The sequence below is a fragment of the Stenotrophomonas sp. PUT21 genome (genome assembly GCF_052232875.1).
In the GTDB taxonomy this organism is placed as follows: Bacteria; Pseudomonadota; Gammaproteobacteria; order Xanthomonadales; family Xanthomonadaceae; genus Stenotrophomonas; species Stenotrophomonas maltophilia_N.
On record NZ_CP197645.1, the window covers coordinates 2,662,263 to 3,123,635 of the forward strand.

At 67.2% G+C, this 461,373-nt stretch carries 381 protein-coding genes, 3 tRNA genes, 2 pseudogenes and 2 riboswitches (2 of these 388 running past the window's edge); of the genes and pseudogenes, 161 read left to right on the forward strand and 225 right to left on the reverse strand.

Going from position 1 to position 461,373, the window contains the following annotated elements:
• Positions 1-286 carry the 3' portion of a transcription elongation factor GreB gene (gene greB / locus ACTT2I_RS12270; protein WP_421099264.1) on the forward strand. The gene continues 218 nt to the left of window position 1, outside the view, so the window shows 286 of its 504 coding nt (coding positions 219-504); the start codon falls outside the window, past its left edge; the stop codon is at positions 284-286.
• A 140-nt stretch (positions 287-426) separates the two neighbouring features.
• On the opposite strand, the gene ACTT2I_RS12275 is transcribed toward greB, so the two are convergent.
• Together ACTT2I_RS12275 and rimO are read right to left on the reverse strand one after the other, a co-directional pair.
• Positions 427-1,257: a DUF3025 domain-containing protein gene (locus tag ACTT2I_RS12275; protein ID WP_421099413.1), complete on the reverse strand. Its 831-nt coding sequence runs from the start codon at positions 1,255-1,257 to the stop codon at positions 427-429.
• A complete protein-coding gene (gene rimO, locus ACTT2I_RS12280; protein WP_421099263.1) occupies positions 1,257-2,621 on the reverse strand; it encodes a 30S ribosomal protein S12 methylthiotransferase RimO in 1,365 nt (454 codons plus the stop codon). Before rimO ends, ACTT2I_RS12275 begins: the two co-directional genes overlap by 1 nt.
• Positions 2,622-2,825: 204 nt before the next feature.
• Here rimO and ACTT2I_RS12285 point away from each other — a divergent pair, with 204 nt between their 5' ends.
• The 3 genes from ACTT2I_RS12285 to ACTT2I_RS12295 are packed head-to-tail and all read left to right on the forward strand — an operon-like array spanning position 2,826 to position 4,105.
• Entirely contained in the window at positions 2,826-3,503 is a 678-nt protein-coding gene (locus tag ACTT2I_RS12285) for a dienelactone hydrolase family protein (RefSeq protein ID WP_421099262.1), read from the forward strand.
• Entirely contained in the window at positions 3,500-3,922 is a 423-nt protein-coding gene (locus tag ACTT2I_RS12290; protein ID WP_088433274.1) for an HIT domain-containing protein, read from the forward strand. Before ACTT2I_RS12285 ends, ACTT2I_RS12290 begins: the two co-directional genes overlap by 4 nt.
• A gap of 15 nt (positions 3,923-3,937) precedes the next feature.
• Positions 3,938-4,105, forward strand: coding sequence for a LiaI-LiaF-like domain-containing protein (locus tag ACTT2I_RS12295; protein ID WP_019182647.1), 168 nt, complete (start codon positions 3,938-3,940; stop codon positions 4,103-4,105).
• Positions 4,106-4,333: 228 nt separating this feature from the next.
• On the opposite strand, the gene dcd is transcribed toward ACTT2I_RS12295, so the two are convergent.
• Together dcd and apbC are read right to left on the reverse strand one after the other, a co-directional pair.
• A complete protein-coding gene (gene dcd, locus ACTT2I_RS12300) occupies positions 4,334-4,906 on the reverse strand; it encodes a dCTP deaminase (RefSeq protein WP_088433273.1) in 573 nt (190 codons plus the stop codon).
• A 101-nt stretch (positions 4,907-5,007) separates the two neighbouring features.
• The gene (apbC, locus tag ACTT2I_RS12305; protein WP_443096680.1) at positions 5,008-5,865 is read right to left on the reverse strand and encodes an iron-sulfur cluster carrier protein ApbC; all 858 of its coding nucleotides are present in this window, start codon (positions 5,863-5,865) and stop codon (positions 5,008-5,010) included.
• 368 nt (positions 5,866-6,233) lie between these two features.
• On the opposite strand from apbC, the gene ACTT2I_RS12310 reads away from it, so the two are divergent.
• The 6 genes from ACTT2I_RS12310 to ACTT2I_RS12335 all read left to right on the forward strand — a co-directional run bounded on the left by ACTT2I_RS12310 (position 6,234) and on the right by ACTT2I_RS12335 (position 22,708).
• On the forward strand, positions 6,234-9,191 hold the full coding sequence (locus ACTT2I_RS12310; protein WP_088433271.1) for a TonB-dependent receptor plug domain-containing protein: 2,958 nt from the start codon (positions 6,234-6,236) through the stop codon (positions 9,189-9,191).
• Positions 9,192-9,234: 43 nt separating this feature from the next.
• Positions 9,235-11,634: a TonB-dependent receptor domain-containing protein gene (locus ACTT2I_RS12315; protein WP_443096681.1), complete on the forward strand. Its 2,400-nt coding sequence runs from the start codon at positions 9,235-9,237 to the stop codon at positions 11,632-11,634.
• 403 nt (positions 11,635-12,037) lie between these two features.
• Positions 12,038-14,851, forward strand: a complete 2,814-nt coding sequence (locus ACTT2I_RS12320) for a TonB-dependent receptor domain-containing protein (RefSeq protein WP_443096682.1) — start codon at positions 12,038-12,040, stop codon at positions 14,849-14,851.
• A gap of 219 nt (positions 14,852-15,070) precedes the next feature.
• Entirely contained in the window at positions 15,071-17,179 is a 2,109-nt protein-coding gene (locus tag ACTT2I_RS12325; RefSeq protein WP_172407508.1) for a M13 family metallopeptidase, read from the forward strand.
• A 223-nt stretch (positions 17,180-17,402) separates the two neighbouring features.
• Positions 17,403-20,495, forward strand: coding sequence for a TonB-dependent receptor (locus tag ACTT2I_RS12330; protein ID WP_293979410.1), 3,093 nt, complete (start codon positions 17,403-17,405; stop codon positions 20,493-20,495).
• A 200-nt stretch (positions 20,496-20,695) separates the two neighbouring features.
• Complete coding sequence (locus tag ACTT2I_RS12335) at positions 20,696-22,708, forward strand: M13 family metallopeptidase (RefSeq protein WP_421099259.1); 2,013 nt, start codon at positions 20,696-20,698, stop codon at positions 22,706-22,708.
• A gap of 146 nt (positions 22,709-22,854) precedes the next feature.
• On the opposite strand, the gene ACTT2I_RS12340 is transcribed toward ACTT2I_RS12335, so the two are convergent.
• The 8 genes and pseudogenes from ACTT2I_RS12340 to ACTT2I_RS12375 form a co-directional block, all read right to left on the reverse strand.
• Positions 22,855-25,896, reverse strand: coding sequence for a TonB-dependent receptor (locus tag ACTT2I_RS12340; protein WP_443096683.1), 3,042 nt, complete (start codon positions 25,894-25,896; stop codon positions 22,855-22,857).
• A gap of 382 nt (positions 25,897-26,278) precedes the next feature.
• Positions 26,279-26,953 carry a rhomboid family intramembrane serine protease gene (locus tag ACTT2I_RS12345; protein ID WP_088433267.1) on the reverse strand — a complete coding sequence of 225 codons (675 nt, stop codon included), beginning with the start codon at positions 26,951-26,953 and terminating at the stop codon, positions 26,279-26,281.
• A gap of 89 nt (positions 26,954-27,042) precedes the next feature.
• On the reverse strand, positions 27,043-27,495 hold the full coding sequence (locus ACTT2I_RS12350; RefSeq protein ID WP_421099257.1) for an MGMT family protein: 453 nt from the start codon (positions 27,493-27,495) through the stop codon (positions 27,043-27,045).
• Positions 27,402-28,322 carry a DMT family transporter gene (locus tag ACTT2I_RS12355; protein ID WP_421099256.1) on the reverse strand — a complete coding sequence of 307 codons (921 nt, stop codon included), beginning with the start codon at positions 28,320-28,322 and terminating at the stop codon, positions 27,402-27,404. The genes ACTT2I_RS12350 and ACTT2I_RS12355 overlap by 94 nt, the downstream gene beginning before the upstream one ends.
• A 260-nt stretch (positions 28,323-28,582) precedes the next feature.
• Positions 28,583-29,938: a glutathione-disulfide reductase gene (gene gorA / locus ACTT2I_RS12360; protein WP_421099255.1), complete on the reverse strand. Its 1,356-nt coding sequence runs from the start codon at positions 29,936-29,938 to the stop codon at positions 28,583-28,585.
• Positions 29,935-30,079 (reverse strand): annotated as a pseudogene (locus ACTT2I_RS12365) (amino acid dehydrogenase); the annotation flags it as partial. The gene gorA and the pseudogene ACTT2I_RS12365, both read right to left, overlap by 4 nt.
• A 14-nt stretch (positions 30,080-30,093) precedes the next feature.
• Positions 30,094-31,341: a DUF418 domain-containing protein gene (locus ACTT2I_RS12370; protein ID WP_421099254.1), complete on the reverse strand. Its 1,248-nt coding sequence runs from the start codon at positions 31,339-31,341 to the stop codon at positions 30,094-30,096.
• Positions 31,342-31,424: 83 nt separating this feature from the next.
• Entirely contained in the window at positions 31,425-31,904 is a 480-nt protein-coding gene (locus tag ACTT2I_RS12375) for an FKBP-type peptidyl-prolyl cis-trans isomerase (protein ID WP_088433264.1), read from the reverse strand.
• A gap of 111 nt (positions 31,905-32,015) precedes the next feature.
• Between ACTT2I_RS12375 and ACTT2I_RS12380 the strand changes: the two genes are divergently transcribed.
• The 3 genes from ACTT2I_RS12380 to ACTT2I_RS12390 all read left to right on the forward strand — a co-directional run bounded on the left by ACTT2I_RS12380 (position 32,016) and on the right by ACTT2I_RS12390 (position 35,047).
• Entirely contained in the window at positions 32,016-32,555 is a 540-nt protein-coding gene (locus tag ACTT2I_RS12380; RefSeq protein ID WP_421099253.1) for a C40 family peptidase, read from the forward strand.
• Between the two features lie 131 nt (positions 32,556-32,686).
• Positions 32,687-33,463: a C40 family peptidase gene (locus ACTT2I_RS12385; protein ID WP_421099252.1), complete on the forward strand. Its 777-nt coding sequence runs from the start codon at positions 32,687-32,689 to the stop codon at positions 33,461-33,463.
• A 246-nt stretch (positions 33,464-33,709) separates the two neighbouring features.
• Positions 33,710-35,047: a sigma-54 interaction domain-containing protein gene (locus ACTT2I_RS12390; RefSeq protein WP_421099251.1), complete on the forward strand. Its 1,338-nt coding sequence runs from the start codon at positions 33,710-33,712 to the stop codon at positions 35,045-35,047.
• 31 nt (positions 35,048-35,078) lie between these two features.
• Here the strand turns inward: ACTT2I_RS12390 and ACTT2I_RS12395 are convergent, their stop codons facing one another.
• The 7 genes from ACTT2I_RS12395 to ACTT2I_RS12425 all read right to left on the reverse strand — a co-directional run bounded on the left by ACTT2I_RS12395 (position 35,079) and on the right by ACTT2I_RS12425 (position 42,446).
• Positions 35,079-36,395: a hypothetical protein gene (locus tag ACTT2I_RS12395; protein ID WP_421099250.1), complete on the reverse strand. Its 1,317-nt coding sequence runs from the start codon at positions 36,393-36,395 to the stop codon at positions 35,079-35,081.
• Positions 36,396-36,443: 48 nt separating this feature from the next.
• Entirely contained in the window at positions 36,444-37,208 is a 765-nt protein-coding gene (locus tag ACTT2I_RS12400) for a hypothetical protein (RefSeq protein WP_088433259.1), read from the reverse strand.
• A gap of 9 nt (positions 37,209-37,217) precedes the next feature.
• Positions 37,218-37,904, reverse strand: coding sequence for a C39 family peptidase (locus tag ACTT2I_RS12405; protein ID WP_253247680.1), 687 nt, complete (start codon positions 37,902-37,904; stop codon positions 37,218-37,220).
• Between the two features lie 156 nt (positions 37,905-38,060).
• Entirely contained in the window at positions 38,061-39,536 is a 1,476-nt protein-coding gene (locus ACTT2I_RS12410; protein WP_088433257.1) for an adhesin, read from the reverse strand.
• Positions 39,537-39,580: 44 nt separating this feature from the next.
• Positions 39,581-40,219: a hypothetical protein gene (locus ACTT2I_RS12415; protein WP_421099249.1), complete on the reverse strand. Its 639-nt coding sequence runs from the start codon at positions 40,217-40,219 to the stop codon at positions 39,581-39,583.
• Positions 40,216-40,746, reverse strand: a complete 531-nt coding sequence (locus ACTT2I_RS12420) for a hypothetical protein (protein WP_088433256.1) — start codon at positions 40,744-40,746, stop codon at positions 40,216-40,218. Before ACTT2I_RS12420 ends, ACTT2I_RS12415 begins: the two co-directional genes overlap by 4 nt.
• A gap of 371 nt (positions 40,747-41,117) precedes the next feature.
• On the reverse strand, positions 41,118-42,446 hold the full coding sequence (locus tag ACTT2I_RS12425; RefSeq protein WP_421099248.1) for a dicarboxylate/amino acid:cation symporter: 1,329 nt from the start codon (positions 42,444-42,446) through the stop codon (positions 41,118-41,120).
• 149 nt (positions 42,447-42,595) lie between these two features.
• On the opposite strand from ACTT2I_RS12425, the gene ACTT2I_RS12430 reads away from it, so the two are divergent.
• From ACTT2I_RS12430 to ACTT2I_RS12450, 5 genes are all read left to right on the forward strand, one after another.
• Complete coding sequence (locus ACTT2I_RS12430) at positions 42,596-44,308, forward strand: alkaline phosphatase (protein WP_421099247.1); 1,713 nt, start codon at positions 42,596-42,598, stop codon at positions 44,306-44,308.
• Entirely contained in the window at positions 44,308-44,868 is a 561-nt protein-coding gene (locus tag ACTT2I_RS12435; protein WP_293978180.1) for a WG repeat-containing protein, read from the forward strand. The genes ACTT2I_RS12430 and ACTT2I_RS12435 overlap by 1 nt, the downstream gene beginning before the upstream one ends.
• A gap of 66 nt (positions 44,869-44,934) precedes the next feature.
• Positions 44,935-46,224 (forward strand): tRNA lysidine(34) synthetase TilS, encoded by a 1,290-nt coding sequence (gene tilS / locus ACTT2I_RS12440; RefSeq protein ID WP_421099246.1) that lies wholly within the window; start codon positions 44,935-44,937, stop codon positions 46,222-46,224.
• Positions 46,225-46,260: 36 nt separating this feature from the next.
• A complete protein-coding gene (locus ACTT2I_RS12445; protein ID WP_019182618.1) occupies positions 46,261-46,521 on the forward strand; it encodes an exodeoxyribonuclease VII small subunit in 261 nt (86 codons plus the stop codon).
• Positions 46,511-47,389, forward strand: a complete 879-nt coding sequence (locus tag ACTT2I_RS12450; RefSeq protein WP_088434455.1) for a polyprenyl synthetase family protein — start codon at positions 46,511-46,513, stop codon at positions 47,387-47,389. Before ACTT2I_RS12445 ends, ACTT2I_RS12450 begins: the two co-directional genes overlap by 11 nt.
• A 103-nt stretch (positions 47,390-47,492) precedes the next feature.
• On the opposite strand, the gene ACTT2I_RS12455 is transcribed toward ACTT2I_RS12450, so the two are convergent.
• Positions 47,493-47,870 (reverse strand): DUF4870 domain-containing protein, encoded by a 378-nt coding sequence (locus ACTT2I_RS12455; protein WP_421099245.1) that lies wholly within the window; start codon positions 47,868-47,870, stop codon positions 47,493-47,495.
• A 78-nt stretch (positions 47,871-47,948) separates the two neighbouring features.
• Positions 47,949-49,316, reverse strand: coding sequence for a metalloprotease PmbA (gene pmbA, locus ACTT2I_RS12460; protein WP_088434457.1), 1,368 nt, complete (start codon positions 49,314-49,316; stop codon positions 47,949-47,951).
• A gap of 68 nt (positions 49,317-49,384) precedes the next feature.
• Between pmbA and yjgA the strand changes: the two genes are divergently transcribed.
• Positions 49,385-50,008 carry a ribosome biogenesis factor YjgA gene (gene yjgA / locus ACTT2I_RS12465; RefSeq protein WP_293978191.1) on the forward strand — a complete coding sequence of 208 codons (624 nt, stop codon included), beginning with the start codon at positions 49,385-49,387 and terminating at the stop codon, positions 50,006-50,008.
• Between the two features lie 78 nt (positions 50,009-50,086).
• Here the strand turns inward: yjgA and tldD are convergent, their stop codons facing one another.
• From tldD to ACTT2I_RS12485, 4 genes are read right to left on the reverse strand one after another with little or no spacing between them, the layout of a single operon-like run.
• Positions 50,087-51,532 carry a metalloprotease TldD gene (gene tldD / locus ACTT2I_RS12470; protein WP_293978193.1) on the reverse strand — a complete coding sequence of 482 codons (1,446 nt, stop codon included), beginning with the start codon at positions 51,530-51,532 and terminating at the stop codon, positions 50,087-50,089.
• A 54-nt stretch (positions 51,533-51,586) separates the two neighbouring features.
• The gene (locus tag ACTT2I_RS12475; RefSeq protein WP_443096684.1) at positions 51,587-55,447 is read right to left on the reverse strand and encodes a YhdP family protein; all 3,861 of its coding nucleotides are present in this window, start codon (positions 55,445-55,447) and stop codon (positions 51,587-51,589) included.
• 30 nt (positions 55,448-55,477) lie between these two features.
• Positions 55,478-56,965, reverse strand: a complete 1,488-nt coding sequence (gene rng / locus ACTT2I_RS12480; RefSeq protein ID WP_176989244.1) for a ribonuclease G — start codon at positions 56,963-56,965, stop codon at positions 55,478-55,480.
• The gene (locus ACTT2I_RS12485) at positions 56,958-57,539 is read right to left on the reverse strand and encodes a Maf-like protein (protein ID WP_088434462.1); all 582 of its coding nucleotides are present in this window, start codon (positions 57,537-57,539) and stop codon (positions 56,958-56,960) included. Before ACTT2I_RS12485 ends, rng begins: the two co-directional genes overlap by 8 nt.
• A gap of 130 nt (positions 57,540-57,669) precedes the next feature.
• Between ACTT2I_RS12485 and ACTT2I_RS12490 the strand changes: the two genes are divergently transcribed.
• The 3 genes from ACTT2I_RS12490 (at position 57,670) to ACTT2I_RS12500 (ending at position 62,286) form a co-directional block, all read left to right on the forward strand.
• A complete protein-coding gene (locus ACTT2I_RS12490; protein WP_088434541.1) occupies positions 57,670-58,404 on the forward strand; it encodes an SIMPL domain-containing protein in 735 nt (244 codons plus the stop codon).
• A gap of 231 nt (positions 58,405-58,635) precedes the next feature.
• Positions 58,636-59,295, forward strand: a complete 660-nt coding sequence (locus ACTT2I_RS12495; RefSeq protein ID WP_421099243.1) for an energy transducer TonB — start codon at positions 58,636-58,638, stop codon at positions 59,293-59,295.
• A 177-nt stretch (positions 59,296-59,472) separates the two neighbouring features.
• A complete protein-coding gene (locus ACTT2I_RS12500; RefSeq protein WP_293978203.1) occupies positions 59,473-62,286 on the forward strand; it encodes a TonB-dependent receptor in 2,814 nt (937 codons plus the stop codon).
• 123 nt (positions 62,287-62,409) lie between these two features.
• Here ACTT2I_RS12500 and ACTT2I_RS12505 read toward each other — a convergent pair.
• From ACTT2I_RS12505 to ACTT2I_RS12540, 8 genes are all read right to left on the reverse strand, one after another.
• A tRNA-Asn gene (locus ACTT2I_RS12505) sits at positions 62,410-62,486 on the reverse strand.
• A gap of 57 nt (positions 62,487-62,543) precedes the next feature.
• Positions 62,544-63,014: a 23S rRNA (pseudouridine(1915)-N(3))-methyltransferase RlmH gene (rlmH, locus tag ACTT2I_RS12510; RefSeq protein ID WP_259259584.1), complete on the reverse strand. Its 471-nt coding sequence runs from the start codon at positions 63,012-63,014 to the stop codon at positions 62,544-62,546.
• Positions 63,015-63,098: 84 nt separating this feature from the next.
• Complete coding sequence (gene rsfS / locus ACTT2I_RS12515; RefSeq protein ID WP_088434466.1) at positions 63,099-63,530, reverse strand: ribosome silencing factor; 432 nt, start codon at positions 63,528-63,530, stop codon at positions 63,099-63,101.
• A gap of 58 nt (positions 63,531-63,588) precedes the next feature.
• Positions 63,589-64,254, reverse strand: a complete 666-nt coding sequence (nadD, locus tag ACTT2I_RS12520; protein WP_421099242.1) for a nicotinate-nucleotide adenylyltransferase — start codon at positions 64,252-64,254, stop codon at positions 63,589-63,591.
• 4 nt (positions 64,255-64,258) lie between these two features.
• On the reverse strand, positions 64,259-65,296 hold the full coding sequence (holA, locus tag ACTT2I_RS12525; protein WP_070425626.1) for a DNA polymerase III subunit delta: 1,038 nt from the start codon (positions 65,294-65,296) through the stop codon (positions 64,259-64,261).
• Positions 65,297-65,327: 31 nt separating this feature from the next.
• Positions 65,328-65,933, reverse strand: coding sequence for an LPS-assembly lipoprotein LptE (locus tag ACTT2I_RS12530; protein WP_421099241.1), 606 nt, complete (start codon positions 65,931-65,933; stop codon positions 65,328-65,330).
• 162 nt (positions 65,934-66,095) lie between these two features.
• Positions 66,096-68,744: a leucine--tRNA ligase gene (gene leuS / locus ACTT2I_RS12535; RefSeq protein ID WP_421099240.1), complete on the reverse strand. Its 2,649-nt coding sequence runs from the start codon at positions 68,742-68,744 to the stop codon at positions 66,096-66,098.
• A 187-nt stretch (positions 68,745-68,931) separates the two neighbouring features.
• Positions 68,932-69,552, reverse strand: coding sequence for a DUF998 domain-containing protein (locus ACTT2I_RS12540; RefSeq protein ID WP_088434470.1), 621 nt, complete (start codon positions 69,550-69,552; stop codon positions 68,932-68,934).
• A 119-nt stretch (positions 69,553-69,671) separates the two neighbouring features.
• On the opposite strand from ACTT2I_RS12540, the gene trxA reads away from it, so the two are divergent.
• The 5 genes from trxA to ACTT2I_RS12565 all read left to right on the forward strand — a co-directional run bounded on the left by trxA (position 69,672) and on the right by ACTT2I_RS12565 (position 75,348).
• A complete protein-coding gene (gene trxA / locus ACTT2I_RS12545; RefSeq protein ID WP_421099239.1) occupies positions 69,672-70,535 on the forward strand; it encodes a thioredoxin in 864 nt (287 codons plus the stop codon).
• Between the two features lie 251 nt (positions 70,536-70,786).
• Complete coding sequence (locus ACTT2I_RS12550; RefSeq protein WP_421099412.1) at positions 70,787-72,409, forward strand: FecR family protein; 1,623 nt, start codon at positions 70,787-70,789, stop codon at positions 72,407-72,409.
• Positions 72,406-74,037, forward strand: a complete 1,632-nt coding sequence (locus ACTT2I_RS12555) for a CHASE2 domain-containing protein (RefSeq protein ID WP_421099238.1) — start codon at positions 72,406-72,408, stop codon at positions 74,035-74,037. The genes ACTT2I_RS12550 and ACTT2I_RS12555 overlap by 4 nt, the downstream gene beginning before the upstream one ends.
• A gap of 69 nt (positions 74,038-74,106) precedes the next feature.
• Positions 74,107-74,571: a DUF4442 domain-containing protein gene (locus ACTT2I_RS12560; RefSeq protein WP_088434474.1), complete on the forward strand. Its 465-nt coding sequence runs from the start codon at positions 74,107-74,109 to the stop codon at positions 74,569-74,571.
• 48 nt (positions 74,572-74,619) lie between these two features.
• The gene (locus tag ACTT2I_RS12565) at positions 74,620-75,348 is read left to right on the forward strand and encodes a hypothetical protein (protein ID WP_421099237.1); all 729 of its coding nucleotides are present in this window, start codon (positions 74,620-74,622) and stop codon (positions 75,346-75,348) included.
• A 23-nt stretch (positions 75,349-75,371) separates the two neighbouring features.
• On the opposite strand, the gene ACTT2I_RS12570 is transcribed toward ACTT2I_RS12565, so the two are convergent.
• Positions 75,372-76,664, reverse strand: a complete 1,293-nt coding sequence (locus ACTT2I_RS12570; protein ID WP_443096685.1) for a hypothetical protein — start codon at positions 76,662-76,664, stop codon at positions 75,372-75,374.
• 78 nt (positions 76,665-76,742) lie between these two features.
• On the opposite strand from ACTT2I_RS12570, the gene ACTT2I_RS12575 reads away from it, so the two are divergent.
• From ACTT2I_RS12575 to rnfB, 8 genes are all read left to right on the forward strand, one after another.
• Complete coding sequence (locus ACTT2I_RS12575; RefSeq protein ID WP_070425632.1) at positions 76,743-77,420, forward strand: DUF502 domain-containing protein; 678 nt, start codon at positions 76,743-76,745, stop codon at positions 77,418-77,420.
• Positions 77,421-77,551: 131 nt separating this feature from the next.
• A complete protein-coding gene (locus tag ACTT2I_RS12580; RefSeq protein WP_421099235.1) occupies positions 77,552-79,468 on the forward strand; it encodes a DUF885 domain-containing protein in 1,917 nt (638 codons plus the stop codon).
• Positions 79,469-79,525: 57 nt separating this feature from the next.
• The gene (locus ACTT2I_RS12585; protein ID WP_421099411.1) at positions 79,526-80,566 is read left to right on the forward strand and encodes a serine hydrolase domain-containing protein; all 1,041 of its coding nucleotides are present in this window, start codon (positions 79,526-79,528) and stop codon (positions 80,564-80,566) included.
• Complete coding sequence (gloA2, locus tag ACTT2I_RS12590) at positions 80,563-80,982, forward strand: SMU1112c/YaeR family gloxylase I-like metalloprotein (RefSeq protein ID WP_293978232.1); 420 nt, start codon at positions 80,563-80,565, stop codon at positions 80,980-80,982. Before ACTT2I_RS12585 ends, gloA2 begins: the two co-directional genes overlap by 4 nt.
• Positions 80,983-81,083: 101 nt before the next feature.
• Positions 81,084-81,527, forward strand: a complete 444-nt coding sequence (locus tag ACTT2I_RS12595; protein WP_070425636.1) for a DUF2147 domain-containing protein — start codon at positions 81,084-81,086, stop codon at positions 81,525-81,527.
• Positions 81,528-81,625: 98 nt separating this feature from the next.
• The gene (gene metG / locus ACTT2I_RS12600) at positions 81,626-83,704 is read left to right on the forward strand and encodes a methionine--tRNA ligase (protein ID WP_421099234.1); all 2,079 of its coding nucleotides are present in this window, start codon (positions 81,626-81,628) and stop codon (positions 83,702-83,704) included.
• Between the two features lie 60 nt (positions 83,705-83,764).
• Positions 83,765-84,406: an HAD family hydrolase gene (locus ACTT2I_RS12605; protein ID WP_088434481.1), complete on the forward strand. Its 642-nt coding sequence runs from the start codon at positions 83,765-83,767 to the stop codon at positions 84,404-84,406.
• Between the two features lie 29 nt (positions 84,407-84,435).
• Positions 84,436-84,858, forward strand: coding sequence for an Rnf electron transport complex subunit RnfB (rnfB, locus tag ACTT2I_RS12610; RefSeq protein WP_088434482.1), 423 nt, complete (start codon positions 84,436-84,438; stop codon positions 84,856-84,858).
• Positions 84,859-84,948: 90 nt separating this feature from the next.
• On the opposite strand, the gene ACTT2I_RS12615 is transcribed toward rnfB, so the two are convergent.
• Positions 84,949-85,296, reverse strand: a complete 348-nt coding sequence (locus tag ACTT2I_RS12615) for a RidA family protein (RefSeq protein ID WP_088434483.1) — start codon at positions 85,294-85,296, stop codon at positions 84,949-84,951.
• Positions 85,297-85,488: 192 nt separating this feature from the next.
• Here ACTT2I_RS12615 and mprF point away from each other — a divergent pair, with 192 nt between their 5' ends.
• On the forward strand, positions 85,489-88,053 hold the full coding sequence (mprF, locus tag ACTT2I_RS12620) for a bifunctional lysylphosphatidylglycerol flippase/synthetase MprF (RefSeq protein ID WP_421099232.1): 2,565 nt from the start codon (positions 85,489-85,491) through the stop codon (positions 88,051-88,053).
• A 26-nt stretch (positions 88,054-88,079) separates the two neighbouring features.
• Here the strand turns inward: mprF and ACTT2I_RS12625 are convergent, their stop codons facing one another.
• From ACTT2I_RS12625 to ACTT2I_RS12640, 4 genes are all read right to left on the reverse strand, one after another.
• Complete coding sequence (locus ACTT2I_RS12625) at positions 88,080-89,426, reverse strand: virulence factor family protein (protein ID WP_293980912.1); 1,347 nt, start codon at positions 89,424-89,426, stop codon at positions 88,080-88,082.
• A 78-nt stretch (positions 89,427-89,504) separates the two neighbouring features.
• Positions 89,505-90,152 (reverse strand): DUF998 domain-containing protein, encoded by a 648-nt coding sequence (locus ACTT2I_RS12630; protein WP_421099231.1) that lies wholly within the window; start codon positions 90,150-90,152, stop codon positions 89,505-89,507.
• Positions 90,153-90,166: 14 nt separating this feature from the next.
• Complete coding sequence (locus ACTT2I_RS12635; protein WP_421099230.1) at positions 90,167-90,346, reverse strand: oxidoreductase-like domain-containing protein; 180 nt, start codon at positions 90,344-90,346, stop codon at positions 90,167-90,169.
• Positions 90,347-90,408: 62 nt separating this feature from the next.
• Complete coding sequence (locus ACTT2I_RS12640) at positions 90,409-91,014, reverse strand: HD domain-containing protein (protein ID WP_421099229.1); 606 nt, start codon at positions 91,012-91,014, stop codon at positions 90,409-90,411.
• 230 nt (positions 91,015-91,244) lie between these two features.
• Between ACTT2I_RS12640 and ACTT2I_RS12645 the strand changes: the two genes are divergently transcribed.
• On the forward strand, positions 91,245-92,384 hold the full coding sequence (locus ACTT2I_RS12645; RefSeq protein WP_421099228.1) for a tetratricopeptide repeat protein: 1,140 nt from the start codon (positions 91,245-91,247) through the stop codon (positions 92,382-92,384).
• 6 nt (positions 92,385-92,390) lie between these two features.
• Here the strand turns inward: ACTT2I_RS12645 and ACTT2I_RS12650 are convergent, their stop codons facing one another.
• Positions 92,391-92,726: a zinc ribbon domain-containing protein YjdM gene (locus ACTT2I_RS12650; protein ID WP_421099227.1), complete on the reverse strand. Its 336-nt coding sequence runs from the start codon at positions 92,724-92,726 to the stop codon at positions 92,391-92,393.
• Between the two features lie 119 nt (positions 92,727-92,845).
• Here ACTT2I_RS12650 and ACTT2I_RS12655 point away from each other — a divergent pair, with 119 nt between their 5' ends.
• The 3 genes from ACTT2I_RS12655 to ACTT2I_RS12665 all read left to right on the forward strand — a co-directional run bounded on the left by ACTT2I_RS12655 (position 92,846) and on the right by ACTT2I_RS12665 (position 95,010).
• Positions 92,846-94,201, forward strand: coding sequence for an Hsp70 family protein (locus tag ACTT2I_RS12655; RefSeq protein WP_421099226.1), 1,356 nt, complete (start codon positions 92,846-92,848; stop codon positions 94,199-94,201).
• Positions 94,202-94,519: 318 nt separating this feature from the next.
• On the forward strand, positions 94,520-94,819 hold the full coding sequence (locus ACTT2I_RS12660) for a YkgJ family cysteine cluster protein (RefSeq protein WP_080114834.1): 300 nt from the start codon (positions 94,520-94,522) through the stop codon (positions 94,817-94,819).
• Positions 94,820-94,830: 11 nt separating this feature from the next.
• The gene (locus tag ACTT2I_RS12665) at positions 94,831-95,010 is read left to right on the forward strand and encodes a hypothetical protein (RefSeq protein ID WP_019183415.1); all 180 of its coding nucleotides are present in this window, start codon (positions 94,831-94,833) and stop codon (positions 95,008-95,010) included.
• Positions 95,011-95,055: 45 nt separating this feature from the next.
• Here the strand turns inward: ACTT2I_RS12665 and ACTT2I_RS12670 are convergent, their stop codons facing one another.
• From ACTT2I_RS12670 to ACTT2I_RS12680, 3 genes are read right to left on the reverse strand one after another with little or no spacing between them, the layout of a single operon-like run.
• On the reverse strand, positions 95,056-95,937 hold the full coding sequence (locus ACTT2I_RS12670) for a DUF4097 family beta strand repeat-containing protein (RefSeq protein ID WP_421099225.1): 882 nt from the start codon (positions 95,935-95,937) through the stop codon (positions 95,056-95,058).
• Positions 95,938-95,948: 11 nt separating this feature from the next.
• Positions 95,949-96,461, reverse strand: coding sequence for a hypothetical protein (locus tag ACTT2I_RS12675; RefSeq protein ID WP_293982578.1), 513 nt, complete (start codon positions 96,459-96,461; stop codon positions 95,949-95,951).
• Entirely contained in the window at positions 96,458-97,042 is a 585-nt protein-coding gene (locus tag ACTT2I_RS12680) for an RNA polymerase sigma factor (protein ID WP_088434494.1), read from the reverse strand. The genes ACTT2I_RS12675 and ACTT2I_RS12680 overlap by 4 nt, the downstream gene beginning before the upstream one ends.
• A 135-nt stretch (positions 97,043-97,177) precedes the next feature.
• Between ACTT2I_RS12680 and ACTT2I_RS12685 the strand changes: the two genes are divergently transcribed.
• Together ACTT2I_RS12685 and ACTT2I_RS12690 are read left to right on the forward strand one after the other, a co-directional pair.
• A complete protein-coding gene (locus ACTT2I_RS12685; protein ID WP_293982581.1) occupies positions 97,178-97,369 on the forward strand; it encodes a hypothetical protein in 192 nt (63 codons plus the stop codon).
• 80 nt (positions 97,370-97,449) lie between these two features.
• Entirely contained in the window at positions 97,450-98,031 is a 582-nt protein-coding gene (locus ACTT2I_RS12690; RefSeq protein WP_293982582.1) for a mechanosensitive ion channel family protein, read from the forward strand.
• 43 nt (positions 98,032-98,074) lie between these two features.
• Here ACTT2I_RS12690 and ACTT2I_RS12695 read toward each other — a convergent pair whose 3' ends face one another.
• Together ACTT2I_RS12695 and ACTT2I_RS12700 are read right to left on the reverse strand one after the other, a co-directional pair.
• Positions 98,075-98,341 carry a DksA/TraR family C4-type zinc finger protein gene (locus ACTT2I_RS12695; protein ID WP_088434496.1) on the reverse strand — a complete coding sequence of 89 codons (267 nt, stop codon included), beginning with the start codon at positions 98,339-98,341 and terminating at the stop codon, positions 98,075-98,077.
• 109 nt (positions 98,342-98,450) lie between these two features.
• Complete coding sequence (locus ACTT2I_RS12700; RefSeq protein ID WP_088434497.1) at positions 98,451-99,002, reverse strand: DUF2058 domain-containing protein; 552 nt, start codon at positions 99,000-99,002, stop codon at positions 98,451-98,453.
• A 73-nt stretch (positions 99,003-99,075) separates the two neighbouring features.
• Here ACTT2I_RS12700 and ACTT2I_RS12705 point away from each other — a divergent pair, with 73 nt between their 5' ends.
• The 3 genes from ACTT2I_RS12705 (at position 99,076) to ACTT2I_RS12715 (ending at position 101,991) form a co-directional block, all read left to right on the forward strand.
• A complete protein-coding gene (locus tag ACTT2I_RS12705; RefSeq protein ID WP_421099224.1) occupies positions 99,076-99,573 on the forward strand; it encodes a YgjP-like metallopeptidase domain-containing protein in 498 nt (165 codons plus the stop codon).
• Between the two features lie 81 nt (positions 99,574-99,654).
• Positions 99,655-100,365, forward strand: a complete 711-nt coding sequence (locus ACTT2I_RS12710; RefSeq protein WP_293982583.1) for an rRNA pseudouridine synthase — start codon at positions 99,655-99,657, stop codon at positions 100,363-100,365.
• A 48-nt stretch (positions 100,366-100,413) separates the two neighbouring features.
• The gene (locus tag ACTT2I_RS12715) at positions 100,414-101,991 is read left to right on the forward strand and encodes a phospholipase D family protein (RefSeq protein ID WP_421099223.1); all 1,578 of its coding nucleotides are present in this window, start codon (positions 100,414-100,416) and stop codon (positions 101,989-101,991) included.
• A gap of 1 nt (position 101,992) precedes the next feature.
• Here ACTT2I_RS12715 and ACTT2I_RS12720 read toward each other — a convergent pair whose 3' ends face one another.
• Positions 101,993-103,045 (reverse strand): HDOD domain-containing protein, encoded by a 1,053-nt coding sequence (locus tag ACTT2I_RS12720; RefSeq protein ID WP_421099410.1) that lies wholly within the window; start codon positions 103,043-103,045, stop codon positions 101,993-101,995.
• 350 nt (positions 103,046-103,395) lie between these two features.
• Here ACTT2I_RS12720 and ACTT2I_RS12725 point away from each other — a divergent pair, with 350 nt between their 5' ends.
• Entirely contained in the window at positions 103,396-104,493 is a 1,098-nt protein-coding gene (locus ACTT2I_RS12725) for a Glu/Leu/Phe/Val dehydrogenase dimerization domain-containing protein (RefSeq protein WP_088434543.1), read from the forward strand.
• An 80-nt stretch (positions 104,494-104,573) separates the two neighbouring features.
• Here ACTT2I_RS12725 and ACTT2I_RS12730 read toward each other — a convergent pair whose 3' ends face one another.
• Positions 104,574-107,441, reverse strand: coding sequence for a S8 family serine peptidase (locus ACTT2I_RS12730; RefSeq protein ID WP_421099222.1), 2,868 nt, complete (start codon positions 107,439-107,441; stop codon positions 104,574-104,576).
• A gap of 175 nt (positions 107,442-107,616) precedes the next feature.
• On the opposite strand from ACTT2I_RS12730, the gene ACTT2I_RS12735 reads away from it, so the two are divergent.
• The 3 genes from ACTT2I_RS12735 to ACTT2I_RS12745 all read left to right on the forward strand — a co-directional run bounded on the left by ACTT2I_RS12735 (position 107,617) and on the right by ACTT2I_RS12745 (position 109,812).
• A complete protein-coding gene (locus tag ACTT2I_RS12735; RefSeq protein ID WP_088434502.1) occupies positions 107,617-108,792 on the forward strand; it encodes a thiolase family protein in 1,176 nt (391 codons plus the stop codon).
• Between the two features lie 124 nt (positions 108,793-108,916).
• Positions 108,917-109,258: a hypothetical protein gene (locus tag ACTT2I_RS12740; RefSeq protein WP_088434503.1), complete on the forward strand. Its 342-nt coding sequence runs from the start codon at positions 108,917-108,919 to the stop codon at positions 109,256-109,258.
• A 149-nt stretch (positions 109,259-109,407) separates the two neighbouring features.
• Positions 109,408-109,812 (forward strand): hypothetical protein, encoded by a 405-nt coding sequence (locus tag ACTT2I_RS12745; protein WP_088434504.1) that lies wholly within the window; start codon positions 109,408-109,410, stop codon positions 109,810-109,812.
• 75 nt (positions 109,813-109,887) lie between these two features.
• On the opposite strand, the gene ACTT2I_RS12750 is transcribed toward ACTT2I_RS12745, so the two are convergent.
• Positions 109,888-111,519: an isovaleryl-CoA dehydrogenase gene (locus ACTT2I_RS12750; protein WP_421099409.1), complete on the reverse strand. Its 1,632-nt coding sequence runs from the start codon at positions 111,517-111,519 to the stop codon at positions 109,888-109,890.
• Between the two features lie 109 nt (positions 111,520-111,628).
• Here ACTT2I_RS12750 and ACTT2I_RS12755 point away from each other — a divergent pair, with 109 nt between their 5' ends.
• Genes ACTT2I_RS12755 through pdeM form a run of 4 tightly spaced genes read left to right on the forward strand, consistent with a single transcriptional unit; the run spans position 111,629 to position 117,333 of the window.
• Positions 111,629-112,636: a ligase-associated DNA damage response exonuclease gene (locus ACTT2I_RS12755; protein ID WP_421099221.1), complete on the forward strand. Its 1,008-nt coding sequence runs from the start codon at positions 111,629-111,631 to the stop codon at positions 112,634-112,636.
• Complete coding sequence (locus tag ACTT2I_RS12760) at positions 112,633-114,237, forward strand: ATP-dependent DNA ligase (RefSeq protein ID WP_421099220.1); 1,605 nt, start codon at positions 112,633-112,635, stop codon at positions 114,235-114,237. Before ACTT2I_RS12755 ends, ACTT2I_RS12760 begins: the two co-directional genes overlap by 4 nt.
• Positions 114,238-114,251: 14 nt before the next feature.
• Positions 114,252-116,699, forward strand: a complete 2,448-nt coding sequence (locus tag ACTT2I_RS12765; protein WP_443096686.1) for a ligase-associated DNA damage response DEXH box helicase — start codon at positions 114,252-114,254, stop codon at positions 116,697-116,699.
• Positions 116,689-117,333, forward strand: a complete 645-nt coding sequence (pdeM, locus tag ACTT2I_RS12770) for a ligase-associated DNA damage response endonuclease PdeM (RefSeq protein ID WP_421099218.1) — start codon at positions 116,689-116,691, stop codon at positions 117,331-117,333. The genes ACTT2I_RS12765 and pdeM overlap by 11 nt, the downstream gene beginning before the upstream one ends.
• 43 nt (positions 117,334-117,376) lie before the next feature.
• Here pdeM and ACTT2I_RS12775 read toward each other — a convergent pair whose 3' ends face one another.
• The 8 genes from ACTT2I_RS12775 to ACTT2I_RS12810 all read right to left on the reverse strand — a co-directional run bounded on the left by ACTT2I_RS12775 (position 117,377) and on the right by ACTT2I_RS12810 (position 123,135).
• Positions 117,377-117,646 (reverse strand): hypothetical protein, encoded by a 270-nt coding sequence (locus tag ACTT2I_RS12775; protein ID WP_421099217.1) that lies wholly within the window; start codon positions 117,644-117,646, stop codon positions 117,377-117,379.
• Positions 117,647-117,899: 253 nt separating this feature from the next.
• Complete coding sequence (locus ACTT2I_RS12780; RefSeq protein ID WP_421099216.1) at positions 117,900-119,159, reverse strand: FAD-dependent oxidoreductase; 1,260 nt, start codon at positions 119,157-119,159, stop codon at positions 117,900-117,902.
• Positions 119,160-119,223: 64 nt separating this feature from the next.
• A complete protein-coding gene (cspE, locus tag ACTT2I_RS12785; protein WP_019183439.1) occupies positions 119,224-119,430 on the reverse strand; it encodes a transcription antiterminator/RNA stability regulator CspE in 207 nt (68 codons plus the stop codon).
• Positions 119,431-119,518: 88 nt separating this feature from the next.
• The gene (locus ACTT2I_RS12790; RefSeq protein WP_421099215.1) at positions 119,519-120,265 is read right to left on the reverse strand and encodes an S-methyl-5'-thioinosine phosphorylase; all 747 of its coding nucleotides are present in this window, start codon (positions 120,263-120,265) and stop codon (positions 119,519-119,521) included.
• Positions 120,265-120,819, reverse strand: a complete 555-nt coding sequence (locus ACTT2I_RS12795) for a hypoxanthine-guanine phosphoribosyltransferase (protein ID WP_019183441.1) — start codon at positions 120,817-120,819, stop codon at positions 120,265-120,267. Before ACTT2I_RS12795 ends, ACTT2I_RS12790 begins: the two co-directional genes overlap by 1 nt.
• Positions 120,819-121,826 (reverse strand): beta-N-acetylhexosaminidase, encoded by a 1,008-nt coding sequence (nagZ, locus tag ACTT2I_RS12800; protein WP_293982608.1) that lies wholly within the window; start codon positions 121,824-121,826, stop codon positions 120,819-120,821. Before nagZ ends, ACTT2I_RS12795 begins: the two co-directional genes overlap by 1 nt.
• Before the next feature lie 67 nt (positions 121,827-121,893).
• Positions 121,894-122,586 (reverse strand): DsbA family oxidoreductase, encoded by a 693-nt coding sequence (locus ACTT2I_RS12805; protein ID WP_421099214.1) that lies wholly within the window; start codon positions 122,584-122,586, stop codon positions 121,894-121,896.
• 45 nt (positions 122,587-122,631) lie between these two features.
• Positions 122,632-123,135 (reverse strand): CYTH domain-containing protein, encoded by a 504-nt coding sequence (locus tag ACTT2I_RS12810; RefSeq protein WP_293982612.1) that lies wholly within the window; start codon positions 123,133-123,135, stop codon positions 122,632-122,634.
• Between the two features lie 79 nt (positions 123,136-123,214).
• On the opposite strand from ACTT2I_RS12810, the gene ACTT2I_RS12815 reads away from it, so the two are divergent.
• A complete protein-coding gene (locus ACTT2I_RS12815; RefSeq protein ID WP_421099213.1) occupies positions 123,215-123,826 on the forward strand; it encodes a hypothetical protein in 612 nt (203 codons plus the stop codon).
• On the opposite strand, the gene rlmD is transcribed toward ACTT2I_RS12815, so the two are convergent.
• Positions 123,827-125,161, reverse strand: coding sequence for a 23S rRNA (uracil(1939)-C(5))-methyltransferase RlmD (gene rlmD, locus ACTT2I_RS12820; protein ID WP_421099212.1), 1,335 nt, complete (start codon positions 125,159-125,161; stop codon positions 123,827-123,829).
• A 137-nt stretch (positions 125,162-125,298) separates the two neighbouring features.
• Here rlmD and ACTT2I_RS12825 point away from each other — a divergent pair, with 137 nt between their 5' ends.
• Complete coding sequence (locus ACTT2I_RS12825) at positions 125,299-126,033, forward strand: Hpt domain-containing response regulator (protein WP_088434517.1); 735 nt, start codon at positions 125,299-125,301, stop codon at positions 126,031-126,033.
• 28 nt (positions 126,034-126,061) lie between these two features.
• Here ACTT2I_RS12825 and recO read toward each other — a convergent pair whose 3' ends face one another.
• The 9 genes from recO to rpoE form a co-directional block, all read right to left on the reverse strand.
• On the reverse strand, positions 126,062-126,787 hold the full coding sequence (recO, locus tag ACTT2I_RS12830; RefSeq protein ID WP_088434518.1) for a DNA repair protein RecO: 726 nt from the start codon (positions 126,785-126,787) through the stop codon (positions 126,062-126,064).
• A gap of 31 nt (positions 126,788-126,818) precedes the next feature.
• On the reverse strand, positions 126,819-127,715 hold the full coding sequence (gene era / locus ACTT2I_RS12835) for a GTPase Era (RefSeq protein WP_088434519.1): 897 nt from the start codon (positions 127,713-127,715) through the stop codon (positions 126,819-126,821).
• Entirely contained in the window at positions 127,712-128,392 is a 681-nt protein-coding gene (rnc, locus tag ACTT2I_RS12840) for a ribonuclease III (RefSeq protein ID WP_088434520.1), read from the reverse strand. The genes era and rnc overlap by 4 nt, the downstream gene beginning before the upstream one ends.
• Positions 128,382-128,765, reverse strand: a complete 384-nt coding sequence (locus ACTT2I_RS12845; RefSeq protein WP_088434521.1) for a DUF4845 domain-containing protein — start codon at positions 128,763-128,765, stop codon at positions 128,382-128,384. The genes rnc and ACTT2I_RS12845 overlap by 11 nt, the downstream gene beginning before the upstream one ends.
• A 32-nt stretch (positions 128,766-128,797) precedes the next feature.
• The gene (gene lepB, locus ACTT2I_RS12850; RefSeq protein ID WP_088434522.1) at positions 128,798-129,592 is read right to left on the reverse strand and encodes a signal peptidase I; all 795 of its coding nucleotides are present in this window, start codon (positions 129,590-129,592) and stop codon (positions 128,798-128,800) included.
• A 100-nt stretch (positions 129,593-129,692) separates the two neighbouring features.
• Positions 129,693-131,483 (reverse strand): translation elongation factor 4, encoded by a 1,791-nt coding sequence (gene lepA, locus ACTT2I_RS12855; RefSeq protein ID WP_172407582.1) that lies wholly within the window; start codon positions 131,481-131,483, stop codon positions 129,693-129,695.
• Positions 131,484-131,650: 167 nt separating this feature from the next.
• Positions 131,651-133,177: a DegQ family serine endoprotease gene (locus tag ACTT2I_RS12860; RefSeq protein ID WP_421099210.1), complete on the reverse strand. Its 1,527-nt coding sequence runs from the start codon at positions 133,175-133,177 to the stop codon at positions 131,651-131,653.
• Positions 133,178-133,259: 82 nt separating this feature from the next.
• Positions 133,260-134,159 carry a sigma-E factor negative regulatory protein gene (locus ACTT2I_RS12865; RefSeq protein WP_421099209.1) on the reverse strand — a complete coding sequence of 300 codons (900 nt, stop codon included), beginning with the start codon at positions 134,157-134,159 and terminating at the stop codon, positions 133,260-133,262.
• The gene (gene rpoE, locus ACTT2I_RS12870; protein ID WP_121038769.1) at positions 134,156-134,776 is read right to left on the reverse strand and encodes an RNA polymerase sigma factor RpoE; all 621 of its coding nucleotides are present in this window, start codon (positions 134,774-134,776) and stop codon (positions 134,156-134,158) included. Before rpoE ends, ACTT2I_RS12865 begins: the two co-directional genes overlap by 4 nt.
• Positions 134,777-135,014: 238 nt before the next feature.
• On the opposite strand from rpoE, the gene ACTT2I_RS12875 reads away from it, so the two are divergent.
• The 4 genes from ACTT2I_RS12875 to ACTT2I_RS12890 all read left to right on the forward strand — a co-directional run bounded on the left by ACTT2I_RS12875 (position 135,015) and on the right by ACTT2I_RS12890 (position 139,641).
• Positions 135,015-137,078, forward strand: a complete 2,064-nt coding sequence (locus ACTT2I_RS12875; RefSeq protein ID WP_421099208.1) for a 3-hydroxyacyl-CoA dehydrogenase NAD-binding domain-containing protein — start codon at positions 135,015-135,017, stop codon at positions 137,076-137,078.
• A gap of 161 nt (positions 137,079-137,239) precedes the next feature.
• On the forward strand, positions 137,240-138,103 hold the full coding sequence (locus ACTT2I_RS12880) for a pirin family protein (RefSeq protein WP_088434528.1): 864 nt from the start codon (positions 137,240-137,242) through the stop codon (positions 138,101-138,103).
• A gap of 114 nt (positions 138,104-138,217) precedes the next feature.
• A complete protein-coding gene (gene aqpZ, locus ACTT2I_RS12885; protein ID WP_421099207.1) occupies positions 138,218-138,946 on the forward strand; it encodes an aquaporin Z in 729 nt (242 codons plus the stop codon).
• A gap of 233 nt (positions 138,947-139,179) precedes the next feature.
• Complete coding sequence (locus ACTT2I_RS12890) at positions 139,180-139,641, forward strand: hypothetical protein (RefSeq protein ID WP_293982346.1); 462 nt, start codon at positions 139,180-139,182, stop codon at positions 139,639-139,641.
• 125 nt (positions 139,642-139,766) lie between these two features.
• On the opposite strand, the gene ACTT2I_RS12895 is transcribed toward ACTT2I_RS12890, so the two are convergent.
• On the reverse strand, positions 139,767-140,618 hold the full coding sequence (locus ACTT2I_RS12895; protein WP_421099206.1) for a pirin family protein: 852 nt from the start codon (positions 140,616-140,618) through the stop codon (positions 139,767-139,769).
• Between the two features lie 227 nt (positions 140,619-140,845).
• Here ACTT2I_RS12895 and ACTT2I_RS12900 point away from each other — a divergent pair, with 227 nt between their 5' ends.
• Together ACTT2I_RS12900 and ACTT2I_RS12905 are read left to right on the forward strand one after the other, a co-directional pair.
• A complete protein-coding gene (locus tag ACTT2I_RS12900; protein WP_070425673.1) occupies positions 140,846-142,927 on the forward strand; it encodes a carbon starvation CstA family protein in 2,082 nt (693 codons plus the stop codon).
• Positions 142,927-143,151 carry a YbdD/YjiX family protein gene (locus ACTT2I_RS12905; protein ID WP_019183464.1) on the forward strand — a complete coding sequence of 75 codons (225 nt, stop codon included), beginning with the start codon at positions 142,927-142,929 and terminating at the stop codon, positions 143,149-143,151. Before ACTT2I_RS12900 ends, ACTT2I_RS12905 begins: the two co-directional genes overlap by 1 nt.
• Positions 143,152-143,291: 140 nt before the next feature.
• Here the strand turns inward: ACTT2I_RS12905 and ACTT2I_RS12910 are convergent, their stop codons facing one another.
• The 4 genes from ACTT2I_RS12910 to ACTT2I_RS12925 form a co-directional block, all read right to left on the reverse strand.
• Positions 143,292-144,428, reverse strand: coding sequence for a DUF3103 family protein (locus ACTT2I_RS12910; protein ID WP_421099205.1), 1,137 nt, complete (start codon positions 144,426-144,428; stop codon positions 143,292-143,294).
• Between the two features lie 265 nt (positions 144,429-144,693).
• The gene (locus ACTT2I_RS12915; RefSeq protein ID WP_088434533.1) at positions 144,694-145,944 is read right to left on the reverse strand and encodes a DUF819 family protein; all 1,251 of its coding nucleotides are present in this window, start codon (positions 145,942-145,944) and stop codon (positions 144,694-144,696) included.
• Positions 145,945-146,058: 114 nt separating this feature from the next.
• Positions 146,059-147,387 (reverse strand): sensor histidine kinase, encoded by a 1,329-nt coding sequence (locus ACTT2I_RS12920; protein WP_421099204.1) that lies wholly within the window; start codon positions 147,385-147,387, stop codon positions 146,059-146,061.
• Positions 147,377-148,078, reverse strand: a complete 702-nt coding sequence (locus ACTT2I_RS12925; protein ID WP_070470405.1) for a response regulator transcription factor — start codon at positions 148,076-148,078, stop codon at positions 147,377-147,379. The genes ACTT2I_RS12920 and ACTT2I_RS12925 overlap by 11 nt, the downstream gene beginning before the upstream one ends.
• A 112-nt stretch (positions 148,079-148,190) precedes the next feature.
• Between ACTT2I_RS12925 and ACTT2I_RS12930 the strand changes: the two genes are divergently transcribed.
• The 5 genes from ACTT2I_RS12930 to ACTT2I_RS12950 all read left to right on the forward strand — a co-directional run bounded on the left by ACTT2I_RS12930 (position 148,191) and on the right by ACTT2I_RS12950 (position 156,409).
• On the forward strand, positions 148,191-149,918 hold the full coding sequence (locus ACTT2I_RS12930; protein ID WP_421099408.1) for a glycosyltransferase family 39 protein: 1,728 nt from the start codon (positions 148,191-148,193) through the stop codon (positions 149,916-149,918).
• A gap of 101 nt (positions 149,919-150,019) precedes the next feature.
• Positions 150,020-150,790, forward strand: coding sequence for a phosphatase PAP2 family protein (locus ACTT2I_RS12935; RefSeq protein ID WP_421099203.1), 771 nt, complete (start codon positions 150,020-150,022; stop codon positions 150,788-150,790).
• On the forward strand, positions 150,787-152,439 hold the full coding sequence (locus tag ACTT2I_RS12940; protein WP_421099202.1) for a phosphoethanolamine transferase: 1,653 nt from the start codon (positions 150,787-150,789) through the stop codon (positions 152,437-152,439). The genes ACTT2I_RS12935 and ACTT2I_RS12940 overlap by 4 nt, the downstream gene beginning before the upstream one ends.
• 175 nt (positions 152,440-152,614) lie before the next feature.
• Positions 152,615-154,609, forward strand: a complete 1,995-nt coding sequence (locus tag ACTT2I_RS12945; protein ID WP_443096687.1) for a M2 family metallopeptidase — start codon at positions 152,615-152,617, stop codon at positions 154,607-154,609.
• A 270-nt stretch (positions 154,610-154,879) separates the two neighbouring features.
• On the forward strand, positions 154,880-156,409 hold the full coding sequence (locus ACTT2I_RS12950) for a glycoside hydrolase family 19 protein (RefSeq protein ID WP_421099200.1): 1,530 nt from the start codon (positions 154,880-154,882) through the stop codon (positions 156,407-156,409).
• A 40-nt stretch (positions 156,410-156,449) separates the two neighbouring features.
• Here ACTT2I_RS12950 and ACTT2I_RS12955 read toward each other — a convergent pair whose 3' ends face one another.
• From ACTT2I_RS12955 to ACTT2I_RS12965, 3 genes are all read right to left on the reverse strand, one after another.
• On the reverse strand, positions 156,450-156,836 hold the full coding sequence (locus ACTT2I_RS12955) for a hypothetical protein (RefSeq protein ID WP_070470412.1): 387 nt from the start codon (positions 156,834-156,836) through the stop codon (positions 156,450-156,452).
• Positions 156,837-156,916: 80 nt separating this feature from the next.
• A complete protein-coding gene (locus ACTT2I_RS12960) occupies positions 156,917-157,810 on the reverse strand; it encodes a siderophore-interacting protein (protein WP_421099199.1) in 894 nt (297 codons plus the stop codon).
• 157 nt (positions 157,811-157,967) lie between these two features.
• Complete coding sequence (locus ACTT2I_RS12965) at positions 157,968-159,191, reverse strand: multidrug effflux MFS transporter (RefSeq protein ID WP_421099198.1); 1,224 nt, start codon at positions 159,189-159,191, stop codon at positions 157,968-157,970.
• Positions 159,192-159,471: 280 nt separating this feature from the next.
• Positions 159,472-159,573: riboswitch (glycine riboswitch) on the forward strand.
• Positions 159,574-159,661: 88 nt separating this feature from the next.
• Between ACTT2I_RS12965 and gcvP the strand changes: the two genes are divergently transcribed.
• A complete protein-coding gene (gene gcvP / locus ACTT2I_RS12970) occupies positions 159,662-162,541 on the forward strand; it encodes an aminomethyl-transferring glycine dehydrogenase (RefSeq protein ID WP_421099197.1) in 2,880 nt (959 codons plus the stop codon).
• A gap of 729 nt (positions 162,542-163,270) precedes the next feature.
• Here gcvP and ACTT2I_RS12975 read toward each other — a convergent pair.
• Both ACTT2I_RS12975 and ACTT2I_RS12980 read right to left on the reverse strand, forming a co-directional pair.
• Positions 163,271-164,662, reverse strand: a complete 1,392-nt coding sequence (locus ACTT2I_RS12975) for an amino acid permease (RefSeq protein ID WP_421099196.1) — start codon at positions 164,660-164,662, stop codon at positions 163,271-163,273.
• 81 nt (positions 164,663-164,743) lie between these two features.
• Positions 164,744-165,454, reverse strand: coding sequence for an AraC family transcriptional regulator (locus ACTT2I_RS12980; protein WP_088435366.1), 711 nt, complete (start codon positions 165,452-165,454; stop codon positions 164,744-164,746).
• 183 nt (positions 165,455-165,637) lie between these two features.
• Between ACTT2I_RS12980 and ACTT2I_RS12985 the strand changes: the two genes are divergently transcribed.
• On the forward strand, positions 165,638-167,728 hold the full coding sequence (locus ACTT2I_RS12985) for a catalase (protein ID WP_421099195.1): 2,091 nt from the start codon (positions 165,638-165,640) through the stop codon (positions 167,726-167,728).
• 30 nt (positions 167,729-167,758) lie between these two features.
• The gene (locus ACTT2I_RS12990) at positions 167,759-168,253 is read left to right on the forward strand and encodes a HupB (protein ID WP_421099194.1); all 495 of its coding nucleotides are present in this window, start codon (positions 167,759-167,761) and stop codon (positions 168,251-168,253) included.
• 74 nt (positions 168,254-168,327) lie between these two features.
• On the opposite strand, the gene ACTT2I_RS12995 is transcribed toward ACTT2I_RS12990, so the two are convergent.
• The 4 genes from ACTT2I_RS12995 to ACTT2I_RS13010 form a co-directional block, all read right to left on the reverse strand.
• Positions 168,328-169,116, reverse strand: coding sequence for a hypothetical protein (locus ACTT2I_RS12995; protein WP_421099193.1), 789 nt, complete (start codon positions 169,114-169,116; stop codon positions 168,328-168,330).
• Between the two features lie 101 nt (positions 169,117-169,217).
• Positions 169,218-170,483, reverse strand: coding sequence for a sensor histidine kinase (locus ACTT2I_RS13000; protein WP_421099192.1), 1,266 nt, complete (start codon positions 170,481-170,483; stop codon positions 169,218-169,220).
• Complete coding sequence (locus ACTT2I_RS13005) at positions 170,480-171,166, reverse strand: response regulator transcription factor (RefSeq protein WP_088435362.1); 687 nt, start codon at positions 171,164-171,166, stop codon at positions 170,480-170,482. Before ACTT2I_RS13005 ends, ACTT2I_RS13000 begins: the two co-directional genes overlap by 4 nt.
• 4 nt (positions 171,167-171,170) lie before the next feature.
• A complete protein-coding gene (locus ACTT2I_RS13010; protein ID WP_421099191.1) occupies positions 171,171-172,298 on the reverse strand; it encodes a DJ-1/PfpI family protein in 1,128 nt (375 codons plus the stop codon).
• Between the two features lie 191 nt (positions 172,299-172,489).
• Here ACTT2I_RS13010 and ACTT2I_RS13015 point away from each other — a divergent pair, with 191 nt between their 5' ends.
• Positions 172,490-173,350, forward strand: a complete 861-nt coding sequence (locus tag ACTT2I_RS13015; RefSeq protein ID WP_088435360.1) for a PA4780 family RIO1-like protein kinase — start codon at positions 172,490-172,492, stop codon at positions 173,348-173,350.
• Positions 173,351-173,456: 106 nt separating this feature from the next.
• Here the strand turns inward: ACTT2I_RS13015 and ACTT2I_RS13020 are convergent, their stop codons facing one another.
• Entirely contained in the window at positions 173,457-175,589 is a 2,133-nt protein-coding gene (locus ACTT2I_RS13020; RefSeq protein ID WP_421099190.1) for a methyl-accepting chemotaxis protein, read from the reverse strand.
• Between the two features lie 197 nt (positions 175,590-175,786).
• Here ACTT2I_RS13020 and ACTT2I_RS13025 point away from each other — a divergent pair, with 197 nt between their 5' ends.
• Both ACTT2I_RS13025 and ACTT2I_RS13030 read left to right on the forward strand, forming a co-directional pair.
• Positions 175,787-176,761 (forward strand): L,D-transpeptidase family protein, encoded by a 975-nt coding sequence (locus tag ACTT2I_RS13025; protein ID WP_421099189.1) that lies wholly within the window; start codon positions 175,787-175,789, stop codon positions 176,759-176,761.
• Positions 176,762-176,765: 4 nt separating this feature from the next.
• A complete protein-coding gene (locus tag ACTT2I_RS13030; RefSeq protein ID WP_421099188.1) occupies positions 176,766-177,464 on the forward strand; it encodes a M23 family metallopeptidase in 699 nt (232 codons plus the stop codon).
• Here the strand turns inward: ACTT2I_RS13030 and ACTT2I_RS13035 are convergent, their stop codons facing one another.
• Positions 177,465-177,854 (reverse strand): DUF6966 domain-containing protein, encoded by a 390-nt coding sequence (locus ACTT2I_RS13035; RefSeq protein ID WP_421099187.1) that lies wholly within the window; start codon positions 177,852-177,854, stop codon positions 177,465-177,467.
• A 169-nt stretch (positions 177,855-178,023) separates the two neighbouring features.
• Here ACTT2I_RS13035 and ACTT2I_RS13040 point away from each other — a divergent pair, with 169 nt between their 5' ends.
• Positions 178,024-178,437: an EF-hand domain-containing protein gene (locus tag ACTT2I_RS13040; RefSeq protein WP_421588801.1), complete on the forward strand. Its 414-nt coding sequence runs from the start codon at positions 178,024-178,026 to the stop codon at positions 178,435-178,437.
• A gap of 42 nt (positions 178,438-178,479) precedes the next feature.
• Here the strand turns inward: ACTT2I_RS13040 and ACTT2I_RS13045 are convergent, their stop codons facing one another.
• Positions 178,480-179,016 (reverse strand): potassium channel family protein, encoded by a 537-nt coding sequence (locus ACTT2I_RS13045; RefSeq protein WP_421099185.1) that lies wholly within the window; start codon positions 179,014-179,016, stop codon positions 178,480-178,482.
• A gap of 905 nt (positions 179,017-179,921) precedes the next feature.
• On the opposite strand from ACTT2I_RS13045, the gene ACTT2I_RS13050 reads away from it, so the two are divergent.
• Together ACTT2I_RS13050 and ACTT2I_RS13055 are read left to right on the forward strand one after the other, a co-directional pair.
• Positions 179,922-181,163, forward strand: a complete 1,242-nt coding sequence (locus ACTT2I_RS13050) for a hypothetical protein (protein WP_421099184.1) — start codon at positions 179,922-179,924, stop codon at positions 181,161-181,163.
• On the forward strand, positions 181,103-181,921 hold the full coding sequence (locus ACTT2I_RS13055; RefSeq protein WP_421099183.1) for a CARDB domain-containing protein: 819 nt from the start codon (positions 181,103-181,105) through the stop codon (positions 181,919-181,921). The genes ACTT2I_RS13050 and ACTT2I_RS13055 overlap by 61 nt, the downstream gene beginning before the upstream one ends.
• Before the next feature lie 407 nt (positions 181,922-182,328).
• Here the strand turns inward: ACTT2I_RS13055 and ACTT2I_RS13060 are convergent, their stop codons facing one another.
• The 4 genes from ACTT2I_RS13060 to hflK form a co-directional block, all read right to left on the reverse strand.
• Positions 182,329-183,621 (reverse strand): adenylosuccinate synthase, encoded by a 1,293-nt coding sequence (locus tag ACTT2I_RS13060; RefSeq protein WP_088432983.1) that lies wholly within the window; start codon positions 183,619-183,621, stop codon positions 182,329-182,331.
• A gap of 297 nt (positions 183,622-183,918) precedes the next feature.
• Positions 183,919-184,104 carry a DUF2065 domain-containing protein gene (locus ACTT2I_RS13065; protein WP_421099182.1) on the reverse strand — a complete coding sequence of 62 codons (186 nt, stop codon included), beginning with the start codon at positions 184,102-184,104 and terminating at the stop codon, positions 183,919-183,921.
• 69 nt (positions 184,105-184,173) lie between these two features.
• On the reverse strand, positions 184,174-185,037 hold the full coding sequence (gene hflC, locus ACTT2I_RS13070; protein WP_019186091.1) for a protease modulator HflC: 864 nt from the start codon (positions 185,035-185,037) through the stop codon (positions 184,174-184,176).
• Positions 185,034-186,155 (reverse strand): FtsH protease activity modulator HflK, encoded by a 1,122-nt coding sequence (hflK, locus tag ACTT2I_RS13075; protein ID WP_088432981.1) that lies wholly within the window; start codon positions 186,153-186,155, stop codon positions 185,034-185,036. The genes hflC and hflK overlap by 4 nt, the downstream gene beginning before the upstream one ends.
• Before the next feature lie 184 nt (positions 186,156-186,339).
• On the opposite strand from hflK, the gene ACTT2I_RS13080 reads away from it, so the two are divergent.
• Both ACTT2I_RS13080 and pilH read left to right on the forward strand, forming a co-directional pair.
• On the forward strand, positions 186,340-187,335 hold the full coding sequence (locus ACTT2I_RS13080; RefSeq protein WP_421099181.1) for a YhdH/YhfP family quinone oxidoreductase: 996 nt from the start codon (positions 186,340-186,342) through the stop codon (positions 187,333-187,335).
• An 89-nt stretch (positions 187,336-187,424) separates the two neighbouring features.
• Entirely contained in the window at positions 187,425-187,808 is a 384-nt protein-coding gene (gene pilH / locus ACTT2I_RS13085; protein WP_088432979.1) for a twitching motility response regulator PilH, read from the forward strand.
• A gap of 4 nt (positions 187,809-187,812) precedes the next feature.
• Here pilH and ACTT2I_RS13090 read toward each other — a convergent pair whose 3' ends face one another.
• The gene (locus tag ACTT2I_RS13090; RefSeq protein ID WP_088432978.1) at positions 187,813-188,709 is read right to left on the reverse strand and encodes a DnaJ C-terminal domain-containing protein; all 897 of its coding nucleotides are present in this window, start codon (positions 188,707-188,709) and stop codon (positions 187,813-187,815) included.
• A 250-nt stretch (positions 188,710-188,959) separates the two neighbouring features.
• Between ACTT2I_RS13090 and ACTT2I_RS13095 the strand changes: the two genes are divergently transcribed.
• Both ACTT2I_RS13095 and ACTT2I_RS13100 read left to right on the forward strand, forming a co-directional pair.
• On the forward strand, positions 188,960-189,442 hold the full coding sequence (locus ACTT2I_RS13095) for a peroxiredoxin (protein ID WP_088432977.1): 483 nt from the start codon (positions 188,960-188,962) through the stop codon (positions 189,440-189,442).
• Positions 189,443-189,470: 28 nt separating this feature from the next.
• Positions 189,471-190,043 carry a ferritin-like domain-containing protein gene (locus tag ACTT2I_RS13100; protein WP_088432976.1) on the forward strand — a complete coding sequence of 191 codons (573 nt, stop codon included), beginning with the start codon at positions 189,471-189,473 and terminating at the stop codon, positions 190,041-190,043.
• A gap of 57 nt (positions 190,044-190,100) precedes the next feature.
• On the opposite strand, the gene pbpC is transcribed toward ACTT2I_RS13100, so the two are convergent.
• From pbpC to prpB, 7 genes are all read right to left on the reverse strand, one after another.
• A complete protein-coding gene (gene pbpC / locus ACTT2I_RS13105; protein WP_421099180.1) occupies positions 190,101-192,476 on the reverse strand; it encodes a penicillin-binding protein 1C in 2,376 nt (791 codons plus the stop codon).
• Between the two features lie 53 nt (positions 192,477-192,529).
• Positions 192,530-197,449, reverse strand: a complete 4,920-nt coding sequence (locus tag ACTT2I_RS13110; RefSeq protein WP_421099179.1) for an alpha-2-macroglobulin family protein — start codon at positions 197,447-197,449, stop codon at positions 192,530-192,532.
• A gap of 142 nt (positions 197,450-197,591) precedes the next feature.
• Complete coding sequence (locus ACTT2I_RS13115; protein WP_421099178.1) at positions 197,592-199,049, reverse strand: bifunctional 2-methylcitrate dehydratase/aconitate hydratase; 1,458 nt, start codon at positions 199,047-199,049, stop codon at positions 197,592-197,594.
• Positions 199,050-199,068: 19 nt separating this feature from the next.
• Positions 199,069-200,253, reverse strand: a complete 1,185-nt coding sequence (gene prpF / locus ACTT2I_RS13120; RefSeq protein WP_421099177.1) for a 2-methylaconitate cis-trans isomerase PrpF — start codon at positions 200,251-200,253, stop codon at positions 199,069-199,071.
• 56 nt (positions 200,254-200,309) lie between these two features.
• On the reverse strand, positions 200,310-202,925 hold the full coding sequence (gene acnD / locus ACTT2I_RS13125; protein ID WP_421099176.1) for a Fe/S-dependent 2-methylisocitrate dehydratase AcnD: 2,616 nt from the start codon (positions 202,923-202,925) through the stop codon (positions 200,310-200,312).
• 139 nt (positions 202,926-203,064) lie between these two features.
• Complete coding sequence (gene prpC / locus ACTT2I_RS13130) at positions 203,065-204,222, reverse strand: bifunctional 2-methylcitrate synthase/citrate synthase (protein ID WP_088432970.1); 1,158 nt, start codon at positions 204,220-204,222, stop codon at positions 203,065-203,067.
• 27 nt (positions 204,223-204,249) lie between these two features.
• Positions 204,250-205,140: a methylisocitrate lyase gene (gene prpB / locus ACTT2I_RS13135; RefSeq protein WP_421099175.1), complete on the reverse strand. Its 891-nt coding sequence runs from the start codon at positions 205,138-205,140 to the stop codon at positions 204,250-204,252.
• Between the two features lie 163 nt (positions 205,141-205,303).
• Between prpB and prpR the strand changes: the two genes are divergently transcribed.
• Complete coding sequence (gene prpR, locus ACTT2I_RS13140; protein ID WP_421099407.1) at positions 205,304-206,917, forward strand: propionate catabolism operon regulatory protein PrpR; 1,614 nt, start codon at positions 205,304-205,306, stop codon at positions 206,915-206,917.
• A gap of 9 nt (positions 206,918-206,926) precedes the next feature.
• On the opposite strand, the gene ACTT2I_RS13145 is transcribed toward prpR, so the two are convergent.
• From ACTT2I_RS13145 to pdxH, 3 genes are all read right to left on the reverse strand, one after another.
• Positions 206,927-207,763, reverse strand: a complete 837-nt coding sequence (locus ACTT2I_RS13145) for a DUF6891 domain-containing protein (RefSeq protein ID WP_421099174.1) — start codon at positions 207,761-207,763, stop codon at positions 206,927-206,929.
• A gap of 74 nt (positions 207,764-207,837) precedes the next feature.
• Positions 207,838-208,299 carry a DoxX family protein gene (locus ACTT2I_RS13150; protein ID WP_088432968.1) on the reverse strand — a complete coding sequence of 154 codons (462 nt, stop codon included), beginning with the start codon at positions 208,297-208,299 and terminating at the stop codon, positions 207,838-207,840.
• Between the two features lie 96 nt (positions 208,300-208,395).
• Positions 208,396-208,995: a pyridoxamine 5'-phosphate oxidase gene (gene pdxH, locus ACTT2I_RS13155; protein ID WP_421099173.1), complete on the reverse strand. Its 600-nt coding sequence runs from the start codon at positions 208,993-208,995 to the stop codon at positions 208,396-208,398.
• Between the two features lie 41 nt (positions 208,996-209,036).
• Between pdxH and ACTT2I_RS13160 the strand changes: the two genes are divergently transcribed.
• Entirely contained in the window at positions 209,037-209,864 is an 828-nt protein-coding gene (locus ACTT2I_RS13160; RefSeq protein ID WP_088432966.1) for a kinase, read from the forward strand.
• 26 nt (positions 209,865-209,890) lie between these two features.
• Here the strand turns inward: ACTT2I_RS13160 and ACTT2I_RS13165 are convergent, their stop codons facing one another.
• On the reverse strand, positions 209,891-210,094 hold the full coding sequence (locus ACTT2I_RS13165; RefSeq protein WP_088432965.1) for a dodecin family protein: 204 nt from the start codon (positions 210,092-210,094) through the stop codon (positions 209,891-209,893).
• A gap of 95 nt (positions 210,095-210,189) precedes the next feature.
• Between ACTT2I_RS13165 and ACTT2I_RS13170 the strand changes: the two genes are divergently transcribed.
• The 6 genes from ACTT2I_RS13170 (at position 210,190) to mdtD (ending at position 215,264) form a co-directional block, all read left to right on the forward strand.
• Positions 210,190-210,732 carry a shikimate kinase gene (locus ACTT2I_RS13170; protein WP_088432964.1) on the forward strand — a complete coding sequence of 181 codons (543 nt, stop codon included), beginning with the start codon at positions 210,190-210,192 and terminating at the stop codon, positions 210,730-210,732.
• A complete protein-coding gene (gene aroB / locus ACTT2I_RS13175; protein ID WP_421099172.1) occupies positions 210,729-211,838 on the forward strand; it encodes a 3-dehydroquinate synthase in 1,110 nt (369 codons plus the stop codon). The genes ACTT2I_RS13170 and aroB overlap by 4 nt, the downstream gene beginning before the upstream one ends.
• A gap of 71 nt (positions 211,839-211,909) precedes the next feature.
• A complete protein-coding gene (locus ACTT2I_RS13180; RefSeq protein WP_088432962.1) occupies positions 211,910-212,161 on the forward strand; it encodes a WGR domain-containing protein in 252 nt (83 codons plus the stop codon).
• 76 nt (positions 212,162-212,237) lie between these two features.
• Positions 212,238-213,311: a uroporphyrinogen decarboxylase gene (gene hemE, locus ACTT2I_RS13185; protein ID WP_293978449.1), complete on the forward strand. Its 1,074-nt coding sequence runs from the start codon at positions 212,238-212,240 to the stop codon at positions 213,309-213,311.
• A gap of 329 nt (positions 213,312-213,640) precedes the next feature.
• Positions 213,641-213,802 carry a hypothetical protein gene (locus ACTT2I_RS13190; RefSeq protein ID WP_443096688.1) on the forward strand — a complete coding sequence of 54 codons (162 nt, stop codon included), beginning with the start codon at positions 213,641-213,643 and terminating at the stop codon, positions 213,800-213,802.
• Between the two features lie 58 nt (positions 213,803-213,860).
• Positions 213,861-215,264 carry a multidrug transporter subunit MdtD gene (mdtD, locus tag ACTT2I_RS13195; RefSeq protein WP_121038923.1) on the forward strand — a complete coding sequence of 468 codons (1,404 nt, stop codon included), beginning with the start codon at positions 213,861-213,863 and terminating at the stop codon, positions 215,262-215,264.
• A 49-nt stretch (positions 215,265-215,313) separates the two neighbouring features.
• Here the strand turns inward: mdtD and ACTT2I_RS13200 are convergent, their stop codons facing one another.
• From ACTT2I_RS13200 to ACTT2I_RS13215, 4 genes are all read right to left on the reverse strand, one after another.
• The gene (locus ACTT2I_RS13200) at positions 215,314-218,844 is read right to left on the reverse strand and encodes an ATP-binding protein (protein WP_421099170.1); all 3,531 of its coding nucleotides are present in this window, start codon (positions 218,842-218,844) and stop codon (positions 215,314-215,316) included.
• A gap of 53 nt (positions 218,845-218,897) precedes the next feature.
• A complete protein-coding gene (locus ACTT2I_RS13205) occupies positions 218,898-222,395 on the reverse strand; it encodes a hybrid sensor histidine kinase/response regulator (protein ID WP_421099169.1) in 3,498 nt (1,165 codons plus the stop codon).
• Positions 222,392-225,901, reverse strand: coding sequence for an ATP-binding protein (locus ACTT2I_RS13210; RefSeq protein ID WP_443096689.1), 3,510 nt, complete (start codon positions 225,899-225,901; stop codon positions 222,392-222,394). Before ACTT2I_RS13210 ends, ACTT2I_RS13205 begins: the two co-directional genes overlap by 4 nt.
• 186 nt (positions 225,902-226,087) lie before the next feature.
• On the reverse strand, positions 226,088-229,636 hold the full coding sequence (locus ACTT2I_RS13215; RefSeq protein ID WP_421099167.1) for a hybrid sensor histidine kinase/response regulator: 3,549 nt from the start codon (positions 229,634-229,636) through the stop codon (positions 226,088-226,090).
• 198 nt (positions 229,637-229,834) lie between these two features.
• Between ACTT2I_RS13215 and ACTT2I_RS13220 the strand changes: the two genes are divergently transcribed.
• From ACTT2I_RS13220 to ACTT2I_RS13230, 3 genes are read left to right on the forward strand one after another with little or no spacing between them, the layout of a single operon-like run.
• Entirely contained in the window at positions 229,835-230,548 is a 714-nt protein-coding gene (locus ACTT2I_RS13220; protein WP_421588803.1) for a YceI family protein, read from the forward strand.
• A complete protein-coding gene (locus ACTT2I_RS13225; RefSeq protein WP_088432954.1) occupies positions 230,545-231,117 on the forward strand; it encodes a cytochrome b in 573 nt (190 codons plus the stop codon). The genes ACTT2I_RS13220 and ACTT2I_RS13225 overlap by 4 nt, the downstream gene beginning before the upstream one ends.
• Positions 231,118-231,119: 2 nt before the next feature.
• Positions 231,120-231,686: a YceI family protein gene (locus ACTT2I_RS13230; RefSeq protein WP_019186059.1), complete on the forward strand. Its 567-nt coding sequence runs from the start codon at positions 231,120-231,122 to the stop codon at positions 231,684-231,686.
• A 139-nt stretch (positions 231,687-231,825) separates the two neighbouring features.
• Here the strand turns inward: ACTT2I_RS13230 and ACTT2I_RS13235 are convergent, their stop codons facing one another.
• Positions 231,826-232,044 (reverse strand): glutaredoxin family protein, encoded by a 219-nt coding sequence (locus tag ACTT2I_RS13235; RefSeq protein ID WP_293980171.1) that lies wholly within the window; start codon positions 232,042-232,044, stop codon positions 231,826-231,828.
• A gap of 97 nt (positions 232,045-232,141) precedes the next feature.
• Between ACTT2I_RS13235 and ACTT2I_RS13240 the strand changes: the two genes are divergently transcribed.
• On the forward strand, positions 232,142-233,524 hold the full coding sequence (locus ACTT2I_RS13240) for an L-serine ammonia-lyase (RefSeq protein WP_421099165.1): 1,383 nt from the start codon (positions 232,142-232,144) through the stop codon (positions 233,522-233,524).
• 114 nt (positions 233,525-233,638) lie between these two features.
• Positions 233,639-234,640: an alpha/beta fold hydrolase gene (locus tag ACTT2I_RS13245; protein ID WP_293980175.1), complete on the forward strand. Its 1,002-nt coding sequence runs from the start codon at positions 233,639-233,641 to the stop codon at positions 234,638-234,640.
• Between the two features lie 108 nt (positions 234,641-234,748).
• Here ACTT2I_RS13245 and ACTT2I_RS13250 read toward each other — a convergent pair whose 3' ends face one another.
• Genes ACTT2I_RS13250 through metX form a run of 3 tightly spaced genes read right to left on the reverse strand, consistent with a single transcriptional unit; the run spans position 234,749 to position 238,085 of the window.
• On the reverse strand, positions 234,749-235,816 hold the full coding sequence (locus tag ACTT2I_RS13250) for a homoserine dehydrogenase (RefSeq protein WP_088432950.1): 1,068 nt from the start codon (positions 235,814-235,816) through the stop codon (positions 234,749-234,751).
• Entirely contained in the window at positions 235,813-237,057 is a 1,245-nt protein-coding gene (locus ACTT2I_RS13255) for an O-succinylhomoserine (thiol)-lyase (protein ID WP_421099164.1), read from the reverse strand. The genes ACTT2I_RS13250 and ACTT2I_RS13255 overlap by 4 nt, the downstream gene beginning before the upstream one ends.
• Positions 237,054-238,085, reverse strand: a complete 1,032-nt coding sequence (gene metX, locus ACTT2I_RS13260) for a homoserine O-succinyltransferase MetX (RefSeq protein WP_421099163.1) — start codon at positions 238,083-238,085, stop codon at positions 237,054-237,056. The genes ACTT2I_RS13255 and metX overlap by 4 nt, the downstream gene beginning before the upstream one ends.
• A gap of 78 nt (positions 238,086-238,163) precedes the next feature.
• Positions 238,164-238,284, reverse strand: a riboswitch (SAM riboswitch).
• A gap of 150 nt (positions 238,285-238,434) precedes the next feature.
• Between metX and ACTT2I_RS13265 the strand changes: the two genes are divergently transcribed.
• The 4 genes from ACTT2I_RS13265 (at position 238,435) to ACTT2I_RS13280 (ending at position 244,202) form a co-directional block, all read left to right on the forward strand.
• A complete protein-coding gene (locus ACTT2I_RS13265; RefSeq protein WP_421099406.1) occupies positions 238,435-239,304 on the forward strand; it encodes a M23 family metallopeptidase in 870 nt (289 codons plus the stop codon).
• Between the two features lie 75 nt (positions 239,305-239,379).
• The gene (locus ACTT2I_RS13270; protein WP_421099162.1) at positions 239,380-240,984 is read left to right on the forward strand and encodes a peptide chain release factor 3; all 1,605 of its coding nucleotides are present in this window, start codon (positions 239,380-239,382) and stop codon (positions 240,982-240,984) included.
• 106 nt (positions 240,985-241,090) lie between these two features.
• Complete coding sequence (trhA, locus tag ACTT2I_RS13275; protein ID WP_088432947.1) at positions 241,091-241,726, forward strand: PAQR family membrane homeostasis protein TrhA; 636 nt, start codon at positions 241,091-241,093, stop codon at positions 241,724-241,726.
• 493 nt (positions 241,727-242,219) lie between these two features.
• Positions 242,220-244,202 (forward strand): AsmA family protein, encoded by a 1,983-nt coding sequence (locus tag ACTT2I_RS13280; protein WP_443096690.1) that lies wholly within the window; start codon positions 242,220-242,222, stop codon positions 244,200-244,202.
• A 78-nt stretch (positions 244,203-244,280) separates the two neighbouring features.
• Here ACTT2I_RS13280 and ACTT2I_RS13285 read toward each other — a convergent pair whose 3' ends face one another.
• The 3 genes from ACTT2I_RS13285 to mtgA are packed head-to-tail and all read right to left on the reverse strand — an operon-like array spanning position 244,281 to position 246,480.
• Complete coding sequence (locus ACTT2I_RS13285) at positions 244,281-244,712, reverse strand: CBS domain-containing protein (RefSeq protein WP_088432945.1); 432 nt, start codon at positions 244,710-244,712, stop codon at positions 244,281-244,283.
• Positions 244,672-245,691 carry a glycosyltransferase family 2 protein gene (locus ACTT2I_RS13290; protein WP_421099160.1) on the reverse strand — a complete coding sequence of 340 codons (1,020 nt, stop codon included), beginning with the start codon at positions 245,689-245,691 and terminating at the stop codon, positions 244,672-244,674. Before ACTT2I_RS13290 ends, ACTT2I_RS13285 begins: the two co-directional genes overlap by 41 nt.
• 39 nt (positions 245,692-245,730) lie before the next feature.
• Positions 245,731-246,480, reverse strand: coding sequence for a monofunctional biosynthetic peptidoglycan transglycosylase (mtgA, locus tag ACTT2I_RS13295; RefSeq protein WP_088432943.1), 750 nt, complete (start codon positions 246,478-246,480; stop codon positions 245,731-245,733).
• A 79-nt stretch (positions 246,481-246,559) separates the two neighbouring features.
• On the opposite strand from mtgA, the gene hslO reads away from it, so the two are divergent.
• From hslO to ACTT2I_RS13310, 3 genes are all read left to right on the forward strand, one after another.
• On the forward strand, positions 246,560-247,456 hold the full coding sequence (hslO, locus tag ACTT2I_RS13300) for an Hsp33 family molecular chaperone HslO (RefSeq protein WP_088432942.1): 897 nt from the start codon (positions 246,560-246,562) through the stop codon (positions 247,454-247,456).
• 152 nt (positions 247,457-247,608) lie between these two features.
• The gene (locus ACTT2I_RS13305) at positions 247,609-248,433 is read left to right on the forward strand and encodes an XOO1806 family protein (protein ID WP_172407498.1); all 825 of its coding nucleotides are present in this window, start codon (positions 247,609-247,611) and stop codon (positions 248,431-248,433) included.
• 575 nt (positions 248,434-249,008) lie between these two features.
• Complete coding sequence (locus ACTT2I_RS13310) at positions 249,009-251,837, forward strand: TonB-dependent receptor (protein WP_421099159.1); 2,829 nt, start codon at positions 249,009-249,011, stop codon at positions 251,835-251,837.
• Between the two features lie 131 nt (positions 251,838-251,968).
• On the opposite strand, the gene ACTT2I_RS13315 is transcribed toward ACTT2I_RS13310, so the two are convergent.
• Complete coding sequence (locus ACTT2I_RS13315; protein ID WP_019185113.1) at positions 251,969-252,571, reverse strand: TetR/AcrR family transcriptional regulator; 603 nt, start codon at positions 252,569-252,571, stop codon at positions 251,969-251,971.
• A gap of 139 nt (positions 252,572-252,710) precedes the next feature.
• On the opposite strand from ACTT2I_RS13315, the gene ACTT2I_RS13320 reads away from it, so the two are divergent.
• From ACTT2I_RS13320 to ACTT2I_RS13330, 3 genes are all read left to right on the forward strand, one after another.
• The gene (locus ACTT2I_RS13320; RefSeq protein ID WP_088432939.1) at positions 252,711-253,631 is read left to right on the forward strand and encodes an alpha/beta fold hydrolase; all 921 of its coding nucleotides are present in this window, start codon (positions 252,711-252,713) and stop codon (positions 253,629-253,631) included.
• Positions 253,628-256,105, forward strand: coding sequence for an acyl-CoA dehydrogenase (locus ACTT2I_RS13325; protein WP_088432938.1), 2,478 nt, complete (start codon positions 253,628-253,630; stop codon positions 256,103-256,105). The genes ACTT2I_RS13320 and ACTT2I_RS13325 overlap by 4 nt, the downstream gene beginning before the upstream one ends.
• Before the next feature lie 70 nt (positions 256,106-256,175).
• Positions 256,176-256,646 carry a hotdog fold domain-containing protein gene (locus tag ACTT2I_RS13330; RefSeq protein ID WP_421099158.1) on the forward strand — a complete coding sequence of 157 codons (471 nt, stop codon included), beginning with the start codon at positions 256,176-256,178 and terminating at the stop codon, positions 256,644-256,646.
• 87 nt (positions 256,647-256,733) lie between these two features.
• On the opposite strand, the gene ACTT2I_RS13335 is transcribed toward ACTT2I_RS13330, so the two are convergent.
• Together ACTT2I_RS13335 and ACTT2I_RS13340 are read right to left on the reverse strand one after the other, a co-directional pair.
• Positions 256,734-257,090 carry a DUF1304 domain-containing protein gene (locus ACTT2I_RS13335; RefSeq protein WP_088432936.1) on the reverse strand — a complete coding sequence of 119 codons (357 nt, stop codon included), beginning with the start codon at positions 257,088-257,090 and terminating at the stop codon, positions 256,734-256,736.
• A 31-nt stretch (positions 257,091-257,121) separates the two neighbouring features.
• Entirely contained in the window at positions 257,122-258,459 is a 1,338-nt protein-coding gene (locus ACTT2I_RS13340; protein ID WP_088432935.1) for an NTP/NDP exchange transporter, read from the reverse strand.
• 200 nt (positions 258,460-258,659) lie between these two features.
• Here ACTT2I_RS13340 and ACTT2I_RS13345 point away from each other — a divergent pair, with 200 nt between their 5' ends.
• Complete coding sequence (locus ACTT2I_RS13345) at positions 258,660-260,249, forward strand: GMC family oxidoreductase (RefSeq protein WP_421099157.1); 1,590 nt, start codon at positions 258,660-258,662, stop codon at positions 260,247-260,249.
• Positions 260,250-260,415: 166 nt separating this feature from the next.
• Positions 260,416-261,807, forward strand: coding sequence for a serine hydrolase domain-containing protein (locus ACTT2I_RS13350; protein ID WP_088432933.1), 1,392 nt, complete (start codon positions 260,416-260,418; stop codon positions 261,805-261,807).
• A gap of 139 nt (positions 261,808-261,946) precedes the next feature.
• Here the strand turns inward: ACTT2I_RS13350 and ACTT2I_RS13355 are convergent, their stop codons facing one another.
• The 9 genes from ACTT2I_RS13355 to nudE all read right to left on the reverse strand — a co-directional run bounded on the left by ACTT2I_RS13355 (position 261,947) and on the right by nudE (position 269,133).
• The gene (locus tag ACTT2I_RS13355; protein WP_088432932.1) at positions 261,947-262,525 is read right to left on the reverse strand and encodes a histone; all 579 of its coding nucleotides are present in this window, start codon (positions 262,523-262,525) and stop codon (positions 261,947-261,949) included.
• 927 nt (positions 262,526-263,452) lie between these two features.
• The gene (gene gcvH / locus ACTT2I_RS13360) at positions 263,453-263,848 is read right to left on the reverse strand and encodes a glycine cleavage system protein GcvH (RefSeq protein WP_088432931.1); all 396 of its coding nucleotides are present in this window, start codon (positions 263,846-263,848) and stop codon (positions 263,453-263,455) included.
• Positions 263,849-263,945: 97 nt separating this feature from the next.
• Positions 263,946-265,058, reverse strand: coding sequence for a glycine cleavage system aminomethyltransferase GcvT (gcvT, locus tag ACTT2I_RS13365; protein WP_421099156.1), 1,113 nt, complete (start codon positions 265,056-265,058; stop codon positions 263,946-263,948).
• An 85-nt stretch (positions 265,059-265,143) separates the two neighbouring features.
• Entirely contained in the window at positions 265,144-265,575 is a 432-nt protein-coding gene (locus tag ACTT2I_RS13370; RefSeq protein ID WP_088432929.1) for an NfeD family protein, read from the reverse strand.
• A gap of 1 nt (position 265,576) precedes the next feature.
• On the reverse strand, positions 265,577-266,539 hold the full coding sequence (locus ACTT2I_RS13375; protein ID WP_046272684.1) for an SPFH domain-containing protein: 963 nt from the start codon (positions 266,537-266,539) through the stop codon (positions 265,577-265,579).
• A 96-nt stretch (positions 266,540-266,635) separates the two neighbouring features.
• Positions 266,636-266,959 carry a YnfA family protein gene (locus ACTT2I_RS13380; RefSeq protein WP_088432928.1) on the reverse strand — a complete coding sequence of 108 codons (324 nt, stop codon included), beginning with the start codon at positions 266,957-266,959 and terminating at the stop codon, positions 266,636-266,638.
• On the reverse strand, positions 266,956-267,768 hold the full coding sequence (mazG, locus tag ACTT2I_RS13385; RefSeq protein ID WP_421099155.1) for a nucleoside triphosphate pyrophosphohydrolase: 813 nt from the start codon (positions 267,766-267,768) through the stop codon (positions 266,956-266,958). Before mazG ends, ACTT2I_RS13380 begins: the two co-directional genes overlap by 4 nt.
• A gap of 16 nt (positions 267,769-267,784) precedes the next feature.
• Entirely contained in the window at positions 267,785-268,588 is an 804-nt protein-coding gene (gene cysQ / locus ACTT2I_RS13390) for a 3'(2'),5'-bisphosphate nucleotidase CysQ (protein ID WP_088432926.1), read from the reverse strand.
• Entirely contained in the window at positions 268,585-269,133 is a 549-nt protein-coding gene (gene nudE / locus ACTT2I_RS13395; protein WP_088432925.1) for an ADP compounds hydrolase NudE, read from the reverse strand. The genes cysQ and nudE overlap by 4 nt, the downstream gene beginning before the upstream one ends.
• Positions 269,134-269,183: 50 nt before the next feature.
• Here nudE and bioA point away from each other — a divergent pair, with 50 nt between their 5' ends.
• The gene (gene bioA / locus ACTT2I_RS13400; RefSeq protein WP_088432924.1) at positions 269,184-270,575 is read left to right on the forward strand and encodes an adenosylmethionine--8-amino-7-oxononanoate transaminase; all 1,392 of its coding nucleotides are present in this window, start codon (positions 269,184-269,186) and stop codon (positions 270,573-270,575) included.
• On the forward strand, positions 270,566-271,300 hold the full coding sequence (locus tag ACTT2I_RS13405; RefSeq protein ID WP_421099154.1) for a 16S rRNA (uracil(1498)-N(3))-methyltransferase: 735 nt from the start codon (positions 270,566-270,568) through the stop codon (positions 271,298-271,300). The genes bioA and ACTT2I_RS13405 overlap by 10 nt, the downstream gene beginning before the upstream one ends.
• Positions 271,301-271,312: 12 nt before the next feature.
• Here the strand turns inward: ACTT2I_RS13405 and ACTT2I_RS13410 are convergent, their stop codons facing one another.
• The 7 genes from ACTT2I_RS13410 to pilG form a co-directional block, all read right to left on the reverse strand.
• Positions 271,313-271,786: a chemotaxis protein CheW gene (locus ACTT2I_RS13410; protein WP_019185133.1), complete on the reverse strand. Its 474-nt coding sequence runs from the start codon at positions 271,784-271,786 to the stop codon at positions 271,313-271,315.
• Between the two features lie 30 nt (positions 271,787-271,816).
• A complete protein-coding gene (locus tag ACTT2I_RS13415; protein ID WP_421099153.1) occupies positions 271,817-273,139 on the reverse strand; it encodes a chemotaxis protein CheB in 1,323 nt (440 codons plus the stop codon).
• Positions 273,126-279,728 (reverse strand): Hpt domain-containing protein, encoded by a 6,603-nt coding sequence (locus ACTT2I_RS13420; RefSeq protein ID WP_421099152.1) that lies wholly within the window; start codon positions 279,726-279,728, stop codon positions 273,126-273,128. The genes ACTT2I_RS13415 and ACTT2I_RS13420 overlap by 14 nt, the downstream gene beginning before the upstream one ends.
• A gap of 94 nt (positions 279,729-279,822) precedes the next feature.
• Positions 279,823-281,859 carry a methyl-accepting chemotaxis protein gene (locus ACTT2I_RS13425; protein ID WP_088432920.1) on the reverse strand — a complete coding sequence of 679 codons (2,037 nt, stop codon included), beginning with the start codon at positions 281,857-281,859 and terminating at the stop codon, positions 279,823-279,825.
• Between the two features lie 43 nt (positions 281,860-281,902).
• Entirely contained in the window at positions 281,903-282,433 is a 531-nt protein-coding gene (locus ACTT2I_RS13430) for a chemotaxis protein CheW (RefSeq protein ID WP_088432919.1), read from the reverse strand.
• Positions 282,433-282,795 (reverse strand): response regulator transcription factor, encoded by a 363-nt coding sequence (locus ACTT2I_RS13435; RefSeq protein WP_088432918.1) that lies wholly within the window; start codon positions 282,793-282,795, stop codon positions 282,433-282,435. Before ACTT2I_RS13435 ends, ACTT2I_RS13430 begins: the two co-directional genes overlap by 1 nt.
• 18 nt (positions 282,796-282,813) lie before the next feature.
• A complete protein-coding gene (pilG, locus tag ACTT2I_RS13440) occupies positions 282,814-283,215 on the reverse strand; it encodes a twitching motility response regulator PilG (RefSeq protein ID WP_019185139.1) in 402 nt (133 codons plus the stop codon).
• A gap of 258 nt (positions 283,216-283,473) precedes the next feature.
• On the opposite strand from pilG, the gene gshB reads away from it, so the two are divergent.
• A complete protein-coding gene (gshB, locus tag ACTT2I_RS13445; protein ID WP_123730425.1) occupies positions 283,474-284,424 on the forward strand; it encodes a glutathione synthase in 951 nt (316 codons plus the stop codon).
• Positions 284,421-285,308, forward strand: a complete 888-nt coding sequence (locus tag ACTT2I_RS13450) for an energy transducer TonB family protein (protein ID WP_088432916.1) — start codon at positions 284,421-284,423, stop codon at positions 285,306-285,308. Before gshB ends, ACTT2I_RS13450 begins: the two co-directional genes overlap by 4 nt.
• A gap of 28 nt (positions 285,309-285,336) precedes the next feature.
• On the opposite strand, the gene tsaB is transcribed toward ACTT2I_RS13450, so the two are convergent.
• The 4 genes from tsaB to mrcB all read right to left on the reverse strand — a co-directional run bounded on the left by tsaB (position 285,337) and on the right by mrcB (position 291,162).
• Positions 285,337-286,044: a tRNA (adenosine(37)-N6)-threonylcarbamoyltransferase complex dimerization subunit type 1 TsaB gene (gene tsaB, locus ACTT2I_RS13455; protein WP_421099151.1), complete on the reverse strand. Its 708-nt coding sequence runs from the start codon at positions 286,042-286,044 to the stop codon at positions 285,337-285,339.
• 5 nt (positions 286,045-286,049) lie between these two features.
• Positions 286,050-288,107 carry an ATP-dependent DNA helicase gene (locus tag ACTT2I_RS13460; RefSeq protein ID WP_088432914.1) on the reverse strand — a complete coding sequence of 686 codons (2,058 nt, stop codon included), beginning with the start codon at positions 288,105-288,107 and terminating at the stop codon, positions 286,050-286,052.
• 70 nt (positions 288,108-288,177) lie between these two features.
• Positions 288,178-288,705, reverse strand: a complete 528-nt coding sequence (locus ACTT2I_RS13465; protein ID WP_088432913.1) for a hypothetical protein — start codon at positions 288,703-288,705, stop codon at positions 288,178-288,180.
• Between the two features lie 15 nt (positions 288,706-288,720).
• A complete protein-coding gene (mrcB, locus tag ACTT2I_RS13470; RefSeq protein ID WP_088432912.1) occupies positions 288,721-291,162 on the reverse strand; it encodes a penicillin-binding protein 1B in 2,442 nt (813 codons plus the stop codon).
• Between the two features lie 96 nt (positions 291,163-291,258).
• Here mrcB and ACTT2I_RS13475 point away from each other — a divergent pair, with 96 nt between their 5' ends.
• A complete protein-coding gene (locus ACTT2I_RS13475) occupies positions 291,259-293,358 on the forward strand; it encodes a glycosyltransferase (RefSeq protein ID WP_421099150.1) in 2,100 nt (699 codons plus the stop codon).
• Here ACTT2I_RS13475 and ACTT2I_RS13480 read toward each other — a convergent pair.
• Together ACTT2I_RS13480 and ACTT2I_RS13485 are read right to left on the reverse strand one after the other, a co-directional pair.
• Entirely contained in the window at positions 293,355-294,920 is a 1,566-nt protein-coding gene (locus ACTT2I_RS13480) for a hypothetical protein (RefSeq protein ID WP_421099149.1), read from the reverse strand. The two genes, ACTT2I_RS13475 and ACTT2I_RS13480, sit on opposite strands and share 4 nt — an antisense overlap.
• 29 nt (positions 294,921-294,949) lie before the next feature.
• Complete coding sequence (locus ACTT2I_RS13485; RefSeq protein ID WP_421099148.1) at positions 294,950-297,103, reverse strand: RelA/SpoT family protein; 2,154 nt, start codon at positions 297,101-297,103, stop codon at positions 294,950-294,952.
• A gap of 132 nt (positions 297,104-297,235) precedes the next feature.
• Between ACTT2I_RS13485 and ACTT2I_RS13490 the strand changes: the two genes are divergently transcribed.
• Positions 297,236-297,748, forward strand: a complete 513-nt coding sequence (locus ACTT2I_RS13490; RefSeq protein ID WP_088432908.1) for a hypothetical protein — start codon at positions 297,236-297,238, stop codon at positions 297,746-297,748.
• Positions 297,749-297,806: 58 nt separating this feature from the next.
• On the opposite strand, the gene hrpA is transcribed toward ACTT2I_RS13490, so the two are convergent.
• Positions 297,807-301,910 carry an ATP-dependent RNA helicase HrpA gene (gene hrpA, locus ACTT2I_RS13495; protein WP_421099147.1) on the reverse strand — a complete coding sequence of 1,368 codons (4,104 nt, stop codon included), beginning with the start codon at positions 301,908-301,910 and terminating at the stop codon, positions 297,807-297,809.
• 96 nt (positions 301,911-302,006) lie between these two features.
• On the opposite strand from hrpA, the gene ACTT2I_RS13500 reads away from it, so the two are divergent.
• The 6 genes from ACTT2I_RS13500 to ACTT2I_RS13525 all read left to right on the forward strand — a co-directional run bounded on the left by ACTT2I_RS13500 (position 302,007) and on the right by ACTT2I_RS13525 (position 309,032).
• The gene (locus ACTT2I_RS13500) at positions 302,007-302,567 is read left to right on the forward strand and encodes a Dps family protein (RefSeq protein ID WP_421099146.1); all 561 of its coding nucleotides are present in this window, start codon (positions 302,007-302,009) and stop codon (positions 302,565-302,567) included.
• 623 nt (positions 302,568-303,190) lie between these two features.
• On the forward strand, positions 303,191-304,996 hold the full coding sequence (gene recQ, locus ACTT2I_RS13505) for a DNA helicase RecQ (RefSeq protein ID WP_421099145.1): 1,806 nt from the start codon (positions 303,191-303,193) through the stop codon (positions 304,994-304,996).
• Positions 304,997-305,090: 94 nt separating this feature from the next.
• Entirely contained in the window at positions 305,091-305,486 is a 396-nt protein-coding gene (locus tag ACTT2I_RS13510; protein ID WP_088432905.1) for a CopL family metal-binding regulatory protein, read from the forward strand.
• A gap of 105 nt (positions 305,487-305,591) precedes the next feature.
• Entirely contained in the window at positions 305,592-307,385 is a 1,794-nt protein-coding gene (locus tag ACTT2I_RS13515) for a copper resistance system multicopper oxidase (protein WP_421099144.1), read from the forward strand.
• Positions 307,382-308,419 (forward strand): copper resistance protein B, encoded by a 1,038-nt coding sequence (locus ACTT2I_RS13520; RefSeq protein WP_421099143.1) that lies wholly within the window; start codon positions 307,382-307,384, stop codon positions 308,417-308,419. Before ACTT2I_RS13515 ends, ACTT2I_RS13520 begins: the two co-directional genes overlap by 4 nt.
• A gap of 100 nt (positions 308,420-308,519) precedes the next feature.
• Positions 308,520-309,032 carry a GNAT family N-acetyltransferase gene (locus ACTT2I_RS13525; protein WP_421099142.1) on the forward strand — a complete coding sequence of 171 codons (513 nt, stop codon included), beginning with the start codon at positions 308,520-308,522 and terminating at the stop codon, positions 309,030-309,032.
• Between the two features lie 18 nt (positions 309,033-309,050).
• On the opposite strand, the gene ACTT2I_RS13530 is transcribed toward ACTT2I_RS13525, so the two are convergent.
• Entirely contained in the window at positions 309,051-309,347 is a 297-nt protein-coding gene (locus tag ACTT2I_RS13530; protein WP_088432901.1) for a TFIIB-type zinc ribbon-containing protein, read from the reverse strand.
• Positions 309,348-309,500: 153 nt separating this feature from the next.
• On the opposite strand from ACTT2I_RS13530, the gene ACTT2I_RS13535 reads away from it, so the two are divergent.
• The 3 genes from ACTT2I_RS13535 (at position 309,501) to ACTT2I_RS13545 (ending at position 311,569) form a co-directional block, all read left to right on the forward strand.
• Positions 309,501-310,265 carry a CPBP family intramembrane glutamic endopeptidase gene (locus tag ACTT2I_RS13535; RefSeq protein WP_421099141.1) on the forward strand — a complete coding sequence of 255 codons (765 nt, stop codon included), beginning with the start codon at positions 309,501-309,503 and terminating at the stop codon, positions 310,263-310,265.
• A 122-nt stretch (positions 310,266-310,387) separates the two neighbouring features.
• On the forward strand, positions 310,388-310,786 hold the full coding sequence (locus ACTT2I_RS13540; protein ID WP_019185159.1) for a response regulator: 399 nt from the start codon (positions 310,388-310,390) through the stop codon (positions 310,784-310,786).
• A 117-nt stretch (positions 310,787-310,903) separates the two neighbouring features.
• Entirely contained in the window at positions 310,904-311,569 is a 666-nt protein-coding gene (locus ACTT2I_RS13545; protein ID WP_088432898.1) for a DUF3011 domain-containing protein, read from the forward strand.
• A gap of 21 nt (positions 311,570-311,590) precedes the next feature.
• On the opposite strand, the gene ACTT2I_RS13550 is transcribed toward ACTT2I_RS13545, so the two are convergent.
• Positions 311,591-312,259, reverse strand: a complete 669-nt coding sequence (locus ACTT2I_RS13550) for a lysozyme inhibitor LprI family protein (protein WP_293981699.1) — start codon at positions 312,257-312,259, stop codon at positions 311,591-311,593.
• A gap of 221 nt (positions 312,260-312,480) precedes the next feature.
• Here ACTT2I_RS13550 and ACTT2I_RS13555 point away from each other — a divergent pair, with 221 nt between their 5' ends.
• Positions 312,481-312,645, forward strand: coding sequence for a hypothetical protein (locus tag ACTT2I_RS13555; RefSeq protein ID WP_172407494.1), 165 nt, complete (start codon positions 312,481-312,483; stop codon positions 312,643-312,645).
• A gap of 174 nt (positions 312,646-312,819) precedes the next feature.
• Here ACTT2I_RS13555 and ACTT2I_RS13560 read toward each other — a convergent pair whose 3' ends face one another.
• Positions 312,820-313,149, reverse strand: a complete 330-nt coding sequence (locus ACTT2I_RS13560; RefSeq protein ID WP_421099140.1) for a hypothetical protein — start codon at positions 313,147-313,149, stop codon at positions 312,820-312,822.
• Positions 313,150-313,510: 361 nt separating this feature from the next.
• Between ACTT2I_RS13560 and ACTT2I_RS13565 the strand changes: the two genes are divergently transcribed.
• A complete protein-coding gene (locus ACTT2I_RS13565) occupies positions 313,511-314,986 on the forward strand; it encodes a S41 family peptidase (RefSeq protein ID WP_421099139.1) in 1,476 nt (491 codons plus the stop codon).
• A gap of 23 nt (positions 314,987-315,009) precedes the next feature.
• On the opposite strand, the gene ACTT2I_RS13570 is transcribed toward ACTT2I_RS13565, so the two are convergent.
• The 19 genes from ACTT2I_RS13570 to aspS all read right to left on the reverse strand — a co-directional run bounded on the left by ACTT2I_RS13570 (position 315,010) and on the right by aspS (position 331,467).
• Entirely contained in the window at positions 315,010-315,156 is a 147-nt protein-coding gene (locus tag ACTT2I_RS13570) for a hypothetical protein (RefSeq protein ID WP_293985108.1), read from the reverse strand.
• Positions 315,157-315,407: 251 nt separating this feature from the next.
• Positions 315,408-315,483 (reverse strand) — tRNA-Lys (locus ACTT2I_RS13575).
• Positions 315,484-315,555: 72 nt separating this feature from the next.
• The gene (queC, locus tag ACTT2I_RS13580; protein WP_019185214.1) at positions 315,556-316,221 is read right to left on the reverse strand and encodes a 7-cyano-7-deazaguanine synthase QueC; all 666 of its coding nucleotides are present in this window, start codon (positions 316,219-316,221) and stop codon (positions 315,556-315,558) included.
• A gap of 76 nt (positions 316,222-316,297) precedes the next feature.
• A complete protein-coding gene (gene queE / locus ACTT2I_RS13585; protein ID WP_421099095.1) occupies positions 316,298-316,996 on the reverse strand; it encodes a 7-carboxy-7-deazaguanine synthase QueE in 699 nt (232 codons plus the stop codon).
• 133 nt (positions 316,997-317,129) lie between these two features.
• A complete protein-coding gene (gene ybgF, locus ACTT2I_RS13590; RefSeq protein WP_421099094.1) occupies positions 317,130-317,936 on the reverse strand; it encodes a tol-pal system protein YbgF in 807 nt (268 codons plus the stop codon).
• Between the two features lie 3 nt (positions 317,937-317,939).
• The gene (gene pal, locus ACTT2I_RS13595) at positions 317,940-318,455 is read right to left on the reverse strand and encodes a peptidoglycan-associated lipoprotein Pal (RefSeq protein WP_088433905.1); all 516 of its coding nucleotides are present in this window, start codon (positions 318,453-318,455) and stop codon (positions 317,940-317,942) included.
• A 64-nt stretch (positions 318,456-318,519) separates the two neighbouring features.
• Positions 318,520-319,839, reverse strand: a complete 1,320-nt coding sequence (gene tolB / locus ACTT2I_RS13600; RefSeq protein WP_088433904.1) for a Tol-Pal system beta propeller repeat protein TolB — start codon at positions 319,837-319,839, stop codon at positions 318,520-318,522.
• 263 nt (positions 319,840-320,102) lie between these two features.
• Positions 320,103-321,164: a cell envelope integrity protein TolA gene (gene tolA, locus ACTT2I_RS13605; protein ID WP_019185219.1), complete on the reverse strand. Its 1,062-nt coding sequence runs from the start codon at positions 321,162-321,164 to the stop codon at positions 320,103-320,105.
• On the reverse strand, positions 321,154-321,582 hold the full coding sequence (tolR, locus tag ACTT2I_RS13610) for a protein TolR (RefSeq protein ID WP_019185220.1): 429 nt from the start codon (positions 321,580-321,582) through the stop codon (positions 321,154-321,156). Before tolR ends, tolA begins: the two co-directional genes overlap by 11 nt.
• A gap of 23 nt (positions 321,583-321,605) precedes the next feature.
• Complete coding sequence (tolQ, locus tag ACTT2I_RS13615; RefSeq protein WP_019185221.1) at positions 321,606-322,385, reverse strand: protein TolQ; 780 nt, start codon at positions 322,383-322,385, stop codon at positions 321,606-321,608.
• A gap of 10 nt (positions 322,386-322,395) precedes the next feature.
• On the reverse strand, positions 322,396-322,839 hold the full coding sequence (ybgC, locus tag ACTT2I_RS13620) for a tol-pal system-associated acyl-CoA thioesterase (protein ID WP_088433903.1): 444 nt from the start codon (positions 322,837-322,839) through the stop codon (positions 322,396-322,398).
• Positions 322,829-323,869, reverse strand: a complete 1,041-nt coding sequence (gene ruvB, locus ACTT2I_RS13625; protein ID WP_088433902.1) for a Holliday junction branch migration DNA helicase RuvB — start codon at positions 323,867-323,869, stop codon at positions 322,829-322,831. The genes ybgC and ruvB overlap by 11 nt, the downstream gene beginning before the upstream one ends.
• A gap of 406 nt (positions 323,870-324,275) precedes the next feature.
• Entirely contained in the window at positions 324,276-326,126 is a 1,851-nt protein-coding gene (locus ACTT2I_RS13630; protein WP_172407548.1) for a potassium transporter Kup, read from the reverse strand.
• 127 nt (positions 326,127-326,253) lie between these two features.
• The gene (gene ruvA / locus ACTT2I_RS13635; protein ID WP_088433901.1) at positions 326,254-326,844 is read right to left on the reverse strand and encodes a Holliday junction branch migration protein RuvA; all 591 of its coding nucleotides are present in this window, start codon (positions 326,842-326,844) and stop codon (positions 326,254-326,256) included.
• A gap of 10 nt (positions 326,845-326,854) precedes the next feature.
• Complete coding sequence (ruvC, locus tag ACTT2I_RS13640; protein ID WP_088433900.1) at positions 326,855-327,376, reverse strand: crossover junction endodeoxyribonuclease RuvC; 522 nt, start codon at positions 327,374-327,376, stop codon at positions 326,855-326,857.
• Positions 327,377-327,505: 129 nt separating this feature from the next.
• Positions 327,506-328,237 (reverse strand): YebC/PmpR family DNA-binding transcriptional regulator, encoded by a 732-nt coding sequence (locus ACTT2I_RS13645; RefSeq protein WP_421099092.1) that lies wholly within the window; start codon positions 328,235-328,237, stop codon positions 327,506-327,508.
• A gap of 83 nt (positions 328,238-328,320) precedes the next feature.
• Positions 328,321-328,953 (reverse strand): esterase/lipase family protein, encoded by a 633-nt coding sequence (locus ACTT2I_RS13650; protein WP_088433898.1) that lies wholly within the window; start codon positions 328,951-328,953, stop codon positions 328,321-328,323.
• A gap of 111 nt (positions 328,954-329,064) precedes the next feature.
• Positions 329,065-329,598, reverse strand: a complete 534-nt coding sequence (locus ACTT2I_RS13655) for a GNAT family N-acetyltransferase (protein WP_421099091.1) — start codon at positions 329,596-329,598, stop codon at positions 329,065-329,067.
• A gap of 111 nt (positions 329,599-329,709) precedes the next feature.
• Positions 329,710-331,467: an aspartate--tRNA ligase gene (aspS, locus tag ACTT2I_RS13660; protein WP_421099090.1), complete on the reverse strand. Its 1,758-nt coding sequence runs from the start codon at positions 331,465-331,467 to the stop codon at positions 329,710-329,712.
• A gap of 171 nt (positions 331,468-331,638) precedes the next feature.
• Between aspS and ACTT2I_RS13665 the strand changes: the two genes are divergently transcribed.
• The gene (locus ACTT2I_RS13665; RefSeq protein ID WP_421099089.1) at positions 331,639-332,586 is read left to right on the forward strand and encodes a DUF3011 domain-containing protein; all 948 of its coding nucleotides are present in this window, start codon (positions 331,639-331,641) and stop codon (positions 332,584-332,586) included.
• A gap of 125 nt (positions 332,587-332,711) precedes the next feature.
• Here ACTT2I_RS13665 and ACTT2I_RS13670 read toward each other — a convergent pair whose 3' ends face one another.
• A complete protein-coding gene (locus tag ACTT2I_RS13670; RefSeq protein WP_088433895.1) occupies positions 332,712-333,347 on the reverse strand; it encodes a hypothetical protein in 636 nt (211 codons plus the stop codon).
• A gap of 162 nt (positions 333,348-333,509) precedes the next feature.
• On the opposite strand from ACTT2I_RS13670, the gene ACTT2I_RS13675 reads away from it, so the two are divergent.
• Together ACTT2I_RS13675 and ggpS are read left to right on the forward strand one after the other, a co-directional pair.
• Complete coding sequence (locus tag ACTT2I_RS13675; RefSeq protein ID WP_088433894.1) at positions 333,510-334,778, forward strand: MFS transporter; 1,269 nt, start codon at positions 333,510-333,512, stop codon at positions 334,776-334,778.
• Positions 334,779-334,840: 62 nt separating this feature from the next.
• Positions 334,841-337,087, forward strand: coding sequence for a glucosylglycerol-phosphate synthase (gene ggpS, locus ACTT2I_RS13680; protein WP_088433910.1), 2,247 nt, complete (start codon positions 334,841-334,843; stop codon positions 337,085-337,087).
• Positions 337,088-337,171: 84 nt separating this feature from the next.
• Here the strand turns inward: ggpS and blaL2 are convergent, their stop codons facing one another.
• On the reverse strand, positions 337,172-338,074 hold the full coding sequence (gene blaL2, locus ACTT2I_RS13685) for a L2 family extended-spectrum class A beta-lactamase (RefSeq protein ID WP_088433893.1): 903 nt from the start codon (positions 338,072-338,074) through the stop codon (positions 337,172-337,174).
• Between the two features lie 208 nt (positions 338,075-338,282).
• Between blaL2 and ACTT2I_RS13690 the strand changes: the two genes are divergently transcribed.
• Positions 338,283-339,182 carry a LysR substrate-binding domain-containing protein gene (locus ACTT2I_RS13690; RefSeq protein ID WP_088433892.1) on the forward strand — a complete coding sequence of 300 codons (900 nt, stop codon included), beginning with the start codon at positions 338,283-338,285 and terminating at the stop codon, positions 339,180-339,182.
• A 39-nt stretch (positions 339,183-339,221) separates the two neighbouring features.
• Here the strand turns inward: ACTT2I_RS13690 and ACTT2I_RS13695 are convergent, their stop codons facing one another.
• On the reverse strand, positions 339,222-341,078 hold the full coding sequence (locus ACTT2I_RS13695; RefSeq protein WP_088433891.1) for an ABC-F family ATP-binding cassette domain-containing protein: 1,857 nt from the start codon (positions 341,076-341,078) through the stop codon (positions 339,222-339,224).
• 344 nt (positions 341,079-341,422) lie between these two features.
• Here ACTT2I_RS13695 and ACTT2I_RS13700 point away from each other — a divergent pair, with 344 nt between their 5' ends.
• On the forward strand, positions 341,423-343,816 hold the full coding sequence (locus ACTT2I_RS13700; RefSeq protein ID WP_421099087.1) for a TonB-dependent receptor plug domain-containing protein: 2,394 nt from the start codon (positions 341,423-341,425) through the stop codon (positions 343,814-343,816).
• A gap of 241 nt (positions 343,817-344,057) precedes the next feature.
• Positions 344,058-345,761, forward strand: coding sequence for a YbaL family putative K(+) efflux transporter (gene ybaL / locus ACTT2I_RS13705; protein WP_088433889.1), 1,704 nt, complete (start codon positions 344,058-344,060; stop codon positions 345,759-345,761).
• A gap of 6 nt (positions 345,762-345,767) precedes the next feature.
• Here the strand turns inward: ybaL and ACTT2I_RS13710 are convergent, their stop codons facing one another.
• From ACTT2I_RS13710 to ACTT2I_RS13725, 4 genes are all read right to left on the reverse strand, one after another.
• Positions 345,768-346,649: an AraC family transcriptional regulator gene (locus ACTT2I_RS13710; RefSeq protein ID WP_293984443.1), complete on the reverse strand. Its 882-nt coding sequence runs from the start codon at positions 346,647-346,649 to the stop codon at positions 345,768-345,770.
• 168 nt (positions 346,650-346,817) lie between these two features.
• Positions 346,818-348,119 (reverse strand): O-acetylhomoserine aminocarboxypropyltransferase/cysteine synthase family protein, encoded by a 1,302-nt coding sequence (locus ACTT2I_RS13715; protein ID WP_421099086.1) that lies wholly within the window; start codon positions 348,117-348,119, stop codon positions 346,818-346,820.
• Positions 348,120-348,243: 124 nt separating this feature from the next.
• Positions 348,244-350,829: an ATP-dependent chaperone ClpB gene (clpB, locus tag ACTT2I_RS13720; RefSeq protein WP_421099085.1), complete on the reverse strand. Its 2,586-nt coding sequence runs from the start codon at positions 350,827-350,829 to the stop codon at positions 348,244-348,246.
• Between the two features lie 105 nt (positions 350,830-350,934).
• Positions 350,935-352,251 carry a retropepsin-like aspartic protease gene (locus tag ACTT2I_RS13725; protein WP_421099084.1) on the reverse strand — a complete coding sequence of 439 codons (1,317 nt, stop codon included), beginning with the start codon at positions 352,249-352,251 and terminating at the stop codon, positions 350,935-350,937.
• A gap of 114 nt (positions 352,252-352,365) precedes the next feature.
• On the opposite strand from ACTT2I_RS13725, the gene ACTT2I_RS13730 reads away from it, so the two are divergent.
• Positions 352,366-353,076, forward strand: coding sequence for a glutathione S-transferase (locus ACTT2I_RS13730; RefSeq protein ID WP_088433884.1), 711 nt, complete (start codon positions 352,366-352,368; stop codon positions 353,074-353,076).
• A gap of 57 nt (positions 353,077-353,133) precedes the next feature.
• Here the strand turns inward: ACTT2I_RS13730 and ACTT2I_RS13735 are convergent, their stop codons facing one another.
• The 3 genes from ACTT2I_RS13735 to ACTT2I_RS13745 form a co-directional block, all read right to left on the reverse strand.
• Entirely contained in the window at positions 353,134-354,732 is a 1,599-nt protein-coding gene (locus ACTT2I_RS13735) for a hypothetical protein (RefSeq protein ID WP_421099083.1), read from the reverse strand.
• A 110-nt stretch (positions 354,733-354,842) separates the two neighbouring features.
• A complete protein-coding gene (locus ACTT2I_RS13740) occupies positions 354,843-356,564 on the reverse strand; it encodes a thiamine pyrophosphate-dependent enzyme (protein WP_293984136.1) in 1,722 nt (573 codons plus the stop codon).
• A gap of 105 nt (positions 356,565-356,669) precedes the next feature.
• A complete protein-coding gene (locus tag ACTT2I_RS13745) occupies positions 356,670-357,152 on the reverse strand; it encodes a DUF3574 domain-containing protein (RefSeq protein ID WP_421099082.1) in 483 nt (160 codons plus the stop codon).
• 243 nt (positions 357,153-357,395) lie between these two features.
• On the opposite strand from ACTT2I_RS13745, the gene ACTT2I_RS13750 reads away from it, so the two are divergent.
• The 4 genes from ACTT2I_RS13750 to otsA all read left to right on the forward strand — a co-directional run bounded on the left by ACTT2I_RS13750 (position 357,396) and on the right by otsA (position 363,977).
• Positions 357,396-359,846 carry a TonB-dependent receptor plug domain-containing protein gene (locus ACTT2I_RS13750; protein ID WP_421099081.1) on the forward strand — a complete coding sequence of 817 codons (2,451 nt, stop codon included), beginning with the start codon at positions 357,396-357,398 and terminating at the stop codon, positions 359,844-359,846.
• 143 nt (positions 359,847-359,989) lie between these two features.
• Positions 359,990-360,748 carry a trehalose-phosphatase gene (otsB, locus tag ACTT2I_RS13755; protein WP_088433909.1) on the forward strand — a complete coding sequence of 253 codons (759 nt, stop codon included), beginning with the start codon at positions 359,990-359,992 and terminating at the stop codon, positions 360,746-360,748.
• 86 nt (positions 360,749-360,834) lie between these two features.
• Positions 360,835-362,616, forward strand: coding sequence for a glycoside hydrolase family 15 protein (locus tag ACTT2I_RS13760; protein ID WP_421099080.1), 1,782 nt, complete (start codon positions 360,835-360,837; stop codon positions 362,614-362,616).
• Positions 362,613-363,977 carry an alpha,alpha-trehalose-phosphate synthase (UDP-forming) gene (gene otsA, locus ACTT2I_RS13765; RefSeq protein WP_088433878.1) on the forward strand — a complete coding sequence of 455 codons (1,365 nt, stop codon included), beginning with the start codon at positions 362,613-362,615 and terminating at the stop codon, positions 363,975-363,977. Before ACTT2I_RS13760 ends, otsA begins: the two co-directional genes overlap by 4 nt.
• Before the next feature lie 34 nt (positions 363,978-364,011).
• On the opposite strand, the pseudogene ACTT2I_RS13770 reads toward otsA, so the two are convergent.
• From ACTT2I_RS13770 to rluD, 3 genes and pseudogenes are all read right to left on the reverse strand, one after another.
• Positions 364,012-364,119, reverse strand: a pseudogene (locus ACTT2I_RS13770) (DCC1-like thiol-disulfide oxidoreductase family protein); the annotation flags it as partial.
• A 37-nt stretch (positions 364,120-364,156) separates the two neighbouring features.
• A complete protein-coding gene (gene pgeF / locus ACTT2I_RS13775) occupies positions 364,157-364,945 on the reverse strand; it encodes a peptidoglycan editing factor PgeF (RefSeq protein WP_088433877.1) in 789 nt (262 codons plus the stop codon).
• Positions 364,945-365,940, reverse strand: a complete 996-nt coding sequence (gene rluD, locus ACTT2I_RS13780) for a 23S rRNA pseudouridine(1911/1915/1917) synthase RluD (protein ID WP_421099079.1) — start codon at positions 365,938-365,940, stop codon at positions 364,945-364,947. Before rluD ends, pgeF begins: the two co-directional genes overlap by 1 nt.
• A 116-nt stretch (positions 365,941-366,056) precedes the next feature.
• Here rluD and ACTT2I_RS13785 point away from each other — a divergent pair, with 116 nt between their 5' ends.
• A complete protein-coding gene (locus tag ACTT2I_RS13785) occupies positions 366,057-366,941 on the forward strand; it encodes an outer membrane protein assembly factor BamD (RefSeq protein ID WP_088433876.1) in 885 nt (294 codons plus the stop codon).
• Positions 366,942-367,141: 200 nt separating this feature from the next.
• Here ACTT2I_RS13785 and ACTT2I_RS13790 read toward each other — a convergent pair whose 3' ends face one another.
• From ACTT2I_RS13790 to sucC, 3 genes are all read right to left on the reverse strand, one after another.
• Entirely contained in the window at positions 367,142-368,776 is a 1,635-nt protein-coding gene (locus tag ACTT2I_RS13790; protein WP_088433875.1) for an NAD+ synthase, read from the reverse strand.
• Between the two features lie 233 nt (positions 368,777-369,009).
• Positions 369,010-369,885: a succinate--CoA ligase subunit alpha gene (gene sucD / locus ACTT2I_RS13795; RefSeq protein WP_019183943.1), complete on the reverse strand. Its 876-nt coding sequence runs from the start codon at positions 369,883-369,885 to the stop codon at positions 369,010-369,012.
• Between the two features lie 21 nt (positions 369,886-369,906).
• Positions 369,907-371,076 (reverse strand): ADP-forming succinate--CoA ligase subunit beta, encoded by a 1,170-nt coding sequence (gene sucC / locus ACTT2I_RS13800; protein WP_293983307.1) that lies wholly within the window; start codon positions 371,074-371,076, stop codon positions 369,907-369,909.
• A 333-nt stretch (positions 371,077-371,409) separates the two neighbouring features.
• On the opposite strand from sucC, the gene ACTT2I_RS13805 reads away from it, so the two are divergent.
• Together ACTT2I_RS13805 and ACTT2I_RS13810 are read left to right on the forward strand one after the other, a co-directional pair.
• Positions 371,410-373,023 carry a sensor histidine kinase gene (locus ACTT2I_RS13805; RefSeq protein WP_088432731.1) on the forward strand — a complete coding sequence of 538 codons (1,614 nt, stop codon included), beginning with the start codon at positions 371,410-371,412 and terminating at the stop codon, positions 373,021-373,023.
• Positions 373,024-373,093: 70 nt separating this feature from the next.
• Complete coding sequence (locus ACTT2I_RS13810; RefSeq protein WP_293983313.1) at positions 373,094-374,479, forward strand: sigma-54-dependent transcriptional regulator; 1,386 nt, start codon at positions 373,094-373,096, stop codon at positions 374,477-374,479.
• A 49-nt stretch (positions 374,480-374,528) separates the two neighbouring features.
• On the opposite strand, the gene pilB is transcribed toward ACTT2I_RS13810, so the two are convergent.
• Entirely contained in the window at positions 374,529-376,226 is a 1,698-nt protein-coding gene (gene pilB / locus ACTT2I_RS13815; protein ID WP_421099404.1) for a type IV-A pilus assembly ATPase PilB, read from the reverse strand.
• 319 nt (positions 376,227-376,545) lie between these two features.
• Positions 376,546-376,995, reverse strand: coding sequence for a pilin (locus tag ACTT2I_RS13820; RefSeq protein WP_443096691.1), 450 nt, complete (start codon positions 376,993-376,995; stop codon positions 376,546-376,548).
• 360 nt (positions 376,996-377,355) lie between these two features.
• Here ACTT2I_RS13820 and ACTT2I_RS13825 point away from each other — a divergent pair, with 360 nt between their 5' ends.
• Genes ACTT2I_RS13825 through coaE form a run of 3 tightly spaced genes read left to right on the forward strand, consistent with a single transcriptional unit; the run spans position 377,356 to position 380,108 of the window.
• A complete protein-coding gene (locus tag ACTT2I_RS13825; RefSeq protein ID WP_421099077.1) occupies positions 377,356-378,615 on the forward strand; it encodes a type II secretion system F family protein in 1,260 nt (419 codons plus the stop codon).
• 7 nt (positions 378,616-378,622) lie between these two features.
• Complete coding sequence (locus tag ACTT2I_RS13830; protein WP_443096692.1) at positions 378,623-379,486, forward strand: prepilin peptidase; 864 nt, start codon at positions 378,623-378,625, stop codon at positions 379,484-379,486.
• A 10-nt stretch (positions 379,487-379,496) separates the two neighbouring features.
• Entirely contained in the window at positions 379,497-380,108 is a 612-nt protein-coding gene (gene coaE, locus ACTT2I_RS13835; protein WP_421099076.1) for a dephospho-CoA kinase, read from the forward strand.
• A gap of 39 nt (positions 380,109-380,147) precedes the next feature.
• Here coaE and ACTT2I_RS13840 read toward each other — a convergent pair whose 3' ends face one another.
• The 6 genes from ACTT2I_RS13840 to ACTT2I_RS13865 all read right to left on the reverse strand — a co-directional run bounded on the left by ACTT2I_RS13840 (position 380,148) and on the right by ACTT2I_RS13865 (position 386,325).
• Positions 380,148-381,512: a sensor histidine kinase gene (locus ACTT2I_RS13840; RefSeq protein WP_421099075.1), complete on the reverse strand. Its 1,365-nt coding sequence runs from the start codon at positions 381,510-381,512 to the stop codon at positions 380,148-380,150.
• Entirely contained in the window at positions 381,475-382,152 is a 678-nt protein-coding gene (locus ACTT2I_RS13845; protein ID WP_088432723.1) for a response regulator transcription factor, read from the reverse strand. Before ACTT2I_RS13845 ends, ACTT2I_RS13840 begins: the two co-directional genes overlap by 38 nt.
• An 8-nt stretch (positions 382,153-382,160) precedes the next feature.
• Positions 382,161-382,634 (reverse strand): hypothetical protein, encoded by a 474-nt coding sequence (locus ACTT2I_RS13850; protein ID WP_088432722.1) that lies wholly within the window; start codon positions 382,632-382,634, stop codon positions 382,161-382,163.
• Positions 382,635-382,861: 227 nt separating this feature from the next.
• Positions 382,862-383,755, reverse strand: coding sequence for a 30S ribosomal protein S6--L-glutamate ligase (rimK, locus tag ACTT2I_RS13855; RefSeq protein ID WP_179460223.1), 894 nt, complete (start codon positions 383,753-383,755; stop codon positions 382,862-382,864).
• Positions 383,756-384,297: 542 nt separating this feature from the next.
• A tRNA-Gly gene (locus ACTT2I_RS13860) sits at positions 384,298-384,371 on the reverse strand.
• 124 nt (positions 384,372-384,495) lie between these two features.
• Positions 384,496-386,325, reverse strand: a complete 1,830-nt coding sequence (locus tag ACTT2I_RS13865) for an autotransporter outer membrane beta-barrel domain-containing protein (protein ID WP_088432719.1) — start codon at positions 386,323-386,325, stop codon at positions 384,496-384,498.
• 205 nt (positions 386,326-386,530) lie between these two features.
• Between ACTT2I_RS13865 and thiS the strand changes: the two genes are divergently transcribed.
• Genes thiS through ACTT2I_RS13885 form a run of 4 tightly spaced genes read left to right on the forward strand, consistent with a single transcriptional unit; the run spans position 386,531 to position 390,170 of the window.
• The gene (gene thiS, locus ACTT2I_RS13870) at positions 386,531-386,731 is read left to right on the forward strand and encodes a sulfur carrier protein ThiS (RefSeq protein ID WP_088432718.1); all 201 of its coding nucleotides are present in this window, start codon (positions 386,531-386,533) and stop codon (positions 386,729-386,731) included.
• A 38-nt stretch (positions 386,732-386,769) separates the two neighbouring features.
• The gene (locus tag ACTT2I_RS13875; protein WP_019183927.1) at positions 386,770-387,564 is read left to right on the forward strand and encodes a thiazole synthase; all 795 of its coding nucleotides are present in this window, start codon (positions 386,770-386,772) and stop codon (positions 387,562-387,564) included.
• The gene (gene trmB, locus ACTT2I_RS13880) at positions 387,564-388,298 is read left to right on the forward strand and encodes a tRNA (guanosine(46)-N7)-methyltransferase TrmB (protein WP_088432716.1); all 735 of its coding nucleotides are present in this window, start codon (positions 387,564-387,566) and stop codon (positions 388,296-388,298) included. The genes ACTT2I_RS13875 and trmB overlap by 1 nt, the downstream gene beginning before the upstream one ends.
• A 24-nt stretch (positions 388,299-388,322) precedes the next feature.
• Positions 388,323-390,170, forward strand: coding sequence for an SLC13 family permease (locus ACTT2I_RS13885; protein WP_019183925.1), 1,848 nt, complete (start codon positions 388,323-388,325; stop codon positions 390,168-390,170).
• Between the two features lie 3 nt (positions 390,171-390,173).
• On the opposite strand, the gene ACTT2I_RS13890 is transcribed toward ACTT2I_RS13885, so the two are convergent.
• Positions 390,174-390,521 (reverse strand): Rieske (2Fe-2S) protein, encoded by a 348-nt coding sequence (locus ACTT2I_RS13890; protein WP_088432745.1) that lies wholly within the window; start codon positions 390,519-390,521, stop codon positions 390,174-390,176.
• A 178-nt stretch (positions 390,522-390,699) separates the two neighbouring features.
• Here ACTT2I_RS13890 and ACTT2I_RS13895 point away from each other — a divergent pair, with 178 nt between their 5' ends.
• The 4 genes from ACTT2I_RS13895 (at position 390,700) to ACTT2I_RS13910 (ending at position 393,901) form a co-directional block, all read left to right on the forward strand.
• On the forward strand, positions 390,700-390,975 hold the full coding sequence (locus tag ACTT2I_RS13895; RefSeq protein ID WP_019183923.1) for a hypothetical protein: 276 nt from the start codon (positions 390,700-390,702) through the stop codon (positions 390,973-390,975).
• 108 nt (positions 390,976-391,083) lie between these two features.
• Entirely contained in the window at positions 391,084-391,791 is a 708-nt protein-coding gene (locus ACTT2I_RS13900; protein ID WP_019183922.1) for a fumarylacetoacetate hydrolase family protein, read from the forward strand.
• A 58-nt stretch (positions 391,792-391,849) separates the two neighbouring features.
• On the forward strand, positions 391,850-392,263 hold the full coding sequence (mscL, locus tag ACTT2I_RS13905; RefSeq protein ID WP_088432715.1) for a large-conductance mechanosensitive channel protein MscL: 414 nt from the start codon (positions 391,850-391,852) through the stop codon (positions 392,261-392,263).
• A gap of 216 nt (positions 392,264-392,479) precedes the next feature.
• A complete protein-coding gene (locus tag ACTT2I_RS13910; protein ID WP_421099074.1) occupies positions 392,480-393,901 on the forward strand; it encodes a M28 family peptidase in 1,422 nt (473 codons plus the stop codon).
• Between the two features lie 326 nt (positions 393,902-394,227).
• On the opposite strand, the gene ACTT2I_RS13915 is transcribed toward ACTT2I_RS13910, so the two are convergent.
• The 7 genes from ACTT2I_RS13915 to ACTT2I_RS13945 form a co-directional block, all read right to left on the reverse strand.
• Positions 394,228-395,067: a TrmH family RNA methyltransferase gene (locus ACTT2I_RS13915; protein WP_421099073.1), complete on the reverse strand. Its 840-nt coding sequence runs from the start codon at positions 395,065-395,067 to the stop codon at positions 394,228-394,230.
• A complete protein-coding gene (locus ACTT2I_RS13920; protein WP_088432712.1) occupies positions 395,060-396,577 on the reverse strand; it encodes an alanine/glycine:cation symporter family protein in 1,518 nt (505 codons plus the stop codon). Before ACTT2I_RS13920 ends, ACTT2I_RS13915 begins: the two co-directional genes overlap by 8 nt.
• Before the next feature lie 129 nt (positions 396,578-396,706).
• A complete protein-coding gene (locus ACTT2I_RS13925) occupies positions 396,707-399,832 on the reverse strand; it encodes an efflux RND transporter permease subunit (RefSeq protein ID WP_421099072.1) in 3,126 nt (1,041 codons plus the stop codon).
• A complete protein-coding gene (locus ACTT2I_RS13930; RefSeq protein WP_088432744.1) occupies positions 399,829-400,917 on the reverse strand; it encodes an efflux RND transporter periplasmic adaptor subunit in 1,089 nt (362 codons plus the stop codon). Before ACTT2I_RS13930 ends, ACTT2I_RS13925 begins: the two co-directional genes overlap by 4 nt.
• 248 nt (positions 400,918-401,165) lie before the next feature.
• Positions 401,166-403,223, reverse strand: a complete 2,058-nt coding sequence (locus ACTT2I_RS13935; protein WP_421099071.1) for a TonB-dependent copper receptor — start codon at positions 403,221-403,223, stop codon at positions 401,166-401,168.
• Between the two features lie 70 nt (positions 403,224-403,293).
• Positions 403,294-403,728, reverse strand: a complete 435-nt coding sequence (locus tag ACTT2I_RS13940; protein WP_088432741.1) for a hypothetical protein — start codon at positions 403,726-403,728, stop codon at positions 403,294-403,296.
• Positions 403,729-403,977: 249 nt separating this feature from the next.
• Positions 403,978-404,961, reverse strand: coding sequence for a LysR family transcriptional regulator (locus ACTT2I_RS13945; RefSeq protein ID WP_088432711.1), 984 nt, complete (start codon positions 404,959-404,961; stop codon positions 403,978-403,980).
• Between the two features lie 237 nt (positions 404,962-405,198).
• Between ACTT2I_RS13945 and cysK the strand changes: the two genes are divergently transcribed.
• Positions 405,199-406,158, forward strand: a complete 960-nt coding sequence (gene cysK / locus ACTT2I_RS13950; RefSeq protein ID WP_088432710.1) for a cysteine synthase A — start codon at positions 405,199-405,201, stop codon at positions 406,156-406,158.
• Between the two features lie 237 nt (positions 406,159-406,395).
• Entirely contained in the window at positions 406,396-406,995 is a 600-nt protein-coding gene (locus ACTT2I_RS13955; RefSeq protein ID WP_088432709.1) for an O-acetyl-ADP-ribose deacetylase, read from the forward strand.
• Positions 406,996-406,999: 4 nt separating this feature from the next.
• Here ACTT2I_RS13955 and ACTT2I_RS13960 read toward each other — a convergent pair whose 3' ends face one another.
• The 8 genes from ACTT2I_RS13960 to gap all read right to left on the reverse strand — a co-directional run bounded on the left by ACTT2I_RS13960 (position 407,000) and on the right by gap (position 418,445).
• A complete protein-coding gene (locus ACTT2I_RS13960) occupies positions 407,000-408,316 on the reverse strand; it encodes a M1 family metallopeptidase (RefSeq protein WP_421099070.1) in 1,317 nt (438 codons plus the stop codon).
• Positions 408,317-408,443: 127 nt separating this feature from the next.
• Positions 408,444-409,448: a class I fructose-bisphosphate aldolase gene (locus ACTT2I_RS13965; protein ID WP_088432708.1), complete on the reverse strand. Its 1,005-nt coding sequence runs from the start codon at positions 409,446-409,448 to the stop codon at positions 408,444-408,446.
• Between the two features lie 152 nt (positions 409,449-409,600).
• Positions 409,601-411,067, reverse strand: coding sequence for a pyruvate kinase (pyk, locus tag ACTT2I_RS13970; protein WP_019183907.1), 1,467 nt, complete (start codon positions 411,065-411,067; stop codon positions 409,601-409,603).
• Positions 411,068-411,279: 212 nt separating this feature from the next.
• A complete protein-coding gene (locus tag ACTT2I_RS13975; RefSeq protein WP_421099069.1) occupies positions 411,280-411,921 on the reverse strand; it encodes an HAD-IA family hydrolase in 642 nt (213 codons plus the stop codon).
• Positions 411,918-413,093 carry a phosphoglycerate kinase gene (locus ACTT2I_RS13980; RefSeq protein ID WP_088432706.1) on the reverse strand — a complete coding sequence of 392 codons (1,176 nt, stop codon included), beginning with the start codon at positions 413,091-413,093 and terminating at the stop codon, positions 411,918-411,920. The genes ACTT2I_RS13975 and ACTT2I_RS13980 overlap by 4 nt, the downstream gene beginning before the upstream one ends.
• A 115-nt stretch (positions 413,094-413,208) precedes the next feature.
• Complete coding sequence (locus tag ACTT2I_RS13985) at positions 413,209-414,582, reverse strand: DUF3999 domain-containing protein (RefSeq protein ID WP_421099068.1); 1,374 nt, start codon at positions 414,580-414,582, stop codon at positions 413,209-413,211.
• Positions 414,579-417,263, reverse strand: a complete 2,685-nt coding sequence (locus ACTT2I_RS13990; RefSeq protein WP_421099067.1) for a DUF2339 domain-containing protein — start codon at positions 417,261-417,263, stop codon at positions 414,579-414,581. Before ACTT2I_RS13990 ends, ACTT2I_RS13985 begins: the two co-directional genes overlap by 4 nt.
• A gap of 180 nt (positions 417,264-417,443) precedes the next feature.
• Entirely contained in the window at positions 417,444-418,445 is a 1,002-nt protein-coding gene (gene gap / locus ACTT2I_RS13995) for a type I glyceraldehyde-3-phosphate dehydrogenase (protein ID WP_019183902.1), read from the reverse strand.
• A 200-nt stretch (positions 418,446-418,645) separates the two neighbouring features.
• Between gap and ACTT2I_RS14000 the strand changes: the two genes are divergently transcribed.
• Positions 418,646-419,275 (forward strand): OmpW/AlkL family protein, encoded by a 630-nt coding sequence (locus ACTT2I_RS14000; RefSeq protein WP_421099066.1) that lies wholly within the window; start codon positions 418,646-418,648, stop codon positions 419,273-419,275.
• A 78-nt stretch (positions 419,276-419,353) separates the two neighbouring features.
• On the opposite strand, the gene ACTT2I_RS14005 is transcribed toward ACTT2I_RS14000, so the two are convergent.
• The gene (locus ACTT2I_RS14005) at positions 419,354-420,052 is read right to left on the reverse strand and encodes an aspartate/glutamate racemase family protein (protein ID WP_019183900.1); all 699 of its coding nucleotides are present in this window, start codon (positions 420,050-420,052) and stop codon (positions 419,354-419,356) included.
• Between the two features lie 118 nt (positions 420,053-420,170).
• On the opposite strand from ACTT2I_RS14005, the gene ACTT2I_RS14010 reads away from it, so the two are divergent.
• Together ACTT2I_RS14010 and ACTT2I_RS14015 are read left to right on the forward strand one after the other, a co-directional pair.
• The gene (locus ACTT2I_RS14010; RefSeq protein WP_088432701.1) at positions 420,171-420,986 is read left to right on the forward strand and encodes a S1/P1 nuclease; all 816 of its coding nucleotides are present in this window, start codon (positions 420,171-420,173) and stop codon (positions 420,984-420,986) included.
• Positions 420,987-420,996: 10 nt separating this feature from the next.
• Positions 420,997-421,809 (forward strand): MBL fold metallo-hydrolase, encoded by an 813-nt coding sequence (locus ACTT2I_RS14015; protein ID WP_088432700.1) that lies wholly within the window; start codon positions 420,997-420,999, stop codon positions 421,807-421,809.
• Between the two features lie 5 nt (positions 421,810-421,814).
• Here the strand turns inward: ACTT2I_RS14015 and ACTT2I_RS14020 are convergent, their stop codons facing one another.
• Genes ACTT2I_RS14020 through ACTT2I_RS14030 form a run of 3 tightly spaced genes read right to left on the reverse strand, consistent with a single transcriptional unit; the run spans position 421,815 to position 423,947 of the window.
• Positions 421,815-422,414 carry a hypothetical protein gene (locus ACTT2I_RS14020; protein WP_421099065.1) on the reverse strand — a complete coding sequence of 200 codons (600 nt, stop codon included), beginning with the start codon at positions 422,412-422,414 and terminating at the stop codon, positions 421,815-421,817.
• Positions 422,411-423,589 carry a M56 family metallopeptidase gene (locus tag ACTT2I_RS14025; protein ID WP_421099064.1) on the reverse strand — a complete coding sequence of 393 codons (1,179 nt, stop codon included), beginning with the start codon at positions 423,587-423,589 and terminating at the stop codon, positions 422,411-422,413. Before ACTT2I_RS14025 ends, ACTT2I_RS14020 begins: the two co-directional genes overlap by 4 nt.
• Positions 423,582-423,947, reverse strand: a complete 366-nt coding sequence (locus ACTT2I_RS14030) for a BlaI/MecI/CopY family transcriptional regulator (RefSeq protein WP_088432697.1) — start codon at positions 423,945-423,947, stop codon at positions 423,582-423,584. The genes ACTT2I_RS14025 and ACTT2I_RS14030 overlap by 8 nt, the downstream gene beginning before the upstream one ends.
• A 118-nt stretch (positions 423,948-424,065) precedes the next feature.
• Between ACTT2I_RS14030 and ACTT2I_RS14035 the strand changes: the two genes are divergently transcribed.
• Both ACTT2I_RS14035 and ACTT2I_RS14040 read left to right on the forward strand, forming a co-directional pair.
• The gene (locus ACTT2I_RS14035) at positions 424,066-424,623 is read left to right on the forward strand and encodes a flavin reductase family protein (RefSeq protein ID WP_421099063.1); all 558 of its coding nucleotides are present in this window, start codon (positions 424,066-424,068) and stop codon (positions 424,621-424,623) included.
• 31 nt (positions 424,624-424,654) lie between these two features.
• Positions 424,655-426,601 (forward strand): acetyl-CoA hydrolase/transferase C-terminal domain-containing protein, encoded by a 1,947-nt coding sequence (locus tag ACTT2I_RS14040; RefSeq protein ID WP_421099062.1) that lies wholly within the window; start codon positions 424,655-424,657, stop codon positions 426,599-426,601.
• Between the two features lie 168 nt (positions 426,602-426,769).
• Here ACTT2I_RS14040 and tkt read toward each other — a convergent pair whose 3' ends face one another.
• The 13 genes from tkt to ACTT2I_RS14105 form a co-directional block, all read right to left on the reverse strand.
• Entirely contained in the window at positions 426,770-428,779 is a 2,010-nt protein-coding gene (tkt, locus tag ACTT2I_RS14045; RefSeq protein ID WP_088432694.1) for a transketolase, read from the reverse strand.
• Between the two features lie 151 nt (positions 428,780-428,930).
• On the reverse strand, positions 428,931-430,280 hold the full coding sequence (locus ACTT2I_RS14050; protein WP_088432693.1) for a dicarboxylate/amino acid:cation symporter: 1,350 nt from the start codon (positions 430,278-430,280) through the stop codon (positions 428,931-428,933).
• Positions 430,281-430,347: 67 nt separating this feature from the next.
• Positions 430,348-432,051 (reverse strand): BatD family protein, encoded by a 1,704-nt coding sequence (locus ACTT2I_RS14055; protein WP_421099061.1) that lies wholly within the window; start codon positions 432,049-432,051, stop codon positions 430,348-430,350.
• Positions 432,048-433,796 (reverse strand): VWA domain-containing protein, encoded by a 1,749-nt coding sequence (locus ACTT2I_RS14060; protein ID WP_421099060.1) that lies wholly within the window; start codon positions 433,794-433,796, stop codon positions 432,048-432,050. The genes ACTT2I_RS14055 and ACTT2I_RS14060 overlap by 4 nt, the downstream gene beginning before the upstream one ends.
• Entirely contained in the window at positions 433,793-434,791 is a 999-nt protein-coding gene (locus tag ACTT2I_RS14065; protein ID WP_421099403.1) for a vWA domain-containing protein, read from the reverse strand. The genes ACTT2I_RS14060 and ACTT2I_RS14065 overlap by 4 nt, the downstream gene beginning before the upstream one ends.
• A gap of 5 nt (positions 434,792-434,796) precedes the next feature.
• On the reverse strand, positions 434,797-435,258 hold the full coding sequence (locus tag ACTT2I_RS14070; RefSeq protein ID WP_421099059.1) for a DUF4381 domain-containing protein: 462 nt from the start codon (positions 435,256-435,258) through the stop codon (positions 434,797-434,799).
• The gene (locus ACTT2I_RS14075) at positions 435,255-436,178 is read right to left on the reverse strand and encodes a DUF58 domain-containing protein (RefSeq protein WP_421099058.1); all 924 of its coding nucleotides are present in this window, start codon (positions 436,176-436,178) and stop codon (positions 435,255-435,257) included. Before ACTT2I_RS14075 ends, ACTT2I_RS14070 begins: the two co-directional genes overlap by 4 nt.
• Before the next feature lie 5 nt (positions 436,179-436,183).
• Positions 436,184-437,206, reverse strand: coding sequence for an AAA family ATPase (locus ACTT2I_RS14080; RefSeq protein ID WP_088432739.1), 1,023 nt, complete (start codon positions 437,204-437,206; stop codon positions 436,184-436,186).
• Between the two features lie 139 nt (positions 437,207-437,345).
• Positions 437,346-439,322: a type IV pilus secretin PilQ gene (locus ACTT2I_RS14085; protein ID WP_088432738.1), complete on the reverse strand. Its 1,977-nt coding sequence runs from the start codon at positions 439,320-439,322 to the stop codon at positions 437,346-437,348.
• A 20-nt stretch (positions 439,323-439,342) separates the two neighbouring features.
• On the reverse strand, positions 439,343-439,837 hold the full coding sequence (locus tag ACTT2I_RS14090; RefSeq protein ID WP_226956626.1) for a pilus assembly protein PilP: 495 nt from the start codon (positions 439,835-439,837) through the stop codon (positions 439,343-439,345).
• 38 nt (positions 439,838-439,875) lie between these two features.
• Positions 439,876-440,550, reverse strand: a complete 675-nt coding sequence (locus tag ACTT2I_RS14095; protein WP_088432686.1) for a type 4a pilus biogenesis protein PilO — start codon at positions 440,548-440,550, stop codon at positions 439,876-439,878.
• Positions 440,547-441,380: a PilN domain-containing protein gene (locus tag ACTT2I_RS14100; RefSeq protein ID WP_088432685.1), complete on the reverse strand. Its 834-nt coding sequence runs from the start codon at positions 441,378-441,380 to the stop codon at positions 440,547-440,549. Before ACTT2I_RS14100 ends, ACTT2I_RS14095 begins: the two co-directional genes overlap by 4 nt.
• Entirely contained in the window at positions 441,380-442,438 is a 1,059-nt protein-coding gene (locus ACTT2I_RS14105) for a pilus assembly protein PilM (protein ID WP_019183880.1), read from the reverse strand. The genes ACTT2I_RS14100 and ACTT2I_RS14105 overlap by 1 nt, the downstream gene beginning before the upstream one ends.
• A 223-nt stretch (positions 442,439-442,661) precedes the next feature.
• On the opposite strand from ACTT2I_RS14105, the gene ACTT2I_RS14110 reads away from it, so the two are divergent.
• Together ACTT2I_RS14110 and ACTT2I_RS14115 are read left to right on the forward strand one after the other, a co-directional pair.
• Entirely contained in the window at positions 442,662-445,088 is a 2,427-nt protein-coding gene (locus ACTT2I_RS14110; protein ID WP_088432684.1) for a penicillin-binding protein 1A, read from the forward strand.
• A 132-nt stretch (positions 445,089-445,220) separates the two neighbouring features.
• Entirely contained in the window at positions 445,221-445,868 is a 648-nt protein-coding gene (locus tag ACTT2I_RS14115; RefSeq protein ID WP_088432683.1) for a hypothetical protein, read from the forward strand.
• A gap of 16 nt (positions 445,869-445,884) precedes the next feature.
• On the opposite strand, the gene ACTT2I_RS14120 is transcribed toward ACTT2I_RS14115, so the two are convergent.
• Positions 445,885-446,649, reverse strand: coding sequence for an alpha/beta fold hydrolase (locus ACTT2I_RS14120; RefSeq protein ID WP_421099057.1), 765 nt, complete (start codon positions 446,647-446,649; stop codon positions 445,885-445,887).
• Between the two features lie 51 nt (positions 446,650-446,700).
• Between ACTT2I_RS14120 and ACTT2I_RS14125 the strand changes: the two genes are divergently transcribed.
• Positions 446,701-447,531: an AraC family transcriptional regulator gene (locus tag ACTT2I_RS14125; RefSeq protein WP_443096693.1), complete on the forward strand. Its 831-nt coding sequence runs from the start codon at positions 446,701-446,703 to the stop codon at positions 447,529-447,531.
• Between the two features lie 103 nt (positions 447,532-447,634).
• Here the strand turns inward: ACTT2I_RS14125 and ACTT2I_RS14130 are convergent, their stop codons facing one another.
• The 9 genes from ACTT2I_RS14130 to ACTT2I_RS14170 all read right to left on the reverse strand — a co-directional run bounded on the left by ACTT2I_RS14130 (position 447,635) and on the right by ACTT2I_RS14170 (position 457,510).
• Complete coding sequence (locus ACTT2I_RS14130; protein WP_088432680.1) at positions 447,635-448,912, reverse strand: citrate synthase; 1,278 nt, start codon at positions 448,910-448,912, stop codon at positions 447,635-447,637.
• Between the two features lie 316 nt (positions 448,913-449,228).
• Positions 449,229-449,489, reverse strand: a complete 261-nt coding sequence (locus ACTT2I_RS14135; protein WP_019183873.1) for a type B 50S ribosomal protein L31 — start codon at positions 449,487-449,489, stop codon at positions 449,229-449,231.
• 112 nt (positions 449,490-449,601) lie between these two features.
• Positions 449,602-450,537: a nucleoside hydrolase gene (locus ACTT2I_RS14140; protein WP_421099055.1), complete on the reverse strand. Its 936-nt coding sequence runs from the start codon at positions 450,535-450,537 to the stop codon at positions 449,602-449,604.
• An 87-nt stretch (positions 450,538-450,624) separates the two neighbouring features.
• Complete coding sequence (recG, locus tag ACTT2I_RS14145) at positions 450,625-452,736, reverse strand: ATP-dependent DNA helicase RecG (protein ID WP_421099054.1); 2,112 nt, start codon at positions 452,734-452,736, stop codon at positions 450,625-450,627.
• A gap of 1 nt (position 452,737) precedes the next feature.
• On the reverse strand, positions 452,738-453,130 hold the full coding sequence (locus ACTT2I_RS14150) for a RidA family protein (protein ID WP_088432677.1): 393 nt from the start codon (positions 453,128-453,130) through the stop codon (positions 452,738-452,740).
• 128 nt (positions 453,131-453,258) lie between these two features.
• Complete coding sequence (locus tag ACTT2I_RS14155) at positions 453,259-455,418, reverse strand: RelA/SpoT family protein (protein ID WP_070425831.1); 2,160 nt, start codon at positions 455,416-455,418, stop codon at positions 453,259-453,261.
• 157 nt (positions 455,419-455,575) lie between these two features.
• Complete coding sequence (rpoZ, locus tag ACTT2I_RS14160) at positions 455,576-455,875, reverse strand: DNA-directed RNA polymerase subunit omega (protein WP_005410877.1); 300 nt, start codon at positions 455,873-455,875, stop codon at positions 455,576-455,578.
• A 112-nt stretch (positions 455,876-455,987) separates the two neighbouring features.
• Positions 455,988-456,653, reverse strand: a complete 666-nt coding sequence (gene gmk / locus ACTT2I_RS14165) for a guanylate kinase (RefSeq protein ID WP_088432676.1) — start codon at positions 456,651-456,653, stop codon at positions 455,988-455,990.
• A complete protein-coding gene (locus ACTT2I_RS14170; RefSeq protein WP_088432675.1) occupies positions 456,650-457,510 on the reverse strand; it encodes a YicC/YloC family endoribonuclease in 861 nt (286 codons plus the stop codon). The genes gmk and ACTT2I_RS14170 overlap by 4 nt, the downstream gene beginning before the upstream one ends.
• 120 nt (positions 457,511-457,630) lie before the next feature.
• On the opposite strand from ACTT2I_RS14170, the gene rph reads away from it, so the two are divergent.
• The 5 genes from rph to ACTT2I_RS14195 all read left to right on the forward strand — a co-directional run.
• Entirely contained in the window at positions 457,631-458,359 is a 729-nt protein-coding gene (gene rph / locus ACTT2I_RS14175; RefSeq protein ID WP_088432674.1) for a ribonuclease PH, read from the forward strand.
• On the forward strand, positions 458,356-458,745 hold the full coding sequence (locus ACTT2I_RS14180) for a VOC family protein (RefSeq protein ID WP_088432673.1): 390 nt from the start codon (positions 458,356-458,358) through the stop codon (positions 458,743-458,745). The genes rph and ACTT2I_RS14180 overlap by 4 nt, the downstream gene beginning before the upstream one ends.
• Positions 458,742-459,335 carry an RdgB/HAM1 family non-canonical purine NTP pyrophosphatase gene (rdgB, locus tag ACTT2I_RS14185; protein WP_421099052.1) on the forward strand — a complete coding sequence of 198 codons (594 nt, stop codon included), beginning with the start codon at positions 458,742-458,744 and terminating at the stop codon, positions 459,333-459,335. Before ACTT2I_RS14180 ends, rdgB begins: the two co-directional genes overlap by 4 nt.
• Complete coding sequence (gene hemW, locus ACTT2I_RS14190) at positions 459,335-460,552, forward strand: radical SAM family heme chaperone HemW (RefSeq protein ID WP_421099051.1); 1,218 nt, start codon at positions 459,335-459,337, stop codon at positions 460,550-460,552. Before rdgB ends, hemW begins: the two co-directional genes overlap by 1 nt.
• A gap of 113 nt (positions 460,553-460,665) precedes the next feature.
• Positions 460,666-461,373: the start of a DUF1631 domain-containing protein gene (locus tag ACTT2I_RS14195; RefSeq protein ID WP_421099050.1), read on the forward strand. The gene runs 1,764 nt beyond the window's last position; 708 of the gene's 2,472 nt are visible here — the first part of the coding sequence; its start codon is at positions 460,666-460,668; its stop codon lies beyond the right edge, outside the window.

The following is a 461,373-nucleotide window of genomic DNA, read 5'->3' on the forward strand; positions in this document are numbered from 1 at the left end:
CCTGACCAAGCGCCTGGAGGCGCTGCGCATCGTCGATACCGCCCCCACCGATCCGAACGCGGTGTTCTTCGGCGCGACGGTCGAGCTGGAGAACATCGACTCGGGCGATATCCATGTGTATCGCATCGTCGGCCCGGACGAGACCAATGCCGGTGCCGGCTGGATCAGCATCGACTCGCCCCTGGCCCGCGCGTTGCTGAAGAAGCGCGTAGACGATGAGTTCGAGGTGGAGCTGCCCAGCGGCCGGCATGGGTTCGCGATCCTGTCGGTGGCGTATCCAGGCTGACGGCCAGTGCATACCTGAGTGACGTGGATCTGTACGTGACGCTGGTAACCAGCGGGAGCAGCGCCACGCCATGCGTGAATTGCGCCCAGCATGGCCACCCGGCGTGCTACCAGATGCACGTCATCACTGCAGCCGCCGAATCACTCCAGCGCTGGGGGATACACGCGCCCCGGGCGCAACGGGCGGAAGTATTCGGCTCGCGCATAGAAGGCCTGCTCCTGCCGCGCGTGCCAGCCGGGAATCCCCGCCAATGGCAATGGCCGCAGCTCCAGGGGGTCATCAAGCAGACCACCGTCCGCGATGGCCTGCGCCACCGCCGCGACCGCTCTGGCATCGTCATCGCCCTGTACCAGCACGCACTTGCCGACCAGCAGGCGGTCCGGCAGCAGGGCCTGCTCCAGCAGCGCATGCCCGATCACCGCCGCGACGCCGATATCACCGTTGCACCAGCTCCCTGCTCCGCCCACGAACAGCGCCGGCCAGTCGTGCCGGTCCCATGCGCCCAGCAGCGCTGGATCACGCACACGCACGATCACGCCGGTCTCGTCGAACTGGGTCAGTGCGGCCTGCGCACGGTTGCGCTGCCCCGGCGCCATCGTCGCGATGTGCCGGCATTGCTGCCGGTTGAGCGCGCGCTTGATAGCGGGGTAACGCGCCCAGATCAGGGCGTTGAACAGGTCATGCCAATTGTCCGCACGCGTGGCGATCCGGCCGCGCTCGGCGATGCGCGTTTCGTAATGCAGGCCGTCGGCCAGCAACGCCTCGTTCTGCTCGGCCAGATGCTTGCCTGGCAACGCCAGGCGCGCGTCGAGCGCTGCGATGCTGGGCCAGTCGGGTGCCACCATCAGGTCCTGGAACCCGCCCAGCCCCGCATAGATCGGCTGTGCAAAGCAGGCCGCCTCCACCACGTTGCGCGGCGGTGCGATGAAGCGGCGTCGACCGCCAGTATCGGCAGTCGACGCCGATACGATCACAGTACCTGCAGATCGAACGGCTTGCGCGCTTCGGCGGCGAGGATCGCGTCGCCGAACAGATCGTGATCGTCGCTCTCGGTGATCTCCACATCGACGAACTGCCCCACGCGCAGCTTGGCTTCCTCGGCGTTCTGGATATGCACCAGACCGTCGATCTCCGGCGCATCGGCCTTCGAACGGGCCACCGCGATACCGTCTTCGATGGCATCGACCAGGCACTGCTGCACGGTGCCGATCTTACCCTCCAGACGCGCGGCGGAAATCTCCGCCTGGCGCTCCATGAAGCGGGCCAGACGCTCCTGCTTCACTTCTTCGGGCACTGCACCGGGCAGATCGTTGGCGGTGGCGCCAGTGACCGGCGAGTAGGCGAACGCGCCCACGCGATCCAGTTGCGCCTCGTCCAGGAAGCTGAGCAGCTCCTCGAACTCGGCATCGGTCTCGCCTGGGAAGCCGACGATGAAGGTCGAGCGCACGGTGATGTCCGGGCAGAGCTGACGCCAGCGCTGCACGCGCTCCAGGGTCTTGTCGACCGCGCCCGGGCGCTTCATCAGCTTGAGGATGCGCGGGCTGGCGTGCTGGAACGGGATATCCAGGTACGGCAGGATCCGGTTCTCGGCCATCAGCGGCACGATCTCGTCCACGTGCGGGTACGGGTAGACGTAATGCATGCGGGTCCAAGCGTCCAGCTCGGAGAGGCCTTCGCACAGCGCCTTCAGGCGGGTCTGGTAGGCCTTGTCGCGCCACATGCGCTCGGCGTACTTCACATCCACGCCATAGGCCGAGGTGTCCTGGGAAACCACCAGCAATTCCTTGACGCCACCGCGCACCAGCCGCTCGGCTTCACGCAGCACCTCATCCACCGGGCGCGAGACCAGCTTGCCGCGCATCGAGGGGATGATGCAGAAGCTGCACGTGTGGTTGCAGCCTTCGGAAATCTTCAGATAGGCGTAATGGCGCGGGGTCAGTTTGATGCCGTAATCGGGCACCAGGTCCACGAAGGGATCGTGCTTGGGCGGCAGTGCGGCGTGCACGGCCTCCATCACGCTCATGTAGTCCTGCGGGCCGGAGACCGCCAACACGTTCGGGTAGGCCTCGCGGATCTGCTCCGGGCGCTTGCCCAGACAGCCGGTGACGATCACCTTGCCGTTGGCGTTCATCGCCTCGCCGATCGCATCCAGCGACTCGGTCACGGCCGAATCGATGAAGCCGCAGGTGTTGACCACCACCACGTCGGCCGAGTCGTAGGAGGGAACGATGTCGTAGCCCTCGGACCGCAACTGGGTGAGGATGCGCTCGGAATCGACAAGGGCCTTCGGGCAGCCAAGGCTGACGAAGCCGACTTTGGGGTTCAGCTGGGACATGGATCGCAAGGACTCTGGGGGCCTGGGCCCATGCCGGAATGGCGTGGGGACCTGGGGCCGGAAACGGCGGCAAGTATACCGGCGTTCAGCCCGCGCCCCTGAACCGGATCGGGCCGATCCCGCCAGATACGGCACGTCCGCTGACATCGCGCTAACCCGCGCGAGGCCGATAATGAATGCCTGAACCAACTGGAGTCTCGCACCATGGGTGAGTGGGTCACGCTCGATACGCATTACGGACCGGTCCGCGCCTGGCAGGCAACGCCGGAAGGCAAGCCGCGCGGGGGCCTGGTGGTGATCCAGGAGATCTTCGGCGCCAACCCGCACATCCGCGCGGTGGCCGATGACTACGCCGCCAAGGGCTATGCGGTGCTGGCCCCCTCGTTCTTCGACCTGGCCGACTCGGCCCCGGACGGGAGCGAACCGCCGGAACTGCCCTACGACAGCGATGGCGTGGCCGCCGGCCTGCAGATGGTCGACGAGCTCGGCGTGGAAAAGGCGCTGGAGATCGTCCGCGCCGCCGCATCGCGACTGGCCCCGGCCGGCAAGGTCGGCACGGTGGGCTACTGCTGGGGCGGCAGCATCGCCCTGCTCTGCGCACTGCGCCTGGGCCTGCCCTCGGTCAGCTATTACGGCGCCCGCAACGTGAAGTACCTGGACGAGACGCCCAAGGCCCCGGTCATGTTCCACTTCGGCGCACAGGACAAGAGCATCCCAGCGGAGGCCATCAAGGCCCACCGCGAGAAGCTGCCGCAGATGGCCACGTTCGTCTACCCCGCCGATCACGCCTTCAACCGCAGCGTCGGACATGCGTATGATCCAGACAGCGCCCACCTGGCGCTGGAACGCACCCTGGACTTCTTTGCGGAGCATCTTGGATGAGCGAGTTCGAACTGGATTCACGCCTGGCCACCGATAGCGTACTGGTAGCAGAAGGGCCGTTGTCGCAAGTGCGATTGATGAACGATGAAAGGTATCCCTGGCTGATCCTGGTCCCGCGCCTGAGTGGCGTGACCGAATGGATCGACCTGGACGGCGAGCAGCAGGACAAGCTGCGCACCGAATTGAACCGGGCATGCAAGGCGCTCAAAGGCACCGATGGGGTCGAGAAGATCAACATCGGCTCGCTGGGCAATATCGTGCGCCAGCTGCATTTCCATGTGATCGGCCGCCATGTCGGCGATCCGGCATGGCCGGGCCCGGTATGGGGCCAGGGGCAGGCGCACCGTTTTGATCCGCAGGTGCTGGCCGAGCGTGTCGCACTCTGGAAGGAACGGCTAGGATATTCGCCCCAGCCCTAGCGGACCCTGCCCCTGATGCGTTCCAACCTTGTCGCCGCCATCGTCCTGATCCTCGTCGGCCTGTTCCTGCTGGCCAGCAATCTGGGCTGGACCAACATGAACATGGGGAAGCTGATCCTCACCTGGTGGCCGGTCGTGCTGGTGGCCGTTGGTATCGGCCTGCTGTTCGGCCGCGGCAAGTAGAGCGGACCGTTGGTCCGCTGCTTTTCGGTCCGCTGCTTTTGGTCACCACCCCGCACGTCGGACCAAGCCACAAAAAAAAAGCGCGGAGTACTCCGCGCTTTTTTGTGGTCGCCCCTTGATGGGTAACGGTAACCGCAGAAGCAGCCGACCAACGGTCGGCTCTACCGGGCGCGGACGCGGCAGCACGCCCGGGGATCGATCAGGTGCGCCGCGCCACCCGCGTGATCATCAGGTGCGCGGCAGTGTGACGCCGGTCTGGCCCTGGTACTTGCCGCCGCGATCCTTGTACGAGGTTTCGCAGATATCGTCCTTGTCAGCCTGGAAGAACAGCATCTGCGCCACGCCTTCATTGGCGTAGATGCGCGCCGGCAGCGGCGTGGTGTTGCTGAATTCCAGGGTGACGTGGCCTTCCCACTCCGGCTCCAGCGGGGTCACGTTGACGATGATGCCGCAGCGCGCGTAGGTGCTTTTGCCCAGGCACACCACCAGCGTGTCGCGCGGGATGCGGAAGTACTCCACGGTGCGCGCCAGCGCGAAGCTGTTGGGCGGGATGATGCACTCGTCGCCGACGATGTCCACGAAGCTGCCCGGGTCGAAGTGCTTCGGGTCCACGATGGTGGAGTTGATGTTGGTGAACACCTTGAACTCGCGCGAGCAACGGACGTCGTAGCCGTAGCTGGAGGTGCCGTAGCTGACGATGCGCTGGCCGTTGGCCTGCTTGACCTGGCCGGCTTCGAACGGCTCGATCATGCCCTGCTGCTCGGCCATCTGACGGATCCAGCGGTCACTCTTGATGCTCATGTAAGGGGGTCCTGGGCTGCGCCGGTTCGGGCCCGCCATTATGCCGCAGCCCCCCCTGCCCCGGCACGCGTAGGCGGAGCCGCGGCGGCGACCGCCCCGGCTCAGATCAGCGAGGACAGGATCGGAATGCTGGCCCGCGGCCGCTTGGCCACTTCCTCGATCAGCCGCGCGGCCGCGCGCAGATAGGCCTGGGCGGCCGAGGATTCCGGCGCGGCGGCCGTAATCGGCGTGCCGGCATCACCCTGCTCGCGGATGCCGATCTCCAGCGGCAGCGACCCCAGCAGCGGCACCCCGTACTGGGCGGCCATGCGCTCGCCACCGCCCTCGCCGAACAGGTGTTCCACCTGGCCGCAGTTGCTGCAGGTATGTACGGCCATGTTCTCGACGATGCCCAGCACCGGCACCTCGACCTTCTCGAACATCTTCAGCGCCTTCTTCGCATCCAGCGTGGCGATGTCCTGCGGCGTGGTGACGATCACCGCGCCGGCCAGCGGAATCTTCTGGGTCAGCGTCAACTGGATGTCGCCGGTACCCGGCGGCAGATCGATCAGCAGGTAATCCAGGTCGTCCCACAGCGTGTCATTGAAGAACTGCGTCATCGCCGAGGTCGCCATCGGACCGCGCCAGATCATCGGCGTCTCGTCCTCGATCAGGTAACCGATCGACATGGTCTCCACCCCGAACGCGCGCATCGGCTCGATCGACTTGTTGTCCGGACTCTCCGGGCGGCCGCTCAGGCCAAGCATGGCGGGCACGCTGGGGCCGTAGATATCGGCATCCAGCAGGCCCACGCGCGCGCCGAGCCTGGCCAGCGCGACCGCCAGGTTGACCGCCGTGGTGGACTTGCCGACGCCCCCTTTTCCCGAGCCCACGGCAATCACGTTGCGGACGCGCGGATGGGGCGAGAGCCCCTTCTGCACCTGGCTGGCGTGGGGACGACGGGGCTGGCTGGTACTCACTGCGGGGGGCTCCGGAAATGGGATCTGGGAACAGATCACTATACAAGCTACGACACGGTCCAACAGCGCATACAGTCAGGAGGCCGGTCCGGACGGATAGCAGTCAAATTTCACGCACTTCTGAACAAAACGGCCATTCACATTCCGCTCAGAGAAACAAATTCCGCAAAGCCAAATGTGAGTAAGTGCCTGTAATCAATGAGATGTTGCGCGACAACATGTCTCATTTCCATTGAGGTTGTGACGAAAACATGTGCAATTCGTTAACGCTGTGTTACGTTCGAGTGAGAGCACGGAATGCTCATGAACGTCACCGTAACGGACTCAGGGAAGAGGGACATGTACATTATTCAGTGGGGATCCAAAAGATGAATCAACGTTTTGCGCCTTCGCGCCATCCGCTCACCTGCGCCTTGATGGCTGGCCTGATGGCCGTCGGCGCCGCTCCTGTCATGGCACAGGAAGCAGGCAGCGCTACGACCGAGCTGGATAAAGTCACCGTTACCGGCTCGCGCATCGCACGTACCGGCTTCGTCACGCCGTCGCCGGTCACCGCGATCACTGCCGAAGAAATCCGCACCACGGGCGCGCTGAACATCGGCGACCTGATGACCAAGATGCCGCAGTTGACCCCGACGTACACGCTCGGCAACTCGACCCGCTTCATCGGCACCGCGGGTCTGGGCCAACTCGACCTTCGCGGCATGGGCCCGTCCCGAACCCTCGTGCTGGTCAATGGCCGCCGTCACGTTGGCTCAAGCCCGGGCTCGACCTCGGTCGATGTCAATACCATCCCGGTCGAATGGATCGAACGCGTTGAAGTAATCACCGGTGGCGCCTCGGCCGTTTACGGTGCCGACGCCGTCGCCGGCGTGGTCAACTTCATCATGAAGAAGAAGTTCGACGGCTTCGAGCTGCGCGGCCAGACCGGCATGGCCGACGAAGGCAGCTTCGGCCGCTCGTTCGTCAGCTTCTCCGGCGGCAGCGACTTCGCCGACGGCCGCGGCAGCGCTGCCATTGCCATGGAATACAGCACCCAGGATCGCTTTGGTCGCGGTGACCGTGCCATCGGCCGCGAATACCTGACCTCGATTCCCAACCCGAACTACGACAAGAGCCAGCCGTCGAGCGAGCGCAATCCGGAAACCATCCTCAGTGGTCCGGGTGGCAATCATGCTCTGTCCTATGGCGGCACATTCACGCTGGGCGCGTTCAACGGCAATAACCGTTACGTGTTCAATCCGGATGGCACCTTCCGCAAGAACCGCTACGACGGTGTGATCGTCAGCGCCAACACCTGTACGGATTGCGATTTCGCCGACCTCAACGCCGTGGCGGACCTGGAGCCGGCGTTTGATCGCTTCAGCTTCAACACCGTCGTCAACTTCGACCTGAACGATAATCACCGTCTGTTCTTCGAAGGCAAGTACAGCAAAACGGAGTCGGAGTTCTTCGGTCAGCCGACCTTCGACCAGGTGGGCACCGCCCGCGCGTTGCGCATCCGTCGGGACAATGCCTATGTGACGCCGGAACTGGGCGCCCTCATGGACGCCAACGGCCTGAGCACGCTGCAGCTTTCGCGCTTCAACGTGGATGCAGGCCGTCGTGGCGAGCAGGTTGAACGTGCTACTTCGCGTGCCGTGATCGGCTTGGAAGGCATGTTTGGCGACAACTGGACCTACGAGGCCTCGGCCAACTACGGCCAGACTGTCATCGACCGCATCAACCTGAACAACCGCATCGAAGAGCGCTGGCAGGCGGGCCTGGACGCTGTGATCGATCCGTCCACCGGTCAGGTCACCTGCCGCACCACGCTGAACCCCCTGGCGATCAACCCGTACACTGGCAAGCCCTATTCGGCCTCGCTGGTTGCCGGCTGCATTCCCTTCAACGTGATGGGCAATGGCCAGATCAGCCCGGAAGCTGCAGCGTGGTTCAATACCAACTCGCTCAATCAGTCCAAGCTGAAGCAGCAGGTGCTAAGCGCGTCCGTCGCCAATGGTTCGCTGTTCTCGCTGCCGGCCGGTGATGTAGGCATCGCCGCAGGCGTGGAGTACCGCAAGGAACAGAGCCAGGAAAACACCGACCCGATGTCGGCGGCCGGCCTGACCTTCCTCAACGCGATCCCGAGCCGCGGTGGTGAGTACGACGTCAAGGAAGTATTCGTGGAAACCACCGTGCCGCTGCTGGCCGACCTGCCGGGCATCAACCGGCTGAGCATGGACTTGGCCGGTCGCTTCTCGGACTACAGCACCATCGGCTCGACCAAGACCTGGAACGTGGGCCTGGACTGGGAAATCCTGTCTTCGCTGCGCTTCCGTGGCACCTTGGCCAAGGCTGTGCGCGCGCCGAGCATCGGCGAACTGTTCAATCCGCAGTCTGAAAACTTTGCAACGGTCAATGATCCCTGCAACACGCTGAGCACCAACAGCAACCGTCCGAGCACCGCCAAGGATCCGGCCCTGCGCGCCGCCAACTGCGCCGCTCTGGGCATTCCGGCCAACTGGATCGACACCTACACGGCAACCCGTCCAGGTGTCAGCGGTGGCAATCCGGACCTGAAGCCGGAACGCTCCAAGTCGGTCTCAATGGGCTTCGTGTGGCAGCCGGAATTCATCGAAGGCTTCGGCATGTCGATCGATTACTGGCGCATCACGCTGGAAGACGCGATCGGCTCGGTCACCGCGCAGACCAATGCAACCCGCTGCGTTGACTCCCCCGGCGGAATCCAGAACAACTCGTTCTGCGACATGATCACCCGCGCGGACGGCAACGCAGGAACCCCGTATAGCATCATTCGTTGGGTTGCACTGCAGGAGAACCTGGCCAAGTCGCGTCGTGTCGGCGTCGACCTGGAAATGGACTACCGCTTCAGCCTGCTCGGTGGCCAGACCACCATGCGCCTGGTTGGTACCCGCCTGATCCAGTCGCGCGAGTGGGCCTTCCAGGCCTTCCCGAACGAGTACAGCGAATACGTGACCTCCTTCACCGATCCGCGCTGGCGCGGTCAGTTCAACACGACCTGGAAGCGGGATGCATTCCGCGCGTCGTGGGACATGAGCTATGTGGACGGCAACCTTCGCGTTACCCCGGACAGCTACAACTCCAACCCCGGCTCGCAGAGCCCGATCCGCAACCCGTCGTACACGTACCATAACTTCCAGTTCGGCTACACGATTCCGGACACCGGCCTGGACGTGTATGTGGGCTTGAACAACGCGTTTGACAAGGATCCGCCGGCGAACTACTTCGGCGCTGATCTGGGCACCGCCTACTACGATTCGATCGGTCGTTACATGTACATGGGCCTCACCTACAAGTTCTGATCCATCCAGAACGCAAGACCAACAAGCCCGGCAACTGCCGGGCTTGTTTCGTTTCAGCCCCCACCGCCAGGTCCTCTCCGTCCCGGACCCGACGCAGGGCTCAAGGAACCAGTCCTCCCTGTACGGCTCGGACGCGATCGCCGGCGTGGTGAACATCATCCTGAAAGAGCGGATGGACGGCAGCGTGCTCAACGTGCGCGGCGGCACCTACACCGAAGGCGGCGGCAGCACCTTCCGCGTGAGCGGGGCAACCGGCTTCAACAGTGCCGATGACCGCCTCAACGTGCTGGTCAATGCCCAGCTCGAATCGAGCAACCCGATCTGGGGCTACCAGCGCGACGTCACCAGGACCACCAATGGCAAGGGCTATACCGCCCAGGTGCCGACCAACGATTTCCTGGTCGTCAATCCGGCCGCCGGCAACGCCTACCTGATGATGGATCCGAACCTGTGCGCCAACGTCGCCGGGCAGTTCGGCGGTACCACCGTGCTCGGCACGCGTGCGGCCGGCCAGTCCTGCGGCTCGATCTACAGCCCGGGCTACAAGACCGTCAAGAACGGCAAGGACAGCGCGCAGGTCTACAGCTCGTTCACCTTCGACGTCAACGACCGCCTGCAGCTGTTCGGCGACGTGCTGTACAGCTACGAGGACGTCAAGTACGCCACCGGCTCCAACTACACCTGGTGGGGCACGGCCTCCGGTTACGGTCGCTTCTGGGATCAGACCAGCGGCCAGTGGATGAACCTGCAGCGCGCCTTCGCACCGGAAGACATCAGTGCCAACGGCTACAAGGACATCCTCAACACCGACCGCAACAAGGCCTACCAGGTGACCCTGGGTGGCCGCGGCACGTTGGGCAACTGGGATTACAGCGCCAGTTTCACCCGCGGCGAGTACAAGCTGACCGAGCGCAACTTCGTGCGCTGGGCCGACCCGATCAACAACTACTTTGAAGAACACGTGCTGGGCCCGCAACTCGGCACCCGCAGCGGCTACGCCGTGTTTGCACCGAACTGGGAGGCTTTCTATGCGCCGATCCCCGCCGGTGATTTCGCCACTTTCACCGGTTATACCGAGAGCCAGAGCCGCACCTGGCAGAACCCGGGGCGCTTCCAGCTCACCAACGGCACGCTGTTCTCGCTGCCGGGCGGTGATGCCGGTTTCGCCGTCGTCGCCGAAGCCCGCAGCGAAGGCTGGGACTACACTCCGGATGAGCGCCTGATGGATGGCAGCGTGTGGGGCACCACCGCAGTCGCCGGTGCCGGCCACCGGAGCAATTACTCGCTGACCTCCGAACTGCGCCTGCCGCTGCTCGATTCGCTGACCGTCACCGGCTCGGGCCGCTATGACGCGTTCAAGATCGGTGACAGCACCGTCGACAAGGCCACCTACAGCGTCGGCGTCGAGTTCCGCCCGATCGAGAGCCTGCTGTTCCGTGGCAAGTACGGCACCGCATTCCGCGCGCCCAGCCTGTCCGATGCCTTCCAGGGCCTGAGCGGCTACTACGCCAACGGCGCCACCGACTATTACCGTTGCGGCCAGGCAGGTTACGCCCCGACCGACACCACCGGTTGTGCGTATGACAGCGTCTCGGTGTTCGGCCAGCGCGCCGGCAACCCGGACCTGGAGCCGATCACCGCCGATGTATGGAATGCCGGCGCGGTCTGGGCACCGCTGAACAATCTGTCCTTCTCGGTCGATTACTACAACTGGAAGATCAAGAACGAAGTCGACACGCTGAGCTCTGACCAGCTGCTGTTGGCCGAGTACTACTGCCGCAATGGTCTGGTCAACAACACCTCGGCCAGCTGCGACAACGTCAACGAATGGATCACCCGTGATGCGTCCGGCGTGCTGGATGAGATCTACACCCCGAAGATGAACGTGGCCAGCCAGAACCTGCAGGCCATCACCGCCAGTGCCAAGTACGTGCAGGAACTGGGTCGTTTCGGTGCGCTGCAGTTCTCCACCAACTACACCAACATGATCAAGCGCGAGCTGCAGCCGCAGCCGGGCGATGAGTATCTGGACCTGCTGCGCGATCCGTACAACATGTGGATCTACGATTCCTACGCGAAGGTGCGCGCGGACGGGTCGCTGGCCTGGGCTTTGGACAAGTGGACCACCACGCTGTACTTCAACTACGTCGGCAAGACCCCGAACTACCTGGCCTATGCCGGCAACGGCTATGACTACGTGCATCCCTCGGGCGCCAAGGCCGGCAAGTGGGGTTCCTACACCACCTATAACCTGAGCGTGAATTACCGCGCGGCGGAGAACATGACCTTCTCGGTCATGGTCAACAACGTGTTCAACAAGATGCCCGACAACCAGGCGAGCAACTACCCGGGCACCTCGGGTACGCCTTACAACAATTACTTCTACAACATCTACGGTCGTGCGGTGTATGTGCAGGCCAAGTACGAGTTCGGCGCCAAGTAATTCCTGCCGGTGAGATGACTCACAGAGCCCCGCCGCAAGGCGGGGCTTTTTCATGTCGGGCCACCTTCATCCGGAATGCGGCAGGCGATTTAATCTCACTTGTTAATGACCGGCGTATTCAGCGTTTGCTCATGATTCAAACATGAATAAATTTTCATGGTTCGGCAGATGATTGTTTTTCAACACCTTTCACACCAAGTTGTTTTTTCACGCGCATCGCGGATGACCATTCAGCGTATTTCACGTTAAGCGTGTGTTACGTTCGCCGCACACCGGCTCCAACTGAACGAAAAATAAAACGTCCAAGGATGGTCACACAGCCATGGGACCGGTCACCGTTGAACGCCATCAAGACGTCCCACGGAAGGGAAAGCCACGACATCACCACTACACGGGGTTACACATGTCTCGCCAAGGTAATTCGATCTCGCGCCATCCGCTTGCCGCCGCCGTCCTCACCGGCCTGCTGCTCACCAGCGCCACCGTCTTCGCGCAGGACAACGCCGCCACCAATCTCGACCGCGTCACCGTCACCGGGTCCCTGATCCCGCAGACCGAGATCGAGAACCACACACCGGTGCTGACCGTCACCGCCGAAGACATCCAGACCCGCGGCTTCACCAGCATTTCCGAGGTGCTGCAGCAGTCCTCGCTGACCACCGGTGGCCTGCAGGGCGGCCAGACTGCCGCCTCGTTCACCCAGGGCGCTGAAGCGGCCGGCATGTTCGGTCTGGACCCGGGCTACACCAAGTACCTGATCAACGGCCGGCCGATGCTGCAGTATCCGGCGCTTTATAACGGCAGCGACGCCTTCAACAACCTCAGCGGCATTCCGATCGACATCGTCGAGCGCATCGAAATCCTGCCCGGCGGCCAGTCCTCGCTGTACGGCTCGGACGCCATTGCCGGCGTGGTCAACATCATCCTGAAAGAACGCATGGAAGGCGGCGTACTGAACGTCCGCGGCGGCGCCACCACCGAAGGCGGCGGGAACAACATCCGCGTCAGCGGCGCCAAGGGCTTCAACAGCGCCGATGACCGCTTCAATGCACTGGTCAACGTGCAGTACGAAAAGAGCAATCCGATCTGGGGCTACCAGCGCGATCTGACCCGCACCAACAACCGCGTCGGTTACAGCGCGCAGGTGCCGGCCAATGATTTCCTGGTCTATCTGCCCGCCGATAACAATGCGTTCGTGATGATGGATCCGACCCGTTGCGCCAGCGTCGCCGGCCAGTTCGGCGGCACCACCGTGCTGGGCACCCGCGCGGCCGGCGAGTCCTGCGGTTCGGCCTACGGCGCCGGCTACCGCACGCTGAAGAACGACAAGGAGAGCAGCCAGTTCTATAGCTCGATGACGTTCGATGTGAACGACAACTTCACCCTGTTCGCCGATGCGCTGTACAGCTTGGAAGAGGTCAAGTACACGCCGGGTTCGGGTTACACGTTCTGGGGCAGCGACCTGAGTTTCGGCGCGTTCTATGACCAGGACACCGATCAGTACATGAACCTGCAGCGCGCGTTCGCGCCTGAGGACATCGGGCCGAACGGCTACAAGGACATCCTCAACACCGACCGCAACAAGGCCTACCAGGTCACGCTGGGCGGACGCGGCACTTTCGGCAACTGGGATTACAGCGCCAGCTTCAGCCGTGGCGAATACAAGCTCACCGAGCGCGGCTTCGTGCGCTGGGCCGATGACATTGACAGCTACTTCGAAAACCGCGTGCTCGGCCCCGTGCTGGGCACCACCGATGACGGCTACAACATCTACAGCCCGAACTGGGGCGCGTTCTATTCGCAGCTGCCGGCCGGCGATTTCCAGAGCTTCACCGGCTATACCTACAACCAGAGCAAGACCTGGCAGAACCTGGGCCGCTTCCAGATCACCAACGGCTCGCTGTTCACCCTGCCCGGTGGCGATGCAGGCTTCGCCGTGGTGGCTGAAGCCGGCAGCGAAGGCTGGGACTACCGTCCGGACGAACGCTTGATGGACGGCAGCGTGTGGGGCACCACCTCGGTGGCCGGTAATGGCCATCGCAGCAACTACGCGGTGACCTCCGAACTGCGCCTGCCGCTGATCGACTCGCTGACCGTTACCGGCTCGGGTCGCTACGACGCCTACAAGATCGCCGACAACACCGTCGACAAGGCCACCTACAGCGTCGGCGTGGAGTTCCGTCCGATCGAAAGCCTGCTGTTCCGTGGCAAGTACGGCACCGCGTTCCGTGCGCCGACCCTGCCCGACGCCTTCCAGGGCGAGAGCGGTTACTACGCCAACGGCGCGGTCGATTACTACCGTTGCGGCCAGCTCGGCTACGCCCCGGCCGATACCCTCGCCTGCCCGTACGGCAACGAGTCGGTGTTCGGCGTGCAGGCCGGCAATACGGAACTGGAACCGATCACCGCCGATGTCTGGAATGCCGGTGTGGTCTGGGCACCGATGAACAACCTCTCGGTCTCGGTGGACTACTACAACTGGAAGATCGACAACGAAGTCGACACCCTGAGCTCGGACCAGCTGCTGCGCGCGGAATACTACTGCCGCAATGGCCAGGGCAACCCGACCTCGGCCAGCTGCGAGAACGTCGCCGACTGGATCACCCGCGATGCCGCCGGCAACATCGAGCAGATCTTCACGCCCAAGCTCAACGTCGCGCGCCAGAACCTGCAGGCCCTGACGGCCAGCTTCAAGTACGTGCAGGACATCGGCCGCTTCGGCTCGCTGCAGTTCGCCAGCAACTACACCAACATCCTCAAGCGCGAGCTGCAGCCGCAGCCGGGCGACGACTATCTGGATCTGCTGCGCGACCCGTATGCGATGTGGTACTACGACGCCTACGCCAAGGTCCGTACCGACGGTTCGGTGGGCTGGGCCAAGGACCGATGGATCACCACGCTGTACTTCAACTACATCGGCAAGACGCCGAACTACATGTCCTACCTGGGCGAGAGCTTCGACTACGTCCACCCGTCCGGTTACAAAGCCGGCAAGTGGGGCTCGTACACCACCTACAACCTGAGCGTGAACTACCGGGCACTGGACAACCTGACCCTGTCGCTGATGGTCAACAACGTGTTCAACAAGATGCCCGACGGCCAGGCCCACAGCTACGCCGGCAACATCGCCTCGCCGTACAACAGCAGCATCTACAACCCGTACGGTCGGGCGGTGTATGTGCAGGCCAAGTACGATTTCGGCACCAAGACCAACTAAGCCGAACCCGGGATGACACCCCCAGGCCCCGCCGCAAGGCGGGGCTTTTCCTTGGCCATTCCGGGCCGGGGCCACGTCCGCAGTTGACCGGATCAGGCCTCTTGCCATCGGCCATGACCTTCGACACCCTTGCAGGCCGGGCCGGCGGCGTATCGTCTGGCCCACAGGCCCTTCGGGGCCATTCCTGCATGACTTTCCGGCCTGGAGGCCAATCACGTGATCGCTCGTACACCCAAACTGGTACTGCTGACCCTGGCCGTTTCGGCCGCGCTGGTCGGCTGCGGCAAGAACGAAACCCCGGCGACGGACAGCGCAGCCTCCACCGCCGCGCCGGCGGCCACGGCCGCCACCGAGTACAAGCTCGACGAGAGCAAGCTGCCGGCCTACAACGCCTTCCACCCGTCCGATCTGGACACCAGCATGGACGCCTGCGGTGCGTTCGGCGACTACGTCAACAGCAAGTGGCTGGCCGCCAATGAGATTCCGGCCGACCGCACCAGCTGGGGCGCCTTCACCATCCTGGACGAGCGTTCGGTCGCCGTGCAGCACCAGCTCGCCGAGCAGGTCGCGGCGGTCAAGAACCCGGCCGGCATCGAGAAGATCGTCGGCGACTTCTGGGCCACCGGCATGGACGAAGCCAAGATCAACGCCCAGGGCATCGAGCCGATCAAGGCCGACCTGGCCGCCATCGACGGCCTGCAGGACAAGGATGCGATCGCCAACTACCTGCGCACCAGCGCAGCCAAGGGCGAGAACGTGCTGTTCGGCTTCGGTCCGGAAGCGGACTTCAAGAATTCCAGCATGAACCTGGCCTACGCCAGCCAGGGCGGCCTGGGCCTGCCGGACACCACCTATTACACCGACGCCAAGAACGCCGACAAGCTCAAGGCTTACCAGGCCCACGTGGCCAAGGTGCTGGAACTGGCCGGCGTGGCGACCGCGGATGCGGAGAAGCAGGCCGCCGACGTGGTCAAGTTCGAAACCCGCCTGGCCAAGGCGTCCAAGTCCAGCGTCGAGCTCTCGCGTGACGTCTCGCTGTTCTACAACCCGGTCACTGTGGCCGACGCGGACAAGCTGACCCCGAACTTCAGCTGGACCGAATTCTTCAAGGCCCAGGGCATCGCCGCGCCGGAGAAGTTCTCGCTGGCCATGCCCAGCTTCCACCAGGAAGTGAGCAAGGCACTGGGCGACACCGATCCGTCGGTGTGGCGCGCCTACCTGCGCTTCCACACCGTCGATGGCGCCTCGCCGTACCTGGCCGATGCCTTCGTCAACGAGAACTACAACTTCTACGGCAAGACCCTCAACGGCCAGAAGGAACAGAAGCCGCGTTGGAAGCGCGTGCTGGGCACGATCGAAAACGATGCCGGCGATGCGTTCGGCCAGCTGTACGTCAAGGTCGCCTTCTCGCCCGAAGCCAAGGCCAAGATGGAAGAACTGGTCAAGAACCTGGCCGCCGCCCTCAAGGAGCGCATCCAGGGCCTGACCTGGATGAGCGACGAAACCAAGGCCAAGGCGATCGCCAAGTGGGAAACCTTCACCCCGAAGATCGGCTACCCGGACAAGTGGCGCGACTGGAGCGGCCTGACCACCGGCCGCGACAGCTACCTGGGCAACGTACGTGCCGCCAACGCGTTCAACTACAAGTTCGCCCTGTCCAAGATCGGCCAGCCGGTGGACAAGACCGAGTGGGGCATGACCCCGCAGACGGTCAATGCCTACTACAACCCGCTGCAGAACGAGATCGTGTTCCCGGCCGCCATCCTGCAGCCGCCGTTCTTCGATCCGAAGGCCGATGACGCGCTGAACTATGGCGGCATCGGTGCGGTGATCGGCCACGAAATGACCCACGGTTATGACGACCAGGGCAGCCGCTTCGGGCCGACCGGCAACTTCGAAAACTGGTGGACCGAGGCCGACACCAAGAACTTCAGCGGCCTGACCGGCAAGCTGATCAAGCAGTTCGACGGCTACAAGGTGGACGGCCAGCCGGTCAACGGCAAGCTGACCCTGGGCGAGAACATCGCCGACCTGGGTGGCCTGGCCACTGCCTACGATGCCCTGCAGAAGGCCTCGGCCGGCAAGGAAGATCCGAAGGTCGACGGCTTCACCCGCGACCAGCGCTTCTTCTTCAACTGGGCCACCGTGTGGCGCACCAAGTACACCCCGGAGAACATGAAGGTCCGTCTGGCGACCGACCCGCATGCCCCGGCGCAGTTCCGCGCGATGGGTGCCCCGTCGAACCTGCCGACCTTCGCCGCTGCGTTCCAGTGCAAGGCCGGTTCGCCGATGGTGCGTGCCGGCGACCAGCAGGTCGTGATTTGGTAACGCCTGCCATTCATTGAGCGTCTGACCAGTCGAAGGCCCGGGGAAACCCGGGCCTTCGTCGTTCAGCATCCTTCTCTTTTCATTAGGGAAACAACTGGATCACTGTGTCTCTGATGTAAAAACGAAATGACGGAATTATTGCAATGGCCGTATTTATTTGATATTCAGCTATCGGGGCTTCATTAAGCACCCGTTAATTCTTTCAATTGAATGGGGGAAGTTGATGATCAAGCAAACCATGCCGCTTCGCCGGGCCACCCTGACCATCGCGCTGGGCCTGTGCCTGGCCGGGGCAGCGCACGCGCAGTCCGTTACCGGCAACATCTACGGTACCGGCGAACCTGGCAGCACCATCAGCGTGCAGAACCTGGACACCGGTACCAGCCGCACCGTGACCGTCGACCGCAATGGTCGCTACCGTGCCAGCGATCTGCCGAACGGCAATTACAAGGTGACCGTCGAGAAAGATGGCCAGGTGATCGCAGTCCGCGAACGGGTGCAGGTCGTGATCGCCAGTGGCACCGAGGTTTCCTTCTCCGGCACCGGAGTCCAGGAGCTGGACCGCATCGAGGTCAGGGCGACGGCCGTGCCCAAGATCGACGTCAGCCAGACCGACACCCGCACGGTATTCACCTCGGAACAGCTGCAGGAGATCGCGGTCGGCCGTGACATCGCCAGCGTGGCGCTGCTGGCGCCCAGCGTGATTTCCAACGCGAGCTACACCTCCGGTGGCGTCACGGTCCCCAGCTTCGGCGGTGCCGCATCGTCCGAAAACGCGTTCTACATCAATGGCTTCGCGGTGACCAACCCGCTGTCGTCGATCGGCTTCACCACGCTTCCCTTCGATGCGATCTCGCAGCAGCAGGTCCTGACCGGTGGCTACGGCGCCGAATTCGGTCGTGCCACTGGTGGTGTCGTCAACATCGTCACCAAGCGCGGCACGAATGAATGGAGTGGCGGCGGCTACGCCTACTGGAGCCCGGAAACCCTGCGTGCAAGCCCGCGCAACAGCAACTTCGCCGATACTGGTTTCTACGGTGCGGACAATCCGGATCCGACCAAGCGCACGGATGGCCAGCTGTACCAGCTGCGGAACAAGAACCAGAGCTGGACCCAGACCACCGGCGCGTACGTCGGCGGCCCGATCGTCAAGGACAAACTGTTCATCTACGCCAATGTCGAGGTGACCAAGCGTGAGGGTGCCGGCGTGGCATCGACGAGCCAGGCCGCTGCAACGACCACCAACGCATGGCAGGAATACTCCTACGAGTATCCGCGTTGGGCAGCGAAGATCGATTGGAACATCACTGACAATCACCTGCTTGAGTTCACCGGCATCTCCGACGTCACCAAGTACGACAGCGCCGGCTATACCTTCAACTACGCCGATTTCACCCACGGCAACGAGCAGAACGCGGGCACGAGCAACGAGGACAAGTCCAAACTGTACATCGGCAAGTACACCGGCTATCTGACCGATGACCTCACGGTGTCGGCGCTGTACGGCACCCAGAAGATCGATCACAGCCAGAATCCGTGGGGCTACGATCCGGCCTGCCCGCGCACGTCCGCCGTGGCCACCGCACGCGCACCCGGCATTCCGGCCGCAAACTATGCCGGCTGCTGGACGGCCGCCACGGTCAACGTCCCCGGTGCTTACGATGAAACCAAGGGCTGGCGCCTGGACGTGGGCTATCGCCTGGGCAACCATGACCTGCGCGCCGGCCTGGATGTCATGGAAGCAGAGTCGTACACCGGCAGCGAGTACGGCGGCGGGTTCATCTGGGTGTACAGCCGTTCCAACAACCCCAATGCCGCCATCGATGCTTCCCATGGCGTCGGTTCGCCGGCCTCGGCCGGTGGCCTGGGCAGCCAGGGGTACTACGTTCGCCAGCAGTACTACACCCAGATCGCCAAGGTAAGAACCGAACAGTCCGCGCAGTTCCTCGAGGACCGTTGGCAGGTCAGCGACAACGTCCTGCTGACGCTGGGCCTGCGCAACGAGACCTTCAAGAACTTCACCAGCGCCGATGAGGTGTACGTCAAGCAGGACAACCAGTGGGCACCGCGCCTGGGTGGCGTCTGGGATGTCCATGGCGATGCTTCGTTGAAGCTGTTCGCCAATGCGGGCCGTTATCACCTGGCCCTGCCCAACAACGTTGCGGTCCGCGCGGCCTCCGGCTCGCTGTATACGATGGAGTACTTCACCTATACCGGCGTTGCTGCCGATGGTACGCCGACCGGACTGGTCAACGTTCCCGTCGATCCGAGCCTGGGCTATACCTGCCCCGGCAACCCGAACGCCATCTCCTCCAACCTGGAATGCGGCGATGCACCCGATCCGCGCACGGTTGCCGCGGTCGACCTGAAATCGCATTACCAGGACGAATTCATCGTCGGCATGGAACAGGCCTGGGGCGAGAACGCCGTATGGGGTGCCAAGGTGACCTACCGTGACCTGAAAAGTGCGATCGATGACACGTGCACCCCGGCACTGGGAGGCGGCTGCTTCATCTTCAACCCGGGGGTAGGCAACACGTTCTGGGAAGAGCAGGCCGACGGTACGCTGGCAAAGCACACCTACTCCGCCGCCGAACTCGATCTGCCCAAGCTCAAGCGCCGGTACTACGCTGTTGACCTGTTCCTGGAAGGCTCGATCGGTGAAAGGTTCTACGGCAAGGTGAACTACACCTTCGCCCGCAACTACGGCAATACCGAAGGCCAGCTGGCATCGGATCTCGATACCGGCGCGGGCGGCCAGACCGACGTCTCGGTGACCCAGGACTGGGATCTGCCGCAGCTGATGGTCGGCGCCAATGGCCCGCTGCCGAACCACCGTGCGCACCAGATCAAGGCCTACGGTTCCTACCGGATCACGCCCGAGTGGCGCGTCGGTGGCTCCCTGCTCATCGATTCCGGCCGCCCGCGTTCGTGCACCAGCTATTACCCGACTGCGGACCAGGGCCTGTACAACGGCGCGTACTACCACTTCTGTGGCCTGGCCGGCAGCGGCACCGCCCCGGGGAGTGCCGGCTACATTCCGCCTTCGGCTGACTACCGGTTCTCGCCACGCGGCGACAACGGCACCACGCCGTGGGGCTTCAACCTCAACCTGTCGCTGGCCTACACGCCGAACTGGGCGGACAACAAGTTGAGCCTGCAGGCGGACGTTCTGAACGTGCTCAATCGCCAGGTTGCCGGGTCGTACTACAGCAATTACGCGACCGACCGGGTGACCCCGGATCCGCGTTACAACCAGCCACTGAACTACAACTCCCCGCGCCAGGTCCGCCTGAGCGCTCGATACGACTTCTGATCCACCCTGCAGGGCCCGGCCACCTGGCCGGGCCCTGGTTGGCCGGCCGTGCTCTCTCCTGCCCCGCTCCGGCGGGGCTTTTTTGTGCCTCAGCCCCCGCCTGGCCCACGGTGCGGCCTGCCCGCCCTTCCTTGCATGCCGCCATGCATCGCGGCTTGATACACTCGCGCGATCTTCAATCCTCGATGGATTTGCTTTACATGCCCAACTTCCGTCCGCTTGCCATTGCCCTGGGCATCAGCCTGGTCACCCTGGTCGCTGCTCCCGATGCGCACGCCGCGCCGAAGAAGAAGGCCGCCGCCCGCGCGCCGGCCGTCAGCGCACAGTGCAGCGACTTCTACGAGGCCACCAACGCGACCTGGCTGAAAGCCAATCCGGTGCCGCAGACCGGTGCCACCACCGCACTGGGCCAGCTGGCCGACCGCGCACGCCAGCAGCAGCGTGAACTGCTGGATGGCGCGATGACCGCCCCGCAGGGCAACGTGCAGAAGCTGCTCGGCGACTTCTGGGCCAGCGGCCTGGATGAGGCCGCGGTGGAAGCCGACGGCTCCAACCCGATCGCCCCGTTGCTGACCCGCATCAATGCGATCAAGAAGGCCAAGGACGTGCCGGCCTCGATCGCCGCGCTGCACCAGGTCGGCATCCCGGTGGCCTTCAACTTCGCCCCGGACGTGGATCTGAAGGCACTGGACCGCCACATCGGCTACTTCATGCAGGGCGGCATGGGCCTGCCGGACCCGGCGTTCTACACCCGTACCGATGCCGACACCGTCGCGCTGATGGCGCGCTACCGCACCTACGTCAAGCAGGTGCTGGCGCTGACCGGCACCCCGGCGGACAAGCTCGATGCCGAATCGCAGTCGGTGATCGCGCTGGAAACCGAACTGGCGCGCAATGCGCAGTCGCTGGCTGGCATCAACAACCCGTTCAACAACTACGCGCCGATCTCCACCAAGGAGCTCAACAGCCGTTACCGCAACCTGCAGCTGGAGGCCTTCCTGAAGGCGCAGGGCGTCAATGACGACCTGGTCTCGCTGTCCGATCCGGCGCTGTTCAAGCAGCTCGACGGCATGGTTACCCGGCTCAAGCCGGAGCAGTGGAAGGTCTACCTGCGCTGGCGCGTGGGTGATGCGATGGCCCCGTACCTGTCCAAGGCCTACCGCGATGCCGAATTCGAATTCCGTGGCCGTGTGATGCGTGGCCAGACCCTGCCGCCGGCACGCTGGGAGCAGGTGCTGGATGCGATCAACGTCGCCGCCGGCCCGATGGTCGGCCGCGAGTATGCCGCCAAGCACCTGTCGACCGACGACCGTCGCAAGGCGGCGCTGGTCGTGGACAAGATCCGCGAAGTGCAGATCGATGCGGTCAAGCGCAGCACTTGGATGAGCGATGAGGCCAAGACCGAAGCACAGGCCAAGCTGGCCGCGCTGAAGATCGAGATCGGCACCCCGCTGCGCGATCTGGACTACACCGTGCAGCCGATGGGCCGTGGCAGCTTCGGCGGCAACATGCTGATCGCCTCGACCTGGCGCCACCGCGAAGAGATGAAGCGTATCGGCAAGGGCAACGCCGACCGCCGCTGGGATGTGCTGCCGCAGCAGCCGGCCCTGGCCTACGACATCGCGCAGAACCGCCTGATCGTCACCGCCGCCGTGCTGCAGGGCCCGGTGTTCAATGCCAAGGGCGATACCGCCGACCTGTTCGGCAGCTACGGCGCGCTGGTCGCGCACGAGCTGACCCGTGCGATCGATGCCAAGGGCGCGCTGGTGGATGCCAAGGGCGAACTGCGCAGCTGGTGGACCCCGGCCGACAAGACCGCCTGGACCCTGTTCGGCAACCGCGTGGCCGCCCAGTACAGCGGCTACGACTACCCGGGCGTGAAGGGTGCCAAGGTCAACGGTGAACTCACCCGCGAAGAGAACCTGGCCGACCTGGCCGGCCTCGAGCTGGCGTGGGAGGCCTACAAGGCCGTTGAGCCGGCGGCCAAGCCTGCCGCACAGCAGGGCTTCTTCCGTGCCTGGGCGAGCCTGTGGCCGCAGCAGCTCTCGCCGAACGTCGCCGCCCAGCGCCTGAGCTCGGACATCCTGGCCCCGGGCCGCTGGCGCACCAACGGCCCGCTGTCCAACCTGCCGTCCTTCGGCGCTACGTTCACCTGCAAGCCCGGCCAGCCGATGCAGCGCGTGGACAACGACCAGATCAAGGTCTGGCGTTGAGCCCCGACTTGCACTGAGCTGCAGCGCTTCACCAGAAAGGCGCCTTGCGGGGCGCCTTTTCTGTGTCCAAGCACCGCGTGACCAGGCAAAAAAGACCCCGGCAAGCGCCGGGGTCGAAGACAAGCCTTGGAGAGTAACGCGGTACGTTAGAAGTCGTAGGACGCGGACAGCCGAACCGAACGCGGCGCGGTGAAGTAGGTCCCGATGCCGTAGAGGTTGGACACCGTGTTGGGGCCTTCCTGGTAGGTCACGTCTGATTGCAGCTGGCGGCGCTGATTCAGCACGTTGAAGACATCCAGCGCGAAACCAAGGCGTTGCTCGGCAAATGCCGGGCGATACATCACGCCCAGATCCACGCGCGTCGTCCACGGTTGGCGGCCGGCATCACCCGGACGCGAGGGACTGCCATTGCAGTAGTGGTAGGACGAACCGTAGTTGATCGGGTCACTCTGGTCAGCGCCGTAGTACCCCAGGCAGCTCTTCGGCGCGCCGGACATCACGCGCAGCGTCGCCGAAGCCGTCCACTCCGGCGTGAACTGGTAGGCACCGAAGCCCTTCAACTGGTGACGACGGTCGTTGGCCAGATAGCCGCCGGCGTATTCCATCAGGTACGAGGAGTCCCAGTCCTGGGTCTTGGCGACATCGTCCTGCCCGATATCCGATTTGACCGGGCCTTCTGTGTTACCAAAGCTGCGCGACCAGGTGTAGTCGAGACGGCCATACCAGTTGTTGCTCATCGGGTGTTCGACGAACAGATCGACTGCCACGTAATCACGCTTGGCCTTGTTGCTGCCCAGCCCCCAGTCCGCTGCGCTCATGCTCACCGGCACGTAGCCGGAGCCGTCGGTTTTCTTGACCAGGAAGGTATTGGTCTTGCCGGGGTTGAAGATCACGCAGCCGGGCACCTCCAGGTTGCTGGAATCCACCCCCATGGCATCGAGCTTGTCGTAGATGCGATCCGAATCGCAGGTATCGTCGATCGCGGTCTGCAAGCGACGGTAGGTGACCTTCGCACCACTGTTCCACGATGCGCCAAGGGTCTTCTCGAAGCCGAGGATGAACTCGTCCTGGTACTGCGATTTCAGATCGCTCGGCGCCACACTGCGCGGGTCCGGCGTCTGTCCATACTCGTTGTTGGCCGAGACCGGGCCCGGCCCCAGTGCGCCCAGTCCGGTGGGATTGCCATTCGCGTCGATTCCCGTGTACGTGAAGTACTCGCGGGTGTAGGTCGACGCCGAGGCGCCGCGGACGGCCACGCTGTTGGGCAGCGCCAAGTAATAGCGGCCCAGGTTGGCGAACACCTTCAGCGATGAATCACCGAACACGTCCCATGCCGCGCCCAGGCGGGGTGCCCACTGATCGCCGCTTTCGACATACGCCACGGCCGCGCTGTTGTAGTTGGTGAACTTGTCATTGCGCACGCCAAGGGTCAGCAGCCAGTTCGGCGTCACCTGCCAGCGGTCTTCGAGGTAGTACGCCTTCTGCTTCAGCGACATGCTGGTCGTGGTGGAGTAGATGTACTTCTGCACAAAGTAACCCTCGCCACCGGGCGGGGTGATATCGAAGCCAGGCGACGGTGACGAACCCGGGGCGATGCGCGAGTAGATCCAGGCGTAGCCGGGGCCGGTCATCGCCTCACCTTCGTTGTTCCCCTGGAAGGTCATGTTGTCGATGCCACCGGTGATCTCGTGATCGCCGATGCGGTACTGCAGGTCCACGCGCAGCCCACGCGAAATGCTGCCCGCGTTGTCGGCCTTGTCATTGATCGCCGGCTGATCGTTGCGGATCGGCGTACCGCCGGTGATCGACGGATCCTGGCTGTTGGCGCCGCTGATGAACGGGTTGCCCGAGCTCAGCGGATTGGAGTCCAGGTTGTCCTGCTTGCTGCGCCCCCACAATGCGCTGAGCGTCAGGTCGTCAGTGAGGTAGCTGGTGAACTTGAAGATGTCGTAGGTGTCTTTCAGCTTCGTCGTATTGGCAAACGTACCCGTGCGCTCGCCCTCGCTGCGGGTCTCGTAATCGTAGTCCCGGTAATAGGCGTCGTAACGGTCCGTGTTCTGGAGACGCGTGTATTCCAGCGTGTTGCTGTCATTGATGTTCCAGTCGATCTTGCCGTAGAACTTCGGCGTATCGATGGTGTAGTGGCTGCGCGACTGCTGCGCCGACTCGATGGATGCGGTGGACACGCCGTCGGACTTATCCTGCTCGGCCGCCAGGTGAATGAAGAGCCGGTCTTCGATGAGCGGGCCACTGACATAGCCGCTGTAGGTGGTACGGGTCGCCTTGTCGCCACGGCGCGAGCGGTACAGCGTTCCAGGCAGCGAGGCATCCTGGAACTCATACCCTTCCTGCAGCGCGCGATCCGGATACAGAATGTCGCGGGGCGATTCCGCCAGCGAATCCGGCTGCCAGGTGGTCTGGACGCCGAAATGCCATTCGTTGGTGCCGCGCTTGCCGAGCTGGTTGATCACACCGCCGGTGGAGCGGCCGTAGCTTGCGCCATAGCCGCCGGTGAACGTCTCCTGCTGATCGATCGAACCGTAGGGCAGACTGACACCCCCCAGGTTGTTCAGCGGGTTGGTCGCGTTGAAACCGTTAAGGTAATACGCGTTCTCGCTGACGCTGGAGCCGCCGAAGGAAAGCACCGATCGCGAGCCGTTGGCGAATGCGCCGCTACCCCCGACCACGCCCGGCGCCAGCAGCGCGATAGCCTCCGCGCTCCGGCCCAGCGGCAATACATCCAGCTGCTCGGAGGTGATTACCGAACGGGATACCGTGTTGCTCACGTCGATCTTCGGCACATTGGTCGCTGTCACGTTGACGGTACCGAGGTTGGTCGCCTCGCCGCCGGCGCTGCGACCACTTTCCCCGAAGGACACTTCGGTACCGGCACCAACGATCAGCTGCACGTTGTCGCGCTTCTCCACGACTTGGCCGTCGCGCTGCAGGGTCACGGTGTACCGACCCACCGGCAGTGAACCCAAGGTGTAACGGCCATTGGCATCGACGGTGGCGGAGCGGCGCAGGCCGGTGTCACTTTGTACGACAACCGTGGTGCCCGCGGCGGACGGCACCGTGCCGTAGACGGAGCCGGTAGTGCTCTGTGCGGCGGCGGCACCAATGAAAGAGGTCAGGAGAACGGCCAGTGCCGTGCGCTTCAGCCGGTTGGCCGGGATGCTGCGTGTCATGGAGTGTCCTTGAGTCGGGTTGCATACCTGAATGTCCAAAGCGTTGCGGCTACGTGACATTTTCCGCAACTGAACCCGATCTTAAGTTCACTATTTCAAAAGATGCAATCCAAGCTGAACAAGAGCGCAAGTCACTAAATTAAAAGACTTTCCTTCCATAAACTTAATGTAAACATGGGATTTACGACTATTATCCGAGGCATGTAGATATAATGTGTCTCACTTATTTATCCCATTGTGTGACACCCATCACACTTTCAATCTCTTTATTGCGAAGTCGCCCCTTGCAGTGACGATGCAGCACGGATGACGGGAGCCTCGCACACAGCAAAGCACCCTCACGCCAGTCACGGCGCAAGGTTCACTGCACGCTATCAACGCTTCACTTGATGCTGCGCAGGTGATTGGGACGCTTCGGCGGGCCCGGCGGTCGCCGGTTGTTGAACGGCGGTTGGCCGCGCCAATAACGGATCAGCAGCCAGCCGAACAGCATGCCGCCCAGGTGGGCGAAATGGGCCACGCCCGGCTGCCAGCCGGTAGCGCCCAGCATCAGTTCCATCGCGCCGAACACGATCACGAAGGTACGGGCCTTCATCGGGATCGGCGGGAACAGCAGCATCACCCGCTGGTTCGGGAACAGCATGCCGTAGGCCAGCAGCAGACCGAACACACCGCCGGAGGCACCCAGCACCGTGGCCGGGTCGGCCAGCATCATGCCGACCAGCAGCTGGCACAGGCCGGCACCGGCGACGCACACTAGGTAATAGGTGAGGAAGCGTTTCTCGCCCCAGGTCTGTTCCAACGGCGCGCCGAACATGAAGAGCGCGAGCATGTTGAAGAACAGATGGCCGAAGCTGCCATGCAGGAAGCCATAGGTCAGCAGCTGCCAGGGCTGGAAGTTGCCGCCGGGCGAGAACGGATCGAAGCCGCCGCCCAGGGGCTGCAGCATGAAGGGCTCGAACGTGGCATTGCCGAGCAGGAACGGCTGCTGCAGCAGGAACAGCACGGCGTTGGCGATCAGCAACGCTTTGGTGACGGTAGGCAGGCGCGGAAACATGGGGGCATCCTTTGGAACTGCCTCCATCATAGCCGCAGCACCGGGCTGCGATCTGCGCGCCAGCGCCCGCGTTCAACCCGCAGGCAGCGTCAGCCCGGCCCCCACAGCGCGGCATCCAGATCATTGGTACCGGCCACCGGCATTCCTTTGACCCGGCCGCGCTCGATCACCACGCCCTCGGCGCGCAGCCGCTGGCTCTGCTCCTTCCAGCCAGCCGAGCCTTCCGGCATCGCGATGCGGCCATCCGAGCGCAGCACGCGGTGCCACGGCAGATCGGGATCGTCATTCATGCCGAGCACGCGTGCGGTCAGCCGCGCCCTGCCCGGCAGCCCGGCCTTGGCGGCGACCTGGCCGTAGCCCATCACCTGGCCGGGCGGGATGGCATGGATCACCGCCAGGATCCGCGCACGTGCCTGCTCCGCCGGGTCATCGCCCACGGCAGCGGCGTTCACGCGCGCACCCGGCTGACCAGCAGCACGCCGAGCAGGACCAGGGCCGTGCCGAGGATCTGCCACGGCCCCATGGGTTCGTCGAGCAGCCATAGACTCATCACGATGGTGGAGACCGGACCGAGCATACCGACCTGCGCGGCCAGCGACGAGCCGATCCGCTTCACCGCCAGCATGATCGCCATCACGGGCAGCACCGTGCAGACCGTCGCATTGATCAGCGACAGCCAATACACCGGCGGGGGTGCCTGGCCCAGGGCGGACATCGGGTGCAGCACCGCGAAGTGCAGCACGCACAACACGCAGGCCACGCAGCTGGCATAGGCGGTCAGGCGGATCGCACCGATCCGCGCCACCACCTGGCCACTGCCGAACAGATACAGCGCATAGCTCAGCGCACTGGCGAACACCAGCGCGCTGCCCAGCACGATGCGCCCGCCTTCCAGCTGCAGGTCATGACCAAAGGCCAGCAGGACGCCCAGATAGCTGAGCACCAGCGCGGCCACCTGCCAGCGACCGGGGCGCTTTTTCAGCAGGACCAGGCTGATCAGCAGCACCAGCGTCGGGTTCAGATACAGGATCAGCCGTTCCAGGGTGACGCTGATGTACTGCAGGCCCTGGAAGTCCAGCAGGCTGGACAGGTAATAGCCGGTGAAGCCCAGCCACACCACGCGCCCGCGGTCGCCCCAGGACAACGCCGGCGCGCGCCGCGCCGACCATACCGCCAGCACCGCGAACAACGGAAAGGCCATCAGCATCCGCAGTGCGAGCAACGTGGTGGCATCCACGCCGTGCCGGTACGCGAGTTTGACGATGACCGCCTTGCCCGAGGCAGCAATCGCCCCGATCGCGGCCAAAGCGATGCCGCCGGCAGCGATGCGGCTGGAGGACGTGGGGAGCGAGGAAGCGGGTGACGACATCAGGACGGCGGACAGCCGCACGGAGGCGGCTGGGCAGCAGGTGGGGCGGGCATTGTCGCATGCGTGGCGGCGGTGTTTTGCGCCGGCAGACACGGGAGGAACGGCGCTCCGAGCCTGTTTCAACGGCGGAAAGAGCTCGGCCGACCGACAGACCCGGCGCCTGCGTAAGGCTGTGCCGCTTCGTGCGCGGTCGCCACGCATGGCGTGGCACTACCGGATCCCTGCTGCGGCTTCGGCGGGTGCACGCCGCTGATGCGCTTTCAGCGCATCAAGACGACTTCTTCTGCCGAGGTCGGATGGATCGCCACGGTGTCGTCGAACTGGGCCTTGGTCACGCCCATCTTCACCGCCAGTGCGAAGCCCTGCAGGATTTCATCGGCCGCCTCGCCCAGCAGGTGAACGCCGACCACACGCTCTTCTTCCCCGACACAGACCAGCTTGAACAGGCTGCGCTGGGTGCCGTCGGCCAACGCCTGCAGCATCGGGCGGAAGTTGCTGCGGTACACGCGTACGTCGCCATGTTTCGCGCACGCCTCTTCTTCGCTCAAGCCCACTGCGCCCAGCGCCGGGTGCGAGAACACCACGCTGGCCACGTTCTCATAGTCCATCTTCGCCTGCGGCTGGCCACCGAACAGGCGGTCCATCAGCTTGCGCGCCGCGGCGATCGCCACCGGGGTCAGGCCGACCTTGCCGGCGATATCGCCCACCGCGTGCACGCTGGGTACGGCCGTGGTCTGCCACTCGTCGACCTCCACCTCGCCCTTCTCCCCGACCACCACGCCCACGGCGTCCAGCCCGAGGTCGGCACTGTTGCCGCGTCGCCCCGTGGCGAAGAACACGGCATCGAAGCGACCATCGGCCGGCCCATCGTGCCCGAGCGCCACCACGCCGTCGCCGTCGCGCTGCAGCTCGCGCAGGCGATAACAGAAATGGACCTGCACGCCCTGGTGGCGCAGGTTCTCGGCAAGCTGTCCGGTCAGTTCCGCATCGAAACGTTCCAGCAGGCGTTCGCCCCGGACCAGCAGGGTCACGCGGCTGCCAAGGGCCTGCAGCAGCCCGGCCAGCTCGACCGCGATGTAGCCGCCGCCGACGATCGCGACACGCTCCGGCGCGCTGCACAGGTTGAAGAAATCATCGGAGACCAGGCCCAGCTCGGCGCCGGGAATGTCCGGGCGCTGCGGATGCGCGCCGGTGGCGATCAGGATGTGCGCGGCGCTGATGCGTACACCATCGCTGCATTCCACCGTGTGCGCGTCGACCAGCCGACCACGGCGCGGCACGCGCACCACGTTGTTTTCATCCAGGCGCTTGAGATAGCTGGTATGGATGTTGGCGATATAGGCCTGGCGGTGGACCACCAGTTCTTTCCAATCCAGCGAAGGGCGTACCGGCACATCGAAGCCCATCGCCGCGGCAAGGCCAATGCGGCCGGAGAGATCGGCGGCCAGCCACATCGCTTTCTTCGGTACGCAGCCGACATTGACGCAGGTCCCGCCGAGTTCACCCGGCTCCAGCATCGCCACCCGCTGCCCATGCTGCGCGGCGCGGAAGGCCGCGGCCAGGCCGCCGGAACCACCGCCCAGCACGATCAGGTCATAGTCGTATTGCGTCGTCATTGGCATTGCTCAACTCGGTAAGGGGCGGGATCGATCGCCGGCGCGCGGGCCGTTGATCAGGTCTGCCATCAACTGGCCGGTGTCGACGCTCATGCGCAGCGCCAGCATGCCATGGCCGGCCGCGATCCAGACGTGACGGTGCGCGGCACCCTGTTTCAGGTCCGCCGCAGCGGCGGCCACTGCAGATAGGTCATCGCGCGCCAGATCCACTCCAGCGGCCCGAAGCGGAAGCAGCGCAGCCACACATGGCTGATGCCGACCTGCAGCGCGAACAGCGCCAGCGCGAAGGGGATCTGCCACAGCCGCGGCATCGTCTCGAACGCGCCCAGTCCGTAGCCATAGAACACCCAGGTGCACACCAGCGACTGGCCGATGTAGTGGGTCAACGCCATCCGCCCCATCGGCGCCAGCAGCTGCAGGCGCGCGCGCCCGTGCACGATCCAGGCCAGATAGCCGAGGCACATCAGCAGCCCGGCCAGTGCACTCACGGCATAGGCCACGCCACCGGCAAGATCCAGCGTGCCAGGGGCCTGGTACGGATGCCAGATCGCACTGCCCAGCATCAACACCAGGCCAATCGGCAGAGCGATCCAGCGCAGCCGTGCATACAGCCGCGCGAAGCGTTCCGGCTCGGCCAGCGCGCCGCTGCGGGCGAACCAGCTGCCGATCAGGAACATACCCAGCACTTCCGGACCAATCACGAAGATGCCCGAGAGCATCGCACCGAGGTCGCGCAAGCGCTGGCCGACGGCCTCGCCCCACGTGCCGTGCGCGTACGCCTGCCGCTGCAGTTCGATCGTCCGCTGGGCCTGGGCGATGGCCTCGCGCAGCGGCTCCTGCGTGTGCTCCATGCTGGCCATCCAGCTCATCAGTGCGCCCAGCACCAACACCAGTCCGGCCGCGCCCAGATAGCTGATCGCGCCCATCGCGGGCAACCAGCTGCGCGGCGCTTCGCGGCAGGCGAGCAAGAGCAGCGAGATCAAGGCGTAGATCACCAGGATGTCGCCGGACCACACCAGCAGCGCATGGCACAGGCCGATCAGCAGCAGGGCCGCGCTGCGGCGCAGATAGAACGGTGCGAACGCGCGGCCGGCCGCATCGGCGCGCTGCGCCATGACCGAGAACCCCGCGCCGAACAGCAGCGAGAACAGGGTGAAGAACTTGCCCTGGACCAGCACGTAGATCGCCGCGTCGGCCCAGTAGTCGGCGCCCTGCCAGTGCGGATCGATGCCGGTGAAGGACAGATCCAGCGGACCGCTGAACGCCTCCATGTTCATCAGCAGGATGCCCAGCAACGCGAACCCGCGCAGGATATCGATGACGGCGATGCGCTCGTGCGCGCCCACCGGCTGCAAAGGAGAAGAAGCTGCGTTCACAGGCAATCCGCTGACCAGGTCCGCCATTATGCCGTGCACACGGCGGCCTGCCGCACAAACGAAAACGGCCCGCCGAAGCGGGCCGTTGGATCAACGATGGGGCGCAGCACTCAGTGCTGGTGGCCGCCGTCGCCGTGCACGTGGCCGTGCTCGATTTCTTCCTTGCTGGCTTCGCGCACGTCGACGATCTCGACGTTGAAGTGCAGGTCCTTGCCGGCCATCGGGTGGTTCAGGTCGACGTCGACCACGCTCATGCCGACCTTCTCCACTGTCACCGCGCGCGGGCCGAAGTTGGTCTGCAGCACGACCTGCTGGCCCGGGACCAGCTTGCTGGTACCGAAGTGCTTCTTGGGCACGCGCTGGGTCAGGCCTTCGCGGCGCTCGCCGTAGGCGTCGGTCGCCTTGACGTCCACCTCGAAGGTGGCGCCGGCTTCCTTGTCCATCATGGCGTTTTCCAGGCCCGGGATGATGTTGCCGTGGCCGATCAGGATCGCCAGCGGATCACGGTCCTTGGAGCTCTCGATCGGCTCCTGGCCCTGCTCGGCGACGGTGTAATGGAAACGGACGACGCGGTCTTTTTCGATCTTCATGCGCAACTCTGGTCTGGAGACTGCCGAGGGCAGACGGGTGAGGCGGGTTGTGGCCTGCCGGATACGCCGCCATCATGACGGCCTTCTAAGGTCGCGCATTATCCGGACAACATGCACATGACGCCAGCTTCGCGCCTGACCCGCCTGACCGGCCACCTGGCCCTGCTGGCGATCATCGCCCTGCTGAGCGCCTGCGGTGGCGGCAAGACTACCCGCCCGGCCCCGCCGCCCGCCTCGACCCAGGTCTGGCCCAGCGTCACCCCGAACGATCCGCAGGCCGCCAATGCGGTGCTGATGCGCGCCATCGGTCTGGTCGGCACGCCCTACCGCTACGGTGGCAATACCCCCGAATCGGGTTTCGACTGCAGCGGGCTGGTCGCGTATGTGTACCGCGAAATGCTCGACCTGCGCCTGCCGCGGACCTCGCGCGATCTGGCCGCGGTGCAGGGGCCGAAGATCGATCCCAAGCGCCTGGCGCCGGGCGATCTGGTGTTTTTCGGCGACAAGGGCAACGTCTTCCATGTCGGCATCTATGTGGGTGAAGGCCGCTTCGTGCATGCCCCCAGCACCGGTGGCACGGTCCGGCTGGACTCGCTGGGGGGCCCGTACTGGAAGGACCACTACACGGGGGCAAAACGCGTCCTTGACTAAGCTGAACAGGGCTAACAAACAAATTTGTGACTCACATCACACAGTTGTAAACGAAAAATTAACGGAATTTGTACCTAATCACTGCGCTTACACGGCATCATCACCCATCGTTTTTATTCAGTGACCGCCGCGTGACGACAGACGACCTGACTTGCAAAGGCCAGACCGCCGCAACCCGGCGACGCCCCCGACCCGCTTTCCTCGCTGCAGCACTCTGCCTGGCCAGCCTTCCGGCCTGGGCGCAGTCCGCAACGACGATCGCCCCCGACGCTTCTGCAACCCCTGTCACTGTTGCCCCCGATTCCTCCGCGCCGGCCAAGCCCAAGGCTGATGCGCCGGCCCGCAGCAAGGCCGATGCCGCTGCCAGCGCCACCCTCGCCGCCCTGCTTCCGCACCTGGCGGCCAACGACACCATCCCCCTCATGGACCGTTCGGCGATGTTCGCCGGCGATCTGAGCCGCCTGCTCGCCAATTACGATGCCAGCACCGGCGCGATTACCGTGGCCGGTGACGCCGCCGAAAACGGCAAGGTCCAGTCTCTGCTGCGCCGGGCGATGACCCTGCTGGGCACCCCGTACCGTTGGGGCGGCACCTCGCCGGACAGCGGTTTCGACTGCAGTGGCCTGGTCGGCTATGTGTTCCGTACCGCGCTGGGAGTCGAGCTGCCGCGTGTCTCGCGCGAGATGGCCCATGACGGCGCCGCCCAGCTGATCAACGATCGCAACGCCCTGGCCGCTGGCGACCTGGTGTTCTTCGGCCGCAAGGGCCGTGTGGACCATGTCGGCATCTATGTGGGTGAAGGCCGCTTCCTGCACGCCCCGAGCACTGGCAAGGACGTCCGTGTGGACAGCCTGGTCAGCGGCTACTGGGGTGGCAAGTTCATGCAGGCCCGCCGCGTCGACCTCTGACGCGCCCTGCTGAGCCCCTCGATGAAAGGCCGCTGCCCTGCAGCGGCCTTTTTCGTTGGGCCGCGGCGATGGCCGCTGGCCGCCCCAACCCGCGTTCCCTTCTCTGTCACCGTCTTTTTCCCGGCGGAGGACGCGCCCAGCGCACACGCGCTGCGGCGGGGGATGGACCCGGACGTGGGGCGGCACGTCCGTGGCAACCGATCAGGCAGCAGACACCGCCCGAGATTCTCGTCGACAAGGTGACGCATGGCGGCTGTCCCCGATTTTCCTGCCCGGTGTGTGATCTGGTTTGGGCAACCTCTCGCGCTTGAACGGGCGACGCTGGCCGCGGCCGGCTGGCAGGTCCGCAGCGTGGCCCCCGAACAATGCGCCGGCATCGGCATGCGCGGCAGCGACCAGGTCGTGGGGCTGCTGGACCTGCGAACGGTGGTGCCGGCCAATCTGGCCCATCTGCAGCAGCTGCTGGTCGACCACCGCCACATGAGCCTGCTGGCGTTGCTGCCGGCCGCGCCGTTGCGGGCCTCGCCGGTCCTGGATGCGTTGCTGGCAGCCTGCGTGGACACCTACGCCGCCCCGATCGATCTCCCGCGCGTGGTGCAGCGGCTGCAGCAGTTGGCCGGTGCCGTCCCCCTGCCCGCCACGCATGGCCCGCAGTCCCTGATCGGGGACAGCGCAGTGCTGCAGGTCACCCGCGCGGCGATACGCAAGTACGCGCCGGTGGACCTGCCGGTGCTGATCACCGGCGAGACCGGTACCGGCAAGGAACTGGCCGCCCAGGCCCTGCATGCCCTGTCAGCACGGCATGCGCGCCCCTTCCTGGCGGTGAACTGCGGCGCCATTCCGGCCGCGCTGGTCCAGTCCGAACTGTTCGGCCATGAGCGCGGCGCCTTCACCGGCGCGGCGGCACGGCGCCTGGGCCTGTTCGAGTCAGCCAGTGGCGGCACCGTCTTCCTAGACGAGATCGGCGACCTGCCACTGGATGCGCAGACCAACCTGCTGCGCGTGCTGCAGGAAGGCACGGTCGAGCGCGTTGGCAGCAACCGGCCGCTGGCGGTGGACGTGCGTGTGCTGGCCGCGACCCACGTCGATCTCGAAGCCGCGGTCGAGCGGGGTCACTTCCGCCGCGATCTTTTCTATCGGCTCAATGTCCTGCGCCTGCCGCTGCCGCCGCTGCGCGAGCGTGGCAGCGATATCGCGATGCTCGCCCACCACTTTCTCGCCAGCTTCCGGCATCGCCACGTCACCCGGGCGCGCGGCTTCACTGCCGATGCGGTGCAGGCGCTGGAGCGCTTCGCATGGCCAGGCAACGTGCGTGAGCTGCTCAACCGGGTCCAGCGTGCGGCGATCGTCAGCGATGCCGAACTCATCACCGCGGCGGATCTGGAATTGAACCAGCCGCTGGTGGCCAGCGCCGAGCGCGGCCTGCACGGCGCCAAGCAGATCGCCGAACGCGAGACCCTGCTGCATGCGTTGCGCCAGGCCGATTTCAACATTACCGCCTGCGCGCGCCACATGCAGGTCTCGCGCGTGACCGTCTACCGCCTCTGCCGCAAGCACCAGCTCGCGCTGCCCGAACTGCGCTGACCCGGCGCTTACCGCGTGTGAGCGCAATCGCTCACAGGCTGTATGGCACCTTGAAGGCCAAAGTGAAGTCCGGTGCATCCGGGGTCAGGCCGATGCCCAGCAGGCTGACCAGGGTGGTCTTCTGGTTGAGCGCATAGGTGATGCCCAGGTTGAGCGTGCCCGCGTTCGCGTCACTGCCGATCACCTTGAGCCATTGGCCGTTCTTGTAGCGGGTGGAGGCGCGCGCACTCAGCTTGTCGCTGAAGGAGATGCTCAGGCTGGTACGCTCGTTGAACGCAAACGCCACGCCCGCACCGAAGTAATAGGAGCCGCCCAGCTTCACGTCACCCGGGTTGGTGGTGTCCGGATTCGCATCGATGTCATCGAAGCTGCGCGGGAAAGAATGGATGTAGCCGATGTTGGCGAACAGGATCGCCGGGTCGGCGGTTTTCACGGCGGACAGGCCGATGTTCGCCTGCCAGACGCCATTGCCGGTCGGTTGCTGCTCGGGTACGGCAAAGCGGATGAAGTCATCGTCATCGCGCTCGAGCACCTTCCAGTCCAGCCCATACGGCGCCCGCCCGGTCGGCGCGGTCGCGCCCACGGTCAGCACGGTTTCCGGCAACCGCCCACGCTCGGCGAACAACCGGTAGTTGGCGCTCACGCCAACGTCGCCGATGCCGTTGCCGGTCGTTTCTTCGTGCGCGATGGCCGCCGCGGAACCGCCGGCACCGCCCTTCTGGAATACCGTCTTGCGGGCCAGGTAGGGCACATCCAGGTTCAGGGTCAGGCGTGGGCTGACCCCCCAGCGTGCGGCCAGGTTGTAGGTCAGCGTGTCCGACTCCACATTCTCGATGGCGATGTTGCCCAGGAAGATCGCATCCAGCGCCAGGAAGCCGTTGAGGCTGAGCTGTTTGCGGTCATAGCGCGCGTAGGACAGGCTGTTTTCGATGGTGAAGCGGCGGCTGAACAGCGCCGCCTGCTGCTGTTTGACGTCGTCCACGCTGCGCCGGGATTCCTGCTTGGCCTGTTGAGCCTCGGCGGCGGAGCTGGCGTAGCCCTCGGCACTGGCCGGTGCTGCCGGGGTCCCCGCCGGCAGTGCCTGCTGCGGGGGCGGCGCGCTGGAGGCAACCGGCGCGGTCTTGCCGGTCAGCCGCGCCTGCATGGCCTGCACCTGCATGTCCAGCTCGCGCAGGCGCCGTACTTCCTGCGCGTAGTTGGCCTTGAGGCTTTCCAGCTGCGCCATCAGCGCCTTGACGTCGGCCTCGTCATTGGGCGCAGGCTGTTGGGCCTGCGCCTGGGCGGACGCAGCCGCCATCAGTGCCAGCGCCGCCAGCGCCAGCGGTGTTGCGCGGATCATCGTGTGCATTGCCTTGGCCCACTGTTGTGTTGACGCTCCCCCTGCCGTGCCGATGGATCACTGGCCCGGCCCCATGCCTACTCCGCGTACCAGCGTCATCGCCTGCGCCACGTTCTGATTGAGCGGCACGTTGTTGGCCATCGACTGCCTGACGAGATCGATCTGCAGCCGATTGGTGACCGACTGTCCATCACTGCCCAGCGCGATGCTCTGGCCGACGCTGCCATTGCGGATCCATTGCTGGACCGCGCCGACACCCTCGATCTGCAACTGCACCTTGGCCGTGTTGCCTTCCAGCTGGGCCAGCGCACTGACGCCGCCCTGATGCACGCTGGCCAGGTTCACGCCTTCGCCGGTGGGGGTGGGCGCGGTGCCATCGCGCACGGTCAACTGGGTCGCGTTGCTGGCCAGGTTGCCGTCACCGGCCACCTGGATGCTCTGGCTCAGGCCGGCCACGTTCTGCAGGCCGCTGGAATCGACGCTGCGCCCGGGGGTCACCGGCAGCGGTGCATCGGCCGCGGTCACGCTCACACTGGGCGCAAAGCTGATCCTGGGTGTGCTGCCGCCGTGGCTGAAGTCCATGCCCAGCTTCAGCGCGCTCTGCGCCGATTGCCCGCCGGCGGTCTGCCACTGCGAGACCATGGTGACGCCGAACCACGCCACGGTGTTGCCACCGACGGTGTAGCGGCCACGCATGAGGTTCAATTCCGGATCGGGGATTTCGCTCAATCCCTTGCCGGGCCGGCTTTCGTCGGCATGCGCCGGCACGATGCCCAGCAGGGCAAGCAGCACGATGCCGGGCGTCCAGGTTGCGATGTTCATGTTGCCTCCTTAAAACAGATCGGCATGGGTGAATCCGAAGTCGACCAGTTCGGCGTCGGTGATCGGTCCCTGCCTGGCGTACAGCGAACGGGCACTCGGCCGTTCACCGGGCTGCAGCAGCACCGTGTTGCGATCAAAGTCACTGCCGATCACGACAAACACGGCGCGCGACGGCCACGCCTGGAGAAATTCGCTGACGGGAATGCTGCGGTTGCCCAGGATCGGGTCGGCGACATCCACCAGATCGCCACGGACCTGTTTGAGGACCACGAAGTGGCGGAAGCCCCGCACATCCATCAGCACCAGCCCGGGCACGCGCAGTGAGCGCAGGCGCTCTTCATTGACGCGGTAGCCGCGTCCACGCATGCCCATCGATTCGACATAACGCTTGATGTCCAGCAGCGAAAACCCACGCTGGTGCACCAGTTGTGGATCCGAGACCCCCATCATCCCTTCGATCACCGTGCCCTCATCCGCCTCCAGGTGGTAGGCGTAGCGCAGGATCGTGGCCAGCGCAGCTGCGCCACAGCTGTAATCGGTGTGTTGCCGTACGACATTGCGGAAGCGCCGTTCCTGCATGCTTTCCACGCGCTGGGTGAGCACTGCCCCGTTGGGCAGCACACCACTGAAGCCGACATCGCCGGCACGCACGATCCCCATCGGCATCATCAGCACCGACAAGGCCCACACCAGCATCCACGTGCGCATACGACTGGACATGCGTGACTCCGGCTCAGGAAGGAGCCCCTGCCCCAAGGGGGAGAAGGGACAGGGGCTCCCGGGGAGCCCGGTCATTGGCGGATGACCGGGTTTGTTGCGCTCAACGCGTACTGCTTGCGAAAACGGACAACCTTACTGTTCCGGACCGCCGCCACCGCCGCCGGTGGAGGGCTGCGCAACCGCCAGGGCCAGACTGTTGGCCTGCAGGTTGCCGGTACCGGAGGCCACGTTCACCCCGATGTTGCCGGAGGCGCCGGAGAACGCACTGCCGGACAACGCCGCGGTGTTGGTCGCATCCACGTTCACCCAGCGGGTGGTGGACACGGTCCCGCTCAGGCTCGCGTAGAGGTCGGCCACGCCCAGTTCAACGAACTGGCTGGTGCCGCGCTCATCGGTGTCAAACGCAATGCCACCCACGCCCGGACGATTCGGGTTGGCGGTGGCATTCTGGATATCGCTATCCAGGTCGATGTGACCGGTTTCGCTGCCGCTCGGGTGATCCAGCGCGCCACTCCAGGTATCCAGGTAGTAGTTGTCTTTCTGGTAGGCACTCCCCGTGCCGCTGTAACGGCCCGCACCGACCGCCAACGTGGCACCGGCAACGCGACCACTCAGGTTCACGTCCACGGTGTCGGTCATCGACTGCAGGTAGCCGGCGTTGCTGACGGTGTTGCCGGAGGACACCTGGTTGGAACTGATGCTCGAGGTCGCATAGGCGCTGGTGGCCACCGACGCGGCGAGCGCGTTCTTCTGCTCGTTGTTGTTGCCGGACGCGACGTTGGCGCCGATGTTGCCGGACGCACCGCTGAAGGCATTGCCACCCAGGCCTGCGGCGTTGGTCACGCCGGAGTTGATGGTGGTGTTGCCACCGCCGAACTGGTTGACGAAGACTTCCGCATCGGCCATGCCGAAGCTGAAGGACGCATCGGCCGCGGACAGCGAAGCGGCGTTGTCCTGCGCGTTGTTGTCACCGGCGGCGACGTTGAAGCCCAGGTTGCCGGAGGCATCGGCACCGACGTCGTCGGCGATCGAGGCGCTGTTGGTCACTAGGCTGTTGCCGGCCAGGTTGTTGGTGACCGACTGGCGGTTGTCGATGACGGCGATGGCGGCCGAATCGATGTCGATCGAGCCGGTGATTTCCGGATCACCCGAGAAGCTGATGTCCGAGCTCAGGCGCAGGTCCTTTTCGATGTTGACGTCCACGCCGTGGTTGTTCTTTTCCTGGCGTTCGTCGGCCTGGATGTTGCTGGTCTTGTTGACGTTCTCGGTGACGTTGCGGTTGCTGGTCACGTTGCGGTTGCTGGTGACGTTGGTGTTGCTCGTCACGTTGTCGTTGATGGTGGTGTTGGTGGTGCTGTTGTTGTTGCGGGTGTTGTTCCAGGTCCGGTTCCAGGTACGCGAATCGGTATCGGTGTTGGTGGTGGTATTGGTTTCGGTGTTGGTATCGGTGTTCGTGTTGGTGCGCGTCTCAGCCACGTTGTGCAGGTGGTTGATGTTGGCGCTCTGGTTCTGGTTGTCGCGATCGTTGCCCCAGCCGCTGGCGCCCGCGGAGGCGGATGCAGCGGCGACGGCGATGGCCAGTACGGTCCGTTTCATGTTGGTGTTCATGGTGCCCTCTCTCTCATCACAGACAATCGGGTGGATGTGACTACTCACGGGGTGGACTGCACCGAAATGCTCAGTTGGTTTGCGGTGGCGTTGCCGGATCCCGCGATCTGATTGAGTTGCAGGACGCCGTCGAATCCCTGCAGCGCGGAGGCTTCGACCGCCACCCTGCGAGTTCCGGCCGACCGACCGCTGTTGACGGCCCCCTGCCCCCCTGCTGACGCGAGCGCGCCCGACGCGGCCAAGGCCTCGTCGTTCGTTTCGCGTATGCCCTGTTGCGCCAGCGTGGCGGTGACGACGTTGAGCGTCGCGTTGCCATTGCCGCTGGCTTGATTGATCGATGCGACGCCACTGGCGCCGTTCAGTGCCTGGCCGCCGAGCGTGGCGCTGGCATCCATGGCGGTGTCGCTGAGGCTGAGGTTGTTGGACTGCTGCTGGCGCGCATCCACGGTGATGTGGGCGTTGCGGCCGTTGGCGATGCCCATCAGGTTGGCCTGCTGGTTGAGGTCACCGGCGGCCATGTTGACGGTGATCGCGCCGTCGGCGCCGGCCAGCGTGCGGCCGTCGATGCGGCTCTGATTGAGGTAGGAGAGCATCGCGGCGTAATCGTTGCTCTGCTGGGCATGCGCGGCCAGAGGCGCGAGCATCAGGCCCGTGAGCAGGGCGGTGCGCAGGACGATGTTCATTTGCCGGGCCCGCCTGCGGGCTGGCCGAGCGGGAACTGGGCAAGCGCGCCGCGGACCTGGTCGCCGATGCCGCGCGTGGCGTTGCCGACCGCGCCCATGGGCCCGCCGATGGTGTTGCTGAACTGGCCGCTGGACAGCATGCCGCTGTCGGTGACTTTGCCGAGCGTGCCGTTGACGGTGTGGCCGGTGACGCGTTCGATGGTGGTGGAACTGCGGGGAACACCGGCGCCGGTGTTGGAGCCGAGCGAGGCGTAATCGTCGTCGCTGAGTTCATCCATGCCGGTGGAGGTGCCGAGGGCGTGGCCGATTTCGCGACGCGGTGAAGGGTCGGCGATGAGCGCCATGCCCGGGGGTGCGGGGCGGTAGGCCGGGCGTGCGGAGACGTCACGCAGGAGGACGATTTCGCCGGGCTGGGCTTTGACGCCCTGGCGGGCGCCGGAGGCGTTGGCGGCGGCCGGCACGGCAAGTGCGGCGGCGAGCAGCCAGAGCGTGGTGTGTCGAGTGCGGTGTGCGGCAACGCTGTCCATGGCGACCTCCGATGACATGCGGAGGGGTGGAGCAGCATTCGTGCCAAGTTCCGAAGGCCCGCGTTTCATGGGTTTCTGCGCGGTTCGGGTTATCCGCACGCAACATTGCTGTTACAGGGGCGTTAGCGTTTGGACGAATGAATGGGTTGGTGCGGTGATCACGTGGCGCTGACAGGTAGGCACGGTGCGGGTGTATCACGGGTGTTACACCGGGTGATACAGGGGTTTACGGTGCGGATTCAGGCTTGCTGCGGGTTTGCTTGTACAGCGTCAGCCAGTCGCTTTGTCGTGAGGGCTGGCGGTGCCAAGCCCCACACAAGCAAAAAAAGACCGGCTCTCGCCGGTCTTTGGGTGGTGCATGGGTCCCTGCGTCAGGACGTTCGTTCTTCGCCTTCATCCACGCCCAGGTTGGTGGAGGGATTGTCGTAGACCGCGCGGTCGAGCAGACCGGTTTCCTTGGCGACGATCACCGGGACCAGCATCTGGCCGGTGACGTTGGTCATGGTGCGCATCATGTCCAGGATGCGGTCGATCGCGTAGAGGTAGCCGATGGTTTCCAGTGGCAGGTTGGCGGCACTGAGCACGACGGTGGCCATGACCACCGCGGTGCCGGGGACGCCGGCCGTGCCGAAGCTGCCCAGGACCGAGGCGATCAGCACGACGATGTACTGCTCGGGGGTGAGCGGGACGCCGGTGTACTGGGCGATGAAGACGGCGCACAGGGCGGGATAGATCGCGCCGCAGCCGTCCATCTTGATGCTGGCCCCCAGGGGAACGGCGAAGGAGGCGTAGTCCTTGTTGACGCCGAGGTTGTGGGTGATCGAGCGCATCGCCGCAGGCATGGCCGCGAAGCTGGAGGAGCTGACGAAAGCGACCTGCATGCCCGGGGCGGCGCCGCGGAAGAACTTGAGCGGGTTCAGGCCATGCATCAGCAGCAGGCTGCCGTAAACCACCACGATATGCAGGGCGCAGGCGATGTACAGGGCGAGCACGAAATTGCCCAGCGGCAGCAGCTTTTCAAAGCCGTAGCTGCCGACCAGGCCGGCGATCAGGCCGAAGGTGCCGAGCGGGGTGATCTCCAGCACGAAGCGGGTCACCTGGATCATGATGTCGCTCATCTGCCCGGTCAGCTTGCGCGCTTCGCTGACCTTGTCGCCCAGCTTGACCATCGCAAAGCCGAGCAGGCCGGCGAAGAAGATCACCGGCAGGATCGAGCCGCGGCCGGCGGCGAGGACGGTTTCACCGGCGGCATTGACCCGCGTACCGATGCCGGTCAACGCGTAGAACACGTTGGAAGGCACCACATCCATCAGCACCTTGATCACGCTGGGCACTTCGCGCGGGGTGTAGCTGTGGTCCATGCTCAGGCTGAGTGCACCGCTGCCCGGTTGCATGACCGTGCCGACGGCCAGGCCCACGCAGACCGCCAGGGCGGCGGTGATGATGAACCACACGAAGGTGCGCCCGCCCAGGGCCGCCACGGACTTCTGCCCGTGCAGCGAGGAGATGGCGTTGATCACCGCAAAGAACACCAGCGGGACCGCGATCATCTTGATCAGGGTGACGTAGAGATCGCCGAGCGGGCCGAACCAGGTTTCGGCGGCCGGCCCAAGCAGCCAGCCGGCCAGTGCGCCAAGGACGAAGCCGCCGAGGACCCGTTGCCAGAAGGGGATCCGCAGCCAGGCAGAGACCAGCTTCATGCGCGTTCCAGAGGTAATTTGACAGCTAGGCACCTTAGCCCAAGCCGGGCCGTGGAACGAGGCGTGCACGGAAAATCAGCGTGTCATCGGCGTGCCTTGCGGCGTTCTGCATAATGAACGCCCGTTTCACATGTGAGATGCATTCATCCATGTCCCGTTTCACGCCTCTGGTGGCTGCCGTCACCACCCTGCTGCTCGGCGCCTGCGCCAGTACCGCTCCCTCCTCCAGCGCCGCTGCCGGCGCGGTCCAGGTCGATGTGCCGGCCATTGCCCACCCCGCCGGGGAAACCCCGCAGTGGTGGTACCGCAGCGGTGCGGCACGCGCGGCCAGCACCGGGGCGATGGACGGCAAGGCCAAAAACGTCATCCTGTTCCTCGGTGACGGCATGAGCCTGACCACGGTGGCCGCGGCGCGCATCTTCGAGGGGCAGCGCAACGGGCATCCGGGCGAGGAGAACCTGCTGTCCTGGGAGCGCTTCCCGGCCACGGCGTTCAGCAAGACCTACAACACTGATTCGCAGACGCCGGATTCGGCCGGCACCATGACCGCGATCACCACCGGCGTGAAGACCCACATGGGCGCGATCGGCGTCAGCGCGGGCACCCGCAATGACTGCGCCGACAGCCTGAACAAGGGGCTGCTGACCTGGCTGCAGCTGGCCGACAGCGCCGGCATGGCGACCGGCGTGGTCTCCACCGCGCGCCTGACCCATGCCACCCCGGCGGCGACCTACGCCCACTCCCCCGAGCGCAACTGGGAAAACGACAACGACGTACCGGAAGAAGCCAAGGCCGCCGGCTGCCGCGATATTGCCCAGCAGCTGCTGTCGACCTCGCGCTTCGGGCGCGGCCCGCTGGTCGCCCTCGGCGGCGGCCGCGGTGAGTTCACCACGGTGGAAGAGCGCGATCCGGAATACGACGACAAGGTCGGCCAGCGCCTGGACGGGCGCAGCCTGGTGACCGAGTGGCAGCAGGCGCATCCGCAGGGTGCGTATGTGTGGAACGCCAAGCAGCTGCAGGCGGCGGCCAATGCGCCGGCCATCCTGGGCCTGTTCGAGCCGGACCACATGCGGTACGAAGCCGAGCGCAAGGACGATCCGGCCGGTGAGCCGAGCCTGGCCGAACTGACCAAGGCGGCGATCGCCAATCTGTCGCGTCATCAGGAAGGCTACGTGCTGATGATCGAGGGTGCGCGCATCGATCACGCCAACCACAGCGGCAATGCCTACCGGGCGCTGACCGATACGGTGGCGCTGTCCGATGCGGTGCGCGCCGCGGTCGAGGCGACCTCCGACCAGGACACCCTGATCATCGTCACCGCCGATCACTCGCACACGCTGAACTTCGTAGGCTACCCGGCCCGTGGCAACCCGATCCTGGGCAAGGTCAAGGACAAGGGCGGCGAAGACGGTGCCGGCAAGCTGGACCTGGCCCGCGACGGCCTCGGCCTGCCCTACACCACGCTGACCTACGCCAATGGCCCGGGCTACACCGGTGCCAGCAACCAGCAGCCGGTCGGCCCGAAGCGGTACCCGCACAACCCGAGCAGCTTCGATCCGACCACCGGCCGGCCGGACCTGACCGCGGTCGACACCGAGCACCCGGATTACATGCAGGAAGCGCTGGTCCCGGCCAAGAGCGAATCGCATGGTGGTGAAGACGTCGGTATCTGGGCGCGGGGCCCAGGCAGCAAGGCCGTGCGCGGCACCATGGAGCAGAACGCGATCTACCACATGATCGTGCAGGCCACCCCGCGCCTGCGCCAGCGCCTGTGCGACGCCGGTACCTGCGATGCCAAGGGCGTGCCGGTCGAGCTGCCCAAGCCGACCGCGTTCGAGCGCCAGGCCGGCGACAGCAAGTAATGCATCGACTGCTTCGCACTGCAGCGAACAGGGGCCGCCTCGCGCGGCCCCTGTTGCTGGTGGCGGGCCTGCTCGCATCGCCGCTGGCCTTGGCCGCCGACACCGGCTGCGCCGCCCTGACCCAGGAGGATGGGCTGCAGCCGCTGTCCGGGTGCCAGTGGATCGATGGGCATCTTGAACTCGACGCGACGTCCCTGGCGTCGCTGTCCTACGACCAGCACGGTCTGGCGCCGATCCATGCGGGCGGCGGGTACCACTACGTCCGTGCCGATGGCCGTCAGTTGCCGGTGATCACCGTCGACAATGGCCCGGACGACGTCGTGGACGGGTTGGTCCGTGGGCGGGTCGGGCAGCGCATCGGCTACTTCGATACCCAGCTGCGCCAGGCATTTCCGGGCACGTTCGATTTTGGCTGGGCGTTCGATGACGGGGTGGCCCGCGTCTGCGAAGGCTGCCGGCCGGGCACGCCGGACGACCACGGGCACATCGCCATGGTCGGCGGCACCTGGTATCGCATCGACCGCCAGGGCCGTTCTGCGATGGGTGCCCAAACCCCGTGATCGCCCCGCGTGGCATCGCCGCCACGCAGCACCGATACTGCCGGTTCGCCTGAGATCGCGCCTCCCATGACACCCCCGCTTCCCCCGCCCCCGTCCGTCGCCCACCCTGTGCTGGTGGGCTTCAGCGGTGGGCTGGATTCCACCGTCCTGCTGCATTGGCTGGCCACCTCGCCGGCCCAGCGCACCGCTGGCCTGCGCGCCGTGCATGTCCATCACGGCCTGCAGGAACAGGCCGATGCGTGGACCGTGCATTGCGCACAGCTCTGCGCGCGGTGGAACATTCCGCTGCGGGTGATCCGCGTGCAGGTACCGCGTCATCAGGGCCAGGGCCTGGAAGCCGCCGCACGGCATGCACGTCGCGAAGCGTTTGCGTCGCAGTTGCTGCCCGGCGAACAGTTGGCCCTTGCGCACCATCGCGACGACCAGGCCGAGACCTTCCTGCTGCGTGCGCTGCGCGGCTCCGGCGTGGATGGATTGGCCTCCATGCAGATCACCAGCGCGTTTGGCGCCGGCACCGTGTGGCGCCCGTTGCTGGAGGTTCCGCGCAGCAGCCTGCGGGCGCATGCGCAGGCCGAAGGCCTGGAGTGGATCGAAGACCCCAGCAATGCCAGCGACGACGCGGACCGCAACTTCCTGCGCCTGCACGTGCTGCCACACCTGCGCCAGCGCTGGCCGCAGGCCGATGCGGCATTCGCCCGGAGTGCCGCCCTGTGCACGCAATCCCAGCACCTGCTCGACAGCGCGGACCGCGAGGCGCTGGAGCGCTGCAGCGTCGGCCCTGGCGTGATCGACTGTGCGCGTTTGCTGCGCCAGCCAGTCGAGCGCCGCGCGCGGTTGCTGCGGCACTGGGTGCGTGGCAGTGGGCTGCCGCCGCTGCCGGCAGCGGGCGTGGAGACGGTCGAACGCGAGCTGCTCCCGGCCGCCCACCATGCCGATGCCCAGTTCGCCTGGCAGGGGGCACGTATCCGGCGCTGGCGCGGGCAGTTGCACCTGCTCTCGGCCAGCCTGGCGTTGCCAGCCGACTGGAGCGTGCACTGGGATGGCCGCACGCCGCTGGCCTTGCCTGATGGTGGCGAGCTGCGCCTGCTTGGCACCGACGCCGGTTTCGACAGCCCCGTGCAGATCCGCGCGCGCCGCGGCGGCGAGCGCATCCAGCTGCCGGGGCGCTCGCATTCCCATGCGCTCAAGGATCTGCTGCAACAGCAGGCACTGCCGCCCTGGCAACGTCGCCAGCTGCCGCTGCTGTTCGATGAGGACACATTGCTGGCCGCCGGTGACCGGGTCATCGGTGCCGCCCTGCAACCGTGGCTGCAGGCCCATCACGCGCAGTTGCAGTGGACACCCGGCGCGGCGTGAATTGACCCCGCCCGGCCAGCAGCCCACACTTGGTACATGGCAAAGAAGTCCCCCAATGAAACCTCCCCGGTCGCCCACTTCGAGCAGTCGCTGGAAGAACTGGAGCAGCTGGTGGAGAAGATGGAAACCGGCGAAATGAGCCTGGAGCAATCGCTCAGCGCCTACGAACGTGGCGTCGGTCTGTACCGCCAGTGCCAACAGGCGCTGGAACAGGCCGAACTGCGCGTGCGCCTGCTCAGCGACCCGGCCCAGCCCGACACCGCAGTGCCATTCGACCCGCCCAGCCATGACGGTTGAGGCCACGTTCGCGCGTTGGCGCGACCGGATCGAAAGCCAGCTCGACGCCAGCCTGCCCTCCCCGTCCGATGCCCCGCGAGGGCTGCATCAGGCGATGCGCTATGCGGTGCTGGGCGGCGGCAAGCGCATGCGCCCACTGCTGGTGTATGCCAGCGGCCGGGTTTTCGGCGCCGACGAGAACGCGCTGGACGCGCCCGCGATGGCGGTGGAGCTGATTCACGCCTATTCGCTGGTGCACGACGATCTGCCGGCGATGGACGATGACGCCCTGCGTCGCGGCCGCCCGACCACCCACATCGCCTTCGATGAGGCCACCGCGATCCTCGCCGGTGATGCCCTGCAGACCCGCGCGTTCGGCCTGATCGCCGATGCGCCGCTGCCCGCGTCACTGCGTGTGGCCTGCCTGCAGACGCTCACGCATGCCTCCGGTGCCGCCGGCATGTGCGGCGGCCAGGCGCTGGATATCGACGCGACCGGTCATCAACAGCCGCTGCAGGATCTTGAGCGCATGCACGCGCTCAAGACCGGCGCACTGATCCGCGCAGCCGTGCGCATGGGCGCGCTGTGTGGCCAGGCACCCGCCGCCGATCTGGCGACGCTGGATACGGTCGCCTCGGCGCTCGGTCTGGCGTTCCAGGTGCGCGATGACATCCTCGATGTCGAAGCCAGTTCCGAGCAGCTCGGCAAGACCGCCGGCAAGGACGAGGCCCAGGCCAAGTCCACCTTCCCGGCGCTGCTCGGCATGGACGGGGCGAAGGCGCATCTGCGCACGCTGAGCGAACAGATGTTCGATGGCCTGGCCGGGTACGGCGAGCCGGCAGATGCACTGCGTGCGCTGGCGACGCTGGCGGTCGAGCGGGATCATTGAGCAATCGTGCCGGCAGCCACGCATGGCGCGGCTCTACAACGCCAGGACACAAAAAAACGCCCGGGATTCCCGGGCGTTTTTTCGTTCCAGCGCTGCGGATCGATTACTTGATCAGGCGCAGGGCGAACGGGTAACGGTAGACTTCGCCATTGTTGGCCTTGACCGCTGCAATGATGCAGAAGATCACGTTGAGCAGGCCGACGATCGGGGCCAGCAGGCCGCCGATGATGACGATGGTCAGCACGATGCAGATCAGCATCGCGATGGTGATGGTGATCTGGAAGTTCAGCGCTTCCTTGGCCTGGTCGGTGACGAAGCTCTTGCTGCTGTCGTCCTTGTTGATCAGCCAGATGATCAGCGGGCCGAGGAACCAGGTGAAGATGCCCAGCAGGTGGGCCACCAGGGCCATGGTGCGCTGTTCGGCCGGGGCCGGTGCGCTCACCGGCGGCGGCGGGGTGGTGACGTTGTCGAAATCGCTCACGTGAAACTCCTTGTTCGAGGTAATGGGTATTGCACGCGGCAGGCTCCCCGCCTGCCAGGGCAGCCCCAATAGAATACGTCAATCGTTACCGGCAACGGTCATTCGTCCTACAAGGATCGAACCGGTGTGCACATGCGAGCGCGTATCGATGTCGGTGCCCACCGCTTCAATGCTGGCGAACATGTCCTTGAGGTTGCCGGCGATGGTGATGCCATCGACCGGGTAGCTGATCTCGCCGTTCTCCACACGGAACCCGCCGGCGCCGCGCGAGTAATCACCGGTCACGCTGTTGACGCCCTGCCCCATCAGTTCGGTGACCAGCAGGCCATTGCCCATCTGCCGGGCAATGGAGACCAGATCGCCCGCGTTGGCGGTGACCTTGAGGTTGTGCACGCCGCCGGCGTTGGCGGTGGTCGGCAGGCCGAGCTTGCGCGCCGAGTAGCTGCCGAGGATGTAGCGCTCCAGCACGCCATCGCGGATCAGCGCCGAATTGCGCGTGGCCACGCCATCGCCGTCGAAGGCGGCCGAACGCAGCCCGCGGCGCAGCAGCGGCAGTTCTTCAATGCCGAACCACGCCGGGAACAGCCGGGTGCCGACGCTGTCGAGCAGGAAGCTGGCGCGGCGGTACAGCGCGCCGCCGGAGACGGCGCCGAGCAGATGGCCGATCAACGAGCGGGCCACCTCCGGCGAATACAGCACCGGCATCTGCGCGGTGGTCATCGAGCGCGGCTCCAGGCGGGCGACGGTACGCTCGGCGGCGCGGCGGCCGATCGACGCGGCATCGTCCAGATCCTCGCGGGCCAGCGCGCTGCTGTACCAGCCATCGCGCTGCATGCCATCGCCCTGCCCGGCGATCAGCGCACAGCCGATCGAGTGGTGGCTGCTGCGTTCGCGGCCGATAAAGCCATGCGAGTTGGCATACACCGACAGGCTCTGCGCGGTCGCCGCCGAGGCACCGTCGGAATTGCTGATGCGGGGGTCGGCCTCGCGCCCGGCCGCTTCACAGGCCAGCGCCAGATCCAGCGCCGCGTCGGCACTGAGTTCCCAGGGGTGCCAGCCGTCCAGATCCGGGAACTCACGGGCCATCAGCGCCGCCTCGGCCAGGCCGGCCGCTTCGTCGTCCTCGGTGTGGCGGGCGATCGCGCAGGCCTGGGCCACGGTCGACTCCAGGCTGCTCTCGCGCAGGTCGGCGGTGCTGGCACTGCCCTTGCGCTGGCCGAAGTAGACGGTCACGGCGATGCCGCGGTCACGGGTGGACTCGACCGTTTCGACCTCGCCCAGGCGCACATTCACATCCAGCCCGCGCTCATCGCTGCAGCTGACCTCGGCCTGGGTGGCGCCCAGGGCCTTGGCCCGCTCCAGCAGGCGCTGGGAGATGTCGGCCAGCTGCTCCAGGCGCTGCAGGCTGTCGTCGGCCGGGGAGACTTCAGGGGAGATCACGTTCAATGCTTTATCCTGTACAGGTGAGTGCCCGGCGCGACGCCGGCACAGTTTACGGATGTGGAAATAAGACGATGCGCGGACGCGACGAAGAAACCGGTGAATTCCTTGATATCAGCCGCAGCCAGAACCGCCGGGCTGCGCTGGACGTGCTGGCCCTGGGCGAGAAGCTGGTCTCGCTGACCCCGGCCCAGCTGGCGCGCCTGCCGGTGCCCGAAGATCTGCTGCCGCACATCGCCGAGGCCAAGCGCATCACCGCCCATATCGCCCACAAGCGCCAGCTGGCGTTCCTGGCCAAGCACATGCGCCGCGAAGACGACGCCGTGCTGGATGCGATCCGCAACGCGCTCGATGCCAACAGCGAGACCTCGCGCCGTGAAGTCGCGACCATGCACCGCGTTGAAGACTGGCGCGAGCGCCTGCTCAAGGACGGCGACAAGGCGCTGGGCGCGCTGCTGGATGAATACCCGCACGCCGACCGCCAGCAACTGCGCACGCTGGTGCGCAACGCCCAGGCCGAAAAGGCCAAGAACAAGCCGCCGCGCGCCTACCGTGAAATCTTCCAGCTGCTGCGTGCGCTGCTGCTGCCGGCCGCGCTCGGCCTGGAAGGCCTGAACGCCGCGTCCGAGGACGAACCGGACGACGCGATCGACACGGACAACATCGACGGCGACAGCGACGAGAACGCCGAGGACTGAGTCCCGGCGCTCACGCGGCGGCGCCAGCACCCCGCTGGCGGCCGCGTCATCAGGCAGCACGAAGGGACGCATCCCGGCTCAGGCCTGGGTGCCGCCCACGGTGATGCCATCGATCAGCAGCGAGGGCTGGCCGACGCCGACCGGCACGCTCTGGCCATCCTTGCCGCAGATGCCCACGCCCTCGTCCAGCGCCAGATCGTTGCCGATCATGCGCACCTTCTGCATGGTTTCCGGGCCATTGCCGATCAGGGTGGCGCCCTTGACCGGCGCGGTGATCCTGCCGTCTTCGATCAGGTAGGCCTCGGTGGCCGAGAACACGTACTTGCCGCTGGTGATGTCGACCTGGCCGCCACCGAAGTTGACCGCGTACAGGCCACGCTTGACCGAACGGATCATCTCTTCCGGATCGTGCTGGCCGGCGCGCATGTAGGTATTGGTCATGCGTGGCATGGTCATGTGCGCGAACGACTCGCGGCGGCCGTTGCCGGTCGGGGCCACGCCCATCAGGCGCGCATTGAGCGAATCCTGCATGTAGCCGACCAGGATGCCGTCCTCGATCAGCGTGGTGCACTGGGTCGGGTGGCCCTCGTCATCGATGTTCAACGAGCCGCGGCGCCCGTCCAGGGTGCCATCATCGACGATGGTCACGCCCGGCGCGGCCACGCGCTCGCCGATCCGGCCGGCGTAGACGCTGGTGCCCTTGCGGTTGAAGTCGCCTTCCAGGCCATGGCCAACCGCTTCGTGCAACAGCACGCCGGGCCAGCCCGGGCCGAGCACCACGGTCATCACCCCGGCCGGGGCCGGGATCGCCTCCAGGTTCACCAGCGCCTGACGCAGGGCCTCGCGGGCGAAGCCCTCCGGGCGCCCGTCGGCGAACAGTTCTTCATAGCTGTAGCGGCCGCCGCCGCCGGAATAACCCGATTCGCGACGGCCGTGCTGTTCGACGATCACCTGCACGTTCAAACGCACCAGCGGGCGGATGTCGGCGGCGAGCACGCCATCGCTGCGCGCGATCAGCACCGTGTCCACGCCCCCGGAGAGGCTGACCATCACCTGCTGCACGCGCGGGTCGGCGGCGCGCAGGTAGCGGTCCAGGCGCTTGAGCATCTCGACCTTGGCCTCGTTGCCCATGCCATCGATGGGGTCCAGCGCCGGGTACAGCGCGCGGCCGCTGCCACGCACCAGCGAGCGGGCCGACTGCGCCCCGCCCTCGCGGGAAATCGCGCGGGCCGAGTTGGCCGCGGCCAGCAGGGCGTCGCTGTGGATGTCGTCGGAATAAGCGAAGCCGGTCTTCTCGCCGGCGATGGCGCGCACGCCCACGCCCTGCTCGATCGAATGCGCGCCGTCCTTGACGATGCCGTCTTCCACGCTCCAGCTCTCGCGGCGCGCGTGCTGGAAATAGAGATCCCCGAAATCGATGCCCGGGCCCAACAGGGTGCCGAACGTGCGTTCCAGACCGCTCGCATCCAGCCCGGCGGGCAGCAGCAGACGGTCGGTGGCCAGCGAAAGTGCGTTGTTGTTCATGCTCTTTGATCTATGGGCGCCGGGCGCAATCGCAACCCGGGCGCGGGAAAGGGGTCAGCGCGCCGGCGCTGCGGCCGGGGCCGGCTTGGGCGCAGTGTCGGGGTCGATCACCTCGACCTTGGGTTCGGCCCAGGGGCCGGTCACGCGGTAGGTCTTGGCGCCGATCTCGCCCAGCGGCTTGGACAGCACCGCGTTGGCCGCCGCGCCGACCGCCGCACCGACCGGTCCGCCGGCCACCGCACCGACCACGGTCAGCAGGTTGCCCGCGCGCGGGTTGACGTCGATGGTCTGGTCGAAGCGCTGCTGGCGCAGATCGGTCTGGCCACGGATGGTGATGTTGGCGGCCGGGCCTTCGATCAGCACCTTGTCGGTGGTGGCCATGCCGTCGCCGAAGGCCACGCTGCCTTCGATCTGGTTGAAGGCAAAGCCCTTGGAGAAGAAGTCGCGGAAGTCGAACATCAACCGGCGCGGCAGCTGGGTGACGCTCAGCAGCCCGAGCACGCGACCGGCGCCGGGCTCCAGCTCCAGCAGCTGGCCGTTGCGGGCATGCACGTCGAGCTGGCCCTGCAGCGCGCCCAGCTGGAAATCGGACGGGCCGCCCTGCCAGCCGGCGCTCATGCTCAGCTGGCCCTGGCCGCCCCGCAGCTGGCCGCCGTAATCCAGGTTCTGCATCAGTCCCCCCAGATCCTCGCTCTTGACCTGCACATTGAACTGGCTGCGCGCGGCCTCGCCCATGCCCATCCAGCGGCCATTGACGTCGATCTTCTGCTTGGGCGCGCGGAACTGCAGCTGGTCCACGCTCAGGCCGTTGGCCATCGGCCGGGTGCGCAGCACGGCCTGGCCGAGCTTGGCCTTGCCGAACTGGAGGTCGTCGATATCCAGCGACAGCGGTGGGATCTTGGCCGGATTGGTGTCGTTCGCACTGGCCTGGACCCGCGCTGGCAGGATCACGTCCGGCGACAGCAGGATCGGGGCGCCATCGCTGGGCGCCTTGACCGGCGTGGGCAGCGATTGCCAGTGCACGCGGCTGAGCTTGCCGACGATGGTGCCGCCCTCGGCATTGGGCACGCTCAGGCTGCCCGCCAGCGATGGGCCATCCAGGCGGACGTCCACGCTGTTGGCAGTCGGGCGCAACTGCAGCCGGGTCTGCGCGAACACGCCACCGGCGAGCAGCAGCTGCCCGACCTGCACATCCACATGCCGCAGCGGCATCGGGTCCTTGTCATCGCCGCCCTCGGGCGATCGGGCCAGGCCGATCCACTCCAGCGCATCCAGCGAGCCGCTGCGCCCGTTCACCACCAGCCCGCTGGCCGGCGGGTCCCGATCCACCTGGTCGCTGCCGAGGGTGACCTGCACACCGGTCTGGTTGTCGTGCGTCCGCGCTGCCAGCGCCAGACGCTGGCCAAAGGCCACGTCGACGCGACCACTGCCCATCGGCAGCTGCGCGGTGACGGCCGTAGCCAGCGGCGTGGCGGCCGGCTTGTCCAGCGGAGCGGGCAGCTCCAGCGTGGTCCCGACCAAATCCGAATGCAGCTTGAGCACCGTCGGCGGCTCGACCTTGCTGCCCGCGGCGACCTTGGGCAGGGTCACCCCGATGGTCCAGCGCGAGGTGCCCTGGATATAGGGTTTGAGCCAGTTCAATTCCGGCGCGCGGTCCAGCAGCGCGCCAGCCTCCAGCGAAGCGGTCAGCTCGGACTCAAAGGCCTGCTGCGGGTCACGCACGAACTCGCCGGCACGCAGGCTGAGCCGTCCCTCCTGGCCCTGGTGACGCACGGCGAGATTCTCCGCGTCGAAGCCGCCATGGCCATACCGGGCCTGGCCGCGCATGTTGTCGAAGACCAGGTCGAAGCGTTTCTCGGTGAGGGTGGCACCGTTCAGATCGACCGTGCCTTGCAGATGACCACCGCCCTCGTCGTGATGCAGCGGCTGCAGCAGATCGAAGGTAACCGCAGCCGGCCCCTTCGCGGTGAGGTTGTCCAGCGTCTCGCCGTAGATTGCCTGCAGCGGGCTCTGCTTGAGCATGGCCAGCAATGCACCGGCATCGCTGCGGCTGGTCGCCTTGACGTACAGGTCGGTCTCGCCGAAATCGGGAATGCCGGCGTCAAAGTGGTCGACGGCTACCCCGGCCAGGTCGCCTTTGCCATGCAGTTCGAAGCCCGGGCCGATGAAGGCGATGTCCGCATCGACCTTGTTCATGGCCGGCCAGTCGTGCTGGAAGCGGATGCTCCCGGCGTCGATGTGCCCGGTCGCTTCGAAGCGGCCGTTGTTCTTGTCGAAGGGCCAGTCTTCCAGATCACCGGTCACCAGGCCGACACCGCCGCGCACCTGCCCGGACACCAGCGCGGCATCCAGCCAATCGGTGGCGGCCTTGCTCATCTTGGAATGGATCCAGAACCGCTTGGCGGCGGTCATCGGCACATCGTCGATCTTGGCCGCCAGTTCCAGCCACGGGCGCGTGCCGTTGTTCTGGAACCAGATCCCGCCACGCACGTCGGCGGCATAGTCGGTGCCCTGCACGCGCAGCGCCGGGGTGCCGATGCGCCAGCCACCGGCTTCATCACGCCAGCCGACCAGACGGCCGGCCAGGCGCACATCGTGGCGCTCGCCAAAGCCGCTGGGCCAGTCGAAATGCATGACCCGCTGCGGCTGCAGATCCAGGGTGAACCCATCGGCATCGCCATTGAAGCGGCCACCCACACCACTGAGCCCGGGCGAATGCCCGACCGCCGCGAAGCGGATGTCTTCCAGATCGCCCTCGACCGACAGCGGGCCGCCCAGCTCGCCCGCCACCCGGACCCGGGTCATGCGGACGTGGGGCGCGGCCTCATGCAGCCACTCGCGCAGGCCCGGATCGATGCGGTCGGTCAGCGCCAGGCCACGCAGCAGCGCTGTGGCATCGATGTTGTCGCCGGCCAGTGCGAAGTGCTGACCGCCTGCCAGCAGCAGGCCATCCAATTGCTGGGTGCTGCCTTCCATGCCGATCCGCAACCGCGGCGCATCGGCGCGCCAGCCACCCTGCACCCAGCGCCAGCGTGCACGCAGTTCCAGCGTGTCCAACGCCAGCTGCGGGTGGGTGCCGTCCGCCAGCGTCACGCCGCGCACCTGCACGTTCTGAAGATCCGCATCCGTGGTGACCATCACCACCCGGTGATCGCGCAGGTCGACCCACGCTTTGAACTCACCGGTGCCCTGCTGCAACCCGATGCCGCCGAACTGCAGCAGCGAGGACCACGCATGGAAATCGGCGGGATCGGCCGACAGCCAGGCCTGGCCGTCGCCGCGCTTGCGCTCGAACTCCAGCACCGCCGTCAGCGGCTGCGCGGCCGGGTCGGCCCAGGCACGCGCACCGACACGCAGGCGCTGGCCGTTGACGCGCAGGCGCAGATCGATCCGTGGCAGCACGGCGTTCACGCCCAATGAGGGCGCATCCACCTTCAAGCGGCCCCCGATCACCTGCAGTTCGCCGAGGCGGCGCAGCGTTTCCAGTGGATCGCCGCCGCCGGACTCCGGCAGGCCCTGCACCGACCAGCGGCCATCGTCGGCGCGCTGCAGCACCAGCGCCAGACCGCGCAGGCGCAGCTCGGTCAGCGAGTGGCCCGGGAGCAGGCCGGCATACATCGAGACCAGTACCTCGGCCTCGCCGATACGCAGCCCCTGCCCTTCACCGATCCGCAGCCCCTTGAGCTGGAGCAGCGGACCCCGCCGGGTCCAGGCGGTATCCAGCGCATCGAAGCGCACCGGCTGGCCCGCACGCGCGCTCAGCCAGGCCGCCACCTTGTCCGGATGACGCTCGGCCAACGGCAGCAACTGACTGGCGGTGCCAACCAGCAGGGCCACGCCCACGAGCAGGACCGCCACCGCATACACAGCATGGCGGCGGATCCGGCGCAGTCGCAGGCGCAGCGGTGTGCTCATCGGAACCTGGGAGTGCCGGACCGGCCGCGATCAGAGCAGCACGACATCGAACTGCTCCTGCAGGTATTGCTCGTCCGCCTGGAAGCGGATGCTCTTGCCCAGGAACTCTTCCAGCTCGGCCACCGCCGAGGATTCCTCGTCGGTGATGCGTGCCACGACCTTGGACGAGGCGATCACCAGCAGGCGCGCGGCGTCGAACTGACGCACCGCCCGGGTGATCTCGCGGAAGATTTCGTAGGTCACCGTTTCGGCGGTCTTGATCGAGCCGCGCCCGCTGCACTCCGGGCACGGCTCGGAGAGCTGGCGCTCGAGGCTTTCCACGGTGCGCTTGCGGGTCATCTCGACCAGGCCCAGCGGCGAGAAGTCGTAGACCGTGGTCTTGGCATGGTCGCGCGCCAGCGCCTTCTCCAACGTGCGCAGCACCTGGCGGCGATGCTCGGCATCGTCCATGTCGATGAAATCGATGATGATGATGCCGCCCAGGTTGCGCAGCCGCAGCTGCCGCGCCACGGCCTGCGCCGCTTCAAGATTGGTACGGAAGACGGTCTCTTCGAGGTTGCGCTGGCCCAGGAACGAACCGGTGTTCACATCGATCGTGGTCATCGCCTCGGTCTGGTCGATCACCAGGTAGCCACCGGACTTGAGCGGCACCTGCTTGTCCAGCGCGCGGCCGATCTCATCCTCGACCCCGAACATGTCGAAGATCGGGCGATCGCCGCTATACAGTTCGATCTTCTCGGCCAGCACCGGCATGTACTTGGCCACGAACGCCTGCAGCTGGTTGAAGGTTTCCTTGGAGTCGACCTTGACCTTGTCCACGTCCTTGCGGATCAGATCGCGCACCGAGCGCAGCGGCAGGCTCAGGTCTTCGTAGATCACGCTGAGCGGGGCGGCATCGCGGCCACGGCGCTCCACCACGTTCCAGACCCGCGACAGGTAGGCCACGTCCTCGGCGATCGCCTCGGCCGGCTGGCCTTCGGCGTTGGTGCGCACGATGTAGCCGTAGCCCCCGTGCTGGGCCGACAGCTCGGTCACCAGGGTTTTCAGGCGGGCGCGCTCGGTCTCGTCCTCGATCCGCGCCGACACGCCCACCACCTTGGATTGCGGCAGCAGCACCATGTAGCGCGAGGGAATGCTGATCTGGGTGGTCAGGCGGGCGCCCTTGGTGCCGATCGGGTCCTTGACCACCTGCACCACGATGTCCTGGCCGTCGCGCAGAAGCTCCACGATCGGCACCGAGGACGGCGGCGGCAGCGTGGTGCCTTCGGTGTCGGGGCTGGCCACCGGGGCCGGGCGGATCACATCGTTGGCGTGCAGGAACGCCGCGCGCTCCAGCCCGACCTCGACGAACGCCGCCTGCATGCCCGGCATCACCCGCTGCACCTTGCCCTTGTAGATGTTGCCCACCACGCCACGGCGCCAGCCACGCTCGATATGCAGTTCCTGCAGCATGCCGTTTTCGATGACGGCGACGCGGGTTTCCCGCGGGGTGACATTGACCAGGATTTCTTCAGACATGGGCGACTCCCTTCAGTTCAAACGCCTGCAGCAACTGCTCGGTCTGTTGCAGGGGCAAACCCATCACACCCGAATAGCTTCCCGCCAGGTGGCGGATATATCGTTCAGCGCCGCCCTGGATCGCATAGGCGCCGGCTTTGTCCATCGGCTCGCCGCTGGCCACGTAGGCCGCGATCCGATCCTCGTCGATCGCCGCGAACGTCACCTCCGAGACCACCAGCACGCCCTGCTCCCGGCCGGCAGCGACCAGCGCCACGGCGGTCATCACCTGGTGCGTGCGCCCGGCCAGCGTGCGCAGCATCGCGCGCGCATCCTCGGCATCGGCTGGCTTGCCGAACACGCGTCCATCGAGCACCACTTCGGTGTCCGAACCCAGCACCACCGCATCGGGGTCCTGCGCCACCAGTGCCAGCCCGGCGCGCGCCTTGTCGGCGGCGACCCGCTGCACGTAATCGGCGGCGGACTCGTCGGGCGCACGGACTTCGGGCACGTGAAGGTCGAGCGCCTGGAACGGTCGGTCCAGGCGCGCAAGCAGTTCGTTTCGTCGGGGGGATCGAGAGGCGAGATAAAGCATCGAGGAAGCATAACCTGAGCCTACTGTCTGAATCGCGAGCAACACGACCGAATCGTGATCGACCCCATCAAACCTCACGACGCGTTCATCGCCCCGACACCAACCTCAACGTCTTCACAAGGAGATGTACATGCGCCGCCCGTCCCTGTCCCCGTTGCTGCTCGCCCTGTCCCTTGCCCTGGGAGCTTCGATGACCGCCCACGCCCAGTCCCAGCCCACCATCGCCGTGCCGGCCGACGGCACCCTGCTCAACATCTCGGCCAACGCCGAGGCCAGGCGCGTGCCGGACGTGGCCACCCTGTCGGCCGGTGTGGTCACCCAGGCCGTGGACGGCAACACCGCCATGCGCCAGAACGCCGAGCAGATGACCAAGGTGCTCGCCGCGATCAAGGCCGCCGGCATTGCCGAGCGGGATGTGCAGACCAGCGGCGTCAACCTGAGCCCGCAGTACCGTTACGCCGACAATGAGGCGCCGAAGATCACCGGCTACCAGGCCAGCAACACGGTCAGCCTGAAGGTGCGCGACATCGCCAAGCTCGGCAAAGTGCTTGATGCACTGGCCGCGCAGGGCGCCAACCAGATCAACGGCCCGCAGTTCGAGATCGACCAGCCCGAGCCGGTCTATGACGAAGCCCGCCTGGCCGCATTGAAGAAGGCCCAGGCCCGCGCTGAGACGTATGCCAAGTCGCTGGGCCTGCGCGTGCGCCGGATCGTGAGCATCTCCGAAAGCGGTGGCGGCAACTTCCGCCCGGTGATGATGCGTGCAGCGGCCGCGCCGATGGCGGCCGATGTCTCCACCCCGGTGTCGCCGGGTGAATCGACCGTGTCGGTCAACCTGGACGTGGTGTTCGACCTGGGCCGTTAACACGTCAGACGCGAGCGGACCCACTGTCCGCTCCTGCCTGGGATGACGGCGCCTGCGGGCGCCGTCATGCTGTCTGCAGCTGGATCCTGACTGCCAGCCAACTCGCCACCCTGCCCCTGACTTCCGGCCCGTGTCGGGCTCGGGTATTGCTGTCAGTGCGCGGCCCCGCCTGACCCCACGCGCCGCGCAGGCACGTTGATGTTCCCGCACATCTGGCAAGGAGAGTGGAGCATGGTCCGTACCCCGTCCCCGGTTGTCCCCCTGCATATCGAAGCCTCCCGCGTGCTCGGGTGGAGCACCGCCATCGCGGTCCACGCGCTGGCCCTGATGCTGTTGTTGATCCCGGCTACCCAACCCTTGATAAAGGCACCGCGCGAACGCATGCAGGTGACCTGGGTGCTGCCTCCGCCGCCACCGCTGGAGATCATCCATCACCCTCCGGCAGATCCGCCGCGGCTTCCTCCGACCGTGCCCGTGACCACGCAACGCGCGCCGGCACCGCTGCCAACACCCACCGCCACCCTCGACGAGGCGCCCGCGGTGGCACCGATGCCCGCCAGCGAGACCGCCGCACCGGCGCTGGAATCTGCCCCCGCCACGTCGTCGCCCACCGCCGGAGCCCAGCTGCAGTACCGCAGCGCGCCGCCACCGCCGTATCCGGTCGCGGCAATCCGCCTCGGCCAGCAGGGGACGGTCCTGCTGCGCATCCGGGTCGACAGCGAGGGCAACCCGGTTGCGGTCAGTATCGAGAAGAGCAGTGGTTCGCGCGTGCTCGACCAGGCCGCCCGCCAGCAGGTGCTGCGTCACTGGCGTTTCGTACCCGCCCTCGTCGATGGGCAGGCCGTCGCCGCCGATGGCCTGGTTCCGGTCGATTTTTCGTTGCCGCGCTGAGTGAATGGGAGCCCCGTGAGGGAGCTCCCCATTCACAAACTAGGACGCGCAGCATCTCTCCCCAATTAAGCAATTTTTCACTCTTGCGTCACAGGACGGAAACCTAGATTGGCGCCGTTGGCACTGTTCTGGTGTCGACTCAATGACATTTAGGTTTTCCCAGTCAGGAGAGAAGCTGTGAAACACCCGATCCAACGCCGCGACGACAGCCGCCCAAATACCCTGGCCCATTCCATTTCCACGATCCTGACCAGCGGCGCGCTGCTGCTGGTAGGGGCCATGGCGTCGTCCTCCGCGTTCGCGCAGGAGCAGGCGACCAACCTTGACCGGATCACCGTCACCGGGTCGAACATCCCCCGCACGAACACCGAAACCCCCTCCCCCGTCCAGGTGGTCACCCGCCAGGAAATCGACCGTACCGGCAAGACCACCTTGGCCGAGTATCTGCAGACCATTACCGCCGATGGTGCTGGCTCCATTCCCAAAACCTTCGGTAACGGCTTTGCCGGTGGTGGCGCGGGCATCTCGCTGCGCGGCCTCGGGGCCGGCTCGACCCTGGTTCTATTGAATGGCCGTCGCATGGCGACCTACGGCTTGGCCGATGACGGCCAGAAGGTGTTCACCGACCTCAGCACCATCCCGCTCGACGCCGTCGAGCGCGTGGAAGTGCTCAAGGACGGCGCTTCGGCCATCTACGGTTCGGACGCCATCGCCGGCGTGGTCAACATCATCCTGCGCAGCGACTTCCAAGGTGCGATCCTGCGTGCTTCCTACGGCCTGTCCGGTGACAGCGACGGCGATGCCAAGAAGGCCACCCTGACCGCCGGTACCGGCGACCTCGCCACCGATGGCTGGAATGCGTTCTTCAGCCTGGACGTGGGCAAGACCGACGCGATCAAGATCAGCGACCGCAAAAACCGGAAGTGGATCGGCACCGGTGACATCCGCCGCTGGGGCTACGATGCAGCCGATGCACAGTTCCTCGGCGGTGCCTACCTCTCCGGCGGTACGGCCGGCGGCGTTGGGCCCAATGGGTCGGTGTTCGATGACCGTAATGTGGATGAGGAAAATCCCGCCTTCCTCGTTGCGCTGCCGGGTTGTGCGAACCTCACAACGATACCTGGCCAGACTGATGCCACCGCACAGGCACAGGGCTGCCTGTGGGATCCGTCCCAGCAATACCGTGATCTGACTCCGGAAGAGAAGTACGTCAACGTGTTCGGTCGTGCCAGTTTTGCCTTCGGTGAAGGTGGCGAGATCTATACCGAAATTGGTTACTCGAAGAAGGAAACGATCTTCAGCAATACGCCCTCCGGGGCGGCGGGCACTTGGGGCTTCCCCGGTGGCGTGGTAACCGCAAACAGCGGCTCAAAGGCCACCGTGCTTGGCCCGGACCATCCCGACAATCCCATTCCCGGGCAGGCGTCCAGGCTGCGCTATTCGGCGTGGGACGTGGGCCCACGCGTCACCAACAACACCAACGAGTTCAACCGCTTCCTGGTGGGCGTAAAAGGCAACTGGGGTGAATGGAGCTACGACACCGCTTACCTGCATTCGGCTACCGATCTCGTCAACAAGCGCACCGGATTTCTGCGCTACAGCGCCGTGCAGTGCGCCCTGGCTGACCCGAACTGCGCAGGCGGCGTGTGGCGTATCGGTGACAATGCCAACCTCAATTCGCAGGCTCTGTACGATTACATCTCTCCGACCATCAGCGCCCGTGCAAAGTCCGGCTTGGACATGTTCGACTTCACGGTCTCTCGCAGTCTCATGGACCTCAAGGGCGGCCCGCTCGGACTGGCGGTCGGTACCGAATGGCGCAAGACCAGCAATAGCCTGACTCCACAGACCTATACCGACGAGGGTGACATCATCGGCTTGGGCTACTCGGCCTATGATGGCACCCAAAACGTGTACGCCGGCTACGTCGAGCTGTCTGCACCTGTGCTGGAACAGCTGGAACTGTCGGCGGCTATGCGTTACGACAAATACGAAAGCGGTGAAGGAAAGGCTACGCCAAAGCTTGGCGTGAAGTGGACCCCGGCCGACTGGATCGCCCTGCGCGCCAGCTATGCCGAAGGGTTCCGCGCACCGAACCCCGCCGAGAACGGCGACGGCGGCCTGGCTGCATTTTCCAATGCGTCCGACCCGGTGCGCTGCCTCATCGACCCCGCCAACGAATGCACGGCCCGGACGGTGGCCATCATTACCCGTCCGAACAAGGACCTGAAGCCGGAAGAGTCCAAGAGTTATTCGCTGGGCGTCGTGCTGCAGCCTACCTCCAGCACCTCCCTGACCGTCGACGCTTGGCAGATCAAGCGCACCAACGAGATTGCTCAAGGCAGCACCAATGCAGCCATCCGCGCAGGCAATGTGCTGCGTGACATTAACAACATCGGTGGCGTTGCCAACAGCGGCAGCATTCTCGCGGTCAACACGGCGTATGTGAACGCCAATTCCTCGCGTGTCCGCGGTATCGACACCGACGTGCGCCAAACCTTCGACATCGGTCCTGGCCAACTGGAGATGGATCTGCAATGGAGCCATGTACTGAAGTTCGAACGGACCGAGGGTGGTGAGACTGTTGACTACGCTGGCACACACGGTAACTGCGATGTGACCAACTGCATCGGCACGCCGAAGGACAAGGTCAACTTCGGCACCACCTGGCGGCAGGGAGCATGGAGCGTCAGCGGTATCGCCAACTACATCGGCAAAATGGACAACATCGACAAGCGTGGCGGCGACTACCAAGCCTTCTATGAAGACGGAACGCCGGTGGAAAAGATTTCCTCTTTCACCACCGTCGACCTGTCTGGCCGTTGGAATGTGACCGACGCCTTTGAGCTCAATGCCTCGGTGGCAAACGTATTCGACCGCATCGCCCCGCTCGACCCGACCACCTACGGTGCGGTGAACTACAACCCGATGCACTTCTCCGGTGCGCTGGGCCGTTACTTCACTGTCGGGGTCAAGTACACCTTCGAATGAGGCAAGCGCATTTGGGGAACAAGGAGCCCGGGCAGTGCCCGGGCTTTTTGTTTGGGTCGCGGCACGCGCGTAAATCGCGGACAAAAAAAGCCCCGCATCGCTGCGAGGCTTTTTCTCGAATCTTGGCGCCCGAAGTTGGACTCGAACCAACGACCCCCTGATTAACAGTCAAGTGCTCTAACCGGCTGAGCTATTCGGGCGGGGTGCGCATTGTAGCCCGTTTTTCGCGAGATGTAACCCGTCTGACGACAACTATTTCACGCGCGATGATACGGATGGTTGGCCAGCATCGCCGCGGCACGGTACAGCTGTTCGGCCACGACCAGCCGCACCAGCATGTGCGGGAGGGTCAATGGACCGATCGACCATTTCTCGTCGGCCATCGCCGACACCTCGGCGGAGTGGCCTTCCGGCCCGCCGATCAGGAACGCCAGGTCCCTGCCCTGCCCGCGCCAATGTTCCAGGCGCTGCGCCAACTGCTCGGAACTGAGTTGGCGGCCCGGCACATCGAGCGCGACGACATAGGCATTCTTCGGCAGCGCGGCGATCACCCGCTTGCCTTCGTCATCGGTCGCACGGCGCGCATCGCGGCCTTTGCCGCGCAGGCCGGGCTCGATCTCGACCAGCTCGAACGGCAACCAGTGCGACAGCCGCTTCTGGTACTCGGCAAAGCCCTGCGCAACCCAGGACGGGGCGCGCTCGCCGGTGGCGATCAGCTTGGCTTTCATGTCTGTCCTCCGCAGCCACCGCAGGCGGCGGCGCAAAAGACAACGGCGCCATCGGCGCCGTTGTCGTGACCGGGCACGCTGCGATCAGCGTGCGTCGTAGTCGTCATCCGCATCGTCGAGCAGCTCGATCGGCGGCTGGTCGCCGACGGTCCACAGGCGCTCAAGCGCGTAGAACTCACGCACGCGCGGCAGCATCACATGGACCACCACGTCGCCGAGGTCGACCAGCACCCATTCGGCTTCGCGCTCGCCTTCCACACCCAGCGGCATCACGCCCAGCTTCTTGGCGAACTTCACCACTTCGTCGGCGATCGACTTGACGTGACGGCTGGAGGTGCCCGACGCGATCACCATGTAATCGGCGACGCTGGAGCGGCCGATCACGTCGATCTCAACGAGATCCTTGGCCTTCAGTTCTTCGGTGGCCCCACGCACGCACTCGAGCAGCTGCAGAACGGAGGGCGCCGGATTGGGCAGTTGGACCTTGATGGTCTGGGGCTGGGCTTGGTTGCTCAAAGCGGGTCAACTCGATAAATGTGGGGCCGATTATACGGGGCGGCGCGCCCGCGCGTATTCACGACGGTACCGCGCCGTACAGGCGGTGGTCGATGATGTAGCCTGCGACCGCCTCGGGCAGCAACTGCTGCCAGGGCCCGCCGGCGGCGATCCGGGTGCGCACCGCCGTGGCCGACTCCTCGCGCAACGGGGCCTGCAGGCGCATCAGGCGCCCGGCCGGTGCGCTGAACATTTCACGCTCGTGGCGGGCCCAGCGCCCGTCCAGGGCTTGCGCCAGCACCGGGTCGCGCGCGTCGGCCAACGGGCTGCCCGGGCGGTCGGCGACAATGAAATGCGCCAGTTCGAACAGTGCAGCCCACTCGTGCCAGCTGGGCAGGGCCAACAGGCTATCGGCCCCGACCAGCCAGGCGATCGGCTGGCGCGGGCCCAGCTCGGCGCGCAGCTCGCGCAGGGTATCCACGGTGTAGGACGGCACGCCGGGCTGGCGTTCGGCCCGGTCCAGCTCGCGCCGGTCCAGCAGGAGCCCAGGTTCATCGCCAATGGCCAGCGACAGCATCGCCAGGCGTTGCAAGGCGTCCGCGCCAGGCGCGGCGCGGTGCGGCGGATCGGCGGCCGGCAACAGGCGCACGGCGACCTGCAGCTGGTCGCGTGCGGCACGGGCAATGGCCAGATGGCCCAGATGAACGGGATCGAAGGTCCCGCCGTAATAGATGCGCAGCCCCATGGGCTCAGGCCCGGGCAAGCAGGCGCACGGCGCGGGCTTCGGAGACGGCGATCAACAGCCGCTCCAGCGCCAGCCAGGCATCGCCGTCGGCGCGCCCCTTGGCGATGCGGTCCACCAGCCCGGCTTCGGCCACGAAGCGCTCCCAGCGCTTGACCTCGGGGTGACGCTGCAGCGCGCGCTTGAACGGCGCCTGCCGCGACTCCCAGATGCCACGGCTCTTCATTTCCGCGGCCAGGTTGCCGCCGCGTGCCTGCACCCGCGCCAGACCGGCGGTGGACAGCAGTTCGCGGATCACGATCGGGGTCAGCGCAGCCACCGCTTCACCTTCAGCGCGCAGACCGGCGATCATGCGCAGGACGGCGGCGGGCTGGCCGGAGAAGGTCGCCTCGACCAGCCGGAACACGTCGTAGCGGGCGGCATCGGCCACCAGCGACTCCATCGTGTCCACGTCCAGGGTCTGGCCGTCGGCCAGCAGCGCCAGCTTGTCGATTTCCTGGGCGGCGGCGAGCAGGTTGCCTTCCACCCGTTCGGCCAGGCGCTGCACCGCCTGCGGGTCGGCGCGCAGGCCCTTCCCACGCAGGCGGCGCTCGATCCACTCGGTGAGTTCATGCGGCTTGATCGCCCAGGCCACCGAGATCACCCCGGCGCGGCCGACGGCATCGGCCCACTTGGTCTGGTGCGCCTTGCTCCACTCGTTGCAGGTGATCAGCAGGATCACGTCCGGGGCCGGGTTGGCACAGAACTGGCTGATCACCTCAGCGCCTTCCTTGCCCGGCTTGCCGCTGGGCAGGCGCAGCTCCATCAGGCGACGTGCACTGAACAGGCTGGGCGCGTTGAAGCTGGCGTCGAGCTGGTTCCAGTCGAAGTCACGGCCATCGGCGTCGAACACTTCACGCTCGTTGACGCCATCGGCACGTGCGCGCGCCCGCACGGCATCGGCTGCTTCCAGCACACGCAGCGTTTCCGGACCGGCGATCAGGTAGACCGGGGCCAACGGCTGGCTGGCCGGTTGGCTGGCAAGCTGTTCGGGGCGCAGTTCCATCCGGGCAGGCCGATCCGCAGGCGGACCGGACTCAGTGTCCCTGCGGGACGTCGGCCGGTACTGCCGGCGCCGGGGTCGGGGTGGCGGCGGGCGTCACGACCGGGGTGGTGCCCGGCTTGGCCGGGGCACGGCCATGCTCCAGCTCGGCACGGACCACGCTGTCGATGCGGCGCATGATCGAGGCGGACATCTCACGACGCAGTTCGTCGGCGAGGATCTCGCGTTCGGTGGTGGTACCGGTGGCGTCGGTCGGCGGCGAGACGTAGTCGCGCGAGAGTTCGATCACCTGCTGCGGCACCAGCTCGCTGCCATCTTCGCGGCGGAAGATGAAGATCACCGCGTAGCGCAGGCTGTACTCCTGGGCACGGCCCTGGGCATCGATCGCGATCGGCAGGTCGCCCCAGCGCTCGGACAACACCTGCAGCTGCGAGGCCGGGCCCGTGCTGTCCGGATCCGCCAGCTGCGCCCCGGAGGCCTGCAGGCCACGGCGCAGCAACTTGACCAGTTCGCTGTAAGGCGCGGTGGAGACCACCTGCACCGCAGCCGTATCGGCCGGCAGCATCAACTTGTTGCGCAGATGGAAGCCGCACCCGGCAAGGGTTGCGGTCAGGACAAGGGCAAGCAGGAATCGGGTCATGGATACAGTCTGTAGGAGCCGGGCGGTCGCGGCAACAAGCAGTGATCGTGCCGGATGCCGCGTGAACAGGACTTGATACCGGACCGTCCACAGGACGTGTCCGTCACCGGCCGCTGGAGATCGCTGCCACCGGGCGCGCAGGCAACCGGTGGCAGGACAGGATCAGCCCTGCGGGGCGGCCACGATGTTCACGATCTTGCCCGGCACGATGATGATCTTGCGCACGCTCAGACCTTCCAGGAACTTGGCCGCGTTCGGCTCGGCCAGGCCCAGGGCTTCGATCTGATCCCGCGGCGCATCGGCCGCCACGTCGATGGTGCCACGCAGCTTGCCGTTGACCTGCACCGCCAGCGTCACCGCATCGCGCACCAGCGCGGCCGGATCGGCTTCCGGGAACGCCCGGTCTTCCAGCAGTTCCTCGGCGTGGCCCAGCACCTGCCACAGCGCATGGCTGGCATGCGGCGTGATCGGGTTGAGCAGCAGCACGGTGGCGCGCAGCGCTTCCTGGCGGACCGCACGGCCCTGCTCGCTGACGTCGTCGAACCTGGCCAGCGCGTTCATCAGTTCCATCACCGCGGCGATGGCGGTGTTGAAGCTGTGGCGGCGCCCGTAGTCGTCACCGACCTTGCCGATGGTTTCGTGGGTCTTGCGGCGCAGTGCCTTCTGCTCGGCGTTCAGCGCGGCCACGTCCAGTGCCGGGGCGGCGCCATCGGCAGCATGCTTCTGCACCTGCGCCCACAAACGGCGCAGGAAGCGGGCCATGCCGTCCACGCCGGCTTCGTTCCACTCCAGCGACTGTTCCGGCGGCGCGGCGAACATCGAGAACAGACGCACGGTGTCGGCGCCGTACTTGCCCACCATCACCTGCGGGTCCACGCCATTGTTCTTGGACTTGGACATCTTCTCGGTGCCACCGATCACCACCGGCTGGCCGTCGGCGATCAAAGTCGCCCCGACGATGCGGCCGCGCTCGTCGCGCTGCACATCGACATCGGCCGGGTTGATCCAGTCCTTGGAGCCGTCCGGATTCTGGCGGTAGTAGGTTTCGGCGATCACCATGCCCTGGCACAGCAGGTTCTGCGCCGGCTCGTTGCTGTCCACCATGCGCGCATCACGCAGCAGCTTGTGGAAGAAACGGAAGTACATCAGGTGCAGGATCGCGTGCTCGATGCCGCCGATGTACTGGTCGACCGGCAGCCAGTAGTTGCCGCGCTTGTCGACCGCATCGCGGGCACCCGGCGAGGTGTAGCGCGCGTAGTACCAGCTCGACTCCATGAAGGTATCGAAGGTGTCGGTCTCGCGCTCGGCCGCGCCGCCGCAGTCCGGGCAGGTGGTCTTGCGCCATTCCGGATCGGCCTTGATCGGCGAACCGGTGCCGACGAAGTTGACGTTCTCCGGCAGGACCACCGGCAACTGCTCTTCGGGCACCGGCAAGGCGCCGCACTTCGGGCAGTAGATCACCGGGATCGGGCAACCCCAATAGCGCTGGCGGCTGACGCCCCAGTCGCGCAGGCGGTAATTCACGCGGCGCTGGCCCTGGGCCTTGCGCTCGAAACGCTCGGCCAGTGCCTCGAAAGCCCCCTGGAAATCCAGCCCGTCGAACTCCTCGGAGTTGACCAGCTCGGTGTCGCGGGTCTTGTCGCCGTACCAGTCCTGCCAACGGGTGGCGTCGTAGGCGCTTTCTTCCTTGCGCAGCGACTTCAACGCGATGACCTGGCGGATCGGCAGGCCGTACTTGTTGGCGAATTCGTTGTCGCGCTGGTCGTGGCCGGGGACGGCCATGACCGCGCCGGTGCCGTAGCCCATCAGCACGAAGTTGGCGACCCACACCGGCACCTGGGCACCGGTGACCGGATGGATGGCGCGCAGGCCGGTATCCATGCCGCGCTTTTCCTGGGTCTCCAGTTCGGCTTCGGAGACGCCGCCCTGTTTCATCTCGGCCAGCAGCGCGGCCAATGCCGGGTTGGACTTCGCCGCGTGCTGGGCCAGCGGATGTTCGCCGGCGATGGACACGAAGGTCACGCCCATCACGGTGTCCGGACGGGTGGTGAACACGCGCAGCGGATCCAGCGCGCTGCCGTCGGCATCACGCACGTCGAACTGGATCTCCAGCCCTTCGGAGCGGCCGATCCAGTTGCGCTGCATGGTCTTGACCGAGTCCGGCCAGCCCGGCAGTTCGTCCAGGCCGTCCAGCAGCTCCTGGGCGTAATCGGTGATGCGCAGGAACCACTGCGGAATCTCGCGCTTTTCCACCAGCGCGCCGGAACGCCAGCCGCGGCCGTCGATGACCTGCTCGTTGGCCAGCACGGTCTGGTCGATCGGGTCCCAGTTCACCACCGCATTGCGGCGGTAGGCCAGGCCCTTGCGCATCAACCGGGTGAACATGCGCTGCTCGTGCACGTAGTACTCGGGTGTGCAGGTGGCGAACTCGCGCGACCAGTCGATCGCATAGCCCATGGCCTTGAACTGGCCACGCATGTGCTCGATGTTGGCGTAGGTCCACTTGGCCGGCGCTGTCTTGTTCTTGATCGCCGCGTTCTCGGCCGGCAGGCCGAAGGCATCCCAGCCCATGGGCTGGAGCACGTTGTAACCGGTCATCCGCTTGTAGCGGCTGATCACGTCACCGATCGTGTAGTTGCGCACGTGGCCCATGTGCAGCGCACCGGACGGGTACGGCAGCATCGAGAGGCAGTAGTACTTCGGCTTGTCCGACGCCTCGCCCACCTCGAAGGCACGGGTGGCATCCCAGTACTGCTGGGCGGCGGATTCAACCTGCTGCGGATCGTAAACGTTGGGTTCGACGCTGGTCATATAAACGCTAGTGCGGCGGCAAAGCGGCACAGGGTACCGCAGTGCGGCATAGGGCTCCAATCGAGGTTGCCCACTGCCGCGGCCAAACCTGTCATCTCATTGAATTGACAGGAGATTGGCCAAACGCCTCGGCCGCCCGCCGCGCGCCCACCGGCGTACCCGGGCGCGGCAGCGGCCGGCGCCGCGCTCAGGCACGTCGCGCGGAGGGGGCCAACGGCAGCACCGCCACCAGCCACAGCAACCACACGCCGAAGGCCACGCGCTGGGCCAGCGGCGCCGGCAGCAGCGCCTGCAGCCCGAACGCCGCCAGCAGCACGCCCAGCCCGCAGGCCAGGTGCAGGCGGCCTGCCGCCCGCCACGCTGGCAGCCGCAGCGCCCCGACCCCGGACATCACCGCACCCGGCACGAAGGCCAGCACCCAGACCATCCACGCACTGGCGTGGTACTGGCTGGCCGGGTTGTCCAGATCGCGGGTATCCAGCGGCAGCACGCCCATCGCGGTGAAGCCGACCCCGGCCAGCATCAGCAGCTGAGCGCCGACCCGCATCGACCACGGCGCGGTGCGCGGCACCCGCAGCAGCAGGCGCAGCGCCACCAGGCTGGCCAGCAGGCCCGGCAACGCGAAGCCGACGATATTGAACGCCAGCGCATGCGGCACGCCCATCGCACCGAGCAACGCGACCGGATGGCCGACCGGGTCGAACAGCGGCAACGCCGCGCCGAACCCCAGCACCGCGCCCACGAACACTCCCGCGGCGGCAATGCCGAGCGCACCTTCCCAACGTTGGATTCCCTGCATGTTGCCCATCCGGCTGCGTCACAAGGCCCGCATTGTCGCTGTTCCCGGTGGAATCCGCCCGCTGGGGTTGCGTCCGGCCGCGGCCGGCACCATACACTTCCCCTCCAGTTTCCCGTTGATTTGAAACCATGAGCGATCTGCCCCACGTCTTTGACGCCACCACCGAGACCTTCGAGACCGAGGTGCTGCAGAAGTCCCTGCAGACGCCCGTGCTGGTCGATTTCTGGGCCACCTGGTGCGGCCCCTGCAAGACCCTGGGCCCCATGCTGGAAAAGCTGGCCGGCGAGTACCACGGCGCGTTCGAGCTGGCCAAGGTCGATGTCGACAAGGAACAGCAGATCGCGGCCGCCTTCCAGATCCGCTCGGTGCCGACCGTGTTCCTGGTCAAGGGCGGGCAGATCGTGGACGGCTTCCCCGGGGCGGTACCGGAAGGTCAGCTGCGCGAGTTCCTGACCCAGCACGGCGTGGTCCCGCTGGAAGCGGCGCCGGAGGAAGCAGAAACAGTGGACGCACCGCCGCTGGATCCGCAGGCGCAGGTCGACGTGCTGCGCGCGGCGATTGCCGCCGAGCCGGACAAGGAAGAGCTCAAGCTCGACCTCGCCCTGGCCCTGCTGCAGACCGGCGCCACCGCCGAGGCCACCGCCCTGATCGACGCGCTGCCGGCCAATCTGTCCACCGATGACCGCGCCGTGCGCGCCCGCGCCCGCCTGGAATTCGCCAGCGCCCTGCAGCAAGCCCCGGCAGCGGAGGTGCTGGATGCGCGCATTGCGGCCAATGGCGACGATCTGCAGGCCCGCCACCTGCGCGGCGTGCAGTTGCTGCTGTCCGGCCAGGACGCCGCGGCGCTGGAGCATTTCCTGGACATGCTGCGGCGGGACCGCACGTACGACGAAGGACGCCCGCGCAAGCTGCTGATCGATGCCTTCAAGGTGATCGAGGATGAAGACCTGGTCGGCCAGTACCGACGCCGGATGGCATCGCTGCTGTTCTGATCGGTCGCGGCCAGCGCCTTCCGGGGCGCTGGCCGAGTGAAGGGGCCTATCCAGACGGGCAACTTCGATGTGTGACGTGAATCACGTTCAGAAACCCTGCACGACTCCCGGGCAATAATGCCGCCGCAGCCCACTGGAGGCTGCGATCCATCGGGGAGGATGAGGTCTGGGCCATGGCGGCCTACTTGGCTGCGCCCCGCCTTGCAGGGCCGTGAATGACCGTGAGATTGACCCGATTCCTCCGTTTCCCGATGGCCGCCCGCCTGTTGGTGCTGGTGGCCGTCATGCTGTCCGCCGCGCCGGTTCTGGCACAGGACTGGACCTACCGGGTCCGCCCCGGCGACACGATCTGGGACCTCAGCGCCCGTTACCTCAAGCCGTCCATCGCCTGGGAGCAGCTGCAGTCGCACAACGGCATCGCCGATCCCTACCGCCTGCCGCCCGGCAGCCAGCTGCGCTTCCCCGTCGCCTGGTTGCAGGTGCAGCCCGCCCCGGCGCGGGTGCTGGCCGTGCGCGGCCCGGTGCAGAGCCTGACCGAGGGTCAACCGCGCCGCGATGTGATCGAAGGCGATCTGCTGCGGATCGGGCAGGAACTGCTCACCGGCGAGGATGCCAGCGTCACCGTCGTCTTCGCCGATGATTCACGGCTGCAGCTGCGCGAGCGTTCGCGCCTGCGCTTCGACCAGCTCTCCCGCTACGGCCGCACCGGTATGGTCGATACCCGCCTGCGGCTGGAACAGGGCCGCGCCAGCAACCGGGTGACCCCTGCCAACGGACCGGCCTCGCGTTACATCATCGATGCACCGACGGCGACCAGCAGCGTACGGGGCACGGTGTTCCGGGTCAGCGCCGGCCAGGACGGCCGTGGGGCCGCCACCGAAGTGCTGGAAGGCCGCGTGCAGGTCGGCAACCCGCGCGGCCAGCGCCTGGTGACCCGCGGCCAGGCGACCCGCAGCCCCTCGCTCGACACGCGCCCGGCCGGCCTGGAGGCGTTGCTGCCTGCGCCCGTGCTGGCGACCGAGCCGCAGCGGCTCGCCACCCTGCCGGCGGCCGTGGCTTGGCAGCCGGTCAACGGCGCTGCCGGATACCGGGTGGAGGTGGTCCGTGCCGATCAACCCGAGGTGCTGCTGTTCGCGCGCGATACCGACACCCCCCTGCTCACCCTGCCCGATCTGCCGCCGGGCGAGCTGCGCCTGCTGGTACGCGCCGTCAGCGCGGAGCAGGTCGAAGGACTGGACGCCGAGCAGGACTTCCAGGTGCGCGATCAGCCGGTCGCGCCGCTGACCGTGCGCCCGCTGCATGGGCAGACCATCAACAGCGCGCGGCCTCGCTTCGAGTGGACCCGGGTGGCCGAGGCCGAGCGCACGGTGCTGCAGATCGCCCGCGATCCGCAGTTCCTCACTCTCCTGCTTGAACAGGACACCCGCGCCACCCACCTGCGTCCCATCCTGGATCTGGCCCCGGGGGAGTATGTCTGGCGCGTGGCATCGGTGGATCGCAACGGCGACCGCGGGCGTTTCGGCCAGCCGCTGCCGCTGACCATCACCGACGAGCCGGTCGACCCGGCGCTGCAGCCGCCGGAAGCCGCCAAGGGCCAGCTGACGCTGCGCTGGCAGGCCGGCGAACCGGGGCAACGCTACCGCGTGCAGCTGGACCGTCGTGGCGATTTCAGTGCCCCGCTGCTGGATCGCGAACTGGACCAGCCGGAGGTGGCGATCAAGCGCCCCTGGCACGGCACGCTGCACGTGCGTGTGCAGTACATCGATGAGGACGGTTACGCCGGTCCGTTCTCGCCGGCGCAACAGATCGCCCTGCCGTGCCGCACCTGTTACGCCACCGGGGGCAGCGCGCTGCTGTTGTGGCTGCTGCTGTGACGCCGTTGCACCTGCCCTGGCCGCAACGCATCGTGCTGGCCGCGCTGGTCGGCGCGCTGGCGGTCGCGGCCAGCCACTGGCAGTGGTTCTGGAAGCAGGACGAAGCAATCTACGACGCCTACGTCGGCGGGTGGGAATACACGCCGGACGCGCGCCTGCTGATCGTGGCCATCGATGACAACAGCCTGCAGCAGCTCGGCCAGTGGCCGTGGCCGCGTGGGACCCACGCGCGCCTGCTGGACCGGCTCACCGACGCCCGGGCCGAGCGCGTGGTCCTGGACCTGATGCTGTCCGAGCCCGACCGCCAGGACAGCTCGCAGGATGCCGAGCTGGCCGCGGCGATCCGCCGCAACGGCCATGTGGTGCTGCCGGTGCTTGCCGCCCCCGCCAGTGGCCCGCGCATGGCCGAGGAACTGCTGCCGATCCCGCTGATCGCCGCCAACGCGGCCAGCCTGGGCCACAGCGATATCGAAGTCGACGGCGATGGCGTCGCACGCGGCCTGTACCTCACCGCCGGCATCGGCTCACCGCACTGGCCGGCACTCGGCCTGGCACTGGCCGCCACGCACGGCCCGCTGCCTGGCCTGCATGACGACCAGCCCGACCTGGACTCGCCCTACCAATGGCGCCGCGACCACTATGTGCGCGTGCGCTACGCCGGTCCGCCCGAGCGCTTCCCGCAGGTGTCCTACGCCGATGTGCTCAACGGCGAGGTCGATCCGGCGCTGCTGCGTGGCCGCCTGGTGCTGGTCGGCATGACCGCCAGCGGCATCACGCAGCGCCTGTTGACCCCCACCACCCGTGAGCGCTGGATGAGTGGCAGCGAGTACCAGGCCAACGTCGCCTCGATGCTGCTCGCCGACAAGGTGATCAATCCGCTGCCGTCGACATGGCAGAGCGCCCTCGGCGGGCTGCTGGTGGCCCTGTGCTGCCTGTTGCTGACGCTGCCGCGGGCATGGCTGAGCGGTGTGCTCGCCCTCCCGTTGACGCTGCTGCTGAGCTTCGTCGTGCTGCGTGCGGGCAACCTGTGGTTCGCACCGGCGGCCGCCCTGATCGGCATGCTGGCCGTGATCCTGGCCTGGACACTATGGCGGGTCAGTGCCTGGCGCCGCCAGGCCAACAGCGATGCGCTCACCGGGCTGGGCAACCGGCTGCGCTTCGAGCAGACCCTGCAGGCCGAGCACGATGCCGGCCGCCGCAGCGGGCGGCCGCTGAGCCTGGTGTTGATCGACGTGGACCACTTCAAGCGCCACAACGACGAGTTCGGCCACCAGGCCGGCGACACCGTGCTGCGCCGGATCGCCCAGGAGATCCGCGCGCATGCGCGGCGTCCGCGCGACATGGCCGCGCGCTTCGGCGGCGACGAATTCGCGTTGATCCTGCCGGACACCACGCCGGAAGGGGCCGTGCAGGTGGTGCAGGACCTGGTCGCCCGGGCGCAGGCGCTGGCGATTCCCGCTGGCCGCGGCACGACCACCCACATCACGGTGACGGTCGGCGTGTTCACCCGGGTGCCGACGCCCGGCACCGAGCCGCGACACTTCTTCGAGGGCGCCGATGCCGCGCTGTACCAGGCCAAAGCGGCCGGGCGGAATGGGTATGCGGTCGATGACGGCGGCCTGGGCTGACCCCTGGCGGCACCCATACGCAGGCGAATGGTAGACTCCGGTCACCCTCCGCACCGGGATGCGATTCGAATGAAGGCCTCCGTCTTCCGCCTTGGCCTCAACCTGTGGCCGCCCTTCCTGTTCACGGGCATCCACGTGACCGAGGTCAGCCCGGACTATCGCCATGTGCGCGTCGAACTGCGCATGCGCCCGTGGAACCGCAACTACGTGGGCACCCACTTCGGTGGCAGCCTGTTCGCGATGACCGATCCGTTCTGGATGCTCACCGTCATGCAGAACCTGGGGCGCGATTACTACGTCTGGGACCGCGCCGGAGAGATCGAATTCCTCAAGCCGGGCCGTGGCACCGTGGTGGCCGAGTTCCGGCTGGACGAGGCGCTGCTGGACCAACTGCGCGCTGCCACCGCCAGCGGGGAAAAGTACCTGCACTGGTTCAGCAATGACATCGTCGATGCCAAGGGCGAGGTCATCGCACGCGTGCGCAAGCAGGTTTACCTGCGCCTCAAGCCAGAGGCACGCCAGCGCGCGGGATGAGCCCTCGCGCTTGCTATGCTCGCGCGCCCGCCTGCCCCACGGACGACCATGCGCCTGCCCCTGTTCGCTGCCCTGCTGTTCCCTGCCCTGCCCACGTTCGCGCAGGAACTGCGGATTCCGCCGGTCGACTATCCGGTGCTACCGGCACGCGCCACCACGGCGGCCGGCTTCGTCCCCGCCGGTTGGCGCATCGAGCAGCAACTGCGCGGCGACCTCAATGGCGACAAGCGCGATGATCTCGTTCTGGTGTTGCGCCAACAGGACCCGCGCAACATCGTCGAACACGATGGCTTCGGCATCAGCCCGCTGGACAGCAATCCACGCATGCTCGCCATCGCCTGGGCCACACCGGACGGCTACACGCTCGCCACGCAGAACCACACGCTGATCACCCGTCACGAGGCGCCGAACCTGTCGGATGTGTTTGAAGACGGCGCCGGCGTTTCGATCGTGCGCGGCACCCTGCGCACCACGCTGTTCTTCTTCTCCAACGCCGGCAGCTGGTCTACCGGTTCGGCCGGCTATACCTTCCGCTGGCAGGACGGCGCCTTTGCGCTGATCGGCTACGACCGCAGTTCGATGATGCGCAACTCCGGGCACACCGAAAGCCTGAGCATCAATTACTCGACCCGCCGCGTGCGCCATGCCGCCGGCAGCATGGACACTGACCGCGAAACGGTCCGCTGGGAAACCCTGACCTCGCCGCGCCGCTGGACCCTCGACACGGTCGGCGATGGCAGCGCATTCGAGCCACTGGCCGGCGCCGACGATCGGTAAACCGCCGCGGCGCCGCGCGTCGCTTACCGGGCAGGTGCGCGCATCGGCACCTGCAGCGTCGGCCCGGCCTCGTCCATCACCACGCGCCGCTCCACCTGCAGCCACTGGCCGTCGTCGCTGAGCACCGGCGTGCGGGTGGGCGAACGCAGAGCCTCCGGCATGCTCTGCAGCGCCACGGATGCCACCGTCGGCTGCTGCCGCACCCATCGCTGCGCTGCCACCAGGCGCAGCATCGCCGCGGCGTCCTGCGGGCGGCCTGCGTACTGCCGCATGTCCGGCCCGGCCATATTGGCCACGGCACAGCCCAACGGATTGGCGATGCACGCAAAGCGATCGCGCGCAGGCCCGGGAATGGGCGTGGGCGCGTCGCGTGCTGCCACCAGTTCCGCACTGCCAGCGCACGCCCATGCATAGCGGGGGGCCATGCGCATCCGGGTGCGCGGCACATCCAACAGCAGGCGGTGGCCGTCCCGGGTTCCGCTGGACACCTGCACTCCCGCCGCGGCCAGCGAAAACTCGCCGCGCATCGCCGTGCACAGGCTCTGCTCGCTGGCCGTCATCGGCGCCAGTGCAGCCTCGCAGACCGCGGGCACTGCAACGTCGGCGGGCAGCTCGACCAGGATGTCGGCCAGCAGCCGCGCGTTGCTCTCCACCATGGCCGCGCCGATCATGCTGCTGACCAGAGTATCGCCCTGCCCGGTCAGCCGGCGGCCACTGAGGATATCGGCGCATGCACCGGCAAGCGCGGCTCCACTGTCGCCGCGCACGTGGGCCAGCGCATGCGCGGACAGCGGATCGAGCAACGGCTGGAACGCGGGCAGCGGCACCGCCGGGTCCGTGCCGAACGGCTCGAATGGAGAGACGAAATGACCGTAACCGGCGAGCGCGGCCACGCGTTGGTGAAGCGCATCATGCCCGGCGTGCGCGCTGGCGAAACCTTCAGGGTCCGCACGCACCGCCGCAAGACACCCGACACCCCGCCGGCCGCAGCGCGCCAAGGCCGACAGCGGCGTCGCCGGGTAATGCCCCTCCGCGCTGGACGATACCGGCCGCTGGCCTGGCGTACCGCTGCGCCAACGCGCGACATCCTGTGCCATTACGGTCGCGCGCGCCTGGGCATCCAGGCCGTCGTAGCGCAGCGTCCACAACGCGGTGAAGCCGTTCTCGCCGCGCGTGGGCAGCGGCGCCTGCAGCAGCTTCATCGCGTCGCGTTGCTCGGCCGGCAGCGGCCAGAACCGCGAGGCGGCCCAGAGCACCACCACGGCCAGCGCCAGGCTCAGGATCGAGATGCCGACCCATTTCAGTCCATTCCTCAACACAGCATTCTCCCCATACCCCGCGTCCTGCGGGGACCGGCAGCGTAAACCGGGCATCGCCACCGCTACAATGCGCGGATGTCGCCCGAAGCCCCCCAACTCGTTCCGCGTCCCTCCCTGCAGCGCCTGTTCCTGACCGGCCTGCTGACCCTGCTGCCGATCTGGCTGACCTGGGTGGTGGTCAAATTCGTGTTCGTGCTGCTCTCGGGCATTTCCAGTCCGCTGGTGGTGCCGCTGTCCGAGCAGATCGCCGCCTCCTTCCCGCACTACCTGGGCTGGATCAAGGTGGAGTGGATGCAGGACATCATCGCCCTGGCCGCCACCCTGCTGGTGATCCTTTCGGTAGGTGTGCTCAGCCGCCGGGTGATCGGCCAGCGCCTGCTGCGCTGGTTCGGCGCGGTGATCAAGCGCATCCCGTTGGCCAGCATCATCTATGACAGCGCCAAGAAACTGCTGGACATGCTGCAGACCGAACCGGGCAGCACCCAGCGCGTGGTGCTGATCGACTTCCCGCATCGGGACATGAAATCGGTCGGCCTGGTCACGCGGGTGATGAAGGAAGAAGGCAGCGGGCGCGAGCTGGCCGCGGTGTACGTGCCGACCACCCCCAATCCGACCTCGGGCTATCTGGAAATCGTGCCGGTCGAGCTGTTGACCCCGACCGATTGGACCGTGGACCAGGCGATGAGCTTCATCATCTCCGGCGGCGCAGTCGCCCCGGAAACCATGCCGTTCACGCGCGCCGGCGATCGTTGAGCACCGCGGCAGCCCCACGCTGCCGCAGCTGACTGGGCGCCGTACATGACAAAGCTGACCGCGGGCCGATGCTGGCCGTACGCAGGCGAATCGGGCAAGCTCCCGTGTCTGTGCGTTTACGGAAACAGCCGATGCCCCACCCCGCCCGCGCCCTGGCGCTTGCCATTGCCGTATTGATGGCCTTCGGCGCTGCCGCTCCGGCCGAAGCTGCCAAGAAAAAGGCCACCCGGCCCGCCGCGACGCAGTCCCGGCCCGCCGCCAAGCCCAAGGCCAAGCCGCGTGCGCGCCCGGCCGCCGCCCCGGCCCGCCAACCGCTGGTGCGCCAGCAGAGCAAAGCCGCGCAGCTGGACCGGATCTACGATGAGTACTGGGATGCCTCGATGCGGCTCAATCCGCTGCAGGCCACGTTCCAGGGCGACAGCCGCCACAATGATCAGCTGCCCAACATTCTTTCCGCTGCCTACCGCCAGCAGTCGCATGACTTCACCGTGGAATGGCTGGGCAAGGTCGAGAAGATCGGCCCGGATGGCCTGACCGGCCAGGACCTGCTCAGCTACGAAATCTTCGTGCGCGATGCGCGCATGTCGCTGGCGGCCGAACAGTTCCCCGGCTGGATGCTGCCGGTGAGCCAGTACTACAACCTCGGCAGCATCATGGCCATTCTTGGCTCCGGCTCCGGCGCGCAGCCGTTCAACACGGTGCAGGATTACGATGGCTGGTCGCGCCGTTCGCTGGGCATTCCCGCGCTGTTCGAGCAGGCCATCGCCAACATGCGCCAGGGCATGGCCGCCGGCGTGGTGCAGCCGCGCGACCTGATGGAAAAAGTGCTGCCGCAGCTGGATGCGGTGATCAAGCCGACCGCCGAAGAGAGCATCTTCTGGGCGCCGGTGCGCAATCTGCCCGAGGATTTCCCAGAGGCTGACAAAGCGCGCATCACGGCCGAGTACAAGCGCATGATCGAGTTGCGCATCATGCCGTCCTACCGTGCCCTGCGCGGCTTCATCGCCACCGAGTACCTGCCCGCCGCGCGCAGCACCGATGGCCTGGCCGGCCTGCCCGGCGGCAAGGCCTGGTATGCGCAGACAATCGTGCAGAGCACCGCCTCCACGCTGACACCCGAGCAGATCCATGCGCTGGCCGAGCAGCGCGTGGCCACGTTGCAGGCGCAGATCGCCACGATCATGAAAGACAACCGGATCCGCGGCTCGCAGCAGAAGCTGCTGCGCACGATGCGCACCGACCGCGACTTCCAGTACGCCAATGCCGATGCGCTGATCAACCGCTACAAGCAGCTGCAGAGCCAGGTCAATGCACGCCTGCCGACCCTGCTCGGCACGCTGCCCAAGGCACCGATGGAGATCCGTGCGGTCGAACCCGAGCGCGCGGCCACCGCCGGCGCGGTCAGCTACCAGCAGCCGTTGCCGGACGGCATGCGCCCGGGCGTGCTGTACATCAACACCGGCGATCTGCCGAGCCGCCGCCGCTGGGCTGCGCCGATGCAGTTCCTGCACGAAGGCATTCCCGGCCATCACGTGCAGCTGGGCCTGCAGCAGGAACTGGACAAGCTGCCGCGCTTCCGTCGCCTGGGCGGTGATATCGCCTTCGTCGAAGGCTGGGGTCTGTATGCCGAATCGCTGGGCGAAGAACTGGGCGTCTATCGCGACCCGTACGAGCGGATCGGCTATCTGCAGGCCGCGCTGACCCGCGCCGCGCGCATGTCCGCCGACACCGGCGTGCACGCGCAGGGCTGGAGCAAGCGCCAGGCCGTGGACTATCTGGTCAAGACCGCGGACATGAGTGCCAGCGATGCCAACGCCGAGGTCGAGCGCTTCATGGCCCTGCCCGGGCAGACCCTGGCCAATGGCCTGGGCGAGCTGAAGATGATGGAGCTGCGCGACAAGGCCAAGGCGGCACTGGGGCCGCGTTTCGATGCACGTCGCTTCCATGAGGAAGTGCTGCGCGATGGTTCGATGCCGCTGGATATCCTGGACGCCAAGATCGCCCGCTGGATCGCCAGCCAGAACGGTGCGGCAACGCCCGCGCCCTGATCGCAGAAGGAACCGGACATGCACATCGTGCGGCATCTACGTGGGTGGATCGGCGCGATGTGCATCGCCGGCAGCGGTTCGGTGATGGCCGCGCCGGTGCTGACACCCCCGGATCCGGGCATCGATGCGCTGATGCAGCGCTACGACGGCCAGGTGCCGGGCGCGGCGGTGCTGGTGCTGCACGATGGCAAGCCGGTGTTCCGACGCGGCTATGGGCTGGCGGTGCTGGAGGATCGCACCGCGGTGACCGCACAGACCAGTTTCCGGCTGGCCTCGGTCAGCAAGCAGTTCACCGCCGCGGCGATCCTGCTGCTGGCCGAAGACGGCGCGCTGACCCTGGATGATCCGCTGAAGCGCTGGCTGCCCTCGTTGCCTGCGGCCGCCGATGCGATCACCCTGCGCCAGCTGCTCAGCCACACCAGCGGCCTGCTCGACTACGAAGACCTGATGGCCGCCGGCGCGACCGCGCAGGTGCATGACCAGGACGTGCTGCATCTGCTGGACGCTCAGGACCGGACGTACTTCACGCCGGGGACGGCCTACCGCTACAGCAACAGCGGCTACGCGCTGCTGGCGCTGGTGGTCGGCAAGGCCTCCGGCAGCGATTTCGCGACCTTCCTGCGCCAGCGGATTTTCCTGCCGCTGGGCATGCGCGACAGCGTGGCCCACCAGGACGGCGTGGACGATGTCGCCCGGCGCGCCTATGGCTACAGCGATGTCGACGGGCGCTGGCAGCGCACCGACCAGAGCCCGACCAGTGCGGTACTCGGGGATGGCGGGATCTATTCGTCGCTGGACGACCTCGCCCGCTGGGATGCGGCGCTGTATGACCAGCGGCTGCTGAAAGCGACATCGCTGAAGCAGATGTTCTCCCCCGCCACGCCCACCGCCGAACCGGATGTGCCGTTCTATGGCTTCGGCTGGCGGCTCAATGGCGGCGCACACTGGCACAGCGGCGAGAGCATCGGTTTCCGCAACGTGATCCTGCGCTACCCGGCGCAGCGCCTCACCGTGATCGTGCTCAGCAACCGCAACGCACCCGAACCCTATCCGCTGGCGCTGCAGATCGCCCGGCGCTGGCTGGACACCCTGCAATGAACGCTTCGGACACCTCCCCGCTGATCGGCATCCACCACGTGGCCCTGATCGCCTCGGACTACGCCCGCTCGAAGGACTTCTATACCCGCGTGCTCGGTTTGCGGGTGATCGCCGAGAACTACCGCGCGGCGCGCGACTCCTGGAAGCTCGACCTGGCCCTGCCCGACGGCAGCCAGCTGGAGCTGTTCTCGTTTCCCGGCGCCCCACCGCGACCCAGCCGCCCCGAAGCGCAGGGGCTGCGCCACCTCGCCTTCGCCGTGCATCAGCTGGAGCCGATGATCGCCCGGCTGGCCGCCGCCGGCGTGGCCTGCGAGCCGATCCGGGTGGACGAGTACACCGGCCGCCGCTTCACCTTCTTCGCCGATCCCGACGCGCTGCCGCTGGAGCTGTACGAGATCCCGGCCGACGCCGGCTGAACCGTGCGCCGGGCACGTTCCGTACCGGAGCGAATGGGTATACAGTCGGCCCTGTACCGGCCGCCTGCGCCGGCGTTCACGGACATCCCTGGGAGGGGAACATGCGCAAGACTTTCAAGACCCTGTTGCTGGCGCTGCCGCTGATGATGGCCGCGATGTCGGCCAGCGCCGCCGACGGCGCCGTCGGCCGCTGGAAGACCATCGATGACAAGACCGGCAAGGTGAAGTCGATCGTGGAGATCACCCAGGCCACCAACGGCACCCTGACCGGCAAGGTCGTGGACATCCTGCACTCGGACAAGGGCCCCAACCCGGTCTGCGATGGCTGCGAGGGCGCCAACAAGAACAAGCCGGTCAAGGGCATGACCATCCTGTGGAACCTCAAGGCCGATGGCGCCAATGCCTGGTCCGGCGGCACCATCCTGGATCCGGGCAACGGCAAGACCTACAAGTCCAAGATGAAGCTGCAGACCGGCGGCGCCAAGCTGGACGTGTCCGGCTGCGTGGCGTTCATCTGCCGCGCCCAGACCTGGGTCCGCGAGTAAGCCTGGCGCGGGTTCCAGCCCCGGTAACCCGGCTTCGGCCGGGTTACTGCGTTTTTGGCGTGCGATAATCCCCGGTTCCCCTGGCAACAGCGCCCATCATGACCCGCACCGCTCTCGTCACCACCGCCCTGCCCTACGCCAACGGCCCGCTGCACCTGGGCCACCTGGTCGGCTACATCCAGGCTGACATCTGGGTGCGCGCGCGTCGAATGAGCGGGGGCAAGACCTGGTTCGTCTGCGCCGATGACACCCATGGCACCCCGATCATGCTCGCCGCCGAGAAGGCCGGCGTGACCCCGGAGGCCTTCATCGCCAGTATCCAGGCCAGCCATGAGCGCGATTTCGCCGCCTTCGGCGTGGCGTTCGATCATTACGACTCGACCAACTCGGCGGCCAACAAGGCGCTGACCGAAGCCTTCTACCTCAAGCTCGAGGCCGAAGGCCACATCGCGCGCCGCTCCGTGGCCCAGTTCTACGACCCGGCCAAGGGCATGTTCCTGCCGGACCGCTACATCAAGGGCATCTGCCCGAACTGTGGCACCCCGGACCAGTACGGCGACAACTGCGAAGTCTGCGGCGCCACCTACAGCCCGACCGACCTGAAGGACCCGAAATCGGTGATCTCCGGCGCCACGCCGGAAATCCGCGATTCGGAACATTTCTTCTTCGAGGTCGGCCGCTTCGAAGGCTTCCTGCGCGAGTGGCTGGCCGGCGATGTCGCCCTGCCGGGTGTGAAGGCCAAGCTGGGCGAATGGCTCAACGCCGAAGGTGGCCTGCGCGCGTGGGACATTTCGCGCGATGCGCCGTACTTCGGCTTCCAGATCCCCGGCCACCCGGGCAAGTACTTCTACGTCTGGCTGGATGCACCGATCGGTTACCTGTCCAGCTTCCAGACCCTGTGTGCGAAGACCGGCGAAGACTTCGACGCGCACCTGCGCGCGGGCACCAGCACCGAGCTGCACCACTTCATCGGCAAGGACATCGTGAACTTCCACGGTCTGTTCTGGCCGGCAGTGCTGCACGGCACCGGCCACCGCGCGCCGACCCGCCTGCACGTGAACGGCTACCTGACCGTGGATGGCGCCAAGATGTCCAAGTCGCGCGGCACCTTCGTGATGGCGCGCACCTTCCTGGATGCCGGGCTGGAACCGGAAGCGCTGCGCTATTACTTCGCGGCCAAGTCCTCCGGCGGCGTGGACGATCTCGACCTGAACCTGGGTGACTTCATCGCGCGCGTCAACGCGGATCTGGTCGGCAAGTTCGTCAACCTCGCCAGCCGCTGCGCGGGCTTCATCAGCAAGCGCTTCGAGGGCCGCCTGGCCGCTGCGCTGCCCGATGCCGCCCAGTACGACCGCTTCGTCGCCGCGCTGGCGCCGATCCGCGAGGCATACGAGCGCAACGATCCAGCCAGCGCGCTGCGCCAGACCATGGCGCTGGCCGACGAAGCCAACCGCTACATCGACGATGAAAAGCCGTGGGTGATCGCCAAACAGGAGGGCGCCGACGCGCAGCTGCAGTCGGTCTGCACCCAGGGCCTGAACCTGTTCCGCGTGCTGGTCACCGCGCTCAAGCCGGTGCTGCCGGCCACCGCCGCGCAGGCCGAGGCCTTCCTGGCCGCGCCGGTGCAGGCCTGGACCGACATCGCCACCCCGCTGACCGCGCACACCATCGCGGTGTACGAGCCCCTGTTCACCCGTATCGACCCGAAAAAAATCGACGCCATGACCGACGCTTCCAAGGACACCCTGCAGGCCGCCACCCCGGCCCCCGCCGCCCCGGCCAAGCCGGCCAAGCCCGCTGCTGCGCCGGCACCGGCGGTGGCCACCGATGGCGAGGCCGCGCCGGCCTACATCGGCATCGACGACTTCGCCAAGCTCGACCTGCGTATCGGCAAGGTGCTGGTCTGCGAGTTCGTGGAAGGGTCGGACAAGCTGCTGCGTTTCGAACTCGACGCCGGTGATCTGGGCAAGCGCCAGATCTTCTCCGGCATCCGCGCCAGCTACGGCGAGCCGGAACAGCTGGTCGGCCGCAGCGTGGTGTTCATCGCCAACCTGGCCCCGCGCAAGATGCGCTTCGGCCTGAGCGAAGGCATGATCCTGTCGGCCGGTTTCGACGGCGGCGCACTCGCCCTGCTGGACGCCGACAGCGCCGCACTGCCGGGCATGCCGGTCCGCTGACCGCTGCGGCAGGGCGGCCCCGTGGTCGCCCTGCCACGCTCTTCTGCCTGGAGGTGTGGGTTGGAACTGGCGCTGTTCGATTTCGACCACACGGTCACCACCTGCGATACCTACGGGCGTTTCCTGCGTCGCGTGGCCACGCCCGAGCAGCTGGCGCAGGCCTGGTGGAAAGTGGGCCCGTGGTTGCTGGCCTATCGCCTGAAATTGATCTCCGCCGAGCGTATCCGCCGCCGTGTCACCCGCCTGACCTTCACCGATCGCCATCTGGAGGACATCAGCGCCCAGGCCGCCGGCTACGCGCGTGATGTGCTGCCCGGCGTGTTGCGGCCGGAGATGCTCGACCAGATCCACTGGCACCTCAAGCAACAACACACCGTGGTGATCGTGTCCGGCTCGCTGGATCTGTACCTGCGCCCATGGTGCGAGGCGATGGGGCTGGAGCTGATCTGCAACCGGCTGGAGAGCCGCGACGGGCGCCTTACGGGGCGCTATGCCGACGGCGACTGTGCTCCGCACAAGGTGGCGCACATCCGCCGTCGCTTCGAGCTTGCGCGCTATCTGCGCATCCATGCCTACGGCGACAGCAGCGAGGACCGTCCGATGCTCGCCCTCGCCCACGAACGCTGGTACCGCGGCAAACCCATGAAACCGCGCCGGACAGCGCCGGCCAGTGCCCCACCCGCCCGGGACAGCCGGGCCTGATGCCCCACCCGCGCAGCCACCGCCACGCCATGAGCCTCCCCATCGATACCCTCACCGAACGCCTTGACCGGCTGTTGCCACAGACCCAATGCGGGCAATGCGGCTACGACGGCTGCCGCCCGTATGCCGAGGCGATGGCACGCGGCGAAGCGGGCGTCGATCATTGCCCGCCCGGCGGCGATGCGGGCGCGCGCGCGTTGGCCAACGTACTGGGCGTGGCCGCGGTGCCGTTCGACCGCGCGCGCGGCGAACACAAGGCCCCGCAGGTCGCGGTGGTGATCGAAGCGGACTGCATCGGCTGCACCAAGTGCATCCAGGCCTGCCCGGTCGATGCGATCGTCGGCGGCGCCAAGTACATGCACACCGTCATCGCCGATCTGTGCACGGGCTGCGAGCTGTGCATTCCGCCGTGCCCGGTGGACTGCATCGCGCTGGTCAGCGTTACGCGGTAGAACCGGCGCTACACAGCGAGCGACCGCGGTGACACCTGGGCGCATGGCGATGCTCGGCTCACCACCGCGCCCAGCTGTTCCATCGTGCGCTTACGGCAATGCCGCAGTGACCACGATCTCCACCTTCCAGCTCGGGTCGGCCAGCTTGGCTTCCACCGTCGCGCGCGCGGGCGTCATGCCGGCCACCACCCACTCATCCCACGCGGCGTTCATGCCGGCGAAATCGTTGATGTCGGCCAGGAAGATTTCCGCACGCAGGATGTGCTGCCGGTCGCTGGCCACCAGCGCCAGCAGCTTGTCGATCTCTTCCAGCACCTGGCGGGTCTGGCCGGTGATGTCCTGGCTGGTGTCTTCCGGGATCTGCCCGGACAGATAGGCGACCTTGTTGTGCACGGTCATTTCGGACATGCGCGGACCAACGTCGAAACGCTCCAACATGGCGATTACTCCTCTGGATGAAACCGCATTGTCACCGATGCGGCGCGCGCCTGCCGGGCCCTGTGCGCAAAGCAGCCACAGCCTGCACACCCCGCCGGCTTGGCAAGCGTCGGCATCAGGCGCACGATTTGCCGGTCAGGCGCCTTGCCTGTGTTGACTCTTTCATCGCCCACCCCGGAGCACGCTGTACCGATGACCGACACCGCCCCTGCTCCCACCCCGGCCCGCGCCCCCTGGCGCCGCGCCGCGACCGTCGTCATCCCGCTGGTGATCCTGGCCCTGGCCCTGCGCGGGCTGGCCAATGAATTCGACGAACACGGCTACCGCGCGATCCGCGAGGCATTCCGGCACCTCGGGGCCGGCCAGATCGCACTGACGGTGCTGCTCGGCCTGGCCAGCTACGCCTGCCTGATCGGCTTCGATGCGATCGGCCTGCGCCGCAGTGGCAAACGCCTGCATCCGGCCCGCGTGGGCATCACCGCGTTCCTCGCGCACACGCTGGGGCAGACACTGGGCTTTGCCGCGCTCACCGGCGGTGCGGTGCGCCTGCGTGGTTATGGGCGTGCGGGGCTGACGCTCGGCGAGATCGGCCAGGTGGTGCTGATGAGCACGCTGGGCTTCGTGTTCGGTGCGTGGCTGTTGCTGGCGCTGGCCTTCGTGCTCGAACCCGGCGCGGCAGCGCTGGCGCTGCCGATCCCGGTGCAGGCGGTGCGGATCATCGGCGTTCTCGGCCTGCTGGCCTATGCCGGTACGGTGCTGCTGGTAGGGCGCGAGGGCCGCAGCTTCCAGATCCGCGGGCATGCCCTGTGGCTGCCGGATCGCCGCACCATGCTCGGTGTCACGGCACTGAGCGTGGTCGAACTGGTGTTGGCCAGCGCGGCGTTCTACGTGCTGCTGCCGATGGATACACCGACCGGGCTACCCGGTTTCGTCGGGCTGTATCTGGTGGCGGTGCTGGCCGGCCTGATCTCCAGCGTGCCGGCCGGCCTGGGCGTGTTCGAGTGGAGCCTGTTGAAACTGCTGCCACAGGTGGCACCCGCTGCGGTGCTGGCGGCGGCACTGATCTACCGCGTGACCTATTACGTGCTGCCGCTGCTGCTGGCGACGGTGCTGGCGGTTGCGCCGGCGCTGCGTCGCCCGCTGCGTGCCGGTGCCGGCGCGACCCGCGTTGGCTGGACTGCACTGCGCCCGTGGCTGCCGCAGATCATCGCGCTGGCGGTGTTCAGCGTCGGCGCTGCGCTGGTGATCGACGGCACCCTGCCGACCCCACGTCGGCACCTGATCACCGCGTCGCTGCCGATCCTGGAAACCTCCCATCTGCTTGGCAGCTTGGCCGGCGTGGCGCTGCTGCTGATCGGCCAGGGCCTGCAGCGGCGCAGCCATGCCGCGTGGATGCTCGCGCTCGGTATCTGCGTGCTGTCGCCGTTGCCGATCTGGCTGCGCGGTGGGCAGGTGCTGATCGCACTGTCGGCGCTGCTGGTGGCCGCCGCGCTGTGGGCCTCGCGCCGTGAATTCTATCGCCAGGGCGCGCTGCTGGATGAGGCCTGGTCGTGGCCGTGGATCCGCAACCTTGGGCTGGTCCTGGTCGCGGTGATCTGGCTGCTGTTCTTTGTTTACAGCCACGTGGAGTACCAGAACGAGCTGTGGTGGCAGTTCGCATTGCAGGGCAATGCGCCGCGCGCATTGCGTGCGTTGCTGCTGGTGGCGATCGCGCTGACCATCTTCGGCCTGGCGCGGTTGCTGCACAGCACGCGCAGCCCGCTGCCGGCCGCCGATGCGTCCACCCTGGACGCACTCGCCCCGATCCTCGCCGCGGCCGAGGACACCCAGGCCTGCCTGGTGCTCACCGCAGACAAGGCCGTGCTGCGCGACGAGGCGCAGCGTGGCTTCGTGATGATGCAGCGCTACGGCGGCTCGCTGATCGCGATGGGCGATCCGGTCGGCCCGCCGGAGGTGGTACGTGCGCTGATCTGGCGCTTCCGCGAGGAAGCCGACCGGCTCGGCCTGCGGCCGGTGTTCTACCAGGTCGGTGAAGCGCATTGGCAGACCTACCTCGATCTCGGCCTGACCCTGGTCAAGCTCGGCGAAGAAGCGATGGTGCCGCTGCAGGATTTCACTTTGGAAGGCCGCGATCGCGCCGATCTGCGCCAGGCCTGGAACCGCGGCAAGCGGGGCGGTTTGAGCTTCCGCGTCGCGCCACCCGAGGATGTCCCCGCACTGCTGCCGGCACTGTCGGTGGTTTCCCAGCAGTGGCTGGACGACAAGGCCGGTGATGAAAAGGGCTTCTCACTGGGCAGCTTCGACCCGGCCTACCTGTCCCGCTTCCCGGTGGCGCTGGTCGAAGCCGAGGGCCGCATCGTGGCCTTCGCCAATCTGTGGCAGGCGCCGGCCGGCAATGAACTGTCGGTCGACCTGATGCGGCATGTCGACGATGCCCCGAAGGGCACCATGGATTTCCTGTTCATCGAACTGTTCCTGTGGGGCCGCGAGCAGGGCTTCCACCGGTTCTCGCTGGGCATGGCACCGCTGTCCGGGCTGGCCCAGCATCGCCTGGCCGGGCGCTGGAACCGCTTCGCCAACGTGGTCGCGCGGCATGGCGAGCGCTTCTACGGCTTCAGCGGCCTGCGCCGCTTCAAATCGAAGTTCGCCCCGGTCTGGCGCGCCCGGTACCTGGCCGCGCCGGGCGGTGTGCACCTGCCCGCCGCCCTGCTCGATGCGACCCGGCTGATCTCGCTGGATCCGCGCCGGCACGACTGAGCCGGTCCGGCGCGTGGTGCCGGCGCTCAGTGCGCCGGCAGGTGCTGCACGATGGTATCGGCCAGACGGTCGTAATCGCCCTTGAAGTGATGGTCGCCGGGCAGCTTGATGATCTGCGCAGTGCCACCGGCGGGAAGCGACGGGCACAGCGCGTCGCCATCGTCTTCGCCGTAGACGCACAACGTCTTGCCGGCGGGCAGCCTGGCCACCTCCGGCGCGATCGGCAGGCCATCCCCACCGCCGCCGAGCCAGTTGCTGACATGGAATTCATAGTCGGCCGTCTTGCCCACCGACAGCAGCGCGATCATCGAAACCGCCTCACGCGTGGCGGGTGAGAGCTGGTTGATCGCGGCAGGCAGTACGTCGGCGCCCTGCGAAAAACCGACCAGCACCACGTTGCGGCGCTGCCATTGGCGGCTGTAGTGATTGGCGATGCGCTCTAGGTCGCGGGCGAAGCCGTCGGGCGTGCGTGCGGTCCAGAAGTAGCGCAGGGAATCCACGCCGACCACCGGCACGCCCGCCTCGCTCAGCGATGCGGCCACTTCCTTGTCCAGCCCCGCCCAGCCACCATCGCCGGAGACGAAAATGGCGAAGGTGTCACCTGCTTTGGTCGTCGGCACATCGACCACCGGCAGGCCTTTGAGGTCATCCGGCGGCGGGGCCAGGCTGACGCCCTTCTGGGCGCCGATCACCTTCGCGGCGGCCAACAGCCCGGGCAACGCCTCGCCCTGCGCGGTGCGCTCGAACTGGCGCCCCATGCCGACCTTGCGCACGAATGCGGCTGACTCCCCCGCCGGGCAATGCACATCGCCGGCCGCGTTCAACCACGGGAAATTCAGTTCGGTCGGCTGCAGACGCCCGTGGCTGCTGCCGGCCCCGCAGACCTTTCGCTCGCGCACGCCGGTCGGACAGAACCCGGTGGTGAGCAGCCCGGCGAACACCTGGGTATCGGCCTGGGCAGCCACGGCATATGCCAGCGCCGCGCCCTCACCGTCGCCGCCGATCAACGGCAGGTGGTAACCCGGCACGTGCAGGTAGGCCTGGAACCAGCGCGAGAAATTTTCCACGTCGCCCGCGCCGAACGCACAATCGCCGCTCTTTTCGCGGGCCAGCACCTGTCGCAGATGGGCCACATCGACCTGGGCGACCAGCGCGCCTTCGGCACGCAGCGCGTCGATACGCTGCTGGCTGTCGGCGTGGCCGGCCATGCCCTCGAACCACACCACCACGCGTTGCGGGCGGCCATCGGGCAGATAGACCGGCACGTTCTCGAAGCGACCATGGCTGAGCTGCTGCGGTGGCGCGGCCAGCGCGCCCCCCGTCATCGCTGCCATCACCAGTCCCAGCATCACCCCCAAACCGGCTCGCCGCATCGTCGCGCATCCCATGAATAGAGTGCCAACGATACGCCCCTGCTCCGCCAACGGCATGTACAGACCGTGGCCGGACGCTCAGCCCCGCTCGCGGCGCGCCTGTCGCCACAGCTGCCAGGCCACCGACACCAGCCAGACCAGCACCACCGCGATCACCAGCTTCTGCCCGGCGCCACGCGGTGGTCCGCGCCACAGCACGTGCAGCCACAGCAGCACGAAGCACCCCCAGGCCCACCACCATGCGGGGCCGGCCCAGCCGTGCCAGCGCGGGTCGGCGCGCAGGTACCAGCTCTGCAGCAGCATCGCCACGCTTACGCACAGAAAGGCGGTATTGGCCGAGACACCGTGTACCAGCGGCGCCAGCAGCGGCGCGCGCTCAGGCAACCAGCTGTCGCCGATCGCCACGCCCATCAGGCCCAGCGCGGCCACCCAGAACAACAGCGGGGCCGCTGCACTGCGGCGCGGCGAGCGGCTGTTGGCATGCAGCGAGACCGCCAGCAGCATGATCGCCAGCGCGAGCACGCAATAGGCGGTACGCAGAGCCAGCCCCCAGGGGCCATGCAGGTACAGGCTCAGGGTGGCCTGCACCCAATCCAGATCATCGCGCGCCCATTGCGTCCACAGCGCGGTGGCGACGAACAGTGCCAGCGCCAGCAGGGTCACCATGGCGACGCGCCCGTGGTGCTGCGCGGGCCAACGGGAGGGGCGTGGCAGGGGAAGCGACATCGCGGCTCCTGGGCTCAGTCGGTGGCCTCGGGGTGGCGCTGTTTCCACGCGGCCAGCGCGGCGCGGTAGCGCTGCAGCTCATCGCTGTACAGATCCAGCACGCACAGCGGGCAGCCGCTGCCGCAGCACTCGTTGGGGCCGGGTTCTTCCGGCGGCTGCGGACGCGGATCGGACTCTGGAACGGACACGGGCATGACCACACACGTAGGGAAAACAGCGCGCACAGTGTAACGGGGGTGCTTCGGCGGGAGGGCCTTCAGCGCCCGATCCGCCGGCGCAGGTTGTCGCGGGCGGCAGCATCCAGCCGCTGGTGGAAGAAGTCGCTCAGGAAGATCCGCGGCTGGCCCAGCACCTGTTTGAGGAAGCGGCGCCGGTTGAGCCGGAACAGGAACCCCGGCACGTGCCCGGCGTACTCTTCTGCGATGCCGCGGTCATAGGCATCGAACACCGCCGCTGGCGCGCCGAGAATGGCCATGTCGCAATCCAGGAACAGTGCCGCCTCCGGGTCGACATCGCCGGGGGCGAGCGTGCTGTGGCGGGCGGTCAGTTCGATCAGCTCCACCACCCGGTCCACATCGATCCCGGCCGCCGGCAACCAGCGCGCGATGGCCTCGCGCGCCATCGCCGCCGAGCGCGTTTCGTTGTCACCGCGGCCTGCGTCATAAACGGCGTCGTGGTACAGCGCGGCCAACTGCACCTCGCGCGGCTGGCGCCAGCCCGGGCCGGCGTCGGCGACCGTGCGGCAGTGCTGCAGCACGGCCTGTACGTGCGACCCGTTGTGATACGCCCGCGGCGGCAGGGTATACGCGGCGTCCAGCTCGGCACGCTGCCCGCCAGGCAGGGGAATCGGTTCAAAGCACATGCCGCCATGATTGGCCGTCGCGGCGGCGCTGGCAAGCGAGGCGGTGTTTTTTTGACCACCTTCACAGAACCGTTGCTGCACAGTGGGTGCGCGCGGTTATCCACATGTTTGTCGACCGCTGATCCACATCCTCTGTGGATGGCGCGGACAGCCGATGAACGGCACGCCCGCCCCCGTCAACGCGCCTAGACTGGGCCCGACGGACCCCAGCGCCCCGCGAGGTGACGGCGATGACTGCGTGCAGACTGCTGCTGATCATGTGGATGGCCGTGGCCGCCACACCGGCCTGGGCCTCGGACACCGCGCCTGCCGCCAGCGCCGCCGGGACGAGCGCGGCCGCCCTGCCCGCGCCGGCGCAGATTCTGGAGGTACCCGCGCCGCTGCTGGCCCTGCTGCACAAACGGGTCATCGATCCGGGCTACTCGCGCGAGCGCCGTCTGCAGCGGCTGGTGGACATGATCTTCGATGCACGGGGGCTGCACCTGGCCTACGACCCGGATGCGACCCATACCATCGCCGAGACTTGGCAGACCCGTCGCGCGAACTGTCTGTCGTTCACCCTGCTGTTCGTCACGCTTGCCAACCTCGCCGGCATCGACGCGCACGTCCAGGAAGTGGCGCAGGTGGTGAGCTGGTACCAGGCCTCGGGGGTCATCTACAGCGTGGGCCACGTCAACGCGGGCATCGTGCTGGACGGGCGCACCGGCACCGTCGATCTGGATCACAACGTGCTGTACGACCACCTGGGCCCGCAGCGCATCAACCGGCAGCGCACGCTGGCGCACTTCTACAACAACCGCGGCGCGGACCGCATGGCCGCCGGCGATAACGATGCCGCCCGCGCTTATTTCCAGGCCGCACTCGGCATGGCGCCGGACTTCGTGGCCGCCTGGAACAACCTGGGCGTCCTGGATGCACGCATCGGCAACCTGGACCAGGCCCGCCGGGACTATGAAACCGCTCTGCGCCTGCAGCCCCGGCATGGCGCCAGCCTGAGCAACGCCAGCGCACTGTACCGCCGCATGGGCGACACCCGCCAGGCCGGCCTGCTGGCCAGCCGGCTGGTGCGCGTGCAGCGCAGCGATCCGTTCGCCCAGTACCTGTTCGGCGCCCAGGCCGAGCAGCGCCGGGACTATGCCGCAGCGGTGCGCTTCTACCGCCGCGCGGTGCGCCTGTACGAGACCGCGCACCCCTTCCACTTCGCGCTGGCCCGGAGCTACTTCCTGGCCGGCGATGCGCGCCGCGCCTCGATCGAGATGCAACGCGCGCGGGACCTGGCAGGGGAAAACGGCGACGCGCTCAGAACCCGCTACCAGGCCAAGCTGGACAGCCTGCAGCGCTGGCGCCAGCGCGGCGGCAACGCCAACTGAGCCGGCTCAGGCCTTCTTGAGGAAGCAGGTCTTCAGGACCAGGCCCTTGATCTTTTCGGCGTTGCCCTCGATGTGCTCGGCATCGTCCTCGACCAGGCGGATGTTGCGGATCACCGTGCCCTGCTTGAGCGGGATCGAGGAGCCCTTGACCTTCAGGTCCTTGATCACGGTGACGGTGTCGCCGGCGGCCAGCACGTTGCCGTTGCTGTCGCGTACCACCAGAGCCTCGCCGCCGCCGTCACCGGCCGCCCACTCGTGGCCGCAATCCGCGCAGATGAACAGCGCGCCATCGGCATAGGTGTTTTCCAGGGTGCACTGCGGGCAGGCGGGAATGGCGGACATCGACAGCTCTTCGGTAACGAAACGGCCACTAGTGTAACCGCCCGTTACCGCCTGCCCTTGCGTCGGCGGTCCCGTTGCCGCAAAGTGCGCGCCCCCTGACCACCGGCCCGGCCCACCGCATGAAACTCGGCATCGACTTTGGCACCAGCAACTCCGCCGCCGCCGTGGTGATCGACGGCAAGGTGGTGCCGATCCAGTTCGGCCAGGCCGAACAGTTCCGCACCACGGTGTATTTCCCCGAGGTGATGCGCGACCCCAACGACTTCGAACTGACCCCGGCGCTGGAGCACGATCTGGCCCGGCTGGTCGACGCGGCCGCGCGCGATGCCCGCGCCGCCGGCCAGGAACGCACGCCCGACGCGCTGCGCCGCGAGGCCCTGCGCGTGGTGCGCCGGCAGTGGATGGAAGAGCAGATGCGCGCCCCGCTCAGCTCCACCACCCTGCTGCAGAACGCGGTCTATGGCGATGACGCGCTGGAAGCCTACTTCGAAGAGAACGAAGGCAACCTGGTGCAGAGCCCCAAGTCGATGCTCGGCTACAACCTGCACCCGCGTGCGCGCCAGACCATCGCCGGCATCGCCACGCACATCCTCGAGCACATCCGCCTGACCGCCTCGCGCCAGCTGGACACCCCGATCCGTACCGCCACGCTGGGCCGCCCGGTCCAGTTCCGCAGCTCGATCGGCGAGGCCGGCAATGCCCAGGCGCTGGAGATCCTGCACGGCGCGGCGATCGCGGCCGGCTTTGACAGCATCGATTTTCTCGAAGAGCCCGCGGCCGCGGCGATGCACTACCACGCCGAGAGCCCGCAGGAGCACGACGCGGTGGTGGTGGACATCGGCGGTGGTACCACCGATATCGCCCATGCCCGCGTGGGCGGCGGCCAGGCGCCCACCATCCACCGTGCCTGGGGCATCGCCCGCGGCGGTACCGATATCGACCTGGCGCTGAGCCTGGGCGGCTACATGCCGCTGTTCGGCCGTGGCATCACGCGCGTGCCCGCCCACCACTACGTGGAAGCGGCGATGGTCCAGGACATGACCCGCCAGCGCGATTTCCGCCAGCACACCTACCGCGATGTGGACGCGCCGTTCGGCCCGCGCCTGACCGCCCTGCAGGACACCGGCAACACCGCGCGCCTGTACCGCGAGGTCGAGCGCTGCAAGATCGCCCTGAGCAGCGTCTCCAGCCACGGCAGCGCGCTGGACTTCATCGAACGCGGCCTGCAGGTGCAGATCGATGCGTCCCGCCTGGAAACCGCCGCCGGCGGCTACCTGGGTGAACTGACCGCCCTGCTCGAGCAGGTCCGCAGCGATATCGGCCACGACCCGGCTGCGGTGTTCCTGACCGGTGGCATGTCGCGCGCCGGCTACCTGCAGCAGGCCGTGGCCAACGCCTTCCCGGGCTCGACCCTGGTCCGTGGCAATCCGTCCTTCGGTGTGGTCCACGGGCTGGCGCTGGCCGCCTCCCACTGACCCACCGTGTTGCGCCAGGCCTTGTCCCACAAGGCCTGAAGAGGCGTGAACGGCCTTATTAACAAAACGTTACGCCGGAAGCGCTATCATCTTTCGGCTTCAAAGCGCAATGCGCTTGACGCAACAAGCACCATCTTCCGGGCCTCCCAGGCCACCGTCCTCTTCGATGCTGCCACCGTCCGGATCTGTCCGCGGTGCCGGGATCGCTCATCGCTGTGATCCGGCTCGTTCACAGCCTGCTGCACCCCGAGCCGCCAAGAGACACTCAGATTGGGCGAACGCCTGGCTGCACTCCTTACATCGTCCGAGCCCGACCCCATCGATTGCCGTCGTTGCGACGCGGTGTGCTGTCGGCTCACCGTCACCGTCATGCCTGACGACAACGTGCCCGGCTACCTGCTGGATACCGATGCGCGTGGCGGCACGGTGATGGCACGCAACGAAGAAGGCTGGTGCGCCGCGATCGACCCGTATCACCTGCGCTGCACGATCTACTCGCAGCGACCCGCGATCTGCCGCCAGTTCGACATGGGCGGCGATGATTGCCGCCTCGTGCGGCAGGACTACCGTCGACAACAGCAGGATCTGTCGACGTTTTCTTCCACGCTTCATCCATAGCAGGAGCATCCATGGCTCGTACGCCAAAGACCTCCCCCAAGGCAAGCAACACCGTTCGCGTCGACCGCAAGCAAGGGTCCAACTCCGCCGTCAGCAGCCAGAGCATCGCTGCGGATCTGGCTGCCTTCCGTAAAGGTGGCGGCAAGATCGAAGTGCTGGGCAATACCCTGGCGCTGAAGAAAGCCGGCTGACATTGCTGCCGACCGCACCGGCATTGGCCGGTGCGGTGGCCGCACTCAGCGGCCCAGGCTGACCCGCACGCTCCCGGAATGGGAGTTGATCGAAATATCCCCATCGCCCGAGCCCAGACGCGCATCCAGGCTGCTGCCCGGACCATAGCGCGGCTTCTCCACCTGCCCGGCATCGGACTGGATGCCACCGCTGAACGTCTTGACGTTCAACTGCGCCGACACGTTCACCGGCAGCTTCAGCGCGACCGATCCGCTGACCGTCTGCATCGTCACCTTGCCGCCCGGCGCCATGCCGGTCGCGCTCACGTCCAGGCTGCCCGAAACGGTTTCCACCGCCAGCCGCTGGATCCGCCCGGCGTTGACGTTGACCCGGCCGGACACCGATTCGGCTGCCACTTCCCCGGATACTCCGCCACCGGCCAGCACCTGGCCACTGACCGTGCGCGCATCCAGCCGCGGGGTCTGTACCTGCGAGCGGATCCCGCCACTGACCGTGTTCAAGGTGGTTTCGCCACTGCGGCCGGCCGCGGTGATGCTGCCGCTGACACTGTTGGCCTGCAGGCGACGCACGTCGATGTCGGCCACGTCGATGTTCGCGCTGATGGTGCCCAGCTGCACTTCCACCGAACGCGGCACGCGCAGCTCCAGGGTCGCCCCGCCATTGCTGCGGTCACGCGGATATTCCACTTCCCAGCGCACACGGTTGCTGCTCTTGTCCTGCTTGAGGGTGAGCCCGTCGGCCATCGAACCGGTCAGCGCGACATCGCTGCGATCCCAGCCACGCACGGTGACTTTGCCGGCGATGTTGCTGATTTCCACGCGCCCGCCGGCACCCAGCGGATGGCGCTCATTGACGCTGGTGGCGGCCTGGGCGACCAGCGGAAGGCACAGCGCCAGGGCCGCGATCAGGGACAGGGGACTACGCATGGGGATCTCCTTCAGGTGGGCAGGCCGGCGGAGAACACCGCCTGCTGGGTAAGTTGCAGTCGCAGCGCGTAGGTGCGCTGCAGTTGCCCGAGCAGATAGCGCGAGCGGGGGTTCTCGGCGATGGCGGCGCGGATGCTGACCGCACTGGCATCGAGTTCGTGCAGCGCCGGGCGCCACTCATCGGTGACCCCGTCACTGGGCAAGGCCGCAATGGCCTGCCGGTATTCGCCGGCCATGGCATCGGCCTGGCGCTGCAGCAGCGAGGGCGCGGGGGTATGCGGGACCGGCGTCGGCACCACCATCAACAGCGCCAGCGCGGCCGCCAGGCCGAGCCCGATGCGCAGCGGCCAGCGTTCCCGCCGGCGGCGTGTCGACCGCATCGGCGTGGCAACGGCCGGGGCCGGGGTCTGCGCTGGCAACTGTGCAGCGATGCTCTGCCAGACCCGTGCGGGGGGCAGGCGCTGGGCAGGCAGGGCACGCAGCCGCGCGGTCAGTTCGTCGTGTTCGGAATCATGGGCATTCATGCGGTTTCTCCTAGGCGCGCACGCAGCAGGCCGCGTGCACGGTGCAACTGTGCTTTGGAACTGCCGACGGCCATCTGCAGCTGGTCGGCGATTTCCTGGTGTTTCCACCCTTCGATGTCATGCAGGACCAGTACCGCGCGGGCGCGCGGCGGCAGCGTTTCCAGCGCGCGCTCCAGGTCCATCGAAGTACCGGCGCAGCGGTCCTGGGCCGGCAGCATCGCCAACGATTCCCAGCCCTCCTCGCCGGCATCGCGTGCGTCGCCGCTGGCGTTGGCACGCAGCTCCATCAGCGCTGCATTGACGCCCAGGCGGTGCAGCCAGGTACCCAGACTGCTTTCGAACCGGAAGCCCGGCAGCGCTCGCCATGCCTGCAGGAAGGCCTCCTGCAGGGCATCCTCGGCGCGGGCCGCGTGGCCGCCGCACAGGCGCCACAGCACGGCATACACACGGGGCGAATGCCGCCGGTAGATGCGCTCGTACGCCGTCACGTCGCCGGCCGCCGCGGCACGCACCAGGGCGTGGTCATCGGCGGCGTCGGCCTCGGTCGGGGGGCTGGAAGTGGACATGGTCGTGTCGAGCATATCCGTTGGATGCGGGGGGCATGGAAAAGGTTTAAGCGCCCGCTGGCTTTCTTTTTCTGCACGGCCTTTAAACCTTCCTGGCCGGCGCGGCATCCAATCCCCTGTCACTACCGGCGTCCGCCAAGGAGTATCCCCATGTCATCCAGTTGCCTGGCCGTGCTGCTCTCATTGGCCACCGGCTGCACGCTGCCGTGGAGCCCGCTGCAGATCCGCATCACGCTGGCGCCCGAAGCACCGGATGTCTGTGTGCAGTACGCGCAGAACGCACCGCTGTGCGCCTCGGCGATGATCGCTGCATTGGATGTGTACGGCACGCCGCGCAAGTAGGCCGGCATCCCGATGCGGTGAGGCGCATCGGCATTACCATGGCGGGATCGGCACTATCGCTGCAAAGGAATTCCGCCCCCATGAAAGACCATCTGCCCGCCTGGACCCACGAATGGCTGCACTACGGGGTCCCTGCCCTGCAGATCCTGGTGACGCTGCTGGTGGCCTGGCTGCTGCGGCTGATCGCCCGCCGCCTGATCCGCCGGGTCGGCGACCACTACACACTGCCGCCGGAAATGATCATGGGCGCGCGCCGGGTGTTCACCTTCGTGGTGTATTTCACCGTACTGCTGATCGTGCTCAACATTGTCGGCGTCTCGGCGACGGTGCTGTGGACGGCGTTCACCGGCTTCGCCGCGGTGGGTGCGGTGGCGTTCTTCGCGGCGTGGAGCGTGCTCTCCAACATCTTCTGCACGCTGCTGATCTTCACCACCCGCCCGTTCCGCCTGCACGATTACATCGAGCTGCTGGAGAACGGTGAGAAGCCCGGGCTCAAGGGCCGGGTCATCGACATCAACCTGATCTACACCACGCTGCAGGAAACCGGCAGCGGGCACGAAGGCACGGTGCTGCAGATGCCCAACAACATGTTCTTCCAGCGCACGGTGCGTCGCTGGCGTGATCCGTCGCAGGCGCCGGGCGGGATCCAGGGCGACGGTTGAGTCCCGCCCGCCAGCGCAGGCGGGGCCTGCGCCGGCTCGTACTTCAGCGCAGCTGGCTGTCCTTGCTGCCGCGTCGGTTGTAGCCGCTGCCCTCCTGCTGGGCGGCATCCTCCTCTTCCTGGCAGCGCACGCACAGGCGCACGCCGGGCACGGCCTTGCGCCGCGCCTCGGGAATGGGCGCCTCGCAGTGTTCGCAGTGGGTCAGTCCGGGGCCGTCGCGCAACTGGGCGCGGGCCCGCTGGATGGCGTCATCGACGGTGGCGTCGATCTGATCCTGGACGGCGCCGTCGCCTGCCCAACCTGTCGCCATGATGTGTCTCCCATGCCGGTGTCAGAGCACCAGCATAGACCCCGCCCGTCGTGCCCAGCCAACACAGGGCTGAACGCACGCGGCGCCGGGTGAACGCTTCAGGCAGCGCTTACCAGACCAGGTCGTCCGGCACCTGGAACTGGGCGTAGTACGCATCGTCCTCGGCGTTGCCGGTGCTCGGCTCGCTGGTGGGCTGGCTGTTGTCGAGCACGATCACACTGGCGTCGCGCTCGCGGACCTTGTCCGCTGCTGCTCGCGGCAGCAGCTCAAAACCATCGCCATGGCGCGCGATCACCAGGCTGCCCGAGGCCAGCTGGCGGCGCAGGACGTTGTTGACCAGCAGGGTGCGGATCAGCGTGCCGTCGTTGAAGCGGTACTCGCTCTCGCCTTCACGCTTGACCTTGTGCGCCTCGATGATCTGGCGGACCTGGGCCTGCAGCTCCTGCGCATGGGCCTTGGCCTTGCGCTCGGCTTCCAGCGCGCGATCACGCTCGGCTTTTTCCGCGCGCAGGCGCTCGGCCTCGCGCTGGCTTTCGCTGGGCGCGACCGGGGCCTTGCCGTGGCGGGCCTTCACCTGCTCACGGGCGGCCTGGGAGACCTGGGATTTCTTGACCAGACCAGCCTTGAGCAGCTGCTCCTGCAGGGGATTTGCCTTCGCCATACGCCTAGCATCTGTTGTTGCGGGATTCCGGAGGCCATCATACTGGTCTGCCCGCCCCGCCCCAACCGCCCGCATGACGGCCCTGAAGTACCTCGCCGGCTATCCCGACGCCCTGCAGCAGCAGGTGCGCGAGCTGATCGCGGGCGACCGGCTGGGGCCATGGCTGGAACGGCGCTATGCGCAGCTGCACACGGTGCGCAACGACCGTCAGCTGTACGACTACACCCAGGGCCTGAAAGAACGCTACCTGCGCCAGTCCGCACCGCTGTCCAAGGTGATCTACGACAGCAGGCTGCAGGTGCTCAAGCACGCGCTGGGCACCCACACCACGGTGTCGCGGGTACAGGGCAGCAAGCTCAAGGCCAGCCGCGAGATCCGCATCGCCACGGTGTTCCGCGAGGCGCCGGCACCGTTCCTGAAGATGATCGTGGTGCATGAACTGGCCCACCTGAAGGAATCGGACCACAACAAGGCCTTCTACCAGCTGTGCACGCACATGGAAGCGGATTACCACCAACTGGAGTTCGATCTGCGCCTGTACCTGACCCACCTGGAACGCCCCGCAGACTGAGCCACGGCCGCCGTCATCGCGCAGCGCCGGGCCCCAGCCAGTACACTCCCCGCCCGCTTCCCGTTTTATGTTGCCTGCCCCATGACCGACCCGATCCGACTCGACAAACGCCTGACCAGCCTGATCGGCTGCTCCCGGGGCGACGCCCAGCGCTATATCGAGGGCGGCTGGGTGACCGTCAATGGCCAGGTGGTGGAACAGCCGCAGACGATGGTCACCGACGAGGCGATCGTGCTGCGCGAGAACGCCGAGGCGACCCGCACCGAAACCGTGAGCATGCTGCTGCACAAGCCGGCCGGCATGCGTTCGGACGAACTGTGCGCGCTGGTGACCCCGGACAGCCGCAGTGAGCTCGACGCCACCGGTGTAACCCTGCTGCAGCGGCATTTCCACGCGCTGCAGCTGGTGATGCCGCTCTCTGATGACGAAAGCGGCCTGGTCGTGGTCAGCCAGGACGGACGCGTGATCTCGCACCTGAAGGATCGCGGTGCGACGCTGGAGCAGGAATACCTGGTGGAAGTAAGTGGCGAACTGGCGCCCTACGGCATGAAGCGGCTCGCGCATGGCCTGAGCTTCCGCAACTGGCCGCTGCCGCCGTGCAAGGTGAGCTGGCAGAACGAAACGCGCCTGCGCTTTGCGATCAAGCCGGTGCATCCGGGCCAGCTGCGCGACATGTGCCGCCAGGTCGGGCTGGAGGTCGTCAGCATCCGCCGCCTGCGCATCGGCCGCGTGGCGATGGGCAAGCTGGTACCGGGCCAGTGGCGTTACCTGGCCCCGGACGAGCGCTTCTAAGCCGCCCCAGCACTCGCCCTGCACGCCCCTGCCGCTTACGATCGGGGCATGACCGAGAAAACACCGTTCTGGCGCCGGCTGCTGCGCTGGCTGGGGATCATCGTCGCGTTGCTGGTGCTGCTGGTACTCAGCGGGTTGCTGCTGGCCGACCACCTGACCCCGCAGGCCCTGGGCGAGCGCTCCACGGTGCTGCCCACCCAGGCCGACCAGACCGCGATCGACCGCGAGCTGGTCCGGCTGCAGGCCGAGCATCCCGGCCAGACCGGCGTGGCCTTCCTGTCCGACGGGCTGGATGCCTATGCCGCGCGCGCGGTGATCACCCAGCACGCCGGGCGCAGCCTGGACCTGCAGTACTACATCTGGCACGACGACCTGATCGGCCACCTCATGGCCAACGAGCTGTACCGCGCCGCCGAGCGCGGCGTGCGGGTCCGCATCCTGCTCGATGACATGAACGCGCAGGACAAGGACGCGTTGATGATGGCACTCGATGCGCATCCCAACATCGAGATCCGCCTGTACAACCCGTTCCGCAACCGCAGCGGTCTGTGGCGCCTGGTGGAGATGGTGCAGCGCGTTTTCAGCGTCAACCACCGGATGCACAACAAATCATGGATCGCCGACGGACGCGTGGCGATCGTCGGGGGCCGCAACATCGGCGAGGAGTACTTCAGCGCACGCCCGGACGTGAACTTCCGCGATCTGGACCTAGTGCTGGCCGGCGAAGCGGTGCAGCAGGCCAACACGATCTTCGACGACTACTGGAACAGCGACACCGCGGTGCCGATCCGCGCGCTGGCGTTCTACACCGAGCCCCAGCTGCGCCTGTTGATCCGCGAGAGCGAGCACGAGGCACGGCTGGACAGTGCCAAACCCTACCTGGCGCGCGTGGCGCGCTCGCAGGCGGAAAAATCGTACTACCGCGATGCGCTCGACCTGCACTGGACCAACCACGTGGAGATCGCCTCGGACCCGCCGATGAAACACCGCCGCGACGATCAGGCCGGCTGGCTGGTCACGCGCCTGGCGCAGGAGCTGGAAAGTACACAGCACAAAGCGCTGCTGATCTCGCCCTACTTCGTGCCCGGCGAGGATGGCACCCAAGGCCTGGGCGCGATGGTTGCGCGCGGTGCCCAGGTCGGGGTGATCACCAACTCACTGGCGGCCAACGACGTGGCGGCCGTGCACAGCGGTTACATGCACTACCGCGCACCGCTGCTGCGCAGTGGCGTGCAGCTGTACGAGCTCAAGTCGCGCGGCAATGTCGATGGCGGCGGCCTGTTCGGCAGCAGCGGGGCCAGCCTGCATACCAAGGCCTTCATGATCGATGACCAGCGCGGCTTCGTCGGCTCGTTCAATCTGGATCCGCGCTCGGCCTATCTGAACACCGAAATGGGCGTGCTGTTCAACGACCCGGTGCTCGCCGCGCAACTGCGCGAGGAGTACCTGCGCCTGGCCAGCCCCAGCCAGAGTTACTGGGTGGCCCTGGGGCCGGACGGCGACGTGCGTTGGCTGGAGCGGGATGCGCAGCCGCCGCATTGGCTGTACACCGAACCGGATACCGGGTTCTGGCTGCGGGCCAGTGCACGCGCGATCAGCTGGCTGCCGCTGGAGTCGCAGCTCTGAGTCAGCCGGCCTGGGCCACGTCGAACTCGGCTTCTTCGCCGTCCAGGGTCTCCACCGCCCGCCCGTGCACGCGCCGCCAGATCCACTGCAGCGCATGCGGCGGCGTGTCGTCCAGCTGCTCCAGCAGGGCCAGCGCCTGGACCTGCCCGATCTGGCCATGACGGCACAGCAGGCTGGCCGCCGCCCCCGCCCGGGCAAAGCGCAGGCTCGCCGCCAGCCCACTGCCGCTCTGGCGGATCAAGGCATCGTGCACAGCCTTGGGCAACTCCCATGCCGCGGCGATCCGGCTCGCCACCGGCAGGGTCCAGCTGTCCAGCAGTTCGGCCGCCAGCGCGCGCGGCGGTACCGCCACCTCCTGCTCCGCGCAGGCATCCAGCAGATGGCGCATCACCAGCGCCGCGCCCAGGCCCTGGGTCAGGCCCAGCCACTGTGCGGCGAAGCCATCTTCATGGGTGACCGTGCGTGCGTGGTCAGCGGCAGCGCGCGAGGCCAGCAGCGCGTGCTCCCAGATCACGGCGCTGAACTGCGGAAAGGCATCGCACTGCAACTGCATCACCGGCTGCACCAGCACCGCGCTGATGATCTGGCGGATGCCATCGGTACCGACCAGGGTGACCGCGCGCTGCAGCGTTTCCACCGGGCGCGCCTGCACCCGGTAGACCGGGCTGTTGGCGATGCGCAGCAGATTGCCGGTCAAGACCGGATCCTGGCTGATGATCCCGGCCATCGCGCGCGCCGAGGCGTCGCTGTCGTTCACGGTCTGGATCAGCTGCGGCAGCAGCTGCGGACGGCGCGGCAGGTGCCTGGCCGACCAGTCACGTGCCAGCAGCGAGGCGGTGACGGCATCGCGCAGCTCAACGGTGCGCGGTGCTGCTGCGTCCGCGGCATCGCCACTGCGGGGCACCAGCGCAAGCGTGTGCAGGCCGGCCTGCAGCACCGCGACCGGATCGGTGCCAGGCAGCACGGCGGTGGCCGGCAATGCGGCCGCCCGCCCCCGCGTGGCGGCGACAGGATCGGCCAGCGGGGCGTTGTTGCCCCGCCGGTGACGGACCAAGGCCGCCCCGCCCAGCAGCGCCAACACCGCCGCGCCCGCGAGCACCGCGCCGATCACGCCCACGGCCACGCACGCACCGGTTCCCGCACTTGCCTTGTTGCGACTGCGCCCACGTGATCCTTCCTGCGATGACCGGCCATCCACACCGTTGCCACGGCATCGGCCCGGGCTTCAGCAACTTTAATGGCGAAGGCGCGGTAGAGCGCTGACAACACCGTCCGCCGGAATGCACTAGAATGGCGCCGCGCGACCCGTCCGAGACCCGACGACGTCGCTTTTTTTGTTTTACAACCCACCTTTTGCTGGCGCGTTCGCCGCTGTTCGCCACCGTTCGCACCATCGGAGCCACCATGTTATTTGAAACCCTCGAAACCACCGGTCACGAACAAGTGGTGTTCTGCCACAGCCGCGACGCCGGTCTGAGGGCGATCATCGCCATCCACAACACCACCCTGGGCCCCGCCCTGGGCGGTGTGCGCATGCGTCCCTACGCCAGCACCGACGAGGCCCTGGCCGATGCGCTGCGGCTGAGCCGCACCATGACCTACAAGAACGCCCTGGCCGGGCTCAACGTGGGTGGCGGCAAGGCGGTGATCATCGGCGACCCGAAGCGCGACAAGAGCGAAGTGCTGTTCCGCGCCTTCGGCCGCTATGTCGATTCGCTGGGTGGCCGCTACATCACCGCCGAAGACGTCGGCACCGATGTCAACGACATGGAAAACATCTACCTAGAAAGCGAGTACGTCACCGGCGTGCACCAGGTGCATGGCGGCTCCGGCGACCCGGCCCCGTTCACCGCGTATGGCGCACTGCAGGCGCTGATGGCGGCGATGCAGCACAAGCTGGGCCATGAGGAAGTGGGCAAGGCCAGCATCGCGGTGCAGGGCCTGGGGCACATCGGCATGGAACTGGTGAAGCTGCTGCGCGACCGTGGCGCCAAGTTGTACGTCAGCGATCTGGACAGCGCGCGCGTGGACCGCGCCGTCACCGAGTACGGTGCCGAGGCGGTCAAGCCGGAAGACATCTACGACGTCAACGCCGACATCTTCGCGCCGTGCGCGCTGGAAGGTGCGATCAATCCGGACACGCTGCCGCGCCTGAAGTGCAAGATCGTCTGTGGCACCGCCAACAACCAGCTCTCCAGCCTGGAGGTCGGCGACGAACTGCATGCGCGCGGCATCCTCTACGCACCGGATTACGCGGTCAACGCCGGCGGCGTCATGAACGTCTCACTGGAGATCGATGGCTACAACCGCGAGCGTGCGATGCGCCTGATCCGCAGTATTTACCACAACCTCGGCCGCATCTTCGCGCTGTCGCAGAGCGAGGGCATCGCCCCGCAGCGCGCGGCCGACCAGATCGCCGAAGCGCGCATCCTGTCGATCGGCAAGTTGAAGATGCCGCTGGGCCGCAGCACGCCGCGGCGGGGCACGCTGCGCGGCAACTGAGCCGTTGCGGTGACAGACGAAGCGGGCGCGATCATTGATCGCGCCCGCTTTTTTTGCGAACGTCGCGGCAAGGCGCGCGCCTAGAAACCCGCCGAATAGCGCAACTGCACCTGACGCAGATCGCCACGCGGGCCGAAGCGCTGGTCGTAACCGAACGCCAGGCGGCTGGTGCGGCTCAGCCAGGATTCCACCGAGAGCCCGAACAACCCGCCCGAGCGAGCCGGCTGCAACCCGGCCACCGGCGCCCAGGCCTCGACGCCGACAAAGCTGGCGTCCAAGGAAAGGCCGTCACTGGACAGGTGCTGTTGCCATTCGGCATAGCCGCGCAGCGACCAGCCGCCCCAGCGGCGCTCGGCGCGCAGGCCGGCCAACGCCTGGCTGCGCGTGCTCACCGCATCCTGCGCGCGCAGGCCGAAGCCCATGCCGCCGGCTTCACTGAAACCATCGCTGTCCACCCGGGCGTATTCGGCGCCCAGGTAAGGCGTCAGCGAGGCGTTGGCGCCGCCGAAGCGGTAGCCCGACTCCACGCTGGCCGCGCTGAAGCTGCCGCCGTATCGTGCATTGACGCCGTACTGGCCGGCACCGAGCAGCAACTGGCGATCGATCTCACGGGTGAACTGGCCGGCGCCGATCTGGCCCATGGCATACGCGCGGCCGGTGCCCCAGCCCGCGTAGACCTGCGCCTGCGATTGACGGTCGCGGCCGCGGTCACCGCCCCACTCGCGGCTGCCGTAGCTGCGCGTTTCGCCGAACGCGAAACCGAGCATGCCGTGACTGCCCAGCGCCACGTCCTGGCCCATCATCCAGCCGCGGGTCGCCACGCCGTTGCCGGCGAAGCTGCCCTGTCCCGCCTCGCCCAGCGTGCCCTGCCAGGCCCCGCGCAGGCGAGGCGCAGCCTGCACGTCGCCCACCCGGGCCGACAGCGCACGACGGTTCATGTCGATGCTGTCGAAGGTGGCCGCCGTGGCCAACGCGTGGGCTTTGCCGGAGAGACTGTCCAGGCTGGCCTGCAGCGCGTTGGCGCCGTCCACCTGCTGCAGCTGCCCCGCCGCATCGGCAAACCCGTCCAGCGCCGCACCATTGCGGTCCAGCACTTCGAAAGCGGATTCGACCCGCGCCGCCGAGGCCAGCGCGGTTCCCCCGAGCCCGGCCTGGAGGCTGGCGCTGGTCACGCTGACGCGGTCGATGACCATGGTGACGTCGTTGCTGGCGTGCAGCAGGCTGGCCTGGAGCAAGCTGCCCGGCGCCAGCCCGTTGGTGACGCTGTCGAAGCTGCCGGTCACCCCGCCATCGGCGTGCAGCAGCGGCTGCGTGCGTCCATCCCGGGGAACGTAACCGGCGATGACGCTGTCCACACGCACCGTGCCGGCCAGCGTGGCGGTGCCGGTCACCATGAGCGCGTTGGCCCCCAGGGCGACCACCAGTTGCGCGCCGGGACGCTGGAGGTAGTTGCCTTCGATCGCCGCATCGATGTTGTCGCTGCGCAGGATCACGCTGGCGCCGTTGTCCACATTGCCGGTGACCCGCGTGGTGCCGTTCATGAACTGCAGCGCGGCGGCGTTGGGGTTGCCCACCTGCGGCGCGATGAGCACGTCGGAGCGGAGCGACGCACCGCCGCGCAGCGCCAGGGTGCCGCGCTCGATGATCGTGTCGCCGCTGTAGGTATTGGCGCCGGCCAGGCTCAACGCACCTGCCCCCTGCTTGATCAGCCCGCCGTTGCCGCTGATGTCGTTGCCCCATACCGAGTCCAGGCCCAACGTGCCGATATTGACCGTCACATCGCCCCAGTCGAACCTGGCCGGACCGTTGATCGCTTTGGCGATGTTGAGCAGGCCGTAGCCGAAGGTCCTGTCCACCCCGGCCGCCCCCAGATCGGTGGCGGTGCCGAGCAGCGTCTGGCGCACCAGATCATTGGTGAAGTACGGGTACTTCTGCCACACCAGCGCCGCCGCGCCGGAGACCAGCGGCGCGGCGTAGGATGTGCCCGAGCCATAGTAGTACTCCAGCTTGCCCCCTTTGTTGGCTGGATCGACGTAAGCCACCGTGCCCGGTGCGGCCAGGCAATACCGGGCGGCGACGCCGCAGGCGTTGGCATAGGAAGCCAGCTTGCTCGGGTCAGCGGTATCGACCGCCGTCACACTCAGCCACCCGCGTTCCAGATCCGCCGCGGGCAGGCTTCCGCCCGGGCCGGCCTGGCTGGGCAGCGCCGCCATGCTGGACGGATTGGCCTTGCTCTCATTGCCGGTGGCGAACACCACCAGACCGCCGTTGCCGATGATGAAGGGGCGGTATTCCTGGGCGATCGGCGCGGTGGCGGACGGGTTGGTCCAGTACAGGCCGCCCCACGAATTGTTCATGATCTTGACCCCGGCGGCGATCAGATCCTGGTGCACGCCGTCCAGACCCACCGCACCGGTGATCTCGTTGCCACTGCCCGAACCATCATCCACCGGCCGCTTGTCGGAAATGATGCGCGCCGAGACGATCTGCGCTTGGCTGGCCACACCGCCCGGCCAGCTGCCCACCCTGCCACCGGCCGCCAGCTGGGCGACCACGGTGCCGTGGCCGACGACGTCATCCACATTGACGTTGTTCACGCGTGGATCGACGTAGGTGTAATTGGCCAGCACCCGCCCTGCCAGTGCCGGATGCTCGCGGTTCACGCCCGAATCGACCACGCCGATGCGCATGCCCGCGCCGGTCCAGCCGGCCGACTGCGCCGGTCCGGCCTGGATGATGCCCAGGTGCGCATCGATGGCCGGCTGCGGCGGCGGTGCCGTGGTCGGCGGGGGAGACGGCGGCGTGGTGGGCGGCGGCGACGGGGGCGTGGTCGGGGGAGGCGACGGCTCCAGATCCCCGCGGACATTGCTGCCACCGCCTCCGCAGGCACTCAGTGCCAACGCCAATGCCGCGGCCAAGGCCGACCTGCCGATCACAACCTGCTTCATCCCTGCTCCCCTTGTGAATGGACCTTCCCCACCTGCCTGCCCCCGGGCAGACACCGGCAGTCAATGCCGACCCTCTATACTGGACCGACCCCCACGCAGTCTGCCGGGAAATGCGTCGGCTTCCAACGCCCGCGTTCCCATTCCGCTCTTCGCTCACGCACCAAAGAGATTGCACATGTCCAACATCGTCATCGCCGCCGCCAAGCGCACCGCCATCGGCTCCTTCCTGGGCCAGTTCAATGGCGTGCCGTCCCCGACCCTGGGGTCCACTGTGATCGCCGCGGCCCTGGAGCAGTCCGGAGTACCGGCTGCGGACGTTTCCGAAGTGATCATGGGCTGCGTGCTGCCGGCCAACCTCGGCCAGGCGCCGGCCCGCCAGGCCGCGATCGCCGCCGGCATTCCGGTCTCCACCGGCGCCACCACCCTCAACAAGGTGTGCGGTTCGGGCATGAAGGCGATCATGCTGGGGCATGACCTGATCAAGGCCGGTTCGGCCAGCATCGTGGTCGCCGGCGGCATGGAGTCGATGTCCAACGCCCCGCACATGATCCCCAACTCGCGCACCGGCAACCGCTTCGGCAATTTCCAGGTGATCGACCACATGGCCCACGACGGCCTGGTCAATGCCTACGACGGCAAGGCCATGGGCGAATTCGCCGAATGCACCGTGGAGAAATACCAGGTCAGCCGCGAGGACCAGGATGCCTTCGCCATCGAATCGGTCCGCCGCGCACAGGCCGCGCAGGCCAATGGCGCCTTCGACGGTGAAATCGTCCCGGTGAAGGTCAGCACCCGCAAGGGCGAGGTCGAATACGCGCAGGACGAGCAGCCGAGCCGCTCGGACATCGCCAAGATCCCGACCCTGCGCCCGGCGTTCAAGAAAGACGGCACGGTCACCGCCGCCAGCTCCTCGAGCATCTCCGACGGCGCTGCCGCCGTGGTCTTGCTGTCCGAGGAAGACGCCGCCGCGCGCGGGCTGCAGCCGCTGGCCCGCATCGTCGGTCATGCCACCCACTCGCAGGCGCCGGAGTGGTTCACCACCGCGCCGATCGGTGCGATCCAGAAGCTGATGGACAAGACCGGCTGGACGCTGGACCAGGTCGACCTGTTCGAGATCAACGAAGCCTTCGCCGTGGTCGCGATGGCGCCGATCCGCGAGCTGGGCATTCCGCATGACAAGGTCAATGTCAATGGCGGTGCCTGCGCATTGGGTCATCCCATCGGTGCCTCGGGGGCACGCCTGGTGGTCACGCTGGTGAACGCATTGCGCAAGCGTGACGCCAAGCGCGGAATTGCTACCCTGTGCATCGGCGGCGGCGAAGCGACTGCCATCGCTATCGAATTGATTTGATTTGATTTAACGCGCATTTCTCAAAACTGAATGCGCGATCGCTTGACAGCCAATCGTGGCTTGTCATCATGTTGCCGGGCGCGCAATAGCGCGTTGCCTAATCTAACGACGAGGATTCACAACAATGAGCATCAACAAGCTGCTGATCGCAATGGCCCTGGGCCTGGCTCTGACCGCCTGCTCGAAGCAGGAGCAGGCTGCTGACGCCGCTGCTTCGGCCAACGAAGCCGCCGCTGACGCCCAGGCCGCTGCTGACCAGGCCGCTGCTGCTGGCGCCCCGGCTGCTGACGCTGCCCAGGCTGCTGCCGACACCGCCACCACCGCTGCTGACGCTTCGGCTGACGCCGCTGCCCAGGCTGCTGGCGCTGCCACCGACGCTGCTGCCGACCAGGCTGCTGACGCTGCCAAGGCCGCCGAAGGCACCGCTGAGAAGGCCAAGGACGCTGCTGAAGAAGCCAAGAAGTAATAACTTCTTTCTTCAAGCATGTCTGAAGAAGCCGCTGGTTCGCCAGCGGCTTTTTCTTTGGGCGCGTTCCGGGGAGGCGGCCACCCACCAGTTCTTCACAGGCGCATGAATAGGCTGGCCTCCCATCCATCGCCGTTCTGGAGCGCCACATGAAGATCCGTCCGCTGACCACCTCCCTGCTGGCCGCTTCGCTGCTGCTCGGCCTGGCCGCCTGCAAGGGCCCGGAGGCCGAACAGGCCCGCCGTGATGCCGCCCAGGCCGCCGACAGCACCAACGCCGCTGCGCGCGAAGCCGTGGACAAGGCCGCTGCCGCCACCCGCAATGCTGCCGATGATGCCGCTGCCGCCTCCGAGCGCGCCGCCGCCGATACCCAGCAGGCGCTCGACCGCGCTGCCGCCGCCACGTCCGAGGCCGCTGGCGAAGCCAAGGTCGCCGCCAAGGATGCCGCCGCCCACGCCAGCGATTCCACCGCCGATGCCGCGCAGAAAGTTGCCGACAAGGCACGCGACGTCGCTGACGACGCCAAGAAGAACGCCAACGAAGCCAAGCGCTGAGCCAGCGTTACTCACGCCGCCGTCGGGTGTGACCAACGCCCCCTCTCCGGAGGGGGCGTTTTCATTGGGCGCAGATCACGGCAGCGCACGGCGCAGCACGGCCGCGAAGTCCACATCGGCCGGCAACGTCCCGAACGCCATCCCATGCTCGGCGCCGAGCCGCGAACGGATGAAGACAGATGCGTTCGGACTCTGCGCATGCAGCAGTACCGCCGCCTGCAGCATCAATGCCAGCCGTTCGGTGATGCGACGGGCCTGCGCTTGCTCCGGCGTTGCCGCGAGCTGCGCGCGCAACGCCCGCAGTGCCGCGTCATAGATCGCATCCACACCGGCCACCGCATCCAGCTCGGCGTCCAGCGCCTGCAGCACCTGTGGTTCGCGCGACAGTGCACGCAGCACATCCAGGCACTGGATGTTGCCGCTGCCTTCCCAGATCGAATTCAACGGTGCCTGCCGGTACAGCCGCGGCAGCATCGACTCTTCCACATAGCCGGCACCACCGAGGCACTCCTGTGCCTCGTTGACGAATACGGCGGCGCGCTTGCACACCCAGTACTTGCCCACCGCCGTGCTGATGCGTGCGAACGCCGCCTGCTGCGGATCGGTCCCGGCCTGGTCCACCGCACGTGCCACGCGCATGGCGAACACGGTGGCCGCTTCGGACTCAACGGCCAGGTCGGCCAGCACGTTGGCCATCAGCGGGTGCTCGGCCAGGTGCTTGCCGAAGCTGCTGCGGTGCCGTGTGTGGTGCAGTGCCTGCGCCAGCGCCATGCGCATCTCCGCTGCGGCGCCGAGCATGCAGTCCAGCCGCGTCATCATCACCATCCCGATGATGGTCGCCACCCCGCGCCCTTCCTCGCCCACGCGCTGCGCCCAGGCCCCGCACAGTTCCACCTCGCTGGACGCGTTGGACCAGTCGCCGAGTTTGTCCTTCAGGCGCATCAAGCGGAAGGCGTTGCGGTTGCCATCGGCCAGGCGTCGCGGCATCAGGAAACAGCTCAGCCCACCCGGCGCCTGCGCCAGCACCAGAAACCCATCGGACATCGGCGCGGAGAAGAACCACTTGTGCCCGACCAGTGCATAGCTGCCGTCGGCCTGCGGCTCGGCACGCGTGGTGTTGCTGCGCACGTCCGAACCGCCCTGCTTCTCGGTCATGCCCATGCCCAGAGTGATGCCCGCCTTGTCGGCGATCGGCACGTCGCGCGGGTCGTAGTGCGGGGCGGCTGCCTTGTTCGCCCACTGGGCCAGTGACGGCGCCTGGCGCAGCACGGCGACCGCCGCGTGGGTCATCGTCAGCGGGCAACTGGTGCCTGCCTCGGCCTGATGATGCAGATAGCTCAATGCCGCGCGCGCGACGTGTGCGCCGGGACGCCCGTCATGCCAGGAAACCCCGGCCACCCCATGCGTCTTCGCCGCGGTCATCAACTGGTGGTACGCCGGATGGAACTCGACCGTATCGATGCGGTGGCCCTGCGCGTCGTGCGTGCGCAGCCGCGGCCGGTCGCGGTTGGCATCGAAGCCGAGCCGGTACAGCTCATCGCCGGCAAGGCCGCCGTAGCGCGCCAGCTGGCTGACGAACACGCCGCCCCCCTCGCGCTGCACGGCCTCGATCAGGGCGACGTCGTCGGCCCACAGGTTGCGGCCGCCAAAGGGGGGCGGCTGGTTGCTCACCTCGTGCGTTTCGAACGCGGGCCAGGCAGACGTCATCATGGCGACCTCTTTGCAGACGGATGCACCGATTCTGCCGTATCCCGGTGCAGACCGCCGTTCATGCGGATTCTCACCTCCTGCACGAGCGCGGCGGCACAGTGCAGGCATGAACACCGATGCCGACAATGCCGATCTGGTGGTGCCGCGGCCGGAAGGGCTGTACTGCCCGGCCGGCGACTTCCACATCGACCCGTGGCGGCCCGTGCCGCGCGCGGTGATCACCCACGGTCATGGCGATCACGCGCGCAACGGCATGGGCCATTACCACTGCACCACGCAGACCCTGCCGATCCTGCGGTGGCGCCTGGGCGATGTGGACTGCACCGCGCACGAGTACGGTGAACGCTTCACCCTCGGCGACACCGAGATCTCCCTGCATTCGGCCGGGCATGTGCTCGGCTCGGCCCAGGTGCGGATCGCACATGCAGGCCGGGTATGGGTGGCCTCGGGCGACTACAAGCGCCAGCCCGATCCGAGCTGCGCACCGTTCGAGGTGGTGCCGTGCGATACCTTCATCACCGAAGCGACCTTCGGCCTGCCGGTCTACCGCTGGCCGGACACGTCACAGGTCGCTGCCGACATCGTGGCCTGGCGGCGCGAATGCGAAGCGCGTGGCGAGGCGGCCGTGCTGCTCTGCTACGCGCTCGGCAAGGCGCAGCGCATCCTTGCCGAACTGCTGCCGCTGGAGACACAGCCGGCCCTGCTGCATGGCGCGATCGCCACCGGCGTGGCGGTCTACCGCGAGGCCGGGATTGCGATGCTGGCCACCGAGCCGGTCAGTGAGCAGGCCCGTGGCGCGGAATTCGCCGGCAAGCTGATCCTGGCCCCGCCCTCGGCGGCGGGCAGCGCGTGGATGCGCCGCTTCAAGCGCGCACAGCTCGGCTTTGCCTCCGGGTGGATGCGGGTGCGCGGCAACCGCCGCCGGCGCAACTACGACCGCGGCTTCGTCGTCTCCGATCACGCCGACTGGCCCGACCTGCTGCGCACCATCGCCGAGACCGGCGCCCGCCGCGTCATCGCCACCCACGGCAACACCGATGCGCTGATCCGCTTTCTGCGCGAGCGCGGCGTCGCTGCCGAGGCCTTCGCCACCGGCTACGGGGACGAAGAATGAAACGCTTCGCCGCGCTCTACAGCGAGCTGGACCGCAGCACCGCCACCGGCGACAAGCGTGCCGCGCTGGTGCGTTACTTCCAGCAAGCTCCCCCGCACGATGCGGCGTGGGCCCTGTTCCTGCTGGCCGGCGGCAAGGTCACCAGCGCGCGCCAGAAGATCGCCGGCAACGCCGAGTTGCGCGCGTGGGTGGCCGAGATCTCCGATACGCCAGCGTGGCTGGTGGATGACAGCTACGACCAGGTCGGCGACCTGGCCGAAACACTGACCTTGCTGATGGACGACCCGGTGCAGGCCGGGGCGGATATCGCGCTGGCTGACTGGATCGAGCGCAAGCTGTTGCCGGTCGCCAATCAACCCGAGCCGGTGCGCCACGCAGCCATCACCGGGGCGTGGCGACAGCTCGCGTTCGACGAGCGGCTGGTGTTCAACAAGCTGCTCACCGGCGCGCTGCGCGTGGGCGTGTCGCAGCGGCTGGTGCAGCAGGCGCTGGCCGAGTGGTCGGGCATCGATATCGCGCGCATCGCCCAGCGCATGCTCGGCAGCTGGGTACCCACGCCCGGACTGCTGGCGGCGTTGCTGTCGCCGCAAGAGCGCCCGGAGGATCGCCAGCAACCCTACCCGTTCTTCCTGGCCTCGCCGCTGGAGGCGGAGATCGACACGCTCGGCCCGATCGAGGACTGGCTGCTGGAATGGAAATGGGACGGTATCCGCCTGCAGGTGCTGCGCCGCCAGGGTGAGGTCGCGCTGTGGTCGCGCGGCGAGGAGCGGCTGGATGGGCGCTTTCCCGAGATCGAGGCGGCGGCGATGGCGTTGCCGGACGGCTGCGTGATCGACGGCGAGCTGCTGGCCTGGGCGGACGGCGACGATCTGCCGTTGCCCTTCACCGCGTTGCAGACCCGCATCCAACGCCTCAAGCCCGGCCCGAAGACACTGCGCGATACGCCGGTGCGCGTGCTTGCCTACGATCTGCTTGAACTGGGCGGTGACGACCTGCGCGCCCTGCCGCTTGCGCAGCGGCGGGCACGCCTGACCGAGGTGCTTGCCACGCTGGACGACCCGCGCCTGATGCTGTCGCCGGTGGTCAGCGTGGCGAACTGGGGCGCGGCGGCCGTACAGCGCGACCTGGCCCGCGAGCGCGGCGTGGAAGGCCTGATGCTCAAGCGCGCCGATTCGGTCTACCAGGCCGGGCGCCGCCGCGGCGACTGGTGGAAGTGGAAGATCGATCCGCTGACCATCGATGCGGTGATGATCTATGCGCAGTCCGGCCATGGGCGGCGCAGCACGCTGTACACCGATTACACCTTCGGGGTATGGGATGGCGAGGCGCTGGTGCCGGTGGCCAAGGCGTACTCGGGCCTGGACGACAAGGAAATCCTCGCGCTTGACCGCTGGATCCGCGCGAACACGATCGAGCGCTTCGGGCCGGTGCGCAGCGTGCGTGGCGAGCAGGTGTTCGAACTCGGCTTCGAAGCGGTGAACCGCAGCAAGCGCCACAAGTCCGGCGTCGCGGTGCGCTTCCCGCGCATCCTGCGCTGGCGGCATGACAAACCGGCCAGCGAGGCCGATACGCTGGCCCAGTTGCAGGCATTGGCGCGGTGACGCGACGCGAGGCCATGGCCCGCCTGACGGCGTGGTTCGCCAGCCGGGGGTGGGCGCCGTTGCCGTTCCAGAAGGCCATGTGGCGCCACTATCTGGCCGGTGAGTCCGGCCTGCTGCACACACCCACCGGCAGCGGCAAGACGCTGGCGATGTTCGGCGGGCCGCTGCTGCAGGCGCTGCACGACCCGCCACCACGCACCACGCGTGGGCGTGCGAAGACACCGGTGCCGGTCCTGCAGGTGCTGTGGATCACGCCGCTGCGGGCACTGGCTGCCGACACCGCGCGCGCGCTGCGCGAACCGCTGGACGCGCTCGGGCTGGACTGGCAGGTCGGCCTGCGCACCGGCGACGCCAGCGCGCGCGATAAACGCCTGGCGCGCGAGGGCCGGCTGGATGTGCTGGTGACCACACCGGAGTCCTTGGCGCTGCTGCTCAGCTACCCCGACACGATGGCGTGCCTGCAGCACCTGCGCTGCGTAGTCGTGGATGAATGGCACGAACTGCTCGGCAACAAGCGCGGCGTGCTGCTGCAGTTGAATCTGCGCCGCCTGCGCGATGCCCTGCCCGCCCTGCAGGTGTGGGGGCTGTCGGCCACGCTGGGCAACCTGGACGAGGCGCGCGAGGTGCTGCTGCCGGACGTGGCCGACGCGCCGCTGGTGGCCGGTGCACGCCCGCGCCCGGTCAGCGTGGAAACACTGCTGCCCGCGCAGGGCGAGCGGTTCCCGTGGGCCGGGCACCTCGGTCTGTCGCAGCTTCAGCGCGTTCTTGAAAAACTGCTGGCGGTGCGTACCAGCCTGCTGTTCACCAACACACGCGCCCATGCCGAACTGTGGCATCAGGCGCTGTCGGCGGTATGGCCGGAAGATCCGAACACGCTCGCGCTGCATCACGGTTCCCTCGATCCTGCGTTGCGCCGCGCCGCGGAAGAAGGCCTGCGCGAAGGCCGGCTGCGCTGCGTGGTCGCCACCTCCAGCCTGGATCTGGGGGTGGATTTCCCCAGTGTCGACCAGGTGCTGCAGATCGGCAGCCCCAAGGGCATCGCACGGTTGCTGCAGCGCGCGGGGCGCGCCAAACATCGCCCCGGCGAATCCGGACACATCGTGTGCGTCCCCTCGCACGCATTGGAGCTGGTGGAATACGCGGCTGCGCGGCGCGCGCTGGCCCACGGCCACATCGAAGCACGCCGGCCGCTGCGCTTGTCGCTGGATGTATTGGCGCAGCATGCGGTGAGCTGTGCACTCGGCGGCGGCTTCGATCCGGACGTACTGTTCGAACAGGTGCGGCGCACGCACGCGTTCGCCGGGCTGGACCGCGCGCACTGGGAGGGCGTGCTGGAGTTCATCGTGCAGGGCGGCCGCGCGCTGTCGCAGTACCCGGATTTCCACAAGGTCGTGCGCGATGACGATGGCATGTACCGCGTGCATGACCGTCGCGTCGCGCTGCGGCACCGGTTGTCGATCGGCACCATCACCAGCGATGGCAGTGTCATGGTGCAGTTCCTGCGCGGCGGTCGGCTCGGTGCGGTGGAAGAACAGTTCCTCAGCCGGCTGCGGCCCGGTGATCGCTTCCAGTTCGCCGGTCGTCTGCTTGAACTGGTGCGGCTGGAGAATCTGACCGCCTACGTGCGCAAGGCGCGGGGCGGCGATGGCGTTGTGCCGCGCTGGCAGGGCGGGCGGCTGCCACTGTCCGAGGCCCTGGGCCACGAGATGGAGGCTGTGCTGGCCAGCCCGCCCGACAGCCCGGAGATGTGCTGGCTGGCACCGCTGCTGGCACTGCAGACGCGCCTGTCGGCGTTGCCCGGGCCGGCGCTGCTGCTGGTGGAACACGTGCGCCGTCGCGAGGGCCAGTTCGTGTTCGTGTATCCCTTCGCCGGGCGCCAGGTCAATGAAGGGCTGGCCGCGTTGATGGCATTGCGCTGGACTCGCCTGCAGAGCAATACGTTCGGCTATGCGGCCAACGACTATGGGTTCGTGCTCGCACCGGCGCGCCCGGTCGAGCTCGATGCGGCGCGCGTGCGCAGCTTGCTGTCACCGGAGGGACTGCTCACCGATCTGCGCGAAAGTCTCAACCTGGGCGAACTGGCCCGCCGTCAGTTCCGCGACATCGCGCGCGTGTCCGGCATGCTGGTCCCTGCACTGCCCGGGCGTACACCGCGCAGCCTGCGCCAGCTGCAGGCCTCCAGCGGGCTGCTGTACGACGTACTGCGCCAGCACGATCCGGATCACATCCTGCTGACGCTGGCCGAACACGAAGTGCTGCACGATCAACTCGATCTTGAAAGCCTGGCCCGCGCATTGTCGTCCTGCCAGGCACGCACGCTGAGCGTGCAGCACCCCACCAGCCTGGGGCCGCTGTCCTTCCCGCTCTGGGCCGAGCGCCTGCGCGGCCAGCTCAGCAACGAAGACTGGAAGACCCGCGTCCTGCGCGCTGCACAGCAACTGGAGAAGCGCCATGGCGCCTGAACTGCCGATCACCCTCGCCGGCGAAGCCGTCCATCTGCTCGGCGCGCGTGCGCTGCATTGGCCGGCGCGCAACGCGCTGTTGATCGCTGACCTGCATCTGGGCAAAGCGGACCTGTTCCGGCGGTCGGGCATCGGCCTGCCCAGCGGCGGCACGTCCGATGATCTGCTGCGGCTGGGCGCAATGGTGCACAGACACGATGTGCGCCGTCTGTGGATCCTGGGCGATGTGCTGCACGGTGCCGCGCATCGTGCGGCCTGGTACCGGCAGTGGCAGGGGTGGCGCGAGCAGCATCCCCAACTGTGGATCGGTGCGCTGGAAGGCAATCACGACCGGGTATTGCCCAAGGCCGACCTGGGGATCGAACTGCTGGGCGAGCGCGTGCAGGAGGGCCCCTTCCTGCTGCGCCATGCGCCACAGCGTCAAGCCGGCATGCATGTGCTCTGCGGCCATCTGCACCCGCTGGCGCGCCTGCCCGGCATGCAGCGGCGGTGGCCGTCGTTCTGGATGCGCGAGGGAATGACGATCCTGCCGGCGTTCTCCGGATTCACTGCCGGCATCGCACCGGTGCTCGGTGCCGGCGAGCAGCTGGTCGCCTGTGTCGAAGACCAGGCGATTGCGTTGCCGGCGCGCTGATCGGGCAGCGCGCGACGGCAGTGACGCAGCGAGGTTGCCTGGATCAGGCCGCCGAGGCCAACAGGTTCGGCATCAACCGGATATCCGGCGCATTCGGATTGGGCCGCACGGGTTGCCGTTGGATCGTGGTCAACATGTCATGCGCGGCGGCACGGATGCGCGGGTGATGCTCCGGCGCAGCGTGCGTGATGAGGCTGGTCACATGGAACTCGAACACATCTTCCATCACGTCCGGCTGATCCTCATGCAGCATCTGCAGTAGTCCGCGCAGTTTGCGGATTTCACTTTCCAGAGTTTCGGCCGAGAACAGCATTTCAATCTCCTTGGGTTGCGATCGGTCCAACGGACCGTAGGTCGCAAACGCAGCACCACCGTATCACCCCGCCGTCGCGGGCCTCCAAGCGATCAGAAATCGGACAGCGCAGTGGCGTAAGCAGCACGACGCAGGTGAGTACGACACGCAGGCGCTGCGTTTGCCACGTTGTTGTCCCATGCGGGCGGTGAGTCCACCGTCAATGAATGTTATTCACACCTTCACATCGGCGCGCATGCACTGCTACACGGCGTTATGAGTTCATGCCGTCGCGGGAGTGCGCGTCGTGCAGGGCCTGCATCGCCTGCATGAACCCGGGCGACAGCGGCAAGCGTCCGAGCCAGCCCTGCTGGGTTCCACTGAGCACGCGCAGCATGTGCCCGCGCCCGCCGGGCACGCGGCCCATCGGCTGGAACAGCACATCCCGTGCGCGCGCCAAGCCATCCCGTTCGGACTGGAACAACGGGGTCAGCCAGCGGCTCCAGTACTGGTAGATCGCTACGTGCGCGCGGCGCCGTGCCTGGTAGGCCTGCAGCGCACTATCGCGGTCGGCATGCGCGCGCAGTGCCTCGCGCAGTGCCATGGCATCCATCAGCGCCATGTTCACGCCCTGGCCCAGCTGCGGGCTCATCGCGTGGGCCGCATCACCGACCAGCACCAGCCGCTCGCGGTGCCAACGCGACAGCACCGCGTCCCGGTATCCGGCACGGGCCAGCTGCGTCGGCTCGCGCACACCCACCAGCCGCTCATGCGCCTGCGGCCACAGCGCGGCGATCTCATCGAGCCAGCGCGCCATGCCGTCACGCTCCCACTGTGCGAACTGATCGCGTGGCAGGCTCCAGAAAAAGCTCAACTGCGGCGCGTCGTCACCCGGCCGTGTGCCTACCGGCAGCAGCCCGATCATCTTGCGCGCGGCGACGTAGCGTTGCCGCAGTTCATCCACGTGCGGCCAGTCGCCGCGCGGCAGCAGGCACCACAGCGCGCCCCACGGGTACTCGCGGTCCAGCGATGTGCCCTGCACCTGCGCGCGCAGCGACGAGGCGGCCCCATCGGCCGCGATCACCAGATCGTACGGCCCATGCCAGCGCCCGTCTGCGTCGCGTACGCGCCCCTGCGCGGTGTCCACCTCGACGATGGCGGTATCGGCCTGCAGGTTGCCGGGCTGCTCCCACGCCTCGGCCAGCAGCGAGAACAATGCGCCCCGCTGCATGCCTACGCCGTGCAGCGCCGGATTCAACGGGGCGTAGCGCATGTCCATCACCGCGCGTCCGCACGGCGTCTCGCCGTACAGGCGGCGCACGGCAGCGCCGTGACGGAGGACCGCCGGCAGCAGTTCCATCTGCCAGAGCACGTCCAGGCCGGTGGGCTGCAACAGGAAGCCGGCACCCACCGGACCAGGGCGTGCAGCACGCTCGAACACGTGCACCTGGTGATGATCGCGTGAAAGCAGGATGGACAACGCTTGGCCGGCGGTGCCGTAACCGACGATGGCGATGGTGCGACGAAGGGTCATGCGCGGACTCACTGATGAAAAAAAACCCCGCCGAAGCGGGGTTTTCAATGCGCAGCTGAAAAAATCACTCAGCCGGCACGATGTTCGAGGCTTGGGCGCCCTTCGGGCCCTGGGTCACGTCATAGGTGACCTTCTGGCCTTCCTGCAGACTGCGGAAGCCCTTGGAGTTGATCGCGGAGAAGTGCGCGAAGACGTCGGCGCTGCCGTCCTCCGGCGAGATAAAGCCAAATCCCTTGGCGTCGTTGAACCACTTGACGGTACCGTTCGGCATGGTAATGCGAGACCTTCTTCTATGAATGGGTGGTGTACGCTCAACCAGCGCACTGGCGGAGTATGCAAACCTTGTACGGTAATGACAATCACCCCCGTGCCAATTCACCGATCAATTCGGGCAGACCGGAGGAGGCGGCATCCACATTGGCCAGCACTTCGGCCATCGTGATTTCATCGCCTTCGCCACAGCCGGCGGCCCAGTTGGCCACGATCGCCAGGCAGGCGTAGTCCAGGCCCAGCTCGCGGGCGAGGCTGGCTTCGGGCATGCCGGTCATGCCGACCAGATCACACCCATCACGGCGCATGCGCGCGATTTCCGCATTGGTTTCCAACCGCGGGCCCTGGGTGGCACCGTAGCAGCCGCCGTCCTGCAGGCGCACACCGGTCACCTTTGCCGCGGCCAGCACCTTGCTGCGCAGCATCGGCGTGTACGGGTGGCCGAAGTCCACGTGCAGCACGTCGGTGCCCGGCTCTTCGCACAGGGTGGAGATGCGGCCCCAGGTGTAATCGATCAGCTGGTCCGGGCAGGCCAGCACGCGCGGGCCGAACTGTTCGGTGATCCCGCCGACCGTATTGAGCGCGAGCACGCGCTGCGCGCCGATCTGCTGCAGCGCGGCGAGGTTGGCGCGGTAATTGATCTTGTGCGGCGGCAGCGAGTGGCCTTCACCGTGGCGGGCCAGGAAGGCCACGCGCTGGCCCAGCAGCGTGCCGACGCGGATCGGACCGGACGGCGTGCCGTAACGGGTCTGAACCTGGTGGCTGCTCACGTCATCGAGCTGGGCCAGCTTGTAGACCCCGGTGCCGCCGATCACGGCAAGAGAAATGTGCTCCATCATTCCTTCATCGCGTAGATGGCCGGCACGCAGCGCAGCGTCTCGTTGACGTCCATGCCGAAACCGAACACATAGCGGTCCGGCAGGTCGATGCCGGCGTAGTCGGCTTTGACGTCCGGCAGCGCGCGGTCGTGCAGCTTGACCGTCAGCGCGGCGATGCGCACGTCGGTGGCACCCTGCTCCAGGCACCAGGTGCGCACGCCCTGCAGCGTGTAACCCTCGTCGAGGATGTCATCGACCAGCAGCACGCGGCGGCCGAACAACGCGGTGGCCGGCTTGTGCTTCCAGACCAGATCGCCGCCGGTGGTTTCACCGCGGTAGCGGGTAGCGTGCAGGTAATCGAACTGCACGTCCTGGCCACGTGCGCCCAGTTCCAGCGCGAGCTGGCCGGCGAACGGCAGCGCGCCGTGCATGATCGACAGGAACAGCGGGACCTCGCCCTTGTAATCGCGCGCGATGGCGTCGGCGATGCCAGCGATGGCCTTGTCGATGGTGGGACGGTCGACCAGCAGGTCGGCCTGGGCCAGGGCCTGGGAAATGGTGAGGTTGGGCATCAGACGGTTCTTCCAAGGGTGTCAAGCAAACGGGATTGGGTGGTGCCATGGCGGGAATCGGCCAGCAGGCCGTCCCAGCCCAGCGCGCCGCGGCCGATCAGGCCGAGCAGCGCAGCGGTGTTGAGGGTGCGGCCTTCGACCGCGCGCAGTGATTCTTCCACCAGTTCGGGGTGGCAGACCAGCACCACGTCGCAGCCGGCGTCCAGGTGCGCGTCCACGCGCGCCTTCACGCCACCGGCGGAGAACGAGGCGGCCATGCCGATGTCATCGGAGAAGACCACGCCGCGGAAGCCCATCTGTTCGCGCAGGATCTGCTGGATCCAGCGCGGCGAGTAGCCGGCCGGCTCCGGCGCGACCTGCGGGTAGACCACGTGGGCCATCATCACGGCATCTGCGCCGGCAGTGATGCCGGCCGCGAACGGGATCAGGTCCAGCGCGCGCAGTTCATCCAGCGAACGTGGGTCGCTGGCGTCATGGAAATGGGTGTCTTCCCGCACGCTGCCGTGCCCGGGGAAATGCTTGAGCGTGGCGGCCATGCCAACGCTGTGCATGCCACGCACATAGGCGGCGGTGAACGCAGCAACCACCTGCGGGTCCGCGCTGAAGGCGCGATCGCCGATGGCCAGGTTGCCACGGCCCAGATCGACCACCGGGGCGAAGCTGAGGTCCACACCGCTGGCGCGCACTTCGCTGGCCATCAGCCAGGCGTGCTGCTCGGCCAGGGCCAGCGCAGCCTCGCGATCCGTGGCATACAGCGCATCGAAGCCCTGCAGCGGCGGCAGCGCGCTGTACCCTTCACGGAAGCGCTGCACGCGCCCGCCTTCCTGGTCCACGCAGATCAGCTGCGGGCGCGGCGCAGCGGCGCGGATGGCCGCGGACAGCTCGGCCACCTGCCCGCGCGAGGCGAAGTTGCGCTTGAACAGGATGACGCCGGCCACGGCGTCGTGCTGCAGCCATTCGCGTTCCTGGGCGGTAAGTTCGGTCCCGGCAACGCCGATCACCAGCATGGGGTGTCTCCAATACGGGGCGCCACCATGGCGCACTGCCGCATTGTCGCAGAACCCGCGCGCAGCGTCAGACCTCGCAGCCGTCCGGGCCGCAGCGATCGCCCTGCCCGGCAGCGCCTGCCGGTGGGCTTTCCGCCGCGATCTGGCGCAGCGCCTGGGCGAAGGCTTCCGGCGGCTGGGCTCCCTGGATGGCGTATTTGTCGTCGATCACAAAGGTGGGCACCGACTGAATGCCGAACCGCTGCGCCTGTGCCAACTGCGCCTGGATCTCCGCCAGCCCTTCTTCGCCGGCCAGCAGGGCGGTGATCCGTTCGGCGCCCAGGCCACCGGCGGCGCCGGCGTCGATCAGCGTCTGCGGGTCCGCCAGGTTCCGGCCCTCTGCGAAATGCGCGCGGAACAGCGCCTCGCCAACGGCCGCCTGCACGCCTTCACGCCCGGCCAGCCACATCAGGCGGTGCGCCGGCAGCGTGGTGACCCGGACCTGGCCCTGGTCGAAATCCATCGGCAGGCCTTCGGCGCGCGCCGCGGTCTGGGTCTGGGTGAGGATCTGTTCGGTGCGCTCGGCACTGCCGAACTTGGCCGCATACGCCTGACGCAGCGGGACCGGGGTCGTACCCGCGTCGGGGTCGAGCAGGAACGGGTGCCAGTGCACCTCCACCTCAGGGGCGTCTTCGCCGAGCAACGCCAGGCCCTGCTGGAACCGGTGCTTGCCGATCCAGCACCAGGGGCACACCACATCCGACCAGATATCGATTTTCATCTGGCCAGATTGTGGGCCGGGAGGAAGGTTTACAAGGGCGGCAGGTCAGCCGCGTTCAGCGCTGGACCAGCGTGAAAACGGGTGCGCGGCCAGGGCCAGGTTGTAGTAGCGCACCTGGTCGGTGACTTCCTCACCCGCCCAGTCGGGCAGCGTGACCGCCTGGTCGGCGTGCTCAAGCTCCACTTCGGCCACCACCAGCCCGGCGTTCTCGCCCAGGAACTCGTCCACCTCCCAGAGCAGCCCGTCGTGCTCGACCAGGTGCCGGCGCTTGTCGATCAGCCCGCCGACGCACAGCGCCAACAGCGCGCGCGCGTCCTCCACCGGGATCGGATAATCGAACTCCTGCCGGGTGTGCCCGATCTCGCGCGACTTCATGTTGAGGAACGCCTGTTCGCCCTGGATGCGCACGCGCACCGAAGCTTTCTGCGCGCCACTGTCCAGCGAAGCGGTGTCGTTGAGATAGCCCTGCGCCATCGGGATCACCGCGTGCGCGGCGGTCCGCCAGCCTTCACCGGTGACGAGGTATTTGCGTTCGATTTCAATGCCCATGCGCACAGTATGCGGCGATCAGCGCAACGCGACCACGGCCGGCTTCTATACTGCCCGGCTGCCCTGCAAGGACGCCTCCATGAAGCCCCTCTTCCCTGCCCTGCTGCTGACGCTGCTGCCGCTGGGCACGCTCGCCGCCACGCCGCCCACGCCTGCACAGATCGAGGCGGCGGTGATGGCGATGGTCGACGCGGAGAAGAAACCGGCCGCCTCCCCCCAGGACCTGTTGCTGCAGTCGATGTATACCCCGCGTGGGTCCGAGCCTGGCCCGTGCTTTGCCAGCACCGCGGTCGCCGGCGCTTACGAGTGCCTGGTCGGCATGGAGATCGGCCTGAAGAACCGCTACCGGATGCTGCGCTTCATCCCGCAGGGCATGGGCTGGGCGATGCAGCGGGCCGATGTCGACGCGCCGGTTCCCCCACGTGAGCGTGTCCGCGCGCTGCTCAACGCGCAGCTTGATCGCCGTGCCGCGTCCATCGACGACGCCGCCACCCGCGAGGAAATGCGGGCGTTCCAGCAGCGGCTGCAGATCCTGGCGATCGAGAACTGCGAACTGCGCAGCACGCAGGTGCCGGAGATCCGCTGCGATGTCACCGCCGGGGATGACAGCGAGCGCGGCACCGACCAACAGACCTATGCGTTCGACGCACAGGGCCAGTGGCAGAATGCCGCGCCGGAGGACGGGCGCTGATCAGCGCTTTTCGAACACCGCGATGCTTTCCACGTGCGCGGTGTGCGGGAACATGTCCATCGCGCCGGCCGAGACCAGGGTGAACCCCTGCTCGTTGACCAGGTAACCGGCGTCGCGCGCCAGCGAGCCCGGATGGCAGCTGACGTAGACGATGCGCTTGAACTGCTTCAGCGGCAGCTGCTGCAGCACTTCGATGGCGCCCGAGCGCGGTGGATCCAGCAGCAGCTTGTCGAAGCCCTGGCGCATCCACGAGGCCTGGCGCTGGTCCTGGGTGAGATCGGCGGCATGGAACTCGGCATTCTCCAGCCCATTGCGCACCGCGTTCTCACGCGCACGCGCCACCAGGCCGGCATCACCTTCCACACCGACCACGTTGCGCACGGTGCGCGCCAACGGCAGGGTGAAATTGCCCAGACCGCAGAACAGATCCAGCACGCGCTCGTCCGGGCCGGCATCCAGCAGGGCCAGCGCATGCGCGATCATCTGCACATTGAGCTTGGCGTTGACCTGGATGAAGTCCAGCGGGCGGAATGCCAGCTCGACATTCCACGGTGCCAGCTTGAACGACAGCGGCACCTCGGCCGGCCACAGCGGGTGGACCGACTCCACGCCGCCAGGCTGCAGCGAGATCGCAAAGCCGTGTTCCTGCCCGAAGGCGGTCCATGCGGCACGGTCGGCCTCGCTGAGCGGCTGCATGTGACGGATGGTCAGGACGATCGCGTCATCCCCGGCGATGAATTCGATCTGGGGGATATCGCGTTTGCCATCGAGCGTTTCGATGAACTCGGAGAGCACGCCGACCTTCATGCCGATCTCCGGGATGACGGTCAGGCACTGGCTCAGGTCCGCGACGAAGCGCGGATCCAGTTCCCGGAAGCCGACCAGGGTCTTGTCCTTCTTCTCCACGCGGCGCACCGAGAAGCGGCCCTTGCGGCGGTAGCCCCAGCTGTCGCCGACCAGCGGCGGCAGCACGGTGCCCGGGGTGACGTGGCCGATCCGGGTCAGGTTGTCGATCAGCACCCGCTGCTTGGCCACGATCTGCTGCGACTCTTCCAGGTGCTGCAGCACGCAGCCGGCGCAGACGCCGAAATGCGGGCAGCGCGGGGTCACCCGCTGCGGTGAGGCCTGTACGACCTCGATGGTGCGGGCTTCATCGAAATGACGATTGCGTGCGGTCGGCTCGGCGGTCACCACCTCGCCCGGCAGCGCGCCGGTGATGAAGGTGACCTTGCCACCCTCGCCGTCGCGGCGGGCAACGCCGCGGCCGTCATGGCTGAGGTCGAGGATGTCGGTCTGGAAAGGGGTTCGGTCGAGGCGGGAGCGGGTTCGGGCCACGTGGCAACAGGCTGCGGGCAAAAAGGGTGCGTATTGTCGCAGATACCAACTGCCAACTGACTTGCCGCCGGCTGAAACCGCTTGCAGGTCGGGACTTCGCGTTTAATATGGAGGCAGCTGACATGGAGGCAGCCCCAATGCAGATGACCCCGAGGGATCCCATGCCCCGATTCCTGCTCGTCGAGGACGACACCATCAGCCGCGGCTTCTTCAAGGCCGCGCTGGAGACCCTGCCGGCGCAGGTGGATACCGCCGATTCCCTCGCCACGGCCATGGACCGCGCCCGCGGCAACCAGCACGACCTGTGGCTGATCGACGTCAACCTGCCTGACGGCAATGGCACCCAGCTGCTGCAGGAACTGCGCCGCTCGCGGCCGGACACCCCGGCGCTGGCGCATACCGCCGACGGCGACACCTCGATCCATTCGCGGCTGCGCGATGCCGGCTTCAGTGAAACCCTGGTCAAGCCGCTGAGCCGTGAGCACCTGCTCAAGGCCGTCCGCCGCGCGTTGGTGCACACCGCTGGCAGCCTGTCCGCCCCGCCGCTTGCCGAGTCCGGGGATGTGGAGGGCGAGCGCCAGGACTGGGACGAAACCACGGCCCTGGCCGCGCTGAATGGGCAGCGCCATCACCTCATCGCGCTGCGCGAGCTGTTCCTGGCCGAGTTGCCGGGGGTCCGTGACGCAGTGGCGCAGGCCTTGCGCGATGACGATGTGCGGGCCCTGCGCGGGCAGTTGCATCGGCTGCAGGCCAGCTGCGGGTTCGTCGGCGCTGCGCGCCTGGCGCGGGCCGTTCGTCAGCTGCACCAGGCTCCGGAGTCGACCGGCGCGCAGAGCCGCTTCCGTGTAGCGGTAGACGCCCTGCTGCAGTAAGCACGGGGCGGCAGCGGCCCGCCTGCGCTTACGTGCGCCGTCGGGCCAGGTCCTCCAGCATTTCCCAGGATTTCAGCCCCCGCCCGCCCAGATGGTGCATCAGCACTGCGCGCATCGGCCGGCGCAGGCTGCCCAGATCCTCGGGCCCGGGCAGTTCATCGGCGGCCAGCGCCAGCAGCGCGCTGCCGGTGGCGGTGCCACGGCGCTGATCCACACCGCGGTCGCTGAGCAGCCGGCGCGGCCCCTCCTGCGGGTCCAGCTCATAGCGTGCGGCCGGGTCGACCGGCTCCTCATCGCTGCCATGCAGCAGATCGAAGCCGAAGCCCAAGTCCTCCAGCAGGTCGCGTTCGAAACGACGCAGGGTCCAGGCCAACGGCTCGCCATCGCGCAGCCGTGCGCGGACCTGCGCGTAGTGGTCGTAAAGCTCCGGCAGCGGATCCTGGCGGGGCGCCAGCCGCATCAGCAGTTCGTTGATATAGAACCCGGCCAGCATCGCCTGGCCAGTCAGGCGTGGCGCAGCGTCCAGCGCTTCGGCACCGCGCAGCTGGGCCAGCTCGCCCCGCTGCACGGCGGTCAGGCGGATCCACTGCAATGGCTGCAGGGCCGCACGCAGCGCCTGGCTGCGCGGGCTGGACACGCCCCGGGCAAGCACCCCGATCCGGCCGTACTGCTCGGTCAGCACCTCGACGAGCAGGCTGGTTTCCCGCCACGGGCGGGCGTGAAGCACGAACGCCGGCTCATCCTCGATGCGCATGGTTCAACCGCCCGGGGCTGGGGTGGCCGGCTTATTCGTAGCCGAACGCCTTGAGCGCGGCTTCGTCGTCGGACCAGCCTTCGCGCACGCGCACCCAGGTCTCCAGGAAGACCTTGGCGCCGAACAGGCGTTCCATCTGCAGGCGCGATTTGGCGCCGATCTCCTTCAGGCGGGTACCGGCCTTGCCGATCACGATCGCCTTCTGGCCTTCGCGTTCGACCCAGATCACCGCACCGATGCGCAGCAGGTTGCCGTCTTCGACGAAGCGCTCGATCTCGACCGTGGTCGCGTACGGCAGTTCTTCGCCCAGCTGGCGCATCAGCTGCTCGCGCACCAGCTCACCGGCGAGGAAGCGCTGGCTGCGGTCGGTGATCTCGTCTTCACCGAACATCGGCGGGGCTTCCGGCAACAGCTTCATCAGGTCGCGGACCAGCGACTCCAGGCCGTTGCGCTTCTGCGCCGAGATCGGGTGCACCGCCGCGAACGCGCGGCCCTCGGTGACCTGCTGCAGGAACGGCAGCAGGGCGCCCTTGTCCTTCAGGCGATCGATCTTGTTGACCACCAGCACCACGGGGATGCCCGAGTCGCTGAGCACATTGAAGGCCAGGGTGTCTTCGTCGTCCCAGCGGCCGGCTTCGATCACCAGCATGCCGGCATCCACGCCCTCGAGCGAGCCGCGCGCGGCGCGGTTCATCACCCGGTTCATGGCGCGCTTCTGCGCACGGTGCAGGCCGGGGGTGTCCACCAGCACGATCTGGCCTTCCGGGTAGCTGGCAATGCCCAGCAACCGGTGCCGGGTGGTCTGCGGGCGGTTGGAGACGATGCTGACCTTGGCGCCCACCAGGGCGTTGGTCAGGGTGGATTTGCCGACGTTGGGGCGGCCGATGACGGCCACGCTGCCGGAACGATGGGGGGTTGCTTCGTTCACTTGGAATCCAGTTGCTCAAGGGCGGCGGCAGCCGCTTGTTGTTCGGCCAGCCGTCGCGAGGCACCTTCGCCTTCGGTGCTGACAGCGGGGTCGGTTACGCCGCAGCGTACCCGGAAGGTCTTGGCGTGATCGTCACCCGATTCTGACACCAGCTCGTACAGCGGCAGCGCCTTCTGTCGGGCCTGCAGCCATTCCTGCAGGCGGGTCTTGGGGTCTTTCTCGGGCTTGCCGGTGGCCGGCAGGGCCTGCATCGAGGCACTGAACCACGGCAGCACCACCGTGCGGCAGGCGGCGAAGCCGGCATCGAGGTAGATCGCCGCGACCACGGCCTCGAGCGCATCGGCCAGGATGGAGTCGCGGCGGTGGCCGCCGGTCTTCATCTCGCCAGGCCCCAGGATCAGGCGGTCGCCCAGCTGCAGTTCGCGCGCGATCACCGCCAGCGCGCCTTCGCGCACCAGTTCGGCACGGGCACGGGTCAGCGCGCCCTCGTCGGCCTTGGGCCAGCGTTCGTAGAGCGCCTGGGCCACCATCATGTTGACGATGCTGTCGCCGAGGAATTCCAGCCGCTCATTGTTGGGCGTGCCGGCGCTGCGATGCGTCAGCGCCTGCTGGAGCAGGCCCGGATCGTTGAAGGCGTGACCGATCAGGTCACCGCGTTGGAAGGTCTTAGTCGGCACCGCTACGGGTCAATTCCTGGTTTGAATCAAATTTGCCCACCACGTCCAGGTTGCCGATCATTTCACGGCGCACTTCGTAGTAGACCTTCATGTTCCAGCCGCCATCGATGCGATCGAACTTCACGTCGGCGGGTTTCACGTTCTCGGAGTAATTGATGTACAGGCGCTTGAAGAACATCTCCTGGATGCGGCGCGGCTCCATGTTGCCCACGCCCGGCTCCTTGGCCAGGCTCTTCATCGCCGAACGGACGGCGTAGTACTCCTGGTACATCGGGAACAGCTTCATCCCGATGTACAGGAAGAAGGCGACCACGATCAGCACCACCAGGAACGAGGTCAAGGTGATGCCGCGCTGCGATGTCATGTTCTTCATTGCGTTCTCCCCAGATACGCGTGTGCCATGAATCAATGAATGGCCGTGCCGATCCGCGACGGTTCGAAGCCGTCCTTGCAGAACCAGCCCGAGCAGTTCAGCCAGATCAGGAAGGCCTTGCCGCGGAGATTCTCCTCCGGCAGCAGGCCCCAGAAGCGGCCGTCGTCGCTGTTGTCACGATTGTCGCCCATGACCAGGTACTTGCCGGCCGGGACCGTCCACTGGCCTTCACCACGGGCGTAATCGGTCTCGAGCACGGTATGGGTGCGGCCCGGCAGGTGCTCGACCAGCAGCGAGCTGCCCTCGCCCTGACCGTTGTGGCCCGCGTACAGGCCCTTGTTGTCGTACTTGAGCGGCTCGCCGTTGAGGATCAGGCCGTTGCCCTGGAACTCGATCTGGTCGCCCGGCACGCCGATCACGCGCTTGATGAAGTTCTCGCCCTTGGCCGGATCGTTGTCCGAGTGGCCCGGGAAGTGGAACACCACCACGTCGCCACGCTTGGGCTCACCGAACGGGACCACCTTGGCGTTGTTGAGCGGCAGGCGCAGGCCGTAGGAGAACTTGTTGACCAGGATGAAATCGCCGATCAGCAGGTTGGGCATCATCGAGCTGGACGGGATCTTGTACGGCTCGGCGATGAAGCTGCGCACCACCAGCACGATCGCCAGCACCGGGAAGAACGCCCGCGCGTAATCGACCATCACCGGCTCGGTGTCCAGCAGGCCGGCGCGCTGGGCGCGGCGCTTGGCGAAGTACAGCTTTTCGGCCAGCAGGATCAGGCCCGAGGCCAACGTCAGTACGACCAGGAGGAGCTCAAACAATTTCATGCAGTGTCCTTGGGAACGATTGCAGCGGTGTGGTGTGCCCCTGCGCGCCTGGCGACACCGATCCGGTGCCGCCTGCCGCCGCCGGGAAAGCCATCCGGCCTTACTTGTCCATCTGCAGCACGGCCAGGAAGGCTTCCTGCGGGATTTCCACGCGGCCGACCTGCTTCATGCGCTTCTTGCCTTCCTTCTGTTTCTCGAGCAGCTTCTTCTTGCGCGAAACGTCGCCACCATAGCACTTGGCCAGCACGTTCTTGCGCATCGCCTTGACCGTGGTGCGCGAGATGATCTGCGACCCGACGGCGGCCTGGATGGCCACGTCGAACTGCTGGCGCGGGATCAGATCCTTCATCTTCTCGCACAGCTCGCGGCCGCGGCGGTCGGCATGGCTGCGGTGCACGATCAGCGACAGCGCGTCGACCTTGTCGCCGTTGATCAGCACGTCCACGCGCACGAACGGGCCGGCATCGAAACGCACGAAGTGATAGTCCAGCGAGGCGTAGCCACGGCTGACCGACTTGAGCTTGTCGAAGAAGTCCAGCACCACCTCGGCCATCGGCAGCTCGTAGCTGATCTGTACCTGGCTGCCCAGGTAGTTGATGCCGATCTGGCTTCCGCGCTTTTCTTCGCACAGCTTGATGATGTTGCCGATGTACTCCTCGGGCGTAAGCACGTTGGCCCGGATGATCGGCTCGCGGATCTCATCGACCATGTTCACCGGCGGCAGCTTGGCCGGGTTGTCCATGTTGATGATGGTGCCGTCGGTCTTGAGCACTTCATAGACCACGGTCGGCGCGGTGCTGATCAGGTCCAGGTTGTACTCGCGCTCCAGGCGCTCCTGCACGATTTCCATGTGCAGCATGCCCAGGAAGCCGCAGCGGAAGCCGAAGCCCATCGCCTCGGAGCTTTCCGGCTCGAAGCGCAGCGCGGCATCGTTCAGGCGCAGCTTGTCCAGCGCTTCGCGCAGGTCCGGGTAATCCTCGGCATCGACCGGGAACAGGCCGGCGAACACGCGCGGCTGCATTTCCTGGAAGCCCGGCAGCGGCTTGGCGGCCGGATCGGCGGCCATGGTCAGGGTGTCGCCGACCGGCGCGCCGTGCACGTCCTTGATGCTGGCCGTCACCCAGCCCACCTCACCGGCGTTCAGTGCCGGCAGCACCTTGCGCTTGGGGGTGAACACGCCGACGTTGTCGACCTGGTGGTTGCGGCCGGTGGACATCACCTGCAGCTTGTCGCCGGCCTTGATCTGGCCCTGCATCACGCGCACCAGCGAGACCACGCCGAGGTAGTTGTCGAACCACGAGTCGATGATCAGCGCCTGCAGCTTGTCGGTATCGCGCGGTACCGGCGGCGGGATGCGATGCACGATCGCTTCCAGCACATCGCCCACGTTCAGGCCGGTCTTGGCACTGACTGCCACCGCGTCGGTGGCATCGATGCCGATCACGGCCTCGATCTCGGCCTTGGCACGGTCGATGTCGGCGGTGGGCAGGTCGATCTTGTTGATCACCGGCACCACTTCCAGGCCCTGCTCGACGGCCGTGTAGCAGTTGGCCACGGACTGCGCTTCCACGCCCTGGGCCGCATCGACCACCAGCAGCGCGCCTTCGCAGGCGGCCAGCGAGCGGCTGACTTCATAGGAGAAGTCGACATGCCCGGGGGTGTCGATGAAGTTCAGGTGGTAGGTGTGGCCGTCTTTGGCGACGTACGGCAGCGAGACCGACTGGGCCTTGATGGTGATGCCACGCTCGCGCTCGATCGGGTTCGAGTCGAGCACCTGCGCCTCCATCTCACGGGCCTGGAGGCCACCGCAAAGCTGGATGATGCGATCGGCCAGCGTGGACTTGCCGTGGTCGACGTGGGCGATGATGGAGAAGTTGCGGATGAACCGCATCGAATCAGAAGACATAGGTGGCGGCGGCGCGTCGCGTCGTCAGGATGACTGCGGATTATCGCATGGCCGGCCCGATCCCGCGTGGGCCCGGCAGCGATTGTCGCCAACGGCCCCCCAGAAACGACCGGGCCCGCCGAAGCGGGCCCGGAAACACAGGCGGGGCGGGCTTACTGCCCGGCCTTGATCGCCACGAAGGCGCTGTTGCCGTTGGCGCGGACCAGCAACATGACCACGTCGCCCTTGCTGTAACCGCCCAGCGCCTTGTTCAGCGCGGCCACGCTGCCGACCGGGGTCCGGCCGACCTGCAGCACCACCAGGCCCGGCGACAGGCCGGCGTCCCGCGCGGACTGGCCGTTGACCCGGGTGATGCGGACACCCTCACCCGCCGACAGGCCCAGCTGCTGGCGCTGCGCGGCGGTCAGATCCGCCACCTCCAGCCCCAGCAGCGCGTTGGCGCCGGTTTCCGGCTTGGCCGCTTCCGCGGCCGGAAGGGTGGCGCCCCGCTCGGCGTCCTCGGCCAGCTCGGTCAGGGTGGCGGTGATCTCCCGCTCCTTGCCATCGCGCAGCACGCTCAGGCGCACCTTGCTGCCCGGCGGCAGCGCGCCGATGGCCGGCGGCAGGTCACTGAAGGTAGTGATCGGGCTGCCATTGACCGAGCGGATCACGTCACCCGGCTCGATGCCGGCCTTGAGCGCTGCGCTGCCCGGGACCACTTCGTTGACCAGCGCACCGCGGCTGTCCGGCAGGCCCAGACCCTGTGCCTTGAGGCCATCGATCGGGCCGACCGCTGCACCGAGCTGACCGCGGCTGACCCGGCCGGAGGTCTTGATCTGCTCCACCGCACCCATCGCCAGATCGATCGGGATCGCGAAGCTCACGCCCATGTAGCCCCCCGAACCGGAGAGGATCTGCGAGTTGATGCCGACCACTTCGCCACGGGTATTGAGCAGCGGGCCACCGGAGTTGCCCTGGTTGATCGCCACGTCGGTCTGGATGAAGGGCACGTAGCGCTGGTCCGGGCCGCCGGTGCTGCGGCCGACGGCGCTGACCACGCCTGCGGTGACCGAGTGGTCCAACCCGAACGGCGAGCCGATCGCGACCACCCACTGGCCCGGCTTGAGCGTATTGGAATCGCCCACGCGCACGGTTGGGAGATTCTTGGCGTCGATCTTGAGCAGGGCCACGTCGTACTGCTGGTCGCTGCCAACCACCTTGGCGGTGAACTCGCGGCGGTCGCTCAACTTGACCTTTACTTCGCTCGCGTCGGCGACCACATGGTGATTGGTCAGCACGTAGCCGTCGGCGGAGATGATGAAGCCCGAGCCCATGCCGCGGCCGCGGATGCTCGGGGTGCCGTCATCGGGGCCATCGGCGCCCTGCCCCGGCATCTGGAAGTCCGGGCCGAAGAAGCGACGGAAGAATTCGGGCATGTCCTGGTCGGCCGGGCCGGCCATGCGCGCCTGGCGGCTGCTGCGGGTGATAGTGGTCTCGACATTGACCACGCCCGGCCCAACCTGCTCGACCAGGTTGGTGAAGTCCGGCAGACCGCTGACCAGTTGCGGCGCAGGCGCCCGGGGGGCGGCGGCGGCCGCCGGGGCGGCAGCAGTGGCCGGCGACGGCGACTGTGCGCAGGCCACCAGCGGGAGCGTCATGGCGATCAGCGCCAGGGCATGGGTACGGATACGGGCGGTCATCAGACACGAACCTCCGGGTCAGGAAACAAAGGGGGGAACGCTCCGGCAACGCGGCCGGAGCGGAACGTCAGGGCGACGATGCTCAGTCGCGGTGCCGGCGTGCGGGTTCGGCCGCTTCGGTCGACTCCTGCAGGCGCGGCTCGAACGGATAGAACGCGGCCCGCGGTGCCTGCGTGGAGAAGCTCGCATTGAGCGCGCCGCCCGCGGCTGGCGCCAGACTGGAGCGCGGCCAGGGCTTGGCCTGCAGGTTGCCGACCTCACCGAACGGGAACTGCCGCGCGGTGGCCGCCGGCATGGCCGGGGTCAGCGGTGCCTGGCTGGCGACCGCACGCTGCGGCTCGGCGCTGCGCTCGGCAGCGCTGCGCGCGGCCTGCTGGGTCCGCGTGGCGCTGGCGCTGGCGCGGCGTGCAGTGGCCACGTCCTGGCGGCGGCTGGCGGCGGCCACTGCGGCCGCCGGCACCGCCGCAACGGCGAGTGCCTGCTCGGCGGCAGACGCTTCGGTCACCGGCGCGGCAGGAAGCTCAGCCTGGCTGGCGATGATGGTGGTCGGCGCGTCCAGCGGGGCCGGGGCCGGCAGCTGTTCGCGGGTCATGAACATGGCCACGGCGGCGACGGAGGCCGCCAATGCCGCCCCCCCACCCCAGCGTCGCCAACCGCCGCGACGCTGCTGGCGGTCCTGGCTGCGCTCCACGCGCGCCTGCATTGCCGGTGCCGGCTCGGCCGCCACGGAAACGCGCACACGCTCGGCGAAATCGACCGGGGCCGGCGCGCAGGCCTGCCCGCGCAACACATCGCCGAGCATCTGCCAGCGTTCGTTGCAGCTGGACAAGGCCTCATCGTGTTCCAGCCGGCGCAGCATGAAACGGGCTTCATCGGCCGACAGCTCACCGTCGATCAACGACGACAGCTGCTGCCGGTAATGGGCGTCGAACTTATCGGGGGACGCGCCCCGGGAAACATCATTGGACATATCGTGGCTCATGCGCGGCTCTTCTCGCGGGTGGCGCTGCCCACATCGAGCAGCGGCCGAAGTTCAGTGTCGATCGCCTCGCGGGCACGGAAGATCCGCGACCGCACGGTGCCGATCGGGCACCCCATCTTCTGCGCGATTTCGTCGTAGCTCAGGCCGTCCACCTCGCGCATGGTGATGGCCGATCGCAGTTCTTCAGGCAGCGCGGAGACCGCCTTCATCACCGTCTGTTCCAGTTCCTGACGCATCAACTCGCGTTCGGGCGTGTCGGTATCGCGCAGGCGGGTGCCGCTGTCGTACTGCTCGGCGTCCCCGATCTCGATGTCATCGGTGGGCGGGCGGCGGTTGTGCGCGGCAAGATGGTTCTTGGCAGTGTTCACGGCAATCCTGTGCAACCAGGTATAGAACTGGGCGTCGCCACGGAAACTGCCGATCGCGCGATACGCGCGGACGAAAGTGTCCTGGGCCACGTCCTGACATTCACTCCAGTCCGCGATGTAGCGCCCGATCAGCGCGATGACCCGATGCTGATACTTGCGTACCAGGACATCGAACGCCCCGCTCTCGCCACGCTGCACACGTCGGACCAGCTCCAGGTCCAGCTCCTGTGGTGTTTCAACCTCGGCCATGGGGGGCCGCACTCCTGTCAGCCCAACCGACGTCGGGCAATGAGACTGCCAATCCCGGGAAAAGTTCAGCGCTCGATCACACAGCGCCGCACCAGCTTTTAACCACCGTTCCGTTAAGGTTTCCGATCCAGGCAATGAATCGGCGGTATCTCTCCCCCAGCTATAGGGATTTGACGGGGAGGAAACAACCTCTGGATCATAGCCCCCTTCTCCATACACAACCGGATGGAACGTTCCCATGCTCTCAGGCTTCGATGGGCTCCGCTTCTCGCATTGGCACCCGCAGATCCGTGACGATGGCGTCGTCGTGCTCAGCCTCGACCGCCACGACAGCAGCGTCAATGCCATGTCGCAGGACGTGCTGCTCGAACTGGGCGACCTGATCGAGCGGATCGCGATGGACCCGCCCAAGGCGGTGGTGATCCAGTCGATCAAGGCGGCCGGCTTCATCGCCGGGGCGGACCTGAAGGAATTCCAGGAATTCGACCGCCGCGGCACCGTCAATGACGCGATCCGCCGTGGCCAGAGCACCTACCAGAAGCTGGCCGAACTGCCCTGCCCGACCGTGGCGGCGATCCATGGGCATTGCCTGGGCGGCGGCACCGAGCTGGCGCTGGCCTGCCGTTACCGCGTGGCCTCCAACGATCCGTCCACCCGGATCGGCCTGCCGGAAACCCAGCTGGGCATCTTCCCGGGTTGGGGCGGCAGCTCCCGCCTGCCGCAGCTGGTGGGCGCACCGGCGGCGATGGACATGATGCTGACCGGCCGCAATCTGTCGGCCTCGGCGGCGCGCAACATCGGCCTGGTCGACAAGGTCGTCGCGCCCGCCGTGCTGCTCGATACCGCGGTCTCGCTTGCACTGAAGGGCACCACCCGCCCGTTCAAGCAGCGCGCGACGGCGTGGATCACCAACACCTGGCTGGCGCGCAAGCTGCTCGCCCCGCAGATGGCAAAACAGGTCGCCCGCAAGGCGCGCAAGGAGCACTACCCGGCGCCGTACGCGCTGATCAACACCTGGGCGCGCACCGGTGGCAGCCCGATCCAGACCCGTCTGGATGCCGAACGCCGCGCGGTGGTGAAGCTGGCCGGCACCCCGACCGCGCGCAACCTGATCCGTATCTTCTTCCTGACCGAGCGCCTGAAGGCCCTCGGTGGCAAGGACCATGGCATCCAGCACGTGCACGTGGTCGGTGCCGGTGTGATGGGCGGTGACATCGCCGCGTGGTCGGCCTACAAGGGCTTCAACGTGACCCTGCAGGATCGCGAGCAGCGCTTCATCGATCCGGCCATGGAGCGCGCGCAGGCGCTGTTCGCCAAGCGGGTGAAGGACGACAGCAAGCGCCCGGCCGTGGCCGCGCGCCTGAAAGCCGATCTCGCCGGCGACGGCGTTGCGCTGGCCGATCTGGTGATCGAAGCCATCATCGAGAATCCGGAGGCCAAGCGCGCGCTGTACCAGTCGCTGGAGCCGACGATGAAGGCCGATGCACTGCTGACCACCAACACCTCGTCGATCCCGCTGGACGAACTGCGCGACCACATCCAGCGCCCGGCGCAGTTTGCCGGCCTGCATTACTTCAACCCGGTCGCGCAGATGCCGCTGGTGGAGATCATCCATCACGACGGCATGGCCCCGGAAACCGAGCGTCGCCTGGCCTCGTTCTGCAAGGCACTGGGCAAGTTCCCGGTGCCGGTCGCCGGCACCCCGGGCTTCCTGGTCAACCGCGTGCTGTTCCCGTACATGCTCGAAGCCGCCACCGCCTATGCCGAAGGCGTGCCCGGCCCGGTGCTGGACAAGGCCGCGGTCAAGTTCGGCATGCCGATGGGCCCGATCGAACTGCTCGACACCGTCGGCCTGGACGTGGCGGCCGGCGTGGGCAAGGAACTGGCGCCCTTCCTCGGCCTGCAGGTGCCGGCCGCACTGGCGACGGTGGAACAGGGCAAGCGCGGCAAGAAGGACGGGCAAGGCCTGTACAAGTGGGAGAACGGCCGCGCGCAGAAGCCGGACGTCCCCGCCAACTACGAGGTCCCGGCCGATCTGGAAGACCGCCTGATCCTGCCGCTGCTCAACGAAGCGGTGGCCTGCCTGCACGACGGCGTCGTAGCCGACGCGGACCTGCTCGATGCCGGCGTGATCTTCGGTACCGGCTTCGCCCCGTTCCGCGGCGGCCCGATCCAGTACATCCGCGCCACCGGCGCCGATGCGCTGGTCGAACGCCTCAAGGTCCTCCAGCAGCGCTATGGTGATCGCTTCGCCCCGCGCCCGGGCTGGGACGCGCCGGTGCTGCGCGAGCCGGTGATCTGACGGGCACGGGGAGGTGATACGACAACGCCACCGTGAGGTGGCGTTGTTGGTTGTGCCGCCGGGCATGCGCAGCCAGAACAACCTGTTACCGGGACAGGCCTGCCGCCCCCACACCCCGCATGCGATCCTCCCGCTCTGTCCCCGCCAGCGAGACCGCCCGCATGACGACCATCATCGCCCCCCGCATCCATGACATCGGTGGCCTGCAGGTGCGCCGCGCCGTGCCGACCCTGCAGGCGCGCAGCGTCGGGCCATTCGTCTTCGTCGACCAGATGGGCCCGGCCGTCCTTTCCCCCGGCACCGGGATCGACGTGCGCCCGCACCCGCATATCGGCCTGGCCACCGTCACCTTCCTGTGGTCCGGCGCCATCGGCCACCGCGATACCCTCGGCTCGGACCAGGTGATCCGCCCCGGCGACGTCAACTGGATGACCGCCGGCCGGGGCATCGCCCACTCCGAACGCACGCCGGCCGTCGAACGCGAGCACGACCATCCGCTGCACGGCATGCAGACCTGGCTCGCGCTGCCGAAGAACGTCGAAGAGACCGACCCCGCGTTCTACCACCATGCCGCCGCCACCCTGCCCCAGCAGCGCCGCAACGGTGCCTGGCTGCGCGTCATCGCCGGCCGTGCGTACGGCGAGGAATCCCCGGTCAAGGTGTTCGCCGACACCCTCAACGTGGCCATCGATCTGGAGGCGGACGCGGAAATCGACCTCGATACCGGCCACGTCGAACGCTCGCTCTACATCCTGGAAGGCCAGGCCCAGCTGGACGGCGTGGATGTTCCCGCCCAGCACCTGATCATTCCCGAGCCCGGTGCCCGCGGCCGTCTGCGCGCCAAGACCCCGATCAAGGCGATGCTGATGGGGGGCGAACCGCTGGACGGCCCGCGCCACCTGTGGTGGAACTTCGTCTCCAGCTCCACCGAACGGATCGAACAGGCCAAGCACGACTGGGAATCGGGTCGTTTCGGCACCATCCCCGGCGACGACAAAGAGTTCATTCCGCTGCCGTCCTATTGAGCTGAAACGACCCCATCGACCGTTCGTCGGGTGTTGACACCATCGTCACCCCGATGAACCTCGATTCAGCTACGTTGCGCCTGCCCACCCCGGGCATAACGTTGGAGCACGTCGATGAGCATGGGCAAACGTCTGGCCGCCGAGTTCCTGGGCACGTTCTGGTTGGTGTTGGGTGGGTGTGGCAGTGCCGTGCTGGCCGCCAGGTTCGGCGGTGACGGCAATCCGCTGGGGATCGGTTTGCTGGGCGTGGCGCTGGCCTTCGGTCTGACCGTGCTGACCGGCGCCTACGCCTTCGGACACGTCTCCGGCGCGCACTTCAATCCGGCGGTCAGTGTCGGCCTGTGGGCCGGCGGCCGCTTTCCCGCGCGCGACCTGCTGCCCTACGTCGTGGCGCAGGTGCTGGGCGGCGCACTGGCCGGCTTCATCCTGCTGCAGATCGCCTCCGGCGCGCCCGGTTTCCAGATCGATGGCAGCCAGGCCGGTGCATTCGCCAGCAACGGCTATGGCGCGCTGTCGCCCGGTGGCTACAGCGTCGCGGCCGCCTTCCTCTGCGAGGTGGTACTCACCGCGTTCTTCCTGATCGTGATCATGGGCTCGACCCACGGCAACGCGCCGGCCGGCTTCGCCCCGATCGCAATCGGCCTGGCCCTGACGCTGATCCACCTGATCAGCATTCCGGTCACCAATACCTCGGTCAATCCAGCGCGTTCCACAGCCGTGGCGCTGTTCGCCGGGAGCGGCGCGCTCGGGCAGCTGTGGCTGTTCTGGCTGGCCCCACTGCTGGGCGGGCTGATCGGCGGCATCGTCTACAAATGGATGGGGACCGCGACCGGGCCACGCTGAGATCGGCCGCCGGGCGGTCCCGCACCGCCAGGCGGTGGGTGCGGAAAGATTCACCTGAAACCGTTATTTGTACACTGAGTCACATTCCGTTAAGGTCCAGATCACTCGTCCGACACTGACGGCAGCGAGTGATCCGGTACGCGCGCGGGGAATGCGCCACCACGGCCTGGGTTGTCGACGGCCACCGGAACGCCTGTCAGCGACGGACGCGATCATCGACCCTGGGGGAATGCATGAACGTCCTGCGCGCTGTCGTGTGTGTGTGTCTGCTGGTCACTGCCGGCGCCGTCGCGGCGCAGGCGACCAGCGAATGTCCGTCCCTTCCGGCCAGCAGCGGCCTGCAATGGCAGGAACTGGCCCAGCGGGATCTGATCCTGTGCAAGGCCAGCACCGCCGATGGGCGCGAAGTGCTCAGCTTGACCTTGAGTGCCCGCAATCCCGAGCTGCCGTTGAACCGCGCGCTGCGCCAGGAAAAAGGCAGCTTCGCGGGTGAAACGCTGTACTGGTACCAGCCCGATCTTGGTGGACAGAAGCCACCGGGCTACGACACCCGGCGCATCACCGTGGTCAAGTTCGACAAGAACCGCTTTGCCCAGATTGCGTTGTATGCCGGTGATCCGACCGAACTCGGTTCGCTGCAATCGCTGGCGCAGGGCATGAACCTGACGCCCTCGGCCGTCGCCGCCGGGCGTTGAGCCAGGCCGGGACGGTGCCCTGCACGCCTCCCGGACGCCGCGGGAGCGCCGGCCGCTGGCCGGCGCCTCCCACACCGCCAAGGGTCGTGACGTGGCCAGCCATGCGCCGCCGGCACGGCAGCGCCTCAGAAGCGGCCTTCCTGGAAATCCACGAAGGCCTGCATCAGCTCCTGCTTGGTGTTCATCACGAACGGCCCGTGACGCATGACCGGCTCGCGCAGCGGGCGGCCCGCCACCAGGATCAGGCGCGCACCGGTTTCACCGGCACGCAGGCTCAGCTGCTCGCCGCCGCCCAACACCGCCATTTCCTGGCGCGCCACGGCACGCGCGTCATCGCCTTCGCCGATTTCCAGCCCGCCTTCGAATACGTAGGCGAACGCGTTATGCCCGTCGGGCAGCGTGTAGCGCCAGCCCGCGCGGGCATCCAAGGTGATATCCAGGTACACCGGATCGGTGGCCGGCTGGATGATCGGCCCGACCGTGTCACCCACCCGGCCGGCGATCACCTTCACCTGCACGCCCTCGGCCGGCGCCGTCACCGGAATATGGTCCGGTGCGAACTCCTGGTACTTCGGGTCCGTCATCTTGTCGCGCGCCGGCAGGTTCACCCACAGCTGGAAGCCGCGCATCTGGCCCGATTCCTGCTCGGGCATTTCCGAGTGGATCAGGCCGCGGCCCGCCGTCATCCACTGCACGCTGCCCGGCGTCAGCAGACCTTCGTTGCCGTGGTTGTCCTTGTGCCGCATGCGGCCGTCGAGCATGTAGGTGACGGTCTCGAACCCACGATGCGGATGGCTGGGGAAGCCGGCGATGTAGTCCTCGGCGCGGTCCGTGCCGAATTCATCCAGCAGCAGGAACGGGTCCAGGTCGGGCAGCGAGGGGCCGCCGATCACGCGCGTCAGGCGCACGCCGGCGCCATCGGAGGTGGCCATGCCACGGATGGTGCGCAGCACGCGCATCGGGGTTGGGCTGCTCATGGTGACTCCAGGATCGGTGAACTGCCTACAAGATGGGCGCGCGGGCCCCGCCGGCCAACCGCCACGCCCGCAACCGATTGTTCCAAGCGTGATGTTCCGACGACGTGCACGGGCATGGGCCGCGCCCACCCTACGACCAAAGTACTAGCGGCAAGCCCCCGCCATTGCATTGACCCGGTCAGTGCCAAGGCGGACTCTTACGACGATCTCCAGGGAGACGCAATCTCATGAAAGGTTTTTCGAAACTGGGTTGGGCCGTCATCGCACTGCTCGGCGCCTTTTGTCTCGGCACTGTCGCGCTGCGCCGTGGTGAGCCCATCAATGCGCTGTGGATCGTCGTCGCTGCGGTCTCCATCTATCTCATCGCGTATCGCTTCTACAGCCTGTTCATCGCCGACAAGGTGATGCAGCTCGATCCGACCCGGGCCACGCCGGCGGTGATCAACAACGATGGCCTGGACTACGTCCCGACCAACAAACACGTGCTGTTCGGCCACCACTTCGCGGCGATCGCGGGCGCAGGCCCGCTGGTCGGTCCGGTGCTGGCCGCGCAGATGGGCTATCTGCCCGGCCTGCTCTGGCTGGTGGTGGGTGTGGTCGTGGCGGGCGCGGTGCAGGATTTCATGATCCTGTTCCTCTCCAGCCGCCGCAACGGCCGCTCGCTGGGCGATCTGGTGCGCGAGGAAATGGGGCCGGTACCCGGCACCATCGCCTTGTTCGGTGCCTTCCTGATCATGATCATCATCCTGGCGGTGCTGGCGATGGTGGTGGTCAAGGCGCTGGCCGAAAGCCCCTGGGGCATGTTCACGGTCATCGCGACCATGCCGATCGCGATCCTGATGGGCGTGTACATGCGCTACATCCGCCCGGGCAAGATCGGCGAGATCTCCGTGGTCGGTCTGATCCTGCTGCTGGCCGCGATCTGGTTTGGTGGCAAGGTCGCCGCCGATCCGGTCTGGGGCCCGGCCTTCACCTTCACCGGCATCCAGATCACCTGGATGCTGATCGGCTACGGCTTCGTCGCCTCGGTGCTGCCGGTGTGGCTGCTGCTGGCCCCGCGCGATTACCTCTCCACCTTCCTCAAGATCGGCACCATCGTGGCGCTGGCGATCGGCATCCTGATCGTCATGCCGGAACTGAAGATGCCGGCCCTGACCCAGTTCGCCGCCAGCGGCGACGGCCCGGTCTGGAAAGGCGGAATGTTCCCGTTCCTGTTCATCACCATCGCCTGTGGTGCGGTCTCCGGTTTCCATGCCCTGATCGCCTCGGGCACCACCCCCAAGCTGCTCGCCAATGAGCGCCACATGCGCTACATCGGCTACGGCGGCATGCTGATGGAATCGTTCGTCGCGGTGATGGCGCTGGTGGCCGCCTCGATCATCGATCCGGGCATCTACTTCGCCATGAACGCCCCGGCGGCCGTGATCGGTCCGGATGCGGTGTCCGCTGCGGCCTACATCAGCAATACGTGGGGCTTCATCATCACCCCCGAGCAGCTGGAGGCCACGGCCGCGGCAATCGGCGAACCGACCATCCTGCACCGCGCCGGTGGCGCACCGACGCTGGCGGTGGGCATCGCGCAGATCCTGCACGAGGCGATCCCGAGCGGCAGCAACGCGATGATGGCGTTCTGGTACCACTTCGCGATCCTGTTCGAAGCACTGTTCATCCTCACCGCGGTCGATGCCGGTACCCGTGCCGGTCGCTTCATGCTGCAGGACCTGCTGGGCAACTTCATCCCGGCCCTGAAGAAGACCGAATCGTGGACGGCCAACATCATCGCCACCGCCGGTTGCGTGGCGCTGTGGGGCTACCTGCTCTATACGGGCGTGGTCGATCCCTTCGGCGGCATCCAGACCCTGTGGCCGCTGTTCGGCATCTCCAACCAGATGCTGGCCGGTATCGCGCTGATGCTGGGCACCGTGGTGCTGTTCAAGATGAAGCGTGACCGCTTCGCCTGGGTCACCGGTGTGCCGGCGGTGTGGCTGCTGATCTGCACCACGTATGCGGGCCTGATCAAGATCTTCGACAAGAACCCGGCGCAGGGCTTCCTGGCCCAGGCGCACAAGTACCAGGATGCGATCGCCACCGGCACCCTGACCGCGCCCGCCAAGACCGTCGGCCAGATGCATCAGATCGTGGTCAACGCCTACGTCAACACCGGCCTGACCGTCCTGTTCCTGTTCGTGGTGTTCTCGATCCTGTTCTATGCGATCAAGACCATCTTCATGGCCCGCCGCACGCCGCAGCGCACCGACAAGGAAACCCCGTACGTGGCGCTGCAGCCGCACCAGATGGCGGACCTGTAATGAGCACCGAACTCGTTCCTGCCGGTCAGTACCAGGCCCACCGCCGCATCTGGCGGCGCCTGGTGCAGACCGCGCGGCTGTGCTGCGGTATTCCCGACTACGACAACTACGTTCGCCACGTGCTGGAGAAGCATCCGGACCGCGTGCCGATGGACTACAAGACGTTCTTCCGCGAGCGCCAGGAGGCGCGTTACAGCGGCAAGAACGGGGGACGCTGCTGCTGACGCCGCAGCGTGCGCATGGTCCCGGCCGCGGGTTGGGACACAGATGAACAAACGGCGGCGCGAAAGCGCCGCCGTTTTTTTCAGACTGCGATCGACACTGCCTGCGGCCGTCCTCAAGCGGAACCGGCCAGCTGCCGGCACTACTGGAGCGTGAGGGGGCTCAACGTCACCTGTGCATTGTTCGCCGCGCCCATCCTTCCGGTATAGCGCTGACCGCGCTGGAGCAGGTAGAAGCTGTCCAGGTAGTCGGTATCGTTGGTGAACCAGCCGCTAGGCATTGCCTTGAGAATCGCGCCGCCGATATCAGCAATCACCGCATACTCCGGGGCGAAGGCACCCAGCGCCAGTTTCACGCCTTCAGTGAGGGCGATCAGCAGGTCTTTGTAATTGGTGTCGCCATCGTCTTCGAACAGTTGCACGTTGGCGGTGTCGAACCGGTAATTGCCCCAGATCACCAACGGCTGGCCCGGGGTGTAATCGGTCTTGTCATGGTCCAGATACGGCAGTGACACCGTGGCCATCTCCGGCTCTGCCGTGTCGATCTGCAGCCCGGACACGACCGCGAACACTTCGGCGCCGCCCAATGCCCACGGCTCGCCGTCATTGACCAGGCGGATGCGGTCGAGCCGGGTGACATCCAGAGAGCTCGCTCCATTGGCAGTCACCGTGAGGCGATCTGCCGACTGCAGCCCCCTCGCCTGCAACCCTGCATTGATCAGCGCCATGCCTTCCTGCACCGCCTGACCTGTGTCGATGTCCACGATCAGCACCGGGAAGGTCGGGGCTATCTGCGCGTCCAGCAGATGCTGACGTCCGTGCCGGTCGTAGGCGACCATCGACGTCCAGGTGCGGTCGTCTCCCGTGGGCAGCACCGCTACCCAGAGATCGGCAGGCGCCACCGCGCTCAGCACCTGCCCAGCAGGCACGAAGCTGCGGACCTGCAGCAAACTGCGCGCACCGGCCGGCAAGCCCTTGTACTGGCGGACCGGGCCATCGCGTCCAGCCAGCGTGCGCGCCGCCAGGCTGCTGCCATCCGGATCGGCCTTGGCCATGACCGAGGTCAACGGCAGCCCGCGATCGGGGTGCGCCGCCAGCGCATCGACCACGGCGTCGGCCAATGCCGGCTGACCGAGCCACGCCGCCACATCGCGCGCACTCGCCTCCGTCACCGCATGCACGTTGCCACCGTCGCCCGGTGCGGCCTGTACGGGCAGTACAGAAGCAATCATCAGTACGCCGGTGGTGACCAGCGACATCCAGGTTCCCTTCGTCTTCATCGCATTCCCTGATGGGCGCCGACTGCCATCGACAGATGGGTTCCATGCCGTGCGCGCCCGGCGCAAGGCACAGTGCATGGCGCCGGACCTTACGCGGCGGTATCAGGACGATCCGGCACCTCTTTCACACTTCATGACAAATGAAGCCATTTCTGACAGCTGGACGTGACGGTGATCCCAGACCTTTCGCACCTCAGCGGCACGTCGCCCAAAAAAGAGGCGGCCATCAAGGCCGCCCCGGGAGTCAACAACTAGGAGCGCCTGCTTACGCGCCCGCCATCCACTTCAGGATCAGCCCGGTCACATAGGCCAGGCCGGTGCCGGTGGCATAGCCCACGGTGCCCAGCAGCACGCCAACCGGCGCCAGCGACGGATGGAACGCCGCGGCGACCACCGGTGCCGACGCCGCCGCACCGATGTTGCCCTGCGAGCCGATCGCAAAGAAGAACAGCGGCGCGCGCATCAGTTTGGCGGCGATCCACAGCACCAGGATGTGGGTCAGCATCCAGATCGCGCCCAACGCGAACAGCCACGGGCGGTCCAGCAGCGAGAGCAGGTCCATCTGCATGCCGATGCAGGCGATCAGGAAGTACAGGAACAGCGTGCCCAGGCGCGAGGCACCGGCCGACTCCAGGCGGCGCGCGCGGGTGAAGCTCAGGCCCAGGCCGAGCGCGGTGGACAGCAGGACCACCCAGACGAACGCGCTGTCCAGGCTGAACTGGCTGGCCCAGCTGACATTCGCCTTGAACCAGCCGCTCAGCGGTGCGGCGATGGCATGCGCCAGGCCGACGCCACCCAGCGCCACGCCGACGATCACCATCAGGTCGGTGAGGCTGGGGATACGTGCGTTCTGCGCCTCGTAGGCGGAGATCCGGGCCTTCATCTCATCGATGGCGCGGGTATCGGCGCCGTTGCGCGTATCGATCTGCTGGGCGCGGTTGGCCAGGAACAGCAGCACCGCCATCCACAGGCTTGCACAGGCCACATCGACCACCGCGAACTGGCCGAAGGTGGTGGCATCGGTACCGAACACTTCGCGCATCGCCACCATGTTGGCGCCGCCGCCGATCCAGCTGCCGGCCAGGGCGGCCATGCCCTTCCAGGTGTCACCGGCCACCGTGGCCGGGTGGATCCAGGACATCGTCTGGAACGACACGATCGCGCCGAGGATGATGCCCAGCGTGCCGGCGCAGAACACCACCAGCAGCTTCGGGCCCAGCTTCATGATGCCCTTCAGATCGATCGAGAGCGTCAGCAGCACCAGTGCCGCTGGCAACAGCACGTCACGCGCGATCGGGTTGTACAGCGAGGTGTTGTGGCCGTCGATGAGGCCGGCGGTGTTGTAGATGGCCGGGATGAAGTAGCACAGCAGCAGCGCCGGCACCCACGCGAAAATCTTCTTGAGCAGTGGGGTCGGGCCACTGGCGGCCCAGAAGATCACGGCCAGGGTGGCGGCGATCAGGCCGAGGCCGACGATGTCATTGGTGATCAGGGCAGTACTGGGTTCGGTCGGCATCAAGCCATCCTCTGTCGATCGAAGGGATAAAAAAAAGCGCCGCATAGAGCGGCGCCCGTGGAGCTTAACATTGTCTTCACGACGCCACACTTTGCAGTGCAGCGCGCGGGCCGATCACGACGCGGGTAGTGATGCGCCTTGTTGGTGACCCGGCAGCGAAGCCCCCAGATCGAGGATCACACACGTCCCTCGCGGCACACAGGGTTCGATCTGCAGCGCCCAGCCCAGGTGCTCACAGAGCCGGGCGATCAGTTCCAGGCCGATGCCGCTCTGCTCATTGCGGTCGCCGCGTGCCATGCGCGCATGGACGGCGGCGATCTCTTCCGGACTCATGCCCAGCCCGGGGTCCTGCAGGGTCACCACGGCCTGATCGGAGACCTGGATGTGGATGGTGCCGCGCCCGCTGTTTTCGATCGCATTGCGCAGCAGATTGCCGATCGCGGCCTGGACCACGCCCAGCGGCGCGACGATGTCCACGCGCGCAAGTCCGTCGATCTCGATGCGCAGGTCCTTGTCGCCCATCAGATGGCGATGGTCTTCGATGATGTCCGGCACCAGCAGATCGAGCGGAATGCGCTCACCCAGTGCGGCCAGCCGTGCCGGGTCGCGCGCCAGCACCAGCAGTAGCTGGATCAGCTGCTCCACCCCCTGCGCGGTACGGTGCACGCGCTGCATCTGCTGGCGGGCGCGCTCGGGGATGTCCTGCTGGCCCAGCGCCAGCTCGGAGGCACCGGTGATCACCGCGATCGGCGTGCGCAGCTCATGGCTGGCCGTGCTGATGAAGACCCGCTCGCGCTCGACGAACTGTTCGTTGCGCGCCAGGTAGTCGTTGAGTGCGTTGGCGATGACATACAACTCCGAACTGGCACGCGGATCCACCTCCACCCGCTGCCCGGGAACGCCGGGCCGCAGCTCGTCGATGCGTCGCGCCAGCGAGCTCAGCGGCCGTACCAGCCGGCCGACACCGAAGGAGGCCATCAGGACGGTGACGATGATCATCAGCACGCCGGCCAGCAGTACCCAACGCGTGGCGAACTGCTCCAGCTCGTGGAAGTCGTTGATGTCCAGCACCAGCGCCAACCGCCCCAGCTGCGTGGTTTCGCGCACCATCACCGCGCTGGCGCGACCGTTGACCTCCACACCATCGTGCAACCCCGGGTGCAGCGTGCGCAGGCTTTCCGGCACCGCCGGGCTGCCGTCGATATAGAACAGCCGCAATGTGTCCGAATCCTGCCAGCGGTAGTGCGGCTCGTGTTCGATGTGGTTGACGATGCTGTCCAGCTCGGAGTTGAGCAGCGCGCGCCATGCCGAATGCTCGGCATGTTCATGCACGTAATTGCCCACGCTGAACACCGCCAGCGAGATCAGCGCCAGATAGCCCAGCAGCCACCACACCATGCGCCGGTGCATGGGCGATGGCGTAGGCGTGCGCTTACGCCACATTGTCGTCAGCACCGGCCGCGGACACGCCGAGGCGGTACCCGACCCGCGGCAAGGTGTGGATCAGCTTCTGCTGGAACGGGCCATCCACGCTGCGGCGCAGTTCGTAAACATGCGAGCGCAGCAGGTCGCCATCGGGCAGCTCATCGCCCCACAGCGCGAACTCCAGTTGCTGGCGGGTCACTGCGCCGGGGCTGGCGCGCATCAACACTTCCAGCAGCTTGCGGCAGGCCGGATACAGGTGCAGCGGCTTGCCATCGCGCTGCGCTTCCAGCGTGGCCAGATCCAGCTTGAGGTCGGCCACTTCCAGCAGCTTGCGCGGATTGCGCCCTTTGGCGCGCACCATCAGCGCTTCAAGACGTACTTCCAGCTCGGGCAGTGCGAAGGGCTTGGTCAGGTAGTCATCGGCGCCCGCGCGGAAGCCGGCGATCTTGTCCGGCAGTTCGTCGCGCGCGGTGAGCATGATCACCGGCACTTCCGAGCCGTGGTCGGCACGCAGCCGGCGCAGCACTTCAGGCCCCTCCATGCGCGGCAGCATCCAGTCCAGGATCAGCGCGTCATAGGGCTGCGACACCGCCAGGTGCAGGCCGGTCACGCCATCGGGCGCGACGTCCAGCACGTGGCCCCGCGATTCGAAATAATCGAATAGATTGGCAACCAGCTGACGGTTGTCTTCAATGACCAGCAACCGCATGGGACACTCTCTTGACCGGTTGGGCGCATGGTAGCCGGAACCGTGTCGGAATCTGGTCGCAATGGGGTGGTTACGACGCTTTTCCTACGCTGTCGGGGAGACAGTGGCTGTTTTGCCGGTGAGCTTGGGCGTGACCGAATCCCTCTTCCTGCGGCGCTGGCCGCGTGTGCTGGTGTGCCTTGCCCTGCTGCTGGCGCTGGCGGCGGGCATCGGCTTGCGCCAGCCCTCACCGCCCGATGAACCCCGTTTCGTGCTGGCCGCGCAGGCCATGGTCGAGTCCGGGCAATGGCTGCTGCCGCACCGGGGCAGCGAGCTGTACGCCGAAAAGCCGCCGGTGTTCATGTGGATGCAGGCCGCCAGCCACCAGTTGTTCGGCGGCTGGAGCATCGCGTTCCTGGTGCCATCGCTGCTCGCGGCGCTGCTGACCCTGTGGCTGACCTGGGACCTGGGGCGGCGCCTGTGGAACCGCCGCGTCGGGTGGTGGGCCCTGCTCGCCTTGTTCAGCTGCCTGCAGTTCGGCCTGATGGCCAAGCGGGCGCAGATCGACATGGTGCTGGTGGCCATGACCACGCTGTCGCTGTGGGGGCTGCTGCGCCACCTGCTGGAAGGCCGCAACCGGCCCGCGCTGTGGCTGGCCGGCTTCGCCGCCGGGCTGGGCACGGTGACCAAGGGCGTGGGCTTCCTGCCGCTGCTGGTGCTGCTGCCGTTCGCCGCCTGGCGCTGGCGCGCGCGCGGCGCGGCGTTGCCGGCCGGCACCGCCCGCGATCTGTGGTGGCTGCTGCCCGCGTTCCTGCTCGGCACGGCGGTCTGGCTGGCACCGCTGGGCGTTGCCCTACTGCACTCGGCCGACCCCGCCCTGCACGCCTACGCACGCGAACTGCTGTTCAAGCAGACCGGCACCCGCTACGCCAACGCATGGCACCACGTGAAGCCGGCCTGGTACTACCTGCAGGTGATGGCGACCTTGTGGCTGCCGGGCAGCCTGTTGCTGCCCGCCCTGGTGCCGGCATGGTGGCGCCGCCTCAAACGCCTGGATGGACGCTGGTGGCTGCTGCTGGGGTGGTCGCTGCTGGTGCTGGTGTTCTTCAGTGCCAGCCCGGGCAAACGCGAGGTCTACATCTTCCCGATGCTGCCCGCGTTGTGCCTGGCCGCCGCCCCGCTGCTGCCCGGGCTGCTGCGCCGGACCGGCCTGCGCTGGCTGCTGTGGGCGTATGTCGCCGTGCTCGGTGTGGCGGCGTTGTATGTCGGCACCCAGTTGTGGTCGGCCAGCACATGGGCGCACGTGCAGCTGGCGCGGCGCGCGATGCCCGACACGCTGCTGCCCGTGCTTGGCGGCTGGCTGATCGCCTTCGGCGCGGTGTTGCTGGCGCTGGCCTTGTGGTGGCGCCAGCGCCGGGCAGGCGCACTGGTGGTCGCGGCGGCCTTCCTGCTCTGGAATCTGTACGGCTGGGTCCTGATGCCGACCCTGGACCCGTACAGTTCCGCCTCGGCCGTGATGCAGCGCGTCGGCAAGCGGATCGGGCCGGAGGCCGAGCTCGGCGTGGTCGCCTGGCGCGAACAGAACCTGCTGCAGGCCGACCGCCCGGTGACCGATTTCGGCTTCAAGACCCCGTGGGACCAGCAGTGGCAGGCCGCCGGCCCGTGGCTGTCACACGCGCCCCGGCAACGCTGGCTGCTGGTGCTCGATGAAGCGATCAGCCCCTGTGTGGACCCGTCGGCGGTGATCGAGATCGGCAGCGCCAACCGCAACCGGTGGCTGCTGTTCCCGGGCACCGCCTGGCAGGCCGACTGCCACGCCGCCGTGACCGCCACCGACACCGCACAGGACGAGGAAGACTGAACGGCAGGCCGCGCTTAACCGGCGGCCAACATCGCTCCGACCACTCTCCGACACTCCGCTGACGACCATGGCGCCGGAATCTCCCGCCGGCCCTTTCGTCCATGTTTCCAGCGTCCACCGTTGCGCTTTCTTCCCTTCCCGCCGCCGCAACCACGCCGCGCTTCGTCCGCGCCCATCTCTGGCTCCCGCTGGCCGTGACACTGTTGGCCAGCGCGGTGCTGATGGGCGCCGGTGGCGACCAGTGGCTGGCCGATCAGCTCTATCGACTCGAAGGGCAGCAGTGGGCGCTGCAGAACGCCTGGGTCACCACCCACCTGATCCACCAGGCCGGCAAATGGGCCAGCAGTGCAGCGGCGCTGGTGGCGATCATGCTGTGCTTCCACGCCTGGCGCAGCGAACGGGCCGCCGCGTGGCGCTGGCCGCTGCTGTACCTCGTGCTCGCGGTCGCACTGGGCACCGGCGTGGTCTCGTTGCTCAAGTCACTGACCAACATGGATTGCCCGTGGGATCTAGCCCGCTATGGCGGCAGCCGCGAGTTCATCGGCCTGTTCGCCACACGCCCAGCGGGGATGCCGCGCGGGGTGTGCTTTCCGGGCGGGCATTCCAGCGCGGGGTTTGCATGGGTCAGCCTGTACTTCGTCGCCCTGATGATGCGCCCGGCCTGGCGCTGGCGCGGTCTGGCCGTCGGCCTGCTGGCTGGCGGCCTGTTCGGGGTTTCGCAGCAGCTGCGTGGCGCGCACTTTCTGTCGCATGACCTGTGGACGTTGGCCACCTGCTGGGCGGTCTCGCTTGGCCTGTACCTGCTGATCGAACCGGTGCGGCTGCGCGAATGCAGCACTGCACCGGTCAGCGCGCAGGGAGAAGCGGCATGAGCACCACCCTTCCGCGCGCCTCGCGCTTCCCGGCGCTGGCCACCCTGCGTGGCTGGCGCCCGCAGTGCACCACCGAAACCCTGATCCTGCTCACCAGCGTGTTCTTCGCGGTGGCCTGCAACGGCCTGTTCTGGCACAGCGCGATGGCCACGCACCCGGGCAGCGTCGGCTTCGCGCTTTCGCTGTTCCTGTTCCTGGTGGGGGCGCACTGCCTGCTGATGGGGCTGCTGGTCTGGCGCTGGAATGCCAAGGTGGTGCTGAGCGTGTTGCTGATCGGCACCGCACTGGCGGCCCACTACATGAGCAGTTACCACATCTATCTGGATGCGGACATGCTGCGCAACGTGCTGGCAACCGACCACAAGGAAAGCCGCGAACTGATCACGCCCACCTTGATCGCCCCACTGCTGCTGTTGGCCCTGGCGCCGATGCTGCTGCTGTGGCGCGTGCAGCTGCGCCGGCGCACGCTGGGAAGGGCGCTGCTGTGGCGCATGGGCTTCCTGCTGCTGTCGGCCCTGATCGCCTTCGGCGGGGCGATGCTGTCCTTCCAGGAGATGTCCTCGCTGATGCGCAACCAGCGCGAGGTGCGCTACCTGGCCACCCCCGGCAACGTCCTGCTCGGCCTGCCCAAGGCGCTGCGCGGCGACAACCCGATCCAGCGCGCCCCGAAACTGCCGATCGGGACCGATGCCAAGGCCACCCCGCGCGCGGTCGGCAGCCGCCCGCGCCTGTTGGTGATCGTGATGGGCGAAACCGCACGCGCACAGAACTGGGGCCTCAATGGCTATGCCAAACAGACCACGCCGGAGCTGGCCCAAGCCGGAGTGATCAATTTCCCGGACATGCATTCGTGTGGCACCAGCACCGAAGTCTCCCTGCCCTGCCTGTTCTCGCCCTACGGACGCCACGACTACGACGAAAAGAAGATCCGTGCGCACCAGTCGCTGCTGCACGTGCTGGATCACGCCGGCATCGCCACGCTGTGGCGCGACAACCAATCCGGTTGCAAGGGCGTGTGCGAGGGCCTGGAAATGCAGCCGCTGGATGATGCCAAACACCCGACGCTGTGCGCCAACGGGCGCTGCATGGACGAGATCCTCATCGACGATCTAGCCACCCAGGTCCGCGCCAGGCCCGGTGACCGCGTGGTGGTCCTGCACCAGCTGGGCAACCATGGGCCGAGTTACTTCGAACGCTATCCGGCGCGCTTCCGCCGCTTCACCCCGACCTGCGATACGCCGGACCTGGGCAAGTGCAGCCGCGAGCAGATCACCAACAGTTACGACAATGCGCTGCTGTACACCGATCACCTGCTCTCGCGCACGATCGGCACACTCAAGGGCATGGACGACTACGACACGGCGATGATCTATCTCTCCGATCACGGCGAGTCGCTTGGCGAGAAAGGCCTTTACCTGCATGGCGTGCCCTACGCGATCGCCCCGCAGGAACAGACCCGGGTACCGATGACGATGTGGTTCTCGCCCTCGTTCGCGGCCAACCGCGGGCTCAACCTGGCCTGCGTGCGGGCGCGCGCGGGCAAGTACACCGACCACGACAATCTGTTCCCGTCGGTGCTGGGGCTGATGCAGGTCAAGACATCGGTGTATGAGCGTGACCGGGATCTGTTTGCTGGGTGCGAGGTTTGAGGACGTCCGCGCTTTGGTGATGGTCCAGCGTCCGGGGCGGAAAATCGCCCGCTTTTCGCCTTCCAGTTGAGGCGAAGCAGGCCATACCGTGGCGGGACCGTGCTGCCCTGCCCCTTGCGGTGTGCCCGGCGCTTCACTAGCCTTCGCCGGTCTGTCACCACCCAAGGATGTGCCCGTGAACCACCGCCCGCTCCTGCTGGCCCTGGCAGTCAGTGCTGCCGCACTGACGCTGGCGGCCTGCCAGAAGGAACCGTCCCCCACCGATGCACCGGCCACGGGCACCACCCAGTCCAAGGAAACCGCGGACCAGTTCATCGCCCGCGTCAACGCCGAGTACAAAGCCATGTACCCGGAAATGACCTCGGCCCAGTGGCTGTCTTCGACCTACATCAATGACGATTCCGAGCGCGTCGCGGCCAAGGCCAACGAACGCTGGCTGACCGTGCTCAACGGCTGGATCGCCCAGGCCGGCCAGTACGACGGCCAGCCGATGAGCGAAGACACCAAGCGCCAGATCCACCTGCTCAAGCTGATGACCTCCATGCCCGCCCCGCGCGACCCGGCCAAGCTCTCCGAGCTGACCCGCATCGCCAGCCGCATGGAAGGCGCCTATGGCTCGGGCAAGTACTGCACCGACGAAACCAACCCGCAGAGCTGCCGCCAGCTCGGCGACCTGGAGCAGGTGCTGGCCCGCAGCCGCGACTACGACAAGCAGCTCGACGCCTGGCAGGGCTGGCATGGCACGACCAAGCCGATGCGCGCCGATTACCAGCGTTTCGTCAGTCTGGTCAACGAAGGCGCCAAGGAAATGGGCTTCGCCGATGCCGGCCAGATGTGGCGCAGCGGCTATGACATGCCCGCCGACCAGATCGGCCCGGAAACCGACCGCTTGTGGGACCAGGTCAAGCCGATGTACGAGCAGCTGCACTGCTACGCACGCACCAAGCTCGATGCGACCTATGGCAAGGACAAGGCCGAGGTCAATGGCGGCCTGATCGCCGCGCACCTCACCGGCAACATGTGGCAGCAGGACTGGTCCAACCTGTGGGACCAGCTGGAACCGTATCCCGGCGCCGGCAACCTGGACATCACCGCCGCGCTGGAAAAGCAGTACCAGACCAACCTGAGTGGCGCCCTGGCCAAGGCCGGCAGCGGTGCCAACGTCGAAGCGCTGTACAAGGCGCAGCGTGAGGCCGAACTGCGCACCGCCAAGCAGATGACCGAGCGCGCGCAGGATTTCTACGTCTCGCTGGGCATGCCGGCGCTGCCGAAGTCGTACTGGGACAAGACCCAGTTCATCAAGCCGCTGGACCGTGACGTGGTCTGCCACGCCAGCGTGTGGGACATGAACATGGACGGCGACGTGCGCACCAAGATGTGCATCAAGCCGAACGAAGAGAACTTCACCACGATCTACCACGAGCTGGGCCACATCTATTACGACCTGGCCTACAACCCGCTGCCGCCGTTGTTCCAGGGCGGTGCCAACGATGGCTTCCACGAAGCGATCGGCGACACCATCGTGCTGGCGATGACCCCGCAGTACCTCAACTCGATCGGCCTGGTGGACACGCCGCAGGAAAGCCGTGAGGCGACCATCAACGCGCAGATGCGCATGGCCCTGAGCGGCGTGTCGTTCCTGCCGTTCGGCCTGATGATCGATCGCTGGCGCTGGGGCGTGTTCGACGGCTCGATCACCCCGGACCACTACAACCAGGCGTGGTGGGACCTGAAGGCCAAGTACCAGGGCGTGGCCCCGGCCAGCGCGCGCGGTGAGGAATTCTTCGACGCGGGCGCCAAGTACCACGTGCCGGGCAACACCCCGTACACCCGCTACTTCCTGGCGCGCATCCTGCAGTTCCAGTTCTACAAGGGCCTGTGCGACGCCTCCGGTTACAAGGGGCCGCTGCACCAGTGCAGCTTCTACGGCAACAAGGAAGCCGGCCAGAAGTTCTGGGCGATGCTGAGCAAGGGCGCCAGCCAGCCGTGGCAGGCGACGCTGAAGGAAATCACCGGCGGCGACAAACTCGATGCCGGCCCGATGATCGAGTACTTCACCCCGGTCAACGAGTGGCTCAAGCAGCAGAACCAGGGCCAGATGTGTGGCTGGCAGGTGCCGGCCAGCACGACGGCCGCGGCCGCGGCGGCGCCGGCAACGACCAAGCAGTAATCCAACGCGCAACCCTGGCAATCAGGAAAGGCCGACAGCGATGTCGGCCTTTTTCTTTGCTTCCGCCCCGTCCGCTCATCCGCGCAACGCGTGAGCCGGTTCACAGTCCGTGCTCGCGGGCCTCTCGCCAAGCATTGCGTGAAAAAGTGATCCAATGCGATAGACAGGTCCGATGCAGTTCAAGCTTCCACAACGTCATGCAGAACGCGACACGTGATGCCGGTGTGTGAGCGTTACGGTCAGTGCTCGTTCCCTTGCGCTGGATTGCCCATGACCCGTCACACCCTTCTGGCCGCTGCGGTGCTGGCCGTACTTGGCTGCGCCACGGCCCACGGCAGCAACACCGCCTTCGCCGTCACCCGCGCCGCCTCGGCGGATGCCGACTCCCGCCCACCGCTGCGCACCGCCGCCATGCCCGCCGCCAGCGATACCTACGACCCGACCCAGACCTACGTCGCCGGCTGCGTGGTGATCTTCCAGTCGCGCTATTTCAAGGCGAAATGGTGGGTCAACGTCGGCGAATCGCCCGCGGCCATCGACCCGGCCCAACCATGGCTCTCGCCTTGGGAAGAGATTGCCGAAACCGCTCCCGGCTGTGACGATGACACCGGCGGTCCGGGCCCCGGCGGCCCCGATCCGCTTGACCCGGTCGAGATCCCGCTGAGCCAGCTGCTGGCCGACGAGGCCCGCCTCACCGACTTCCCGTTGATGCAGCAGACGCTGGCATCGATTCGTACCTTGCCCAACACCCAGGTCCAGGCCGTCGAGCCACTGCGCGCGGCCAACCCCGAGAACGTGCGCCGGGTCGAAGCGCTGCTGGATGCCGCGCAGTTCGACTCCCTCTTCCCGATGCGGGCACCGGAGTACACCTACCGGGGCTTCCTGCAGGCGTTCGCCAAGTTCCCGGCGATCTGCGCCTCCTACACCGATGGCCGTGATGCCGACGCCATCTGCCGCAGGACGTTGGCAACGATGGTGGCGCACTTCGCGCAGGAGACGGGCGGCCACGATGCGCACAGCCCGATTCCCGAGTGGCGCCAGGCGCTGGTGCACGTCCGTGAGATGGGCTGGAGCGAGGAAACGCCCGATGGCTACGCAGGCGAATGCAACCCGGCCACCTGGCAGGGCCAGACCTGGCCGTGTGGTGTGTTCGAGAGCGGCCCTCACGCCGGCCGCTTCAAGAGCTACTTCGGGCGGGGCGCCAAGCAGCTGTCCTACAACTACAACTACGGACCGTTCTCCGATGCGATGTTCGGCACCGTGCGCACCCTGCTCGACCAGCCCGAGCTGGTAGCCGATACCTGGTTGAACCTGGCCAGCGCCGCGTTCTTCTACATGTATCCGCAGCCGCCCAAGCCCTCGATGATGCATGTGATCGACGGCACCTGGCAGCCCAACGCACGGGACCTCGCCAATGGTCTGGTGCCCGGCTTCGGGGTGACCACACAGATCATCAATGGTGGTGTGGAATGCGGTGGCAGCACCGAGCACCTGCAGTCGCAGAACCGGATCACGTACTACCGGGCCGCGGCGGCTCACTTCAACGTCCCGGTGCCGGGCAATGAAGTGCTGGGCTGCAAAGGCATGAAGCAGTTCGATGAGGGCGGCGCTGGCGCTCTGCCGATCTACTGGGAAGAAAACTACGATTGGCACGAAGGCAACGTCGGCGGCAAGAGCTACCAGTGCAAGCTGGTGACCTACCAGACGCCGTACTCGGCGCTCAAGCCCGCCGATTACGTGAAATGCGTCATCGACAAGTTCGATAACGTGGACGTGATCGACGACCTGCGCGGTCGCTGAGGGACGACGGGGCGGCGCGGGTGCGCCGCCCCGTGTTGTTTCAGGACGCCGGCTTCAGCTGGGCGGCCAGTTCCACTTTGAACTGCTCGAAGTCCATGCCGTCGGCCTTGGCTTCGGCGTGCGCCGCGTCTTTGAGCGCGTCCGAATACACCAGGCGCACCGGGGTGCCCTGGCGTTCGTGCAGTTCAGCGGCCTGCATGATCAGGGCCAGCACCCGCGCTGCACTGGGGGTCTGGCCGGCGATACGGCCGTCCATGCCCAGCACCCACTCACCATCCCGCCGGACAATGCCGGCCAGCAGCGTGCGCTGCTGGTCGCGCAGCTCGGCATGCGGCTCAACCGGCGTGGCGTTGGCCTGCTCACGGTTGGCGGCCTGGGTTTCACGGCGCCGGCGGATGTCGCGGCGCAGTTTGGAGGTGGTCGACATGGGGAAATCCGGACTGCGGCAAAGTGCCAAGGATACCGCACGGGCCCCGGCGGGCCCGTTCTGAAGCGGCTGCGGCCGGCTCAATCCAGGACCTTGCCGTGCCGCCAATAGCCCATGAAGGTGATGGCCTGGCGGTCGATCCCACAGGTTTTCACCAGGTGCCGGCGGATCGCCATCACCGCGCCGGCCTCGCCGGCGACCCAGGCATACAGCCCGCCACCCGCTGCACTGGCCTGCTCCCACAGGATGTCCTGATCGATGTCGATCTCGGCCAGTTCCTGCTCACCATGGCGCGGACCGGAGGGACCGATCCGGGCCCGTACCGCGTCCTGCAGCCGCTGACCATGCGCGGCGCCCTCGCGGGCCAGCCAGAACAGCTGCGCACCGGGCGGTGCCTGCAGCGGCAGCACATCCGCTTCGTGCTCCACCTCCAGGAAGGCCTGCACCTCCGGCGGCTGCGGCCACTGCGCCAGGCCTTCCAGAATGCCGGCCACGGCTGGCAGCGCAGTGTCATCGGCCACCAACAGCACGCGCTTCACCTGCGCCGGCGGCTTCCACTCGTAGCCCTCGCTGCTGGCTTCAACCCGCGCATCCGGCGCCAGCAGGCCGACCCGATCGCCGACACGTGCCTGCATGGCCCAGCGCGAGGCGGGGCCGGTCTCGCCGTGCAGCACGAAATCGATATCAACTTCGCCCACGTCAGGGCGCAGCGCACGGAGGGTGTAGGTGCGCATCGGCGCACGCTCTGTGTCGGGCAGCGCGCGATAACGCGCGTACCAGTCCTCGCCCTGCGGCACCTCGGGGGCTGCCTGGCCGGCGAGCGGGAAGAACACCTTGATGCGCTGATCCGGCCCGTCGGTCTTCATGTTGGCCACATCGGGCGCAGCGAAGACCATGCGGGTCAGCGACGGAGAGAGAACAGTGCGCTGCTTGAGCGCGACATCGAACAGGCGGTAGGTCTGCTGGGCAGCCATGCAATCACCCTGAATTGCGGCGGACGCGGCGTCCGCAGGGGAGCGTATTGGCTGTCGTGGAGCACGAACTGGCTGGCGAAGGCACAGGATACGCCGCAGTCGCACAATGGCAATGCCGCCACGCCTGCGTTGTGTGGAGGCGTGGGATGCATGCCGCTCACTCGATGGGCGTGAGCAGGTCGCGGCGGCGTTCGCAGCGCCGCTCCCAGTACCAGAAGCTGCCACCGATGGCGAAGAAGGCCGCGTAGCCCAGCGCCAGATGCAACGGGCTGCTGCTGAGCATCGGCGAGACCACACCGGCCACCACCGTGTTGATCATCAGCTGGATGAACATCTGCATGGACGAGGCCAGGCCGCGCTGGTGCGGATACATGTCCAGCACGGCCAGCGCCAGGATCGGGAAGATCAGCGCCATGCCGACACCGCCCAGGAAGATCGGCATCACCGCCCACGGCAGCGCGATCTGCGGCACCGACACGACATAGCCGAAGTTCAGCAGCGCCGAAACCGCGCACAATGCAAAGCCGATCGCGATCTGCCGCTGCGGCACGATCCGCCCGGCCATGCGGCCGGACAGGAACGAACCGACCGTCATGCCGCCGATGGTGGGAATGAACAACCACGCAAAGCCGCCCTCACCCAGCTGCAGGTGCTGCATCACGAACACCGGCGCGGAGGCGATGTACAGGAAGATGCCGGAGAAGTTGAACGCACCGGCCGCGGCCAGGCGCAACAGGCGCGGGTTGGAGCCCATGCGCGCATAGCTGCGCAGCAGCTCACGCATCGACAGCGGCGTGCGTGCTTCCTCCGGGTGGGTTTCCGGCAGCCACTTGCCCGTGGCCAGCAGCAGGACCACGCCGAACAGCACCAAGAACCAGAAGATCAGCGGCCAGTCGCCCCCGCCGAGCAGGATCCAGCCGCCGATGATCGGCGCAATCGCCGGGGCGACGCCGAAGATCATCGATACCTGGCTCATCAACCGCTGCGCGTCGGCACCGTGGTACAGATCGCGGATCACCGCGCGGCCGACGATCACGCCGACACCGGCCGTCACGCCCTGCAGCGCACGGAACACGAGCAACGTGGTCATGTCGCGCGACAGCGCGCAGCCGATCGAGGCACCGATGAACAGCACCAGCCCGCCGATGATCACCCGCTTGCGGCCGAACGCATCCGACAGCGGGCCGTGCGCCAGGCTCATCAGGCCATAGAACAGCAGGTAGACGCTGATGGTCTGCTGCACTGCGACCTGGTCCACCTGCATGCGGTCGCCCAACAGCAGGAAGGCCGGGAATATGGTGTCGATCGAGAACGGACCGAACATCGCCAGGCCTGCGAGCAGCAGGGCCAGACGGCGGGTCGAGGGTGAGGCGGGCGTCATGCGGGCTTCCGTCAGCGGCCATGCGCACTGCACGGCGGGCGCCTGGCCCGGAACGGGCGGCGCCAGATGAATACGAGGATCCAGTGATCATAGGCCTTTGCCGCCCCCGGCACCATGCCCGGGCGCGCTTTCCCGGCGCTGCGCGGCCCCGTATTCATGTGCCGGAAAGGCCCAGTGGCCGAAAGCGCTGGGCTATAATCGCCTGGCTACATGGTGGGAGAAGCGGACACCCGCTGCCGAAGGCGCAACGCCCGTAATCGCTCAGGCCCGATACCACCCGTACCAAAACTCTGGAGAGACCGGCGAGTGCCGGCGCCGAAGGGGCACGAAGCACGCCGATGCGCGCTTCCAAACTCTCAGGCAAAAGGACAGAGGGGCACCCAGGAAGACCGCAAGGTCCGGTGGATCGCTGTCGCCCGCGACGCGCCCTGGCCCGGCCGCCTTCCGAACGTGCGTGCCCACTCTCCGAGATGCCAGCCATGTCCCAGAACACCCCTACCCTGCGCGAGCTTGAACACAGCCACGCGTTCGTCGAACGCCACATCGGCCCCAACGACGCCGAAATCGCGCAGATGCTCGACGTGGTCGGCCACACCTCGCTGGACGCGCTGACCGATGCGATCGTCCCGGCCGGGATCAAGTCGCCGGCCCCGCTGGCCCTGCCCGAATCGCTGACCGAAGTGCAGGCACTGGCCAAGATCCGCGCCATCGCCGACAAGAACCAGGTGTTCCGCACCTTCATCGGCCAGGGCTACTACGGCACGCTCACCCCGAACGTCATCCTGCGCAATGTGCTGGAAAACCCGGCGTGGTACACCGCCTACACCCCGTACCAGGCCGAGATTTCGCAGGGCCGCATGGAAGCACTGATCAACTTCCAGACCCTGTGCGCGGACCTGACCGGCATGGAGATCGCCAACGCCTCGCTGCTGGATGAAGCCACCGCCGCCGCCGAAGCGATGACCCTGGCCAAGCGTTCGGCCAAGTCCAAGTCCGATACCTTCTTCGTGCACGACGCCGTGCACCCGCAGACGCTGGAACTGCTGCGCACCCGCGCCGAGCCGATGGGCATCGTGCTGCGCGTGGGCACCCCGGCCGAGGCGATGGAAGCCGAGGCCTACGGCGTGCTGCTGCAGTACCCGGACACCTTCGGCCATATCGGCGACTACAAGGCGCTGGCCGATGCCGTGCACGCCCGTGGCGGCCTGGTCGCGGTGGCCACCGATCTGCTTGCATTGACCCTGATCGCCGCCCCCGGCGAATGGGGCGCGGACATCGTGGTCGGCAACTCGCAGCGTTTCGGCGTGCCGTTCGGCTTCGGCGGTCCGCATGCCGCCTTCATGGCCTGCCGCGACGCGTACAAGCGCTCGATGCCGGGCCGCCTGATCGGTGTCTCGGTCGATGCGCAGGGCAATGCCGCCTACCGCCTGACCCTGCAGACCCGCGAGCAGCACATCCGCCGCGAGAAGGCCACCTCCAACATTTGCACCGCGCAGGTGCTGCTTGCCGTGATGGCCTCGATGTATGCCGTGTACCACGGCCCGGAAGGCCTGACCCGCATCGCCCGCCGCACCCACCGCCTGGCCAGCATCCTGGCCGCCGCGCTGCGCGGCGCCGGCGTGAATGTCGGCGAGCATTTCTTCGACACCCTGCACGTCAAGGATGTCGACGCCAAGGCGATCCACGCCAAGGCCGCCGCGGCGCGCATCAACCTGCGTGCGATCGACAGCGACGCGGTCGGCATCAGCCTGGATGAAACCACCACCCGCGCCGACATCGTCGCGCTCGGCCAGCTGTTCGGTGCCACCGTCGATGTCGATGCCCTCGACGTCGCCACCGCCGATGCCCTGCCGGCCGGCCTGGTGCGCACCAGCGACTTCCTGACCCACCCGGTGTTCAACACCCACCACAGCGAACACGAACTGCTGCGTTACCTGCGTTCGCTGGCGGACAAGGACCTGGCCATGGATCGCACCATGATCCCGCTGGGCAGCTGCACCATGAAGCTCAACGCCACCGCCGAGATGATTCCGGTGACCTGGCCGGAGTTCGCCAACATCCATCCGCTGGCCCCGGCCGACCAGGCCACCGGCTACAAGGAACTGATCGACGGCCTGGAAGCGATGCTGGTGGAATGCACCGGCTATGACGCGGTCAGCCTGCAGCCGAACTCCGGCGCGCAGGGCGAGTACGCCGGCCTGCTGGCGATCCGCGCCTACCACCGCTCGCGCGGCGAAGGCCATCGCGACGTCTGCCTGATCCCGGATTCGGCGCACGGTACCAACCCGGCCTCGGCGCAGATGTGCGGCATGAAGGTCGTGGTGACCAAGACCGATGCCAACGGCAATGTCGATCTGGACGACATCCGCATCAACGCGGAGAAGTACAGCGACCGCCTGGCCGCGCTGATGATTACCTACCCGTCCACGCACGGCGTGTTCGAGGAAGAGGTGGTGGAGATCTGCGAGATCGTGCACAAGCACGGCGGCCAGGTGTACACCGACGGCGCCAACATGAACGCCCTGGTCGGCGTGGCCAAGCCCGGCAAGTGGGGCTCGGACGTCTCGCACCTGAACCTGCACAAGACCTTCTGCATCCCGCACGGCGGCGGCGGCCCGGGCGTGGGCCCGTGTGCGGTCAAGTCGCACCTCGCCCCGTTCCTGCCCAAGGTGCTGGGCGGCGAAGGCGATGTCGGCATGGTCAGCGCGGCCAGCTTCGGCAGCGCCTCGATCCTGCCGATCAGCTGGATGTACATCACGCTGATGGGCACCGCCGGCCTGCGCAAGGCAACCCAGGTCGCCCTGCTCAACGCCAACTACATCGCCAAGCGCCTGGCCCCGCACTTCAAGACCCTGTACACCGGCCGCAACGGCCTGGTGGCACACGAGTGCATCCTGGACGTGCGTCCGCTGGAGAAGACCTCCGGCATCGGCGCCGAGGACGTGGCCAAGCGCCTGATCGATTTCGGCTTCCATGCCCCGACCCTGAGCTTCCCGGTCGCCGGCACGCTGATGGTGGAACCGACCGAAAGCGAATCCCTGCACGAACTGGACCGCTTCATCAACGCGATGATCCAGATCCGCGAAGAGATCGCCGCGATCGAAGACGGCCGCCTGGACCGCGAGGACAACCCGCTCAAGCACGCCCCGCACACCGCTGCGGTGGTGTCGGCCAGCGAGTGGTCGCACGCCTACCCGCGTGAGCTGGCGGCCTTCCCGCTGGCCAGCCTGCGCCAGCAGAAGTACTGGCCGCCGGTGGCGCGCGTGGACAACGTCTACGGCGACAAGAACGTGATGTGCGCCTGCATCCCGGTCGATGCGTACAAGGAAGACGAGGGCGTGGAGGTCTAAACCTCCCTGCCCTGACGCAGCAACAAACGGCCCGCGCAAGCGGGCCGTTTTTGTCATGGGGTGCGGCCGACTACCCGCTCCCGGCTCCCGGCTCACGCGCGCCTTGGAGGAGAGCCGCCCTCAGATTCTGCAGGCTGGGCGGGGGTGTGTGGGTTCGCAGGACACGCCGTGAATCCGTCCATGGAGGCTCATGTCGCGCCATCCATGGCGCTCAGGTCCCGCCAACCCACACACCCCCGCCCTCGACAGTGGGTCGGCTGCCTCTGGAAAACCAAACGCAATCCCCGTGCAGCGGAGGCGAGCAACAACACCTCATGCCGTCATCGGACGGTTGTCCATAGCGTCAGCATCGGCGTCGAACATTCAACGCTCACGGCTCGTTGCTCAGCACCAAAAGCGCATTTCGCATCGCGCACTCGGCGTCGAACTCTGAGCTTCGAACTTTGAGTTGCGAGTTGCGAGTTGCGAGTTGCGAGTTGCCAGCATCAGTGCATCGAGCATCGCAGCACCAGTTCGGCTGCGGCCTGCGCTCTGCTTTGGACCTTTCCTCGTCCACCAGCCCCCTGTCAAAGGGTGGGCACGGGTGGCTTGGCGGGACCGTGTGTTGCCATGAATGGCAACACACGAGCTTACATGGACGTACTTGCAGCGGGTCCCGACAACCCACCCGTGCCCGCCCCAACCAGCGGAGCCCAAACCCTGCGGCTGTTGGCTGTTGGCTGTCAGCTCTCAGCTGTTGGCTGTAGCCCGCATCCGGCGCGCAACCTCACTACTGGCCGCGATCACCGCCGTCAGCACCGCCATCGACAGGAACTGCACCCGCGTGTGCGCCTCGGACAACAACAGACCGAAAATCACCGCCAACACCCCCAACCCGAACACCGTCAGATACGGATACCCCGCCATCCGGAACGGCAACCGCGTCCCATCCCGGTTCGCCCGATGACGCAGAATCAACTGCGACAACAACGAAATCGTCCACACCAGCAGACACGTCGAGCCCACGATGTTGAGCAGCACCGGCAGCACCCTGTCCGGAAACACCAGCTCCATCACCGTCGCCGCGAAACCGAACAGCACACTGGCCAGCACCGCGATGATCGGCACCTGGCGCGGATCGGTCCAGCCCAGCACCGCCGGCGCCTCACGGCGCTGCGCCAGCGAATACATCATCCGTGATGCGCCATACAGATTGGCATTGAGCGCCGACAGCAGCGCGATCACCGCGATCAGCGTGATCGCCGTCGCCGCGCCCGGAATCCTGGCCGCTTCCAGCACCGCCGCGAACGGCGACCTGAGTGCCTCGCTGGTCCACGGCACCACCGCGATGATCACGCTCAGCGAGCCGATGTAGAACACCAGGATGCGCCAGGCCACGGTGCGGATCGCACGGGCGATGCTGCGCTCGGGGTCTTCGGTTTCGGCCGCGGCCACCGCCACGATCTCGGTGCCGCCGAAGGCGAATATCACCACCAGCAGCGCCGCGCCGATCCCGGCCAGGCCCTTGGGCATGAAGCCACCGTGCTCGGTGAAGTTGCGCAGGCCCGGCGAGGCCACGTCCGGCAGCCAGCCCATCAGCAGCGCCACGCCGATCAGGATGAAGCCGACGATCGCGGCCACTTTCAGGATCGCGAACCAGAACTCGAACTCGCCGAAGTTTTTCACCCCGAGCAGATTGATCGCGGTGAAGAACAACATGAAGGCCAGCGCCGCCATCGGCACCGGGATCGCCGGCCAGACCGTGGCGAGCAGGCCGGCCGCACCGACCGCTTCAGCGGCAATCACGATCACCAGCTGCACCCACCACAGCCAGCCCACCGTGGCACCGGCAGTGGCGCCCATGGCGTCGGCGGCGTAGACCGAAAACGCGCCACTGGTCGGCTTGGCCGCGGCCATTTCGCCCAGCGCGTTCATCACGATGATCACCAGCGCGCCGGCGACCAGATACGACAGCAGGACCGCCGGGCCGGCGGCCTGGACGCCTACCCCGGAACCGAGGAACAGGCCGGCGCCGATCGCGCTGCCCAGGCCCATCATGATCAGCTGGCGGGGCTTGAGCGCGTGCCCTAGGCGGGTATCGGCGGGCGGAGTGACAGGAGCCGGAGTCTGGGATGCGGGCATCGGAATCGATTGGCGGGCAACAAGTGCGACACCATACCCTGTCGACCGCGCGACGGCATAGGCCGGAAGCCCCACCCCGCCTCAGCCGGCGGCGCGCTCGCCGATCTGGGCACGGTAGGCCCGCGGCGACAGCCCGACCTCGGCCTTGAACTTGCGGGTGAACGCACTCTGGTCGGTGAAGCCACAGGCCTGGCCGATGCTGGCAATGCTGTCCGGGCCATGCAACAGGTGCACCGCCATCTGGATGCGCAGGCGGGTGAGGACCTGCTGGGGGGTCATCTGGAATACCTTGCGGAAGGTACGCTCCAGCTTGGAGAGCGAGAACCCGGTGATGTCCAGCAGGGTCTGCATGCGCACGTTTTCGGCGTAATGCGCATTCAGATGGGCCAGGGCCAGGCGCAGCTGTTCGTACTGGGTGCCCAGGCTGTCCTTCTGGCCCAGGTCGCGCGAGATCCCGATCAATCCGCGGATCTGCCCCTCCACCAGCAGCGGCCGCTTGCAGGTCAGGCACCAGCCCGGCTCGCGGTTGGCGAACAGATGCAGCTCCATCAGGTTCTCGATCACCTTGCCGGCCAGCACCTGCTCGTCCTGGGTGGCGTAATCGGCCCCCAGCCCGGTCGGATAGATCTCCGCCGCAGTCCGCCCGATCACCTCCTTGCGCGACTTCAGGCCCAGCCGGCGCAGCATGGTCTGGTTGATATGCGTATACCGCCCGTCGCGGTCCTTCATGAAGAACAGGACGTCGGGGATCGCATCAAACAGGGCTTCGATGTCGGCGGGTTCAACGCGCATGCGGCTGGAAAGAACAGGGGAATGACGCGACCAAGGATACCTGCACGCGCGCGCCTCACCCAGCGCCGGCGCCCCGCATGTGAAGCGCGGGTGCAAGCAGCGCCGCATTTTCGCACCCGCGATTAACGCCCCGCCCGCCAGTGTGAGGTGATCCCCCTTCCCGCCAGCTCCCGGAGTCGCCTCATGGCCGCCAGCAAGAAAAGCACGAAGAATGCCCCCGCCCCCGCCGCCGATGTCCGTGGCGAAGGGGATGAACTGCACCAGCGTGCGGGCAATGGCCATCCCGCATTGACCACCAACCAGGGCATTCCGGTCGGTGACAACCAGAATTCGCTGCGGGCCACCCCTCGCGGGCCGACCCTGCTGGAAGACTTCATCCTGCGCGAGAAGATCACCCACTTCGACCATGAGCGCATCCCCGAGCGCATCGTGCATGCGCGCGGCAGCGCCGCGCACGGGTATTTCGAACTGACCCGCTCGCTCGGCGAATACACCCGGGCGCGGATCCTCAGCGAGGTGGGCGTGCGCACCCCCCTGTTCACCCGCTTCTCCACGGTGGCCGGCGGTGCCGGCTCGGTCGATACCCCGCGCGACGTGCGCGGCTTCGCGGTCAAGTTCTACACCAAGGAAGGCAACTGGGATCTGGTCGGCAACAACATCCCGGTGTTCTTCATCCAGGATGCGATCAAGTTCCCCGACCTGATCCATGCGGTGAAGATGGAGCCGGACCGCGCCTTCCCGCAGGCAGCCAGCGCGCACGACACCTTCTGGGATTTCGTCTCGCTGATGCCCGAATCGATGCACATGATCATGTGGGCGATGAGCGACCGCACGATCCCGCGTTCGCTGCGCACCATCGAAGGCTTCGGCATCCACAGCTTCCGGCTGATCAACGATGCTGGCGAGTCGACCTTCGTCAAATTCCACTGGCGGCCGAAGCTGGGCATCCAGTCCACCGTGTGGGACGAGGCGGTGAAGCTGCAGAGCGCGGACAACGATTTCCACCGCCGCGACCTGTTCGAGGCGATCACCGCCGGCAACTTCCCCGAGTGGGAGCTGGCGGTGCAGCTGTTCACCGAGGAACAGGCCGAGGCCTTCCCGTTCGACCATCTGGACTCGACCAAGATCATCCCGGAATCGCTGGTACCGCTCACGGTGATCGGGCGCATGGTGCTCGACCGCTGGCCGGACAACTTCTTCGCCGAAACCGAACAGGTCGCCTACTGCCCGGCCAACGTGCCGCCGGGCATCGACTTCAGCAACGATCCGCTGCTGCAGGGCCGCCTGTTCTCCTATCTGGATACCCAGCTCAGCCGCCTGGGCGGCCCGAACTTCCATCAGATTCCGGTCAATGCCCCCAAGTGTCCGTTCGCCAATCACCAGCGCGACGGCCACATGCAGATGAACATCCCCAAGGGCCGGGTCGCCTACGATCCCAGTTCGCTGCAAGGCGACAGCCCGCGTGAGACCGCCGATGGCTTCCCCAGCCATGCCACCGCCCCGGATGACGGCCGCAAGGGGCGCGTGCGCGCAGACAGCTTCGCCGATCACTACAGCCAGGCCCGGATGTTCTTCCGCAGCCTGGAAGCGCCGGAGCAGGCGCACCTCGCCTCCGCACTGGTGTTCGAGCTGTCCAAGGTGGAAACGGTCAAGGTCCGCGAGCGCACGGTGAGCCACCTGCGCAACATCGATGAATCCCTGGCCAAACGGGTCGCCGATGGCCTGGCGATGCCCGCGCTGCCCGAGCCGGCCGCCACGCAGACCCCGGCGCAGGATTTCCCGAAGGCGCCCGAGGTACGGATCATCGGCCGCACCAAGGACCTGCTCACCGGCCGCTGCATCGGCATCCTGTTCGACGAAGGCTCCGATGCGGCCCTGATCGCCAACCTGCGCAAGGCCGCCGACAAGGCCGGGGCCAGCGTGAAGCTGGTCGCACCGAAGATCGGTGGCGCCAGGCTCAGCGATGGCAAGACGCTCGCCGCGGACGGCCAGTTGGCCGGCACGCCGTCGGTGGTGTTCGATGCGGTCGCCGTGGTGCTCAGCAGTGATGCCGCCAAGAAGCTGAGCAAGGAATCGGCCGCGATCGATTTCGTCAGCGATGCCTGGGCCCACCTCAAGGCGATCGCCGCCGACGACGGCGCACAGGCGCTGTTGAAGGTCGCCCGGGTCGGCAACGATGCCGGGGTGGTCGAGGCCGAGGACGCAAAGGCCTTCCTTGCTGCCGCCGCTACGCGCCAGTGGGCCCGCGAACCGAAGGTGCGCACGCTCGCCTGAGCGGCGCCACCTTCGTCACCAGACAGGAGCATGACCATGCCGCGCGGTGATAAATCCAGCTATACCGACAAGCAGAAGCGCACAGCCGAGCACATCGAGGAAAGCGAGAAAGCGCGGGGCCGCAGCGAGGCCACCGCCGAACGCATCGCCTGGGCCACGGTCAACAAGCAGGATGGTGGCGGGAAGAAGCGCGGCAGTGCGAACAAGACGGCCGCCAAGACCGCGAAGACCTCGCCGACGAAGAAGGCAGCGGTAAAGAAAACCGCTGCCAGGAAGGCCGCTCCGAAAGCAGCGGCCGGGAAGGCCACCAAGAAGACCGTAACGAAGACGGCGAAGAAGGCCGCTGGAAAAACGACAGCGAAAACCGCGGTCAAGAAGACGACAAAGAAAGCGGCGAAGAAGACCGTCGCGAAGCAGGCCACCCGGAAATCCGCATCAACTACCGCCGCCCGGACGCCTGCGAAAAAGACGGCAACCAAGACGGCAACGACCGGCGCCCGCAAGCGAGCGGCCGGCAAGGCCTGACCTGCGCGCACGGCCGGCCGTGCATCTACCGCGTGCTGCCTGAAGCAGCACGCGGCAGAGCGCAGGCGCAGCGCTTACCGTTGCACTGGCACCGTGGACGGCTTGGATGGCGTGACCGTTCCAGGTGCTACCGGTTTCACCGGCAGCGGCATCGACTGCAGCCGGCGGATCGAGCCGATCGGCACGGCTTCGGCCCGCCGTTGTTCGGGCCACCACAGGAACACGAACGCACTGCTGGAGCCCAGCAGTTTCGCAGTGCCGGGCAGCGCGGCCGCGTCTCCCCCGAGCACGACCTGCACCGACGTACCGCCCCTGCCATCGCGGATTTTCTCGGCCGAGCTGAGCGCATACAGCGCCGCGCCGAATGCCATGAAGCAGACCACCGCAATGCACATGCCGGTCAGTGGACGCAACCCGGAGAACTCCCAGTTCATCCACGGCGATTCGGAGAACAGCATCCGCCATCCCCAGTGGCGCGCACGCAGGCGCGCCACCTTGGCCGGGTTGCGCCGCCGCAGGGTTTCCGGCCAGCCCAGCAGCACCGCCAGCAGAGCACCCAGCAGCAGGATCAGGACGTAGGCCGGATCGCGCACTCCTGCGACCAGGAAGTCGCTGACCTGCAGGTAATCCAGGATCGACAGCCGGAACTTGAAATAGAAGAAGTAGCTCGACCACAGCCCCAGCACGGACAGGAATACGTAGCCGGCACTGACCATCAACGCCGGCTCCTGCCGCAGCAGACGCCAGATCACGGCCACCATCGAATCTTCGTTGCCATGCGTGACGGGCAGCAACGACCAATCGGTCGGCGTCTGCTCCGCCGGGACATCCCCGTGACTGCTGCCCTCGTCCCTGTTCCCCATGCGCCCCTCCCCCGTTCGGCAGAGCATCGCGCACTTTGGCGATGGACGGAAGCGGGCGCACCGGGGTCGCGCGGTCGCGGAGACCGCCGTGGCGCCGGGCCTTACTGCACGCTGAAACTTGCCTCCGTGGCGTGCTCGGTCCCTTCGATGCGCAGGTCGATCGAAAAGCGGTCGCACAACCGCTGCACGATCGTCAGGCCCAGCCCGAACCCGGCGCTGCCCTCGCCCTTGGTGAACGGCCGCATGATCGCATCGGGATCGCCTGCCGGCGCGGTATTGCGGACCCGCAGCCGCCCGGCCGCGACATCGATGTACACCTCGCCCGCCCGCGTGTGCGCGAATGCATTGCCGATCAGGTTGGCCAGCAGCATGTGCAGCACCGGGCCAGGCACCGCCAGGCACGCGCTGGCGGGCACATCGACCCGCACCTGCACCGGCTTGCCCTCCAGCAGCGACGCCTGCTCGACCACTACCTGTTCCAGCATCGGCAGCACCGGCTGTGGGGTCGCCTCCTGATCCACGTTCTCTTCGCGGGCCAGCGTGAGCAGGGTGATGACGGTCTGCTCGAGCTGCCGCGCCGAGTGCTGCACATGCTCAAGCTGCTGCCGCCCACGCTCGGACAGACCCGGTTCGCTGGCCAGCTGTTCGGTGGCGCTGCGGATCACCGCCAATGGCGTGCGCAGCTCATGGCTGGCGTCACGGGTGAACGCATGTTCGCGGGCAATGAAGGCGCGCACCCGCCCGCTGAGATCCTCCACGCCGCGGGCGAGCACGCCGACCTCGTCATTCGGGAAGTCACCGGCGAACCCGACCGGCAACCGATCCGGTGCCATCTCATCGACCAGCGCCGCCAGCCTCGACAAGGGTCGCGTGGTGCGTCGGGCCAGCCATGCGCCGGCCAGGACGGCGACCATCACCACGGCCAGTCCGGACCAGGCCAGCAACGCCAGGATCTGGCTGCGCATCGGCCGCACCACCAGTTGCTGGCTGACCTCGGCGACCAGCCACCCCGGCGTGGCGGCCCCTTCCGGCTGCACCGGCCGCAGGTGATAGTGCCGCCCCTGCGTACCGGCGATCTCGCGGCGCCAGGGCTCGGCATCGAAGGTGGCCTTGAGATCGGACGGGAACGTGGCAGGGCTGTCGTGGATCGTCATGAAGGCATTGCGCGGCGGCGACCAGGTACCACGGCTTGCCCGCTGATCCAGCTGCTGCTGCGCTTCCTGTTCGAGCATCGCATCGAAGAAGCGATCTTCAACGCTGTAAACGAACACCGCCACGTACAGGCCGAACAGGCTGGCCACCGCCAGCGCGAACACCGCAAACACCAGCATCAGCCGGTTGCGCAGCCGATGCACCCGTGCCGTCATGCGTCGGCCTCCAGCCTGAAGCCGACATCGTGCACGGTCTTGAGCATCGCCCGCTCGAAGGGCTTGTCCAGCGCCTGGCGCAGCAGGTACAGATGCGAGCGCAGCGGATCCGATGGCGGTGCTTCATCGCCCCAGAGCCGTCGGATCAACTCGCTGCGGGTGACCGTACGCGGCCAGGCTTCGGCAAGCAGCACCAGCAGCCGGTAAGCGGTCTGCGGCAACTCGATCGCCTGCCCACCGCGATACACGGCGCCACTGCGGCGATCAATGCCCAGCGACCCGATGCGCAGCACATGCCCATCGCGTCGTCCGTGTCGATGGGCCAGCGCCAGGCATCGCGCCAGCAGCTCCTCGCCCGCGAATGGCTTGACCAGGTAATCATCGGCACCGGCCTGGAAGCCGACCAGCTTGTCGGCCAGCGTGTCGCGCGCGGTCAGCATCAGGATGGGAATGTGGCGGTCGGCCTGCTCACGCAGATGGCTGCACACACGCAGGCCATCCATGCCCGGGAGGGTGAGGTCCAGCACCAGTACCTCCGGCGGTTCATCCAGCGCCATCTGCAGGCCACTGCGGCCATCGGCGGCGAAGGCCACGCGATGGCCGCGGGCTTCCAGCAGCGTGGCCATGCCGGCGCGCAGGGCCGGATTGTCCTCGATCACCAGGATGTGCAGGCCTTCGTCCATGGGGTCAGCCTTCGATCGTGTCCTTGAGCTGCTTAGCTTCGGCCATGTCCGGGTGGGTTTCCAGCAGTTTGCCGAGCACGCTGCGTGCCTGTGTGACCTCGCCGAGGCGCCAATGCGCCTGCGCGATGCCCAGCGGCAGCTGCGGCTCACTCATGTACGGCGCGGCCAACTGCATGATCGCCAGCGCGTCACGCACCGCTGCGTCGTCCTGCGCGGCCTGCAGCTGGTAGTACCCGAGCACGCCGATCAGCTGGTCGTGATAGCCCGTACGGTTGCTGGCCAGCTCGCGCTTGACCGCCTCCCCCTCACCGGCAAGCAGGCGCTGCACCAGCGCCATGCTGGCCTCGTCACGCCACGGCGTGCGGGCCACCGGCGTGCGACCGGTAGCGCGCACGATCGCCTCGGCGACGGCCGGTGTGGAATACGGGTTCTGCCCGGTGATCAGCCGGCCGTCGACGACCAGCTTGGGCATCATCAGCGGCGCCTGTTCCCAGCGCGCACCGCGCTCGCGCAGCGCCGTCTCCAGCAGGAAGGGAAACTCCTTCGCCCAGCGCTTGCCGAACACCCCTTCCTCGGCATTGGTGAAGCCGGTCATGCGACGTCCGGCCACCAGCAGCGATCCGTCCGCCAGCCGCACGTCCACCAGCGCAGCCGGGCCGTGACACACCGCCGCGATCACGGCGCCGCGGTCATGCATCGTGCCGACCAGACTGCGCAGCGCGGCATCGGCCGGCAGATCGAACATCGCGCCCTTGCCTCCGACCACATAGACCGCCGCATAGTCGGCCGCCCGCAGCGTGGCCGTGGCGCGGGTATCGGCCAGTAGCGCGGTCGCGGCCGGATCAGCGAGGACGCGTGCGTTGAAGGGCTCCTCGGCATTGAACTTGTCGGCCTCCACCGGCCCGCCGCGCGGGCTGGCCACCTGCACGGCCAGGCCGTTGTCGCGGAAGATCAGGTAGGCCTGGGCGAATTCGTCCATCTCGAACCCGGGGCGGCTCTTGCCCTGGTCACGGCCTTCGCCGCTGACCACGATCAGCACCGTATCGGCGGCCGCCGGGCGGGCATGGAGCGAGGGAACGGCCAGCAACAGGGCCAGGACGGCACCGGTACGGCGCAGCAGGGACAGCATCATGGGCAGCATTCCTTGGGTAGGTGGCCCCAGCCTGCCGCGCGGATGTGAATCAGATTTCAAGCCGGCATGGCCGTGCACACAGCTGAACGATCCGGCCGCCGGGCGCTGCGTTGATGGCTCCCTCGGCCCGAAGATGCGAAAATCCCTCCCCCTCCAGGGCAGGCCCCGCGCCAGCCGATTCCCGAGATACCGTGAAGACCCCCCAAGGCTTGCAGGCGCTGATCGACGACGGCGTGATCGATGAAGTGCTCCGCCCGCTCAAGAGCGGCAAGGAAGCAGCGGTATACGTGGTCCGCAGCGGCGACGATGTGCGCTGCGCGAAGGTATACAAGGACATGGCCCAGCGCAGCTTCCAGCAGCGCGTGCAGTATCAGGAAGGCCGCAAGGTCCGTGGCAGCCGCGAAGCGCGCGCCGTGGGCAAGGCCAGCAATTACGGCCGCAAACAGCAGGAAGCGGCCTGGAAGAACACCGAAGTGGAGGCGCTGTACCAGCTGCGCGATGCTGGCGTGCGCGTGCCCGAGCCGTACGGCTACTTCCACGGCGTGCTGGTGATGGAGCTGGTCACCGATGCCGAGGGTTATTCCGCCGCGCGTCTGGGCGAAGTCGAACTCAGCCCGGAACAGGCCCGCGAGTTTCACCAGATCCTGGTCCGCCAGGTCGTGCGGATGCTGTGCTGCGGCCTGATCCACGGCGACCTGTCGCCGTACAACGTGCTGGTCGGCCCGGAAGGCCCGGTGGTGATCGATTTCCCCCAGGTCGTCAGCGCTGCAGGCAACAATGCCGCGCGCACGATGCTGCTGCGTGACGTCAACAACCTCACCGCCTATCTGGGCCGCTGGGCACCGGAACTGCTGGAGACCTGGTACGGCGAAGAGATGTGGGCACTGTTCGAGGCCGGCGATCTGCTCCCGGACAGCGTGCTGACCGGCGCGTTCGAGCAGGATGAAAGCAGCATCGATCTGGATGGCGTCCGCCACGCGATCAACGATGCGCGCGAAGAAGCGCTGATCCGCCAGCAGGGCCGGGAAGCGGCGGAAGAAAACGACGACTGAGTCGACGCCGATGGCGCCCGGCGCCCGGCGCCACCGTGTCGCACGGCCATGCAGAACGCCCCGCAGATGCGGGGCGTTCTGTTTTCCACTCATCCGGCGACGGCTGTCACGCAGCCTGCAGCGCGCCCGGTCGGCCCCGCACGACGTCGGTGCCGGCGATCTTGAACACCGCGACCGATTCGGTCAGTGCCTGCGCCTGCTCTTCCAGCGCGCGGCTGGCGGCCGTGGCTTCTTCCACCAGCGCCGCATTCTGCTGGGTGACCTGGTCCATCTGCACTACGACCTGGTTGACCTGCTCGATACCGGTGGCCTGCTCCTTGGTGGCGGCGGCGATATCGCTCATCAGCTGATTGGTGCGCGCACTGGCCTGGGTCAGCCGGGTGATCGCCGCTTCGGACTGCACGGTCACGCTCAGACCGGTCCTGACCTTGTCGCTGGATTCGTCGATCAACGCCTTGATCTCCTTGGCCGCCGTACCAGCGCGCTGTGCCAGCGTGCGCACCTCGCTGGCCACGACCGCGAAGCCGCGTCCGTTCTCGCCGGCGCGGGCCGCCTCCACCGCGGCATTCAAGGCCAGGATGTTGGTCTGGAACGCGATGCCATCGATCACCGAAGAGATCTCGGAGATCCGCGCCGAAGACTGGTCGATCTCGCCCATCACTGCCGCCATCTGCGCAATCGCCTGCTCGGTCGCCTTCACCGCCGCGCCGGCCGCATTGGCCTCGTGATCGGCCTGGCTGGCCAGTTCGGCGTTCTGCCGGACCGTGGAGGTCAGCTCTTCCATCGAGGCGGCCGCCTCTTCCAGGTTGGCTGCCTGCTGCTCGGTACGTCGCGAGAGATCATTGTGGCCGGCCGCCAGTTCCTGCGCGGCGTCGTTGATGCTCCCGGCCGCGCCCTGGATCTGCTGGACGATACCGGTCAGCTGCACCGCCGTGACGTTGGCATCGTCGCGCATCTGCGCAAAGACCCCTTCGTAGTCGCCCTCCATGCGCGAGGTCAGATCCCCCGTGGAGATCGCCCGCAGCACCAGTGACAGGTCCGCGATGCTGGCCTGCGAACTGGCCATCATGCCGTTGAGCTGGGCCACCATCGCGCGAAACTGGAACTGGAAGCCCGGCTCGTCACCGCGTACCGAGAAATCACCCGCGCGTGCCGCCGATGCCAGGGTTTCGATCTGCTGGTTGATCGCCATCAGGCTGCCCTTGACCGTGGCCATGGTGCTGGTCAGCACGGCCTTCTCGCCCGGGTAGCTGTCCAGATCACGGCTCAGATCGCCGATGGCGTAACGCTGCATCACGTCCACCATATGCAGCTCGACCGCCACGTGTGAACCCACCAGTTCGTTGGTGGCACGGATCATCCGCCCGAAATCGCCGGGGAATGCCGCCTCATCCATGCGGTAGCCCAGCGCGCCGGCCTCGTGCTGCCGTGCCATCTCCAGCTGCGCGTTGATCGCGGCCCGCACGGTCTCGCGCACGGTACCCATCGCGTTGCCCAGCCGGGTGATTTCATCGCGGCCACCGAGGCGGACCTCCTCGGCCAGATCGCCCTTGGCCATCCGTGCGGCAAGCTCCACTGCGCGTGCCAGCGGTGCGGTCAGGCTGCGGCCGATCAACACCGAGGCGGCAATGCCGACCAACAGCGCAATCGCGCCCAGGATCAGCAATCTCATCACGGTCTGCTCGCCGAGACGGATCGCGGCGGCGCCAGCATCACGGCTCTGCGTTTCTTCGTAGGCCACTCCGTTATCCAGGGCGGCGTTCCAGCCATTGGCCGCTTCCTGCACGGCACCGAGAGTGAGCGCCGTCGCTGCGGCGAAATCGCCCTGCCGCATGAGCTCGCCCATCTGCTTGTTGAGTGGCTGGGCCCGACCGCGCCAGGTAGCGATAGCCTCGGCAATGGCCTTTTCATCGTCGGATGCCGGCATGGCCTGATAGGTCTTCCAGCTCGCCTCGTAGCGCGCCACCAGCGCCGCGATACGGGCTTCATCATCGGCCAGGCCATCACCCTGCCGCAGCAGCATCTGGCGCCGCACCACCATCATTTCGTTGTTGGCGTCGAGCATGTCCGAGAGCACCCCCACTTTGGCCATGTTGACCTCGACGACCTGCTGCATGGCCTCTTTCTGCAGGGCACTTCCCTTGGCACCGATGATCACCACCGCCGCTACCAGGACCAGCAGCAGCCCAAAGCCGATCCCCAGCCGCCAGACGACGCTGACGTTGCGCAAACTATCCATGACATCTTCCAAACGAGGTGAGTGCTCCGGTATCGGCGCTGGATGAAGTGCCTTGACCCACCCGGCTGTGAAGGGGTTCACGTAACGCACACCTCACTGACGGAATGCCATTTCTGCCAGGCGCCACGTCACAGTTTTCACGTCGAACGCGCAACCGACGCTGGCATGGTGGATGCACGTTTTCCATGGAGTCACCGATGTCCCTTCGCATGCATCGATTCGCACGCGTCACCGCGCTCGCCCTCGCCCTGTCGTCATCGGGCTGGGCAATGGCGCAGACCGCACCGTCCCCCGCCACTGCCACCGCTCCGGCGAAGGCGCCACTGGAGACGGGCCTGCGTTCGGATCTGCATGCGCAGGTACTACTGGATCGTGCGCACTTCTCGCCCGGGCAGATCGATGGCGAGGTCGGCTCCAATCAGAAACGCGCCGTCTCCGGCTTCCAGGCCGCACGCGGGCTGAAGGTCACCGGCGAACTGGACGACGCCACCTGGCAGGCCCTGCAGCCCGATGCCGCGCCGCCGCTGACGCGCTACACGCTCACCGCAGACGACGTCGCCGGTCCATTCCAGCCGCTTCCAAAAGGCCCCGCCGCACAGTCGAAACTGAAGGCGTTGGGCTTCGGTTCCGTGGAAGAGGCGCTCGGCGAACGCTTCCACGCCTCGCCGGAGCTGTTGAAGACACTCAACCCGGGCGTGGACCTGGGCAAGGCCGGCAGCGTGATCCAGGTGCCGAACATCGCCGTCACGCCGCTGCCCAAGGCGAGCAAACTGGTGATCGACAAATCCGACTCGACGCTGCGCCTGTTCGATGCCGACGGCAAGGTCTACGCGCAGTTCCCGGTGTCGTCGGGCAGCAAGCATGACCCGCTGCCGATCGGGAAATGGAAGATCCTCGGCATCTCCCGCGATCCGACCTTCCACTACAACCCCAAGCTGTTCTGGGATGCCAAGGCGGGTGACAGCAAAGCCGTGCTGCCGCCGGGCCCGAACAACCCGGTCGGCGTGGTCTGGATTGATATCTCCAAGCCGCATTACGGCCTGCACGGCACACCGGAACCGGGCCATGTCGGCAAGACCGAGTCGCACGGCTGCGTACGCATGACCAACTGGGATGCGCTGCAGGTGGCCGACGCGGTGGATGCCTCCGTGCCGGTCGTGATGCAGGAGTAAGCGCATGAAAACCCTGCGACTGCTGGCGGTCGGCCTGGTGCTGGGCGTGGTCGGATACTGGCTGCTGGCCCCGGATCCCTCCGCCAGGCTCGGGGCTGCCGAGCCGGCGAAGGTTGGCTCGGCCACCAGTTCCGCACGTGCCACGCGCGATGTTCCGCCGCCACCGCAGCCGGGCACCGCGCCTGCACCGGTGCAGACCACGCCCCCCCCGCCCGCGCCGGATGCGGGCGGTTCTGCACCCGCACCGGCCGAGGGCGCAGGCGCCTTGCTGCTGCCCGTACAAGGGATCCGTGCCGATCAGTTGCAGGACACCTTCACCGACGCACGCAGCGAAGGCCGCGTGCACGACGCGATCGACATCCTCGCGCCGAACGGCACGCCGGTTCTTGCCGTTGCCGATGGCACGGTGGAAAAACTGTTCGACAGCGTGCGTGGCGGGCTGACCGTCTATCAGTTCGAACCGAGCGGCCGCTACTGCTATTACTACGCGCACCTGGACCGCTATGCCGAGGGCCTGGCGGAGAAAAAGACCATCAAACGCGGCGAGGTGATCGGCTATGTCGGCAGCACCGGCAATGCCAGCCCGGAAGCACCGCACCTGCATTTCGAGATCCATGTACTGGGCCCGGAGAAGCAGTGGTGGAAGGGCGAGTCGATCAATCCGTACCCGGTATTGAAGGGCGCGCCGCTTGCCGCCCAGTGATCAACGTGCAGCGGACGTTGCGTCCCGTATCGCCCGTGCCAGCTCCCAGGCCCGGCCGCGCAGTGCATCCAGCCGCTCGTTGAGTTCGCCCGCGTCGGCTTTCCATTGGAAATGGCCGTTGCTGTAATCCTGGCCCAGCGCGAGATCATTGAACGATCCCATGCCGCCATAGGCGCGCAGCAGGCTCTCCGGCGCGTCGGGGGCGCCCTGCTCGAGCTTGAGCTTGACCCGCTGCATCCAATCCGCCCAGTGGCGCTCCCCGTCGCTACGCAGCATCGCTTCGAGCTCGCTCACCACGGCATGCAGCGCGCAGCTGGCACTGCTCATCGCGAAGGGTGTGTCTCCAGACTCCATTTTGCCCCGGCGGATCGTTGAGAGGCTGCACAGCATGCCATGGCCTCGATAACCGGCGCGATCACGGCGCGCCAAGGGTCGCGGCCGACCAGTAGAACTACTGGCGCGAATCCGGGAATTTGCCGTTGTACCGATCACCGACGCGGCGGACACTGGCCGCTGACGGCACGCCTCGACCACCGCCCCCATTCTGGAGATTACCGTGATGATGCCCGCGCCCCGCGTTGCCCTGCTCCTTCTCTGCGGCGTGGTGGCGGCCGGCACCGCAGCGGCGCAGGAACTGCCCGCCACGGCCGCCGACCGCTTCGCCCTGCTCGATCGCAATGGCGATGGCAGGATCAGCCGGGATGAGTACGACGGCGATGCCTTCTTCCGCGTGCTCGATGCCGACCACAACTACCGGGTGACGGTGGATGAAGTGCAGGCGGTGCTGGGCCCACAACGCGACGGCGAGTTCTCGGCAGCGGAATGGGTACGCATCACTGACCTCAACGGCGACGGCGAACTGAGCGCCGAGGAGATGCGTCGCTCGTCGCAGATGCGCTTCCAGAGCCTGGATGCCAACCACGATGAGAACCTGGAGCTGTCGGAACTGCAGATGGGCGTCGGCCGGCGCTGAAGCCTAACCATTGCATCATCACATCTGCCCGCCTCAATCCCATCAATTACATTGGCGTGAGGGTTGGATGTTCCGAAGGAACAGGAGTATGAAGAACACCATGTGGGTAGTACCGACAATGGATTCAGAAATCACCATCCACCTCCCCAAGTCATTCTTCGGCACGATGTCGCCGAACCCAAGTGTAGTGAACACGACTGTCGAAAAGTAAATGGCCTCAACGCCATTCAATCGCCGGGGAAAATCGGCATCCACTGCACCTGAGACCGGAAAAGCTTGATAATAGAAAGCGTAGACGCCAATCATCAGGATCGCCAGCAATACAAACAAGGCTGCTCCACCTATCAGCTCTTCGTGTTTGATTACCAGGAAGCGATGACAGCTGTAGGCGAGAAGGGCATAGCCTGAAAGTGCAATCCCAATACCACAGAATGTAGCCCATGTTGGCGAGACCCCTTTGAAGAGCCAGGCAGGGAGCAAAGCTACCAAAAATGCGACTAAGCCCAGAATGAAGCGCTTTCGACCTTTAGGATCAACTTCATTGATCCAACTTTCCAATTTTTGCATTCGTCCTTTCATACCCCTCCAGCGAAAAAAACCTGCATCTTTAGCGATGTCTCCTGAGCGCTCGGTAATGATGTAGGCGAGTGAATTCTCCTGACTTTTCCCGGGCTTCGCCCTTCACTGTCGTAGCCTAACCACCATTGCCACTCCAGCCGAGTTCATCGCGTATCTTCCACAGCCAGCTATCCAAGCTTTAGCACATTCTTTCATTAATGCAAGAAGACAAAGAAGCAATTTACGACAACACTTGCCGCATCTAACCGTCTGGAATAAAACACGACATTGCGTCTCAGAAAAGGCCCCGTCTGGGATGAGTGTTTTTTCAGACACGTGGCAGTGCCGGCCGCTACCCTGCACTGCTCGACTTATCAGACGAACGGATCCTCCAGGACCATGGTGTAGCCGGGGCCTTGGCAGGTCGAGAAGATGCTGACCGGACTACCGGCTAGCTCTCCCGTCGCGCAGCTGGCCGCGAGCCGCCGCCGGAAGGTCATTCCCGTGGATGATGCCCTGGATGTTCTCGGTCCAGCCCGCGAACTTCAGATACACCGGCGCATATCCGTCTACGACGACTGCAGGGCCGTGTAACTGCTGCCGGGCACAACCCTGCCCAACGTGGTGCCACTGAGCGGCAGCCATCGGTTAGACATCGCCGGTGGGCGGAGCACCAACAGTCGTGGCTTCACGCGCAGTTGCGTCCAGTTCGGCTGCACGCACAGTGGCCGCCGCATGTCTCCTGCTATGTTGCAGGGCGCGACGGTCGCATCGCCGATTTTGGCTGGGATGATCCTTCTGTACAGATAGTCAGTTCGACTATCTAGTCGCATTTCGTTCCTGCATGGAACCCGGGACGCTATTCTTCAGATTAGCGTTGGCTTGGCGGGCAGGTTACTGGAGCACTTTCCGTCAAAGGGGTAATCATGAGCAATCAATCGACACTGACGCTTCTGCTATTCGCTGGACTCGTTGCCCCACACATCGCCGCTGCACAAGACGGCTACACTGGCACCAACATGAAGTTTCTTTACACAGCCAATGTGATCGGCAATACCGATCCTTTGGTGCGGGAGCAATTGACCATGCTACGCAACTCGGGAATCAACGTTATTCCCGTGTCCGGCTGGTCGCCCAGCGAGGTAAGGTCTGAACTGTCTGCCGTCCGCCAGGACCCGCTGCTGTCGCAGTTCAAGGTGGTTCTGATGTACAACGGCCCCGTCAGTGAAGCTTGGTTCAGCGACGAAACCGCTGCGTGCAATCCTGGGAGCGAACGCCTGCCCAGCTGGCTTGAATCGAGCCTGGACGACCTCGCGAGTATCGCGCTCCAGAACTCGGACATCGTGGTTGGCTACTACACCTTTGACGAACCAGCGCTACGCAGAGCCCCAGTGAATCGAGGGATATGCAAGCGATATCAGGAACTGGTCTACCAGCGGATCCGCCAAGTTGATCCGGATACGGTAGCACGCCCGATCATCATCGCAAACACGATGTGGGACCTTACCGATGTGGAAATCCAGTACGGCATCAGTGCCACTGCTCAAGATGTCGTCTTTGTCGATCAGTACGCCTACGATCTGCAGAGCCAGGTCAATCAGTACCGGAAGTGGCAGAAACATGGATTGCTGCGCACCGGCATGGTGCCGGTGCTTCCTGCCTTTGCTGGCGCATGTCGCGACCCTGCCCTTCGCTTCAACTTCAGGCCAACGCTGGAGGCCGCGCTCCAGAGCGTCTATGGATCAGATCGGCCGCGGAGTATGGGAAGCGCCTACTTTGCTTACTGGCCGGAAACACGGCCAGACTACGCGTTTGATGGTCATAACTGCCCCGCTATTCTCAGCTCCGTCGTAGACGACTTGAGCCACCAGCCAGACCTTCAGGTCATGCGCGTGGAGACAGTGCCTGCACAATTCCTGCCAGGCCAATCGGTGCGCTTCCGGGCTGTGATTCAGAACACCGGCAACGCAGCTTCACCTTTGGGACTGCACAGCGTACTCGTACATGAGGATGGACGTTGCTTCACAGGTGGGTGCCAGTGGGGCATGACCTCGGCCAGCCTGATGCCCGGTGAGCAGATTGCCATAGATCTGAACCAAGGGCCCGCGTGCAGCCTTCTGCAGGCCTACACCCCATCACTGCCTATGTCGACGACGCAGACCGTTTAAAAGAGTCGAACGAGCATAACAATGAGACAACTCGCGAAATTGTGGTTGGCGACAAGCCGGATCTTCTGCCCTATCTGATTGAGAGCGTGCCGGCCAACTTTCAACCTGGCGATCACGTGGGCTTCCGCGTAGCGGTGACCAATCGCGGCTCGATGCCTGCATCAACGGGTTGGCTGGGTGCCGTGTATCTGGTCAACGGCACCTGCCCGCAGACGGGTTGTCCATGGAGCGGGCTGATGAGTGCATTGCAGCCTGGTGAATCGGTTTGGCTTCCTGCAGCTGGTCCCACTTGGCCAGCGGCATCCTCCCTCCAGAACATCACCGTCATCGTTGACGATCAGAAACTGGTGCCCGAAGCAGTCGAAAGCAACAACCAGCTGTCCCGCCTAATCAATGTCTCGGACAAGCCCGACTTGCAAATCGTGAACGCCTATACACGTCCTGCCCACCCCCGCGCAGGCGATGCGACATCATTTGTCGCCACTATCGAGAATATCGGATCGATCGCCGCAAGTGCGACCTGGATGGGGCTATTGGCGACGGAAAACAGTCAGTGTTTCAGCCAAGGGTGCGTCTGGGGTGGCCTACAGAATGCCACTCTGCCACCAGGTTCACGTAGCCGCGTCAGCACGTACTACGGTGCGTGGTTGGCTTCGCCCGGTGCGCATACCATTCGACTCACCATCGATGACCAGAACACGGTGAGCGAGTCTAGAGAAGAAAACAACTCGTTTGATCTCCCCATTCAGGTTGATTGACGATCAAGCCAAATCCCTGCTTACGGTGCGCTTCCCTCAACCGCGAAGCAAGCGGACTTCGCTGGAGTCGACGCCGTGGCCGGATCTTGCTCCATGCTCATGACTTAGCGACTCTGAGTGCCCTAGGATGCGTTCGAACAAATTATCGAGCTGAGGCCCGGCACTGCGACCGTTGACTCAAGGTTAGCTCCAAGCGCCATGGGATCGGCCCGCGTTGGCGGGACCGGCGCAAGCCTTTCTACACGTTGGTTTCGATAACGCAGATGGAGCGTCTTTCAGGGCTTAAAACGCAACCATGTATTTTGGAAGCTGTGTTAGCAAAGAGAAAAAGCCCCGCTTGCGCGGGGCATTTCCTTACGCGCTACACCTTCACGCGATACCGGGCATGCCCGGCACTGCGCGCCTGATCAGGCGAACGGATCCTGCAGGACCATGGTGTGGTCGCGGTCCGGGCCGGTCGAGACGATGCTCACCGGGCAACCGGCCAGCTCTTCCAGCGCGCGCAGGTAAGCGCGGGCGGCCGGCGGCAGGTCGTCCCAGTTGGTGATGCCGTGGGTGTTCTCGGTCCAGCCCGGGAACTCCAGGTACACCGGGGTGCACTCTTCCCAGCCCTGCGCGTCCAGCGGCGCGTACTCGGTACGCTTGCCGCGGTATTCGTAGGCGATGCAGACCTTCAGCTTTTCCATGCCGTCGAGCACGTCCAGCTTGGTGATGCACAGGCCGCTGATGCCGTTGATGGCCACGGCGCGCTTGAGCGCGACGATGTCCATCCAGCCGCAACGACGCGGGCGGCCGGTCGAAGCGCCGTACTCGGCACCACGGTCGCGGATGCCCTGGCCGACTTCATCGTCCAGCTCGGTCGGGAACGGGCCACCGCCGACGCGGGTCGCGTACGCCTTGGCGATACCCAGCACGTAGTCGATCGCATCGGCGCCGACGCCGGCACCGGCCAGTGCACCACCGACCGTGGTGTTGGAGCTGGTGACGTACGGGTAGGTGCCGTGGTCGATGTCCAGCAGCGCGCCCTGGGCGCCTTCGAACAGCACGCGCTTACCCTGCTTGCGCAGGTCGTGCAGGATGCCGGCAACGTCGGACTTCATCGGCTCGACGTATTCGCCGAAGGCCAGTGCTTCGTCGTAGGTCTTCTGGAAGTCGACCGCGTCGGTCTTGAGGTAATTGGTCAGCACGAAGTTGTGGTAATCCAGCGCGGTGCGCAGGAGTTCTTCCAGCTGGGCCGGGTAATGCAGGTCGGCGATGCGGATGCCGCGACGTGCCACCTTGTCTTCGTACGCCGGGCCGATGCCACGGCCGGTGGTGCCGATCGCCTTGCCGCCGGCAGCGCGTTCGCGCGCCTGGTCCAGGGCGATGTGGTACGGCATGATCAGCGGCGCGGCCGGGGAGATCTTCAGGCGCGAACGCACTTCCACGCCGGAGGTTTCCAGCTCGGCGATTTCCTTCTGCAGCGCGGCCGGCGAGATCACCACGCCGTTGCCGATCAGGCACAGCGCGTCTTCACGCAGGATGCCCGACGGAATCAGGTGCAGCACGGTCTTCTTGCCATTGATGACCAGCGTGTGGCCGGCGTTGTGGCCGCCCTGGAAACGCACAACGGCACCGATTTCCTCGGTGAGCAGATCGACGATCTTGCCCTTGCCTTCATCGCCCCACTGGGCACCAAGCACTACGACAGACTGACCCATGACGGGCTCCTCATATGTTGCGGCCATCGGGGCCGCGGACGGGTAAACCGTGGCAGGGCTGGCCAGCGCGGTGATGGCGGCTCCAAACGGGGAGCGGCCGGCGATGGAAGGCCCAGACACGGAAAAAGCCGAACGGGGAGGCCCGTCCGGCTTTTTTGCATTATCCGGGTTTCCCTGGGCAGGTGCCACCCCGCCGGAGGCTCGTGTTGGCAACCGGTCAGGACCGGGCGAGACCGCGTGGTGCCGGGCTGAACCGGGAGCCTGACCCGGGTAGTGCCGGAGCCGGCAGGTGTCCGCTCAGTGCTTCAACCACCACAGGGTAGTCAGGCCTGCCAGCAGGATCACCCCGCCCCAGGCGCGCAGGGCGCTGCTGCGCAGCATCAACAGCTGCTTGGCCATGCGCTTCCAGGCCAACGGGGCGGCGAACAGGAACAGGCCTTCGAGCACGGCGACCAGGCACAGGGCCGAGAACAGATCTTTCATGACATCTCCACAAACAAAACGGGGACCCGGTCTGCACCGGGTCCCCGTGGATGACGACCGCCTGAAGCCTCAGCGATCGCTCTTGAGGTACTGCAGGAACGGGTCGTTCTTGTCGAGCACGATCACGCCATTGCCGTCGGTCATGGAGCCACGGTAGGCCTCCAGGCTGCGGTAGAAGGCGTAGAACGACGGGTCGGCCGAGCCGGCCTTGCCGTAGATGCGGGCGGCGTCGGCATCGCCGGCACCGCGCAGCTGCTGGGCGTCGCGCTCGGCTTCGGCCACGATCACGGTGCTCTCGCGGTCGGCCTGGGCGCGGATGGTCAGCGACTGCTCTTCACCCTCGGCGCGCAGCTTGGCCGCTTCCTGCTTACGCTGGGCGCGCATGCGCTCGTACACATCGTTGATCACCTGGCTGTCGGTCGGCAGGTCGATCTGCTTGATGCGCAGGTCGATGATCTGCATGCCGAGCGCCTTGACCGACTCGTTGATGCCGGTCAGCTGGTTGGCGATCAGTTCGCTGCGATCCCCGGACACCAGCTGCTGCAACGAACGCGAGTTGATCTGGTTGCGCAGCGAGTCGGTGATGATCGGGGCCAGACGGGCATTGGCCACGCGGGCATCGCCGCCGGTCGCGCGGAAATACGCGCGCACGTCGGAGATGTAACCGATGGCGAAGAAGTCGACGCTGACGTCCTTCTGCTCGGCGGTGAAGTAGCGCGCCGGGGCGGTATCGAGCACCTGGAAGCGGCGATCGAACACGCGCACCGTTTCCACCAGCGGCACCTTGAAGTGCAGGCCCGGCTTGATGTCCGCACGGACCACCTTGCCCAAGTTCAGCACCATCGCGGTCTGATCCTCACGGACAACGTAGACCGAACCCAGCAGGCCCAGCAGGACCGCTACGGCCAGACCAATCCACAGTGAACTTCTCATCGGCTGCCCTCCTCACGACCGGTCGGGCGCGTCGTCGGACGCTCCGCATTGCGAACGCCATCCACGGCCGTGCTGGCAGGCAGCGACGGCAGCATGACTTCCGGGGTCACCGCCGGAGCGGCGTTGGTGCTGGTGCGGGTGTCGCCCGGCATCGGCACGTAGATCAGCTGGCGGCCATCGCCACCGATGATCTTGCGGTTCTCCGAGAGCACCTTCTGCACCGTTTCCAGCCACAGGCGCTTGCGCGTGACTTCCGGGGCGTCCTTGTACTGGACCTGCAGCAGGCTGAAGCGCTCGGCGTCACCCTCTGCCTTGGCCACCACGGCCTGCTTGTAGCCTTCAGCGGTGGTCCGGGCCCGCGAGGCCTGGCCGCGCGCTTCCGGGACAACCTTGGCGGCGTAAGCCTGGGCTTCGTTGATCAGACGCTCCTTGACCTGCTGGGCACCGTTGACCTCATCGAAGGCCGGCTTGACCTCCTCGGGCGGGCGGGCATCGGGCAGGGTCAGGCCGGTCACCGACAGACCGGTGCGGTAGCTGCCGAGCGAGGCCTGCAGGCGCTCTTCGGCGGCCACGGCCAGCGGGCCACGGTTGTTCAGCACGTTGTTGAGGTCGGCACGACCGACCTGCTCACGCACCGCGCTCTGCGCGGTCTGTTCCAGCACCTGGTCGGCATCGACCGAGCCGAACAGGTACAGGCGCGGGTCATCGATGCGGTACTGCACGTTGAGCGAGACGTTGACGATGTTCTCGTCGCGGGTCAGGACCGGCACCTGGCTGCTGAACGTCTTGATCTCGGTGGCATTGACCTTGGTGACCGATTCCAGCGGCCACGGCAGCTTGAAGTTCGGGCCAGGCTGCAGGATGCGATGGAACTGACCGAAGCGCAGCACCACGCCGCGTTGCTGTTCGCCGATCAGCTGGAAGCTGGAGAACAGCAGCAGCAACACGGCAGCCACTGCGACCCACCGCAGGATGCCACCATCGAACAGGTCTTTCAGCGGACCGGGCAAACCGCCCCAACCGCCGCCATTGCCGCCACCGCGAGGACCGAACGGCCCACGTCGATTCTCGTCGGGGCCTTGTCCGCCCTTGTTGCCGCCGGGTGTATTCCAGGCCATGCACGCTCCATCAAGGTAAGGTTGCCTGCGGGCCATTCCCGCACCGTCAACCGTTAAAACGTTAAATCGCTGTCGATTCTACTAGATGGGGCAGATCGACAGGATTGGAAGGGGTCACGCATCTCGGGGAACGATTCATAACCGCAGCAGGTAAGGTGGCGGTTTCCCCTCGTCAGGCATCTTCATGGCAATCCCCGACCGGTTCAACGCCTTCCGTATCCACCAGGACGATAGCGGCTACCACGCCGGGCTGGAACCGATCGGCCTGGACCAGCTCAACCCGGGCGAGGTGGTGATCCGCGCGCAGTGGTCCTCGGTCAACTATAAAGATGCGTTGGCCGGCACCGGCAAGGGCAAGATCCTGCGCCGTTTCCCGCTGGTCGGCGGCATCGACGTGGCGGGCACGGTGGTCGCCTCGACCGACCCGGCCTACCGCGAGGGTGATGCGGTGCTTGCCACGGGCTGCGGGCTGAGCGAGACCCGCGATGGCGGCTACAGTCCCTATGTACGCCTGGCCGCCAGTGCGGTGATCCCCCAACCGACCGGCTTGAAACCGCGCGAGGCGATGATCCTGGGCACCGCCGGTTTCACCGCCGCGCTGGCCCTGTTGCGGATGCTGGACAACCGGCAGACCCCCGCCCACGGCCCACTGGCGGTGACCGGGGCCACCGGCGGGGTCGGCTCGCTGGCCGTGGACATCTTCACCCGCGCCGGTTTCGAGGTGCATGCGATCAGTGGCAAGGCCGACCAGGCCGGCTACCTGCGTGGCCTTGGCGCCCGCGAGGTGCTGCCGCGTGAGGTGCTGACGACCACCCGGCCGATGGAATCGGCGCGCTTCGGTGGCGGGCTGGACAATGCCGGCGGCGCGATGCTGAGCAGCCTGCTGGCCCAGACCGTGCCTTACGGGTCGGTCGTCAGTGCGGGGCTGGCCGCGAGCCCGGCGTTGGACATGACGGTCATGCCTTTCATCATCCGCGGCGTGTCGCTGCTGGGGGTGTCCTCCTCCAGCGCCCCGCGTGACCTGCGCGAAGCGGTCTGGGAAAAGCTGGGCGGCGAGTGGAAGCCGGCGCATCTGGACACGATCTGCACCGGCGAAGTCGGCCTGGAGGGCCTGCCCGCGGCATTCGAGGCCCTGCTCGCCGGCGGCAACCACGGCCGCACGGTGGTACGAATCGACTGAGCGTGGCAGCCGGGCGACGGACGGCACGCCCGGCGCTTCACGACGGTGCGAGGCCCGCACTACACTGCGGGCATCACACGGGGAACACCATGGCACGCATTCTGATCGTCGACGATTCACCGTCGCAGCTGTTGGGGATACAGCGGATCGTCGAAAAACTCGGGCACGAGATCCTGACCGCCACCGATGGCGCCGCCGGGGTGGAAGCGGCCAAGGCCGAGCTGCCCGACCTGGTGCTGATGGACGTGGTGATGCCCAACCTCAACGGTTTCCAGGCGACCCGCACCCTGGCCCGCGATGCCTCGACCAAGCACATTCCGGTGATCCTGGTGACCACCAAGGACCAAGACACCGACCGCATGTGGGGCATGCGGCAGGGGGCAAAGGCCTATATCACCAAGCCGTTCTCCGAAGACGAGCTGTCCGAAGTGCTGGAGCGCGTTTTCAGCCACCAGGAACCGCCGCTGCCGTGATCCCTCAGATCTTCTCGCCGAATGCCTTGGCCAGCGTCTTGTAGGCCTTCTTCTGCGCCTCATCCGTGGGCGCCGGCGCAATGATCTCCAGTTCCACGATCTGATCGCCATCCGGGTTGCCCGGCAGCCCGCGGCCACGCAGGCGCAGCTTGCGCCCGGCATCGGACTCGGCTGGCACCTTCAGGTCCACCGCACCGCCCAGGGTGGGCACGCTGATGCTGGTCCCCAGCGCCGCCTGCCACGGGGTGACCTGCAGGGTGTAGAGAATGTTGCGGCCATCGACCTCGAACTGCGGGTGCTCGGCGTATTCCACTTCCAGCAGCAGGTTGCCGCCACCGGTGCCCTGCCCGCCCAGGCGGATCACCTGGCCGGGGCGGATGCCCTTGGGTACGCGCACATCGAGCTGCTTGCCGCCCACGTTGATGCGCAGGCTGTCGCCCTGGTAGGCGGCCTCCAGCGGCACCGACAGCTTGGCGCGGGTGTCGCGGGTAGGCTGCGGGCCCTGGCTGGCACCCCCGAAGCCGCTGGCACGGCCGCCGCCGCCACCGCGCTGGCGCGCGAACAGGCTCTCGAAGAAATCGCTGAAGCCGCCACCACCGGCGCCGCCCCCGAATACCTCTTCAAAGTCATAGCCCTGGCCACCACCGTAGTTCGGCGGGGTGTGGAACTCCTCGCCGGGGCGGTAACCCTGCGCCTTGAGCTGGTCATAGGCTGCGCGCTTCTGCGGGTCGCGCAGCGCCTCGTAAGCCTCGTTGACCGCCTTGAATTTATCCTCGGCCCCGGCTTCCTTGCTCACATCCGGGTGGTACTTGCGCGCCAGCCGGCGGTAAGCGGTCTTGATCTCAGCATCGCCCGCGGTGGGTTCCACCCCGAGCGTGGCGTAATAATCCTTGAATTCCATCCAAACACCTCGACTAAGTTCGGCCACCCGCGTGGGCGGGCGCCGTCCGCGCAATTCTAGCCGCTGCGGACCGGCCCACCGTGACGCCGGGCGCGAATGATCCTGCGCAATGCGGCGGACATCCCGGCCGGCTACGCTGCCCCCGTGGCCCGCCTTTCCCGTTGGAGATGGGTCTGCACGGCCGTTTTTCAACATGTTGACATGGCCATCCCATGCCCCTCACTACCCTGCCTGTGTCCAAGGAGTCCGCATGACCATCCACGTTGGCGACCGCATTCCCGAAGTCACCCTCAAGCGTATCCGCGAGGGCATGGAGACCATCGACACCCATGCCCTGTTCGATTCGCGCAAGGCGGTGCTGTTCGGCGTGCCCGGCGCATTCACCCCGACCTGTTCGGCCCGGCACCTGCCCGGCTTCATCGAGCAGTTCCCCGAATTCCGCCACCGCGGCATCGAGGTGTTCTGCATGGCGGTCAACGATCCGTTCGTGATGAAGGCCTGGGGCGAGAGCCAACAGGTACCCGACGGCCTGCAGCTGCTGTCCGATGGCAACGGTGAATTCACCCGTGCGCTCGGCCTGGAAATGGATGCCAGCAGTTCGGGTATGGGGACGCGATCGCGTCGCTTCGCGCTGTATGTCGAAGACGGTGTCGTGCGCGAAACCTTCATCGAGGAACCCGGAAAATTCGAGGTGTCTTCAGCGCAGTACGTGCTGGAGCATCTCCCCCGCTAGACCACGCAAGAGAGGACACCGGCCAGCCATGTCAACGCCAGCCAAGAACACCCGGAACAACGCCCGCCCGGCGGGCATCAGCGACACCGCCACCCTGCGCGCCAAGGCCCGCAAGGACATCGAAGACGGCGCGATCACCGACAGCTACAGCGCCGACCGCGAGGCGGTGATCAAGCTGCTCAACGACGCGCTCGCCACCGAATACGTGTGCGTGCTGCGCTACTACCGCCATTACTTCATGGCCAAGGGCATGCTCGCCGATTCGATCAAGGCCGAGTTCCTGGAACACGCACAGCAGGAGCAGGCGCACGCCGGCAAGCTGGCCGAACGCATCGTGCAGCTGGGCGGCGAGCCGGACCTCAACCCGGATACGCTCACTGCGCGCTCGCATGCCGAGTACAAGGAAGGCAGCGACCTGCGCGACATGGTCCGCGAGAACCTGATCGCCGAGCGCATCGCGATCGACAGCTATCGCGAGATGATCAATTTCGTGGGCGACAAGGACACCACGACCAAGCGCATCCTCGAAGAGATCCTGGCGCAGGAAGAGGAACACGCCGACGAATTCGCCGATCTGCTGGACGGCTGGATCGGGGAGTAATGCTGGACGGCAGTGCCGGCCCGTGGCCGGCACTGCCAGACCCTGCGCACCGCATGATCAACGCAGGATGCGGAACCGCACCTGCGTCCATGCACCATCGGCAGCCAACGCGGTCAACGTGTGCTCGCCCACCTCATCGAAATCACGCTGGAACAGACGCGCACCTTCGGTGCGGGCGATCCAGCGGTCATCCAGCAACCAGTCCACCGTGGTGTCATTGCCCAGCGCGCGCAGTTGCAGGCGCACGCCGTGCTCGGCATTCGGTGCGCGCGCCAGGGTGGCCCGGTCGTTAAGCCCTTCGATGTGCAGGGTGCCCCCGCTCTCGCGGCCATCGTCGCTGCAATCCGGCGACAACGCAGGCAACTGCGAGGCCTGACGCTGGGCTTGCGGCAGCCACGGGGACAACAGCGCCGGCCAGCGCGCGATCTCGCGCTGTGCTGGTTCATGCGGCCGGCTGCACTCCGGCGACAATCGCAAGCCCGTGCGCGCATCCACCTGGAAGCGTTGCAGACCTGTTTGCCACAGCCGCGCCTCGCGTTCGGCAAACGTCGGCGGTACCACGTCTTCCAGCACGAAGGCCGGCATCCGGCGTTGGCACAGTGGCGCTGCGGTCTGCTCGGCCAGGCCACCGGTCGGCCAGCAGATGTCGGCCTGCGCAACACTGGCCGGCATCGGTGCCGTGCTCGCATCGCCAGCCTGGCGCGGCAGACTGTCGACCACTTCGAACATCAACGGCAACGCGGTCACCGCCCCGTACTGGCCGGGCAGCGGCGTGCCATCCGGACGCCCCACCCAGACGCCCACCGTGTAATGCCGCGTCGTGCCGATCGCCCAGGCATCGCGGTAGCCGTAGCTGGTGCCGGTCTTCCAGGCCACACGCGGCCGGCCGGTGACATCGAAGGTGCCCGTGCCATAGCCCGGGCGTGGATTGGACTCGAGTACCTCCCGGGTGATCCACGCCGCGCCGGGCGACATCAGGCGCCGCTCGATCACCGCATCCTGCGCCGTGTACCGCACCCGCCCAGCGATGCCGTTGCGGTTGAACGCGGCGAAGGTGCCGACCAGATCCTCCAGCCGCGCACCGGTGCCGCCAAGGATCAGCGAGAGATTGGGCGCACTGCCGTGGGGAAACCGAAGGTTGATGCCCGCATGCGACAAGCGTGCGGCGAAACGCGCCGATCCGACCCGGTCAAGCAGATCGACCGCGGGCACGTTGAGCGACAAGCGCAGCGCCGTGGCGGCACTCACCGGCCCGTTGAAGGCCGCATCGAAGTTGCCGGGCCGATACCCGCCGAAGCTCTGCGGCGCATCCACCATCAGGCTTTCCGAATGGATCAACCCGTCATCCAGCGCCATGCCATACAGGAACGGCTTCAGCGTGGAGCCCGGCGAGCGCCACGCCTGCACCATGTCCACATGACCGAGCCGCTGCTTGTCGCCGAAGGCCACCGAACCGACATAGGCGCGTGCTTCCAGCGTGCGATTGTCCACCACCAGCAGAGCCGCCGAGGTGCGCTCGGGCAGCTGCGAAAAGTACGAGGACACGCGCTCTTCCAGCGTGCGCTGCAGGCCGATGTCCAGCGTGCTCTCGATCCGTGCCGCCCGCGGCTGGGCCGAACGCAGGCGCTGGGCCAGCAAGGCGGCATGCAGCGGCGGCTGCAGGGCGCGGGTGACCACCGGTTCGATGCGGGCATCGTCGACCTCCTCGCGTGACCACACCCCCAACGACACCAGGCGTTCGAGCACCTTGTCGCGGGCACGCTGGGCGGCCTCGGGATGCCGGTCCGGGCGCAACCGGCTGGGTGACTGCGGCAGCACCGCCAGCAGCGCCGCCTCGGCATGCGACAGCTGCGAGGCCGGTTTGCCTAGATACGCCCAGCTCGCCGCTTCCACGCCTTCGATGGTGCCGCCGTAGGGCGCGCGCTCCAGGTACAGCGCCAGGATCTGCGCCTTGCTCAGGTGCAGTTCCAGCTGCACCGCGCGCAGCAGCTGCTTGGCCTTGCCCCATGGGGTACGCGTATGCGGGTCGAGAATCCGCGCGACCTGCATGGTCAGGGTTGACCCGCCGGAAACGATCCGCTGCTCGAACAGCCATTGCTTGCCCGCGCGCAGCAGGCCCCAGGGATTGATGCCGGGATGCCGCCAGAACCAGCGGTCTTCGTAGTTCAGCAGGGCCTGCAGGTACAGCGGCGACACGCTGTCGGCCGAGGCCGGATAGCGCCACACGCCGTCGGCATCGGCGAACGCGCGCAGCGGCGTGCCATCGCGCGCGACCACCAGGGTACTGGTGTCACGCTGTCTGGGCAGCGGCGGCGGAAACGCGAGGTCCAGCACCAGCAGTACGGTGAGCAGCGCCGCCGTACCCCATCGCAGGTACGGCAGCACGCCGCGTAGCGCCGACGCCCACCACCGCTTGGAAATAAGAGACGTCATGTCCGTTCAGCAGCGAGGCAGGCGGGCCGTCACGGGGACGGCCCGCCCTGCGATCAGGGCTGCACCACGGTCAGCGATGCCGGGAGGCTGCGCCCAACGCCGCGCAGGTCCGGCCGGTACATGTCCTCCACCAGCGGCGGCGGCACGCGGTAGGTGCCCGGCGTGACCGCGCGCACCAAGTAGAACACCTTGGCGGTGCTGCCACGGGAGAGTTTCAGCGCGGCCACATAGCGGTCGTCGCGGAACTCCTCGTGCTTGATGTTGGCCGCATCGCCGCGGTCGTTCACGCTCAGCCCGTCGACCACCACATCGGCCCATTGCTTCGCATCGCCCAGGTTGAAGTTCTCGATCTCCAGCCCGGCCGGCAGCAGATCGGTCAGCAGCGCATCGGGCATGTCCACGTTCGGGGTGACGCTGACCCGTACGATCAGGGCCTCGCCTTCCTTCAGCGGCCGCGGCGTCCACGGCTTGCCATCGGTGGTGTACCAGCTGCGCTCCACGCCGAGCGTGCGGCTGTCCGGTTCCGGCGGGTTGCGCGGAATGCCGGCCACTTCCAGGCTGGCGAACATCGGCGGCTCCCCCTGCGGGGTGAAGCGCACGCCCTTGGCCAGCGCGGCGTAGTCGAAGCTGCGGCCGAACATGCGGCGCGCCGAGATGCTCTCGCTTTCGCCCCCCACCACCAGCTCGCCGGAGACCAGCTTCTTCTGGTTGGCCGACAGCGCCTTGCCCATGCGGGCCAGCGCCACCTGCTCCTGGGTGCTCAGCCACATCCAGCCACTGTTGCGGCGGGCATCCAGCGCGCGGCCGAGATCGACCGCACGAGCATCGTAGGCCGGCTTGGACAGCTTGCGCTCGTGCAGCAGCGCGATCATCAGCGCGTCATCGCGTACGGCGCTGCCGTAATCGGCGAAGTAAGCCGGACGGTCGTCGGCGCGCTTGGCAAAGCCGGCGGCAATGGCCGCATCACCGCGCTTGTGATCGCCCTGCAGCGACAGCGCGATGCCCAGGTGCACCAGCGACAGACCGGTCAGCGATTTGCTGCGTTCGTTGTCGTACAGCGCGCGCAGGGTCCCCAGCGGCGCACGGTTGACCCGGGCCAGCACGTAGCCCGAGTAAGCCTGGTTGGCGAACTTCAGGTTCTCGCGGCGGTCCTCGCCATAGAACTGGTTGCCGCCGGAGAGCAGGTCTTCACTCAGGCGGTTCAGTGCCTTCTGCAGCACGGTGTCCGGCACGGCAAAGCCGGCATCCTTGGCATCGAGCAGGAATTCGGCGATGTACGGGGTCAGCCACGGATTGATGTAACCGTCGTCGCCCCACATCGAGAAGTTGCCGTTGGCGACCTGCATCGAGGCCAGGCGGCCGAAGGCGCCCTCCATGCGCTCGCGGCGGGTCTTGGCGTCCAACCCGTCTGCACCCAGCATGGCCGAGGTCGCCTCATCCAGCATCAGCGCGGCGTAGCCCTTGCTGGTGGTCTGCTCGGCGCAGCCATACGGATAGTTGAGCGCACCGTTCAAGGCACTGGCGAACGGGATCGGCGGCAGCGCGCTGACCAGCATACGCGCGGTCACCGAGTCGTTCATCAGGCCATCAGCCAGGCCGGCCTCCATCGTGACGGCGGCCAGCGGATCCAGCGTGCGGGTCTGTGCGCGCAGCACCTGCGGCCATGCCGCACGCACCGGCAGGTCATAGCGGCGATCAACCTTGAAGCCGTTGCCATCCACGCGCACGCGCACCTTGGCCACGGTGTAGCCCTCGCGCGCGGTCAGCGGGAAGCTCAGCGTGCTCTTCGCATCGGCATTGAGCTTGAGCGTGCGGCTGGATTCGCCCAGGGTCAGCGGGCCGATACCATCGACCTGCACCTTGAACTCGCCCGGTGTGCCGGTGAAGTTCTGCACGTCCAGGGTCACGGTGCTGGTATCGCCGGGCGCCATCACCCGCGGCATGCTGGCTTCGGCCAGGATCGGCGCGCGCACCACGGTTTCCACATCGCGCTTGCCGTACTGGTCATCGGCATAGACCAGCGCCGACACGCGCAGCGTGCCGTTGAAATCCGGCACCTTCAGCGCGATCCGCGCGATGCCCTTGGCATCGAGTTTCACCGGGCCGGAGAACAGGTCGACCGTCTGCACGCGCGCAGTCGGGCGCTTGGCCTGCGGCATCGCCGCCAGTGCCATGTCGCCGCCGAACTTGAGCTTGCCGCTGCTGCCGTCGAAGCTTTCGATCACGCGGCTGTAGATGTCATAGGCGTCCACACCCAGGCGACGCTGCGCGAAGAAGTGACTGGCAGCATCGGGCACCGGGAAGCGGGTGATGTTGAGGATGCCCACATCCACCGCCGAGACGGTCACATGCGCGACCTTGCCGGCCAGCTGCGGGGCACTCACGGTGACCGGCAGGGTCTGCTCCGGGCGCATCTGCTTGGGCGCCACCAGACCGACCGCGATCTGCCGCGCCCTGCGGTCCATCGGCACATGCACCACGCCGACCGCACGGGCCGGGGTGATCTTGCTCGGCGCACTGCCGCCGCGGAACACGAGCGCGGTGATGTAGACGTCGTGACGTTCCCACTCGGCGGTGACCGGAATGTCGTAGGTGCTGCCCGGCTTGGCGTCGATATCCTGGACGTAGAGCATCCTGTCGCTCTCGACCATCAGCACGCCCTTGCCGGCATGCGGCGGGGTCACGGTGACGCGCACCGTGTCGCCGGCCTTGTAGCCGGTCTTGTCCAAGGCCAGCTTGACCTTGTCCGGGCGCGCATCCAGGCCGCGGTTGTCGTCGTTCCAGCTCCAGCCGGCGTTGAACGGATAGCGGCTGGTCAGCCCGGTGGCCGGGTCGAACACGTCCAGCCGGTACTCGCCCCACTCCACCGGGAAATCAATACCGACCGCGGCACTGCCGGCGTCGACGGTGCGGGTGTCCTTGTTCTCGAAGCGGCGGGTGAAGTCGTAATCCCAGCGGTTGTCGTTGAAGGTCCAGTGGTAGTCGCGCAGCTCGCGCACCAGCGTGACCTTCAGGCCCTTGGCCGGCTGCGGCTTGCCTGCCGCGTCCACGCGCATCAGCTCGAAGCGCGCATTGCTGTTGGCGTCGGCGCCGTCCTTGGGATCGAACAACGGGCGCACACCGACCAGCGCGGTGGCCGGCCACATCACCCGCTTCAGGGTGCGGGTCACGGTGCGCCCGCCGGTTTCATACACGCTGCCGGACAGCACCACCGCGATCGGCGCGGTCGGCTTCACCTCGGCCGGCAGCTCCACGTCCTGGCGCAGCTTGCCATCGGCCGGGAACTGGGTATCGATGACGTCGCGTGCCTCGCGCGGCAGCGCGGTGGTCGGGTCGCCGAAGAAATAGCCCGGCAGCGACTCGACCGGCGACTGCTCGGCCGCCACGGCCAGGCGTGCGGTGAAGCGGTTGCCGTCGGCCGGCGCACCGTACAGGTACGCAGCATCGGCCTGCAGTTTGAGCGGCTCGCCCGGTTTGAGGATCTTCTGGGCACTGTCCAGGTCCAGCTTCATGCGCTCCGGCAGGAACTCCTCGATGCGCAGGGTCATGCCCTGGATCGCTTCCTTGCTGGCCGGGTTGGTGCGGAACTCCACCTGCCAACGCCCGGTTGGCGCTTCGGCCGGAATCAGCTGTTCGAAGCTGAAATAGCCCTGCTCGCCCGGGGTCAGGCGGGTCTCGCGGAAGGTCTTGCCGTCGGGCTGCTTCAGGCGCAGGAACACCGGCTGTGGCTTCACTGGCTTGCCGTCGTTGTCACGCAGCAGGGCCGAGATGCGCACGGTTTCGCCGGGGCGGTACAGATCGCGGCCCGACCAGGTGAACACGTCGAACCAGGCGTTGTCGCGGCCGGCCACGGCGAACTCGCTCAGGTCCAGCGCGGGCTGGTTGAACGGCAGCATCGAGGTGTCACCGCCACTGCTGGCGATCAGCACATGGCTGGCATCCAACGTGTAATTGAGCAGCGCATTGCCGTTGCCGTCGGTTGCGCCCTTGAGCACCACCTCGCCTTTTCCATCCAGGATGCGCAGCTCGATTTTCTTCAGCGACGCCCCGCTCTGCAGCGAGGCGGTGTGCACGAACAGCTTGTCCTTGTAGGCGCGCGTATGCAGGCCGATGTCGCTGACGGTGAAGAAGGCCGTGTCGTACTCCCCTTCGAACGAACCGCTGCGCTTCATCACCGCGAAGTACAGGCCCGGCTGCTGCAGCTCCTTGATGTCCTGGGTCGGCAGGTAGGTGAGCACGCGCTCGTTCTGCTTGCCGCCGATCACGAAGCGGTTGACGTAGACCGGCTCGGCAAGCTGCGACATCGGCGTCTTGTCGCCGTAGTCGCTGTCCAGCTCCCAGCTGCCGCGGCGGCCGCCGCGCTGGTACTGGCTGAAGAAGTTCGGCAGCTCCTTCTCGCGCACGCGCAGGAACTCCACGTCCACTTCCGGCACGTTGACCGACACCACCGGCAGGCCACGGCTGTCCTTGGCCGGCAGCACGCTGCCCTGCGAAGCAAACCCGGCCACCGGCTTGAGCTCGCCGGTGAAGACCTTCTGGCGCAGCTCCTTGCCGATCCGGCTCCCATCGGCGGCGAGCAGATCGGGGGAGACGATCAGCGAGTATTCCTTGGCCGCTTCCACGAACGGATAGCGCAGGGTCTTGCCGTCATCGGACAGCGACCAGCTGCTGTCCTCGGTGCCGACCTTCTCGGCGAAGCGGACCAGCGCGTCGAAATCCTGGGTGCCGACCAGCGGGCGGGAGAACTCCAGCGCCAGCGACAGGCCGTCACTCTTCTGATCGGGGTAGGCCCGGACCAGGGTGAACTCGGTGATGGCCTCGGCCTTGGCCGCGATCGGTGCGCCGGAGGGGGCTGGCAGCTGGCCACTGTCGTTGCGCTTGCAGCCCCCGACGCCGATGGCCAGGCCGGCGACCAGCGCCAGGCCTGCGATTCCCTTCCAGCTCCACTGCCCGAACCGACTGCGGCTAGCCATGACGTCACTCCTTGAACAAGGCCGCCAGTATACGGGCCGTCCCGGTCCGCCCGGGGGGCGCGGGTGCCGGGCGATCCGGCGTCATGGTCGGGGGCAGGAGCGCGGCGAGAGGCAGCGGAGAGCAGCCGACCAGCGGTCGGCTCTACGTGGCGACGTAGAGGTCCATGTACTCGTGCACCGGCATCGCCTCCAGCGCGACCGGGTCCAGCGAGGCCTCGAGGATCCGGCGCTGCTGCACGGTCGGGAACACCCCGGCCAGGTGCCGGCGGAACTTGTCCTCCAGCAGCGGGATGCCCTCGGCCCGGCGCCGGGCGTGGCCCAGCGGGTACTCGACCACGGCCTCCATCGTGCTGCCATCAGAGAAGGTCACGTGCAGCGCGTTGGCGATGCTGCGCTTGTCCGGGTCTAGGTAGTCGGCCGTGAACTGCGGCTCTTCCACGCAGGTGATCTTCGCCCGCAGAGGATCGATGCGCGGATCGGCAGCGACGTCATCCTCGTAGTCCTCGGCCACCAGCCGGCCGAAGATCAAGCCGATCGCCACCATGTACTGCACGCAGTGGTCGCGGTCGGCCGGGTTATGCAGCGGGCCGGGCTTGTCGATGATGCGCAGGCAGGCCTGCTGGGTGCGCAGGGTGATCTGCGCGATGTCTTCGCTGCGCTTGCCGGTGGCGCGCATCTGGGCATGCACGTGCATTGCCGCTTCGACCGCGGTCTGGCCATGGAACTCGGCCGGATAGCTGATCTTGAACAGCACGTTCTCCATCACGTAACTGCCATAAGGCCGCTGGAAGCGGAACGGCTGCCCGCCGAAGGAGACGTCGTAGAAGCCCCAGGTCGGCGCGGTCAGCGCGCTGGGGTAGCCCATCTCCCCGGCCGCGGCCATCAGCGACAGGCGCACCGCCCGGCTGGTGGCGTCGCCCGCCGCCCAGCTCTTGCGCGAGCCGGTGTTGGGCGCGTGCCGGTAAGTGCGCAGCGACTGCCCATCCACCCAGGCCAGCGACAAAGCATTGAGCATGCGCTCGCGATCCAGCCCGAGCATGTGCGACACCACCGCGGTGGAGGCGACCTTGACCAGCACCACATGATCCAGCCCGACCCGGTTGAAGGCGTTCTCCAGCGCCAGGCAGCCCTGGATCTCATGCGCCTTGACCATCGCCTCCAGCACATCGCGCATGGTCAGCGGCGCCCGCCGCAGCGCCTCGGCATTGCGGCTGAGCCAATCGGCGGTGGCGAGAATGCCGCCGAGATTGTCGGACGGGTGCCCCCACTCCGCTGCCAGCCAGGTGTCGTTGAAATCCAGCCAGCGGATCATCGCGCCGATGTTGAAGGCGCCCTGCACCGGATCAAGCTCGAAGCGCGTCCCTGGCACGCGCGCACCGTTGATCACCCGCACGCTGGGCACCAGCGGCCCGAGCAGCTTGCTGCAGGCCGGGAACGAGAGCGCGGCCAGCCCACAGCCCAGCGTATCGATCAGGCAGTGCCGCGCGGTGGTATACGCCAGCGGCGAGCTGACCTGATAGTCGCGAACGTAATCGACGATGTCGGTCAGGACCGTGTCCCATGCGGGACGCTGGTTGCTGTGGCTGTCATGACCGGACATCGTGATTCTCCTGTTGGGGTTACAAGGTCGTGGCGGGCACCCGTACGGCGCCGTCCATCAATACGCGGGCACTGCGGCTCATGATGGCCTTGGTGACCGTCCACTGCCCGTCAACGAAGGCCGCCTGCGCGCCCACGCGCAAGGTGCCGGAGGGATGACCGAAGCTCACCGATTCGCGCTCACCGCCGCCGGCGGCCAGGTTCACCAGCGTGCCCGGGATCGCGGCGGCGGTACCGATGGCGACTGCGGCAGTGCCCATCATGGCGTGGTGCAGCTTGCCCATGGACAGCGCGCGTGCGTGCAGATCGATGGCAGTGGCCGCGATTTGCTTGCCGCTGGAGGACACGTAGTCCTGTGCCGGGGCGACGAAGGCCACCTTCGGCGTGTGCTGACGGGTCGCGGCCTGCTCGATGGTCTCGATCAGCCCCATGCGCACCGCGCCGTGCGCGCGGATCGCCTCGAAGCGTGCCAGCGCCGCGCTGTCTTCGTTGATCGCCGGCTGCAGTTCGGTGCCGGTGTAGCCCAGGTCGGCCGCGTTGAGGAAGATGGTCGGAATGCCGGCGGTGATCATCGTCACCTGGAAGCTGCCCACGCCGGGCACGTCGAGCGTGTCGACCAGATTGCCGGTCGGGAACATCGCCCCGCCCTCGCCATCATCGGACGGATCCAGAAACTCCAGCTGGATCTCGGCGGTCGGAAAGGTCACGCCATCCAGTTCGAAATCACCGTCTTCCTGCACCTGGCCCTCCACGATCGGCACATGCGCCAGGATGGTCTTGCCGATGTTCGCCTGCCAGATGCGCACGGTGCAGACGCCATTGTGCGGAATCCGCGCCGGGTCAATCAGGCCGTTGCTGATCGCGAACGGCCCCACCGCCGTGCTGAGGTTGCCGCAGTTGCCGCTCCAATCGACGAACGCGGTCTCGATCGCGACCTGGCCGTACAGATAATCCACGTCGTGATCCGGCACCGACGGCGCGGAGATGATCACGCACTTGCTGGTGCTGGAGGTCGCGCCACCCATGCCATCGGTGTGTTTGGCATACGGATCAGGCGAGCCGATCACGCGCATCAGCAGCGCATCGCGCGCCGGGCCGGGCACCTGCGCGGCGGCAGGCAGGTCGGTCAGCTTGAAGAAAACGCCCTTGCTGGTGCCGCCGCGCAGGTAGGTGGCGGGGATGCGGAGCTGGGGGAGAAACGCCATATCGAAGTCCTGAGGGAACGACGGCCCATTACCGGGCCGTCGTGATGCGGGTGGGATCAGGCGACCTGCGCCGATTCCAGGAAGTCCTGGGCAAACCGCTGCAGTACGCCGCCGGCCTCGTAGATCGAGACTTCTTCAGCGGTATCCAGGCGGCAGGTGACCGGCACCCGCAGCTGTTCACCGTTGCGGCGATGGATGACCAAGGTCAGCTCGGCACGCGGCACACGCTCGCCCAGCACGTCGAAGGTTTCGGTGCCGTCGATGCCCAGGGTCTTGCGGTTGACGCCTTCCTTGAACTCCAGCGGCAACACGCCCATGCCGATCAGGTTGGTGCGGTGGATGCGCTCGAAGCCTTCGGCGGCGATCGCTTCCACGCCGGCCAGGCGCACGCCCTTGGCGGCCCAGTCGCGCGAGCTGCCTTGGCCGTAGTCGGCACCGGCGATGATGATCAGCGGCTGTTTGCGATCCATGTAGGTTTCGATCGCTTCCCACATGCGGGTGACCTCGCCTTCCGGCTCCACGCGCGCCAGCGACCCCTGCGTGACCTGGCCATCGACCACGGCCATTTCGTTGATCAGCTTCGGGTTGGCGAACGTCGCACGCTGCGCGGTGAGGTGATCGCCGCGGTGCGTCGCGTAGGAATTGAAGTCTTCCTCGGGCAGGCCCATCTTCGCCAGGTACTCACCGGCCGCGCTGCTGGCCATGATCGCGTTGGACGGCGACAGGTGATCGGTGGTGATGTTGTCGCCGAGCACCGCCAGCGGGCGCATGCCGGTCAGGCTGCGGGCCCCGGCCAGCGCGCCTTCCCAATACGGCGGGCGGCGGATGTAGGTGCTCTGGGGGCGCCAGTCGTACAGCGGGCTGATCGGTGCACCGTGTTCCACCTTGAAGGTGAACATCGGGTCGTAGACCTTGCGGAACTGCTCCGGCTTGACGCAGGCCTTGACCACCGCGTCGATCTCGGCATCGCTTGGCCACAGGTCCTTCAGCGTGATCGGGTTGCCGTCGGCATCATGGCCGAGCGCATCCTTTTCGATATCGAAACGCACCGTGCCGGCGATCGCGTACGCCACCACCAGCGGCGGCGAGGCCAGGAAGGCCTGCTTGGCGTACGGGTGGATGCGGCCGTCGAAGTTGCGGTTGCCCGAAAGCACGGCGGTGGCATACAGGTCGCGGTCGATCACTTCCTGCTGGATCTTCGGGTCCAGCGCACCGCTCATGCCGTTGCAGGTGGTACAGGCGAAGGCGACGATGCCAAAGCCCATCTGTTCCAGTTCGGTCAGCAGACCGGCTTCTTCCAGATACAGCTGCACGGCCTTGGAACCGGGCGCCAGCGAGCTCTTCACCCACGGCTTGCGGGTCAGCCCGGCGCGGTTGGCATTGCGGGCCAGCAATGCCGCGGAGATGACGTTGCGCGGGTTGCTGGTGTTGGTGCAGCTGGTGATCGCGGCGATGATCACCGCGCCATCGGGCATCAGGCCATCGGCCTGCTCCTGCTTGCCCGAGGCCAGCTTGCCTTCATCGGCGATGCCGCGCGCGGCCAGGTCGGTGGTCGCCACGCGCTTGTGCGGGTTCGACGGGCCGGCCATGTTGCGCACCACGGTGGACAGGTCGAACTGCAGCACGCGCTCGTACTGCGCGGTGACCAGATCGTCGGCCCACAGGCCGGTGGCCTTGGCGTAGGTTTCCACGAGTGCGACCTGGTCGTCCTCGCGGCCGGTCAGGCGCAGGTAATCCAGGGTCTGCTGGTCGATGTAGAACATCGCCGCGGTGGCGCCGAACTCCGGCGTCATGTTGGAAATGGTGGCGCGGTCACCGATGGTCAGCGCGTTGGCGCCCTCGCCGTAGAATTCGATCCACGCCCCGACCACACGTTCCTTGCGCAGGAACTCGGTCAGCGCCAGCACCACGTCGGTGCAGGTGATGCCTGGCTGCGGGCGGCCGGTCAGCTCCACGCCGATGATGTCGGGCAGGCGCATCCAGGAGGCACGGCCGAGCATCACGCTCTCCGCTTCCAGGCCGCCCACGCCGATCGCGATCACGCCCAGCGCATCCACGTGCGGGGTGTGGCTGTCGGTGCCCACGCAGGTATCCGGGAAGGCCACGCCATCGCGCACCTGCACGACCGGCGACATCTTCTCCAGATTGATCTGATGCATGATCCCGTTGCCCGGCGGAATCACGTCGACGTTCTTGAACGCCTTCTTGGTCCAGTTGATGAAGTGGAACCGGTCTTCATTGCGGCGGTCCTCGACGGCGCGGTTCTTCTCGAACGCTGCCTTGTCGAAGCCGGGATATTCCACTGCCAGCGAGTGATCGACGATCAGCTGGGTCGGCACCACTGGATTGATCTGCGCCGGATCACCGCCGGCATCGGCAATGGCATCGCGCAGGCCGGCCAGATCCACCAGGGCGGTCTGGCCGAGAATGTCATGGCAGACCACGCGTGCCGGGAACCACGGGAAATCCAGATCCTGGCGACGCTCGATCAGCTGGCGCAGCGAGGGCTCCAGCGTGGCCGGGTCGCAGCGGCGCACCAGGTTTTCGGCCAGCACGCGCGAGGTGTACGGCAGCGTGGCATAGGCACCGGGCTGGATGGCATCCACGGCGGCACGGGTATCGAAATAGTCCAGCGCGGTGCCGGGGAGGTTCTTGCGGTACTGAGTATTCATGGCTGGCGATAGCTGCTTGTTGGCGGGCCGGGGCGTCGTGACACCGGCGAAGAAGGAGTAGCGACGCCGCAACGGAGCAGACCGGCATCGCGCCGGCCTGTTCCGCAAAGCACCCGCGAACGGGTGCGGTACGTCTGTCTTACTTGCGCTGGTCGATCGGCACGAAAGCCTGGTCTTCCGGGCCGGTGTAGTTCGCGCTCGGGCGGATGATCTTGCCGTCGATGCGCTGCTCGATGATGTGCGCGCTCCAACCGGAAGTACGCGCGATCACGAACAACGGGGTGAACATGGCCGTCGGCACGCCCATCATGTGGTAGCTGACCGCGCTGAACCAATCCAGGTTCGGGAACATCTTCTTGATGTCCCACATCACCGATTCCAGGCGCTCGGCGATGTCGTACATCTTGACGTTCTGCTGCTCGGCGGACAGATCGCGCGCGACGTCCTTGATGATGCTGTTGCGCGGGTCGCTGACGGTGTAGACCGGGTGGCCGAAACCGATCACGACTTCCTTGCGCTCCACGCGGGCCTTGATGTCGGCCTCGGCATCGTCCGGGCTGTCGTAGCGCTTCTGCACTTCGAAGGCCACTTCATTGGCGCCGCCATGCTTGGGACCGCGCAGGGCACCGATACCGCCGGTGATCGCGCTGTACATGTCGCTGCCGGTGCCGGCGATGACGCGGCAGGCGAAGGTCGAGGCGTTGAACTCGTGCTCGGCGTACAGGATCAGCGAGGTGTGCATCGCCTTGACCCACGAATCCTGCGGCTTCTCACCGTGCAGCAGGTGCAGGAAGTGGCCACCGATGGAGTCGTCGTCGGTCTCCACGTCGATCGCACGACCGTTGTGGCTCCAGTGATACCAGTACAACAGCATCGAGCCCAGGCAGGCCATCAGCTTGTCGGCGATGTCGCGCGCGCCCGGGTGGTTGTGGTCGTCCTTCTCCGGCGACACGCAGCCGAGCACGGAAACGCCAGTGCGCATCACGTCCATCGGGTGCGCCGACGGCGGCAGTTCTTCCAGCGCGGCCTTGACCGCGGCGGGGATGCCACGCAGCGACTTCAGCTTGGTCTTGTAGGCGACCAGTTCGGCGCGGGTCGGCAGTTTGCCGTGAACCAGCAGATGCGCGATTTCCTCGAATTCGCTGGTATTGGCCAGATCGGCGATGTCATACCCGCGGTAATGCAGGTCGTTGCCGCTGCGGCCGACGGTGCACAGCGCGGTGTTGCCGGCGGCGGTGCCCGACAGGGCGACGGATTTCTTCGGCTTGAAGCCGGGGGCGGTAGTGGTGTCGCTCATGATCCCTCCAGAAAACAGTGTGCGGTCTTACTTCTTGGCGGCGAACAACGCATCGAGCTGCTGCTCGAAGGCGTGGTAACCGATACGGGCGTAGAGTTCCTCGCGGGTCTGCATCGCCTCCACCACATTACGCTGGTGGCCCTCGCGGCGAATGGTCTCATACACGTTCTCGGCCGCCTTGTTGGCAGCACGGAACGCGGACAGCGGGAACAGCTGGATGGCGACGCCGGCCGAAGCCAGTTCATCGCGGCTGAACAGCGGGGTGGCACCAAACTCGGTGATGTTGGCCAGGACCGGCACCTTCACCGCATCGACGAAGCGGCGGTAGGTCTCCAGATCGTAGGCGGCCTCGGCGAAGATGCCGTCGGCACCGGCCTCGACGCAGGCGATGGCCCGTTCGATCGCGGCATCCACACCGTCGACCTGGATGGCATCGGTGCGCGCGATCAGGAAGAAGTCCGGATCGGTCCTGGCATCGGCGGCGGCCTTGACCCGGTCCACCATCTCGCCCTGTGACACGATCTCCTTGCCCGGGCGGTGACCGCAGCGCTTGGCGCCGACCTGGTCTTCGATGTGACAGGCGGCCGCGCCGGCCTTGATCAGCGACTTGACGGTGCGCGCGATGTTGAACGCGCTCGGGCCGAAGCCGGTGTCGATGTCCACCATCAGCGGCAGGTCGCACACATCGGTGATGCGGCGCACGTCGATCAGCACGTCTTCCAGGGTGTTGATGCCCAGGTCCGGCAGGCCCAGCGAGCCGGCTGCGACGCCGCCGCCGGACAGATAGATCGCCCGGTAGCCGGCGCGCTTGGCCAGCAGCGCGTGGTTGGCGTTGATCGCGCCGATCACCTGCAACGGCGATTCGGCGGCCAGTGCGGCGCGGAAGCGGGCGCCAGCGGAGGAAACAGGGGTGCTCATGCGGCATTCCATCGTGGTTGACGGGTGGATAGGCGCAAGGGCCGTGCCAACCTGCAAGTGTCTGATTTCATTGCGTCGACCCCACGAGCATGACGTTTCACGTTGAAACATTGAAACACCTGTAACATGGCTGCAACTGAAACATTGAAACGTCGTCATGTCGATCAGCCTGCCGCGCCACCGTTCCCGCCTGTCCGATCCGGAGGCCGGCCAGCTGCCGGTGATCTGGACCGTCAGCGTGTCGCGCCTGACCGGTCTGCTCGGCGATGTGATCCCGGAATTCGACCGCCGCGCCCGCATCGTGCCGATCAACCTCGGCTTCGAGGAGGCGGTGGATGTGATCGGTCAGCGCCTGCGCCGCGAACACTGTGATGTGGTGATCGCCGGCGGCTCCAATGCGGCCTACCTGCGCAGCCGGCTGGAGGTGCCGCTGGTGCCGATCCAGGCCAACGGCTTCGACCTGATGGAGGCGCTGGCGCGCGCGCGCCGGATCGCCCCGCGGATCGGCCTGGTCACCCATGCCACCGATGTGCCGACCTTCGGCAGTTTCCAGCACAGCTTCGGGCTGGACATCGAGCATCGCCGCTTCGTCACCCGCGAGGACGCGCGCGACTGCATCGCCGACATGCGCGCTAATGGCATCGAAGTGATCGTCGGCACCGGCATGGCGATCGACTACGCCGAACAGGTCGGCCTGCCCGGAGTGCTGCTGTACTCGGCCGATTCGGTGCGGCACGCGTTCGAACACGCGCTGGAGCTGACCCAGACCCTGGCCCGCTCCGGCGCCCCGTCACTGCGGCGGCGGGCACCGGCCAGGCAACGCGATACCGATCATGCCCTGCTCGGCGACAGCGCCGCGATGCAGCAGGTGCGCGAGCACATTGCACTGTATGCGCCTTACGACAGCACGGTGCTGATCACCGGCGCCACCGGCACCGGCAAGGAACTGGTGGCCCGGCAACTGCACAGCGCCAGCGGCCGGCGTGGCCGCTTCGTCGCGCTGAACTGCGGGGCGATCAGCGAATCGCTGCTGGAAGCCGAGCTGTTCGGTTACAACGAAGGGGCGTTCACCGGCGCCCGCCGCGGCGGTCGCGTAGGCCTGGTCGAAGCCGCCGAGGGCGGCACCCTGTTCCTCGATGAAATCGGCGAGCTGCCGTTGCCGCTGCAGACCCGGCTGCTTCGGGTGCTGGAAGAGCGTGAAGTGCTGCGCGTCGGCGCCACCGAGCCGACCCCGGTGGACGTGCGCGTGGTCGCAGCCACGCTGCAGACGCTGGAATCGCTGGTGGAGACGCAGCGCTTCCGGCGCGACCTCTACTACCGCTTGGCCGCACTGCGCATCGCGCTGCCGACCCTGCACGAACGGCGCGAGGATGTGCCTTTGCTGCTGGAACACTTCTTCAGCCTGCTGGGCGGCACGTCGTCCCCGCTCGCTGCCCCGGCGCTGCAGCGGCTGTGCGATTACCCGTGGCCGGGCAACGTGCGCGAGCTGCGCAACATGGTCGACCGGCTGCGCATCCATTGGCCGCACGGGCGCGGCGAGCTGGCGCTGGCCCAGATGCAGGCCTGGCTGCCGGAGCTGGCGTCCTCGCCTGTCGCCGCGCGCGCCTGGGCAGATGCAGCGCCGGACGGCCCGCCCCAGCGCGCGGCCACGCGCCCCGGCAACGACATGCTGCAGCAGCTGCTCGATGCCCACGGCGGCAACCGTGAGCAGGTCGCGCAGGCGCTGGGCGTGTCGCGTACCACGCTGTGGCGCTGGCTGCGCAGCACCGCCGGGTAAGGACGCGGCTTACGCCACGCCGCGCAGGTCCACCGTGGGCCGGTGCGCTGCCGAGCCATCCCAGTCCACCGCCAGTCCCGCTGCGGTGAACGCATCCACGATCCTGCGCCCGACCTGCTCCATGGCAGCGCTGGCGCCCACCGGCCCGGCCCAGAAGCCCAGGCTCAGATCGCTGCTGCGCTTGGCGCGGTTGAGGTCCTGCCGGGTGTAGAAGCACAGGCCGACCAGGCCGGCCTCCATGCCGCCGCGTTCGATGAACTGCTGGGCGGTGTCGGTGAAGCCATCCTCCTGGGTCAGGCCAACGTCCTGCACGGTGACGATGCCCTGGTCTTCCAGGCGGGCGAACACCGCGGTGACCCTGGCGTGCGCGGCGCGCCAGTCGGCGGCCCGCATCTTCTGCGGCGGCCGCGGCTCGGCCTTCACCGGGATGGGGTGGCCGGTCACCGCAGACAGCAGCGCCTGCACCTCCGGCACCATCGCGTTGACCACGATATGGTTGCCAAAGCCGTCGTGCACCGCCGGGTTCGCACCGGCGTCGAGCAGCATCTGCACCGGCGCGCACTCCAGCGCGAATTCCGCGGCCAGGTACAACGCGGTCCGCCCGCCGCTACCGAGGTGTTCCAGCGGGCTTCCTGCATCGATGAGCAAACGCAGTACCTGCAGATGCTGGGCCGCCGGGGTGTCATGGGTTGCGCGCGCCGCACATTCCAGCGCGGTGAAGCCGTAGGCGTTTTCTGCGCCGACATCGGCGCCCGCCGCAAGGGCGGCCTGCACTACCGCCACGTCGGCCGCCAAGGCGGCCTCGCACAGATCAATGGCGGGCGAAGAAGCGGATGCGGTCGTCATGTAACCGTTGCGTGCACAGGGGGATTCCTCCGCCAGTATGCAGGAGCTGCCTCGCGGGCGCGGCGCGCCACTGTTCACGCCATCGGCGAAGCGCCGCGTCCCGTCCACAGTGCATAACGCCCCGCGCCCAGAACGCACACCCACGCCAGGGCCACGCCCAGTGGCACCTCCGGCAGATACAGGAACCAGCTCAGCCAATCCAAAGGCCCCAGGCCAGCCGGAATGCGCCCGATACCGTCGGTGACGGCCGCGACCGCGCAGATCATCATCAGCGCTGCGGCCGACAGGCGCGGCAGCACACCGAGCACCAGGGTGGTGCCCAGCACCCATTCCACCATCGCCACTGCAGGGGCGCTGGCCGCCGGCCACGGGATACCCGCCTCCACGAGCGTGGCCAGCATGCGATCCCTGCCGTCGTCGGTAAACAGCTTGTTCCATCCCGATACGGCGAACATGGTGCCCGAAGCGATGCGCGACAGCAGTAACAGCAGCGAAGGGGCGATGCGGGATTCAGCAGGCGGGACAAAAGGAAACATGGCAAGGCGGTTCCAAGGCAGACATCGTCGTCCGCCCGATCCTAACCGGCGCCTTCCCATCCGGTGCATCCCGTGCGGTGGCCGATGGATACGGCCTTACGGGAACAGCAACCGCTTGCTCCACTGCCCGTCGTGATCGACCTCATAGCACCAGCGCTCGTGCAGCCGGAACTGCGCGCCGTACCAGAACTCGATCCGCTGCGGCACCACGCGCAGGCCGCTCCAGCCGTCCGGGCGCGGCACGTCGCGGCCGTCGAAGCTGGCCTCGGTGGTGGCCACGCGGGCGTCGAATTCCTCGCGCGAGGCCAGCGTCCTGGACTGCAGCGACGCCCAAGCGCCGATCTGGCTCATCCGCGGGCGCGAGGCGAAATACGCATCGGCCTCGGCATCGCTGACCTGCTCCACGCGACCTTCGATGCGCACCTGGATGCCGGCCTCGCGCAGGCTGCGCCACAGGAACAGCAGCGCGGCCTGCGGATTGGCCTGCAATTCCCGGCCCTTGTGGCTGTCCAGATGGGTGTAGAACACGAAGCCGCGCTCATCGAAGGCCTTGAGCAGCACGGTACGCGCAGAGGGCTGGCGGTTCTGGTCGGCGGTGGCCACGGTCATCGCATTGGGTTCGACTTCGCGGCTCGCCTTGGCTTCTTCGAACAGCCCGGCAAAGGTGGATAGCGCTTCGGCATACAGATCGGTCATGGCGGTTTTCTTGTCACGCGGTTTGGGTTTATTGTCGCTGCATGCCTGCACCTGCGTACATGCCCCCGACGAAAGGTTTTCCGGATGCGCTGGTCGCACAGGCGCTGGACCACGCACTGAGCTGCGATACCGCCATTCCAGTATTGGCGATCAGCGGTCTGCAGGGCAGCGGCAAATCGACGCTGGCCGCCCAGGTGGTTGCGCTGGCCGAAACCCGCGGCCTGCGTGCGGCGATGCTCTCCATTGACGATGTCTACCTCACCCGGGCCCAGCGTCAACGCCTGGCACGGCAGGTGCACCCGTTGCTGCTCACGCGCGGCCCGCCGGGAACGCACGACCTGGCCCTGGCCCACGCCACGCTGGATGCGGTTGCTGCCGGCGGCCCGGTCGCCCTGCCCCGTTTCGACAAGCTCGCTGACGAACGCTTGCCGGAAAAGGACTGGACGCACCTCGACGGACCACTCGACCTGCTGGTGTTCGAAGGCTGGTTCCTCGGCACGCCTGCGCAGGGCGAATCCGATCTGGACCCACCGCTCAACGCACTCGAGCGCGAGGCCGATACGGACGGGCGTTGGCGGCGCTGGTGCAACCACGCCCTCGCCCACGACTACCCTGCGCTGTGGCAGCGCTGCGACCGGCTGTGGTTCCTGCAGCCGCCGGATTTCTCGGTGATCCCGAGATGGCGCTGGCAGCAGGAGCAGAACCTGCAGGCCGCCCAGCCCGACCGCAGCAGCATGAGCCGCGCCCAGCTGGAGCGCTTCGTGCAGTACTACGAGCGGGTCAGCCGACAGGCCCTGCGCACCCTGCCCGGCTTGGCGGACAAGGTGATCGCGCTGGACGAGCAACGCCGCATCATCGCCACGCGCTGACCGCCGCAGCCAGAAACCGCGCCGGATCAACTGACCAGGAAGGTCACGCGCAGATTCACCCGCCACTCGGTGATGTTGCCTTCCCCGTCCGTGACGACCTTGGTTTCATTGATCCAGGCGCCTTGGATGCCTTTGACCGTCTCGGCCACCTTCTTCAGGCCACTGCGTACCGCGTCCTCCACACTGGTCTTGGAGGAGGCATTGATCTCGATGATTTTGGCAACGGACATGGATTGCTCCGGTAGCGCGCGGGACAGTCCGCGCCGGCCCACCATGGGGGGCCGCGCGTAAAGGCGATGGCACGGAGATGTTAGGATCGAGGGTAATGAATCCCGCTCCGAACCTCATCCTGATTGGCCCGATGGGCGCCGGCAAAACCTGCATCGGGCGCCGGCTGGCCGAGCGCTTCACGCTGGACTTCGTGGATGCCGATCAGGCCATCGTGGACAGCACCGGGGCCAGCATTCCGGCGATCTTCGAGCACTCCGGCGAAGCCGGCTTCCGCCAGCACGAGCGCCAGGTCCTGCACGCGCTGCTGGACGGGCACGGTCAGCTGATCTCCACCGGCGGTGGCGCGGTACTGGACGCGGACAACCGCGCGGCCATCGCCCGCCGTGGGTTCGTCGTCTACCTGCGGGTCAGCGTGCCGGCCCAGCTGGAGCGGCTGGCGCGTGACCGCGGCCGCCCGCTGCTGCAGCGCCCGGACCGCGAGCAGGTGCTGCACGAGATGGCCGCCGCCCGTGACCCGCTGTACCAGAGCCTGGCCGACCTCACCCTGGATACCGATCTCTACACGCCCGCCGAGGCCACCGCGCAGCTGGTGCTGCGCCTGGCCGCGCAGTGGCAGCGACAGGAAACACCTGAATGACCCCCTCCCCGCGTACCGTTGCCGTCAGCGGCGACACTCCCTACACCATCCACATCGGCCCGGGCCTGCTTGGCCACGGCGAGCTGCTGGCCCGTCACGTCCGCGGCCGCCATGTGCTGCTGCTCAGCGATTCCTCGGTCGCGCCGCTGTACCTGGCCGGGGTGAAGGCCGCGCTGCTGGCCGCGCGCCCGGACCTGCTGCTCGGTGAGCTGGTGCTGCCGGCCGGCGAAGCCTCCAAGACCCTGGCCCACTTCGGCGATGCGATCACGGCGCTGGCCGCCCTTGGCGCCACCCGCGATGCCTGCGTGATGGCCCTCGGCGGTGGCGTTGCCGGTGATCTGGCCGGCTTCGCGGCGGCCTGCTGGATGCGCGGCGTGGACTGTGTGCAACTGCCGACCTCGCTGCTGGCGATGGTGGACTCCTCGGTCGGCGGCAAGACCGCGGTGGACATCCCCGAAGGCAAGAACCTGGTCGGCGCGTTCCACCCACCGCGCGCCGTCATCGCCGACACCGCTACCCTGCGTACCCTGCCGCCGCGCGAGCTGCGGGCCGGCCTGGCCGAGGTGATCAAGTACGGTGCGATCCGCGACCCGCTGTTTTTCCAGTGGCTGCAGGCCGAACACGCCGCGCTGCTGGCCGGCGATGACACCGCGCTGGCCCAGGCCATCGCGCGCAGCTGCGAGCACAAGGCCGAGATCGTCGCGCGCGATCCGCTGGAAAAGGGCGAGCGCGCCCTGCTCAACCTTGGCCACACCTTCGGCCACGCGATCGAGACCGAACAGGGCTACGGCGCGCCGGGCAACGACAACCTCAACCATGGCGAAGCCGTCGCGGTCGGCATGGTCCTGGCCGCACGGCTGTCCGCCCAGCTGGGCATGAGTGACGACGCCGACACCGGGCAGCTGCGCGACCTGCTGCTGCGCTACGAACTGCCGGTCGCCATTCCGGCCGGCCTGCAGCCCGAAGCGCTGCTGGCACGGATGCGGCTGGACAAGAAGAACGTCGCCGGGCGGCTGCGCCTGGTGCTGTGGCGTGGGATCGGCCGTGCCGAAGTGGTCGGCGATGTCGACGAGGCCGACGTGCTGCGTGTGCTCGCCGCCGGCTGAGCCTGCGACGTTCCGCCGCACCTGCCCCGTCGCTGACGGCCGCCTCCGGCGTTCACGGCTACAATCGGGGCATGCGCGTCTTCCTGCACCAACACCCCCGCGGTGCCGATCCGGCCCGCTATCTCCAGCTCACCCTGCAACCGGACCTGTTCGGTGGCTGGGAGCTGCTGCTCGAGTCCGGCCCGATCGGCGGGCGCGGGCAACTGCGCCGCGAGCTGTACCTGGAGGAAGACCTGGCGCTGGCCGCGTTCGAAAAGGCGCGCGATGCGCACCTGCACCGCGGCTACGAAGTGACCTACACCAGCGGCGATCCGCCGCACTGAGCGGCCACCCTACCGCCATGCCCTACCGCCACGACCCCATTCGGCCCTGCGCCACCAGATCCCAAGGAAGCGTTCCGTGACCAGCCCCTCCCGCCATGATCGCCTGCTGCGCGCCCTGCGCCGCGAACCGGTGGACTGCACCCCCGTCTGGCTGATGCGCCAGGCCGGTCGTTACCTGCCCGAATACCGCGCCACCCGCGCCAAGGCCGGCAGCTTCCTGGCCATGGCCAAGAACCCGGACATCGCCTGCGAAGTCACCCTGCAGCCGCTGCGCCGCTTCGACCTCGACGCCGCGATCCTGTTTTCGGACATCCTCACCATTCCCGACGCGATGGGCCTGGAGTTGTATTTCGTCGAAGGCGAGGGCCCGAAGTTCCGCCACCCCGTCCGCGACACTGCGGCCATCGCCAGACTGGCCGTGCCGGACATGGAAACCGAACTGCGCTACGTGATGGACGCCGTGCGCGTGATCCGCCGCGAACTGGACGGCAGCGTGCCCCTGATCGGCTTCTCCGGCAGCCCGTGGACGCTGGCCTGCTACATGGTTGAAGGCGGCGGCAGCAAGGACTTCGCCCGCATCAAGGCGATGGCCCTGAACGAACCGGCCGCCCTGCACCAGCTGCTCTCGGTCGTCACCGACGCGGTGATCGCCTACCTCGCCGCCCAGCGCGCGGCCGGCGCCCAGGTCCTGCAGGTCTTCGACACCTGGGGCGGCGTACTCAGCCCAACCATGTACCGCGAATTCTCCCTGCGTTACCTGACCCGCATCGCCCAGGAACTCGAACGCGGCGAAGGCAGCGACCGCACCCCGCTGATTCTGTTCGGCAAAGGCACCGGCCTGCACCTGGGCGCCCTGGCCGACACCGGCGCCGACGCCCTCGGCGTCGACTGGACCCTGGACCTCGCCGACGCCGTCGCCCGCACCGGCGGCCGCGTTGCCCTGCAGGGCAACCTCGACCCCACCACCCTCTACGGCAACCCCGCCGCCATCGAACGCGCCGCCGGGCAAGTGCTCGACAGCTACGTCCAAGGCAACGGCGGCTCCCGCGAAGGCCACGTCTTCAACCTCGGCCACGGCATGTCCCCGGACATGAATCCCGACCACGTCCAAGTGCTGGTGGAAGCCGTCCACCGCTTGAGCCGGCGCTGATCGCCATCGGCAGGTAGCCGGCCAGCGGCCGGCACTGCCTAGGCATGGCCGACGACGCGCGCGTTCTGCATCCAGGACGCGCGCCTTCTTCTTTTGCACATCGAAAGACGTGAGCCTCCCGTCGACTGCCCCATCGGCTTTGATATTGCCGCGCTGCGCGCGGCCATCCACGCGTGGCGTGGATCTACCCATATCATTTGCGGCATCACATCCATTCAGGGCATCAAGACGAACGTCTGATTTCCTGCATTTCCGCTTTTCCTGTCACAGCCAGACAGCAGTCATGGGTGTGGCACGGGTGGGTTGGCGAGCGCCATGGATGGCGCGACATGAGCCTCCATGGACGGATTTACGGCGTGTCCCGCCGACCCACCCGTGCCGCACCCTCTCCGGGACACCGACCGCACCAATGCTTCGGCTTCGGCTTCGGCTTCGGCTTCGGCTTCGGCTTCGGCTTCGGCTTCGGCTTCGGCTTCGGCTTCGGCTCTTGACCACACCCTGATCCCACATCGGCGATCATATCGCCCTCGTTGACGAAGGCCCCGCACCATGACGACCAGCAGCTACGCCTCGATCCGGCCCCTGTTGTGGCTCGTATCGCTGGCCATCTTCATGCAGATGCTGGACTCCACCATCGTCAACACCGCACTGCCTGCCATGGCCCGCAGCCTCGGCGAAAGCCCGTTGCAGATGCAGTCCGTCGTCTTCAGCTACGCCCTCGCCGTCGCCACCTTCATCCCCGCCTCCGGCTGGATCGCCGACCGCTTCGGCACACGGCGCACTTTCCTCGTCGCGATCATCCTGTTCACCCTCGGCTCGCTCGCCTGCGCCCTGGCCCAGACCCTGCACCAGCTGGTCGGTGCACGCGTCCTGCAGGGCATCGGCGGCGCCATGCTGCTGCCGGTCGGCCGCCTGGCCGTGATGCGCTCGGTCTCCCGCGAAGAATTCCTTCGCGCCATGAGCTTCATCGCCATCCCCGCCCTGATCGGCCCCCTGATCGGTCCCACCCTCGGCGGCTGGCTCGTCGAAGTCGCCTCCTGGCACTGGGTGTTCCTGATCAACCTCCCGATCGGCATCATCGGCTACGTCGCGGCGATGAAAATCATGCCCGACCACTACGCAGAGCACCGCACCCGCTTCGATATCGCCGGCTACCTCATGCTCGCCTTCGGCATGGTCGTGCTCTCGCTCGCGCTGGATGGCATCTCCGGCATGGCCACGCCCCATGCCCTGGTCATGCTGATGACTGTCGCCGGGCTGGCCGCTCTCGTCGGTTACTGGCTGCACGCGGCCAACTCCACGGCCCCGCTGTTCTCCCTCGCGCTGTTCCACGTTCCCAGCTACCGCATCGGCATCCTCGGCAACCTGTTCTCGCGCATCGGCAGCAGCGCCATGCCGCTGCTGATTCCGCTGCTGCTGCAGGTCGGCATGGGCATGAGCCCGATGAACGCCGGTCTGTTGATGATCCCGGTCGCCGCCGCCGGCATGGTCTCCAAACGCTACGCGGTCAAACTCGTCGAGCGCTTCGGCTACCGCCGCGTGCTGATGGTCAATACCGTTCTTGTCGGCCTGGCGATGGCCAGTTTCATCTTCATGACACCCGGCCAGCACCTGTGGATCCGCATCGTGCAGCTGGCGCTGTTCGGCGCGGTCAACTCGCTGCAGTTCACCGTCATGAACACCGTGACCCTGCGCGATCTGGACCGTGACTTCGCCAGTGCGGGCAACAGTCTGCTCTCGATGGTGATGATGCTCGCCACCGGCTTCGGTGCAGCGGCGGCCGGCAGCCTGCTCGCCGCCTTCAATCACCTCGATGCCTCACACGGCGCGACGGCCGCGCTGCACGCTACCTTCGTCTGCGTCGGTGCGATCACCCTGACCTCCACCCTGATCTTCTGGCAGCTGCCCGATACCCGCCCCTCGCCGCGCGATGTCGAAGAGGTCGCCGAGTAACCGCTGAGCAGCGCTGCCTGTCGCGGCTTGGCGGCGCAGCGGCCGACGGTCAGCGGACGGCACTCAGGACGCGCGCAATGGCCTCCACCAGCAGATCGCCGGTGACCGGCTTGCGCAGGAACGCGTCGAAGCCGGCGTCGCGGGCCTGCTGCTCGATCGACGGATACGTGCGCGCGGTCACCGCGATCAACGGCATCTCGAACCCTTGGCTGCGCAGATGCTCGGCCAGCGCGATGCCGCCCAACCCCGGCAGATCCAGATCCATCAGCACCACCGCAAACGGCGCCTCACTGACCTCGCGCAACGCCGACAGCGCATGCTCGGCATGTACCACGTCGTGGCCGCGCGCCGACAGCAGCCCGCTGACCACCTCGGCCACGGTCAGATCGTCTTCCACCAGCAGGATCCGCAAGGGCGGCAGCACCCAGTGTTCGCCTTCGGCCGCACCCGGCACCCCGGTCACTCCCTGCTCCAGTGGCAACGGCAGGGTTACCGTGAAACGCGTCCCCACGCCGAGCTGGCTCTGCACGCCGATCTGCCCCTGCATCGCCAGCGCCAGCTCACGGCAGATCGCCAGGCCCAGCCCACTGCCACCGTATTGGGCAGCCGTGCGTGCACCGTCGGCCTGCTCGAAGCGACGGAACAGTCGCTCCTGCTGATCGCTGCTGATGCCCGGCCCGGTATCGGATACCTCGATGTGCAACCCGCGGCCGGCCGTGATCGCCCGCAACGTCAACCGCACTTCGCCATGGCTGGTGAATTTGACCGCGTTGCCAAGCAGGTTCAACAGGATCTGGCGCACACGCAGCTCATCGCCGATCGTGCGGGTTCCTGCTGGCAAGGTGTTGTCGACCACGAACCGCAGTCCCTTCTGCTCGGCCAACGCGGCCATCAACGCACAGACATCGTCGATCGGCCGCTGCAGCTGGAATGGCTGCGCCTGCAGTTCCAGGCGCCCGGACTCGATCCGGGCCAGGTCGAGCGCGTCGTTGACCAGGTGCAGCAGGTGCTCGCCGGCGTGCCGGATCGACTCGGTATAACCGCGCTGCTGGGGATTCAACGGCGATGACAACAGCAGCTCACTCATGCCCAGCACACCCGTCATCGGCGTGCGTACTTCGTGGCCCAGATTCGCCAGGAAGCGCGTTTTCGCCATCGAGGCCTGCTCGGCCAGCTCCTGCTTCTGCAGCGCCAACTGGTAGGCGTGCCGGCGCTGCAGCCTGCGCCGGTACAACCAGGCGAACAGACTCAGCAGCAACAACACAGCCGAGGTCAGCAGCAACAATCCGGACAGGCTGCGCCACCACGGTGGCAGCACACGGAACTCCAGCACCTGCACCCGCGACCAGATGTGGTCGGCCGAGCGCGCCTGCACTTCCAGCCGGTAGCGGCCTGGCGGCAGGCGTGAGAACAGGCGTTCACCGCCGGGCCCCACTTCAACCCAGTCCGGATCGTAGCCGGCCAGGCGGTAGCGGTAGTTGTTCGAGGTGGAATCAGCGAAAGACAGCAGCCGCGCCACGATCCGCAGGTCACGGTCGCCGTCGGCGATGTCCAGCGGCACCGCATGGGTCAGGTCCAGCACGCGTTCGCCACGGCGCACCTCCACCCGCTCGATCACCAGCGGCGCCCGACGTGTTGCCGGCTTGACCAGCGCTGGATCGAACACCACCACGCCGGCGGGCGTACCCCCGACGATGCGGCCGCTTGGCGTCAGCGACAGCGTGCGGCGACGGAACTCCTGGCTGGGCAAGCCATCGTGCACGCCGTACTGGCGCACACTCCCCGCCTCCGGATCGACCCGCACCAGGCCGCGCGCATTGGCTGCCCAGACTACCCCCTGCCGATCCACCACCAGGCCGGTCGCCGTGATCGCGGGGTAGCCGGCACTGCTGCCGATCACTTCCTGCAGGGTCAGCCGATCGCCCTGCCAGCCGTAATGGGACAACTTGCCCTCTTCAGAGAGCCACACACTGTCATCGTCGGCCAGCGCCATGGCATGCACGCTCGCCGCGGGGCCGCCCGGCAACGGCTCGAAGCGCGAGCGCGTGGCGACCCACTGCAATAGACCCTGTCCGGTGGCTACCCACAGGCGATCCTGCGGACCGCAGCGGATATCGAGCGCGTTCTGGCCAGCGCTCAATCCGGCATGGCCGAGCGCCACGCGGTGCAGGACGCGCCCGTCCAGATCGCGCTGCTGGAGCCCGTTGGCCGAGGCCGTCCACAGCCGCTGCCCGTCGCACAGCGCCAACGCGTCGATCGCGCCCTCCATCGTGGCGTCCACCGCGGCGTCGCGTCCCCATCGCCGCATCCGCTTCTGCCGGGGGTCATAGCGCAACAGCGCGTCCCAGGAGCCGATCCACACCTGCCCGCGCGGATCTTCCAGCACCGACTGCAGCCACTGCGTACCGTCCACCCAGGTCCGGTGCTGTTCGATCTTCCCGCTGACCGGGTCGAACTTGTCCAGGGCACCGTGCGTGCCGACCGTCCACACACCGCCGTCGGCGGCCGCGCCCATCCCCAGCACGTACGCGTTGCGCAGCGAGGCCGGGTCATCTTCCAGCCGCGAGAGCACCGAGAACTGCCACCACCGCGGCAGCAGATGCCACAGGCCGCCATTGGTGCTGGCCAGCCAGATGCCGCCCTCGCGATCTTCGTAGGCACCGGTCCAGTTTGGCCGGACCTGCCCACGCGCGATCGCGCTGTACAGCGGCACCTGCTGGAACTGACCGTCCATCGCGCGACCCAGGCCGGAGCGGGTGTCGAGCCAGTACCCGCCCTGTTCGTCGCGCAGCATCATGCCCAGGATCTGATCGCCCTCGGCGACGCTCCACGGGGCCGGCTCGAAACGGCCATCCGGCCGCCGCACCGCCACCCCGACATTGCTGCTGATCCACAGGCTGCCGTCGGGTTCGGCGGTCAGCCCATTGATGACGCGCGCCGACAACTGGTCGCTGGGAACCGCTTCGAAATCGTGTCCGGTCCAGCGCGCCAGGCCGGCCTTGGATCCGATCCACAACGTGCCATCGAGCGTGGTGGCCAGATTGCCGACCGACGCCGCCGGCAGGCTGCGCGGGTTGCCGGGCTCGGGCATGAAGCGGGTCAGCGTGCCGTCGCGCTCCAGCCGGTGCAGGCCGCACTGGTAGGTGCCGAACCAGATCGCACCGTCCGGTGTGGAGGCCACGCTCCAGATCGTGTTGCTGCCGATCTCCGGATGGCTGTCGCGATCGTAGAAACGGATTTCACGACGGTCGGCCGACATCATCGCCAGGCCGGCATTTTCCGTGCCGATCCACAACTGATTGCGCGCATCCACGTGCACGCTCCAGACGTGGTTGTCGCGCAGGCCGTCCTCGGCGCGCCAGATGCGGTAATTGCGACCGTCGTAGCGGGCCAGGCCATCGTTGGTGGCGATCCACAGATAGCCGTAGCGATCCTCGGCCATGCGGTTGACGGTGTTGGATGGCAGACCATCGAACACGGTGAGCTGCCGCGGCGTCGGCGGCACCGGCTGCGCCGACGCACGCGTCGGCCAGAGCACACACAGGCCGATCAGCAACGGCCACAGCACACGCAACACCAATGGCTCTCCCGGGTCTGTCCGTTGATTCACTGCCGCCGCCCGGAACGGGCCTGTCACCCCTGACCACCCCGGTCCTCGGGCAATGCCCCGCATAGTAAACCGTTCCCCGCACCGGCACGATCCGGCCGCGGCGACCCCAGCCGCTGCATCGCCGCCTGCAGGACATCGCCCTGCAGCGGCTTGTGCAGCAGCCCATCGCCCCCGGCGGCCGCGACCTGCGCGTCCAGATCCGGATCCCGACGCGCCGTGAGCACCAGTACCGGCAGGCGTTGGCCCTGCTGACGCAGCAGGCGCAGCAAGGACAGTCCATCCATGCCCGGCAGGTCCAGGTCCAACAGCATCAGTTGCACGCCGGGGCGGGCCAGCGCGGTCAGGGCAGCCAGCGCGTGCTGCGCATGGAGCACGCTGTGGCTGCGTCCCTGCAGCAGACCCGTGACCACCTCGGCAACGAGAGGATCATCTTCCACCAGCAACACCCGCAGACCCGCCGTTTCACCGTCGATGCCGTGCGCGTCCGGACCCGGCAGGAGCGACGGGCAGCGATCCAACGGGACGCTCAGCGTGGCCTGCCAGCGATGATCCGGCAGCTGCACCACACACAACCGCCCCTGCATCGCCCCCACCAGCACATCGACATCGGCCAGCGCCTCGCGCACCCGGGACAGCCGAGGAGACGGACAGGCCCCCGGTTCGGCCAGCACATCCAGCAGCAGACCGGTGCCTCCCGGCCGCCAGGCCATGCGCAGGGTCAGCAGGGTTGCACCGATCTGCGCCGCGAGGCCGCAGGACAGCCATTGCACTGCCTGCCGCAACCGGTCCGGATCGCCCTCGACACAGGCATCGGCCGGCAGCGGCGCTCCCAACGTCAAGCGGCAACCGGACACCGCCAGGCCGCACGCCACCGCGGCCTGCACATCGAGCCACCACGGCCCGATGGCGAAACGCCGCTGCTGCAGCGGCACCTTGCCGGCCTGCAGCCTGGCGATCTCCAACGCTTCATCGACCACCTGCAGCAATGCACGTCCACCCTGCTGGATGTGCAGTACCTGTTGGCGCGCCTCCACAGGCAGCGGCGCCTCCAACAGCAGCTCGCTCATGCCCAGGACACCGGTCAGCGGCGTCCGCACTTCATGGCCCAGCGTGGCCAGATAGCGTTCCTTGGCCTGCGCGGCCTGCTCGGCGCGCGTCTGGCGGCGTGCGGCCGCGCGCCAGGCGAGCGCACGGCCCTGGCGCCGCCGCAGCGTCCATACCAGCAACACCACCGCACCGCCTGCGATCAGGCACAGCAACGCCCATGCGCCGGGATGTGCCCAGCCGCTGTAGGCCACCTGCAGCTGCTGCTGCTGCACCGGCGTCCACTGCCCATCCGCGCCGCGCGCCTGGAACTCCAGCACATGCTCGCCGGCCGGCAGGCGCGGGAAGCCCCGGGTGCCACGCTGCCCGGCGCGCACCCACTCCGGATCTTGGCCGCGCAAGCGGAATCGATACTCGGTCGCGCCCTGACTGCCGTTGAGCAGGCGCGCCGACAACTGGATGTCGCGGTCATCGGCATTGAGATGCAGCGGATCGGCTGCGGGCAGCTCGGTCCAGTGCCGTTGCCGGCGCACCTGCACACGGTCGATCACCAACAACGCAGGCGTCGTGGCCGCCACCATCCCGGCCGGATCCAGTGCGAGCACATTGCCCTCCACGTCGATCGCCAGCAGGTGCCCCTCTGCGGCCACCAGACCGCTCCCGAACACCATCACCGGCAGGCCGTCGTCCACCGTGTACAGCCGGGCACTGCTGCGATCGGGCGCCAGGCGCACCACTCCCCGCGCCAGCGTGGCCCACACCGCGCCGTCGTCGGCATCCGCCACGCCGCGTGGCAGCGCCGCCGGCACTCCCTGCACGGCGTCGAGCCGCGTGGCGCGATGCAGACGGCCTGCCGTGTGCCGATACGCGGCCCAGCCATCCGCATCGGCCACCCACAACTGCCCATCGGCAGCCACATGAAGGGCCCCCACCTCGCGGCGCGGGCTGCCCGGCACAGGCACGAACCTGTTGGCTGCACCGTGCCACTGTTTGAGACCCTCACGGTCGCCCAGCCACACCTCTGCGCGTGCATCGCATTGGAGGGTGAACGCCACGCCGCCCGGGCGCAGCCCGGCCATTTCGTAGGTGCTGCCGCCCAGTACCGTGCCATCACCCGCACGCTGTTCAAGCCGGCCATTGCCGGCAAGCCACACCTGCCCACCGCAGGCCAGCAGTGCGGCCTCTGGCGTCCCTCCCGGCGCAAGCTCGATGCCGCCTACCTGCCAGTGCTGCGCGCGCCCGTGCGAAGGGTCGATCCGGGTCAGCCATGGCGCCGCGAAGACCCACACCACTCCCTGTGGATCTTCGACCACCACGTGGCGATCGGCACGCCTGGGTTCGTGCGCATAGGACCACCGTGCGCCGGAGAAGCCGTGCACCGGTGAGACCTGCATCAGCCTGCCGCCGCGGGCCCACCACGCCTGCCGGTTGGTGGCAGGGGCCAGTCCGCCCGGTGCAACAGCATCGGTGTCCTCCGGTGCTGCGAAGCGCTCAATGTGCCGCCACTGGGCGCCGAGGCGCCATACGCCCTGATGGCTGCCCAGCAACCAGACGCGCCCCTGCCGGTCTTCGGTCACCCGCACGATGCGCGGCACGCTGAGGCCGTGCAGATGGGGCAACGTGATGCCATGGCGGTCCTGACCATCCCGGTCCTGCCACCACAACTGCACCCCATCGGCAAACCAGTCCCCGCCGTCCCGGCTGGGCCCGAGCCAACGTGCCGGTTCACCGGGGGATGCTGCGGGCTGCAACACCGGCAGCAGCCGCACGTTGGTGCCTTCGGCGGTACTCGAGCGCAGCCGACCCTGCGCATCGACCCCGAGCGCGGTGACCGGCAGGACGGAGGCACCCAGCAACGCCGGGCCCTGGAACCGATCGTCATGCCATCGCGCCAGGCCGGCTCCGCTGCCGATCCATACGCCGCCCTGCGGATCAGCCGCGAGCCGGTCCACGCGCGCGGACGGCAGGCCATCACCCTCTGCCGTCGGCAGGTACTGGCGCAGGCGCCGATCACGGCCGAGCCGGAACAACCCGGCGTCGCGGGTGCCGAACCAGATGCTGCCATCGTCCATCGGCTGGATCGCCAGCACCGGGCTGGCGGCCGCAGCCGCGGCAGGCGGCCCCGCCCATCGGTCGAACTGCTGGCGATCGGCCGTCAGCCGCTGCAGATAGCCGTTGGCGGTACCGATCCAGAGTTGGTCACGGGCGTCCAGCGCCAGGCTGCGCACCGCGTTGTCGGCCAGGCCGTGCTCCATGCGCCACACCCGGAACCCACCGCCGTCGTAGCGTGCCAGGCCATCCTCGGTCGCGAACCAGAGATAGCCCTGCCGATCCTCCACCATCTGATGCACCACGTTGGAGGGCAACCCATCCACGGTGGTGACTCGCACCCCATGACTGGACAAGGCCAGAACCGGCGCGACCGGCATCAGCCAACAAAGCAGCACGCACAGGCACCCACTGAGTACGGTCTTCATGCGACGCGGCGACATCGGGCCAGCCCATCAGCCAGCGTCGTCCGGCTCACCGGCAGGCGCAGGAACATATCGAAGCCGGCCGCGGTCGCCGCGCGCTGGGCACCGGTATCCGCGCGCGGGCTCAATGCCAACCGCGGGACACCCGGCCAGCAACGCGACAAGCGCGCGCCCGCCCGTTCGTCGTCGAGACACAGCCCCGGATCGACCACGATGACATCCCAGCACGCGCCATCACTCGCGGTCTGCGGCATGCCCTCGAGCCCGGGCACACACAGCGCCAGATGTCCCAGCGATGCGAGCATGGCCAACAGCACCTCGGCGACGGACGGCGAGGGGTACACCACCAGCACGCGCAGCGTGCGCGCGCCGAGCGGTTCCGGCCGCGCCTGCAGTGGTGCGGTTCCCGCGACGGCCTCGCCACGCGGCATCGGCAGGCGTACCTGGAAGCAGGCCCCCTCGCCCGGGCGGCTGGTGACCATGATGTCCCCGCCCATCGCCAAGGCCAGATCGCGTGAGATGGCCAACCCGAGACCGGTGCCACCGTAGCGTGCGGTGGTCTGTGCACCGTCGGCCTGCTCGAAGCGCTGGAACAGACGCTGGCACTGCGCGGGGGTCATGCCAGGCCCGGTATCGCGCACCCGCAGCAGCACGCCCTCACCGCCGTCGCCGGGCTGCGCCTCGAGCCTGACCGTGCCCTGCGCGGTGAATTTGAGCGCGTTGCCCAGCAGGTTGAGCAGGATCTGGCGCAGGCGCGGCGCGTCGCCGAGAAAGCAGGCCGACGCCGGCACGCTGCTGTGCCATTCCAATACCAGTGCCTTGCCCTGCGCCACCGGCAGCAACAGCGCATGAAGCTCTTCGATCAACCGCTGCAGGACGAACGGCGCCGGCTGCAACTGCAATTGCCCGGACTCGATACTGGCCATGTCCAGCGCGTCATCCATCAGCCGCAGCAGGTGTTCACCCGCGTAGTGCAGGCTGTTCACCCGGCTGCGCTCCGCGAGGGCGAGGGGCGCGCGCAGCAGGAGCTCGCTCCAGCCCAGCACTGCGGTCATCGGCACGCGGATGCGGGCACCCAGTGTGGTCAAGAACCGCGTGCGCTGCACGGACGCGCGCTCGGCGCGCTGTTGCCGGGCATGCAGCCGGCGCCACCGTCGTTGCCGGCGTCGATGCGCGTGGCAACCCCATCCTCCCACCCACACCACCCCGACCACGGCGGCAGCGGCGGTCCACCGGGCCGGCGGCGTCTGCCACCACGCCGGGGTCACCTGCAACGCCACCCGACGGATCGGCGACCATCCTGCGTCTCCCTGCCGGGCCTGCACCTCCAGCGACTGCAATCCGACCGGGAGGCGCTCGAACACGCGTAGACCGGCGGCACCGCTTTCCTGCCAGTCCGCATCATGCCCGTGCAAGCGGAACCGGTAGCGCACGTGGGACGGCTCACCGCCACTGAGCAGGCGCGCCGCAACACGGACATGCCGATCCGCACCCGAGAGCGGTACCGGTCCGGCACCGACCGGCAACGTGATCTGCGCCTTGCCACGGCGCGCGGTGATCGCGTGCACCACCAGTCCCGGCGTCCGCGCCGGACGCAGGACGGCAACCGGGTCGAACAGCAGCAGGCCGCCCTCGTGCGCTGCTGCGACCACATGGTTCCCGGCGGTGCGCACCAGCCGCCGGGGCATCACGGCATGCACTGGCAGACCATCGTCACTGCCAAAACGACGTACGCCACCGCCATGCGGATCGACCCGGATCAGGCCACGTGCATCCCCCGCCCACGCGATCCCGCCCGCGTCGACCACCAACGCACGCGCAAGCAGGCGGGGGTACCCATGCACCACACCGAAACTGTGCGTCTTGCGCAGCTGCTGCCCATCCCACCGGTAGCGGCGCAGCATGCCCGGACTGCTGATCCAGTAGTGCCCATCCTCGCCGTGGGCGATGGCCCCCACTTCCTCGCGCGGCGCGCCGTCGACGGAGGCAAACCGCTGCTGTGCCGGTAGCCAGCGCTTGACACCGCTGCGGTCAGCCGCCCACAGCACACCGTCGCTGGTACACAGCAACTGCGGCCCGTGCGTGGGCGGAACCAGGCCGAGGGTCTGTGGCACGGCCGAGAGCTGCAGGACACCGTCGGCATCGCGTCGCTGGATCCGATCCTGCCACGCCAGCCATAGCGATCCATCCTGGCAGGCCTGCAGGTCGACCGCACCGGTGCTGCTTTCCCCGCCCAGCAGCCAGTGGCGCTGTTGGCCGGTGCCAGGCACGTAACGCGACAGCGTCGTGCCGCTGGTCACCCATACCTGGCCGCGACGATCTTCGGCCAGGCCCACTGCCCGCGTGGGGAGATGCTGTGGGCGGTAGTCGAAGCCGATGTCGCTACGCCCGCTCCGCACATCCACGCGCTGCACGCGCCCGCTGTCACCGGCCACCCATACCCGCTCGCCTCGGGAAGGCGTCAGCGCCAGCACATGGGCGCTGTCCAGTCCCGGCCACCCATCGCGGGCGGCAGGCAGCAGCGTGAACTGGCGCCAGCGGGCGGGCAGATGCCACAGCCCCTGGCCGCGACCGATCCACCACAGTCCCCCGACCCGGTCCTCCAGCGCGCCCAGGACCGCGGCCGTCCGGAGTGCGGCGCCGTCGTGCCCGCGCAACGGCACCGGTTGTGGCGTCCGCCCCGGCCCATGACGAAGCAGGCCGGTGGGACCGGCGGTCCACAACTCGCCCTCGGTACTCCGCAGCACCGGCATGGCCGAGCCAGTCGGTATCGGCAACAACGCACCGTCGCCACGCCAGCGATGCACGGCCTGTCGCGTTCGGGCCCACACGCCCCCCTCAGGATCGGGCCAGAGCTCTTGAACGTCGCCACGCTCAGCGTCTGGAAGCGGCACGGCGACCCATCGGTCTTTCTCGCGGCGGAACGCTCCCGCCGGCGTGCCGACCCACAGCCGACCATCGCGATCGGTGATCAAGGCATTCACCTGCGGCACGTGACCGCCATGCCCCGGCATCGGCACGGCCTGCCAGTGGCCATCCGGGTGCCGCGCGAACAGCCCGTCCGTACGCGTGCCGACCCACAGCAGGCCATCGCCCGTGCTGGTGACCTGCCCGATGCCGGTGCGCGGCAGCGCCACGGCGCCATCGCCCGCCACACTCTGGATCACGCGCCGATCAGCGGAGATCTTCACCAGCCCCTGCGAGGCGGTCGCCAGCCACAGCCGATCCTGGGCATCCACATGCAGCGCGCGCAGGTCGACATCGGGCAGCCCCTGCTCGCGCCGCCACGCACGGAAGCGATGGCCATCAAAGCGCAGCAGGCCATCATCGCTGGCGAACCACAGATAGCCGTCACGGTCCTCGACGACGGCGCGCAGCGCCGAGGTCGGCAGCGCGTCCGCAGGCCCCAGCGGACGCGGCCACGGCAAGGTGACCAGGGTACCGGCGAGGGCTGGCATCGGCAGCCAGAGCACGACCCCCAGCATCAACGCGACCCAACGCCTGCTCATCCATGCGGATCGGCCTCCTGCCACACGTACCCCGACCATCCTCCGCTGCCTGAACAGCACGGTATGTCGACGCCGCGCGAAGCGGAGCAATGAGACCGGGATAACGTCACAACCTGATCAATGAAATTTCAGATCAAAAAATCAACTTCGACGCATTGCGGCAATCGAAGTGAAACGCGATGCGCGTCAGTAACGAAGTGACTTGCCAGCGCGCGCCTGCACGATCGCATCGATCAGCATGTCCCCGGTCACCGGCTTGCGCAGGAACCCGTTGAACCCGGCGGCCAGCACCTGCTGCTCGGCATAGGCATCCGAGCGCGCCGTCACCGCGATCAAGGGCAGCTCGTAGCCCATCGCGCGCAGTTGTCCGGCGATCGCGATGCCATCCAGCGCCGGCAGGTCCAGGTCGAGCAGCCCCACATCGAAGCTGCCGGCCGCGACTTCCGACAGCGCTGCCAACCCATGCAGCACGTGCACCACCTCGTGCCCACGCGTGCGCAGCAGCCCAGCGATGACATCGGCCACAGTGGCATCGTCCTCCACCAGCAGGATGCGCAGCGGTGGCAGCTGCGTGCGCGTTTCCTGGCCCGGATCACGCGGCGTGCCGACCGGCTGTACGGTCCACGGCAGCGGCAGCGATACGGTGAAACGGGCACCCTCGCCCAGCCGGCTGTCGATCTCGATCCGGCCCCCCATCGCCACCGCCAGTTCCTGGCAGATCGCCAGGCCCAGGCCGCTGCCGCCGTAGCGCGATGCGGTGCGTGGTCCATCGGCCTGTTCAAAGCGATGGAACAACCGCTCCTGCTGGTCCTGGTTGATGCCCGGCCCCGTATCGGAGACCTCGAAGATGATCGCCCGACCGTCATCGGCCAGCTCGACACCGAGCCCGACATGGCCGTGCTCGGTGAACTTGATCGCGTTGCCGAGCAGGTTCATCAGGATCTGGCGCACGCGCATCTCATCGCCGCTGACCTGCACCGGGCCGGGCAGGTTGAAGCTGCGCTCGAACGCCAGGCCGCGGTGATGGGCCATCGGTTCCATCAACGCCTCCACCTGGTCCAGCAACGACATCAGGTCGAACGGCCGCAGATCCAGCTCCAGCCGCCCCGCCTCGATACGCGCCAGATCCAGTGCGTCGTTGACCAGCCGCAGCAGATGCTTGCCCGCATGCTGGATCGAACCGGCATAGCCGCGCTGGACCTCATCCAGCGAGGTGGACAACAGCAGCTCGCTCATGCCCAGCACGCCGGTCATCGGTGTGCGCACTTCGTGCCCCAACGTGGCCAGGAACCGGCTCTTGGCCTGCGAGGCCTGCTCGGCCAACTGCTGCTTGTGCACCGTCAACTGCCACTCCTGGCGACGCCGCAGGCGCGCACGCGCGACGTAGGCCAGCGCTGCGATCCCGACCAGGCCCAGCAGCACATACCCCACGATCGCCCAGCCACTGCGCCACCACGGCGGGCGCACCTCCAGTTCCAGGGTGCTGGGCGGCGTCCACGCGCCCTGCGGCGTCGCGGCCTGCACCTCGATGCGGTAGTGCCCGGATGGCAGACGCGACAGCAAGCGCTCGCCATCGGCGGCCTGCATCACCCAGTTCTGGTCATAGCCGGACACCCGATAGCGGTAGCGGTTGCCGTGCGGGTTGGCGAACGACAGCAGGCGCGCGGACACGATCAGGTCGCGGTCCTGCGGGCCAAGCACGATCGGCGCCTGGGTGGGCAGCATCTGCTGGCCTTCGGCGTCATCGCGGCGCACCTGCACGCTGTCGATCACCAGCTGCGACGGCGGCAGCACCATGTCCGCCGCGTCCGGATCGAAGCCCACCAGCCCGGTCGCGGTCACCGCCAGCACGCGGCCGTCGCGCGCCTGCACGGGCGGGCGATTGCTGAACTCCACATCGGGCAGTCCATCGCGTTCCCCATACAGCCGCAATCGGCGCTCGCTGCCCTTCCAGCAGACCAGGCCCCGCGGCGTGGTCGCCCACACCTGCCCGTGCCTGCCCAGCGCCAGCCCGCCCATCGACACCGCCGGCATCCCCTGCGCTGCGCCGACGCGCTCGCGCAGGCTCATGCTCAGCCCATCCCAGCGATACCGTTCCAGCGCGCCCTGGCGGGCCAGCCACAGCTCGTCCGGGCCGGTCCAGGCCGCATCGTAGATGCTGCCGCGCGAAATCCCGGGCACCTGCTCGAAGCGGTCGTTGCGCCACCGCATCAGCCCCATGGTGTCGCCCATCACCCACAGCTGCCCACGCGGATCGAACACCATCTGTTCGACCGGGTTCTCGCCCAGCCCCCGGTTCTGATCGTTGCGGATGGTGTCGAGCACGTTGCCGTGGGCATCGCGGCGCTGGATACCGAAATTCATGATCGACAGCCACAGCTCGCCGTTCGGCGCCTGGCGGATCAGATCGATGCGTTGGCGCACATCCGCGCCACCACCGATCTTCCATTCGCGCAGCACGCCGGTGGCCGGCTGGTAGAGACTCAGACGGCCCGCACGACCGATCCACACCGCGCCGTCCTCGCGGGGCAGCAGCGACCATGCGGCGCCCACCCCGATCTGTTTGTCGTCGGCGATCTGGCGCAGCTGGCCCTGCGCATCCAGACGGTACAGCCCGTGCGCGCCGGAGATGTAGTAGTCATCGCCCGCCGCGGCCGCACCCAGCAGGTACACGCTGTCCAATGGCTTGCCATCGAGCTGGTACCAGCTGGAGAAGCGCTTCCAGTCCGGCGGCAGATACGCCAGCCCCTGGGTCAGCATCGCGACCCACAGGCCACCTTCATGATCCTGCAGCATGTCCAGCACACCGCTGCGTGCGGTCAGGAAGCCACTGCCGGCGTCGCCGGCGAGCAGCCGCACCGCACTCGCGTCGCCGCGGTACAGGCCATCGGCCGTGCCCAGCCAATAGCCGCCATTGCGATCGTGGATGACCGTAGCCGCACGCACATCGGCACTGAGCTTCCAGGGCGCCGGATGGGCCTGGTCATCGGCACCGATCCGGAACAGCCCGCCTTCGGTGCCCGCCCACACGGTGCCATCGGGCTCGCGGGTGAGGCGGAACACGCTCTTGCCACTGAGCAGGGCCGGCGCAATACGGGTGAAGCCGTCGCCATCCCAGCGGGCCACACCGTTGGAGGTGCCCACCCAGACCCGGCCCTGCGGATCGGCCAACAGACTGTAGATGGTGTTGTCGGGCAGGCTGCGCGGATCGTTCGGGTGGGCTTGGTACCTGACCAGGGTCCCGTCCTCGCTGCGGCGGCAGATACCGTGCTGGTTGGTGCCGATCCACAGCGATTGCGCGGCATAGGCCAGCGACCAGAACTGGCCCTCGCACGCCGCATTGAGCTCGGGGAACCGCGCGAACGCGCTGCGGTCGGGGCCGAGCATGCTCAGGCCAACGCCATTGCTGCCCACCCATACCCGGTCCTGTGGATCGATGAGCAGGGTTTCCACCTCGTTGCCGGGCAGCGAGCCGGGCTCGGCTGGATCGTGCCGCCAGACCCGCAGGCCGACCCCGTCCACGCGGGCCAGGCCATCATCGGTACCGGCCCAGATATAGCCCTGCCGATCCTGCGCCAGCGCCAGCACCATGCGCGACGGCATGCCTTCGGCCGCACCCAGGCGGCGCAGGCGTGGCGTCTCTGCCGATGTTCCTGCGGCTTCCAACACTGACGGCACTGCGCACAACCACAGCCCCAACAGCACGATGCCTGCACCCCAGCGGCGCGTGCTCATCGATCCAGATCTCCCTGTTGGTGCGGATTGTCACACAGCGATCAGGACGGTGTCCGCATTCTGGGGGGCGGCTGCCGTGGATGGAACGGGCTGTTTCCGTCCCGCGCGAGGAAGGCAGCATGGGCCGCCCGTGCTGTTGTCGGCGGCACCACGATCTGTTGCAGCCATGACGCTGCATCCCATGACACGGCTGTGCGTATGATCGCCCCAGACCCTTATGGAGCCAGCGCCTTGCTCAAGCGCCTGACCCTTTCCCTGCTGCTGGCGGCCACGCCGCTGCTCGCCATCGCCGCCCCGGACAGCTATCGGCTTGATCCGGTGCACACCCGTGTGCTGTTCGCGGTGGAGCATGCCGGCTTCTCCCACGCGCTGGGCACCGTGTCCGGCAGCGAAGGCGTGCTGGTGTTCGATCCGGACGACTGGCGCACGGCACGGCTGGAGGTCAGCGTGCCGATCCAGCGCCTGGACCTGGGCGATGCCAAATGGAACACCGCCACACTGGCGCGCAACCTGCTCGACGGCGAGCGCTTTCCCGAGGCGCGGTTTGTCTCGACCCGGGTCGAACCGATCGATCCGAACCACGCCAACGTCATCGGCCAGCTCACCGTACGCGGCGTGACCCGTGAGGTCACCCTGGCCGTCACCCTCAATGCCCTCAAGCGTCATCCGCTGCCACCATTCCGCCGCACCGCCGGTTTCTCGGCCACCGCCACGCTCAGCCGCAGCGCGTTCGGCGTGGATGGCTGGGCCTCGATGATCGGCGATGAGGTGCAGCTGCGGATCGAAGCGGAGGCAGTGCGCGATCGCAACGCCGGTGATCCCGCCGACGCCACACCCACCGATGCGCCGGGAACTCCGGCCCCGCCGGTTGACTCAGATACCCCACAGCCGGTCCAGGAGACCACGCCATGACCGCCAAGAACACCCTGACCCGCTGGGGCGGCGTCAGCCAGACCCTGCACTGGTTGATCGCCGTGTTGATCCTCGCCCTGGGCATCGTCGGGCTGACCATGGGCGAATTGCCCAAGACCCCGAAGTATTTCTGGGTCTACACGATGCACAAATCGATCGGCATCACCGTCCTGGCCCTGGTTGTGACCCGCCTGCTGTGGCGCCTGTACGCGGGCGCACCACAACCGGTGCCGGGCACGCCGACCTGGCAGGAACGCATCGCCTCGGCCACGCATTGGCTGCTGTACGTGCTGATGTTCGCCATTCCGCTGTCGGGCTGGCTCTACGACTCGGCCAGTGGCCTGCGTCCGTTCCGCTGGTTCGGCCTGGTCGATGTGCCCAAGCTGAGCGCACCGGATGAACGTGTCACCCAGATCTCGCACGCCATCCACGAGTGGGGCTTCTGGCTGCTGATCGCCGTGGTCGTGGCCCATGCCGGTGCAGCGCTTTACCACCATTTTTACCAACGCGATGCCACGCTTGCGCGCATGCTCCCGCAGCGCTGGCTTGCCTCCCCCCAGAAGGATTGACCATGAACATCAAACTCACATCCCCCGCCGCGGTCGCCGCTGCCCTGGCCGGCCTGCTGGCCACCGCTCCGGTACTGGCCGCCGACTACGTGCAGGCCCCCGGCTCGGTGCTGGCCTTTGCCACCAAGTACGACGGTGAAGTGTTCACCGGCACCTTCCCGGGCTTTGATACCCGGATCAGCTTCGATCCGGCCAAGCTGGACGATGCCAAGCTGGAAGTGACCATCCCGCTGGCCAGTGCCAAGAGCGGCAACAGCGACCGCGATTCAACCCTGCAGGGCGCGGACTTCTTCAACGTGGGCAAGTTCGCCCAGGCCAAGTACAGCGCCACCAAGTTCCGCTCGCTCGGCAACAACCAGTACGCCGCCGACGGTACCCTTGAGCTGCGTGGCGTGAGCAAGCCGGTCACCCTGACCTTCACCTGGACCCCGGGCGCGCAGCCGGTGCTGGCCGGCAAGGCGACGGTGAAGCGTCTGGACTTCGGCGTGGGCGGGGGAGATTGGGCCGATACCAAGACCATCCCGAACGAGACCGCGATCAGCACGAAGGTCGTGCTCAAGGCGAAGTAAGGGCGTCACCACCTTGCGCCGGGCGCTCCCGGCGCCTCGCGGTTCTGACCGGCTGCCGGCCACTGGCAGCCCATCCCTGGGCAGAGCCGACCGATGGTCGGCTGCCTTGGCAGTCAGCGCAGCCGACCAACGGTCGGCTCTACCGGATCCAGGCGTCTACCGCCGCCACATCGAACGGCCAGTCCAGCTCGCGGCCCTGCGCATCGCGCAACACCGGCACCCGCAGCCCGTAGCGGGCCTCCAGCGCGGTGTCGTCATCGATGAACACACTGTCCAGATCGGCCACGCGGGCCTGTGCCAGCACCGCCAGGGCCTGGTCGCACAAATGGCAGTCATCACGCTGGAACAAGGTAAACACCGGCCCACCCGCCTTGGGAAATGTTGCGCCGCACTCAAGGCTGGCGCCTGCGACAGCATAGAATAGTGCTCCATCCGATACCCGCAGTTTGGCAATCATGGCTGTCAGCACGTTCGACGTTTTCAAGATCGGCATTGGCCCGAGTTCTTCGCACACCGTGGGACCGATGAAGGCTGCCGAACGTTTCGTGCACCGCTGGCTGCTCGATCCGGGCCATCTGCAGGACGTGGTGCGCATCCGCGCCGACGTCTACGGTTCGCTGGCCCTGACCGGCCGTGGCCATGGCACCGACAAGGCCGTGCTGCTCGGGCTGGAAGGCCAGCGCCCGAACCTGATCGATCCGGACATCATCCCCGAGACGCTGGAACGCATCCGCAGCAGCAAGCGGATCCGCCTGATGGGCCAGCACGAGATCGCCTTCGAGGAGAAGCGCGACCTGGGCCTGAACAAGCGCCAGAAGCTGCCCTACCACACCAACGGCATGCGCTTCACCGCCTACGGTGCGGACGAGCAGGTGATCGCCACGCGCGATTACTACTCCGTCGGCGGCGGCTTCGTGGTCAACCAGGACGACGCGGCCGATGACCGGATCGTGCCCGATGAAACCCCGCTGCCCTACCCGTTCAAGAGTGGCGACGAACTGCTCGCCCAGACCGCACGCAGTGGCCTGAGCATCGCCCAGATGATGTTCGAGAACGAGAAGTGCTGGCGGACTGAAGAGGAGATCCGCGACAGCCTGCGCGAAATCTGGAGCGCCATGCAGGCCTGCGTGGCGCGCGGCATCCGCCAGGAAGGCACCCTGCCCGGCGGCCTGCATGTCTCCCGCCGTGCCCCGGCGCTGTACCGCGAACTGTCCTCCAAGCCGGAAGCGGCGATGCGCGACCCGCTGACCACGCTGGACTGGGTCAATCTGTACGCGCTGGCCGTGAATGAAGAAAACGCCGCCGGTGGCCGCGTGGTCACCGCCCCGACCAACGGTGCCGCCGGTGTGCTGCCGGCCGTGCTGCATTACTTCGACCGTTTCTGCCCCGGTGCCAACGAACAGCGCGTATTCGATTTCCTGCTGACCTCGGCCGCGATCGGCATCCTGTACAAGGAAAACGCCTCGATCTCCGGCGCCGAAGTGGGCTGCCAGGGTGAAGTGGGCGTGGCCTGCTCGATGGCGGCCGGGGGCCTGGTCGCCGCGCTGGGCGGCAACCCGAGCCAGATCGAAAACGCCGCCGAAATCGGCATGGAGCACAACCTCGGCCTGACCTGCGACCCGATCGGTGGCCTGGTCCAGATCCCGTGCATCGAGCGCAATGCGATGGGCGCGGTCAAGGCGATCAACGCCTCGCGCATGGCCATGCGCGGCGATGGCAAGCACAAGGTCTCGCTGGACAAGGTCATCAAGACCATGCGCGACACCGGCCGCGACATGCAGGACAAGTACAAGGAAACCAGCCGCGGCGGGCTGGCGGTCAACGTCATCGAGTGCTGATCGACTGCCCTCGGCGGTAGAGCCGACCGTTGGTCGGCTGCCCCCGGTCGCACCATCGGTACGCCTGCACGGTCGCTCCGGTACAGTCAGGACTCCCCCGTTCCGGAGACCGCCATGCGCATCCTGGCCGCCGCCCTGCTTGCCTGCCTGCCGCTGACCAGCCTCGCCGCCGACACCTATGGCCCGCGGCTGGAAGGCTTCGACTACCCCTATCCAGTCAAGATCTTCCGGTTCGAGTCCCAGCGCCAACCGGTGGAAATGGCCTATATCGACGTGCCCGCCGGCGGCAAAGGCTTCGCCGGGACCGTCGTGCTGCTGCATGGCAAGAATTTCTGCGCGGCCACCTGGAAGGACACCATCGCGGCACTGAGCGCGGCCAGCTACCGGGTGATCGCGCCGGACCAGATCGGCTTCTGCAAATCGAGCAAACCCGAGCGCTACCAGTACTCGTTCGGCCAGCTGGCGGCCAATACCGAGGCCCTGTTGGAGCATCTGGGCTATGGCGAGGGCAAGCTGCACATCGTCGGCCATTCGATGGGCGGCATGTTGGCGGCACGGTTCGCGTTGATGTATCCCCAACGCCTGCTCAGCCTGTCGCTGGTCAACCCGATCGGACTGGAAGACTGGAAGGCCAAGGGCGTGCCGTGGCGCAGTATCGATGCCTGGTATGCGGGCGAGCTGAAGACCAGCTTCGACAGCATCAAGCGGTACCAGCTCGACGTCTATTACAACGGCCAGTGGAAGCCCGAGTACGAGCAGTGGGTGCGCATGCAGTCGCGCATGTACGACGGCCCCGGCAAGCAGGCGGTGGCGTGGAGCCAGGCGCTGACCTCGGACATGGTGTTCAACCAGCCCGTCGTCTATGAGCTGCCCACGCTGACGGTGCCGACCACCTTGTTCATCGGCCAGACCGACCGCACCGCGATCGGTCGTGACCTGGCGCCGCCGGCGCTGAAAGCGACGCTGGGCAACTACCCGGCACTGGGCAAGGCAGCAGCCGCGGCGATTCCGGGGGCCACCCTGGTGAGCTTCGATGACCTGGGCCACTCGCCGCAGGTGCAGGATCCGGCCAGGTTCAATGCGGCCTTGTTGAAGGCTCTGTCGCCCCACGACTGAGCCAACCGTGCGGTTGCGCCACGCCCTGCGTGGGCGCGGCCGACCTCGGCAACCTCCGAGGCAGCCAACCCACATCTGGCGCTGCCGCCTGGCTGGGCTGGTGCGCGATCAGCGCCGCACGATCGCCAGCACGTCATCCAGCAATGCCGCGGCGGTGACTTCGGCCCCGGCGCCCGGCCCCTGGATCAGCAGCGGCTGGGCGTGATACCGATCACTGTGGATCGCCACCCGGTTGTCGGTCTGCGCGCCGCCCGCCAGCGGATGGTCGCGCGGCAGCACACGCAGCCCGACCGACGCGCCGTCGTGATCGAAGCCACCGACGAAGCGCAGGCATCCACCCTGCTCGTTGGCCTGCTGCCAGTAGTGCTGCAGCGGCGCATCCAACAGCGACAGGCGGGCCACCGCATCCGCCGCCGGGAGCGCGGCGAGCGCATCCGGTACCAGCGAGGCGACCTGTACCTGCTCGGCGCGCAGTGCGATGCCGCTGGCGCGCGCCAGGATCAGCAGCTTGCGACGGACATCTTCACCGGAGAGATCCACGCGCGGGTCCGGCTCGGTGTAACCGGCGTCGGCGGCCTCACGCACATACGCGGAGAACGGGCGTTGGCCATCGTAGTGATGGAACAGCCACGCCAGCGAACCGGACAGCACGCCTTCCACGCGGTGGATGCGGTCGCCACCGGCAACCAGCGCGCGCAGGCTGCTCAGCAACGGCAGGCCAGCACCGACCGTCGCACTGTCGCCATAGCGCGCGTCGCCCTGCTGGCCGCTGTCGGCGATGGCCTGGGCACGGGCCAGCTGGGCCCCCTGGCCAAGCTTGTTGGCGGTCACCACGTGCACGCCACGCGCCAGCCACTGTTCATGCCAGTTGGCGACCTCGTCACTGGCGGTCGCATCGACCACCACATCCCCGCGCTGCAGGCCTTCGGCTTCCGCCCAGGGCTGCAGTGTCACCGCGCCGCGCGCAGCCAGGTTGGCCTGGGCAAGTTCATGCGCGGGGGCCTGTTCGCAGGTGCGCGCCGTGCGTGAATTGGCCAGCCAGGAAAACGCCGGCAGCGTGACGCCACGGTGCTGCAACGAGGCATACCGTTCCACGAACGCGGTGCCCACCGTGCCGGTGCCGAGCAGCGCCAGTTTCCGCTTGGCCGCCACGGGCAGGTTCAGCACGGCGCTCATGCATCCACCTGTTTGCGCCGCTGCACGTCGTGGTGCTGATCGATGACGACCTGGGCGCGTTCCAGCCCGGCCTGGAGATCGGCCACCAGGTCTTCGGGCGACTCGATGCCGACCGACAAGCGCAGCAGTCCTTCGCTGATCCCGGCATGCGCACGCGCTTCCGGGGTCATCGCCGCATGGGTCATGGTCGCCGGGTGCGCGATCAGGCTCTCCACGCCACCGAGCGATTCGGCCAGGGTGAAGCAGCGCAGGTCATCCACGAAAGCGCGCACCGCCGCATGCGGATCCTCGCCCGGGCACGCGGCCAGTTCGAAGGAGAGCATCGCGCCGAAGCCGCTCTGCTGGCGGGCGGCGATGGCGTGGCCGGGATGATCGGCCAGGCCCGGGTAGTACACGCTGGCGACCGCATCGCTGGCGGCAAGCAGCTCGACCACGGCCGCCGTGTTTTCCTGGTGCGCGCGCAGGCGTGCACCGAGCGTGCGCAGGCCACGCAGGGTCAGGAACGCATCGAACGGCGAGCCGGTCAAGCCCAGCGCGTTGGCCCACCACACCAGTTGCTCATGCACCGCAGGATCGCGTGCGATCACCGCCCCGCCGACCACGTCACTGTGGCCGTTGATGTATTTGGTGGTGGAGTGCAGCACCAGATCGGCGCCAAAGCTGATCGGCTGCTGCAGCGCCGGCGACAGGAAGGTGTTGTCGACGACGACCTTGGCACCGGCCTTGTGCGCGGCGTCGATGACGAAGCGCAGGTCGGTGATGCGCAGCAGCGGATTGGACGGGGTTTCGATCAGCACCAGCGTAGGCGACTGTGCCAGCGCGTCGGCCAACGAGCGCGGGTCGGTCAGGTCGGCGGTGATCAGGCCGAAGTGCCCCTTCCTGGCCAGCGCATTGAACAGGCGCCAGCTGCCGCCGTACGCATCGTGCGGCACCACCAGCGTATCGCCAGGCTGCAACAGCGCGTTGAGCACCAGGTTGATCGCGCCCATGCCGGTGGAGGTGATCACGCCGCCGGCGCCGCCTTCCAGCTCGGCCAGCGCTTCACCCAGCAGATCACGGGTGGGGTTGCCGCTGCGCGTGTAGTCGTACTGGCGCTTGTTGCCGAAGCCATCGAAGCTGAAGTTCGAAGACAGCACGATCGGCGGGGTCACCGCGCCATGGGCGGTGTCACGGTCGATGCCGGCACGCACGGCGGCAGTGACGCGGCTACAGGACGGCTCGGTACCAGCGGAACGGCTCATGCGGTTTCTCCGGGGGATCGAAAAGCGGTGGCGAGGATCGCGTCGATGCGATCGGTTTCTTTCAGGAAGGCGTCATGGCCATACGGGGAGCGCAGCACGCGCAGGCTGCCGCGCGGACCCAGCCCTTCCACCAGACCGACACAGTCGGCCAGCGGGACCAGGCGGTCGCCTTCCACGGCGACCACGACGGTCGGGACCTGGATGGCGGCGGGGTCGACCCGGTGCAGGTCGATCGATTCGGACAGGCGCAGGTAGGCATCCACCGGCGTGCGGGCGACGTACTGCGCGCCGGCGGCATCCAAATAGTCTTCGGCAGCAACGCGCACGCGGCCATTGACCACTTCCGGCGCGGCATCGAAGCGCTCACCGAACTCTTCCGGCGTGCGGTAGCTGAGCATGGCGAACTGGCGCGCCAACGACAGCCCGTGGCTTTCGGCGCACTGCAGTTGGCCCAGCGCGACCGCACGGCGCTGCAACGCGCGCCAGGCCGCGGCATACGGGTGCGGGCGGTGCGCGCCGCTGACCGCGATCAGCTTCTGCACGCGCTGGCGGTGGCGGATCGCGAACTGCTGGCCGACCAACGCACCATAGGAGTAACCGACGAAGCACTGCAGACGCGCGATGCCGAGATGGTCGAGCAGCAGCGCCAGCGCATCGGCCTGGTCAGCGGTATCGATCGGCAGGTCGAGCGCCCCATCGGCACCAATGAAATCGAACGCCAGAATGCGCAGCGACGCCGGATCCAGCGCGCGGCCGGCGGTGACCAGGCCTTCGGCCCAGCCCTTCTCAGGGAATTCGGCATTGGCCGCAACGTGGCGGTGCGCGGAGATGCCACCGGCCAGCACCACCACCGGCGCATCGGCGCGGCCCACGATTTCGTAGCGCAGACGCACCGGCCGCGGTCCACCGTGACGCATCGACAGCACCGCCGCGATATCGCCGCGCACGGCGTTCAGCCCGGCGTCGACGGGGACGCTGAGCGAGGCGAAAGTTTCGGTGGCGACAGGGGCGGCGGTAGCGAAGCTCATGACGGTATCCAAAGGAGGAAAACGGCCATCGAGCTTTCGCGGAGCTCGCGTTCGAAGCGCACGCACGGTGCACGGTTCGAACCATCTTTCGGAAGACACCAACGGTCTCCGCAGGATTTGGCACCTACGCAGGTCGCTTTCGCGTCTGCGGGCTGCCCCGGCTTCAAAGGGCCTGTCCCTCTGCCGGTCTCGATGGTGGAGCCACGATGCCAGCGCCCCGGGCGCATGTCAATCCCTTCATCGGCATGAAGCGATATATATTCCAGATGATCATCAGTCGCGCATACTCCGGAGTCCTCCCTGCCCGGCCGACGCCTTGCGCTGCCTACGTTTCACTGCGCTGACGCTGATGATGATCCCGGCGCTGAACGCCTGGGCCGGGCCGGGTGCGAACTGGCGGAACGGCTGGCGCCTCGACGGTCCCGCTGCCCCCATCCCAGCGCAGCGCGCCGAGGGCGCACAGGCGCCGACCCTGGCAGTGCTGACCCTGGAAGGGGCCGGCGACCGTTGGCAGGCCCGGGTGGACAATCGTCTGGCAGGGCCGGTCCAGATCGAGCTGCGACCTGCCCCAGGCGCGGCCGCACTGCCGGGACTGCCCGTTCAGGCCGTGGTCGCCGCAAGCGCCCGCATCGTGGTGCCCGGCCTGCAGCCGCCGGCCGGCAGCACCGCGATCGGCCTGGCCCTGACCGCCGTTCCGGGCGCCCCCGGCGCGCGCCCACAGGATGTGCCCTACCAACTGCCGTTCGATGCCGCGCGCATCCAGGTCAGCCAGGCACCGCGGGGGCGCTTCAGTCACACCGATGCGGAAAACCGCGACGCCATCGACTTCGCGCTGCCCGAGGGCACCCCTGTGCTGGCCGCGCGGGCGGGAACCGTCATGCAGGTCCAGGCCGGCTTTCAGGGCAATGGGCAGGACCGTGAGCACGATCTGGGTCGGGCCAACCTGGTGCGGGTGCTGCACGAGGACGGCAGCATGGCCGTGTACGCCCACCTGAAGCACAACGGCGCGCTGGTCCGCCAGGGCCAGCAGGTCCAGGCCGGGCAGCGCATCGGCCTCTCGGGCAACACCGGCTTCAGCGCCGCGCCGCACCTGCACTTCGCGGTCCAGGTCAATGCGGGGATGCGGCTGCGCTCGATTCCCGCCCGGATTGTCAGCCCGCAGGGCGAGCTGCACTTCGCCCGCACCGCCGATGAGACCGGGGCGTCTGCCCTGCCCTGACCCCGGCCACGCCCGCCCCCGCTATACTGGGCGGCTCATCTCCATGAAAAGCGCCCCGGGCGGGCGCGTCACGCCATGTCCGAAGTCGCTACCGAAGCTGCGCGCCGCCGCACCTTCGCCATCATTTCCCATCCTGACGCCGGCAAGACCACGCTGACCGAAAAGCTGCTGCTGTTCGGCGGTGCGATCCAGATGGCCGGTTCGGTCAAGGGCCGCAAGGCCGCGCGCCATGCGACCTCCGACTGGATGGCGCTGGAAAAGGAGCGCGGCATCTCGGTGACGTCCTCGGTGATGCAGTTCCCTTACGAAGGCAAGATCGTCAACCTGCTCGACACCCCCGGCCACGCCGACTTCGGCGAGGACACCTACCGCGTGCTCACCGCGGTGGACTCGGCGCTGATGGTGATCGACGTGGCCAAGGGCGTGGAAGAGCGCACCATCAAGCTGATGGAAGTCTGCCGGCTGCGCGACACGCCGATCATGACCTTCATCAACAAGCTCGACCGCGAGGGCAAGGAGCCGATCGATCTGCTGGATGAAGTGGAAAGCGTGCTGGGCATCCAGTGCGCGCCGGTCACCTGGCCGATCGGCATGGGCCAGCGCCTGAAGGGCGTGGTGCATCTGATCAGCGGCGAAGTGCACCTGTACGAGCAGGGCCGCAATTTCACCCGCCAGGATTCGACCATCTTCCCGTCCATCGATTCGCCCGGCCTGGCCGAGAAGATCGGTGAGCGCATGCTGGCCGACCTGCGCGACGAGCTGGAGCTGGTGCAGGGCGCCAGCCATCCGTTCGACGTGGAGGCCTACCTGGCCGGCAAGCAGACGCCGGTGTTCTTCGGCTCTGGCGTGAACAACTTCGGCGTGCAGCCGCTGCTGGACTTCTTCGTCGAGCATGCGCCGTCGCCGCAGCCGCGCGCCACCACCGGCCGCGTCATCGCGCCGGAAGAGAACAAACTGACCGGCTTCGTGTTCAAGATCCAGGCGAACATGGACCCGCAGCATCGCGACCGCGTGGCGTTCATGCGGGTGTGCTCGGGCCGTTTCGTGGCCGGCATGAAGACCTTCCATGTACGCACCGGCAAGGAAATGAAGCTGGCCAACGCGCTGACCTTCATGGCCAGCGACCGCGAGATCGCCGCCGAGGCGTGGCCGGGCGATGTGATCGGCATCCACAACCACGGCACGATCTCCATCGGCGACACCTTCACCGAAGGCGAAGCGGTCAGCTTCACCGGCATTCCGAACTTTGCGCCGGAACTGTTCCGCCGCGCACGCCTGCGCGATCCGCTCAAGCTCAAGCAGTTGCAGAAGGGCCTGGCGCAGTTGTCCGAAGAGGGCGCGACGCAGTTCTTCCGCCCGCTGATGAGCAATGATCTGATCCTGGGTGCGGTGGGCGTGCTGCAGTTCGATGTGGCCGCGTATCGCCTGAAGGATGAGTATGGCGTGGAAGCCACCTTCGAGCCGGTCAGCGTGACCACGGCGCGCTGGGTCACCTGCAGCAACGAGAAGAAGCTGGAAGAGTTCCGCGAGAAGAACGCGGGCAACCTGAGCATCGATGCCGCCGGGCAGCTGGTGTACCTGGCCCCGACCCGGGTCAATCTGCAGCTGGCGCAGGAACGCGCGCCCGACGTGCGCTTCGCGGCGACGCGCGAAGCGGCGCACAGCGTCTCGGCCGGCTGACCGCTCGGCCGATCTGTCGGCTGAACAGGCGCGCGTGCATGCGCGCGCCATCGCGGCGATGATAGCGGGGAGCGGGCTCCCCCTTCCCGCACCTCCGATCATCGCCATGACCTCTGTCGTTTCCGTTCGAGAAGAAATCGCCAGCGCCCTGACCCACGGGCTTGGCGCCGTCGCTGCATTGGCCGGTAGTGCAGTGCTCATCACCCTGGCGGCCATCTATGGCGACGGCTGGCAGCTGGCCAGTGCGATCGTGTTCGGGGTGGCGCTGCTGCTGTTGTACACGGCCTCCACGCTGTATCACGCGATCCAGCATCCGGTCGCCAAGGGCCGGTTGAAGGTGTTCGATCACTGTGCGATCTATCTGTTGATCGCCGGTACGTACACGCCGTTCACGCTGATCGGTCTGCGGGGGGGGCCGTGGGGCTGGGGCATGTTCACCGCGATCTGGGCGCTGGCGCTGTTCGGGGTGGTGTTCAAGCTGTTCTACACCGGCCGTTTCAAGCTGTTGTCGACGATCATCTATATCGCGATGGGCTGGATGGTGATGGTGGCGATCAAGCCGATGTGGCATTCGCTGGATGCCTGGACGCTGGGCTGGCTGTTGGCCGGCGGGGTGTTCTATACGTTGGGGACCGTGTTCTATCACCGGGAGTCGGTGCCGTATTCGCATGCGATCTGGCATCTGTTCGTGATCGGCGGGAGTGTGTGTCACTTCGTTGCGGTGACGGCGCAGATTCTTTAAGCGCTGTTTGCTTGCCGGTAAGGGGATTGGCGACGGCGACGGCAATGGCAAGAGCAACGGCAACGGCAACGGCAACGGCAACGGCGAGAGCGACAGCGAGAGCGGCTCGGGCTTCAGGAATGCGCCAGACTGCGTCGGTACCGGCGGGCTGTCGGGACACGCCGTGAATCCCGCTCCGCGGTCCGGCCCAGCCGCCGGCGGCTGGGCGTTCAGTCGCATGCGGGGCAGTGCCTCGCAAGCAATGCGCCTTCACCCCTGGAGGCTCATGTCACGCCATCCACGGCGCTCATGGTCCAGCCACCCCACCCGCACCGCCCTGCTCACGGTTGGCCGGTGCGCATGGAAAGGTCAACGGCATTGGCCGTCTGATCCAGCAGTGCCCGAGCCATGCCACGCTGGGGGGTGGAGCAGGCAATCCTTCCTCCAGCCACCCTGACAGTACCCTTACCAATGCTTCGCGCTGCCTGCACGATGCAAGGGCAACCATGGGGATGTGAATACTGTCCCCTCCCCTGCTCCGTCCAATGCTTCTTCCCGTTCCCGCTGGCGCTGGCGTCGTCCCGGCAAACGGGGGCAGCGGTGGTTGGCGATCCTGGTGTTTCTGTTTGCGGCACTGTTGATCCTGATCGCGTTGTGGGATTGGAACTGGTTCAAAGGACCGGTGGAACGGGCGGTGCAGGCCAAGACGGGGCGGGAGTTCCATATCAATGGGGATCTGGATGTCGATCTGGGCCGGGTGACGACCGTGCGGGGCGATGGGCTGACGTTCGCGAATGCGACGTGGGCCAAGCAGCCGCAGATGGCGACGGCGGACCGGGCAGAGATCGATCTTCGGGTGTGGCCGCTGCTGCGCGGGCAGGTGCGGATTCCGGAGATCCGGTTGACGCGGCCGGATCTTCTGCTGGAGACGGCGCCGCAGAAGAATCAGCCGGGCAACTGGGATTTCCTGGGCCCGAGTGACGGTGACCCGCCGGTGCTGCAACGGCTGCTGATCGAGGATGGGCGCCTGCAGTTCCAGGACACGGCCGGCAAGACGGATGTGCTGGTGTCGCTCAACAGCGGCAAGCCGCGTGACAAGGATAGTGGGCCGCCGCTGCTGGTGAAGGGCAAGGGGCGCTGGCAGGGCAATCCGTTCTCGTTGGATGGCAACACCGAGTCGCCGCTGGAACTGACCAATACCGGGCATCCGTTCCGCATCCATCTGGATGGGCGCGCCGGCAACACGCATGCGATCGCCAGTGGCACGCTGACCAATCCGTTCCAGCTGCGCGTGTTCGACCTGGAATTGATGCTAAGCGGCCAGGATATGGAGGATCTGTTCCCGCTGATCGGCGTGGCGATGCCTTCCACGCCGCCGTACAAGCTCACGGGCCGGTTGAAGCGCAACAACGCCGTCTGGCGCTATGAGCATTTCACCGGCACGGCCGGTGACAGCGATCTGGGCGGCACCGCGCAGATCGACGTCAGTGGAGAGCGGCCGTTCCTGACCGCCGATCTGGTCTCCAAGCGCCTGGACTTCGACGATCTGGCCGGCTTCATCGGGGCGCCGCCGAAGACCGGTGCCGGCGAATCGGCCAATGCCGAGCAGAAGGCGAAAGCGGCCGCCCTGGCGGCCAGTACCAAGGTGCTGCCGGATACGCCGTACAACCTGTCCAAGCTGCGTGCGATGGATGCCGATGTGCGCTGGAAGGCGCAGCGGATCAATTCGCCGACACTGCCGCTGGATGACATGGATGCCCACCTCAAGCTAAACGATGGGCTGCTGCGCCTGGAACCGCTCAACTTCGGTGTGGCTGGCGGCGATATCCGCAGCACGATCCGGATGGATGCGCGCAAGCAGGCCATTTCCACGCAGTTGCAGGCCACCATCCGCAAGGTGCAGCTGGGCAAGCTGTTCCCGGATGCGAAGCTGGCCGAGCAGGCCTCCGGCGGCATCAGTGGCGATGTCAAACTGACCGGCCAGGGCAATTCCATCGCCGCCATGCTGGGCAGTTCCGACGGCACGGTGGCGATCGGGATCGGCCGCGGCCATGTCGGTAACCTGATCATGGAACTGGCCGGGCTGGATGTGGCCGAATCGCTGAAATTCCTGTTCACCGGCGACAAGCAGATTCCGTTGCGCTGCGCATGGGGCGACTTCGGGGTCGACAACGGCGTGATGCAGTCGCGCTCGCTGGCCTTCGATACCACCGATACGCTCATCCTCGGCGAAGGCAAGGTGGACCTGAAACAGGAGCAGCTGGACCTGCTGCTGCGCCCGCGCCCGAAGGACATGAGCATCCTGGCGCTGCGATCGCCGCTGCGCATCGGCGGTACGTTCAAGGATCCCTCGTTCCGGCCGGACTTCAAGGCGCTGGGCATCCGCGGGGCGATTGCGCTGGCACTGGGCAGCATCGCACCGCCTGCCGCCCTGCTGGCAACGATCGAAACCGGCCCGGGCGAAGACAGCAACTGCGGTGGCCGCTATGCCAAATAAGCGCAGGGCCTCGTCAGCGCGACGCCTCGCGCGCCGGGCCGACGCAGCGTCGGCGCGCCCGCCGGGACCCAGCCCTGCTCAGCCGGCGACGATGTACTGCTGCAGCTGATCCAGTTTCTGCGCCTGTTCGTCGATCACCGACTTGACCAGGTCACCGATGGAAATGACGCCGAGGACCCCGTTCGCATCGACCACCGGGAGATGGCGGATGCGGTAATCGGTGACCAGCTGCAGGCAGTGCTCCACCTGCTCGCCAGGCGCGACGGTCACCACCTTCGGGGTCATGATCTCGCGGACTTCGGTCGTTCGCGAGGAGCGCTCGTGCAGCACGATCTTCCGCGCGTAATCGCGCTCGGAAAGGATGCCGACCAGTTGCCGGCCTTCCATCACCAACACCGCGCCGATGCCTTTTTCGGCCATCAACCGGATCGCATCGATCACCGCCGAGGACGGGGTGACGGCGAATACCTCAGGGGACTTGCCTTCCAACAGCTGTCGTACCGTGGTCATCTCGCTGCTCTCCACCGATGGGATGCACGGCCGAGTCTGCCACGAACGGGGCCTGCCAGGTGTCAATCAGGTACAGCGGGCGCTGTTTGGATTCCTCGTACAGCCGCCCCAGGTATTCACCGATCAGCCCCAGCGCGATCAGCTGTATGCCGCCCAGGAACAGGATCACGGCCATCATCGTCGGCCAGCCGGCGACGCGGTCACCGTACAGCGCCGCCTTGAGCACCACCACCAGCGCGAACAGGAACGCGAAGCTCGCTGCGGCCAGGCCCAGGTAGGTGGTCACCCGCAACGGTGCGGTCGAGAATCCGGTGATGCCTTCGAGGGCGAAATTCCATAGCCGCCAGAAGCCGAATTTGCTCTCGCCGATCAGCCGCGCATGGCGGTGGTAAGGCAGCGCCTTGCGGCGGAAGCCCACCCAGCCGAACAGCCCCTTCATGAACCGGTGGCGCTCACGCAGCTGGCCCAGCGCCTGCAGCGCGCGGGGCGACAGCAACCGGAAATCGCCGGTATCGGCCGGGATCGGGGTCTTGGACAGGCGTCCGATCACCCGGTAGAACGCCTTGGCGGTGGAGCGCTTGAGCCAGCTTTCCCCATCGCGCACCAGGCGCGTGCCGTACACGTTGTCATAGCCCTGCTGCCACAACGCGACGAACTCGGGAATCAGCTCCGGCGGATCCTGGCCATCGGCATCCAGGATCATCACCGCGCCTTCGTCGACGACATCGAGTCCAGCCGTAAGCGCGGCTTCCTTGCCGAAATTCCGCGACAGGCGCAGCACGCCGACGCAGGGATCGGCCTCGGCCAATCCCTGCATGACGGCCCAGGTGGTGTCGGTACTGCCGTCGTCCACATACACGACGCGGCCATCGATGCCCTCCAGCGTATCGAGCACCGCCCGCAACCGCGGGTGCAGCATCGGGAGCGCGAGCGCTTCATTGTGGGCGGCAACGACGACCGTCAGGCGTGGGCTGTTCATGCGGCGATTGTAGCGTCAGCCAATCACGTACATGAACGCTCACTCGTCGCTGAGGTACGCCCCACCACCGAGCTGCCGCGCCTGCCGCTGGATCCACGCCGCGCGGCGCTGCACATACGGGCCAGGCTTGGCGGCACTGTAACGGCGGGGCGATGGCAGCACCGCAGCAAGCCGCGCGCTTTCAGCCGGGGTCAGGCGTGAGGCGTCCTTGTTCCAATACTGCCGCGACGCCGCCTGCGCGCCATAGATGCCGTCGCCGAACTCGGCGATGTTGGCGTACATCTCCAGGATCCGCGACTTCGGCCACAGCGCTTCGATCAGGACCGTGTACCAGACCTCCAGCCCCTTCCGGATCCAGCTGCGGCCCTGCCACAGGAACAGGTTCTTGGCGACCTGCTGGCTGATCGTGCTGGCCCCGCGCAGGCGGCCCCCGCGCGCATTGTGATCCCGGGCCTTCTCGATCGCCTGCAGGTCGAAGCCGTTGTGTTCCGGGAAGCGCTGGTCCTCGGCGGCCACCAGCGAAATGGGCAGGCTCGGCGCCATCTGGTCCAGGTCGCGCCACTGGTAATGCAGCCGATAGCTCCAGTCGCCCTCCCCCAGTGCCTCGCCGTAGCGCCACAGCATCACGCTGGAGACGGGCGGGTCGATGAAACGCAGGACCAGCACCTGCAGCACACTGAACCCGACAAACAGCACCGGCAGCCACAACAGGCGCTTCCAGTGCCAGCGGCGTGGACGGGATGGCTCCAGATCCGGTTCGACCTTGAGGTTGCTGCGCTCTGCCCCCATTACTGGTGCATCCTTTACTTGCACGGTTGTCGGCGCATTATCCGGCAACCGGCACTCCTTTCGCGCAGCCACCGAACCGATGACCGCCCAATCCGACTCCCTTGTCCGTTTCCTGCTTCCCGATGCCGGCGTCCGCGGCGTGCACGTGCACCTCGATGACACCTGGCGGGAAATCCTGTCGCATGCGGTCTATCCGCCCGGTGCCGCCGAGCTGCTCGGCGAGGCCAGCGTGGCGTCGGCGCTGTTCACCGGCCACACCAAGGTTGATGGCCGCCTGTCGATCCAGCTGCGCAGCAACACCGCCATGCGCACCCTGTTCGCCGAATGCACGGCGGCCGGCACGCTGCGCGGCATCGTCCAGTTGGCCGACGGTGGTGGCGATGCGCCGCGCGATCTGACCGCGCTGGGCGAGGATGCCTTGCTGGCGATCACCATCGAGAACCCGGGTCTGGACCCGCGCGAGCCGCAGCGCTACCAGAGCCTGGTCGGCCTGACCGCGGCCGGCCTGGACGAAGCCTTCGAGGATTACTTCCGCCAGTCCGAGCAGTTGCCGACCCGTCTGCTGCTGGCGGCCGATGGCACCCGCGCCGCCGGCCTGCTGCTGCAGAAACTGCCGGGCGATGAAGGCGACCAGGACGGCTGGTCGAGAGCCAGCGCGCTGTTTGAAACCCTGGGCAAGCAGGAACTGCTCGAGGTGGCCGGCCACGACCTGCTGCACCGCCTGTTCCATGAAGAGACGCCGGCGCTGCTCGGCGACAAGAGCCTGCGCTTTGCCTGCTCCTGCTCGCGTGAGCGGGTGGAGGGCATGCTGCAGTCGATCGGCGAGGAAGAGGCCCGCGCTGCGGCCGAGCCCACCGGGGCGGTCGAAGTGCGTTGCGAATTCTGCGGGCAGGAGTATCACTTTCCGTTGACGGAATTCGACATACTGTTTCGCGAGAGGGAGGTTTCCTCGCCGGCACCTGAACGGCTTCAGTAATCTTGGCAAGCGTTTTGTTCTGGGGAGAACCAAGACTTGTTAAGAAATCATAAACGCCCTAGGATCAATGTCCCGCTTCGGCGGGAACTTGTGTTCACCGCGCTTGTCTGAGAGTTCCCATGCATTCCCTTCTGCGTCTACCGCTGGCCCTGATGATCGCCCTAGGCGCGATCTCGGGCGTGCATGCGCAGGCCAAGGGCAAGCAGGACGGCACGGTGCTTCCGGTCTGGAACAAAGGCAGCGGCAAGGTCGAAGCACTGCTGTACCTGGAACCCACTGGCGAGCAGGCCGCAGGCGCCCGCTGGCATTTCGGGCGCAGTTCCCTGGACGCGGCCTTCGGGCTGTCCTCCGGCGATTCGCTGGGCCTGCTGTGCAACAGCAGCCGCGGGACCAGCATCAGCGGTTTGGCCAGCCATTGCATGCTGGCCACCCTGGGCGATGAAGAGGACAACACGCTCAGCCGCCGGGTCAGTGGCACTGCCGCGTTCAATCGCCCCGGCGGTCGCGTCGGCATCACCGCCGGCAGTGGCCGCGACACCCTGCCCGCCTGGCTGGCTGGGCCCAACAAATCGCCTTCGCTGCGTGCCGAACAGAACGATCTGACCGTCTTCGGGCAGAAGAACATCGGCCGCGAAGGTTTCGTCTCGATCGGTGGCACCTACGCCAAAGCGCGCCTGGTCCCCATCGCGGACGCCTCGCCGGCGATCGTCGACCGCTGGGACAGCAAGAGCCTCACCATCGGTGCCGGCTATGGCAACTTCAGCGGCAACATCATCGGCCGCGTGGTGGATGTCCCCGGCCAGCCCGGCAAGTGGGAAGGTCTGGGCGTCGGTTTGACCTGGCGCACGCCCTGGAGCGGCCAGCTCACCGTCGGGGCCGAGAATGTCGTCACCCGCGGCAAGAACCCGTTTGCTCCGCGCAACGAGAGTACTGACGAAGGCACTGTGCCCTACGTGCGGTACGAGCAGGACCTGTAAGCCACCGCGGTGGTTGGCCCCGCTGGGCGACCGCAACGCATCCGTGAAACACCCTCCCTTTGCCCCCTGCCGCCCCCACCTTGCGGCGGCATCGCCGCGGCTGTCGCATCGACCCGCGTAACCGGACGAGCTGCGCGGCGGACACCGCTGGAGCGGCCGGCATTTCACCCATTACCTACGTCCTTGCAGCGCGGCCTAGCACAAGGCGTGCCGAAGTGGTCACTGATGGGACAATCGAAAGCTCTCCCGTATCGACGCGGGTGACGCTTGCGGCCTGAACCTCGCCTCCTATTCAGGTGCAAATGATACGAATCGACATAAAAATTGTGCCAAAAGTCATGACATCTTGAGCACCGCCAGAGACCCCGGCGGCCAAATTTCACCCGAAAACCCTTGGGAGAGAAGGACTTTGCCGAATTTCACCTGAATCACATGAAGTATTAACGGGTCTTTAATTTCTCCGAATACGTGGTTACTATCGAGTCAGCTTCGCGGATTGGAGACGCCTTTCGTTTCCGCGCTGAAGCCCATCCCAGAACCCGTAGCACCCAAGTCCATTTGGAGAGAGAGAGCCAATGAATTGCAGGACAAACAAGCTGCGCGACGCCATTGCGTTTGCGCTGGTGGTGACCGCTGGTAGCACCGGTGCAGCCTATGCACAGGAAACCCAGACCCTCGACAAGATCGAAGTCACCGGCTCGCGCATCAAGCGCGCCGACGTGGAGTCGTCGCAGCCGGTCTTCACGATGAGCCGCGAGCAGATCCAGGCCCAGGGCCAGACCTCCATCGGCGACATCATCCAGAACATCGCCACCAGCGGTTCGACCCTCAACAGCACCTACAACAACGGCGGCAACGGCGAAACCCGCGTGAACCTGCGCAACCTGGGTTCCAGCCGTACCCTGGTGCTGGTCAACGGTCGTCGTTGGGTCGGCGGTACCGGCCTGGGCGGCGCGGTCGATCTGAACACCATCCCGTCCGCAGCCGTCGAGCGCATCGAAGTCCTGAAGGACGGCGCCTCGACCATCTACGGTTCGGACGCCATCGCCGGCGTCGTCAACATCATCCTGCGCAAGAACTTCGACGGTGCAGAAGCCAACGCCTACTACGGCCAGTACGACAAGGGCGACGGTTCGCGCGAGTCCTACGACTTCACCATCGGTTCGGCCGGTGAGAAGTGGCACGCCACCCTGGGCGTGGGCTACGTGAAGGAAGAACCCGTGTGGGCGGGTGACCGTGCCATCTCGGCGGTGCCGGTCTTCGGCTCCGTGCCGTACACCGGCAACAGCTCCACCACCCCGGAAGGCCGTTTCGGCTACTTCCAGCAGGTCGGCACCAACCCGGACGGCTCCCCGCGCTTCGGCGCTGCGCGTCCGAATGGCAGCGAGGGCTACTTCATCACCGGCAACGGTGGCAGCACCTGGCGCAACTACGGCCAGGCCGACAGCTTCAACCACGCGCCGGGCAACCTGCTGGTCACCCCGCAGGAACGCACCTCGATCTTCGCCGACGCCGGCCTGAGCATCACCGACAACGTCCGCTTCAAGACCACGGTGACCTACAACGAGCGTGAATCCGAGCAGATCCTGGCCGCCATGCCGATCGTGCTGGGCCGCGCCGCGCCGGGCACCAACGGTTCCAACATCGTCATCAGCGCCGACAACATCTACAACAACACCGGCCGCGATATCGACTACATCCAGTACCGTGCGAACGAGACTGGCGGTCGTATCTACAAGCAGAACGTCAAGACCTACGCGTTCAACGGTGCCTTCGAAGGCGACTTCGAAGTGAACAGCCGCTTCTGGAACTGGGAAGCCGGCATGTTCTACGGCAAGAACGACCAGACCGACGTCACCACCGGCTTCTTCAACATCTCCGCACTGCGCAACGCCTTGGGCCCGTCGTTCGTCGACGCCACCGGCGCTGCACGTTGCGGCACCGCAGCCAGCGTGATCGACGGCTGCGTGCCGATGAACATGCTGAGCGGCGCCGGTTCGCTGACCCAGGACATGATCGACTATGCCGGTTTCACCGCGCATGACGTCTATGGCTACGAGCAGAAGACCTATTACGGCAGCATCGGCGGCGAGCTGTTCGACCTGCCGGGCGGCGCGTTCGCCTTCTCGCTGGGTGCCGAGCACCGTGAAGAGTCCGGCTTTGATGGCCCGGATGCCCTGATCAACTCCGGCGACACCACCGGCAACGCCCGTACCGCGACCGACGGCAGCTACAAGCTGGACGAAGCGTACCTGGAACTGGCGATCCCGCTGCTGTCCGGCGTGACCGGTGCGCAGCTGCTGGACTTCAGCGTGGCAACCCGCTTCTCTGACTACAGCAACTTCGGCAACACCGTGAACAGCAAGTTCGGTTTCCGCTGGAAGCCGATCAACGACCTGATGATCCGTGGTAACTGGTCCGAAGGCTTCCGCGCTCCGACCATTGCCGAGCTGTACCAGGGCGTGAGCGACACCTTCGAAGACGTGGCCGATCCCTGCGCCGGCGTCCAGACGGGCAATGCCAACACCCCGCCCGCCAGCTGCGCCGGCGTGCCTGCTTACAACCAGTCCAACTCGCAGATCCGTACCACCACCGGTGGCAACCCGGATCTGGGTCCGGAAACCTCGACCTCCAAGACCCTGGGCTTCGTCTACAGCCCGAGCTTCGCACCGGGCCTGGACGTCTCGGTGGACTGGTGGAACATCAAGATCGAAGGTGCCATCTACGCGCAGACCGCCCAGCAGACGCTGGATGCCTGCTACGACCAGGGCGTGGCTTCGCAGTGCGCCCTGATCGAACGTGACAGCACCGGCCAGATCTCCAACCTGCTGGCCGTGCCGAGCAACGTCGGCACGATGGAAGTGGAAGGCTGGGACGTGACCCTGGGTTACCGTATGCCGGATACCGCGTACGGCAGCTTCAGCTTCGTCCTGGATACCGCCTACACCTCCAAGTACACCATCGAAGATCCGGTGACCGAAGGCTACAACCGCGTCGGCAACTACCTGAGCCGCGATAACTACTGGCGTGTGCGCTCCAACCTGCTGGTTGCCTGGCAGCTGGGCGATTTCGGTGCGACCGCATCGGCACGTTACTACTCGAGCCAGAATGAAGACTGCACCGGCACCTCCTTCGGTGGCGCCAACTTCAACCTGCTGTGCTCGGATCGTGACCACGTCGGCATTGGTGGCCAGCCGGATCCGCAGCGCAAGATCGCAAGCGTCACCTACACCGACCTGAGCGCCTACTGGCAGTCGCCGTGGAACGCCCGGATCACCGTGGGTGTCAACAACGCCTTCGATCGCGATCCGCCGCTGGCGTACACCACCTTCGCCAACTCGTTCGACCCGCAGTACGAAATCCCGGGCCGCTTCTTCTACATGCGCTACAACCAGAAGTTCTGATCGTAGCCACGTAGTGGTCTGAGAAAGAACCACGGCCCTTCGGGGCCGTGGTTTTTTGTTGCCTGCCCGTCCCGCACGGAAACAAAAAGGCCGCGTTTCCGCGGCCTTCTGCATACCTGTGACCGCACCTGTCAGCCGAGCGGAATCAGCGTCTCGATCACATGCTCCACATACGCCTCGAAATCCTCGCGGGCCTGCTTGGGCTGCTGCAACTGCAGCGACAGCTGCAGGAAGCCGACATAGGCCGCGTAGGCCAGGCGCGCACGGTGCTGCGCATCGGTGCGGCTCAGGCCGGCCTGGCGGAACGACGCCACCAGGTACTCCAGCCGGCGGTGCGAGACACGGTCGATGACCGGGCGCACCATCGGATGATCCAGCGCCTTGAGCAGTTCGCTGTAGATGATGTGCGGCTGCACTTCATGGGCGACCACCTGGAACAGCTGGCGCAGGCGCACGCGCGGATCGGTCACATCGGCCAGGCTGCCGAACACCTGTTCCTGCTCGAACAGTTCCCAGCGTTCCAGCGCGGCCTGCAGCAACGCATCGCGCGAGGGGAAGTGCCAGTAGAAGCTGCCCTTGGTGACACCGAGACGACGCGCCAGCGGTTCCACCGCGACCGCACCCACGCCTTGTTCGGCAATCAGATCCAATGCGGCCTGGGCCCAGTCTTCGGCACTGAGGCGGCTGTTGCGGCCGGCACGTGGCTCGCCGGCGGAAGCTTCGGGTTCATTCATAGGTGGATTTAACCATACGCCGGGGTTGGTTGCAGTATGTGAATCAGGTGAAGCGCGCTTCGCGCCTGCTGGCACAAGGGATACGACCACCATACTCCGAAGTATTGACATCGCACAGGGCAGGTCCATACTAACGAGTATGGTCACTCCTCCTTCTACCCTGCCCCGTTTTGACGATGAGCGACTGACCGGCGCGCATGACGCCGTGCTCGCCGCCACCCGCTCACAGCCGGGGCGCCGTGGCACCGTGCTGTTCGCCCACGGCTTCGGCCAGACCCGGCACGCCTGGAATGCCACCGCCGGCGCGCTGGTCGAGGCCGGTTACCAGACCCTGGCCTACGACGCACGCGGCCATGGCGATTCGGACTGGAATCCGGCCGGACACCCCTATCACGGCGAGCAGTTCGCTGATGATCTGATCGTGCTCGCCGGCGAACAGCCACAGCCGCCGATCCTGATCGCCGCCTCGATGGGGGGCCTGTTCGGGCTGCTCGCCGAGTCGCGCTGGCCGGGCCTGTTCTCGGCGATGGTGCTGGTGGACATCACCCCGCGCTGGGATACCGCCGGGGTCGAAAAGATCCTGATGTTCATGACCGCACACCCGGACGGTTTCGCGTCGCTGTCGCAGGCGGCGGATGTGATCTCCGCCTACGTGCCGCACCGCCCGCGCAAGTCGGAGGAGTCGCTGCGCGCGTTGCTGCGCGAGGACGGTCACGGGCGTTGGCGCTGGCACTGGGACCCGCGCCTGGTAGCCGAACTGGCGCGTGACAGCGAACAACACCAGGACGCGCTTGCCGACGCGGCGCGCCAGGTGAAATGCCCCCTGCTGCTGGTCAGCGGTGGGCGCAGCACCCTGGTCACCCCGCAGACGGTGGCCGAGTTCCTGGCGCTGGTGCCTCATGCACGTCACGTGCAGTTGCCGGAGGCCACGCATATGGTCGCCGGTGATGACAACAACGCCTTTACCGCTACTGTGTTGGACTATCTGGACGTGTTGCCCTCGGCCTCCGCCGTCGCATCGTCCGCCATTACCGAGCACGTCACCGGAGCACGCTCATGAGCATTGTCGTTCCCTTCCTCGTCGTCCTGTTGGCAGGTGCGTTCGTCGCCTACCACCGGATGCGCCTGATCACCTGGACGATCATCAGCGTGGTGCTGCTGGCCGCCTGCTGGTTCATCCCCTACGTCAACCAGACCGCCACCATCGTCGCCGCGGCCATCGTCGCTGTGATCGCCGTGCCGCTGCTGCTGCCCTTCATCCGCAAGCCGCTGCTGACCGCGCCGATGATGAAGGTGTTCCGCAAGGTGCTGCCGCCGCTGTCGCAGACCGAGCGCATCGCGCTGGAAACCGGCTCGGTCGGTTTCGAAGGCGAGCTGTTCACCGGTGATCCGGACTGGAACATCCTGCTGAATTACCCCAAGCCCCAGCTCACCGCCGAGGAACAGGCCTTCCTGGATGGCCCGGTCGAAGAGCTGTGCAAAATGGTCAATGACTGGGAAATCACCCACGTCTACGCCGATCTGCCGCCGGAGCTGTGGAGCTTCATCAAGAAGAACAAGTTCTTCGGCATGATCATTCCGAAGGAATACGGCGGCCTGGGCTTCAGCGCGCTGGCCCACCACAAGGTGATCCAGAAGCTGGCCTCGGTGTCGAGCGTGGTCAGCTCCACCGTCGGCGTGCCCAACTCGCTGGGCCCGGGTGAACTGCTCAACCATTACGGCACCCAGGAACAGAAGGACCAGTACCTGCCGCGCCTGGCCGACGGCCGTGAAGTGCCGTGCTTCGGCCTGACCGGCCCGTTCGCCGGTTCGGATGCCACCTCGATCCCCGATTACGGCATCGTCTGCAAGGGCGAGTGGAACGGCGAGCAGGTGCTCGGCGTCAAGCTCACCTTCGACAAGCGCTACATCACCCTGGCCCCGGTGGCCACGCTGATCGGCCTGGCCTTCCGCATGTACGACCCGGATGGCCTGATCGGCACCACCCGCGACATCGGCATCACCCTGGCGCTGCTGCCGCGTGACACCGCCGGCGTGGAAATCGGCCGCCGCCACTTCCCGCTCAACTCGACCTTCCAGAACGGCCCGATCCGCGGCAAGGATGTCTTCATCCCGCTGACCCAGCTGATCGGCGGCGCCGAGAAGGCCGGCAAGGGCTGGAACATGCTCAACGAGTGTCTGGCCGTGGGCCGCTCGATCACCCTGCCCTCCACCGCCAGTGGCGGTGCCAAGGCCGGTGCCGTGGTGACCGGTGCCTACGCACGCATCCGAAAGCAGTTCGGCCTGTCGGTTGGCCGCTTCGAGGGCGTGGAAGAAGCGCTGGCCCGCATCGGCGGCAAGGCGTACGCGATCAGCGCGCTGTGCCAGGCCACGGCCGCTGCGGTGGACCGCGGCGACGTGCCGTCGGTGCCGTCGGCCATTGCCAAGTACCACTGCACCACCATGAGCCGTGAAGTGATCTCGGATGTGATGGACGTGATCGGCGGCAAGGGCATCATCCTGGGGCCGCGCAACTTCGCCGGCCGCAGCTGGCAGGCCGCGCCGATCGCGATCACGGTCGAGGGTGCCAACATCATGACCCGCAGCCTGCTGATCTTCGGCCAGGGTGCGATCCTGTGCCATCCGTGGGTGCTGAAGGAAATGAAGGCCGCGCAGGATCCGGACACCCGCACCGGCCTGCAGGACTTCGACCGCAGCCTGTTCGGCCACATCCGCTACGGCATCTCCAACGCCGTGCGTTCGTTCTGGTTCGGCCTCACCGGCGCCCGCTTCGGTGCGGCCCCGGGCGATGCCTACACCCGCCGTTACTTCCGCAAGCTGGACCGCTACTCGGCCAACCTGGCGCTGATGGCCGACATCTCGATGATGACCCTCGGCGGCAAGCTGAAGTTCAAGGAATCGCTGTCCGGCCGCCTGGGCGACGTGCTGAGTCACATCTACATGACCAGCGCCATGCTCAAGCGTTACCACGACGAAGGCGCACCGGCGGCCGACCAGCCGCTGCTGGCCTGGGCCTTCCATGACAGCGTGCACAAGATCGAGGAATCGTTGTCGGCGGCGCTGCGCAATTTCCCGGTACGTCCGATCGGCTGGCTGATGTGGGCGCTGATCTTCCCGTTCGGCCGCCGTGCCGAAGCGCCTGGCGACCGCCTGGGTCACCGCGTGGCCGCGCTGCTGATGGCGCCCAACGAAGCCCGCGACCGTCTGGCCAGTGGTGTGTTCCTGACCCCGTGCGAGAACAACCCGGGTGGCCGCATCAACAGCTACCTGTCCAAGGCGATCATGGCCGAGCCGGTGGAGCGCAAGTTCATCAAGGCGCTCAAGACCAAGGGTATCGAAGCGCTGGACTTCGTCACCCAGCTGGACGAAGCCGTGGCCGAAGGCGTGATCACCCAGGACGAGCGCACCCTGCTCGAAGAGCTGCGCACGCTCACCCTGGAAACGATCACCGTGGACGACTTCGATCCGGAAGAGCTGCGCTCGGCGGGCTACTACAAGCGTGCCCAGCAGGACGCGCAGTCCGAAGCCGCCTGATCCCGATCCTGGCACCATGTAAACGACAACGGCGGACTTCGGTCCGCCGTTTCTTTAGGGAGACCCACCGATGTCCGCTCCACTGCTCACTCTGTATCGCCGCCTGCAGCGCTGGCCTGCCGGCACCTGGCTGTTCTCGCGCGCGGTGTGCTTCAAGGCGCCCTATTTCGCCAGCATCGCCCCGCACATCACCCTGCTCGAGCCTGGCCGCTGCGAAGGGCGCATCGCGCACCGGCGCAAGGTCACCAACCATATCGGCACGGTGCACGCGATCGCGCTGTGCAACCTGGCCGAACTCACCGCCGGGCTGATGGTGGATGCCTCGCTGCCCAAGGGCATGCGCTGGATCCCGAAGGGCATGGAGGTGGAGTACCTGGCCAAGGCGACCGGCACGCAGCATGCCGTGGCCACGCCGGAGCAGCCGATCGTGGCGGCCGAGACCGGCTATGCGCTGCCGGTGAAGGTGCAGGTGTGCGATGACGGCGGCACGGCGGTGTTTCAGGTCCGGATCGCGATGTGGGTATCGCCCCTCAAACGTTGATCGTTGGCGCGCAGCCACCCCTGGGGTGGCTCTGCATCCGATCTGTCTGGCGCAGGATCGCGCTACGCCATGCGTGGCTGCCGCCTGTCAGGCCGGCACCATCCACCATGCCGCCACGGCCAGGAGGGCCGGCACGGCCTGGATGAAGAAGATCCGTTTGTTGACGCTGTACGCCCCATAGCAACCGGCTACGATCACGCAGCCCAGCATGAAGTTCACCAGCATGGGCAGGTGATCGAACAGGCCCCAGAACAGACCGGCGGCGAGGAAGCCGTTGTACAGCCCCTGGTTGGCCGCCAGCACGCGCGTGGTCTCGGCCTTTTCCGGCGTATTGCGGAACGTTTTCAGGCCCAGCGGCCGGGTCCACAGGAACATCTCCAGGACCAGGAAGTACACGTGCAGCAGGGCGACCAGCAGGGTCAACGACAGCGCGATCCAATACATGGGCAGGCTTCCAGAACGTAATGCGGGCAGCTTACTCCGGGCGCTCGCCCGGCAGCTTCTTTTCTTCCTGCAGCAGGCCGAGGGCTGCGATGGTCATCGCCCCGGCCACGACCAGCCCACCGATGAAGACGATGTTCGAACCGAACAGGGACAGCCCCTTGTGCACCCAGGCGAAGGTCAGGTCCGCACCACGGTAGACCACGGTGTCGATCGCCGCGCCGGCCTTGTAGCGCCACTGGCGGTCCACACGGGTGTAGATGGTCTCGCGCGCCGGCTTGGCCAGTGAGAATTCGCTGGCGCGGGTCATCACCTGCACCATCGCCACCATCAGCGGCAGCGGCGAGGCAGCCAGCACCGAGAAGCCGATGATGATCGCCACACCCGGAATCAACAGCGCCGGGGCGATGCCGTACCGCGACAGCAACCAGCGGGTGAAGCCGAGCTGCACGATCAGGGTCAGGGTGTTCACCGCCAGGTCCACGCGCGAGAAGAACGCCGTGCTGGCCGCGGCGTCGGGGTACAGCCGTCGCACGATCGAGGCCTGCTCGTTGTAGAGCATCGTGCCTACGCCCACGCCGAACAGCACCATCAGGGCCAGCCACCGCAGCATCGGCTCACGCACGATCAGCTTCAGGCCATCGAACACGCTGCCGCCCATCGGCGTCTCGCCAGAGACCAGCTGCCGCTCCTGCTCGCGTGCCACCGCCCACAGGCGCAACCGCCAGATGCAGCCCAGGCAGATCAGCAGGAAACCGGCCGAGACCAGCATCAGGTTGGCGATGCCGACCCGCTGCACCAGCGTCGAGGTGATGATCGGGCCCAGGAAGGCGCCGATGGTGCCAGCCGCGCCGAGGTAGCCGTAATACGCGCGCGCCTCCACGTTGGAGAACACGTCGGCCATGAAGCTCCAGAACACCGCCACCGCGAACAGGTTGAAGACGGTGATCCAGAAGAAGAACGCCATGCCCCGCCCCGGCAGGCCGGCCTGGAACATCACATAGAAGCCGAGCAGGGTGACGATGAAAAAGCCGTACACCGCCGGCAGGAACACCCGGCGCGGGAAGCGGCTCACCAGCGCGCCGTACAGCGGCTGCAGCACCAGCATGATGAAGAACACGCAGGTGAACAGGAACTGCAGCACGAAGTCCTGCAGGGCGATCCCGTGGCCGGCGAACCACTCGATCAGCGGCAACGGGAACACCGTCTGCAGATCGGACGAGGCGGCCATCGCTTCGCGCACCGGGCGCAGCACGTAGTAGCCGCTGAGCAGGCAGAAGAAGTAGATCGAGGCCCACACCAGCGGGGGCGAACGCCGCCAGGCGCTCAGGACGCCACTGGCGGCCGTGCCGGTTCCGGCTGCCGCGGTCATTGCCCGCTTTCCGCAGCCAAGGGGCGTTGCAACGGCAGCATGTGGGGAACTCCGGGCGTCGAAGCGCGCAAGGTAAACGATGCACCGCAACATCGCCAGCCTCCGGCGCGTCCACCGGCGAAACGCTGCGTGGCTGGCGCCGCCGCCCCTGCCCGCCCCAACCTGCCTTATGCTCGCTGCGCACCCCGGCAAGGAGCGGCATGTACGACTACATCGTGATCGGTGCCGGCTCGGCCGGCTGCGTGCTGGCCAACCGGCTCAGCGAAGACCCGGCCTGCCGGGTGTTGCTGCTGGAAGCCGGCCCGCGCGATACCAACCCCTTCATCCACATGCCGGCCGGGTTGGCGCGGCTGGTGAACAACCGCCGGATCAACTGGAACCTGGAGACCGAGCCGGAGCCAGCGCTCGGCCGCCGTCGCCTGTGGTGGCCACGCGGCAAGGTGCTGGGCGGGTCGAGTTCGATCAATGCGATGTGCTACGTGCGCGGGGTGCCGGCCGACTACGATGGCTGGGAAGCGGGCGGCGCCACCGGCTGGGGCTGGGACCAGGTGCTGCCCTGGTTCCTGCAGGGCGAACGCAACAGCCGCGGTGCCAGCGCGCTGCACGGCGATGCCGGTCCGCTGTCGGTGTCCGACCTGCGCCACCACAACCCTCTCTCGGCCGCCTTCATCGCCGCCGCGCAGGAAGCCGGCCATCCCCACAATGCGGACTTCAATGGTGACCAGCAGCTCGGCGTGGGGCTGTACCAGGTCACCCAGCGCGAAGGTGCCCGCTGCTCGAGCGCGGATGCCTACCTGCGTCCTGCACGCCACCGCCGCAACCTGACGGTGCTGACCGGCGCGCAGGCGACCGCGCTGAGTTTCCAGGGCACGACAGCGACGGGCGTGCACTATCGGCGTGGCGGTCACCATCTGCACGCACACGCGGCAGTCGAAGTGATCCTCAGCGCAGGCGCGATCCACTCCCCGCACCTGCTGATGCTGTCCGGCATCGGCGAGGCCGACACGCTGCGCTGCCACGGCATCACCCCGCGCGTGGATCTGCCCGGTGTCGGGCGCAACCTGCAGGACCACCTGGACATCTGCACCGTCGTGCACACCACGCCGGGCGTCAGCTACGACCGCAGCAGCGAGCTGCGCATCGCCATCGACTACTTCCTGCGCGGTCATCGTGGCGCCGGCACCAGCAACCTGGCCGAGGCCGGCGGCTTCGCCCGCTCGTCGCTGGCCACCGATACGCGCGCCGACATCCAGTTCCATTTCGTCCCGGCGATGCTGGACAACCACGGCCGGCACCGCCTGCCTGGCGAGGGCTACACGCTGCATGCCTGCCCGCTGCACCCTCGCAGCCGCGGGCAACTGCGCCTTCGCGATGCCGATGCGCGCTCGGCGCCGCGCATCCACGCCAACTACCTTGGCGATGCGGACGGTCACGACCTGAAAATGATGCTCGAATGTGCACGCCTGTCGGCCCGGGTACTGCAGCAGCCGGCCTTCGATCGCTGGCGCGGGGCGCCGGTCTTCCCTCCGCACGAGGCGCTGGACGACGCGGCACTGGAAGCCTTCATCCGGGCCAAGGCCGAGACCATCTACCACCCGGTCGGCACCTGCGCGATGGGGCAGCATCCCGAAGCCGTCGTCGACCCGACCCTGCGCGTGCACGGCATCGAGCGGCTGCGGGTGGTGGATGCCTCGGTGATGCCCAGCCTCATCAGCGGCAACACCAATGCCCCGACCATGATGATCGCCGAGCGCGCCGCGTACTGGATCCGGACCGCCGCGGCTGGCTGAACAGGGATGCGCTGCGCGGCCTTCACGCGCGCCTCGACGGACCTTGGCGGGATCCGCAAAACCCGCGCGTTTTCAATGCGATACGCATTCATCTTCGATTCGTTTGTGCAATCACGAAAAGCGGCGCTAGAATCGGTCACAGCAGTCGCGCACGGGCACCCATACGATGAATCAGAACAACAGGCGCCGACCGATCCGTTCGGCGGCAACCGGGTTGTTGGGCATGTTGATGCCCATCGCCATGTCATCCACCGCGCAGACCCCTGCCACGCCCGCCGCGTTCCCGGTCAACATCGAGGAATCGGCGCCGAGCGCCGCCCCGCATACCCAGCCTGCCGCGTATCGCACCACGCCGGCCGGGCTGAAAGTACAGCCGCCCGCGCAGGGCTTCAACGTGGCCTCGATCGAATCGATGGCGCAGCAGCTCACCTACGGCGAGCGCGTGCCGGGCATGGCCGTGGCGATCGTCCAGGGGGGGCGCGTGCTCAGCGCGCGCGGTTACGGCGTCACCGACGTCAACAACCCGCAGCAGGTCGATGCCCATACCGTGTTCCGCCTGGCCTCGCTGTCCAAGGCCTTCGCCGGCACCATGGCCGGCCTGCTGGTCAACGATGGCACCCTGCGCTGGGACAGCAAGGTCACCGATTACGTGCCCGGCTTCCAGCTGAGCACGCCCGAAGCGACCGAACGCCTGACCGTGGCCGATCTGCTCAGCCACCGCGTCGGCCTGCCCTACAACGCCTACGACCGCGACGTCGAAGCCAACGCCGAGTACTACACACTCACCCACAAGCTGGCCGCCACCTCGCTCAAGTGCCTGCCGGGCGACTGCTACGCGTACCAGAACGTGGCCTTCAGCCTGATCGGTGATGTGGTCTACGCCGCCTCCGGCAGCTTCTACGAACAATCCGTCGAGCGCCGCCTGTTCAAGCCGCTGGGCATGGACGATGCCAGCCTCGGCCTGGCCGGCATCCAGGCCAGCTCGCGCTGGGCGCGCCCGCACGTGCGCAGCCGCAACGGCTGGGTCGCACTGACGCCCAAGCCGACCTATTACCGTCTCGCCCCGGCTGCCGGCGTCAATGCCAGTGCCAGCGACATGGCGCAGTGGCTGCTCGCCCACACCGGCCATCGCCCCGACGTGCTGCCTGCGCCGCTGCTGGCCACGCTGCATGCCAGCCTGATCAGCACCCCCGGCGAAATGCGCTCGGGCTGGCGCCGCGAGCGCCTGAACTCGGCCGGCTACGCCCTTGGCTGGCGCACCTTCGATTACGCCGGCCATGAAGTCATCTTCCACGCCGGCGCCGTGCAGGGCTATCGCGGCCTGGTCGCGCTGGTGCCCGAACGCGACCTTGGCATCGCCATCATGTGGAACGGCGAAAGCAGCCTGCCCAGTGGCCTGCTGCCGACCGTCCTCGATCAGGCCATGGGCCTGCCGACCCAGCGCTGGCTGGACGTGGACACCGACTTCGGCAGCGACAACCTCATGGCCGAAGACGCCGCTCCGCAGGGCAAGCGCAAGGGCGTCTCGTCGAACCGCGCGGTTGCCTCCCCGCGCTGATCCTCGGACAGCGTGGCATCGAAAAAGGCGGCCGCATGGCCGCCTTTTTTTGTGGTTCTCTGGCGCATTGCCCATAAAAAAACTCCTTCCCCGCTGGGCTGCCAGGGAAGGAGTCTCAGGTACGGCTATCGGGAAAAACTCAGATCAGCGGTGCCGGAGTTGCCGGCAGAGCGACCGGCGCGGCCTTCTTCTTGCGAACGGCCGGCTTACGCTTTGCAACCTTCTTCACTGCCTTCTTCGCGGACGCCTTCCTGGCCGGAGCCTTGCGGGCAGTCGCCTTCTTGGCGGTGGCCTTCTTGGCTACCTTGCGGGTGGCCTTCTTGGCGGTCTTCTTGGCAGCCTTCTTCGGAGCGGCCTTCTTGGCTACCTTGCGGGTCGCCTTCTTGGCCGTCTTCTTTACCGCCTTTTTCGCGGTCTTCTTGGTGGCTGCCTTCTTCGCAGTCTTCTTGACGGCCTTCTTCGCCGTCTTCTTCACTGCCTTCTTCGCGGTCTTCTTGGTCGCAGCCTTCTTTGCCGTCTTCTTCACGGCCTTCTTCGCCGTCTTCTTTACGGCTGCCTTGCGGGCGGTCGCCTTCTTGGCCGCCTTCTTCACCGTCTTCTTGGCAGCAGCCTTCTTCGCTACCTTCTTGACGGCCTTCTTGGCAGTGGCCTTCTTAGCGACCTTCTTGGCTGCCTTTTTGGCGGCCGGCTTTTTCTTCGCAGCTTTCTTGGTTGCCATGGGATGGCTCCTCGTCAGTGATCTATGGAGTGGAAACGCCCAGGTAAAGCAAACCCGCCGTTGCTGCGTCGCGGGGACCGCCGTCGCGTCATGCGCGTCGTGACGGATACGGAGACACCTGCCACATGCGGCCAGGCAGATATCGGATCAGGAAGGGTCTTGCGGTTCGCTGAAGGAAGCGAAGCCATCTCCACCGTCATCGGACGCGAGGTGGATGTCCAGGTTGTGCTTCGCGACTTGATGTCGATTCTGCTCACTCTGTTCGCAGGCAAGGTCTGCTGAGGCGAAACCTAATCACGCTTTTTTTGACTGTCAACAACCCCGGCGAAAAATTTTCACGCCGACGCCTTGCCGCGCCCCCCCCTTGCCATCCCCCGGCGCGACCCGGCAAGCGCGCCACGCCACCGCCCGGCGAATGCCCAACGCACGTGGGCGAGGACAACGCTGAAAAGAAAAACACTTAAAAGAAGCACTTTCGTGTCGCAGCAACGCAACATCGCGGTGGGTGCGGATGCATACCCGCACATGCACCGCCCTCGACGCTGCACCGTGCCGGGCTTCCCGTGTGGACCTTAAACGGACCGAAAAACTTTTCACATCCGCCCGCACTTTTTTCGAGCCGATTCGCGCAACTGCGCAAACTTTTGACCGTCGAGCACCGACGTCTCCGTCCCCCGGGAACGTCTTCAAACGTCGCCGCGCGTCCACATCGACGACTTGTCGGTGCGTCGTCGGCGCGTCGATGCAGACCAGATCACCGGCACGCATCGGCACCGAACCGATCGTCATGAGGCGTTCGTCGCGGCCACATCCAACCGCGCGCGCACTGCCATCCTCACGCACTACTAACGCCGTCGGCGCGCACCCGGCGAGCGGGCAAAAAAAAACGGCCGCACCAGGGCGGCCGTTCTTGAGCAGAAACGACGATCAGTGATCTTCGTTTTCCAGCAGGTCGGCGTAGTCGTCCGGACCCAGCAGGTCGTTGACTTCGTCCAGGCCGGCCACTTCGACGACGTAGATCCAGCCGTCGCCGTAGGCGTCTTCGTTGATGGTTTCCGGCTTGTCGCTCAGGGCCGAGTTGACCTCGACCACCGTGCCGGTGATCGGGCTGTACACGTCCGAAGCGGCCTTGACCGACTCGACCACGGCTGCCTGTTCGCCGGCCTTGACCTCCTGGCCAACCTCCGGCAGTTCAACGTAGACCAGGTCGCCAAGCAGGCCCTGGGCGTGGTCGGAAATACCGACAGTGACGCGGCCGCTGCCTTCAACGCGTGCCCACTCGTGGGACTTGAGGAATTTGAGGTCGCCGGGGATCTCGCTCATGGGACTGCTCCGAGGAATATCAGGGGGGTCAAGAAACGGGGGTAGTGTAACCAACCGGCGCGGACACCAGCGCGTCCGCACCGGGTACATCACGGCATCAGCCGTCGATCAGCACGCCGGGCTGGGCCTGGCCTTCGCGCACGAACGGGAACTTCACCACGCGCACCGGGATCTGCTTGCCGCGGATGTCCACACGGACCTCGCCCAGTTCGCCGCCCGGCACGCGGGCGAACGCAATGCCCTTGCCCAGGGTCGGCGAGAACGTGCCGGACAGGATCTCGCCCTCACCACTGGCGGTCAGCACGGTCTGCCCGTGGCGCAGGACGCCCTTCTCATCCATCACCAGGCCGATCAGCTGGCGGGCGTTGGCGGCCGCCTTCTGGGATTGGAGTACATCGCGCCCGATGAAGTCGCGACCTTCATCCAGCGACACGGTCCAGGCCAGGCCGGCTTCATAAGGGGTGATCTCCTCGTCCATGTCCTGGCCGTAAAGATTCATGCCTGCTTCCAGGCGCAGCGTATCGCGCGCGCCCAGGCCGGCCGGACGCACGCCGGCGGCGCTCAGGGCATTCCAGAAGGCGACCACGGCGCTCTGCGGCAGCAGGATCTCGAAACCATCTTCACCGGTGTAGCCGGTGCGCGCCACGAACAGCGCGGTGCCGTCGGCGGTGGTGGTTTCCAGCGCGGCGAAACGGCCCAGCTTTTCCAGCGCGGCGCGGTCACCCTCGCCAAGCAGGCCGACCGCGCGCTCGCGTGCGGTCGGGCCCTGCACCGCGATGATGGCCAGGTCTTCGCGCTCAATGACCTCCACGTTGAAGGCCGCTGCCTGCTCGCGGATCCAGGCCAGGTCCTTTTCACGGGTCGAGGCGTTGACCACCATCCGGAAGAAATCGTCGGCCATGTAATAGACGATCAGGTCGTCGATCACGCCACCGCGGGCATTGAGCATGCACGAGTACAACGCCTTGCCGGTGGCCTTGAGCTTGTCCACCGAGTTGGCCAGCAGCCTGCGCAGGAACGGCTTGACATGCTCACCGCGCAGGTCGACCACGGTCATGTGGCTGACGTCGAACATGCCAGCATCGCTGCGCACCAGGTGGTGCTCGTCCAGCTGCGAACCGTAATGAATGGGCATGTCCCAGCCACCGAAATCGACCATCTTGGCGCCGAGTGCGCGGTGGGTATCGTTGAGAAGCGTCTTCTGGGTCATGACCGGTTCCGGGGGAATGAAGGCAAGCCGTCATTATCCCAGAACCGTCTTCACAACGCCTGCGGCGGTGCGGGAAAACCGCGGATCAGGCCTGCTGGACCTTCAGCGTCATCCCTTCCACCGCCACCACCCGCACCGGGTTGCCGACGGGCAGGTCCGGGCCGGCGACCACCCAGAAGGCATCGTCGATCTTGACCCGACCCTTGCCGGCGACGATCGCCTGGTCGAGAACGACCACCCGCCCGATCAGCTGCTCGGCGCGCCGGTTCAACAGCGGCTGGTCGCTCTGGCGATCATGCGACCGGCCCCAGCGGCGATAGCACTGGATGGAAACCACGCTGAGCACCACGAAGGCGACCACCTGCCACAGCAGCGGAATGTCGGCGAACACCGCGACCAGCACGAACACTGCCGCCGCGCCGATGCCGATCCACAGCATGAAGGCACCGGGCGCGAGCGCCTCGGCGGCGAACAGCACCAGTGCCAATGCGCCCCAGGCCACCACTTCCCAGCGCATGTCAGCCTCCGATCCGCGGCGGGACGCCGCGCGTGGCTTTCTTTTCTTCCTGCTTGGCGAATGCCTCGCGCGCCAGTTCGGCCACACCGGCGATCGAGCCGATCACGCCGCTGGCCTCCATCGGCATCAGCACCAGCTTCTGGTTCGGCGAGGTCGCCAGTTCCTTGAACGCTTCCACATACTTCTGCGCGATGAAGTAGTTGATCGCCTGCACGTCGCCCTGGGCGATCGCCTCGGACACCATCGTGGTGGCCTTGGCTTCCGCCTCTGCCAGGCGTTCGCGCGCCTCGGCGTCGCGGAAGGCGGCCTCCTTGCGTCCCTCGGCCTCCAGCACGGTGGCCTGCTTTTCGCCCTCGGCGCGCAGGATCTCGGACTGGCGCGAGCCTTCGGCTTCCAGGATCTGCGCACGCTTCTCGCGCTCGGCCTTCATCTGCCGCGCCATCGCATCGAGCAGGTCACGCGGCGGCTGGATATCCCGGATCTCGATCCGGTTGACCTTCACGCCCCACGGGTTGGTGGCATGGTCGACCACGCTCAGCAGCTGGGCGTTGATCACTTCGCGCTGGCTGAGCGATTCATCCAGATCCATCGAGCCGATCACGGTGCGGATGTTGGTCTGCACCAGGGCGATCATCGCCACTTCCAGGTTGGCGACCTCGTAGGCGGCCTTGGCGGCATCGAGCACCTGGAAGAACACCACGCCATCCACGCGTACAGCGGCGTTGTCCTTGGTGATCACTTCCTGGCTGGGCACATCCAGCACCTGCTCCATCATGTTCACCTTGCGGCCGACGCCGTAGACGATCGGGATCAGGAAATGCAGGCCGGGCGACATGGTGTGGGTATAGCGGCCGAACCGCTCCACGGTCCATTCGTAGCCCTGCGGCACCATCCGCACGGCCTTGAAGAGGATGACAACGGCCACGAAAGCCAGCACCAGCGAGAACAGCATGGTCGGAAACATCAGGTCACTCCCTTTCCCCGGAATCGTAGGTCCGAGTATAGCCACGCCATCTTCACGCCGGCGTCGGGGAGTAGCCTGGATCGCGGTCAGGCAGGATCAGGCGCTGCGCGGGGCGAACATGATCACCATCATCCCGGCCAGGCACAGGCCGACGCCGAGCAGATCCCAGCGGCTGGGGCGGATGCCATCCACCAGCCACAACCACATCAGCGCGGTGCCGATGTAGACCCCGCCATAGGCGGCATAGACACGCCCACTGGCGGCCGGGTGCAACGTCAGCAGCCAGGCAAACAGCGCCAGGCTGGCGGCGGCCGGCAGCAGCAACCACGCGCTGCCGTCCTTGCGCAGCCACAGCCACGGCAGGTAACAGCCGACGATTTCGGCCACGGCGGTCAGCACGAACAGCAGCAGCGTTTTCACGACGTGGCCTCGTCCGCCTTGGCCTGCTGCCAGAGCGCTTCCTGCGCCTCCAGATCCAGCGCGGCCATGGTCTGCCCGCCCGCGTCGGCCTGGGCCTCCATCGCGCGGAAGCGCCGCTCGAATTTCTGGTTCGCCTGGCGCAGTGCCGCGCCGACATCGACCTTGGCGTGGCGCGCCAGATTGGCACAGACGAACAGCAGGTCGCCGAGCTCTTCCTGCAGGCGCGCGTGGTTCTCCTCGACCGGGCCGCGCGCGAATTCAGCGGCGACCTCGTCCAGTTCCTCACGCACCTTGTCCATCACCGGCGCCGGGCCCGGCCAGTCGAAACCGACCCGCGCCGCGCGTGCCTGCAGCTTCACCGCCCGCTGCCATTCCGGCAGGCCGCGGGAGATCCCGGCCAGCGCCGAGGTATCGGTGTGGCCCTTGGCGGCGCGCTCGGCGCGTTTGATCGCCTCCCAGTTGCTGTTGACGTCCTCGGCACCGTCTACCTGGACCTGGGCGAACACATGCGGATGGCGACGCTCCATCTTGTCGCTGATCGCGCGGGCGACATCGGCAAACGCGAACGCTCCCTGCTCCTGCGCCATCTGCGCGTGGAAGACCACCTGCAGCAGCAGATCCCCAAGCTCATCCTTGAGATCGTCCAGGTCGCCGCGGTCGATCGCATCGGCGACCTCGTAGGCTTCTTCGATGGTGTACGGGGCGATGCTGGCAAAGTCCTGCTGCAGGTCCCACGGGCAGCCCTGCTGCGGGTCACGCAGGCGCGCCATGATGCCCAGCAGGCGGTCCAGTTCGGCGGTGGCAGGCATCGTTGCTCCAGTCAGGTCAGGCGGGCAGCCACTCGCGCCACGGCAGGCGGGTGTCGCCGAGCGCAATGAAGTCGCCGTTCAACAGGGTTTCGCGGCGGTTGTAGCGGAACGGCTTGCCGGTCTCGGCCGAGAGCACGGCGCCACCGGCGGCGTGCAGCACGCACTGGCCGGCGGCGGTGTCCCATTCAGCGGTCGGGCCCAGCCGCGGGTAAACGTCCAGCGTGCCTTCGGCCAGCCGGCAGAATTTGAGCGAGGAGCCCTGTGCGAGCACCTCGATATCGCCCATGCGGTCCAGCAGCGCCTGCGTCTGTTCGCTGCGATGCGAGCGGCTGGCCGCCACCCGCAGCGGTGCGGTGGCCGGTGTACGGGTGCGCAGTACCGAGTCGCGCATGCCGTCGCGGCGGTAGGCCAGCTCGCCGCGCATCGCGTGCCAGACCTGGCCGGTGGCCGGCGCCAGCACCACGCCGAACGCGGGGGCCCCCTGGTAGATCAGGGCGATGTTGACGCTGAACTCGTCATTGCGTTTGACGAACTCGCGGGTGCCATCGAGCGGATCGACCAGCCAATACGCCCCCCAGTGCTGGCGGACCTCCCAAGGCACCTGCGCCGATTCTTCGGAGAGGATCGGCAACTCCGGGGTCAGCTGTGCCAGCCCGCGCTCGATCACCTGGTTGGCACCAAGATCGGCGGCGGTGACCGGACTGTGGTCGGACTTGATCTCCACATCGAACGGCGTGGCGTACACGGCCATGATGGCGGCGGCCGCGTCCTGGGCGATGGCGATGACGGTTTCGCGCAGATCCGTCGTGAGTTTGATCATTCCTTCCGTCCCAGCCACTCGCGGGCGATGAACAGCGCCGCCAGCGATCGGCCTTCGGAGAACTCCTCGCGCAGCATCAGCTGGTCCAGGTCGGCCAGCTTCCACGGCACGACCTCCAGTTCCTCCGGCTCGTCGCCGGCCAGGCGCTCGGGATAGAGATCGCGTGCCACCACCAGCCAGGACTGGTGGCTCATGTAGGTCGGGGCCAGGGTCATCGCGCGCAGCACATCGACCCGGCGGGCGCCGTACCCGGCCTCCTCCTTCAACTCACGGTCGGCGGCCTGCTCGGGCGTTTCGCCGGCATCGATGCGGCCCTTGACCAGACCCAGCTCATAGCGATGCATCCCGGCAGCGTATTCACGCACCAGCAGCACGGTCTCGTCATCGAGCATCGGCACCACGACCACGGCGCCATGGCCGCGGGTCACCAGCCGTTCAAAGCGGCGGCGTTCGCCATTGGAGAATTCCAGATCCAGATGCTGGCGCTGGAACGGCCCGCTTTCCTCGTCCGTGATCTGGTGGATGATGGGCAGGCGACGGCTCATGCGAGCATCTCTAGAATGGGTACTGGTGAAAACGTGTTCATGAGCCCGAAATGCTAGCAGACCCAGCCCCCCTCACGCTGGCCGATCAGTGGCGGCAACGCGATCTGGCCGTACTGTGGCACCCGTGCACGCAGATGCGCGAGCATCCCGACACCCTGCCCCTGCTGCCGATCGCCCGCGGCGAAGGCCCGTGGTTGATCGACCACGACGGTCATCGCTATCTGGATGCGGTCAGCAGCTGGTGGACCAATCTGTTCGGCCATGCGCAACCGCGCATCGGTGCGGCCATCGCTCAGCAGGCCACGCAGCTGGAACAGGTGATGCTGGCCGGCTTCAGCCACGAGCCGGCGGTGCGGCTTGCCGAGCGCCTGCTGGCGATCGCGCCACGCCAGGCCGGGCGTGATCCGCTGGCCAAGGTGTTCTATGCCGACAACGGCTCGGCCGGGGTCGAAGTGGCGCTGAAGATGGCCTTCCACTACTTCCGCAACCGCGGCGAGAACCACCGTACCCGCTTCGTCGCGCTGGAGAACGGCTATCACGGCGAAACGCTGGGCGCGCTGTCGGTGGGTGACATCCCACTGTATCGACGCGTGTATGCGCCGCTGCTGACCGAAGCGCTGTTCGCGCCCTCACCCGATGCCTACCTGGCCGAACCCGGCCAGAGTGCGGCGCAGCGCGCGCACCAGGCGGCCGATGCGCTGGCCACGCTGTTCGACCAGCACCCGGGAGAAATCTGCGCGGTGATTCTGGAACCGCGCCTGCAGTGCGCCGGTGGCATGCGCATGTATGACCCGGTCTATCTGCAGCGTGCGCGTGAGCTGTGCGATGCCAACGGTGCGTTCCTGATCGCCGATGAGATCGCCACCGGTTTCGGCCGCACCGGCACGATGTTCGCCTGCGAGCAGGCCGGGGTGATGCCCGATCTGCTGTGCCTGTCCAAGGGCCTGACCGGCGGCTTCCTGCCGCTCTCGGCGGTACTGGCCACGCAGGCGCTGTACGACGCCTTCCTGGACGATTCGCGCGAGCGCGCGTTCCTGCATTCGCACAGCTACACCGGCAATCCGCTGGCCTGCGCCGCCGCGCTGGCGACGCTGGACATCTTCGCCAGCGAGGATGTGATCGCCCGCAACCGCAGCACGGCCGAAGTGATGCGTACCCTGGCCGCGCCGTTTGCCGATCACGCACACGTCGCCGACGTGCGCCAGGCCGGGATGGTGGTGGCCTTCGAACTGACCCGCAACGGCGACAAGCGCACGCCGTTCCCGGCCGAGGCCCGGGTCGGGCTGCACGCCTACAAGGCCGCGCTCAAGCGCGGCGTGGTCCTGCGCCCACTGGGCAATGTGCTGTATTGGATGCCGCCGTACTGCGTCGAGGATGAACATTTGGACCTGCTTGCACTGACCACCCTGGCCGCCATCGACGAGGCCGTCGCATGCGCGTGACCCGCAGCCATATCGACCATCCGCTGGCGGTCGGGCAGACCCTGTCGCTGCCCGAGGATGCTGCCAACCACCTGGTCCGCGTGATGCGCCTGCGCGAAGGCGATGGCTGCGTGCTGTTCAATGGCGATGGGCAGGACTACAGCGCGACACTGGTGGCAGTGGGCAAGCGCGACGCGCAGGTGCGTATCGAGGCGGCCACCGCGCTAGACAACGAATCGCCGTTGCACATCACCCTGCTGCAGGGCATCGCCCGTGGCGAGAAGATGGACCTGATCCTGCAGAAGGCCACCGAGCTGGGCGTGCAGGCCTTTGTACCGGTGAACGCGGAGCGGACAGAAGTGAAGCTGGACGCCGCCCGCGCCGAGAAGCGGCTGGCGCACTGGCACAGCGTGGTGGTGTCGGCCTGTGGCCAATCCGGCCGCGCCCGCGTGCCCAGCGTGGCCGCGCCGCAATCGCTGCAGGAGGCAGCCAACGCGATGCCGGGCGCGGCACTGAAATTGACCCTGGATCCGCAGGGCGAGCATCGCCTGTCGACCCTCTCGGCCGCTCCGGGCGGCGTGGTGATCGCGATAGGCCCGGAAGGCGGCTGGTCGCCGCGCGACCGCCAGGCACTGGCGGCAGCCGGCTTCCAGGGCTTGCAGCTGGGCCCGCGGGTGCTGCGCACCGAGACCGCCGGGCTGGCGGCGATCGCCGCCGTGCAGGCACGCCTGGGCGATCTGGGCTGAAAAGTAACGCTCTTACCCCGCCACGGGGAAGGATTCGTCCAGGGCCGCTTCCAGCGCGTCCAGGTCCGGCAGCAGGGCGCTCTGCTCGCCCAGCAGCACGCGCATGTGCACGCCCTGCGGCAGGGTTTCCTCAGAGGCGTCGGCCAGCAGGCCGTCGCGCGGCACCGCGATCAGCTGCGGGAAGGTCTGGGTCAGCAGGGCGAAGTAAGGCCGGCGCGGATTGCCGCCCAGTGCCTTGAGCACGACGACCTTGTTGTTGGTCACCACCGGTTCGTCGCCCTGCCCGGACAACCGGGCGAAGGACAGCAGCGGTACGTCCCAGCCGTGCCAGGCGATCTGCCCGACCAACCAGGCCGGCGCATCGGGCACGGTTTCGACCGGCACCTTGGACATCATTTCGGCGACGGTGGCGTTGGGCAGCAGCACGCGTTCGTGCCCGGCCTGGATCAGGACACCGCGGATTTCGTCGTTGCTGGCGTAGCTCATGGGTCTTCCTTCAAGGGTGCGTCGGCGCGGTTACGCGTCCACGCCCCAGCGTTCGGCGATGGTGGCGGCCAGCTGCGGCGGTTCACCGGCGTCCTGCCCGGCCGCAACCACGGCGCTGGCCGCGGTCGGGTCATAGCAGCCTTCGCCGACCTGACCGGCCACCCAGGCGCCGGCGGCGGCCAGGGCGAACACCGCGTCCAGCTGGGTGGCGTCCGCGCCACTGAGCAGGACCACGCCGCTGTGTGCGGCCGGCAGGGCCTCAATCTGGATGCCGGCGGTGTCGGCGATGAAATGCAGGCTGCCCTGGCGCACGGCAATGCCGATGTCGTCGGGCAGGATGTAGGCCTGGCCAGCTTCGACGGGCTGGGCGTCCTCGGCCAGCAGCACCGGCAGGGCGGAGACCCGTGCCATCTGCTTGACCAGATTGCCGTAGCGCCCACCATCCAGGCGCATATGCACCAGCACCGCGGTGCTCAGCGATTCGGGCAGCGCGGCCAGCAGGCGGCGCAGCGCATCGGGCCCGCCGATGCCGGCCAGGACCAGCACCGCGCCGGTGCAGCCACCGGCGGGACCGGCCTCGGGTTCGAGCTCGACCAGCGACAGGCGTTCGATGTCGAAGCGTTCCGGTGCCGGCACGGTGTCGGTGACCGGCGGGGACACCACGCCCCCCCCGTCATCCTCGACCAGCGACCAGCGGTTGTGGTCGCCGATCGACACGGCGGCGGCGGCCGCTGGCGGTGCCGAGGCGGGAATCGGTGGAATGGCCGCTGTGATCGGATCGGCATCCACCGGCTGCAGCGCGGCCAGCGCCTCTTCCAGGGACACCGGCTCGTGCAACGCCGCCGGCGCCTGGTACAGGCCATCGGCGGGCACCTCGGAGGCCGCATCGGCAGCTTCGCGCAGGTGGAACGCCAGCGGTGCATCGGCATGCAGCTGCGCCGGCGTCACCGGCAGGCCCGGTTCGGGCTGCAACTGCTGGTCCTGCTCCGAGCCCGGCGGCAGCACGTCCTGATGGCCGTGCAGCTTGGCCACCAGATGCCGCGCCCAGCGCTGCGCTTCCCAGCCATCGCGGCGCGCGGCCAGCTCGGCTTCGTCGAAGATCAGGGTCAGCGAGGGCGAGCCCAGCACCGGATCCAGCCGCTCCAGCGCGTCTTCGATCGCCGGTTCCAGCGCGATCAACACCGCGCCGGGGTCGGCATCGCGCAGTGCCTGCAGCTCGAGCGTGTTCGGGTCGTCCTCCAGCACCACGCGGGCGCCGGCGTGGTCGAGCGCTTCGCGCAGGCGGTCGCGCGCCGGCCCGGAACGGGCCAGCAGCGCTACCGGCAACAGGGGGTGGGCATCACTCGCGTGCACGGGCGATCCCCAGCAGGTCATACACGTTACGCATCAGATCCAGTTCCTGGTACGGCTTGCCCAGGTAGCGCTGGACACCGAGTTCGAAGGCGCGCTGACGGTGCTTGTCGCCGCTGCGCGAGGTGATCATTACGATCGGCACGCCCTGGTAGCGCGGGTCGGCGCGCATGACGCTGGCCAGCTCGTACCCGTCCATGCGCGGCATCTCGATATCCAGCAGCATCAGGTCGGGCACGCGCTCATCCAGCCGCTCCAGGGCCTCGATACCGTCGCGGGCGACCGTGACCTCGAAGTTGTGGCGTTCCAGAATGCGGCCGGTGACCTTGCGCATGGTCAGCGAATCGTCGACCACCATCACCAGCGGCACATCGCGATCGCTGACCTTGGCTGCCGCAGTGATCGGCTTGTGCGGGTTGGCCAGGTAACGGCGCACCAGCGGCGCGACGTCCAGGATGACGACCACGCGGCCATCGCCGGTGATGGTCGCACCGTAGATGCCCGGGACCGAGGCGATCTGCAGGCCGACCGGCTTGACCACGATTTCGCGGTTGCCCAGCACCTGGTCGATCGCCACGGCCACGCGCAGGTCACCGGCGCGGACCAGCAGCAGCGGCACCTGGGCCTGGCCTTCGGCGCGAGCCTGGGCCTGGCCGATCAACGTGCCCAGATCGTGCAGCGCGAATTCTTCGCCGCCGTAGTGGTAGCCGCCGTTGGCGGTTTCAAAGCGCTCGCGGGAGATCCGCCCGATACCGCTGACCGAGGCCACCGGCACTGCGAAGGTGGTCTCGCCGATCTGCACGAACACCGCCTGGGTGACCGCCAGCGTCTGCGGCAGGCGCAGGGTGAAGGTGACGCCCTGGCCGCTGACCGAGTGGATGTCCACCGAGCCGCCGAGCTGGCGCACTTCGTTGTGGACCACGTCCATGCCCACGCCACGGCCGGCCAGCTGGCTGACCTGGTCGGCGGTGCTGAAGCCGGGCGAGAAGATCATCGCGTCCAGTTCGGCATCGCCCAGCACGGCATCGGCGGCGATCAGGCCACGCTGTTCGGCGCGGCGACGGATCGCCTGGCGGTCCAGCCCGGCACCATCGTCAGCCACTTCCAGCACGATTTCCGAGCCTTCGCGGCGCAGCCGGATGGCGATCTCGCCCTCCTCCGGCTTGCCGGCGGCACGACGCTGTTCCGGCGTTTCCAGGCCATGCGCCACCGAGTTGCGCAGCATGTGTTCCAGCGGCGCGACCATGCGGTCGAGCACGTTGCGGTCCAGTTCGCCGTGGGTGCCTTCCAGGGTGACGTGAACCTGCTTGCCGGTGTCCTGGCCCGCCTGGCGCACGACACGGCGCAGGCGCGGCACCAGTCCATCGAACGGCACCATGCGCGCACGCATCAGGCCGTCCTGCAGTTCCGAACTGACGCGCGACTGCTGTTGCAGCAGCACGTCGTACTGGCGCGAGAGATCGTCCAGCACGCCCTGCAGACCGCCGAGGTCGGCCGCCGATTCGTTCAGCGCGCGGCTGAGCTGCTGCAGCGTGGAGAAGCGGTCCAGCTCGAGCGGATCGAACTTGTGGTCGGCCTGGTCCTGCTCGCGCTGGTAGCGGGCGACGATCTGCGCTTCGGTTTCCAGGTCCAGCCGGCGCAGCTGATCGCGCAGACGGGCATTGGTGCGGTCCAGTTCGCCCATGGCGCCGCGGAAGGCGCCCAGCTGCTGTTCCAGGCGCGAGCGGTAGATCGCCACTTCACCGGCGTGGTTGACCAGGCGGTCCAGCAGGTCGGCGCGCACGCGCACCTGTTCCTGCTGCGGCCGCGGCAGACCATCCTCCTCGCTGACGGTTTCCAGCGGCACCGGTGCCGACAACGGTGCCGCGACGAGCGCGGCGATGGCGGCCTCGACCCTGGCATCGCCAGACGCAAGCGGCGGCTCGGGGGTTTCGATCGGTTCGGGCGCGACACGGCCCTGGGTACGCTGCTCGAAAGCGGCGATCAGGTCGTCGGGCATCGCCACGGTACGGTGCTGCCCGGTACGGGTCAGCAGCTGGTGCAGGCGATCGAACCCGCGCTCCAGCAGATGCACGTCGCTGCGGTCGATATCGGTGCGGTTGGCCGCGACGGCTTCCAGCAGCGATTCGATGCCGTGGCCAAGGTCGCCGATCGGGTTGATCCCGGCCATGCGCGCGCCACCCTTCAACGTGTGCAGATCGCGCTGCAGGCCGGCGATCACGTCGCGGTCCTGGGGCGCGGCGCGCAGCTCGCTGATCAGGCCATCGCAATGGTCGAGCAGGTCCTTGCCCTCCTCCACGAAGATATCGACCAGCTCCTGGTCGAGCTGGGTGAAGTCGAGCGCATCACCCGGCGCAAGCTCGTCGCTCTCGGTGGCGTCCACCGGGAGGATGTCATCCGCTTCCAGGGGGGGCGCAAGGGTTGCGGCAGGTGCGTCTTCCAGTTCGAAGAAGGGCGCGGGGCTGGCAGCGTCGGCGGCGGCTCCAGGCACCGGGGTCTGGATCACCTCGGCGAACGCATCGGCTTCACCGGTGTTCTCATCCGTGGCATCCAGACCGAGCACGCCGGTATCGGATGCCTCCAGCGCATCAACAACGGTCAAGCCGTCGTCCATGGCCTGCTGGGCGTCCACCACCTCGCCAAATGCGGGCGGCGGCGGCAGGGCCTCCTCCAGCGCCTGGGCGTCATCGTCGCTGTCCTGGTCGGTGTCGCTCCAGCTGTCATTGGCCGCGTCATCGACGGCCACTGCGTAGGCGCTGCCAGGCGTATGGGCATCGGCATCGGCATCGGCATCGACATCGGCATCGGCATCGCCCGGACCGTCGGCAACGACCTCCGTCGCCTCTGCCGCGTCGGTCGGGGCGTCGGCTGCCGCATCTGTCTTGCCTTCCGCTTGAGCGTCCGCTTCGGCGTCGAACCTGGCGTCGGTGTCGGCGTCGACCCGGATCTCCGGCGTGACCGGCTCGGCGAGCGTATCGAAGTAGCGCGAGAGATCCTCGGCCGAGGTCAACTCGACTGCCTCCAGGCCCGCAGGCACGGGCGCCAGATCAGCCTCCTCTGCCACGGCATCCGGCGACTGCGCTGCGCGCACGGTGTCGGGCAACTCGGCGTCGAAGTAGGCGGACAGGTCATCCGTGCCCGTCAGTTCCATCGCGACGAGGGCATCGTCGCTGTCGGCATCGTCGTCGTGGGCATCAGCGGCCGCGCGATCGGGCGCGATCACACTCAGGCCATCAGCATCGATCTCGGCCTGCTGGTAGTCGGTTGCAGTGGTGTCATCGGCGGTCGCCAGGACCGGCGCGGCATCGTCCTGCACGGCATCGCCAGTGACGAGGAACGCATCCGCCGGCTCATCGGCCACCGCAGCGAACGGCTCTGCGTCGTCATCCACCAGGTCCAGCTCGTCGTCCACGAGCGCCGGCCAGCGCGCTTCGGGCAACGTATCAGCCAGGGCCACCAGACGGGTGGCCAGCGCGGTCTGCACCGGCACCCGTGGGGCGTCGTCCTGCAAGGCCGTCATGGTCGTGGTGATCGCCGCGCAGGTCTGCGCAAGCGCCTCCATGCCGGCAGCACTCGGCAGCGCATCGGCGGCCAGCGAGCGCTTGATGTAGCTTTCCGCCGCACCGGTGACCGCCGTGATCTCCGGCACGTCGGTCATGGCGAAGGCGCCATTCATGGTGTGCACGGCGCGCAGCAGCCCGTCGGTCACCGGCTGCGGGGCATCGGCGGCCGCGTCCAGCCACGCCTGCAGCGTCGCCTGATGCACCTCGACCTCGGCTTCCAGGATCTCGCGTAGCACGCTGTCGATGTCGGCCGGCGTGCTCTCGATCACCGGCGCGGCCTCGGCCACAGTGGCGTCGAGGGGCGCCGGGACAGCGGCGGTCGCGGCACGTTGCAGCGGCACATGGAAGGTTTCTTCGCCTGCAGCCACACGATCGGCGATGGCCTGAATGGCCTGCAGATCGGCGGTGACACGGCTGCCATCGCGCAGTGCCGCGTTGAGCTGCGGCAGCACGTCGTAGGCCTGGCCGACCAGGGCAACCACGGCCGGCGAGGCCGGGCGGCTGCCATCGAGCACGCGGTTGAGCATGCCCTCGATCTTCCAGCTGAACTCGCCCAGGGTGCGCGCACCGACCAGCCGGCCACTGCCCTTGAGGGTATGGAACACGCGGCGGATCGGGCGCAGGCGGTCCAGGTTGTCCGGCGCGATGCGCCAGGCCGGGAGCAGGTTGCCCAGGTTCACCAGTTCTTCGTCGAACTCTTCGATGAAGACCTCGCGGATGTCCTGATCGATGTTCTCGCCATCGTCTTCGAAGCCGGCTTCGATGCTGGTGTCGTCGGCGGGCGCGGCCAGCGCCGGGCTTGCCGGGGCAGCGGCGGCCGGCACGGTATCGATACCCGTGCCTTCCGGGCGGAACTGCGCGGCGGCGGCATCCAGTTCGGCCAGGAAGCGGGTCGATTCGTCATCCAGCTCGATACGGCGGATGACCGCATCCTGCACTGCCGGCGGCGGCAGCGCGGCACCTGCCGCGGCCTGCGGTGCGGTATCGGTGCCATCGATGAACGCATCGATCGGCTCGGCGACACTGTCGTCCGCCGAGGCCACCGGAATCTCCTGCAGGAACGTCGGCAGGGTCTCCACATCCATCGCGCTCGGCGCGAACGGGCTGGACGCGGCCGTCTCCTCGGCAACGCCATCGGTGTCGTTGTCGTTATCGGTGTTGGTGCCGTTGTCGCTGTCATCGATCTGCAGCGACAGCACGTCGTCGGCGTTGTGCAGCCCCTCATCGAAGGTGAATTCGATCGGCGCGTCACTCAGCTCCAGCGTCTCGTGCTCGGCGGCCACCGGGTCGAAACCGGCGCCCGTGGCCACGAAGGCCGGCATCTCCGGTGGCATGTCCGCCACGTCGTCCGCGCGCGCCGACGTCGCCACGTGCACCTCGTCGAGCACGCCATCGACCTGCAGCGCGGACGGCAGCGGCGCGACGTCCCATGCGGCACCGGCCGGCACCTCGGCAATGACCGGATCGAAATGGGCGAACGTAGGCAGGTCGTCCACGTCGTCATGACTGGCCAACGTCCACTGCGGCGCATCGGCGGCGACCGGCGCGGTGGAGGCATCGAACACCAGCGCCACCGGCGGCGGGGTCGCCGGCGGGGCGACCGCCGGCGGCGGATCGAAGGTGAAGTCCGGCAGCGGCGGCGGCAGGTTGGCCGGACGCGGAACCTCGGCGGTCACGCCACGTTCGATCGGCCCCGGTGCAGGCGCGTCCCAGGGGGTCAGCTCGATGGGTTCCGGCGCGACCGGCAGCGATTCCGGCCCGGTATCGGCGGTCGGCTGGTTCGCATCCGGCAGCGGCCAGTAACGCAGGGTTTCCAGGCTGCTGCGGGTGATGTCCAGAATTTCATCGCGGCCCGGTCGGCGTTCGCGCAGTGCCTCCAGGTAGTACTCCAGGCTGGCCATGGCGTCGGCCAGGGTGTCCAGCTGGCGGCCACTGGGCACGCGCTGCTTGCCGAGCAGTTCCACCGCGATGTACTGGCGTACGCCCTGCAGGTAGTCGGCCGGAACGGACAGATCGAGCATGCGCAGCGCGCCGGCGACCTCGCCCAGCAGGCGCGGCACTTCCTGCAACTGCTGGTGGTTCCAGTTGGTTTCGATGAACGCGACGAAGTGCTCGCGCGCCGCAGCGAAGTTGGCGATGGCTTCATGCGCCAGCACCTCCACCGTGCGCCGGTTCTCCACCGCGCTCGGGTCATCTTCGCCGCTGCCGCCGGCGCCCAGATGGGCGACCTGGTCATCCAGCGAGGCATCCACGTACAGCAGCGCGCCGGCGATATCCAGCAGCAGGCTTTCGTCGATCTGCTGCTGGCCGTCCACCACCTCGCGCAACGCATCGCGCTGCTGCACGACCACGCCGCGGGCCACGCCCAGGCCCATCATGCCCAGCGTATCAGCGACCGCGCCGAGCTCGTTGACCTGGGTCTGCAGCTGCACCGGCTCGCCGCCGGTACGCAGGTGCAGGTCCAGCGCATCCTTGATCCGCAGCAGTTCTTCCTTGACCGCGTTGCCGACCGTATCGAGCAGTTCGCGATTGCGCCCGCTCAGGCTGCCGCGCGCATGATCCAGCTCGGCTTCGGTGGCGCTCGCGCTGTCCGGCGCGAAGGCGAACAGCACACTCTCGTTGATGCCCGGCGCGGCGCGTGCCGACCGGATGTCGTTGAGCAGCGGCAGCAGCACGATCGGGATGTCCCGGTGACCGTTCTGCAGGCGCTCCAGATAATCGGGCAGCAGCACGCTGCCACGCATCAGCGTGGCGCAGGCTTCATCGCGGTCCGGTACGTCGCCGGCGCCGATCGCATTGGCCAGCTGTTCCAGCTCTTCGGCCACCATCGCCGGGGCGTACAGCTCCACCATGCGCAGGGTGCCCTGCACCTGGTGCAGGTAACCGGCGCAGAAGCGCATCCGGCTGCCATCGGCAGGGTCTTCCACGTAGTACTCGACCTCGTTGCGCACCTGGCGCAGGGTCTCGTCCAGCTCCGGCTTGACCCAGCCCAGCGCAGCGTGGCTCATGGCATCGCGCAGCGTGCTCATGCCAGGTCTCCCGGCAGCTCGGCGCACATGGCGTGCGGTGATTTCTCGCGATGCATCATCTGCTTGTTCCTTCCCTCTCCGCCCTGCCCGAGGCTCACGCCGGCAGCTTGAAGTCGGCGACCGAGCGGCGCAGGTCGGCCGCCAGCTGTGCCAGGTGGCCGATCGACTCGGCGGTCTGTCCCGCGCCCTGCGAGGTCTGGCCGGTAATCTGACGGATCACGCCCATGGTGCGGGTGATGTCAGATGCCGCGGCCGACTGCTGCTGGGCAGCGATCGAGATGTTCTTGATGAGGTTGTTAAGCGCGTTGGAGACGCGCTCGATTTCGGTCAGGGCGGTACCGGCGTCTTCGGCCAGGCGCGCACCGGAGACCACTTCGGCGGTGGTCTGCTCCATCGAACTGACCGCCTCGTTGGTATCGGCCTGGATGGCCTGGACTAGGTTCTCGATCCGTCGGGTCGCACCGGAGGTGCGTTCTGCCAGGCGCTGCACTTCGTCGGCCACCACGGCGAAACCGCGGCCGGCCTCACCGGCCGAAGCGGCCTGCACCGCGGCGTTCAGCGCCAGGATGTTGGTCTGCTCGGAAATGTCGTTGATCAGTTCCACGATCGAGCCGATTTCCTGCGAGGACTCGCCCAGGCGCTTGATGCGCTTGGAGGTTTCCTGGATCTGGTCGCGGATCTGGTCCATGCCCTGGATCGTTTCGCGCACCACGCCGGCACCTTCGGCGGCGATGATCACCGAGCGCTGCGCCACGTCGGCGGACTCGGCCGAGTTGCGCGACACCTGCTCGATGCTCGAGGCGATTTCGCCGATGCGGTCCGAGGCCGAGGTGATCTGGTTGGCCTGGTGGCCGGCCGCTTCGGCCAGCTGCATCGCAGTGGCCTGGGTTTCCTGGGTCGACACGGCGACCTTGGCCGAGGTGTCGTTGATCGTGGTCACCAGGTGGCGCAGCTCATCCACGGCGTAGTTGATGGCGTCGGCGATGGCGCCGGTCATGTCCTCGGTCACCGAGGCCTTCACCGTCAGGTCGCCTTCACCCAGCGAGCTGATTTCATCCAGCAGCCGCATGATGGCCTGCTGGTTACGGCTGTTGTATTCCACCTGGGTCTGGTAACGCAGTTCCTGCTCGCGCGAGCGGCTGCGCACGGTGCTGCCGACGAAGCCGATGATGGCGATCAGCGAGAACGCGCCGGAGGCCACGCCCAGCCAGAAGTTGGGGAACAGGCGCGTATCGCGCAGCGAGCCGAACGAGGAGAACGCTTCGAACAGCTTCTTGCTGTCACGCAGCATGTCCGCCGAACCGCCGGTCAGCGCCGCCGCCGAGGACTGCGCGGCGAACAGCTGGCGGGAACTGGCCAGGATCGCATCGGCATCCTGTTTCATGGTGTCCCACTGCTTCTGCGACTGCTCCAGTGCGGCCAGGGCCGGGCCGTTGCGGACCGCGGCGATGCCCAGTTCTTCATTGCCATTGCGCAGCGCATCGAGCACCTGGGTGAACACCACCGAGTCGCGGGCCAGCGCATCGCCTGCGGCGGCGGCATTGGCGCCGCCGGCGCGCATTTCGGTCACGCGGCGGGCCATCGAGCCGACCACCACCACCTGCTGCAGGGCGTTGTAGACCTGCGAAGACGGTGCACCGCTGGCCGACATCGCGCGGACCACTTCGTTCAGCTGCGCCTGCAATGCCGGCACGCCGTTGACGAAGTTGTTCGCATTGCCGGCCAGGGCCAGCACCGCCGGTTCACTGGCGACCAGCTGGCCTGCGCTCTTGCCGAGCGGCTCCCAGGTCTGGATCAGCGTGTTCAGCGGCCCGGCCACATTGGTTTCGGTGCCGTAGCGGCCCTGCAGGCCACTGACGGTACTTTCGATGTCGCTCTTGGTCAGCTTGAACGCGGTGAACGCCTGCGCGTTGCCCGAGACCGCCTCACGGCCCTGGTTGGCCAGCTGCTGCGAGAGCACCTGCAGGTTCGCCGCATCGGTGCTTGCACTGGCCAGGCGACTGCCCTGCCAGGTCGCCACGCCGGTGTTGACGCCGAACACGATCATCGACACGGCCAGCAGGCCGAGCCAGAAATTGGTGCCCACCGAACCGAGCTTGCCGGCCTTGGCGGATTCCGAAGCAGTACTCATCGTTCAACCTCGATGTTCAATACGGAGAGACAGGCGCCTGCGGTCAGGCCGCGGCCTGCCTGAATTCGGGGGTACGCGACAGCAGCGACAGCGAGAACACGCCCCAGTCATGGCCATCGCCGTGGAAGGCGCGGTCGATGAAATGCGCGTAGCGGCCGGTAGCCAGATCGCCGGCGACGATGTCCTGGTCCAGCTCGAAGCTGCGCTGGCCGAACAGTTCATCGATGGTCAGCGCCACGTCACCGCCGGCCTGGCGCATGATCAGCACGCGCTGGCCCTCCTGCTGCACGGTGCGCTCGCCTTCCAGAAAGAATTTCAGGTCCACGACCGGGAACAGGTTGCCGCGCAGGTTGCCCACGCCCAGCAGCCACGGCTGCGCGCCGGGCACCGGGGTGATCGGCGGCATCGGCACGATTTCCACCACTTCGCGGAAGTCCGAGACCAGCCGGCGCTTGCCGACCCGGTAGCCGACGCCACGCCACAGGTCCTGCGAGAACTGCCGTTCGGGCAGCTGCACCGCATGGGCCAGGCTGCGCCGTTCGTAGGCCTGGAGGATGTCGAAAGGAGAGCGCATCAGACCACCAACTGGTTGATCCGCGCGATCAGTTCGTCCTCGCGCGGCGGCTTGACGATGTAGTCGGCGGCCCCCTGGCGCAGCCCCCACGCCTTGTCGGTCTCCATCGCCTTGGTGCTGACGATGACCACCGGGATGTGCTTGATGGCCGCGTCGCGCGCCATCGCGCGGGTGGCCTGGAAGCCACTCATGCCCGGCAGGACCACGTCCATCAGCACCAGCTGCGGCGACTGCTCGCGCACGAGCTTGAGCCCGTCCTCGGCGTTGTCCGCTTCCAGGACTTCATGACCGGCCTTGGTCAACCACTGCGTGAACACCGCACGGTCGGTCGGTGAATCCTCGATCAGTACGATTCGAGCCATTGTGCCTTTCCCCCCTGGTCAGGCGTTGACGTATGTGCGGATGGCACCCAGCAGTTCTTCACGCGTGAATGGCTTGGTCAGGTACTGCTCCGAGCCGACGATGCGGCCGCGCGCCTTGTCGAACAGGCCGTCCTTGGACGACAGCATGATCACCGGCGTCGCCTTGAACAGCTGGTTGCCCTTGATCAGCGCACAGGTCTGATACCCGTCCAGCCGCGGCATCATGATGTCCACGAAGATGATCTGCGGCTGTTGGTCGGCAATCTTGGCCAACGCCTCGAAACCATCGGTCGCGGTCACTACCTCGCAGCCTTCCCGCTTCAGCAGGGTTTCCGCAGTCCTGCGGATGGTCTTCGAGTCGTCGATGACCATCACGCGCAGCCCTGCGAGTTCCCCACCCGCAGCCATGTATTCAGTCATTACCTTTCCCCAAGCTCGCGACGCCTGCGCTGATCCCCGGCGCCGCTGCGAAAGCGTATCTATATCCCAATACCGGCGCGCGCTTCAAGCACGCCCACCGCGGCCCCGCCGCGAGCGGCCCGGCGCGCGCCCGGCGCGTGCCGTTTGCGCAAACCGGCGCGCCCCCCGCCCCGGCCGGACACTGCGTTCCGGCCCCCCGGGCAGGCATTGCGCAGCCATTGTCGCTACCATCATCGGCCTGCCCGCCAGGTTGCGACCATGCCGTTGAATGTCATCGTGGTGATGGACCCCATCGCCCATATCAAGATTGCCAAGGACACCACCTTCGCGATGCTGCTGGAAGCCCAGCGCCGCGGCCATGCCCTGCACTACGTCAGCCCCGGTGGGCTGGCCCTGCGCGACGGCCAGGCCATCGCCCGCACCGCCCCGCTGCAGGTGCGCGAGGACAAGAACGACTGGTTCACCCTGGGCGAGTTCAGCCAGACGGTGTTCGGCCCCGGCCAGGTCGTGCTGATGCGCAAGGACCCGCCCGTGGATGCTGAATTCATCTACGACACCCACGTGCTCAGCGTGGCCCAGCAGGCCGGTGCGATGGTGGTCAACGACCCACAGGGGCTGCGCGACTACAACGAGAAGCTGGCCGCCCTGCTGTTCCCGCAGTGCTGCCCGCCGACCCTGGTCAGCCGCCGCAACGCCGACCTGAAGGCCTTCGTGCTCGAACACGGCCAAGCGGTGCTCAAGCCGCTGGACGGCATGGGCGGCCGCTCGATCTTCCGCAGCGGCACCGGCGACCCCAACCTCAACGTGATCCTGGAAACCCTGACCGACGGCGAGCGCACCCTGGCCCTGGCGCAGAAGTTCATTCCGGACATCACCGCCGGCGACAAGCGCATTCTGCTGGTCGATGGTGAGCCGGTCGATTACTGCCTGGCGCGGATTCCGCAGGGCGACGAGTTCCGCGGCAACCTGGCCGCCGGCGGCCGCGGCGAAGGCCGCCCGCTGAGCGAGCGCGACCGCTGGATCGCGGCCCAGGTCGGGCCGGAGATGAAGCGCCGCGGCATGCGCTTCGTCGGCCTGGACGTGATCGGCGACTACCTGACCGAGGTCAACGTCACCAGCCCGACCTGCGTACGCGAGCTCGACGCCCAGTTCGGCCTGAACATCGCCGGCACCCTGTTCGACGCGATCGAGGCCGGCCTGCCGCGATGAGCGCCAGCGTCGTCCCGGTGCCGACGTGGCAGGCGCGCGAATCCCAGCGGCTGGGCGCGACCCTGACGCTGTCGGTACTCGTGCACGCCCTGCTGATCCTCGGGGTCGGCTTCGCGGTGAGTGACAGCGCGCCGCTGGTACCGACCCTGGACGTGATCTTCAGCCAGACCCAGACCCCGCTGACGCCCAAACAGGCCGACTTCCTGGCCCAGGCCAACCAGCAGGGCGGCGGCGACCACGACAAGGCGCAGCGCCCACGCGACAACCAGGCCGGGATCGTGCCGCAGGCGCAGGCCGGGCTGTCACCGGTGCCGCAACAGCGCCAGGACGCGGCCAGCGTGCCGCCGCCACAGACCCGCGTGGTCAGCAGCCGCAATGGCACCGATACCGTCGCCAAAGCGCAGCCCCAGCCGCTGCCCGAGCAGCCCCGCCCGGATGCACCGATGACCGCACGCGAGCAGCGCGATGTGGAGATGGCGCGGCTGGCTGCCGAAGTGCACCTGCGCTCGGCCCAGTACGCCAAGCGCCCGAACCGCAAGTTTGTCTCGGCCAGTACCCGCGAATACGCCTACGCCAACTATCTGCGTGCCTGGGTCGACCGCGCCGAGCGCGTCGGCAATCTCAATTATCCGGATGAGGCCCGCGCCCGCCGGCTCGGCGGCCAGGTGGTGATCACCGTCGGTGTGCGCCGCGATGGCACGGTCGAAAGTGCCCGCATCCTGCAGTCCAGCGGCACGCCGTTGCTGGATGAAACCGCGCTGCGCGTGATCACGCTCGCCCAGCCGTTCCCGCCACTGCCCAAGACCGAGGATGCGATCGACATCCTGCAGGTGACCCGCACCTGGGTGTTCCTGCCCGGTGGTGAGCTGCGCGACGACCGCTGAGAGGGCCCCAGCCGACCAACGGTCGGCTCTACCGGGCGGCCTTGGCGGCGCGGGCGGCCTGCTGTTCCACCAGGGTCAGTGCCACGTTGTTGCGCAGATACGCCGGCTCCACCAGCTCCGGCGCCACACCTTCGCTGCGCTGGAACGCGGGTACCGCCAAGGCCAGCACGTCCGACGCCCGCGGCAGCGCCAGCGCGTCCACACCGCTCAGTTGATCGGCCAGGCGCGCGCTCAGCACGCCCTCGGCTGCGCCAAAGCCAGTCCCCACGCCGAACCAGCGCGTGCCCTCAGGCACCACGACCTGCTCCGGCGCGCAGACGATCTCCTCGCCCTGCAGCTGCCACTGCCCGTCCACGCGGATCTGCCGTGCGGCATAGACCTCGCCCATGCGCGCGTCGATGCTGGTCAGCACATGGTCCGCACCCGCCGGGGCACGCAGCGCCAACGCCTGCAGGGTGGAGACCGGAATCAGCGGGCGGTCCAGCGCCAGGGCGATGCCCTGGGCGATGGCGATCGCCAGCCGCACCCCCGTGAACGCCCCCGGGCCGCGGCCCAGTGCGATCGCATCCAGCTGCGAACGGGCCACCCCCGCCTCGGCCAGCAGCGCCTCGGCCCAGGGCAGGCTCAGTTCGGCATGGCGGCGCGGCGCGATCTCGAAGCGCTCAGTGACCTGCCCATCCACATACAGGGCGACGGAGCAGGCTTCGGTGGCGGTTTCAAAGGCGAGCAGTTTCATGGCGGTCAGAACAGGGAAGTGGGAAAGTCATCGGTGGCCTGCACAGGCTGCACCGGCTGCGGGGACGCAGGGACAGGTGCTGGCGTGGGGCCAACGACGGGCCATTGTGGCGCAAAGAAGGCCTGCACATCGGCCAGCGAGCGGGTGCGGCGGAACGGCGGCAGCGAATCCAGGAATATCCGCCCATAGCTGCGGCTGAGCAGGCGCGGGTCGCACAGCACCAACACCCCCCGGTCGGTCTCGCTGCGGATCAGGCGTCCCACGCCCTGCTTGAGCGCGATCACCGCCTGCGGCAGCTGCTCATCGCGGAACGGGTTGCCGCCGTCGCGGCGGATCGCGTCCAACCGTGCTTCGAACACGGGGTCATCGGGCGCGGCGAACGGCAGCTTGTCGATCACCACCACGCTCAGCGCATCGCCGACCACGTCCACGCCCTCACGGAAGCTCGCCGAACCCAGCAGCACGCCGTTGCCCGATTCGCGGAACCGCTGCAGCAGGGTCGCGCGCGGCGCTTCGCCCTGCACGAACAGCGGCCACGGCGCGTCGCGCAGCGCCTCGGCGGCTTCGCGCAGTGCGCGGTGCGAGGCGAACAACAGGAATGCACGGCCATGCGAGGCCTCCAGCACCGGCGTCAACGCGCGGATCAATGCCGTGCCAAAGCCGCGTGCGGCCGGATCGGGCAGATCGGTCGGCAGGTAGCACAGCGCCTGGTGGGCCCAATCGAACGGGCTGGGCTGCAGCAGGCTGACTGGATCATCCAGCCCCAAGCGTTGGGAAATATGTGCGAAACCGCCATCCACGGTCAGCGTGGCCGAGGTGAACACCCAGGCCGCCATCGAGCGCTGCCGATGCTCGCGCAGCGGTCCGGAAACATCCATCGGCGTGCGCTGGCAACGAAAGCCGCGAGGGGTCAGTTCGTACCACAGGACCTCGGCCGGCGGCGGCGCCTCGTCCGGATCGGTGTCGAAATCCAGCATCGGCGCGTCGTCACCGAGCCAGCGCGCCAGGCGCGATGCCGCTTCCGTCGCGCGCGCATGGCAGGCATCCAGCCCGGGCGACGCATCACGCACCCCGGCCAGCGCATCGCGCAGCTGCACCAGCGTGCTCATTGCGGCATCGAAGCCATCGCGCACCTGTGGCACGGTCATGGCACGCCACTGGGTACCGCGAGGGGGCAGGCCGTCCATGGCCACGCGCAGATCGCGCAGGGTCTGTTCCAGCGCGGCCGCGGGTTCCTGCAGGGCCGCCTGCGCACCGGCCACGCTGCGACTCTCGGCCAGGCAGTCGCGCGCCAGCTCCTGCCACGGGCGCATGCCGAAGCCTTCGCCGAAGAAGTTGGCCGCCAGTTCCGGCAGTTGGTGCGCCTCGTCGATCACGAACGCCTGGGCGCCCGGCAGGATCTCACCGAAGCCTTCCTGCTTGAGCGCCAGATCGGCCAGCAGCAGATGGTGGTTGACCACCACCACGTCGGCGGCCTGCGCCCGCTGCCGTGCCTGCACGACGAAGCAGTCATCCCAGAACGGGCATTCGGTGCCCAGGCAGTTGTCGACGGTGGAGGTCACCATCGGGTACAGCGGTGAGTCTTCCGGCAGCGCGTCCAACTCGGCCATGTCGCCGAACCTCGTGCGTCCGGACCACGCCAGGATGCGCTGGAACTGCGCGACCTGCTCGGGAGAACTGAAGCGCGGTTCGCCCCGCGCCTGCTGCAGCCGATAGCGGCACAGGTAGTTGGCGCGCCCTTTCAGCAGCGCGCTGCTGTGACCGACGCCGAGCGCGGCACGCACGCGCGGCAGATCGCGGTGATACAGCTGGTCCTGCAGCGCGCGGGTCCCGGTGGAGATGATGGTCTTGAGGCCGGACAGCAGCGCAGGCACCAGGTATGCATAGGTCTTGCCGGTGCCGGTGCCGGCTTCGGCGAGCAGCACATCGCGCTGGTCGAACGCTTCGGCGATCGCCGCGGTCAGGCGCAGCTGGGCCGGGCGCGGTACGAAGGCATCAAGCTGGCTGGCGAGCGCACCGCCCTCACTGAGGGCATCGCGGCTGGCGTGTGCAAGTTGGGACATGACGACAATGATAGAGGCTGCCGCGTTGCGCCCGGCGCTACGCCGTCACGCATCCGCTGTCGCGCTGCCCTCAGTAGCGCATGATGCCCGGCACCGTGCAGCCTTCCAGCTGGGCATGCGCCGAGGCGGCATTTTCTTTTTCACCGCGGGCCAGGCGCGACTGCTCGATCGTTGCCCAATGGCGGCGGCACAGCGGGCCGGTCTTGGAGCCCAGTTCGACCGACTTGCGGGCGAAGGTTTCCGCGGCCGCCCAGTCGCCCTGCAGCAGCGCGACCTCGGCCCGGTCCTGCAGCACCGACGGATCCGAGGCCATGATCGCCAGCGCCTGATCCAGCGCAGCCGCAGCACCGGTCAGATCGTTGGCCTGGCGGCGGGCCTGCGCGGCCTGGCGCAGGTCTTCCACTTCGCTGTCACGCAGCGGCTGCACGGCCAGTTCCTTGTCATCGTTGCCGGCGGCGGCATCCACGGCCGCCAGGCGCTGGGCCGGCGTGGTGGTGTCGACGGGCGCTTTCACCACCGGCGGCGGCGTGACGCAGGCAGCCAGGGCAAGGCACAGCGTGGCCAGCGAAGCGGAACGGATCAGGAATCGGGTGGTCATGCAGGCAAGCCTCGATCAGGGTTGACGCGCGGGGGTGGCGGCCGGGGCATTCTGCGCCGGTTCGGGGGCGGGGTCGGGTTTTTTCTCCAGGCCGAACCAGCTGCGCCAGCCACCGCCTTCAGTCTGCTCGCCGCCCTCGCCTTCCGGCAACGCGCTTGGCGCCGTGCACGGAACGTAGGCCGGGGTGTAGCCCACCACGAATGGGAAGCGCCGCGCACCCGGGCAGCCTTCATCGGTGGTGGCCGTGCCGCTGGCTTCCACGTACTGCCAGTCCAGGCCCTTGTTGCTGACTTTCAGCGGCGCACTCGGCAGGCGCTGGAAAATGCCCGACCAGACCCGCATCGAGCCGGTCGCACCATACAGCCCGGCCTGCTCGTTCTGGTCGTTGCCCATCCAGATCACCGCCAGATGGTCACCGGTATAACCGGCGTACCAGCTGTCGCGACCGTCATTGGTGGTGCCGGTCTTGCCGGCCGGCTGCAGGCGGCCCAGCCCATCGGCGTTGAGGCGCTGCGCGGTACCACTGGCCACGACCTGCTGCAGGCCGATGCTGATCAGGTTCGCGGCGATCGAGTCGCCCTCCTGCGCCGGCGCCGGGGTCTTGTCGTAGCGCTTCATCAGCTTGCCCTGCGGATCGAGCACGCCACGCACCGCATGCAGCGGCTGGATTTCGCCACCGGAGGCCAGGAACTGGTACAGCTGGGCCATCGCATACGGGCTCTGGTCGGTGGAACCGAGGATCACCGCCGGATTGGGGTCGGCCTTGATCCCGGCCAGCACGTGGATCAGCTGGGTGACCCGCTCCGGACCCACCTGCATGCCCACCCGCACCGTGGCCTGGTTGTAGGAACTGGCGAGCGCGTCGATCAGGCGGACCGTACCGTGGCTGCGGTTGTCCGCATTGCCGGGCGTCCATTGCTTGCCGCGGCTGAGCTGCACCGTCACCGGGGAATCGTCGACCCAGCTGGACAGCGAGTAGCGGTCCGGCTGCGCCAACGCCAGCAGGTACACGAACGGCTTGAGCAGCGAGCCGACCGGGCGCTGCGCCTCGATGGCGCGGTTGAAGCCCGGCTCGGACACTTCGCGGCTGCCGACCACGGCCAGCACATCGCCGTTGTGCACGTCGGTCAGGACCAGGCCGGCCTGCAGCTCGGGGCGGCGCTTGCTCTCCAGCGACTTGATCGTCTTGGTGACCGCGCCTTCGGCATACGCCTGCGCCGACGGTGCCATGCCGGTCATCACGCTCAGGCCGGCGCCCTGCAGCACCGACTCGGGGTAATCGTGACCCAGCTGGCGGCGGACCAGATCCACATAGGCCGGGAAACGGTTGGCCGCGATCAGGCCGGGCGTCTTGGGCACACCCAGCGGCGCCTCGACCGCGCGCTTGTACTCGGCATCGTCGATCAGATTGGCGTCGCGCAGCTTGCCCAGCACGAAGTTGCGGCGGTCCAGCGCACGTTCGGGATTGCGGCGCGGATCGTAATAGGACGGGCCCTTGACCAGGCCGATCAGCAAGGCGACATGCTCGGTGTTGAGCGAGGCCAGATCGCGCCCGAACCAGAATTCCGCACCGGAGGACATGCCATGGATGGCCTGGCTGCCGCGCTGGCCCAGGTAGACCTGGTTGAGGTAGGCCTCCAGGATGGTGCGCTTGTCGTAGCGCGCCTCCATGATCAGCGCGTACAGCACCTCGTTGAATTTGCGGGTAACCGTCTGCTCTTTGCCGATCCCCAGCAGGCCGCTGCGGGCCAGCTGCTGGGTCAACGTCGAGGCACCCTGACGGCTCTGGCCGCCGGAGCGCACGGTCACCCACACCGCGCGGGCGATGCCGCTCAGGTCGATGCCGTGGTGACGGCTGAAGTCCTTGTCCTCCACCGCCTGCAGGCCGGTGACCAGCAGCTCGGGGGTTTCCTCGATCCGGACCAGCCGGCGCTCTTCCTGCTTCTGGCCGTACAGCGTGGCGATACGGGCCGGATCCAGACGTGCGGTCTTCAGGGCCTTGCGGCTGTCGGGGTCGCGCAGCGAAGCGATCGACCCGCCGGACAGGCTCACCTCGACGCGGCGCGGGGCGACCCGGCCATCCACATCGTTGTAGCCACGGCTGGAAATGACGAAGCGCCCACCTTCCTGCGTGTACGTAGCCGGCGACTTGCCGATCCCGTCATCGCGGTAGGCCGACGCGGCCAGCTCGGTCTTGAGCGTGGCCGCATCCATCGCCACGCCCGGCGCAAGCGCCAGCGGCCGCGCATAGACACGGGTGGGAATCTGCCAGCGCAGCTCACCGAAGCGCTGGGTGACCTGTTGGTTCAGGTACACCGTATACGGGATCAGGAAGCCCAGCCCCAGCGCGACAGCCGCCATGCCCCAGGTGATGAACCGGCGCCGCCACAACGGGCCGCGGCTTTCGGTGTCGTCGTCGAACTCGTCGATGTCGTCGGAATCGTAGCGTCGGGGCACGGGGATGCGAGAATATGAAGTCCGGCGAGTCTAACGCAGCCACCGCGAGCGGCGCGTTCTCCCGGGTTCCCCCGCTTAAGCTGGAGTTGCAACGGGATGTCGATGTCCTTGGCCGATGCTCGCTATTTCCTGAACCGCATGCTCGGCCTGTTCCGTCGCAGTCTGGCCAGTCTGCGCACCCGGGGCTGGCGCGCTACCTGGCAGCGCATCCGGGTCCATACCCAGGCCGTGCCTGCACCGCGCGGGTCGCCCCTGTACCTGCCCGAGGCCGCAGCGTTCGCGCCGTTCACGGTCCCGGCCAGCGAGCGCCCGGTCGTCAGCATCATCATTCCGGTCTACAACCATGCCGGCCACACCCTGGCCTGCCTGCGGGCGCTGGCCGCCCATCCGCCGCAGGTGGAGTGCGAGATCCTGGTGGTGGACGACGGCAGCAGCGACGAAACCACCGCCTGGATGCCGCAGGTCGGCGGGCTGCGCTATGAGGTGCGGGCCACCAACGGCGGCTTCATCGAGGCCTGCAACGATGGCGTAGCGCGCTCGCGTGGCCAGTACGTGGTGCTGCTCAACAATGACACCGTGCCGCAGCCGGGCTGGTTGGACGCCTTGCTCGCCACCTTCGCGCGGGTGCCGCGGGCCGGCCTGGTCGGTGCACAGCTGCTCTACCCCGATGGCCGCCTGCAGGAATCGGGCGGGGTGATTTTCCAGGACGGCAGCGGCTGGAGTTACGGCCGCTTCGAGTCGCCCGAGGATCCGCGCTACAGCGCGCTGCGCGATGCCGACTACTGCTCCGGTGCGGCGTTGATGATCCCGCGCGCATTGTGGGAGCAGCTCGGCGGCTTCGATCTACGTTACAAGCCCGCCTACTACGAAGATACCGACCTGGCCTTCGCGGTCCGCGCCAGTGGCCATCGGGTGCTGGTGCAGCCCGCCAGCCGCGTCGTGCATGACGAGGGCACCAGCAACGGCACCGATACCGGCAGCGGGATCAAGGCCTATCAGGTCCGCAACCGCGGGGTATTCGCGGCGAAGTGGACGCAGGCGCTGCAGGCGCAGCCGGCCGTGGGCAGCGTGCCCTCGCCAGCCCTGCTGCACCGCGGCCAGCGCCAGGTCCTGATCCTGGATGAAGAGGTGCCGCAGCCGGACCGCGACTCGGCCTCGCTGCGCCAGTACAACCTGATCCGCATGCTGCTCGACGAGGGCGTCCACGTGGTCTTCGTGCCCACCCGGCGCGAGCATGGTGGCGCGGCCACCGAGGCGCTGCAGGCGCTGGGCGGGGAGGTCTGGTACGCGCCCTACCTCGACGGCGTGGCACCGTGGCTGCGCGCCCACGGCGCCCGCTTCGATGTGGTGATGATGGTCCGCTACCACGTTGCCCACGAGTGCCTGCCGCTGCTGCGCAGCTTTGCGCCACAGGCGCGCACCGTCTTCGATACCGTCGACCTGCATTACCTGCGCGAGCGCCGTGGTGCGGAGATCGCCGGCGATGCAGGGCTGCTGCGCAATGCCGAGCGCACCCGCGCACGCGAGCTGGCGGTGATGGATCAGGTCGATGTGACCGTGCTGGTCAGCGCGGCCGAGCGCGAGCAGCTGCGCATCGATGCGCCGGGCGCGACGGTGGAACTGATCTCCAACCTGCATGAAGTTGCAGGCGCGGGGCCCGACTGGGCCGAGCGTCGCGACCTGGTGTTCGTTGGCGGCTTCCGCCATCCGCCGAACCTGGATGCCATGCAGTGGTTCATCGGTGATGTCTTCGCACGCATCCGCGCACAGCTGCCCGGCATCCGTTTCCACTGCATCGGCGCCGCCGTGCCGGACAGCCTGCGCGAGCTGGCCGCCACCCAGCCGGGGGTGGAGATCCACGGCTTCGTGCCGGACGTGGTGCCCTACATGGACGGCGTGCGCATCGCGGTTGCGCCGCTGCGCTTTGGTGCGGGCGTCAAGGGCAAGGTCAATCTGAGCATGGCGCATGGCCAGCCGGTGGTCGCTACGACCTGCGGTGTGGAAGGCATGCACCTGCGCGATGGCGAAGATGTACTGGTCGCCGATGATGCCGAGGCGTTCGCGCAGGCCGTGGTCCGCCTCTATCAGGACGAGGCACTGTGGCGCCGGCTCTCGACCGCCGGTCTGCAGAACATCGTGGACCACTTCTCCCTCGATGCCGCCCGCGCCACCGTGCAGCGGGTGTTCCTGGACTAGGCGCCTGCGCCACCACCGGCGCTGCGCAGGCGCTCGGCGAACGCCGGCAGCTCGGGCAGGTCCGGCTGCCAGCGCCGTGCCTGCTCCAGCGCCTGTTGCGCGAAGGCGATATCGCCCGAGCCCAGGCGCTCACTGCCGATCGCCAACCAACGCTGCGCCAGCCGGCGCCGTGCAGCGGCCTGGCCCGCATCGTTGGTCGACAGCGTCTGCCAGGCCTCCAGACAGGCCCCCGCCGCCAGTACGCGGTTCTCGCGCAGGCGGTCCTCGAAACACTGCCGGCTCGCCGGCAGCAGGCGCTGCGCGGCGGCACGCACACGCGGGTCCTGCGGCGCCACGCTCTGTGCCTCGCGCAAGGCATCGTAGGCACTGCGCCCGGGCGGATCCAGGAAGTTGCCGCGGGCTTCGGCCTCTTCCAGGCGGGTAAGCAGGCGCAGCAACGTCCGTTCGCGCTGCGCACGCGGCACCGCCGGGGTCTTCAACGCTGCCTGGGAGCGGCGCGCCTGCTCGACGGTGTGCCGGGCCGCCTCCAACGCGCGCGTGGAGGCACCCAGCGTTTGGGCCGCCTGCACGGCCTGGGCGGCTTCGTCGAAACGGAAATTTCCCGCCAGCCGCGTCGCACGCGTGAGCTGCGCATCGGCCACCTGCAGCTGACCACGGCGGGCGGCAGGATCGTCGGGCAGCGCGGCAAGCACCGCAGCGAACGCCTCCGCCGCGACATCCAGTTTCTGCCGGCGCAACGCGGTGTCGCCTTCGCGCTGGCGGCGCTCCAGTGCGTTGTTCAGTACTTCCTGGGTGGCCGGCAGATCGACATGTCCGGCATCGAAGCCACGGGCGCTGCGCACAAGCGCCGCTGCCCGGGCGACATCACCGCGTCCGGCCGCTGTACGCGCCTGCTGCAACAGGTCGGAAAGCGCATCCTCGCGCCCTTCCAACGCACGCACCTGGTTGGGCGACAGCGCCAGCACCTGCTGGAACAGCGGCAGCGCACTGTCCGGGCTGCCATCAAGCCGTTGCGCCTGCAGGGCCGCTTCCGCGCGGCCCAGCAGCGCGCCGATTCCCGCGCGCGCCTGGTCATGGGCGTGCAGTTGCTGTGATACGGCATCGGCATCGCGCTGCGGCACCTGCAACTCGCGGGCCAGCGCAAGCGCGGCCGTCGCAGCCGGTGTATCCCCGCGGTCCAGCGCGTCGCGCGCCTGCTGCAGCGCGGCCTGCCCGGTACGGGCCAGCCCGGTGCGTGCCTGCAGCCGGTCATTGTCCAGCGCCAGCGCAGCCTGATAGGACTCGCGCGCGCCGCTGCCATCAGGCAGGGTCAGGCGGCCGGCCGCCAGCGCGCGGTCGCCCTGGTCGAGCAGCTGTTCGATCTGCGGTTCGTTCCAGAACCAGTTGGCCAGCGGCCGGCGCAGCAGCGCCAGGCCCACGAACAGCAGCACTGCCACCAGCAACGCCCAGCGCCAGATGCGCCGGGCATGGCGCGCCTGCAGCCACCACCAGCGCCCCTCGCGGCGTACCCGCCGCAGCGCCTCATGCGCGGCATCATGCCTGTCATCGTCGTCCCGGCTCATGCCGCGAGCCTAGCGTGGGGCACGTGAGCTCAGCCTAGACGCCGGGCTTCGCTGACGCCGGGCAGTGCGTCCAGCTTGCCCAGCAGGGTGGAAAGCTGCCCGTAGTCGCTGACCTTCAGCCGCAGCCGCAGATGCGCGCGGCCGCTGTTGCGGACGTTGTCGCTATGGATATCCAGCACATAGGCATCCTCCTGTGCGATCAGGTTGGTGATGTCCTTGAGCAGCCACCGCCGGTCGACCGCGTCGACCACCACGTCCACTTCATAACCACCGCCGGCCTGGCCCCACTCCACCGGAAGAATGCGCTGCGGGCTGGCCGCGGCCAGTCGCGCCAGCGCCGCACAGTCGGTGCGGTGCACGGTGACGCCGCGCGCGCGCGTGAGGTAGCCGACGATCGGCTCCCCAGCCACCGGCTGGCAGCAGCGCGCCAGCTGCACCAGCAGGTTGCCCACGCCCTGCACCGTGAAGTTGGCACTACGCACGCTGTCGCGCCGCGCGGTGGGGCGCGGCAGTACCGGCGCCGCCGGCTGGCTGGCGGCACGTTCGGCTTCCAACAGCGTGCGGCTGACCTGGTTCGGCCCGGTGTCGCCCAGCGCCACCTGGATGTAGAGATCGTCAACGCTGTCGGCGTGGAATTTCTTTACCGCGATGGCCAGGTCCGCATGCTGGAGGCCGAGCCGCTTCAGTTCGCGCTCGAGCAGCTCGCGGCCGGCCTGCACGTTGCGCGCGCGGTCCAGTTTGTGGAACCAGCCACGGACCTTTTCACGCGAGCGGTTGCTGGCCAGGAAGCCGCTGGAGGCCAGCAACCAGTCGCGCCGGGGATCGGCCTCCTTGCCGGTCAGGATCTCGACGCGGTCGCCGCTGCGCAGGCGGTAGGTCAGCGGCACGATGCGGCCATTGACCTTCGCGCCACGGCAACGGTGCCCCACCATGGTGTGCACGTGGTAGGCGAAATCCAGCGGCGTGGCGCCCTGCGGCAGGTCCATCACCTCGTCCTTGGGGCTGAGCGCGTAGACCCGGTCTTCGGTCAGTTCGGCATCGAGCGCGCCGGCCAGCTCGCTGGCATGTCCGTCCTGGGATTGCTCCAGCAGCTGGCGCATCCAGGTGATCTTGCGGTCGAACGCCTTCTCCGCGCCCTTGCTGCCTTCCTTGTAGCGCCAGTGCGCGGCCACGCCGAGCTCGGCCTGGGCGTGCATGTCGTGGGTGCGGATCTGCACTTCGATGGTGCGCCCTTCCGGGCCGACCACGGCGGTATGCAGCGAACGGTAATCGTTGGCCTTCGGCCGCGCGATGTAATCGTCGAATTCGCTCGGCACCGGCGCCCACAGGGCATGCACCACGCCCAGCGCGGCGTAGCAGGCGGCTACGTCGTCCACCATCACGCGCACCGCGCGGATGTCGTACAACTGCTCGAACGCCAGCCGCTTCTTCTGCATCTTCCGCCAGATGCTGTAGATGTGCTTCGGGCGGCCGCTTACCTCGGCGCGGATGCCCTGCGCCAGCAGCTCGCGCGACAGCGCCTTCTTGACGCCCTCGACGTAGCGCTCGCGCGCCAGGCGCGTTTCATCGACCTCGCGCGCGATGCGCCGGTAGGTCTCCGGCTCCAGATGGCGGAACGCCAGATCCTCCAGCTCCCACTTCAACTGCCAGATGCCGAGCCGGTTGGCCAGCGGCGCGTGGATGTCACGGGTGAGCTGGGCCAGCGCGCGGCGCTCTTCCTCGGGCAGCCGATCGGCGCCACGCATGCGGGCCAGCTGACGGGCGAGCAGGATCGGCACCACCCGCAGATCGCGGATGATCGACAGCAGCAGGCGGCGCAGGCCTTCGCTGTTGCGGCCGGCCTCACGCCCGGCGTGCAGCGCCCAGACCTGGTCGGCCGCGTCCAGACCGTCGAGCAGGCCGACGACCACCGGCTTGAGTGCACCGATCGGCAACGCATCCAGACCAGCGCGCAGCCACGGCAGATCGAACAACAAGGTGGCCAGCAGCGCCGATTCATCGGCCGAGAGCAGCGACAGCGCATCGAGCGTGTCGGCCAGCACCGGCCAGCCCGCGCGCATTTCCAGATCGGCCTCGGGCTGCTGCCAGCGCTGCAGCAACGCCTCGCGCAGGTCGGTCGGCAGCGAGGCCACCGAGGGTCGGTTCAACAAGGCATCCAGGCCGGGGGCAGAAGCGCGGTTCACAGCATCGTACAGACAAGACAGAGGCCACCTACACTAGCGCCGCAGCGCCCCCCCGACAATCGCCGTCGCCTGCATGTGCACATACCCGGGCGCTGGCACTACACTGCGGCCATCCCTAGGAGAGACCCTGCCATGCGCTTTTCCCGTCTGCGGTTGTTGGCCTGTGCGGCCCTTGTGATGAGTGTGTCGCTGCCGGCGCTGGCCCAGCGCGTGGTGGAAGGCGATCTGCAGCAACAGATGTCGCCGGCCGAGTTCAAGGCCGCCGGGCTGGAGAAGCTCACCCCGCAGGAACTGACCGAGCTCAACAACTGGCTGCAGGGCAAGGTCGCTGCGCTGGCGGCAAACGCCCGCGAAGAGGCTCGCGAGGAAGGCCGCCAGGAAGTCATCGTGAAGAACCGCGGCTTCCACGATTTCGGCAGCAATGCGCCGATCGAAACCAACATCACCGATGAGTTCCGGGGCTTTGCCAAAGGCCGCCGCTACGTGCTGGCCAACAAGCAGGAGTGGGAACAGACCGACGAAGCCACCCTGAGCGGTGTGCGCAAGACCGCCCCCAAGGTCACCATCAATCCTGGCCTGGTCGGGGTGTGGTACATGAAGGTGGACGGCTACAACACCCGCGCCAAGGTCCGCCGCGTCAAGTAATCCGCGCACGGGCAACCCGCCCACCCCGTACGGCGACCGCACGGGGTGGGTTTGAAAGTCACGCCTTCTGCAGCGCGGCCACGCGCTGGGCCAGCTTCTTCGCCGAGATGCCGGTCCTGGCCCCCAGCTCCTGGGCGAACAGCGAGACCCGCAGCTCCTCCAGGTCCCAACGCAGGTCCTGCCATTGCGCTCGCTTGCGCAGGCCGCGTGCGTCGGCCTGTGCCAACGCATCCAGGAACGGACGCAGTTCCAGCATCCGGGCTTGATCCCGGGGCGGATCGCGCTTGGCCCGCTCGGTACGCAGGATCATCGCGCGCAGATAGCGCGGGTACTGCGCCAGCGCATCGGCCGGCGTATCGCGCAGGAACCCGGGATGGACCAGAGCCGCAAGCTGCTCCTCCATGTCATCCAGGTTGCCACGCGCCCACCCCATCAGCGGCGCCTCCAACTGCGGCTTGAGCTCGGCCACGTGCGCGAGGATGTTCTCGGCCAGCTTCAGCCGCGCCATCGCCTCGCCGAACAACACTTTTCCCGCCTCGGCACTGCGCTTGGCAAACGCCGCCGGATCGCGGATATCACCCAGGCCCTCGGCCAGCACGGCGTTCATCGCCGCGTCCACCAGATCGCCACGCAGGCGCTCCTGGGATTCGATCGCGGCGTACAGCAGGCCGGTCTTGGGCGGCACCGGCAACTGCTTGCGCGCCTGCTTGGCCTTGTCGGCCAGCGCGATCTCCAGCAGGCGACGCACGCCAAGCGGATGCTGTTCCAGCGCTTCATTGCGGTCGGCGAAAATCTTCAGTGCCGCGGTCTCCCCCTGGTCGACCAGGGCGGGATACGCCGGCACGCCGGCTTCGCCGGGCACCTGCAGCGGGATCGGGCTGGCGGGGAAATCGCGCAGGCCTTCCGCCGCCAGCGCGCGCCCGGCACGCGCGGCGAAGGCATCACCGGCCTTGTCGCCAAAGCGGGCACGCAGTGCATCCAGATCGCGCGAGGTGGCCAGCACCTTGCCGTCCGCGTCGCGCAGGCGCAGGTTCATGCGCAGGTGTGCGTCCAGCGCGGCTTCGTCGAAATCGGTCGCGGCCAGCGTGGCGCCCGTCGCACGCGACAGGAACCGCGCCAGTTCGCCACGGATGTCATCGGCGGTCGGCTCGGCGAAGGCTTCGGCGAAGGCGCGGCCGAAATCCGGGGCGGGCACGTAGTTGCGGCGCATCGCCTTGGGCAGGCTGCGGATCAACGCAGCGGCCTTGTCCGCGACGAAGCCGGGGGCCAGCCATGACAACCGTGCCGGGTCCAGCGCGTTGAGCAGGTGCAGCGGCACGTCCAGCGTGACGCCATCCTCGTCGGCGCCCGGCTCGAAGGTGTAGTGCAGCGGCAGGCGAGCATCGCCCAGCGGCAGGTACTTGGGATAGCGCTCGGCATCGCTGCCTTCGCCCGGCAGCAGATCGGCCAGTGTCCACGACAGTGCACGGCGCTTCTCCGGCGCCAATGCCTTCCACCAGGTATCCAGGCCCATCGCCGAATGGATTTCGGCCGGAATCCGGTCCAGGTACCAGCGCGCCTGCCAGCCCTCATCGGCGACGATACCGGCGCGGCGCAGCTTGGCTTCTTCTTCGCGCGCCTGTTCCAGCACCTTGAGGTTGTCGGCGACGAAACCGGCCCGGGTGTTGATCTCGCCCGTTACCAGCGCCTGGCGCACGAAGATGTCGTGTGCCTCACCCGGCGCGATGCGCCCGTAATGAACGGGCTTTTTCGGGGCCAGCACCAACCCGAACAGACTGATCTGCTCCGAGGCCAGCACCTGGCCCTGCGCGCGCGACCAGTGCGGGTCGAAGTGCTTGCGCAGCAGCAGGTGCGGCAGCTCGTTGATGACCCAGTCCGGCTCGATCGCCGCGTTGGTCAACCCCCAGATCTTCTGGGTATCCAGCAGCGTGGCCGTGAGCAGCCACGGCGGCGGCCGCTTGGCCAGGGTCGAGCCCGGGAACGGCAGGAAGCGGCGCTGGCGCGGTGCCAGGAAGTCGCCCTTGTCGCTGCGGTGGCCGATCTGCGTGGGCAACCCCGCGATGAGCGCGCGGTGCAGGGTCTGGTACGCCGCCGCGCGCACCTTGTCGCTGAAGGCGTTGCGTGCCTCGGGGTCGGCGCCGTTACCGGGTGCCGCCTTGGTCTCGACAAGCGCCGGTTCGGACTTCCCTTCGCGGGCAAGCCGCGCGGCACGATGCTGCTGGCCGCGCGTCGCCTTGATCTTGGCCTCGTCATCGCGCGCCGGTGCCGGCGCCGAAGACCCGGCCAGCAGCGGTGCCAACGACGATTCGGCGGGCTCCTCACTCCAGCCCAGCTCTTCGCACAGCACGCGCAGCTGGCGATGCAGCTCACGCCACTCGCGCATGCGCAGGAAACCGAGGAAGTGCCGCCCGCACCAGTCGCGCAGCTTGGACTGGGTGAGGTCTTCGTGGGCCTGGCGATAACCGTCCCACAGGCGCAGCACGCCGACGAATTCCGAGCGCCCATCGGCGAACAGCGCATGTGCGTTGTCGGCGGCGGCGCGCGCTTCCGGCGGGCGCTCACGCGGGTCCTGGATGCCCAGGAACGACGCGATCACCAGCATCGGCCGCAGGCAGCCCTGTGCCTGCGCGGCGACCAGCATGCGCGCCAGTTTGACGTCCACCGGCAGGCGCGCCATCTGGCGCCCGATCGGGGTCAGGCGGCGCTCGGCATCGACCGCGCCCAGCTCACCCAGCTGCTGCCAGCCATCGGCGATGGCGCGCTCGTCCGGCGCCTCCAGGAACGGGAAATCCTCGATCTTTCCCAGGCCCAGCTGCAGCATCCGCAGGATCACCCCGGACAGGCTGGAGCGGCGGATTTCCGGATCGGTGAACTCGGGGCGCGACAGGAAATCCGCTTCGGAATACAGCCGGTAGCAGATGCCTTCGGATACGCGGCCACAGCGGCCCTTGCGCTGGTTGGCGCTGGCCTGCGAGACCGCTTCAATGTGCAACCGGTCCAGCTTCTGGCGCGGGCTGTACCGCTTGATGCGGGCGAAACCCGGGTCGATCACATAGCGGATGCGCGGCACCGTCAGCGAGGTTTCGGCGACGTTGGTGGCCAGCACGATGCGCCGGTTGGCGCCCGGGTTGAAGACCAGGTCCTGATCCTTGACCGACAGCCGCGCATACAGCGGCAGCACGTCGGTCCCGCGGTACTTGCGCCGTTCCAGCGACTGGTGCGCGTCGCGGATCTCGCGTTCGCCGGGGAAGAACAGCAAGATGTCACCGCGCGGGTCGATCCGGGTGATTTCATCCACCGCCGCGACCACAGCATCGTTCACGGTGCGCTCGCCATCGCGGCCACCGTCGGCTTCGCCGCCACCCTCGCCCTCCAGCGGGCGGTAGCGCACTTCCACCGGGAAGGTGCGGCCTTCCACGCTGATCACTGGCGCATCATCGAAATGCTGGGCGAAGCGCGAGGTATCGATGGTGGCCGAGGTAACGATCAACTTGAGGTCCGGGCGCTTCTTCAGCAGCTGCTTCAGATAGCCCAGCAGGAAATCGATGTTGAGGCTGCGTTCGTGCGCCTCGTCGACGATGATCGTGTCGTAGTTGGACAGCCAGCGGTCGCTGCTGATTTCGGCCAGCAGGATGCCGTCGGTCATGAACTTGATGCGGGTATCGTCACCGACGCGGTCGGTGAAGCGCACCTGGTAACCGACGGTGGTGCCCAGTTCGGACTGCAGTTCCTGCGCGACACGGGTTGCCACCGCACGCGCGGCAATCCGTCGCGGCTGCGTGCAGCCGATCATGCCGGCGGTGCCACGGCCCGCGGCCAAGCACAGTTTGGGCAGCTGGGTGGTCTTGCCCGAGCCGGTTTCACCGGCGATCACCACGACCTGATGTGCGCGGATCAGCGCGGTGATGGCCTCGGCTTCACGCGCAATCGGCAGCTGCTCGTCCAGAGTGATGGCCGGCTGATTCAGCGCGCGCGTTTCCCGGCGCTGCACGGACGCCTGCAAGGCCTGCTCGAACGCCGCCGCCAGCCCCGCATCCGCCGGTTTGGCCCGCCAACGCGAGAGCATCCCCAGCAAACGACCGCGGTCGCGGCTCATGGCCCCGTTGATCGCGGCCTGCTGCTGGGCCAGACGTGCTGCATGTGGTTTTTCGATAGCGCTCATCAATCGATTCGTTTAGAACTTTTGTTTACTACTGAAAGGGTAGTCTGATCTATTGTGAAGGCCATCCGATTCATCCCATCCATAAGGAGTTCTCCCATGGCGAAGACGACCAAGACCCCGGCAAAGCCCAAGACTGCCAAGCAGAAGCTCGGCGCGGCGGCCCCGTCGGCCCCGTCGGCCCCGAACATCGATATCGGGATCAAGGAGGGCGATCGCAAGAAGATCGCCGATGGACTGTCGGCCTTCCAGGCAGATGCGTTCACGCTCTACCTGAAGACCCACAACTTCCATTGGAACGTGACCGGGTCGATGTTCAACTCGCTGCACACCATGTTCGAGACCCAGTACACCGAACAGTGGGCGGCCCTGGATGACGTGGCTGAACGCATCCGTGCACTGGGCTTCAACGCCCCGGGCTCCTACCGCGAGTTCGCGGCCCTGACCTCGATCGCCGAGGAGCCGGGCCTGACCGACAGCGCGGACTGGCGTGAAATGGTACGCCAGTTGGTCACCGCCAACGAGGCCGTGTGCCGCACTGCCCGGAAAGTGCTGGATGTGGCCGATGATGCGGACGATGCGCCGACCGAGGATCTGATGACCCAGCGCCTGCAGACCCACGAAAAGTACGCCTGGATGCTGCGTTCGCTGCTGCAGTGATGGGTTGCATTGCGGCAGGCTTGGCTGACTGAAGGCGGAAGCGAAGGCAACGGCGTTGGCTGCCGGGGTCTCCGTGTTGGCGAGCGGGGGCCAGGCCCTGCCGGGACGCGCCGTAAACCCATCCTTGGGGGCTCGTGGGCGGCATCCATGCCGCCCTGACGGTCCCGTCAGGACCCGGCCCCCACTCGCCAGAAAGGTCTGGATGAACGGTTGGGCAAGCCAGAGCGACTGCCGCAGGCCGTGGGACAACTGCGACAAATACGCACCACCACAGGCGCCGATGGGCGCCTGTCTGCGTTTGAGTGGTTCGTGCCCGGCGCTTGAGCGGTTCTTGACTGGCACTTGACTGGCTCGCCTTTGAGCACCAGCCAAGTGTCGGAGGCGCGGTGTGGGTGGGTTTGCAGGACCGTTGGGCGCCATGGATGGCGCACTACGAGCCCCCATGGACGGGTTCACGGCGGGTGCTGCAGGCCCACCCACACCGCGCCAAACCCGTAAGACGGAACGCCCGGCGCTTTGAGCCTCTGCTTTTGAGGCTTTGAGGCCTCGGCTCCTGGCATCCCTACACGCCGATCCGACATCAGAGGACACGGCCCGTAGCCCGGGCAAGGTAAACTAGCGCGATGTCTTCCCGCCCCGCGCACGACCTGCTCAGCCGCATCTTTGGTTACGACGAATTCCGCGGTCCGCAGCAGGCGATCGTCGAGCATGTCGCCGCCGGCAATGACGCGCTTGTCCTCATGCCCACCGGCGGCGGCAAGTCGCTGTGCTACCAGGTCCCCTCCCTGCTCCGCGGCGGCACCGGCATCGTCATCTCGCCGCTGATCGCCCTCATGCAGGACCAGGTCGAAGCCCTGCGCCAGCTCGGCGTCCGCGCCGAATACCTCAACTCCACCCTCGATGGCGAAACCAGCGCCCGCGTCGAGCGCGAACTGCTCGCCGGCGAACTGGACATGCTCTACGTCGCTCCAGAGCGCCTGCTGACCGGCCGCTTCCTGTCCCTGCTCTCGCGCAGCCGGATCGCCCTGTTCGCCATCGACGAAGCCCACTGCGTCTCGCAGTGGGGCCACGACTTCCGCCCCGAATACCGCCAGCTCACCGTCCTGCACGAACGCTGGCCCGACGTGCCGCGCATCGCGCTGACCGCCACCGCCGATCCGCCCACCCAGCGCGAGATCGCCGAACGTCTGGACCTGACCAACGCCCAGCACTTCGTCAGCTCCTTCGACCGGCCCAATATCCGCTACACCGTCGTCCAGAAGGACAACGCCAAGCGTCAGCTGCTGGATTTCCTCAAGGTCCATCGCGGGGCCGCCGGCATCGTCTACTGCATGTCACGGCGCAAGGTCGAGGAAACCGCCGAGTTCCTCTGCAAGGAGGGCATGAACGCCCTGCCGTACCACGCCGGCCTGCCCGCCGAGGTGCGCGCCGCCAACCAGCGCCGCTTCCTGCGCGAGGATGGCATCGTCATGTGCGCCACCATCGCCTTCGGCATGGGCATCGACAAGCCGGACGTGCGCTTCGTCGCGCATACCGACCTGCCCAAATCGATGGAAGGCTATTACCAGGAGACCGGCCGTGCCGGCCGCGATGGCGAGCCGGCCGAAGCCTGGCTCTGTTACGGCTTGGGCGATGTCGTGCTGCTCAAGCAGATGATCGAGCAGTCCGAAGCCGGCGAAGAACGCAAAAGCCTGGAGCGCTCCAAGCTCGACCACCTGCTCGGCTACTGCGAATCCATGCAGTGCCGCCGTCAGGTGCTGCTGGCCGGCTTCGGGGAGACCTACCCGCAGCCCTGCGGCAACTGCGACAACTGCCTGCTGCCACCTGATGCCTGGGATGCCAGCGTCGCCGCGCAGAAGGCGCTGAGCTGCGTCTACCGCAGCGGCCAGCGCTTCGGCGTCGGCCACCTGATCGATATCCTGCGCGGTGGCGACAACGAGAAAGTGCGCCAGTTCGGGCATACCGAACTGAGCACCTACGGCATCGGCAAGGATCTGGACGCGCGCACCTGGCGCAGCGTGTTCCGCCAACTGGTCGCCTCCAGCCTGCTGGAAGTGGACAGCAGTGCCTACGGCGGCCTGCGCCTGACCGATGGCAGCCGCGAGGTACTCAAGGGCCAGCGCAAGGTCATGATGCGCCGCGAAAGCCCGAAGGCAGCGCGCGAACGCGACCGCAGCGGCCAGCGCACCGGCTTGTCGGTGCTGCCGCAGGACCTGGCGCTGTTCAATGCGCTGCGCGGCCTGCGCGCCGAACTCGCCCGCGAGCAGAACGTGCCGGCGTTCGTGATTTTCCACGACAGTACCCTGCGCAACATCGCCGAACAGCGCCCCACCAGCGTCGATGCGCTGGGCCGGGTCGGGGGCATCGGCGGCACCAAGCTGGCCCGCTACGGCGACCGCCTGGTCGAAATCGTGCGCGAGGAAGGTTGATGCCACGGCGCGTTCAGGCAGACCGGGCTTCAGAGTTGAACCGTGCGTTCAGCTGCAGGTGCGGCCGCCCGGGTTTGGCAGTAAGGTGAGCCCCATGTCCGCCCCTGGCCTGCTCCTGCGAGTCGTCCTGATGCTCAGCCTGTTGCTCAACGGGCTGAACGTGGCCATGGCCGGCCCGATGGCGCTGGCGTTGGCCGAGCCGACCACCGCCAGCAGTGCGGCGCCCCCCTGCCATGGCGACGCGCCGGCCACCGGCGGGCACGATCACCACGCCATGGCGGCCGGCACTACCGGCGTACAGGCGCCGCACGATGGCGACCACTGCAAGATCAAGGATTGCCTGCGCAGTTGTGCGCAGCAACCCAGCCTGACCGTCCAGGTCGCCTGGCTGGCCACGCCACCGCCGGTGTCGCTGGTGCCGCTGCCGGCGGGCCATCCGACCCTGCCGACGCCCCCGCTGGACCGCATCACCCGCCCTCCGATCGCCTGATCCGCCGCGCTCTGCGAGCGCGTGTCTGATGCCCTGCCCGCACACCTCGGGTGTGCGTGCGTTGCCGGCACTGCGTGTGCCATTCGAATCGGATCCGGAGTTGCAATGTCTTTCCCCAAAATCCCCGGCACGGGCACCCCGCCCATGCCGTCACGCCGCCTGTTCGTGCAGGGCGTGGCTGCCGGCGGCGTGGTCGCCGGCCTGGCCGCGACCGGCCTGAGCCCGCGTGCCTTCGCGGCCGCCGGTCCCGGCCTGGCCGCTGCCCCGCAGGTGCTCAGCAGCCATGATGTGCAGCTGAGCATCGGCGAATCGCTGGCCAACTTCACCGGCCGCACCCGCCCGGCGATCACCGTCAACGGCAGCCTGCCGGCGCCGATCCTGCGCTGGCGCGAAGGCCAGACGGTCAACATCCGGGTGGCCAATACGCTGCAGGGCCACCCGACCTCCATTCACTGGCACGGCCTGCTGCTGCCGGCCAACATGGACGGCGTGCCCGGCCTGAGCTTCAACGGCATCGCCCCGGGCGAGGCCTACCAGTACCGTTTCACTCTCAAGCAGTCGGGCACGTACTGGTACCACAGCCATTCCATGTTCCAGGAACAGGCCGGCCTGTACGGTGCGTTGATCATCGACCCGATCGAGCCGGCGCCCTATCACGCCGACCGCGAGCACGTGATCCTGCTCTCGGACTGGACCGACCTGGACCCCGGCGCGCTGTTCCGGCGCATGAAGAAGCTTGCCGAGTACGACAACTACTACAAGCGCACGGTGCCGGACTTCCTGCGCGATGTGCGCAAGGACGGTTGGGCGGCCGCCACCGCCGACCGTGGCATGTGGGGCCGGATGCGGATGACGCCGACCGACATCTCCGACATCAACGCCCACACCTACACCTATCTGCTCAACGGCACCGCCCCGGCCGGCAACTGGACCGGGCTGTTCCGTAGCGGCGAGAAGGTGCTGCTGCGCTTCATCAACGGGGGATCGATGACCTATTTCGACGTGCGCATCCCGGGCCTGAAAATGACCGTGGTCGCCGCCGATGGCCAGTACATCCATCCGGTCAGCATCGACGAATTCCGCATCGCGCCGGCCGAGACATTCGACGTGATCGTCGAGCCCAGCGGACAGGATGCCTACACGATCTTCTGTCAGGACATGGGCCGCACCGGCTATGCCGCCGGCACGCTGGCGGTCCGCCACGGCCTGCAGGCACCGATTCCCGACCGCGACCCACGCCCGCTGCTGACCATGAGCGACATGGGCCATGACATGGGGCATGCCGCGGGCGGCATGGCGGGCCACGACATGAAGGGCATGGAAGGTGGCTGCGGTGCCAGCATGGGCCACGGCGCACACGGCGCTGATCCGAAGGCCCCGCGCCACCCGGCCAGCGAAAAGGGCAACCCGCTGGTGGACATGCAGAGCATGGCCACCGACCCCAAGCTCGACGACCCCGGCATCGGCCTGCGCGACAACGGCCGCCACGTGCTGACCTACGGTGCGATGCGCAGCCTGTTCGACGATCCCGATGGCCGCGAACCCGGCCGCGAGGTCGAGCTCCACCTGACCGGCCACATGGAGAAATTCAGCTGGTCCTTCGATGGCATTCCCTTTGCCAGCGCCGAACCGCTACGCCTGAACTACGGTGAGCGCATGCGCATCGTGCTGGTCAACGACACGATGATGCAGCACCCGATCCATCTGCACGGCGTGTGGAGCGATCTGGAGAACGCCGACGGCGAGTTCCACCTGCGCAAGCACACCATCGACATGCCCCCCGGTACCCGCCGCACCTATCGCGTGCGCGCCGACGCGCTCGGCCGCTGGGCCTACCACTGCCACCTGCTGTACCACATGGAAGCAGGCATGATGCGCGAAGTGAGGATCGAAGAATGAGCCGCGCTCCTCTTACCGCGATGTCCACCCTGAGCGCTGCCCTTCTGCTGGCCGTGTCCGCCCCGGCGTGGGCGCAGTCGCATGCCGGCCATTCCACGATGCCGACCACGGCCACGACCGATGCGCCACCGGCGGATGACGGCAGCGTCGATCACAGCAAGATGGACCATTCAACGATGGGCCACGGCAGCGCCGATCACAGCAAGATGGACCATTCAACGATGGACCACGGCAGCGTTGATCACAGCCAGATGGACCATTCAACGATGGATCATGCTGCGATGGGGCATGGCACGCCGAAACCGCCTGCGCCCACCGAACCGCGCGAGCCGATTCCGGTGGTGACGGCCGCCGACCGCCTCGCCGCGTTCCCCCCGATCGACCACGGTGCCATGGAGCATGCGCCGGAGATCCACAGCATGCTGTTGGTCAACCGCCTGGAACATTGGGACGGCCAGCACGGCACCGGCCAGGCATGGGAAGCCAGCGGCTGGGTCGGTGGCAACATCAACCGGCTGTGGCTGCGCAGCGAAGGCGAGCGCAGTGACGGCCGCACCGGATCGGCCAACCTGGAAGTGATGTACGGCCGCAGCGTATCGCCGTGGTGGGACGTGCTGGTCGGCGTGAAGCAGGATTTCCGCCCGGCCGATTCACGCACCTGGGCGGCATTCGGCATCCAGGGCTTGGCACCGTACAAGTTCGAGACCTCTGCCACGGCCTATATCGGCGAAGGCGGCCAGTTCGCGGCCACGCTGGAAGTGGAGTACGAGCTGCTGCTGACCAACCGCTTGATCCTGCAGCCGCTGGTGGAAGCCACCTTCTCGGCCAAGGATGAGCCGGCGTACGGCAATGGCGCCGGCCTCAACAAACTCGAGGCCGGGCTGCGCCTGCGCTACGAGTTCAGCCGCCGCTTCGCGCCCTACATCGGCATCAGCCACGAGCGGATGTTCGGCGATACCGCCGACTACCACGAGGCCGCAGGCGAACGCGCCCGCGATACCCGCTGGGTGGCGGGCGTGCGGGTCTGGTTCTGATCCACGGGGCATGACAGTGTCCGGGTGCCTCTGGCACCCGGAACTACTGCCGGCCACGGCGATGGCATAAGCTGCCGGCCCCGCCCGCCTGCCTTGCGCCATGACGTTGACCCTTCGCCGTGCCACCGTTGCCGATGCCGACGCGCTGTCGGCGATCGCCATCGCCACCTATACCGAAACCTTCGGCGATTCGTACCCGCCGCAGGATCTGCACGCGTTCCTGCACAGCCACTATTCGGTCGGGCCGCAGCGTCACGAGCTCGCCGATCCACGCAACGCGGCGTGGCTGCTGGAAGACGGGGACCAGGTGGTGGGCTATCTCGCCGCAGGCCCCAACAGCCTGCCGCATGCCGATGCCGCCGAAGGCGATATCGAACTCAAGCGCCTGTACGTGCTGGCCAGCCACCAGAGCGGTGGCCACGGCGCACGCCTGATGGACGCGTTCCTGGCGTGGCCCGATCTACCGCAGCGGCGCACGCTGTGGGTCGGCGTGTGGTCGGAAAATCTTGGTGCGCAACGCTTCTATGCGCGCTATGGCTGCCGCAAGGTGGGCGAATACGATTTCCCGGTCGGCGACAGCGTCGACCGGGAATTCATCCTGCGCCGCGCCTGAGCCAGGCGCAGGCGTGCATCAGAAGTCGAACAGGTCCGACAGGAAGCTCTCTTTCTTTTTCTTGCGGTAGCCCTGCTGGTCGCCGTACTGCTGCTGGCCCAGGTGGCGGGTGTCGCGGTGCTGCACGGCAGCCGGCGGCGGCGGTGCGGCCGCGCGCACCGGCGCGGGCGCCGCGGCACCGGCCGAGCGCTCGATGATCTTGTCCAGCTCGCCACGGTCCAGCCACACGCCGCGGCACTGCGGGCAGTAGTCGATCTCGATGCCCTGGCGCTCGGACATCTGCAGCGCTTGGGTCTTGCATACGGGGCATTGCATGGGCGGTCGTCCAAGGGGTAAAGCCGCACTCTAGCCGGTCGCACCTGACCGTGGTGCAACGCAGCCATGACCGATGGCCCCCCGACCTTTGCCCCATGCTCCCCGCGTGCAGGTCAACAACACTCCACGCAATCCCTGGATATGGAGCGTCCCATGCCGTCCCTTCGCCTGCCCACCTGGCTCGCCGCCTGCGTGGTCGTGCTGACCCTGGCCGTATCGATCAATCTGCGCGATCTCGCGGCGTGGATGGGCACGCCGATTCCGAAGTTGCCGATTCCCTATGGCGGCGCCCTTCTCGACAACGGCCTGGGCGTGCTGCTGGTGCTGGTCGTGGCGGTGCTGCTGCTGCGCCCCGGGCAACGCCTGCAGGCCCTGCTCGGGCTGCGCTGGAATGGCTGGCAGGGTCCGGCGCTGGCGCTGCTGGCGACCCTGCCCTGCTGGCTCGGGCTGTGGTGGCTGGGTGGAGTCAATCCGACCCAGGACGTTCTTGCGCTGCTGATGCTCGGCGTGCTGTTCCCGCTCGCCGAGGAGATCATTTTCCGCGGCTTCGGTTTCATCTTCGCGCACCGCCAGCAGCGCTGGCCGTGGCTCGCCGCCGCGCTGGTGCAGGCGGGGATCTTCGGTGCGATCCACTGGTGGTCGTTCGGCGGCGGCGGCGGCATGGCGCTGCAGGTGTTCGCCATCACCGCGATCGGCGGGCTGGTGTTCGCCTGGCTCAATACGCTGGACGGCTACACCCTGTGGAGCGGACTGGCCCTGCACGTCTCGCTCAACCTGGCCTGGAACGTGTTCGTGATCACCGAGGCCACCGCTGTGGGCTGGCCGGCGACCGTGCTGCGGCTGTCGGCCGCGGGGTTGGCGATCGCGCTGGTCTGGGCGTGGCACCGCCGTCGAACGCGCTCGCTCACGCTGGCCTGACCCGCGCGAAGGCAGGCGAGGTGGCCGATTCACCCGGCATTTCGGCGCCGTCCACGGCCTCCTCACCGGCGGCCCGCGATACTTGCGCGCCCCTGTCCGGGGGTAAGCAGGAACCACGCTCCATGTTGTTGTCCAAGCACCATCCCGAACCGCGCGTGCTGTTGATCGAAGACACCGAAGACACCCGCGAGCTGAGCCGCATGGCGCTGGAAAGCCAGGCCTGCGAAGTCGTTGCCGTGAGTTCGGCCGAAGCCGCACTGGGCCTGCTGCAGGCCGGCGAGCGCTTCGATCTGGTCTTCACCGATGTCTGCCTGGGCGCGGTCAGTGGTATCGAAGCGGCACACCGGGTCAAGCAGGAACGGCCCGGGCTGCCGGTGCTGGTCACCTCGGGCCTGGAGCCCTCCGTCGTGGTGCCGCAGCTCGGCCCGGGCATGCATTTCCTGCCCAAGCCCTACAGCATGAGCGAACTGCTCGACGCGATCCGGGCCTGCTTCCAGCAGCCGCTGGCCGCCTGCGCCTGAGGCGATCGATCGGTTTGAAGGGCGACTGCCGGCAGCGATCTTCATCCGGATTTCATGCCGCCGTGCCCATCGTCGGCGTCAGCGAACGCGCTCCTCTTCCCTGCCGGAATTGACGACATGCTCTTCCGTACGCTGCTGGCCACGCCCCTGCTATTGCTGATGCCCTTCGAAAACGCACGCGCGGATGATTTCGTCACCTGCGAAAGCCGCGACAACCGTTATCAATCCTGTTCCCTGCCCCGCGCCGGCTACGTCACCCTGGACCGCAAGCTGTCCGGTGCGGACTGTCGCCAGGGCCGCAGCTGGGACTATGACCGCCGTGAAGTGTGGGTCGACGATGGCTGCCGCGCCTCGTTCCGGGTCCACGGCGGCAGCGATCGGGATGATCGCCACGACGATGACAATCACGACGCCAAGGTCGCCGCCGGCGTGCTGATCGGCGCGGCCATCCTCGGGGCGCTGGCGCACAACGCCAACAAGGATGACGCGCGCTACGAGGACGACAGCTACCAGGGCGCCCGGCATACGTCCTACGTACCCGGCTGGATGATCGGCGAGTTCGAGGGCTACAACCCCAATTTCAATGCCGACATCCGCATGCGCATCGACAGCGATGGCCGCATGAGTGCGCAGACGCGCGGCCAGACGTTGAATGGCTGGATCAACGGCGGCCAGCTCAATGTCGGCAGCAGTGTGTTCGATATCAGCCAGAGCCGCGACGGTTTCGTCACCACCGAGGTGGGCGACCGCCAGAACGAGGTCCGCTACCGCCGCGTGCGCTGAGCGACGCGGCGGCGGTCGCCATCACTTGGCGACCTGGCACTGCAGCGTGGTGCCGTAGAACTCCAGCGTGGTCTGGTCATCGTGGGTGCGCAGATCGACGCCTTCACGGCCCCAGCGCCCGCCATTGTTCTCGTCCTGGGTGACCGGCATCGGGAAGAGGATCGCCTGGTCGTTGCCCCAGCTGACCACGGCAGCCGTCGGGTCGATGTCGTTGTAGAACACCGCCGTCACCGGCTTGCTGTTGTCGTCGCAGCGGTACTCGACCTTGGCGGGTATCTGGATGCCGCCGCCGTTGATGGTCAGCTCGACCAGACGGGTCTGATAGGACTCCACCAGGCAGCGCTTGGGTTCCACCGCGCGCGAGCAGGCATCGCGCCCCTTGATCCAGCCACGCTGTTCGGCCGCGATGTCCAGCTCGTCCGGGCTGGTCTGCACACGCTTGTAGAGCGCAGCCAGCTGACGGTCCAGCGCGGCCAGGCGCGGGTCCACACACACCAGCTTCTCGGCCTCGGATTGCGCCTTGGCGCAATCGAACGACGGTGACTGGGTGGCGGCAGCGGCGGGGTCGGCAGGTTCGGCGGCCGTGGGGGCCTCGGAGGGCGACGGCGGGGCCGCCTGATCGGCAGGTTCCGGCTTGGAGCACGCCACGAGCGCAAGCGCCCCGAGGCTCAACAGGACGACACGTTTCATGGCACCTCCAACAACGATCAGCTCAAAGACAGCCTATTGTGCGTGATCGCATGCATACCGCGCGTATGCGCGGGTCTGCGATCTCCCTGTTCAGCCGAAAGTGCTGCATTGCCAGCGTCCGCTGAGACGATGCTGACCCCGTGCTCATGCAAGTGCGACTGGCGCGTAACAGCGTCAGGTCCACGATCAACGTGCGACATGACGTCGCCTTGGAGTTACCCATGTCGACCATGCAGAACAACGAAAACAACGTCAAAAATGCCGCTGCTGCCCAGAACGGCCCGCAGTCCGAACAGGATCGCAAGGACGCGCAGGCCAAACAGCAGAAGCAGGAACAGGACACCAAAAAGGCTCCTGACGCCGGCAACAAGCCGCAGCAGAAATAATCGCTTCGCCGCAGGGTGGGCTGCGCATCCGCGCAGCCCTCATAGGTCGGGCCGCGCCAGGCGCATAGGGGAGGACGACTACGGCAGGACGACGGAAACGACGTGCACCCGGGACAAGCGTTGTTCCATGCGTTCGTGGTACCGCATTGCGGATCCGCGCTGGCTCATCCGCGCTCATGTGTCGCGCTCCCGCAGGGTCTCCAATTGCTGGTGCATGTCATCCCAGCCCAGCCGCGTCTCCAGCAGCATGCCATTGAGCGTGCGCCTTGCCTGTGGCGGCAGCGCGCCGTCCCGCACGCTCGCCTCGAGCGCGCGCACCAGCCGCGCTTCTGCTGCCTGGCTCTCGCTGACGTACTGGATGCCCGCATCGCCCAGCACCGTCCCCAGCCAGCCGAAGCACCCACGGACAGTGCCTGCCAGCGTGCCGTGACGTGCGGGCTGGCCGCCGGCGTCGCGCACCAGTCGCGTGACGCCGGCGACGATCTGCGTCTTCGACGCCGCCATCCGCACATCATCAAGGCGCTCAACTGCGGATCGTGCATCTGCACATCGGCAACGGCCTTGGCATAGATCTCGTGGCCGTCGCGTGCGATGCCAATGATCTGGTTCAGTTCGCGTATCGCGTGACCATTGCTAACCGTGTTCATGGCAGCGCTCCGTGGGATCGTCGACGCCCACTGTGGCCGGGTACCGTTCTGATCGTGCGCGCACCGGGGGAACGGCGGCGTGAGACTGTCGCCGGCTGCGGCGCGAATGGGACTACCGACGGTGAAGCGCATTGGCTACGATCCATGGCAGTCAATCGCGCACACATGATCTGGTCGCGCTCATCTGTGCGGGCATCACCCGGTCGCAAGGAGGCTGTATGGCAGGGATGAGAGGGATCGTGATCACACTGGCGATGCTGGCCATGGCCTCGCCCGACGCATCCCGCGCCGCACCGGCGTTCGATCGCAGCGCCTGGCAGGCCGACCATGCGGCACTCAAGCAGCTGCTGGAGCAGGACTACGCGCACCTGGCCTGGGTCGCCTCGCCTCAGGGCGGCGTGGATCTCCCCGCGCTGGATGCTTCCGCGCAGCGCTCGCTGGCCGAAGCGCAGACCGATGCGCAGGCGGCCCAGGCGCTTCGCACCTTCCTGGCCGGCTTCCATGATGGCCACCTCAGTCTGCTCGATCCGCTTGAGCAGGCGCCCCGCGCCGTCGCACCCGCTGCCGTGGACCCACGCACCCTGGGCGCTAGCGCGGGCTGTGCGCTGCTCGGGGTGTCCGACGAAGGTCGCCACGATTTCAGCCTGCCGCTGGAAACGCTGCCGGGCTACCAGCCGTTGAACGATGGCGCTGACCCCATGCTGCGCACCGGCATTCTGTCGTTGCCGGATGGGCGCCGGATCGGCCTGCTGCGGTTGCACGAGTTCGATGCGTTGCGCTATCCCGGCCTGTGCCACGCGCTGTGGCCACAACTGCGGCACGCCGACTCCACTGCGGAGATGCGCGGCACATTGGGCCGTGGCTGGGTCGAGGTGATCGCCGCCAGCCTGCGACGCTTCCAGCAGGACGGCGTGGACGCGGTGCTGGTGGATGTGGGGGACAACCCGGGCGGTGACGATAGCGGCGACACGCTCGCGCGCCTGTTCACCTCCACGCCGGTGGCCTCCGCCGTGCTTGACGTCAGCGAATCGGCCGCGGGCAAGCCGTATCTGGATGAACAGTACGAACGGCTCGACGACGCGCTGCGCCATCACCACCCCAAGCCCGCCGCCCGCCGGCTGTTGAGCGCGCAACGGGCCGCCTTCCAGGCGTCGCGGCAGGCGGTGTCGCTGCCTGCCTGCGATCTGTCGTGGGTCTGGCGCATGCAGCAGGACTGGAACGCCGCACCGTGCCGCCGTCTGGTCGCGGCGGGTACCTCCGGCGGCCCGCTGCCGACGCCTGCCGTGGACGTCCTCGATGATTTCCTGATCGCCCACCGCCTGGACTGGGCCCAGGATCTGCGCGAGCACTGGGGCGCGTGGAAGGGTCCGGTGTATGTGTTGACCAATGGAAAGACTGCCTCCTCGGCCGAGATGTTTGCCGCGCGCATGCAGGACAACCACATCGCCCGCGTGGTCGGTACGCGCAGCGGTGGCTATGGCTGTGGCTTCATGAGCGCAGAGGCACCGCCTGAACTCCCCCATTCGCACCTGCGCGTGCGCGTGCCGAACTGCGTACGCCTGCGTGCCGATGGCAGCGACGAAGTTGCCGGCATCACCCCGGACCTGCCTGTCATTCCGCGCAGTGGAGAAAGCGCGCGGGCACGGGCGCAGCGCGTGGTGGATACGCTCACCGGCGACATCGGGATGCATTGAGTCCGGCCCCGGCGGTGCAGTGGTCACTGCCACCGCCGCCCGTTTCCGGCTGCCGATGCCCCACTACCCCTGCGCACCCACCAGCGCCAGCCGCGCTGCACCCCTGTCGCCACGCCCAGCACACCGGCGAAGACGAGCGCCGCCTGCAGAAGTTCCACCAGCAACGTCATTGCGTCGTCCCGTGTCGACCCGGTGACGGTGCTGCCTCGTGCGGAATGGCATCGTGCCGTGCTCAAGGTCAGTGCGGTCAGCGTGCGCGTGTAGACGACGGGCGGGCATCAGTCACTGCCTCAACCTGGGTCAGGGATTCTCTCGAGGGGCTGTCAGAGGCAGACAGCTGCCGGGTCAACGGACGGTTGTGGACACGCCAGCGCCGCGCATGAAAAAGGCGACCTCGCGGTCGCCTTGATCATGGATGCAATGGTGGGCCGTGATGGATTCGAACCATCGACCAAAAGATTAAAAGTCTTCTGCTCTACCAACTGAGCTAACGGCCCATTGCATCCCCGACGTGACGCCGGGGGTGCGCATTCTAACGCATCTTCGCGCTCATGCGTACCCGTCCCGCATCACACGTAGTGGGTAGGATCCGGCACGCCGGCATCGGTGAAGCCCTGCGCGCGCAGGCGGCAGGCGTCGCAGTGGCCGCAGGCGCGGCCCTGGTCGTCGGCGTTGTAGCAGGACACGGTCAGGCCGAAATCCACGCCGAGGCGAACGCCTTCACGCACGATGTCGGCCTTGCTCAGGAACTGCAGCGGCGCGTGGACCTGGATGCCCGCCCCTTCCACGCCCGCCTTGGTGGCCAGATTGGCCAGTGCCTGGAAGGCCTGGATGAATTCGGGGCGGCAATCCGGGTAGCCGGAGTAGTCCACCGCGTTGACCCCGCAGAAGATGTCGTTGGCGCCCAGCACTTCGGCCCAGCCGAGCGCGACGGACAGCATGATGGTGTTGCGGGCCGGGACATAGGTGACCGGGATGCCCTCGCCGCCCGCTTCGGGCACGTCGATGTCGTCGGTCAGGGCCGAGCCACCGATGCTGCGCAGGTCGACGTTGACGGTTTTATGGGCGACCGCGCCCAGCGCGCTGGCGACCGCCGCGGCGGCGTCGAGTTCGGAGGTGTGGCGCTGGCCGTAGCGCACGCTCAGGGCGTGGACGGCAAAGCCCTGCTCGCGGGCAATGGCGACGACGGCGGCGGAGTCCATGCCGCCGGACAGGAGGACGACTGCTTTCTTCATGGGGGGTGTTTCCGGTGGTTTGCAGGGAACCAGCACGCTGTCCCGCGCCGGGTACGTCAGGGAATGCCGAGGCGGCTTATCGGCCCGGCTCGTCATTCCACAAAAGCTTGTGCAGCTGCATCTGGAAGCGCACCGGCAGGCGGTCGGCCACGATCCAGTCGGCCAGCTCGCGCGGGCTGACCTCGCTCTTGCTCGGCGAGAACAACACCATGCTGCGCTCGTTGAGGCGATGCTCGCGGACCATCGCGCGGGCCCATTCGTAATCCTCACGGCTGCACAGGACGAACTTGATCTGGTCGCGCCTGGTCAGCAGCGGCAGGTTCTCCAGGCGGTTGCGGGCCATTTCGCCGGAGCCGGGGGTTTTCAGGTCCACCACGCGCGACACGCGTGGATCGACGGCGCTGACGTCCAGCGCGCCGGAGGTTTCCAGCGACACGTCCAGGCCGGCATCGCAGAGCTTCTCCAGCAGCACCAGGCAGCGCTTCTGCGCCAGCGGCTCACCGCCGGTCACGCAGACGTGGTGGACCCCTTGGGCCAGGACCTCTTCCACGATCGCGTCGATGTCCCACCAGGTGCCGCCATGGAAGGCGTAGGCGGTATCGCAGTAGGTGCAGCGCAGCGGGCAGCCGGTCAGGCGCACGAACACGGTCGGCCAGCCGGCGGTATCGGCTTCGCCCTGCAGGGACAGGAAGATCTCGGTGATCTTCAGTCGCGGCAGCGGGGACTGCACGATCTCACTCGGGAGTGCGGCGGCAGCGGACAGGGTCGTGGTCATGGCGGTGATTCTTGGGGGGACGGCTTCGGAAACGACAACAGCCGGGCATGGCCCGGCACGGAAGACCGGGCAACGCCCGGTTGGCGATCAATCATTATACCGGGCCCGGCCGCCTCAGCGGCCCGGGGCGGGTTCAGCGGATCTGCTGACCCAGCCGGATCGACTGCAGACGGTCCTGCGCGGTGCGCGCGGCGTCGGAGCCGGGGTACGTGGATACGACCTGTTCCAGGGTCGCCTGGGCCTGGTCGACCTTGCCTTCGCCATACTGCGACAGGCCGATCTTGAGCAGGCCACCGGACGCCTTGTCATGGGTCGGGTAGCGCGAGATGAGGTCGCGGAACTGCGCCTCAGCCAGCGGGAAATTGCGGGTGGCGTAGTAGCTCTCGCCCAACCAGTACAGCGCGTTGGGGGTATAGACGCCGTTGGGGTACAGCTCGAGGAAGCTCATGAACAGCTGCGCCGAGTCGTCGTACTTGCCGGCCTTGAGCGAATCGAAGGCGACGTTGTAGGCCGTGCGTTCGTCGCCACTGGCAGCCAGGCTGCCGGCATCGCCGTGCACGGAGGGCGGCCGCTCGGAAGCGGCCGTTGCCGGTTTCGGGGATGCAGCGGGGGCAGGCGCGGCTGCGGCCGGGGCGGCGGGAAGCGCGGGGGCTCCACCTTCAAGGCGGTTCAGGCGGCTGTCCAGGTCCAGGTACTGGTCCTTGCCGGTCTGCTTGAGCTGCTCATTGTCGTGCTGCAGCTGCTCGACCTGCGACTGCAGGGCCTGCAACTGGGTACGCAGCTGGTTGAGCTGATTGAGCATGTCCATGTTGGACTGGTTGTTGTTCGCCTGCTGCTCAAGCGCGCCGACGCGGTCGGCCAGACTCTGGCGCTGCGCATTGGCCGGTGCGGCAGCCACGAGGGCTGCCGCAACGATCATCGATAGAAATCGAAAGCGCATCTATTACTGAGCCGTGTACACGATCTCGACGCGACGGTTCTGCGACCAGCAGGACTCGCCCGACTCGGTGCAGACCGGACGCTCTTCACCGTAGGACACGACGGTCAGCTGCGAAGCCGAACCACCGTTGGCCTGCAGTGCCGAGGACACGCCGTTGCCACGACGCTCGCCCAGGGCCTGGTTGTAAGCGCGCGAACCGCGCTCATCGGTGTGGCCCTGCAGGGTCATGCGCGAGGACGGGCGGTCACGCAGGTACTTGGCGTGGCAAGCCATGATGGCCTGGAATTCCGGCTTCACGTCTTCCTTGTCCAGGTCGAAGTACACCACGCGCTGGCGCAGGCAGGAGTCGGTATCCAGATCGCCCGGGCCGTACAGGCCGGAGGTGGACGGGCCGGTCGGAGCCGTGGTGCTGCCGGTATCAACCGGGGCAACAGGCGTTTCCTTGACCTTCTTGGAACAACCGGCCAGGGCGGCCACGGACAACAGGGAGACAAGCAGAACGCGGGTGGTCTTGTTCATGGCGATACCTTTGAGGCTCCTAAAGCCGGATGAGGGATGAATACGGCGAAATCTTAACACTCTGTTAGCGCTTTGTACGGTATGGCGACCAAGAAGGCTCGCGAACATCACCGTCCGCCAGAACAAGCCGCTGGCGCACGCGCGCATCGGCCGAAACGGCGTACAACACTCCACGACCACCCTCACGGGCGGCGTACAACACCATGCTCGCGTTGGGCGCAAAGCTCGGCGATTCGTCCAGCGACCCTGGCGACAGCGTGTTCCAGCGGGCCGAACCCGTGCTGCTGTCCATCATCGCGATCTTGTAGGTGTTGCCACTGCCCTGGGCGACCACCAGCTTCTTGCCGTCATAGGACAGGCTCGGGGTGGCGTTGTAGTTGCCCTGGAAGGTCACGCGCGAGGCGCTGCCACCGCTGGAGGCGACCTGGTAGATCTGCGGGCGGCCGCCACGGTCGGAGGTGAAGTAGACGGTGCTGCCATCCGGGCTCCAGGTCGGCTCGGTATCGATGGCGAAGTGGTTGGTCAGCTGGGTCAGCTGCTTGCTGCCCAGGTCCATCACGTAGATCTCCGGGTTGCCGCTGCGCGACAGCGACAGGGCCAGGCGGCGGCCGTCCGGGGAGAACGACGGGGCGCTGTTGATGCCGCGGAAGCTGGTCACCAGCTCACGTGCGCCGCTGGAGATGTTCTGGATGTAGATCGCCGAATTGCCGCGTTCGAAGCTGACGTAGGCCAGCTTGTTGCCGTCCGGGCTCCAGCTCGGCGACAGCAGCGGCTCGGCCGAGCGCACGATGGTCTGCGGATTGAAGCCGTCCGAATCGGCCACCATCAGCGCGTAACGCATGGCGTCACCCTTGCCGCTGGCGGTGACGTAGGCGATGCGGGTCCAGAAGGCGCCGCGGACACCGGTGATCTTCTCGTAGATGGCGTCGGCCATCTGGTGGGCGACATCGCGCATGGCATTGCCACGGGCAGTCATCGCCAGGCCGAGCAGGCGCTCACCCTTGGGCACGTCATACAGCTCGTACTCCACGCGGTAGGCACCGGCGCCGGCGTCCATGACCCGGCCGACCACGATGTAGTTCTGCTTCAACGCGCGCCAGGTGGCGAACTGGATCTCGCTGCCACGGGTCGGCTTTTCGACGATCTGGGCTTCCGGCAGGTTGCGGAACTGGCCGGAACGGTCCAGATCGGCGCGTACCACGGCGGCCACATCGGTCTGCGGTGCACCGGCCGACCCCTGATACGGCATGGGGACGACGGTGATCGGCGTGGCGGAGGCATTGCCGCCAATGATGTCGATATCCAGCCCCTTCTGCTGCGCCATGGCAGCGAAGGGCAACAACAGGGCCGCAACAACGGCAAGCCAACGAGGCATTTTTTTCATGGAGCGCTCAATAGGGGGAAACCAGAACGAGGGATAACAGGACCGCGGTGAACAGTTTCGCAATCATGAACCAAGGCAGTGTGAATTCCGAGTCACCGAGCGCACAAATCTCACGGGCCGTTAACGATCCGGCCGGATTGGGCGGCAATCAACCCCTTCTCGATCACGAACGCGTTGTGCAGCACGCGGGTGGACACGCCTGGCAATGGCATGGAGGCAGCAGCCTCCCGCCGGTGTTCAAGCGCGCACCGCACCGCCCCGGATCAATCCTGGGCGGTGAAGGTGAAGTTGATGGTGCGCGCGAACACCGATTCGAAGCCGCGGTACGGCAATGGCTGGGCATTCAACACGGCCGCCTCGATCGAGCGGCGGCCGGCCTCGTCGAACGGGCAGCTGCCGCTGACCTTGGCCTGGATGACCTGCCCCCCCGGAATCTGGGTGATCGAGACCTGGCAGCGCTGGCCCAGCGGCACCGAATCCGGACGCGTCCACTGCGCGGAGACCTTCTGCTGGATCGCGGCGGCGTACTTGGCGCTGAGATCGTCGCTGGTCCCACCTGCACCGGCCGCCGGCTTGGCGGCACCGGTCGCACCGGCGGTGGAAGCGGAGGCGTTGGCGGCACGCGCAGCGGTGACCTGGCGCAGCTTCTGCTCGGCCAGCTTGGCTTCGTTCTCGGCCTGGGCCCGCTTGCGACGGATTTCGGCCAGCTTCTTGTCGCGCTCGGCCTCGGCCTTGGCGTCGTTGGCTTTCTGCTCCTGCTCGGCCAGCTTTTTCTTCAGCTCGGCCTCTTCCTGCTGCTTGGCCAGGCGCAGCTTCTGCTCGGCCTGTTCCTGGCGCTTGCGCTCGGTCAGGTCGATCTGTTCCTGGCGGCGCTTGGCTTCCTGCTCCTGCTTGGCCTTCTCAGCCGAGATCGCCAGCGCGTTGACCGCTTCCTGGTCGACCGTGTCGGGCTGGGCGATGCGCTCCTGCGCCTGCGACTGCTGGGGGGTCGGCGCGTCCTGCGGGCGCGGCTCGGGCAACGGCTGCGGCGGCGGCACGGTGTCTTCGGGAATGGGCTCAGGCTCGGCGACCGGTTCGGGCAGGTCCGGCAAGGTCTCGGAGGCACGCAGGGCCTGGCGCGCGGCCGACGCCTCGGAGGCGGACAGCTGCAGGCTGGCCTCGATCGCCGGATCGCCGGCGGCCGCTTCGGTGGTGCGCTGCGGCGACCACAGCCAAGCGGCGATGAAGATCAGGGCCAGCAGCAGGTGCACACCGAGCGCCAGCGCGATCGGCAGACCCCACTTCTCTTCAGGCTGACGCTGCGGTGGCAGGGCTTCAGCGTGCATCGGTCGCCAGGCCCACCTTTTCCACGTTGGCGCGCTTGATCACGTCCATGGCCGCGACCACCTTTTCATAGGCCACGGCCTTGTCGGCGGCAACGATCACGCGCAGGTTCTTGTCCTGCGAGGAAAGCGCGGACAGCTGGGCCTGCAGGCGGGCAGCATCCATCGGTTCCGGATCCTTGGCCTCGGGCAGCTTCAGGCTCAGCTGGCCATCCAGACGGACGGACACGATCACCGGATCCTGCTTGCTCTCCAGCGCCTTGGCCTGGGAGGTCGGCAGATCCACTTCAAAGCTCAGCGTGAGCAGCGGCGCGGTCACCATGAAGATGATGAGCAGCACCAGCATGACGTCGATATACGGCACGACGTTGATTTCGGATTTGAGCTTTCGGCGCTTGCGGCGGCCAATGGCTGCGGTCATGGCAGGACTCCTGTGCTGGGCGCTTACTCGTCGCCCGCGGTCTGACGCTGCAGGATCGAGCTGAACTCTTCTGCGAAGGTTTCAAAGCGCACCGACATGCGCTCCACGCGGGTGGTGAAGCGGTTGTAGGCCCACACCGCCGGAATCGCCACGAACAGGCCGATGGCGGTGGCGAACAGGGCTTCGGAGATGCCCGGGGCGACCGAGGCGATACCGGCCTGCTCGCCGCTGTTGATCATGTCGTGCATGGTCACCATGATGCCGAACACGGTGCCGACCAGGCCCACGTACGGGGCGGTCGAGCCGATGTTGGCCAGCAGCTCCAGGCTGCGTTCCATCTGGTCCACTTCGCGGGTATAGGTGGTGCGCATGGCGCGCTGGGCACCTTCCAGCTGCGCGCGGCCATCCAGGCGGCGCTTGTCGCGCAGGCGGGTGAACTCGCGGAAGCCCGATTCGAAGATCGCTTCCAGGCCGCCGACCTGGCGGTTGCGGTCGGTCGCCGAGCTGTACAGCTTGCCCAGGTCCGCACCGGACCAGAAGCGGCTTTCGAACTCATCGGCGGCGCGGTTGGCAGCGTTGAACACGCGCGCCTTGCGGAAGATGATCACCCAGCTGATGAACGAGCCGGCCAACAGCAGCAGCACGATGATCTTCACCGGGATGCTGGCCTTGACCATCAGGTCCAGGTAATTGATGCCACCGCCATGCGCGGCTTGGGCGACAGTCTGCGCCGCGGCGCTGGTGACTTCCTGCGGCAGCGCTTCGGTCACCGTGGCCTGCAGGGCCAGGAGCATTGCGATCATCCGTTGTTCCTCAGTATGCGGATTCTGGAAATTCGAGGTGTTTCAGCGCGGCATGCAGTGCATCGTCCATGCCACGCGGTTTGAAGGTGGCTGCATCGAGCGCGGCGATCTTCACCTGCGCGGTCAGCAATGTTTCCCCGCCCCGGCATACGGCCTGGGCGAACACCATGCTGGCGCGCTTGCACTGCACCAGCGTGGCGGTGACATCCAGCGCATCATCCAGACGCGCCGGCTTGAGGAACTCCATGGTCATGCTGCGCACCGCGAACACCAGGCCATGGTCGCAGCGCATGCGCTCTTGACCATACCCCAATGCGCGCATCCATTCCGTGCGCGCCCGTTCCATGAAGGCCACGTAGCGGGCGTGGTACACGACCCCGCCAGCGTCGGTATCTTCCCAGTAAATGCGTGTCGGCCAACTGAATCGGGGCTCAACCCGGGGATCAACCGACATCCGGGACCTCCGCGAACAGGTCGGCCGGCGGATTCTTCGGCTTCAGGCCCATGTGCCGGTAGGCCTTGTGCGTGCACATGCGGCCGCGCGCGGTCCGGATCAAAAAGCCCTGCTGGATCAGGTAGGGCTCGACCACGTCTTCCAGCGTACCGCGCTCTTCGGACAGCGCGGCCGCCAGCGATTCGATGCCGACCGGGCCACCGTCGAAGTAATCGACCATGGTCCGCAGCAGGCGCCGGTCGAGTTCGTCGAAGCCCTCCGGATCGACCTTGAGCATCTGCATGGCCGCCTGGGCGACGTCCTGGTCGATGTGGCCGGCCGCCTTCACCTGGGCGAAGTCGCGCACGCGGCGCAGCAGCCGGTTGGCGATACGCGGGGTGCCACGCGAGCGCCGGGCAATCTCGGCCGCGCCTTCGGCGGTGCAGTCGATATTGAGGATGCTGGCCGAGCGCCGGACGATCTTGGTCAACTCTTCCGGCGTATAGAACTCCAGCCGGTGCACGATGCCGAAACGGTCGCGCAGCGGCGCGGTCAGCAGGCCTGCACGGGTGGTCGCGCCGATCAGGGTGAACGGCGGCAGATCGATCTTGATCGAGCGCGCCGCAGGGCCCTCGCCGATCATGATGTCGATCTGGAAATCTTCCATCGCCGGGTACAGCACTTCTTCGACGACCGGCGACAGGCGGTGGATTTCATCGATGAACAGCACATCGTGCGGCTGCAGATTGGTCAGCAGCGCGGCCAGGTCACCGGCCTTTTCGATCACCGGGCCGGAGGTGACGCGCAGCGCGACCCCCAGCTCATTGGCGATCACGTGGCTCAAGGTGGTCTTGCCCAGGCCTGGCGGCCCGAAGATCAGCACGTGGTCGAGCGCGTCGCCACGGGCCTTGGTCGCTTCGATGTAGATCGACAGCTGCTCGCGCACAGGGGCCTGGCCGAGGTAATCGGCCATGCGCTTGGGGCGGATGCTGGCGTCGGTGCCCTCATCCTCGCGGGTCGCGAGGGCACCGATGATGCGGTCGTCTGTCATGCGGCAATTATGCGGCAAAAGAGGGAGGTTCGGCCGGGCTGCGTCCGGCGCCGCGCGTAGCGCCGGGCTCTGCCCGGCAAGAGCCAAGGCAACAGCCGGTGTACTGAGGGACAGCGGGATGGGCCCGCTTGCGGGGGACAGCGCGCCGTCCGGCAGGCAACCCCAAGGCTCTTCGTCCACAGCTCGCCCAAGGCTCTTCGTCCACAGCTCGCGCCAAGCGTCTGGAGGAGAGCCCCCTTGGTGTTCAAGGGGGCGCGCCGAAGGCGCGGGGATCAGGGGGAATGCGCGGAACGCCGGCGCCAACGGCGACTGCGTTTCAAGGGGGCGCGCCGAAGGCGCGAGGATAAGGGGGCATGCCGCCGGGCCCCACGGTTTGCATCGCAAACCGTGGGGCGGCCCAAGAGATCTAGATCTCGACCTGGGCCCCAAGCTCGACGAGCCGATTGCCCGGAATCCGGAAGAACCCGGTCGCCGGCGCCGCGTTCCGGTGCATCAGCGCGAACAGTTTGTCGCGCCAGATCGGCATGCCGCGGTTGGCGGTGGCCACGATGGTCTCGCGGCTGGCGAAGAAGGTGGTGTCCATCGGGTCGAAGTAGATCCCGCCGTGGTCGCACGAGCGCATCAGCGCCAGCGGCACGTCCGGGGTCTCCATGAAGCCGAAGCGCACGTAGATCCGGTAGAACTCATCGCCCACCGACTCGATCTTCAAGCGCTGGCCCGACGGTGCGTACGGCACCGGCAGGGTCACCACGTGCAGGAACACGTTGCGCTCGTGCAGCACCTTGTTGTGCTTGAGGTTGTGCATCAGCGCATGCGGCGCCACCGAGGGGTCGGCGGTCAGGAACACGGCGGTGCCCGGCACCCGCACCGGCGGGGCCAGCATCAGGCCCGGCAAGAAGGTATCGATCCGGATGCCGTCCTTTCGGATCTCATCGCGCAGCAGCTCGCGGCCACGCCGCCAGGTGCGCATCATGGTGAACAGCACGATGCCCAGCACCACCGGGAACCACGCGCCCTGCAGCAGCTTGGCGCCGTTGGCGATCACAAAGCCCAGGTCGATGACGAAGAACACCACGCACAGCGGGATGATCCAGTTGCGGGCCTTGGGCCACAGCGCGCGGGCGACCAGGGCCAGCAGCAGGGTATCGATCAGCATGGTGGCCGACACCGAGATGCCGTAGGCCACGGCCAGGTTGGAGGAGCTGCGGAAGGCCAGCACCAGCCCGATCACCATCACCGCGATGCCCCAGTTGATGCCCGGGATGTAGATCTGGCCGATGGTGTCGTGCGAGGTGTGGGTGATGCGCATGCGCGGGATGTAGCCCAGCTGCATCGCCTGGCGTGACACCGAGAACGCACCGGTGATCACCGACTGCGAGGCGATCACCGCCGCCATGGTGGCCAGGATGATCATCGGGTACAGCGCCCAGTCCGGCACGGCCTCGAAGAACGGGTTCTTGACCGCCTCGGGGTTGTTGAGCACCAGCGCGCCCTGCCCCAGGTAGTTCAGCACCAGGCACGGCAGCACGAAGAAGTACCAGGCGTGGCGGATCGGCTTGGCCCCGAAGTGGCCCATGTCGGCATACAGCGCTTCGCCGCCGGTGACCGCCAGCACCACCGCGCCGAGGATGAAGATGCCGTGCCAGCCGTGCTCCATGAAGAAGCGCAGCGCCCACATCGGGTTGAAGGCCTTGAGCACTTCCGGCGCATCGACGATGTTCCAGATGCCGATGGCGGCCAGCGAAATGAACCAGATCGAGGTGATCGGGCCGAACAGCTTGCCGATCTTGGCCGTGCCGAAGCGCTGTACCGCGAATACGGCCAGCAGCACCACCACCGTGATCGGCACGATGAACGCATGCAGCCCGGGGGCTGCGACCTCCAGGCCCTCGACCGCGCCGAGCACCGAGATCGCCGGGGTGATCACGCCGTCGCCGAAGAACAGCGAGGCACCGAAGATGCCCAGGATGCCCACTACATAGGCCGAGCGCGACCCGTTGCGCAGGGTGCGCTGGGTCAGCGCCATCAGCGCCATGATGCCGCCTTCGCCGTCGTTGTCGGCACGCATGATGATGGTGACGTACTTGAGCGTCACCACGATGTTCAGCGCCCAGAACGCCAGGGACAGCACGCCCAGCACGGTGTCATGGTCGCTGTTGAGACCGTAGTGCGGGGAAAACGCCTCTTTCAGCGTGTACAGCGGGCTGGTGCCGATATCGCCGAACACCACGCCGATGGCGCCGATCATCAGCGCCATGCCGCCGGCCGCCGGCGCGTGGCCGTGCGGCGCCTGGCCGTCGCTGTGCTGGGGGGAAGTGGTGGACATGAGGCTCCGGGCGGACGCGGTCGGTGGTGTCGGTATCAGGGAACGGCAGGCGCGCGGCTCAGCGCAGCGCGGCCTGCAGGGCCTTGCGGATGACCGTGGCGACATCGTCGCCCTCGGCGTTGGCATCGCGCGCCATGCGCGCGGCCTCGGTCGGCTTGTAGCCCAGCTGCTGCAGGGCCACGGTCGCCTCGGAGACCGGATCGGTGGCCGGTGCGGCGCCGGCGATCGGTGCCCCGCCGCCGCCGAAATTGGCCGCGCGGTCGCGCAGCTCCAGCACCATGCGCTCGGCGGTCTTCTTGCCGATGCCCGGGATGCGGGTCAGCGCGGTGATGTCACCGGCCTGCAGCATGCGCGCGAATTCATCCACGCTGACGCCGGACAGCACCGCCAGCGCGATCTTGGCACCGATCCCGCTGACCTTCTGCACATCGCGGAACAGGCGGCGCTCGCCCTCGCGCAGGAAGCCGTACAGCGAGACGCTGTCTTCCTTCTGCGCGTAGTGGGTGAACAGCGTGACCTCGCGGCCCAGCTCGGGCAGGTCGTAGAAGGTGCTCATCGGCGCCTCCAGTTCGTAGCCGACGCCGTTGACGTCGACCATGAGCCACGGCGGCGCCTTGTAGGCCACGATCCCGCGCAGACGACCAATCATGCAGTTTTCCTCATTTCCGGCTCCAGGCCTGGCGCGCATTGACGCCCAGGCGCAGCGCCGTGGCCCGGACATGGGCGTGGGTGATCGCCACGGCCAACGCATCGGCAGCGTCGGCCTGCAGCTTGGTTTTCAGGTTGAGCATGAGCCCGACCATGTGTTGGACCTGTTGTTTTTCCGCGCCACCGCGGCCGACCACGGCCAGCTTGATCTCGGTGGCGGCGTATTCGCTGACCGGCAGGTCGCGCATCACCACGGCCGAGATGGCGGCGCCGCGCGCCTGGCCCAGCTTCAGGGCCGAATCCGGGTTGCGCGCCATGAACACCTTTTCGATGGCCACTTCGTCGGGGCGGTATTCCTCGACCAGGGCGGTCAGGCCCACCACCAGCAGCTTCATCCGCTGCGGGAAGTCGTCCGCGCCCAGCAGCACCAGCGGCAGGTGATGCACGTGCATCACCTTGCCGGTGGCGTCCACATCAATGATGCCCACCCCGGTGCGCTGCGAACCGGGGTCGATGCCGAGGATGCGGGTCATGCGGCACGCACACGGCCGCCCGCGGCCCGGAAGGGACACATGCGGCGGGGATAACAGGGAACGGCTGGAGTCATCATGGTCCGCATTGTCCGCTCACCGGTCGCGCAAAGCGACCGGTGAAGGGCCCGCTCAGGCGTAGGCGTCCGCGCCGAGATCGGCGTTGGAGAACACGTCCTGCACGTCGTCCAGGTCTTCCAGCATGTCCAGCAGCTTCTTGACCTGCAGGGCAGTGTCGCCTTCGACCTTGATGTCGTTGTCGGCGCGGAAGGTGATTTCGGCGTGGTCCGGGGTGAACCCGGCGGCCTCCATCGCATCCTTGACCGCGTGATAGCTGTCGGCGGCGGTGAGCACATCGATCGCCCCGTCTTCCGGGTAGACCACGATGTCGTCCGCGCCAGCCTCGATCGCCGCTTCGGTGACGGCTTCTTCGTTGGCGCCCGCAGCGAAGTGCAGCACGCCCAGGCGCTTGAACATGAACGCCACCGAGCCTTCGGTGCCCATGTTGCCGCCGCACTTGCTGAACGCATGGCGGACATCGGCCACGGTGCGCACGCGGTTGTCGGTCAGGCAGTCCACGATCACGGCCACGCCACCGGGGGCATAGCCCTCGTAGCGGATCTCTTCGTACTCCACGCCTTCCAGCTCACCGGTCGCCTTCTTGATGGCGCGCTCGATCACGTCCTTGGACATGTTCGAGGACAAGCCCTTGTCCATGGCCACCCGCAGGCGCGGGTTGTTGTTGGGGTCGCCTCCACCGCCGCGCGCGGCAACGCCGATCTCGCGGATGATCTTGGTGAAAATCTTGCCGCGCTTCGCGTCAGACGCGTTTTTGCGGTTCTCGATGGAGGGGCCTCTACCCATGGGGTGACTCTCGTGCTTCTGTCAGGAACAGGGCGCGAATTCTACCTGATCCGCCGGCCTGCCCGTGTCAGTGCCGGGCCCGCTCAGGCGGCGTGGGCCGCGTCATCACGCCGGAACCGGCCATCACGCAGGAAGGCGGCCGTCTGCCGCGCGGCGTCGGGCGAGAACACCAGCCCGCTGTGGCTGGCCGGGATCACGCAGTGGTCGGCCAGCCCCGGCAACTGCGTCTCATCCAGCGCCACGGTGCCATCGGAGGCATCGCCACAGGCCCCCAGCAGGCTGCCCAGCCCATGGGGGACGGAGCCGGCGATCAGACCGACCTGCGCCCTGCCCTCCCAGGCCGGCAGGCCATCCAGCAGCAGTTCCGAGCTGCGCCCGAGCGCCAGCGACCAGCCGTGGTCGCTCAGCGAACGCGCGGTCACGCTGCCGCGCAGCGGCGAACCGAGGCAGACCACCCGCGAGACCGGCAGCTCCGGCGCGCGCCGCAGGGCCTCCAGCGCGACCAGCCCGCCCAGGCTGTGCCCGACCAGGGAGACCGGGCCGCTGTCCTTGAGTCGCTCCAGCAGCTGCGGCACCGCGACGTCGGGACCACCGAACACGCTGGAGTAGCCGAAGGTATGCACGGCGAAGCCACGGGCGCGCAGGCGCCAGGCCAGGGGGCCGACCCAGGCGCGTGCATTCCAGATGCCATGCAGCAGTAAAACAGGGGGATTCATGATGTCAGCCTAGCCCGATGGGCTGGGCGCCTGCAGAAGGAAACAGCGTCATTAGACGAATGGACCGGCCAACGGCAGGTGAAGCCGCTGCGGGCGGTGACGGTGTCGCGCTCAGGCCGCCGCAGGCGGGCGGCGCAGGATGAACTCCAGATCGAGCACCTTGCCGACCGGGAACGCATAGGTGCCCACCTTGCTGAAGCCATAGCGGGCATAGAACCGCTGCGCGCCGAAGTTCTCCGACCACACGCCGAGCCACAGCGTGCGCGGGCCTTCGCGCTCCAGCCAGGCCAGCGCGGTTTCGAACAGGCGGCTGCCCCAGCCACAGCTCTGCTGCGCCTTGATCAGGTACAGGCGCTTGAGCTCGCCATCGCCGGGCTGCACCTCGGCATGCGGAAGCCCGCAGGGACCTGCGGCGGCATGGCCCACGGCGATGCCGTCCAGCTCCAGCAGCCAGACCGCGTAATCGGGGTGTTCAAGAATGATGCGCTGGCGCTCCGCCGGGTACGCCTCCTCCAGGAAGGCCTGCAGATCTTCAGGCGGATACAGGTGGCCGAAGGTTTCCACGAACGTGCGCGTGGCCAGCGCCGACAGGGTCTGGGCGTCGTCCGGGGTGGCGCGGCGGATGGTGTAGCGGCCTGGGGTCACGGCGAGGGACATTGGCGACGGAGTGGTCGCCAATTTACCTGAAGCCGGGCCGGTGTTGATCACGGCCGGTGTGGCGGTACCGACCGTTGGTCGGCCGGTACCTGCCGAGCCTTATTCCTTGACCGCGCGCGGACGCACCTGGACGTGCACTTCGGCCAGCTGCTCGTCCGGGATCGGCGACGGGGCGCCGGTCATCAGGCACTGCGCGCCGGTGGTCTTCGGGAACGGGATGACGTCGCGGATCGACTCGGTGCCGGCCATCAGCGCGGCGATACGGTCGATGCCGAAGGCGATGCCACCGTGCGGCGGCGCGCCGAAACGCAGCGCATCGAGCAGGAAGCCGAACTTGCCCTCGGCCTCTTCGGCACCAATGCCCAGCAGCTCGAACACCGCGCTCTGCATGTCCGAGCGGTGGATACGGATCGAGCCACCGCCGATCTCGTTGCCGTTGAGCACCATGTCATAGCTACGCGACACGGCGGTCTTTGCATTCGCGTGCAGGTCGGCAATGTCGTCCACCGCCGGGGCGGTGAAGGGGTGATGCAGGGCGACGTAGCGCTGGGCTTCGTCGTCGTACTCGAACATCGGGAAATCGGTGACCCACAGCGGTGCCCAGCCGGCGGCGACCAGGTTGAAGTCCTTGCCGGCCTTCAGGCGCAGGGCGCCCATGAAATCGGAGACCTTGTTATAGCCACCGGCGCCGAAGAACACGATGTCCCCGTTACCGGCGCCGACGTGTGCGACCAGCGCGGCGAAGGCGTCTTCGCTGAAGAACTTGGCGATCGGCGAGCTGACTTCGCCGCTCTCGCTGATCTTGATGTAAGCCAGGCCCTTGGCGCCGTACTTGGCGGCGTGCGCGGCGTATTCGTCGATCTGCTTGCGCGACAGGCTGGCGCCGCCCGGGATGCGCAGCGCGGCCACGCGGCCATCGGCGTCGTTGGCGGCCGCGGTGAACACCGGGAACTCGCTGGTCTTGACCAGGTCGGCCACGTCCACCAGCTCCAGCGCGATGCGCAGGTCCGGCTTGTCCGAACCAAAGCGACGCATCGCCTCGGCCCAGGTCATGCGCGGGAAGCTGGCGGCCAGCTCCACGTCCACCACTTCCTTGAAGATGGCGCGGATCATGGTTTCCACGAAGTCCTGCACATCGCGCTCGCGCACGAAGGCGAACTCCATGTCCAGCTGGGTGAATTCCAGCTGGCGGTCGGCACGCAGGGCTTCATCGCGGAAGCAGCGCGCGATCTGGTAGTAGCGGTCGAAGCCGGCCACCATCAGGATCTGCTTGAACAGCTGCGGGCTCTGCGGCAGGGCGTAGAACTCGCCCGGGTGCATGCGCGCCGGCACCAGGAAGTCGCGGGCGCCTTCCGGGGTGGCCTTGGTCAGGATCGGGGTTTCGATGTCCTGGAAGCCGGTGGCGTCCAGGTGGCGGCGCAGGGCCTGCACCAGCTTGATTCGGGTGCGCTGCATGCGCTGCATTTCCGGGCGGCGCAGATCCAGGTAACGGTACTTCAGGCGGGTTTCTTCGCCCGGGTTCTCGTGCGCGTGGAACGGCAGCGGCTCGGCCTTGTTGAGGATGGTGATGGCCGTGGCGATCACTTCCACGTTGCCAGTGCGGAGCTTGTCGTTGGCCGCATGGCGCGCACGCACCACGCCCTCGACCTGCAGCACGTCTTCGTAGCCCAGGCTGGCGGCCACGGCGAACACGGCCGCGTTGTCGACTTCCACCGTCACCTGCACGATGCCTTCATGATCACGCAGATCGATGAAGACCACGCCGCCCTGGTTGCGGGCAACGTCGGTCCAGCCGGCGAGGGTAACGGTTTGGCCAATCAGGGTCTCGTCGACCAGGCCACAGAAGTGGGTACGCATGGGGGTAAAGCTCCGCAGGAGAGTGCCGGCGCCAAGCTGCGCCGGAAAGCCCGTTATTCTGCGGCCGCCAGCCCGGCGGGGCAAATCCGGGCGCCGCGGCCCGGCATCACACGCTCTGAACCGGGGGCATTCCTATAGTCCGCGCACCAACGACCGCACGGGGATGTCGCCATGCAACGCCGTCTGAGCACCGTCTGCCTCACCCTTGCCCTGGCCTGTATGGCCCCGGCCCTGCACGCCCAGATCAGCACCCGGGCCTATGCCCCGGAGAATCTGTCGCAGTTGTCCTCCTCCGACCGCAGCCGGGTCATTACCCAGGAATACGCCGACCAGTCCAATGGCCGCCGGATCCCGGATGACCAGTTGCGCTTCTACCTGGCCCAGGTCAATTCCGGCTGGAACTTCTCACGGATCAAGCAGGACATCGCCACCTCCCTGCGCGGCAACGGCGGCGGCTGGAACGGCGGCGGCAGCGGCCCCGGCAACAGTGGTACGGTCCGCTGCGAAAGCCAGGACAACCGCGAGCGGGTCTGCAACACCGGCTGGCGCAGCGCCCGGTTGTCCCGCCAGATCTCCGGCACGACCTGTACCGAGGGCCGCAACTGGGGCTCGCGCAACGGCACGGTCTGGGTCAGCGGCGGTTGCCGGGCCGAGTTCGTCGAAGGCCGCGGCAATGGCGGTAACTGGGGCGGCGGCGGTGGCACCGGCGCCACGATCCGCTGCGAGAGCCAGGACAACCGCGAGCGGACCTGCAACACCGGCTGGCGCAACGCGACCCTGGTTCGCCAGATCTCGGGCACGGCCTGTGTCGAGGGCCAGACCTGGGGCGTGCGCAATGGGGCGGTCTGGGTCAACCGTGGTTGCCGTGGCGAGTTCGCCGAAGCGCGCGGCGGCAGCGGCGGCAACTGGGGCGGCGGCGGTGGCAACAGCAATTACAGCGTGACCTGCAGCAGCAACGACAAGCGCCAGCAGACCTGCGCGTGGGATGCCCGGCAAGGCCGCCCGGCGCTGGTGCAGCAGTTGTCAGGCACGGCCTGCGTGGAAGGCCGCAGCTGGGGGTACAACAATGGCAGCCTGTGGGTGAGCGGCGGCTGCCGCGCCCGGTTCGGGGCGCGCTGAGCGCTCCGCCCTGCCGCAGGTGCCGACCTTGGTCGGCACCTGTCAGGGGCCCGCCGGCTGGCGGTCAGCGGTCAGCGGCCGGCGGTTGGCGGTTGGCGGTTGGCGGTTGGCGCTACCCGACTGCGTTACGGCGCAGGCGTGTCACTGCCCCACGGCGCGGGCGGCAACGCCACCGGCTTGCTCAGGTCGAACACCACCTGGAAGTGGCGCCCGCCCGGGCGGGTCAATTCGTAGACGAAGCGCTGATCCGGCTCGACTTCCATCGCCCAGGTGTTCTGCACCGAGGCGAGCATGTCCGCCTTGCGGAACATCGCCACCGAATCCGAATCGACCGGGAAGGACTGGCGTTGCGCAGTACCCGGCGGTTTGCTGTCGCCGCCGTACATCGTCACGGCATCCGGGCTGCCATCTTCGTGGCGGTGATCATGCTTCAGGCGCAGGCCGTTCTCGGTACGGCTCAGCACCCAGGTACGCGAGTGGTCGTCGCCGACATGGAACGGAATCCGCAGCTCATGCGCCGGATCCTCGCAGCCACGCACATGCATCACCAGGCGCTTGCCCTCGAACGGGTCCGGCGCGTCGGTGCGCGGTTCGTTGACCGCGATGCGACCTTCGAACGCTTTGCCGCAATGCGCCGCCACGGCGGACATGAAGGCATCGGACGGTGCCATCGACACCTCATGCCCGACGGTGTCGTTGGAGCCACTGCAGGCGGTGATCGCCAATGCAGCGGCCAAAGGAAGAAGTTTGACTGCGTTCATGCCCCCACCCTAACGGTCGCGACCGGGCAGCGCAAACCACACGCCTGATGCGACAGACCGGTTCACGCGCGCACCGCCGCCGCTGCAACCGGGGCTTCATTCCCCCTGTGTTATGGTCAATCACGTGACTTGTTCGCCTTCTTCCCCACGAAGGGCGCACGCATGTTGCGGTTGACCGCCCTGCTCGCCGGTGTGGCGCTGCTGCTGACCGGCAGTGGCCTGCTCGGCACATTGCTGGCGGTGCGCGGTGGTGAAGCCGGCTTTGGTGCCGGCACCCTGGGGTTGGTGATGTCCGGCTATTTCGCCGGGTTTTTCATCGGCACCTTTTTCGCCCCCTCGCTGATCGGCCGCATCGGCCATATCCGTGCGTTTGCCTTCTTTGCCGCCCTCGCCGCCATCGCGGTGCTGCTGCACCCTCTGTGGATCAATCCCGTGGGTTGGGGCGTGCTGCGCATCCTCACCGGCATCGCGCTGGTCGGCCTGTACACCGTGATCGAGAGCTGGCTCAACGCCGAACCGGATCCACGCCTGCGCAGCCGCGCCTTCTCGCTGTACATGGTGGTCAATCTCTCTGCACTGGCGCTGGGCCAGGTGCTGCTGATGCTGGGCGATGCCGGCGCGACCGCGATGTTCATGCTCACCGCGATCCTGGTCTGCGCGGCGGTGTTGCCAGTCACCGCCACGCGCCTGCGGCCGCCGGAGATTCCTTCCGTGCCGCGCCTGAAACTGGCGCGCCTGTACACCATGGCGCCGGTGGCGACCGTCGCCGCCGGACTGTCCGGGCTGGCGATGGGCGCGTTCTGGGGCCTGCTGCCGGTGTATGCCGGCGACGTCGGCCTGGACGGCAACGGCGTCGCCCTGTTCATGCTCACCGCCATCGCCGGCGGCGCACTGCTGCAGTGGCCGCTGGGCCACATCAGCGATGGCCATGACCGCCGCACCGGGCTGGTCGCCCTGAGCCTGGCCGCGGCGGGTATCGCCGTAGTGGCGTCGCTGCCGATGATCCAGCTGCAGACGCATCTGCTGTTTGGCCTGTTCTTCTTCTACGGCGGGCTGGCCTTCGCGCTGTATCCGTTCGCGGTGGCGCACATGCTCGATTACCTGCCGCGCGAAGACCTGCTCTCCGGCTGCTCGAGCCTGCTGCTGGTGCACGGCGTGGGCGCCGCGCTCGGCCCGGCGATCGCTGGCGCGGCCATGCAGCAGTTCGGCGCACCGGCGCTGCCGCTGTACTTCGCGGTGGTGCTGATGCTGCTGGCCCTGTTCACCACCGCGCGCCTGCTCAGCTTCCAGCGCCTGCGCACGCATCCGGTCGGCTTCCGGCTGATGCTGCGCACCACGCCTTCGGCCCTGGAGCTCATGCCCGAAACCGACACCGCGCCGCCGGATCCCGATATTTCCCTCCCCTCTGACACCGATAAGGAAGTGCATTGACTGTTTCGACACCGACCTCCCTCACTCCAACCCGTACACCGCCGGCGCCGCCGGCCCCGCAACTGATTCTTGCCACCGATCTGGATGGCACCTTCCTCGCCGGCGATCCCGCCGCGCGTCATCGGCTCTACCGGCTGGTCGACCAGCACCCCGGTATCCGCCTGATCTTCATCACTGGCCGCGGCCTGGAAGCGGTGATGCCGCTGCTCTCCGATCCGGCCATTCCGCGCCCGGATTACGTAGTCTGCGATGTCGGTGCGACCGTCGTCGACGGCCATACCCTGCAGCCGCTGCAGCCCCTGCAATCGATGATCGACGCGCACTGGCCCGGCGAGCAGGTGGTCGCCGCCGCAATGCGTCCGTTCACCGCGCTGCAGCGCCAGGATGTGCCGCAGGAACGCCGCTGCTCGTATTTCTGCGACCCCGACACGCTGGCGCCGCTGCGCTCACAGATCCAGGCGGCCGCACAGGCGCTGGGCTGCGATGTGCTGTATTCGGCCGACCGCTACCTGGACATCCTGCCGCCGGATACCGACAAGGGCCGTACCCTGGCCGCGCTTGCGCGCCTGCTGGAGCTGCCACGCGACCGTATCCTGGTGGCCGGCGACACCCTCAATGACCTGTCGATGTATACCTCCGGCTTCCGCGGGGTGTGCGTGGGCGATTCCGAGCCGGCGCTGACCGCCGCGACGGCCGACCTGAAGCACACCTTCCATGCACAGGCGCCGGGCTGCGGCGGCATCCTCGAAGCGATCGAACAGTTCGGGCTGCTCGCCGATGACGATCCCTTCCTGCGCCCGCCACCGCAGGCGCGCGCCGATGGCGCCGATCTGGTCATGGTCTACCACCGTCTCCCCTTCGATGAAGTGATGGAAGACGGCGTGCTGGTGCAGCGCCCGCCGCGTTCACCGAACGGCATCATTCCCTCGCTGCTGAGCTTCTTCGAAGGCGGCCAGAAGGGTTCCTGGGTAGCCTGGGGTATCGATGAGCCCAAGCGTGGCCCGTTCCAGACCCACCTGGCGGTGGATGCCGAGCGCTACCCCACCCTGACCGCCGCGCGCGTACCGCTGAGCAAGCAGGAAGTGGACATCTTCTACAAGCGCTTCTCCAAGGAAGCGTTCTGGCCGATGCTGCATGTGTTCTGGGAACGCGCAAAGTTCCGCGAGGAAGACTGGCAGGTGTTCCTGAAGGTCAACCGCAAGTTCGCCGAGGCCACCGCCGCCGAAGCCGCGCATGGCGCGACCGTGTGGATCCACGACTACAACCTGTGGATGGTGCCGGCCACGCTGCGCGAGCTGCGCCCGGACCTGAAGATCGCCTTCTTCCACCACACCTACTTTCCTTCGGCCGATGTGTTCAACGTGGTGCCTTGGCGCCGCGAGATCATCGGCAGCCTGCTCAGCTGCGATTACATCGGCTTCCACATTCCGCGCCAGGTGGAGAACTTCGTGGACGTGGTGCGCGGTGCCATGCCGGCCGAGCGCCTGGCCTGGGAAAGCTGCGCGCCGCGCTTCCTCACCTACGGCTGCGCGGTCGGGCTGGACACGATGACCACGCGCCTGCGCGTGGGGGATCGCGAAGTGGCGCTCGGTGCACATCCGGTCGGGACCGATCTGCGCCGCATCCATAACGTGCTCGCACGCAGCGATGTGCGCAACGACATCTTCAAGCTGCGCCGCGAGATCGGCGCACGCAAGCTGGTGCTCTCGGTGGAGCGCCTGGATTACACCAAGGGCACGCTGGCCAAGCTGGAGGCGTTCGAACGCCTGCTGGAACAGCATCCGGACCGCCAGGGCAAGGTCACCCTGCTGATGATCTGCGTGCCCGCCGCGCGTGAGATGACGATCTACCGCACGCTGCAGAACCAGATCGAGCAGGCCGTCGGGCGGATCAACGGGCGCTTCTCACGGCTGGACTGGACGCCGGTGCGCTTCTTCGCCCAGGCGCTGCCATTCGAGGAAGTGGTCGCGCATTACGCGGCCGCGCAGGTGATGTGGATCACCCCGCTGCGTGATGGCTTGAACCTGGTGTCCAAGGAGTTCGTGGCCACGCAGGGCATCGAGGGCAGCAACGGCGTACTGGTGCTCAGTGAATTCGCCGGTGCGGCGGCCGAGTTGAAGGGGGCGGTGCTGACCAATCCGCATGACCCGGCCGATCTCACCGCTGGCCTGCTGCAGGCGTTGTCGATGCCTGACGACGAAGCGACCGGGCGCATGCGCCAGTTGTTCGGCAGCGTGGAGTATTACGACGTGGATCGCTGGGGCCGGGACTTCCTGGAGGCAGTGCGCAACAGTCACGCCGAAGGCTGACGTCAAACGTGTCGTGCCGGCCATTGGCCGGCACCTTCACGACGGTGCACCCGCCAGTGGTCGGTGCCTGCCGGGCTGCATGGCCTACCCGCCCCGCTGCATGATGCCCTCGGCGATCACGGCCACCTGCCGCAGCACGTCGTTGCGGCCGGCATCGTCCACCGTCGCGCCCTGCAGATAGCTGGTCAGCACCCACGGGGCACCGCCGGCAAGCGGCCACAGGATCGCGATGTCGTTGGTGGTGTCCTCGCCATTGCTGCCGGTCTTGTCACCCACCCGCCACGCCTTGGACAACCCGGCGCGCAGCCGTGCATCGCCGGTCTCGTTGTCGATCAACCAATCGGCCAACTGCTGTTTTGACGCGGGCTTGAGTACATCGCCGAGCACGAAGCGCTGCAGGCTCGCCGCCATCGCGGCGGGGCTGGTGGTATCGCGCGGGTCACCGGGGGCGAAGCGGTTCATCTCCGGCTCCAGGCGATCGTTGCGGGTCACCGCATCGCCATTGGCGCGCAGGAAGGCGGTCACGCCGGCCGGCCCGCCCACCCTGCCCAGCAGCAGGTTCGCAGCGGGGTTGTCGCTGGTGATCATGGTCGCCCGGCACAGGTCGCGCACGGTCATGTCCTTGCCGATGTGCCGCGTGGTCACCGGCGCATGCGAGAGCATGTCCTGCTGGCGCACGGGCACGCGCTGGTCCAGCAGGAGCCTGCCCTGGTCGGCCAGATGCAGCACCGCAGCGGACAACACGAACTTGAACGTGCTGCACATCGGGAAGCGTTCGTCCTGCCGGTTGCCGGTGCGCCAGCCAGTGCCGGTGTTGAGCAGAGTCACGCCGAGGCGGCCCCCGCTCGCCGCTTCCAGCGCCGCGAAGTCCTTCGCTGCGACGGCGGGTTTCGGCGAGGGCAGCGCGGTCTTGGCGAAGGCGGTGGCGGCCAGCGCCGAGGCGGCGGCCGCGCCGGTCCATTGCAGGAACTGTCGTCGAGCGATCATGCAGGTTCTCCTTGGCGAAGGCCTGAGTATTGGCAGGTTGCAGCGCCTCCACCAGCGAGGATTTTCAGCAGAAGGCATTACTTGATCTCATACCTTCCGCCCGAGCCCTGACGAATCGGGCGCCCGAAACGATGGCACCGCTGGGCGTCGTTCGCCGCAGCAGCGCCCACAATGCGAAGATGCATCACTCCTGCTCACGGCTCGCCCCATGCTCCGCCCCCAGTTGCCGCTCAATGCCCTGCGCGCCTTCGAGGCCGCCGCCCGGCACCAGAACTTCACCCGCGCGGCGCTGGAGCTGTGCGTCAGCCAGGCCGCGTTGAGTCATCAGATCCGGGCGCTGGAGGATCGGCTGGGCGTGTCGCTGTTCACCCGATTGCCGCGCGGGGTCGCCCTGACCGACGAAGGCGCCCGTCTGTACCCGGTGCTCAACGAGGCCTTCGACCGCATCGCGGTGAGCCTGGACCGGTTCGTCGGCGGGCATTTCCGCGAAGTGTTGAGCGTGGGCGTGGTCGGCACCTTCGCCACGGGCTGGCTGCTGCCGCGCCTGGGGGATTTCAATGCGCGCCATCCGGATATCGAGCTGCGCCTGCAGACCCACAACAACCGCATCGATCTGGCCGGTGAAGGGCTGGATCTGGCGATCCGGTTCGGTGACGGCGATTGGCAGGGGCAGGTCAGCGACGCCGTGCTGGATGCTCCTTTCGCGCCGCTATGCGCGCCGGCGCTGGCACGGACGCTGCGGCAGCCGCGCGATCTGGCCAATGTGCCGCTGCTGCGCTCCTATCGCAGCGATGAGTGGCCACGCTGGTTGCAGGCGGCAGGCGCGCCGGAGCTGGAAGCACGTGGCCCGGTGTTTGATTCCTCACTGACGCTGGCCAGTGCGGCCGCCGCGGGGGCAGGCGTGGCGTTGTTGCCGTTGAAGATGTTCGAGCAGGATCTGGCCCACGGCCGCTTGATCCAGCCCTTCGCGCAGACGCTGGCGCTGGGCAGATATTGGCTGACGCGGCTACGCTCGCGCGCCGAGAGCGACGCGGCGCGGCGGTTCCGGGAATGGCTGGAGGCGCAGGACGATGTGCCGACCAACGGTCGGCACCTACCCGTTGCCTGAGGGTGCCAGGGAGATGCCGACCGTTGATCGGCATGCCGTTTACGCGTCCAGCAATTCCATCCACGTCTGCTCCGCCTTGCTGAGCAGGGTTGCGGTGGCTTCACGATCACGGCCCAGCACGGCCATGCGGGTCGCATCGGCGTAGTTGGACGGGTCGGCCAGCTGGCGGTCCAGATCGGCCAACAGCGCTTCCAGTTCGCCCACCTTGGCTTCGGCAGCGGCCAGCTTGTGCGGGTTGGCCGGCTTGCGCGCGGGCAGCGGCGGGGTCGGCGGCGCCGGCTCCGGAGCGGCCGCGGCGAGCTTGTGCTTGGTGCCCTGCGCGGCGGGACGCGAACGCAGCCACGCCGCGTAGGCATCCAGATCGCCGTCGAACGGCTCGACCACGCCATCGGCCACGCGCCAGAAGGTATCGCAGACCAGGCCGATCAGATGGCGGTCATGGGAGACCATCACGATCGCGCCTTCGAAGTCGGCCAGTGCTTCAGCCAGCGCTTCGCGCATTTCCAGGTCCAGGTGGTTGGTCGGTTCGTCGAGCAGCAGCACGTTCGGCTGCTGATAGGCGATCAGTGCCAACGCCAGGCGCGCGCGCTCGCCACCGGAGAAGCCATCCACCGGTTCGAAGGCGCGGTCGCCGGCGAAGTTCCACTTGCCGAGGAAATCGCGGAAGGACTGGTTCGGCGCATCCGGGGCCAGATCGCGGAAGTGCTCCATCGGCGACTGCCCTTCGTGCAGCGACTCCACGGTGTGCTGGGCGAAGTAACCGATGCGCAGGTCCGGATGCGCGGCACGCTCGCCACTGATCGGGTCCAGTTCGCCCACCAGGGTCTTCACCAGGGTGGTCTTACCGGCACCGTTCGGGCCGAGCAGGCCGATGCGCTGGCCGGCTTCCAGGCCGAAGCCCACGTTGTGCAGGATCACCGAATCGGCGCCGTAACCGGCCTCGACGTGGTTCAGGCGGATCAGCGAGAACGGCAGCTTGGCCGGCGGTGCGAATTCGATGCGGAACTCGCGCTCGGCGCGTACCGCTTCGGTGCCGGCCAGCTTGGCCAGGCGTTTCATGCGGCTCTGCGCCTGCGCGGCCTTGCTGGCCTGCGCCTTGAAGCGGTCGATGAAGCTCTGCAGATGCGCGCGCTCGGCCTGTTCCTTCTCATGGGCGAGCTGCTGCTGGCGCAGCTGTTCGGCGCGCTGGCGCTCGAAATCGGTGTAGCCGCCAACGTACAGCTTGGCGCCGCCACCGTGCAGATGCAGGGTGTGGGTCGCCACGTTGTCCAGGAACTCGCGGTCATGCGAGATCAGCAGCAGGGTGCCCGGGTACTTGAGCAGCCACTGTTCCAGCCAGAACACGGCGTCCAGATCCAGATGGTTGGTCGGTTCGTCGAGCAGCAGCAGGTCGCTGGGCATCATCAGCGCGCGGGCCAGGTTCAGGCGCACGCGCCAGCCGCCGGAGAACGAGGAGACCGCACGGGAATGCGTCTCGGCCGGGAAGCCCAGGCCGTGCAGCAGCTTGCCTGCGCGCGCTTCGGCGTCATAGGCGCCGATCTCGGCCATGCGCTGGTGGGCGGTGGCAACCGCTTCCCAGTCTTCACGCGCCGCCGCCTCGGCCTCTTCGCGCATGACGGCGGCCACCTCGGTGTCGCCCTCCAGCACGAACTGCAGCGCCGGGTCGGGCAGCGAGGGGGTTTCCTGGGCCACGCTGGCGATGCGGATCTTGCCGGGCAGATCGACGTCGCCCTTGTCCGCTTCCAGCTCGCCCTTCACGGCCGCGAACAGGCTGGACTTGCCGGCCCCGTTGCGGCCGACCACGCCGACGCGGTACCCCGCGTGCAGGGTCAGGTCGACGTTGGACAACAGCAGCCGCTCGCCACGGCGCAAGGCGAAGTTACGAAGGGAAATCATCTTGGGGGTCCATATAACGGAATGGAATGTGCTCGTGAGCACCTTTCCTGCGACGTAATTCTAGCGTTAACGAATACTTGACGGGCCCCGGGATGCGCGGCAGGCCTCGTTTCTCTCTCCCACGACCCTGCCCGCGCTTCCCCGGGACCCTCCTGTCGAATCCCCTGCCCCACGTAAATGGTTGCTGCTGCAACGTTTTTTGCGAAAAAGGCGAATATTTGACAAGCGATGAATATCCCGTTAATCCGTCTATTGCGCACCGCAACAACCGCCTTCGCAGACCCGATCCTCGATGTCGTGATGTCGCTTTGGTGCAGCACCGCCCCTACCGGAGCCACATCCTGATGAACCGCAAGACCAGTACGCTCGCCGCCGCCGTAGCTGTCGCGCTCGGTATGTCCAGCTTCGTCGCTACCGCCCAGGATGCCCCCGCCCGCACGGCGGCCAATACCCTGGACACCATCATCGTCACCGGCACCCGCGTGGCCGACCGCACCGTGGCCGAGTCACAGTCGCCGATCGACATCATCACCCCCGAGGCGCTGCAATCCACTGGCACCACCGAGCTTGCCACCGCGCTGGCCCGTGCCCTGCCCTCGCTGAACTTCCCGCGCCCGGCGCTGACCGACGGCACCAGCGGCATCCGCCCGGCGCAGCTGCGCGGCCTCTCTCCGGACCAGGTGCTGGTGCTGGTCAACGGCAAGCGCCGCCATACCTCCGCGCAGATCAACGTCAACGGCAGCATCGGCCGCGGCTCCTCGGCGGTGGACATCAACGCGATCCCGATCGCCTCGATCGAGCGCGTGGAAGTACTGCGCGACGGCGCCTCGGCGCAGTACGGCTCGGACGCCATCGCCGGCGTGATCAACATCGTGCTCAAGGGCTCGTCCTCCGGCGGCAGCCTGGCGCTGGATGCCGGCCAGTACTCGGCCGGTGACGGCAACAAGTACCAACTCTCCGGCGATACCGGCATCGGTTTCGCCGACGGCCGCGGCAGCGTGCACGTGGCCGGCCAGATCGTGCAGCAGGACGAGAGCAACCGCGCCGGCCCGTACCAGGGCAGCACGCCGAACACGAGCAACTTCCCGAACATCGGCCAGACCACCTTCGTGGTCGGCGACCCGCGCGTGGATGCGACCGCCGCCTCGGCCAACGCCAGCTTCCAGTTCAGCGACCACGTCTCGGCGTATGCCACGGCGATGGCGAGCAACCGCGACATCACCTCGTTCGCGTTCTACCGCTCGCGCAACAACCTCAACCAGGGCGCGCTGCTGGCGCAGACCTACCCGGACGGCTTCGTGCCGGAGATCAACCAGTACTCCAAGGACCGCTCGCTGGTCGCCGGCGTCAAGGGTGATACGGACAGCGGCTGGAACTGGGATGTCAGCTACAACTACGGCGCCAACAAGATCGATTTCCACACCCGCAACAGCATCAACTACGCGCTCGGCGTGAACAGCCCGCGCTCGTTCTACGACGGCGCGCTGGAGTACACCCAGAACATCGTCAACGCCGATGTGACCAAGACCCTGGACTGGGGCCTGGCCTACCCGGTCACGCTGTCCTTCGGCGGTGAATACCGCAAGGAGAAGTGGGAACAGTCGGCCGGCGAACTGAACTCCTACACCGGCAGTGGTGCGCAGGGCTTCGGCGGCTTCACCCCGCTCAACGCGGTGGACGCCGACCGCGACAACTACGCCGTCTACGCCGGCCTGGAAGCCGACCTGAGCGACAAGTTCTCCGCCGGTGTCACCGGCCGTTACGAGGATTATTCGGACTTCGGCGACAAGTTCTCCGGCAAGCTCTCCGCACGCTACGCGTTCACCGACAAGGTCGCCCTGCGCGCCACCGCCTCCAGCGGCTTCCGCGCGCCGTCGCTGGCCCAGCAGAGCTACCAGGCAGTGACCAGCACGATCGTCAACGGTGTGTTCCTCGAACGCGGCACCTTCCCGACCACCAGCCCCGCCGCGCAGGCGCTGGGTGCCAGCCCGTTGAAGGCCGAGAGCTCGACCTCCTACAGCCTGGGCCTGGTGCTGCAGCCGGTGGACCGGCTGTACCTGACCGTGGATGCGTACCAGATCGACATCGATGACCGCATCGTGCTCTCCACCAACATCACCACCAATGACGCGGCCAATGCGCTGCTGGCCAACCTGGGTCTGCCGGGCGTCACCGCGTTCTCCTACTTCACCAACGGCGTGGACACCCGCACCCGCGGCGTGGATGCGGTCTCCAGCTACACCATTCCTTTCGCTGCCAGCTCGCTGGAACTGACCGCGGCCTACAGCTACAACGAGACCGAGGTGAAGAAGTTCATCGCCTCGCCGCCGGCGTTCGGCACGCTGGGCATCACCCAGTCGCTGATCGGCCGCGATGAGATCGGCCGCATCGAGGACAGCTACCCGCGCGACAAGACCATCCTCAGCGGCACCTGGCGTTCGGACCGCTGGGACCTGAACCTGGCGGCGACCCGCTACGGCTCGTTCACCGTGCGCAACTCGGCCACCGCCCTGCGTGACCAGACCTACGATGCCTCGTGGGTGCTCGATGCCTCGGCCAGCTACAAGCCCAGCGAGAACTGGACCCTGACTCTGGGCGCGGACAACATCCTGGACGAATACCCGGACCGCACCGTGGACCTGCAGAATTCCACCTGGGGCATGCTGCCGTACAGCAACTACTCGCCGTACGGGTTCAATGGCGCGTACGTCTATGGCCGGATCTCGTACAAGTGGTAATGATGTTCACGGCCGGCCGCTGGCCCGCAACCCGATGACAGCCACATGCCCCGGTCCGCCGGGGCATGTGCGTTTGGGCCGCCGAAATGCCGGGATCTGCGCATTCATCGCTTCAACCGCCCTCTGTCCGGGACAGCACATCACCTGACCGTGGGGACATAGCAGCAATGCACTGCGCCAGGTTTGCCCGATCTGCCCGCATCGGTGAAAATCGGGGTACCCCCCCTAGTTGCGAGCCCCGATGCACCATGACACCGACCTGATCAACATCGTTGCCGTTGGCCTTGGGCTCGCCTTCATCTTCGGCGCGCTGGCCAACAAGCTCCGTTTGTCTCCCCTGGTCGGTTATCTGATTGCAGGCATCTGCGTAGGTCCGTTCACCCCCGGCTTCGTTGCCGACCAGGCACTGGCCAACCAGCTGGCCGAGATCGGCGTGATGCTGCTGATGTTCGGGGTCGGCCTGCACTTCTCGCTGAAAGACCTGATGGAGGTCAAAGCGATCGCCATCCCGGGTGCGATCGGCCAGATCCTGGTCGCCACCCTGCTCGGCTGGGGCCTGGCCGCGTTGATGGGCTGGCCGGTGATCTACGGCGTGGTGTTCGGTTTCTCACTGGCCACGGCCAGTACCGTGGTGCTGCTGCGCGCGATGGAAGAACGGCGCCTGCTGGAAACCACGCGCGGCAAGATCGCGATCGGCTGGCTGATCGTGGAAGACCTGGCCTGCGTCCTGGCCCTGGTGATGATGCCGGTCCTGGCCGGCGTGTTCGGGCCCGATGCGGCCAATGAAACCCATACCGTCGGCAGCGTGCTGGCCAGCATCGGCTGGACCTTCGTGCAGCTGGGCCTGTTCGTGGCGGTGATGCTGGTGGTCGGGCGCCGGGTCATCCCCTGGATCCTGGAGCGCATCGCCGGCACCGGCTCGCGCGAGCTGTTCACCCTGGCGGTGCTGGCCATCGCACTGGGCGTGGCGTTCGGCTCGGCGATGCTGTTCGGCGTGTCGTTCGCACTCGGCGCGTTCTTCGCGGGCATGCTGCTCAACGAATCCGAGCTGAGCCACAAGGCCGCCAATGATTCACTGCCGCTGCGCGATGCGTTCGCGGTGCTGTTCTTCGTCTCGGTCGGCATGCTGTTCAACCCGGCCATCCTGATCGAGCACCCGTGGCAGGTGCTGGCCACCGCGGCGATCATCATGTTCGGCAAGTCCGCTGCTGCGTTCGTGATCGTGCGGGCCTTCGGCCACCCGACCGGTACCGCGCTGACCATTTCGGCCAGCCTGGCGCAGATCGGCGAATTCGCCTTCATCATCGCCGGCCTCGGCGTGACCCTGGGGATCCTGCCGCCGACCGGCCAGGCGCTGGTGCTGGCCGGCGCGCTGATCTCGATCATGCTCAACCCGCTGGTGTTCGGCCTGCTCGACCGCTGGCTGCTGAAGCACCAGGAAACCGCCCCCACCACGGTGGAGACCGAGTTGCCGCCGGGCCCGTCGCTGGACCTGCACGACCATGCCATCGTGATCGGCTACGGCCGCGTCGGCAGTGCGCTGGCGCAGGTGCTGCGCGACCGTGGCGTGCCGGTGATGATCATCGACGACAACAAGGAACATGTCGCCGAAGCGCACGCGGCCGGCCTGCCCGGCATCCGCGGCAGCGCCGCCTCCGACCGCGTGCTGGCCGAGGCACATCCCGAGCGCGCCAAGATCGCCGTGCTGGCGATCCCGCAGCCGCTGGAAGCCGGTGAAACGCTGGCGAAGCTGCGCGCGCTCAATCCTGGCCTGACCCTGCTGGCGCGCGCGCACAGCGACGCCGAGGTGAAGCACCTGCTCGCCCACGGCGCGGACGGCACGGTGATGGCCGAGCGCGAACTGGCCTACTCGCTGGCCGAGATGGTGATGTCCACCCCGCCGTACCGCACGATGGGGCAGCAGCACAGCATTCCGGTGGTGTAAGGGCCGCTACGCTACCGGCACGCAGATATCGGCGCGCAGGATGGCCTCGGGTACCTCTTCCGGGTCATCCAGGTAGTGGTAATACAGCTCCGCATCGCGGAGCGCATGGCCGCTGTCGGGCAGCCAGTCGCGCAGCAGGGCGTCCGTGACCGCTTCCAGCCCTGCATAGCTGCCCACATGGCGCACCACCGCGTACGCGCCTCCGCCGAGCCTCAGCGTACGCAGCGGGGCGGGCAGCGCCGGCGGCGGGCGACCAAAGCCCATGCCGCAATCGAACACGCACTCAGGCGCCGGCACATCGCGGTGATCGTTGCGGGCGATACCCACCAGGTGCTGCAGCTGCTCGGCCCAGCCCTGCGCCGCCGCCCAGGCGAAGACCTGGCCGAATGCCTGATCCAGATCATCGAAGGCCCCTTTCGTGCGCAGCGCCACCACATCGAAAGGTTCGAGCGTGGTCACCGTGACCTGCAACGGCACCGTCCCGTCGGCGTGATCGCCGGCCGGCAGCGCCAGCCGCTGCTGCCAGCGGCTGCGCAGTCCGGCATCCTCGCGCAGGCTGCTCGGCGTGGCATCCAGCGCCTGGCGACAGGCGCGGGCCAGCGCCTGTGGGCTTTCATAGCCGACGCTCAAGGCGACCTCGGTCACCCGGCTCTCGGCCTGGCCGAGCAGCTGCAGCGCCTGCAGCAAGCGCAGGCGCGCCACGGTGCGCCCGGGCGTTTCGCCGGTCAGCGCGCGGTACAGGCGATGGAAATGGAACGGTGACTGGTGCGCGATCGCGGCCAGCGCTTCCAGATCCGGCAAGGCGTCTCCAGCACGCAGGCATGCCTGCAGATGGGCGATGACGCGGTCGATACCGTGGCGCTGGCGGACCTGGGCAATGTGGCTCATGGCGGGCTCCCTCTGTAGGTGACGCTCAGCGTGCGTCGTTCCACAGGCGGCCGCGTGGCTGATCTTGCGCAGTTGCCGGAACGTCAGCGCGATACTACCCCCGCGCGTAACGCCACGCCCCACTACCCCACGGCGGCCGGCCCGCACCGGCCGCCGTGGGTCCTGCCACTACGCGCTGGCCAACGCCTGCTCCAGATCCGCCAGCAGGTCGTCGATGTGTTCGATGCCGACCGACAGCCGCACCGTGTCTTCGCTGACGCCCGCCTTCTCCAGTTCGGCGGCGTCCAGCTGCCGGTGCGTGGTCGAGGCCGGGTGCGTGGCCAGTGATTTGGCATCGCCCAGGTTCACCAACCGGGTGAACAGCTGCAGCGCATCCAGGAAGCGTGCACCGGCCGCGCGGCCACCGGGCAGGCCGAAGGTCAGCACGCCCGAGCCGTGGCCGCGCAGGTACTTCTGCACCAGGGCATGCTCGGGGTGATCGGGCAGTGCGGCGTAGTTGACCCAGGCCACCTTGGGGTGGCCCTGCAGGTGTCTGGCCACCGCCAGCGTGTTGGCGTTGATCCGGTCCAGCCGCAGCGCCAGGGTTTCGATGCCCTGCAGGATCAGGAAGGAATTGAACGGTGAGATCGCCGCGCCGGTGTTGCGCAGCGGAACCACGCGCGCGCGGCCGATATAGGCGGCCTGCCCCAGGGCTTCGGTGTAGACCACGCCGTGATAGCTCACGTCCGGCTCGTTCAAGCGGCGGAAGCGCTGCTTGTGCTCGGACCACGGAAACCGCCCGGAATCCACGATCGCCCCACCCAGGCTGGTGCCATGCCCGCCGAGGTACTTGGTCAGCGAATGGACCACGATGTCCGCGCCGAAATCGAACGAGCGCTGCAGGTACGGCGTCGCCACCGTGTTGTCCACGATCAGCGGCACGCCATGCGCATGCGCGATGTTCGCCACGGCCTGGATATCGGTGATGTTGCCGCGCGGGTTGCCGATGGATTCGACGAACACCGCCTTGGTGCGCTCATCGATCAACGCGCCGAACGCCTGCGGATCCCGGTAGTCGGCAAAGCGCGTTTCGATCCCGAACTGCGGCAGCGTGTGCGCGAACAGGTTGTAGGTGCCGCCGTACAGCGCACTGGCCGAAACGATGTTGTCGCCGGCCTCGGCGATGGTCTGGATCGCGTAGGTGATCGCTGCCTGGCCCGAGGCCAGCGCCAGCGCACCGATGCCGCCCTCGAGCGCGGCGATGCGCTGCTCGAGCACGTCGGTGGTCGGGTTCATGATGCGGGTGTAGATGTTGCCCGGCACCTTCAGGTCGAACAGGTCCGCGCCATGCTGGGTGTCATCGAAGGCGTAGGCCACGGTCTGGTAGATCGGCACCGCCACCGCGCGGGTGGTGGGGTCAGGCCGGTAGCCGCCATGCACCGCGATGGTCTCCGCGCGCCACTGTGATTCGGGACTGCCGTGTTCGGACATATCGCATCGCCTCCAGGTGAATGCCGACGATACCGAACAAAAAACCCCCGCCGAAGCGGGGGTTGATGCCAAACCGGCATGGCGTGAGGCCCAACGGTTATCAGGCCGCTGGCGCGCGGGCGGCTCAGCCCTTCACGAATACCAGCTTGCCCGCGGCCGCATCGACCTGGATCACATCGCCATTGAGGAACTCGCCGGACAGGATCTTCTGCGCCAGCGGATTTTCCAGCTGCGACTGGATCGCACGCTTGAGCGGCCGGGCGCCGTACACCGGATCGAACCCGACATTGCCCAGCAGTTCGAACGCGGCATCGCTGACCTCGATGCGCAGGCCACGCTCGGCCAGGCGCTTTTCCAGGCCCTGCATCTGGATGCGGGCGATCTGCTTGATCTGCACCTTGTCCAGCGGATGGAACACGACGATGTCGTCCAGGCGGTTGATGAACTCCGGACGGAAGTGCGCCTGCACCACGCCCATCACCGCGGCCTTCATCTGCGTGTAGGCCTCCGGACTGTCATCGCTGCTCATGTCCTGGATCTGGTGCGAGCCCAGGTTGGAGGTCATCACGATGACGGTATTGCGGAAGTCCACCGTGCGGCCCTGGCCATCGGTGAGACGACCATCATCCAGCACCTGCAGCAGGATGTTGAACACATCCGGATGCGCCTTCTCCACCTCGTCCAGCAGGATCAGCGAGTACGGGCGGCGACGCACCGCCTCGGTCAGGTAGCCACCTTCTTCGTAGCCCACGTAGCCCGGGGGCGCACCGATCAGGCGCGCGACGCTGTGCTTCTCCATGAACTCGCTCATGTCGATGCGGATCATCGCGTCGCTGCTGTCGAACAGGAACTCGGCCAGCGATTTGCACAGCTCGGTCTTGCCCACACCGGTCGGGCCCAGGAACAGGAACGAGCCGCTCGGGCGATCCGGATCGGACAGGCCCGCACGCGAGCGTCGCACCGCATCGGAGACCACCTTGATCGCCTCTTCCTGGCCGACCACGCGGTTGTGCAGCACTTCTTCCATGCGCAGCAGCTTGTCACGCTCGCCTTCGAGCATGCGGTTGACCGGAATGCCGGTCCAGCGCGAGACCACCTCGGCGATCTCCTCGGCGGTCACCCGGTCCTGGACCAGCTTGAACTCACTGGTTTCCACTTCCTGTGCGGCAGCAAGCTGCTTTTCAAGCTGCGGCAACTGCCCATACTGGATCTCGCTCATGCGGCCGAAATCCTGGCGGCGCTGCGCCGATTCCAGTTCCAGTTTGGCCTGTTCGATCTGTTCCTTGATCCGGGTCGCGCCCTGCAGCGTGGCCTTCTCCGACTTCCAGATCTCGTTGAGATCGGAGAACTCGCGCTCCAGCGCATCGATATCGGTTTCCAGATCGGCCAGGCGCTGACGCGAGGCGTCGTCCTTTTCCTTCTTGAGCATTTCGCGCTGGATCTTGAGCTGGATCACACGGCGCTCCAACCGATCCAGTTCTTCCGGCTTGGAGTCGATCTCCATCCGGATGCGCGAGGCGGCCTCGTCCATCAGGTCGATGGCCTTGTCCGGCAGCTGGCGGTCGGCGATGTAGCGGTGCGACAGCGTGGCCGCCGCGACGATCGCCGGGTCGGTGATTTCCACGCCATGGTGCACGGCGTACTTTTCCTTCAGCCCGCGCAGGATCGCGATGGTGTCTTCCACGCTCGGCTCGCCCACCAGCACCTTCTGGAAACGGCGCTCCAGCGCGGCGTCCTTCTCGATGTACTTGCGGTACTCGTCCAGCGTGGTCGCACCGACGCAGTGCAGCTCACCGCGCGCCAGCGCCGGCTTGAGCATGTTGCCCGCGTCCATCGCGCCATCGGCCTTGCCTGCACCGACCATGGTGTGCAGTTCGTCGATGAACAGGATCACCTGCCCTTCGCTCTTGGCCAGGTCGTTGAGCACGCCCTTCAGGCGCTCTTCGAACTCACCGCGGAACTTGGCGCCGGCGATCAGCGCGCCCATGTCCAGCGAGAGCACGCGCTTGCCGCGCAGGCCCTCGGGCACTTCGTCGTTGATGATGCGCTGGGCCAGGCCCTCCACGATCGCGGTCTTGCCCACGCCGGGCTCGCCGATCAGCACCGGGTTGTTCTTGGTGCGGCGCTGCAGCACCTGGATGGTGCGACGGATTTCCTCATCGCGGCCGATCACCGGGTCCAGCTTGCCGCTCTCGGCCCGCGCGGTCAGGTCGATGGTGTACTTCTCCAGCGCCTGGCGCTGGTCTTCGGCGTTCTCCGACTGCACGGTCTCGCCACCGCGCACCTTGTCGATGGCGGTTTCGATCTTCTTCCTGTCGGCACCGGCGGCGCGCAGCGCCATGCCCAGGGTGCCACCATCGTCGACCGCGGCCAGCACGAACCACTCACTGGCGATGAAGGCATCGCCGTGCTGCTGGGCCAGCTTGTCGGTGTTGTTGAGCAGCCGGTTCAGATCGTTGCCGATCGACAGGTTGCCTTCCTGTCCGGAGACCTTGGGCAGGGCCTCTAGGGTTTCATTCAAGCGTTCGCGCAGTACCGGCACGTTGACGCCGGCCTGGGCCAGCAGCGGGCGCGTGCTGCCACCCTGCTGGTCCAGCAGCGCGCTGAACACATGTACCGGTTCGATGATGTTGTGGTCGCGGCCCACGGCCAACGACTGCGCGTCGGCCAGCGCCTGCTGGAAACGCGAGGTGAGCTTGTCCATCCGCATGTTCTTGTCCTCGATGTAAACGGGGCTGGCCGTGCCAGCACTGTCCCTGAGATGCGGTTACGGGGGCGTGTTTCAAGGGTGGATGAGATGCCGATTCAGGGTTGGTCAGGCGCTCGGCGGGCGGCCAAGCAGCGGCGGCTCCGGCGGCCGCGGGACCAGGCAGCCGAGGCCGCCGGGCAGGTCCAGCGCCACATCGTAGCCCCCGGTGACGCCATAGCCGATCCGCCACGACGAGGGAAACAGATCCGGTGGCTGGAACGCGATATCCACCGGAATGCTGGTGAGCGTATCGGTGATCTGCATCGGCGTGCTGGCCGGCGCGTACTCGATATCCTCGGCCCCGCGCGTGGTGATCACGTTCCTGCGCTGGATCGCCGCAGCCGGCACCGATGCGCGCGGCGCGCCGCGCATCTGGAAGGCGCCGTGGAAACCGGTATCGATCAGCATCAGGTGGTGCTCGCGGCCCCGGATGGGGTAGCGGGCCTGCTGGAACGGCCCCCACAGCGACGAGGTAACAACCATGCGCCGGGTGCATAGCGCCGGCGTCTGCGTGCCCAGCAGGGTCAGCGTTTCGCGGGAGAGGCGGAACCGGCCCAGCGCGCGCAGCACATCCAGGCCGATCAGGTTGAGCTCGCGCGTGGGTTCGCTGTTGAACGACACATCGCGCACCCGCTGGCCCCCCAGTTCGATATCGATCGGCGCTGCCAGGCCGGCCTGCTGGATGTCGCCCTCGACGATGCGCGACACCACGAAGCCTTCCGTCACCGCCAGCCCGAGTGATGCGGCCAACCCGCGGCTGATGTGCGAGCGCGGTGCACCGGTATCGATGATGAAGGCGGCCTCGTGGGCGACAGGCGCACCATCGCGCGTGCCGTGCAGCGTGAGTGTCACCGAGGGCAGCTCGTTGCTGAACTGGATCGGCACCGCCACGTCCTGCACCCGCTCGGCCACGGGCAGCGCGCTGCGCGGCCAGGTGGTAAAGGCCGCGAACGTCGGCCGGGTGACATCGGGCACTTCATCGCCAGCCCTGAGCATCGGCACGATGGTGCGCTGGTAGTCCTCGCGCACGCGCAGCATCAGGCTCGCCCAGGCTGCGATATCGCCCTCGATCAGCGCATTGCCCGCGAGCGTGGATTCGCACAGGAAGGCCAGCCCCTGCAGCGTGGGCGGTGCTTCCCGGGTTTCATCCAGGCACTGGCGTGCTGCACGGTTGGAGGCGGCCAGCTCGCCACGAACGCGGTGGTACCCCGCTGCCCCCAGGTGACGGCGCGGACCGGACGCGCCACTCATCTCGCGCAGCGTGGCCAGCTCCGCACGCAGCACCGCATCGCTGTAGCCAAAGCCATCGTGCAGCGCCACCGGATCGGCCGCTACCGTGGCCGGCAGTATCGCCACGCACAGGCCCAGTCCCCACATCCGCATCCCTTACTCCCGTCACCATCGCCACTGGACCCTAGCACGGGAACCACACCGCGCTCACGCCTGCTTTCGGCCGCGCGCGCGATGCTGGGCGCCGGTTCCACACGGAGTGGCTGCATGCATTACGAACTGTATTACTGGACCGGCATCCAGGGCCGCGGCGAGTTCGTGCGGCTTGCCCTGGAGGATGCCGGAGCGGGCTATACGGATATGGCGCGTGTGCACGGCGATGCCGTGATGCAGCCGTATCTGGACGGCAAGGTGGAGGGTCTACAGCCGTTTGCCCCGCCGTTTCTGCGGACTGGTCGACAGGTGATCGCCCAGGTCGGTGCGATCCTGGATCATCTCGGACCGGAACTCGGTCTGGTTCCGGATGCGAGCTCACGGCGGCAACAGGCGTTGCAGCTGCAGCTCACCATCGCCGATCTGGTAGCCGAAGTGCATGACACCCATCACCCGATCGCAGCGTCGAAGTACTACGACGACCAGAAGCGCGAAGCCAAGACGCGCGCCGCCTCGATGCGGAGCGAACGCATGCCGAAGTTCCTCGCGTATTTCGAGAACGTGCTCAAGCACAACGGCGGCCGGCATCCGCTGCGGGAGCATTCCTATGTGGATCTTTCCCTGTTCCAGCTGCTGAGCGGGCTGGAGTACATGTTCCCGCGCCGCATGCAGGCGCTGTGGCCGACGCTGCCGCAGCTGCGCGCCCTCAAGGACCGGGTTGAAACCCGGCCCAATATCGCCGCCTATCTCGCCTCGGACCGACGCCTGGCGTTCAACACCAACGGCATCTTCCGGCATTACCCGGAGCTGGATGGCGAGGAATGATCCCCCGCCGGCCAGCGGTCGGCACTGCCCGTTGCTCTACGTGCCGCCGCCGGCGCGTCAGGTGCGCTCTGAAGGCTGCTTCTGCAGCGACAACAGCGCCAGCAACCCGGCCAACGCCACATACGCGCCCGTGAACTGCCAGCTGATGATCTTCGGCAGGCCCTCCAGCTGCCACGGCAGGTAGATCCCGCCACGCGGGTCCACCGAGTGGATCAGGCCGAACAGCGTCAGCACCGCAGCCACCAGCAGGAAACCGGAGGCGCGCAGCAGCTTCCCGTCGATCATCGCCACCACCGCCGCGATCCACAGCATCGAGGTGATGATGAAGCCGTTGCCCAGGGTGAAGATCACCGCCAGCTCGGGCAGGCCATGCCCATCCAGGGTGGAGGTCATCACCGCCAACTGTTCCGGCGCGATCCAGCCGGGCGCCTTGATCGCCAGCAGGTACGCCACCGAGGGCAGGAAGCCGAGCACCATCGCGCCGGCATGTTCGCGCGGCGTGGCCTGGAACGCCTGGGTGGTGATATCGATCGCCACGTACACGATGATCGGCGCCAGCACCGCCAGCGGCAGCCACTGCACCAACCCGGAGATCACGCCCAGCATGCCGCCGATGCCAACGAACAGGCCGGTCAGCAGCGTGTACCCGCTGCGCGCACCCATGTGCTTGTAGGCCGGCTGGCCGATGTACGGCGTGGTCTGCGCCACACCGCCGCAGAGGCCAGCCACCAGCGTGGCGACAGCTTCCACCAGCAGGATGTCGCGGGTGCGGTAATCGTCACCGGCAGCGCGCGCGCTCTCGGAGACGTTGATGCCACCCACCACCATCAGCAGGCCGAACGGCAGCAGCAGCGGCAGGTAGGTGGTCGCGGTCGGCAGACCGTCGATGAAGCCCAGGGTCGGCCACGGCAGCACCACCTGCGGCGGCACCCACTCCGGCACCTTGAAGCCCGGTGCGCCCAGCCCGGCAAGCCCGAGGCCGTAGTACAGGATCGTGCCGAACACGAACGCGACCAGCACGCCGGGCGCGCGGATCGGCAGCGTCCGCTTGGCGATCAGCACGTACAGCAGCAGCCCCAGGGTGACGAAGCCGACGACCGGCGAGCGCAGCGTTTCCAGCAGCGGCAGGAAGCCCATCAGTACGATCGCGATACCGGCGATCGAGCCGAGCAGCGAGGCCCGCGGCAGCGCGCGGGTGACCGCTTCGCCGAAGAAGGACAGGATCACCTTCAGCACGCCCATGATCACCAGCGAGGCCATGCCCAGCTGCCAGGTGGCGATGGCCGCATCATGCGGGGCCAGCCCTTGGCCCTTGAAGGCAAGGAAGGCCGGGCCGAGCACCAGCAGCGCCATGCCGATGCTGGTCGGCGCATCCAGGCCGAGCGGCATCGCGGTGACATCATCGCGGCCGGTGCGCGCGGCCAGGCGCCGGGCCATCCAGGTGTAGAGCACATTGCCGACCAGCACGCCGAAGGCGGTGCCCGGGAACATGCGGCCGAACACTACATCGGCAGGGAACTGGAAGATGCCGACCAGCGCCATCGCGATGAAGCCGAGGATCGACAGATTGTCGACCACCAGACCGAAGAAACCGTTGAGATCGCCGGCAACGAACCAGCGGGGGCGTCCAGTGGGGACGGGAGCAGTGGCGGACATGCGCAGGGCGGCCGTGGGGAGGGGGTAGCCGATGGTAGGGCCTCACCGCCGCCAGTAACAGGCGCATGGATGGAACGGCGGGGGACGCGGGCGTGCGCCCCCCGCCCGGATCAGGGCTTGTTGAGGAAGTTGTTCGCCAACAGGTCCCGCACATCGCCGACCCGCCCGCTGAGCAGGGCCTTGGCCGCATACAGCGCGGTGCCGGCCACCTGCTTGGCCTCTACCTGCGGCGGCATCACCAGCTCGGTCGGGCTGGTGTGCACATCCAGCAGCGCCGGGCCCGGATGGGCCAGGATGTCCTGCACGGCCTGCTCCAGGTCTTCGGAGCGGGTCACGGTGCGGCCATAGAAGCCGATCACTTCGGCCAGGCGGCCGAAATCGGGGTTCTTCAGGTCGGTGTAGTTGTCCAGCAGGCCTTCGACCTTCTGCTCCAGCTCCACGAAATTCAGCGAGCTGTTGTTGTAGACCACCACCTTGATCGGCAGATTTTCCTGCACCGCGGTGAGCAGATCGCCGAGCAGCATCGCCAGGCCACCGTCACCGGACAGCGAGATCACCTGCCGGCCCGGGTAGGCCTTCTGCAGGCCCAGCGCCTGCGGCATGGCGTTGGCCATCGTGCCGTGCAGCAGGCTGGTCAGGGTGCGGCGGCGACCATTGACGCGGATATGGCGCAGGATCCACACCATCGGCGAGCCGCCGTCGGCGGTGAACAGGGCATCGTCGGCGGCGTGCCGGTCGATCAGCGCGGTCAGATGCTGCGGGTGGATCAGCTCGCCCTCGCCCGGCTGCTCTTCCTTGGCCCGCGTGGCCAGGGCCTTCTCGCGGTGCTCCAGGCATTCGTCCAGGAAGCTGCGGTCATCGCGTTCGGGCAGCAACGGCAGCAGCGCCTCCAACGTGGGGCCGATATCGCCGACCACGCCCAGGTTCACGGGATGGCGGCGGCCCAGGTGGCTGCCATCGCGATCCACCTGGATCAGCGTGGCCTTGTCCGGGTAGTACTGGCCCCATGCGAAATCCGCCCCGAGCAGCAGCAGCGTGTCGCAGGCCATCAGCGTGTGGTACCCGGACTCGATGCCGAAGATGCCGGTCATGCCCATGTTGTACGGGTTGTCGTACTCCACGAAATCCTTCGCGCGCGAGGTATGCGCGATCGGCGCCTTGAGCCTGGCCCCGAGGGCGACCAGCGCATCGTGTGCATGCTCGCAGCCGGCGCCGGCATAGATGCCGATCCGCTTGCCCTCACCGATCAGGGCGGCAATGCGTTGCAGTTCATCGTCCGAGGGTCGCAGCACCGGCTGGGTGTAGTGCACCGAGAACGGCACATCGTGCTTGACCTCGGCTTCGCTGATATCGGCCGGCAGGATCACCACCGCCACGCCGCGACGGCTGATCGCCGCCTGGCAGGCCAGCGTCACCACACGTCGTGCCTGCTCCGGGCTGTGCACCTGCTCGCAGAACACGCTGCAGCTGCTGTACACCGCCTTGAAATCGACTTCCTGCGGAAACTCCATGCCCAGCTCGGCGGTGACCACCTGGCTGGCGATCAGCACCATCGGCGCGCGGTTGCGGTTGCTCTCGAAGATGCCGTTGATGAAGTGCAGACCACCCGGCCCGCAGGAGCCGGCGCAGGCGGTCAGCTGCCCGCTGATCAGCGACTCGGCGCCGGCCGCGAACGCCGCGACCTCTTCGTGGCGCATGTGCACCCACTCGATGTCACTGCGATGGAGCGCATCGGTGACATGGTTGAGGGTGTCGCCGACGATGCCGTAACAGTGGCGGACGCCGGCGGCCTGGAGAGTGTCGACCACGATCTCGGCAACACGCTTGCTCATGACAGGACTTCCTCGATGCGGGAGGCCCGATCCTAGCGATGCGCGGGTGACACTGATGTGGTCGGTGCGGCGCGCGTCAACGCGTCGCACCGTGACACCGCCCGGTCAGAACGAGACTTCAACCGCCTGCTGCGCCCACAGCACCGACTGGTGCCCGGTCGCCTGCTTCCATGCCAGGCGGATCGCTTCGATGTCAGCGCGGCGCTGCGGCGTGTTCTCGTGCAGGACCACCAGCACCTTGGTACGCAGGCGGTTCGGCTCGGGCGCGCCGCGGAACAGCCACTGGCCGTAAGCATCGAACACGGTCAGGCCGTCCGGGAAGCGCGGGGTGACTTCCTTGTCGAGGAAGGCGCGCCATTGCGCGTCGGTGATGCCCTCGGTCTGCGGGCGGTCGGCCACGCCGCTCTCTTCGCCCACGCCGAAATACAGCTCACTGCGCACCCAGCCGGCGGCAGCGTCCGGGCGCGCGGCGTCGCCCTGCAGCGTGGCCGTGGCGGCGACCGGCGGGGTCGGCTTGGCAGCCGGGGCAGCGGTGGCACAGCCGCTGGTGGCCAGGACCAGGGCAATCAGGATGGTGCGGAACGACATGGACAACTCTCCGGAAACACAGGGACAGGCAGGGGAAGGAGCGTGCCGGACATCCGGGTCCGGCGCAGATCGCCAACGGCTATCTGCTGATAACCACCCCGATGGGACTTGCGTCACACAGGGCGATCACGCGAAGATAATATATCGCTTCATCCGGATGGATTGGTAGTTCCGACCATTGGTCGGGGTCTCCCGCTCCTCCCTCCCCCGCCCCTCCCCCCTCGTCGTTCTGCTGGAGTCCGCATGTCCCGTCCGTCCGCGTCGCGCCTTGGCCTTGCCATCGCGCTCGTCCTCTCCTCCCCCCTGCTGGCCCAGGACGTACTTGCGCAGGACGCGCCGAACACCGCCAAAACGCTGGACACCGTGATCGTCACCGGTACCCGCGCCATCGACCGGACCGTGCTGGAATCCACCTCCCCGGTGGACGTGCTTACCGCCGAGGACATCCGCAAGGCCGGCGTGGTCAATGGCGAGCTGGGCAGCGCGCTGCAGGCGCTGCTGCCCTCGTTCAATTTCCCGCGCCAGTCCAACTCCGGCGGCGCCGACCATATCCGGGCGGCCCAGCTGCGCGGCCTCTCGCCCGATCAGGTGCTGGTGCTGGTCAACGGCAAGCGCCGCCACAGCAGCGCGCTGGTCAACACCGACAGCAAGATCGGCAAGGGCACCACCCCGGTCGACTTCAACGCGATCCCGGTCAGCGCGATCAAGCGCATCGAGGTACTGCGCGACGGCGCCGGTGCGCTGTACGGCTCCGATGCGGTGGCTGGCGTGATCAACGTGATCCTGGATGACGCGCCCGAAGGCGGCGCGTTCGAAGCCAGCTTCGGCGCCAACCACACCGACCTCAAGGCGATCGACCGCACCATCACCGATGGCCAGACCAGCTACGCCAGCGCCAAGGTCGGCACCGCGCTGGGCGACAAGGGCGGCTTCCTGCGCGTCGGCCTGGAACTGAAGAACCACGAGGGCACCAACCGCGCCGGCTTCGACCAGATCCCGCCGTGGGACCAGACCCCGACCAACCTGGCCCTGCAGGGCAAGCGCAACTACGAGCTTGGCGATGGCAAGACCAAGGATCTGAACGCCTGGTACAACGCACAGCTGCCGTTCGGCGAAACCTCCACGTTCTACAGCTTCGCCACCTTCAACCAGCGCGACAGCGAAGGCGCGAACTACTTCCGCTACCCGGACAGCGACGCCAACTGGGCGCAGATCTACCCGAACGGCTACCGCCCGATCTCCGAGGGCGAGAACCGCGACGTGCAGGCCGTGGCCGGTGCGAAGGGCCAGTGGGGCGAGTGGAACTACGACGCGAGCCTGGATTACGGCGTCAACACCTTCACCTACCGCCTGCGCAACTCGCTCAACGCCTCGCTCGGCCCGACCAGCCCGACCCGGTTCAAGACCGGTGATTACCGCAATGAACTGACGGTGGCGAACCTCGATCTCGGCCGCGTGTTCTCCCAGGGCGATGACATCACCCACAGCCTGGGCCTGGGCCTGGAAGCGCGCCGCGACCATTACCAGACCCGCCCGGGGGATCCGACCAGCTATGCCGCCGGCCCGTTCACGGATCGCCCGACCGGCTCGCAGGCCGGTGGTGGCCTGACCCCGCAGGACGCGACCTCGCTCTCGCGGGATGTCGCCAGCGCCTATGCCAGCCTGTCGAGCCAGTTCGGCGAGCATTTCTCCAGCGACCTGGCGGCACGTTACGAGCACAGCGATGACTTCGGTGGCGAGCTCACCGGCAAGCTGGGCCTGCGCTATGAGTTCACGCCGGCCTTCGCACTGCGCGGTGCGATCTCCAACAACTTCCGCGCGCCCTCGCTGGCGCAGATCGGCTACGAATCCACCTCCACCGGCTACAACGCCGCCGGCCAGTTGGTGCAGGGCCGGGTGCTGTCGGTCAACAATCCGATCGCGCGTGGCCTGGGCGCCACCGATCTGAAGCCGGAGAAGTCGCTCAATACCAGCCTGGGCTTCACCAGCCGCATCGGCGACCACTTCGATGTCTCGCTGGACTTCTTCCAGATCGACATCGATGACCGCATCGCGCTGTCGGAAAGCATCACCGGTGACGCGCTGACCGATTACGTGCAGCAGCAGTTCGGCGTGGCCGGCCTGCAGAGCGCCAGCTTCTTCGTCAATGCCGCCGATACGCGCACCCGCGGTGCGGAACTGGTGAGCAACTGGCGGCAGTCGCTGGGGGATGGCGAGCTGGTGCTGACCGGCACCTACGCCTACACCAAGACCACGCTGAAGAACGTGCTTGCCACCCCGCCGGGCCTGCTCGCGCTGGATCCGGACTACGTGCTGTTCGGCGTGGAAGAGACCAATACGTTGACCGATGCCACCCCGCGCACACGCGCTGCGCTCGCGGCCAGCTGGGCCAACGACCGCTGGTCGCTGAGCAGCCGTCTCAGCCGCTATGGCAGCGTCACCCGGGTGTTCAACTTCGGTGACGGCTACATTCCGCGCCAGACCTACGGCGCCGAGTGGCAGCTGGATGCCGAAGTGGAGTACAAGATCACCCCGCAGTGGAGCGTGGCGCTGGGTGGGCAGAACCTGACCGACAACTATTCGGACCTGTCCAACGACGACATCTACTACTTCGGCAACCTGCCGTATGACGTGCTGTCACCGATCGGCAGCAATGGTGCGTATTACTACGGGCGCGTGCGATATACGTTCTGACGGGGTGCAGCCGACCAACGGTCGGCTCTACCGTCGGATGTGTGCAGCCGACCGATGGTCGGCTCTACCGTGGGTGAACGGGGAGGCTGTGTGACGTGATGCCATGACCTGGCGATCACACCCACGCTGGCATGTTGGTCACCATGGCCAACGACTTCCCCCAACGTCCGCCGCCGCCGCTGCTGGACGATGCCTGTGCGCTGTTCTTGGACGTGGATGGCACCCTTATCGAATTCGCGGACGACCCCGAGTCGGTCGCGCTGCTGCCCGATGTGCGTGAAGCCATCGGGCGCATCAGCGACCGCCTGGATGGCGCGGTCGCCCTGATCAGCGGGCGCCCGCTTGCCCAGCTGGATAAACTCTTCGCTCCCCTGAGCCTGCCCGCCGCGGGCCTGCATGGCCACGAACTGCGCAACCATGAACAGCGCGCGCAGAGCAGCGATCCCTCCGCCGATACCAGTGAGTGGCTGCATGCCCTGCACCAGCAGGCGATGCGGTTCGCGCACGGCTATCCCGGCGTGCTGGTGGAAGACAAGGGCCGCAGCCTGGCCCTGCATTGGCGCGGTGCGCCGCACGCCGCCAATGATGTGCGCGCCTTCGCGGAACGGCATATCCGCGGGCACGGCGGTTACCGGCTGCAGCCCGGCGACCATGTGATCGAGTTCCTGCCCGAAGGCAGCGACAAGGGCCGTGCGATGCGGCAGCTGATGCTGCAGCCGCCGTTCCGGGACCGCATGCCGGTGTTCGTCGGCGATGACCTCACCGATGAATTTGGCTTTGGCGCGGCCAACGATCTGCATGGCTGGAGCGTGCTGGTTGGTGCGCGCGAACCCAGCGATGCGGTGTTCGCGCTGCCGACGATACGCAGCGTGCACGCCTGGCTTCGCGAGAATGCCTACTGATGCCTTGATTCCAAGGCCCCCTGACGCCGCGCGCAGGTCTCCCCCACCGGTGTGCCGCCGCGGCATGACACGAGACTTCCTGCATCATGAGCGAACCCGATCTGAATCTGGGCGTGGTCGGCAATGGCAGCTTCGGCGCGCTGATCGACAAGCACGCGCGCGTCGTCTGGAGCTGCCTGCCGACCTTCGACGGCGACCCGACCTTCTGCGCCCTGCTCGGCCCCAATCAACAGGAAGGCGGTGACTTCGGCATCGAGCTGGAGGACATGGTCGACAGCGAACAGAGCTACCTGACCAACACTGCCATCCTGCGCACCGTGCTGCGCGACAAGCACGGCGGCGCGCTGGAAATCATCGATTTCGCGCCGCGCTGGCGCCAGAACGACCGCTTCTACCGGCCGGTCAGCCTGATCCGCCAGGTCCGCCCGCTGTCGGGCAACCCGCGCATCATCGTACGCGCGCGTCCACTGGCCGACTGGGGCGCGCGTGTTCCCGATTCGACCTGGGGCAGCAACCACATCCGCTGGGTGCTGCCCGACCACGTGCTGCGCCTGACCACCGATGTGCCGCTGCGCTTCGTGCGCGACGGCCTGCCGTTCGTGTTGAACCATCCGGTGCACCTCGTGCTCGGCGTGGATGAATCGCTCAACCGCTCACTGAGCGGCTATGTGCAGGACTCGCTCCAGCGCACGCGCGACTACTGGCGCGAATGGGTGCGCTATCTGTCGATCCCGCTGGAATGGCAGGATGCGGTGATCCGCAGCGCGATCACGCTCAAGCTGTGCCAGTACGAGGACAGCGGCGCGATCATCGCCGCGATGACCACCTCCATCCCGGAGGCGCCCGGCAGCATCCGCAACTGGGATTACCGTTACTGCTGGCTGCGCGATGCCGCCTTCGTGGTGCGTACGCTCAACCGCCTCGGTGCGACCCGCACGATGGAGCAGTTCCTCGGTTACATCTTCAACCTGGCCACTGCCGATGGCAGCCTGCAGCCGCTGTACGGCATCAGCTTCGAAGCGAAGCTGGAAGAAAGCGAAGTGCCTTCGCTGTCCGGCTACCGCGGCATGGGCCCGGTGCGCCGTGGCAACCTGGCCTGGGTGCAGCGCCAGCATGATGTGTACGGCAGTGTGGTGCTCGCCTCCACCCAGCTGTTCTTCGATCGCCGCCTGCAGGACCCGGGCGATGCGCACACCTTCGCGCGGCTGGAGCCGCTCGGCGAGCAGGCCTTCACCCTGCACGACGTGCCCGATGCCGGGCTGTGGGAATTCCGCGGCCGCACCGAAGTGCATACCTACACCAGCGCGATGTGCTGGGCCGCCTGCGACCGCCTGTGCAAGATCGCGGTACGGTTGAAGCTGGATGACCGCGCCACTTACTGGCGCGAGCGTGCCGACATCATCCATGCGCGCATCATGCGCGACTCGTGGAGCGAAGAGCTCGGGCACTTCACCGATACCTTCGGCGGGCATCGCCTGGATGCCTCGCTGTTGCTGCTGGCCGACATCGGCTTCATCGACGCCACCGATGCGCGCTTCGTCGCCACGGTCGAGGCGATCGGGCGCGATCTCAAGCATGGCAACGCGCTGTACCGCTACGTGGCGCCGGATGACTTCGGCGAGCCGGAAACCAGCTTCACCATCTGCACGTTCTGGTACATCGATGCGCTCGCGGCGATCGGGCGGCTGGACGAAGCGCGCGAGATGTTCGAGATGCTGCTGGAGCGCCGCAATCACCTGGGCCTGCTCTCCGAGGATCTCGCCTTCGACAATGGCGAGGCCTGGGGCAACTTCCCGCAGACCTATTCGCATGTCGGTCTGATCACCGCCGCCATGCGCCTGTCGCGCAGCTGGCAGGAGGCGTCATGAGCCGCCTGGTCGTCGTCTCCAACCGGGTTGCCGTGCCCGGTGAATCCCGCGCCGGCGGGCTGGCGGTCGGTCTGCTGGCGGCCCTCAAGGAACGCGGCGGCCTGTGGTTCGGCTGGAGCGGCAAGTCGGTCCGCGACAACAGCGGCGCCCTGCACGAGCAGGTCGACGGTGACATCCGCTACGTCACCATGGACCTCAACAAGCGCGACGTGGACGGCTACTACAACGGCTTCGCCAACCGCACGCTGTGGCCGCTGCTGCATTTCCGGCTGGACCTGGTCGACTACGACCGCGCCACGCGCGAAACGTATCGGCGGGTCAATGCGCTGTTCGCCGAGAAGCTCGCGCCGCTGCTGCGCGAAGACGATATTGTCTGGATCCACGATTACCACCTGATCCCGCTCGCCTCGCTGCTGCGCGAGCGCGGCATCGGCTGCCGGATCGGCTTCTTCCTGCACGTGCCGATGCCCTCGGCCGACCTGCTGCAGGCGATGCCGGACCACCTGCGGCTGTTCTCCAGCCTGTACGCCTACGACCTGGTTGGGTTCCAGACCCAGCGCGATGCGGACCGTTTCCAGTCCTATGTGCGTCTGTTCGGCGGTGGGCGCGTGCTGCCGGATGGCGAGCTGGAAGCCCCCGGCGGCCGGCGTTTCCGCGCCGCGGCCTTCCCGATCGGTATCGATACCGACTTCATCGCGCGCCAGGCCAAGGCCGGGGCGAACAAGCCGGCGGTCAAGGACCTGCGCGGCAGCCTGCGCAATCGTCAGCTGGCGATCGGCGTGGATCGCCTCGACTACTCCAAGGGCCTGCCGGAGCGCTTCCAAGGCTTCGAGCGCTATCTGGAGCGCCACCCGGACCAGCACGGCTCGCTGACCTACCTGCAGATCGCCCCGGTCTCGCGCGGGGATGTCACCGAGTACCGCCAGCTGCGCAGCCAGCTGGAGCAGATCGCCGGCCACATCAACGGCGGGCATGCCGCGCCCGACTGGACCCCGCTGCGCTACGTCAACCAGAACTTCACCCATGCCACCCTCACCGGCTTCTACCGGGCGGCGGCAGTGGGCCTGGTGACCCCGTTGCGCGACGGCATGAACCTGGTCGCCAAGGAGTACGTCGCCTCGCAGGACCCCGAAAATCCGGGCGTGCTGGTGCTGTCACTGCTGGCCGGTGCGGCGGATGAATTGAAGCAGGCGCTGCTGGTCAATCCGCATGACCTGGATGGCGTGGCCGATGCGATCGCCACCGCCGCGACCATGCCGCTGAAGAAGCGCGTGGAGCGCTGGCAGGCGATGATGGATCACCTGCGCACCTATGACATCAACCATTGGCGGCAGACCTATCTGCAGGCGCTGGAAGGATGATGCGGCCGGGCGACGGGAGGCGCGTACGGTGGTGCCGGCCGCCCTGCATCGCCGCGAAGCGATAGCGGCCCCGCGTGTCGACGCGCAGCAGGAAACGCGCCCAGCGGCTGCACAGCGCGCAGATGCCATCGAACACGATCACGGGCCGGCGGCCGGTTCTCCAACCGGCCCACGAACAGTCAGGGCGCGATCCACGCCAGGGTGGCCATCCGCCCGGTGCGGCGGTCGCGCCGGTGCGAGTAGAACCGCTGCGGATCGGCCAGGGTGCAGTACTGGCCGCCGCTGATGTGGGCCGCGTCCATCCCGGCGGCCTGCAGGCGCAGGCGGGCCAGCGCGTACAGGTCCACCTTCCAGTGCCCCGGTCGGGTCGCCACGAAGGCCGCCGCGGCGCCCGCGTCGCGCTCGACGAAGGCCTCGAACACGTCCCCGCCGATTTCATACAGCGCCGGCCCGGCGGCTGGGCCCAGCCACGCCTGCAGGTGCGCGGCCGGGGTCTGCATGGCGGCCACGGTGGCCTCCAGCATCCCGTCGGCCAGCCCACGCCAGCCGGCATGGGCAGCCCCGATCTCGCTGCCATCGCGCGCGGCGAAGACCACCGGCAGGCAGTCGGCGGTGAGGATGGTTAGCACCACGCCCGGGACCGAGGTCACGGCGGCATCGGCAGTGGGTTCGGCCTCAACGCCGATGGCCGTTGGCGGCGCAGCGAAGCGCCGCACGCCGGTGCCATGCACCTGGCGCAACCAATGCGGCGCCGAGGGCAGGCCCAACCCGGGCACCAGCAGGTCGCGGTTGCGCTGCACCTGCGCCGGGTCATCCCCGTCGGCGGCGTAGCGGTTGCCCATGTTGAACTGGTCGAACGGCGCCACTGAACCGCCCGCGCCGTAGCGCAGGGTGGTCAGCGCATGGACCCCGCTCGGGGCCTGCCAGTCGGCGGGCAGCACAGGCAGCACGGGCACGGTGGCATCCATCAGCGGCGGTTGCGTTCCTGCTCGGCGAAGCGCTTGCTGTCTTCGCGCAGGGCGTGCAGCAGGGCCTGCATGTCGGCCGGCGGCGGCGCGCTGTTGGTGATCTTCTCGCCGGTGATCGGGTGCACGAACTCCAGCTTTTCAGCGTGCAGCGCCTGGCGCTTGAAGCCGCGCAGTTCGGCGACCAGTTCATCGCTGGCGCCCTTGGGCAGCTTCAGCGCACCGCCATACAACTGGTCGCCGATGATCGGATGACGCAGGTGTGCCATGTGCACGCGGATCTGGTGGGTACGGCCGGTTTCCAGGCGGCATTCCAGCGCGGTGTGCGCACGGAAACGCTCGCGCAGGCGGTAATGGGTGATCGCTTCCTTGCCGTCTTCGCGCACCGCCATGCGGATGCGGTCGCGCGGGTGGCGGTCGATACCGGCGGTGGCGGTACCGCCGGAGACCAGCGCACCCACCACCACGGCCAGGTACTGGCGGTGCACTTCACGCGCGGAGAGCTGCTCGACCAGCGCGGTCTGCGCCTGGATCGTGCGGGCGATCACCATGACACCGCTGGTGTCCTTGTCCAGGCGGTGCACGATGCCCGCGCGCGGCAGCACCGACAGCGACGGGTCGCGGAACAGCAGCGCATTAACCAGGGTGCCGGTCGGGTTGCCCGCGCCCGGGTGGACCACCAGGCCGACCGGCTTGTTGATCACGAACACATGCTCGTCCTCGTACAGGACCTCCAGCGGGATGTCCTCCGGCTCGGCATGGGTCTGGGTGTCGAGCACGACATGCAGGCTGGCCACCTCGCCACCGCGCACGGGGTCGCGCCCGCGCACGGTGTCGCCGTCCAGCAGGACGTCGCCGGACTTGATCCACTCGGTCAGCTTGGACCGGGAGAATTCGGGGAACAGCTCGGCCAGGACCGCGTCAAAACGCCGGCCGGCGGCGGTATCGGGCACGATGGCCTGGCGGGGGGAATCGGAATCAGCAGGGGTATCGGACATGGGGGCACACCGCAATAGGGACAATTTTGGGGTCCGGGCGACCAGTTTCAGTCGCGGGACAGGCCACTAGGCTATCATCGACCCTTCGTATTCCAGCCGCGTCCCGCCCTGACCCCATGATCCGACGCTCCGTTATGCTGTCCGCGCCCGTCCGCCTCGCCGCCCTGATGCTGGTGCTGCTCTTCGTCGCCACCGGCTGTCACCGCGGTACCAAGGGCAAGAATCCGGATGAAGGCCTGCCGGTCGAAACGCTCTACGAGAAGAGCCACAAGCTCATGGAAGGGGGGAACTGGAGCGGTGCCGAAGCCAGCTTCCGCCGCCTGGTAGCCCAGTACCCGTATGGCCCGTACACCGAACAGGCCATGATCGAAAGCGCCTACGCGCAGTACAAGGCCGGCAAGCACGATGACGCGGTGTCCAGCGTGGACCGCTTCATCCGTACCTACCCGACCCACCGCAACATCGCCTACATGTACTACCTGCGCGGCCTGGCCAATGGCAATCGCGACACGGTCTTCCTGCGCCGCGTCTGGTCGCTGGACCCGAGCCGCCGCGACCTGTCGAGCCCGCGCCAGGCCTATGCCGATTTCACCATCGTCACCGAGCGCTACCCCAACAGCCGCTACGCCGCCGATGCGCGCCAGCGGATGATCGCCCTGCGCGACGTGTTCGCCCAGTACGAGCTGGACAACGCCCTGTACTACCTGCGCCGCGAGGCGTACGTCTCGGCCGCCGGCCGCGCCAACTTCCTGCTGGAGAACTACCCGCAGAGCGCGTTCCAGTACGACGCCGTGGCCGCCCTGGGCGAGGCCTACACCCACCTGGGCAACAAGACCCTGGCCGACGATGCCCGCCGCGTGCTCGAGCTGAACCAGCCCGACCACCCGTGGCTGCAGGGCAAGTGGCCGAAGTACCCGTGGATGGTCCGCAAGCTGAACCCGTTTGCCGGCGAGAAGTCCGCCAGTACCGGTGAACGCAACGCCACGATGAACCGCAAATAATAGAAAAGGCCCCGAAAGGGGCCTTTTTTATTACCCGGTGGCGACGCCGACGAGGTGTCGCGGCAGCGACGCCAGTAGCGCCGACCGTTGGTCGGCTGCTCTCCGCACCCCGGGCGCCCTTCCCCGGCCGCCCTTCGACGCCCGCTCCACGCCCCACGCCCCCGGCGCCTACCAACGGTCGGCACCTACCGGCTTGGCGCCTACCCCTTGTACCCATTGCTGATCGGATACCGGCGCTCACGCCCGAAAGCGCGGCGCGAGACCTTCGGCCCCGGGGCCGCCTGGTGGCGCTTCCACTCGCTGGTGCGCACCAGGCGCAGCACACGGTCCACCACCTCGGCGGCGTACCCGGCGGCCACGATCTCCTCGCGCGACTGCTCCTGGTCCACGTAGCGGTACAGGATGCCGTCCAGCACGTCGTAGGCCGGCAGCGAGTCCTGGTCGGTCTGGTTGGCGCGCAGTTCGGCCGAGGGCGGGCGGGAAATCACCGCCGGCGGGATCACCGGGGCGCCGCCCACGGTATTGCGCCACTTGGAGAGCCCGAACACCTCCGTCTTGTACAGGTCCTTGAGCGGGGCATAGCCGCCGCACATGTCCCCGTAGATGGTGGCGTAGCCCACCGCGTACTCGCTCTTGTTGCCGGTGGTCAGCAGCAGCCCGCCGAACTTGTTGGAGAGCGCCATCAGGATCACGCCACGGCTGCGCGACTGCAGGTTCTCTTCGGTCACATCCGCGGCCTGCCCCTCGAACATCGGGCCGAGCGCGGCCATCAGGCCCTCGAACACCGGCTCGATCGAGACCGCCTCCAGCGTCACACCCAGCGCGCGGCACTGCTCGGCCGCCAGGTCGTTGGACATGTCCGCCGTGTAGCGCGACGGCAGCCGCACCGCGGTGACATTGGCCGCGCCCAGCGCGTCCACCGCCATGGCCAGCACCAGCGCCGAATCGATACCGCCGGACAGGCCCAGCCAGACCTTCTTGAAGCCGTTCTTGCGGCAGTAGTCCTGGATGCCGCGGGTCACCGCACGCCAGGCCAGCGCGTCCATGCTCTCGTCGCCATCGTCGATCCACTCGCGCGGCAGGAAGCGGCGGGTGCCGGCGTCGTAATCCACCACCAGCCACTGGTCGGTGAAAGCTGCCGCGGCCGGGTGCACCGTGCCGTCGCCGTCAGCGACCACCGAGGCGCCATCGAACACCAGTGCGTCCTGCCCCCCCACCACATTGAGGTAGGCGATCGCCGCCCCGCTCTCACGGGTCCGCTCAGCCAGCAGCGCGTCGCGCTGGGCGTGCTTGCCGCGCTCGTAGGGGGAGGCATTGGGCACCACCACCAGCTGCGCGCCCGCACGGACGGTGTCTGCCAGCGGCTCGGCGAACCACAGGTCTTCGCAGACCAGCACGCCGACCGGCACGCCCTTCAGCTCGAACACGCAGCTGCCGCCGTCCGGGTCGACATCGAAGTAACGGCGCTCATCGAACACCGCGTAGTTGGGCAGCTCGCGCTTGCGATAGGTGTGTTCGACCTTGCCATCGCGCAGCACGCTGGCCGCGTTGTAGACCACCGCGCCAGCGGCCTGCGGCCAACCGACCACCGCGGCGATGCCGGTGGTGGCGGCGGCGATGCGCGCCAGCGCCTGCTGGCAGTCGTAGAGGAAGCCCGGGCGCAGCAGCAGATCCTCCGGCGGGTAGCCGCTGATCGCCAGCTCCGGGAACACCACCAGCTCGGCACCGTACTCATCGCGCGCCTCGGCGATCATCGCGATGATGTTGTCGGTGTTCTGCGCCACCGCGCCAACCGGGAAATCGAACTGCGCCAGGGCAATGCGGAGCGACGTCATGGGGTTCCAGCCTGTAGGTGTACTGCGCTCATTGTAGTGCCGGCTGCTGGCCGGCAACCACGCGCGCGTGCGGCGTCATGCGCAGCCGGCCAGCGGCCGGCGCTGCGCAGATCGGGCGATGACCGTTTGGCGATCGCGCCAACGCAGAAGGCCGCCCGGAGGCGGCCTTCTGTTTTACGCAGCCGACCAACGGTCGGCTCTACCGGACGTCGGCCGCGGATGCGGCCGGCGTCTTATTTCACCAGCTTGGCGATGGCAGCGCCCAGATCGCCCGGCGAACGGACGGTCACAACGCCAGCAGCTTCCATGGCGGCAAACTTGCCTTCCGCGGTGCCCTTGCCGCCCGATGCGATCGCACCGGCGTGGCCCATGCGCTTGCCGGCCGGAGCCGAGGCGCCCGCGATGAAACCGACGACCGGCTTCTTCACGTGGTTCTTGATGTACTCGGCACCGGCTTCTTCAGCGTCGCCGCCGATTTCGCCGACCATGATGATGCCTTCGGTCTGCGGATCTTCGTTGAACAGCTTCAGGCAGTCGACGAAGTTCAGGCCGTTGATCGGGTCACCACCGATACCGATGCAGGTGGACTGGCCCAGGCCGACTTCGGTGGTCTGCTTGACCGCTTCATAGGTCAGGGTGCCCGAACGCGACACGATGCCGATCTTGCCCGGCTGGTGGATGTGGCCCGGCATGATGCCGATCTTGCACTCACCCGGGGTGATGACGCCCGGGCAGTTCGGCCCGATCAGCACGGTGTCCGGATGCGAACGGGTCAGCACGTTCTTGACGCGCAGCATGTCCAGCACCGGAATGCCTTCGGTGATGCACACGATGACCTGGATGCCAGCAGCAGCGGCTTCCAGGATCGCATCAGCCGCGTACGGCGGCGGCACGTAGATGACCGAGGCATTGGCGCCGGTGCTCTGCACGGCGTCGGCAACGGTGTTGAAGACCGGCAGGTCGATGTGGGTGGTGCCGCCCTTGCCGGGGGTCACGCCGCCAACAACCTGGGTGCCGTACTCGATCATCTGAGTGGCGTGGAAGGTGCCCTGCTGGCCGGTGAAGCCCTGCACGATCACCTTGGTGTTCTTGTTAATCAAAACAGACATGGGAATTCCTTGGTGTCGGTATCAGGCGGCGTTCTTGACAGCTTCGACGATCTTCTTGGCACCGTCGTTGATGTTGTCAGCCGGGATGATGGCCATGCCGCTGTCGCGCAGCAGCTGCTTGCCTTCTTCCACGTTGGTGCCTTCCAGGCGCACCACGACCGGAACCTTGACGCCCACTTCCTTCACAGCGGCGATGATGCCTTCGGCAATCATGTCGCAGCGGACGATGCCGCCGAAGATGTTGACGAAGATGCCTTCGACCTTGTCCGAGGACAGGATCAGCTTGAACGCTTCGATGACGCGCTGCTTGTTGGCACCGCCGCCCACGTCCAGGAAGTTCGCCGGCTCGCCGCCGTTGAGCTTGATGACGTCCATGGTGGCCATGGCCAGGCCGGCGCCGTTGACCATGCAGCCGATGTTGCCGTCCATGGTGACGTAGTTGATGTCCAGCTCCGAAGCGATCACTTCGGTCGGATCTTCCTGGGTCTTGTCGCGCATGGCGACCAGCGCCTTCTGACGGAACGCGGCGTTGTCGTCGCTGTCGAACTTGCCGTCCAGCGCGTACAGGTTGCCGTCGTCCAGGATGGCCAGCGGGTTGATTTCAACCAGGGCCAGGTCCTTTTCGTTGAACAGGCGGTACAGGTTCACCATGATGTTGGCGAACTGGCCGGCCTGCTTGGCGGTCAGGCCCAGCTTGAAGCCGAAATCACGGCCGTGGTAACCCTGCACGCCTTCAACGAAATCGACGTTGAGCGAGTGGATCAGCTCCGGGGTTTCAGCGGCGACCTGCTCGATCTCCACGCCGCCTTCCGAAGAGGCGATGTAGGTGATGGTCTTGGTGCCACGGTCAACCAGCACCGACAGGTACAGTTCCTTGACGATCTCACCGGCGGTGGTCACCAGCACCAGGTTGACCGGCAGTTCAACGCCGGCGGTCTGGTAGGTGGCCATCTTGGTGCCGAGCATCTTGGCCGCAGCGGCCTTCACGTCGTCGGTGGTCTTGCAGAACTTGACGCCGCCAGCCTTGCCGCGGCCGCCAGCGTGGATCTGCGCCTTGACCATCCAGGGGCCCTGGCCCAGGGCGTTGGCAGCTTCAACCGCTTCGTCCGGGGTAGCCGCGACCTTGCCGGCCGGAACGGGAATGCCGTACTCGGCAAGCAGCTGTTTTGACTGGTATTCGTGGAAATTCATGCGTCACCGTGGGAATAGGAACGACCGCACGCATCTCCAAGGCTCCCTCACGGGGGCGCCGGTAAGGACCGCGGCGGGCCCACTATTGTGGACGACCCGGCGCGCAGGCGCAAAGAAGTCAGTCCCAGGACACGCGCGGGGAGCCGTTTCCGGCGCAATTTCAGACAGTTGCGGAAGGTGCCGGAAACAGCCGCCCGGGCCCCTTCCGGCACGGCCGCGCAGCTGAGCCGCACCCGCGCACCGCCCGGCCTTCACACGCCCCGCCCCGGCCGCCCGCCCCCAAACCCGGCTGGACCCCCTACACTGCCCCCATGCCAGAAGGGGAGTTCCGGCGTGTCACCCAGTGCTTCATTGATCGACCGCATCGAATCGATACCGCGGCGCGAGCTGTATTTCTTCGCGCTGTACCGCCTGCTGATGGCCACCGTCATCGGCGCGCTGCTGTTCAGCCCGTTGAGCGGGCTGGTCGGCACCGCTGACCACCCCAGGCTGGCGACCATCGTGGCCAGCGGCTACCTGGTGGTGGCCGTGCTGGTGTTGCTGTTCGGGCGCAACGAGCGCTGGCTGCGCACCATCGTGGTGTGGAGCGTGGCCGCCGACATCATCGCCGCCACCCTGCTCGCCCACGCGCTGCCCGGGGCCAGCGCGGGCATCTCGATGTCGCTGCTGTTCAACATCGCCGCCGCCGCGACCCTGCTGCCGCTGAGCATGGGGCTGGGCCTGGCCACTGCCGCCAGCGCGGCCACCGCCGGCGAATACCTCTGGAAGCAGCTCGAGGGCGGCGACCCGACCCGCACCCTGGCCGAGCTGGCCATGTTCGTCACCAGCTACCTGGCCATCGCCTTCATCAGCTACCAGGTCGGCAACCGCGCCCGCATGAACCAGCAGCTGGCCAACCAGCGCGGCGATGAAGTGGCCAACCTGTTCCAGATCAACGAGCTGATCATCCGCCGCATGCGCACCGGCGTGATCGTGGTGGACGGCGCCAACCGCATCACCCTGGCCAACGAGGCTGCCTCCACGCTGCTCGGCGATGCCGACGGCAACAGTGGCAGCGGCAAGCTGGAACTGGGCAGTGCCGCGCCGGAGCTGAGCCGCCGGCTGCTGCGCTGGCGCAATGGCTGGACCAACGAAGAAATGCCGCTGCAGCTTTCGCCGGACCAGCCCGAAGTGCAGCCACGCTTTGCCCGCCTGCTGGCCGGCAGCGACCTCACCCTGGTGTTCCTGGATGACTCCACCGTGGTCTCGCGGCGTGCCGAGTCCTTGACGCTCTCGGCGATGGGGCGCTTCTCGGCCAGCCTGGCCCATGAGATCCGCAACCCGCTGGCAGCGATCAACTACGCCGCCCAGCTGCTGGAAGAATCCACCGATATCGGCGACACCGACCGCCGCCTGCTGCAGATCATCAACCAGCAATGCCAGCGCACCAACGGCATCGTCGAAAGCGTGCTCGGGCTGGCGCGGCGCGAGCGTGCCAATCCGGAGAACGTGGATCTGGCCGCGTTCGTGCGCCGCTTCGTGCTCGAGTACAAGCAGGGCCTGTCGCTGGAAACCGACAGCGTGGAGCCGATCATCAGCGAGACCTCGGTGCACGCCCTGGTCGACCCGCGCCACCTGCATCAGATCCTCACCGTGCTGGTGCACAACGCACTCAAGTACGGCCGCGTGGCCGAGGAACCGGCGCGCGTGCGGCTGCGCGTGGCGCGCCAGGACCGCACCGCCATCATCGATGTGATGGACCGCGGCCCCGGCATTCCCGAGACCGTCGCCAGCCAGCTGTTCCGCCCGTTCTTCACCACCTCCGAGCACGGCACCGGGCTGGGCCTGTATATCGCCCGCGAACTGTGCCGCGCCAACCAGGCACGGCTGGAGTACGTCTCGGTGCCCGCCGGTGGCGCCTGTTTCCGGCTGGTGCTGGCCGGCCCGCACACGATGATGGCCGGATGAGCAGCGCACACCCGCACGCCACCGTCAAACATTTGTCGCCAACGACCGCCCTCGGCTATCTTCCTTCCTTATGAATGACACCCGCAGCGCCCTCGTCGTCGATGACGAGCGTGACATCCGCGAACTGCTGGTACTGACCCTGGGCCGCATGGGCCTGCGCATCAGCACCGCGGCCAACCTCGCCGAAGCCCGTGAACTGCTGGCCAGCAATCCGTACGACCTGTGCATCACCGACATGCGCCTGCCCGATGGCAACGGCATAGAACTGGTCACCGAGATCGCCCAGCACTACCCGCGCACGCCGGTGGCGATGATCACCGCGTTCGGCAGCATGGACCTGGCGGTGGAAGCGCTGAAGGCCGGCGCCTTCGATTTCGTCAGCAAGCCGGTGGACATCTCGGTGCTGCGCGGCCTGGTCAAGCACGCGCTGGAGCTCAACAACACCGAACGCGCCGCGCCCGCACCGCTCGCCCCGGAGCAGGCTGCACGCCTGCTCGGCGATTCGCCTTCGATGGATGTGCTGCGTGCCACCATCGGAAAGGTCGCGCGCAGCCAGGCGCCGGTCTACATCCTCGGCGAATCCGGCGTCGGCAAGGAGCTGGTCGCGCGTACCATCCACGCGCAGAGCGCCCGGGCGCCCGGTGCCTTCGTGCCGGTCAACTGCGGCGCGATTCCGTCCGAACTGATGGAAAGCGAGTTCTTCGGCCACAAGAAGGGCAGCTTCAGTGGCGCGCATGCGGACAAGCCCGGCCTGTTCCAGGCCGCGCACGGCGGCACCCTGTTCCTGGATGAAGTGGCCGAGCTGCCGCTGCAGATGCAGGTCAAGCTGCTGCGCGCGATCCAGGAAAAGTCGATCCGCCCGGTCGGTGCCGCCACCGAGGTGCCAGTCGACGTGCGCATCCTTTCGGCCACGCACAAGGACCTGGGCGAGCTGGTCGAAGACGGCCGCTTCCGCCACGACCTGTACTACCGCATCAACGTGATTGAACTGCGCGTGCCGCCGCTGCGCGAGCGCCGCAGCGACCTGCCCGCGCTGGCCGCCTCGATCCTGGCCCGGCTGGCCCGCACCCATGGCCGCCCGACCCCGCTGCTGGCGCCCTCGGCGCTGGAAGCCCTGGCCCAGTACCACTTCCCCGGCAACGTGCGCGAACTGGAAAACATCCTCGAGCGCGCGCTTGCCCTGGCCGAAGAAGACCGCATCGGCGCCAGCGACCTGCGCCTGCCCCAGCATGCCCCGCGCTTCGGGGGCGGCAATGCGCCGCCCACCCAGGAGGAAGCGGTGGTCGATCTGCCGGCCGGCAACGGCGCCCTGCCCTCCTACATCGAGCAGATGGAACGCACCGCGATCCAGAAGGCGCTGGAAGAAAACCGCTGGAACAAGACGCGCACGGCTGCACAGCTGGGCATCACCTTCCGGGCGTTGCGCTACAAGCTGAAAAAGCTGGGGATGGAGTAGAAACAAAAAGGCCCGCTTGCGCGGGCCTTTTCTCATCTGCGGACGCCGATCAATCCTTGGTGACGCGGTTGATCTCGGCCAGCCCGGTCACCCCGGCCGCGGCCTTGATCAGCGCGGACTGGCGCAGATCATTCACCCCGGCCAGCTGCGCGGCCTCGGCGATCTGCAGCGCATTGCCACCGGCCAGCACGATGGTGGAGATCTCATCGGTCATCGGCATCACCTGATACAGACCGGTACGGCCCTTGTAGCCCTCGGTGCACTCATCGCAGCCAACCGGCTCGAACAGCTTGATCCCCGCATCCAGCTGGGCCTGGGTGAAGCCTTCGGCCAGCAGCGCATTGGCCGGCAGTTCCACCGGGCGCTTGCAGTGGTTGCACAGCCTGCGCGCCAGGCGCTGGGCGATCACCAACGTCACCGAGCTGGTGATGTTGTACGGCGCGATGCCCATGTTCATCAGGCGCGCGATGGTCTGCGGCGCATCGTTGGTATGCAGCGTGGAGAGCACCATGTGGCCCGTCTGCGCCGCCTTGATCGCGATCTCGGCCGTTTCCAGGTCACGGATCTCGCCGACCATGATGATGTCCGGATCCTGGCGCAGGAACGAGCGCAGCGCCGCGGCGAAGGTCATGCCGCGCTTGACGTTCTGCTGCACCTGGTTGACGCCGGGCAGGCGGATTTCCACCGGATCCTCAGCCGTGGAGATGTTGCGCGTTTCATCGTTGAGGATGCCCAGCGCGGTATACAGCGAGACCGTCTTGCCCGAACCGGTCGGGCCGGTGACCAGCACCATGCCATACGGCTTGTGGATCGCATCCAGGAACAGCTTCTGCTGCGCCGGCTCGTAACCGAGCTTGTCGATGCCCAACTTGGCCGCGCTGCCATCGAGAATACGCAGCACCACCTTCTCGCCGAACAGGGTCGGCAGGGTGCTGACGCGGAAGTCGATCTGGCGCGTCTTGGAGAGGTTGAGCTTGATACGCCCATCCTGCGGCACGCGCTTCTCGGCGATATCCAGCTGCGCCATCACCTTCAGGCGCGCGGCAATGCGCTGATTGAGCTTGACCGGGGCCTTGGCCACGTTCTTGAGCAGACCATCGATGCGCAGGCGCACGCGGTAGTCGTCTTCGTAGGGTTCGAAGTGGATGTCCGAGGCGCCTTTGCGGATGGCGTCTACGAGGACTTTATTGACGAACTTTACGACCGGGGTGTCGTCGCCTTTGACGTCGACGCCGGAGTCGATGGAGCCGCCCTCTTCGTCTCCTGCGGAGACGTCCAGATCTCCCATCTCGTCGTCACCGCCGAGCGCCGAGCCCAGCGTGTCCTGCTTGGACTGCCACTGCTCCAACGTGCGACGAATCTGGTCTTCATCCACCAGGATCGGCTCCACCACCAGATTGGTGTGGAACTTGATTTCGTCCAGCGAGTGGGTGGGGTTGCTGGTGCCTATGAAGAGTTTTCCGCCACGCTTGAACAGCGGTAACACGTGGTGCTTTCGCAGTAGTTCCTCGCTGACCAAACCCATGGCGTTCTGGTTGTTGTCGAACGCCGAAACATCGAGCAGGGGCATGCCGAACTCAACAGCATTTGCAGCTGCAAGCTGTGCACCCGAAACAATTTTTTTCTGCGCGAACCACTGGGGAAGCGGCAATCTCGCAGCCGTCGCTTGAGTCATTGCCTCGCGCGCGACTGCCTCTTCAAGTGCGCCATCTTGGACAAGACGACGGGCAATCCCAGTAATTCCCACCAAGTTTGCAGCAGTGTTAACTGAGGCGCTCATATGCGGCACTCCAAAGTAACGAAGATTTTTTAGTCAACGAGCGCAGGAATTCAAGCAGAAGATATAGGAGCGCCCGTATCAGTGTGGCGCTGAAGATCACTCATAAATGCATAACCGCACTCGATCGTTGCGTCATTATCGTTACTCTGTCATACCATGGCCTTCAAATCATCTTCATACAACCAATTGGACAAAACAAAAGGCCCCCTCTTACAACATGAGGGGGCCTTCTAGTGCTTGAGTGCAGGCAGCCTATTAGGCACCTTCAACTCTATTAATTGACAGCTTAAGCACCACCGCCATCGCGGAAATTCGAGGGGACAAACTTTGCAGCACAGCCAGCATGCGTACCAACCCACTCAGTGATTTCATTGGTGGTCTCATTGACCGTCGGGGTAAGCGTCAATTCACACTCAGCTGCCGTAGCGCCAGTGTCCTGAGTCGTGACCGTGATAGCGCCATCGGTGCCACTGATTGCCAGATGATCGACGTACTTACTGATGTCAGCAGTAGCCTCGTTGCACCCTGCCTCAGCCAAGGTTGTGGGAAGCGCGTTGGTGGCGGAGAAATATTCCGTCACGGACGTCTTGCATGCGCTCAGAGCCATGACCGACTCGCTGACCTTTGCGCGAATGGTGTAGTCGCGGTATGCCGGCAGCGCAATGGCCGCCAAGATGGCGATGATCGCCACAACGATCATCAGTTCGATCAGGGTAAAGCCCTGCTGCTTCTTCATGAGTACATCCCCTAGAGGTAGAAATATAGATAGGGCACTGGGCCGTTGCCTGACCGGCGGACCGGGTGAGCTAGGCGGGCGCCCGTGCGAGTGGATCGAAGCAGGTTGCGTGCCAACAGTGCCAGCAATGCTCCCCAGCATTCCCCGGCGCAATGATGGCACTAATCTTCAGGATTGGAACCCCCCGCACAACAAATTGCGACGCATCCGGCAATGTGACCTGTTGCGTCACCTTTTGACACCCCCGGTCTGGACCGGTTGCCCCAGCCGGACGCCCGGCAGGACTGCCAACGCTTCCCGGAACCGGCTACCATGCGGCGAGATAGCCCGCCTGGGGATGGTGTGGCTGGGGAGCCCTGTATGTCTGTCAGCCGTAGCGCGATCAAGAAAGAGCCCGTGGCGCGTAGCACCATGGAGTTGAAGCCGTTTGTCTGGGAGGGGACCGACAAGCGAGGTGTCAAGATGAAGGGCGAACAGCCCGCCAAGAACGCCAACCTGCTTCGCGCGGAACTGCGCCGGCAGGGAATCATGCCTAGCGTGGTCAAGCCCAAACCGAAACCTATATTTGGTGCTGCGGGCTCAGCGATTGGCTCGAAGGACATCGCGTTTTTCAGCCGCCAAATGGCAATCATGATGAAATCGGGCGTACCGATCGTCAGCTCCCTGGAGATCATCGGCAGCGGACACAAAAACCCGCGAATGCGCAAGCTGGTCGACTCAGTTCGCACGGACATCGAAGGCGGCTCTTCGCTTTACGAGGCGATCAGCCGCCATCCAGTCCAGTTCGACGAGCTCTATCGCAACCTGGTTCGCGCAGGTGAAGGCGCTGGCGTGCTTGAGACCGTACTGGATACGATTGCAACCTATAAAGAGAACATCGAAGGCCTGAAGGGCAAGATCAAGAAGGCCTTGTTCTATCCGGCCATGATCATCGCCGTAGCGGTAATCGTAAGTGCGATCCTTCTGCTGTTCGTCGTGCCGCAGTTCGAAGAGGTGTTCAAGAGCTTCGGCGCTGAACTCCCTGCTTTCACGCAGATGATCGTGGCGGCCTCACGCTTCATGGTGTCGTACTGGTGGGTCATGCTCGCCGTTGTACTGATCTCCATATTTGGCTTCATCTACGCCTACAAACGCTCACCAACGATGCAGCACACGATGGATCGCTGGATCCTCAAGGTGCCGGTCATCGGCCAGATCATGAACAATAGTGCGATCGCCCGCTTCGCCCGGACCACGGCCGTCACCTTCAAGGCCGGCGTACCACTGGTGGAAGCGCTGGGCATCGTGGCAGGCGCTACGGGCAACAAGGTCTACGAGGAGAAGGTCCTGCGCATGCGCGATGACGTGTCGGTCGGCTATCCGGTCAACATGGCGATGAAACAGGTCAACCTGTTCCCGCACATGGTGGTGCAGATGACCGCCATCGGCGAAGAGGCCGGCGCGCTGGACACCATGTTGTTCAAGGTGGCCGAGTATTATGAGCAGGAGGTCAACAATGCCGTGGACGCCCTGAGCAGCCTGCTGGAACCGATGATCATGGTGTTCATTGGTACCATCGTCGGCGGCATGGTAATCGGCATGTACCTGCCCATCTTCAAACTCGGCGCGGTAGTTGGATAACTAATCAATGGCATTTCTCGACCAGCATCCCGGTCTCGGCTACCCCGCCGCGGTCGGACTGGGACTGCTGATCGGCAGTTTCCTCAACGTGGTGATCCTGCGCCTGCCCAAGCGGCTGGAGTGGGAGTGGAAGCGCGATGCGCGCGAGGTGCTGGAAGAGCCGGACATCTATGAGCCGCCACCACCGGGCATCGTGGTGGAGCCCTCGCACTGCCCGCACTGCAAGCACAAGCTGTCCTGGTACGAGAACATCCCGCTGTTCAGCTGGCTGGCCCTTCGCGGCAAGTGCCGGCATTGCCATGCCCCGATCTCGATCCAGTACCCGCTGGTGGAGCTGCTCACCGCCGCGCTGGTGGCCGCCAGCGTCTGGCAGTTCGGGTTCGGCTGGCAGGGTTTCGGTGCGATCGTGCTGAGCTGCTTCCTGATGGCGCTGTCCGGCATCGACCTGCGTACCCAGTTGCTGCCCGACCAGCTCACCCTGCCCTTGATGTGGCTGGGCCTGATCGCGGCCAGCGACAATCTCTATATGCCCGCCAAGCCCGCGCTGCTGGGTGCGCTGGCCGGCTATCTGTCGCTGTGGTCGGTGTGGTGGCTGTTCAAGCAGCTCACCGGCAAGGAAGGCATGGGCCACGGCGATTTCAAGCTGCTGGCGGCCCTGGGCGCCTGGTGCGGGCTCAAGGGCATCCTGCCGATCATCCTGCTGTCCTCCGTGGTGGGCGCGATCATCGGCTCGATCTGGCTGTACTCGCGCGGCCGCGACCGTGCCACGCCGATTCCGTTCGGGCCCTACCTGGCCATCGCCGGCTGGATCGTGTTCATGTGGGGCGAGCCGTTGATCGACGGCTACCTGAGCTACGCCGGCCTGCGTTGAGGGCCGCGCGATGAGCCGCTTCGTGATCGGGCTGACCGGCGGCATTGCCGCCGGCAAGAGCGAGGTCAGCCGCCGCTTCGAGGCGCTGGGCATTACCGTGGCCGACGCCGATCTGGCCGCCCGCGCCGTGGTGGCACCGGGCAGCGAGGGCCTGGCGCGGATTGCCGCCCACTTCGGCAAGGACATCCTGCTGGCCGATGGCCAGCTGGACCGTGCTGCGCTGCGGGCCCGCATCTTCGCGTCGGCGCAGGAGCGCCAGGCGCTGGAGGCGATCACCCATCCGGCGATCCGGCAGTTGCTGCGCGAAACCTGCGAGCAGGCTGAAGGGCCGTATGCGATCGCGGCGATTCCGCTGCTTACCGAGGCTGGCGGCCGCCAGCAATACCCCTGGCTGGACCGGATCCTGGTGGTGGACGTGCCGGTAGCCATGCAGCACGCGCGGCTGATGCAGCGCGATGGCATCGATACCGCCCTGGCCGACCGCATGATCGCCGCCCAGGCCAGCCGCGAGGCGCGCCTGGTATTGGCCGATGACGTGGTGGTCAATGATGGCCACCCGGACCACCTGCAGGCGCATGTGGAGCGGCTGGATCACGCCTATCGGGCGTTGGCGGCGCGGTAGAGCTGGGGGAGGAGCCGACCAACGGTCGGCTCTGCCGTGTCAGGCGGGCGAGAAGGTCAGCGTGGCGATCACGCCGCGCCCGGCGCCTGGCCGCACGTTGACCTGCCAGCCATAGAGGTCGCACAGGCGGCTGACGATGGACAGGCCGATGCCGCCGCCCTGCGAGTGCCCCGCATGCGTGCCGCGGTAGCCACGCTGGAACAGCTTGGCCGCATCTTCCTCGCTCAGGCCAGGGCCGCTGTCGATCACTTCGACTGCGTTGTTGCCCACGCGCACGCGCACCGCGCCTTCCTTGGAATACTTCACGGCATTGCCGATCAGGTTGCCCAACGCGACCGAGAGGGCCGATTCCGGCGCATCGATCACCAGGTCGTGGTTGCCTTCCAGGATCAGTTCCAGCGGTTTGCCGCCGAGCTGGGCACGGTGCGAATCCAGAAGCTGCTCGGAGACCCGGGCGACATTGCTGCTGCCCTGCCCGCGCTCATTGCGCGAGAGCAGCAACAGCGCACCGATCAGGTCGGTGCATTGCTGCTCGGCGCGCTGGATGCGCTGCAGGCGCTGCAGCACTTTGGGATCGAGATCCGGGCGTGTCAGCAGCAGCTCGGTGGCGCCGCGGATCACCGCCAGCGGCGTGCGCAGCTCGTGGCTGACGTCCGCGTTGAACTCGCGGTCGCGCTGTACGACCTCGGTGAGGCGCGCGGAGTAGTCATCCAGCGCCTGGGCGAGCTGGCCCACTTCATCGTCCGGGAAGCGCGGTGCCAGCGGCTCGGGCTCGCTGGTGCCACCGCGATACGCACGCAGGCGAGCGGCCAGGTCCGACACAGGCTTCATCACCTTGGAGGCGGACCACCAGCCCAGCACGAGGGACAGGGCACTGAATACCAGCACCGAAATCCACAGCGCGCGCTTGAGCTGGACCTCCCCGCGGGTGGCCTCGGTCATGTCATAGGCAAGGAAGAACCAGGCATCGTCAGCTTTGCGGACCGCCAATTTGTAGGCGTAAGGCCTGCCCTCTTCGTCCAGGCCGCTCACGTTGTGGTTGCCGTTTGGCAATGCCGCCCATTCCGCCCGTTCTACCCGTACACGGTCCAGCATTTCGCGCGGATACGCGAAGGCCCGCATCTGCTGCACAGGCAGATCCGGGTTACGGGTACGGTCGGAATAGAAGCGCTTGGCGAACTCATCGATATTGCGGTTCATCACGTCTTCGACGAGCTGGTTCTCCACACGGGCACGCGCCCAATTGGTGGCGAACGCAAACAGCGTGGTCAGGCAGAAGCCCAACAGCACGAACGAGACGATGATGCGGCTGCGCAGCCGTCGCCGGTATGGCGCGCGGCGACGCTCCCCCTTGCCCGTCACCGGATCAGGCTTCCGGCGCGGCGATGCGGTATCCGATGCCATGGCGGGTCTGGATCATCGGCACTTCGAAGGGCTTGTCGACTACGGCGCGCAGGCCATGGATGTGCACGCGCAGGGAGTCCGAATCCGGGAGCTCTTCGCCCCAGACGCGGGTTTCCAGTTCCTGGCGGGTGACGACGGCCGGTGCGGCCTCCATCAGCGCCTGCAGGATCTTCAGTGCGGTCGGGTTGAGCTGCAGCAGTTTGCCCTGCCGGCGCACTTCCAGCGTATCCAGGTTGTATTCCAGATCGCCGGTTTCCAGCACGCGGGTCTGCACGCCCTTGCCGCGACGCGACAGGGCGTTCAGACGCACCTCGACCTCCTGCAGCGCGAACGGCTTGATCAGGTAGTCATCGGCACCGGAATCGAAGCCGGCCAGTTTGTTATCCAGGGAATCGCGAGCCGTCAGCATCAGCACCGGGGTCTGCTTGCGTGCTTCATTGCGAAGCTTGCGGCAGACCTCGATCCCATCCATGCCGGGCAGGTTGAGATCCAGCACGATCGCGTCGAACTCATGGACGACCGCCAGGTGCAGGCCGGTGACGCCATCGGCCGCGAAGTCCACGGTGTGCCCGCGGTCCTCGAGGTAGTCGCCCAGGTTGGCGGCAATGTCGCTGTTGTCTTCGATTACAAGGATTCGCACTGTGACCTCTAGTTGGAGAAACGACCAACGCGCTGCGCTTGGTCCATGCTGCTCTGGGACGTGTTCTTGATCCGTTCCCGCTGGGCGACCGTCATGCACTGCGTCTGCGGCATGTTGGAGCCCACCACGCGCTCACGCCTGCATATTAGACGGCTATCTTCGCGCGCCTGTGTCAAAACGGTGTTCACCACCTGCTGGTCGTTGAACAGTTCGGTGCGGCTGGCCGCAGACAAGGAACCCTCGCCGCCGCTCCGCTCGATGATGCCACGCATGTGCCCCAAGGCCTGCCGGACCCGGCTGCGCTGATCCACGGTGATTTCCGAGTAGGTCTCACCGTTGCTCAAGTCTGCTTCGATCTTGGTGATCTGTTCAGCCATCGGCTTGCCGGGCTCAAAGATTTCCTTGTTCTTCGGCGCCGCGGCGGCGCTTCCCATTGCCAGTGCCAGTGCTGCGGCCGCCATGGCCATCGTCAAACGCTTCATGTCGAGCTGATCCGTGCTTTGAAGTGAACGCCGAATGTATGCCGGGCCTGCCAGTGGCAGCAAGTGCTGTTGGTCAGGGAGAAAAAGGCCCAGGCGTTTCCGCCTGGGCCTGAAGGTGTTTCCCGATTACCGATCCTGCTGAGGAGGGCAGAGCTGCGGTTCGACAGAGCCTACGCCCGGCCCGATTAAACCGATGTTAAGACCCCGGCCCGCGTTGCAAACCAGCATCAACTCTTTGTATTTGCAGGCTTTTTAAGGGATGCGACGTGATCGATGATGCGCCCGGCCAGGTCGGCCTGGCAGATCGCCTCGATGCCTTCCAGCCCCGGCGTGGAGTTGACCTCCAGCACCAGCGGGCCGCGGCTGGAGCGGATCAGGTCCACGCCGGCCACGCCCAGGCCGAGCGCCTTGGCCGAGCGCACCGCCACCAGCTGCTCGGCCCGGCTGGCCTTGGCCGCCCGGGCACTACCGCCGGCATGCAGGTTGGAGCGGAAATCGCCCTCCGGGGCCTGCCGCTGCATCGCCCCGACCACCTGATCGCCCACCACCAGGCAGCGCAGGTCGGCACCCTGCGCCTCGCCGATGAACTCCTGCATGAGGAAGTTGGCGTACAGCCCGCGCAGCGCCTCCACGATGCCGCGCGAGGCGCTGGCCTTCTCGGTCAGGATCACGCCGCGGCCCTGCGTGCCTTCGTTGAGCTTCACCACGTGTGGCGGTGGGCCCAGCATGGAGAGCAGATCGACGGTGTCGTCCGGGTTGTCACCGAACACCGTGACCGGCATGTCGATGCCCTTGGAGGCCAGGATCTGGTGGGCACGCAGCTTGTCGCGGGCGCGCAGGATCGCATCGGAGGGGTTGGGCGTACGCGCGCCCATCATCTCGAACTGGCGCAGCACGGCCGTCCCGTAGCGAGTGACCGAGGCACCGATGCGCGGGATCACCGCGTCCACCCCGGTGATCGGCCGCCCCTTGTAATGCATCGTGAAGCCATCCGCGGCGATGCGCATGTAACAGCGCAGCGGATCGAGGATGCGTACGGTATGGCCGCGCGCACGTGCAGCCTCTACCAGGCGGCGCGTGGAGTACAACTTGCTGTTGCGGGAGAGGATGGCCAGTTTCATCGCGGCGCAGGGGCTGGAAAGCGCGAAGCATAGCGTGTGGCGTGTGTGGCCGAGGTGTCAGTCCCCGCCGAAGTGGATGTACGGCGGGACCCGGCCACGCTGGTGCCAGCATGGCCTGACAGGTCCGAGCCTGATCATCGCGGATGCGGCACTGCAAGATTGAAAGGGCACCACACTGTCTGTAGCGTCAGTTGCGCCCATGGAGGGCGATCAACGGAGACATGGCATGAAGATTGGACTCAGGCTGTCTGTTGCTATTGCGGCTGTCGCGCTCACGCTGGGCATTGGCTCTGCCACTGCTCAATCGACGCCCTGTGATGCTTGTTACATCGCCTATCAAGCGTGCATGGCCAAACCAACCGGCCAAGTTCTGTGCTACGGCGCACTCTCACGGTGTTTGAAAAATTCCACCGGATGCAATCCACCCAATTGACCCCACCTGTTGCCGGCGCTCGATGTCGTGCGCTTGCAGCGTTGGGGGTTGGATAGCGGGTCGTCCTGAAGTGACGGAACGCCGGTCTCCACGAAAGCCCAGTGGATTATGGAGCGGGTGAAGGGAATCGAACCCTCGTCAGTAGCTTGGGAAGCTACAGCTCTACCATTGAGCTACACCCGCAAGGCGCGGCGTAAGTCTATTCGGGCGGGGCCCTCAAACGCAACGGGCGGCACTGGGCCGCCTGTTGTTTCACGTTTTCCGCCGCCGTGCGCGGCGCCCGCGAACGGGCACTGCGCACGTTGGATCAGAAGCTGGCGCCGAAGCTGGCGAACAGCGAGACGTCACGTGCACGCTTCTGCATCGTGGTGGTGCTCATGCCGATGTTGCTGCTCAGGCCCCACAGGTTCAGGCGCGCACCCAGCACGGCGGTGGCGTAGTTCCGGTCGAACTCCAGGCCCGGCACCTTGTACATGCCCACGTCCGGCATGGACTGCAGCCAGGCGCTGGCCTGCTTGCTGTCCTCGAACTCGTGGTCATAGGTGACCTGCACGTACGGCTTGACGTTGCCGCCATCGAAACGGGCCTGCCAGCCGACGCGGCCGACGGTCGAATCCGTGTCCTGGTCGCCGTAGCCCAGCGCCGAGGCGCTCGGGTTGGACTCGGTGTAGCCATCCAGCTTGACCTTCTGCCAGATCACGGCGGCGACCGGACCGTGGCGGAAGCCGCCCTCGGTGCCGAACTCGTAGCCGGCGTTCAACGCGGCGGTCAGGTTGCTGCCTTCCGGCGAACCCTTGTGGATGCGCGTGGCCGGGCCGAGCTGCAGCTTGCGGGTCACGTCGTAGTCCAGCCAGCTGTAGCTGAGCTGGCCGTTGACCCAGGCGCGCTCGCCGTACCAGCCGGCGAACAGGCCCAGCGTGGTGTCGGACTGGGTGAAGTCGCCCTTGTTGTTGCCGAAATCGGCGTCCATGCGGCCATAGCCAGCGAAGCCGCCGACCACCATGCCATCCCGCGCCCAGTCCACGCCGAACAGGCCGGCCGGGGCCATGCCGTCGTACAGGTCGGCGTGGGCGTAGCGCTGCATGTCGCCGCGCAGGTTGCCCCACCAGCTCAGGCCGTCGGCCGGACGGCCATCCACGTGCCAGCTGACCTGGTCAGCGCGCGAGCGGCCGATGGTCTGCGCCGAGTGGGTCAGGATCTGCTGGTTGCGCGGGGCTTCCAGGATCGACAGCGTGTACTGGCCCAGCATCTCGTGGGTGGCGGTGGTCGGGTGCACACCATCGGCAAACACGTAGCTGTTGGCGGCGTCCGGGGTGACGTAGCTGGTCGGGTTGCAGGTCAGCGAGGAAGCCGTGGTGCAGGCCGGGCTGGTCACGTTGACGAAGCCGTACTGGCCCGGGTTGGCGACGATTTCCTGCAGGATGTGGAAGGTATCCACCGGAATCACCTGCAGGCCGGCGGCCTTCAGGCCACCGAACAGGGCGTCGTTGTAGGCCTTGGCCAGCGCGGTACCGGCGGCCATGCCGGCCGGGCCACCGGCGCGGGCGCCCGGGGTGAGGCCGACGTCCGGAATGGTCGGCACCACGATGTACTCGGCGCCAGCAGCTTTCAGGGTGCCGACGATGCCGACCTGGTCGGTGACGGCACCGGTCAGGGTCGGGACCAGCGGTGCGCCGGCCTGGATGGCGAACAGGTCATTGGCACCGCCCCACACGGTGTACAGCGCGTTCGGGTCGGCCTTGCCACCGTTGGCCGCCAGGTACTGCGCGGTCTGGGTCTTGAGCGAGTACACCGGCACGGCCGGGGTACCCGGGGCGAGCACCTGGCTGGTGTCCACGCCGACACGGGCGCCGCCGATGGCGTAGTTGTCACCGTTCTGGCCGTTGCCGTGGGCAGCGCCGTTGGTGCCGTAGTAGTTGGCCACGTGCTCAGCCCAGGTCCAGCCCGGGTTGGTGGTGAACTGGCCAGTCACCGGCCGCACCGCGGCCGGCAGCAGCGGGCGGAAGTAGCCGGCGTCGGTCAGGCTGTCGCCGATGAAGACGGTCTTGGTGTACGGCGACTGTGCCATGGCCGGCACCGCCGCCAGGGCGATGGCCACGGCCATGAGGGAACGGATCGGGCGTTTGCTGAGCAACATGAAAACTCCTTGAGGGTGGGGAAGACGGCGGACGTACGCCGGCGCACGGTGCCATGTTTCCACTGCACCCGGCCCGCATCACGCTGCGCTGCGGCATGACCGCCCCAGCCCCGCCGCCCGGCCATCGTTGGCCTGGCGCTCGCGGCACCTCTGCCGCGGGGCGCACAGGGTACGCACTGTGGGGTGATTGGGGGACAATACCGTCATGAACATCCAGCTCAACGGCGAGAACCGCCAGCTTCCGCACACCGCTACCGTCCATGACCTGCTGCTCAGCGAGCAGCTGCTCGAGCGCCGGGTGGCGGTCGAGGTCAACGGTGAGATCGTGACCCGCAGCCGGCACGCCAGCCATGGCCTGTGCGAGGGCGACGTGGTCGAGATCGTGCATGCGCTGGGTGGCGGCTGAGGCAGCATCGTGACGCGCGATAGGCGATAATTCGGGCCATGAATGCACCTGTCCCTACTGATTCGCTGGTGATCGCCGGCAAGACCTATGCTTCCCGCCTGCTCACCGGCACCGGCAAGTTCAAGGATCTGGAAGAAACCCGCCTGGCCACCGAGGCCGCCGGCGCCCGGATCGTCACCGTGGCGATCCGCCGCACCAACATCGGGCAGAACCCCGGCGAGCCGAACCTGCTCGACGTGCTGCCGCCGGACCGTTACACCATCCTGCCCAACACCGCCGGCTGTTATACCGCCGAGGATGCCGTACGCACGTGCCGGCTGGCCCGCGAGCTGCTGGACGGCCACAACCTGACCAAGCTGGAAGTGCTGGGCGACCAGAAGAGCCTGTACCCGGATGTGGTGCAGACCCTCAAGGCCGCCGAGCAACTGGTCAAGGATGGCTTCGAGGTGATGGTCTATACCTCCGACGATCCGATCCTGGCCAAGCGCCTGGAAGAGATCGGCTGCGCTGCGGTGATGCCGCTGGCCGCGCCGATCGGTTCGGGCCTGGGCATCCAGAACAAGTACAACCTGCTGCAGATCATCGAAGACGCCAAGGTGCCGATCATCGTCGATGCCGGCGTCGGCACCGCCTCCGATGCGGCAATCGCGATGGAGCTGGGCTGCGACGGCGTGCTGATGAACACCGCCATCGCCGGCGCGCGCAACCCGGTGCTGATGGCCAGCGCGATGCGCAAGGCCGTGGAAGCGGGCCGCGAGGCCTTCCTGGCCGGCCGCATTCCGCGCAAGCGCTACGCCAGTGCCTCCTCGCCGATCGACGGGTTGATCGGCTGATGACCAATCCTTTCGACAGCGCCGGTGCCAAGGCGCCGCCCAAGCCCTTTACCATCACCGAAGGCCGCCGCGAGGTCCGCAGTTTCGTGCTGCGCCAGGGCCGCTTCACCCCCGCCCAGCAGCGGGCATTCGATGATCGCTGGCCGCGTTTCGGGCTGGATTTCACCGGTGAGCCGCGCGATCTGCAGGCCACCTTCGGGCGCGATGCGCACAAGGTGCTGGAAATCGGCTTCGGCAACGGTGCCGCGCTGCGTTTTGCCGCGCAGCAGGACCCGAGCCGCGATTACATCGGGCTGGAAGTGCATGCCCCCGGCGTGGGCCGCCTGCTCAATGCCCTGGCCGACGACAACGCCGACCACGTGCGCCTGTACCACCACGATGCCGTGGAGGTGCTGGAGAAGGAAATCGCCGATGGCGCGCTGGATGAAGTGCGCATCTATTTCCCGGACCCGTGGCACAAAAAGCGGCACAACAAGCGTCGCCTGATCCAGCCCGGCTTTGCCGACCTGCTGGTGCGCAAGCTGCGCGTCGGTGGCCGCCTGCACTGCGCCACGGACTGGGAAGACTATGCCGAGCAGATGTGGGACGTGCTCGATGCCACCGCCGGGCTGACCAACCGTGCCGGCCCGCGCGGGCAGGTGGAGCGGCCGGAATGGCGCCCGCAGACCCATTTCGAAACCCGTGGCCAGAAACTCGGCCATGGCGTGTGGGACCTGTTGTACGACCGCACCTGATCCGACAAGGAACCGCGCCACCCCATGGATACCGCGCTGACGCTGACTACCGACATGAAGCTCGTTCTCGGGCTGGTCGGCTTCACGATGGCGATGTTCCTGTTCGAGCGCATCCGCGCCGACGTGGTGGCGCTGGTGGTGCTGGTGGTGCTCGGCGTCACCGGCCTGATCGCCCCGGAAGAGATCTTCGGGGGCTTCTCCGGTAACGCGGTGATGAGCATCATCGCCACCACCATCCTCGGCGCGGGGCTGGACCGCACCGGGGCCTTGAACCGTTTGGCGGCCTGGCTGCTGCGGCGCGGGCATGGCGTGGAAACGCGCCTGCTGATGATGACCACGGCGATCGCCGGGTTGAACTCCTCGTTCATGCAGAACCCTTCAGTGATGGCGCTGTACCTGCCGGTCGCCTCGCGCCTGGCCGCGCGCACCGGGCTGACCCTGCAGCGCCTGCTGCTGCCGATCGCCGCGGCCATCGTGATGGGTGGCGCGCTGACCATGGTCGGCAACTCGCCGCTGATCCTGCTCAACGATCTGCTGGCCTCGGCCAACAACAACCTGCCCTCCGGCCTGGCCACCATCGAGCCGCTGCGCATGTTCGCGCCGCTGCCGATCGGCGTGGCGCTGCTGATCGCCTCGCTGCTGTACTTCCGCTATTTCGGCGACCGCAAGCTGGTGGAAGAAGAGACGCTGGCCAACGACGGCGTCACCCCCTCTCGCACCGAAAGCTACTTCGCCAAGACCTACGGCATCGAAGGCGATGTGTTCGAGCTGGTGGTCACCGCCGAGAGCCCGCTGGTCGGCATGACCCTGGGCGAAGCCGAGAACGTGCACGATGCGCCGCTGCTGCTGGCGCTCAAGACCGGCAACGACACCCGCCTGGCCCCGCCAGCGGAGATGCGGATCTGGGTGGGCAGCGTGCTCGGCGTGATGGGCGCGCGCCAGCAGGTCAGCGATTTCGCGCAGAACCAGTTCCTGCGGATGTCGTCGCGGCTGAAGCACCTGGGCGATCTGTTCAACCCGAGCCGCGCCGGCATTTCCGAAGCGGTGGTGCCGCCGACCTCCGATGTGATCGGCAAGAGCGCCTCGGACCTGCGCCTGCGCAAACAGCGCGGCATCAGCCTGCTGGCGATCAACCGCGACAAGCAGGTGATCCGCGAAGACGTGCGCAACGTCGCGCTGCGCGCCGGCGACATGCTGGTCTTCCACAGCATCTGGACCGACCTGGCGCAGGCGGCCAAGAGCCGCGACTTCGTGGTGGTCACCGATTACCCCAAGGGGGAGCAGCGGCCGCACAAATTCAAGATCGCGATGAGCATCTTCGCCATCACCATCCTGATCGCGCTGACCTCCAAGCTGCCGGTGGCGCTGACCCTGATGACCGGCGTGGCCGGCATGCTGCTCACCGGCGTGCTGCGCATGGACGAGGCCTACGCCTCGATCAACTGGAAAACGGTGTTCATGATGGCCGGGCTGATTCCGCTTGGCTGGGCGATGGACAGCAGTGGCGCGGCGGCATGGATCGCCGGCCACACCATCGACCGCCTGCCGACCGGCATCCCGGTATGGGTGCTGGAGATCGCGCTGGCCTTGCTGACCACGATGTTCTCGCTGGTGATCAGCCATGTGGGCGCGACGATCGTGATGGTGCCCATCGCAGTGAACCTGGCGCTGGCGGCCGGTGGCAGCCCGACGGCGTTCGCGCTGATCGTGGCGTTGTCGGCGTCGAACAACCTGATGACGGCGTCCAACCCGGTGATTTCGATGATCACCGGCCCGGCCAATTACACCCCGCGCGAGTTGTGGCGCGTCGGCGCACCGCTGTCGTTGATCTATACGGTGGTGGTGGTGCTGATGATCAACCTGATGTTCTAGGGATCACCCCAGCCAGACCTGCCCGTCGCGCACCTGCACCGGCACCGTGCGCAGCCGATCACCGCGGCATGGCCCGGCCACGCAGTCGCCGTTGTCCAGCGAGAACGAGGCGCCATGTGCGGCGCAGACCAGGTGGCCTTCCTTGCTTTTGAGGAACTGACCCGGCGCCCAGTCCAGCCGGCGCCCGGCGTGCGGGCAGATGTTCAGCCAGGCGCGCACCTGATCACCGTCGCGGTACAGCACCACCGATTCGCTGTCACCTTCGATGCGTGCATCGATGTCGGCAAAACCCCCGTCGGCAATGGCATCCAGGGCAATGAGGGCGGTGGCGGTGGTCTCGGGCGAGGACATGGCATCCAGCAACAGGCAACGGAAGCACAGTGTCTCACGCGCTCATGTCACTGGCTGCCGGATGAATACAAGTCATTGATTTGCAATGAACGCGCGCTACGTTTAACGACTTTTTCACTCAATGACAAAAGCCAGCACGGATACTCGTCCCCTGCTGACCTCAGCCAAAAAGAGTGCCATGTACAGCCGCATCTTCCAGTTCAACCAGTTCCGCACCCTGTTCGCGCCGCGCAAGCCGCGCCACCCGCTGGTGCGCGTGGCGGTCGGTCTGTTGGGCCTGGCGATCCTGGCCGCGCTGGTGTTCGTCGGTGTGTTCGTGGGCGCGGCGATGATCATCGCCGGCCTGGCATGGAAGCTGCTCGCCCAGCGCAAGAATGCGCGCACCGCTCCGTCGCAGGTTGTGGACGGTGAATACCGCGTGGTCCGCAAGCAGGCCTTGCCGATGTCGCGTTGATCGACGCGCTTTCCTCCTGATGACGGCCGCGCCCTGCGCGGCCGTTTCTGTTTGTGGGAGCGGAAAAACGCTCTAGACTGCGGCGAAACCTCTCCACAGGACGCGCGCATGACCGATGTAATCCCCACCCCCGAGCAGCCCCGCATCCCGGTCGCCGGTGGCGGTACCTTCCCGGTGCGTCGCATCTACTGCGTGGGCCGCAACTTCGCCGATCACGCGCGCGAAATGGGCGCGGCCGTGCCCGCCGCCGATGACCGCGGCCGGCCGATGTTCTTCAGCAAGCCGGCCGATGCCATCGTGGTCGGGCATGACGATGTGATCCCCTACCCGCTTGCCACCCAGGACCTGCACCACGAGGTGGAACTGGTGGTGGCGATCGGGAAGGACGCGCCCGCCGGCGAGCTGCCGGTCGACCAGGCCGAAGCGCTGGTGTTCGGGTACGGCGTCGGCCTGGACCTGACCCGCCGCGATCTGCAGGCGCAGGCCAAGGCCAAGGGCCACCCGTGGGACCCGGCCAAGGGCTTCGATCAGTCCGCCCCGGTGAGCGAACTCGTGCCGGCCGGCGAAGTGGGCGATCTGGCCGCCCTCAATCTGTCGCTGGAGATCAATGGCGAAGTGCGCCAGCAGTCGCTGCTGGACCAGATGATCTGGAACGTGCCGGAGATCCTGCACGAACTCTCCAAACTATGGGCGCTGCGCGCGGGCGATCTGGTCTTCATGGGGACGCCCTCCGGCGTGGCCGCGTTGAAGCCCGGCGACCGTTTCAGCGCACGCCTGGAAAACGTGGCCGAGCGCCACGGCATCATCGCCGGATGACAATGGCTGCGTTACGCTGCGGCGTCATTTGATTCCCCCACTACGACAGGAGAGCCCGATGGGTGTACTGACTGAGTTCAAAGAATTCGCCATGCGTGGCAACGTCATCGACCTGGCGGTCGGTGTGGTCATCGGTGCGGCGTTCGGCAAGATCGTCACCGCGCTGGTGGACAAGATCATCATGCCGCCGCTGGGCTGGGTGATCGGCCGTGTGGACTTCTCCGAGCTGGCCTGGACCCTGGCGCCGGCACGGATTGCCGAAGACGGCAAGGAGATTCCGGCCGTGGTGATCGGCTACGGCGATTTCCTCAACACCGTCGTGCAGTTCGTGATCGTGGCCTTTGCGATCTTCATGGTCGTGAAGTTCATCAACCGCCTGGCTCGCAAGAAGCAGGCCGAGCCGGCCGCCCCGGCGGCGCCGAGTGAAGAAGTACTGCTGCTGCGCGAGATCCGCGACAACCTGAAGCAGTAAGACCGCACTCCCGGTAATGCCGGCCGCTGGCCGGCTCAACGGATATCCTGCATCGCGCGGAGCCGGCCAGCGGCCGGCACTACCTGAAAGCCCCGCCCTGGCGGGGCTTTCGCTTTTGGAAATCAGCATCCGCCGGAGCATGACCTCCCGCCCATGTACGCGCCGGGGAGGCTGGTAAGCTCGGACGCTTCCGCCCCGCTTCCCCGGAGTTCGTCCATGCGTCGCCGCGTCCTTGCCATCGCATCTTCCCTCGCCCTGCTGGCCGCACCCGCGTTCGCGGCGACCGGTATCACCACGCTGCCGCCGACATCGCTCGCCACCGCCGCCGAGCTGCGTGAGCAGGCCCTCAAGGACGACACCGGCTGGAAGGTGGTCGAGTCGCTGACCACCGAGATCGGCCCGCGCATCGCCGGCAGTGAAGCCGACGCACGCGCCGTGGCCTGGGCGGTGGCCAAGTTCAAATCGCTGGGCTTCGACAAAGTCTGGACCGAGCCGGTCACCTTCCCCAAGTGGGAGCGCCGCAGTGAGCACGCCGAAGTGATCGGCAAGCATGCCCAGCCGCTGACCATCACCGCGCTCGGCGGCAGCCCGGGTGGCACGGTGGAGGCGGAAGTGGTGCGCTTCGCCGACCTGGCCGCGCTGCAGGCCGCGCCGGAGGGCTCACTGAAGGGCAAGATCGCCTTCGTCGATTACCAGATGACCGCCTACCGCGATGGCCGCGATTACGGCAACGGCGGCGCGGTGCGCAGCAAGGGCCCCTCCGAGGCGATCCGCAAAGGTGCGATCGGCTTCGTGATGCGGTCGGCCGGTACCGACTCGCACCGCGTGCCGCATACGGGCATTACCCGCTTCGATGACGGCCTGACCCCGGTTCCGGCCGCGGCGCTGTCGGTACCCGATGCCAACCAGCTGGCGCGCCTGGTCGCGCTGGGCAGCACCACGCTCAAGCTCAGCCTGGATTGCGGCTGGGATGGCAAGGCCACCTCGTACAACGTGATCGGCGAGATCACCGGGCGCAGCCTGCCCAAGGAAGTGGTGGTGATCGGTGGTCACCTCGATTCCTGGGACCTGGGCACCGGCGCGGTGGATGACGGTGCGGGCGTGGGCATCACCATGGCGGCCGGCCATCTGATCGGCCAGCTCAAGCAGGCGCCCAAGCGCACCATCCGCGTGGTTGCCTTCGCCAACGAGGAGCAGGGCCTGTACGGCGGCAAGGCGTATGCCGAAGCGCATGCCAAGGACGTCGTGCTGCACCAGCTCGCGGCCGAAAGCGATTTCGGTGCGGGCCGCATCTATGCCTTCAACACCGGCTCGCCGAACCCGGCGAACTCGCGCGAAGCGACCCGCCAGATCGCCGAGGTGCTCAAGCCGCTCGGCATCGAGTACGCCGCGGACAAGGGGGGCCCCGGCCCGGACGTGGGTCCGCTGGCCGCCAAGGGGGGCGCGTGGGCGTGGCTGGCGCAGGATGGCAGCGACTACTTCCACCTGCACCACACCGCCGACGATACCTTGGACAAGATCGACCCGGCCGCCCTGGCGCAGAACGTAGCGGCCTACACGGTGTTCGCCTACCTGGCCGCCGAGGCCGATGGCAGCTTCGGCAGTGAAGCCAAGCCGACCACGCCGCCAAACGAATGATCCAAACACGCAAGCGGCAGGTGCCGACCGTTGGTCGGTACAAAAAAAAGCCCGGTCGCAATGCGACCGGGCTACCGGGATAACGTCACACCCCACGCGGTGAGCGCCGCTAGACCTTCGCGGTCCGGACAAGCGGATCGCCGCGCTGCGGGGGTGTCTCTCCTCACCCACGCAGCACAGCGTCCACCCGGCACTGTGCGCAGTTTGCACTGCATGCACTATGCGATTAATCCGAATCGGATGTAGTCACGACGATTTCGGTGAAACCGATCACACCGTGGGTGGCGCGAATGACGCCGCGCTCCCCCCGAAAACGCACGCAGTGGTCAAACGCGACTGCGTCCGTACCACTGCGCCAACAGTACGGCCGTCGCCGAAGCGACGTTGAGGCTTTCCACCACGCCGGTCCCCGGGATCGAGACCTGATGGTCGCAGTCCTGGGCCAGCGCGCGGTCCATGCCCTCACCTTCGGCGCCCATCACATACACCAGCCGCGGCGGCAGTGCCGCGGCGAACAGATCATCGCCGCCCTCCACCAGCGTTGCCGCCAGGCTCAAGCCGGCGGCACGCAACTGTGCCATCGCCTCGGGCAGCGCCGGCAGGCGCACCAGCGGCACCGCCTCGGCGCCGCCTTCGGCCACGCGCGCGGCCGCACCTGACAACGCCAGCGTGGAATCCGGCGGCAGCAGCAGCCCGGCCACACCGAAGTGCGCTGCCGAGCGCAGGATCGCACCGAAGTTGTGCGGGTTGCCCACGCCATCCAGCCACAGCGCCAGCACCGGCTTCCCGGCCGGCAGCGTGGCCAGCCATTCGTCCAGCGCCAGCATCGGCGCGCGCAGCACGTCGGCGACCAGCCCTTCGTGATGGGTGGTGGCGGCGAGCTTGTTCAGATCGCCCTCTTCCACCACGCGGTACCCCACGCGGTTGGCCACGCACCACTTCAGCACCGGCTGCATGCGCGGAATCAGCGCCTCGGTCAGGTACAGCTTGCGCAGCGCCTGCGGGCGATGCTCGAACAGTGCCTGCACGGCATTCCAGCCGTACAGGCGCAGCTCGTCGTTGCCACGGCCGGGCGGCGGCGGGGTGCCACCTTCGCGGGGCGGCAGCGGCGTGGCGCGCGGCGGCCGCGAGGACGGACGGCGCGCATTCTTCCAGGGATCATTCACTACGGGACAGCTCCAGCTTGCGGGTACGCCAGAAATCGGCGTTCTTGATGCCCAGGGCATCGGGGTCGAAGGTCGGATCCAGGCCGAGCTTCTTCTGGCGTTCGTAGTCGCGCAGGGCCAGCATCGCCGGCTTCTGCACGATCAGGATCGCGATGATGTTCAACCACGCCATCAGGCCCACGCCGATGTCACCCAGCGCCCACGCCATGCCGGCATTGTGGAACGCACCGAAGATCACCATGCCGATGATGCCCAGGCGCAGCAGCAGCACGGTCAGCGGACGCTTGGCGTTGTTGTTGACGTAGGTCAGGTTGGTCTCGGCCATGTAGTAATAGGCCATGATCGTGGTGAAGGCGAAGAAGAAGATCGCGATCGCCACGAAGCCTGCGCCCCAGCCCGGCAGCACGGTTTCCACCGCGGCCTGCGCATAGCCTGCGCCTTCGGCCACACCGGCCAGGCCGGCGAAGACGGGCGCGCCACCCGGCACCGGCGAATACACGTTGTAGGTGCCCGCCGCCAGGATCAGGAAGGCGGTGGCGGTGCACACCATCATGGTGTCGAAGTAGATCGCAAAGGCCTGCACGTAGCCCTGCTTGGCCGGGTGCGAGACCTCCGAGGCCGCGGCCGCGTGCGGGCCGGTGCCCTGGCCGGCCTCGTTGGCGTAGATGCCGCGCTTGACGCCCCATTCCACCGCCAGGCCCATCATCGCGCCGAACGCGGCATGCGCACCGAAGGCACTGCTGAACACCGTGTGGAACATGTCCGGCACACGGTCGTAGTTGATGATCATGATGACGATGGCCATCAGGATGAAGGCGGCAGCCATGAACGGCACGACCACCTCGGCGAAGTTGGCGATGCGCTTGACGCCGCCGAAGATCACCACGGCCAGCAGCAACGAGACCACGACACCGATGCCGAGCTTGAGCGCCTGCACCGATTCCAGGCCCATGAACTGACCGTCCAGCGGCCCGCACAGCGCACCGCCGCGGCAGGCATTGATGATGCTGTCGGCGATGGCATTGGCCTGCACGCCCGGCATCAGGAAGCCGGCGGCGATGATGGTCGCCACGGCGAAGGCCAGCGCGTACCACTTCAGGCCCATCGCTTTTTCGATGTAGTACGCCGGGCCACCGCGGTAGCGGCCTTCGGCATCCTTGGTCTTGTAGATCTGGGCCAGGGTGCACTCCACGTACGACGTCGAGGCGCCGAGGAAGCCCATCACCCACATCCAGAAGATCGCACCGGGGCCGCCAAAGGCGATCGCGGTGGCCACACCGGCGATGTTGCCGATACCCATGCGGCCGGCCATGGACATGGCCAGCGCCTGGAACGAGGACACGCCCGCCTCGGATTTCTCACCCTGTACGGTGAGCCGGCACATCTCCACGAAACCACGGATCTGCATGAAGCGGGTGCGGGCACTGAAGTACAGGCCTGCGGCAAGACACAGGAAGATCAGAGCTTTGCTCCAGATGATCCCGTTGATGAAACTGACTACTTCTTCCACGCGCTCTCTCCAGTCGGCGGAAACAAAAGGAACGTCCCCGTCGGCTGGGACCCGGTCGATTCTCCACGATCCGCGCCGGGCTGCGTAGTGGCAATTTCGATGAATGGGCGGCAGTGCCGCCCATTCGGGTCAGGCGTGCCCGCCCACGGAGGGGGTTTCCGCTTCCTGGCGGGCCAGTTCGCGCGCCACGGCTTCCGGCGAACGCGTGTACGGGGCCAGCAGCGAGTAGAAGGCGGGCACCACGAACAACGACAGGAAGGTGGACACGGTCACGCCGAAGATCACCACCACGCCGATCGTGCCCCGGCTGGCCGAACCGGGGCCACCGGCCACCACCAGTGGGATCGCACCGACCACGGTGGCGATGGAGGTCATCAGGATCGGGCGCAGGCGCACCATGGCCGATTCGACGATGGCCTGGTGCACGTTGCGGCCCTCATCGCGCAGCTGGTTGGCGAACTCCACGATCAGGATGCCGTTCTTGGCCGCCAGGCCCACCAGCATCACGATGCCGATCTGGCTGAACAGGTTGATCGTGCCGCCGCTGACATACAGCCCCAGCAGCGCGCCGAGCACGCCCAGCGGCACGGTCAGCATGATCACCAGCGGATGGATGAAGCTCTCGAACTGCGCGGCCAGCACCAGGAACACCACCAGCAGGGCCATCGCGAAGGTCAGCAGCACGGCGCTGCCGGCGTTCTGGTACTCGCGTGACTCGCCCTTCCAGCTGATCTGCGCATGCTGCGGCAGCTCTTCGCTGGCCACCTGCTGGGCCCAGGCGATGGCTTCACCCAGCGGATAGCCCGGGGCCAGGCCGGCGTTGATGGTGATCGAGCGCAACCGGTTGAAACGGTTGAGGCTGCCGGCCTCGGCCACTTCGCTGAGCGTGACCAGGTTGGACAGCGGCACCAGTTCGCCACCACTGGCGCGCACGCGGATCGCGGCCAGATCCGACGGCGAGGCGCGGCCTTCGCGGCCCGCCTGGACCAGCACGTCGTACTCCTCGCCGTTGTCGACGAAGGTGGTGACACGGCGCGAGCCCATCATGGTTTCCAGCGCGCTGCCGATCGCGGTGACCGACACGCCCAGATCGGCCGCACGCTGGCGGTCGATGTTCACGCGCATCTGCGGGCGGGTTTCCTTGTAATCCGAGTCCGCACCGACCAGGCCGGGGTTGTCGGCCATGCGCAGCAGCATACGGTCACGCCACTGTGCGATTTCCGCGTATTCCGGGCCGCCGAGCACGATCTGGAACGGCTGGCCCTGGCTGCGCACCAGGCCGCCACCGACCTGGGTACGCACGCGCACGCCACGCAAATCGTTGAGGTGGGTCTGCAGCTCGGCCGCCACATCCGGGGTGGACACATCGCGCTGGCGCCACGGCTGCAGGAACACGCTGATGCGGCCGGTATGCATTTCTTCGCTGGAGCCCCAGCCACCGGGCACGCGCGGGTTGGCGCGCACGATCGGCTCATCTTCGCCGACGAAACCGGACACGATCTTCTCGACCTGCTGGACCTGGCCGACGGTGTAATCGAAGCCGGCGCCTTCCGGGCCGTCGATCATGATCTGGAACGAGCCGCGGTCTTCGGCCGGGGCCAGTTCGGAGGGCAGCACCTTGAGCAGCAGCGCGCTGGCCAGCAACGAGAGGATCATCACCACGATATAGACCCAGGTGCGGGTCACGTGCGCTTCCAGGAAGCGACCGTACGCGGCCGAGAGGCGATCCAGATTGCGGTTGATGACGCCGTGCAGGCCCTTCGGCGCCTGGCCGCTATGCGGCTTGAGCAGCTTGGAGGCCATCATCGGGGTCAGCGTCAGCGACACGAACGCGGACAAGGCCACCGCCGCGGCGAGCGCTACGGCCAGCTCACGGAACAGGCGGCCGGTATTGCCTTCCAGGAACCCGACCGGCAGGAACACCGCGACCAGCACGGCGGTGGTGGCGATCACCGCGAACGCCACCTGGGTGGTGCCGCGCTTGGAGGCGACCAGCGGCGGCTCGCCCAGGTCGATGCGGCGCTGCACGTTTTCCACCACCACGATGGCGTCATCCACCACCAGGCCGATACACAGCACCAGCGCGAGCAGGGTCAGCAGGTTGATCGAGAAGCCGAAGGCATACAGCGCGATGAAGGCGGCGATCAGACAGACCGGCACCGTCACCGCCGGAATCAACGCCGCGCGGAAGCTGCCCAGGAACAGCCAGATCACCGCCAGTACCAGCAGCATCGCCTCCACCAGCGTGGCGTACACGCGATCAACCGCGGCTTCGATGAAGGTGGTGTTGTCGAACGCGACGAAGATGCGCGTGCCTTCCGGCAGCGTGCTGCTGATCCGCTCGGCCTCGGCGCGTGCTTCGCGCGCGACATCCAGCGCGTTGGCGGTGGAGGTCTTGACGATGCCCAGGCCGATGTTCGGCTCGCCGTTGCTGCGGTAGTAGGCACGGCGTTCGGAGGAAGCCAGTTCGATCTTGGCCACATCGCCCATGCGCACCACGTAGCCGTCGGCGCCCTTGCCGAGCGGAATGCCGGCGAAGTCTTCGGGTTTGACGTAGTTCCGCTCCACGCGCAGGGTGAAATCGCGGTCGGCCGATTCGATGCGGCCCGCCGGCAGTTCCACGTTCTCGTTGCGCAGCGCGGTTTCCACATCGCCCACGGTGAGGCCGCGCGCGGCCAGCTGGTCGCGGTCCAGCCAGATCCGCATCGCATACCGCTGGCGGCCACCGATGCGGACCTGGGCCACGCCATCGAGGCTGGAGAACCGGTCGACGATGTAGCGGTCGGCGTAGTCGCTCAGCTCCAGCGTGTCCATCGAGGTCGAGCTCATGTTGAGCCAGATGATGGGATCGGCGTCGCTCTCGACCTTGGCGATTTCCGGCGGCCGCGCCTCTTCGGGCATGCGGTCGGCAACCCGGCTGACCGCATCGCGCACATCGTTGGCGGCCGCTTCGATATCGCGGTTGGAGGTGAATTCGATGCTGACCTGCGAGCGCCCGTTGGAGCTGCGCGCGTTGATGGTGTCGATGCCTTCGATACCGGCCAGGGCATCTTCCAGCACCTGGGTGATGCGGCTTTCAATGACCGCCGCCGACGCACCGGTGTAATCCACCGAGACTGAGACGATGGGCGGATCGATCGCCGGCAGTTCGCGCAGGGTCAGGCGGGTGAACGACATGAAGCCCAGCACCACCAGCAGCAGGCTCATCACCACGGCGAACACCGGCCGCTGGATGGAAACGTCGGAAAGCTTCATCCGGCGGTGTCCGGTTCAGCCGCGGCAGCAGCGGCCGGCGTGGCCGGTGCCGCCTCTTCGGCCTGGATCTTCAGACCCGGGCGCAGCTTGCCGGTGCCGTCCACCACGATGCGGTCACCGGCGGCGAGGCCATCGCGGATTTCGACCACGCCACTGCGGCGCGCGCCGGCGGTGATGTCCACACGCTCCACCACCTGGTCCGGCTTGACCCGGAACACGTACGAATCGCGCCCGACCTGCACCACGGCGATTTCAGGAATCACCAGCGCCTGGCGCTCGGGGCGGAACATCCGCACATCCAGCAGCATGCCCGGGCGCAGGGCATGGTCGGCATTGATGAAGTCCGCGCGCACGGTGACCGCACGCGTACCCGGGTCCACGCGGGTATCGATGGTGGCGACCTGGCCTTCGAAGTTGCGGCCCGGGTAGGCCACGCTGGTCGCGTTGACCTTGTCGCCGGTGCCCAGCGAGGCCAGCTCGGCTTCGGGCACCTGGAAATCCACGTGCATGCGCTCGATGTCGTCCAGCGTGGTGATCGCGGTGCTGGGGGTGACCAGCGAACCGGCGCTGACCTGGCGGATGCCGAGCACGCCGGCGAACGGCGCGCGCACGCGGCGATCACCGATGTCCGACTGCATTTCACGCACGCGGGCATCGGCGGCATCGCGGATGGCGCGCTGCGTGTCCAAGGTGGAGCTGGCCACGAGCTGCTGCGCGGCGAGTTCGCGCTGGCGCTTGTACAGCTGGTCCGCTTCCAGGAAGGTGGCCTGGGCCTGCAGCAGTGCGGCCTCCTGGGCCTGGCCGCGCAGGGTCACCAGCGGCGTGCCGGCGCTGACCTGCTGGCCGCTTTCGAAATGCACCGTCTCGATGATTTCGCTGACCTTGGCGGTGACCGTCACCGATTCGCGCGCCTTGGCCGTGCCCAGTGCCTGCAGCGTGTCGCTCCATGCCGAGGTCTGCACCACCTGGGTGGTGACCGGTACGGCGTCTGCCTGCCGGCGAGCGGCCTCGTCTTTGCTGCCACACCCAGCCAACGCGACCAAGGTGATGCCAGCGGCGAAGCGCGCTGCGATGCGTCCCAACATGTAATCCATTCCCGGTTGTTTCTCGACCGCCGAGTGTATAGAGGGGTCGAGCCGGGGCATATGTGCCAAGCGTTTACCGCCCTCTTCACATCTGCCGGTGACGGGCGAAGGCCTTTCCGTGCTGGGGCCTGCGCGGGATGTATCGCCATGTATCGACGCATGTCGAAATGCGCCGGCGGTGCCGGGCTGTCGTACCCGGCGGCGGCAGGCGCCGGGCGGGAGGCTGGGCCCCCGCCCGGCCGTGAGGCTCAGTAACGATAGTTCACTTTCAGCCAGGCCGTGCGGCCGGGCTCGTTGATGCGCACCGGATCGGCAGGGAAGCCGAAATCGGCGCTGCCGGCCAGATTCAGATGCTCGCTGTAGGCGCGGTCGAACAGGTTGTCCACGCCTGCACTGACCAGGAGCGCCTCGTTGATCCGGTAGCTGGCGTTCAAGGCCAGGGTCGCGAAGCCGGCGCTGGGGCCGAGATCGCGGGCGACCACGTTGCCCTGCCCGGCCGCGACCCGGCCCTGCCGGGAGACCGCACGTGCCAGCGCCCCCACCGTCCAGCGCTCGCCTTCCCAGGCGGTGCTGAAGCGGGCTTCCAGCGGCGGCATCTGCGGAAGGGCGCGACCGTCGCTGCGGTTCTCGCCCCAGGCATAGGCCAGCGTGCCGCCGAGCTTCCACTGCCGGGCCAGCTGCCATTCGGCGCCCGCCTCTGCGCCGGCGATGCGCGCATCCACATTGGAGGCCTGGCTGGTGCTGCCCATCATGCCGCCGTCGCGGTAGGTGAACAGGATGTAGTCCTGGAGGCGCCCGGCGTAAGCCGAGACCCAGGCATTGAGGCGGTCGGTGCGGTACTGCAGGCCCAGATCGAGCTGGGTGGTTTTTTCCGGCTGCACGCCGGTGAAGGCGTTGATCGCGCCCACCGGGCCGAGATTCGGCGAGAACAGTTCCCAGTAGTCGGGCATGCGCTCGCTGTGGCCGACGCCGGCGTACCAGGTCAACGCGGGGGCGATGTCGCGCTCGAACCGGACGAAGCCGCTGCCGAGGTTCTCGCGGCGGGTCTGACCTGCCGTCGGGTTCGGCATCGCCATCATGCCGGCGGTGGCGCGCTCATCCTTCACCTCGGCACGGTCGATGCGCAGGCCGCCGACCCAGCGTTGCGCGGTGCCCTCGCGCAGGGTGATCTCGGTGAACGCCCCGAGGTTCTCCAAGCGTGCATCGGTGCGCCACGGCTGCTGGCGGTACACGTTGCGGCCCATCGCGTTGCGGCTGCGATGGCGGCTGTCCTGCGCGTCCACGCCGGCCACGATGGCGATGTCCTGCCAGCGCCATTCCGAGGCGATACGGCCACCGGTGGTGCGGCGATCAACGTTGGAGGCCATCGGCATCGGCATGCTGCTGGCCGGGTTCGGCGTGCGCAGCGTGTAGTTGTCCATCACGTGGTCGGCGTCGTTGTAGTACACGTTGGCCTGCAGCTTGTCCCATGCACCGGGCAGGTTGTCCCTTTCGAAGCGCGCGGCGTAGCTGGTGCGCTTGAACGCGGCACCGTCCATGCCACGGCCGGCGTAGCGCGCGATCGCATCGCCGGTGCCGGCCGACAGCTCCAGCACGGTATCGGCATCGGGCGTCCAGCCGACGGCGACATCGCTGTTCCACTTGCGCCACTTGGAGGGCACCACATCGCCGTTGCCGTCCTTGTAGTCATCCGATTCGGAGCGGTTGCCGTTGACGCGCACATACCCCGGTGCGGCGCCGGCGGTGAGATCGAGCACCTGGTCATTGCGGTTGCGTGAGCCGACCAGGGCGCTGGCGTTGATATCCATGCCCGGTTGATCGAAACGCGGGGTATCGCGCTCGAAGCGCACCGTGCCGGCCGAGGCGCCGGCGCCCCAGCGCACGCTCTGTGGCCCCTTGATGATGGTCAACCGATCAAAGGTTTCCGGGGCGATGTAGGACAGCGGGTTGTCCATGCGCGAGGGGCAGGCACCGATCAGATTGCCTTCGTTGCTGACGATGTTCAGGCGCGAGCCGAACATGCCGCGCAACACCGGATCGCCGTTGGTGCCGCCGTTGCGGACCGCGGCGAAGCCGGGAACCGTCTTCAGGTAATCGGCGCCATCGCTGGCCGGCACCGGCTGCCGCGGCAGGCGTGGATCGGTGACCCAGTGCAGCGGCGAGGACGGCGCGGTGGCAGTGACCACCAGCGTATCGAGGGTACGGGCGTCATCGTTGGCGGCATGCAGCGGCAGCGCGACCAGGGCCAGCGAGAGGGAAACAGACAGGCGCGTCAGTGCGCCCGCGCTGCGGGAAGAAACCGTCATGGTGAAACTCCAGAAAAGCACGCAGGCACGCGCCGCCATCACGGCGACACGGGCAGGAAGGGCGGTGGTTTCAGGAGCGTGCGGGCGGGCCGCGTGCGGCGTGGGCGGGCCAGCGCAGGCTGCGTGGCGTGGGCACCGCGCGCAGCACGCGCGGTGCGATGACCGGCATCGCCGGCAACAGCAGGATCAGCACCGCCAGCCACGGCATCAGCCGCGAAGCCATCATGCAGTACTCGCAGGCGTCGCCATGCCCGGCATGCTCGCTCATCGGCGGCGACGGTGCGGGGGCGTCATGGGCAACCGGCGTGGCATCCACCGCCATGGGCTGCATCGCCATGTCGTGATGCGGCATGAGGTGATGGTGCATGTCGTGCTGCGGCATGGCGTGCCCTGCGTGCACATCCGGCAGCGCCGGCATCGCGTGGGCCATGCCGGTCGGCATCAGCATCACCGGCGCCTCGGCATGCGCCTGCTGCCAGCGGCTGACCAGCGGCGCCAGCGCCATCAGCAGCGTCGCCACGAAGGCAAGCTGCAGAAAGACGGCATACGGGCGACGGCGGACATTCACCCCGTCATGGTAGCGCCCGACCGTGCGCCGGGCAGCCCGAAACCCTGCGACCAACCGTCGCAGTGGCCTTTTCGAAGCCCCCCCACCGAACCCCTCAACCCTCTGGAGAAAAGCCCCGTTCTGTTGAAGGGGGCGCGCCAACGGCGCGGGGTAGAGGGGGAATGCGCGGGCAGACCATCATCGTCGTCAGACGGTGATGGTCTGCGTCAGCGATTCCCAGGTCGGCGGCAGCGGCCAGTTGGCATCCTGATTGCCATCGATCACCCGGCGCAGGTCGCGGGTGTCGATCTGCGGGGCAAGCACGTGCACCAGTTCCAGCGCGTAGTCGCGCAGTACGCGGTCGCGCGGCAGCACCGCCCAGGCGATGCACTCGTCGATCGGCGCCGGGGCCGGCCAGGCGCGCAGGTCTTCATCGCTGGCGTTGACCGCCATTTCCGCGAGCAGGCCAACCCCCAGCCCGGTGCGCACGTAGGTCTTGATCAGGTCCGCATCCAGTGCGGTCAGCGCGATATCGGGGGTCAGCCCGGCGCTGGCGAATGCGCGCTGCAGCGAAGAGCTGCCGCGGGTGGAGGATTCGTAGCTGATCAGCGGATGGCTGGCCAGCGCCTGCAGGTCCGGCGCCGCGCCCGGGCGGTCCAGCGCATGCCCGCGCGGCACCAGCACCAGCCGGCGCCAGCGGTACAGCGGAATGGCCAGGCCGGCAGTGGGTTCACCGCCGGCGGTGCTGATGATGGCGATGTCCGCATCGCCCTGGCTGAGCAGGTCCAGCGCATCGCTTTCCGCCGCCTGCTGCAGATGCACGCTGACCTGCGGGTAGGCCTGCTTGATCCGCGCCACCGCCGGCGGCAGCACGAAGCGCGCCTGGGTATGCGTGGTGGTCAGCACCAGCTGGCCCTGGCTTTCGCGGCGCTGGTTGGCGGCATAGGTGCGGATGTTGTTGGCTTCGCCAAGGACGGCGCGGGCGCGACCGATCACTTCCACGCCGGCCGGGGTCACTGCTTCCAGGCTGCGGCCCTTGCGCACGAACAGCAGGAAGCCGAGCTCATCCTCCAGTTGCTTGAGCTGCTTGGACAGCCCGGGCTGGGTGGCGTGCACACGGGACGCGGCCAGCGTGATGTTCAGCTCGGCGTCGGCGATGGCGACCAGATAGCGAAGTTGGGTCAGCGTCATGGGCGGGCGATACGGCGCATGGAGAGGGGGCCATCCGACTGTAGGGCAAATGCCGTCACCAGCTTATAACCAAACGTTGTTTAAGAAGGTAATCAGGTCATTTCGCGCGGTCATATGCCAGCGGTACGGTCTGACCGACCCCGGGCCGGATCACGTGCGGGCGCCCTGCGCCGCCACCGGCCGACCCTTCCCCGCCGCACGGCCCCCGGGCGGCACCGACACCTCCGGAGCATCTCCATGGCCCTGTACGACTCCATCCTGGACACCATCGGCAACACCCCGGTGGTGCGCCTGCACCGTCTCGCCCCCGAGCACGTCACCCTGTACGCCAAGGTCGAGTCGTTCAACCCGGGCGGCTCGGTCAAGGATCGGCTGGCGCTGGCGATCATTCTCGACGCCGAAGCCAAGGGCCTGCTCAAGCCGGGCGACACCATCGTGGAGGCGACCTCCGGCAACACCGGCGTCGCCCTGGCGATGGTCGCGGCCGCGCGCGGCTACAAGTTCGTGGCCACGATGGTGGAGACCTTCTCGATCGAGCGCCGCAAGTTGATGCGCGCCTATGGCGCGAAGGTGATCCTGACCCCGGCCGCCGAGCGCGGCTCGGGCATGGTGCGCCGCGCGAAGGAACTGGCCGAGGAACATGGCTGGTTCCTGGCCAGCCAGTTCGCCAACCCGGCCAACCCGGCCTATCACCGCAACACCACCGCCCCGGAGATCCTGCGCGATTTCGCCGGCAAGCGGCTGGACTACTTCGTGACCGGCTGGGGCACCGGCGGCACCCTGACCGGGGTCGGCGAGGTGCTCAAGGTCGCCCGCCCGGACACCCGCATCGTCGCCACCGAGCCCGAGGGCGCTGCCCTGCTCAAGGGCGATGAGTGGAAGCCGCACAAGATCCAGGGCTGGACCCCGGACTTCGTGCCGGAGGTGCTCAACCGCGGTGTCTATGACGAATTGCTGACCATCGACGACGCCCGCGCGATCGAGACCTCGCGCCGGCTGGCCGCCGAGGAAGGCATCTTCGTGGGCATCTCGGCCGGCGCCACGGTCGCCAGCGCGCTGGACATCGCCGCCAAGGCCGCGCCCGGCGCGGTGATCCTGGCGATGCTGCCCGACACGGGCGAGCGCTACTTCTCCACCCCGCTGTTCGCCGACATCAACGAAGGCTCCGACGACGACTGGCTGGCCGGTCTGCCCTGATCTGCCCGTTGGTCCGCAGGAACGACGCGCCCGCCCTTACCGGCGGGCGTTTTGCATGGCGCGCTTCATCTGCGGTGAAGCGATCCGGCGGCATCGTGTGAAGGTCAGCCAGCGCTCGCCGGGTCGCACTGCCTGAGACGACGATGACGCAGCCTAGATGTCCTGCCGGGTACCGTGCAGGTCAGGCATGTCATTCCGTTGTATGGACCCGGTAACAGTGAGTAAGGAGCGGTACGCATGAAGATCGAAGTGTGGCAGGGCGACATCACGACCCTGGCGGTGGATGCGATCGTCAATGCGGCCAACGAGTCCCTGCTGGGCGGCGGCGGTGTGGACGGCGCGATCCATCGCGCGGCAGGCCCGCAGCTGCTCGACGCGTGTCGCGCCCTGCCGGAGATCCGCCCGGGCATGCGCTGCCCGACGGGCGAGGTGCGGCAGACGGCGGCCTTCAACCTGCCGGCAAAGCATGTGTTCCACACCGTCGGCCCGGTCTGGCAGGATGGCCTGCGCGATGAGCCGGCGCTGTTGGCCAACTGCTACTGGAAATCGCTGCAACTGGCCGAGAAGCTGGATCTGGAATCGATCGCCTTCCCCGCGATCAGCTGCGGCGTGTTCGGCTACCCGCTGCACCAGGCCGCGCACATCGCCGCCACCGAGACCCTGACCTGGCAGCGCTCGCATCACCAGCCGCGCCGGATCATCCTGGTGGCGTACAACGCGGCGACGTACAAGGCCTACCAGTCGGCGCTGGCGGCGGCAGGCCAGCCGGTTGAACCCTCGACCTCGGCGATCTTCGCACCGCTGCCGTTGGGGTTGCCGCCGGCGGCAGCGCACTGACGCGTCAACCGACGCCGTAGACCCACTGCGCGAAAAACGGCTGCAATGATCGGCCGGCCGCGGTTTCCATCGCACGCTGGAAATCGGCGGTCACCACCGACCGCCCATCATTGGCCTGCGTGTACGCACCGAGGCCGCGCCAGAACGCGGCCTCGCCCATTTCGCCGCGCAGCAGGTGCAGTACGTACGCGCCCTTCTGGTACACCACCGCGCGGTCATCGCCGGTCGGCGCGCTCCAGTCCGCGTACACCAGCGCATGATCCGCGCCCTTGGCACGCAGCGCGTCCAGCCGCGTGCGCCAGATGGTGACCTGCGCCTGGTAGGCCGCCTCTCCCTGCGCCTGCTGGAGGTAGGCGGCGGTCATGAAGTTGGCCATGCCTTCGTTGAGCCAGAAATGTTCCCAGCCGGCGCAGGTCACCCGGTTGCCCCACCACTGATGCGCGGCCTCGTGCGCCATCAACGCGGTCTGGGCGGGGTCTTCCAGCAGTTGCTGGCCGTAGCGCTCGGACATCAGCGACAGCCCGGCCATTTCCTGCCCGATCGTGCGGGCCACCAGCGCCTGCTGATAGTCGCCGCGATACGGCAGTCCCGCGCGTTCGGCGAAGAAATCCAACATCGCGCCCGTCGCGGTGAACACGCGCTGCAGCTGCCCGGACGAGCGCTCCCTGGACAGGAACCGCAAGCCGGTCGCGCCATGCTGCTGTGTGGCTTCGTGATAACGGCCCGCGGTGAAGCCGTAGACATACCCCGGCATCGGCGTCTCCAGCTGCCAGCGATGTTCGATGCGCCCATCGGGAAGCGTGCGCACCGGCAGCGCGCGACCGGTCCCGGCGGCCAACAGGCCCGCCGGCAGGGTCACGGACAGGGCCAGCGTGGCGCGCTCGTCGGGAGCATCCACCGAGGGCATCCACTGACTGGTCGAAAAGATCGTGTAGACCTCGTCGCGCTCGGTCGCGAATTCCAGGCCATACGGCGGTTGGCCGTGATAGCGGATCGTCACGCTGGCGGTATCGCCCCGCGCAAGCGGTTCGGCCAGCGTGATGTGCACCTTCGCCTCGTCCTGCGCGAACGCCAACGCGCGATCGCCCTGCAGCGCCGCCGTCACCTTGAGCGCGCCGCTGTCCAGCGTCACTGCGCGCAGCGCACGCTCGGCCCGGAACCGCACCGTCTCCTGGCCGGTGACCCGCTTGTGGGCGATGTCGGGCACCAGCGCGACCTCGTAATGCAGCACATCGAAGCCGCGCGATGCCACGGCGTGCGCCGATGCGCTCACCGGCAGCAACGGCAGCACACACAGCCAGATACAGAGGCGAGCGAACATGAGACCCATCCATGCGAAGGTGGATCGCATCGTGCCAGAGCACGCGCGCCTTTGCGCACCGTTGTATCGCGCAAACAAAAACGCCGGCACAAGGCCGGCGTTCTCGTTGACGGTGGACAGGCGTGAATCAGCCGTTCCACTTGCCCAGGGCGGCCTGGCCGTTTTCCTTGGCACGGTCGAACACGGTCTGCTGTGCCTTGGCGACGTTGGCCTTGGTGTCCTTGGCCCACAGCTTCAGCGCGGCCTGCTGCATGGCACGGCCGTAGGAGAAGCTCAGCGGCCACGGCAGGTTGCCCATCTGGTTCATGGCGTTCAGATGCGCGGTGGACTGCTCATCGCTCTGGCCACCGGACAGGAACACCACGCCCGGCAGGATCGCCGGCACGGTGCTCTTGAGGCACATGACGGTCGACTCGGCCACTTCCTCGACGTCGGCCTGCTCTTCGCAGCCCTTGCCGGAGATGACCATCGAAGCCTTCAGGATGGTGCCTTCCAGCAGCACGTTCTGCTGGTACAGGGCGTCGAACAGCGAACGCAGGGTCGCTTCGGTGACTTCGTAGCAGGTTTCGATGTCGTGGTCGCCGTCCATGATTACTTCCGGCTCGACCATCGGCACCAGGCCACATTCCTGGCACAGCGCGGCATAGCGGGCCAGCGCATGGGCATTGGATTCGATGCAGGTGCCCGACGGGATGCTTTCACCGATGTTGATGACCGCACGCCACTTGGCGAAGCGCGCGCCCAGCTTGTAGTACTCCTGCAGGCGCTCGCGCAGGCCGTCCAGGCCTTCGGTGACCAGCTCGCCCGGGCAACCGGCCAGGGCATGGGCGCCCTTGTCGACCTTGATGCCCGGAATGATGCCCTGGGCGGCCATGTACTTGGCGAACGGGACGCCGTCCTTGGTGGACTGACGGATGGTCTCGTCGTACAGGATCGCGCCGGAGATGTGCTCGTTCAGCTTGGGCGTGGTGAGCAGCAGTTCGCGGTAGGCGCGACGGTTCTCCTCGGTGTTCTCCAGGCCGACGCTGGCGAAGCGCTTGCCGATGGTGCCGGTGGATTCGTCGATCGCGATGATGCCCTTGCCCGGGGCGACCATGGCCTGTGCGGTTTCAGCCAGCTGTTCGATGCTCATGTACTTCCTGTGGCGGGTGCGGGAAAACGCCAATTATAGACCCCGCCTCCCGTGAACTGGCCGTCCACGAAATCTGGAAACGATTCCATCTGAAACGACGAACCCGCGTGGCCGTGAAGCCACGCGGGTCCGGGTGTTGCGCGGCGGGTCGGTTACAGCTCGCCCAGCCCGCTCGCACGGCCGTCTTCGCCCACTTCCAGCAGGCGCAGCGTGTTGGTGGCGCCATGGGTTTCCATGTGCTCGCCGCTGGTGAAGACCACGCGGTCGCCGCCCTGCAGCTGGTTCGCTTCGAACAGCAGGCGGATGCTGCCGCGGGCGGCTTCGCGCGGGGTCAGGCCGCGGCTGTCGAAGTTGATCGGGAACACATCGCGCATCAGCGCCATCTGGCGGCGGGCGCCGTCGTGGCGGGTCACCGCGAACACCGGCGCCGAAGCACGGAAGCGCGACAGGTAACGCGCGGTGCCACCGGATTCGGTCATCGCCACGATCGCGCGCACGCCCACGTGCTGGGACAGGAACATGGTGGCCATGGCAATCGCCTGGTCGGCCCGTTCCAGGTTGCGCGGCGAGGCGCCGAAATCGGTCTCGGTCTGGAACTGGCGTTCGGCACCCAGGCAGATGCGGGCCATCGCTTCGACCGCCTTGACCGGGTACATGCCGGCGGCGGTTTCAGCCGAGAGCATCACCGCATCGGTACCGTCGATGACCGAGTTGGCCACGTCCAGCACTTCGGCGCGGGTCGGGATCGGGCTTTCGACCATCGACTGCAGCATCTGGGTGGCGGTGATCACCACCTTGTTCTGCGCCAGCGAGGCCTTGATGATCTTCTTCTGCAGGCCCGGCAGTTCGGCATCGCCGATTTCCACGCCCAGATCGCCACGGGCGACCATGACCACGTCGCTGGCGTCGACGATCTCCTCCAGGTTGTCGATCGCTTCGGTGCGCTCGATCTTGGAGACCAGCGCGGCGTAGCAGCCGTGTGACTCGGCGATCTCACGCGCGTCGTTCATGTCCTGCGCGTTGCGGCAGAACGAGACGGCGATGAAGTCCACGCCGATCTTGGCCACGATGCCGATCAGTTCCTTGTCGCGCTCGGTCAGCGCGCCCAGCGACAGGCCACCGCCCTGCTTGTTCAGGCCCTTGCGGTCGGACAGCACGCCATCGTTGAGCACGGTGTTGATGATGCGCTCGCCCTGCACTTCGGTGACCTGCAGCTGCATCAGGCCATCGTCGAGCAGCAGGATGTCACCGGCGGTGACGTCCTGCGGCAGGCCCAGGTAGCTCACGCCCACCTGGGTGGTATCGCCGGCCGGTGCGTTCGGCGAGGCGACCAGGTCGAAGCGGTCACCCGCCTTGAGCTTGATCTTGCCTTCGGCAAAACGCTCGATGCGGATCTTCGGGCCCGGCAGGTCGGCCAGGATGCCCACTTCCACGCCCACGCGGGCGGCAGCGGCACGCACATCGGCGGCGCGCTTGGCCTGGCCGGACGGGTCACCGTGGCTGAAGTTGAGGCGAACCACGTTCACGCCGGCGCGGAAGAGATCCTCCAGCACGCCCGGCGGGTCGGTGGCCGGTCCGAGGGTGGCGAGGATCTTGGTGCGACGCTGACGCTCAATCATGGTTAATGGGCTCCCGTTAAAGGAGCGAAATTAGCACACCCTTCACGTCCCATGAATACGTTTACAGCATTGGCACAGTTGGGTTTCGCTGTTGTCCTGCAGACAGCGCGAGACGGCCGGGCGGACAGCCGATTGGCTCCCTCCCGGCCAGCGCCAGCCCCGGCGGGGCTTTGCGCAGGACATGCGGCGGCGTACGGGACGCCGCCGGGTGCTCAATCGAGCAGCGTGAGCAGGTCATCCGGGGCCTGCGCCAGGTGCGCCGCACCGGCCGCGGTGAGCTCTTCGGCACCGCCGAAGCCCCACAGCACGCCGATATTGCGCAGCCCGTGATGACGCGCGCCTTCGATATCCATGCGCCGGTCGCCGATCATCCAGCACTGCGCCGGGGGGAGCGACAACCGATGCAGCGCCTCGGCGACCAGCTGCGGCTTCTCGCTGCGGCTGCCATCCGGGGTGGCGCCGATCACGTCCTCGAAGCAGTCACCGAACGGCAGGTGCTCGACGATGCGCCGGGCATGCGGCTCGTTCTTGGCGGTGACGATCGCCAGCCGGTGGCCGCGATCCTTCAAGGCCTGCACGACCTGGCCGATCCGCGGGTAGACCTCATGCTCGCGCCAGCCGACCACGTCGAAGCGCTCGCGGTAGTACGTCACCGCCTGCTCGACCTGGGCCGGATCGTTGAACAACGGCGCGAAGCTGGTCCGCAGCGACGGCCCGATCCAGCGCCGCAGTTCGGCCTGCGGCGGGACCGGCTGGCCCATCTGCGTGAGCGCATGCGCCACGCACTGGGTGATCCCGACGGCCGAATTGATCAGCGTGCCGTCGAGATCGAAGAACAGCACATCGCGGCTCACGAGCCGCGGGCCTCCAGCGCGGCGACGGCCGGCAGGGTCTTGCCTTCCAGGAATTCCAGGAACGCGCCACCACCGGTGGAGATGTAGCTCACCTCGCCCGCGATGTCGTACTTGTCGACCGCGGCCAGGGTGTCGCCGCCACCGGCGATCGAGAACGCCGGCGAGGCCGCGATGGCGCGGGCCAGTGCTTCGGTGCCATGGCTGAAGGCCTCGAACTCGAACACGCCGACCGGGCCGTTCCAGACCACGGTGCCGGCCTTGGCGATCAGGCCTGCATAGTGCTGCGCGGTATCCGGGCCGATATCCAGGATCAGGTCATCCTCGGCCACGTCGGCAACGGCCTTCACCGTGGCCTCGGCATCGGGCAGGAACTGCTTGGCCACGACCACGTCGGTCGGCAGCGGGATGTCGGCACCACGCGCCTTGGCATCGGCGACGATCTTCTTCGCGGTGTCCAGCAGGTCCGGCTCATACAGCGACTTGCCGACCGGGTAACCGGCGGCCGCGATGAAGGTGTTGGCGATGCCACCGCCAACGATCAGCTGGTCGACCTTGCCGACCAGGCTGGAGAGCAGCTCGAGCTTGGTGCTGACCTTGCTGCCGGCCACGATCGCCAGCAACGGCTGGGCCGGAGCGAGCAGCGCCTTGGCCAGCGCGTCCAGTTCGGCCATCAGCAGCGGGCCGCCAGCGGCGACCGGCGCGAAGCGGATCACGCCATGGGTGGAGGCCTGTGCACGGTGCGCGGTGCCGAAGGCATCCATCACGAACACATCGCAGAGCGCGGCGTACTTCTTCGCCAGCGCTTCATCGTCCTTGCCTTCGCCGACGTTCATGCGGCAGTTTTCCAGCAGCACGATCGAGCCCGGCGCAACCTGCACGCCATCGACCCAGTCGCGCACCAGCGGCACTTCCACACCGAGCAGCTGCGACAGGCGCAGCGCCACCGGGGCCAGCGATTCGGCTTCACTCCACACGCCTTCCTTCGGACGCCCCAGGTGCGAGGTCACCATCACGGCGGCGCCCTTCTCCAGCGCCAGCTTCAGCGTCGGCAGCGACGCGGTGATGCGCTGCTCGGAAGTGATCTGGCCGTTGTCGATCGGCACGTTCAGATCCTGGCGGATCAGCACGCGCTTGCCGGAGAGATCGAGGTCGGTCATGCGAACGATGGACATAAGCAACTCTTTGGCTCTGAAGAAGGAAGGGCGCCGTGCGGCGCAGACGATCATTGTCCCGGCTGCGACGGTGCATCGCAAACCTCTTAACGGGGACGGGGGTAGTTAAGCGCGCTTAACTGCCCCCGTCCCCGTTAAGACGCGGCTGGCGCAGCAGGCTCACCGCGAACCCGCCGACGATCAGCACGCCGATCACCAGCAGCGCCCACAGCAGCCACTGCTTCCAGTCGCGCTGCGGGGCCAGCGCGGCATCGCCGGCGAGCACTTCCGGTGCGCCCTGCACGGTCGCCTGGGCCGGCTGCCACTGCGCGCCATGCTGCTCGCGCAGCTGCGCGATCACGGTGGCGACCGGCGCGTCCTGGCGCTCGGCGCGCACACTGCCGGCGGCCACCGCGTAGGGCGGCTCGCCCTGGCTGAGGAACACCAGCGCTTCGGGCTGGTAACCGAGCTTGAGCGTCGGCGCGGGCATCGACTGCGGCTGACCTGCGATCAGTTTCCAGTAACGGTCACGCGTGCTGCGCGTCAGCGGCTGGGTCTGCGATTGCCGGCGGTCGGCGGCGTCCTGCAGCTGATAGGCCACCCACGGGCCCGCGCGGACCTGCCACGGCTGGTCGGCGTCGTCGCGGCTCAACAGCGTCCACTGCACCACGCTGTTGTCGGCCGTGGCGATATCCGCCTGCGCGATCGGGAAGCGCCCGTCGAGTTGATACTCGAATTCGCCGGGCTTGCCGGCGGTCCCGGTCAACGACTGCCAGCGCCACGCGATCGCCTGCGCGGCCGGCGCCAGCTCGGCCTGCACGGTGGACAGCGCCGGCAAGGCATCCGCGCCGATCGGCAGGATGCGGAAATACTTGGCCTGGCGCGCGATCTCGATGCGGCGCTGCTGAAGGCGGCGGCCTTCGTGCTGCAGGTCGACCAGCGGCACGTCGTCGGCGATGCGCAGCCAATCGCGCAGATCGTTGCTCATCTCCACGCGAACGCGCGCCTGCAGGGGCGCCTGGGTCTGCCAGTCCAGACGCAGTGCCTGCACACCGGTCTTCAGCGCACTGGCGTCGATCAGCCAGCCCGCCGGTTGCCCCGCCGCGCCACCGCGCCCCAGCCGCGCTTCGACCCGGCGCACGCTGCCATCGGTGTTGCGTTCGGTGAGCAGCTGCAGGTCATCGCCGGAAGTACCGGCCATCGGCGGCAGCGGGAACCAGGACAGCGTCTGCCACTGCGGGGCCTGCGCCAGCGGCTGGTCGGCAGCCAGCAACGCCGAGGGCAATGCCTGGCCCTGCGCGTTGAATACCTGCACATCGGCCAGGCGCGGCGACACCGCGGTGCGGTACACGCCATCGTCCAGCGTCAACCGGTACGCACCGGCCTGCGGCTGCGCAAGCTGCAGCGGCCATTGCTGGCGATAGGCCTGGCGGTCATCGGCCGCCTGGGCCTGGGCCAGCGCCGGCAGCACCAGCGCGGTGAAGAGGATCAGCGGGCGAAAGGTCTTCAAGACTGCGGCTCCACGGCGGGGTCCGGTGCGCGCGGCGGCGCCGGTGCCAGATAGCCCACGACCGTACACAGCAGGCCGTAGGCGATGAAAGAAGAAATCCCGAGCAGGTTGCCCAGGTGCTGGCGGTCGATCAGCACCAGCTTGGCCAGCACCACGCCCATCAGCACCGCGCCGACCAGCCACAGCACGCGTTGCCCGCGACGCGAGCCCCACACCCAGCTGATCACGCCGAGCACGCTCCAGACCACGGTCAGGCTGGTCTGGGCCAGGGTCGAGGACCACAAGCGCTCGTTCCACGGCACCGCGCCCCAGTGATGCACGGCGTGCAGGGTGATGCTGGTCAGGGCGACGAAGCCGGCAATCGCCAGCACCGGGATACGGACCGCACGCAGGCCCTGCGGCGCCTGCGCGGACCACAGCCAGCGCGCGGCGAGCACCAGAACGGCGAGCTGCGCCAGTTCCACCGGGTTGAGCAGCGGCAGCCACGGCAGCGGTGCGGCCCCGGCCGGGACCAGCAACAGGCCCACCCAGCTCGCGCCAAGCACCGCGAACAAGGTGCTCTGCAGCGGCGTACGCATCGGATCGAAGCGCTCGCCCAGCGGCACCGTCAGCCAGTGCCAGCGCGACAGCGCTACCGCGGTGACCAGCAGCCACGGCAGCAGCATCAGGGCCAGGCCCCAGCCCTGCGCCAGCGCGAAGCGGTCGGCCAGCCACAGGCAGGCCAGCGACACCACCGACGGCCACAGCAGCCACCACAGGAACTGCGCCGCCAGCGAGGTGCGGTCTTCCCCCCCGCGCAGGCACCACAGGCTGCGGACGCCGAGCAGCGCGAACACCGCCCACGCCAGCGCGCCATAGCCGGCGAACGGCTGGTCATGCACATCGGCCTGCCACAGCGCCAACGGGAAGGCGGCCAGCACCATCGCCAGCGTGGTCAGCACCAGCGCGCGCGCCGGCCAGCGGCGATGCACTTCAGCGGCCAGCCACGCGGTCACCGCCGCGGCGATCAACAGCGCATCGGGCTCGCTGCGGTGGGCGACGAAGCGCAGGATCTCGTGGCTGATACTACCCAGCCACCACAGCAGGCCCCACAGGTAGTACACGATGGCCGGCGCCTCCTGCTGGGCGCGGCGGTAGCTGAAGGCCGCGGCAAAACCGGCCAGCGCCAGCAGCAGCCCGCTCATGAAGGTCGGGTTCGCAATGGCCGTGGCGTCCAGGTGCCAGTAATCCGCACCGACCACGAAGCCGAACGCGGCCCCCAGGGTCAGCAAGGCGCCAGTGACCTGTGGCAGCCAGCGCTGCTGGCGCAGGCCCAGCCAGGCCAAGGCGGCGCCTTCCAGTGCGAACACGCTGGCGGTGGCGCGTGCAGACAACGCCAGCGGCACCGCCAGCGTGGCGAAGCCGACCGCGAGCACCGCATGCGACTGGCCCAACGCGGCGTAACGTTCGCGCTTGATCAACGCCCATGCCAGGCCCGCATACAACGCCGCCAGCGCCAGCGAGCACAGCGCCAGCAGCAGGCGGTCGTCATGCAGCAGGCCGGCCTGCAGCGAGAACGCGATCAGCGGCGTGCCGAACACCAGGCTGCCATCGATAAGATCGCGTTTTTCCGCACGCTGGCGGCGCGCATAGAGGATCGGGATCAGCAGGTAGAAGGCGAAGAACAGCAGCAGGAACGGCTCGGTGCTGGCGAACTTGTCCGCGCTGTACTGGAGCACGCCCCAGGCCGTACCGATGCCGAAAGTGAAGGCGAAGCCGAGCAGGTTCAGCGCGCGCCACGGGCGCCACCAGGCAATGGCCAGGATCGCGGCGTTGAGCACCGCGTAGTACGAGAACAGCGCGACATGGTTGCCGCTGCCGGTGGACAGCCAGATCGGCGCCATGAAGCCGGCCAGGATGCCAAGCACCGCCAGCGTGCGCGAATTCTGCACCACCGCCAGCACGCCCATGCCGGCGATCAGCAGCACGCTGAGCGCGAACGCCGGCGCGGCCGGCACCAGGTCATAGCGCTTGAACGCGGCGAATATGGTCAGCAACAGGATGCCGATCGCCCCGCCCTGCAGCGCCAGCGCGAACAGGCGCCGGGTATCGCGCTGCACCCAGCCGAATACCAGTCCGGCCAGCGCGGCGACCGCGATGGCGGCCAGGCGCAGCTCGATCGGGGCGTTCAACCAGCCCTGGTCGCTGGCGTACTTGAGCAGCGCGGCCACACCGGCCAGCAGCACCAGCATGCCGATCTTGACCGGCACGTTGCCTTCGGTGAACCACTGTTTGAGGGTGCCGACAATGCGCTCGCCGATGCCGGGACCCTGCGGTTCAACCGGCGCTACCGGCGGCGCGGGCCTGGGCGGAATCGAGGCGGCGAACGGCAGCGGTGGCGGCATGGCGGCCGCCGCGGCGGGTGCAGCCACGGTGTCCGCGGTCTCGACGGGCGTTTCGCCGCCGGGCTGCATGGCGACGTCCAGCGGCGCGGCCACGGTGTCGACGGAGTCGATATCCGCCCAGCGCAGCGGCCGTTCGGGCTCGGCCGGTGCCGGCACGGTCTCCCAGGCAGACCCGGCAGCGCGCTGCTCCAGCGCCGCGACGCGTCGGCGCAGGCCGGCGATCATCACCAGCGCCACGATCAGCAGCAGCGGGATCGCCAGCAGTACCAGCACCAGCAGGACAATCAGAGCTTCCATTCCAGGCCATCCTCAAGAGGTCGCCACGGCTGCACCCGGCAGGCACAGTGCCGGCGGCACGCGGGCCATGCTAATGGATCGGGAGCACAGGCGGGATCAAGGCCGGGGCGGCGCCCGCCTGAAACGACAGACCCCGGCACGGGGCCGGGGTCTGTGGAATGACGCAGGGGTGGCGCTGGCTTACGCCGCGACGACCTTGACCATTTCCAGGCACTTGTTGGAATAGCCCCATTCGTTGTCGTACCAGGACACCAGCTTGACGAAGGTGCCATCCAGCGCGATGCCGGCATCGGCGTCGAACACCGAGGTGTGGGTTTCACCGCGGAAATCGGTCGCCACGACCTTATCTTCGGTGTAGCCCAGAATGCCCTTCAGCGCGCCTTCGCTCTGTGCCTTCACTTCAGCGCAGATCTCGGCGTAGGTGGCTTCCTTCTCCAGCTCGACGGTCAGATCGACCACCGACACGTCCGAGGTCGGCACGCGGAAGCTCATGCCGGTCAGCTTCTTGTTCAATTCCGGGATCACCACGCCCACGGCCTTGGCCGCACCGGTGGAGGACGGAATGATGTTTTCCAGGATGCCACGGCCACCGCGCCAGTCCTTGTTGGACGGGCCATCGACGGTCTTCTGGGTAGCGGTCGCCGCATGCACGGTGGTCATCAGGCCACGCTTGATGCCCCACTTGTCATTGATGACCTTGGCCAGCGGGGCCAGGCAGTTGGTGGTGCACGACGCGTTGGAGACGATCGCCTGGCCGGCGTAGGTCTTGTCGTTCACGCCGAACACGAACATCGGGGTGTCGTCCTTCGACGGTGCCGACAGGATCACCTTCTTGGCGCCCGCATCGATGTGCTTCTGCGCGGTTTCCTTGGTCAGGAACAGGCCGGTGGATTCGATGACGACGTCCACGCCGACTTCGTCCCACTTCAGGTTGGCCGGGTCGCGTTCCTGGGTCAGGCGGATCTTCTTGCCGTTGACCAGCAGGTCGTTGCCGGAAACTTCCACGTCGGCCTTGAAGCGGCCGTGCACGGAGTCGTACTTCAGCATGTACGCCAGGTAGTCCGGCTCCAGCAGATCGTTGATGGCGACGATTTCGATGTCATTGCCGAAGTTCAGCACGGCCGAGCGCAGTACGTTGCGCCCGATGCGACCGAAACCGTTGATGCCAACCTTGATTGCCATGTTCACAAGCTCCTGCAGCCGCGACGGTGCGGCGCCGATGGAAAGGGGCGTTCATTCTAGCAGGGCCGGACCCGGGCAGGCCCGCCGAGGCCGAATGGGAACCGGTTACAACGGCAAATACCCGGATTGATCCGGATCAAGGCGCAACGCGGCGCGGACGGGAAAACTGGCGCCATTCCCACCCGCCACGAGACCGTCTCATGCGCAACCCCTCCCCCCTCCTGCTCTCCTGCCTGGCCGCCGCCCTGGCACTGGCCGCCGCCCCCGCCATGGCCCAGTCCAAGGGTGACTGGACGATCGGTGCCGGCGTGCACCAGGTCGCCCCGAAGTCCAACAACGGCTCGCTGGCCGGCGGCACGCTGAAGGTCGATGTCGACAACGACATCAAGCCGACCATCACCGGTGAGTACTTCATCGCCGACAACCTCGGCATCGAGATCCTGGCCGCACTGCCGTTCAAGCACGACATCAACATCGCCGGCCTGGGCAACGTGGGCAGCACCAAGCACCTGCCGCCGGTGGTCTCGCTGCAGTATCACTTCAACAGCAAGGGCAAGGTCTCCCCGTTCCTGGGCGCCGGCATCAACTACACCACGTTCTTCAGCGAGAAGACCGGCGGCGCGCTGGCCGGCAGCAAGCTGAAGATGGAAGACTCTTGGGGCCTGGCCGCCCATGCCGGTCTGGACTTCGCGATCAATGACAAGGGCTCGCTGCGCGTCGATGTGCGCTGGATGGACATCGACAGCAAGGTCAAGCTCAACGGTGAAAAGATCGGCACCGTCAACATCGACCCGCTCGCCTACGGCGTGTCGTACGTGTTCAAGTTCTGATCGGCGGATCAGAACCCAACAAGGCAACACCCTCGCAGCAAGACAGTTTCCCCGGCTTCGGCCGGGGTTTTTTTTGATTCATCCCGCCAACAGATGTTGGCCCGCCGCCTGCGCATGCAGCGTGGTCGTATCGAACACGGGCACGGGTGCATCCTGCGCGCCGACCAGCAGCATGATCTCCGTGCAGCCCAGGATGATGCCCTGCGCACCGCGATCCACCAGCCGCTGCATGACGGCGCGATACGTCTCGCGCGATGCCGGCAGCACCTGCCCCTGCACCAGCTCCTCATAGATGATCCGGTGCACCGCCGCGCGGTCCTCGGCGTCCGGAACCAGGACCTCCAGGCCATGCGCCTGCGTGAGCCGGCCCGTGTAGAAATCGTGCTCCATCGTGAACGCGGTGCCGAGCAGGCCGATGCGCAGCAACCCGGCGCCCTTGATCGCTTCGGCCGTGGGATCGGCGATGTGCAGCAGTGGAATGGCGATCGCCGCCTGCACCGCATCCGCCATGCGGTGCATGGTGTTGGTGCAGATCACGATGGCGGTGGCCCCGGCACCCTGCAGGCGCTGCGCCGCATCGATCATCCGCTGCGTGGCACTGTCCCAGTCGCCGGCATGCTGCAGCGCTTCGATCTCGGCGAAATCGAACGACCACAGCAGGATCCGACCGGAATGCAGCCCACCCAGCGTGTCACGCACCTGCTCGTTGATCAGGCGGTAGTAATGCGCCGAGCTTTCCCAGCTCATGCCGCCGATCAGGCCAACGATGTGGGCCATGGGGACCTCCTGATTCCGCCCGATGCGGGCACCGGCGAGCCTAGCCGAACCAGGGGGGTGTTGCAGCCGGCCAGATCCCGGCAAGCCCGCGCGCGGCCAGCCCGCTAGAATGCCGCGGATGAAAATGCCTTCCCTGCTTCCGGCCACCGCCCTCGCGCTGGCCCTCACCCTTGTTTCCACCGATGCCCTGGCCTGGGGCGCACAGGGCCACCGCCTGGTGGCGCGGATCGCCGAAACCCGGCTGACCCCGCAGACCCAGGCCGAGGTGGACCGCCTGCTCGCCGCCGAGCCGGACCCGACACTGCACGCCATCGCCCCCTGGGCCGATCAGCTGCGCGCCAAGGACCCGGGCCTGGGCAAGCGCTCGGCCGGCTGGCATTACGTCAATATCGGCGAGGATGATTGCCACTATGAAGTGCAGAAGCACTGCAGGAACGGCAACTGCGTGGTCGAGGCGCTGAAGGCGCAGACCGCGATTCTGGGCGACCGCAGCAAATCCGACGCCGAGCGTGCGCAGGCACTGAAATTCGTCGTGCATTTCGCTGGCGACATCCACCAGCCGATGCATGCCGGCTACGGCCACGACAAAGGTGGCAACGATTTCCAGGTGCAGTTCAACAACCGCGGTACCAACCTGCACTCGCTGTGGGACAGCGGCATGCTGAACGAGCAGACGCTGGATGACGACCAGTACCTCAAGCGCCTGCTGGCCCTGCCCAAGCCGGCGTTCGCAACGCGCTCCAACATCGATGCGGATGCAGTGCAGTGGGCCGAAGCCAGCTGCCGGATCGCCATTGCACCTGGCGTCTACCCGGACAAGCGTACGCTGGAGCCCAGCTATGCGGCGACCTATCGCCCGGTCGCCGAGCGCGAGCTGCGCCTGGCCGGTGAACGTCTGGCGGTGCTGCTCAACGACACCCTGGGCAAACGCTGAGGTCCGCACCATGTCACTGCACGTCGCCAGTTTCTTCCACCCGGACAGTCACACGTTCAGCTATGTGGTGCATGACCCGGCGACGTTGCAGGCAGCGGTGATCGATCCCGTGCTGGATTACGACCCGGACACCGACGCGCTCGGTGCCGGGCCGCTGCAGCCGCTGCTGGCCCATGTGCGCGAGCACGGTCTGCAGGTGCGCTGGCTGCTGGATACCCATGCCCACGCCGACCACGTCAGCGCCGGGCGCTGGCTCAAGCGCCAATGGCCGGACGCGACCCTGGCCATGGGCGCGGGCATCGTGCAGGTGCAGCGCACCTTCGCGCCCCGTTACGCGCTGGATGTGCCGACCGACGGCTCGCAGTTCGATCATCTGTTCGCCGATGGCGAACGCTTCACGCTCGGTGATATCGACGCCGAGGTGATCGCGGTCCCGGGCCATACCAGCGACAGCGTCGCCTATCGGATCGGCGATGCGCTGTTCACCGGCGATTCGCTGTTCATGCCCGACGGCGGCACCGCACGCTGTGACTTCCCGGGCGGCGATGCGGCGCAGCTATACCGTTCGATCCAGCGCTTGCTGGCATTGCCGGACGCAACCCGTGTGTTCATCTGTCACGACTACGGCCCCGGTGGCCGCGAGGTCGCCAACGAGACCACCATCGGCGCGCAGCGCGCGCACAACATCCACCTGCATGACGGCGTCAGCGAAGCCGAGTTCGTGGCCACGCGCCAGGCACGCGATGCCACGCTGGCCGAGCCTAAATTGATGGACCCCTCGGTGAAAGCGAACATCCAGGGCGGTGCCGTTCGCGGCGGATAGGCATCTCACCGCGTCGTGGGCGCAGTGCTTCGCTGCTTCGCCGGCGTCCCGCTGCGCACGGTCGCCTTGCCTTTCACGATTTCGAAGGTGAAGGCATACAGCAGGCTCACCGGCACAGGTTCGATGCGCGCGGCACCCTGGCAATCGCCCCGATCCGCTGGAACCTTCCCCTCCGCGAAGTGACACACCGCTGCGGGCACGTACTGCCAGGCTGCAACCGCATCCTGCGCGGACTGCAACAACGGCGCATTCTCAGGGGCATTGCCAGCGGTGCATTCGTCGCGGTCCTGCACCGGCAGACTTCGCTCCACGCGACCCTGCGCATCGATGACCAACTGCAGGCACACCGTCGTGGGCGCAAGCTCACTGCGCGGATCGCGATCGCCCAGCACGGGGTCCGGACCTGCATTCAGTTGCGGCATCCGGTAACCCTCCGTAGCCTTCAGCTGGTAGCTCGCCACCTGCGCAGCCCCCGTGCCGGTGGTCGGATCCAAGCGCTGGTGACCCACGTTCTCCGCCCGCGTGTCCACTGACGTAAGCGTCTCATGGGTGGCACAGCCAGCCATCAACAGCGTCGCCACTGCCAAGACGGATGACTGCCTCATGGCGTTGGCACCTCATCATCCATGGCGTAGGTGACCGGAATCTTCAGCGCCGAGGCCACCGCCTTGCCATTCCGGATCGCCGGTTCGAAGGTCCACTGTTTCGCGGCAGCGACCGTCGCGTCGTCGAATACACCCGCCGGGCTCGCCTGAAGCACGCGCACATTGGTCGCCCTGCCTTCGGTATCCACGTCCACCCTGACCACGACCTTGCCGACAATGCGCTGCTCGGCCGCCGTTTTCGGGTAGGACGGCGGCGGCATCTTGTGCGCGATCGCATCGCGATCAGCGGCGACCGCGGTGCCCTGGCCCGCCCAGGCCACCGTGCCCAGACCCACGCACATCCCGACCACCAGCACCTGCCCGGTCAACCACGGCAATGTCTTCCGCTTGTGTTCCTTCAACATGGCAATCCGCTCCTTCAACATCGGTTGGCTGCGCCAGTGGCAGGCCATCGGTGCAACCGGGTGGACCAACTGCGCCTTGAGCAGCGCGTTGGCGTAGAGCCGGCGCAGTGCCGGATGCGGATCGACCGTGCGGGCGTCGCAGGCCAGTTCCTGGTCACGCAGGAAACGGCGCGCCGCCCACGGCAGCAACGGGTGGAACCAGAACACGCACCGCAGCGCGGCCAGCGTGGCGTTTGCCCAGGCATCGCCATGACGACGATGGCTGTGTTCGTGGCGCAGGATCAGCTCCTGCTCGGCGGGGCTGAAGCGCTGTTCGAAGTCCGGGCCAACCACGATCCGCGGCCGCCACAAGCCGACCAGCGCCGGCAGGCCCGGATCGCCACTGGCCTGCCAGCTGCCATCCGCGCGCGGTTGCAGCGCGCCCAGGGCATGCTCGAAGCGGCGCTGCGCGCGCCAGCTGATGCCGGCCATCGCCACCGCGCCCAGCAGCCACACGGTCAACAGCAGCAGCGGCCACTGCGAGGCATCGGCCGGCACGCCAGGCGCGCGCAGCGCCGAGGCCATCACCATCACCGGGGCCGTCTCGGTGATCGGCAGCCGCGGCAGCGGCAGGTACGCAGCGATCAGCACCAATGGCAGCAGCCACCAGCTGCGGTAGGCCAGCGCTGCGCCCCCCAGGCGCAGCAGCAGCGGCCGTGCCGCGGCCAGCACCACGGCCGCGAGCGCCAACCACACGCTGGCCTGCAGCAGTCCGTCGAGCAGCTCACTCATGATCCAGCTCCCGGATCAGTTGCTTCAGTTCGGCGATGTCCTGCGCGCTGAGCTCGCCGCGCTGGCTGAAATGCGCGACCAGCGGCGCGACGCGGCCGTCGAACACGCGCTCCAGAAAGCCCTCGCTCTGCTCGGCCACCCAGGCCTGCCGCTGCAGCACGGGCGAGTACAGATAGCGACGCCCCTCGCGGCTGGCACTGACCGCCCCTTTGGTCAGCAGCCGGTTGAGCAGGGTCTTGATGGTAGGCTCGGCCCAGTCACGGCTGGCCAGCGCGGCCACCACATCATCAGCGCCCAGCGGATGGTGCCGCCACAGCACCTCCATCACGACGGCTTCGGCTTCACTGATCTGGCTCATCATTTACATCCGTAATCGACAATTCGATTACGCCCGTAATCGAAACGGGTGTCAACCCCTTCGACAGCCGGTTCATGCAGGCGCTGAGAGCATCGGCGCATGCCCCGCGGAGCCCTCGATGAGACGCTACCGAAAATTCGATTACCCGGTGGACGATGTGCGCCGCTTCCTGGAACCCGGCCCGGTCGTGCTGATCAGCTCGGCCTGGAAAGGCCAGCGCAACATCATGACGCTGGGCTGGCACATGGTGCTGGAGTTCACGCCCTCGCGCCTGGCGACCATGATTTCCACCGGCAACCATAGTTTCGAGCTGATCCGCCGCAGCGGCGAATGCGTCATCAATGTACCCACCGCGGAGATGCTCGATACGGTGGTGGGCATCGGCAACAGCAGCGGCGCGGAGATCGACAAGTTCGCGCACTTCGGGCTGGAGGCGGTCGCCGCCAGCGAGGTTGCGGCCCCCTTGATCGCCCAGTGCCACGCCAGTTTCGAGTGCCGGCTGGCGGATCGAAGCCAGATCAAACGGCATGGGCTGTTCATCTGGGAGGTGGTCAAAGCGCACGTCGCGCGCTCGCCGAAAGTGCCGCGCACGGTGCATTACCGCGGCGATGGCCAGTTCATGCTCGCCAGTGATGAGGTCTCGCGTCGCCGTCTGTTCAAACCGGAAATGCTGTAATGACCCGCATGATTTCGCAGGATAGCGCCGCATGACCGAACACCTGACCGACCTGGACGCCGCCGTCGACTGGCTGCTGCAGCGGGTCGATGGCCCCCTGCGCATTGGCGCCCCACTCGCGCTGGGCAAGCCGCACCGGCTGCTCAACGCCCTGTATGCCCGGGTGGAAAACGATCCCTCGCGGCCGCTGCAGCTGTATACCGCCCTGTCGCTGAACCCGCCGCGCGGCGGTGCCGGGCTGGAAGCCCGCTTCATGAAGCCGTTCGCCGAGCGTCATTTCGGTGCGGACTTCCCGCGCCTGGCCTATGCCGATGCCATGGTGCGCGACCAGCTGCCAGCGCATGTGCAGGTGGAAGAGTTCTACATGCAGTCCGGGGCATTGCTCAATTCCTCGCAGGCCCAGCGCAGCTACACCAGCCTCAACTACACGCACGCCGCCGATGCGGTCGCCCAGCGCGCGCCGCAGGCGATCGTGCAGAAAGTGGCGATGCGTGCGAACGACCGGCGCCTGTCGCTGTCGTGCAACAACGACATCACCCAGGACACGCTGGATGCGATGGTCGCGCGCGGGCTGCCACGCCCGTTGATGATCGCCGAGATCGATCCGCAGCTGCCGTACCTGGCCGGTTCGGCCACGGTGGATGTGTCGTTCTTCGATCTGGTGATCACGCCACCGGCCCCGTATCCGGACCTGTTCGGCCTGCCGCGCCAACCGGTGAGCGATGCCGATTACGCAATCGGCCTGTACGCCAGCACGCTGGTGCGCGATGGCGGGACCCTGCAGATCGGCATCGGCACGCTGGCTGATGCGCTCAGCCATGCGCTGGTGCTGCGGCATACCGACAACGCACGCTACCGCCAGATCCTGCAGGCCCTGGATCCGGCGTTGGCCAGCCACCCGACGGTGCTTGAATGCGGTGGCCTGGAGCCATTCGAGATCGGCCTGTACGGCTGCAGTGAGATGCTCAACGAAGGCTTCCGTCGGCTGGTCCAGACCGGCGTGATCCGGCGCAAAGTGCATGACGATCTGGCGTTGCTGCAGCGGATCGAGAACGGCACCGCCTGGACCACCGATTACGCCACGCTCGAAGCCGAGGGCGAGTACCTGCACGGCGCGTTCTATCTGGGCTCGCCGGAGTTCTACCAGTGGCTTCGCGACCTGCCCGATGACGAGCGCAGCGCGATCGGCATGCGCCGGATCAGCGAGATCAACCAGCTTTACGGTGGCGATGAAACGCTGGAACGGATGCAGCGTCGCGATGCGCGCTTCTTCAACTCCTGCATGATGGCCACCGCGCTGGGCGCGGCCGTCTCCGATGCACTGGAAGACGGGCGCGTGGTCTCCGGCGTGGGTGGCCAGTACAACTTCGTGGCGATGGCGCATGCCCTGCCCGGCGCACGCAGTGCGCTCATCTTCCGCGCCACCCGCGAGGACAAAGGCGTGCTGCACTCCAACGTGCGCTGGAACTACGGGCACACCACGATCCCGCGGCATCTGCGCGATCTCTACATCAACGAGTACGGCATCGCCGACCTGCGCAACATGACCGACGAGGACTGCGTGATCGCGATGGCCACGATCACCGATGCGCAGTTCCAGGCCGCGCTGTTGGACAAGGCGAAAGCGTCGAAGAAGCTGGCGACCGGTTTCGCTCCGTCCGGGGATGGCCAGCGCAACACTGCCGCGGCGGTCAGCGCGGCGCTGGCACCGTTCCGCCAGTCCGGCCTGCTGCCGGATTACCCGCTGGGCAGTGATTTCACCGAAGTGGAGCAGCACCTGGTCAAGGCGCTGGGCTGGCTCAGGCAGAACACGCAGACGCCGATGGCCAAGCTGCGCACGGTGCTGGCTGCGGTGACGCAACCGGCCGGCGATGGCGATCAGGCCTACCTGCAGCGGATGGGGCTGGAAGCGCCGAAGACGTTCGGCGAACGCATCGAAGCGCGGCTGCTGCGGCTGGGTTTGGCGCGCACCGCATGATGCGCAGTACCCTGGCACGCGGGCAGTACCGGCCGCGGGCCGGCGCGCGCCAGGCCAGGGCAGATTGCAGCGGATCGCGCCCGCCATGACGCCAGAACGAAGAAGGCCGGCTTTCGCCGGCCTTCCGTTTACTGGCGCCGAGCAGGGCTCGACGCCCTCCAGCGGCGATCAGTTCGCCAGCTGCGCCTTGGCCGCAGCCACGACGTGCTCGGCGGTGATGCCGAAGTGCTTGTACAGCGCTTCCGCCGGGGCCGAGGCACCGAAGGTGTCGATACCGACCACGGCACCGTCCAGGCCCACGTACTGGCGCCAGAAGCCGGTGACGCCGGCTTCCACGGCCACGCGGTTGCGCACCGCATTGGGCAGCACGGATTCGCGGTACGCCGCGTCCTGGCGCTCGAACACGTCGGTGGACGGCATCGACACCACGCGGGTCTTGATGCCGGCCGCCTCCAGCTCCGCCTTGGCGGTCACGGCCAGGCCCACTTCCGAACCGGTGCCGATCAGGATCACGTCCGGCACGCCGCCTTCGGCGTCGGCCAGCACGTAGCCACCGCGCGCGATCTGGGCGACCTGCTCGGTGCTGCGCGGCTGGTGCGGCAGGTTCTGGCGGCTGAAGACCAGGCAGCTCGGGCCGTCCTTGCGGGTGATCGCCGACTTCCAGCTGACCGCCGATTCGACCGCATCGCACGGGCGCCACACATCGTTGTTCGGGATGTAGCGCAGCGAGGCCAGGTGCTCCACCGGCTGGTGGGTCGGGCCGTCTTCGCCGAGGCCGATCGAGTCGTGCGTGTACACGTGGATCGCGTGGGCCGGGATCAGCGCGCTCATGCGCACGCCGTTGCGGGCGTAATCGCTGAACACCAGGAAGGTGGCGTCGAACGGAATGAACCCGCCATGCAGGGCCAGGCCGTTGGCGATCGCGGTCATGCCGAACTCGCGCACGCCGTAGTAGACGTAGTTGGCGTTCGGGTCATCGGTGGCGACCGACTTGCTGGCCTTCCACAGGGTCAGGTTGGAGTGCGCCAGATCGGCCGAACCACCCACCAGTTCCGGCAGCAGCGGCGCGAAGGCTTCGATCGCCAGCTGCGAGGCCTTGCGCGAGGCGATGGTCTGGCCGTCGGCCTGGACCTGGGCGATGTAGGCATCGGCCTTGGCGATGAAATCGGCCGGCAGCTCGCCATGCGAACGGCGGATCAGCTCATCGGCTTCGGCCGGGTACTGCGCGGCGTACTTGTCGAACTGCTGTTCCCACTCGGCCTGGCGCAGGGTGCCGGTACCGCCGGCACGCCAGCCGGCGTAGATCTCTTCGGGGATCTCGAACGGGCCGTACGGCCAGCCCAGCTGCTTGCGGGTGGCCTCCAGTTCATCCTTGCCCAGCGGGGCGCCATGGCTGGATTCCTTGCCGGCCTTGTTCGGCGAACCGAAACCAATCGTGGTGCGGCAGCAGATCAGGGTCGGCTTGTCGAACTGCGACAGCGCGCTGTCGATGGCGGACTTGATGCTTTCCGGATCGTGGCCATCGACGCCGCGCACCACGTTCCAGCCATAGGCTTCGAAACGCTCGGGGGTGTTGTCGGTGAACCAGCCATCGGTGTTGCCGTCGATGGAGATGTGGTTGTCGTCCCAGAAGCAGACCAGCTTGGACAGGCCCCAGGTGCCGGCCAGCGAGGCGGCTTCATGCGAGATGCCTTCCATCAGGCAGCCATCGCCCAGGAACACCCAGGTGCGGTGGTCGACGATCTCGTGTTCCGGGCGGTTGTAGCGCTGTGCCAGCAGCTTCTCGGCCAGGGCGAAGCCCACGGCGTTGGCCAGACCCTGACCCAGCGGACCGGTGGTCGTCTCCACGCCGGGGGTTTCATGGTGCTCCGGGTGGCCGGCGGTCTTGCTGCCCAGCTGGCGGAACTGCTTGAGCTGTTCGATCGGCAGGTCGTAGCCGCTCAGGTGCAGCAGTGCGTACTGCAGCATCGAGCCGTGGCCGTTGGACAGCACGAAGCGGTCGCGGTTGAACCACTTCGGATTCTTCGGGTTGTGACGGAGATAGTCGTTCCAGAGCACTTCGGCGATATCGGCCATGCCCATCGGCATGCCGGGATGACCGGACTTGGCGGTTTCGACCGCATCAGCGGCAAGGAAGCGGATGGCATTGGCCAACTGGCGGCGGGTAGGCTGCGTCATGGTTCTGTCGGAGTCGGGAGGCTCCCGCGGAGCTGCGGGCAGCCCATTGTCCCACAGGTGATCGGCGGGGTCAGGCCGGAGACAGGCCAGGCCCTTAACGACGACGCCCCGCACAAAGCGGGGCGTCGGGAACCAGCAGGGCGGCGCAGGCTCAGTCGCGCGGGGCCGGAGCAGGCGCCGGGGCCGGGGCCACCGCGGCCACTGCCGGGCCATCGTCCACCTCGCCCTTGGCCACCAGGGTGGTCAGGGCCAGATCGCCGGTGACGTTCAGCGCGGTACGGCACATGTCCAGGAAGTGGTTCACGCCCAGGATCAGGCCGATGCCCAGCGGGTTCACGCCGACCATGGCGCAGATCATCGCCACCACCGGCAGCGAACCCGAGGGCACGCCGGCCGTGCCGATGCCGCCCAGGATGCAGACCGCCATCACCATGAACTGCTGGCCGATGCTCAGGTCCACGCCGAAGAACTGTGCCAGGAAGATCACCGTCACGCCCTCGAACAGCGCGGTGCCGTTCTGGTTGGCGGTGGCGCCCACGGTCAGCACGAAGCGCGAGACCTTCTGCGGCAGGCCCATCTGATCGGCCACGCGCAGCGCGGTCGGCAGGGTGGCGTTGCTGGAGGCGGTCGAGAAGGCCATCACCGTGGCCTCCTGGGTGTCACGGAAGAACGCCAGCGGCGAACGGCCGGAGAGCCACACGGCCACGCCGTAGGTCACCACCATGTGCAGGCCCAGCGCCAGCACCACCACGCCCACGTAGGCGCCCAGGCGGATGATCAGCTCGAAACCGAACAACGCGGCCAGGTTGAACATGAAGCAGGCCACCGCGTACGGGGCCAGGCGGATGACCAGGTTGATCAGGGTCATCGAGATTTCGAAGATGCCTTCGATGGCCCGACGCAGCGGCGCGACCTTCGCTTCGTCGGTCAGCACCATGCCGATGCCGAACATCAGCGCGAAGAACATCAGCGAAAGGATCGCACCGTTGCTCGACGCGGCCTCGACCACGTTGCTCGGCACGATCGACAGCAGCATGTCCATGCCCTTGGGCGTGCCATGGATACCGGCAACGATTTCCTTGCTGCGCTCGGCGTTCTCGGTGAGCATCTGCGCGGCCACGACCGGGTCTACGCCCGCGCCGGGCTTGAGCACGTTGACCAGCACCAGGCCGATGCCCACGGCGATGCCGGAAAGCAGGATGGTGTAGGCCAGCGTCTTCCAGCCGATGCGGCCGAGGGCGCGGATGTCGCCCATTTCCGACACACCCATGATCAGCGCCGAGAAGATCAGCGGCACGATCAGCATGAAGATCAGATTGAGGAACAGGCCCGAGGCCGGGGTGGTGACGTAATCCATCACCCACTTGGCGCCGGTATGCAGGCCGTCGATGCTGCCGCCGAGGGCATGGACGGTCAGCCCCAGGACCAGGCCGATGATGAAGCCAATGCCCATTTTCCAATGCAAAGGCAGTTTCTGCCGGGTCGTTGCGGCCTCAGTCATGGAGCGGCGTTCCTCGAAAAAATGAAATCAGCTTAGCAAAGGCGGCCGCTCGGACCGACACGCCTTTTTATGAATGCGCAGATGGGTACAACGGCGCCAGGCCATTGTTCTGCGGGGCCGCCGGGGCCCGCCAGTGTGGTCCGTCATGGAAGGCACGCCGCAGCTCCTGCCGTGCCTGGCCGACATCGCCGCCCTGCCCGCCCCAGCGGACCTGCTGCATCTGCACCAACGCGCCGCGCTGCTGCGCGTCGTCGAGGCGCTCCAGCACCTGCTCCAGGGTCTGCACCCCGCCCATCCCGGCCAGTACCGCGATGATCTCGTCGATGCCGCCGGCATCCATGGCCCGGCGCAGGTCGGCACGGGTGTAGGCACTTGCCGTCGAAGCAGCCGGCACCAAGCCGGGGGCGCTCCGCGCGATCACCGGACGACCGCGTCGGCGCCAGCCCCAGACCAGGGTCAGCAGCCACAGCACGGCCAGGCCGGCGGACAGCGCGATCCAGCCCCACGGCCGTGGCGCGCCCTGCGCCGGCGCCAGCTGCAGATCGGTGGAGGCAGCAGCCGGTTCGCCCGGCAGGGCAGATGTGGTGTCCACCGGCAGGGGCGGCGCGGCATTGCCGCCCACGCCGGCAGCGATGTCCAGCTGAAGGTCCGGCAGGCTGGCGTTGCGCGGCTGGCCGGCGGCCACATCCCACCACGCCATGCGCAGCCCCGGCACCGTCAGCGAGCCGGGCTGGCGCGGCACGATCGCAAAGCGCCGGGTCGCCTTGAGCTGCGGGGTGCTGCCGTTGAAGGTTTCATCGAACTGCGGCGGCTCGGCGAAGACCTGTGCACCCGGCCCGACATCGGGCACCGGCAACTCCGGGAACTGCGCCTTGGTGGCGCCTTCGGCCACGGCCTCGACCACGATGGTGGCCGCTTCACCCGCACGCCCGGTGGTGGGCGCGGCGGTGTAGCGCAGGCGCAGCCCGTGCAGCGGCAGCCACGGTTGCGGCGCAGAGGCGGGCTGCGCCTGGACCTGCAGCGTGCGCTCGGCCGAGGCGGCGCGCAGGCGGCCATCGCCGCCGAACATGTCATTGAAGAAACCGCCGGCGCTGCGCCCGTTGAACTGGGCGGCCGGCAGCACCAGCGCCCCGCTGCGCTCGGGGATCAACAGGAAGCGCCGTTCCACCACGTTGTAGCGGCGGCCGTTGACCTCGCGCACCAGCGTGCGGTCTTCGCCCACCCGCTGCAGCGAGGCACCGGCCGGTGTGTCCAGCACCAGTTCGCCACTGAGCAGTTGCGCGGCGTAGAACAGGCGCACCACCACACCGACGCTCTGCTGCACGTATGGTGTGGGATCGTCGACCTCGGTTTCGAGGAAGGCCGCGGCAGTGCCATTGGCCGCCGCGGGAGCGGACGCACTGCTGGCGCCGACCTGCAGGGTCAGGGGCTGGGTACGGCTGCCGCCCACCTGCAGGGCGGGAATCTGCAGGGTGCCGGTCCGCTTCGGGCTGAGCGCCACCGCATACAGCGCACGCGAGGTCATCGCGCCATTGCTCCACTGCACCTGGCGGCTGCTGGTCTGGCTGCTGAGATCGAAGTCGCTCCGCAGCGGGCCATAGTCCGGCGCACCGCCGCCCGCATCGGATTCGATGTTGAGGGTGACGGTGTCGCTGTCGGTGATCTGTTCGCGATCAAGCCACGCGCGGGTCTGCGCGTGCGCGGTCATGCTCGCGCACAGCAGCAGGGCGAGCCCGGCGCGCAACCAGCGCTGTATCGTGGAATGTGTCATCGCCCTTCCCGTTTCCTGCGTTCGTTTTCCAGCTGGAACTTGGCCCGCAACAGGCTGCCCGGATCATCCGGCACCCGCCGCATCCATGCCTCCACCGCCTGCTGCTGCTCGCGCTGCTGCGGGGTGCCGCTGACCTGGCCCTGGGCCTTGTCGTTGCCGTCGTTCCTCCCCTGGCGCTGCATCGCCTGCTGCATGCGCTCGCGCTGGGCCGCGTCGGCCTCGGCCTGCGCCTGGCTGTCGGCGGCCTGCGGCGACGTGCTGCCCTGGGATGGGCCATCTTTCGGCTCACCGGAGGCGGGGGGTGGCGACTGGCCCTGTTCGCCCTTGTCCTGCGGCGGCGACGCGTCGCCATTCTGGCCCTGGCCCGGCTTCTTGCCCGGATCAGGTTTCTCAGGCGGCGGATTCCTGCCGTCCTTCTGATCGTTGTTCTGATCGTTGTTCTGTGGCGGCCTGCGCTTGCGGGCGGCATCGACTGCGGCGCGGTTGGCCACCGCATCCGCCATGCCCGGATGCTTCTTCAGCGCACGGTCGTAGGCCTCGATGGCGGCATCGTATTGCCCCTGCCGCGCCAACGCGTTGCCGAGGTTGTACCAGCCTGCATCGGTATCGATGCCCTCGAACTGCTGCTGCGCGCCCTTGAAGTCGCCCTTGTGGTACGCATCCACGCCGGTGGACAGGCGCTGCTGATCGACCTGGTCGGCGCGTTGCCACCACGTTCCCTCGGCGGCGTGTGCCGTCGTCGGCAGCGTCATCGGCAGTGCCGCCATCATCGCCAGCACCGCCAGCGCGCCGCGCCGACGGAACGCGAACAGGGCCAGCAGCATCAGCGGCGGCAGCAGCCAGAACCCTTCATCGCGCCACGTGCGGCCCTGCCCTTCGCGGCTGTCATCGGCACTGACCCGCGGGGTCAACACGTCCAGCGCGGCCAGGTCCGTGTCATCGGAGGCGATACGCGCATAGCGGCCGCCGCCACGATTGGCGACACCCCGCAACGTGCCCTCTTCCAGCCGCGCCGGCACGATCTGGCCTTCGCCATTGCGATAGGCCGCGCCCTGCGGCGTACCCAGCCCGAGCACGGAGACCACGAAGCCCTGCGCGCGTGCCGAGGCGGCCGCCTGCTCGGCATCGGCATCGGCGCGGTCGGTCAACAGCAGAATGTCGCCGCCGCGTGCGCCGGATTGCTGCAGCAGCTTCACCGCCGTCTCCAGTGCGCGGTCGGCGCGCTGGCCATCGCGTGGCATCACGTCCGGTGCCAGCGCATCCAGGTACAGCGCGACATTGGCCATGTCGTCGGTCAGCGGGGCGACCGTGTAGGCATCATCGGCATACACCAGCAACGCGACTTCGCCACCTTGGCGCTCGCGCAGCAGGGTGGCCAGCTTGGCGCGCGCCTGCAGCAGGCGCGAAGGGGGCAGATCGGTAGCGGTGACCCGCGACGAGAGATCCAGCGCGACCACCAGTGGCGAGGGCGTCTGCCACAGCGGCTGGGCGACCTGCCGCCACGAGGGACCGGCCAACGCCACGATGGCGATCGCCGTGCCGAGCAGCAGCAGGATCAAGCCACCCCATGCGCGGCGGTCGCGGCCGACCAGCAGATGGCGCAGCAGATGCGCATCCACCGTCTGGCGCCAGACATTGGCCCGGCGCCGCCGCAGCCACCAGACCGCCACCAGCAGCGGCAGCGCGAGCAGCGCCCACAACGCATCGGGGCGGACGAAATGCAGGGCGTTCCAGCTCATGCTCATGTCCAGCGCCTCGGCAACAACCACGCCAAACCGGCCAGCAGCAATGCCAGTGCCAGCGGCGGCGCGTAGCGCTCGATCCGCGGCCGTACCGCCGGCCCGGCCGACGTGACCGGCTCCAGCCGTTCCAGCTCGGCATAGATGCCGGCCAGCTCATCGGTATTGCGCGCGCGGAACGAGCGCCCGCCGGTGAGCTCGGCAATCCTGTTCAAGGTCGCTTCGTCGACCGGGTCTTCGCCGGGCGCGATCTGCACGCCGAACAGACTGATGCCGCCATCGCCGCCAAAGGCCACGGTATAGACGCGCACGCCTTCGGCCTGGGCCAGCTCGGCCGCGCGCAGCGGTTCAAGCACACCGGCATTGCTGACACCGTCGGTGAGCAGGATCAGCACGCGCTGTCCTTCCGGCTGTTCGCGCAGGCGCTTGACCGCCAGCGCGATCGCATCGCCGATGGCGGTCTCGCGCCCGGCCAGGCCGACCACGCTGTCGCGCAGCTGATCGCGCACGCTGGTGAGGTCGGCGGTCAAGGGCGTCAGCGTATAGGCGCGCTCGCCGAAGATCAGCAGGCCGACGCGGTCGCCGACGCGGCGGTCGAGGAAGTCGGCGAGCACGGCCTTGGCTGCGGTCAGCCGCTCGACCACCTGGTTGCCGAGCATCATGTCCGCCTCGCTCATGCTGCCGGAGACGTCCACCGCCAGCATCATCTGCCGGCCCTGCTGGGGCGGCGTCACCGCTTCACCCAGCTGCTGCGGCCGCGCGGCGGCCACGCACAGGCAGGCCCAGGCCAACCAGAGCAGCGCGCCCCCCAGCCGTGGCCCGGCACCGGCCGCGGCGGCGCCGAGCGACTGCAGCTGATCGGCGGCATACGGCACCCGCAACGCGGCACCGGCGCCCGGCCGCGATGGCCACCAGCGCATCAGGATCGGCAACGGCAGCGCCCACAGCATCCACGGCCACGCCAGGCTGTCCACCCAGTTCAACCAGGTGGGCAAAGTCATCGCGATCATCGGCGCCGCTCCGTCAGCAGCGACAGATAGCGGCGGCGGGCGAGCACGCGCAGCCGCTGCACCGCCTCGGCATCCACATTCGGCCGATAGCCGCCGTCGAGCAGCAGCGCGCCGTCGCCCTCGGAAAAAGCGCGGCTGTTCTTCTCATCCAGGAAGGCGAGCCACTCGCTGCCCTGCAGACGCTCGGCACCGGGCTGGTACTGACGTGCCGCGCGGCGCAGCAGCTCGGCGATCGCCGCCACCTCCAGCACCGGCGAGCCGGCCTGGGCGACCTGTGCGTCGAACAGGTCCAGCCAGCGCTGGCGTGCACGCCGCCGGCGCCATTGCCAGACCCAGATCGCCGCGACCACCAGCACGATCACGGCGAACACCAGCCACCAGCCTGGCGCGGGGGGCCACCACGGCGGTGACGGCGGCAGCTGCACATCGCGCAGCGGCAGCGAGGCAGCGGCGCTCATGCCACCACCGCGGTCGGCAGCGGACTGAGCCAACTGTCGCTGGCGTCGTCGGTGGCCACCACATGCACCTGGATGCGGCGGGCGGCCAGCGCCGTCTGCAGCGCTTCCAGGGGCGCGACGAAGCGTTCGCGCCAGTGTTCCCGTACCGAGGCACTGCCCAGATCGAGCAGCACGCGACGGCCCTGCGAAAGAAACGGCAATGCATCGGCCGGCGGTACCAGCTCCAGCGGATCGACCAGCAGCATCACCACCACCTCGTGGTGCATGGCCAATGCGGCCCAGCGGGCACTGCTGATGGTGGCGGCGCGGGCCGGATCGGCCAGCACCACCACGCGGGCACCGGGGCGCAGCAGACGGGCCGCCTGCTCCAGCGCGCGATCCAGGCCGGCATCTTCGGCAGGCGGTTCGGCGTACCAGCGGGTCAGGGCATCGAGGACGCGCAACACCCCGCGGGTGCCGCCGGCCGGGGCGATCGGCGGCTCCTGGGTGCTGCCACGCACCGCGGCCAGGCGATCGCCCTGGCGCTGCGCCAGCCACGCCGCGACCGCACCGACGCGCGCGGCCTGCACGGATTTGAAGCGGACCCGGGTGCCGAAATACAGCACCGGATCGGTATCGGCGACCAGCAGGGTCAAGCGCTCGCGCTCGGCCTGGAACAGTTTGGTGTGGGCCCGCCCGGTGCGCGCGGTGACGCGCCAATCGATATGCCGCGCATCGTCACCCGGTACATAGTCGCGGGACTCGGCGTACTCCATGCCACGCCCACGCGCAGGCGATGGCGCACTGCCGGCATGACCAAGACGGCCACGGCGTGCCGGCGGTGCGCGATGCGCACTGCGGCGCAGCGCCACCAGCTCGGCCAGACTCGGCCGCAGGCCATCGCCCTCGAGTGGCGTGGCGGTCTGCACGGGCATGTCCATCGCGCTCAGGGCGCCGGCACGCGGGCCAGCAGCTCGGCGACAAGACGCTCGCCATCCCACCCTTCGGCGGTGGCTTCATAGCTGGGCAGCACGCGGTGGCGCAGCACATCAGGCGCGACGTTGCGCACGTCTTCGGGGGTGACGAAGTCACGGCCGGCCAGCCAGGCGCGCGCACGGGCGCAGCGCTCCAGCGCGATCGAGCCACGCGGGCTGGCGCCCCAGGCGATGCGCCGGGCCAGGGCCGGGTCGTAGCGCGCGGCATCGCGCGAGGCCAGCACGATCTCGATCAGGTAGCGCTCCAGTGCCGGGGCGACGTGCAGCGACAGCACCGCCTTGCGCGCGGCGAACACATCGCTCAACGGCATGCGCGCCGGCGCGGCGGCCGGTGTGGACAGCGCCTCGCGGGCGCGTTCGCGGGCCAGGCGCAGGATCTCGGTCTCTGCCTCCGAATCGGGATAGCCGATCCGCACATGCATCAGGAAGCGGTCCAGCTGGGCTTCGGGCAGCGGGAAGGTGCCTTCCTGCTCGATCGGGTTCTGCGTCGCCATCACCAGGAACAGCGAGGGCAACGGATAGGTATGGCGGCCCACGGTCACCTGGCGCTCACCCATCGCTTCCAGCAGCGCGGACTGCACCTTCGCCGGGGCACGGTTGATTTCGTCGGCCAGCAGGATCGGATGGAAGATCGGACCGGGTACGAATTCGAAGCGGCCTTCCTGCGGGCGCCAGATCTCGGTACCGGTCAGATCGGCCGGGAGCAGATCCGGGGTGAACTGCACCCGTGAAAAATCCGCATCCAGCCGGGCGGCCAGCGCACGGATCGCGGTGGTCTTGGCCAGGCCGGGGGCACCTTCGACCAGCAGATGGCCATCGGCCAGCAAGGCGGTCAGCAGGCGCTCGACGAGCGCGCTCTGGCCGACGATCTCGGACGACAGGCCGTCGCGCAGCGTGCGGAAGGCAGCGTGCAGACGGTCGTGCTCCACCGGAGCGGGCGTGGGGGTATCGGGCATGGGGGGCGGCAGATTCATGGCATCCATGTGACCCCCACGGTGGGCAGAGGTTCCATCGCCATGATGGCAGGACAGCGCCGGTTACGACATCAAGATTGGCTGAACGCAGAAAGGGCCGCACGTGGCGGCCCTTTCGTCAGTGCAGCGATGATGCGGCTCAGTTGACGGCCGGATTGGCCTTGGCCACGCGCAGCACCTTCGGAGTCACGAACACCAGCAGTTCGGCCTTGTCCTTGTTGCGGCCGCGCTTCTTGAACAGATTGCCCAGGAACGGCACGTCGCCCAGGAACGGCACCTTGTTGACGCTGGTGCGGTCGGTGAACTCGTACACGCCACCGATCACCACGGTCTGGCCGTCGTCCACCAGCACCGCGGTGTTCACTTCGCGGCGGTTGATGGTCGGGACCTGGCCGTAGCCTGCCAGCAGGATGTAGCTCTCCACTTCATCCTTCTTGACCGCCATGTTCAGGAACACACGGTTGTCGTTGGTGATGGTCGGGGTGACCTTCAGCTCCAGCACGACTTCCTTGAACTGGACGTTGGGCTGGGCCGCGGCGCCGGCCGCACCGCCACCACTGATGGTGACGTAGCCGATTTCCTTACCCTGCTTGATCACCGCTTCGCGCTGGTTGGTGGTCACCACGCGCGGGTTGGAGATCACTTCGCCGCGCGATTCAGCCTGCATCGCCGAGAGCTCCACATCGAGCAGATAACCGGCGTTGAGGATCGACAGCGCCAGCGAACCGGGGTTGTTGACCGCTGCCACCGGCAGGTTCCAGTTCAGGCCTTCAGCAAACTTGGTCGCGCCGCGGACCGGGATCGCGCCGGTGCGGCCACCGGCCACCCACTCGTTGATCGCCTTCTGGTACTCGGTGTCCTTGGTGGCGCGGTCGTTGATGTTGTTGTGGTTCTGATCGGTGTTGGCCCCGAAGAACACATCCTGGCGGCTGCCACTGATGCCGAACTTGGCACCGAGCTCACGCGCGAAGGTATCGGTGGCGATGACGATGCGGCTTTCGATCAGTACCTGGTCAACCGGGCGGTCAATCACGTTGATCAGCTCACGCATCCGCGCGATCTTCTTCGGGATGTCGCTGATCATCAGCGTGTTGGTGCGCTCGTCGGCCACGATGCGGCCGCGCGAGGACAGGAACCCGCTGTCTTCCTGCGAGCTGCCGCCACCGCCGCCGCTGCTGCCGCCGATGCCCTTGGCTTCGGTCAGCGCTTTGAAGATCGCCCCGGCGTTGTGGTAGTTGATCTGCACGTAATCGGTGACCAGATCCTCGCGGTTCTCGATCGCGATGCGCGCGTCTTCCTTGTCCTGCTCGAACTTGGCCAGCTCCGGCTGCGGCGCCACCCAGATCACGCCGCCATCGCGGCGCTTGTCCAGGCCTTTGGCCCGCAGCACGATGTCCAGCGCCTGGTCCCACGGCACGTTGATCAGGCGCAGGGTCACGTTGCCCTGCACGCTGTCGGAGGCGACCACGTTGAGGTTGGACTCCTCGGCGACCAGCTGCAGCACGGTGCGCACCGGCACGTCCTGGAAGTTGAAGGTCACCGGCTTGCCGCTGTAGCCGCGCTGGCCCAGTGCCGCTGCGGCCTGGCTGACCGAGGTGGCGGTGACCGCCCCCGTCGCCGGGGCGGCCTGGCGCGGGCTGATCTCGACCACGTATTCGTTGCCGCTCTGGTAGGCCAGCGACTCGAACGCTGTGTTGGTGTTGAGCACCAGCTGGGTGCCGCCGCCATACGGCTTGGGATCAATGCGCTGCACCGGCGTGGCGAAGTCGGTCACGTTGATCGACTTCTGCAGGTTTTCCGGCAGGCGCGCGTTGCCAACGTCGATGACGACGCTGTTGCCCTGGCTGCGCAGATCCGGGCTGGCGCCCTGACCGTCGAACTGCAGGATCAGGCGGCCGGCGCCGTCGTCGCCGCGCTTGAAGTCGATCTTGGACACCGACAGCGAGGCCGGCGCGGTCGCCGGGGCGGTGGTGGCCGCCGGCCTGGGCACTGCGCCGCTGGGCGTGGCCGCCATCAGCGTGCCGTTGGCCACCATGAGCGCGACTCCCAGCGCGCACAGGTGGAGCAACTTCTGGCGCCGGACGGAACGCAGCCGCATGGCGTTGGAAAAGGTCATCGTGCTATCCCCATAATCATTCATTGATCTTCAAGCGCGAGCGTTGCCGGCCGTTCCAGCCAGCCACCCGCGCCATCCGGCACCAGTTCAATCAGCTCAATCCGGTCCTCGAAGACCCCGGTCACCCGCCCGTCGCTCTGCCCCAGATAGACGCCCGGACGCACCCGATAGGTGACCTTGTCCGGTGCCATCACCAGCACGACGAGTCCGCCCCCACGGCCGATCGAACCCACCATGTCCAGGCTGTCCAGCGGGAAATCTTCCAGCGGCTCCTTGCGGCGGTTCGGATCCGGACGCAGCCCTGATCCCCCTTGCGGATTGGTCCAGGCGTCGGTGAACGGGTCGCGCATCCCCTGCGCGGAATATTCAAATGTCTCGAACTGCTGCATCACCGGCAGCGGTTCAAGCGGCGGTGCCGGGCGTGCACGCACGTCGGCCACCCACTTCTCCAGGTTCGGGGCGTCACCGGGCGTGCTGGTCACGCCGCGTGCGCAACCGGCCAGCAGCACCACCATCAGCAGGCCGCCCACCCGTGCGGTCGATGTCAGGCCGCTCATTTCCGGCCTCCCTTCGCAGCCTTTTCTCTCTCGGCAGCGGCCTTCTCCTGGGCTTCCATCTCCACGTCATCCAGGTAACGGTAGGTCTTGACCGTTCCGGACAACTCCAGCGCACCGCTGCGGGCGGTGATGCCGGTCTTGGGATCCTTTGGCTTGAGGTTGATGTCGTGCATGGTCAGGATGACCACGCGCGGCAGCGAGGCCACGCCGCTGACGAACGCGCCGAACTGGTGATAACTGCCCACCATGCGCAGGGCGATCGGCTTTTCGGCGTAGAACTCCTTGGGCTGCTCCGCACCGGGCTGGAACAGCTCGTTGGACAGGCCGCTGGACAACGCGGTCTGCGAGATGTCGATGATCAGGTCCGGCATTTCGGTCTTGCTGGGCAGCTGGCGCAGCATCTGCTGCAGCACCTGCTCCATCTGGGTCAGCTGCTGCTTGAGCGGCTCCAGGTTGACCGCACGCCCCTGTTCCTTCTCGAACTCGGCCCGCAGCTGGGTCTCGGTGCTTTCCAGCGAGGCCAGGTCATCGCGCTTGCCGCTGATCAGCAGGAACCAGGCCATGATCACGATGAACAGCGCCAACAGCGCGCAGAACACGACCTTGGCCTTCTGCGGCCAGTTGCCGATGTTGTTGAAGTCCAGCTCTTTGAGATTGATCTTCTGGCTCATGCGGCGGCCCCCTTCTGGGCCGGGGCCGGCGCCGCCGGTTGTGCAGGTTGCGCGGAGGGCGTGGGCGGCACGATGCGGCTGTTGCCGGCCGGCTTGGCCGGATCGGCGGCATCGGGCGAAGCCGGTGCATCCGGCGCGGGGGCCGGCGACAGCGGGGCCACCGGTGCCACCGGCGTGGCACCCGGCGGTGCGGGATCGGCGGTCGGCTCGATCACGCTGCCATCGGCCGCCAGCTCGGTGACGCTGCTCTGGGCCGGCAGGTTGACCTTGACCACGAACATGTACGGCAGCGACTTGATGTCCACCACCGGGCCGCTGGCGGCCGGGGCCTTGTCACGCTCCGGCGCCTTGGCTTCGATGATCGACAGCTCCGGGTTGGTCATCCAGCCCGAGCTTTCCAGGTTGCGCATGTAGGCACTGACACGGGCATTGGACTGGGTGCGGCCTTCCAGGGTCAGCACGTCGCCCTCCTGCTTGAGCGTGGTCAGCACCACCCCGTCCGGGATGGTCCGCACCAGCGCATCGAACAGATGCACCATCTGCGAGCGCTTGGCCTGCAGTTCCTCGATCACGGCCTTGCGGGCCAGCAGGCGATCCTTCTGGCGGTCCAGGCGCTCGATTTCCTTGTTCTGCTCCTTGACCTTCTGGATCTCGGCCTGCAGGAAGGTATTGCGGTCGCTCTGCCCGCTGACCTGACGGTCGTAGTAGAACCAGATCAACAGCGAGAGCAGCAATCCACCGAGGGCGGCGGCACCGAGCATGGCGTAGAAGTCGCGCTGGCGTTGCTTGCGCCGTTCGGCGCGCCAGGGCAATAAATTGATGCGCGCCATCAGTCAAAGCTCCTCAGCGCCAGACCGGTGGCGATCATCAGCGCCGGGGCATCCTGGGCCAGGGCATGTGCCTGCACCTTCGGGCCCAGTGTCATCTGTGCCAGCGGGTTGGCCACCACGGTGGCCACGCCCAGCTGCTCTTCCACCATGTCCGGCAGCCCGGTCAAGGCCGCGCAGCCGCCGGCGAGCACGATGTGATCGACTCGGTTGAACTCGCTGCCGGCATAGAAGAACTGCAGCAGGCGGCTGATCTGCTGGACCGTGGCTTCCTTGAACGGCTCGAGCACTTCCATCTCGTAGCTTTCCGGCAGCCCGCCCTGGCGCTTGGCCAGGCCGGCTTCTTCGTAGGTCAGCCCGTAACGGCGCATCACCTCGTCGGTCAGCTGCTTGCCGCCGAACACCTGTTCGCGGCTGTACAGGCTGCGGCCACCGCGCAGGACGTTCAGAGTGGTCATGGTGGCGCCGATGTCCACCAGCGCGACCACGCCATCACTGGCCACCGGCAGTTCGCTGGCGACCAGGGCAAAGGCGTTCTCGACCGCGAAGGCCTCCACGTCCATGACCCGCGCCACCAGCCCGCCCAGTTCAAGTGCCGACTGGCGCAGCTCGACGTTCTCTGAGCGCGAGGCGGCCAACAGCACCTGGACCATTTCCGGGTTGTTCGGAATCGCACCCAGCACTTCGAAATCGAGGTTCACTTCCTCGATCGGGTACGGGATGTAGTTGACCGCCTCGAGCTCGACCTGGGCTTCCATGTCGTTCTCATCCAGATCGGCGGGCATCGGGATCAGCTTGGTGATCACGGCCGAGCCGGCCACGGCGGCGGCGGCATGCCGTGCCTTGGTTCCGGAGCGGTTCACGGCACGTCGAATGGCCTCCCCGACCGCTTCGACCTCCACGATGTTCTTTTCCACGACCGCATTCGGCGGAAGTGGTTCCACAGCGTAATGTTCCACGCGGAAACGATTGCCGCTGCGGGATAACTGCAACAGCTTTACTGCAGTCGAGCTGATATCGACGCCGATAAGAGGCGACTGGCTTTTTGGGATAAGCCCCACGGTTTCTCCCCTGCCGATGGGCACTTGGACGCAGAACCTGCGACCGCGCATTAATAACGTTTTTTTTGCAAATCGCAACCGTCAAGCTGTAAAACGAGCACTACTGCTCGTTTCACGCGTCCCCAGACGGTGATCGACTGCTCTCCCCGGGAACAACCCCAGCCGTTCCCTTGCGTAATCTATACTCTGCGACCACGAAATTCGCAATCGGAATCTCTCACTGATGACACGTCTTCGCCGTTGGCTGCGCTGGATGCTGGTCGCGTTCCTGGTCCTGGCACTGATCGGTGCGGCGGTTGCAGGAGGCCTGTACTACGCCGTCTCCTCCAAGCTCCCGGACGTGCAGACCCTGCGCGACGTAGAGATGCAGGAGCCCATGTACGTCTATGCCAGCGATGGCAAGCTGATGGCGGTGTTCGGCGAGACCCGGCGCACCCCCATCACCATGAAGGACGTCCCCGAGCGCCTCAAGCAGGCCTTCCTCGCCACCGAGGATGCGCGCTTCTACGAGCATGGCGGCGTGGACTACAAGGGCATCGGCCGCGCGGTCTGGCTGCTGGCCACCACCAACGACAGGCGCGTGCCCGGTGGCTCGACCATCACCCAGCAGGTCGCCCGCCAGTTCTTCCTGAGCTCGGAATACAGCTACACCCGCAAGCTGGCCGAGATCCTGCTGGCCCGCAAGATCGAGAGCGAGCTGAGCAAGGACGAGATCTTCGAGCTGTACCTCAACAAGAGCTTCTTCGGTAACCGCGCCTATGGCGTGGCCGCCGCGGCCGAGTTCTATTACGGCAAGAAGCTGGGCGAGCTGGACCTGGACGAAATGGCCTCGCTGGCCGGCATCCCCAAGTTCCCCTCCTCGGGCAACCCGATCAGCAACCCCGAGCGCGCCCGCGAGCGCCGTGACTTCTATGTGCTGCAGCGCATGGCCAGCCTGGGCTTCATCTCCCAGGCCGAGGCCGATGCGGCCAAGGCCGTGCCGATGCACGCCACCGCGCATGAGCCGCCGGTCCAGGTGGAGGCGCCCTACGTGGCCGAACTGGTCCGCCAGGAAATGATCGCCCGCTTCGGCGGCGACGTGGTCAACAAGGGCTACCACGTGACCACCACGATCAACGCCGAGCTGCAGACCGCGGCCAACCTGTCGGTGCGCGACGGCCTGCTGGCCTACGACCACCGCCATGGCTGGCATGGCGTGGAGCAGCATGTGGAGGTCCCGGCCGACGCCGATGCCGCCGCGCTGGCCCTCAAGCTGGCCGGCATCCCGGCCCAGACCGGCCTGCTGCCGGCGATCGTGGCGGCTACCGCTGCCGATGGCAGCGCCACCGTCGTGCTGGGCAACCGCAGCGAAGTGGTGCTGCCCGCCAGCGCCGCCCGCTGGACCAACAAGACCCCGGCCAAGCTGGTCACCCGCGGCGACATCGTGCGCGTGCGCGCCGGCGAAAAAGAAGGCGAGTGGCTGCTGGACCAGATCCCGCGTGGCCAGGCCGCCCTGGTCTCGCTGGACGCCGAAAACGGCGCCCTGAAGGCGCTGGTCGGCGGCTTCAGCTTCTCCGGCAACAAGTTCAATCGTGCCACCCAGGCGCGCCGCCAGCCCGGCTCGAGCTTCAAGCCCTTCATCTACGCGGCCGCCTTCGACAAGGGCTTCAACCCGGCCTCGATCGTGCTCGATGCCCCGGTCGTGTTCCGCGATCGCCGCGGCAAGACCTGGTCGCCGCAGAACGACGGCGGTGGATTCCGTGGCCCGATGCGCCTGCGTGAAGCGCTGGTGCAGTCGCGCAACCTGGTCTCGGTGCGCCTGCTTGATGGCATGGGCGTGGACTACGCGCGCAAGTACATCAGCGAGTTCGGCTTCGCCGAGGCCGAGCTGCCGCCGAACCTGTCGATGTCGCTGGGTACCGCCTCGCTGACCCCGCTCTCGGTGGCGCGTGGCTATGCGGTGTTCGCCAACGGCGGCTCGCGCGTGGACACCTGGCTGATCGACCGCGTCACCGACCGCGACGGCGTGGAAGTATTCAAGGAAAACCCGGCCGTGGCCTGCCGCGACTGCGCCGGCACCAGCGGCGTGCCGGTCAGCCAGGTGGTGGACGGCTTCAACTTCGGCTCAGCCCCCGCGGCCAACACCGCACCGGCCAAGCCGCAGCAGGCCACCACGGCTGCGGTTGAAACGCCGGCGCCGGTGAATCCGGATGCCAAGGTCGCCCCGCGCGCGATCGACGCCCGCACCGCATACCAGCTGAACTCGATGATGCGCGACGTGGTCCAGCGCGGCACCGGTACGGCGGCCAAGGTGCTCGGCCGTGAAGACGTGGGCGGCAAGACCGGCTCCACCAACGATCACCGCGATGCGTGGTTCTCCGGCTTCGGCGGCCCGTACGCCACCACGGTGTGGGTCGGCCGCGACGACTTCCGCTCGCTCGGCTACCGCGAGTACGGTGGCCGCGCCGCCCTGCCGATCTGGATCGAGTACATGCGCGTGGCGCTCAAGGACACCCCGATCGCGCAGAACGAGCCGCCCTCGGGCATGGTCCAGGCCACGCTCAATGGCGCGACCGAGTGGGTCAAGGTGGAGGACATGGAGAAGCTGGAGGAGTACGACTTCAACAGCCACACCCCGCAGGCCGACGACGCCGCGTTCGATATCTTCTGACCGCATGCGCCGGCTCCGCCCGGCGCCGCGATGGACGACAGGCCGGGCATTGCCCGGCCTTTTTTTTCAGCTCTACCCGCCTGTCACATCGCCGGTGTACATTGCCGTGCAGGTCGCCAAGGAGTACCGGTCATGCATCGAGCCCGTCAGCATGCAGCCACGCAGACCCGTGAGCGCCGCCACCAGCTGGCGCATGAAGCGGCCCGCCTGATGGCCGAAGGCGGCATCCGCGACTACCACCAGGCCAAGCTCAAGGCCGCCACCCGGCTGGGCATCCACGACGATGCCTCCCTGCCCCGCAACACCGAGATCGAAGACGCCCTGCGCGAGTACCAGCGCCTGTTCGCCGGTGCCGACCATGGTGCGCAGCTGCGCCAGCGCCGCGAGGCCGCCCTGCGCGCGATGGATTTCCTGCAGGGTTTCTCACCGCGGCTGTGCGGCCCGGTACTGGACGGCACCGCAGATGCCAACAGCCCCGTGCAGCTGCAGGTGCACAGCGACGACGCCGATGCCGTGCAGCGCTATCTCGACGAACATGGCATCCCGGCCGAATCACGCACACGGCGGTTGCGGCTGGACCGCGAACGCAGCCTGGATGCGCCGGTCTGGGTATTCAGTGCCGAGGACCTGACCTTCGACATCGCCGTGCTGCCCTATGACGGCCTGCGCCAGCCGCCGCTGTCGGCGATCGATGAGAAGCCGATGCGGCGGGCGTCGGCGGCGCAGCTGCGCGAGCTGCTGGCCGACGGCGAGATCGAGGGGTATCTGGGCCGTCGCTGAGCTCCGTTCGGCCGCGTCATGAGCCGCCGAACGGGACGAGGAACTGCTCGATGCCCGATACCAGGGCCAGCGGCGTTTCGTTCATCGGGTAGTGCCCGGCGTTGCCGATCACCTCGATGGAGGCGTTTGCATAGCGGCGCAGGTAGGTTCTTTCCATCAATGCCGCGTTGAACACCGGGTCGTGCTCACCGACCAGCACCTTCACCGGGTGGCGGCCGACGATCTCCGCGCTGAAGTCGGTGTCCGCCCAGGCAGGGAAGTAGCCTGCGAACGCCTCCGGCGACGCGCGCTGCATTGAATACTGCGCTTTCCAGTCCAGCCATGTGTCGGGCAATCGTCCGCCGGTGCTGCGATCGATGATGCCGCGGCGGATGTGCGCACTTCCGGCGGCCGCTTCAAGCAACTGCCGCGTCGCCGGATCGTAGGCAATGCCACCGCACGGCACGGGCGCCACGGCGACCAGCGCGCGCACGCGATCTGGCGCGAGCACCGCGATCCGCTCGATGGCCATGCCGCTCATCGAATGCCCCACCAGACTGAAGGTCTCGATGCCCAGCGTGTCGGCCAAGGCCAGCGCGTCGTTGGCGATCTCGTCGATGGTGTAGTCACCACGCACATCGCGCATGCCACCGTAGCCGCGGCAGTCCATGAAGACGTAGCTGAAGGCCTCGCCGCACAGCCACGGCTCGATGGGTTCGAAGGCATGGGCGTCGCCAAACCAGCCGTGCAGGACCAGGACAGGATGGGCACCAGTGCCGACGCGATGAAAGGTAGTGGGCATGACTGCACCGTGCGCGCGTGAGGGTGGGCCGCGATGTTAGGACGGCGGCGCGTGGCCCGCCGTCGATCCCAGGCCGATGACGATAGAATCCGGGCCATGCGCAACACCCTGCTCGATCCCTTTGAAGACCTGCCGCGCGCCGTGGTGGTCACCGCCAACGACTACGCCGCTGGATCCGTCTTTCCCGACCACGCGCACCGGCGCGGCCAGTTTGCCTTCGCCTCGCGCGGCACCATCAGCCTCACCACGCCCGAGGGGCGCTGGCTGGTGCCGCCACAGCGTGCCTGCTGGGTGCCCGCGGGCGTCGCGCATGCGATGACCATGCGCGGCCCGGTTACGATGCTCAACGTGTTCGTGGCAGCGGAAGAAGTGGAGGCCGTCCAGCTGCCTGCGCGCTGCTGCGTGTACGGCGTCTCGGCACTGCTGCGGCACCTGCTGGACGATGCCGTCGACCTGCCGGCGCTGTACGACGTGGACGGTCGTGCCGGCCGGTTGATGCAGTTGCTGGTTGCGGAGATCGCCGCGATGCCGCGGCTGTCGCTGCATGCGCCGCTGCCTCGCGATCCTCGCCTTGCACGCGTCTGCCAGCAGATGTTCGATGCGCCCTCGATTGCCACCGCGCTCGATCAGGTAGCGGCAGCGGCAGGCATGAGCCGGCGCACGTTCACCCGTCAGTTCCGCGCGGAAACCGGGGTGGGTTTCGCCGAATGGCGCCAGCAGGTCTGCCTGCTCGCCGCCATCGAACGCCTGGATGCGGGGCTGCCGGTCACCCGGGTCGCGCTGGACCTGGGATACGCCAGCCCGAGCGCGTTTTCATCGGCGTTCCGTCGTGTCCTCGGCCAAGCGCCCAGCCGCTATGTGGAAACGCGGCCGGCGACGTAGAAACGCCGTCGATACGCACCGGTGCGCGTCATCGACGCACGGACGGACAGGCAAAAAAAACGCCCCGCAATGCGGGGCGCTTTCATCACGACCTACCGGGCGATCAGCCCTGGTAGTCGCGCACGTCGCTGCCGGTGTAGACCTGGCGCGGACGGCCGATCTTCATTTCCGGATCGACCTGCTGTTCCAGCCAATGCGCGACCCAGCCGGAGGTACGGCCCAGGGCGAACATGACGGTGAACATTTCGGTCGGGATCTGCAGCGCCTTGTAGATGATGCCGCTGTAGAAATCGACGTTCGGGTACAGCTTGCGGGCGACGAAGTAGTCGTCCTGCAGCGCGGCCTGCTCCAGCTTGACGGCCACGTCCAGCAGCGGATCCTGCACGCCCAGCTGCTTGAGCACCTTGCCGGTCATCTCACCGATGACCTTGGCGCGCGGGTCGAAGTTCTTGTACACGCGGTGGCCGAAGCCCATCAGGCGGAAGCCGGAGGTCTTGTCCTTGGCCTTGAGCACGGCCGATTCGACGTTGTCGGCCGAACCGATCTCTTCGAGCATCTTCAGCACGGCTTCGTTGGCACCGCCGTGGGCCGGACCCCACAGCGCGGTGACGCCAGCGGCGACCGACGCATACGGGTTGGCACCGGTCGAACCGACCAGGCGCACGGTCGAGGTCGAGGCGTTCTGCTCGTGGTCGGCATGCAGGATGAACAGCAGATCCAGTGCCTTGACCACGTCCTGGTTCAGCTCGTACTGGCCATCGGCGGACTCGAAGGTCTGCTTCAGGAAGCGGCTGACGTAATCCAGCGAAGTATCCGGCTTGTTGGCCGGCAGGCCCTTGCCGTGGCGGTAGATCAGGGCCGACAGGGTCGGCACCTTGGCGATCAGGCGCACCGCGGCGTGGCGACGCTGTTCGGCGTCGGACAGGTCCAGCGAGGCGTGGTAGATGCCCGACAGCTGCGCGATGGCGGCGGTCAGGATGGCCATCGGATGGGCATCCTTGGCGAAGCTGCCGATCAGCGTGTTGATCGACGGATCCACATCGGCTTCGGCGGCCAGCTCGTCGGTGAAGGCCTTCAGCTGCTCGGCGCTCGGACGTTCGCCATTGATCAGCAGGTAGGCCACTTCGACGTAGCTCGACTTTTCCGAGAGCTGCTCGATGGGATAGCCGCGATACAGCAGCACGCCCTTGTCACCGTCGATATAGGTGATGGCGGACTTGCAGCTGGCGGTGGCGGTGAAGCCGGAGTCGTACGTGAAGAGACCGGTTTCCTTGGTCAACTTCGAGATATCGACGCAATCGTTGCCGAGCGTGGGTTTGATGACTGGCAGAACAACCGACTTGTCGCCGGCGTTGAGCGTGACCTGATCAAGATCGGACACTGTGTGCGCTCCTCGAGGGAAGGCGCCCGCCCAAGCGCATGGGTCAGGCACGTGAAGGAAGTCCACGATCGTTATCGTGGATCCCGCCATTATCGCACAGCAACATTTTCGACGCCCTAGGACGGAAGTCGTAGAGACCGGTTCGAGGGCGGGCCGGAGGCCCTGTTCCAGCCGCCCCAAGGCGCGACGCCCGATCGCGGACACAGCGTTCCGTCGGCGGGGCGTGTGGGCCTCACCTGGCGTTCAGCAATCCGGAAACAACAAAAAACAACGGCCGCCAAGGCGACCGTTGTTTTCATGCAGCTGCGTTGACAGCTCAGGCCGCGGTAGGCGCCGGCTTGCCGAAACGCTTCTGGAACTTGTCGATACGGCCGCTGGTGTCGATCACCTTGTGCTTGCCCGTGTAGAACGGATGCGAAGCCGAGGAGATTTCAACCTTGACGAGCGGGTACTCGTTGCCGTCTTCCCACTTGATCGTGTCCTTGGTGGACATGGTCGAACGGGTCAGGATCTTGAAATCAGAGGTAACGTCGTGGAAAACCACGTCGCGGTAAGCAGGATGAATATCGGCCTTCATGGGCGCGCACCGTAATAAGGGCTGGTGGTCAAGAGCGGCATTATAGTCCCGGCCACCGCAAAGGGCAAGCCGGGTCCATCAACCGTGCGAAAGGTCCGCCGCAGCGGCGTCGTCAGACGCCGAGTGCCGCCCTCACCTGGGCCTCGAAGCGACCCTGGTCGTAGGCCATCAGCAGCTGGGTGTTGTCAGGCTGCCCGGTCTGGCGGTTCCAGTCGACAATGGTAGCACCCCGGCTGTGCACACCGGCCAGTTCCACGTTCAGGGGGCGGGATTCGACCCGCAGCGCACCTTCCGGCTGCAGCGCCCAGGCCATCGCCAGCGCATCGGCGGCGTACCAGCGCTCGCCACGGCTGTCTTCGGACCACAGGCGAGTCTGGCGCGAGATCAGCTCGTAGAAACGGGCCTTGTCGCTATCGGCCGCCAGCCACTGCTCGACGTCCGCATGCAGCAGGCCGTGGGCGACGGTGGCTTCCCAATCCGCCACTTCGATGTGCGGGAAGCCGGTGAACGCGATGTGCGCCGCCTCCGGATCGAAGGCGATGTTGAACTCGGCGGCCGGGGTGATGTTGCCGTGGCAGGTCACTGCCCCGCCCATCACCAGGAAGCGCTTCACGCGCTGCGGCAGGGTGGGATCGAGCTTCAGGGCCAGGGCCAGGTTGGTCAGCGGGCCGAGCGCGACCAGGAACAGTTCGCCGGCGTATTCGTGCGACAGGCGCAGGATCGCCAGCGCGGCGTGCTCGGCCTCGGCCTGGCGCTTGGCGGCCGGCAGGTTCACATCGCCAAAGCCATCGGCGCCGTGCACATGGGCGGCATCGACGGAGGGGTGCAGCAGCGGGTCGGCGGTACCGGCGTAGACCGGCACGTCGTCGCGGCCAGCCACTTCGCACAGTTTCAGGGCATTGCGGACCGTGTGGTCCAGGCCTACGTTGCCGGCGGCGATGGTCAGGCCAACGATATCGTGGCGCTCATCGGCAAAGGCCATCAACAGGGCCAGGGCATCATCGACACCCGGGTCGGTGTCGATCAACAGCGGAATCTTCTTGCTCATCGTTGCCGTCTTGATAATCGGCAAGGGACTTTCGCACCCTGTCATGACAAATACAAGGCGGTGCCCTTGGCACCCTGCGGCGAGGCGTTATGCCGACGCGTAGCGCACGGCCGTGCCGATCCAGCGCCGCACGACCTGGTCGGCCACGTCGGGCGCCTCCGCCAGCAGGCGCTCGGCCAGGTCATGCACGCCCGGCAGCAGATCCGCATCGCGCGCCAGATCGGCCATGCGGAAGCCGGCCAGACCGGTCTGCCGCGTGCCCAGCAGCTCGCCGGGGCCACGCAGTTCCAGATCCTTCTCGGCGATCAGGAAACCATCGTTGGTCTGCCGCATCGTTTCCAGCCGCTCGCGCGCCATGTTCGACAGCGGCGCCTGGTACAGCAGCACGCAGCGCGACACGGCCGAGCCGCGCCCTACCCGGCCGCGCAGCTGGTGCAGCTGGGCCAGGCCGAGGCGCTCGGCATTTTCGATGATCATCAACGACGCGTTGGGCACGTCCACGCCCACTTCGATCACCGTGGTGGCGACCAGCAGATCGATCTCACCGGCCTTGAAGGCGACCATCGTGGCCAGCTTCTCGCTCGCCTTCAGCCGCCCGTGCACCAGCCCCACGCGCACGCCCGGCAACAGCGCCTGCAGCGATTCGAACGTGGCTTGGGCGGGCGTGGCATCCAGTTCTTCGCTTTCTTCGATCAGCGTGCAGACCCAGTACACCTGCTGGCCTTCGCGGCAGGCAACGGCGATACGCTCGATCAGTTCCGGACGACGATCATTGTTGAGCGCCACGGTCTGCACCGGCGTACGCCCGGGCGGCAGCTCATCGATCGCCGAGACATCCAGATCGGCGTATTCGGACATCGCCAGCGTGCGCGGAATCGGCGTGGCCGTCATCACCAGCTGGTGCGGCACGCTGCGCCCGTCCGCGCCCTTGTCGCGCAGTGCCAGCCGCTGGTGCACACCGAATCGGTGCTGCTCATCGACGATGGCCAGCGCCAGGTCCTTGAACACCACACTGTCCTGCATCAGCGCATGCGTACCGACCACCACCTGCGCCTCACCCGAGGCGACCTCGGCCAGCACCTTGGCGCGCGCCTTGCCGGTGACCTTGCCGGCCAGCCACGCAGTGCGCACGCCCAGCGGCGCCAGCCAGGCGCGAAGATTGTTCATGTGCTGCTCGGCCAGCAGTTCGGTCGGCGCGGCCAGCGCGACCTGCTTGCCCCGCTCCACCGCCAGCATGGCCGCCAACGCAGCGACCACGGTCTTGCCCGAGCCGACATCGCCCTGCACCAGCCGCAGCATCGGATGCGCCTTGGCCAGGTCCTTGCGGATCTGTTCGAACACGCGCTGCTGGGCACCGGTCAGCTGGAACGGCAGGCTGTCGCGCAGCTGTGCCACCAACGCGCCCTGCCCGCGCAGCGACGGCGCGTGATGGGCCTGCAAGGCCATCCGCTGACGGCGCAGACTGAGGTGATGGGCCAGCAGTTCTTCGATGGCCAACCGGCGTTGTGCCGGATGTCGGCCCGCGGCCAGCGCCGCCAGATCCGCATCCGGTGGTGGCCGGTGCACGGTCAACAGCGCACTGCGCAGCGAGGGCAGGCCCAGCCCGGACAACCAGCCGGCCGGCAACAATTCCAGCGTGGATTCTTCGGGCAACCGATCCAGCGCCAGCCCGATGAACTTCCGCATCGTCGCCGGGCCTACCCCCTCGACCGCCGGATAGACCGGATCGAGACTGTCACCGAGCTCGTCATCGTCAGTGCCGCCCATCACCCGATAACTGGGATGGACGATCTCCAGCCCGTGATGACCGGGCTTGGCGGTGCCGTAGCAGCGGATGCGCGTGCCCACAGCGAATTGCGAAACCTGCTGGGCGCGGAAATGGAAGAACCGCAGCACCAGCGTGCCGTAGGAATCATCCTCGATCGCCACCTTGAGCACCGGCCGATAGCGGAACCCGCGCTCCACCGCGCTCACCCGCCCCTCCACCTGCGCCGCCACCCCCGGCTGCAACTGGGCGATGGTGGTCAGCCGGGTACGGTCTTCATAGCGCAGCGGCAGGTGCAGCCACAGATCCTGCAGCGATGACAGGCCACGGGCGGCCAGCTTGATCGCCACCGCCGGCCCGATACCGGAGAGCATCGACAACGATGCCTCCCCGGCTGCGGCCAGCGCCGGTGCAGGAGCCCGTGACCGCGCCACGTCAGGCCTGGTCGAGCACCATCACTGCATCGACTTCGAAGTTGGCGGCCTTCGGCAGACCCGACACTTCGATGGTCGAACGCGCCGGGAACGGCGCCTTGAAGTAGTCCTGCATCACCGCATTGACCTTGGCGAACTCGCCCAGATCGGTCAGGTACAGGCCCAGACGCACGATCTGATCCAGCGAACCACCGGCCTCTTCGGCCACGGCCTTCAGGTTGTCGAACGCGCGGCGGGCCTGCGCCTCGATATCGCCCACACCGACAATCTCACCGGTGGCCGGATCCAGCGGAATCTGGCCGGAGAAATACACGGTATTGCCCGCACGCACGGCCTGCGAATACGGACCGATGGCCGCCGGGGCGTTGGCGCTGGTAATGATCTGACGGGACATGGGAGCTCCAGGGAACAAATAGGGGTCCTCCATTGTACCGCCGGACCCGCACAGCCGACGCCGCGGTCGAAGCCGATATCGAAGCCGAACGCCATGGTAGAGCCGACCGTTGTCGTACGGAACGCGGTTTACTGCCTGCGGACCGATTGCACGACCGACAACCGCCGCAGACGCCGCATCACTTCAGCCAGATGGTTCCGGTCACGCACCTGCACGTTGAAGCAGAGCACCGCCGCATTGAAATCGCGGTCCAGATAATCCACCCGCTCGATGTTGGAATGGCTCTGCGCGATCGCCGCCGCCAACTGCGCCAGCACGCCGGTCCCGTTCTCCACTTCCACGATCAACGACGTATCGTAATCACCCGACACCGTCGTATCCCACCCGATCGGCACCCAGCGCTCCGGCGACTTGCGCAGCTCGGCCAGGTTCGGGCAATCCAGACGGTGCACCACGATGCCCTTGCCGGCCGTGTGGTAGCCCATGATGTCGTCGCCCGGAATCGGCTGACAACAATTCGCGAAGCTCACCACCCCGCGCTCGCTGCCGTTGATCAGGATCTTCTCCTGCGAATGCTTCGAGTGCGCCCCACCGCGCAGCTCGGCATACGCCATCAACGCCTGCGCGGCCTGGTTCGGCATCCAGTTGCCCAGCGCCACTTCGGCCAGCAGGGCCTCCAGGCGGGGGTAGCGGTGTTCGGCCAGGAACGCATCCAGGCGCCCCTTCGGCAACCGCTCCAGCGAGCTGTCCATTGCCTCCAGCGCGCGGTCAAGCATGCGATGGCCCAGCTGCACCGCGTCTTCGTGCTCCAGCTGCTTGAGCTGATGACGGATCGCCGTGCGCGCCTTGGAACTGACCACGAACTCCAGCCACTGCGGCTTGGGCGTGGCCGAACGCGCGGTGATCACTTCCACCGTCTGGCCGCTGACCAGCTTGGTGCGCAGCGGCACCAGTTTCTTGTCCACGCGCGAGGCCACGGCCATGTTGCCCACATCGGTATGCACGGCATAGGCGAAATCCAGCGCCGTGGAATTGCGCGGCAGCGCCAGAATCTTGCCCTTGGGGGTAAACAGATAGACCTCGTCCGGGAACAGGTCCACCTTGACGTTGTCGAGGAACTCCAGCGACGAGCCGGCAGCCCGCTGCGAATCGATCAACTCCACGATCCACGCATGCGCACGGCTCTGCGCGCTGTTGGGCGAATCGCCACCAAACTTGTACGTCCAATGCGCGGCCACGCCGCGCTCGGCGATCAGGTCCATTTCTTCGGTGCGGATCTGCACTTCGATCGGCGAGCCGTAGGGCCCGAACAGCACCGTGTGCAGTGACTGGTAGCCATTGGCCTTGGGGATCGCGATGAAATCGCGGAAGCGCCCATCCAAGGGCTTGAAGGTGGCATGCACCGAGCCCAGCGCGTGATAACAGTTGGGCACGTTGCGCACCACCAACCGGAACCCGAACACATCCATCACCTGATCGAAGGATTTGTTCTCGTCGCGCATCTTGTTGTAGATGCTCCACGGCGTCTTGATGCGGCTGACCAGGCGGTGCTCCAGCCCTTCCTTGGCCAGGCGCTGGCTCAACTGCACTTCCACCTGCGCCATCGCCTCGCGGCGGACCACCGGCTGGCTGCGGATGTGCTTTTCCAGGATCGCGTGGCGCCACGGATACAGCGCCTTGAAACCCAGGTTCTGCAGCTCGCTCTTGACCAGGCTCATGCCCAGCCGCTGCGCGATGGGGGCGTAGATCTCCAGCGTTTCGCGCGCGATCCGGCCCCGCGCCTCGCGGCTCTGCGCGCCCAGCGTGCGCATGTTGTGCAGGCGGTCGGCCAGTTTGATCATGATCACGCGCAGGTCGCGCGACATCGCCAGCAGCATCTTGCGGAAGCTCTCGGCGGCCGCTTCCTGGCGGTCGCGGAACTTCAGCTTGTCCAGCTTGGTGACGCCGTCGACCAGCTCGGCCACGGCCTCGCCGAACTCGGCGGCCAGCTCCTCGCGGGTCAGCGGGGTGTCTTCGATGGTGTCGTGCAGGATCGCCGCGATCAGCGCCTCCACGTCCAGGCCGAGCTCGGCCAGTACCTGGGCCACGGCGACCGGATGGGTGATGTAGGGCTCGCCCGACTTGCGGGTCTGGCCAGCATGCGCGGCGGCGCCTACTTCCCAGGCGCGGCGCAGCAGCGGCAGTTGGTCGGGCGGCAGATAGTGCGCTGCGCGCTCAAGCTGGAGGACATAGTCGGGTACGGCCGCGCCGGCGGGCGTGGCGACCTTGGCAGTGGGGCCTGGGTTCATGCTCAAAGACTATGCCAGCGGCGTGATATCGGCAAACCCCTGAACAGGGAGTTTCACCTGCAACAACACGCGCGAACCGGATCCACCGGCCACCCAAACGAAACAGCCCGCCGAAAGGCGGGCTGTTGGCAGCAACAACAACGGACGCGCGAGGCGATCAGTCGTCGTTCTTGGACATGTCTTCGTCGGCGACGACTTCGGCAGCGGCCCATTCCAGTGCTTCACGCTCGGCACGCTCGCGCTCGGCCTTCTCGACTTCGTCGATCAGGGCGTTGTCGATCTTGCGGGCGGCAATTTCGCGCAGCGCCAGCACGGTCGGCTTGTCTTCGGTTTCGCTGTTGTCCAGGGTGGCCTGGACGCCATTGGCCAGCTGACGGGCGCGCTTGGACGCCATCATGACCAGTTCGAAACGGTTGTTCACGACTTCTAGACAATCTTCTACGGTGATGCGGGCCATGCGGGCTCCCGGCAGCCGGTGAGGGCTGCTCAATCGAATGAGGGAAAGGGGACGGATTGTACCGGCCAGGGCTGGACAAAATCAAGCCAACCGGCTAGCACCCCGTTGAGAATCAGTCAGTTGTGGCCGGGTCCTGGGTCAGCAGGGCCTGGATGAGGCCCGCGTGGCGGACCTTCTGGGCCTCCCGGCGCAGGCGGCTGGCCGTGAAGATCGCGCACAGCTCGTCCACTGCGGTCTCGAAAACCTCGTTGACGATCACGTAGTCGAAGTCGTTGAAGTGCAGCATCTCTTCACGTGCAGCGGCCAGGCGCTGGGCGATCACCGCCTCGCTGTCCTGCCCGCGCTTGCGCATCCGGTCCTGCAGCGCCTGCTTGGATGGCGGCAGGATGAACACGGTGACCGTGCCCGGGACCAGCTGGCGCACCTGCTGGGCCCCCTGCCAGTCGATCTCCAGCAGCACGTCCTGGCCGGCCGACAGCTGCGGCTCGACCGACTGCCGCGCGGTGCCCTTCCAGTCGCCATGGACCCAGGCATGCTCGAAGAAGTCGCCGGCGGCGATCATCCGCTCGAACTCCTCGGCGCTGACGAAGTGGTAGTGCTCGCCGTTGATTTCACCCGGGCGGGTGGCGCGCGAGGTGAACGAGATCGACAGGGCGATCTGCGGGTCGCGGGCCAGGGTGGCGTTGACGATGCTGCTCTTGCCGGCCCCGGAGGGCGCGGCCACGATGTACAGGGTGCCGCGCGCAGGCGCGCCGACGGGCGGGATCTGGCTGCTCATTCGATGTTCTGCACCTGTTCGCGGATCTGGTCGATCAGCACCTTCAGCTCGACGGCGGCGTTGGAGGTGCGGCTGTCCACCGATTTGGAGCCCAGCGTGTTGGCCTCGCGGTTGAACTCCTGCAGCAGGAAGTCCAGGCGGCGGCCGACCGGCTCGCGCTGCTTGAAGACGCGGCGGATCTCGGCGATGTGGCTGCCCAGGCGATCCAGCTCCTCATCCACGTCCAGCTTCTGCAGCCACATGACCAGCTCCTGTTCGGCCCGGCCGGGATCGACCGGGTGCGGCAGGTCGGCCAGGCGGGCGGCCAGCTTGGTGCGCTGGCCCTCGCGGATCAGCGGGATCAGGGTGGTGACCTCGGCGGCGATGCGCTCGATGCTGTCCACGCGCTCCTGGATCGCGGTGGCCAGCTTGTCGCCTTCACGCTCACGCGCGGCCACGAAGCCGTCCAGCGCCGTATCCAGCAGGGCCAGGGCCTCGGCATGCAGCGCGGCGGCATCCACGGCCTCGCCCTGCATCACGCCCGGCATCTGCAGCAGTTCGGTGAAGCTCACCTGCAGGCTCGGGAAGCCCGAGGACAACCGGGTCGCCAGCTCGCCGAGCTGGCCCAGCAGTGCATCGTTGACCACCAGCGCACCGGTGACCTCCGGCGCACGCAGGCGCATGACCAGATCGATCTTGCCGCGGCTGCAGCGCGAAGCGACGCGCTCGCGCAGTTGCGGCTCCAACGCACGCAGTTCTTCGGGCAGGCGCACGCCGACCTCCAGGAACCGGTGGTTGACCGAGCGCAGCTCACAGGCCAGCGTGCCCCAGCGGGTGGCGCGCTCGCCGTTGGCATAGGCGGTCATGCTTCGAATCATGCGGGTTTCCGGTGCTCTCAAAGTGCAAATGGTACCCTAGCGGTCCCCTTGGAGCCTCCTCGCCCGCCGGTCCCCGGCCCGGGCGCGGTCCCGCATCCCCCGTCTTATCGGAACTTGAGCATGACTGATTCCCGTCCCAGTGGCCGCCAGGCCGACCAGCTGCGCGAAGTGCGCATCGAGCGCGCCTTCACCCGTCACGCCGAGGGCTCGGTCCTGGTCAGCTTCGGCGAGACCCGCGTGCTGTGCACGGCCAGCGTGGAAAACCGCGTACCGGGTTTCCTGCGTGGCAAGGGCGAAGGCTGGGTGACCGCCGAGTACGGCATGCTGCCGCGTTCAACCCACACCCGTAACGACCGCGAAGCCGCCCGCGGCAAGCAGGGTGGCCGCACGCTGGAGATCCAGCGCCTGATCGGCCGCACCCTGCGCGCCTGCATCGACCGCGGCGCGCTCGGCGAGCGCACCATCACACTCGATTGCGACGTGCTGCAGGCCGACGGCGGCACCCGCACCGCGGCGATCACCGGCGCCTACGTGGCCCTGGTGGATGCCGTGAACTTCCTGATCAAGCGCGGCGACATCAAGCGCAACCCGATCTTCGGCGCCGTCGCGGCGGTGTCGGTCGGCGTGTACCGCGGCACCCCGGTGCTGGATCTGGATTACGCCGAAGACAGCGATTGCGATACCGACATGAATGTCGTGATGAACGACGGCGGCGGTTTCATCGAACTGCAGGGCACCGCCGAAGGCCATGCCTTCCGCCGCGATGAACTGGACGCGCTGCTGGTGCTTGCTGAAAAGGGCATCAAGGATCTGTTCGCCGCCCAGCAGGCGGCGTTGGCCCAGGCATGAACCGTCGCATCGCCCTGACCACCCTGGTGGTGGCCGACTACGACGAGGCGATCGCCTGGTATACCGGCGCGCTGGGCTTCAGCCTGCTCCAGGACATCGACCAGGGCGACAAGCGCTGGGTGGTGGTCGGGCCGGCCGACGGAAACGCGGCGGCGCTGCTGCTGGCGCGTGCCAGCAATGATGAACAGCGGGCGCGGATCGGCAACCAGACCGGTGGCCGGGTCGGCTTCTTCCTGAACACCGATGATTTCTGGCGCGACCACGCGGCGATGACCGCGCGTGGCGTGACCTTCCTCGAAACCCCACGCGAGGAGGTCTACGCGACGGTCGCGGTATTCCGCGATCTGTACGGCAACACGTGGGACCTGCTGGAGCCCAAGCAATGAAACTGGTCCTGGCCAGCGGCAACGCCGGCAAACTGAAGGAACTGCAGGCCATGCTCGGCGGCCTGCCGCTGGAGATCGTGGCGCAGGGCGCACTGGGCGTCAGCGACGTGCCGGAAACCGGCCTGACCTTCGTCGAGAACGCGCTGATCAAGGCGCGCCACGCCTGCCAGAGCACCGGCCTGCCCGCACTGGCCGACGACTCGGGCCTGATCGTGGACGCGCTCGATGGCGCGCCCGGCCTGTACAGCGCGCGCTATGCCGGCAGCCCGACCAACGATGCAGCCAACAACGCCAAACTGCTGGAGGCGCTGCGCGAGGTGCCGGCCGAACGCCGCACGGCCCGCTTCTATGCGGTGATCGTGCTGCTGCGCCATGCCGATGATCCGCAGCCGCTGATCTGCGAAGGCAGCTGGGAAGGCGTGATCATCGATGAGCTGCGTGGCAGCCACGGCTTCGGCTACAACCCGCTGTTCCTGGACCCGGTGCTGGCCCAGACCGCCGCCGAAATGGCGCCGGACCTGAAAAATGCGATGAGCCACCGCGCCAAAGCCCTGCAGCTGCTCAAGCAGAAACTGCTTGCCCTGCTCTGATGTCACACGACCACTGCTCCCACCTGCCCGGCGAAGCCTGCTCCGGCGATCACGACCCCGCGCCGCGGCTGGTGACGCCGCCGCTGGCGCTGTATGTGCATCTGCCGTGGTGCGTGCGCAAATGTCCGTACTGCGATTTCAACTCGCACGCGGCCAAGGGCGAACTGCCGTTCGACGCCTACATCGACGCCCTGATCCGCGACCTGGACCAGGACCTGCCGCTGGTCTGGGGCCGGGTGGTGAGCAGCGTGTTCTTCGGTGGCGGGACGCCGAGCCTGTTCCCGCCCGAAGCGATCGACCGCTTCCTGCAAGCCGCCTCGGCCCGGCTGCGCTTCGCGCCCAACCTGGAGGTGACCCTGGAAACCAACCCCGGCACCGCCGAGCATGGCCGTTTCGACCGCTACCGCGCGGCCGGGGTGAACCGGATCAGCTTCGGCATCCAGACCTTCAACGACGAGGCGCTCAAGCGCCTGGGCCGCATCCACGACAGTGGCGAGGCCGAGCGGGCGGTGAAGCTGGCGCAGGACGCCGGCTACGACAACTTCAACATCGACCTGATGTACGCGCTGCCGCAGCAGACGCTGGCCCAGGCCGAGCATGACCTGGAGCGCGCCTTCGCGCTGCAGCCCACGCATATGTCGCACTACCAGCTCACGCTGGAGCCGAACACGGTGTTTTTCGCGCGGCCGCCGCAGGGCATCCCCGACGAAGATTCGGCGTGGGACATCCAGGAGCACTGCCAGCGCCTGCTGGCCGAGGCCGGCTACGCGCAGTACGAAGTCAGCGCCTACGCAAAACCCGGCCGGCAGAGCCAGCACAACCTCAATTACTGGCGTTTCGGCGATTACCTGGGCATCGGCGCCGGTGCGCACGGCAAGATCAGCAGCGGTCCCGAACAGCACGTGCTGCGCCGCTGGAAGCACAAGCACCCGCAGACCTTTATGGACACCGCCGGTACCCTGGCCTCGATCGGCGGCGACGACGTGATCAGCGCCGATCGCCTGCCGTTCGAGTACATGCTCAACCTGCTGCGCCTGCATGAGGGCTTCGGCCTGAAGGATTTCGAATCGTGCACCGGCCTGGACCGCGCGCAGATCGCCACGCCGCTGGGTGTCGCCGTCGCCAAGGGCTGGATGACCGTCACCGGGGATCGCGCCACGCCGACCGAACTGGGCCGGCGCTTCACCAACGACGTCGTCGAGCTGTTCCTGCCCTGAGCGCCGTGCCGGCCGCTGGCCGGCGCCAGCACCACCCCGAGCGTGTCGCTTCTGGCAGGGACCGGGCGAAACCGTTAGATTCCGTGTTCTCAGGGGAGCTGGAAGAACATCGGATGTCTGCGCCCGCACCTTCGTCGTCCCAGCCCGACATGACCCGCTTTGCGGACGTGGCCGCGCCGCCGCGCGTGCGCCGCCTGCTGGCCGCGCTGCACGGGCTGGCGATGCAGACCCTCACCGCGCCGCTCAAGCTGACCATCGTGGAGCTGGAGCGCGAGCTGTTCCGCGACGCCGAGCGCGCACGCAACAGCCAGATCCAGGCCGACATCTTCGCCCAGGCCCGCCAGCTGCATGAGGTCAACGCGCAGTTCGGCCCGCGTTTCCTGGGCGCATTGGGCGACAGCCTGGCCACCCTGCGCGGCCCGCGCCACACCCAGCGCATCGTCCCGACCGAGGTGTCCGTGTCGGCCACCACCCTGACCCTGGTCAACGACACCGACGTGGACCGCGACATCGTCCTGGTGGACATCATCCGCCGCGAAGCCCAGCGCTCGGCCACGCCCCTGCAACTGCTCGGGCAACGCTTTGGCGTGCTGGCCGCCGGTCCGGCGTTCGATGTGGATGACCTGCCGTTCGGACCGCAGGCACTGTGCCGGATCGTGCGCGAGCTCGGCCAGCAGTTCGGGCTCGGGCTGGAGACGCAGCTGGCGCTGTACCGCGTGTTCGACCGCCAGTTGCTGGAACGGCTGGGCGAACTGCTGGAGCGCGCCAACATCCTGCTCGCGCACGAAGGCGTGCTGCCCGGGTTGGTGTACACCCCGTAT

Excerpts from the sequence above, each read along its gene's own strand:
- ACTT2I_RS13545 (WP_088432898.1), top strand. The coding sequence starts at position 310,904 with ATGCTCTTCCGTACGCTGCTGGCCACGCCCCTGCTATTGCTGATGCCC.
- ACTT2I_RS12790 (WP_421099215.1), bottom strand. The coding sequence starts at position 120,265 with ATGGAGCACATTTCTCTTGCCGTGATCGGCGGCACCGGGGTCTACAAG.
- ACTT2I_RS13885 (WP_019183925.1), top strand. The coding sequence starts at position 388,323 with ATGGATACCGCGCTGACGCTGACTACCGACATGAAGCTCGTTCTCGGG.
- ACTT2I_RS13710 (WP_293984443.1), bottom strand. The coding sequence starts at position 346,649 with ATGAGCCACATTGCCCAGGTCCGCCAGCGCCACGGTATCGACCGCGTC.
- ACTT2I_RS12975 (WP_421099196.1), bottom strand. The coding sequence starts at position 164,662 with ATGCCCGCATCCCAGACTCCGGCTCCTGTCACTCCGCCCGCCGATACC.
- ACTT2I_RS14025 (WP_421099064.1), bottom strand. The coding sequence starts at position 423,589 with ATGAGTGAGCTGCTCGACGGACTGCTGCAGGCCAGCGTGTGGTTGGCG.
- ACTT2I_RS12905 (WP_019183464.1), top strand. The coding sequence starts at position 142,927 with ATGAGCACCGAACTCGTTCCTGCCGGTCAGTACCAGGCCCACCGCCGC.
- holA (WP_070425626.1), bottom strand. The coding sequence starts at position 65,296 with ATGGAACTGCGCCCCGAACAGCTTGCCAGCCAACCGGCCAGCCAGCCG.
- ACTT2I_RS12740 (WP_088434503.1), top strand. The coding sequence starts at position 108,917 with ATGAGCATCAACAAGCTGCTGATCGCAATGGCCCTGGGCCTGGCTCTG.
- pilG (WP_019185139.1), bottom strand. The coding sequence starts at position 283,215 with ATGACTGAATACATGGCTGCGGGTGGGGAACTCGCAGGGCTGCGCGTG.
- ACTT2I_RS13735 (WP_421099083.1), bottom strand. The coding sequence starts at position 354,732 with ATGTCCGCCACTGCTCCCGTCCCCACTGGACGCCCCCGCTGGTTCGTT.
- ruvB (WP_088433902.1), bottom strand. The coding sequence starts at position 323,869 with ATGACAGACGACCGCATCATCGGTGCCCTCGCGACCCGCGAGGATGAG.
- ACTT2I_RS12875 (WP_421099208.1), top strand. The coding sequence starts at position 135,015 with ATGCTCTCAGGCTTCGATGGGCTCCGCTTCTCGCATTGGCACCCGCAG.
- ACTT2I_RS12910 (WP_421099205.1), bottom strand. The coding sequence starts at position 144,428 with ATGAAGACGAAGGGAACCTGGATGTCGCTGGTCACCACCGGCGTACTG.
- ACTT2I_RS12895 (WP_421099206.1), bottom strand. The coding sequence starts at position 140,618 with ATGAGCAGCCCAACCCCGATGCGCGTGCTGCGCACCATCCGTGGCATG.
- ACTT2I_RS14140 (WP_421099055.1), bottom strand. The coding sequence starts at position 450,537 with ATGAGCAAGAAGATTCCGCTGTTGATCGACACCGACCCGGGTGTCGAT.
- ACTT2I_RS13190 (WP_443096688.1), top strand. The coding sequence starts at position 213,641 with ATGAGCCTCCATGGACGGATTTACGGCGTGTCCCGCCGACCCACCCGT.
- ACTT2I_RS13650 (WP_088433898.1), bottom strand. The coding sequence starts at position 328,953 with ATGAATCCCCCTGTTTTACTGCTGCATGGCATCTGGAATGCACGCGCC.
- ybgF (WP_421099094.1), bottom strand. The coding sequence starts at position 317,936 with ATGCGCTTTCGATTTCTATCGATGATCGTTGCGGCAGCCCTCGTGGCT.
- ACTT2I_RS13960 (WP_421099070.1), bottom strand. The coding sequence starts at position 408,316 with ATGTTCGCTCGCCTCTGTATCTGGCTGTGTGTGCTGCCGTTGCTGCCG.
- rpoZ (WP_005410877.1), bottom strand. The coding sequence starts at position 455,875 with ATGGCCCGCATCACCGTAGAAGATTGTCTAGAAGTCGTGAACAACCGT.
- ACTT2I_RS13935 (WP_421099071.1), bottom strand. The coding sequence starts at position 403,223 with ATGACGGTTTCTTCCCGCAGCGCGGGCGCACTGACGCGCCTGTCTGTT.
- ACTT2I_RS13945 (WP_088432711.1), bottom strand. The coding sequence starts at position 404,961 with ATGACGCTGACCCAACTTCGCTATCTGGTCGCCATCGCCGACGCCGAG.
- ACTT2I_RS14020 (WP_421099065.1), bottom strand. The coding sequence starts at position 422,414 with ATGAGGCAGTCATCCGTCTTGGCAGTGGCGACGCTGTTGATGGCTGGC.
- ACTT2I_RS13910 (WP_421099074.1), top strand. The coding sequence starts at position 392,480 with ATGCGTCGCCGCGTCCTTGCCATCGCATCTTCCCTCGCCCTGCTGGCC.
- ACTT2I_RS12665 (WP_019183415.1), top strand. The coding sequence starts at position 94,831 with ATGGCTCGTACGCCAAAGACCTCCCCCAAGGCAAGCAACACCGTTCGC.
- ACTT2I_RS12695 (WP_088434496.1), bottom strand. The coding sequence starts at position 98,341 with ATGGCGACAGGTTGGGCAGGCGACGGCGCCGTCCAGGATCAGATCGAC.
- ACTT2I_RS12405 (WP_253247680.1), bottom strand. The coding sequence starts at position 37,904 with ATGCTGGTGTGGGCCTTGTCGGTGCTGATGATGCCGATGGGGATCGTG.
- rpoE (WP_121038769.1), bottom strand. The coding sequence starts at position 134,776 with ATGGCCGAGGTTGAAACACCACAGGAGCTGGACCTGGAGCTGGTCCGA.
- prpB (WP_421099175.1), bottom strand. The coding sequence starts at position 205,140 with ATGAGCACCCCTGTTTCCTCCGCTGGCGCCCGCTTCCGCGCCGCACTG.
- ACTT2I_RS12475 (WP_443096684.1), bottom strand. The coding sequence starts at position 55,447 with ATGAGCACACCGCTGCGCCTGCGACTGCGCCGGATCCGCCGCCATGCT.
- ACTT2I_RS13065 (WP_421099182.1), bottom strand. The coding sequence starts at position 184,104 with ATGAAAGATCTGTTCTCGGCCCTGTGCCTGGTCGCCGTGCTCGAAGGC.
- cysK (WP_088432710.1), top strand. The coding sequence starts at position 405,199 with ATGGCCCTGTACGACTCCATCCTGGACACCATCGGCAACACCCCGGTG.
- trxA (WP_421099239.1), top strand. The coding sequence starts at position 69,672 with ATGAGCGATCTGCCCCACGTCTTTGACGCCACCACCGAGACCTTCGAG.
- ACTT2I_RS12615 (WP_088434483.1), bottom strand. The coding sequence starts at position 85,296 with ATGTTGGAGCGTTTCGACGTTGGTCCGCGCATGTCCGAAATGACCGTG.
- tsaB (WP_421099151.1), bottom strand. The coding sequence starts at position 286,044 with ATGAAACTGCTCGCCTTTGAAACCGCCACCGAAGCCTGCTCCGTCGCC.
- ACTT2I_RS13330 (WP_421099158.1), top strand. The coding sequence starts at position 256,176 with ATGTCCGCTCCACTGCTCACTCTGTATCGCCGCCTGCAGCGCTGGCCT.
- ACTT2I_RS13980 (WP_088432706.1), bottom strand. The coding sequence starts at position 413,093 with ATGTCCATCGTTCGCATGACCGACCTCGATCTCTCCGGCAAGCGCGTG.
- ACTT2I_RS14110 (WP_088432684.1), top strand. The coding sequence starts at position 442,662 with ATGACACGTCTTCGCCGTTGGCTGCGCTGGATGCTGGTCGCGTTCCTG.
- ACTT2I_RS12700 (WP_088434497.1), bottom strand. The coding sequence starts at position 99,002 with ATGGCGAAGGCAAATCCCCTGCAGGAGCAGCTGCTCAAGGCTGGTCTG.
- ACTT2I_RS12995 (WP_421099193.1), bottom strand. The coding sequence starts at position 169,116 with ATGGGGAACAGGGACGAGGGCAGCAGTCACGGGGATGTCCCGGCGGAG.
- trhA (WP_088432947.1), top strand. The coding sequence starts at position 241,091 with ATGACCTCTGTCGTTTCCGTTCGAGAAGAAATCGCCAGCGCCCTGACC.
- lepB (WP_088434522.1), bottom strand. The coding sequence starts at position 129,592 with ATGAAATTGTTTGAGCTCCTCCTGGTCGTACTGACGTTGGCCTCGGGC.
- ACTT2I_RS13830 (WP_443096692.1), top strand. The coding sequence starts at position 378,623 with ATGGCATTTCTCGACCAGCATCCCGGTCTCGGCTACCCCGCCGCGGTC.
- tilS (WP_421099246.1), top strand. The coding sequence starts at position 44,935 with ATGACACCCCCGCTTCCCCCGCCCCCGTCCGTCGCCCACCCTGTGCTG.
- mazG (WP_421099155.1), bottom strand. The coding sequence starts at position 267,768 with ATGCCTGCCACCGCCGAACTGGACCGCCTGCTGGGCATCATGGCGCGC.
- ACTT2I_RS12490 (WP_088434541.1), top strand. The coding sequence starts at position 57,670 with ATGCGCCGCCCGTCCCTGTCCCCGTTGCTGCTCGCCCTGTCCCTTGCC.
- ACTT2I_RS13265 (WP_421099406.1), top strand. The coding sequence starts at position 238,435 with ATGATGATCCCGGCGCTGAACGCCTGGGCCGGGCCGGGTGCGAACTGG.
- ACTT2I_RS14090 (WP_226956626.1), bottom strand. The coding sequence starts at position 439,837 with ATGGTGGTGCTGCTGGCCGGTTGCGCACGCGGCGTGACCAGCACGCCC.
- dcd (WP_088433273.1), bottom strand. The coding sequence starts at position 4,906 with ATGAGCATCAAGAGTGACCGCTGGATCCGTCAGATGGCCGAGCAGCAG.
- ACTT2I_RS13745 (WP_421099082.1), bottom strand. The coding sequence starts at position 357,152 with ATGTCGTTCCGCACCATCCTGATTGCCCTGGTCCTGGCCACCAGCGGC.
- ACTT2I_RS14035 (WP_421099063.1), top strand. The coding sequence starts at position 424,066 with ATGAGACGCTACCGAAAATTCGATTACCCGGTGGACGATGTGCGCCGC.
- ACTT2I_RS14015 (WP_088432700.1), top strand. The coding sequence starts at position 420,997 with ATGTCACTGCACGTCGCCAGTTTCTTCCACCCGGACAGTCACACGTTC.
- ACTT2I_RS13040 (WP_421588801.1), top strand. The coding sequence starts at position 178,024 with ATGATGCCCGCGCCCCGCGTTGCCCTGCTCCTTCTCTGCGGCGTGGTG.
- ACTT2I_RS12355 (WP_421099256.1), bottom strand. The coding sequence starts at position 28,322 with ATGTCGTCACCCGCTTCCTCGCTCCCCACGTCCTCCAGCCGCATCGCT.
- ACTT2I_RS13010 (WP_421099191.1), bottom strand. The coding sequence starts at position 172,298 with ATGATGCTGTCCCTGCTGCGCCGTACCGGTGCCGTCCTGGCCCTGTTG.
- ACTT2I_RS13500 (WP_421099146.1), top strand. The coding sequence starts at position 302,007 with ATGGCGAAGACGACCAAGACCCCGGCAAAGCCCAAGACTGCCAAGCAG.
- ruvC (WP_088433900.1), bottom strand. The coding sequence starts at position 327,376 with ATGACCCGCATCCTCGGCATCGACCCCGGTTCGCAGCGCACCGGGGTG.
- ACTT2I_RS12540 (WP_088434470.1), bottom strand. The coding sequence starts at position 69,552 with ATGGGCAACATGCAGGGAATCCAACGTTGGGAAGGTGCGCTCGGCATT.
- ACTT2I_RS12430 (WP_421099247.1), top strand. The coding sequence starts at position 42,596 with ATGTCCCGTTTCACGCCTCTGGTGGCTGCCGTCACCACCCTGCTGCTC.
- ACTT2I_RS13730 (WP_088433884.1), top strand. The coding sequence starts at position 352,366 with ATGCATTACGAACTGTATTACTGGACCGGCATCCAGGGCCGCGGCGAG.
- pdeM (WP_421099218.1), top strand. The coding sequence starts at position 116,689 with ATGGCGCCTGAACTGCCGATCACCCTCGCCGGCGAAGCCGTCCATCTG.
- ACTT2I_RS12805 (WP_421099214.1), bottom strand. The coding sequence starts at position 122,586 with ATGAAAATCGATATCTGGTCGGATGTGGTGTGCCCCTGGTGCTGGATC.
- ACTT2I_RS14060 (WP_421099060.1), bottom strand. The coding sequence starts at position 433,796 with ATGAGCATGAGCTGGAACGCCCTGCATTTCGTCCGCCCCGATGCGTTG.
- ACTT2I_RS13480 (WP_421099149.1), bottom strand. The coding sequence starts at position 294,920 with ATGAGCCGGGACGACGATGACAGGCATGATGCCGCGCATGAGGCGCTG.
- ACTT2I_RS13215 (WP_421099167.1), bottom strand. The coding sequence starts at position 229,636 with ATGAGCACGCGCCGCTGGGGTGCAGGCATCGTGCTGTTGGGGCTGTGG.
- trmB (WP_088432716.1), top strand. The coding sequence starts at position 387,564 with ATGACCAATCCTTTCGACAGCGCCGGTGCCAAGGCGCCGCCCAAGCCC.
- ACTT2I_RS13325 (WP_088432938.1), top strand. The coding sequence starts at position 253,628 with ATGAGCATTGTCGTTCCCTTCCTCGTCGTCCTGTTGGCAGGTGCGTTC.
- ACTT2I_RS12445 (WP_019182618.1), top strand. The coding sequence starts at position 46,261 with ATGGCAAAGAAGTCCCCCAATGAAACCTCCCCGGTCGCCCACTTCGAG.
- ruvA (WP_088433901.1), bottom strand. The coding sequence starts at position 326,844 with ATGATTGGTCGTCTGCGCGGGATCGTGGCCTACAAGGCGCCGCCGTGG.
- cspE (WP_019183439.1), bottom strand. The coding sequence starts at position 119,430 with ATGCCGAACGGTACCGTCAAGTGGTTCAACGACGCCAAGGGATTTGGC.
- ACTT2I_RS12860 (WP_421099210.1), bottom strand. The coding sequence starts at position 133,177 with ATGACCGCCCGTATCCGTACCCATGCCCTGGCGCTGATCGCCATGACG.
- ACTT2I_RS12310 (WP_088433271.1), top strand. The coding sequence starts at position 6,234 with ATGAATCAACGTTTTGCGCCTTCGCGCCATCCGCTCACCTGCGCCTTG.
- ACTT2I_RS13355 (WP_088432932.1), bottom strand. The coding sequence starts at position 262,525 with ATGGCAACCAAGAAAGCTGCGAAGAAAAAGCCGGCCGCCAAAAAGGCA.
- ACTT2I_RS13350 (WP_088432933.1), top strand. The coding sequence starts at position 260,416 with ATGAATCAGAACAACAGGCGCCGACCGATCCGTTCGGCGGCAACCGGG.
- otsB (WP_088433909.1), top strand. The coding sequence starts at position 359,990 with ATGGCCAACGACTTCCCCCAACGTCCGCCGCCGCCGCTGCTGGACGAT.
- ACTT2I_RS12675 (WP_293982578.1), bottom strand. The coding sequence starts at position 96,461 with ATGAATGCCCATGATTCCGAACACGACGAACTGACCGCGCGGCTGCGT.
- ACTT2I_RS14000 (WP_421099066.1), top strand. The coding sequence starts at position 418,646 with ATGCGCAACCCCTCCCCCCTCCTGCTCTCCTGCCTGGCCGCCGCCCTG.
- prpC (WP_088432970.1), bottom strand. The coding sequence starts at position 204,222 with ATGAGCGACACCACTACCGCCCCCGGCTTCAAGCCGAAGAAATCCGTC.
- ACTT2I_RS13060 (WP_088432983.1), bottom strand. The coding sequence starts at position 183,621 with ATGGGTCAGTCTGTCGTAGTGCTTGGTGCCCAGTGGGGCGATGAAGGC.
- ACTT2I_RS13490 (WP_088432908.1), top strand. The coding sequence starts at position 297,236 with ATGCGCTTTTCCCGTCTGCGGTTGTTGGCCTGTGCGGCCCTTGTGATG.
- mprF (WP_421099232.1), top strand. The coding sequence starts at position 85,489 with ATGACCGACACCGCCCCTGCTCCCACCCCGGCCCGCGCCCCCTGGCGC.
- ACTT2I_RS13865 (WP_088432719.1), bottom strand. The coding sequence starts at position 386,325 with ATGTTGCTCAGCAAACGCCCGATCCGTTCCCTCATGGCCGTGGCCATC.
- ACTT2I_RS12595 (WP_070425636.1), top strand. The coding sequence starts at position 81,084 with ATGCGCAAGACTTTCAAGACCCTGTTGCTGGCGCTGCCGCTGATGATG.
- ACTT2I_RS13335 (WP_088432936.1), bottom strand. The coding sequence starts at position 257,090 with ATGTATTGGATCGCGCTGTCGTTGACCCTGCTGGTCGCCCTGCTGCAC.
- ACTT2I_RS12815 (WP_421099213.1), top strand. The coding sequence starts at position 123,215 with ATGAAGCCCCTCTTCCCTGCCCTGCTGCTGACGCTGCTGCCGCTGGGC.
- ACTT2I_RS12730 (WP_421099222.1), bottom strand. The coding sequence starts at position 107,441 with ATGAAGCAGGTTGTGATCGGCAGGTCGGCCTTGGCCGCGGCATTGGCG.
- ACTT2I_RS13095 (WP_088432977.1), top strand. The coding sequence starts at position 188,960 with ATGACCATCCACGTTGGCGACCGCATTCCCGAAGTCACCCTCAAGCGT.
- ACTT2I_RS13875 (WP_019183927.1), top strand. The coding sequence starts at position 386,770 with ATGAATGCACCTGTCCCTACTGATTCGCTGGTGATCGCCGGCAAGACC.
- ACTT2I_RS12990 (WP_421099194.1), top strand. The coding sequence starts at position 167,759 with ATGACCATGCCGCGCGGTGATAAATCCAGCTATACCGACAAGCAGAAG.
- ACTT2I_RS13665 (WP_421099089.1), top strand. The coding sequence starts at position 331,639 with ATGCAACGCCGTCTGAGCACCGTCTGCCTCACCCTTGCCCTGGCCTGT.
- ACTT2I_RS13100 (WP_088432976.1), top strand. The coding sequence starts at position 189,471 with ATGTCAACGCCAGCCAAGAACACCCGGAACAACGCCCGCCCGGCGGGC.
- rimO (WP_421099263.1), bottom strand. The coding sequence starts at position 2,621 with ATGTCCCAGCTGAACCCCAAAGTCGGCTTCGTCAGCCTTGGCTGCCCG.
- ACTT2I_RS13225 (WP_088432954.1), top strand. The coding sequence starts at position 230,545 with ATGACCGCCAAGAACACCCTGACCCGCTGGGGCGGCGTCAGCCAGACC.
- metG (WP_421099234.1), top strand. The coding sequence starts at position 81,626 with ATGACCCGCACCGCTCTCGTCACCACCGCCCTGCCCTACGCCAACGGC.
- ACTT2I_RS13840 (WP_421099075.1), bottom strand. The coding sequence starts at position 381,512 with ATGGCATCGGATACCGCATCGCCGCGCCGGAAGCCTGATCCGGTGACG.
- ACTT2I_RS13290 (WP_421099160.1), bottom strand. The coding sequence starts at position 245,691 with ATGAACAGCCCACGCCTGACGGTCGTCGTTGCCGCCCACAATGAAGCG.
- ACTT2I_RS13345 (WP_421099157.1), top strand. The coding sequence starts at position 258,660 with ATGTACGACTACATCGTGATCGGTGCCGGCTCGGCCGGCTGCGTGCTG.
- ACTT2I_RS14155 (WP_070425831.1), bottom strand. The coding sequence starts at position 455,418 with ATGAACCCAGGCCCCACTGCCAAGGTCGCCACGCCCGCCGGCGCGGCC.
- ACTT2I_RS13020 (WP_421099190.1), bottom strand. The coding sequence starts at position 175,589 with ATGGATAGTTTGCGCAACGTCAGCGTCGTCTGGCGGCTGGGGATCGGC.
- mtgA (WP_088432943.1), bottom strand. The coding sequence starts at position 246,480 with ATGGGGGCAGAGCGCAGCAACCTCAAGGTCGAACCGGATCTGGAGCCA.
- ACTT2I_RS13900 (WP_019183922.1), top strand. The coding sequence starts at position 391,084 with ATGACCGATGTAATCCCCACCCCCGAGCAGCCCCGCATCCCGGTCGCC.
- coaE (WP_421099076.1), top strand. The coding sequence starts at position 379,497 with ATGAGCCGCTTCGTGATCGGGCTGACCGGCGGCATTGCCGCCGGCAAG.
- tkt (WP_088432694.1), bottom strand. The coding sequence starts at position 428,779 with ATGACGCAGCCTACCCGCCGCCAGTTGGCCAATGCCATCCGCTTCCTT.
- cysQ (WP_088432926.1), bottom strand. The coding sequence starts at position 268,588 with ATGATCAAACTCACGACGGATCTGCGCGAAACCGTCATCGCCATCGCC.
- ACTT2I_RS13285 (WP_088432945.1), bottom strand. The coding sequence starts at position 244,712 with ATGACCACGGTACGACAGCTGTTGGAAGGCAAGTCCCCTGAGGTATTC.
- pbpC (WP_421099180.1), bottom strand. The coding sequence starts at position 192,476 with ATGACGTCTCTTATTTCCAAGCGGTGGTGGGCGTCGGCGCTACGCGGC.
- nagZ (WP_293982608.1), bottom strand. The coding sequence starts at position 121,826 with ATGCTGGTGATCGGCGTTGCCGGGACCGAACTTACCGCCCAGGAACGC.
- ACTT2I_RS12985 (WP_421099195.1), top strand. The coding sequence starts at position 165,638 with ATGGCCGCCAGCAAGAAAAGCACGAAGAATGCCCCCGCCCCCGCCGCC.
- rimK (WP_179460223.1), bottom strand. The coding sequence starts at position 383,755 with ATGAAACTGGCCATCCTCTCCCGCAACAGCAAGTTGTACTCCACGCGC.
- pgeF (WP_088433877.1), bottom strand. The coding sequence starts at position 364,945 with ATGGATGCCACCGTGCCCGTGCTGCCTGTGCTGCCCGCCGACTGGCAG.
- ACTT2I_RS13510 (WP_088432905.1), top strand. The coding sequence starts at position 305,091 with ATGTCCGCCCCTGGCCTGCTCCTGCGAGTCGTCCTGATGCTCAGCCTG.
- ACTT2I_RS14010 (WP_088432701.1), top strand. The coding sequence starts at position 420,171 with ATGAAAATGCCTTCCCTGCTTCCGGCCACCGCCCTCGCGCTGGCCCTC.
- ACTT2I_RS12670 (WP_421099225.1), bottom strand. The coding sequence starts at position 95,937 with ATGCGTAGTCCCCTGTCCCTGATCGCGGCCCTGGCGCTGTGCCTTCCG.
- ACTT2I_RS12880 (WP_088434528.1), top strand. The coding sequence starts at position 137,240 with ATGACGACCATCATCGCCCCCCGCATCCATGACATCGGTGGCCTGCAG.
- ACTT2I_RS12335 (WP_421099259.1), top strand. The coding sequence starts at position 20,696 with ATGCCCAACTTCCGTCCGCTTGCCATTGCCCTGGGCATCAGCCTGGTC.
- ACTT2I_RS12575 (WP_070425632.1), top strand. The coding sequence starts at position 76,743 with ATGTCGCCCGAAGCCCCCCAACTCGTTCCGCGTCCCTCCCTGCAGCGC.
- ACTT2I_RS12425 (WP_421099248.1), bottom strand. The coding sequence starts at position 42,446 with ATGAAGCTGGTCTCTGCCTGGCTGCGGATCCCCTTCTGGCAACGGGTC.
- ACTT2I_RS13990 (WP_421099067.1), bottom strand. The coding sequence starts at position 417,263 with ATGGAAGCTCTGATTGTCCTGCTGGTGCTGGTACTGCTGGCGATCCCG.
- ACTT2I_RS12900 (WP_070425673.1), top strand. The coding sequence starts at position 140,846 with ATGAAAGGTTTTTCGAAACTGGGTTGGGCCGTCATCGCACTGCTCGGC.
- ACTT2I_RS12725 (WP_088434543.1), top strand. The coding sequence starts at position 103,396 with ATGTTATTTGAAACCCTCGAAACCACCGGTCACGAACAAGTGGTGTTC.
- ACTT2I_RS14150 (WP_088432677.1), bottom strand. The coding sequence starts at position 453,130 with ATGTCCCGTCAGATCATTACCAGCGCCAACGCCCCGGCGGCCATCGGT.
- ACTT2I_RS12290 (WP_088433274.1), top strand. The coding sequence starts at position 3,500 with ATGAGCGAGTTCGAACTGGATTCACGCCTGGCCACCGATAGCGTACTG.
- hflC (WP_019186091.1), bottom strand. The coding sequence starts at position 185,037 with ATGAGAAGTTCACTGTGGATTGGTCTGGCCGTAGCGGTCCTGCTGGGC.
- ACTT2I_RS13530 (WP_088432901.1), bottom strand. The coding sequence starts at position 309,347 with ATGCAATGCCCCGTATGCAAGACCCAAGCGCTGCAGATGTCCGAGCGC.
- ACTT2I_RS12345 (WP_088433267.1), bottom strand. The coding sequence starts at position 26,953 with ATGTTTCCGCGCCTGCCTACCGTCACCAAAGCGTTGCTGATCGCCAAC.
- ACTT2I_RS12705 (WP_421099224.1), top strand. The coding sequence starts at position 99,076 with ATGACGGCCCTGAAGTACCTCGCCGGCTATCCCGACGCCCTGCAGCAG.
- ACTT2I_RS13630 (WP_172407548.1), bottom strand. The coding sequence starts at position 326,126 with ATGGCGCTGATGATCGGCGCCATCGGCGTGGTGTTCGGCGATATCGGC.
- recO (WP_088434518.1), bottom strand. The coding sequence starts at position 126,787 with ATGCGCATCGAGGATGAGCCGGCGTTCGTGCTTCACGCCCGCCCGTGG.
- ACTT2I_RS13180 (WP_088432962.1), top strand. The coding sequence starts at position 211,910 with ATGCGCGTCTTCCTGCACCAACACCCCCGCGGTGCCGATCCGGCCCGC.
- ACTT2I_RS13520 (WP_421099143.1), top strand. The coding sequence starts at position 307,382 with ATGAGCCGCGCTCCTCTTACCGCGATGTCCACCCTGAGCGCTGCCCTT.
- lepA (WP_172407582.1), bottom strand. The coding sequence starts at position 131,483 with ATGCGGTTCATCCGCAACTTCTCCATCATCGCCCACGTCGACCACGGC.
- ACTT2I_RS13035 (WP_421099187.1), bottom strand. The coding sequence starts at position 177,854 with ATGCTGTGCAGCCTCTCAACGATCCGCCGGGGCAAAATGGAGTCTGGA.
- ACTT2I_RS13895 (WP_019183923.1), top strand. The coding sequence starts at position 390,700 with ATGTACAGCCGCATCTTCCAGTTCAACCAGTTCCGCACCCTGTTCGCG.
- ACTT2I_RS12750 (WP_421099409.1), bottom strand. The coding sequence starts at position 111,519 with ATGACGTCTGCCTGGCCCGCGTTCGAAACGCACGAGGTGAGCAACCAG.
- ACTT2I_RS12645 (WP_421099228.1), top strand. The coding sequence starts at position 91,245 with ATGACTGCGTGCAGACTGCTGCTGATCATGTGGATGGCCGTGGCCGCC.
- ACTT2I_RS12915 (WP_088434533.1), bottom strand. The coding sequence starts at position 145,944 with ATGCCGACCGAACCCAGTACTGCCCTGATCACCAATGACATCGTCGGC.
- ACTT2I_RS13045 (WP_421099185.1), bottom strand. The coding sequence starts at position 179,016 with ATGAAAGGACGAATGCAAAAATTGGAAAGTTGGATCAATGAAGTTGAT.
- tolQ (WP_019185221.1), bottom strand. The coding sequence starts at position 322,385 with ATGATCGCAATGCTCCTGGCCCTGCAGGCCACGGTGACCGAAGCGCTG.
- ACTT2I_RS12845 (WP_088434521.1), bottom strand. The coding sequence starts at position 128,765 with ATGAAGAACATGACATCGCAGCGCGGCATCACCTTGACCTCGTTCCTG.
- ACTT2I_RS13825 (WP_421099077.1), top strand. The coding sequence starts at position 377,356 with ATGTCTGTCAGCCGTAGCGCGATCAAGAAAGAGCCCGTGGCGCGTAGC.
- ACTT2I_RS12485 (WP_088434462.1), bottom strand. The coding sequence starts at position 57,539 with ATGCTTTATCTCGCCTCTCGATCCCCCCGACGAAACGAACTGCTTGCG.
- ACTT2I_RS13405 (WP_421099154.1), top strand. The coding sequence starts at position 270,566 with ATGCGCGTGACCCGCAGCCATATCGACCATCCGCTGGCGGTCGGGCAG.
- ACTT2I_RS12755 (WP_421099221.1), top strand. The coding sequence starts at position 111,629 with ATGAACACCGATGCCGACAATGCCGATCTGGTGGTGCCGCGGCCGGAA.
- ACTT2I_RS12940 (WP_421099202.1), top strand. The coding sequence starts at position 150,787 with ATGAGCACCACCCTTCCGCGCGCCTCGCGCTTCCCGGCGCTGGCCACC.
- gshB (WP_123730425.1), top strand. The coding sequence starts at position 283,474 with ATGCCGTTGAATGTCATCGTGGTGATGGACCCCATCGCCCATATCAAG.
- ACTT2I_RS12795 (WP_019183441.1), bottom strand. The coding sequence starts at position 120,819 with ATGCCCAACCTCACCATTTCCCAGGCCCTGGCCCAGGCCGACCTGCTG.
- pyk (WP_019183907.1), bottom strand. The coding sequence starts at position 411,067 with ATGATTGAGCGTCAGCGTCGCACCAAGATCCTCGCCACCCTCGGACCG.
- ACTT2I_RS12865 (WP_421099209.1), bottom strand. The coding sequence starts at position 134,159 with ATGAGCCACGATATGTCCAATGATGTTTCCCGGGGCGCGTCCCCCGAT.
- ACTT2I_RS12680 (WP_088434494.1), bottom strand. The coding sequence starts at position 97,042 with ATGCTCGACACGACCATGTCCACTTCCAGCCCCCCGACCGAGGCCGAC.
- ACTT2I_RS12810 (WP_293982612.1), bottom strand. The coding sequence starts at position 123,135 with ATGGGCATTGAAATCGAACGCAAATACCTCGTCACCGGTGAAGGCTGG.
- ACTT2I_RS12640 (WP_421099229.1), bottom strand. The coding sequence starts at position 91,014 with ATGTGCTTTGAACCGATTCCCCTGCCTGGCGGGCAGCGTGCCGAGCTG.
- ACTT2I_RS12580 (WP_421099235.1), top strand. The coding sequence starts at position 77,552 with ATGCCCCACCCCGCCCGCGCCCTGGCGCTTGCCATTGCCGTATTGATG.
- ACTT2I_RS14055 (WP_421099061.1), bottom strand. The coding sequence starts at position 432,051 with ATGACACATTCCACGATACAGCGCTGGTTGCGCGCCGGGCTCGCCCTG.
- ACTT2I_RS12530 (WP_421099241.1), bottom strand. The coding sequence starts at position 65,933 with ATGACCCGATTCCTGCTTGCCCTTGTCCTGACCGCAACCCTTGCCGGG.
- rnfB (WP_088434482.1), top strand. The coding sequence starts at position 84,436 with ATGAGCCTCCCCATCGATACCCTCACCGAACGCCTTGACCGGCTGTTG.
- ACTT2I_RS13750 (WP_421099081.1), top strand. The coding sequence starts at position 357,396 with ATGTCCCGTCCGTCCGCGTCGCGCCTTGGCCTTGCCATCGCGCTCGTC.
- ACTT2I_RS13850 (WP_088432722.1), bottom strand. The coding sequence starts at position 382,634 with ATGAAGCGTTTGACGATGGCCATGGCGGCCGCAGCACTGGCACTGGCA.
- hflK (WP_088432981.1), bottom strand. The coding sequence starts at position 186,155 with ATGGCCTGGAATACACCCGGCGGCAACAAGGGCGGACAAGGCCCCGAC.
- ACTT2I_RS13375 (WP_046272684.1), bottom strand. The coding sequence starts at position 266,539 with ATGTTTCCGACCATGCTGTTCTCGCTGGTGCTGGCTTTCGTGGCCGTT.
- ACTT2I_RS12375 (WP_088433264.1), bottom strand. The coding sequence starts at position 31,904 with ATGAAGATCGAAAAAGACCGCGTCGTCCGTTTCCATTACACCGTCGCC.
- ACTT2I_RS12780 (WP_421099216.1), bottom strand. The coding sequence starts at position 119,159 with ATGACCCTTCGTCGCACCATCGCCATCGTCGGTTACGGCACCGCCGGC.
- ACTT2I_RS13315 (WP_019185113.1), bottom strand. The coding sequence starts at position 252,571 with ATGAATGAACCCGAAGCTTCCGCCGGCGAGCCACGTGCCGGCCGCAAC.
- ACTT2I_RS13080 (WP_421099181.1), top strand. The coding sequence starts at position 186,340 with ATGGCAATCCCCGACCGGTTCAACGCCTTCCGTATCCACCAGGACGAT.
- ACTT2I_RS13340 (WP_088432935.1), bottom strand. The coding sequence starts at position 258,459 with ATGACCGCGGCAGCCGGAACCGGCACGGCCGCCAGTGGCGTCCTGAGC.
- ACTT2I_RS13965 (WP_088432708.1), bottom strand. The coding sequence starts at position 409,448 with ATGAGCATCGAACAGCTGGCTGAAACCGCACAGGCCATGGTCGCCCCG.
- ACTT2I_RS12415 (WP_421099249.1), bottom strand. The coding sequence starts at position 40,219 with ATGAACATCGTCCTGCGCACCGCCCTGCTCACGGGCCTGATGCTCGCG.
- ACTT2I_RS14050 (WP_088432693.1), bottom strand. The coding sequence starts at position 430,280 with ATGACTGAGGCCGCAACGACCCGGCAGAAACTGCCTTTGCATTGGAAA.
- gmk (WP_088432676.1), bottom strand. The coding sequence starts at position 456,653 with ATGAGCAGCCAGATCCCGCCCGTCGGCGCGCCTGCGCGCGGCACCCTG.
- ACTT2I_RS12400 (WP_088433259.1), bottom strand. The coding sequence starts at position 37,208 with ATGAACATCGCAACCTGGACGCCCGGCATCGTGCTGCTTGCCCTGCTG.
- ACTT2I_RS12630 (WP_421099231.1), bottom strand. The coding sequence starts at position 90,152 with ATGTCGCTTCCCCTGCCACGCCCCTCCCGTTGGCCCGCGCAGCACCAC.
- ACTT2I_RS13255 (WP_421099164.1), bottom strand. The coding sequence starts at position 237,057 with ATGAGCCGTTCCGCTGGTACCGAGCCGTCCTGTAGCCGCGTCACTGCC.
- ACTT2I_RS14100 (WP_088432685.1), bottom strand. The coding sequence starts at position 441,380 with ATGGCGCGCATCAATTTATTGCCCTGGCGCGCCGAACGGCGCAAGCAA.
- ACTT2I_RS12495 (WP_421099243.1), top strand. The coding sequence starts at position 58,636 with ATGGTCCGTACCCCGTCCCCGGTTGTCCCCCTGCATATCGAAGCCTCC.
- ACTT2I_RS12550 (WP_421099412.1), top strand. The coding sequence starts at position 70,787 with ATGGCCGCCCGCCTGTTGGTGCTGGTGGCCGTCATGCTGTCCGCCGCG.
- ACTT2I_RS13270 (WP_421099162.1), top strand. The coding sequence starts at position 239,380 with ATGTCCGAAGTCGCTACCGAAGCTGCGCGCCGCCGCACCTTCGCCATC.
- ACTT2I_RS13785 (WP_088433876.1), top strand. The coding sequence starts at position 366,057 with ATGATCCGACGCTCCGTTATGCTGTCCGCGCCCGTCCGCCTCGCCGCC.
- ACTT2I_RS12765 (WP_443096686.1), top strand. The coding sequence starts at position 114,252 with ATGGCCCGCCTGACGGCGTGGTTCGCCAGCCGGGGGTGGGCGCCGTTG.
- ACTT2I_RS12650 (WP_421099227.1), bottom strand. The coding sequence starts at position 92,726 with ATGTCCGCCATTCCCGCCTGCCCGCAGTGCACCCTGGAAAACACCTAT.
- nudE (WP_088432925.1), bottom strand. The coding sequence starts at position 269,133 with ATGAGCCGTCGCCTGCCCATCATCCACCAGATCACGGACGAGGAAAGC.
- ACTT2I_RS13250 (WP_088432950.1), bottom strand. The coding sequence starts at position 235,816 with ATGAGCGCCGTGCTGAACCTGCCCGTGGCGGCCAAGCGGAAACTGGCG.
- ACTT2I_RS13810 (WP_293983313.1), top strand. The coding sequence starts at position 373,094 with ATGAATGACACCCGCAGCGCCCTCGTCGTCGATGACGAGCGTGACATC.
- gap (WP_019183902.1), bottom strand. The coding sequence starts at position 418,445 with ATGGCAATCAAGGTTGGCATCAACGGTTTCGGTCGCATCGGGCGCAAC.
- ACTT2I_RS13230 (WP_019186059.1), top strand. The coding sequence starts at position 231,120 with ATGAACATCAAACTCACATCCCCCGCCGCGGTCGCCGCTGCCCTGGCC.
- tolA (WP_019185219.1), bottom strand. The coding sequence starts at position 321,164 with ATGCACGCTGAAGCCCTGCCACCGCAGCGTCAGCCTGAAGAGAAGTGG.
- aqpZ (WP_421099207.1), top strand. The coding sequence starts at position 138,218 with ATGAGCATGGGCAAACGTCTGGCCGCCGAGTTCCTGGGCACGTTCTGG.
- ACTT2I_RS14085 (WP_088432738.1), bottom strand. The coding sequence starts at position 439,322 with ATGACCTTTTCCAACGCCATGCGGCTGCGTTCCGTCCGGCGCCAGAAG.
- ACTT2I_RS12420 (WP_088433256.1), bottom strand. The coding sequence starts at position 40,746 with ATGGACAGCGTTGCCGCACACCGCACTCGACACACCACGCTCTGGCTG.
- ACTT2I_RS13410 (WP_019185133.1), bottom strand. The coding sequence starts at position 271,786 with ATGAGCTACGCCAGCAACGACGAAATCCGCGGTGTCCTGATCCAGGCC.
- blaL2 (WP_088433893.1), bottom strand. The coding sequence starts at position 338,074 with ATGATCGCTCGACGACAGTTCCTGCAATGGACCGGCGCGGCCGCCGCC.
- nadD (WP_421099242.1), bottom strand. The coding sequence starts at position 64,254 with ATGGGGCTGCGCATCTATTACGGCGGGACCTTCGATCCCGTTCATCTG.
- ACTT2I_RS13555 (WP_172407494.1), top strand. The coding sequence starts at position 312,481 with ATGTCGACCATGCAGAACAACGAAAACAACGTCAAAAATGCCGCTGCT.
- ACTT2I_RS12655 (WP_421099226.1), top strand. The coding sequence starts at position 92,846 with ATGAAACTCGGCATCGACTTTGGCACCAGCAACTCCGCCGCCGCCGTG.
- ACTT2I_RS13695 (WP_088433891.1), bottom strand. The coding sequence starts at position 341,078 with ATGATTTCCCTTCGTAACTTCGCCTTGCGCCGTGGCGAGCGGCTGCTG.
- ACTT2I_RS12980 (WP_088435366.1), bottom strand. The coding sequence starts at position 165,454 with ATGCGCGTTGAACCCGCCGACATCGAAGCCCTGTTTGATGCGATCCCC.
- ACTT2I_RS12330 (WP_293979410.1), top strand. The coding sequence starts at position 17,403 with ATGATCAAGCAAACCATGCCGCTTCGCCGGGCCACCCTGACCATCGCG.
- ACTT2I_RS12735 (WP_088434502.1), top strand. The coding sequence starts at position 107,617 with ATGTCCAACATCGTCATCGCCGCCGCCAAGCGCACCGCCATCGGCTCC.
- ACTT2I_RS14120 (WP_421099057.1), bottom strand. The coding sequence starts at position 446,649 with ATGCCCACTACCTTTCATCGCGTCGGCACTGGTGCCCATCCTGTCCTG.
- ACTT2I_RS13515 (WP_421099144.1), top strand. The coding sequence starts at position 305,592 with ATGTCTTTCCCCAAAATCCCCGGCACGGGCACCCCGCCCATGCCGTCA.
- ACTT2I_RS14080 (WP_088432739.1), bottom strand. The coding sequence starts at position 437,206 with ATGAATCTGCCGCCCCCCATGCCCGATACCCCCACGCCCGCTCCGGTG.
- mscL (WP_088432715.1), top strand. The coding sequence starts at position 391,850 with ATGGGTGTACTGACTGAGTTCAAAGAATTCGCCATGCGTGGCAACGTC.
- ACTT2I_RS12395 (WP_421099250.1), bottom strand. The coding sequence starts at position 36,395 with ATGCACACGATGATCCGCGCAACACCGCTGGCGCTGGCGGCGCTGGCA.
- ACTT2I_RS13245 (WP_293980175.1), top strand. The coding sequence starts at position 233,639 with ATGCGCATCCTGGCCGCCGCCCTGCTTGCCTGCCTGCCGCTGACCAGC.
- hemW (WP_421099051.1), top strand. The coding sequence starts at position 459,335 with ATGTCACACGACCACTGCTCCCACCTGCCCGGCGAAGCCTGCTCCGGC.
- ACTT2I_RS13930 (WP_088432744.1), bottom strand. The coding sequence starts at position 400,917 with ATGTTGGGACGCATCGCAGCGCGCTTCGCCGCTGGCATCACCTTGGTC.
- ACTT2I_RS13475 (WP_421099150.1), top strand. The coding sequence starts at position 291,259 with ATGTCGATGTCCTTGGCCGATGCTCGCTATTTCCTGAACCGCATGCTC.
- sucC (WP_293983307.1), bottom strand. The coding sequence starts at position 371,076 with ATGAATTTCCACGAATACCAGTCAAAACAGCTGCTTGCCGAGTACGGC.
- ACTT2I_RS13690 (WP_088433892.1), top strand. The coding sequence starts at position 338,283 with ATGCTCCGCCCCCAGTTGCCGCTCAATGCCCTGCGCGCCTTCGAGGCC.
- ybaL (WP_088433889.1), top strand. The coding sequence starts at position 344,058 with ATGCACCATGACACCGACCTGATCAACATCGTTGCCGTTGGCCTTGGG.
- ACTT2I_RS14115 (WP_088432683.1), top strand. The coding sequence starts at position 445,221 with ATGCATCGAGCCCGTCAGCATGCAGCCACGCAGACCCGTGAGCGCCGC.
- leuS (WP_421099240.1), bottom strand. The coding sequence starts at position 68,744 with ATGACCAGCGTCGAACCCAACGTTTACGATCCGCAGCAGGTTGAATCC.
- ACTT2I_RS13550 (WP_293981699.1), bottom strand. The coding sequence starts at position 312,259 with ATGAAACGTGTCGTCCTGTTGAGCCTCGGGGCGCTTGCGCTCGTGGCG.
- recQ (WP_421099145.1), top strand. The coding sequence starts at position 303,191 with ATGTCTTCCCGCCCCGCGCACGACCTGCTCAGCCGCATCTTTGGTTAC.
- ACTT2I_RS12760 (WP_421099220.1), top strand. The coding sequence starts at position 112,633 with ATGAAACGCTTCGCCGCGCTCTACAGCGAGCTGGACCGCAGCACCGCC.
- ACTT2I_RS14065 (WP_421099403.1), bottom strand. The coding sequence starts at position 434,791 with ATGACTTTGCCCACCTGGTTGAACTGGGTGGACAGCCTGGCGTGGCCG.
- ACTT2I_RS13005 (WP_088435362.1), bottom strand. The coding sequence starts at position 171,166 with ATGGACGAAGGCCTGCACATCCTGGTGATCGAGGACAATCCGGCCCTG.
- ACTT2I_RS14075 (WP_421099058.1), bottom strand. The coding sequence starts at position 436,178 with ATGGACATGCCCGTGCAGACCGCCACGCCACTCGAGGGCGATGGCCTG.
- ACTT2I_RS13170 (WP_088432964.1), top strand. The coding sequence starts at position 210,190 with ATGAATCCCGCTCCGAACCTCATCCTGATTGGCCCGATGGGCGCCGGC.
- ACTT2I_RS12370 (WP_421099254.1), bottom strand. The coding sequence starts at position 31,341 with ATGGCGGACCTGGTCAGCGGATTGCCTGTGAACGCAGCTTCTTCTCCT.
- ACTT2I_RS13320 (WP_088432939.1), top strand. The coding sequence starts at position 252,711 with ATGGTCACTCCTCCTTCTACCCTGCCCCGTTTTGACGATGAGCGACTG.
- ACTT2I_RS12565 (WP_421099237.1), top strand. The coding sequence starts at position 74,620 with ATGCGCCTGCCCCTGTTCGCTGCCCTGCTGTTCCCTGCCCTGCCCACG.
- ACTT2I_RS13670 (WP_088433895.1), bottom strand. The coding sequence starts at position 333,347 with ATGAACGCAGTCAAACTTCTTCCTTTGGCCGCTGCATTGGCGATCACC.
- rph (WP_088432674.1), top strand. The coding sequence starts at position 457,631 with ATGACTGATTCCCGTCCCAGTGGCCGCCAGGCCGACCAGCTGCGCGAA.
- ACTT2I_RS13150 (WP_088432968.1), bottom strand. The coding sequence starts at position 208,299 with ATGTTTCCTTTTGTCCCGCCTGCTGAATCCCGCATCGCCCCTTCGCTG.
- rdgB (WP_421099052.1), top strand. The coding sequence starts at position 458,742 with ATGAAACTGGTCCTGGCCAGCGGCAACGCCGGCAAACTGAAGGAACTG.
- ACTT2I_RS12920 (WP_421099204.1), bottom strand. The coding sequence starts at position 147,387 with ATGTGGCGTAAGCGCACGCCTACGCCATCGCCCATGCACCGGCGCATG.
- rlmH (WP_259259584.1), bottom strand. The coding sequence starts at position 63,014 with ATGAAAGCCAAGCTGATCGCCACCGGCGAGCGCGCCCCGTCCTGGGTT.
- ACTT2I_RS12380 (WP_421099253.1), top strand. The coding sequence starts at position 32,016 with ATGCACATGACGCCAGCTTCGCGCCTGACCCGCCTGACCGGCCACCTG.
- ACTT2I_RS13025 (WP_421099189.1), top strand. The coding sequence starts at position 175,787 with ATGTCCCTTCGCATGCATCGATTCGCACGCGTCACCGCGCTCGCCCTC.
- ACTT2I_RS13145 (WP_421099174.1), bottom strand. The coding sequence starts at position 207,763 with ATGACGACCGCATCCGCTTCTTCGCCCGCCATTGATCTGTGCGAGGCC.
- gloA2 (WP_293978232.1), top strand. The coding sequence starts at position 80,563 with ATGAACGCTTCGGACACCTCCCCGCTGATCGGCATCCACCACGTGGCC.
- ACTT2I_RS13465 (WP_088432913.1), bottom strand. The coding sequence starts at position 288,705 with ATGACCACCCGATTCCTGATCCGTTCCGCTTCGCTGGCCACGCTGTGC.
- ACTT2I_RS13115 (WP_421099178.1), bottom strand. The coding sequence starts at position 199,049 with ATGTCCGGTCATGACAGCCACAGCAACCAGCGTCCCGCATGGGACACG.
- gcvP (WP_421099197.1), top strand. The coding sequence starts at position 159,662 with ATGCCAGCCATGTCCCAGAACACCCCTACCCTGCGCGAGCTTGAACAC.
- ACTT2I_RS12635 (WP_421099230.1), bottom strand. The coding sequence starts at position 90,346 with ATGCCCGTGTCCGTTCCAGAGTCCGATCCGCGTCCGCAGCCGCCGGAA.
- ACTT2I_RS12935 (WP_421099203.1), top strand. The coding sequence starts at position 150,020 with ATGTTTCCAGCGTCCACCGTTGCGCTTTCTTCCCTTCCCGCCGCCGCA.
- pal (WP_088433905.1), bottom strand. The coding sequence starts at position 318,455 with ATGAACAAGACCACCCGCGTTCTGCTTGTCTCCCTGTTGTCCGTGGCC.
- ACTT2I_RS14040 (WP_421099062.1), top strand. The coding sequence starts at position 424,655 with ATGACCGAACACCTGACCGACCTGGACGCCGCCGTCGACTGGCTGCTG.
- ACTT2I_RS12295 (WP_019182647.1), top strand. The coding sequence starts at position 3,938 with ATGCGTTCCAACCTTGTCGCCGCCATCGTCCTGATCCTCGTCGGCCTG.
- ACTT2I_RS13425 (WP_088432920.1), bottom strand. The coding sequence starts at position 281,859 with ATGAGTACTGCTTCGGAATCCGCCAAGGCCGGCAAGCTCGGTTCGGTG.
- ACTT2I_RS13435 (WP_088432918.1), bottom strand. The coding sequence starts at position 282,795 with ATGGCTCGAATCGTACTGATCGAGGATTCACCGACCGACCGTGCGGTG.
- ACTT2I_RS13715 (WP_421099086.1), bottom strand. The coding sequence starts at position 348,119 with ATGTCCGAACACGGCAGTCCCGAATCACAGTGGCGCGCGGAGACCATC.
- ACTT2I_RS13790 (WP_088433875.1), bottom strand. The coding sequence starts at position 368,776 with ATGACGTCGCTCCGCATTGCCCTGGCGCAGTTCGATTTCCCGGTTGGC.
- sucD (WP_019183943.1), bottom strand. The coding sequence starts at position 369,885 with ATGTCTGTTTTGATTAACAAGAACACCAAGGTGATCGTGCAGGGCTTC.
- ACTT2I_RS14135 (WP_019183873.1), bottom strand. The coding sequence starts at position 449,489 with ATGAAGGCCGATATTCATCCTGCTTACCGCGACGTGGTTTTCCACGAC.
- ACTT2I_RS12965 (WP_421099198.1), bottom strand. The coding sequence starts at position 159,191 with ATGACGCCCGCCTCACCCTCGACCCGCCGTCTGGCCCTGCTGCTCGCA.
- ybgC (WP_088433903.1), bottom strand. The coding sequence starts at position 322,839 with ATGTCGGTTGATCCCCGGGTTGAGCCCCGATTCAGTTGGCCGACACGC.
- ACTT2I_RS13540 (WP_019185159.1), top strand. The coding sequence starts at position 310,388 with ATGTTGTTGTCCAAGCACCATCCCGAACCGCGCGTGCTGTTGATCGAA.
- rng (WP_176989244.1), bottom strand. The coding sequence starts at position 56,965 with ATGTCTGAAGAAATCCTGGTCAATGTCACCCCGCGGGAAACCCGCGTC.
- ACTT2I_RS12950 (WP_421099200.1), top strand. The coding sequence starts at position 154,880 with ATGACCCGTCACACCCTTCTGGCCGCTGCGGTGCTGGCCGTACTTGGC.
- ACTT2I_RS12285 (WP_421099262.1), top strand. The coding sequence starts at position 2,826 with ATGGGTGAGTGGGTCACGCTCGATACGCATTACGGACCGGTCCGCGCC.
- ACTT2I_RS13420 (WP_421099152.1), bottom strand. The coding sequence starts at position 279,728 with ATGAGCACGCTGCGCGATGCCATGAGCCACGCTGCGCTGGGCTGGGTC.
- thiS (WP_088432718.1), top strand. The coding sequence starts at position 386,531 with ATGAACATCCAGCTCAACGGCGAGAACCGCCAGCTTCCGCACACCGCT.
- ACTT2I_RS12775 (WP_421099217.1), bottom strand. The coding sequence starts at position 117,646 with ATGCTGTTCTCGGCCGAAACTCTGGAAAGTGAAATCCGCAAACTGCGC.
- ACTT2I_RS13890 (WP_088432745.1), bottom strand. The coding sequence starts at position 390,521 with ATGTCCTCGCCCGAGACCACCGCCACCGCCCTCATTGCCCTGGATGCC.
- ACTT2I_RS13645 (WP_421099092.1), bottom strand. The coding sequence starts at position 328,237 with ATGGGTAGAGGCCCCTCCATCGAGAACCGCAAAAACGCGTCTGACGCG.
- ACTT2I_RS13460 (WP_088432914.1), bottom strand. The coding sequence starts at position 288,107 with ATGTCCCAACTTGCACACGCCAGCCGCGATGCCCTCAGTGAGGGCGGT.
- ACTT2I_RS12350 (WP_421099257.1), bottom strand. The coding sequence starts at position 27,495 with ATGGCTGCTCGACGAACCCATGGGGCCGTGGCAGATCCTCGGCACGGC.
- tldD (WP_293978193.1), bottom strand. The coding sequence starts at position 51,532 with ATGAACAACAACGCACTTTCGCTGGCCACCGACCGTCTGCTGCTGCCC.
- ACTT2I_RS13110 (WP_421099179.1), bottom strand. The coding sequence starts at position 197,449 with ATGGCTAGCCGCAGTCGGTTCGGGCAGTGGAGCTGGAAGGGAATCGCA.
- tolR (WP_019185220.1), bottom strand. The coding sequence starts at position 321,582 with ATGACCGCAGCCATTGGCCGCCGCAAGCGCCGAAAGCTCAAATCCGAA.
- ACTT2I_RS14030 (WP_088432697.1), bottom strand. The coding sequence starts at position 423,947 with ATGAGCCAGATCAGTGAAGCCGAAGCCGTCGTGATGGAGGTGCTGTGG.
- ACTT2I_RS13675 (WP_088433894.1), top strand. The coding sequence starts at position 333,510 with ATGTTGCGGTTGACCGCCCTGCTCGCCGGTGTGGCGCTGCTGCTGACC.
- acnD (WP_421099176.1), bottom strand. The coding sequence starts at position 202,925 with ATGAATACTCAGTACCGCAAGAACCTCCCCGGCACCGCGCTGGACTAT.
- rluD (WP_421099079.1), bottom strand. The coding sequence starts at position 365,940 with ATGTCCGATACCCCTGCTGATTCCGATTCCCCCCGCCAGGCCATCGTG.
- ACTT2I_RS13760 (WP_421099080.1), top strand. The coding sequence starts at position 360,835 with ATGAGCGAACCCGATCTGAATCTGGGCGTGGTCGGCAATGGCAGCTTC.
- ACTT2I_RS13820 (WP_443096691.1), bottom strand. The coding sequence starts at position 376,995 with ATGAAGAAGCAGCAGGGCTTTACCCTGATCGAACTGATGATCGTTGTG.
- ACTT2I_RS12390 (WP_421099251.1), top strand. The coding sequence starts at position 33,710 with ATGGCGGCTGTCCCCGATTTTCCTGCCCGGTGTGTGATCTGGTTTGGG.
- ACTT2I_RS14005 (WP_019183900.1), bottom strand. The coding sequence starts at position 420,052 with ATGGCCCACATCGTTGGCCTGATCGGCGGCATGAGCTGGGAAAGCTCG.
- ACTT2I_RS12690 (WP_293982582.1), top strand. The coding sequence starts at position 97,450 with ATGAAAGACCATCTGCCCGCCTGGACCCACGAATGGCTGCACTACGGG.
- ACTT2I_RS13535 (WP_421099141.1), top strand. The coding sequence starts at position 309,501 with ATGCCGTCCCTTCGCCTGCCCACCTGGCTCGCCGCCTGCGTGGTCGTG.
- ACTT2I_RS12410 (WP_088433257.1), bottom strand. The coding sequence starts at position 39,536 with ATGAACACCAACATGAAACGGACCGTACTGGCCATCGCCGTCGCCGCT.
- mdtD (WP_121038923.1), top strand. The coding sequence starts at position 213,861 with ATGACGACCAGCAGCTACGCCTCGATCCGGCCCCTGTTGTGGCTCGTA.
- ACTT2I_RS12890 (WP_293982346.1), top strand. The coding sequence starts at position 139,180 with ATGAACGTCCTGCGCGCTGTCGTGTGTGTGTGTCTGCTGGTCACTGCC.
- ACTT2I_RS12435 (WP_293978180.1), top strand. The coding sequence starts at position 44,308 with ATGCATCGACTGCTTCGCACTGCAGCGAACAGGGGCCGCCTCGCGCGG.
- ACTT2I_RS14170 (WP_088432675.1), bottom strand. The coding sequence starts at position 457,510 with ATGATTCGAAGCATGACCGCCTATGCCAACGGCGAGCGCGCCACCCGC.
- clpB (WP_421099085.1), bottom strand. The coding sequence starts at position 350,829 with ATGCGGATGGACAAGCTCACCTCGCGTTTCCAGCAGGCGCTGGCCGAC.
- ACTT2I_RS13700 (WP_421099087.1), top strand. The coding sequence starts at position 341,423 with ATGAACCGCAAGACCAGTACGCTCGCCGCCGCCGTAGCTGTCGCGCTC.
- ACTT2I_RS12625 (WP_293980912.1), bottom strand. The coding sequence starts at position 89,426 with ATGCGGCGAGCCGGTTTGGGGGTGATGCTGGGACTGGTGATGGCAGCG.
- ACTT2I_RS12340 (WP_443096683.1), bottom strand. The coding sequence starts at position 25,896 with ATGACACGCAGCATCCCGGCCAACCGGCTGAAGCGCACGGCACTGGCC.
- prpF (WP_421099177.1), bottom strand. The coding sequence starts at position 200,253 with ATGGCGTTTCTCCCCCAGCTCCGCATCCCCGCCACCTACCTGCGCGGC.
- ACTT2I_RS12685 (WP_293982581.1), top strand. The coding sequence starts at position 97,178 with ATGTCATCCAGTTGCCTGGCCGTGCTGCTCTCATTGGCCACCGGCTGC.
- bioA (WP_088432924.1), top strand. The coding sequence starts at position 269,184 with ATGCTAGCAGACCCAGCCCCCCTCACGCTGGCCGATCAGTGGCGGCAA.
- pdxH (WP_421099173.1), bottom strand. The coding sequence starts at position 208,995 with ATGACCGATCTGTATGCCGAAGCGCTATCCACCTTTGCCGGGCTGTTC.
- ACTT2I_RS12560 (WP_088434474.1), top strand. The coding sequence starts at position 74,107 with ATGAAGGCCTCCGTCTTCCGCCTTGGCCTCAACCTGTGGCCGCCCTTC.
- aroB (WP_421099172.1), top strand. The coding sequence starts at position 210,729 with ATGACCCCCTCCCCGCGTACCGTTGCCGTCAGCGGCGACACTCCCTAC.
- ACTT2I_RS13210 (WP_443096689.1), bottom strand. The coding sequence starts at position 225,901 with ATGAGCAGGCGTTGGGTCGCGTTGATGCTGGGGGTCGTGCTCTGGCTG.
- ACTT2I_RS12745 (WP_088434504.1), top strand. The coding sequence starts at position 109,408 with ATGAAGATCCGTCCGCTGACCACCTCCCTGCTGGCCGCTTCGCTGCTG.
- ACTT2I_RS13955 (WP_088432709.1), top strand. The coding sequence starts at position 406,396 with ATGAAGATCGAAGTGTGGCAGGGCGACATCACGACCCTGGCGGTGGAT.
- ACTT2I_RS13525 (WP_421099142.1), top strand. The coding sequence starts at position 308,520 with ATGACGTTGACCCTTCGCCGTGCCACCGTTGCCGATGCCGACGCGCTG.
- ACTT2I_RS12925 (WP_070470405.1), bottom strand. The coding sequence starts at position 148,078 with ATGCGGTTGCTGGTCATTGAAGACAACCGTCAGCTGGTTGCCAATCTA.
- ACTT2I_RS14180 (WP_088432673.1), top strand. The coding sequence starts at position 458,356 with ATGAACCGTCGCATCGCCCTGACCACCCTGGTGGTGGCCGACTACGAC.
- ACTT2I_RS13925 (WP_421099072.1), bottom strand. The coding sequence starts at position 399,832 with ATGAAGCTTTCCGACGTTTCCATCCAGCGGCCGGTGTTCGCCGTGGTG.
- ACTT2I_RS13160 (WP_088432966.1), top strand. The coding sequence starts at position 209,037 with ATGCCTGCACCTGCGTACATGCCCCCGACGAAAGGTTTTCCGGATGCG.
- pilH (WP_088432979.1), top strand. The coding sequence starts at position 187,425 with ATGGCACGCATTCTGATCGTCGACGATTCACCGTCGCAGCTGTTGGGG.
- hslO (WP_088432942.1), top strand. The coding sequence starts at position 246,560 with ATGACCGCCCAATCCGACTCCCTTGTCCGTTTCCTGCTTCCCGATGCC.
- ACTT2I_RS12825 (WP_088434517.1), top strand. The coding sequence starts at position 125,299 with ATGCAGATGACCCCGAGGGATCCCATGCCCCGATTCCTGCTCGTCGAG.
- ACTT2I_RS12960 (WP_421099199.1), bottom strand. The coding sequence starts at position 157,810 with ATGGCTGCCCAGCAGACCTACCGCCTGTTCGATGTCGCGCTCAAGCAG.
- ACTT2I_RS14095 (WP_088432686.1), bottom strand. The coding sequence starts at position 440,550 with ATGAGCCAGAAGATCAATCTCAAAGAGCTGGACTTCAACAACATCGGC.
- ACTT2I_RS14070 (WP_421099059.1), bottom strand. The coding sequence starts at position 435,258 with ATGAGCGCCGCTGCCTCGCTGCCGCTGCGCGATGTGCAGCTGCCGCCG.
- ACTT2I_RS13370 (WP_088432929.1), bottom strand. The coding sequence starts at position 265,575 with ATGCGCTGGGAAGTGGTGGCCTGGGGCGCATTGGCACTGGTGCTGTTC.
- yjgA (WP_293978191.1), top strand. The coding sequence starts at position 49,385 with ATGCGCGGACGCGACGAAGAAACCGGTGAATTCCTTGATATCAGCCGC.
- gcvH (WP_088432931.1), bottom strand. The coding sequence starts at position 263,848 with ATGAGCGAGATCCCCGGCGACCTCAAATTCCTCAAGTCCCACGAGTGG.
- metX (WP_421099163.1), bottom strand. The coding sequence starts at position 238,085 with ATGAGCTTCGCTACCGCCGCCCCTGTCGCCACCGAAACTTTCGCCTCG.
- ACTT2I_RS13740 (WP_293984136.1), bottom strand. The coding sequence starts at position 356,564 with ATGAGCAAGCGTGTTGCCGAGATCGTGGTCGACACTCTCCAGGCCGCC.
- ACTT2I_RS13565 (WP_421099139.1), top strand. The coding sequence starts at position 313,511 with ATGGCAGGGATGAGAGGGATCGTGATCACACTGGCGATGCTGGCCATG.
- ACTT2I_RS12710 (WP_293982583.1), top strand. The coding sequence starts at position 99,655 with ATGACCGACCCGATCCGACTCGACAAACGCCTGACCAGCCTGATCGGC.
- ACTT2I_RS13220 (WP_421588803.1), top strand. The coding sequence starts at position 229,835 with ATGATCGCCCCAGACCCTTATGGAGCCAGCGCCTTGCTCAAGCGCCTG.
- ACTT2I_RS13430 (WP_088432919.1), bottom strand. The coding sequence starts at position 282,433 with ATGCGCTCTCCTTTCGACATCCTCCAGGCCTACGAACGGCGCAGCCTG.
- ACTT2I_RS13030 (WP_421099188.1), top strand. The coding sequence starts at position 176,766 with ATGAAAACCCTGCGACTGCTGGCGGTCGGCCTGGTGCTGGGCGTGGTC.
- queE (WP_421099095.1), bottom strand. The coding sequence starts at position 316,996 with ATGACCACGACCCTGTCCGCTGCCGCCGCACTCCCGAGTGAGATCGTG.
- hrpA (WP_421099147.1), bottom strand. The coding sequence starts at position 301,910 with ATGAGCGCTATCGAAAAACCACATGCAGCACGTCTGGCCCAGCAGCAG.
- ACTT2I_RS13560 (WP_421099140.1), bottom strand. The coding sequence starts at position 313,149 with ATGGCGGCGTCGAAGACGCAGATCGTCGCCGGCGTCACGCGACTGGTG.
- ACTT2I_RS13305 (WP_172407498.1), top strand. The coding sequence starts at position 247,609 with ATGATCGCCCTAGGCGCGATCTCGGGCGTGCATGCGCAGGCCAAGGGC.
- ACTT2I_RS13205 (WP_421099169.1), bottom strand. The coding sequence starts at position 222,395 with ATGAAGACCGTACTCAGTGGGTGCCTGTGCGTGCTGCTTTGTTGGCTG.
- ACTT2I_RS12450 (WP_088434455.1), top strand. The coding sequence starts at position 46,511 with ATGACGGTTGAGGCCACGTTCGCGCGTTGGCGCGACCGGATCGAAAGC.
- ACTT2I_RS13570 (WP_293985108.1), bottom strand. The coding sequence starts at position 315,156 with ATGACGTTGCTGGTGGAACTTCTGCAGGCGGCGCTCGTCTTCGCCGGT.
- ACTT2I_RS13165 (WP_088432965.1), bottom strand. The coding sequence starts at position 210,094 with ATGTCCGTTGCCAAAATCATCGAGATCAATGCCTCCTCCAAGACCAGT.
- ACTT2I_RS13310 (WP_421099159.1), top strand. The coding sequence starts at position 249,009 with ATGAATTGCAGGACAAACAAGCTGCGCGACGCCATTGCGTTTGCGCTG.
- ACTT2I_RS13940 (WP_088432741.1), bottom strand. The coding sequence starts at position 403,728 with ATGGCGCTGGCGCCGCTGGTCAGCCGCTGGCAGCAGGCGCATGCCGAG.
- aspS (WP_421099090.1), bottom strand. The coding sequence starts at position 331,467 with ATGCGTACCCACTTCTGTGGCCTGGTCGACGAGACCCTGATTGGCCAA.
- ACTT2I_RS12715 (WP_421099223.1), top strand. The coding sequence starts at position 100,414 with ATGACCGAGAAAACACCGTTCTGGCGCCGGCTGCTGCGCTGGCTGGGG.
- gcvT (WP_421099156.1), bottom strand. The coding sequence starts at position 265,058 with ATGACCCAGAAGACGCTTCTCAACGATACCCACCGCGCACTCGGCGCC.
- ACTT2I_RS13090 (WP_088432978.1), bottom strand. The coding sequence starts at position 188,709 with ATGGAATTCAAGGATTATTACGCCACGCTCGGGGTGGAACCCACCGCG.
- ACTT2I_RS12955 (WP_070470412.1), bottom strand. The coding sequence starts at position 156,836 with ATGTCGACCACCTCCAAACTGCGCCGCGACATCCGCCGGCGCCGTGAA.
- tolB (WP_088433904.1), bottom strand. The coding sequence starts at position 319,839 with ATGAAAAAAATGCCTCGTTGGCTTGCCGTTGTTGCGGCCCTGTTGTTG.
- ACTT2I_RS13450 (WP_088432916.1), top strand. The coding sequence starts at position 284,421 with ATGAGCGCCAGCGTCGTCCCGGTGCCGACGTGGCAGGCGCGCGAATCC.
- ACTT2I_RS13725 (WP_421099084.1), bottom strand. The coding sequence starts at position 352,251 with ATGCGGATGTGGGGACTGGGCCTGTGCGTGGCGATACTGCCGGCCACG.
- gorA (WP_421099255.1), bottom strand. The coding sequence starts at position 29,938 with ATGACGACGCAATACGACTATGACCTGATCGTGCTGGGCGGTGGTTCC.
- ACTT2I_RS13050 (WP_421099184.1), top strand. The coding sequence starts at position 179,922 with ATGAGCAATCAATCGACACTGACGCTTCTGCTATTCGCTGGACTCGTT.
- queC (WP_019185214.1), bottom strand. The coding sequence starts at position 316,221 with ATGAAGAAAGCAGTCGTCCTCCTGTCCGGCGGCATGGACTCCGCCGCC.
- otsA (WP_088433878.1), top strand. The coding sequence starts at position 362,613 with ATGAGCCGCCTGGTCGTCGTCTCCAACCGGGTTGCCGTGCCCGGTGAA.
- ACTT2I_RS13240 (WP_421099165.1), top strand. The coding sequence starts at position 232,142 with ATGGCTGTCAGCACGTTCGACGTTTTCAAGATCGGCATTGGCCCGAGT.
- ACTT2I_RS13000 (WP_421099192.1), bottom strand. The coding sequence starts at position 170,483 with ATGACGGCACGGGTGCATCGGCTGCGCAACCGGCTGATGCTGGTGTTT.
- ACTT2I_RS12320 (WP_443096682.1), top strand. The coding sequence starts at position 12,038 with ATGTCTCGCCAAGGTAATTCGATCTCGCGCCATCCGCTTGCCGCCGCC.
- ACTT2I_RS12585 (WP_421099411.1), top strand. The coding sequence starts at position 79,526 with ATGTGCATCGCCGGCAGCGGTTCGGTGATGGCCGCGCCGGTGCTGACA.